General features: G+C 54.1%; 419 protein-coding genes, 8 tRNA genes, 4 pseudogenes, 1 riboswitch and 1 other annotated feature (2 of these 433 running past the window's edge). Of the genes and pseudogenes, 242 read left to right on the top strand and 189 right to left on the bottom strand.

The annotated features are described in order from the left end of the window. Positions 1–1,960, top strand: partial view of a DNA topoisomerase (ATP-hydrolyzing) subunit A gene (gene gyrA, locus AC4ICF_RS15985; protein ID WP_116338618.1) — the 3' portion only. The gene continues 677 nt to the left of window position 1, outside the view; the window shows 1,960 of its 2,637 coding nt (coding positions 678–2,637); the start codon falls outside the window, past its left edge; it ends in the stop codon at positions 1,958–1,960. Between the two features lie 134 nt (positions 1,961–2,094). Continuing rightward, complete coding sequence (rcsC, locus tag AC4ICF_RS15980) at positions 2,095–4,941, top strand: two-component system sensor histidine kinase RcsC (protein ID WP_163330257.1); 2,847 nt, start codon at positions 2,095–2,097, stop codon at positions 4,939–4,941. A gap of 78 nt (positions 4,942–5,019) precedes the next feature. Here the strand turns inward: rcsC and rcsB are convergent, their stop codons facing one another. Further along, positions 5,020–5,670 carry a response regulator transcription factor RcsB gene (gene rcsB, locus AC4ICF_RS15975; protein ID WP_006176468.1) on the bottom strand — a complete coding sequence of 217 codons (651 nt, stop codon included), beginning with the start codon at positions 5,668–5,670 and terminating at the stop codon, positions 5,020–5,022. A gap of 16 nt (positions 5,671–5,686) precedes the next feature. Continuing rightward, the gene (rcsD, locus tag AC4ICF_RS15970) at positions 5,687–8,359 is read right to left on the bottom strand and encodes a phosphotransferase RcsD (RefSeq protein WP_491466106.1); all 2,673 of its coding nucleotides are present in this window, start codon (positions 8,357–8,359) and stop codon (positions 5,687–5,689) included. Between the two features lie 744 nt (positions 8,360–9,103). On the opposite strand from rcsD, the gene AC4ICF_RS15965 reads away from it, so the two are divergent. The 6 genes from AC4ICF_RS15965 (at position 9,104) to mgtE (ending at position 16,472) form a co-directional block, all read left to right on the top strand. Continuing rightward, the gene (locus AC4ICF_RS15965; RefSeq protein WP_080328581.1) at positions 9,104–10,216 is read left to right on the top strand and encodes a porin OmpC; all 1,113 of its coding nucleotides are present in this window, start codon (positions 9,104–9,106) and stop codon (positions 10,214–10,216) included. A gap of 115 nt (positions 10,217–10,331) precedes the next feature. Next, positions 10,332–11,387 carry an FAD:protein FMN transferase ApbE gene (apbE, locus tag AC4ICF_RS15960; protein WP_316379355.1) on the top strand — a complete coding sequence of 352 codons (1,056 nt, stop codon included), beginning with the start codon at positions 10,332–10,334 and terminating at the stop codon, positions 11,385–11,387. Positions 11,388–11,459: 72 nt separating this feature from the next. Further along, positions 11,460–12,518 carry a bifunctional DNA-binding transcriptional regulator/O6-methylguanine-DNA methyltransferase Ada gene (gene ada / locus AC4ICF_RS15955; protein ID WP_316379662.1) on the top strand — a complete coding sequence of 353 codons (1,059 nt, stop codon included), beginning with the start codon at positions 11,460–11,462 and terminating at the stop codon, positions 12,516–12,518. Next, entirely contained in the window at positions 12,518–13,174 is a 657-nt protein-coding gene (gene alkB, locus AC4ICF_RS15950; protein WP_316379356.1) for a DNA oxidative demethylase AlkB, read from the top strand. The genes ada and alkB overlap by 1 nt, the downstream gene beginning before the upstream one ends. 69 nt (positions 13,175–13,243) lie before the next feature. Continuing rightward, a complete protein-coding gene (locus AC4ICF_RS15945) occupies positions 13,244–14,887 on the top strand; it encodes a multidrug ABC transporter permease/ATP-binding protein (RefSeq protein WP_316379357.1) in 1,644 nt (547 codons plus the stop codon). Positions 14,888–15,035: 148 nt separating this feature from the next. Then, positions 15,036–16,472: a magnesium transporter gene (gene mgtE / locus AC4ICF_RS15940; protein WP_116338632.1), complete on the top strand. Its 1,437-nt coding sequence runs from the start codon at positions 15,036–15,038 to the stop codon at positions 16,470–16,472. Here mgtE and AC4ICF_RS15935 read toward each other — a convergent pair. Further along, positions 16,435–17,724: a SulP family inorganic anion transporter gene (locus AC4ICF_RS15935; RefSeq protein WP_316379664.1), complete on the bottom strand. Its 1,290-nt coding sequence runs from the start codon at positions 17,722–17,724 to the stop codon at positions 16,435–16,437. The genes mgtE and AC4ICF_RS15935 overlap by 38 nt on opposite strands. Before the next feature lie 188 nt (positions 17,725–17,912). On the opposite strand from AC4ICF_RS15935, the gene mqo reads away from it, so the two are divergent. Then, positions 17,913–19,562 (top strand): malate dehydrogenase (quinone), encoded by a 1,650-nt coding sequence (gene mqo / locus AC4ICF_RS15930; RefSeq protein WP_116338636.1) that lies wholly within the window; start codon positions 17,913–17,915, stop codon positions 19,560–19,562. A 101-nt stretch (positions 19,563–19,663) separates the two neighbouring features. Here the strand turns inward: mqo and eco are convergent, their stop codons facing one another. Continuing rightward, complete coding sequence (gene eco, locus AC4ICF_RS15925) at positions 19,664–20,167, bottom strand: serine protease inhibitor ecotin (RefSeq protein WP_116338638.1); 504 nt, start codon at positions 20,165–20,167, stop codon at positions 19,664–19,666. A 209-nt stretch (positions 20,168–20,376) separates the two neighbouring features. On the opposite strand from eco, the gene AC4ICF_RS15920 reads away from it, so the two are divergent. Both AC4ICF_RS15920 and AC4ICF_RS15915 read left to right on the top strand, forming a co-directional pair. Continuing rightward, positions 20,377–20,637, top strand: a complete 261-nt coding sequence (locus tag AC4ICF_RS15920; RefSeq protein ID WP_010433451.1) for a DUF2534 family protein — start codon at positions 20,377–20,379, stop codon at positions 20,635–20,637. A gap of 124 nt (positions 20,638–20,761) precedes the next feature. Continuing rightward, positions 20,762–21,949, top strand: coding sequence for an MFS transporter (locus AC4ICF_RS15915; RefSeq protein WP_316379358.1), 1,188 nt, complete (start codon positions 20,762–20,764; stop codon positions 21,947–21,949). Between the two features lie 37 nt (positions 21,950–21,986). Here AC4ICF_RS15915 and AC4ICF_RS15910 read toward each other — a convergent pair. The 3 genes from AC4ICF_RS15910 to AC4ICF_RS15900 form a co-directional block, all read right to left on the bottom strand. Further along, positions 21,987–22,063 (bottom strand) — tRNA-Pro (locus AC4ICF_RS15910). A gap of 71 nt (positions 22,064–22,134) precedes the next feature. After that, complete coding sequence (gene yejM, locus AC4ICF_RS15905; protein WP_316379360.1) at positions 22,135–23,895, bottom strand: LPS biosynthesis-modulating metalloenzyme YejM; 1,761 nt, start codon at positions 23,893–23,895, stop codon at positions 22,135–22,137. Between the two features lie 19 nt (positions 23,896–23,914). Continuing rightward, complete coding sequence (locus tag AC4ICF_RS15900; protein WP_163330254.1) at positions 23,915–24,142, bottom strand: YejL family protein; 228 nt, start codon at positions 24,140–24,142, stop codon at positions 23,915–23,917. Positions 24,143–24,276: 134 nt separating this feature from the next. Between AC4ICF_RS15900 and yejK the strand changes: the two genes are divergently transcribed. Continuing rightward, positions 24,277–25,284, top strand: a complete 1,008-nt coding sequence (gene yejK, locus AC4ICF_RS15895; protein ID WP_116338645.1) for a nucleoid-associated protein YejK — start codon at positions 24,277–24,279, stop codon at positions 25,282–25,284. Between the two features lie 52 nt (positions 25,285–25,336). Here the strand turns inward: yejK and rplY are convergent, their stop codons facing one another. Further along, positions 25,337–25,621 carry a 50S ribosomal protein L25 gene (rplY, locus tag AC4ICF_RS15890; RefSeq protein WP_061097582.1) on the bottom strand — a complete coding sequence of 95 codons (285 nt, stop codon included), beginning with the start codon at positions 25,619–25,621 and terminating at the stop codon, positions 25,337–25,339. A 124-nt stretch (positions 25,622–25,745) separates the two neighbouring features. Beyond that, positions 25,746–27,506, bottom strand: coding sequence for a DNA repair helicase RadD (gene radD / locus AC4ICF_RS15885; protein WP_316379361.1), 1,761 nt, complete (start codon positions 27,504–27,506; stop codon positions 25,746–25,748). Between the two features lie 151 nt (positions 27,507–27,657). Here radD and rsuA point away from each other — a divergent pair, with 151 nt between their 5' ends. From rsuA to AC4ICF_RS15870, 3 genes are all read left to right on the top strand, one after another. Continuing rightward, positions 27,658–28,365: a 16S rRNA pseudouridine(516) synthase RsuA gene (gene rsuA / locus AC4ICF_RS15880; RefSeq protein ID WP_116338649.1), complete on the top strand. Its 708-nt coding sequence runs from the start codon at positions 27,658–27,660 to the stop codon at positions 28,363–28,365. Between the two features lie 15 nt (positions 28,366–28,380). Further along, positions 28,381–29,577 carry a Bcr/CflA family multidrug efflux MFS transporter gene (locus AC4ICF_RS15875; protein WP_491466105.1) on the top strand — a complete coding sequence of 399 codons (1,197 nt, stop codon included), beginning with the start codon at positions 28,381–28,383 and terminating at the stop codon, positions 29,575–29,577. Positions 29,578–29,855: 278 nt separating this feature from the next. Further along, positions 29,856–30,200, top strand: coding sequence for a YejG family protein (locus AC4ICF_RS15870; RefSeq protein ID WP_028013883.1), 345 nt, complete (start codon positions 29,856–29,858; stop codon positions 30,198–30,200). Positions 30,201–30,203: 3 nt separating this feature from the next. On the opposite strand, the gene yejF is transcribed toward AC4ICF_RS15870, so the two are convergent. From yejF to AC4ICF_RS15825, 9 genes are all read right to left on the bottom strand, one after another. Beyond that, on the bottom strand, positions 30,204–31,793 hold the full coding sequence (gene yejF, locus AC4ICF_RS15865; RefSeq protein ID WP_316379362.1) for a microcin C ABC transporter ATP-binding protein YejF: 1,590 nt from the start codon (positions 31,791–31,793) through the stop codon (positions 30,204–30,206). A gap of 1 nt (position 31,794) precedes the next feature. Next, positions 31,795–32,820, bottom strand: coding sequence for an ABC transporter permease (locus tag AC4ICF_RS15860; protein ID WP_439210021.1), 1,026 nt, complete (start codon positions 32,818–32,820; stop codon positions 31,795–31,797). After that, complete coding sequence (locus AC4ICF_RS15855; RefSeq protein WP_116338657.1) at positions 32,820–33,914, bottom strand: microcin C ABC transporter permease YejB; 1,095 nt, start codon at positions 33,912–33,914, stop codon at positions 32,820–32,822. The genes AC4ICF_RS15860 and AC4ICF_RS15855 overlap by 1 nt, the downstream gene beginning before the upstream one ends. Positions 33,915–33,923: 9 nt before the next feature. Further along, positions 33,924–35,729, bottom strand: a complete 1,806-nt coding sequence (locus tag AC4ICF_RS15850) for an extracellular solute-binding protein (protein ID WP_116338659.1) — start codon at positions 35,727–35,729, stop codon at positions 33,924–33,926. Positions 35,730–35,803: 74 nt separating this feature from the next. After that, complete coding sequence (locus tag AC4ICF_RS15845) at positions 35,804–37,360, bottom strand: cyclic di-GMP phosphodiesterase (protein WP_316379364.1); 1,557 nt, start codon at positions 37,358–37,360, stop codon at positions 35,804–35,806. Positions 37,361–37,487: 127 nt separating this feature from the next. Then, a complete protein-coding gene (gene mepS / locus AC4ICF_RS15840) occupies positions 37,488–38,057 on the bottom strand; it encodes a bifunctional murein DD-endopeptidase/murein LD-carboxypeptidase (RefSeq protein ID WP_116338663.1) in 570 nt (189 codons plus the stop codon). Between the two features lie 415 nt (positions 38,058–38,472). Then, on the bottom strand, positions 38,473–39,186 hold the full coding sequence (locus tag AC4ICF_RS15835; RefSeq protein ID WP_316379365.1) for a phosphatase PAP2 family protein: 714 nt from the start codon (positions 39,184–39,186) through the stop codon (positions 38,473–38,475). A 33-nt stretch (positions 39,187–39,219) separates the two neighbouring features. Further along, complete coding sequence (locus AC4ICF_RS15830) at positions 39,220–40,206, bottom strand: CobW family GTP-binding protein (protein ID WP_163330247.1); 987 nt, start codon at positions 40,204–40,206, stop codon at positions 39,220–39,222. 123 nt (positions 40,207–40,329) lie between these two features. After that, positions 40,330–41,796: a mannitol dehydrogenase family protein gene (locus AC4ICF_RS15825; RefSeq protein WP_316379366.1), complete on the bottom strand. Its 1,467-nt coding sequence runs from the start codon at positions 41,794–41,796 to the stop codon at positions 40,330–40,332. Positions 41,797–42,001: 205 nt separating this feature from the next. Between AC4ICF_RS15825 and uxuA the strand changes: the two genes are divergently transcribed. Further along, positions 42,002–43,192: a mannonate dehydratase gene (gene uxuA, locus AC4ICF_RS15820; RefSeq protein ID WP_163330245.1), complete on the top strand. Its 1,191-nt coding sequence runs from the start codon at positions 42,002–42,004 to the stop codon at positions 43,190–43,192. Between the two features lie 45 nt (positions 43,193–43,237). On the opposite strand, the gene yeiP is transcribed toward uxuA, so the two are convergent. After that, the gene (gene yeiP / locus AC4ICF_RS15815) at positions 43,238–43,810 is read right to left on the bottom strand and encodes an elongation factor P-like protein YeiP (RefSeq protein WP_014884579.1); all 573 of its coding nucleotides are present in this window, start codon (positions 43,808–43,810) and stop codon (positions 43,238–43,240) included. Between the two features lie 162 nt (positions 43,811–43,972). On the opposite strand from yeiP, the gene AC4ICF_RS15810 reads away from it, so the two are divergent. Further along, positions 43,973–44,227, top strand: coding sequence for a YkgJ family cysteine cluster protein (locus AC4ICF_RS15810; protein ID WP_163330244.1), 255 nt, complete (start codon positions 43,973–43,975; stop codon positions 44,225–44,227). Here AC4ICF_RS15810 and setB read toward each other — a convergent pair. After that, on the bottom strand, positions 44,224–45,405 hold the full coding sequence (gene setB / locus AC4ICF_RS15805) for a sugar efflux transporter SetB (protein WP_192983137.1): 1,182 nt from the start codon (positions 45,403–45,405) through the stop codon (positions 44,224–44,226). The two genes, AC4ICF_RS15810 and setB, sit on opposite strands and share 4 nt — an antisense overlap. A gap of 361 nt (positions 45,406–45,766) precedes the next feature. Here setB and fruB point away from each other — a divergent pair, with 361 nt between their 5' ends. From fruB to fruA, 3 genes are read left to right on the top strand one after another with little or no spacing between them, the layout of a single operon-like run. Then, positions 45,767–46,897, top strand: coding sequence for a fused PTS fructose transporter subunit IIA/HPr protein (gene fruB / locus AC4ICF_RS15800; protein ID WP_116338675.1), 1,131 nt, complete (start codon positions 45,767–45,769; stop codon positions 46,895–46,897). After that, complete coding sequence (gene fruK, locus AC4ICF_RS15795) at positions 46,897–47,835, top strand: 1-phosphofructokinase (protein WP_116338677.1); 939 nt, start codon at positions 46,897–46,899, stop codon at positions 47,833–47,835. Before fruB ends, fruK begins: the two co-directional genes overlap by 1 nt. Before the next feature lie 16 nt (positions 47,836–47,851). Further along, positions 47,852–49,537: a PTS fructose transporter subunit IIBC gene (fruA, locus tag AC4ICF_RS15790; RefSeq protein WP_316379369.1), complete on the top strand. Its 1,686-nt coding sequence runs from the start codon at positions 47,852–47,854 to the stop codon at positions 49,535–49,537. A 46-nt stretch (positions 49,538–49,583) separates the two neighbouring features. On the opposite strand, the gene nfo is transcribed toward fruA, so the two are convergent. Then, positions 49,584–50,441 carry a deoxyribonuclease IV gene (gene nfo / locus AC4ICF_RS15785; protein ID WP_316379370.1) on the bottom strand — a complete coding sequence of 286 codons (858 nt, stop codon included), beginning with the start codon at positions 50,439–50,441 and terminating at the stop codon, positions 49,584–49,586. A gap of 64 nt (positions 50,442–50,505) precedes the next feature. Continuing rightward, a complete protein-coding gene (locus AC4ICF_RS15780; RefSeq protein ID WP_116338682.1) occupies positions 50,506–51,552 on the bottom strand; it encodes a YeiH family protein in 1,047 nt (348 codons plus the stop codon). Positions 51,553–51,649: 97 nt separating this feature from the next. On the opposite strand from AC4ICF_RS15780, the gene yieE reads away from it, so the two are divergent. The 3 genes from yieE (at position 51,650) to cirA (ending at position 56,339) form a co-directional block, all read left to right on the top strand. Continuing rightward, on the top strand, positions 51,650–52,516 hold the full coding sequence (gene yieE / locus AC4ICF_RS15775; RefSeq protein WP_116338684.1) for a DNA-binding transcriptional regulator YeiE: 867 nt from the start codon (positions 51,650–51,652) through the stop codon (positions 52,514–52,516). A gap of 158 nt (positions 52,517–52,674) precedes the next feature. Further along, positions 52,675–54,144, top strand: a complete 1,470-nt coding sequence (locus AC4ICF_RS15770) for an amino acid permease (protein WP_061097614.1) — start codon at positions 52,675–52,677, stop codon at positions 54,142–54,144. A gap of 224 nt (positions 54,145–54,368) precedes the next feature. Next, positions 54,369–56,339: a catecholate siderophore receptor CirA gene (gene cirA, locus AC4ICF_RS15765; protein ID WP_316379371.1), complete on the top strand. Its 1,971-nt coding sequence runs from the start codon at positions 54,369–54,371 to the stop codon at positions 56,337–56,339. 66 nt (positions 56,340–56,405) lie between these two features. Here cirA and fghA read toward each other — a convergent pair whose 3' ends face one another. Continuing rightward, positions 56,406–57,233: an S-formylglutathione hydrolase gene (fghA, locus tag AC4ICF_RS15760; protein WP_316379372.1), complete on the bottom strand. Its 828-nt coding sequence runs from the start codon at positions 57,231–57,233 to the stop codon at positions 56,406–56,408. A gap of 138 nt (positions 57,234–57,371) precedes the next feature. Between fghA and AC4ICF_RS15755 the strand changes: the two genes are divergently transcribed. The 7 genes from AC4ICF_RS15755 to mglC all read left to right on the top strand — a co-directional run bounded on the left by AC4ICF_RS15755 (position 57,372) and on the right by mglC (position 65,564). Next, positions 57,372–58,520, top strand: coding sequence for a YbfB/YjiJ family MFS transporter (locus AC4ICF_RS15755; protein WP_116338690.1), 1,149 nt, complete (start codon positions 57,372–57,374; stop codon positions 58,518–58,520). Positions 58,521–58,622: 102 nt separating this feature from the next. Beyond that, the gene (folE, locus tag AC4ICF_RS15750; RefSeq protein ID WP_116338692.1) at positions 58,623–59,291 is read left to right on the top strand and encodes a GTP cyclohydrolase I FolE; all 669 of its coding nucleotides are present in this window, start codon (positions 58,623–58,625) and stop codon (positions 59,289–59,291) included. Positions 59,292–59,309: 18 nt separating this feature from the next. Continuing rightward, positions 59,310–60,467, top strand: a complete 1,158-nt coding sequence (gene yeiB / locus AC4ICF_RS15745) for a DUF418 domain-containing protein YeiB (protein ID WP_316379373.1) — start codon at positions 59,310–59,312, stop codon at positions 60,465–60,467. 155 nt (positions 60,468–60,622) lie between these two features. Further along, positions 60,623–61,645 carry an HTH-type transcriptional regulator GalS gene (galS, locus tag AC4ICF_RS15740; protein WP_316379375.1) on the top strand — a complete coding sequence of 341 codons (1,023 nt, stop codon included), beginning with the start codon at positions 60,623–60,625 and terminating at the stop codon, positions 61,643–61,645. A gap of 294 nt (positions 61,646–61,939) precedes the next feature. Then, on the top strand, positions 61,940–62,938 hold the full coding sequence (mglB, locus tag AC4ICF_RS15735; RefSeq protein WP_116338698.1) for a galactose/glucose ABC transporter substrate-binding protein MglB: 999 nt from the start codon (positions 61,940–61,942) through the stop codon (positions 62,936–62,938). A 79-nt stretch (positions 62,939–63,017) separates the two neighbouring features. Then, positions 63,018–64,538: a galactose/methyl galactoside ABC transporter ATP-binding protein MglA gene (mglA, locus tag AC4ICF_RS15730; RefSeq protein ID WP_163330238.1), complete on the top strand. Its 1,521-nt coding sequence runs from the start codon at positions 63,018–63,020 to the stop codon at positions 64,536–64,538. Positions 64,539–64,553: 15 nt separating this feature from the next. Next, positions 64,554–65,564 (top strand): galactose/methyl galactoside ABC transporter permease MglC, encoded by a 1,011-nt coding sequence (mglC, locus tag AC4ICF_RS15725; RefSeq protein WP_013097952.1) that lies wholly within the window; start codon positions 64,554–64,556, stop codon positions 65,562–65,564. Positions 65,565–65,613: 49 nt separating this feature from the next. On the opposite strand, the gene AC4ICF_RS15720 is transcribed toward mglC, so the two are convergent. From AC4ICF_RS15720 to AC4ICF_RS15695, 6 genes are all read right to left on the bottom strand, one after another. Further along, positions 65,614–67,002, bottom strand: coding sequence for a glutamine synthetase family protein (locus AC4ICF_RS15720; RefSeq protein ID WP_316379666.1), 1,389 nt, complete (start codon positions 67,000–67,002; stop codon positions 65,614–65,616). Positions 67,003–67,123: 121 nt separating this feature from the next. After that, positions 67,124–67,843, bottom strand: a complete 720-nt coding sequence (gene sanA / locus AC4ICF_RS15715; protein WP_028013857.1) for an outer membrane permeability protein SanA — start codon at positions 67,841–67,843, stop codon at positions 67,124–67,126. Between the two features lie 126 nt (positions 67,844–67,969). Further along, a complete protein-coding gene (cdd, locus tag AC4ICF_RS15710) occupies positions 67,970–68,854 on the bottom strand; it encodes a cytidine deaminase (RefSeq protein WP_116338702.1) in 885 nt (294 codons plus the stop codon). Positions 68,855–68,983: 129 nt separating this feature from the next. Further along, positions 68,984–69,679 (bottom strand): CidB/LrgB family autolysis modulator, encoded by a 696-nt coding sequence (locus tag AC4ICF_RS15705; RefSeq protein WP_316379376.1) that lies wholly within the window; start codon positions 69,677–69,679, stop codon positions 68,984–68,986. Next, positions 69,676–70,071, bottom strand: coding sequence for a CidA/LrgA family protein (locus AC4ICF_RS15700; RefSeq protein WP_014884558.1), 396 nt, complete (start codon positions 70,069–70,071; stop codon positions 69,676–69,678). The genes AC4ICF_RS15705 and AC4ICF_RS15700 overlap by 4 nt, the downstream gene beginning before the upstream one ends. 184 nt (positions 70,072–70,255) lie before the next feature. Continuing rightward, the gene (locus AC4ICF_RS15695; RefSeq protein WP_192983122.1) at positions 70,256–70,966 is read right to left on the bottom strand and encodes a type 1 glutamine amidotransferase; all 711 of its coding nucleotides are present in this window, start codon (positions 70,964–70,966) and stop codon (positions 70,256–70,258) included. Positions 70,967–71,025: 59 nt separating this feature from the next. Between AC4ICF_RS15695 and AC4ICF_RS15690 the strand changes: the two genes are divergently transcribed. From AC4ICF_RS15690 to AC4ICF_RS15675, 4 genes are all read left to right on the top strand, one after another. Next, positions 71,026–71,823: an AraC family transcriptional regulator gene (locus tag AC4ICF_RS15690; RefSeq protein ID WP_316379377.1), complete on the top strand. Its 798-nt coding sequence runs from the start codon at positions 71,026–71,028 to the stop codon at positions 71,821–71,823. A gap of 41 nt (positions 71,824–71,864) precedes the next feature. Next, complete coding sequence (dusC, locus tag AC4ICF_RS15685) at positions 71,865–72,797, top strand: tRNA dihydrouridine(16) synthase DusC (RefSeq protein WP_116338708.1); 933 nt, start codon at positions 71,865–71,867, stop codon at positions 72,795–72,797. 152 nt (positions 72,798–72,949) lie between these two features. Next, on the top strand, positions 72,950–74,368 hold the full coding sequence (gene mdtQ / locus AC4ICF_RS15680; RefSeq protein WP_316379378.1) for a multidrug resistance outer membrane protein MdtQ: 1,419 nt from the start codon (positions 72,950–72,952) through the stop codon (positions 74,366–74,368). Between the two features lie 50 nt (positions 74,369–74,418). Continuing rightward, entirely contained in the window at positions 74,419–75,183 is a 765-nt protein-coding gene (locus AC4ICF_RS15675) for an SDR family oxidoreductase (RefSeq protein WP_116338712.1), read from the top strand. A 104-nt stretch (positions 75,184–75,287) separates the two neighbouring features. Here the strand turns inward: AC4ICF_RS15675 and AC4ICF_RS15670 are convergent, their stop codons facing one another. Next, on the bottom strand, positions 75,288–75,860 hold the full coding sequence (locus tag AC4ICF_RS15670) for a DedA family protein (protein ID WP_316379379.1): 573 nt from the start codon (positions 75,858–75,860) through the stop codon (positions 75,288–75,290). A 157-nt stretch (positions 75,861–76,017) separates the two neighbouring features. On the opposite strand from AC4ICF_RS15670, the gene AC4ICF_RS15665 reads away from it, so the two are divergent. Next, entirely contained in the window at positions 76,018–76,605 is a 588-nt protein-coding gene (locus AC4ICF_RS15665; protein WP_116338716.1) for a Yip1 family protein, read from the top strand. A gap of 167 nt (positions 76,606–76,772) precedes the next feature. Then, on the top strand, positions 76,773–77,696 hold the full coding sequence (pbpG, locus tag AC4ICF_RS15660; protein ID WP_316379380.1) for a D-alanyl-D-alanine endopeptidase: 924 nt from the start codon (positions 76,773–76,775) through the stop codon (positions 77,694–77,696). Positions 77,697–77,792: 96 nt separating this feature from the next. Here pbpG and AC4ICF_RS15655 read toward each other — a convergent pair whose 3' ends face one another. Next, positions 77,793–78,347: a GNAT family N-acetyltransferase gene (locus AC4ICF_RS15655; protein ID WP_316379381.1), complete on the bottom strand. Its 555-nt coding sequence runs from the start codon at positions 78,345–78,347 to the stop codon at positions 77,793–77,795. Between the two features lie 112 nt (positions 78,348–78,459). Next, positions 78,460–80,208: a D-lactate dehydrogenase gene (gene dld / locus AC4ICF_RS15650; RefSeq protein WP_166711787.1), complete on the bottom strand. Its 1,749-nt coding sequence runs from the start codon at positions 80,206–80,208 to the stop codon at positions 78,460–78,462. A 189-nt stretch (positions 80,209–80,397) separates the two neighbouring features. Between dld and bglX the strand changes: the two genes are divergently transcribed. The 5 genes from bglX (at position 80,398) to AC4ICF_RS15625 (ending at position 86,594) form a co-directional block, all read left to right on the top strand. Beyond that, a complete protein-coding gene (bglX, locus tag AC4ICF_RS15645) occupies positions 80,398–82,695 on the top strand; it encodes a beta-glucosidase BglX (RefSeq protein ID WP_192983109.1) in 2,298 nt (765 codons plus the stop codon). Between the two features lie 147 nt (positions 82,696–82,842). Next, positions 82,843–83,760: a glycine betaine ABC transporter substrate-binding protein OsmF gene (osmF, locus tag AC4ICF_RS15640; protein ID WP_116338726.1), complete on the top strand. Its 918-nt coding sequence runs from the start codon at positions 82,843–82,845 to the stop codon at positions 83,758–83,760. Positions 83,761–83,772: 12 nt separating this feature from the next. After that, positions 83,773–84,930, top strand: a complete 1,158-nt coding sequence (locus AC4ICF_RS15635) for an ABC transporter permease (RefSeq protein ID WP_316379384.1) — start codon at positions 83,773–83,775, stop codon at positions 84,928–84,930. After that, positions 84,923–85,873, top strand: coding sequence for an ABC transporter ATP-binding protein (locus tag AC4ICF_RS15630; protein WP_116338730.1), 951 nt, complete (start codon positions 84,923–84,925; stop codon positions 85,871–85,873). Before AC4ICF_RS15635 ends, AC4ICF_RS15630 begins: the two co-directional genes overlap by 8 nt. Next, entirely contained in the window at positions 85,857–86,594 is a 738-nt protein-coding gene (locus tag AC4ICF_RS15625) for an ABC transporter permease (protein ID WP_163330229.1), read from the top strand. The genes AC4ICF_RS15630 and AC4ICF_RS15625 overlap by 17 nt, the downstream gene beginning before the upstream one ends. Here AC4ICF_RS15625 and AC4ICF_RS15620 read toward each other — a convergent pair. Further along, positions 86,569–86,682, bottom strand: coding sequence for a protein YohO (locus tag AC4ICF_RS15620; RefSeq protein WP_008500895.1), 114 nt, complete (start codon positions 86,680–86,682; stop codon positions 86,569–86,571). The two genes, AC4ICF_RS15625 and AC4ICF_RS15620, sit on opposite strands and share 26 nt — an antisense overlap. Before the next feature lie 69 nt (positions 86,683–86,751). Further along, positions 86,752–87,492 (bottom strand): HTH-type transcriptional regulator MlrA, encoded by a 741-nt coding sequence (gene mlrA, locus AC4ICF_RS15615; protein ID WP_116338734.1) that lies wholly within the window; start codon positions 87,490–87,492, stop codon positions 86,752–86,754. A gap of 218 nt (positions 87,493–87,710) precedes the next feature. Between mlrA and AC4ICF_RS15610 the strand changes: the two genes are divergently transcribed. From AC4ICF_RS15610 to AC4ICF_RS15600, 3 genes are read left to right on the top strand one after another with little or no spacing between them, the layout of a single operon-like run. Beyond that, positions 87,711–89,396, top strand: coding sequence for a LytS/YhcK type 5TM receptor domain-containing protein (locus tag AC4ICF_RS15610; protein WP_316379385.1), 1,686 nt, complete (start codon positions 87,711–87,713; stop codon positions 89,394–89,396). Continuing rightward, a complete protein-coding gene (gene btsR / locus AC4ICF_RS15605; RefSeq protein ID WP_116338738.1) occupies positions 89,390–90,109 on the top strand; it encodes a two-component system response regulator BtsR in 720 nt (239 codons plus the stop codon). Before AC4ICF_RS15610 ends, btsR begins: the two co-directional genes overlap by 7 nt. Positions 90,110–90,155: 46 nt before the next feature. Next, positions 90,156–90,626: a YehS family protein gene (locus tag AC4ICF_RS15600; RefSeq protein ID WP_023312442.1), complete on the top strand. Its 471-nt coding sequence runs from the start codon at positions 90,156–90,158 to the stop codon at positions 90,624–90,626. A 94-nt stretch (positions 90,627–90,720) separates the two neighbouring features. Here AC4ICF_RS15600 and metG read toward each other — a convergent pair whose 3' ends face one another. Next, entirely contained in the window at positions 90,721–92,754 is a 2,034-nt protein-coding gene (gene metG / locus AC4ICF_RS15595; protein ID WP_320720916.1) for a methionine--tRNA ligase, read from the bottom strand. 137 nt (positions 92,755–92,891) lie between these two features. Here metG and apbC point away from each other — a divergent pair, with 137 nt between their 5' ends. Beyond that, positions 92,892–94,001 carry an iron-sulfur cluster carrier protein ApbC gene (apbC, locus tag AC4ICF_RS15590; protein WP_316379387.1) on the top strand — a complete coding sequence of 370 codons (1,110 nt, stop codon included), beginning with the start codon at positions 92,892–92,894 and terminating at the stop codon, positions 93,999–94,001. Positions 94,002–94,090: 89 nt separating this feature from the next. On the opposite strand, the gene AC4ICF_RS15585 is transcribed toward apbC, so the two are convergent. Together AC4ICF_RS15585 and AC4ICF_RS15580 are read right to left on the bottom strand one after the other, a co-directional pair. Further along, positions 94,091–94,546 carry a GNAT family N-acetyltransferase gene (locus tag AC4ICF_RS15585; RefSeq protein WP_316379388.1) on the bottom strand — a complete coding sequence of 152 codons (456 nt, stop codon included), beginning with the start codon at positions 94,544–94,546 and terminating at the stop codon, positions 94,091–94,093. Continuing rightward, positions 94,521–94,853, bottom strand: coding sequence for an RcnB family protein (locus tag AC4ICF_RS15580; RefSeq protein ID WP_008500887.1), 333 nt, complete (start codon positions 94,851–94,853; stop codon positions 94,521–94,523). Before AC4ICF_RS15580 ends, AC4ICF_RS15585 begins: the two co-directional genes overlap by 26 nt. 474 nt (positions 94,854–95,327) lie before the next feature. Between AC4ICF_RS15580 and AC4ICF_RS15575 the strand changes: the two genes are divergently transcribed. The 4 genes from AC4ICF_RS15575 to AC4ICF_RS15560 are packed head-to-tail and all read left to right on the top strand — an operon-like array spanning position 95,328 to position 99,685. Further along, a complete protein-coding gene (locus AC4ICF_RS15575) occupies positions 95,328–96,467 on the top strand; it encodes a polysaccharide export protein (RefSeq protein ID WP_439209947.1) in 1,140 nt (379 codons plus the stop codon). Further along, positions 96,467–96,916, top strand: a complete 450-nt coding sequence (locus AC4ICF_RS15570) for an arsenate reductase/protein-tyrosine-phosphatase family protein (protein ID WP_269837419.1) — start codon at positions 96,467–96,469, stop codon at positions 96,914–96,916. Before AC4ICF_RS15575 ends, AC4ICF_RS15570 begins: the two co-directional genes overlap by 1 nt. After that, positions 96,916–99,132 carry a polysaccharide biosynthesis tyrosine autokinase gene (locus tag AC4ICF_RS15565; RefSeq protein ID WP_316379390.1) on the top strand — a complete coding sequence of 739 codons (2,217 nt, stop codon included), beginning with the start codon at positions 96,916–96,918 and terminating at the stop codon, positions 99,130–99,132. The genes AC4ICF_RS15570 and AC4ICF_RS15565 overlap by 1 nt, the downstream gene beginning before the upstream one ends. Before the next feature lie 37 nt (positions 99,133–99,169). Further along, complete coding sequence (locus AC4ICF_RS15560; protein WP_316379391.1) at positions 99,170–99,685, top strand: protein disulfide oxidoreductase; 516 nt, start codon at positions 99,170–99,172, stop codon at positions 99,683–99,685. A 36-nt stretch (positions 99,686–99,721) separates the two neighbouring features. Here the strand turns inward: AC4ICF_RS15560 and AC4ICF_RS15555 are convergent, their stop codons facing one another. The 3 genes from AC4ICF_RS15555 to AC4ICF_RS15545 all read right to left on the bottom strand — a co-directional run bounded on the left by AC4ICF_RS15555 (position 99,722) and on the right by AC4ICF_RS15545 (position 103,935). After that, positions 99,722–101,188, bottom strand: a complete 1,467-nt coding sequence (locus AC4ICF_RS15555; protein ID WP_116338744.1) for a pyridoxal phosphate-dependent decarboxylase family protein — start codon at positions 101,186–101,188, stop codon at positions 99,722–99,724. A gap of 18 nt (positions 101,189–101,206) precedes the next feature. After that, a complete protein-coding gene (locus AC4ICF_RS15550) occupies positions 101,207–102,583 on the bottom strand; it encodes a diaminobutyrate--2-oxoglutarate transaminase (protein WP_014884533.1) in 1,377 nt (458 codons plus the stop codon). Between the two features lie 344 nt (positions 102,584–102,927). Further along, positions 102,928–103,935 (bottom strand): LacI family DNA-binding transcriptional regulator, encoded by a 1,008-nt coding sequence (locus AC4ICF_RS15545; RefSeq protein WP_116338745.1) that lies wholly within the window; start codon positions 103,933–103,935, stop codon positions 102,928–102,930. A gap of 238 nt (positions 103,936–104,173) precedes the next feature. Between AC4ICF_RS15545 and AC4ICF_RS15540 the strand changes: the two genes are divergently transcribed. Together AC4ICF_RS15540 and AC4ICF_RS15535 are read left to right on the top strand one after the other, a co-directional pair. Next, positions 104,174–105,415: an MFS transporter gene (locus AC4ICF_RS15540; protein WP_163330221.1), complete on the top strand. Its 1,242-nt coding sequence runs from the start codon at positions 104,174–104,176 to the stop codon at positions 105,413–105,415. A 16-nt stretch (positions 105,416–105,431) separates the two neighbouring features. Then, the gene (locus AC4ICF_RS15535; RefSeq protein ID WP_316379392.1) at positions 105,432–106,865 is read left to right on the top strand and encodes a glycoside hydrolase family 32 protein; all 1,434 of its coding nucleotides are present in this window, start codon (positions 105,432–105,434) and stop codon (positions 106,863–106,865) included. Between the two features lie 67 nt (positions 106,866–106,932). Here the strand turns inward: AC4ICF_RS15535 and AC4ICF_RS15530 are convergent, their stop codons facing one another. Both AC4ICF_RS15530 and AC4ICF_RS15525 read right to left on the bottom strand, forming a co-directional pair. Continuing rightward, the gene (locus AC4ICF_RS15530) at positions 106,933–107,403 is read right to left on the bottom strand and encodes a hypothetical protein (protein ID WP_192983092.1); all 471 of its coding nucleotides are present in this window, start codon (positions 107,401–107,403) and stop codon (positions 106,933–106,935) included. A gap of 149 nt (positions 107,404–107,552) precedes the next feature. Beyond that, on the bottom strand, positions 107,553–108,641 hold the full coding sequence (locus tag AC4ICF_RS15525) for a YadA C-terminal domain-containing protein (protein ID WP_439209946.1): 1,089 nt from the start codon (positions 108,639–108,641) through the stop codon (positions 107,553–107,555). A 645-nt stretch (positions 108,642–109,286) separates the two neighbouring features. Next, positions 109,287–109,383, top strand: a riboswitch (TPP riboswitch). A 35-nt stretch (positions 109,384–109,418) separates the two neighbouring features. On the opposite strand from AC4ICF_RS15525, the gene thiM reads away from it, so the two are divergent. Genes thiM through AC4ICF_RS15510 form a run of 3 tightly spaced genes read left to right on the top strand, consistent with a single transcriptional unit; the run spans position 109,419 to position 111,775 of the window. Then, a complete protein-coding gene (gene thiM, locus AC4ICF_RS15520) occupies positions 109,419–110,189 on the top strand; it encodes a hydroxyethylthiazole kinase (protein ID WP_316379398.1) in 771 nt (256 codons plus the stop codon). Next, entirely contained in the window at positions 110,186–110,986 is an 801-nt protein-coding gene (gene thiD / locus AC4ICF_RS15515; protein WP_163330216.1) for a bifunctional hydroxymethylpyrimidine kinase/phosphomethylpyrimidine kinase, read from the top strand. Before thiM ends, thiD begins: the two co-directional genes overlap by 4 nt. 42 nt (positions 110,987–111,028) lie before the next feature. Next, positions 111,029–111,775: a GntR family transcriptional regulator gene (locus AC4ICF_RS15510; protein WP_302217788.1), complete on the top strand. Its 747-nt coding sequence runs from the start codon at positions 111,029–111,031 to the stop codon at positions 111,773–111,775. Here AC4ICF_RS15510 and AC4ICF_RS15505 read toward each other — a convergent pair. Genes AC4ICF_RS15505 through AC4ICF_RS15495 form a run of 3 tightly spaced genes read right to left on the bottom strand, consistent with a single transcriptional unit; the run spans position 111,749 to position 114,977 of the window. Further along, positions 111,749–112,702: a PfkB family carbohydrate kinase gene (locus tag AC4ICF_RS15505; protein ID WP_116338755.1), complete on the bottom strand. Its 954-nt coding sequence runs from the start codon at positions 112,700–112,702 to the stop codon at positions 111,749–111,751. The genes AC4ICF_RS15510 and AC4ICF_RS15505 overlap by 27 nt on opposite strands. After that, a complete protein-coding gene (locus tag AC4ICF_RS15500; RefSeq protein ID WP_439209945.1) occupies positions 112,699–113,703 on the bottom strand; it encodes an ADP-ribosylglycohydrolase family protein in 1,005 nt (334 codons plus the stop codon). The genes AC4ICF_RS15505 and AC4ICF_RS15500 overlap by 4 nt, the downstream gene beginning before the upstream one ends. Next, a complete protein-coding gene (locus AC4ICF_RS15495; protein WP_163330212.1) occupies positions 113,700–114,977 on the bottom strand; it encodes a nucleoside permease in 1,278 nt (425 codons plus the stop codon). Before AC4ICF_RS15495 ends, AC4ICF_RS15500 begins: the two co-directional genes overlap by 4 nt. Positions 114,978–115,227: 250 nt before the next feature. On the opposite strand from AC4ICF_RS15495, the gene fbaB reads away from it, so the two are divergent. Further along, on the top strand, positions 115,228–116,280 hold the full coding sequence (gene fbaB / locus AC4ICF_RS15490; RefSeq protein ID WP_008500869.1) for a class I fructose-bisphosphate aldolase: 1,053 nt from the start codon (positions 115,228–115,230) through the stop codon (positions 116,278–116,280). Positions 116,281–116,372: 92 nt separating this feature from the next. Here fbaB and yegS read toward each other — a convergent pair whose 3' ends face one another. Continuing rightward, a complete protein-coding gene (gene yegS / locus AC4ICF_RS15485) occupies positions 116,373–117,272 on the bottom strand; it encodes a lipid kinase YegS (protein WP_163330210.1) in 900 nt (299 codons plus the stop codon). A gap of 141 nt (positions 117,273–117,413) precedes the next feature. On the opposite strand from yegS, the gene AC4ICF_RS15480 reads away from it, so the two are divergent. Next, on the top strand, positions 117,414–117,914 hold the full coding sequence (locus AC4ICF_RS15480; protein ID WP_302217793.1) for a 2-thiouracil desulfurase family protein: 501 nt from the start codon (positions 117,414–117,416) through the stop codon (positions 117,912–117,914). Positions 117,915–118,075: 161 nt separating this feature from the next. Here AC4ICF_RS15480 and trhP read toward each other — a convergent pair whose 3' ends face one another. From trhP to yegD, 8 genes are all read right to left on the bottom strand, one after another. Further along, a complete protein-coding gene (trhP, locus tag AC4ICF_RS15475) occupies positions 118,076–119,437 on the bottom strand; it encodes a prephenate-dependent tRNA uridine(34) hydroxylase TrhP (RefSeq protein WP_032652696.1) in 1,362 nt (453 codons plus the stop codon). 174 nt (positions 119,438–119,611) lie between these two features. Then, on the bottom strand, positions 119,612–120,334 hold the full coding sequence (baeR, locus tag AC4ICF_RS15470; protein ID WP_163330208.1) for an envelope stress response regulator BaeR: 723 nt from the start codon (positions 120,332–120,334) through the stop codon (positions 119,612–119,614). Then, positions 120,331–121,734, bottom strand: coding sequence for an envelope stress sensor histidine kinase BaeS (baeS, locus tag AC4ICF_RS15465; protein WP_316379400.1), 1,404 nt, complete (start codon positions 121,732–121,734; stop codon positions 120,331–120,333). Before baeS ends, baeR begins: the two co-directional genes overlap by 4 nt. After that, the gene (locus AC4ICF_RS15460) at positions 121,731–123,146 is read right to left on the bottom strand and encodes an MFS transporter (protein ID WP_316379402.1); all 1,416 of its coding nucleotides are present in this window, start codon (positions 123,144–123,146) and stop codon (positions 121,731–121,733) included. The genes baeS and AC4ICF_RS15460 overlap by 4 nt, the downstream gene beginning before the upstream one ends. Continuing rightward, positions 123,147–126,224 carry a multidrug efflux RND transporter permease subunit MdtC gene (gene mdtC / locus AC4ICF_RS15455; RefSeq protein ID WP_233002603.1) on the bottom strand — a complete coding sequence of 1,026 codons (3,078 nt, stop codon included), beginning with the start codon at positions 126,222–126,224 and terminating at the stop codon, positions 123,147–123,149. It lies immediately after the preceding gene. Beyond that, the gene (locus AC4ICF_RS15450; protein ID WP_316379404.1) at positions 126,225–129,347 is read right to left on the bottom strand and encodes an MdtB/MuxB family multidrug efflux RND transporter permease subunit; all 3,123 of its coding nucleotides are present in this window, start codon (positions 129,345–129,347) and stop codon (positions 126,225–126,227) included. Then, complete coding sequence (locus AC4ICF_RS15445) at positions 129,347–130,549, bottom strand: MdtA/MuxA family multidrug efflux RND transporter periplasmic adaptor subunit (protein WP_163330204.1); 1,203 nt, start codon at positions 130,547–130,549, stop codon at positions 129,347–129,349. The genes AC4ICF_RS15450 and AC4ICF_RS15445 overlap by 1 nt, the downstream gene beginning before the upstream one ends. Positions 130,550–130,817: 268 nt before the next feature. Further along, positions 130,818–132,170, bottom strand: coding sequence for a molecular chaperone (gene yegD, locus AC4ICF_RS15440; RefSeq protein ID WP_116338777.1), 1,353 nt, complete (start codon positions 132,168–132,170; stop codon positions 130,818–130,820). A gap of 130 nt (positions 132,171–132,300) precedes the next feature. On the opposite strand from yegD, the gene alkA reads away from it, so the two are divergent. Continuing rightward, positions 132,301–133,173, top strand: a complete 873-nt coding sequence (gene alkA / locus AC4ICF_RS15435) for a DNA-3-methyladenine glycosylase 2 (protein ID WP_316379405.1) — start codon at positions 132,301–132,303, stop codon at positions 133,171–133,173. Here alkA and AC4ICF_RS15430 read toward each other — a convergent pair. Next, entirely contained in the window at positions 133,138–136,467 is a 3,330-nt protein-coding gene (locus AC4ICF_RS15430; RefSeq protein WP_491466104.1) for a diguanylate cyclase, read from the bottom strand. The two genes, alkA and AC4ICF_RS15430, sit on opposite strands and share 36 nt — an antisense overlap. Positions 136,468–136,810: 343 nt before the next feature. Between AC4ICF_RS15430 and udk the strand changes: the two genes are divergently transcribed. The 3 genes from udk (at position 136,811) to asmA (ending at position 139,998) form a co-directional block, all read left to right on the top strand. Continuing rightward, a complete protein-coding gene (gene udk, locus AC4ICF_RS15425; RefSeq protein ID WP_008500855.1) occupies positions 136,811–137,452 on the top strand; it encodes a uridine kinase in 642 nt (213 codons plus the stop codon). 91 nt (positions 137,453–137,543) lie between these two features. After that, positions 137,544–138,125 carry a dCTP deaminase gene (dcd, locus tag AC4ICF_RS15420; protein ID WP_020883257.1) on the top strand — a complete coding sequence of 194 codons (582 nt, stop codon included), beginning with the start codon at positions 137,544–137,546 and terminating at the stop codon, positions 138,123–138,125. A 22-nt stretch (positions 138,126–138,147) separates the two neighbouring features. Then, the gene (gene asmA / locus AC4ICF_RS15415; RefSeq protein ID WP_163330202.1) at positions 138,148–139,998 is read left to right on the top strand and encodes an outer membrane assembly protein AsmA; all 1,851 of its coding nucleotides are present in this window, start codon (positions 138,148–138,150) and stop codon (positions 139,996–139,998) included. Between the two features lie 99 nt (positions 139,999–140,097). Here the strand turns inward: asmA and AC4ICF_RS15410 are convergent, their stop codons facing one another. Beyond that, positions 140,098–141,681 carry a TerC family protein gene (locus tag AC4ICF_RS15410; RefSeq protein ID WP_166711730.1) on the bottom strand — a complete coding sequence of 528 codons (1,584 nt, stop codon included), beginning with the start codon at positions 141,679–141,681 and terminating at the stop codon, positions 140,098–140,100. 692 nt (positions 141,682–142,373) lie between these two features. Here AC4ICF_RS15410 and AC4ICF_RS15405 point away from each other — a divergent pair. From AC4ICF_RS15405 to ugd, 38 genes are all read left to right on the top strand, one after another. Then, a complete protein-coding gene (locus tag AC4ICF_RS15405) occupies positions 142,374–143,513 on the top strand; it encodes a polysaccharide export protein (RefSeq protein ID WP_014170829.1) in 1,140 nt (379 codons plus the stop codon). A gap of 6 nt (positions 143,514–143,519) precedes the next feature. Then, positions 143,520–143,963, top strand: coding sequence for a low molecular weight protein-tyrosine-phosphatase Wzb (gene wzb / locus AC4ICF_RS15400; RefSeq protein ID WP_116338786.1), 444 nt, complete (start codon positions 143,520–143,522; stop codon positions 143,961–143,963). Positions 143,964–143,965: 2 nt separating this feature from the next. Further along, positions 143,966–146,128, top strand: coding sequence for a tyrosine-protein kinase Wzc (gene wzc / locus AC4ICF_RS15395; RefSeq protein WP_316379408.1), 2,163 nt, complete (start codon positions 143,966–143,968; stop codon positions 146,126–146,128). Between the two features lie 114 nt (positions 146,129–146,242). Further along, on the top strand, positions 146,243–147,085 hold the full coding sequence (gene wcaA, locus AC4ICF_RS15390) for a colanic acid biosynthesis glycosyltransferase WcaA (protein WP_116338790.1): 843 nt from the start codon (positions 146,243–146,245) through the stop codon (positions 147,083–147,085). Beyond that, entirely contained in the window at positions 147,085–147,576 is a 492-nt protein-coding gene (gene wcaB / locus AC4ICF_RS15385; protein ID WP_116338792.1) for a colanic acid biosynthesis acetyltransferase WcaB, read from the top strand. Before wcaA ends, wcaB begins: the two co-directional genes overlap by 1 nt. Beyond that, the gene (gene wcaC / locus AC4ICF_RS15380) at positions 147,573–148,790 is read left to right on the top strand and encodes a colanic acid biosynthesis glycosyltransferase WcaC (RefSeq protein ID WP_316379409.1); all 1,218 of its coding nucleotides are present in this window, start codon (positions 147,573–147,575) and stop codon (positions 148,788–148,790) included. The genes wcaB and wcaC overlap by 4 nt, the downstream gene beginning before the upstream one ends. Continuing rightward, complete coding sequence (wcaD, locus tag AC4ICF_RS15375; protein ID WP_029742034.1) at positions 148,765–149,985, top strand: colanic acid polymerase WcaD; 1,221 nt, start codon at positions 148,765–148,767, stop codon at positions 149,983–149,985. Before wcaC ends, wcaD begins: the two co-directional genes overlap by 26 nt. Positions 149,986–150,001: 16 nt before the next feature. Next, entirely contained in the window at positions 150,002–150,748 is a 747-nt protein-coding gene (wcaE, locus tag AC4ICF_RS15370) for a colanic acid biosynthesis glycosyltransferase WcaE (protein ID WP_116338796.1), read from the top strand. 15 nt (positions 150,749–150,763) lie between these two features. Beyond that, on the top strand, positions 150,764–151,324 hold the full coding sequence (wcaF, locus tag AC4ICF_RS15365) for a colanic acid biosynthesis acetyltransferase WcaF (RefSeq protein ID WP_192984960.1): 561 nt from the start codon (positions 150,764–150,766) through the stop codon (positions 151,322–151,324). Positions 151,325–151,479: 155 nt separating this feature from the next. Further along, positions 151,480–152,601 carry a GDP-mannose 4,6-dehydratase gene (gene gmd / locus AC4ICF_RS15360; RefSeq protein WP_003863514.1) on the top strand — a complete coding sequence of 374 codons (1,122 nt, stop codon included), beginning with the start codon at positions 151,480–151,482 and terminating at the stop codon, positions 152,599–152,601. A 2-nt stretch (positions 152,602–152,603) separates the two neighbouring features. Then, positions 152,604–153,569 carry a GDP-L-fucose synthase gene (gene fcl / locus AC4ICF_RS15355; RefSeq protein ID WP_024908102.1) on the top strand — a complete coding sequence of 322 codons (966 nt, stop codon included), beginning with the start codon at positions 152,604–152,606 and terminating at the stop codon, positions 153,567–153,569. A 2-nt stretch (positions 153,570–153,571) separates the two neighbouring features. Next, positions 153,572–154,051 (top strand): GDP-mannose mannosyl hydrolase, encoded by a 480-nt coding sequence (locus AC4ICF_RS15350; RefSeq protein ID WP_316379412.1) that lies wholly within the window; start codon positions 153,572–153,574, stop codon positions 154,049–154,051. Beyond that, positions 154,048–155,271, top strand: coding sequence for a colanic acid biosynthesis fucosyltransferase WcaI (gene wcaI, locus AC4ICF_RS15345; RefSeq protein WP_316379413.1), 1,224 nt, complete (start codon positions 154,048–154,050; stop codon positions 155,269–155,271). The genes AC4ICF_RS15350 and wcaI overlap by 4 nt, the downstream gene beginning before the upstream one ends. Positions 155,272–155,274: 3 nt before the next feature. Further along, entirely contained in the window at positions 155,275–156,711 is a 1,437-nt protein-coding gene (gene cpsB / locus AC4ICF_RS15340) for a mannose-1-phosphate guanyltransferase (protein WP_316379414.1), read from the top strand. Positions 156,712–156,820: 109 nt separating this feature from the next. Further along, entirely contained in the window at positions 156,821–158,191 is a 1,371-nt protein-coding gene (gene cpsG, locus AC4ICF_RS15335) for a colanic acid biosynthesis phosphomannomutase CpsG (RefSeq protein WP_316379415.1), read from the top strand. A gap of 89 nt (positions 158,192–158,280) precedes the next feature. Then, positions 158,281–159,675, top strand: coding sequence for an undecaprenyl-phosphate glucose phosphotransferase (gene wcaJ / locus AC4ICF_RS15330; RefSeq protein WP_061097677.1), 1,395 nt, complete (start codon positions 158,281–158,283; stop codon positions 159,673–159,675). A gap of 1 nt (position 159,676) precedes the next feature. Next, complete coding sequence (gene wzxC, locus AC4ICF_RS15325; RefSeq protein WP_316379416.1) at positions 159,677–161,155, top strand: colanic acid undecaprenyl disphosphate flippase WzxC; 1,479 nt, start codon at positions 159,677–159,679, stop codon at positions 161,153–161,155. A 17-nt stretch (positions 161,156–161,172) separates the two neighbouring features. Beyond that, entirely contained in the window at positions 161,173–162,453 is a 1,281-nt protein-coding gene (gene wcaK, locus AC4ICF_RS15320) for a colanic acid biosynthesis pyruvyl transferase WcaK (protein WP_116338808.1), read from the top strand. After that, positions 162,450–163,670 carry a colanic acid biosynthesis glycosyltransferase WcaL gene (wcaL, locus tag AC4ICF_RS15315; protein WP_316379417.1) on the top strand — a complete coding sequence of 407 codons (1,221 nt, stop codon included), beginning with the start codon at positions 162,450–162,452 and terminating at the stop codon, positions 163,668–163,670. The genes wcaK and wcaL overlap by 4 nt, the downstream gene beginning before the upstream one ends. A gap of 12 nt (positions 163,671–163,682) precedes the next feature. Continuing rightward, positions 163,683–165,074, top strand: coding sequence for a colanic acid biosynthesis protein WcaM (gene wcaM, locus AC4ICF_RS15310; RefSeq protein ID WP_316379419.1), 1,392 nt, complete (start codon positions 163,683–163,685; stop codon positions 165,072–165,074). Between the two features lie 176 nt (positions 165,075–165,250). Next, complete coding sequence (gene galF, locus AC4ICF_RS15305) at positions 165,251–166,147, top strand: GalU regulator GalF (RefSeq protein ID WP_048957548.1); 897 nt, start codon at positions 165,251–165,253, stop codon at positions 166,145–166,147. A gap of 353 nt (positions 166,148–166,500) precedes the next feature. Next, on the top strand, positions 166,501–167,586 hold the full coding sequence (rfbB, locus tag AC4ICF_RS15300; protein WP_316379420.1) for a dTDP-glucose 4,6-dehydratase: 1,086 nt from the start codon (positions 166,501–166,503) through the stop codon (positions 167,584–167,586). Further along, positions 167,586–168,485: a dTDP-4-dehydrorhamnose reductase gene (gene rfbD, locus AC4ICF_RS15295; protein ID WP_316379421.1), complete on the top strand. Its 900-nt coding sequence runs from the start codon at positions 167,586–167,588 to the stop codon at positions 168,483–168,485. Before rfbB ends, rfbD begins: the two co-directional genes overlap by 1 nt. A gap of 53 nt (positions 168,486–168,538) precedes the next feature. Further along, the gene (rfbA, locus tag AC4ICF_RS15290; protein WP_045337054.1) at positions 168,539–169,417 is read left to right on the top strand and encodes a glucose-1-phosphate thymidylyltransferase RfbA; all 879 of its coding nucleotides are present in this window, start codon (positions 168,539–168,541) and stop codon (positions 169,415–169,417) included. 2 nt (positions 169,418–169,419) lie between these two features. After that, a complete protein-coding gene (gene rfbC, locus AC4ICF_RS15285; RefSeq protein ID WP_316379422.1) occupies positions 169,420–169,962 on the top strand; it encodes a dTDP-4-dehydrorhamnose 3,5-epimerase in 543 nt (180 codons plus the stop codon). Positions 169,963–169,972: 10 nt separating this feature from the next. Further along, on the top strand, positions 169,973–171,097 hold the full coding sequence (gene rffA / locus AC4ICF_RS15280; protein WP_316379423.1) for a dTDP-4-amino-4,6-dideoxygalactose transaminase: 1,125 nt from the start codon (positions 169,973–169,975) through the stop codon (positions 171,095–171,097). 34 nt (positions 171,098–171,131) lie between these two features. Next, entirely contained in the window at positions 171,132–172,655 is a 1,524-nt protein-coding gene (locus AC4ICF_RS15275; protein WP_233002617.1) for a lipopolysaccharide biosynthesis protein, read from the top strand. Positions 172,656–172,671: 16 nt separating this feature from the next. Next, positions 172,672–173,934 carry a glycosyltransferase gene (locus AC4ICF_RS15270; RefSeq protein ID WP_491466103.1) on the top strand — a complete coding sequence of 421 codons (1,263 nt, stop codon included), beginning with the start codon at positions 172,672–172,674 and terminating at the stop codon, positions 173,932–173,934. 63 nt (positions 173,935–173,997) lie between these two features. Then, positions 173,998–174,612: an acyltransferase gene (locus AC4ICF_RS15265; RefSeq protein WP_316379425.1), complete on the top strand. Its 615-nt coding sequence runs from the start codon at positions 173,998–174,000 to the stop codon at positions 174,610–174,612. Position 174,613: 1 nt separating this feature from the next. After that, positions 174,614–175,657 (top strand): glycosyltransferase family 2 protein, encoded by a 1,044-nt coding sequence (locus AC4ICF_RS15260; protein WP_233002620.1) that lies wholly within the window; start codon positions 174,614–174,616, stop codon positions 175,655–175,657. A 26-nt stretch (positions 175,658–175,683) separates the two neighbouring features. Beyond that, positions 175,684–176,961: an O-antigen ligase family protein gene (locus AC4ICF_RS15255; protein ID WP_316379426.1), complete on the top strand. Its 1,278-nt coding sequence runs from the start codon at positions 175,684–175,686 to the stop codon at positions 176,959–176,961. Next, positions 176,954–177,964, top strand: a complete 1,011-nt coding sequence (locus AC4ICF_RS15250) for a glycosyltransferase family 4 protein (RefSeq protein ID WP_233002621.1) — start codon at positions 176,954–176,956, stop codon at positions 177,962–177,964. The genes AC4ICF_RS15255 and AC4ICF_RS15250 overlap by 8 nt, the downstream gene beginning before the upstream one ends. After that, the gene (locus tag AC4ICF_RS15245; protein WP_316379427.1) at positions 177,951–179,108 is read left to right on the top strand and encodes a glycosyltransferase family 4 protein; all 1,158 of its coding nucleotides are present in this window, start codon (positions 177,951–177,953) and stop codon (positions 179,106–179,108) included. The genes AC4ICF_RS15250 and AC4ICF_RS15245 overlap by 14 nt, the downstream gene beginning before the upstream one ends. 14 nt (positions 179,109–179,122) lie before the next feature. After that, positions 179,123–180,544, top strand: coding sequence for a mannose-1-phosphate guanylyltransferase/mannose-6-phosphate isomerase (locus AC4ICF_RS15240; RefSeq protein WP_491466102.1), 1,422 nt, complete (start codon positions 179,123–179,125; stop codon positions 180,542–180,544). A gap of 7 nt (positions 180,545–180,551) precedes the next feature. Continuing rightward, entirely contained in the window at positions 180,552–181,982 is a 1,431-nt protein-coding gene (locus tag AC4ICF_RS15235; protein ID WP_316379429.1) for a phosphomannomutase, read from the top strand. An 86-nt stretch (positions 181,983–182,068) separates the two neighbouring features. Next, positions 182,069–183,499, top strand: coding sequence for an undecaprenyl-phosphate galactose phosphotransferase (locus AC4ICF_RS15230; RefSeq protein WP_316379430.1), 1,431 nt, complete (start codon positions 182,069–182,071; stop codon positions 183,497–183,499). A gap of 151 nt (positions 183,500–183,650) precedes the next feature. After that, on the top strand, positions 183,651–185,057 hold the full coding sequence (gene gnd, locus AC4ICF_RS15225; protein WP_028013772.1) for an NADP-dependent phosphogluconate dehydrogenase: 1,407 nt from the start codon (positions 183,651–183,653) through the stop codon (positions 185,055–185,057). Between the two features lie 226 nt (positions 185,058–185,283). Then, positions 185,284–186,450 (top strand): UDP-glucose 6-dehydrogenase, encoded by a 1,167-nt coding sequence (gene ugd, locus AC4ICF_RS15220; RefSeq protein ID WP_063409310.1) that lies wholly within the window; start codon positions 185,284–185,286, stop codon positions 186,448–186,450. Between the two features lie 49 nt (positions 186,451–186,499). On the opposite strand, the gene AC4ICF_RS15215 is transcribed toward ugd, so the two are convergent. Then, entirely contained in the window at positions 186,500–187,504 is a 1,005-nt protein-coding gene (locus AC4ICF_RS15215) for an NAD-dependent epimerase (RefSeq protein ID WP_316379432.1), read from the bottom strand. A gap of 194 nt (positions 187,505–187,698) precedes the next feature. On the opposite strand from AC4ICF_RS15215, the gene wzzB reads away from it, so the two are divergent. Then, positions 187,699–188,679, top strand: a complete 981-nt coding sequence (wzzB, locus tag AC4ICF_RS15210) for an LPS O-antigen chain length determinant protein WzzB (RefSeq protein ID WP_316379433.1) — start codon at positions 187,699–187,701, stop codon at positions 188,677–188,679. Positions 188,680–188,723: 44 nt separating this feature from the next. Here the strand turns inward: wzzB and hisIE are convergent, their stop codons facing one another. The 9 genes from hisIE to hisL all read right to left on the bottom strand — a co-directional run bounded on the left by hisIE (position 188,724) and on the right by hisL (position 195,940). After that, positions 188,724–189,335, bottom strand: a complete 612-nt coding sequence (gene hisIE / locus AC4ICF_RS15205; RefSeq protein ID WP_163329797.1) for a bifunctional phosphoribosyl-AMP cyclohydrolase/phosphoribosyl-ATP diphosphatase HisIE — start codon at positions 189,333–189,335, stop codon at positions 188,724–188,726. Continuing rightward, positions 189,329–190,105: an imidazole glycerol phosphate synthase subunit HisF gene (hisF, locus tag AC4ICF_RS15200; RefSeq protein ID WP_116338849.1), complete on the bottom strand. Its 777-nt coding sequence runs from the start codon at positions 190,103–190,105 to the stop codon at positions 189,329–189,331. The genes hisIE and hisF overlap by 7 nt, the downstream gene beginning before the upstream one ends. After that, complete coding sequence (gene hisA / locus AC4ICF_RS15195) at positions 190,087–190,824, bottom strand: 1-(5-phosphoribosyl)-5-[(5-phosphoribosylamino)methylideneamino]imidazole-4-carboxamide isomerase (protein WP_233002630.1); 738 nt, start codon at positions 190,822–190,824, stop codon at positions 190,087–190,089. Before hisA ends, hisF begins: the two co-directional genes overlap by 19 nt. Continuing rightward, positions 190,824–191,414 carry an imidazole glycerol phosphate synthase subunit HisH gene (gene hisH, locus AC4ICF_RS15190; protein WP_316379435.1) on the bottom strand — a complete coding sequence of 197 codons (591 nt, stop codon included), beginning with the start codon at positions 191,412–191,414 and terminating at the stop codon, positions 190,824–190,826. The genes hisA and hisH overlap by 1 nt, the downstream gene beginning before the upstream one ends. After that, positions 191,414–192,481, bottom strand: a complete 1,068-nt coding sequence (gene hisB, locus AC4ICF_RS15185; RefSeq protein ID WP_047647361.1) for a bifunctional histidinol-phosphatase/imidazoleglycerol-phosphate dehydratase HisB — start codon at positions 192,479–192,481, stop codon at positions 191,414–191,416. The genes hisH and hisB overlap by 1 nt, the downstream gene beginning before the upstream one ends. Further along, the gene (gene hisC, locus AC4ICF_RS15180; protein ID WP_316379436.1) at positions 192,478–193,539 is read right to left on the bottom strand and encodes a histidinol-phosphate transaminase; all 1,062 of its coding nucleotides are present in this window, start codon (positions 193,537–193,539) and stop codon (positions 192,478–192,480) included. Before hisC ends, hisB begins: the two co-directional genes overlap by 4 nt. Next, a complete protein-coding gene (hisD, locus tag AC4ICF_RS15175; RefSeq protein WP_316379437.1) occupies positions 193,536–194,840 on the bottom strand; it encodes a histidinol dehydrogenase in 1,305 nt (434 codons plus the stop codon). Before hisD ends, hisC begins: the two co-directional genes overlap by 4 nt. Positions 194,841–194,845: 5 nt before the next feature. Continuing rightward, on the bottom strand, positions 194,846–195,745 hold the full coding sequence (gene hisG / locus AC4ICF_RS15170; RefSeq protein WP_003859492.1) for an ATP phosphoribosyltransferase: 900 nt from the start codon (positions 195,743–195,745) through the stop codon (positions 194,846–194,848). A gap of 45 nt (positions 195,746–195,790) precedes the next feature. Next, positions 195,791–195,914 (bottom strand) — a sequence feature (His leader region). After that, a complete protein-coding gene (hisL, locus tag AC4ICF_RS15165; RefSeq protein ID WP_001364200.1) occupies positions 195,890–195,940 on the bottom strand; it encodes a his operon leader peptide in 51 nt (16 codons plus the stop codon). It overlaps the preceding feature by 25 nt. Positions 195,941–196,115: 175 nt before the next feature. On the opposite strand from hisL, the gene AC4ICF_RS15160 reads away from it, so the two are divergent. From AC4ICF_RS15160 to plaP, 4 genes are all read left to right on the top strand, one after another. Beyond that, positions 196,116–196,940: an SDR family oxidoreductase gene (locus tag AC4ICF_RS15160; protein ID WP_302217854.1), complete on the top strand. Its 825-nt coding sequence runs from the start codon at positions 196,116–196,118 to the stop codon at positions 196,938–196,940. A 41-nt stretch (positions 196,941–196,981) separates the two neighbouring features. After that, on the top strand, positions 196,982–197,911 hold the full coding sequence (locus AC4ICF_RS15155) for a LysR substrate-binding domain-containing protein (protein ID WP_163329803.1): 930 nt from the start codon (positions 196,982–196,984) through the stop codon (positions 197,909–197,911). Positions 197,912–198,130: 219 nt separating this feature from the next. Next, a complete protein-coding gene (gene yoeI / locus AC4ICF_RS15150; RefSeq protein ID WP_099458931.1) occupies positions 198,131–198,193 on the top strand; it encodes a membrane protein YoeI in 63 nt (20 codons plus the stop codon). After that, complete coding sequence (gene plaP / locus AC4ICF_RS15145) at positions 198,183–199,541, top strand: putrescine/proton symporter PlaP (RefSeq protein WP_316379438.1); 1,359 nt, start codon at positions 198,183–198,185, stop codon at positions 199,539–199,541. The genes yoeI and plaP overlap by 11 nt, the downstream gene beginning before the upstream one ends. Positions 199,542–199,605: 64 nt before the next feature. Here the strand turns inward: plaP and sbcB are convergent, their stop codons facing one another. After that, positions 199,606–201,042: an exodeoxyribonuclease I gene (gene sbcB / locus AC4ICF_RS15140; protein WP_439209950.1), complete on the bottom strand. Its 1,437-nt coding sequence runs from the start codon at positions 201,040–201,042 to the stop codon at positions 199,606–199,608. A 198-nt stretch (positions 201,043–201,240) separates the two neighbouring features. Between sbcB and dacD the strand changes: the two genes are divergently transcribed. The 4 genes from dacD to AC4ICF_RS15120 all read left to right on the top strand — a co-directional run bounded on the left by dacD (position 201,241) and on the right by AC4ICF_RS15120 (position 204,645). Continuing rightward, a complete protein-coding gene (dacD, locus tag AC4ICF_RS15135; RefSeq protein ID WP_116338865.1) occupies positions 201,241–202,407 on the top strand; it encodes a serine-type D-Ala-D-Ala carboxypeptidase DacD in 1,167 nt (388 codons plus the stop codon). Between the two features lie 119 nt (positions 202,408–202,526). After that, entirely contained in the window at positions 202,527–203,000 is a 474-nt protein-coding gene (gene sbmC, locus AC4ICF_RS15130) for a DNA gyrase inhibitor SbmC (RefSeq protein ID WP_116338867.1), read from the top strand. Between the two features lie 92 nt (positions 203,001–203,092). Further along, positions 203,093–204,151 (top strand): FUSC family protein, encoded by a 1,059-nt coding sequence (locus AC4ICF_RS15125; RefSeq protein WP_316379439.1) that lies wholly within the window; start codon positions 203,093–203,095, stop codon positions 204,149–204,151. A gap of 158 nt (positions 204,152–204,309) precedes the next feature. Further along, positions 204,310–204,645: a DUF496 family protein gene (locus tag AC4ICF_RS15120; RefSeq protein ID WP_010432067.1), complete on the top strand. Its 336-nt coding sequence runs from the start codon at positions 204,310–204,312 to the stop codon at positions 204,643–204,645. Between the two features lie 47 nt (positions 204,646–204,692). Here AC4ICF_RS15120 and AC4ICF_RS15115 read toward each other — a convergent pair whose 3' ends face one another. After that, a complete protein-coding gene (locus AC4ICF_RS15115; RefSeq protein WP_163329805.1) occupies positions 204,693–205,028 on the bottom strand; it encodes a gamma-glutamylcyclotransferase family protein in 336 nt (111 codons plus the stop codon). A 53-nt stretch (positions 205,029–205,081) separates the two neighbouring features. Beyond that, a tRNA-Asn gene (locus tag AC4ICF_RS15110) sits at positions 205,082–205,157 on the bottom strand. A gap of 162 nt (positions 205,158–205,319) precedes the next feature. Between AC4ICF_RS15110 and emmdR the strand changes: the two genes are divergently transcribed. Continuing rightward, positions 205,320–206,774: a multidrug efflux MATE transporter EmmdR gene (gene emmdR / locus AC4ICF_RS15105; RefSeq protein ID WP_192984777.1), complete on the top strand. Its 1,455-nt coding sequence runs from the start codon at positions 205,320–205,322 to the stop codon at positions 206,772–206,774. Positions 206,775–206,877: 103 nt separating this feature from the next. Then, positions 206,878–206,953, top strand: a tRNA-Asn gene (locus tag AC4ICF_RS15100). A 142-nt stretch (positions 206,954–207,095) separates the two neighbouring features. Here AC4ICF_RS15100 and AC4ICF_RS15095 read toward each other — a convergent pair. From AC4ICF_RS15095 to shiA, 3 genes are all read right to left on the bottom strand, one after another. Beyond that, entirely contained in the window at positions 207,096–208,862 is a 1,767-nt protein-coding gene (locus AC4ICF_RS15095) for an aminopeptidase P family protein (RefSeq protein WP_491466101.1), read from the bottom strand. An 18-nt stretch (positions 208,863–208,880) separates the two neighbouring features. Next, a complete protein-coding gene (locus AC4ICF_RS15090; protein ID WP_023617725.1) occupies positions 208,881–210,335 on the bottom strand; it encodes an AMP nucleosidase in 1,455 nt (484 codons plus the stop codon). A 73-nt stretch (positions 210,336–210,408) separates the two neighbouring features. Then, positions 210,409–211,725, bottom strand: a complete 1,317-nt coding sequence (shiA, locus tag AC4ICF_RS15085; protein WP_116338877.1) for a shikimate transporter — start codon at positions 211,723–211,725, stop codon at positions 210,409–210,411. Between the two features lie 256 nt (positions 211,726–211,981). On the opposite strand from shiA, the gene pagP reads away from it, so the two are divergent. After that, positions 211,982–212,557 (top strand): lipid IV(A) palmitoyltransferase PagP, encoded by a 576-nt coding sequence (gene pagP, locus AC4ICF_RS15080; RefSeq protein WP_116338879.1) that lies wholly within the window; start codon positions 211,982–211,984, stop codon positions 212,555–212,557. Here the strand turns inward: pagP and AC4ICF_RS15075 are convergent. The 3 genes from AC4ICF_RS15075 to AC4ICF_RS15065 are packed head-to-tail and all read right to left on the bottom strand — an operon-like array spanning position 212,554 to position 217,663. Then, positions 212,554–213,519 (bottom strand): acyltransferase, encoded by a 966-nt coding sequence (locus tag AC4ICF_RS15075; RefSeq protein ID WP_316379441.1) that lies wholly within the window; start codon positions 213,517–213,519, stop codon positions 212,554–212,556. The two genes, pagP and AC4ICF_RS15075, sit on opposite strands and share 4 nt — an antisense overlap. Further along, entirely contained in the window at positions 213,516–216,578 is a 3,063-nt protein-coding gene (locus AC4ICF_RS15070; protein ID WP_316379442.1) for an efflux RND transporter permease subunit, read from the bottom strand. The genes AC4ICF_RS15075 and AC4ICF_RS15070 overlap by 4 nt, the downstream gene beginning before the upstream one ends. Continuing rightward, complete coding sequence (locus tag AC4ICF_RS15065; RefSeq protein ID WP_316379443.1) at positions 216,578–217,663, bottom strand: efflux RND transporter periplasmic adaptor subunit; 1,086 nt, start codon at positions 217,661–217,663, stop codon at positions 216,578–216,580. The genes AC4ICF_RS15070 and AC4ICF_RS15065 overlap by 1 nt, the downstream gene beginning before the upstream one ends. A gap of 398 nt (positions 217,664–218,061) precedes the next feature. On the opposite strand from AC4ICF_RS15065, the gene AC4ICF_RS15060 reads away from it, so the two are divergent. The 8 genes from AC4ICF_RS15060 to AC4ICF_RS15025 all read left to right on the top strand — a co-directional run bounded on the left by AC4ICF_RS15060 (position 218,062) and on the right by AC4ICF_RS15025 (position 228,021). Then, a complete protein-coding gene (locus AC4ICF_RS15060; RefSeq protein WP_116338886.1) occupies positions 218,062–218,493 on the top strand; it encodes a universal stress protein in 432 nt (143 codons plus the stop codon). Positions 218,494–218,540: 47 nt separating this feature from the next. Beyond that, positions 218,541–221,234 carry a cation-transporting P-type ATPase gene (locus AC4ICF_RS15055; protein ID WP_163329807.1) on the top strand — a complete coding sequence of 898 codons (2,694 nt, stop codon included), beginning with the start codon at positions 218,541–218,543 and terminating at the stop codon, positions 221,232–221,234. A 197-nt stretch (positions 221,235–221,431) separates the two neighbouring features. Continuing rightward, a complete protein-coding gene (locus AC4ICF_RS15050) occupies positions 221,432–222,649 on the top strand; it encodes a multidrug effflux MFS transporter (protein ID WP_166711667.1) in 1,218 nt (405 codons plus the stop codon). Further along, positions 222,585–223,583 (top strand): hydroxymethylglutaryl-CoA lyase-like TIM-barrel protein, encoded by a 999-nt coding sequence (locus tag AC4ICF_RS15045; RefSeq protein ID WP_243865745.1) that lies wholly within the window; start codon positions 222,585–222,587, stop codon positions 223,581–223,583. The genes AC4ICF_RS15050 and AC4ICF_RS15045 overlap by 65 nt, the downstream gene beginning before the upstream one ends. Then, positions 223,580–224,296 (top strand): alpha/beta fold hydrolase, encoded by a 717-nt coding sequence (locus AC4ICF_RS15040; RefSeq protein ID WP_166711665.1) that lies wholly within the window; start codon positions 223,580–223,582, stop codon positions 224,294–224,296. The genes AC4ICF_RS15045 and AC4ICF_RS15040 overlap by 4 nt, the downstream gene beginning before the upstream one ends. After that, on the top strand, positions 224,293–226,455 hold the full coding sequence (locus AC4ICF_RS15035) for an isocitrate/isopropylmalate family dehydrogenase (RefSeq protein WP_316379445.1): 2,163 nt from the start codon (positions 224,293–224,295) through the stop codon (positions 226,453–226,455). The genes AC4ICF_RS15040 and AC4ICF_RS15035 overlap by 4 nt, the downstream gene beginning before the upstream one ends. 7 nt (positions 226,456–226,462) lie before the next feature. Further along, positions 226,463–227,131, top strand: coding sequence for an RraA family protein (locus AC4ICF_RS15030; protein WP_316379446.1), 669 nt, complete (start codon positions 226,463–226,465; stop codon positions 227,129–227,131). Further along, entirely contained in the window at positions 227,128–228,021 is an 894-nt protein-coding gene (locus AC4ICF_RS15025; RefSeq protein ID WP_116338899.1) for a DUF6282 family protein, read from the top strand. Before AC4ICF_RS15030 ends, AC4ICF_RS15025 begins: the two co-directional genes overlap by 4 nt. Here AC4ICF_RS15025 and AC4ICF_RS15020 read toward each other — a convergent pair. Then, positions 227,987–228,880 carry a LysR family transcriptional regulator gene (locus AC4ICF_RS15020; RefSeq protein WP_316379447.1) on the bottom strand — a complete coding sequence of 298 codons (894 nt, stop codon included), beginning with the start codon at positions 228,878–228,880 and terminating at the stop codon, positions 227,987–227,989. The genes AC4ICF_RS15025 and AC4ICF_RS15020 overlap by 35 nt on opposite strands. Before the next feature lie 164 nt (positions 228,881–229,044). On the opposite strand from AC4ICF_RS15020, the gene ldtA reads away from it, so the two are divergent. After that, on the top strand, positions 229,045–229,941 hold the full coding sequence (gene ldtA / locus AC4ICF_RS15015) for a L,D-transpeptidase (RefSeq protein WP_116338903.1): 897 nt from the start codon (positions 229,045–229,047) through the stop codon (positions 229,939–229,941). Between the two features lie 38 nt (positions 229,942–229,979). Here ldtA and AC4ICF_RS15010 read toward each other — a convergent pair whose 3' ends face one another. Continuing rightward, on the bottom strand, positions 229,980–230,243 hold the full coding sequence (locus AC4ICF_RS15010) for a hypothetical protein (RefSeq protein ID WP_491466100.1): 264 nt from the start codon (positions 230,241–230,243) through the stop codon (positions 229,980–229,982). 495 nt (positions 230,244–230,738) lie between these two features. On the opposite strand from AC4ICF_RS15010, the gene AC4ICF_RS15005 reads away from it, so the two are divergent. The 7 genes from AC4ICF_RS15005 to cap3 all read left to right on the top strand — a co-directional run bounded on the left by AC4ICF_RS15005 (position 230,739) and on the right by cap3 (position 239,426). Next, positions 230,739–231,701, top strand: a complete 963-nt coding sequence (locus AC4ICF_RS15005) for an anti-phage phospholipase (protein WP_491466099.1) — start codon at positions 230,739–230,741, stop codon at positions 231,699–231,701. Positions 231,702–231,716: 15 nt separating this feature from the next. Further along, positions 231,717–232,610, top strand: a complete 894-nt coding sequence (locus tag AC4ICF_RS15000) for an anti-phage nucleotidyltransferase (RefSeq protein ID WP_001593458.1) — start codon at positions 231,717–231,719, stop codon at positions 232,608–232,610. A gap of 60 nt (positions 232,611–232,670) precedes the next feature. Further along, a complete protein-coding gene (locus AC4ICF_RS14995; protein ID WP_064375865.1) occupies positions 232,671–234,416 on the top strand; it encodes an anti-phage protein in 1,746 nt (581 codons plus the stop codon). A 421-nt stretch (positions 234,417–234,837) separates the two neighbouring features. Then, positions 234,838–235,911 (top strand): CBASS cGAMP-activated phospholipase, encoded by a 1,074-nt coding sequence (locus tag AC4ICF_RS14990; RefSeq protein WP_032142592.1) that lies wholly within the window; start codon positions 234,838–234,840, stop codon positions 235,909–235,911. Continuing rightward, complete coding sequence (gene dncV, locus AC4ICF_RS14985) at positions 235,911–237,209, top strand: CBASS phage resistance system c-GMP-AMP synthase DncV (RefSeq protein ID WP_001593454.1); 1,299 nt, start codon at positions 235,911–235,913, stop codon at positions 237,207–237,209. The genes AC4ICF_RS14990 and dncV overlap by 1 nt, the downstream gene beginning before the upstream one ends. Continuing rightward, positions 237,209–238,978, top strand: coding sequence for an E2/UBC family protein (locus AC4ICF_RS14980; RefSeq protein ID WP_064375562.1), 1,770 nt, complete (start codon positions 237,209–237,211; stop codon positions 238,976–238,978). Before dncV ends, AC4ICF_RS14980 begins: the two co-directional genes overlap by 1 nt. A gap of 40 nt (positions 238,979–239,018) precedes the next feature. Continuing rightward, positions 239,019–239,426 carry a CBASS system CD-NTase/cGAS isopeptidase Cap3 gene (gene cap3, locus AC4ICF_RS14975; protein ID WP_223340727.1) on the top strand — a complete coding sequence of 136 codons (408 nt, stop codon included), beginning with the start codon at positions 239,019–239,021 and terminating at the stop codon, positions 239,424–239,426. A 345-nt stretch (positions 239,427–239,771) separates the two neighbouring features. On the opposite strand, the gene AC4ICF_RS14970 is transcribed toward cap3, so the two are convergent. Together AC4ICF_RS14970 and AC4ICF_RS14965 are read right to left on the bottom strand one after the other, a co-directional pair. After that, a complete protein-coding gene (locus AC4ICF_RS14970) occupies positions 239,772–240,374 on the bottom strand; it encodes a Cap15 family cyclic dinucleotide receptor domain-containing protein (RefSeq protein WP_071549951.1) in 603 nt (200 codons plus the stop codon). A 9-nt stretch (positions 240,375–240,383) separates the two neighbouring features. Continuing rightward, the gene (locus AC4ICF_RS14965) at positions 240,384–240,743 is read right to left on the bottom strand and encodes a mCpol domain-containing protein (RefSeq protein WP_001593450.1); all 360 of its coding nucleotides are present in this window, start codon (positions 240,741–240,743) and stop codon (positions 240,384–240,386) included. An 840-nt stretch (positions 240,744–241,583) separates the two neighbouring features. Here AC4ICF_RS14965 and AC4ICF_RS14960 point away from each other — a divergent pair. From AC4ICF_RS14960 to AC4ICF_RS14950, 3 genes are all read left to right on the top strand, one after another. After that, positions 241,584–242,531, top strand: a complete 948-nt coding sequence (locus AC4ICF_RS14960; protein WP_001593449.1) for an ArdC family protein — start codon at positions 241,584–241,586, stop codon at positions 242,529–242,531. A gap of 303 nt (positions 242,532–242,834) precedes the next feature. Then, on the top strand, positions 242,835–243,614 hold the full coding sequence (locus AC4ICF_RS14955) for a Hachiman antiphage defense system protein HamA (protein WP_001593448.1): 780 nt from the start codon (positions 242,835–242,837) through the stop codon (positions 243,612–243,614). Then, positions 243,598–247,122, top strand: a complete 3,525-nt coding sequence (locus AC4ICF_RS14950) for a DEAD/DEAH box helicase (RefSeq protein ID WP_064375563.1) — start codon at positions 243,598–243,600, stop codon at positions 247,120–247,122. Before AC4ICF_RS14955 ends, AC4ICF_RS14950 begins: the two co-directional genes overlap by 17 nt. A 60-nt stretch (positions 247,123–247,182) precedes the next feature. Here AC4ICF_RS14950 and mobC read toward each other — a convergent pair whose 3' ends face one another. From mobC to AC4ICF_RS14840, 22 genes are all read right to left on the bottom strand, one after another. After that, positions 247,183–247,929, bottom strand: coding sequence for a MobC family replication-relaxation protein (gene mobC / locus AC4ICF_RS14945; protein ID WP_001593446.1), 747 nt, complete (start codon positions 247,927–247,929; stop codon positions 247,183–247,185). 9 nt (positions 247,930–247,938) lie between these two features. Then, the gene (locus AC4ICF_RS14940) at positions 247,939–249,798 is read right to left on the bottom strand and encodes a type IV secretory system conjugative DNA transfer family protein (protein WP_058683320.1); all 1,860 of its coding nucleotides are present in this window, start codon (positions 249,796–249,798) and stop codon (positions 247,939–247,941) included. A gap of 746 nt (positions 249,799–250,544) precedes the next feature. After that, positions 250,545–250,850, bottom strand: a complete 306-nt coding sequence (locus AC4ICF_RS14935) for a hypothetical protein (RefSeq protein WP_064375564.1) — start codon at positions 250,848–250,850, stop codon at positions 250,545–250,547. An 18-nt stretch (positions 250,851–250,868) separates the two neighbouring features. Further along, a complete protein-coding gene (locus tag AC4ICF_RS14930) occupies positions 250,869–251,171 on the bottom strand; it encodes a TrbM/KikA/MpfK family conjugal transfer protein (RefSeq protein WP_064375565.1) in 303 nt (100 codons plus the stop codon). Between the two features lie 49 nt (positions 251,172–251,220). Next, positions 251,221–252,249 carry a P-type DNA transfer ATPase VirB11 gene (gene virB11 / locus AC4ICF_RS14925; RefSeq protein ID WP_064375566.1) on the bottom strand — a complete coding sequence of 343 codons (1,029 nt, stop codon included), beginning with the start codon at positions 252,247–252,249 and terminating at the stop codon, positions 251,221–251,223. Continuing rightward, entirely contained in the window at positions 252,239–253,543 is a 1,305-nt protein-coding gene (gene virB10 / locus AC4ICF_RS14920) for a VirB10/TraB/TrbI family type IV secretion system protein (RefSeq protein WP_064375567.1), read from the bottom strand. The genes virB11 and virB10 overlap by 11 nt, the downstream gene beginning before the upstream one ends. After that, entirely contained in the window at positions 253,540–254,427 is an 888-nt protein-coding gene (virB9, locus tag AC4ICF_RS14915) for a P-type conjugative transfer protein VirB9 (protein WP_064375568.1), read from the bottom strand. Before virB9 ends, virB10 begins: the two co-directional genes overlap by 4 nt. After that, positions 254,427–255,110, bottom strand: coding sequence for a VirB8 family type IV secretion system protein (locus AC4ICF_RS14910; protein ID WP_064375569.1), 684 nt, complete (start codon positions 255,108–255,110; stop codon positions 254,427–254,429). Before AC4ICF_RS14910 ends, virB9 begins: the two co-directional genes overlap by 1 nt. Continuing rightward, entirely contained in the window at positions 255,103–255,243 is a 141-nt protein-coding gene (locus AC4ICF_RS14905; RefSeq protein ID WP_024359940.1) for a hypothetical protein, read from the bottom strand. Before AC4ICF_RS14905 ends, AC4ICF_RS14910 begins: the two co-directional genes overlap by 8 nt. A 90-nt stretch (positions 255,244–255,333) precedes the next feature. Further along, a complete protein-coding gene (locus AC4ICF_RS14900) occupies positions 255,334–256,365 on the bottom strand; it encodes a TrbL/VirB6 family protein (RefSeq protein WP_088168363.1) in 1,032 nt (343 codons plus the stop codon). A 72-nt stretch (positions 256,366–256,437) separates the two neighbouring features. Further along, the gene (locus AC4ICF_RS14895) at positions 256,438–256,713 is read right to left on the bottom strand and encodes an EexN family lipoprotein (protein WP_064375571.1); all 276 of its coding nucleotides are present in this window, start codon (positions 256,711–256,713) and stop codon (positions 256,438–256,440) included. Between the two features lies 1 nt (position 256,714). Further along, on the bottom strand, positions 256,715–257,443 hold the full coding sequence (locus AC4ICF_RS14890) for a TrbJ/VirB5 family protein (protein WP_064375572.1): 729 nt from the start codon (positions 257,441–257,443) through the stop codon (positions 256,715–256,717). Between the two features lie 23 nt (positions 257,444–257,466). Further along, positions 257,467–260,214: a VirB4 family type IV secretion/conjugal transfer ATPase gene (locus tag AC4ICF_RS14885; RefSeq protein ID WP_064375573.1), complete on the bottom strand. Its 2,748-nt coding sequence runs from the start codon at positions 260,212–260,214 to the stop codon at positions 257,467–257,469. Between the two features lie 10 nt (positions 260,215–260,224). Continuing rightward, positions 260,225–260,503: a TrbC/VirB2 family protein gene (locus tag AC4ICF_RS14880; protein ID WP_049112398.1), complete on the bottom strand. Its 279-nt coding sequence runs from the start codon at positions 260,501–260,503 to the stop codon at positions 260,225–260,227. Then, positions 260,503–261,150 (bottom strand): lytic transglycosylase domain-containing protein, encoded by a 648-nt coding sequence (locus AC4ICF_RS14875; RefSeq protein ID WP_049112363.1) that lies wholly within the window; start codon positions 261,148–261,150, stop codon positions 260,503–260,505. The genes AC4ICF_RS14880 and AC4ICF_RS14875 overlap by 1 nt, the downstream gene beginning before the upstream one ends. Before the next feature lie 77 nt (positions 261,151–261,227). Then, positions 261,228–261,449, bottom strand: a complete 222-nt coding sequence (locus AC4ICF_RS14870; protein WP_049112361.1) for a hypothetical protein — start codon at positions 261,447–261,449, stop codon at positions 261,228–261,230. Positions 261,450–261,845: 396 nt separating this feature from the next. Next, positions 261,846–262,055: a TraR/DksA family transcriptional regulator gene (locus AC4ICF_RS14865; RefSeq protein ID WP_009635174.1), complete on the bottom strand. Its 210-nt coding sequence runs from the start codon at positions 262,053–262,055 to the stop codon at positions 261,846–261,848. After that, positions 262,045–262,632 (bottom strand): DUF2857 domain-containing protein, encoded by a 588-nt coding sequence (locus tag AC4ICF_RS14860; protein WP_049112359.1) that lies wholly within the window; start codon positions 262,630–262,632, stop codon positions 262,045–262,047. Before AC4ICF_RS14860 ends, AC4ICF_RS14865 begins: the two co-directional genes overlap by 11 nt. A gap of 14 nt (positions 262,633–262,646) precedes the next feature. After that, positions 262,647–262,841: an AlpA family transcriptional regulator gene (locus AC4ICF_RS14855; RefSeq protein WP_009635172.1), complete on the bottom strand. Its 195-nt coding sequence runs from the start codon at positions 262,839–262,841 to the stop codon at positions 262,647–262,649. A 139-nt stretch (positions 262,842–262,980) separates the two neighbouring features. Then, the gene (locus AC4ICF_RS14850) at positions 262,981–263,907 is read right to left on the bottom strand and encodes a hypothetical protein (RefSeq protein ID WP_088168364.1); all 927 of its coding nucleotides are present in this window, start codon (positions 263,905–263,907) and stop codon (positions 262,981–262,983) included. A gap of 220 nt (positions 263,908–264,127) precedes the next feature. Beyond that, complete coding sequence (locus AC4ICF_RS14845) at positions 264,128–265,321, bottom strand: MFS transporter (RefSeq protein WP_049112356.1); 1,194 nt, start codon at positions 265,319–265,321, stop codon at positions 264,128–264,130. Positions 265,322–265,324: 3 nt separating this feature from the next. Next, the gene (locus AC4ICF_RS14840; RefSeq protein WP_088168365.1) at positions 265,325–266,029 is read right to left on the bottom strand and encodes a type 1 glutamine amidotransferase domain-containing protein; all 705 of its coding nucleotides are present in this window, start codon (positions 266,027–266,029) and stop codon (positions 265,325–265,327) included. 142 nt (positions 266,030–266,171) lie between these two features. Between AC4ICF_RS14840 and AC4ICF_RS14835 the strand changes: the two genes are divergently transcribed. Next, positions 266,172–267,089, top strand: coding sequence for a LysR family transcriptional regulator (locus AC4ICF_RS14835; RefSeq protein WP_032693554.1), 918 nt, complete (start codon positions 266,172–266,174; stop codon positions 267,087–267,089). Positions 267,090–267,514: 425 nt separating this feature from the next. Continuing rightward, complete coding sequence (locus AC4ICF_RS14830; RefSeq protein ID WP_187514429.1) at positions 267,515–268,417, top strand: LysR family transcriptional regulator; 903 nt, start codon at positions 267,515–267,517, stop codon at positions 268,415–268,417. A 38-nt stretch (positions 268,418–268,455) separates the two neighbouring features. On the opposite strand, the gene AC4ICF_RS14825 is transcribed toward AC4ICF_RS14830, so the two are convergent. The 4 genes from AC4ICF_RS14825 to AC4ICF_RS14810 are packed head-to-tail and all read right to left on the bottom strand — an operon-like array spanning position 268,456 to position 271,433. Continuing rightward, positions 268,456–269,337: a polysaccharide deacetylase family protein gene (locus tag AC4ICF_RS14825; RefSeq protein ID WP_015689823.1), complete on the bottom strand. Its 882-nt coding sequence runs from the start codon at positions 269,335–269,337 to the stop codon at positions 268,456–268,458. Between the two features lie 43 nt (positions 269,338–269,380). Beyond that, entirely contained in the window at positions 269,381–270,058 is a 678-nt protein-coding gene (locus AC4ICF_RS14820) for a hypothetical protein (protein WP_335811612.1), read from the bottom strand. A 58-nt stretch (positions 270,059–270,116) separates the two neighbouring features. Then, complete coding sequence (locus tag AC4ICF_RS14815; RefSeq protein WP_024359927.1) at positions 270,117–270,692, bottom strand: DJ-1/PfpI family protein; 576 nt, start codon at positions 270,690–270,692, stop codon at positions 270,117–270,119. Positions 270,693–270,713: 21 nt separating this feature from the next. Then, positions 270,714–271,433, bottom strand: a complete 720-nt coding sequence (locus tag AC4ICF_RS14810) for a cupin domain-containing protein (protein WP_024359926.1) — start codon at positions 271,431–271,433, stop codon at positions 270,714–270,716. A gap of 460 nt (positions 271,434–271,893) precedes the next feature. On the opposite strand from AC4ICF_RS14810, the gene AC4ICF_RS14805 reads away from it, so the two are divergent. The 3 genes from AC4ICF_RS14805 to AC4ICF_RS14795 all read left to right on the top strand — a co-directional run bounded on the left by AC4ICF_RS14805 (position 271,894) and on the right by AC4ICF_RS14795 (position 273,562). Then, positions 271,894–272,451: an OsmC family protein gene (locus tag AC4ICF_RS14805; RefSeq protein ID WP_032693557.1), complete on the top strand. Its 558-nt coding sequence runs from the start codon at positions 271,894–271,896 to the stop codon at positions 272,449–272,451. Between the two features lie 183 nt (positions 272,452–272,634). Then, positions 272,635–273,204 carry a TetR/AcrR family transcriptional regulator gene (locus AC4ICF_RS14800; RefSeq protein ID WP_024359925.1) on the top strand — a complete coding sequence of 190 codons (570 nt, stop codon included), beginning with the start codon at positions 272,635–272,637 and terminating at the stop codon, positions 273,202–273,204. Between the two features lie 16 nt (positions 273,205–273,220). Further along, the gene (locus AC4ICF_RS14795) at positions 273,221–273,562 is read left to right on the top strand and encodes a carboxymuconolactone decarboxylase family protein (RefSeq protein ID WP_032693558.1); all 342 of its coding nucleotides are present in this window, start codon (positions 273,221–273,223) and stop codon (positions 273,560–273,562) included. A gap of 127 nt (positions 273,563–273,689) precedes the next feature. On the opposite strand, the gene AC4ICF_RS14790 is transcribed toward AC4ICF_RS14795, so the two are convergent. Beyond that, positions 273,690–274,592, bottom strand: a complete 903-nt coding sequence (locus AC4ICF_RS14790) for a LysR substrate-binding domain-containing protein (protein ID WP_032693559.1) — start codon at positions 274,590–274,592, stop codon at positions 273,690–273,692. 141 nt (positions 274,593–274,733) lie between these two features. Between AC4ICF_RS14790 and AC4ICF_RS14785 the strand changes: the two genes are divergently transcribed. Continuing rightward, complete coding sequence (locus tag AC4ICF_RS14785; protein ID WP_032693560.1) at positions 274,734–276,053, top strand: 6-phospho-beta-glucosidase; 1,320 nt, start codon at positions 274,734–274,736, stop codon at positions 276,051–276,053. Between the two features lie 121 nt (positions 276,054–276,174). Here AC4ICF_RS14785 and AC4ICF_RS14780 read toward each other — a convergent pair whose 3' ends face one another. Then, complete coding sequence (locus AC4ICF_RS14780) at positions 276,175–276,504, bottom strand: thioredoxin family protein (protein ID WP_015697014.1); 330 nt, start codon at positions 276,502–276,504, stop codon at positions 276,175–276,177. 288 nt (positions 276,505–276,792) lie between these two features. Between AC4ICF_RS14780 and AC4ICF_RS14775 the strand changes: the two genes are divergently transcribed. Further along, the gene (locus AC4ICF_RS14775; protein ID WP_049089937.1) at positions 276,793–277,638 is read left to right on the top strand and encodes a helix-turn-helix transcriptional regulator; all 846 of its coding nucleotides are present in this window, start codon (positions 276,793–276,795) and stop codon (positions 277,636–277,638) included. Here the strand turns inward: AC4ICF_RS14775 and AC4ICF_RS14770 are convergent. Next, on the bottom strand, positions 277,622–278,185 hold the full coding sequence (locus AC4ICF_RS14770; RefSeq protein WP_032693561.1) for a YbhB/YbcL family Raf kinase inhibitor-like protein: 564 nt from the start codon (positions 278,183–278,185) through the stop codon (positions 277,622–277,624). The two genes, AC4ICF_RS14775 and AC4ICF_RS14770, sit on opposite strands and share 17 nt — an antisense overlap. A gap of 368 nt (positions 278,186–278,553) precedes the next feature. Here AC4ICF_RS14770 and AC4ICF_RS14765 point away from each other — a divergent pair, with 368 nt between their 5' ends. The 4 genes from AC4ICF_RS14765 to AC4ICF_RS14750 all read left to right on the top strand — a co-directional run bounded on the left by AC4ICF_RS14765 (position 278,554) and on the right by AC4ICF_RS14750 (position 282,119). Further along, on the top strand, positions 278,554–279,660 hold the full coding sequence (locus AC4ICF_RS14765; RefSeq protein ID WP_029669914.1) for an alkene reductase: 1,107 nt from the start codon (positions 278,554–278,556) through the stop codon (positions 279,658–279,660). Positions 279,661–279,741: 81 nt separating this feature from the next. After that, entirely contained in the window at positions 279,742–280,443 is a 702-nt protein-coding gene (locus AC4ICF_RS14760) for a DsbA family oxidoreductase (RefSeq protein ID WP_032693563.1), read from the top strand. Between the two features lie 62 nt (positions 280,444–280,505). Beyond that, positions 280,506–281,279: an SDR family NAD(P)-dependent oxidoreductase gene (locus AC4ICF_RS14755; protein WP_032693564.1), complete on the top strand. Its 774-nt coding sequence runs from the start codon at positions 280,506–280,508 to the stop codon at positions 281,277–281,279. Between the two features lie 87 nt (positions 281,280–281,366). Then, positions 281,367–282,119, top strand: coding sequence for an alpha/beta hydrolase family protein (locus tag AC4ICF_RS14750; protein WP_007374395.1), 753 nt, complete (start codon positions 281,367–281,369; stop codon positions 282,117–282,119). Positions 282,120–282,363: 244 nt separating this feature from the next. Here the strand turns inward: AC4ICF_RS14750 and AC4ICF_RS14745 are convergent, their stop codons facing one another. Next, complete coding sequence (locus tag AC4ICF_RS14745) at positions 282,364–282,858, bottom strand: thioredoxin family protein (RefSeq protein ID WP_024359916.1); 495 nt, start codon at positions 282,856–282,858, stop codon at positions 282,364–282,366. A gap of 188 nt (positions 282,859–283,046) precedes the next feature. Here AC4ICF_RS14745 and AC4ICF_RS14740 point away from each other — a divergent pair, with 188 nt between their 5' ends. The 12 genes from AC4ICF_RS14740 (at position 283,047) to hxlB (ending at position 293,756) form a co-directional block, all read left to right on the top strand. Next, complete coding sequence (locus tag AC4ICF_RS14740) at positions 283,047–283,895, top strand: DMT family transporter (protein ID WP_049112351.1); 849 nt, start codon at positions 283,047–283,049, stop codon at positions 283,893–283,895. Positions 283,896–284,025: 130 nt separating this feature from the next. Then, the gene (locus tag AC4ICF_RS14735; RefSeq protein WP_049112349.1) at positions 284,026–285,249 is read left to right on the top strand and encodes a MalY/PatB family protein; all 1,224 of its coding nucleotides are present in this window, start codon (positions 284,026–284,028) and stop codon (positions 285,247–285,249) included. Between the two features lie 34 nt (positions 285,250–285,283). Next, the gene (gene gorA, locus AC4ICF_RS14730; RefSeq protein ID WP_064375575.1) at positions 285,284–286,636 is read left to right on the top strand and encodes a glutathione-disulfide reductase; all 1,353 of its coding nucleotides are present in this window, start codon (positions 285,284–285,286) and stop codon (positions 286,634–286,636) included. A 90-nt stretch (positions 286,637–286,726) separates the two neighbouring features. Beyond that, positions 286,727–287,488, top strand: coding sequence for a thiol:disulfide interchange protein DsbG (dsbG, locus tag AC4ICF_RS14725; RefSeq protein WP_491466098.1), 762 nt, complete (start codon positions 286,727–286,729; stop codon positions 287,486–287,488). Between the two features lie 223 nt (positions 287,489–287,711). Then, positions 287,712–288,023, top strand: a complete 312-nt coding sequence (locus AC4ICF_RS14720) for a hypothetical protein (protein ID WP_072351805.1) — start codon at positions 287,712–287,714, stop codon at positions 288,021–288,023. Positions 288,024–288,221: 198 nt separating this feature from the next. Next, on the top strand, positions 288,222–289,190 hold the full coding sequence (locus AC4ICF_RS14715) for a sugar-binding transcriptional regulator (RefSeq protein WP_015697025.1): 969 nt from the start codon (positions 288,222–288,224) through the stop codon (positions 289,188–289,190). A gap of 419 nt (positions 289,191–289,609) precedes the next feature. Then, positions 289,610–290,059 carry a PTS galactitol transporter subunit IIA gene (gatA, locus tag AC4ICF_RS14710; RefSeq protein WP_047611334.1) on the top strand — a complete coding sequence of 150 codons (450 nt, stop codon included), beginning with the start codon at positions 289,610–289,612 and terminating at the stop codon, positions 290,057–290,059. A gap of 18 nt (positions 290,060–290,077) precedes the next feature. Further along, a complete protein-coding gene (locus AC4ICF_RS14705) occupies positions 290,078–290,371 on the top strand; it encodes a PTS sugar transporter subunit IIB (RefSeq protein WP_024359913.1) in 294 nt (97 codons plus the stop codon). A 24-nt stretch (positions 290,372–290,395) separates the two neighbouring features. Further along, positions 290,396–291,649, top strand: a complete 1,254-nt coding sequence (locus AC4ICF_RS14700) for a PTS transporter subunit IIC (RefSeq protein WP_020439340.1) — start codon at positions 290,396–290,398, stop codon at positions 291,647–291,649. A gap of 24 nt (positions 291,650–291,673) precedes the next feature. Further along, positions 291,674–292,318 carry a ribulose-phosphate 3-epimerase gene (gene rpe, locus AC4ICF_RS14695; protein ID WP_024359912.1) on the top strand — a complete coding sequence of 215 codons (645 nt, stop codon included), beginning with the start codon at positions 291,674–291,676 and terminating at the stop codon, positions 292,316–292,318. Between the two features lie 109 nt (positions 292,319–292,427). Then, entirely contained in the window at positions 292,428–293,180 is a 753-nt protein-coding gene (locus tag AC4ICF_RS14690) for an SDR family NAD(P)-dependent oxidoreductase (protein WP_015697030.1), read from the top strand. A 15-nt stretch (positions 293,181–293,195) separates the two neighbouring features. Then, on the top strand, positions 293,196–293,756 hold the full coding sequence (gene hxlB, locus AC4ICF_RS14685; protein WP_049112345.1) for a 6-phospho-3-hexuloisomerase: 561 nt from the start codon (positions 293,196–293,198) through the stop codon (positions 293,754–293,756). Positions 293,757–293,807: 51 nt separating this feature from the next. Here the strand turns inward: hxlB and AC4ICF_RS14680 are convergent, their stop codons facing one another. From AC4ICF_RS14680 to AC4ICF_RS14650, 7 genes are all read right to left on the bottom strand, one after another. Beyond that, a complete protein-coding gene (locus tag AC4ICF_RS14680; RefSeq protein WP_049112343.1) occupies positions 293,808–294,092 on the bottom strand; it encodes a DUF3892 domain-containing protein in 285 nt (94 codons plus the stop codon). Between the two features lie 260 nt (positions 294,093–294,352). Next, the gene (locus AC4ICF_RS14675; protein WP_088168368.1) at positions 294,353–295,861 is read right to left on the bottom strand and encodes a sugar ABC transporter ATP-binding protein; all 1,509 of its coding nucleotides are present in this window, start codon (positions 295,859–295,861) and stop codon (positions 294,353–294,355) included. A gap of 22 nt (positions 295,862–295,883) precedes the next feature. After that, positions 295,884–296,864, bottom strand: coding sequence for a substrate-binding domain-containing protein (locus AC4ICF_RS14670; protein WP_049112342.1), 981 nt, complete (start codon positions 296,862–296,864; stop codon positions 295,884–295,886). 41 nt (positions 296,865–296,905) lie between these two features. Beyond that, complete coding sequence (locus tag AC4ICF_RS14665) at positions 296,906–297,931, bottom strand: ABC transporter permease (protein ID WP_032693575.1); 1,026 nt, start codon at positions 297,929–297,931, stop codon at positions 296,906–296,908. Next, a complete protein-coding gene (gene xylB, locus AC4ICF_RS14660) occupies positions 297,928–299,376 on the bottom strand; it encodes a xylulokinase (protein ID WP_072351807.1) in 1,449 nt (482 codons plus the stop codon). Before xylB ends, AC4ICF_RS14665 begins: the two co-directional genes overlap by 4 nt. A gap of 759 nt (positions 299,377–300,135) precedes the next feature. Then, a complete protein-coding gene (locus AC4ICF_RS14655) occupies positions 300,136–301,386 on the bottom strand; it encodes a tyrosine-type recombinase/integrase (RefSeq protein ID WP_491466097.1) in 1,251 nt (416 codons plus the stop codon). Between the two features lie 161 nt (positions 301,387–301,547). After that, positions 301,548–301,623: transfer RNA gene (locus AC4ICF_RS14650), tRNA-Asn, on the bottom strand. 320 nt (positions 301,624–301,943) lie between these two features. Here AC4ICF_RS14650 and nac point away from each other — a divergent pair. Both nac and cbl read left to right on the top strand, forming a co-directional pair. Continuing rightward, positions 301,944–302,861 carry a nitrogen assimilation transcriptional regulator NAC gene (gene nac, locus AC4ICF_RS14645; RefSeq protein WP_316379448.1) on the top strand — a complete coding sequence of 306 codons (918 nt, stop codon included), beginning with the start codon at positions 301,944–301,946 and terminating at the stop codon, positions 302,859–302,861. Positions 302,862–302,957: 96 nt separating this feature from the next. Continuing rightward, on the top strand, positions 302,958–303,908 hold the full coding sequence (gene cbl, locus AC4ICF_RS14640) for an HTH-type transcriptional regulator Cbl (protein WP_023336219.1): 951 nt from the start codon (positions 302,958–302,960) through the stop codon (positions 303,906–303,908). A 54-nt stretch (positions 303,909–303,962) separates the two neighbouring features. Here the strand turns inward: cbl and AC4ICF_RS14635 are convergent, their stop codons facing one another. Beyond that, entirely contained in the window at positions 303,963–304,883 is a 921-nt protein-coding gene (locus AC4ICF_RS14635) for a LysR family transcriptional regulator (RefSeq protein WP_491466096.1), read from the bottom strand. A gap of 140 nt (positions 304,884–305,023) precedes the next feature. On the opposite strand from AC4ICF_RS14635, the gene AC4ICF_RS14630 reads away from it, so the two are divergent. From AC4ICF_RS14630 to AC4ICF_RS14615, 4 genes are all read left to right on the top strand, one after another. Further along, positions 305,024–305,413, top strand: a complete 390-nt coding sequence (locus tag AC4ICF_RS14630; RefSeq protein WP_192984793.1) for a RidA family protein — start codon at positions 305,024–305,026, stop codon at positions 305,411–305,413. Positions 305,414–305,459: 46 nt separating this feature from the next. Then, complete coding sequence (locus AC4ICF_RS14625) at positions 305,460–306,419, top strand: quinone oxidoreductase family protein (protein WP_316379450.1); 960 nt, start codon at positions 305,460–305,462, stop codon at positions 306,417–306,419. A 139-nt stretch (positions 306,420–306,558) separates the two neighbouring features. After that, positions 306,559–306,816, top strand: a complete 258-nt coding sequence (locus AC4ICF_RS14620) for an AbrB/MazE/SpoVT family DNA-binding domain-containing protein (RefSeq protein ID WP_004852307.1) — start codon at positions 306,559–306,561, stop codon at positions 306,814–306,816. Continuing rightward, the gene (locus AC4ICF_RS14615) at positions 306,817–307,149 is read left to right on the top strand and encodes a type II toxin-antitoxin system PemK/MazF family toxin (protein ID WP_192984796.1); all 333 of its coding nucleotides are present in this window, start codon (positions 306,817–306,819) and stop codon (positions 307,147–307,149) included. Between the two features lie 54 nt (positions 307,150–307,203). Here AC4ICF_RS14615 and AC4ICF_RS14610 read toward each other — a convergent pair. The 6 genes from AC4ICF_RS14610 to AC4ICF_RS14585 all read right to left on the bottom strand — a co-directional run bounded on the left by AC4ICF_RS14610 (position 307,204) and on the right by AC4ICF_RS14585 (position 315,410). Next, a tRNA-Asn gene (locus AC4ICF_RS14610) sits at positions 307,204–307,279 on the bottom strand. A 164-nt stretch (positions 307,280–307,443) separates the two neighbouring features. Beyond that, positions 307,444–309,633, bottom strand: coding sequence for a TonB-dependent siderophore receptor (locus tag AC4ICF_RS14605; RefSeq protein WP_116338914.1), 2,190 nt, complete (start codon positions 309,631–309,633; stop codon positions 307,444–307,446). Positions 309,634–309,659: 26 nt separating this feature from the next. Beyond that, the gene (locus AC4ICF_RS14600) at positions 309,660–310,985 is read right to left on the bottom strand and encodes a lysine N(6)-hydroxylase/L-ornithine N(5)-oxygenase family protein (RefSeq protein ID WP_163329816.1); all 1,326 of its coding nucleotides are present in this window, start codon (positions 310,983–310,985) and stop codon (positions 309,660–309,662) included. Then, entirely contained in the window at positions 310,982–312,724 is a 1,743-nt protein-coding gene (gene iucC, locus AC4ICF_RS14595; RefSeq protein WP_316379456.1) for an aerobactin synthase IucC, read from the bottom strand. Before iucC ends, AC4ICF_RS14600 begins: the two co-directional genes overlap by 4 nt. After that, a complete protein-coding gene (locus AC4ICF_RS14590) occupies positions 312,721–313,668 on the bottom strand; it encodes a GNAT family N-acetyltransferase (RefSeq protein WP_166711637.1) in 948 nt (315 codons plus the stop codon). The genes iucC and AC4ICF_RS14590 overlap by 4 nt, the downstream gene beginning before the upstream one ends. Continuing rightward, positions 313,668–315,410, bottom strand: a complete 1,743-nt coding sequence (locus tag AC4ICF_RS14585; protein ID WP_316379457.1) for an IucA/IucC family protein — start codon at positions 315,408–315,410, stop codon at positions 313,668–313,670. Before AC4ICF_RS14585 ends, AC4ICF_RS14590 begins: the two co-directional genes overlap by 1 nt. 138 nt (positions 315,411–315,548) lie before the next feature. On the opposite strand from AC4ICF_RS14585, the gene AC4ICF_RS14580 reads away from it, so the two are divergent. Next, positions 315,549–316,760, top strand: coding sequence for an MFS transporter (locus AC4ICF_RS14580; RefSeq protein WP_439209825.1), 1,212 nt, complete (start codon positions 315,549–315,551; stop codon positions 316,758–316,760). On the opposite strand, the gene mtfA is transcribed toward AC4ICF_RS14580, so the two are convergent. Next, a complete protein-coding gene (mtfA, locus tag AC4ICF_RS14575) occupies positions 316,757–317,548 on the bottom strand; it encodes a DgsA anti-repressor MtfA (RefSeq protein WP_163329820.1) in 792 nt (263 codons plus the stop codon). The genes AC4ICF_RS14580 and mtfA overlap by 4 nt on opposite strands. A gap of 419 nt (positions 317,549–317,967) precedes the next feature. Between mtfA and psrA the strand changes: the two genes are divergently transcribed. Next, positions 317,968–318,867: an L-proline-binding transcription factor PsrA gene (psrA, locus tag AC4ICF_RS14570; protein WP_316379458.1), complete on the top strand. Its 900-nt coding sequence runs from the start codon at positions 317,968–317,970 to the stop codon at positions 318,865–318,867. Here the strand turns inward: psrA and AC4ICF_RS14565 are convergent. The 3 genes from AC4ICF_RS14565 to AC4ICF_RS14555 all read right to left on the bottom strand — a co-directional run bounded on the left by AC4ICF_RS14565 (position 318,842) and on the right by AC4ICF_RS14555 (position 322,521). Beyond that, entirely contained in the window at positions 318,842–319,630 is a 789-nt protein-coding gene (locus tag AC4ICF_RS14565) for a substrate-binding domain-containing protein (RefSeq protein WP_316379459.1), read from the bottom strand. The genes psrA and AC4ICF_RS14565 overlap by 26 nt on opposite strands. Next, positions 319,627–320,940, bottom strand: a complete 1,314-nt coding sequence (locus AC4ICF_RS14560) for an MFS transporter (RefSeq protein WP_116338931.1) — start codon at positions 320,938–320,940, stop codon at positions 319,627–319,629. Before AC4ICF_RS14560 ends, AC4ICF_RS14565 begins: the two co-directional genes overlap by 4 nt. Positions 320,941–321,222: 282 nt before the next feature. Next, a complete protein-coding gene (locus AC4ICF_RS14555; RefSeq protein WP_316379460.1) occupies positions 321,223–322,521 on the bottom strand; it encodes a serine hydrolase domain-containing protein in 1,299 nt (432 codons plus the stop codon). 106 nt (positions 322,522–322,627) lie between these two features. Between AC4ICF_RS14555 and AC4ICF_RS14550 the strand changes: the two genes are divergently transcribed. After that, on the top strand, positions 322,628–323,521 hold the full coding sequence (locus tag AC4ICF_RS14550) for a LysR family transcriptional regulator (protein WP_316379461.1): 894 nt from the start codon (positions 322,628–322,630) through the stop codon (positions 323,519–323,521). On the opposite strand, the gene fumA is transcribed toward AC4ICF_RS14550, so the two are convergent. Both fumA and AC4ICF_RS14540 read right to left on the bottom strand, forming a co-directional pair. Next, entirely contained in the window at positions 323,510–325,159 is a 1,650-nt protein-coding gene (fumA, locus tag AC4ICF_RS14545; RefSeq protein ID WP_316379462.1) for a class I fumarate hydratase FumA, read from the bottom strand. The genes AC4ICF_RS14550 and fumA overlap by 12 nt on opposite strands. A 53-nt stretch (positions 325,160–325,212) precedes the next feature. After that, positions 325,213–325,533 (bottom strand): annotated as a pseudogene (locus AC4ICF_RS14540) (anion permease); the annotation flags it as partial. Between AC4ICF_RS14540 and AC4ICF_RS14535 the strand changes: the two are divergent. Both AC4ICF_RS14535 and AC4ICF_RS14530 read left to right on the top strand, forming a co-directional pair. Continuing rightward, positions 325,519–325,818 (top strand): annotated as a pseudogene (locus AC4ICF_RS14535) (FAD-binding protein); the annotation flags it as partial. The pseudogenes AC4ICF_RS14540 and AC4ICF_RS14535 overlap by 15 nt on opposite strands. Before the next feature lie 58 nt (positions 325,819–325,876). Next, positions 325,877–326,839: an FAD:protein FMN transferase gene (locus tag AC4ICF_RS14530; protein ID WP_316379466.1), complete on the top strand. Its 963-nt coding sequence runs from the start codon at positions 325,877–325,879 to the stop codon at positions 326,837–326,839. Here the strand turns inward: AC4ICF_RS14530 and dcuR are convergent. Together dcuR and AC4ICF_RS14520 are read right to left on the bottom strand one after the other, a co-directional pair. Further along, entirely contained in the window at positions 326,820–327,539 is a 720-nt protein-coding gene (gene dcuR / locus AC4ICF_RS14525) for a two-component system response regulator DcuR (protein WP_116338943.1), read from the bottom strand. The genes AC4ICF_RS14530 and dcuR overlap by 20 nt on opposite strands. Continuing rightward, positions 327,536–329,152: a sensor histidine kinase gene (locus tag AC4ICF_RS14520; RefSeq protein WP_316379468.1), complete on the bottom strand. Its 1,617-nt coding sequence runs from the start codon at positions 329,150–329,152 to the stop codon at positions 327,536–327,538. The genes dcuR and AC4ICF_RS14520 overlap by 4 nt, the downstream gene beginning before the upstream one ends. 165 nt (positions 329,153–329,317) lie before the next feature. Between AC4ICF_RS14520 and AC4ICF_RS14515 the strand changes: the two genes are divergently transcribed. Next, a complete protein-coding gene (locus AC4ICF_RS14515; RefSeq protein ID WP_166711619.1) occupies positions 329,318–330,181 on the top strand; it encodes an N-acetylmuramic acid 6-phosphate etherase in 864 nt (287 codons plus the stop codon). A 59-nt stretch (positions 330,182–330,240) separates the two neighbouring features. Here AC4ICF_RS14515 and ompC read toward each other — a convergent pair whose 3' ends face one another. Next, the gene (gene ompC, locus AC4ICF_RS14510) at positions 330,241–331,347 is read right to left on the bottom strand and encodes a porin OmpC (protein WP_233002662.1); all 1,107 of its coding nucleotides are present in this window, start codon (positions 331,345–331,347) and stop codon (positions 330,241–330,243) included. Between the two features lie 285 nt (positions 331,348–331,632). Between ompC and AC4ICF_RS14505 the strand changes: the two genes are divergently transcribed. The 3 genes from AC4ICF_RS14505 to AC4ICF_RS14495 all read left to right on the top strand — a co-directional run bounded on the left by AC4ICF_RS14505 (position 331,633) and on the right by AC4ICF_RS14495 (position 334,283). Beyond that, positions 331,633–332,334 (top strand): phosphohydrolase, encoded by a 702-nt coding sequence (locus AC4ICF_RS14505; protein WP_316379668.1) that lies wholly within the window; start codon positions 331,633–331,635, stop codon positions 332,332–332,334. 61 nt (positions 332,335–332,395) lie between these two features. Next, positions 332,396–333,811, top strand: a complete 1,416-nt coding sequence (locus AC4ICF_RS14500; RefSeq protein WP_316379469.1) for a DNA cytosine methyltransferase — start codon at positions 332,396–332,398, stop codon at positions 333,809–333,811. Beyond that, positions 333,792–334,283: a very short patch repair endonuclease gene (locus AC4ICF_RS14495; protein WP_316379470.1), complete on the top strand. Its 492-nt coding sequence runs from the start codon at positions 333,792–333,794 to the stop codon at positions 334,281–334,283. The genes AC4ICF_RS14500 and AC4ICF_RS14495 overlap by 20 nt, the downstream gene beginning before the upstream one ends. Here the strand turns inward: AC4ICF_RS14495 and yedA are convergent. Further along, positions 334,255–335,169 (bottom strand): drug/metabolite exporter YedA, encoded by a 915-nt coding sequence (gene yedA / locus AC4ICF_RS14490; protein WP_028013712.1) that lies wholly within the window; start codon positions 335,167–335,169, stop codon positions 334,255–334,257. The genes AC4ICF_RS14495 and yedA overlap by 29 nt on opposite strands. 175 nt (positions 335,170–335,344) lie before the next feature. Here yedA and AC4ICF_RS14485 point away from each other — a divergent pair, with 175 nt between their 5' ends. The 3 genes from AC4ICF_RS14485 (at position 335,345) to dgcQ (ending at position 338,293) form a co-directional block, all read left to right on the top strand. After that, positions 335,345–336,259: a DUF808 domain-containing protein gene (locus tag AC4ICF_RS14485; RefSeq protein WP_192984988.1), complete on the top strand. Its 915-nt coding sequence runs from the start codon at positions 335,345–335,347 to the stop codon at positions 336,257–336,259. 78 nt (positions 336,260–336,337) lie between these two features. Continuing rightward, positions 336,338–336,520 (top strand): YodC family protein, encoded by a 183-nt coding sequence (locus AC4ICF_RS14480; RefSeq protein ID WP_116338958.1) that lies wholly within the window; start codon positions 336,338–336,340, stop codon positions 336,518–336,520. Positions 336,521–336,592: 72 nt separating this feature from the next. Beyond that, positions 336,593–338,293, top strand: coding sequence for a cellulose biosynthesis regulator diguanylate cyclase DgcQ (gene dgcQ / locus AC4ICF_RS14475; RefSeq protein WP_316379471.1), 1,701 nt, complete (start codon positions 336,593–336,595; stop codon positions 338,291–338,293). Here dgcQ and AC4ICF_RS14470 read toward each other — a convergent pair. Further along, complete coding sequence (locus AC4ICF_RS14470) at positions 338,278–339,078, bottom strand: mannosyl-3-phosphoglycerate phosphatase-related protein (RefSeq protein WP_316379472.1); 801 nt, start codon at positions 339,076–339,078, stop codon at positions 338,278–338,280. The two genes, dgcQ and AC4ICF_RS14470, sit on opposite strands and share 16 nt — an antisense overlap. A 301-nt stretch (positions 339,079–339,379) precedes the next feature. Beyond that, complete coding sequence (yodD, locus tag AC4ICF_RS14465) at positions 339,380–339,607, bottom strand: YodD family peroxide/acid resistance protein (RefSeq protein ID WP_048959254.1); 228 nt, start codon at positions 339,605–339,607, stop codon at positions 339,380–339,382. A 129-nt stretch (positions 339,608–339,736) separates the two neighbouring features. Here yodD and dsrB point away from each other — a divergent pair, with 129 nt between their 5' ends. Next, positions 339,737–339,925, top strand: coding sequence for a protein DsrB (gene dsrB, locus AC4ICF_RS14460; RefSeq protein ID WP_013097741.1), 189 nt, complete (start codon positions 339,737–339,739; stop codon positions 339,923–339,925). A gap of 102 nt (positions 339,926–340,027) precedes the next feature. Here the strand turns inward: dsrB and rcsA are convergent, their stop codons facing one another. From rcsA to fliF, 14 genes and pseudogenes are all read right to left on the bottom strand, one after another. Beyond that, the gene (gene rcsA, locus AC4ICF_RS14455; protein ID WP_013097740.1) at positions 340,028–340,651 is read right to left on the bottom strand and encodes a transcriptional regulator RcsA; all 624 of its coding nucleotides are present in this window, start codon (positions 340,649–340,651) and stop codon (positions 340,028–340,030) included. A 287-nt stretch (positions 340,652–340,938) separates the two neighbouring features. Beyond that, positions 340,939–341,731, bottom strand: a pseudogene (gene fliR / locus AC4ICF_RS14450) (flagellar biosynthetic protein FliR); the annotation flags it as partial. 7 nt (positions 341,732–341,738) lie between these two features. Beyond that, positions 341,739–342,008 carry a flagellar biosynthesis protein FliQ gene (fliQ, locus tag AC4ICF_RS14445; RefSeq protein WP_008500315.1) on the bottom strand — a complete coding sequence of 90 codons (270 nt, stop codon included), beginning with the start codon at positions 342,006–342,008 and terminating at the stop codon, positions 341,739–341,741. 9 nt (positions 342,009–342,017) lie between these two features. Continuing rightward, positions 342,018–342,755 (bottom strand): flagellar type III secretion system pore protein FliP, encoded by a 738-nt coding sequence (gene fliP, locus AC4ICF_RS14440; RefSeq protein WP_028013705.1) that lies wholly within the window; start codon positions 342,753–342,755, stop codon positions 342,018–342,020. After that, complete coding sequence (fliO, locus tag AC4ICF_RS14435; RefSeq protein ID WP_316379473.1) at positions 342,755–343,129, bottom strand: flagellar biosynthetic protein FliO; 375 nt, start codon at positions 343,127–343,129, stop codon at positions 342,755–342,757. The genes fliP and fliO overlap by 1 nt, the downstream gene beginning before the upstream one ends. A 2-nt stretch (positions 343,130–343,131) precedes the next feature. Next, on the bottom strand, positions 343,132–343,545 hold the full coding sequence (fliN, locus tag AC4ICF_RS14430; RefSeq protein ID WP_003859592.1) for a flagellar motor switch protein FliN: 414 nt from the start codon (positions 343,543–343,545) through the stop codon (positions 343,132–343,134). Beyond that, positions 343,542–344,546 (bottom strand): flagellar motor switch protein FliM, encoded by a 1,005-nt coding sequence (gene fliM, locus AC4ICF_RS14425; protein WP_028013703.1) that lies wholly within the window; start codon positions 344,544–344,546, stop codon positions 343,542–343,544. The genes fliN and fliM overlap by 4 nt, the downstream gene beginning before the upstream one ends. A 4-nt stretch (positions 344,547–344,550) precedes the next feature. Beyond that, complete coding sequence (gene fliL / locus AC4ICF_RS14420; protein WP_021241388.1) at positions 344,551–345,021, bottom strand: flagellar basal body-associated protein FliL; 471 nt, start codon at positions 345,019–345,021, stop codon at positions 344,551–344,553. Positions 345,022–345,127: 106 nt separating this feature from the next. Next, positions 345,128–346,357, bottom strand: a complete 1,230-nt coding sequence (gene fliK / locus AC4ICF_RS14415; protein WP_163329830.1) for a flagellar hook length control protein FliK — start codon at positions 346,355–346,357, stop codon at positions 345,128–345,130. Further along, positions 346,354–346,797, bottom strand: a complete 444-nt coding sequence (gene fliJ / locus AC4ICF_RS14410) for a flagellar export protein FliJ (RefSeq protein WP_006811155.1) — start codon at positions 346,795–346,797, stop codon at positions 346,354–346,356. The genes fliK and fliJ overlap by 4 nt, the downstream gene beginning before the upstream one ends. 21 nt (positions 346,798–346,818) lie before the next feature. Continuing rightward, positions 346,819–348,189: a flagellar protein export ATPase FliI gene (gene fliI, locus AC4ICF_RS14405; protein ID WP_023330814.1), complete on the bottom strand. Its 1,371-nt coding sequence runs from the start codon at positions 348,187–348,189 to the stop codon at positions 346,819–346,821. Next, the gene (fliH, locus tag AC4ICF_RS14400) at positions 348,189–348,896 is read right to left on the bottom strand and encodes a flagellar assembly protein FliH (RefSeq protein ID WP_116338973.1); all 708 of its coding nucleotides are present in this window, start codon (positions 348,894–348,896) and stop codon (positions 348,189–348,191) included. Before fliH ends, fliI begins: the two co-directional genes overlap by 1 nt. Then, entirely contained in the window at positions 348,889–349,887 is a 999-nt protein-coding gene (fliG, locus tag AC4ICF_RS14395) for a flagellar motor switch protein FliG (RefSeq protein ID WP_008500327.1), read from the bottom strand. Before fliG ends, fliH begins: the two co-directional genes overlap by 8 nt. After that, positions 349,880–351,559, bottom strand: coding sequence for a flagellar basal-body MS-ring/collar protein FliF (gene fliF / locus AC4ICF_RS14390; RefSeq protein WP_491466095.1), 1,680 nt, complete (start codon positions 351,557–351,559; stop codon positions 349,880–349,882). The genes fliG and fliF overlap by 8 nt, the downstream gene beginning before the upstream one ends. Positions 351,560–351,787: 228 nt before the next feature. Between fliF and fliE the strand changes: the two genes are divergently transcribed. Further along, positions 351,788–352,102 carry a flagellar hook-basal body complex protein FliE gene (gene fliE / locus AC4ICF_RS14385; protein WP_028013699.1) on the top strand — a complete coding sequence of 105 codons (315 nt, stop codon included), beginning with the start codon at positions 351,788–351,790 and terminating at the stop codon, positions 352,100–352,102. A gap of 74 nt (positions 352,103–352,176) precedes the next feature. Beyond that, complete coding sequence (gene yedD / locus AC4ICF_RS14380) at positions 352,177–352,590, top strand: lipoprotein YedD (RefSeq protein ID WP_163329832.1); 414 nt, start codon at positions 352,177–352,179, stop codon at positions 352,588–352,590. 102 nt (positions 352,591–352,692) lie between these two features. Here yedD and amyA read toward each other — a convergent pair whose 3' ends face one another. Genes amyA through fliD form a run of 4 tightly spaced genes read right to left on the bottom strand, consistent with a single transcriptional unit; the run spans position 352,693 to position 356,463 of the window. Then, positions 352,693–354,180 carry an alpha-amylase gene (gene amyA / locus AC4ICF_RS14375; protein ID WP_163329833.1) on the bottom strand — a complete coding sequence of 496 codons (1,488 nt, stop codon included), beginning with the start codon at positions 354,178–354,180 and terminating at the stop codon, positions 352,693–352,695. A gap of 52 nt (positions 354,181–354,232) precedes the next feature. Next, on the bottom strand, positions 354,233–354,607 hold the full coding sequence (gene fliT / locus AC4ICF_RS14370) for a flagella biosynthesis regulatory protein FliT (protein WP_049000127.1): 375 nt from the start codon (positions 354,605–354,607) through the stop codon (positions 354,233–354,235). Further along, positions 354,607–355,017, bottom strand: a complete 411-nt coding sequence (gene fliS, locus AC4ICF_RS14365) for a flagellar export chaperone FliS (protein ID WP_049000129.1) — start codon at positions 355,015–355,017, stop codon at positions 354,607–354,609. The genes fliT and fliS overlap by 1 nt, the downstream gene beginning before the upstream one ends. A gap of 9 nt (positions 355,018–355,026) precedes the next feature. After that, positions 355,027–356,463 (bottom strand): flagellar filament capping protein FliD, encoded by a 1,437-nt coding sequence (fliD, locus tag AC4ICF_RS14360; RefSeq protein WP_049000130.1) that lies wholly within the window; start codon positions 356,461–356,463, stop codon positions 355,027–355,029. A 367-nt stretch (positions 356,464–356,830) separates the two neighbouring features. Here fliD and AC4ICF_RS14355 point away from each other — a divergent pair, with 367 nt between their 5' ends. The 10 genes from AC4ICF_RS14355 to sdiA all read left to right on the top strand — a co-directional run bounded on the left by AC4ICF_RS14355 (position 356,831) and on the right by sdiA (position 368,179). Beyond that, positions 356,831–357,682: a flagellin domain-containing protein gene (locus tag AC4ICF_RS14355; protein WP_049000131.1), complete on the top strand. Its 852-nt coding sequence runs from the start codon at positions 356,831–356,833 to the stop codon at positions 357,680–357,682. 92 nt (positions 357,683–357,774) lie between these two features. Next, positions 357,775–361,452 (top strand): glycosyltransferase, encoded by a 3,678-nt coding sequence (locus tag AC4ICF_RS14350; protein ID WP_302217938.1) that lies wholly within the window; start codon positions 357,775–357,777, stop codon positions 361,450–361,452. 68 nt (positions 361,453–361,520) lie between these two features. Beyond that, positions 361,521–362,324, top strand: a complete 804-nt coding sequence (locus AC4ICF_RS14345) for a glycosyltransferase family 2 protein (protein ID WP_302217940.1) — start codon at positions 361,521–361,523, stop codon at positions 362,322–362,324. A 169-nt stretch (positions 362,325–362,493) separates the two neighbouring features. Then, positions 362,494–363,213 (top strand): RNA polymerase sigma factor FliA, encoded by a 720-nt coding sequence (locus AC4ICF_RS14340; RefSeq protein ID WP_014170714.1) that lies wholly within the window; start codon positions 362,494–362,496, stop codon positions 363,211–363,213. Positions 363,214–363,267: 54 nt separating this feature from the next. After that, the gene (fliZ, locus tag AC4ICF_RS14335) at positions 363,268–363,819 is read left to right on the top strand and encodes a flagella biosynthesis regulatory protein FliZ (protein ID WP_061097767.1); all 552 of its coding nucleotides are present in this window, start codon (positions 363,268–363,270) and stop codon (positions 363,817–363,819) included. A gap of 86 nt (positions 363,820–363,905) precedes the next feature. Continuing rightward, positions 363,906–364,706 (top strand): cystine ABC transporter substrate-binding protein, encoded by an 801-nt coding sequence (tcyJ, locus tag AC4ICF_RS14330; RefSeq protein ID WP_047652374.1) that lies wholly within the window; start codon positions 363,906–363,908, stop codon positions 364,704–364,706. Between the two features lie 107 nt (positions 364,707–364,813). Next, a complete protein-coding gene (dcyD, locus tag AC4ICF_RS14325; RefSeq protein ID WP_163329836.1) occupies positions 364,814–365,800 on the top strand; it encodes a D-cysteine desulfhydrase in 987 nt (328 codons plus the stop codon). A gap of 21 nt (positions 365,801–365,821) precedes the next feature. Next, entirely contained in the window at positions 365,822–366,490 is a 669-nt protein-coding gene (gene tcyL, locus AC4ICF_RS14320; protein WP_163329837.1) for a cystine ABC transporter permease, read from the top strand. After that, positions 366,487–367,239: an L-cystine ABC transporter ATP-binding protein TcyN gene (gene tcyN, locus AC4ICF_RS14315; protein WP_041909387.1), complete on the top strand. Its 753-nt coding sequence runs from the start codon at positions 366,487–366,489 to the stop codon at positions 367,237–367,239. Before tcyL ends, tcyN begins: the two co-directional genes overlap by 4 nt. A gap of 217 nt (positions 367,240–367,456) precedes the next feature. Beyond that, the gene (sdiA, locus tag AC4ICF_RS14310; protein WP_316379479.1) at positions 367,457–368,179 is read left to right on the top strand and encodes a quorum-sensing transcriptional regulator SdiA; all 723 of its coding nucleotides are present in this window, start codon (positions 367,457–367,459) and stop codon (positions 368,177–368,179) included. Positions 368,180–368,245: 66 nt separating this feature from the next. On the opposite strand, the gene AC4ICF_RS14305 is transcribed toward sdiA, so the two are convergent. Both AC4ICF_RS14305 and AC4ICF_RS14300 read right to left on the bottom strand, forming a co-directional pair. Continuing rightward, positions 368,246–368,470: a DUF2594 family protein gene (locus AC4ICF_RS14305; RefSeq protein WP_014832453.1), complete on the bottom strand. Its 225-nt coding sequence runs from the start codon at positions 368,468–368,470 to the stop codon at positions 368,246–368,248. A gap of 25 nt (positions 368,471–368,495) precedes the next feature. Then, positions 368,496–368,564, bottom strand: a pseudogene (locus AC4ICF_RS14300) (hypothetical protein); the annotation flags it as partial. 370 nt (positions 368,565–368,934) lie between these two features. Between AC4ICF_RS14300 and uvrY the strand changes: the two are divergent. The 6 genes from uvrY to AC4ICF_RS14270 all read left to right on the top strand — a co-directional run bounded on the left by uvrY (position 368,935) and on the right by AC4ICF_RS14270 (position 372,472). Continuing rightward, on the top strand, positions 368,935–369,591 hold the full coding sequence (gene uvrY, locus AC4ICF_RS14295) for a UvrY/SirA/GacA family response regulator transcription factor (protein WP_013096026.1): 657 nt from the start codon (positions 368,935–368,937) through the stop codon (positions 369,589–369,591). Next, positions 369,588–371,420, top strand: a complete 1,833-nt coding sequence (uvrC, locus tag AC4ICF_RS14290) for an excinuclease ABC subunit UvrC (protein ID WP_116338999.1) — start codon at positions 369,588–369,590, stop codon at positions 371,418–371,420. The genes uvrY and uvrC overlap by 4 nt, the downstream gene beginning before the upstream one ends. 56 nt (positions 371,421–371,476) lie before the next feature. Further along, positions 371,477–372,025: a CDP-diacylglycerol--glycerol-3-phosphate 3-phosphatidyltransferase gene (gene pgsA / locus AC4ICF_RS14285; RefSeq protein ID WP_316379480.1), complete on the top strand. Its 549-nt coding sequence runs from the start codon at positions 371,477–371,479 to the stop codon at positions 372,023–372,025. A gap of 152 nt (positions 372,026–372,177) precedes the next feature. Next, positions 372,178–372,253: transfer RNA gene (locus tag AC4ICF_RS14280), tRNA-Gly, on the top strand. 46 nt (positions 372,254–372,299) lie between these two features. Then, positions 372,300–372,373, top strand: a tRNA-Cys gene (locus tag AC4ICF_RS14275). 12 nt (positions 372,374–372,385) lie between these two features. Next, positions 372,386–372,472 (top strand) — tRNA-Leu (locus AC4ICF_RS14270). Between the two features lie 82 nt (positions 372,473–372,554). Here the strand turns inward: AC4ICF_RS14270 and AC4ICF_RS14265 are convergent. The 5 genes from AC4ICF_RS14265 to AC4ICF_RS14245 all read right to left on the bottom strand — a co-directional run bounded on the left by AC4ICF_RS14265 (position 372,555) and on the right by AC4ICF_RS14245 (position 377,561). Then, positions 372,555–373,271: an ABC transporter ATP-binding protein gene (locus tag AC4ICF_RS14265; protein ID WP_316379481.1), complete on the bottom strand. Its 717-nt coding sequence runs from the start codon at positions 373,269–373,271 to the stop codon at positions 372,555–372,557. Continuing rightward, positions 373,268–374,143 carry an ATP-binding cassette domain-containing protein gene (locus AC4ICF_RS14260; RefSeq protein WP_316379482.1) on the bottom strand — a complete coding sequence of 292 codons (876 nt, stop codon included), beginning with the start codon at positions 374,141–374,143 and terminating at the stop codon, positions 373,268–373,270. The genes AC4ICF_RS14265 and AC4ICF_RS14260 overlap by 4 nt, the downstream gene beginning before the upstream one ends. Then, a complete protein-coding gene (gene livM, locus AC4ICF_RS14255; protein ID WP_163329952.1) occupies positions 374,140–375,414 on the bottom strand; it encodes a high-affinity branched-chain amino acid ABC transporter permease LivM in 1,275 nt (424 codons plus the stop codon). The genes AC4ICF_RS14260 and livM overlap by 4 nt, the downstream gene beginning before the upstream one ends. Positions 375,415–375,425: 11 nt before the next feature. After that, positions 375,426–376,340, bottom strand: coding sequence for an ABC transporter permease subunit (locus tag AC4ICF_RS14250; RefSeq protein WP_163329845.1), 915 nt, complete (start codon positions 376,338–376,340; stop codon positions 375,426–375,428). Positions 376,341–376,439: 99 nt separating this feature from the next. After that, positions 376,440–377,561 carry a branched-chain amino acid ABC transporter substrate-binding protein gene (locus AC4ICF_RS14245; RefSeq protein ID WP_316379484.1) on the bottom strand — a complete coding sequence of 374 codons (1,122 nt, stop codon included), beginning with the start codon at positions 377,559–377,561 and terminating at the stop codon, positions 376,440–376,442. Positions 377,562–377,975: 414 nt separating this feature from the next. Between AC4ICF_RS14245 and AC4ICF_RS14240 the strand changes: the two genes are divergently transcribed. After that, positions 377,976–378,644, top strand: a complete 669-nt coding sequence (locus AC4ICF_RS14240) for a YecA/YgfB family protein (RefSeq protein WP_233002677.1) — start codon at positions 377,976–377,978, stop codon at positions 378,642–378,644. A gap of 33 nt (positions 378,645–378,677) precedes the next feature. On the opposite strand, the gene tyrP is transcribed toward AC4ICF_RS14240, so the two are convergent. Continuing rightward, positions 378,678–379,889, bottom strand: a complete 1,212-nt coding sequence (gene tyrP / locus AC4ICF_RS14235; protein ID WP_116339021.1) for a tyrosine transporter TyrP — start codon at positions 379,887–379,889, stop codon at positions 378,678–378,680. A gap of 230 nt (positions 379,890–380,119) precedes the next feature. Here tyrP and AC4ICF_RS14230 point away from each other — a divergent pair, with 230 nt between their 5' ends. Then, positions 380,120–380,461, top strand: a complete 342-nt coding sequence (locus AC4ICF_RS14230) for a hypothetical protein (protein WP_116339023.1) — start codon at positions 380,120–380,122, stop codon at positions 380,459–380,461. A 36-nt stretch (positions 380,462–380,497) separates the two neighbouring features. On the opposite strand, the gene ftnA is transcribed toward AC4ICF_RS14230, so the two are convergent. Next, entirely contained in the window at positions 380,498–380,995 is a 498-nt protein-coding gene (gene ftnA / locus AC4ICF_RS14225; RefSeq protein ID WP_028013664.1) for a non-heme ferritin, read from the bottom strand. Between the two features lie 203 nt (positions 380,996–381,198). Beyond that, entirely contained in the window at positions 381,199–381,537 is a 339-nt protein-coding gene (gene yecR / locus AC4ICF_RS14220) for a YecR family lipoprotein (protein WP_116339025.1), read from the bottom strand. Between the two features lie 257 nt (positions 381,538–381,794). On the opposite strand from yecR, the gene AC4ICF_RS14215 reads away from it, so the two are divergent. The 3 genes from AC4ICF_RS14215 to AC4ICF_RS14205 all read left to right on the top strand — a co-directional run bounded on the left by AC4ICF_RS14215 (position 381,795) and on the right by AC4ICF_RS14205 (position 382,995). Beyond that, the gene (locus AC4ICF_RS14215; protein WP_116339027.1) at positions 381,795–382,433 is read left to right on the top strand and encodes an RpiB/LacA/LacB family sugar-phosphate isomerase; all 639 of its coding nucleotides are present in this window, start codon (positions 381,795–381,797) and stop codon (positions 382,431–382,433) included. 118 nt (positions 382,434–382,551) lie between these two features. Continuing rightward, on the top strand, positions 382,552–382,635 hold the full coding sequence (gene azuC, locus AC4ICF_RS14210; protein ID WP_014884364.1) for a stress response protein AzuC: 84 nt from the start codon (positions 382,552–382,554) through the stop codon (positions 382,633–382,635). A 108-nt stretch (positions 382,636–382,743) separates the two neighbouring features. Continuing rightward, on the top strand, positions 382,744–382,995 hold the full coding sequence (locus tag AC4ICF_RS14205; RefSeq protein ID WP_008500405.1) for a DUF2766 family protein: 252 nt from the start codon (positions 382,744–382,746) through the stop codon (positions 382,993–382,995). 41 nt (positions 382,996–383,036) lie between these two features. On the opposite strand, the gene AC4ICF_RS14200 is transcribed toward AC4ICF_RS14205, so the two are convergent. Together AC4ICF_RS14200 and AC4ICF_RS14195 are read right to left on the bottom strand one after the other, a co-directional pair. Then, on the bottom strand, positions 383,037–384,380 hold the full coding sequence (locus AC4ICF_RS14200; RefSeq protein ID WP_316379487.1) for an anaerobic C4-dicarboxylate transporter: 1,344 nt from the start codon (positions 384,378–384,380) through the stop codon (positions 383,037–383,039). Positions 384,381–384,545: 165 nt separating this feature from the next. Further along, the gene (locus tag AC4ICF_RS14195) at positions 384,546–385,049 is read right to left on the bottom strand and encodes a non-heme ferritin-like protein (protein WP_233002679.1); all 504 of its coding nucleotides are present in this window, start codon (positions 385,047–385,049) and stop codon (positions 384,546–384,548) included. A 787-nt stretch (positions 385,050–385,836) separates the two neighbouring features. On the opposite strand from AC4ICF_RS14195, the gene araF reads away from it, so the two are divergent. From araF to otsA, 5 genes are all read left to right on the top strand, one after another. Continuing rightward, on the top strand, positions 385,837–386,826 hold the full coding sequence (gene araF, locus AC4ICF_RS14190; RefSeq protein ID WP_008500409.1) for an arabinose ABC transporter substrate-binding protein AraF: 990 nt from the start codon (positions 385,837–385,839) through the stop codon (positions 386,824–386,826). Between the two features lie 71 nt (positions 386,827–386,897). Next, positions 386,898–388,412 carry an L-arabinose ABC transporter ATP-binding protein AraG gene (gene araG / locus AC4ICF_RS14185; RefSeq protein ID WP_316379488.1) on the top strand — a complete coding sequence of 505 codons (1,515 nt, stop codon included), beginning with the start codon at positions 386,898–386,900 and terminating at the stop codon, positions 388,410–388,412. Between the two features lie 14 nt (positions 388,413–388,426). Beyond that, entirely contained in the window at positions 388,427–389,407 is a 981-nt protein-coding gene (araH, locus tag AC4ICF_RS14180) for an arabinose ABC transporter permease AraH (protein WP_032644894.1), read from the top strand. 176 nt (positions 389,408–389,583) lie between these two features. Further along, positions 389,584–390,387 carry a trehalose-phosphatase gene (gene otsB, locus AC4ICF_RS14175; protein ID WP_116339037.1) on the top strand — a complete coding sequence of 268 codons (804 nt, stop codon included), beginning with the start codon at positions 389,584–389,586 and terminating at the stop codon, positions 390,385–390,387. Further along, complete coding sequence (otsA, locus tag AC4ICF_RS14170) at positions 390,362–391,786, top strand: alpha,alpha-trehalose-phosphate synthase (RefSeq protein ID WP_116339039.1); 1,425 nt, start codon at positions 390,362–390,364, stop codon at positions 391,784–391,786. Before otsB ends, otsA begins: the two co-directional genes overlap by 26 nt. Before the next feature lie 16 nt (positions 391,787–391,802). On the opposite strand, the gene uspC is transcribed toward otsA, so the two are convergent. Then, complete coding sequence (uspC, locus tag AC4ICF_RS14165; RefSeq protein WP_116339041.1) at positions 391,803–392,231, bottom strand: universal stress protein UspC; 429 nt, start codon at positions 392,229–392,231, stop codon at positions 391,803–391,805. A 796-nt stretch (positions 392,232–393,027) separates the two neighbouring features. Between uspC and flhD the strand changes: the two genes are divergently transcribed. The 6 genes from flhD to cheW all read left to right on the top strand — a co-directional run bounded on the left by flhD (position 393,028) and on the right by cheW (position 398,460). Continuing rightward, positions 393,028–393,378 carry a flagellar transcriptional regulator FlhD gene (flhD, locus tag AC4ICF_RS14160; protein ID WP_028013654.1) on the top strand — a complete coding sequence of 117 codons (351 nt, stop codon included), beginning with the start codon at positions 393,028–393,030 and terminating at the stop codon, positions 393,376–393,378. A gap of 2 nt (positions 393,379–393,380) precedes the next feature. Continuing rightward, positions 393,381–393,959, top strand: coding sequence for a flagellar transcriptional regulator FlhC (gene flhC / locus AC4ICF_RS14155; protein WP_013096051.1), 579 nt, complete (start codon positions 393,381–393,383; stop codon positions 393,957–393,959). A gap of 123 nt (positions 393,960–394,082) precedes the next feature. Continuing rightward, positions 394,083–394,970 (top strand): flagellar motor stator protein MotA, encoded by an 888-nt coding sequence (motA, locus tag AC4ICF_RS14150; RefSeq protein ID WP_008500417.1) that lies wholly within the window; start codon positions 394,083–394,085, stop codon positions 394,968–394,970. Then, on the top strand, positions 394,967–395,896 hold the full coding sequence (motB, locus tag AC4ICF_RS14145; protein WP_061097847.1) for a flagellar motor protein MotB: 930 nt from the start codon (positions 394,967–394,969) through the stop codon (positions 395,894–395,896). The genes motA and motB overlap by 4 nt, the downstream gene beginning before the upstream one ends. 4 nt (positions 395,897–395,900) lie before the next feature. Continuing rightward, positions 395,901–397,937, top strand: a complete 2,037-nt coding sequence (gene cheA / locus AC4ICF_RS14140) for a chemotaxis protein CheA (RefSeq protein ID WP_316379489.1) — start codon at positions 395,901–395,903, stop codon at positions 397,935–397,937. A gap of 19 nt (positions 397,938–397,956) precedes the next feature. Continuing rightward, complete coding sequence (gene cheW / locus AC4ICF_RS14135) at positions 397,957–398,460, top strand: chemotaxis protein CheW (protein WP_014884351.1); 504 nt, start codon at positions 397,957–397,959, stop codon at positions 398,458–398,460. A gap of 104 nt (positions 398,461–398,564) precedes the next feature. Here the strand turns inward: cheW and AC4ICF_RS14130 are convergent, their stop codons facing one another. Beyond that, positions 398,565–399,824: a dicarboxylate/amino acid:cation symporter gene (locus AC4ICF_RS14130; protein WP_163329853.1), complete on the bottom strand. Its 1,260-nt coding sequence runs from the start codon at positions 399,822–399,824 to the stop codon at positions 398,565–398,567. A 429-nt stretch (positions 399,825–400,253) separates the two neighbouring features. On the opposite strand from AC4ICF_RS14130, the gene AC4ICF_RS14125 reads away from it, so the two are divergent. The 11 genes from AC4ICF_RS14125 to cheZ all read left to right on the top strand — a co-directional run bounded on the left by AC4ICF_RS14125 (position 400,254) and on the right by cheZ (position 411,870). Next, a complete protein-coding gene (locus AC4ICF_RS14125) occupies positions 400,254–400,826 on the top strand; it encodes a Csu type fimbrial protein (protein WP_116339047.1) in 573 nt (190 codons plus the stop codon). A gap of 12 nt (positions 400,827–400,838) precedes the next feature. Then, on the top strand, positions 400,839–401,387 hold the full coding sequence (locus AC4ICF_RS14120) for a Csu type fimbrial protein (RefSeq protein WP_316379491.1): 549 nt from the start codon (positions 400,839–400,841) through the stop codon (positions 401,385–401,387). Between the two features lie 16 nt (positions 401,388–401,403). Further along, positions 401,404–402,162: a fimbrial biogenesis chaperone gene (locus AC4ICF_RS14115; RefSeq protein WP_166711587.1), complete on the top strand. Its 759-nt coding sequence runs from the start codon at positions 401,404–401,406 to the stop codon at positions 402,160–402,162. Continuing rightward, entirely contained in the window at positions 402,138–404,522 is a 2,385-nt protein-coding gene (locus AC4ICF_RS14110) for a fimbria/pilus outer membrane usher protein (protein WP_316379492.1), read from the top strand. The genes AC4ICF_RS14115 and AC4ICF_RS14110 overlap by 25 nt, the downstream gene beginning before the upstream one ends. Next, positions 404,519–405,478, top strand: coding sequence for a Csu type fimbrial protein (locus AC4ICF_RS14105; protein WP_316379493.1), 960 nt, complete (start codon positions 404,519–404,521; stop codon positions 405,476–405,478). The genes AC4ICF_RS14110 and AC4ICF_RS14105 overlap by 4 nt, the downstream gene beginning before the upstream one ends. 84 nt (positions 405,479–405,562) lie before the next feature. Next, positions 405,563–407,230, top strand: a complete 1,668-nt coding sequence (tar, locus tag AC4ICF_RS14100; RefSeq protein ID WP_316379494.1) for a methyl-accepting chemotaxis protein II — start codon at positions 405,563–405,565, stop codon at positions 407,228–407,230. 44 nt (positions 407,231–407,274) lie between these two features. After that, positions 407,275–408,876 carry a methyl-accepting chemotaxis protein IV gene (gene tap / locus AC4ICF_RS14095; RefSeq protein WP_316379495.1) on the top strand — a complete coding sequence of 534 codons (1,602 nt, stop codon included), beginning with the start codon at positions 407,275–407,277 and terminating at the stop codon, positions 408,874–408,876. 19 nt (positions 408,877–408,895) lie between these two features. Beyond that, positions 408,896–409,762 carry a protein-glutamate O-methyltransferase CheR gene (cheR, locus tag AC4ICF_RS14090; RefSeq protein ID WP_163329858.1) on the top strand — a complete coding sequence of 289 codons (867 nt, stop codon included), beginning with the start codon at positions 408,896–408,898 and terminating at the stop codon, positions 409,760–409,762. Further along, a complete protein-coding gene (locus AC4ICF_RS14085) occupies positions 409,759–410,808 on the top strand; it encodes a protein-glutamate methylesterase/protein-glutamine glutaminase (RefSeq protein ID WP_014884341.1) in 1,050 nt (349 codons plus the stop codon). The genes cheR and AC4ICF_RS14085 overlap by 4 nt, the downstream gene beginning before the upstream one ends. Before the next feature lie 17 nt (positions 410,809–410,825). Beyond that, positions 410,826–411,215 carry a chemotaxis response regulator CheY gene (gene cheY, locus AC4ICF_RS14080; protein ID WP_008500431.1) on the top strand — a complete coding sequence of 130 codons (390 nt, stop codon included), beginning with the start codon at positions 410,826–410,828 and terminating at the stop codon, positions 411,213–411,215. 10 nt (positions 411,216–411,225) lie between these two features. Further along, positions 411,226–411,870: a protein phosphatase CheZ gene (cheZ, locus tag AC4ICF_RS14075; RefSeq protein ID WP_047345948.1), complete on the top strand. Its 645-nt coding sequence runs from the start codon at positions 411,226–411,228 to the stop codon at positions 411,868–411,870. Between the two features lie 46 nt (positions 411,871–411,916). On the opposite strand, the gene AC4ICF_RS14070 is transcribed toward cheZ, so the two are convergent. The 4 genes from AC4ICF_RS14070 to AC4ICF_RS14055 form a co-directional block, all read right to left on the bottom strand. After that, positions 411,917–413,080: a fimbrial protein gene (locus AC4ICF_RS14070; RefSeq protein ID WP_316379496.1), complete on the bottom strand. Its 1,164-nt coding sequence runs from the start codon at positions 413,078–413,080 to the stop codon at positions 411,917–411,919. After that, on the bottom strand, positions 413,070–415,625 hold the full coding sequence (locus AC4ICF_RS14065) for a fimbria/pilus outer membrane usher protein (RefSeq protein ID WP_316379498.1): 2,556 nt from the start codon (positions 415,623–415,625) through the stop codon (positions 413,070–413,072). Before AC4ICF_RS14065 ends, AC4ICF_RS14070 begins: the two co-directional genes overlap by 11 nt. 9 nt (positions 415,626–415,634) lie before the next feature. Beyond that, complete coding sequence (locus tag AC4ICF_RS14060; RefSeq protein ID WP_233003077.1) at positions 415,635–416,327, bottom strand: fimbrial biogenesis chaperone; 693 nt, start codon at positions 416,325–416,327, stop codon at positions 415,635–415,637. Between the two features lie 127 nt (positions 416,328–416,454). Then, positions 416,455–417,030: a fimbrial protein gene (locus AC4ICF_RS14055; RefSeq protein ID WP_233003076.1), complete on the bottom strand. Its 576-nt coding sequence runs from the start codon at positions 417,028–417,030 to the stop codon at positions 416,455–416,457. Positions 417,031–417,533: 503 nt separating this feature from the next. Here AC4ICF_RS14055 and flhB point away from each other — a divergent pair. From flhB to bglB, 5 genes are all read left to right on the top strand, one after another. Further along, positions 417,534–418,682: a flagellar biosynthesis protein FlhB gene (gene flhB / locus AC4ICF_RS14050; protein ID WP_041909432.1), complete on the top strand. Its 1,149-nt coding sequence runs from the start codon at positions 417,534–417,536 to the stop codon at positions 418,680–418,682. Further along, on the top strand, positions 418,675–420,753 hold the full coding sequence (gene flhA / locus AC4ICF_RS14045) for a flagellar biosynthesis protein FlhA (RefSeq protein WP_316379501.1): 2,079 nt from the start codon (positions 418,675–418,677) through the stop codon (positions 420,751–420,753). Before flhB ends, flhA begins: the two co-directional genes overlap by 8 nt. Further along, positions 420,753–421,145, top strand: a complete 393-nt coding sequence (gene flhE, locus AC4ICF_RS14040; protein WP_316379502.1) for a flagellar protein FlhE — start codon at positions 420,753–420,755, stop codon at positions 421,143–421,145. The genes flhA and flhE overlap by 1 nt, the downstream gene beginning before the upstream one ends. A gap of 262 nt (positions 421,146–421,407) precedes the next feature. Beyond that, complete coding sequence (locus tag AC4ICF_RS14035) at positions 421,408–422,991, top strand: MFS transporter (RefSeq protein ID WP_116339067.1); 1,584 nt, start codon at positions 421,408–421,410, stop codon at positions 422,989–422,991. Between the two features lie 4 nt (positions 422,992–422,995). Further along, positions 422,996–424,135 carry a beta-galactosidase BglB gene (gene bglB / locus AC4ICF_RS14030; RefSeq protein WP_316379503.1) on the top strand — a complete coding sequence of 380 codons (1,140 nt, stop codon included), beginning with the start codon at positions 422,996–422,998 and terminating at the stop codon, positions 424,133–424,135. A 35-nt stretch (positions 424,136–424,170) separates the two neighbouring features. Here the strand turns inward: bglB and argS are convergent, their stop codons facing one another. Then, positions 424,171–425,904 (bottom strand): arginine--tRNA ligase, encoded by a 1,734-nt coding sequence (gene argS, locus AC4ICF_RS14025; RefSeq protein ID WP_116339071.1) that lies wholly within the window; start codon positions 425,902–425,904, stop codon positions 424,171–424,173. Between the two features lie 239 nt (positions 425,905–426,143). Here argS and AC4ICF_RS14020 point away from each other — a divergent pair, with 239 nt between their 5' ends. Both AC4ICF_RS14020 and cutC read left to right on the top strand, forming a co-directional pair. Next, a complete protein-coding gene (locus tag AC4ICF_RS14020; protein ID WP_316379504.1) occupies positions 426,144–426,704 on the top strand; it encodes a VOC family protein in 561 nt (186 codons plus the stop codon). Between the two features lie 77 nt (positions 426,705–426,781). Further along, the gene (gene cutC / locus AC4ICF_RS14015) at positions 426,782–427,525 is read left to right on the top strand and encodes a copper homeostasis protein CutC (RefSeq protein WP_233003071.1); all 744 of its coding nucleotides are present in this window, start codon (positions 426,782–426,784) and stop codon (positions 427,523–427,525) included. Positions 427,526–427,714: 189 nt separating this feature from the next. Here cutC and cmoB read toward each other — a convergent pair whose 3' ends face one another. From cmoB to AC4ICF_RS13990, 5 genes are read right to left on the bottom strand one after another with little or no spacing between them, the layout of a single operon-like run. After that, complete coding sequence (cmoB, locus tag AC4ICF_RS14010) at positions 427,715–428,686, bottom strand: tRNA 5-methoxyuridine(34)/uridine 5-oxyacetic acid(34) synthase CmoB (RefSeq protein ID WP_116339079.1); 972 nt, start codon at positions 428,684–428,686, stop codon at positions 427,715–427,717. Further along, entirely contained in the window at positions 428,683–429,426 is a 744-nt protein-coding gene (cmoA, locus tag AC4ICF_RS14005; protein WP_163329865.1) for a carboxy-S-adenosyl-L-methionine synthase CmoA, read from the bottom strand. The genes cmoB and cmoA overlap by 4 nt, the downstream gene beginning before the upstream one ends. Positions 429,427–429,466: 40 nt before the next feature. Continuing rightward, on the bottom strand, positions 429,467–429,862 hold the full coding sequence (locus AC4ICF_RS14000) for an MAPEG family protein (protein ID WP_116339083.1): 396 nt from the start codon (positions 429,860–429,862) through the stop codon (positions 429,467–429,469). Positions 429,863–429,913: 51 nt separating this feature from the next. Beyond that, positions 429,914–430,732 (bottom strand): DUF72 domain-containing protein, encoded by an 819-nt coding sequence (locus AC4ICF_RS13995; RefSeq protein WP_316379506.1) that lies wholly within the window; start codon positions 430,730–430,732, stop codon positions 429,914–429,916. Continuing rightward, on the bottom strand, positions 430,729–431,295 hold the full coding sequence (locus AC4ICF_RS13990; RefSeq protein WP_316379507.1) for a hydrolase: 567 nt from the start codon (positions 431,293–431,295) through the stop codon (positions 430,729–430,731). Before AC4ICF_RS13990 ends, AC4ICF_RS13995 begins: the two co-directional genes overlap by 4 nt. Positions 431,296–431,559: 264 nt before the next feature. On the opposite strand from AC4ICF_RS13990, the gene aspS reads away from it, so the two are divergent. The 7 genes from aspS (at position 431,560) to AC4ICF_RS13955 (ending at position 437,468) form a co-directional block, all read left to right on the top strand. Continuing rightward, a complete protein-coding gene (gene aspS / locus AC4ICF_RS13985) occupies positions 431,560–433,332 on the top strand; it encodes an aspartate--tRNA ligase (protein ID WP_061097871.1) in 1,773 nt (590 codons plus the stop codon). A 1-nt stretch (position 433,333) separates the two neighbouring features. Further along, complete coding sequence (gene nudB / locus AC4ICF_RS13980) at positions 433,334–433,777, top strand: dihydroneopterin triphosphate diphosphatase (protein ID WP_061097872.1); 444 nt, start codon at positions 433,334–433,336, stop codon at positions 433,775–433,777. A gap of 27 nt (positions 433,778–433,804) precedes the next feature. Continuing rightward, positions 433,805–434,545, top strand: a complete 741-nt coding sequence (locus AC4ICF_RS13975) for a YebC/PmpR family DNA-binding transcriptional regulator (protein ID WP_003859747.1) — start codon at positions 433,805–433,807, stop codon at positions 434,543–434,545. 34 nt (positions 434,546–434,579) lie between these two features. Continuing rightward, positions 434,580–435,101 carry a crossover junction endodeoxyribonuclease RuvC gene (gene ruvC, locus AC4ICF_RS13970; RefSeq protein ID WP_003859749.1) on the top strand — a complete coding sequence of 174 codons (522 nt, stop codon included), beginning with the start codon at positions 434,580–434,582 and terminating at the stop codon, positions 435,099–435,101. A gap of 80 nt (positions 435,102–435,181) precedes the next feature. Continuing rightward, positions 435,182–435,796, top strand: a complete 615-nt coding sequence (gene ruvA, locus AC4ICF_RS13965) for a Holliday junction branch migration protein RuvA (RefSeq protein ID WP_316379508.1) — start codon at positions 435,182–435,184, stop codon at positions 435,794–435,796. 8 nt (positions 435,797–435,804) lie between these two features. Then, entirely contained in the window at positions 435,805–436,815 is a 1,011-nt protein-coding gene (gene ruvB, locus AC4ICF_RS13960; protein ID WP_025756924.1) for a Holliday junction branch migration DNA helicase RuvB, read from the top strand. Positions 436,816–437,012: 197 nt separating this feature from the next. After that, the gene (locus tag AC4ICF_RS13955) at positions 437,013–437,468 is read left to right on the top strand and encodes a hypothetical protein (RefSeq protein WP_316379509.1); all 456 of its coding nucleotides are present in this window, start codon (positions 437,013–437,015) and stop codon (positions 437,466–437,468) included. Between the two features lie 141 nt (positions 437,469–437,609). Here the strand turns inward: AC4ICF_RS13955 and znuB are convergent, their stop codons facing one another. Continuing rightward, a complete protein-coding gene (gene znuB, locus AC4ICF_RS13950; protein WP_116339092.1) occupies positions 437,610–438,398 on the bottom strand; it encodes a zinc ABC transporter permease subunit ZnuB in 789 nt (262 codons plus the stop codon). After that, the gene (gene znuC / locus AC4ICF_RS13945; protein WP_014884314.1) at positions 438,395–439,150 is read right to left on the bottom strand and encodes a zinc ABC transporter ATP-binding protein ZnuC; all 756 of its coding nucleotides are present in this window, start codon (positions 439,148–439,150) and stop codon (positions 438,395–438,397) included. The genes znuB and znuC overlap by 4 nt, the downstream gene beginning before the upstream one ends. A 77-nt stretch (positions 439,151–439,227) precedes the next feature. On the opposite strand from znuC, the gene znuA reads away from it, so the two are divergent. From znuA to lpxM, 3 genes are all read left to right on the top strand, one after another. After that, entirely contained in the window at positions 439,228–440,172 is a 945-nt protein-coding gene (gene znuA / locus AC4ICF_RS13940; protein ID WP_162874936.1) for a zinc ABC transporter substrate-binding protein ZnuA, read from the top strand. 15 nt (positions 440,173–440,187) lie between these two features. After that, complete coding sequence (mepM, locus tag AC4ICF_RS13935) at positions 440,188–441,507, top strand: murein DD-endopeptidase MepM (protein ID WP_316379510.1); 1,320 nt, start codon at positions 440,188–440,190, stop codon at positions 441,505–441,507. A 120-nt stretch (positions 441,508–441,627) separates the two neighbouring features. After that, positions 441,628–442,599: a lauroyl-Kdo(2)-lipid IV(A) myristoyltransferase gene (lpxM, locus tag AC4ICF_RS13930; RefSeq protein WP_316379511.1), complete on the top strand. Its 972-nt coding sequence runs from the start codon at positions 441,628–441,630 to the stop codon at positions 442,597–442,599. Positions 442,600–442,642: 43 nt separating this feature from the next. On the opposite strand, the gene pyk is transcribed toward lpxM, so the two are convergent. Together pyk and AC4ICF_RS13920 are read right to left on the bottom strand one after the other, a co-directional pair. Beyond that, positions 442,643–444,085, bottom strand: a complete 1,443-nt coding sequence (gene pyk / locus AC4ICF_RS13925; RefSeq protein WP_116339098.1) for a pyruvate kinase — start codon at positions 444,083–444,085, stop codon at positions 442,643–442,645. Positions 444,086–444,224: 139 nt separating this feature from the next. Then, positions 444,225–445,094, bottom strand: a complete 870-nt coding sequence (locus tag AC4ICF_RS13920) for a MurR/RpiR family transcriptional regulator (protein WP_028013615.1) — start codon at positions 445,092–445,094, stop codon at positions 444,225–444,227. A gap of 358 nt (positions 445,095–445,452) precedes the next feature. Here AC4ICF_RS13920 and zwf point away from each other — a divergent pair, with 358 nt between their 5' ends. The 3 genes from zwf (at position 445,453) to kdgA (ending at position 449,655) form a co-directional block, all read left to right on the top strand. After that, the gene (gene zwf, locus AC4ICF_RS13915) at positions 445,453–446,928 is read left to right on the top strand and encodes a glucose-6-phosphate dehydrogenase (RefSeq protein ID WP_116339100.1); all 1,476 of its coding nucleotides are present in this window, start codon (positions 445,453–445,455) and stop codon (positions 446,926–446,928) included. A gap of 234 nt (positions 446,929–447,162) precedes the next feature. After that, complete coding sequence (gene edd, locus AC4ICF_RS13910) at positions 447,163–448,974, top strand: phosphogluconate dehydratase (protein WP_041909456.1); 1,812 nt, start codon at positions 447,163–447,165, stop codon at positions 448,972–448,974. A 39-nt stretch (positions 448,975–449,013) separates the two neighbouring features. After that, positions 449,014–449,655: a bifunctional 4-hydroxy-2-oxoglutarate aldolase/2-dehydro-3-deoxy-phosphogluconate aldolase gene (kdgA, locus tag AC4ICF_RS13905; protein ID WP_014884307.1), complete on the top strand. Its 642-nt coding sequence runs from the start codon at positions 449,014–449,016 to the stop codon at positions 449,653–449,655. Between the two features lie 42 nt (positions 449,656–449,697). Here kdgA and purT read toward each other — a convergent pair whose 3' ends face one another. Next, positions 449,698–450,876 carry a formate-dependent phosphoribosylglycinamide formyltransferase gene (gene purT, locus AC4ICF_RS13900; protein WP_316379514.1) on the bottom strand — a complete coding sequence of 393 codons (1,179 nt, stop codon included), beginning with the start codon at positions 450,874–450,876 and terminating at the stop codon, positions 449,698–449,700. 170 nt (positions 450,877–451,046) lie between these two features. Here purT and AC4ICF_RS13895 point away from each other — a divergent pair, with 170 nt between their 5' ends. Beyond that, positions 451,047–451,697 carry a tellurite resistance TerB family protein gene (locus AC4ICF_RS13895; RefSeq protein WP_116339104.1) on the top strand — a complete coding sequence of 217 codons (651 nt, stop codon included), beginning with the start codon at positions 451,047–451,049 and terminating at the stop codon, positions 451,695–451,697. A gap of 85 nt (positions 451,698–451,782) precedes the next feature. Beyond that, positions 451,783–453,843: an oligopeptidase B gene (ptrB, locus tag AC4ICF_RS13890; protein WP_302217992.1), complete on the top strand. Its 2,061-nt coding sequence runs from the start codon at positions 451,783–451,785 to the stop codon at positions 453,841–453,843. On the opposite strand, the gene exoX is transcribed toward ptrB, so the two are convergent. The 3 genes from exoX to AC4ICF_RS13875 form a co-directional block, all read right to left on the bottom strand. Continuing rightward, positions 453,840–454,502: an exodeoxyribonuclease X gene (gene exoX, locus AC4ICF_RS13885; RefSeq protein ID WP_025756911.1), complete on the bottom strand. Its 663-nt coding sequence runs from the start codon at positions 454,500–454,502 to the stop codon at positions 453,840–453,842. The two genes, ptrB and exoX, sit on opposite strands and share 4 nt — an antisense overlap. Before the next feature lie 24 nt (positions 454,503–454,526). After that, positions 454,527–455,177 (bottom strand): nitrilase-related carbon-nitrogen hydrolase, encoded by a 651-nt coding sequence (locus AC4ICF_RS13880; RefSeq protein WP_116339109.1) that lies wholly within the window; start codon positions 455,175–455,177, stop codon positions 454,527–454,529. Between the two features lie 110 nt (positions 455,178–455,287). Further along, complete coding sequence (locus tag AC4ICF_RS13875; protein ID WP_013096102.1) at positions 455,288–455,518, bottom strand: DNA polymerase III subunit theta; 231 nt, start codon at positions 455,516–455,518, stop codon at positions 455,288–455,290. 136 nt (positions 455,519–455,654) lie between these two features. On the opposite strand from AC4ICF_RS13875, the gene yobA reads away from it, so the two are divergent. The 3 genes from yobA to AC4ICF_RS13860 are packed head-to-tail and all read left to right on the top strand — an operon-like array spanning position 455,655 to position 457,252. After that, a complete protein-coding gene (gene yobA, locus AC4ICF_RS13870; protein WP_316379670.1) occupies positions 455,655–456,026 on the top strand; it encodes a CopC domain-containing protein YobA in 372 nt (123 codons plus the stop codon). A 1-nt stretch (position 456,027) separates the two neighbouring features. Then, positions 456,028–456,897 (top strand): copper homeostasis membrane protein CopD, encoded by an 870-nt coding sequence (gene copD / locus AC4ICF_RS13865; protein WP_316379515.1) that lies wholly within the window; start codon positions 456,028–456,030, stop codon positions 456,895–456,897. A 16-nt stretch (positions 456,898–456,913) separates the two neighbouring features. Next, positions 456,914–457,252, top strand: coding sequence for a YebY family protein (locus AC4ICF_RS13860; RefSeq protein ID WP_192984903.1), 339 nt, complete (start codon positions 456,914–456,916; stop codon positions 457,250–457,252). A 405-nt stretch (positions 457,253–457,657) separates the two neighbouring features. On the opposite strand, the gene AC4ICF_RS13855 is transcribed toward AC4ICF_RS13860, so the two are convergent. Further along, positions 457,658–458,599: a VirK/YbjX family protein gene (locus tag AC4ICF_RS13855; RefSeq protein WP_233003064.1), complete on the bottom strand. Its 942-nt coding sequence runs from the start codon at positions 458,597–458,599 to the stop codon at positions 457,658–457,660. A gap of 167 nt (positions 458,600–458,766) precedes the next feature. On the opposite strand from AC4ICF_RS13855, the gene pphA reads away from it, so the two are divergent. Next, entirely contained in the window at positions 458,767–459,411 is a 645-nt protein-coding gene (pphA, locus tag AC4ICF_RS13850; RefSeq protein WP_316379575.1) for a protein-serine/threonine phosphatase, read from the top strand. Positions 459,412–459,445: 34 nt separating this feature from the next. On the opposite strand, the gene AC4ICF_RS13845 is transcribed toward pphA, so the two are convergent. From AC4ICF_RS13845 to AC4ICF_RS13835, 3 genes are all read right to left on the bottom strand, one after another. Further along, the gene (locus tag AC4ICF_RS13845; RefSeq protein WP_008500472.1) at positions 459,446–459,685 is read right to left on the bottom strand and encodes a YebV family protein; all 240 of its coding nucleotides are present in this window, start codon (positions 459,683–459,685) and stop codon (positions 459,446–459,448) included. Between the two features lie 105 nt (positions 459,686–459,790). Then, complete coding sequence (gene rsmF, locus AC4ICF_RS13840; RefSeq protein ID WP_316379576.1) at positions 459,791–461,239, bottom strand: 16S rRNA (cytosine(1407)-C(5))-methyltransferase RsmF; 1,449 nt, start codon at positions 461,237–461,239, stop codon at positions 459,791–459,793. A 71-nt stretch (positions 461,240–461,310) separates the two neighbouring features. Next, positions 461,311–461,373, bottom strand: the 3' portion of a protein-coding gene (locus tag AC4ICF_RS13835; protein ID WP_163329877.1) for a PqiB family protein. Its footprint extends 2,571 nt past the window's final position; only the last 63 of its 2,634 coding nucleotides appear in the window; the start codon falls outside the window, past its right edge; its stop codon occupies positions 461,311–461,313.

Here is a 461,373-nt window from a genome sequence, read left to right as displayed (position 1 = left end):
TCGCGGCATTGAAGAAGCGTACCGCACCGGCCGCGGCAAGATTTACATCCGTGCCCGTGCTGAAGTGGAAGCGGACGCGAAAACCGGCCGTGAAACCATCATTGTTCACGAGATCCCGTATCAGGTGAACAAAGCGCGTCTGATTGAAAAAATCGCCGAGCTGGTAAAAGAGAAACGCGTTGAAGGCATCAGCGCGCTGCGTGACGAGTCTGACAAAGACGGTATGCGCATCGTGATTGAAATCAAGCGCGACGCGGTGGGTGAGGTTGTGCTGAATAACCTCTACTCCCAGACTCAGCTTCAGGTCTCCTTCGGTATCAACATGGTTGCGCTGCACCATGGTCAGCCGAAGATCATGAACCTGAAAGAGATCCTGAGCGCGTTCGTGCGTCACCGCCGTGAAGTGGTGACCCGTCGTACCATCTTCGAGCTGCGCAAAGCGCGCGACCGTGCACACATCCTTGAAGCGCTGGCGGTTGCGCTGGCCAACATCGACCCGATCATCGAACTGATCCGTCGTGCGCCAACCCCGGCTGAAGCGAAAGCGTCGCTGGTTGCGCGTCCGTGGGATTTGGGTAACGTGGCGGCGATGCTGGAACGTGCGGGCGATGACGCCGCGCGTCCTGAGTGGCTGGAGCCTGAATTCGGCGTGCGTGACGGTCAGTACTACCTGACTGAACAGCAGGCCCAGGCGATTCTGGATCTGCGCCTGCAGAAGCTGACCGGCCTTGAGCACGAAAAACTGCTCGACGAGTACAAAGAGCTGCTGGAGCAAATTGCTGAGCTGCTGCACATCCTGGGTAGCGCCGAGCGCCTGATGGAAGTGATCCGCGAAGAGCTGGAGCTGGTCCGCGATCAGTTCGGCGACGAGCGCCGCACCGAAATCACCGCGAACAGCTCTGATATCAACATTGAAGATCTGATCAACCGCGAAGACGTGGTGGTCACCCTGTCTCACCAGGGCTATGTGAAGTACCAGCCGCTGACCGACTACGAAGCACAGCGTCGTGGCGGTAAGGGCAAATCTGCGGCACGTATTAAAGAAGAAGACTTTATTGACCGCCTGCTGGTGGCCAACACCCACGACACGATCCTCTGTTTCTCCAGCCGCGGCCGTCTGTACTGGATGAAGGTCTATCAGCTGCCGGAAGCGAGCCGTGGTGCGCGTGGCCGTCCAATCGTCAACCTGCTGCCGCTGGAAGCGAACGAACGTATCACCGCTATTCTGCCGGTACGCGAGTACGAAGAGGGCGTGAACGTCTTTATGGCGACCGCCAGCGGTACCGTGAAGAAAACCGCGCTGACCGAATTCAGCCGTCCACGTTCTGCCGGTATTATTGCGGTGAACCTGAACGAAGGCGACGAGCTGATCGGTGTGGATCTGACCTCCGGTTCTGATGAAGTGATGCTGTTCTCTGCGGCCGGTAAAGTGGTGCGCTTCAAAGAGAATGCCGTGCGTGCAATGGGTCGTACGGCGACCGGCGTGCGCGGTATTAAACTGGCGGGTGAAGATTCCGTTGTTTCCCTGATCGTTCCACGTGGCGAAGGCGCAATCCTGACCGTCACCCAGAACGGCTACGGTAAACGTACGGCGGAAAGCGAATATCCGACCAAGTCACGCGGCACGCAGGGCGTTATTTCCATCAAGGTCACCGAACGCAACGGGTCCGTTGTAGGCGCGGTGCAGGTGGACGATGCCGACCAGATCATGATGATCACCGATGCCGGTACGCTGGTGCGTACCCGCGTGTCCGAGATCAGCGTGGTGGGCCGTAACACCCAGGGCGTTATCCTCATCCGTACGGCGGAAGATGAAAACGTAGTGGGTCTGCAGCGCGTTGCTGAGCCGGTGGACGACGAAGAGCTCGACTCTATTGACGGCAGCGTCGCGGAAGGTGATGACGAAATCGCACCGGAAGCGGAGACCGACGATGACGCAGCGGATGACGCTGACGAGTAACGTCTCATGACGCATAAAGGGCCGGATTCCGGCCCTTTTCTTTTGCAGTTGCAGATACGTGAACGTTGCGACAAGCCGCGTTTACCGCTACCTTAACCACATTCTTTTGACCCCGACGGCGGAGCCTCGCCCCTTTGAAATACCTCGTCTCCTTTCGTACCACGCTGAAAGTTTCTCGCTATCTGTTCCGGGCGCTGGCGCTCTTGCTTTGGCTGCTGGTGGTCTTGCTGTCGGTGTTTTACATCGTCAATGCGCTGCATCAGAAAGAAGCAGAGATTCGCCAGGAGTTTAATTTAAGCTCCGATCAGGCCCAGCGCTACATTCAGCGAACATCGGACGTGATGAAGGAGCTGAAGTATATTGCCGAAAATCGACTGACGGCGGAAAACGGTATCCTTGCCCTTCGCGGGCGCAATGACAAAACCGAAGTGCCGGACTTCCAGCCGCTGTTCCCGGACTCCGATTGCTCCACTATGAGCAATACCTGGCGCGGGTCGCTGGAATCCCTCGCCTGGTTTATGCGCTACTGGCGCGATAACTTCTCTGCCGCCTACGATCTCAACCGCGTATTCCTGATTGGCAGCGAAAATCTCTGCATGGCTGACTTTGGCCTGCGCGATGTGCCCGTCGAGCGCGATGATGCGCTGAAAAGCCTGCACGAGCGTATTGTCAAATATCGCAATGCGCCCCAGGACGAGCGCGGGAACAACATCTTCTGGATTAGCCAGGGGCCGCGTATGGGCGTGGGCTATTTCTACGCGCTGACGCCGGTTTATCTGGGCAATCGCCTGCAGGCGCTGCTGGGGATTGAGCAGACCATTCGCATGGAAAACTTCTTCACGCCGGGCAGCCTGCCGATGGGCGTGACTATTCTGGATGAAAATGGGCATCAGCTGATCTCACTCGCCGGGCCGGATAAAAGTTTGAACGTCGATCCGCACTGGATGCAGGAACGCTCATGGTTTGGCTACACCTCCGGCTTCCGCGAGCTGGTGCTGAAAAAAAGCCTGCCGCCATCGTCGCTGAGCATTGTCTACTCGCTGCCGGTGGATATGGTGCTCGAGCGGATACGTATTCTTATTATGAATGCGATTCTGCTGAACCTGCTGGTGGGGGGCGCGCTGTTCACGCTGGCGCGCATGTATGAGCGTAGAATCTTTATTCCCGCCGAAAGTGACGCACAGCGTCTGGAGGAGCACGAGCAGTTCAACCGCAAAATTGTCGCTTCCGCGCCGGTGGGGATCTGTATTCTGCGTACCCAGGACGGGACCAACATCCTGAGTAACGAGCTGGCGCACAACTACCTGAATATGCTGACGCACGAGGACCGGCAAAGGCTGACGCAGATCATCTGCGGGCAGCAGGTGAACTTTGTCGACGTGCTCACCAGCACCCACACCAACCTGCAGATAAGCTTTGTCCATTCCCGCTATCGCAATGAAAACGTAGCGATTTGCGTGCTGGTGGATGTCTCCGCGCGCGTGAAGATGGAAGAGTCGCTGCAGGAGATGGCGCAGGCCGCGGAGCAGGCCAGCCAGTCGAAATCCATGTTCCTGGCTACCGTAAGCCACGAGCTGCGTACGCCGCTGTACGGGATTATCGGTAACCTCGATCTGCTGCAGACGAAAGAGTTGCCGAAAGGCGTCGACCGGCTGGTAACGGCGATGAACAACTCCTCCAGCCTGCTGCTGAAGATCATCAGCGATATTCTCGACTTCTCTAAAATTGAGTCTGAGCAGCTGAAAATCGAGCCGCGCGAGTTTTCGCCGCGTGAGGTCATGAACCACATTAGCGCCAACTATCTGCCACTGGTGGTGCGTAAACAGCTGGGGCTCTACTGCTTTATCGAACCGGATGTGCCGCTGACGCTGCACGGCGATCCGATGCGTCTGCAGCAGGTCATCTCTAACCTGCTCAGCAACGCCATCAAATTCACCGATATCGGCTGCATAGTGCTACACGTTTGCAGGGCAGGGGATTACCTGAGCATCCGCGTGCGCGACACGGGGGTGGGTATTCCGGCCAAGGAGGTGGTACGTCTGTTCGACCCGTTCTTCCAGGTCGGCACCGGCGTGCAGCGTAACTTCCAGGGCACCGGTCTGGGGCTGGCGATTTGCGAGAAGCTCGTCAGCATGATGGACGGTGACATTTCCGTGGATACCGAGCCCGGCATGGGCAGCCAGTTCACCATCCGCATTCCGCTCTATTCGGCGCAGTATCCGGCAAAAGCCGCAGTTGACGGGCTGAGCGACAAGCGCTGCTGGCTGGCGGTCAATAATGCCTCGCTGAATGACTATCTGACGGCGCTGCTCACCCATAGCGGCGTGAGGGTCTGCCGCTATGAAGGCCAGATGCCGGACGTGGATGATGTGCTCATCACCGACGAGATGCCTGAACAGCCGTGGCAGGGGAGAGGAACGGTGCTCTTCTGCCGCCGCCACATTGGCATACCGGTTGAACGGGCGCCGGGGGAATGGGTTCACAGCGTCGCAACGCCGCATGAGCTGTTGAGCCTGCTGGCCCGTATCTACAAAGTCGAGCTCGAAGAGAACGACGGTGCAGGCGCGCTGCCGTCACCGGAAGGTCTGGCGTCAGTGAATGACGATATGATGATTCTTGTGGTGGATGACCATCCGATTAACCGTCGTCTGCTGGCTGACCAGCTTGGATCGCTGGGCTACCAGTGCAAAACCGCCAATGACGGCGTGGATGCGCTGAATGTACTGAGTAAAAATCATATTGATATCGTGCTGAGCGACGTCAACATGCCTAACATGGACGGCTACCGGCTGACGCAGCGCATCCGACAGCTTGGCCTGACGCTGCCGGTGGTGGGCGTAACGGCGAACGCGCTGGCGGAAGAGAAGCAGCGCTGTCTGGAGTCCGGCATGGACAGCTGCCTGTCGAAACCGGTCACGCTGGACGTGCTGAAGCAGACGTTGTCGATTTACGCGGATCGCGTGAGAAAAACCAGAATATAAAAAAGGCCCGCAAGGGCCTTTTACGTTTTTCGCCCTCTTCCTGTGGGAGAGGGCATCAGGCCGCACACCCGTCAGGGATCAATCCTTATCCGATGCGCTCAGCGTAACGGAGGAGAGATAGTTCAGCAGGGCAATATCGTTGTCCACGCCCAGCTTCATCATTGCGGATTTCTTCTGGCTACTGATGGTTTTAATGCTGCGGTTCAGCTTCTTGGCAATCTCGGTCACCAGGAAACCTTCAGCGAACAGGCGCAGAACCTCACTCTCTTTCGGCGACAGACGTTTGTCACCGTAGCCACCCGCGCTGATTTTTTCCAGCAGACGAGAAACGCTCTCAGGCGTGAACTTCTTGCCTTTCTGCAGCGCAGCGAGCGCTTTTGGCAGATCGGTCGGGGCGCCTTGTTTCAGCACAATCCCTTCGATGTCCAGATCCAGCACGGCGCTCAGGATCGCCGGGTTGTTGTTCATGGTCAGAACAATGATCGAGATGTCCGGGAAGTGACGTTTAATATATTTGATGAGCGTGATCCCATCTCCGTATTTGTCCCCAGGCATGGAGAGATCGGTAATGAGCACGTGTGCATCAAGCTTTGGGAGGTTATTGATCAGTGCTGTAGAGTCTTCAAATTCACCGACTACATTCACCCACTCGATCTGTTCAAGTGATTTGCGAATACCGAACAGTACAATCGGATGGTCATCGGCAATAATTACGTTCATATTGTTCATGTATAAGGCTACCTTGCTACAGCAAGCTTTTGACGTAGGCGTCAATGTCGCTGATGTATTTTTCAATGCCAGAGGCATCTTTCTCACGAATTAGATGTTCCAGCGTTTCACATAACTGCTTGCCGGGAACCAGATTAAGCATGGCAAACACCCCTTTAAGCCGGTGTGCTGTCTGTGCCAGCGCTGCAAAATCATTCGCAGCGGACTCAGTATACAACCGCTTCACATCATCTGGTACTGTATCAACAAAGAGGGAATAGTATCCGCTGGCGTGAAGCTCGGCATTTTCATTGCCGCCTAACGGAGATTCCGTTATCTCTTCCTGCGCCAGCTGCTCTTCTATTAGTTGTAGTACAGCTTCCTGCATCGCATTGCTTATATTAAAGTTGACGCGCAGCTGGCCAGGGCCGATTTTCCGCACGCCTGACTCATCATCGCTTAAAAGCAAGCCCGAGGCAGTAAGATTAGACGGATTATCAGTTAAAAACAGATCAAATTCTTGACTTGCCAGCCTTTCATCCGGCGTGATGCAGGCCGCGCCCCAGTTTTCGAGCTGACGAACCACAATATTGCGGATCTCGTTTGAGGTCACATCCACCATCACCACGACATCATCCAGTAGGCGTTCTTCATCTTCTTCCTGCGGATTGGCGGCCATTTTCACGTGCAGAGAGTAACGCGTACCCAGTGATTCACGGGCTTTGATATTCAGATGGCCGCCGAGCTTACGCGCCAGTTGATCGCACAGCCAGAAGGTCAGGGCGTTCGCCTTGCCGTAATGATCGCTTTGCGTGTCATTCAGGAACGGGAAGTGCAGATTATCAATTTCACTCGCCGTGACGCCTTCCCCGGTGTCCAGGATACGGAACGTCAGGCGATCTTCCGCCGACTCGTCGGTGCTCACTTCAAGGGTTATCTTGCCAATCTGCGTGGTGGTCACGGCGTACTGAATAATCATCAGCAGAATACGACGCAGCGCCTCGCGGTCGCCGTGACGTTCGTCATTGGCGGGTAAATGGTTGTTGATCAGTAGCTGCAGCCCTTTGCGCTTAATGACGGGCAGGACTTCCGGAACCACTTCATCGATCAAATCCTGAATGGAGAAGAGAGAAGGAGTGCCTTTCCAGAAATCATTCTCCAGCATGTTCGCCAGCTGGATCTCATCCACCATGCGGACCAGCGAGTCGGCCTGGCAGGCGAGCTGGTGGCTTTCAGACGTGTTTAACGCCGCCGCCTGGGTCGCCAGCGTTTTTAACGGCTGCTTGAAGGCATCGCCAATGTTCTGCATAAATGCTGCGCGCCCCTGCTGGTTCTTCTCATACAGCCTTTGCGCCTGCTTGAGCTTTTTATTCACCAGCACTTCGCGATCCTGATCGCGGATGATGAAGATTTGCGTGCGCGGGGCTACCTGGCTGCGGAACTGACGGATCTCGTACAGTTCATTGTTTATGGTGGCCTGAATGACTCCCTGGTGCTGATCCGCCATGGTGGTGATGTTCTGCAGGTTAAGGTGCGGCAGCAGATGGTCGGCAATTTTATTGCTCATTACCGTGCGATTCGCTTCCTGATCGTGAACTAACACCCCAAGCGGCAGCACGGAAATAATCTCTTCATTGAGCGCGCGCAACACGCGTAGCTCATTGGTATTGCCCGCCGAGACCGCAGACGCGTCGCTCTGGCGCCCAGGCTGGAAGCGGAAGGTACTGTAGCCGAACAGCGCCAGCGCCAGCAGGCCGATATTCAGCAGCAGAGGTAGCAGAATATTTTGCAGGGTGTCGAGCAGCAGCGTGCCAAACGGTACCTGCCACACCAGACGCATGCCTGTTGAGTTCAGCGACGAGCCAATTTCAATTTTCGAGCCGTTAAAGGAGATTGTGACGCTCTCTGCGGCCTCTTTGTCAGACGCCGCACGCATGTTCTGGGTGCTGCTGTCGGGCTCCAGACGGAAGCTGTCGAGCGGCATATCCGGCGGGATCAAATCATTAATGGGTAAATCAAAGGCCACGACTGTCGCCAGATGTCCCGGCTGGTTAAAGGTGGTACGCAGGGTAAAATAGTGACCATTCTGCCATGCCAGCCGGCGCAGCGATGAGAAGCTCTCACGTTCATCAAGGGCGTTGGCCTGCTGCAGCATTTCTGCCCGGCGGGAGTCGACAATGCTGCCGACCGTCGTCTCTTTAAATCCGGAAGAGAGATCTTTCAACGGCAGCGTCGAGATCAGGATCATGCTGTTATCCTGACCGTTCAGATAGTACATCGACCACGGTACCGTTTCTGCGCCCCAGAGGGTATCCAGGTAGGTCGAAATACGCTGCGTCATCTCAAGGGTCGCGCTGTCGTGAGAGCCAAAGATAAGCGCTTCAGTCTTACGCTGCGGTTTTTCGAGGTAGTAGACGTCCTGCTTCAGCCGCGTTTCCTGAAGTCCATCCCCGGACGAACTGGCAGGCGCCGCGGCAATGTTATCGTAAATCTGCCAGGTGGCGTAGCGCCAGGTATCAATGCGCTTGTGAACGGCATGAGTAATATCAACCACCTGATAGCTCTTATCCTTCAGCCAGGCGTTAACCGCGCTCTGCACCATCACGCCCATTGTGACTAACAGCACAACGATCAAAAGAAGAAAGAAACGGGTGATGCTCCCGGGAAGGAGGGAGAATTTGCTCGGGGCGGTAGTTTCAGTCTGACTCATTGATATCTTTAACCCGTGATGGTCGTGCTCTGTGGCGATAGGGCAGTATAAAGGGTAATAACTGAATTTCCAGCGCCACTGTCCTGGAACAGGCGACTTTTTCGATGGCCCGTACAGGAGATGAAGTGTGTGTTAAATGTGTACAAGCCGATGATGCGTGTACAAATACAAAATGCTTTCGCGCATTAAATAGCACGAATTAACAAGAAATTAAGTTTTGTTCAAATTTTCGCATTCTGCGCGGAGGTGGGCGAGAATTTAGTTAATAGTCGTTACAATTTCGCTGCGGTAGCACAAAAAAAAGAAAAGTTACGTAAAGAAGGGTAAAAAAAAACCGAATGCGAAGCATCCGGTTGAATTAGGGATAAACAGACATTCAAAGCTGAATGACGGTAATAAATAAAGTTAATGATGATAGCGAGAGTTATTTTAGAGATTGGAGTCGATCTTGTTTTGTCATTCAGTGCGGTAACGTTTTTTATTTTAACTTATTGATTTAGTTAGGTTGATTTTTCTTTTTGATTATAAGTGCTAAATTTCTAAGCTTTTTGTGCTTTGTAAAAGTTCCTTTTCATTTACATCTTGAAACATGTTGATAGATGAATGAAACATCTTCAAAGTTTTCGTATCATATTCGCATTGGATTATTCTGTAATTTTGCGGAGAATGAAATTGCCGACTGGTTAATGAGGGTTAACCAGTAAGCAGTGGCAATTATAAGGCATATAACAGAGGGTTAATAAAATGAAAGTTAAAGTACTGTCCCTCCTGGTACCAGCACTGCTGGTAGCAGGCGCAGCAAATGCGGCCGAAATTTATAACAAAGATGGCAACAAATTAGATCTGTACGGCAAAGTTGATGGTCTGCACTATTTCTCTGACGACAAGAGTGCTGACGGCGACCAGACCTACATGCGTCTTGGCTTCAAAGGCGAAACTCAGGTTAACGATCAGCTGACCGGTTACGGCCAGTGGGAATACCAGATCCAGGGTAACACGACGGAAAGTGACAACCAGTCCTGGACGCGTGTGGCGTTTGCCGGTCTGAAATTCGCTGAAGCGGGTTCTTTCGATTACGGTCGTAACTACGGCGTGATCTACGACGTAACTTCCTGGACTGACGTTCTGCCAGAATTTGGCGGCGATACCTACGGCTCAGACAACTTCCTGCAGTCTCGTGCAAACGGCGTGGCGACCTATCGTAACCAGGACTTCTTCGGTCTGGTTGACGGCCTGAACTTTGCGCTGCAGTACCAGGGTAAAAACGGCAGCGTAAGCGGTGAAAACGTCGGTGGACGCAGCCTGCTGAAACAGAACGGCGACGGCTACGGTGCTTCCGTAACCTATAACCTGGGCGAAGGCTTCAGCGTGGGTGGTGCGATGTCCTCCTCCAAACGTACCGCTGACCAGAACGCACCGGGCGTTTACGGTAACGGCGATCACGCAGAAGTCTATTCTGGCGGCCTGAAATACGATGCCAACAACATCTACCTGGCAGCGCAGTACTCACAGACCTACAATGCAACCCGCTTCGGTACCTCTAACGGCGACAGCCCGACTACCGCTTACGGCTTTGCTAACAAAGCGCAGAACTTCGAAGTGGTTGCTCAGTACCAGTTCGACTTTGGTCTGCGTCCATCCGTGGCTTACCTGCAGTCCAAAGGTAAAGACATCGAAGGTTACGGCGATCAGGATCTGCTGAAATATGTTGATGTAGGTGCGACTTACTACTTCAACAAAAACATGTCCACCTACGTGGATTACAAAATCAACCTTGTTGATGAAAATGAGTTCACCCGTCAGGCCGGCATCGGTACTGATGATATCGTCGCGCTGGGTCTGGTTTACCAGTTCTAATCGCGTCATCGTGTAACTTAAGGGGCCTGATGGCCCCTTTTTTGTGCTTTTTTTGGGCCTCACAATGCAACCGTTTTGGTGTACTCTTGCCGCCCTGGCATGAGGATAATAATGAATGGACATGACTTTTTTACGCGCCAGCTTTCTGGCTATGCTTTTTTTCCTGACTGCGTGTGATGAACCCGCGCCCGTGGCGAAAACCGATGCACCCGCCGCGACGGTGCTTGAAGGCAAAACGATGGGCACCTTCTGGCGCGTCAGCGTGATGGGCCTGGACAAAACGCGCGCTGATGAACTTCGCGGCAAAATCCAGTCTCAGCTGGATGCCGACGATCAGCTGCTCTCAACCTATAAAAATGACTCGGCGCTGATGCGCTTCAATCTCTCCACCAGTACCTCCCTGTGGCCGGTGAGCGAAGCGATGGCCGATATCGTCACTGAATCGATGCGCGTAGGATACAAAACCAACGGCGCGATGGACGTCACCGTCGGTCCCCTGGTGAATCTCTGGGGGTTTGGTCCCAACAAACAGCCGGTGACCACGCCGGACAGTGCGGCTATTGATGATGCCCGCGCCCGGACAGGGCTACAGCATCTGACGGTCATCAACCAGTACGGTCAGCAGTATCTGCAAAAGGATATTCCCGATCTGTTTGTCGATCTGTCGACGGTAGGGGAAGGCTACGCGGCGGATCACCTTGCCGCGCTGATGATGCAGGAAGGGATTTCGCGCTACCTGGTCTCCGTGGGCGGCGCGTTAGTTAGCCGGGGCATGAACGCCAGCGGTAAACCGTGGCGCGTGGCGATTCAAAAACCGACCGATCGGCAAAACGCCGTACAGGCCATTGTGGATATCAACGGACACGGCATCAGCACTTCCGGGAGCTACCGTAACTATTACGAACTCGACGGGAAGCGTATTTCGCACGTGATTGACCCTCAGACCGGACGTCCCATCACGCATAACCTGGTCTCGGTGACCGTGATTGCACCGACTGCGCTGGAAGCCGATGCCTGGGATACCGGCCTGATGGTTCTCGGCCCGGAAAAAGCTAAAGAGGTGGTTCGTCAGGAAGGGCTTGCAGTTTACATGATCACTAAAGAAGGCGACGGATTCAAAACCTGGAGCTCGCCGCAGTTCAACAGCTTCCTGGTGAGCGACAAAAATTAAAAAGCAAGGTTGCGGGTTTTTTATCACTGGCACTCGGGCACGCTAAAGGTATGCTTGTAAGAGGAGCTGATGATGAAAAATCCAACCTACATGAACGATGAGGATCGCTGGCAGGCCGTTCTGGCTCGCGATCCGCGCGCTGACGATCGGTTTGTTTTTGCCGTGCAGACGACGGGGATTTTCTGCCGCCCGTCCTGCCGTGCCCGTCACGCGTTGCGTAAAAATGTCTGCTTTTATCCTGATGTCCAGCATGCCATTCAGGCAGGGTTTCGTCCGTGCAAGCGCTGTATGCCGGACAAACGCGATCCGCAGCAGCAGAAGCTGGCGAAAGTGGAGCATGCCTGTCGCCTTCTGGAGCAGGATCCCGCGCTGACGCTTGAAGGTCTGGCGCAGCAGGTCGCCATGAGTCCTTTCCATTTCCACCGGCTGTTTAAGTCCATTACCGGGATGACGCCAAAAGCCTGGCAGCAGGCGGCGCGGGGGCAGCGTCTGCGCACGGCGCTTGCGCAGGGAAACAAAATTACCGATGCCGTGCTGGCGGCAGGTTTTCCCGACAGCAGCAGCTATTACCGCAAAGCCAACGACGCGCTGGGAATGACGGCGAAACAGTACCGCAAAGGTGAGGTACCGGTGCAGTACGCCATCGACGACTGTTCATTAGGACGCTGTCTGGTCGCTGAAAGCGAGCGGGGGATTTGCGCGATACTGCTGGGCGACAGCGATACCGAATTAGCCCAAGAGCTGGCGACGCTGTTTCCAAACGCTGAGCCTGCTCCACGTGAAGATGCCTTCGCTCAGCGTCTCCGTCAGGTCATTGCCAGTATTGATAACCGCGCGGTGCCGCTGACCCTGCCGCTGGATATACGCGGAACCGCGTTCCAGCAGCGGGTATGGCAGGCTCTGCGGGACATCCCCAGCGGGGAAATGGCCAGCTATCAGCAGGTGGCGCAGGCGATTGGCCAGCCCAATGCGGTGCGTGCCGTCGCCGGTGCCTGCGCGGCAAACAGGCTGGCGATTGTGATCCCCTGTCATCGCGTGGTTCGTAACGACGGCGCGCTGTCGGGCTATCGCTGGGGTGCGGCGCGAAAAGCGCTATTACTGAAACGTGAGGCAAAACGCCGGGAGGGATAATGCTCGATCTTTTTACGGATGCTGAACCCTGGCAGGAGCCGCTTGCGCCGGGAGCGACGATCCTGCGCCGCTTCGCACTCTCCCGCGCACAGGCATTGCTTGCCGGCATAGAAGAGGTGACGGCCGTTTCACCGTTTCGCCATATGGTAACGCCGGGCGGCTACACCATGTCGGTGGCCATGGCCAACTGCGGGGAACTGGGGTGGGCGACGAACGCGCGGGGCTATCTCTATGCCCCCAACGATCCCGCCACCGGCCAGCCGTGGCCGCCGATGCCTGCAGTTTTTCAGACTCTCTGCCACGAAGCTGCCGTTGCAGCGGATTATCCTGACTTTCGGCCGGATGCTTGCCTGATTAACCGCTACGCCATCGGCGCGAAGCTCTCCCTGCATCAGGACAAAGATGAACCCGATCTGCGTGCGCCTATCGTCTCGGTATCGCTGGGGCTGCCCGCCGTCTTCCAGTTTGGCGGTCTACGCCGCAACGATCCGCTCAAGCGCATCATGCTGGAACATGGTGACGTGGTGGTATGGGGCAGGGAGTCGAGGCTGTACTATCACGGCATTCAGCCCCTGAAGCCCGGGGTTCATCCCCTTACTGGCGAGTACCGCTATAATCTGACTTTCCGTCAGGCGGGCTTTAGCAAACAAAAATAAGAATTATTCTTGATGTCCGCGCAGGGCAGTTTACACTGCTGGCTGATTTTTATTGTCCGGATTGCCTGCATGCAACTACTTCTTCTTGTCTGGCGTCAGTACCGCTGGCCCTTCATTGCCGTAATGGCGTTAAGCCTTGCCAGCGCCGCGCTGGGTATTGGCCTGATCGCGTTTATAAACGTGCGGCTGATCGAAATGGTTGATACCTCACTCTCGGTACTGCCAGAGTTTCTCGGCCTGCTGCTGCTGTTGATGGCGGTTACGCTTGGTTCTCAGCTGGCGCTGACCGCGCTTGGGCACCATTTCGTTTTCCGCCTGCGCAGCGAGTTCATCAAGCGGATCCTCGACACGCAGGTTGAGCGCGTGGAGCAGCTCGGTAGCGCCTCCCTGCTGGCAGGGCTGACCAGCGACGTGCGCGCCATTACCATCGCGTTTGTCCGCCTGCCGGAGCTGGTGCAGGGGATCATCCTGACCTTTGGCTCTGCCGCCTATCTCGCCTGGCTCTCCACTAAAATGCTGGCGGTGACCGCCCTGTGGATTGCCATCACCATCTGGGGCGGCTTTATGCTGGTGTCGCGCGTCTATAAGCACATGGCGGTTCTGCGCGAAACGGAAGATAAGCTCTATAACGATTATCAGACGGTGCTGGAAGGGCGCAAAGAGCTGACTCTCAACCGCGAGCGCGCCGAGCATATTTTCAATCATCTTTATATTCCGGACGCGCGCGAATACCGGCACCACATCATTCGCGCCGATACCTTCCACCTGAGCGCCGTGAACTGGTCCAACATTATGATGCTGGGCGCCATTGGCCTGGTGTTCTGGATGGCGAACAGCCTGGGCTGGGCGGATACCAACGTGGCGGCGACCTACTCGCTGACGCTGCTGTTTTTACGTACGCCGCTGCTCTCGGCCGTTGGCGCACTGCCTACGTTACTCAGCGCGCAGGTGGCGTTTAATAAGCTCAAAAAATTCGATCTCGCGCCGTTCAAAGCTGAATTCCCGCGCCCGCAGGCATTCCCGAACTGGCAGACCCTGGAGCTGCGCGACGTGATGTTCCGCTATCAGGACAACGCCTTCTCCGTGGGGCCAGTCAACCTGACGATTCACCGCGGTGAACTGCTGTTCCTCATCGGCGGCAACGGCAGCGGAAAATCCACGCTGGCGATGTTGCTCACCGGACTTTACCAGCCGCAGTCGGGCGAAATCCTGCTGGACGGTAAGGCGCTGAGTGCAGAGAAGCCCGAGGATTACCGCAAGCTTTTCTCGGCGGTGTTCACCGATGTCTGGCTGTTTGACCAGTTGCTGGGGCCGGAAGGACAGCAGGCCAATCCGGCGCTGGTTGAAAAATGGCTGACGCAGCTGCAGATGGCGCACAAGCTGGAGCTTCAGGACGGAAAAATCCTCAACCTCAAGCTCTCCAAGGGGCAGAAGAAGCGCGTGGCGCTGCTGCTGGCGCTGGCGGAAGAGCGTGACATCATCCTGCTGGATGAGTGGGCGGCGGATCAGGATCCGCACTTCCGCCGCGAGTTTTATCAGGTGCTGCTGCCGCTGATGCAGGAGATGGGCAAGACCATTTTCGCCATCAGCCACGACGATCACTACTTCATTCATGCCGACCGTCTTCTGGAGATGCGTGACGGCAAGCTGAGCGAGCTGACTGGTGAAGAGCGCGATGCGGCCTCGCGTGACGCGGTGGCGCGTACGGCCTGATGCCCTCACCCTAACCCTCTCCCACAGGGAGAGGGGATAGATCGTGGCTCTAATGAAGCTTTTTTCTCCACCTCGCCCCGTTGTTTATTCTTATTTACATATCCCCGCGCTATGCTTAACCCCAACTCATTTAATGGATTTATGATTGATGTCGGTATTAAAGAAAAACAGCGCCAGGCAGCGTGACCAGGAGCGTGCGCGACTCATCTGGCTTCTCACGACCGATAAAGCGGTCACTTCTACGCTATTAGGCAAACTGACCCTGGCTGAGCAATATGATGTCGGCACACTGGCCGACGATATTGCTGAGGTAGGTGCGCTGGTTGCTCATTTACCGCCGCCGGATCTGGCGGATACCCTGGAAGCGCTTCCTTCGGAAGAGCGTCACGCCCTCTGGCGCCTGGTGCAGGATCACGAGCGCGGCCAGGTCCTGCTTGAAGCCTCGGAAAACGTCTGGGACGACCTGATCGACGAGATGAGCGACCGGGACATCCTCGACGCCCTGCAAACCCTGGATATCGACGAGCAGATTTACCTTGTACAGCACCTGCCGCGTAACCTGACCGGTCGCCTGCTGGCGTCTCTGCCCGCCGATGAACGCGCGCGCGTGCGCCAGGTGATGCACTACGAGAAAAACAGCGTTGGCGCGATTATGGAGTTTGGCGTTATCACGGTACGTCCGGACGTCACGCTGGGTACCGTGCAGCGCTACCTGCGCCGCCTGGGCAGGATGCCGGATAACACCGATAAACTGTTTGTTACCTCGCGGGACAAAACCCTGCTCGGCGAGCTGGAGCTGAAAACCATCCTGCTCAACAGCACCCAGCGGAAGGTGAGCGAGGTGATGGAAAACGAGCCGATGGTCTTCTCCCCGGAAGACGACGCGGAAAAAGCGGCGCGTACCTTTGAACGTGATGACCTTGTGAGTGCGGCGGTCGTAGACTCCGTCGGCAAGCTGATGGGGCGTCTGACCATTGATGAGATCGTTGATGTGGTCTACGAAGAAACCGACAACGACCTGCGCGCGCTCGGGGGGATCAGCGCCGAAGATGACGTCCATGCCTCCGTCGGCAAGGCGGTAAAAACCCGCTGGGCGTGGCTGGCTATTAACCTGTGTACCGCCTTTATCGCCTCCCGCGTGATTGACGGCTTTGAACACACCATTTCGCAGCTGGTGGCGCTGGCCTCGCTGATGCCGATTGTGGCCGGGATTGGCGGCAACACCGGAAACCAGACCATCACCATGATCGTCCGCGCGCTGGCGCTGGAAAATATTCAGCCCGGTAATTTTGCCTTTCTGATCTTCAGGGAGATGGGCGTGGCGCTGATCAACGGCCTGGTGTGGGGCGGCATTATGGGCGGCATCACCTGGTGGCTGTATGACGATATGGCCTTAGGCGGGGTGATGATGCTGGCGATGGTGCTGAATTTACTGGTGGCATCGATGATGGGCGTTATTATCCCGCTGACGATGACCAAACTGGGGCGCGACCCCGCGGTGGGGTCGAGCGTGATGATCACCGCCATCACCGATACCGGCGGTTTCTTTATTTTTCTTGGGCTGGCAACGGTTTTTCTGCTTTAACCCGACGCTTAATCCGGGCGGGGATCAGTGCCATGACGATAATCCCGCCCAGTACGCCAATCGCCAGGTTGCCAGTTAAAACCGTTGCGGCAACGGTCACCAGCATCACCACCGTTTCGGCAATCGGGGCATTTTTTATCGTGGCGGGCTGAAGGCTGTGCCAGCTGAAGGTTTTGACGGCGACGATCGCCATAATCCCCGCCAGCACCGCCATCGGGATTTTCGCCATGACTTCACTGAGTGCCGTCACCAGGATCAGCAGCACGATGCCCGCCGCAAGGGTTGAAATACGGCTTCGCCCTTTCCCCATCTCCACGTTAACGATGGTTTGTCCGATCATCGCGCAGCCCGCAATGCCGCCGTAAAAACCGGCCAGAATATTGCCGACGCCCAGCCCGATGCTCTCACGGCGTTTGCTCGATGGCGTTACGGTCAGTTCATCCACCAGCTTTGCCGTCAGCAGGGATTCCAGCAGACCGACGAAGGCAATACTCAAGGCGCACGGCCAGATGATGCTCAGCGTCTGTACGTTAAGCGGTACCAGCAGCTCGGTAAACCCCGGCAAACCACCGCTCATGGAGCCTTCATCGCCCACGGTCGGCAGGACCTGGCCGGTTGAAACGGTGAACAAGGTTAACAGCACGATCGCAATCAGCGGGGAAGGGATGCTTTTGATATAGCGCGGCACCCACAGCACGATCAGCAGCGTCAGCACGAAAAGGCCCACAATCAGCGGGCTTCGGCTCCAGAAATGCGGCACCTGAGCGAAGAAGATCAGAATCCCCAGGGCGTTAACAAACCCCGTCATGACCGACTGGGGAATAAAGCGCATGAGTCTTGCCATGCCCAGCACGCCGAACAGAATTTGTATCACACCAGCCATCAGCACGGCGGGAAGAATGTACTGTACGCCGTGCTGATGCACCATTGGGCCAATGACCAGCGCTACGGAACCGGCGGCTGCCGTGACCATCGCCGGACGACCTCCCAACACGGAGAGAACAAGGCACAGCACTACGGAGGCGATCAGGCTGACTTTTGGGTCAACGCCTGCGACTACGGAAAAAGAGATCACTTCCGGGATCAGGGCCAGGGCGGTAATAACGCCCGCCAGCGTTTCACGCGTCAGCTGCTTAGGGGAACGCAGTACGTTGGCTACGCGGTCTTCGGGGGATACAGCAGAATGGGGTAAGGACATAACAGTTCGCTGGTTAGGGCAGGCTTCCGTGCGCGCGATCACAAAGTGCAGCATAGTAGCCATAAATTCCCCCTATTGCCAGCTGCGCCCCGCAATCCCCTACAAACAATCCATCATTAAATTTCACAATTACAATAATTTCGTAACCTTTAAACAATATTTAAAAGTTGTTACCGTGCCCACGCAGCTTTTTTCACCTGCACTTTCCACGCATCAAGCACTTTTAAACTAAGGCATAAATTATGAAAAAAATGACTGCCATGCTCTTTTCTCTGGCCGTTGGGCTCAGCGCCGTCTCGATGGCAGCGAAAGCAGACGCACCAAAAGAGCAGGAAACGGACGTCCTTTTAATTGGTGGCGGTATCATGAGCGCCACGCTGGGAACCTATCTGCAGGAACTGCAGCCGGACTGGTCCATGACCATGGTCGAGCGTCTCGATGGCGTGGCGCAGGAGAGTTCGAACGGTTGGAATAACGCCGGTACCGGGCATTCGGCACTCATGGAACTGAACTATACGCCGCAGAAAAAGGACGGTTCCATTAGTATCGAGAAGGCGGTAGAGATCAACGAAGCATTCCAGATCTCGCGTCAGTTCTGGTCTCACCAGGTCAACAGCGGCGTGATGCACGACCCGCACTCCTTCATCAACACCGTACCGCACATGAGCTTTGTGTGGGGCGAGCAGAACGTGAATTTCCTGCGCGCGCGTTACGCTGCGCTGCAGCAGAGCACCCTGTTCCGCGGGATGAAATACTCCGAAGACCACGCGCAGATCAAAGAGTGGGCCCCGCTGGTCATGGAAGGTCGCGATCCAAACCAAAAAGTGGCGGCGACCCGTACCGAAATCGGGACCGACGTGAACTACGGTGAAATTACCCGTCAGCTGGTGGCGTCCCTGAAGAAAAAAGAGAACTTCAACCTGCAGCTCAGCACCGAAGTGCGCGGCTTTAAGCGCAATGCGGACAACAGCTGGAGCGTGACGGTTGCCGATCTGAAAAACAATGAAGCCGAGCACGTCATTAAGGCCAAATTTGTCTTCATCGGTGCGGGCGGCGCGGCGCTGAAGTTGCTGCAGGAGTCCGGTATTCCTGAAGCTGACGACTACGCGGGCTTCCCGGTCGGCGGCCAGTTCCTGGTATCCGAGAACCCGGAAGTGGTGAATCGTCATCTGGCAAAAGTGTACGGTCAGGCTTCCGTAGGGGCGCCACCGATGTCCGTACCGCACATTGACACCCGTATGCTGGACGGTAAACGCGTGGTGCTGTTCGGACCGTTCGCGACCTTCTCCACCAAGTTCCTGAAAAACGGCTCCCTGTGGGATCTGCTGAGCGCAACCACCACCTCTAACGTCAAGCCGATGATGGACGTGGGTCTGGATAACTTCGACCTGGTAAAATACCTGATCAGCCAGGTGATGCTCTCTGACGACGAACGCTTCGAGGCGCTGAAAGAGTACTATCCGCAGGCGAAGAAAGAAGACTGGCGTCTGTGGCAGGCGGGTCAGCGTGTCCAGATCATCAAGCGCGATCCGAAAGAGGGCGGCGTACTGCGTCTGGGTACCGAAGTGGTGAGCGATAAGGATGGCACGATTGCCGCGTTGCTGGGCGCGTCACCGGGTGCGTCTACCGCTGCGCCAATCATGCTGCACCTGATGGAAAAAGTGTTTAAAGACAAAGTTGCCAGCCCGGAATGGCAGGCGAAGCTGAAAACCATTATTCCATCGTACGGCACGAAGCTGAACGGTAACGTGGATGCGACGGAGCAGGAGCTGGAATACACCAGCCGCGTATTGCAGTTGCAGTACGTGAAGCCGCAGGCTGCGGATGCTGCGCCAAAAGCGGAGCTGAAGCCTCAGCCGGAAAACAAACCGGTTGCCGATATCGCGCTGTAAGGTAAAAGCAAAACGGTAACATTCGTTACCGTTTTTAGTGTTTTCTCCCTCTCCCGGTGGGAGAGGGGGCGGGTAAGGCGAAGCCGCCACCCGACTTATATTCAACGTACTACGGCTTGACCGACAGTCTCATCTGCCTTCCAGACGCGATATTTCACTTCCACGTTTTCAGGTGTATACACCACGATCGGCAACTTGCTGTTGTAGCGCAGCAGGCTGTTGTCGCCCAGATAGGCCGTCACAAATTTCTTCTCTTTCTTGCCGTCAGGGCAGGCCATCATGGTGGAAACCGGAGAGGTGACTTTATCAAAGACGTAATAGTCGTAACCCCAGCCTTCCAGGGTTTTGCTTTCCAGCTGACCGCCAAGACGGTGCTGATTGCAGTCCACTTCCAGCGTCTTGCCAATTAACAGTTCCACTTTGTAATTCGCTTCGTCCTGCTGAACCGGCAGCTGAATCACCTGACGCTTCATGCCTTTTTCCGCTTGCGGATAGGGGGCAACTTTTTCCAGCGGCTGCGCTTTTTGGGCGTCGCTGGCGAAAGCGCTGGTGCTGACGCACGCGGCGGCGAGAAGCGCGATGGCAAATTTAGGTGCGTTTTTCATTGTCATTCCTTTATGTCAAAACGGTCCTGCACAGACTAACATAACGCGTATGAATGATTAGTGTGATTTACTTACATTTTCATTATGTGCAGTGTAATAAACCTGGTGTTATCCATTTTGGCAGGCGTTTGTACTGATGTGGAGTGTGGCGGGCGTTCGTGTTATTTTAGACCCTCTATTATGTTATTCATCTGTGAAAGGGAAGAGAGATGGTTCGTGCAAAACTGAAAACACCTGAAGGCCGCAAGTTCCTCCTGGCGCTGCTGGTCGTGTTTATGATTGCTGCCGCGTGCGTCGGGCGGGCCACCATTGTTGGCGTCATCGAACAGTACAACATTCCTCTCTCCGCCTGGACTACCAGCATGTATGTGCTGCAGTCGGCGATGATCTTCGTTTACAGCCTTGTCTTCACCGTTCTGCTGGCCATCCCGCTGGGCATTTTCTTCCTGGGCGGACGTGATAAGCACTAAGCATTTAGCTGCTATAAGAAGCCAGCCTGCGGGCTGGCTTTTTTTATGCCTGATAATTTTTATTCTCTTTTCCAGGATATTCTGTTCCGCATAAGCTTGTTCGCCATAAAGCAGGAGAGGCTCAATGTTATCCCGGTTTGCAACGCTCAGCCGGATCCCGAAAGGCGTCTGGGTTGTGGGTGGGGTCAGTATGTTGATGGATATCTCCTCTGAGATCATTCACAGTCTGCTCCCGTTGTTTATGGTCACAACGCTGGGTGCCAGCGTGCTTTTTATTGGTTTGATTGAAGGCCTGGCTGAAGCCACCGCGCTGTTTATCAAAGTTTTTTCCGGGGCAATCAGTGACTACCTGGGCAAGCGTAAAGGGCTGGCGGTACTGGGATACGGTCTTGGCGCGGTGAGTAAGCCGTTGTTCGCTATAGCCTCTTCCTCCGGCATGATTCTTGGGGCACGCTTGATTGACCGGGTAGGGAAGGGGATCCGGGGGGCGCCGCGTGATGCGCTGGTCGCTGACGTTACGCCGCCGGAACTTCGCGGCGCGGCCTTTGGTCTGCGTCAGTCGATGGACACTATCGGCGCATTTCTCGGGCCGCTGCTGGCCGTCGGCTTAATGCTGCTGTGGAATGGTGATTTTCGCACTATTTTTTGGGTGGCGGTGTTCCCCGGCGTCCTCGCCGTTGCACTGCTTTTTTTCGGTCTGCATGAGCCGAAAACCCCTGTCGAACATAAGCGAACAAATCCCATCAAAAAAGAGAACCTCAGGCGCCTCGGGAAAGGCTGCTGGTGGGTTATTGGCCTGGGTGCCATCTTCACGCTCGCGCGTTTCAGTGAAGCATTTCTCGTGCTTCGCGCACAGCAGACGGGGGTGCCGCTGGCGCTGATCCCGCTGGTGATGGTGGCCATGAATCTGCTTTATTTTCTCTCGGCATATCCGTTTGGCAAGTTGTCCGACACGATGAGCCACACCCGGCTGCTGCAGTGGGGGCTGGTGGTTCTGATTGGGGCAGACATTGTGCTGGCGCTTAGCACCCACTGGACGGGCATTGTGTTAGGCGTCGCGCTGTGGGGTGTTCATATGGGGATGACGCAGGGGCTACTGGCGGCAATGGTTGCGAAAACGGCTCCTGCGGATCTGCGCGGTACGGCGTTCGGTATATTTAGCCTGGTCAGCGGCGCGGGATTGTTAATCGCCAGCCTGGGAGCCGGGGCAATCTGGGAAACCTTTGGAGCACCGTATACGTTTTGCGCCGGAGCGGTGATTTGTCTGGCGACTCTGATCTATCTGGGTAAAACACCGGACGAGGCGAAATAAAAAACCAGCCATAAGTGGCTGGTTTTCAATATGTTTTTGGTCGGCACGAGAGGATTTGAACCTCCGACCCCCGACACCCCATGACGGTGCGCTACCAGGCTGCGCTACGTGCCGACGCATAAAAAGATACTACTCGATTCCGTTTCGAATGCAAGGGAATCTGTCGCTAACTGGTTTATAATTAATCAGTTAGCGATAAAACGCTTCTCATCCGTCAGAACCTGCAGCAGCAGACTCAGCTGCGGCTTCTGGTCCTTCAGCCGTTCACCCTGCAGATTATAGGTCTGATAGTTCCCGTTGCTGTTCAGCACCAGCGTCAGCTTCGGCGTGGTCACCACCAGCGTGTTACGGTCTGCTGCCGTCACCCAGTTATGACGTCGTACCGCGCTGAAGAGATCCTGCCCCTGAGAATACTCGTTTGCTGGCGTGCTGACGTGCAGCAGGCGCTGCATCAGGGTCGTCATGACGTCTTTATGTTCTGTGAGCATATTGATGCGCTGCGCCGGCGTTCCCGGCCAGTGGATCACCAGCGGAACGTGCAGGTTCGGACGTGACCAGCTCATGCTCTTCGTCTCGTCGCCTAACGGTACCCCATGCCCCGCGGTCACAATCACGACGGTGTTATCAAGCTTTCCTGATTCACGTAGCGCGTCAAGCACGCGGCCAATCTGTGCGTCAACATCGCCGGCCGCACGGCCGTAGCGGCGCGCAAAGCCTGCCTGGTTGCTGTCGTTAAGCGTTGTGCCGTTAAAGGCCACCCACGAGAACCAGCGGTTATCTTCCTGCGCGTAGCGCTGCAGCCAGTTTATCCACTGGTTTGCGGTCTGGGCATCAGACTGGCTCTGCGCGGCAGGCAGGGAGAAATCAGAGAGCAGCGCCTGGCGGTACAGTGAACTGTTGAAGCCGTCCGATGAGAACAGCCCTAACTGATAGCCCTGCTGATTAAGCCCGGTGATCAGCGCCGCAGGAATGCGCGCAGACAGCACGCCGTCCATATATCCGGCAGAAATGCCATAGAACAGGCCAAAGATACCCGCATCGGTTGAGTTACCGGAGCTCATATGCTGGGTAAACGACACGTTTTGACTCGCGAAATCGGCCAGCGCAGGCATCTGCTTCTCGTAACGGGAATAGTTCAGGCCATCAACGGTGATCAGCAGGACGTTTTGCCCGCGTCCCATATCGCGATAGCGCAGATCGCTCAGTGGATACTGCACGCTAACCGCTTCCGGATTACCCTGTTCGACCAGACGGCGCTGATACTCCTGGGCATCGAGCAGGCCGTGCTTCTCAAGGAAACGACGGGCCGTCATTGGATAAGAGAGCGGCAGGTTAGCGCGCTGCATGGTAATAGGGCGATAGAAGTTCGCATCCGCCCAGATATACATAATGTGCGAACTGATAAATGAGACGAAAAAGAGCGCGGCCACAGGCTTCGCGTAATGGCGGCGTCGGGTCAGGCTGCGGAGCTTTTGCCAGCTCCAGGTGGCAAACAGCATCTCAATCAACAGGATCACCGGGACGCTGATGAACATCAGCTGCCAGTCACGGGCCGTTTCGTTCTGGTCCGGGTTTATCACCAGTTCCCAGACAATAGGGTTGAGATGCAGGTGGAAGCGGGTGAACACTTCACTGTCGATAAGCAGCAGCGTCATCCCCACCGTCGCAAGGATGGCGGACAAGAACCGCATCAGGCGCTGCGACATGACGATAAACGTCAGAGGAAACAGGATCAGCAGATAGGTGGCGAATACCAAAAAGCTAAAGTGGCCGACAACGCTTATCCAGGAGTAGACACGCCCGGTTAGCGTTGTAGGCCAGTCTGCGACAAACAGATAACGACAGCCAATTACCGTCGCTAGCAGAATGTTGAACAGGGCAAACCAGTGTCCCCAGCTGACCATCTGGGAGACTTTTTCACGGTAGCGCTGACGATTCGTCACCATAAACTGTTGTTCGTTTCCCTTAATGGGCCTGGTCGTTGCTGACGGATGACTGTAATGCCTGGGCGAAAGAGTTGGCGATCGCCTGACGCTGAGCCGGAGCAACGCTGGTGTTGATAAGGTTGGTGACCATATTTCCCAAAACCATCAGGGAGAGATCGGTCGGCGTTTTATGTTTTTCCAGTACGTTGACCAGCTCACTGAGCAGTTGTTCAACGTGTTCATCACTGTAGCGGGAATGTTGTGGCATAAATCAAAATCAGTTTGTTGATGAAAGGGCAACATATTACCGTAGCAACAGCTTTTTTTCCCCTTTTTTATCTGTTGTTGCACACATGTCCTGGTGGTGGTTGAATACCGCCCGGTCTAAAAGGAGAGTTTATCATGAGTCTGGAAATCAACCAGATTGCCTTGCACCAGCTTATCAAGCGTGATGAGCAAACCCTTGAAGTGGTGCTACGCGATTCGTTACTGGAACCCACGGCAACCGTTGTGGAAATGATGGCAGAGCTGCATCGCGTCTACAGCGCCAAAAATAAAGCCTATGGTCTGTTCAGCGAAGAGAGTGAGCTGGCCGATAGCCTGCGTCTGCAGCGTCAGGGCGAAGAGGATTTCCTGGCGTTTAGCCGCGCCGCAACCGGGCGTCTGCGCGACGAGCTGGCGAAATATCCGTTTGCCGACGGCGGCATCGTCCTGTTCTGCCACTATCGTTATCTGGCGGTCGAATACCTGCTGGTCAGCGTGCTGAATAACTTAAGCAGCATGCGCGTGAACGAGCAACTGGACATCAGCTCAACGCACTATCTGGATATCAACCATGCGGATATTGTGGCGCGTATTGATTTGACCGAGTGGGAAACCAACCCGGAGTCGACCCGCTACCTGACCTTCCTGAAGGGGCGCGTGGGACGTAAAGTGGCGGATTTCTTTATGGACTTCCTCGGTGCCAGTGAAGGCCTGAACGCCAAAGCGCAGAACAAAGGGCTGCTGCAGGCTGTTGATGACTTCACGGCTGAAGCGCAGCTCGATAAATCTGAACGCCAGACCGTACGTCAGCAGGTTTACAGCTACTGCAACGAGCAGTTGCAGGCGGGGGAAGAGATTGAGCTGGAGTCCCTGTCAAAAGAGCTGGCTGGCGTCAGCGAAGTGAGCTTCCAGGAATTCACCGCTGAGAAAGGCTATGAGCTTGAGGAGAGCTTCCCGGCGGATCGCAGCACGCTGCGCCAGTTAACCAAATTTGCCGGCAGCGGCGGTGGGTTAACCCTCAACTTTGACGCCATGCTGTTAGGTGAACGCATTTTCTGGGATCCGGCCACCGACACCCTGACCATCAAAGGCACGCCGCCGAACCTGCGCGATCAGCTTCAGCGCCGCACCTCTGGCGGTAAATAACAGGCATAAAAAAACCCCGCAGCTGCGGGGTTTTTTTTCGACTGGTTTGCGATTACGCGCGAACGAAGTCGATGTGAGTCAGTTTTGGCTTGAACGCGTGACGCTGAACAGCCTGAACTTTCACTTTTTCTTCTTTACCGCCAACAACGATGGTCAGAACTTCGCTGTAGAACTCAGCTTTGTTCTGCATGTTCCATACTTTGTCGTGATCCAGTTCGATAGCAACTGGAGCAGCTTCGCCACCGTAAACGATAGCCGGGAACTTGTTAGCGGTACGCAGGCGGCGGCTCGCACCCTTACCCTGCACGTTACGTACTTCTGCTTCGATAGTGAACATTGATTTCTCTCTGTATTTAAAACCCTACTACAGGCGACCCAGCAGCAGGTGAGTGTTCTGCTCCACGGATGTGAAGCGGGCGGCATTTTATACTCAAATGCCGCTCACATCAATGAAAAGTCCGCTAACCGCGCAATTCATTTGCCCGACGATAGCGGCCTTCATAGTCAAAGATCTTCTCGCGAACCTGCCAGAACTGGCCTTTCTTGCGGGCGACTACGAAGTCGGGGTGGCGCAGCAGCACCTGCTGATGAACGATATCCGCTACGGTTATCCAGCGCAGCGGCACGCCAGGCGTACGGGTATGCGGGCGGATAAACAGCTGCTCAAATGCCGTGCGCTGGGCAGGCGTCTGAACCCTGAACCGTTCGCTGACGTCAGCGCCATCCTCGTCGTAATAGGTGATTTTCAGCCATTCGCCTTTTTCATCCGCGCCGGGCTGCAGCGCCATGCCGGAGCAGCGCAGCACCAGCGCATCTTTCAGCTTCAGCGCCGCTTTCAGCATGTCGTCCGGGTCGACCAGCACCGTGTCGCACTCGCGGCAGCGGCGGGCGGCGATGTCATTTTCGGCGTTGCACTGCGGGCAGTTTTTGAAGCGGAAGCGGAAATCGCACTGCTCGCGATGTCCCTCATCATCTTCAAACCAGCCCTGACAGCGGCGGCCAAAGTGTTCAATCAGCGTGCCGTCGGCGGTGGTTTTTCCCCAGAATGTATTGGCAAAGCCGCAGGCCGGGCAAAACACCTGCACCGGCACGTTGTCGCTTTTGCCTTTCGGCGTGCCCACTTCGGGGGAGTAGAGATCGTGCGGGTTACCCGCGTAATCGAGGATCAGACAGTCGGTTTTGCCCGGCGCCAGGCGCAGGCCACGGCCGACAATCTGCTGATACAGGCTGACGGATTCGGTTGGGCGCAGAATGGCGATTAGATCGACGTGCGGTGCATCGAAACCGGTAGTCAAGACAGAGACGTTGACCAGATAGCGGAACTGCTGCGCTTTGAAGGCTTCAATCAGCCTGTCGCGCTCCGGACCGGGCGTTTCGCCGGTGATCAGCGCCGCGTCGTTTGCGGGCAGCAATCCGGTAATTTCGCGAGCGTGCTCAACGGTGGCGGCGAAAATCATTACCCCTTTGCGCGTCTGCGCAAATTCTTCGATCTGGCTAATGATATGCGGAGTTATGCGCTTCTGCTTTTTCAGCTCCTGATTGAGGTCAGCTTCGCTGAACAAGCCGTTGCTCTGCGCCTGTAACCGGCTGAAATCATACTGCACCACCGGCATATCCAGCCGCTCGGGCGGCGTCAGGTAGCCGTGCTTAATCATGTAGCGCAGCGGAAGTTCATAGATACAGTCGCTGAACAGCGCTTTCTCGTCGCCGCGCACCATGCCGTGATAATGAAAGCGATAGATCCAGCCTTTGCCCAGGCGAAACGGGGTTGCCGTCAGGCCGAGCAGGCGTAAGTGAGGGTTCACCTCTTTCAGGTGAGTGAGGATTTGCTGATACTGGCTGTCGTCGTCATCGCTGATGCGGTGACACTCGTCGACAATCAGCAGCGAAAACTCGCTGCGGAACAGATCCAGGTTGCGGGCCACGGACTGTACGCTGCCAAAAACCACTTTGCCGTGGCTCTCTTTGCGCTTTAGACCGGCCGCGAAAATATCGGCTTCCAGCCCCAGCGCACAATACTTAGCATGGTTTTGCGCTACCAGCTCTTTGACGTGCGCCAGCACCAGCACGCGACCGCGCGCCAGGCGGGCCAGCTCGGCAATAACCAGGCTCTTGCCTGCACCGGTCGGGAGGACAATGGCCGCCGGCTCCCGGTGTTTACGGAACCAGGCGAGGGTCGCGTCAACGGCTTCCTGCTGATAGGGACGAAGTGTAAAAGTCATGGGGTCTCGGTTTCGTTAATCCGCATATAGTATGCCACGAAACTTTTTCCCTTGAGTGGCGCAACCAGACCATTATACTGAACCGTTCCAGACTGCTTCTTTTTCGGACGCACGGTCCGACTTCCAGCACCATTAAGGCTAAAAAGATTTCATGCGACTTGATAAGTTTATCGCTCAGCAACTTGGCGTAAGCCGCGCTATTGCCGGGCGCGAGATACGCGCCAGCCGCGTTACCGTGGATGGCGACATTGTGAGAGACAGCGCGTTCAAACTGCAACCTGACCATCAGGTGGAGTACGACGGCAATCCGCTGACCCAGCAGCACGGTCCGCGCTATTTCATGCTCAACAAGCCGGAAGGCTACGTCTGCTCAACGGACGATCCGGATCATCCGACGGTGCTCTATTTCCTCGACGAACCGGTGGCGCACAAGCTGCACGCTGCGGGTCGCCTCGATATCGACACCACCGGTCTGGTGCTGATGACCGACGACGGGCAGTGGTCGCATCGCATTACTTCCCCGCGTCACCACTGTGAGAAAACCTATCTGGTCACGCTGGAGTCGCCGGTTGCTGATGACACGGCAGAGCACTTCGCGAAAGGCGTGCAGCTGCATAATGAAAAAGATCTGACTAAACCGGCGGTGCTTGAAGTCATCACCCCGACGGAGGTCCGTCTGACCATCAGCGAAGGGCGTTACCATCAGGTTAAACGTATGTTTGCCGCGGTGGGGAACCACGTTGTGGGCCTGCACCGTGAACGCATCGGTGCGATCGCGCTCGATCCCGACCTTGCGCCAGGCGAATACCGTCCGTTAACGGAAGAAGAGATTGCCAGCGTCGGTCTGCCTTCGCATTAATTTCAGGAGAACTCTGTGACCACCAGGCCACACTCGTCGTTCAAAATTGTCTTCATTCTTGGCCTGCTGGCGATGCTGATGCCGCTGTCTATCGACATGTATCTGCCTGCGCTGCCGGTGATTTCCGCGCAGTTTGGCGTACCGGCAGGCAGCGCTCAGATGACGCTCAGCACCTATATTCTCGGTTTCGCTCTCGGACAGCTTTTATACGGCCCAATGGCCGACAGCCTTGGGCGCAAACCGGTGATTCTGGGCGGGACGCTGGTCTTTGCGGCCGCTGCGGTCGCCTGTGCGCTGGCGCAGAGTATCGATCAGCTGATCGCCATGCGCTTCCTGCACGGGCTGGCCGCTGCCGCTGCGAGCGTGGTGATCAACGCCCTGATGCGCGATATCTACCCGAAAGAAGAGTTCTCCCGCATGATGTCGTTTGTCATGCTGGTGACGACGATTGCGCCGCTGGTGGCCCCGATGGCCGGTGGTGCGGTGCTGGTGTGGTTTAGCTGGCATGCGATTTTCTGGATCCTGGCCCTGGCCGCACTGCTGGCTTCGGCGATGATTTTCTTCTTTATTGATGAAACGCTGCCCGTCGAGCGCCGCCAGAAATTTCATATTCGAACCACGATAGGTAACTTTGCCTCGCTGTTTCGCCACAAGCGGGTGCTGAGCTACATGCTGGCGAGCGGGTTCAGCTTTGCCGGAATGTTCTCCTTCCTGAGCGCCGGGCCGTTTGTCTATATCGAACTGAACCACGTTTCGCCACAGCACTTTGGCTATTATTTTGCGCTCAATATCGTCTTCCTGTTTGTCCTGACCATCATTAAAAGCCGCTTTGTCCGGCGGGTGGGCGCGCTGAACATGTTCCGCGCCGGGCTGTGGATCCAGTTTGTGATGGCGGTCTGGCTGGTGGTGAGCGCGTTCCTGGGCGTGGGGTTCTGGGCGCTGGTGATCGGCGTGGCGGCGTTTGTCGGCTGCGTGTCGATGATCTCGTCCAATGCGATGGCGGTGATCCTCGATGAGTTCCCGCACATGGCGGGGACCGCATCGTCATTGGCGGGAACCTTCCGCTTCGGGATTGGTGCCATCGTCGGGGCGTTACTGTCTATGGCAACCTTCAGCACGGCCTGGCCCATGCTGTGGGCGATGGCATTTTGCGCAACCAGCTCCGTTCTCTTCTGTCTTTACGCCAGTCGGCCGCGAAAAGCGGCTCGCTAACCACAGAGAAGGCCCGGAAGGGCCTTTTTTGTTGATACACATCAACCAAACCCGCGTTCGTTTATCCCGTGTTTGTTTATTTTATGTAAAATCTATTTATGTAAAAAGTCACATCATTGTATTCAAAAAGGTTGAGTTAGATCGCAGAAACGGGTACATATAGCGCCGACGTGAGCCTTGATACCGATAAAAAAGCGCTGAATAGTGCAGGTTGGCGATGATGTGTTACTATAAATGTAAATAAATTGTGAAGTAAATTTTGCTTCCGGGGAACGAACGTGAATACATTACAACTCTCCATTGTCCATCGCTTGCCCCAGAGCTACCGCTGGTCGGCGGGTTTTGCAGGTTCGAAAGTTGAACCGATTCCGCAAAGCGTCGCGGGCTGTGAGAATTGCCTGGTTGCGCTCAAGCTGCTGAGCCCGAGCGATGAAAATGCGTGGCGGGTGATGGAGCGTCTCAGCCAGGCTTTGACGGATATCGAAGTGGACAGCTCCGTACTGGAGTGCGAAGGGGAGCCGTGCCTGTTTGTGAAAAGCCAGGACGAATTCGCCGCGACCTGCCGTCTGAAAAACTTTGGCGTTGCAATTGCTGAGCCTTTCTCCGGCCAGTATCCGTTTTAAGCGCTAGTCTGCCGCGAGCAGCTGGCGCGTGTAGCTCTGCGTTGGCGCAGTAAATACGCGCTGGCAATCCCCCTGTTCGACCACCTCACCCTGTCGTAGCACAATCACCTGATGGCACAGCGCCCGAACCACCTGTAGATCGTGGCTGATAAAGATATAGGCCAGCCGGTGCTTTTCCTGTAGCCCTTTCAGCAGCGCCAGGATCTGCGCCTGTACGGTTCTGTCCAGGGACGAGGTTGGTTCATCCAGAATAATCAGCTCCGGTTTCAGGATCAGCGCGCGGGCAATGGCGATGCGCTGGCGCTGTCCGCCGGAAAATTCCGCAGGGTAGCGGTGGCGGGTCTCGGGATCTAAGCCCACTTCAGCCATGACCCGCATCACCTCCTGTTCCCGCTGCTGCGCGCTCAGCTCAGGCTGATGAACGCGCAGGCCCTCTTCGATAATCTGCAGTACGCTGAGGCGCGGGTTAAGCGAGGAGTTGGGATCCTGAAACACCACCTGCATGCGGGGCCGCACGGGCAGCATCTGGCGGCGGTTCCAGCGGTGCAGCGGCATATCGTCAAACAGGATCTCGCCCTCTGAGGCAATTAAGCGCAGCAGCGCCAGACCGGTAGTGCTTTTACCCGAACCGGATTCGCCTACCAGCCCCAGGGATTCACCCGGACGCAGCGAGAAGCGGATATTTTTCAGGACCGGATTCTGGTCGACGATGCGCCGCAGAATGCCTTTGCGGATCGGGAACGAGACGGATAAATCATCAACGCGCAGCAGCGGTGTGCTGTCTGCCGCGAGTGGCACCGGGTCGCCGGAAGGCTCGCTGTCGAGCAGGCGCTGCGTATAGGGGTGCTGCGGGGCGTTCAGCAGCGTGGATGCGATATTCTGTTCAACGCAGCGTCCGTTTTGCATTACCGCAACGCTGTCGGCCAGCTTTTTCACTATGCTCAGGTTGTGCGTGATAAACAGCAGGCTCATGTTCAGCTCGTCACGCAGCTCCCGCAGCAGCGTCAGAATTTGCGCCTGCACTGTTACGTCCAGCGCCGTCGTCGGCTCGTCGGCAATCAGCAGCTCTGGCCGGGTGAGCAGGGCCATGGCGATCATCACCCGCTGGCGTTCGCCGCCGGAGAGCTGGTGCGGAAAATCATTCAGCCGTTTGGCCGCGTTGCGTATGCCTGTCCGTTCCAGACAATCCAGAATTTCGCCCCGCGCGGCCTCTTTGCGCATGCCCCGGTGCAGAGAGAGCACTTCATAGAGCTGTTTTTCCAGGGTATGCAGCGGGTTGAGAGAGACCATCGGCTCCTGGAAGATCATGGCGATTTTATTGCCGCGGATCCCGCGCAGGGTTTGCTCATCCGCGTGCAGCAGCGAAGTGCCGTGAAACAGAATATCCCCTTGCGGGTAGCTCACCGGCGGAGAAGGCAGCAGACGCAGGATGGAGAGCGCCGAAACGCTCTTGCCTGAGCCGGATTCACCCACCAGCGCCAGCGTTTCACCGCGCTGGATCTGCAGCGACAGGTCAGTGACTACGGTCCGCGTCTCGCCCTGCTTCGAGAAGGCAATCGACAGGTTATCAATACTGAGAAGAGGCTGCGTCATCTTATACCGCCTTGTTGGGATCGAAGGCATCGCGTACGGCTTCGCCGATAAAAATCAGCAGCGAAAGCAGCACGGCCACGGAAAGAAAGGCGGTGATGCCCAGCCACGGTGCCTGCAGGTTGTTCTTGCCCTGCAGCAGCAGTTCGCCGAGCGACGGCGACCCCAGCGGCAGGCCGAAGCCCAGAAAGTCCAGCGAGGTGAGGGTGGTGATGGAGCTGCACAGAATAAACGGCAGGAAGGTGAGCGTTGCTACCACGGCGTTAGGCAGCATATGGCGGAAGATGATTCCCCGGTCGCTCACTCCAAGCGCCTGCGCGGCGCGGATATAGTCGAAATTACGGGTACGCAGAAACTCTGCCCGCACCACGCCTACCAGCGCCATCCAGCCAAACAGAACGGTGATGCCCAGCAGCCACCAGAAGCTCGGCTGCACCACGCTGGAAAGCAGGATAATCAGAAACAGCGTTGGCATACCAGACCAGACTTCGATGATACGCTGACCCCACAGATCAATTTTCCCGCCGTAGTAGCCCTGAACGGCACCGGCCACCACGCCCATTACGCTGGAGAAGATCGTCAGCATCAGCCCAAAGAGAATAGAAATCCGCGTACCGTAGAGAATACGCGCCAGCACGTCGCCGCCGTTAGCGTCCGTCCCCAGCCAGTTTTGCGCAGAGGGCGGAGAAGGGAAGGGGGTCGTGGTCGCGAAGTTAATGCTGTTGGCACCAAAGCGCACCGGCGCCCAAAGGGCCCAGCCGTGCTGTTCGATCTGCTGGCGCAGCCACGGATCCTGATACTCCGCCGGCGTCGCAAACGGGCCGCCGAAGTCACTTTCACTGTAGTTAGCCAGTACCGGCACATACCAGCGGTCGTTAAAGTGCACCAGCAATGGTTTGTCGTTGGCGATCAGCTCCGAACACATGCTCAGGACAAACAGGACGGCAAAAATCCACAGCGACCAGTAGCCGCGGCGGTTATCGCGAAAACGGGCCCAGCGGGCCTGGTTAACGGGGCTTAAACGCGGCATCAGCGGCCCTCAAAATCAATTCGGGGATCGACCAGCGTATAGCTGATATCACTGACGATATTCAGCAGCAGGCCAATCAGGGTGAAAATATAGAGCGTGCCAAACATTACCGGATAATCGCGCGACACGGTGGCTTCGTAGCCCAGCAGGCCGAGACCGTTAAGTGAGAACATCACCTCAATCAGCAGCGAGCCGGTAAAAAACATGCTGATGAACGTGGCCGGAAACCCGGCAATCACCAGCAGCATGGCGTTGCGGAAGACGTGTTTCCACATAATTTGCTTCTCGCTGACCCCTTTGGCGCGGGCGGTCACGACATACTGCTTGCGAATTTCATCGAGAAACGCGTTTTTGGTCAACATGGTCAGAGCGGCAAACCCGCCGATCACCGTTGCCAGAACCGGCAGCGTGATATGCCAGAGATAGTCGGTGATTTTCTGGTACCACGGCAGCGTGCTGAAATCGGCGGAGACCAGCCCCCGCAGCGGGAAGATGTCGAAGTAGCTGCCCCCGGCAAAAAAGACGATCAGCAGGACGGCAAACAGAAACGCCGGAATAGCATAGCCGATGATGATAAAGGTGCTGCTCCAGATATCGAAGCGGCTGCCGTTATGCACCGCTTTACGGATCCCAAGCGGTATAGAGACCAGATAGATAATCAGCGTCCCCCACAGCCCCAGCGTGACCGAAACCGGCAGGCTTTGCTTGATCAACGTTAACACGGACGCACTGCGGAACAGGCTATCGCCAAAATCAAAGCGGATATAATCCCAGAGCATCTTGAAATAGCGCTCGTGAATTGGCTTATCAAAGCCGTAGCGATGGGTGATCTCGGCGATCACCTCAGGATCCAGCCCGCGCCCGCCGCGGTAGTGGCTTTCACTGATATTCCCCACGCCGGTGCGCGCATGGCTCGCGCCCATGCCTTCTCCGCCGCCGCCGGGCATGCCGCCGCTATTGCCAAACTCAATGGCGGCAATAGCCTGATCGACCGGGCCGCCGGGAGCTATTTGCACGATAAAAAAGTTAATGGTGATAATGGCCCACAGCGTGGGAATGACCAGCAGAAGACGGCGTATTAAATAGGCACCCATGATAATTCCTTATCGCCGCTCGGCGGGCAGTCTGGCGGCTTTATTTACGTCATACCACCAGGTGTCAAAGCCCAGCGAATAGACAGGGCGCACGGCAGGCACGGAGAACTTGTCCCAGCGTGCAAGCCGGTCTTCGCCCATATACCACATCGGTAGCATGTAGTAGTTCCAGGTTAAGACCCTGTCGAGGGCGCGACCGAGCGGCAGAAGTTTTTCTTTATCGCCCTGCGCCGCCACAATTTTCGCAATCAGAGCATCAATCGCCGGGCTTTTTACCCCGGGCGCATTGTAGGACGAGTCGATGTAGCTGGAGGCCCAGGAGATTTGCAGGTCCGAGCTGGGCCACGGCTGCGCGGGCCACAGGCGCTGCATCATGTCGTAATCACGGCTGCGCATGCGGTTGGTGATCTGCGCGTTATCAACCTGACGAATATTCATGGTGATCCCCAGCCGCGCAAGGTTGTGTTTAAACGGCAGCACCCACTGATCGTTGCCGCCGGAGGAGAGCAGCAGTTCAAAGCTTAAAGGCTTGCCGGTTTTCGCATCGACGCGCTTCTGATTCTTCAGCTGCCAGCCTGCCTCATCCAGCAGCTTGCTGGCCTTCAGCAGATTGTCGCGGTCGTACCCGTCCCCTTTTGAAGCGGGCGGCTGAAACACCGTGGTAAACACCTCCGGCGGCACGTCCGCTTTCAGCGGCGCCAGCAGGACCAGTTCGTCGGCTTTCGGGTAATCCCGCGCGGCATATTCGGTGTTCTGGAAATAGCTGTTCGCACGGCTGTACGCCCCGTAAAAAAGCGCTTTGTTCATCCATTCAAAATCAAAGGCCAGGGAAATCGCTTCCCGAACGCGGCGGTCTGTAAATACCGGGCGCTGAATATTAAACGCCAGCCAGCGCGTGTCCTGGGCGGATTCGTTTTTATGCTCGTCTTTCACGATGTAGCCTTTCGTGAAGTTTTTGCCGATATAGCGGGTCGCCCAGTTTTTGGCGCTGCTCTCCACGCGTAAATCGAATGCGCCGGCCTTGAAGGCTTCAAACGCCACGTTATCGTCGAGGTAGTAGTCATAGCGAAGGGTGTCGAAATTCCAGCGCCCGCGGTTTACCGGCAGGTTAGCCGCCCAGTAGTCTTTCACGCGGGAATAGACCACATACTGCCCCATGCGCCAGTCGGTAATGCGGTAAGGGCCGCCGGCCAGCGGTGGCGTGGAGAGCGGGTCGCTTAACTTATGGCTTTTCCAGAACGATTCAGGCATAACCGGCAGCGAGAACAGGCTGAGCATATTCTCTTTGTTCGGTTCGCTCAGCTCGATGCGTACGGTGAGCGGCGCAATGGCGCGCACCGTTGTGCCTTTATACACAATGCGGAACTGGGGAACGCCTTCGGTCATAAATTTATGAAACGTAAAGGCCACGTCGCTGGCCCTGACCGGCGTGCCGTCGTGAAAGCGGGCCCGGGGGTTTAGGGTAATTTCGGCCCAGGCGAAGTTATCCGCGTAGCGCACGTTATCGGCAATCAGCGGGTAGTAGCTGCCGGGCTCATCATCAGACGTCACAAAAAGCGTGTCGTAGAGCGATTCTGTTCGCGCCGCGGCCACCCCGCGCAGGGCGAAGCGGTTAAAGTTGTCGAACGTTCCCGTCGCCGAGAGCGTGACCTTTCCACCCTTAGGGGCGGCAGGATTGACGTAATCGAAGTGCGTAAAATTGACCGCGTATTTGGGCTCGCCAATCACGGCGAACGCGATGTTCTCTTTGATGGTTTGCGCCTGGCTGGACAGGCTCACTACTGCCAACCAAAGCAACATAAAGCGCATAAACATCTCGCGGCGGCTCCCTCTTTTACAGACCGGCTCAGTAAAGCTGAATAATAAGTGACGCCACCGGCAATGTGAAATTATTCACCGTCAGGCGACAGCGTATTTTGCCACGTGCGGAACTGCTCCAGCGGCATCGGGCGGCTAATCCAGTACCCCTGCAGGTAATTAACCCCATGCTCGCGCAGCCAGGCCGCCTGTTCCGGCGTTTCCACCCCTTCCGCAACGGTCGACATATTCAGTCGTCTTGCCAGCGTCAGTACGGCATCCAGCACCGGGGAGGTCACGGTTTCTGTGCCAATGGCGTTGACGAAACCACGGTCGATTTTCAGGTAGTCCATGGTGAAATGTTCAAGATAAATCAACGCGCTGTGGCCGGTGCCGAAATCGTCGATGGCAATTTCAAACCCTTCGTTATGCAGCCATTCGAAGAGGCTGTTAGCTTCCCGATGGTTAAGCATGTCGCGCTCGGTAATTTCCAGTACGATCTGGAAGTAATCAGGCGGCAGCAGGGCTTTGAAGGTGCGCATATCGTCTTTGAAGCTTTCCGCATGCAGATGCCCCGGCGCGATATTAATGCCCACTTTCGCACCCGGCGGCAGCACGGTCTGTAACACTGGCGCATCGTGAATAATCAGGTCAAAAAGATGCAGCGTCAGCGGGACAATCAGCTTCTGCGCTTCGGCAAAATTGATAAAAGCGTCCGGCGGGATCTCACCCATGGTCGGGTGCTTCCAGCGCATCAGGACTTCAAGCCCGGTCATCCTGAGCGATTTGGCATCGACAACGGGCTGATAAACCACATAGAACTGGCCGCGCTTGATGGCGCTCAGAATTTCTTTGCCCGGATTGAGACGCGTCGTGAGGATGTAGAAGTTCAGCGACCCTGCCGCAATCCCGCATACCAGCCCGAAGAACAGGGCGTAAAGTATCTCATCGCTCGTCCATTCCTCGGCGTACAGGTTGATGGTCAGAGGAACGTCTTTGAGCGTCGCGGTGCGCGCGGGCGTCTCGTGTAAATCCTGCGCCCTGACGAGGGTGCTCGATCTGGTGGATAACGCATTGTCGCCGATGATAATCGCGATACCTGCAAACTCGTCCTGACGCGCGGTATAAAGCAGGTACGGCGTCAGGTTAAGATTCACTGAGGTGAATACGCCGCCGTCTTTCACGAGCGGGTTACGATACCAGATGGCAATCGCGGGCTTATTGGGCAGCATGGGGGTGCCGGGGAGCAGCGCGACATCAACCTGCTTGTTGATGTGCAGCTCGGGGATCAGCTCCTCCATCGGGGCATTCATTGGACCTGTGGCTGACGAGCAGAACGCCATTTTGTCTCTGACCAGCAGGAAGGCACGCACGTTGAGGCTGAAGGCTGCGCGCGAGGTCAGCTCCGCGTTAACGTCCTGGCAATTATTGAGCGTGAGCGGCTGGAGCACGTCGATCGAGGCTTTTAGCTCGTCAAAATAGCTATCCATGTAGATGCTCACATCCTTGATTAGCGTATCGAATCGAATTTCCCGCTTGTGGTAGCTCCAGAGAAATTGCAACGAACCCAGGAGCAGGGCGGCAATCAGGCCGGTAATGATACTGAGGATCAGTATCTTTCGATGACTGGAAAAGTAGCGGGTGAGCATAAACGTCGTGGTTCCTGAATTGCCGCTGATAGTATTCATTGTAACGGGCAAAAAAAAACACCGCCGAAGCAGTGCTTTTTTTTATTGTATCGCCAGCCAAGGGATAACCAACGATACAATCATCATATTAACTGCGGGTCAGTACGCGTCGCGCTTCGTTGTAGCGCTTCTTCCAGTACGGTTCATTCATGCTGGAAATAGTCACACCGCTGCTGGTGGAGGCATGTACAAACTGGTCGTTACCAATGTAGATACCCACGTGTCGACCTGTCGAACCCGCACGGAACAGAACTAAATCGCCGGTGCGCAGTTTGGAACGTGAAATCGACTTGCCCATCTCCTGCTGTTCGTAGGTCGAACGCGGAAGGTCTAACCCAAATTGTTCACGGAACGTACGCTGTACAAAACTGGAACAATCAATGCCTTTTTTGGTACTGCCGCCAAGACGGTAACGCACGCCTTTCCAGTCAGCATACTGGTCCATAATGCGGGACTTCACGTCCAGATTACGTACCATATTTTCAAATTCATCCTGAGAGGCTTGCAGTGAAGAGGCGTCTTCCATTCCCACAACACGCGTCTCAGGATGCATATTCTTTGCGGTGTTCGATGTACTACATGCAGATAACAGTACCGCGACTGCTATCGCCGGGATCCCCCGTAAGATATATCTCAGAAACGGTTGAGATTTGACCATTTTGTTTATTTTCCCTTGAAGTCCTTAACGACAAATATCGTTATAAAAATGCCAAACGTGACGAGACTAATTATCTGTTCACAATGAGACAATTGTTTCTGGCGACATTTGTGGCGCAGCGCACAAAATTATTCACCATGGAAATAATTATCCCTATGGGGCAAAACGAGTTCGAGATTAACCGATTGCCTGGGGTATTGCGAGTAAAAAAAGCCTTTTTTTTATAAGAAATTGTGATACAGAAAGTAAAAATCCGTAAATGCTCAAAATAGCGGCAGATCCATAGCGTAATCGCGCAATTGCTTCATTTTTATCATGAATACGATGACGAGAATATGACAGCGAGGAAGGATCGTGGGAAGCGCTCTATCAGGGATCGCTATGATCCCCGAGCGTTAACGTTAAAAAACGTTGATTATTTGTTTAATACTTGTTTCTTTCTGCGCGGGAGGTGGCGATCGAAAACAGCGATCAGGCGATCGCTCAACGGCGTCATCAAAACCCACGGCAGACCAATCAGCACCGCGGAAAGGGAACCCACAACAATATCAGTTAGCCAGTGAGCGCCGATCATTACGCGCGGAAAGGCAAATATCACCACAATAAGCAGGGCAATAGCGAACGCTTTCTTGCCGAAATAGCGCAGCATGAACCCAGAGAAAATAAGCAGCATCATGCCGTGATCGCCCGGGAAACTGTCTTTCGACGCATCTTTTGTTGGAATATGCAGCAATTCACTCACGCGATAAATATTCGGGAAAGAGAGCGAAGGGCTTGCGCGTTTTACCGGCATCAGATGTTGCGCCAGCTGATTAACGATCACCGCGGTCAGAAGCATCACCAGTCCGATAATCAGGATACGCCGACGCCCTGAATAATCCTCTTTGAGCCAGAAAGAGAGCATCAGGCAGCCCATGGCCAGCAGGGAAAAGCCGTCAAAGGCGCGGTTGTTGGTGATCGCCACCAGCCACAGGAAGGCGTCGCTCTTCACCAGCCCCTGGTTGAAGAAATGAAACAGGGATGAATCCAGCGGGAACCAGAAACCGTGATTCACCGGGATATACCAGGAGAAGAAAAGCGCCAGACCGGCGACATTAAGCAGTAATATCAGGGGAATTCGAGTCGTCATAACGTTCTGCATAGAGTGAAAACTGGGGCAACGTTAGCCGCCCGAACTTAAACGAAGCTTCAACAGGCTGGACTGCAGGGCATTCCAGTCGGCGTTAACCGCACTAATTAACTCTATTCGGCTGTCAGGCGGCGCGACGTTTTGCGTTTCGATAAAGAAATCGTCGCCCTGGCGGTTGATCCTTACCAGCCCGTCTGGCGTGCGCATAATCCCTTTCACGCGGTCGACCGGCGCAAGCCTGGCCCACTCAAGGATGCCAATGGTATCGAAAACGGTATCGGCATCGAAAATCCATCCGCAGGCCTGATACCCCTGACCGCTGTTCAGATTACGACGCCAGCGCTGATGTTCCGGCAGGCTAAGCGCGGCCAGGCCCTGTTTTGCAGGATGGTGATGCGCATGCTCCGCGCTGGCCGGAAGTTCCGTCAGATTCAGGCGAGGAAGATCCAGCAGGGCGCTGTCAATGTTCCCCTGGGTGGTCTGCACCCGCGTTCGATTGCCGCCGAAATGTTGCCACCACGCGTCCAGCGCGGCCTGGCTTTCCGGCGTGGCGCGATCTTCTTTGTTGGCGACGATAACGTCTGCTGAGGCAAGCTGATCGCGGAAGTTTTCATTGGCCACCGCTTTTTCATCCAGAAGCTGACGCGGATCGAGCAGGCACAGCGTGGCGCGCAGATCGATCCACGGCTCGTAAACCGGGGCGGTCAGTAAATCGAGGATCTGCTTCGGGTGGCCCAGACCGGTGGGTTCAATCAGCAGGCGGTCCGGTTTACCCTGACGCAGCAGCGTATTGAGACCCACCTGCATCGGCAGGCCGTTTACGCAGCACATGCATCCGCCGGGGATCTCTTTAATCATCGCGCCGCTGGATGAAAGCAACGCGCCATCAATGCCCACCTCGCCGAATTCATTGACCAGCACGGCCCATTTCTCTGCGGGATCTTTATTTGCCAGCAGATGAAGGATTGAGGTGGTTTTACCGCTGCCGAGAAAACCGGTGATGAGGTTGGTTTTGGTCACGTGCGCTCCGCAAGAGAATTGTGATGCTATAACACTATGCTCTTATCCTGGCGAAAAACGGGCGCAATGAGAAGGGGGAGGGCGAACGGAGGCGATATCCGTTCGCATTAAGCGCAATAATCGCTAAAGATTTAACGTTTCTATAACAGCCTGACGTGCGCCACGGCGGGCGATGCGCTGGTAGGCCTGGCTGACAGCCTCTACAAAGACGCTATTCTGCGCGAGATCGTGACCAAATACCTCACTTAGCCCCAGCAGCGCGTGGACGCGATCGGTATCGCTGCTGGCGTCGACAATCGCGCGAATTTTATCGCTGAGGGGATCGCGAACGTCAATCGCGTTGCCGCGTTCGTCGAACCCGCTGACGTAGCGCATCCAGCCGGCGACGCCCAGCGCCAGTAGCGGCCATGCTGTTTTACGCTCAAGGTGGACGCGGATCCCATCCAGCATCCGCTGCGGCAGCTTCTGGCTGCCGTCCATCGCGATTTGCCACGTACGGTGCTGTAGCGCCGGGTTAGCAAAACGCTCAATCAGACTGTCGGCGTAAGCCTTCAGGTCGACATCCTTTATGCGCAGCGTGGGTGCCTGCTCATCCAGCATTAACCGCCGGGCGGCTTCGCGAAAGGTGGTGTCTTCCATACACTCATTAATATGCGCGTACCCGGCGAGATACCCCAGATACGCCAGGAAGGAGTGGCTGCCGTTAAGCATGCGTAATTTCATCTGCTCCCATGGCAGAACGTCCTGCACCATCTGAACGCCTGCGGCTTCCCACTCAGGACGTCCGGCGACGAAATTATCTTCCACTACCCACTGAATGAACGGTTCGCAGCTGATGGCGCACGGATCGTCAACCCCGAGCGCGTCGGCGATTTCCCTGAGCGAGGCCTCCGTCGCGGCGGGAACAATTCTGTCGACCATCGTTCCCGGAAAACTCACGTGGCCTTCGATCCACTCCGCCAGCGCGGAAGAACGCTTTTGCGCCATGCCGAGCACCGCGTTTTTCACTACGTGGCCGTTGTCCGGGATATTGTCACAGGAAAGCACGGTAAACGCAGGCAAGCCGCGCTCGCGGCGGCGATTGAGGGCTTCGACCAGGATCCCCGGCGCGGAATGCGGTTCAGCGGGGTTTTCGAGGTCGTGAAGGATCCGGGCGTTTTGCAGATCCAGCTTACCGGTCGCGGGATCGATGCAGTATCCTTTCTCCGTAATGGTGAGTGACACAATCGCCACCTGCGGCTCACAGAATTTCTCAATAATAGCGGGAAGAGAGTCCAGCTTTGCGTTCAGACATTCATGTACGGCCCCGACAACAATCGGCTGATTTCCTTCCGCGCCTTTCTCCAGCACGGTAAACAGGTGATCCTGGGCGCGCAGCTGGCTCATCAGCACATCGCCGCTGAACAGGCTAATCTCACAAATCCCCCAGTCGCCGCCTTTTTCATTCAGTACCCGGTTTGTTAACAATGCCTGGTGCGCGCGGTGAAACGCACCGAAGCCAAAATGGACGATGCGGGAGCGCAGTTGCTGACGATCGTAGCGCGGTTGCTGAACCTGGGCGGGAAGGGCGGTGGAGGCAATTGTCTTCATGAGATACACACCTGATTAACCATTAATTAACAATGCCAGTGTAAAGTTATATGACAGCAAATAAAATTGGTGAGCCGTAAATATCCCCGTTCTGTGAGTTTGATCAATCAATGTGTGGCGGTATGTTGACCCTTTACGGTAAACATGTATGGTAGTCGTCATTGCAGTACCCCATATTGGTATAACAACTTGAGAGGAAGAGGCAATGGAACAAACCTGGCGTTGGTACGGGCCGAACGATCCGGTTTCTCTTGATGATGTGCGTCAGGCTGGCGCAACGGGTGTCGTTACGGCGCTGCATCACATTCCTAACGGCCAGGTCTGGCCGGTTGAGGAAATTCAGCAGCGTCAGGCGCTGCTGGCGGAGAAAGGATTAACCTGGTCTGTGGTAGAGAGCATTCCGGTTCACGAAGATATCAAAACCCATTCCGGTGAATACCAGACCTGGATTGCGAACTATCAGCAGAGCATTCGCAACCTGGCGGCCTGCGGCATTGATACGGTTTGCTATAACTTCATGCCAATTCTGGACTGGACGCGTACCGACCTTGAATATCAGATGCCGGACGGCTCGAAAGCGCTGCGTTTCGACCAGATTGCCTTTGCGGCATTCGAGCTGCATATTCTGAAACGTCCCGGTGCCGACGCGGATTACACCGCTGAAGAGCAGCAGCAGGCGCTCGCGTGGTTTAACGCTGCCAGTGACGCAGACATCGAAAAGCTGACCCGTAATATTATTGCGGGCCTGCCGGGGGCTGAAGAGGGCTACACGCTGGATCAGTTCCGCGCGCGTCTGGCGGAATACGGCGATATTGATAAGCAGCAGCTGCGTGAGAACATGGCGTATTTCCTGCGCGCTATCGTGCCGGTAGCGGAAGAGGCCGGCGTGCGTCTGGCGGTGCACCCGGACGATCCGCCGCGTCCTATCCTCGGCCTGCCGCGCATTGTTTCTACCATTGAAGATATGCAGTGGCTGAAAGAGACGGTAAACAGCATCTATAACGGCTTTACCATGTGTACCGGCTCCTACGGCGTGCGCGCGGATAACGACCTGGTGCGGATGATTGAAACCTTCGGGGATCGTATCCACTTCACGCACCTGCGTGCGACCTGCCGTGAGGAGAATCCAAAGACCTTCCACGAGGCGGCGCACCTGGGCGGCGACGTGAATATGGTGGCGGTGGTCGACGCTATCCTGGCGGAAGAGGCGCGTCGCAAGCAGGCGGGCGATGTACGTCCTATTCCGTTCCGCCCGGATCACGGGCATCAAATGCTGGACGATCTGCGTAAGAAAACCAACCCGGGCTATTCGGCGATTGGCCGCCTGAAGGGGATGGCGGAAGTGCGCGGGGTCGAGCTGGCGCTGAAGATGACGAAGTATCCGGAGCTTCTGTAACCGGAATTGTCGGGTGGCGGCTTCGCCACCCGACAAATGCCATAATCAGTCAGCACGACCCATATAGCGTTTTTCTTCGATATGGATACGGATTTTCTCGCCAGCGGAGAGGTATTCCGGTACCTGCACAACCAGGCCGGTGGTCAGGGTTGCTGGTTTGTTGCGGGCACTTGCTGACGCGCCTTTAATGCCCGGTGCGGTTTCAACGATTTCCAGATCAACGGTCTGCGGCAGTTCCAGCGCCAGCAGCACGCCGTCCCAGGTCAGCACCTGCATGTCTGGCATCCCGCCTTCAGGGATAAACAGCAGCTCCTCTTCAATCTGATCTTTGGTGAAGATATACGGGGTGTAATCTTCTTTATCCATGAACACGTACTCGTTACCGTCGACGTAGGAGAAATCAACGTAGCGACGGGTCAGGGTCACGGTATCGACAATATCGTCACCTTTAAAACGTTCTTCCACCTTCAGGCCGGTACGCACATCGGCGAAACGCATTTTGTACAGCGTCGCTGCACCACGGGCGCTCGGTGCCTGAATGTCGATGTCTTTCACAATCAGCAGTTTGCCGTTGTAATTCAGTACCATACCTTTCTTAATTTCGTTCGCTCTTGGCATTGCAGTAATCCTGTCTACGGGAGGTAAAAAATATCGCGCCAAATTACTCGCGCGCGGCCTTTCAGGCAAGCGGAATTCGTGGCTTTTGCTATCAATACGCAAAAGGTGTTACTGTGCGCCCGATGCCCGACTGTACGGGCGTTCGCCACTGAGAGAGCATGTATGGATTGTCGTCCAGATTGCGGCGCGTGCTGTACCGCTCCGTCCATTTCAAGCCCCATTCCAGGAATGCCGGAGGGCAAGCCTGCCAATACCCGCTGCGTTCAGCTCTCTGAATCCAACCTGTGTATGATCTTTGGTTCGCCCTTGCGCCCGAAGGTCTGTTCCGGGCTTCAGCCATCGGCCGAAATGTGCGGCAGCACGCGCGCGCAGGCGATGACCTGGCTGCTTGAACTGGAGGCGCTCACTGCGCCTTAAACGTCTTTGATCCTCACCAGACAGCCAATCGTCAGCGTACACATCAGCAGCGCAATCCAGAATACCGTGTGATAGTTCCAGATCTCGGCAACGATTCCGGCCATTGAGCCCGCGATAATCCAGCCCACGCGGGTGGTATTAGTATAAAGGGTGGTGGCAGCACCTGCCTGGCCCGGCATCAGATCCTGGAAGTAGAGCATGCCAATCCCCGCCAGGATGCCGATATAAATGGCGTTCAGCAGCTGTAAGGCCAGCAGGAGTCCCGGCGTATGCACCGTCAGCATACCAACGTAGAACAGCAGCCCGGCGACGGCCGCGACGCGCATTAAAAAACGCTTTCCGAAACGCTTCGCATAATAGCCTGCAATCAGCATGGTCGGGATCTCAAGGCCCGCGGCGGTGCCCATCATAATGCCGGCCAGCTTCTCCGGCAGGTGCAGCTCATCAATAATAAACAGCGGCATGTTGATGATATAAAGGCTGTTGGTGCCCCACATCAGCGTGCAGATAACAAACAGGAGCAGGGCATCGCGGCGGTTACGACGCGGTGCTTCCAGCACGCCCGTTGCCACTTTGGGCTCTTTGCGCATTGACGGCAGAAAGCACCACACCAGCGCGCCGCACGCCACAAACGCGACCGCTGCGCTCAGGTACATCACCGTAAAGCCAAACCCCATCGCCAGCGCGTAGGCCAGCGGCGGGCCAATCACCCATGCCAGCGACACCTGAGCACGTAATATCGAGCTGAACATTACCGCTTCCCGCCCGGTATGGTCGGCATGCTCGCGGGCGAGGGCAAATAGCTGCGGGTTGGCGGTTGAGCCAAAGCTGCTCAGAAAAACCCCGATGAACAGCAGAACGAAATAGTTACGGTTCCAGGCAAACAGTACGCAGGCCAACACCCCCAGCAGACAGCAGAAAACGATCAGGCTTTTACGATCGCCCTTGCGGTCGGAACGACCGGCCAGAAACTGGCTGACGAGAATGCCAATGATGGCGCTTCCGGTAAAAAAGAAGCCAACCATCGCCGGACGGGCGTGAACTTCGTTAGTCAGGAATAAGCTCAGCGTCGGGGTTTGCAACGCACCGGCGATGCCCGTGAAGAAGGCAACAATCAGGAACGCCGTTGATGTCAAATCAAAGGGCTTCGGCGCGGTGGCCGCAGGGGTGTTATCCATGTTTTATAATTAGCGAGTAGCAGAGAGGGGCGGAGTTTACGCCGTCAGCTAAAAAATAAACAGTGGGTGAAGTCAATTACGCCACGAAAAATCAAAATGGCATTTCAACTTACGCCCCACCTGGCTGAACTTAGCTGAAACTGGTTTGCTGAACTTCAGCAAAATTCAGCTGAACGAAGAAGAAATGTGCAGTATCTCTAAATTCTGATATCGCAAAGACGACTTTTCTTGCAAGCCATTGCAGAAAGCGCAAGACTTTTTGAAACGTTTCAGCGCTATCTTGTTTTAACAAACGGAGCAGGCTAGCGTATTTTTTCTCATGTTAGCTGAAACGATTCACTTTCAGCAGGAGAGGAGAACCATGTTCCAGTTATCTGTTCAGGATATTCACCCGGGCGCTCAGGCCGGGGATAAAGAAGAGGCCATTCGTCAGGTTGCCGCTGCCCTTGTGCAGGCGGGTAACGTCGCGGACGGCTACGTAAACGGTATGCTGGCGCGCGAGCAGCAGACCTCCACTTTCCTCGGCAATGGCATTGCCATTCCGCACGGCACAACCGACACCCGCGACCAGGTGCTGAAAACCGGCGTGAAGGTTTATCAGTTCCCGCAGGGCGTGCTCTGGGGCGACGGCCAGGTGGCTTATGTGGCTATCGGTATCGCGGCCAGTAGCGACGAACACTTAGGCCTGCTGCGTCAGCTGACGCATGTCCTGAGCGATGACTCCGTGGCGGAACAGCTGAAGTCTGCAACGACTGCTGAAGAGCTGCGTGCGTTGCTGATGGGCGAAAAACAGAGCGAAGCGCTGAAACTCGATAACGACACGCTGACGCTGGATGTTGTGGCCTCCGACCTGGTCACGCTGCAGGCGCTGAACGCGGGTCGCCTGAAAGAAGCGGGTGCCGCTGATGCCGCCTTTGTGACGCGCGTGATTAACGATAAACCGCTGAATCTTGGCCAGGGCATCTGGCTGAACGACAGCGCTGAGGGCAACCTGCGCAGCGCGATTGCAGTGAGCCGCGCGGCCACCGCGTTCGACGTTGAGGGTGAGACAGCAGCCATGCTGGTGACCGTGGCGATGAACGATGAGCAGCCGGTTTCCGTTCTGAAGCGTCTGGGCGATCTGCTGCTCAACAATAAAGCTGAAAAACTGCTGAACGCCGATGCCGCGACCGTGCTGGCCCTGCTGACCAGTGACGACGCACTCACCGATGATGTGCTGAACGCCGAGTTCGTGGTGCGTAACGAACACGGCCTGCATGCCCGTCCGGGCACCATGCTGGTTAACACCATTAAACAATTTGAAAGCGAGATTACCGTGACCAACCTGGATGGTTCGGGCAAACCGGCCAACGGCCGTAGCCTGATGAAAGTCGTCGCGCTGGGCGTGAAGAAAGGCCATCGTCTGCGCTTCACCGCGCAGGGTGCAGATGCTGAACAGGCGCTGAAAGCGATTGGCGACGCCATCGCGGCGGGTCTGGGGGAGGGCGCATAATGAGCAGACGTGTTGCGACTATTACGCTGAACCCGGCTTATGACCTGGTGGGATTTTGCCCGGAAATTGAGCGCGGCGAAGTCAACCTCGTGCGTACCACTGGCCTGCATGCTGCGGGCAAAGGGATTAACGTCGCGAAAGTGCTCAAGGACCTCGGTATCGACGTCACCGTGGGCGGATTCCTCGGTAAAGATAACCAGGATGGTTTCCAGCAGCTGTTCAGCGAGCTGGGCATTGCCAACCGTTTCCAGGTTGTGCAGGGCCGTACCCGCATCAACGTTAAGCTGACGGAGAAAGACGGTGAAGTGACCGATCTGAACTTCTCTGGCTTCGAAGTGACGCCAGCTGACTGGGAGCGCTTTGTTAACGACTCCCTGACCTGGCTTGGTCAGTTCGACATGGTGTGCGTCAGCGGAAGCCTGCCGTCCGGCGTCAGCCCGGAAGCGTTTACCGACTGGATGACGCGCCTGCGCAGCCAGTGCCCGTGCATTATCTTCGACAGCAGCCGCGACGCGCTGGTTGCGGGTCTGAAAGCCTCTCCGTGGCTGGTGAAGCCAAATCGCCGCGAACTGGAGATCTGGGCAGGCCGTAAGCTGCCGGAATTAAAAGATGTGATTGAGGCTGCCCATGCGCTGCGCGAGCAGGGTATTGCTCACGTGGTGATCTCGCTGGGTGCAGAAGGGGCGTTGTGGGTTAACGCTTCAGGTGAATGGATTGCCAAACCGCCGTCAATGGAAGTTGTGAGCACCGTTGGCGCAGGGGATTCCATGGTTGGCGGCCTGATTTACGGCCTGCTGATGCGTGAATCCAGTGAACATACGTTACGTCTTGCCACCGCCGTTGCAGCCCTGGCCGTGAGCCAGAGCAATGTCGGTATTACCGATCGTACCCAGTTAGCCGCGATGATGGCGCGCGTTGACTTAAAACCTTTTAACTAACAGCAGGAGAGGAATAATGAAAACGCTGCTGATCATTGACTCCGGTCTCGGACAGGCTCGCGCCTACATGGCGAAGACCCTGCTGGGCGCGGCGGCACAAAAAGCACACCTGGACATCATTGATAACCCAGGCGATGCCGAGCTGGCGATTGTCCTGGGCGATAAAATCCCCGCTGACAGCGCCCTGAACGGCAAAAAAGTGTGGCTGGGCGATATTAATCGCGCGGTGGCACACCCGGAACTGTTCCTGAGCGAAGCGAAAGGTCACGCGACCGTCTACAGCGCGCCGGTCGCGGCGGCTCCGGCTGCGGCCTCGGGGCCGAAACGCGTTGTTGCGGTCACGGCCTGCCCGACGGGCGTGGCGCACACCTTTATGGCGGCTGAAGCCATTGAAACCGAAGCGAAAAAACGCGGCTGGTGGGTGAAGGTTGAAACTCGTGGCTCCGTGGGTGCGGGCAATGCCATTACGCCGGAAGAGGTCGCTGAGGCCGATCTGGTGATTGTGGCGGCAGATATTGAAGTGGATCTGGCGAAGTTTGCCGGCAAGCCGATGTACCGCACCTCTACCGGCCTGGCGCTGAAAAAGACCGCGCAGGAATTTGATAAGGCACTGGCAGAAGCCAAACCGTATCAGGCCACTGGCGCAGCCAAAACCCCGACCGAAGGGAAAAAAGAGTCTGCGGGCGCATACCGTCACTTGCTGACCGGCGTCTCCTACATGCTGCCGATGGTGGTGGCTGGCGGCCTGTGTATTGCGCTCTCCTTCGCCTTCGGTATTGAAGCGTTTAAAGAGCAGGGCACGCTGGCGGCAGCGTTAATGCAGATTGGCGGCGGCTCCGCGTTCGCGCTGATGGTGCCGGTGCTGGCAGGCTTTATCGCCTTCTCTATTGCTGACCGTCCGGGTCTGACCCCGGGTCTTATCGGCGGTATGCTGGCGGTGAGCACCGGTTCCGGCTTTATCGGCGGTATCATCGCCGGTTTCCTCGCCGGTTACGTTGCGAAGCTGATTAGCTCGAAGCTGAAGCTGCCGCAGAGTATGGAAGCGCTGAAGCCAATTCTTATCATTCCGCTGATCTCCAGCCTGGTGGTCGGTCTGGCGATGATTTACCTGATTGGTAAGCCGGTTGCGGGCATCCTTGCGGGTCTGACCCACTGGCTGCAAACCATGGGTACGGCGAACGCGGTTCTGCTGGGCGCGATCCTCGGCGGCATGATGTGTACCGACATGGGTGGTCCGGTGAACAAAGCGGCGTACGCGTTTGGCGTTGGCCTGCTGAGTACCCAGACCTACGCGCCGATGGCGGCGATCATGGCGGCTGGTATGGTGCCACCGCTGGCGCTCGGCCTGGCGACGATGATTGCCCGTCGTAAGTTCGACAAAGCGCAGCAGGAAGGTGGCAAAGCGGCGCTGGTGCTGGGCCTGTGCTTCATTACCGAAGGCGCGATTCCGTTCGCGGCGCGTGACCCGATGCGTGTTCTGCCGTGCTGTATCGTCGGCGGCGCGGTAACGGGTGCCATCTCCATGGCGATTGGCGCGAAGCTGATGGCTCCGCACGGCGGTCTGTTCGTCCTGCTGATCCCTGGCGCCATCACCCCGGTCCTGGGTTATCTGCTGGCGATTATTGCCGGTACGCTGGTGGCGGGTCTGTCTTACGCAGTGCTGAAACGTCCGGAAGCGGAAGTTGTGGCAAAAGCAGCTTAAGCGGTAAGCAATAAAAAAGCCGGGTGCTAACGCAACCCGGCTTTTTTTATGCCGCCTGTTCAGCGGTTTGCTGCGCCTTCAGCCAGGCAATCTCTTCCGCCCAGATATCCGGATTGATGGTTTCCAGCACCATCGGAATACCGTCGAAGCGAGCGTCCTGCATGATAAAGCGAAACGCATCGTGGCCGATATTGCCTTCACCCAGGCTGTGGTGACGGTCAACGCGGCTGCCGAACGCGCTTTTCGCATCGTTCAGGTGCATCCCGCGCAGGTACTTAAAGCCGACTATTCGCTCAAACTCATCAAACGTGTTATTCGTCGCCTCGGTGGTGCGCAGGTCGTAGCCTGCTGCAAACGCGTGGCAGGTATCAATGCACACGCCCACGCGGGATTTATCTTCCACGCCGTCAATAATCGCCGCGAGATGCTCAAACCTGAAGCCGAGGTTGCTGCCCTGACCGGCGGTGTTTTCAATCACTGCCGTCACGCCTTTGGTTTTATCCAGCGTCATGTTGATGGATTCGGCAATGCGCGCCAGACAGGCGTCTTCATCTATTTGCATCAGATGACTACCCGGATGGAAGTTCAGCAGCGTCAGCCCGAGCTGTTCGCAGCGCTGTACTTCATCGAGAAACGCCTCTCGGGATTTTTCCAGCGCTTCCTGAACCGGATGCCCGAGGTTAATCAGATAGCTGTCGTGGGGAAGGATCTGGCCCGGCCCGTAGCGGTATTTCTCACAGGCGGCTTTGAAGTCGTCAATCACGTCGGCGGTGAGCGGCGCGGCGCGCCACTGGCGCTGGTTTTTGGTGAACAGGGCGAAAGCGGTCGCCTCGATTTCGGCGGCGCGAATGGCGGCATTCGCAAGGCCACCGGCAGCGCTGACGTGCGCTCCAACATATTTCATAAAAAGACTCCTGTTAACCCGAAACGCTTATGATAGCGGGTTAACAGGAGAAGGACGAGATGGTTTATGCCATCAGGCTGTGTACGGCGAGGTTAATCGCGCCGCCGCCCACAATCAGCCAGATGAAGAGCACCAGCGCCATCAGCAGCGGCTTCGCACCGGCTTTTTTCAGCGCGCTGACGTGGGTGGTCACCCCCAGCGCCGCCATCGCCATCGCCAGCAGCACCGTATCCAGCGTCACCAGCATCTCCACCACCGCTTTCGGCAGCAGGTGGAAGGAATTAAAGATGGCAACCACGATGAACAGGATCGCAAACCACGGAATGGTGATTTTGCTTTTCTCGCTGCCGCCAGCCGGGGCCAGCTGTTTAACCCGCGCGGCCAGGAAAATCAGGAACGGCGCCAGCATCATCACGCGCAGCATTTTGGCAATCACCGCCGCGTTTTCCGCTTCCGGATTGATGGCATGACCTGCCGCCACCACCTGCGCCACTTCGTGCATGGTCGAACCGATATAGATGCCGTAGGTTTCCGGGCTAAACCAGTGCGCCACCAGCGGATACATCGCGGGATAAAGGAAAATCGCCAGCGTACCGAAGATAACCACCGTCGCGACGGCGACCGTTACTTTACTGGCTTCGGCTTTTACGACCGGCTCCGTCGCCAGCACTGCCGCCGCACCGCAGATGCTGCTGCCTGCGCCGATCAGCCAGCTGGTTTGCTTGTCCAGGCCGAAGATCTTCTGACCGATAAAGCACGCCAGTAAAAAGGTGCTGGTCAGGGTCAGGACGTCGATGGCAATTCCGCTGACGCCCACGTCCGCAATTTGCGAAAAGGTGAGGCGGAAGCCGTAAAGAATGATCCCGAGGCGCAGCAGGTGCTGTTTGGCAAAGATCACGCCGCCGTCGCAGGATTTCCAGATATGCGGGTAAACGGTATTACCCACGACCATGCCCAGCAAAATGGCCAGCGTCAACGCGCTAAAACCTGCGCCTGCGATAGCCGGGATGCTGCCGCCCCATAATGCTACGGCGGTCACTGCGGCGCTGAGCGCGAGACCCGGCACGAAGTGCCACACTGTACGATGATGTTGTAAGGTGATTTCTGACATAACCTTCTCCTTTGTCTGGCTAAAGGTTACGGCGCTCTGGCTTAAAAATAAAATTGATTATATACTTATAATTAATCTATATAAGTGGTAAGCAACCATGCACATTACTTTGCGTCAGCTGGAAGTGTTTGCCGAGGTGCTAAAAAGCGGCTCGACGACCCAGGCGTCACAAATGCTGGCGCTCTCGCAGTCTGCGGTCAGCGCGGCGTTGACCGATCTTGAAGGGCAGCTGGGCGTTCAGCTGTTCGACAGGGTAGGGAAGCGTCTGGTGGTCAACGAACATGGCCGCCTGCTTTACCCGCGCGCGCTGGCGCTGCTGGAGCAGGCTATCGAAATCGAACAGCTGTTCCGCGAAGACAACGGCGCGATCCGCGTGTTTGCCAGCAGCACCATCGGAAACTATATCCTGCCGGAAGTGATAGCGCGCTACCGTCGGGATTTCCCGACTCTGCCGCTGGAGATGAGCGTGGGCAACAGCCAGGACGTGATCAACGCGGTGATCGATTTCCGCGTGGATATCGGTCTTATCGAAGGCCCTTGCCATAACGTCGATATCATTGCCGAGCCCTGGCTGGAAGACGAGCTGGTGGTCTTTGCGTCTCCGGCCTCGTCGTTATTGCAGGGCGAGGTGACGCTGGAGCGGCTGGCGCAGGCGCAGTGGATCCTCCGCGAGCAGGGCTCCGGTACGCGTGAGATTGTCGACTACCTGCTGCTGTCGCATCTGCCGCATTTCCAGCTGGGAATGGAGCTGGGAAACTCTGAGGCCATCAAGCACGCGGTGCGTCATGGCCTGGGCATCAGTTGTCTTTCCCGGCGCGTCATTGCCGAACAGCTTGAGACGGGGTCGCTGGTGGAAATTCCCATTCCGCTCCCGAAACTGGTGCGCACGCTATGGTGCATCCACCATCGTCAGAAACACCTTTCCAGCTCGCTGCAGCGTTTTCTGCGCTACTGCGAGATGTAAAAGCGCCCCTCACCCCAAATGGGAGAGGGAAAAATAATGCGTTACTTATAATCCTGGACGCGTCATGAAGCTCTCTTATAACAGGGTATTTCTGCCGGAAGGAACGGAGATCGTCTGCTACAATCGCGCCTCATTTATTAAATGGACAGCATTTTCACATGGTTTCAGAAACTAAAACCACAGAAGCGCCCACGCTACGTCGTGAACTCAAGGCGCGTCACCTGACGATGATCGCCATTGGCGGCTCCATCGGTACAGGTCTTTTCGTTGCCTCTGGCGCAACGATTTCGGCAGCCGGCCCGGGTGGGGCATTATTCTCTTATATCCTGATTGGCCTGATGGTTTACTTCCTGATGACCAGCCTGGGCGAACTGGCGGCATACATGCCGGTGTCAGGTTCGTTTTCGACCTACGGACAAAAATACGTTGAGGAAGGCTTCGGCTTCGCGCTGGGCTGGAACTACTGGTACAACTGGGCCGTCACTATCGCCGTTGACCTCGTTGCCGCACAGCTGGTGATGACCTGGTGGTTCCCGGACACGCCGGGCTGGATCTGGAGCGCCCTGTTCCTGGCCGTTATCTTCCTGCTGAACTACATCTCCGTGCGCGGTTTCGGCGAAGCGGAATACTGGTTCTCTTTGATCAAAGTGGCAACCGTCATCATCTTTATCGTCGTCGGTGTGGCGATGATCGTGGGGATTTTCAAAGGGGCTGAACCTGCGGGCTGGAGCAACTGGACGATAGGCGATGCGCCGTTTGCCGGGGGCTTCTCGGCGATGATTGGCGTGGCGATGATTGTCGGCTTCTCCTTCCAGGGAACGGAGCTGATTGGTATCGCGGCCGGTGAATCCGAGAACCCGGAGAAGAACATTCCGCGCGCGGTGCGTCAGGTGTTCTGGCGTATTCTGCTGTTCTACGTGTTCGCTATTTTGATTATCAGCCTGATCATTCCGTATACCGATCCAAGCCTGCTGCGTAATGACGTCAAAGACATCAGCGTCAGCCCTTTCACCCTGGTCTTCCAGCACGCAGGCCTGCTTTCTGCGGCGGCGGTAATGAACGCGGTGATCCTGACGGCGGTGCTGTCGGCGGGTAATTCCGGTATGTACGCGTCCACCCGTATGCTTTACACCCTGGCCTGCGACGGTAAAGCGCCGCGTATTTTCTCGAAACTGTCCCGCGGTGGCGTGCCGCGTAACGCGCTGTATGCCACCACGGTCATTGCGGGCCTCTGCTTCCTGACCTCTATGTTCGGCAACCAGACCGTGTACCTGTGGCTGCTTAATACCTCCGGCATGACGGGCTTTATCGCCTGGCTGGGCATTGCCATCAGCCACTACCGTTTCCGCCGCGGCTACGTTATGCAGGGTCACGACCTGAATAACCTCCCGTACCGTTCTGGCTTCTTCCCGCTGGGGCCGATTTTTGCCTTCATTCTGTGCCTGATTATTACCCTGGGACAGAACTATGAAGCTTTCCTTGCGGACACCATTGACTGGGGTGCCGTCACGGCCACCTATATTGGTATTCCGCTGTTCCTGGTCATCTGGTTCGGCTACAAACTGACGAAAGGAACCCGCTTCGTTCGCTACAGTGAAATGGATTTCCCGGAACGATTTAAACAATAACCGCGCTTCCTCTCTTTCAGCCCGCTCACTTGAGCGGGCTTTTTTATCTCCACAGTATGAACGGCAGATATAATTTTTAACAATTTAATTGATAATAATTATCGTTTGCTTTATCGTTATCAAAAAATAAGCGTGCTACCGACCCATCGCAGATGTGGGCGGACAACAAGGCACTGTGAGCAATGATTTTTGATTGAGTTGTATTTACCTCATGGAGATATGGAATGTTTAGGTTGAATCCCGTCGTCAGGGGAGGAGTATGCGCGTCCGCAATGTCCCTGGCACTGCCTGTCATCGCAGCGGAATCTGGCGACACAATGGTTGTAACGGCCTCCGCGACCGAGCAAAATCTGAAAGACGCACCGGCAAGTATCAGCGTGATTACCCAGGAAGATTTGCAGCGCAAACCCGTTCAGAACCTGAAAGATGTGTTACGGGATGTGCCGGGCGTACAGCTCACGAGCGAAGGGGACAACCGTAAAGGGGTAAGTATTCGCGGTCTGGACAGCAGCTACACGCTCATCCTGATCGACGGCAAGCGCGTAAACTCACGCAACGCGGTCTTCCGCCATAACGATTTCGACCTTAACTGGGTGCCGGTTGACGCTATCGAACGCATTGAAGTGGTGCGCGGACCGATGTCTTCTCTCTACGGCTCTGATGCTCTCGGCGGCGTAGTGAACATTATCACCAAAAAAATCGGCCAGAAGTGGACGGGCACCCTGAGCGCGGATTCTACCCTTCAGGAACACCGCGATCGTGGCGACACGTATAACGGTCAGTTTTATACCAGCGGTCCGCTGGTGGACGGCCTGCTGGGCCTGAAAGCCTACGGTAGCCTCGCGAAGCGTGAGAAAGACGGGCAGCAGAAATCCTCCACCACGGCGAGCGGTGAAACGCCGCGCATTGAGGGCTTCACCAGCCGTGATGCCAACGTGGAATTCGCCTGGACTCCAACAGAAAACCACGACTTCACTGCGGGCTACGGCTTTGACCGCCAGGATCGCGATTCAGACTCCCTCGACAAAAACCGCCTTGAGCGTCAGAACTACTCTCTCAGCCATAACGGCCGCTGGGGCGTCGGCAACAGCGAGCTGAAAGTTTACGGTGAGAAGGTGGATAACAAAAACCCGGGCAACAGCAATCCCATCAGTTCCGAGAGCAACGCGGTAGACGGGAAATACGTGCTGCCGCTGGGCGACATTAATCAGCTGCTGACCTTTGGCGGCGAATGGCGTCACGATAAGCTGAAAGATCCGGTCAACCTGACGGGGGGCTCCAGCAGCAGTACGTCAACAAGCCAGTATGCGCTGTTCCTCGAAGACGAATGGCGTATCTTTGAGCCGCTGGCGCTGACCACCGGCATCCGTATGGATGACCATGATACCTACGGCGATCACTGGAGTCCGCGAGCCTATCTGGTCTATAACGCGACGGATACCGTGACGGTGAAAGGGGGCTGGGCAACAGCGTTTAAAGCGCCGTCGCTGCTGCAGCTGAGCCCGGACTGGGTCACCGGCTCGTGCCGCGGCGCCTGCGAGATTGTCGGTAACCCGGATCTGAAGCCGGAAACCAGCGAGAGCTTCGAGTTCGGTCTGTACTACAGCGGGGAAGAGGGCTGGTTAGAGGGCGTGCAGGCCAGCGTCACCACCTTCCAGAATAACGTGGATGACCGCATCAGCATCAGCCGTACGGCGAATGCAAAACAGGCGCAGAGCTACCCTAACTACGTTGGTCTGAACGCGGACGGCGAACCGATTTTCCGCTATTACAACGTCAACAAGGCGCGCATCCGTGGTGTGGAGACCGAAGTGAAGTTCCCGCTGGCGGAAGACTGGAAAGTGACGCTGAACTACACCTATAACGACGGTCGCGATATCAGCAACGGCGGCAACAAACCACTGTCCGAGCTGCCGTTCCATACGGCTAACGGGACCGTTGACTGGAAGGCGACGCAGGACTGGTCGTTCTATGTTCAGGGCAATTACACCGGCGAGAAGCGCGCGCTGACCAGCAGTGCACCAACGCCGGGTGGCTATGTCATCTGGAACACCGGCGCGGCGTGGCAGGCGACGAAAAGCGTGAAGCTGCGCGCGGGCGTGCAGAACCTGCTGGATAAAGACCTGAGCCGTGACGATTACAGCTACACGGAAGATGGCCGTCGCTACTTTGTGGGCGTGGATTATAAGTTCTGATGCGACGAGGGTAAAAGCGAACGTAGGCCGGGTAAGGCGAAGCCGCCACCCGGCAATGACGCGCACTTACTCAAACAAATGCTCCGCATGGAAGCGGAGATGATCCTCGATAAAGGACGCCATAAAGTAATAGCTGTGATCGTATCCCGGCTGAATGCGCAGCGTCAGCGGCCAGTCCTTCTGGCGTGCCGCCTCAGCCAACACCGCAGGCTGTAGCTGTCCGGCGAGGAACTGATCCGCATCGCCCTGATCGATAAGCATCGGGATCGCGCTCGCCGAATCGCTTGCCAGCATCAGCGCGCAGCTGTCCCATTCCTGCCATTTCTCGGCATCCTCACCCAGATAGTGTGTGAAAGCTTTTTGTCCCCACGGCACCTGCGTTGGGTTCACAATCGGCGCGAACGCAGAGACGCTGACGTATTTCCCCGGGTTTTTCAGCGCCATGATGAGCGCCCCGTGTCCGCCCATGGAGTGTCCGCTGATGGCGCAGCGGTCGCTTACCGCAAATTCAGCCTTAATCAGCGCAGGCAGCTCGTCGCGAATGTAGTCGTACATGCGGTAATGGCTCGCCCACGGCTGTTCGGTGGCGTTGAGATAAAATCCGGCGCCTTTACCTAAATCGTACCCGGCATCGTCCGCCACATCATCGCCGCGCGGGCTGGTATCAGCCATTACCAGCGCAATGCCCAGCTCGGCGGCAATACGCTGTGCGCCCGCTTTGGTGGTGAAGTTTTCGTCGTTGCAGGTCAGGCCTGACAGCCAAAACAGAACCGGCGGATTTTCCGTCGGCGGCAGGAAAATGCTGAACGTCATGGTGCAGTTCAGCGTGGTGGAGTCGTGCCGCCAGCGCTGCTGTCGACCTTCAAAACAACGGTGCTCTTCGAGCAGTTCCATGCAGGGCTCCTTAATGAGAATAGCTATTCATTAGAGCCATAATACAGCGTTTTCATTTACCTGTGAGCAACTTTCACTTTCGCGGAACGGCGAGATGCTGCATCATAAATTTACTTTTCTTTAACAATTGGAGCGGTCATGGCGCTGCGTATTGCGCTTAGTGGGTTTGTCGTTCTGGTGGTGGCGATGGGGATAGGGCGCTTTGCCTTTACCCCTCAGGTGCCGCTGATGATTGCCGCCGGGCAACTCACGCTGACCAGCGCGGGCCTGGTGGCGGCGATGAATTATCTGGGCTATCTGGTGGGCGCATGGGATGCCATGCGCGCGCACCGCTTTGTTGAAACGCGACTCTGGCTTGGCATCACCGGCGCGGTTGCGTTGACCCTGCTCTCCGCCGCGGCTGATAACGCCGTCGTGCACGGCCTGCTGCGCTTTGTGATTGGCTGCATGAGCGGCTGGTCAATGGTGCTGATTGCTGCCTGGACCAACGAGCGGCTGGGACAGCTGGGTAAACCGGGGCTCAGTGCGGCTGTCTTTGCCGGGCCCGGGGCAGGTATCGCCCTGAGCGGCCTGCTCGCGGTTTATATTCAGGCGAAATCCCTTTCGGCCGGTGCGGCATGGCAAATCTACGGCGTGCTGGCGCTGGTACTGGTTGCGCTGGTGGCGCGCTATCTGCCGCGATCCGGGCAGCTTCATCGACCCGGCACCGCGCCAGAGCCGCTGGTGCTGACGACGGATTTAAGGCGCCTGGTCTGGAGCTACAGCCTGGCGGGATTTGGCTATATCCTCCCGGCGACCTTCCTTTCGCAAATGGCGGCAGTGCGCTTTCCCGGCAGCCTGTTTGCCCAGTTTGTCTGGCCAATTTTTGGTGCCGCCGCCGTGGTGGGGATTGCGCTCAGCATTCTTTTGCGCCACACCTCAACGGCTAACCGCAGGCTGGCCATCGTGCTGTGGTTACAGGGAGCTGGCGTGCTGGCGGCCTGGCTGCTGCCGGGCATTGGCGGCTTGCTGACGGGCGGGCTGCTGGTGGGAGGCGGGTTCCTCTGCGCGGTGCAGCTCTCACTTTTATACGGCCGCGAGCTGGCACCGCACCACACGCGCTATATGGCGGGGCTGCTCACCACCGGGTATGCCATCGGGCAATTGATTGGTCCGGTGACCTCGGCGGTATCGACCTGGCTAACCCACCGGCTGGAGCCTGCGCTGGGGCTGGCGGGCGTTGCGCTGTTTGTCGCCGGTGCCCTGGTCTGGAATCGCCACGCTGAAAGGCAACAGCAATTGCAATAATTATCGTCGTGAATACTGGATTATGTGCGTCGCCTCACGCACAATGAGCGCATACTTTTGCCACAACGAGGGCAAAAGACGCCACACCTGCAGGAGAACAAAATGTCATCACTCAGTAAAGAAGCTGCCCTGGTCCACGAAGCCCTGCTCGCGCGCGGTCTTGAAACGCCACTGCGTCCGCCGGTTCAGGATATGGACAATGAAACCCGTAAGAAACTGATTTCCGGGCATATGACCGAGATCATGCAACTGCTGAATCTCGATCTGAGCGATGACAGCCTGATGGAAACGCCTAAGCGTATCGCGAAAATGTACGTTGACGAAATTTTCTCCGGACTGGATTACGCCAACTTCCCGAAAATTACCGTCATCGAAAACAAGATGAAGGTGGACGAGATGGTCACGGTACGGGATATCACCCTGACCAGCACCTGTGAGCACCATTTCGTGACCATCGACGGCAAAGCGACCGTGGCGTATATCCCGAAAGACACGGTGATTGGCCTGTCGAAGATCAACCGCATTGTGCAGTTCTTCGCGCAGCGCCCGCAGGTTCAGGAGCGTCTGACGCAGCAGATCCTGATCGCGCTGCAAACGCTGCTGGGTACCAATAACGTGGCGGTCTCCATTGACGCGGTTCATTACTGCGTGAAAGCACGCGGCGTGCGTGATGCGACCAGTGCGACTACCACCACCTCGCTGGGCGGCCTGTTTAAATCGAGCCAGAACACCCGCCAGGAGTTCCTGCGCGCCGTGCGTCACCACAACTAATCAAACAGGGCAGGGACCATGGAGCGAAACGTCACGCTCGATTTTGTCCGCGGCGTCGCCATACTGGGTATCCTGCTGCTGAACATCAGCGCCTTCGGTCTGCCGAAGGCCGCTTACCTCAATCCCGCCTGGTACGGCGACATTACCCGAAGCGATGCCTGGACGTGGGCGCTCCTCGATCTGTTTGCCCAGGTTAAATTCCTCACGCTGTTTGCGCTGCTGTTCGGCGCGGGCCTGCAGCTTCTGCTCAAACGCGGCACACGCTGGATCCAGTCGCGCTTAACGTTGCTGGTCATCCTCGGGTTTATCCACGGCCTGTTCTTCTGGGATGGTGATATTCTTCTCGCTTATGGGTTAGTCGGGCTGATCTGCTGGCGGCTCATTCGCGATGCGCACAGTGTGAAAAGCCTGTTTAACACCGGCGTGATGCTCTATCTCATGGGGCTCGGCGTTCTGTTTTTGCTGGGGCTGATCTCCGGTGATGCGACAAACCGTTCCTGGATCCCGGATGCCGCTAACCTCCAGTACGAGCAGTACTGGAAGCTGAAAGGCGGTACGGAAGCGATAAGCAACCGCGCGGATATGCTGGGCGACAATCTGCTTGCCCTGGGGGCGCAATACGGCTGGCAGCTGGCGGGCATGATGCTGATGGGGGCGTCACTGATGCGCACCGGCTGGCTGAAAGGGGAGTTTAGCCTGCGTCACTACCGCCGCACCGGGGCGGGTCTGGTTCTGATCGGCGTGCTGATTAATCTTCCGGCGGTGATTGCGCAGTGGCACCTCCACTGGGATTACCGCTGGTGCGCGTTTCTGCTCCAGGTACCGCGTGAGCTCAGCGCGCCGTTCCAGACTATCGGCTATGCGGCGCTGATCTATGGTTTCTGGCCGCAGCTCTCTCGTCTGTGGATCGCCAGCGCCGTGGCCTGCGTAGGCCGTATGGCGTTAAGCAATTACCTCCTGCAAACGCTGCTCTGCACCACGCTTTTCTATCGCTTTGGCCTGTTTATGAAATTCGACCGCCTCGGGCTGCTGGCGTTTGTTATTCCGGTCTGGGTGGTTAACCTGGCGTTTTCTGTTATCTGGCTGCGTTATTTCCGCCAGGGGCCGCTGGAGTGGGTGTGGCGTCAGTTAACCGCACATGCTTCAGGGGTATCATTGAATAATACATCCAGATAACGATCTGGATCACAATCATTAACAAAACGGATGTAAGCGTTTTCATGAGTGTGACCTTCTTCACGTAGTCCCCTTTCGCTCGCTGCCAAAATAGCCACCTTGCTAAACACAGGGGGTGTCTGTGAGTTGCTGCAATCCTTTGAAGGATGGTGAATATGATCACCATTCGTGACGTCGCCCGTCTGGCGGGCGTTTCTGTGGCTACCGTCTCCCGCGTGCTGAACAACAGCGCGCTGGTCAGCCCTGAAACCCGTGAAACCGTAATGAAAGCCGTGACCCAGCTCGGATACCGACCAAATGCCAATGCCCAGGCGCTTGCAACGCAGGTCAGCGATACCATCGGCGTGGTGGTGATGGACGTCTCGGACGCCTTTTTCGGTGCGCTGGTAAAAGCGGTCGATGTGGTCGCCCAGCAGCATCAGAAATATGTGCTGATTGGCAACAGCTATCACGAGGCAGAAAAGGAGCGTTATGCGATTGAAGTGCTGATCCGCCAGCGCTGCAACGCTCTGATTGTTCACTCAAAAGCCTTAAGCGATGAAGAGCTGGCCGGGTTTATGGAGCAGATCCCGGGTATGGTGCTGATCAACCGCATCGTCCCGGGCTATGCCCATCGCTGTGTCGGGCTGGATAACGTCAGCGGCGCCATGATGGCCACCAAAATGCTGATCAATAACGGCCATCAGCGGATCGGCTATCTGGCGTCCAGCCATCAAATTGAAGATGACGCGTTGCGGCGTGAGGGGTGGCAAAACGCCCTGAAAGATCACGGCATTACGCCATCAGAAAGCTGGATCGGCACCGGAACGCCGGACATGCAGGGCGGTGAAGCGGCAATGGTGGAATTGCTGGGCCGAAATCTGCAGCTTTCCGCGGTGTTTGCCTATAACGACAGCATGGCCGCGGGCGCGCTGACTGCGCTGAAGGATAACGGCATTGCGGTGCCACAGCATTTGTCATTGATTGGTTTCGATGATATTCCGATTGCCCGTTACACCGACCCGCAGCTCACCACGGTGCGCTATCCCATTGCTTCTATGGCGAAACTGGCGACCGAGCTGGCGCTACAGGGAGCGGCAGGGCTGCTGGATCCAGGGGCAACGCACTGCTTCATGCCGACGCTGGTACGTCGTCATTCCGTCGCGGCCCGGCAAATTGTGGTTCCGATCACTAACTGATTACATCAGGTGATGTAACCGTTTTCAATCTGTGAGTAAATTCACAGTATCTTAACAAGGCGCTGACTATGATGTCAGCGTTTTAGGGGCTGAAACGCTATGTAACGGTGATTATTCACTTTCACTATAGCCAATGTGCCGCAAACAACGAATAAAACGCATTTCTGGAGCGTTACCGACCACGGAAGATAGAAATTTTATAAGTGAACGTCGGCTGTCAGTAACGTTTTATTAACACCTGCCTGCCGATCGTTATTCACAAGAACTACCCTGCATAAAAAAACCGGAGATACCATGAATAAGAAGGTGTTGACCCTGTCTGCTGTAATGGCAAGCATGCTTTTTGGTGCAGCAGCGCACGCTGCGGATACCCGTATTGGTGTGACCATCTATAAATACGACGACAACTTCATGTCTGTTGTGCGTAAAGCGATTGAGAAAGATGCGAAAGCAGCGCCAGACGTACAGCTGCTGATGAATGACTCCCAGAACGACCAGTCCAAACAGAACGATCAGATCGACGTTCTGCTGGCAAAAGGCGTTAAGGCTCTGGCGATCAACCTGGTTGACCCGGCGGCAGCAGGCACGGTTATCGAGAAAGCGCGCGGCCAGAATGTGCCAATCGTCTTCTTTAACAAAGAACCTTCCCGTAAGGCGCTGGACAGCTATGACAAAGCGTATTACGTCGGTACTGACTCCAAAGAGTCCGGCATTATTCAGGGCGATCTGATCGCGAAACACTGGGCGGCGAACCCGAACTGGGACCTGAACAAAGACGGTCAGATTCAGTTCGTGCTGCTGAAAGGTGAGCCTGGCCACCCGGATGCTGAAGCCCGTACCACTTACGTTATCAAAGAGCTGAACGACAAAGGCCTGAAAACCCAGCAGCTGGCGTTAGATACCGCGATGTGGGATACCGCTCAGGCGAAAGATAAGATGGACGCGTGGCTGTCCGGCCCGAACGCGAACAAAATCGAAGTCGTCATTGCCAACAACGATGCGATGGCAATGGGTGCAATTGAAGCGCTCAAAGCCCACAATAAATCCTCCATCCCGGTATTTGGCGTGGATGCTCTGCCAGAAGCGCTGGCGCTGGTTAAATCTGGCGCGATGGCCGGTACCGTTCTGAACGATGCCAACAACCAGGCGAAAGCGACCTTCGATCTGGCGAAAAACCTCGCCGATGGTAAAGGCGCGGCGGATGGCACCAGCTGGAAAATTGACAACAAAATCGTTCGCGTGCCTTACGTGGGCGTAGACCAGTCCAACCTGGCTGAGTTTATCGGTAAATAAGCAATCTACATTGTCTTCACTGGGCGCAACCTGTTGCGCCCTTTTATAACGCGATATGCGAGGCCAACAAGGTATAATTATGGTCAGCACAACTACTCAGTCAACCGGTGAATACTTGTTGGAAATGAACGGTATTAACAAGTCATTTCCCGGTGTTAAGGCACTCGATAATGTTAATTTAAAAGTCCGGCCTCACTCTATTCATGCATTAATGGGGGAGAACGGTGCGGGTAAATCAACATTATTAAAATGTCTTTTTGGGATCTATCAAAAAGATTCTGGCAGCATTCTTTTTCAGGGGAAAGAGATCGATTTCCATTCAGCAAAAGAAGCACTGGAAAACGGTATCTCAATGGTTCACCAGGAATTAAACCTGGTACTGCAACGCTCGGTGATGGATAACATGTGGTTGGGTCGTTACCCAACCAAAGGTGTCTTTGTCGATCAGGACAAAATGTATCGCGACACCAAAGCAATTTTTGATGAGCTGGATATTGATATCGATCCGCGCGCCCGCGTGGGGACATTATCCGTCTCTCAAATGCAGATGATCGAAATTGCCAAAGCGTTCTCCTATGACGCGAAAATCGTCATCATGGACGAACCCACCTCGTCTTTAACGGAAAAAGAGGTTAACCACCTTTTTACCATTATTCGTAAGCTGAAAGATCGCGGCTGCGGCATTGTGTACATCTCGCATAAAATGGAAGAGATCTTCCAGCTGTGCGATGAAATTACCATCCTGCGCGACGGCCAGTGGATTGCAACGCAGCCGCTGGAAGGGCTGGACATGGACAAGATCATCGCTATGATGGTCGGCCGCTCTCTGAACCAGCGCTTCCCGGACAAAGAGAACAGGCCGGGCGAAGTGATCCTGGAAGTGCGCAATCTGACCTCGCTGCGTCAGCCGTCCATTCGTGATGTTTCTTTCGACCTGCACAAAGGGGAAATTCTGGGCATTGCCGGCCTGGTGGGGGCAAAGCGTACCGACATTGTGGAAACCCTGTTTGGCATCCGCGAGAAAGCCGAAGGCACCATCACGCTGCACGGAAAGAAAATTAACAACCACAATGCCAACGAAGCCATTAATAACGGTTTTGCGCTGGTGACGGAAGAGCGTCGTTCGACCGGTATTTATGCTTATCTGGATATTAACTTTAACTCGTTAATCTCTAATATCCGTAATTACAAAAACAAAGTCGGGCTGCTGGATAACTCCCGCATGAAGAGCGATACCCAATGGGTAATTGACTCCATGCGCGTGAAAACACCGGGCCACCGTACCCAAATTGGTTCGCTTTCTGGCGGTAACCAGCAGAAAGTCATTATCGGCCGTTGGCTATTAACCCAGCCTGAAATTCTGATGCTGGATGAACCGACCCGCGGTATTGACGTCGGCGCGAAGTTTGAAATTTATCAGCTGATTGCCGAGCTGGCGAAAAAGAATAAAGGGATCATTATTATTTCTTCCGAAATGCCGGAACTGTTAGGGATCACGGACCGTATTCTGGTTATGAGCAATGGTCTCGTTGCCGGTATTGTTGACACCAAAACGACAACGCAAAACGAAATTTTGCGTCTTGCGTCTTTGCACCTTTAAGATCAGGGGCTCCTCATGAGTGCGTTAAATAAAAAAAGTTTTCTCACTTACCTGAAAGAAGGCGGTATTTACGTTGTTCTTTTAGTCCTGCTGGCCATTATTATTTTCCAGGACCCTACGTTCTTAAGCCTGCTGAACCTGAGTAACATTCTGACCCAGTCCTCCGTGCGTATCATCATCGCGCTGGGCGTGGCGGGCCTTATCGTCACCCAGGGGACGGACCTGTCTGCCGGTCGTCAGGTCGGCCTGGCGGCGGTTATTGCGGCAACCCTGCTGCAGTCGATGGAAAACGCCAACAAGGTGTTCCCGGAAATGGCGACCATGCCGATTTTCGTGGTGATTCTGATCGTCTGCGCCATCGGGGCGGTGATTGGCCTGATCAACGGTATCATCATCGCTTACCTGAACGTGACACCATTTATCACCACCCTGGGTACGATGATCATCGTTTACGGCATCAACTCCCTCTACTACGACTTTGTGGGTGCGTCACCGATTTCGGGCTTTGACAGCGGCTTCTCGACCTTTACGCAAGGGTTTATCGCGCTGGGCAGCTTCCGCCTGTCGTATATCACCTTCTATGCGCTGATTGCGGTGGCGTTCGTCTGGATCCTGTGGAACAAAACGCGTTTTGGTAAAAACATCTTCGCAATCGGCGGTAACCCGGAAGCGGCGAAAGTCTCCGGCGTAAACGTTGCCCTGAACCTGCTGATGATTTACGCGCTGTCCGGTGTGTTCTACGCCTTCGGTGGAATGCTGGAAGCGGGCCGCATCGGCTCCGCAACCAACAACCTTGGCTTCATGTACGAGCTGGATGCAATTGCTGCCTGCGTCGTCGGCGGCGTCTCCTTCAGCGGCGGCGTGGGTACCGTGCTTGGCGTGGTGACCGGTGTGATCATTTTCACCGTCATCAACTATGGCCTGACCTACATCGGCGTGAACCCGTACTGGCAGTACATCATCAAGGGCGCCATCATTATCTTCGCTGTGGCGCTGGATTCACTGAAGTACGCACGCAAGAAGTAATCGCTCCTCGCGTTACGCGGCCCGCTCACCGAGCGGGCTTTTTTATGCCCTACGCCAGATGTGACTCTTCGCGGGTCACAACGCTCTCAAACCAGTCGAGCTCTGAAAGCTTACAGGCCACCCACTGTTCGCAAAAGGCGTCACCCAGGCTGTCGGTAAGGTACTGACAGCGGGAAAATGTCTCGATTGCTTCCTGCTGAAACAGCGGCAGGGTGGGTTCATCATGCTGCGGTTCAGGCAAATCGTCCTCGTCGATATTTTCCAGCCCGTACAGCATGCCGGTCAGGATCGTGGCGGCGACCAGATAGGGATTGGCGTCCGCCCCGGCCAGCCGGTACTCAATGCGGCGGTTGCTGTCCTCCGAACAGGGAATACGCAATGCGGCGGAGCGGGTGTTATAGCCCCAGGAGTTAAAGACGGGTTCCGTCAGGTTTTTACGCAGGCGACGAAACGCGTTAACTCCAGGCGCAAGGATGGCGATAGAGGCGGGCATCAGCGCCAGCTGCCCGGCGATGCACAAACGCATCATGCTGTTAAGCGCGTTCACCGGAGAAGCAAAAACGTTTTCGCCGCGACTGTTATTCAGGCTGAAATGGAAGTGTAAACCGCTGCCGGCCAGCTGGCTGAAAGGCTTAGCCATAAAGTTGGCCTGCAGGCCGTGCTTTTCGGCTACGTAACGGGTCATTCGGCGCAGGGCAAGCACGTTATCGCAGACCTCAATGACGCGATGGCTGTGCTTCAGGTTTAATTCGTACTGACCGGATTCGGCTTCCGCCACGATCCCGGACAGCGGGATGCGCTGAAGGTGTGCCAGCTGTTCCAGCTCGTCAAACAGTGCCGCATGGGTTGTTGAGGTATCCATATGAAAACACCCCTGATTTTGCGGATCCCGATCGCGTTGACCCGTCAGATAGAATTCGATTTCCGGAGCAATCACCGGATAGAGCCCGTGCTGGTGGAAGCGGGACAGGACGTTCTGCAGGATGACTCGTGGCTCCAGCGGGCAGGGTTTATCGTCGCTGTCTTGCATCGTCAGCAGGATCTGCGCGTTGTGCTGCGGATCCTGCGGGCAGGGGCGCAGGGAACCGGCGACGGGGAGGCAGAGTCGGTCCGGTTCATCATGAAGCGGGGCGGCGATTTTTCCTTTCTGATCCATAGAGTAGACGGAGAGGGGAAAGTAACAGCCTTTTTCCAGCGCCAGCATGCTCTCTACCGGGAGCCGCTTGCCGCGCATAATGCCGTTGATATCGTTCAGGTAAACGTCAATATGTTTCGTCTGCGGGTAACGTTCGAGATAATCCGCGACTTCGACCGAAACGTTGTGCTGCAGCGCGTCAATTTTTTCATCAAGCCAAAGGCCGGAATTGAGTGCGCCAGGAAGCGATAAACCGGGAAAGTTAAAATAGGGACGGAGACTTTTCAGGAAAAACGCATTCATTATCGAGTTCATAGTCATTCTTCAATGAAGCCGTAGCGGCAGTGAACTCAGCATAAAGGGGGCGGCGTAAAGGGGGGATAAAAAGCGTCAGGCCCGGCGTAAAGAAAGTATAAAGGCGAGGCTATTTTTTCTCTTTTTTCTGCATATCAAGCAGTTGCTCCGGGGTGACGGCCGGGTAACCCTGCGCGTCTTCCGGTACTTCATGCATCGCCGGGATCGGCACCAGCGGGCCGAGGAAGCGCGGTTCGCGTTTGAAAATGTAGAGGTCTGCCAGAGCGCCAAAACGCGCGCCGAACTCGCGGACGCGCACGCTCAGCATATCTTTTGGCGACGGCACGGCGTAACACTGCGCCTGAATGCCCATATGCAGCGCGATAAACAGCGCGCGCTCGCAGTGGAAGCGCTGAGTGATGATGATGAAGTCGTTGGTGTCGAAGACTTTGCGCGTACGCACGATGGAGTCCAGGGTGCGGAATCCGGCGTAGTCGAGCACGATATCTGCAGGATCGACGCCAGCGGCAATCAAATCCTTCCGCATCGTCACCGGCTCATTATAGCTTTGCAGGGCGTTATCGCCGCTTAGCAGCAGGTAGTTCACCTTGCCGCTATTGTAGGCGTTCAGCGCGCCCTGAATGCGGTAGCGGTAGTACTGGTTGATCACCCCGGTGCGGTAATACTTGGCGGTGCCGAGCACCACGCCAACCTGACGATAGGGCAGGTCCTGCAGATCGTCAAAGATGTAGGGGGCGGTTTTCCAGCTCATCCAGCGGTCGAGACCCAGCACGATAAACAGCAGTATGCCGACCAGGACAGACAGGCTGTAAAAAACGCGCTTTAACATGGAGATGGCTCGTTCGTGGATGAAATTTAACTCAGGCTACTTTACCCGCCTGGTTAGCGCAAGAAACAGCGACTCAACTGAGGGGTTTTTCAGCAACGTGGCGGACATTTCTGTCCGCCGGAAGGTTTATGCCAGCAGGACGCGGTCGATCGTCGTGCAGCCTAACGCCTTGAGCGTCGCGGCGGTGGCATCCCACTGGATCAGTGGCGCATCGGCTTTTTCGGCCAGAATGGCGCGCTGAATGTCCGGATAATCGTAGCCGTTCAGGCTCAGCAGGTTGAGCGCGCCCTGTAGTGGCGGCAGCGTTGGGTTAAACGCGGCGTTTTCCGCATAGCTGCCGGTGAAGATACGGCCGTCGCGGCACTGCAGCGCCACGCCGCTCGGGGATTTGCTGTAAGGCGTGTGGCTTTTGTTCGCCGCGCGAATGGCCGCCTGGTTCAGGTCATCGCCGGACAGGGCGAAACCGTGATCCTGCTCGTCCATCAGCAACGTTTTGATCTCCAGATCTTTCGGGCCAAAGGCGTCAGGCAGGTAATCGCCCAGCGTGTGCGGTGCGCGTCCCGGCAGGTTGATGCGCAGCTGCAGCCCGCTGTTCAGCTCGTTCATAAACTGACGGCAGTGGCCGCAGGGGGTGTAGTTAACGGTAATGGCGCTCAGGGCTTTCTCACCGCGCAGCCAGGCGTGGCTGATGGCGCTCTGCTCGGCGTGAACGGTCTGCTGCATGGTCGCGCCCAGGAACTCCATATTGCCGCCGAAGTACCAGGTACCGCTGATGCCGCGCGCAATGGCCCCGACGTTAAAGTGGGAGAGATCGGCCCGCGCGCAGGCGGCAGCCAGGGGAAGCAGTGCGAAAGCCAGCGCGTCTTCGTCCAGTCCCGTTGCCTGTTTCAGCACCGTGACCTGCTCCGCGGTCAGCAGGGCGGGGAAGTGTGCATCTGCCAGAACGGGAGCAAGGGCTGACTGCAAATTCTCTGCAAGCTGGGCGAAGGCAGCTTGAAAACGTGGGTGCATGGCGTTTGCCTCATAAAGGTTAATGGATCGGTAGTTTACGGAGCCGTTAGGGCTTTATATGTGATCCACTTCTCATTATGTATGCAACTTATGAAATCAAAATGAAATTTGCGCGACGCATCGCAAATTTTAGCCCATCACCGCCAGAATCAGCGGGAAAATGAACGGGGCCAGCAGGGAGGTGATAATTCCGCAGATCACCAAAGCCAGCGAGCTAAACGCCCCTTCCTGATAATCCAGCTCCGCGCAGCGGGCAGTGCCCAGGGCGTGGGAGGCGGTCCCCATCGACAGTCCCCGTGCCGCTTTAGTATGAATACGCATCCCGTTCAGCAGGGTGTGACCAAACACCGCACCGAGAATACCGACGAAAATGACGCACATCGCGCTGATGGCCGGGATCCCGCCGAGGCTGCCACCGACAGCCATCGCGATAGGTGTGGTCACCGATTTTGGCAGAATAGAGGCGGCAATCTGCGGCGAGGCCCCCATCAACAGCGCTACCGACGTGCCGGTGATCATCGCCACCAGGCTGCCCACAAAACAGATGGTAATGATGGATTTCCAGCGGGCGCGGATCTGGTGGAGCTGCTCATATAAAGGAAAGGCGAGCGCCACAACGGCAGGCTGCAGCAGGTCGTTTAAAATTTTGCTGCCGGCAAAGTAGCGTTCATAAGGAATGTCGGTGAGCAGCAGGAACGGAATAATGACCACCATCGCCACCAGCAGCGGGTTCAGCAACGGCATTTTGAAACGTGCGGCAAGCTTGCGCGCGGCGAAGAACACCGCTAGGGTTAGCGGCAGCGACCACCAGATATTAGCCATCATTTTTTTGTTTTCTCCCCGATCACGTTGCGTTCGCCATGCACCAGATGCGAACTCCAGCTCACCACCAGGAAAACCACCAGCGTACTGACCGCGCATGAGACCACAATCGGGCCGAACTGGGCTTTGAGCAAATCAAAATACTGCATAACCCCGACGCCGATTGGCACGAAAAGCAGCGCCATATAGCGAATGAGGACGAAGCAGCCGGGGTTGACCCATTTTGCGGGCAGGATTTGCAGCGCCAGCAAAACAAAGAGGATTAGCATGCCGATAATGCTGCCGGGAATGGTGATGGGCAGCAGCGACGCGATGAAAATCCCGGCATACAGGCAGGCGTAAATCAGGACGAATGCGCGCAGATATTGCCAGATAATGTTCAATGATTTGCTCATGGTGATAGTCCTTGCTGAAACGCATTCATCATACAATTAAACCTAAAAATGTGCCACGGATCACATCATGAAATTTGAGCATACCAGACATTCCGGAATGGAACGTCCGGTATCACCGCACAGGGGCAGGCTACAGTTTAGAGGAAAGGGAGTGCGGTGGCGAAGTGACGAGCCAGAGAATGCATCAGCGCAGGGCGGTCAGTTTATCGAGAAAAGAAAACAGCACCTGATTCATTTCGCGATAATCATGCGAGCGTAGTTTTTCCGCCGTTTCGACAAAACGAAATTCATCCGCACGGCGGAGATCGTTCTGCGAATGTTCAATCAGCAACTCAACGACCTCCGCCGTCAGTTCCATATGGCACTGAAAACCGTAAACCCGTTCGCCATATTGCACGATCTGACGGGGACAGCCCTCGCTGTAAGCGAGCACCTTAGCCTGTGGCGTCAACCCTGGCATGTCGTTATGCCAGTGACCGACGCTCAGCTCGTGGCCAAAATTCTCAAACAGCGGGTTCGCCTTGCCTGCATCTGTGAGCCTGACGGGAAATTTACCGATCTCTTTTTCCGGGCTTTGGCAAAACCCTGCGCCCAGCGCTTCACCGATAAGCTGCGAGCCCAGACAAACGCCAATCACCGTTTTACCCGCCCCTATTGCGCGGCCGATGAGTCGCATTTCCGCCTGCGCATCAAACCAGGGGCACTCCTCAAGCGTGGTGGCGGGTGACTGCGGGCCTCCCATGATGATAAGCAAGTCCGTGCTCTCCAGGTCTTCGGGTAACGGATCGCCCTGATAAACTCTGGAGTAGCTCAGGCTACAGCCGCGATTTTTCCCCCAGATTTCATAGGCGCCTGGCGCTTCGAAATGTTCATGAATGATAAAATGAATGTGCATTGCGTCTCTCTCCGGTTACGTGTACAAGCAGCATCATAAGAGGAAGGGAGGAATGTGAAATGCCAACCGTTATCGATAAAACGCCAATTCACGACGATGCCATCGGATGGTCCAGAGGGGCAATTAGTTATACGCGTGGCGAAGTGGATCCCCCTCACCGGCATTCACAGGGGCAACTTTTGTTTGCCATCAAAGGGGTGATGCTGGTCGAAACTGGCAATAAGCGTTGGGTCATACCGCCTCAGCGCGCGTTGTGGATCCCTCCCTTTCAGGAACACACCTACAGCGTGTTATCCACCACGGAGCTCCGCGCAGTCTGGTTTAGCCCCGCGCTGATATCGCAATGCGAGCCTTTTACACGGAAAGAAGAGGTTCACGTGATTATGGCGACAGCGTTGTTCAAAGAGCTGATTGCCGGGCTGTTCAGTGCGCAATACCGGCCAGCCAGTCAGCGCAGCATGGCCGTTTTGCTGCTCGACATCCTCAGCGAGGCGCAGCAGATTTCGGCCGAATTACCGATGCCCGTTGATGGGCGGTTACATCGCGTTGCCTGTGACATCATTGCCAACAATCTCTGGGATGTTTCTATGGAAAGTCTGGCGGAACAGGCCGCGATGTCTGAACGCACATTTTCACGCGCGTTTATCAAAGATACAGGCTTTAGCTTCCGGGCCTGGCGACAGCGCGCAAGGATTTGTGCCTCGCTGGACCTGCTCGCCAACGGATACCCGGTTAAGCAGGTGGCCTGGATGCTGGGGTTTTCAGGGCAGGCGGCATTTGCGGCGGCGTTTCGCGCCGTTGTCGGGGCAACGCCGGCTGACTTTCTACCTGAACAGAAGCGCTTCCCAGCGATATAGAGAGCGGCTACTATAGCGCGTCTTTTTTCACAGGTACTGCTATGCGTGTTTTACTGGCTCCAATGGAAGGCGTGCTCGACTCCCTCGTGCGCGAGCTTCTGACCGAGGTGAACGATTACGATCTCTGCGTGACGGAGTTTCTGCGCGTGGTCGATATGCTGTTGCCGGTAAAATCCTTCTACCGCCTGTGCCCCGAGCTGCACAACCAGAGCCGGACCTCTTCCGGCACTCTGGTGCGTATTCAGCTGCTCGGCCAGTATCCTGAATGGCTGGCGGAAAACGCTGCCCGCGCGGTTGAGCTGGGCTCTTACGGGGTGGATCTCAACTGTGGCTGTCCGTCGAAGCTGGTCAATGGCAGCGGCGGCGGGGCGACCTTGCTGAAAGATCCTGAGCTGATTTACCGCGGCGCGAAAGCCATGCGTGAGGCTGTGCCTTCGCATTTGCCGGTGACGGTTAAGGTGCGTCTGGGGTGGGACAGCGACGCGCGGCAGTTTGAAATCGCCGATGCGGTGCAGCAGGCCGGGGCCACCGAGCTGGTGGTGCATGGCCGCACCAAAGACGATGGCTACAAAGCCGAGCGCATTAACTGGCAGGCGATCGGCGAGATCCGCAAGCGCCTCACCATTCCGGTGATCGCCAATGGTGAAATCTGGGATTACGAGAGTGCGCAGGCATGCCTGAACGCTACCGGCTGTGATGCGGTGATGATTGGCCGCGGTGCGCTGAACGTGCCGAACCTCAGCCGTGTAGTGAAATATAACGAGCCGCGGATGCCGTGGGCAGACGTCGTCACGCTGCTGCAAAAATACAGCCGTCTGGAAAAGCAGGGCGACACCGGTTTGTATCACGTCGCTCGAATTAAACAGTGGCTGAGTTATTTACGTAAAGAGTACAGCGAAGCGCTGGGATTATTTCAGGAGATCCGCACGCTGCAAACGTCGGCTGATATTGCGCGGGTTATACAGTCAAAATAACCGGTACTTATATTTAAATATAAATAATTCACACAGTGAATATTTTGCCGATTATGTAAGTGTATGACAATTTGCGGATTGCCACGCGTTACTAAAAAATGGAACGTCATCAAGCGTAAGTTGCGCCTTTATTTTTTTGAGTGCATGGCGTAATGAAACGTTTTCTTATTTTATCTCTGAGTGCTCCCCTTATTTTTATGCTGGCTGCGTGCGCACCGGAACATTCCACGGTGTCGCCAATCAAAACGCAAGCGACAGCCGCTTCCGTTAATACCCAACTTCGTCATGCGGACTGGCCGAAAAATGAGTGGTGGAAAGAATATAACGACCCGCAGTTAAATTCGCTTATTGCCAAAGCCATAGCGGATGCTCCCGATATGCAAATTGCCCGGCAGCGCATTACGCTTGCCGAAGCGCAGGCCAGAGCCGCTATTGCTGCCGATGGCCCACAGATGGATTTTTCTGCGGATGTTGAACGGCAAAAAATGTCGGCAGAGGGGCTGATGGGGCCGTTTGCCCTGACCGACCCGGCGGCGGGTACAACTGGCCCATGGTATACCAACGGCACCTTTGGACTGACGGCGGGCTGGGATCTCGATCTGTGGGGTAAAAACCGCGACCGGATCGCAGCGCGTATTGGCAAAGTGAATGCGCAAAAAGCGGAGCTGGAGCAGACCCGCCAGCTGCTGGCCGGCAGCGTGGCGCGGCTCTACTGGGAGTGGCAAACTCAGGCCACCGCAAGGGAGGTTCTCGCGCAGATCAAACATGAACAGGACAACATTATTGGTGCCGACCGCGAGCTGTATCTGCACGGGATCACCTCTTCCGTGGAGGGGGTTGAAACGGATATCAACGCCAATAAAACCGAAGAGCAGTTGGCAGAAGTTAACGGGAAGATGAAAGCCGTCGAGGCGCGTCTGGTCGCGCTGACCAATTCTTCCTCCGTAACGCTTACGCGCCACCCGTTGCCTGCCGCAGAAGCCTCGTTACCTTCGACGCTCGGTTATGAACTGCTGGCTCGCCGTCCGGATCTGCAAGAAGCGCACTGGTATATCGAAGCCTCCATGAGCGAGGTGGATGCCGCCAGAGCGGCTTTCTATCCTGACGTGAACCTGATGGCGTTCTTACAGCAGGATGCCCTCCATCTGAGCGATCTGTTTCGCTCTTCAGCGCAGCAGATGGGCGTGACCGCCGGATTGACGCTGCCGATTTTTGACAGCGGCAGGCTGAACGCCAGGCTGGATATCGCCCAGGCGCAGAATAACCTTTCCGTCGCGAACTACAACAAAGCAGTGGTGGATGCGGTCAATCAGGTGGCGCGTACGGCCAGTGAAGTTGAAACCCTGACGGCAAAAAATCGTCACCAGCAGCAGGTCGAAAAAGACGCGGCGCGCGTGGTGGCGCTGGCGCAGGCGCGTTTTAGCGCTGGTATCATTGCGGGCTCGCGGGTCAGCGAAGCCAAAATTCCGGCGCTGAAAGAACGTCTCGAAGGCGTCATGCTGAAAGGCCAGTATCTCGACGCCACGCTGCAGCTGACTTCAGCGCTGGGCGGTGGGTATCACCAGGGCTAAAAAAGGCCATTATCTATACTTACCTCTTTGCAGTTTTTCAGGAGGTGAGTATGACCAGAGTAGCGATTGTAACCGCATCGGATTCCGGGATCGGTAAAACCACGGCGCTGATGCTCGCAGAGCGCGGGTTTGATATTGGCGTCACCTGGCATTCCGATGAAAAAGGGGCGCTGGAAACCTGCCGTGAAGTTGAAGCGCGTGGGCAGCGCGCAGAGGCTATCCATCTTGATTTAAGCACGCTCCCGGACGGCGCGGAAGCCATTGAAACGCTGATTGCGCGTTTCGGGCGGCTGGACGTTCTGGTTAACAATGCCGGAGCGATGACCAAAGCGCCATTCCTTGAGATGGCGTTTGACGACTGGCGGAATATTTTTACCGTCGACGTGGATGGCGCGTTTCTCTGCTCACAGATTGCGGCACGGCAAATGGTGAAGCAGGGGGAAGGGGGGCGGATTGTAAACATCACCTCGGTGCACGAGCACACCCCGCTGCCGGAGGCCTGCGCCTATACGGCCGCGAAACATGCGCTCGGCGGCTTAACCAAATCCATGGCGATGGAGCTGGTTAAGCATAAGATTCTGGTGAACGCCGTCGCGCCGGGTGCCATTGCCACGCCGATGAACGATATGGACGACAGCGAAGTGAAGGAAGGGTCAATGCCGGAAATCCCGCTGGCAAGGCCGGGCCATACCAAAGAGATTGCCAGCCTGGTGGCGTGGCTGTGCGACAGCGATGCCAGCTACACAACGGGTCAATCGTTTATCGTCGACGGGGGCTTTATGCTGGCGAACCCGCAGTTTAAGCCGGAGAGGTAGTTGGTTTCCCCTCACCCCGGCCCTCTCCCCAAAGGGGAGAGGGTGTATATAGTTCCCTCTCCCTGTGGGAGAGGGTTAGGGTGAGGGCATCAGGCCGCACCAGGCTACTCCTCATCCCGCACCTTTTCCCGATACCGCATCCACAGCCTGACCCCAATCACCGCCACAACCACCAGAATCAACCACGCCCAGTGCTTCAGGTGCTGGTCTAGATTATGCAGCCACGGGCCAATCACCTCGCCGCCTGCATAACCGAGCGTCGTGAAGATCAGCGACCAGGCTATCGCGCCAAGAATATTCAGCGGCAGGAAAATTTTTGGCGGCAGGCGGCTGGCGCCAATCAGTATCGGCCCGATAACCCTGAAGCCGTACATAAAGCGGGTGCCAATCACGAACAGGTAAGGATGGCGCTGGATCAGGCGCTGCGCGCGGTTGATTTTCTTTTTGTGTTTAGCGAAACGCTTGAGCAGCGTCGGGCCAAAGCGCAGCCCCAGGAAGTAGAGCAGCTGATCGCCAATCATGCCGCCCAGCGCGACCGCGGCGACGACCAGCGGGAACTTCAGTAAGCCCTGATGCGCGGCGACGCCCCCTAGCAGCGTGATGGTTTCACCTTCCGCCACGCTGCCGATGACCAGCGCGGCATATCCATATTGTTCAATGAGCGCGTTAATATCCATTACGTAAATATTATCTCCCTCTGCGTGTCTCGTTTAATCATATACCCCATGAATCAACCGCGCGGCAATCAACGGAAATTTCCCACTGTACATAAAATAATCTAAAGCCTGCATTATACTTAAGGTATCGCTGACGGGCCGACAACAAGGGGGCGCTATGAACCATGTCTGGGGACTTTTCTCCCATCCCGATCGTGAGATGCATGTCATCAAAAGTGAGAACGAAACGGTCTCGCATCATTACACGCACCATGTGCTGCTCATGGCTGCGGTGCCGGTAATATGCGCGTTTATTGGCACAACACAAATTGGCTGGAACTTCGGTGACGGCACCGTGGTGCAGCTTTCCTGGTTTACCGGGCTCTATCTTGCCATTCTCTTTTATGGCCTGATGCTGGCCGGGGTGGCGGTTATGGGACGCGTCATTCACTGGATGGCGCGTAACTATCCGCAACGCCCATCGCTGGCACACTGTATGATCTTCGCCGGATACGTCGCGACCCCGCTGTTCTTAAGCGGTATTGTTGCGCTCTATCCACTGGTCTGGCTGTGCGCGCTGATCGGTACCATTGCCCTCTTTTATACCGGATATCTGCTGTATGTGGGCGTTCCTACCTTCCTCAATATCAATAAAGAAGAGGGCCTGAGCTTCTCCGGCTCGACGCTTGCCATCGGGGTGCTGGTGCTGGAGGCGTTACTGGCGCTGACGGTTATTCTTTGGGGTTATGGATACCGTCTCTTCTAAGCTCACTGCATTGCTGGCGTAAATGCCAGCAATGCAGCATCTGTTCACGATTATCCGCTGGCGACAAAGCACGGTGACCGCTATGATGCCGAAGCCAGCCTGTGTTTATCCGTCGACACAGGCGGTGTACGTCATTACGTGCGTGAATAATTATCAGAAGTCTCACCATGCTGAAATTTCGAGTCTCTTTACTTAGCCTGGCGCTGCTGCTGGGCGCGTCAGCTGCTGTGCCAGCCGTCGCCAAAACGCCCGCGGTGACCGCCGCTGCTGCCCAGCCGCAAATTGCGTCCGGCAGCGCGATGATTGTCGATCTCAACACCAATAAGGTGATTTACGCCAGCCACCCGGACCTGGTGCGCCCTATTGCCTCAATAACCAAATTAATGACCGCGATGGTGGTGCTTGATGCACATCTGCCGATGGACGAAAAGCTGAAAGTGGATATCAGCCACACGCCGGAGATGAAAGGGATCTACTCCCGCGTGCGCCTGAACAGCGAAATCAGCCGTAAAAATATGCTGCTGCTGGCGCTGATGTCATCCGAAAACCGCGCGGCGGCGAGCCTGGCGCACCACTATCCTGGCGGTTACGACGCGTTTATCCGCGCGATGAACGCCAAAGCCAAAGCGCTGGGGATGAGCAATACCCATTTTGTTGAACCGACGGGGCTGTCGATTAACAACGTCTCCACGGCCCGCGATCTGACGAAACTGCTGATTGCCAGCAAGCAGTACCCGCTGATTGGTCAGCTCAGTACCACCCGTGAAGAGATGGCGACCTTTGCGAACCCGGCCTACACGCTGCCGTTCCGCAATACTAACCATCTGGTGTACCGGGATAACTGGAACATTCAGCTAACGAAAACGGGCTTTACCAACGCGGCAGGACACTGTCTGGTGATGCGCACGGTGTTTAACGGTAAGCCGGTGGCGCTGGTGGTGATGGATGCCTTCGGCAAATATACCCACTTTGCGGATGCGAGCCGCCTGCGTACCTGGATTGAGACCGGGAAAGTGCAGCCCGTTCCGGCTGCGGCATTGACGTATAAAAAGCAGAAAGCGGAGCAGATGGCGACGGCGCAGAACGATTAGGTAAAAGCAAAACGGTAACGCATGTTACCGTTTTTTATGTTTTCTCCCTCTCCCTGTGGGAGAGGGCCGGGGTGAGGGCACCAGACCGCACTGCTTTTATTCCGGCAGCGTCCAGTCCCCATCGTTGAGCGGGCGCTGCATTATCACCGTATCCCGCCAGTCGCCTTTCTTATACCCCACGCTGCGCAGCTGACCGACAATCTCGAAGCCGTTTTTTTTATGCAGCCGCAGCGATCCGGCATTATTATTGCCATCTCCCACAACAGCAATCATCTGCCGCCACGGGCCTTGCTCGCAGCGTGCGATTAGCGCGCTCATTAATGCGGTGCCAAAACCGCGTCCGGTCATGCTGGCGTCCACGTAAATCGACTCTTCCAGGGTATAGCGATAGGCGTGTCGCGGTCGATAAGGGGCGGCGTAGCAGTAGCCCACCACGATCCCGCGGTACAGCCCGACAAGCCACGGTAAACCGTTCTCGGCCACGCTTTTCATGCGCTGACGCATTTCGTCGATGGTGGGGGGAACTTCTTCGAACGACGCGCGTCCGTGAAGCACATGCCAGGCGTAAATGGCGGCGATGGCATGCACATCATCGGGAAGGGCGTCGCGCACTTCCAGTTCGGTTTCGGATAAAACATCAACAGCCGACATGACGTGCCCGCTCCTCGTTATCGAATGCCGGAGAAAGGTTTCTCCGGCGACTGAACGCTACTCTATTACGATTACGGCGCGCGAAACAATCTCTCAAATTTGGCTGTAGGGTTTAATCAGACGCTTGCGTTATGTGCTGCTCCGCGTCTGCACTTTCTTGCCAGTATTTCTTCCGCGTTGTTTTCCCTATACCGGGGTTCATACTGTTTGTAGGGTCATTCTCGCGATAAAACTGCTTAAGTGCGTCAGGGGCTTTATAAAGATGCCCAACGTTGTGTTCCGCAGGATATTGTGCGCCGCGCTCGCGCAGCAGGGCGAGCATCTGCTCCTTCAGTTCGTGTGCATCGACCCCTTTTTTGACGATGTAATCCTGATGGAAAACGTAGCACATAAAGTGGCCGTAATAGAGCTTGTGCACCAGCTTGCTGTCAATTTCCGGCGGCAGGTGCTCGAACCATTCGGTGTCGTTTCTTCGCAGGGCGATATCCAGCGCCAGAATATCTTCCACCTCTTCGGAATGTACCGCCTGGTAACGGATGGCGGCACCCGCGGCGGCGAAGCGGTGCAGGAAGGCTTTGCTGCCTTCTTCCGGCGTACAGGCGAAGAAATCCCCCTCGGCGGTTTTGAAGAACTCGGTGAGCCAGCTCTGCGCTTCGGCAATCCCGTCCCCGGCCATTTTCAGCAGCAGATGATGTTCGTACTTATCACGCCAGGTTTTCATTCGCTCCGGCAGATGCGCAGGGAAAACGTTCCCCAGCTTCTGCATAAAGCGGTCGGTAAAGTGGGGCTTGAACAGCGACACCTTCTCCAGCATCGCGTCGGTGCGGCCCTTCATGGTGAAGAAGAACGGCATTTTGTCAGTGCCGAGCTTGTCGATCATCAGGAAGGTGTCTTTCCCGTAGCGCTCCGCGATGTCGTAAATGTCACGGTGCATATACTCGCCCGCCACGGGAAGGTGGGTGAATTCACCGAGAATATGACGGCGGATCTCCGTCAGAACCTCAGGCTGATTGGTGCCGATGTAAAACACCTGCTGCTTTTTCTCCGCCGGGAAGGTATCAAGGCGTACGGCAAAAACGGCCAGCTTGCCCGCGCAGCCTGAGGATTCAAACAGGCGGTCCGGGTCGGCGTTATAGCGCGCCGGGGTGTCGGCTTCGATATCGCGCACGCGGGTGACGTAATCGTGATCGTGCGCGTGGCGACCGTCGTGCTGTACGTCTTCGTCCCTCACGCGGTCGTCGTCGAGCTTGCTGAGGATCTGTTCCGGCGTTACGCCCAGATCGATGCCCAGGTGGTTCACCAGCGTCAGCTTGCCGTTTTCGTCGATACGGGCAAACAGCGACATTTCGGTGTAGGCCGGGCCGCGCTGTACCAGCGAGCCGCCGGAGTTATTGCAGATCCCGCCCACCACCGAGGCGCCAATGCAGGAGGAGCCGATCACCGAGTGCGGTTCGCGTCCCAGCGGCTTAAGCGCTTTTTCGAGGGAGTAGAGCGTGGTGCCGGGGAACGCGAGCACCTGCTCGCCTTTGTCCAGCAGGTGCAGCTTGTCGAGGCGCAGGGTACTGATAATCACGATATCGCGATCATAATCGTTGCCGTTCGGCGTAGAGCCTTCGGTCAGGCCGGTATTGGCCGCCTGCATTAAAATAATCTTATCGGCGGCAACGCAGGCGCTCAGCACGCGCCACAGCTCCAGCAGCGTGCCGGGGAAGACCACCGCCAGCGCCTCGCCCTGACCGGAGCGGAAACCCTTACGGTAGCGGGCGGTTTTGGCCGGGTCAGTAAGCAGGTGAGAGGAGCCAACCAGGCGCGACAGTTCGTTAATAAAAGTCTTGTTATCGTCAGTTCGAACAGAAGTCATCTTCCACTCCTTGTGGTGGGGCAAATTTCTCGCTGTAAAGCATAGCGCGATTAACTGTTCAACGGTCGAGTATTCACGAGAAAAATCAGAGAATAACCCTGCAACGTTCAGAGGGTTTGTGGCACACTGCGCTTTTCGCACGGTCTGGCCGGGTGCTTCCCACGGTTATTGATGAGAGAGAATAACAACATGAAATGGCTATGTTCTGTAGGTGTCGCCGTCAGCCTGGCGCTGCAACCTGCGCTGGCAGAGGATTTGTTTGGTAATCACCCGCTCACGCCTGAAGCCCGCGACGCGTTTGTCACGGAGTTGCTTAAGAAGATGACGGTCGATGAAAAAATCGGCCAGTTGCGTCTGATCAGCGTCGGCCCGGATAACCCGAAAGAGGCCATCCGCGAGATGATCAAAGAGAATCAGGTGGGCGCGATTTTTAACACCGTCACCCGTCAGGATATCCGTAAAATGCAGGATCAGGTGATGGAACTCAGCCGCCTGAAAATCCCTCTGTTCTTCGCCTATGATGTGGTGCACGGCCAGCGTACCGTCTTCCCCATCAGCCTCGGCCTGGCCTCCTCCTTTAACCTCGACGCGGTGAAAACCGTCGGGCGCGTGTCTGCCTATGAAGCGGCGGACGACGGCCTGAACATGACCTGGGCGCCGATGGTGGACGTTTCGCGCGATCCACGCTGGGGCCGCGCCTCGGAAGGCTTCGGTGAAGATACCTTTTTAACGGCCACGATGGGCAAAACCATGGTGGAAGCGATGCAGGGCAAAAGTCCGGCGGACCGCTACTCGGTGATGACCAGCGTCAAACACTTCGCGGCCTACGGCGCCGTCGAGGGCGGTAAAGAGTACAACACCGTCGACATGAGCCCGCAGCGCCTGTTTAACGACTACATGCCGCCGTACAAGGCAGGTCTGGACGCGGGCAGCGGCGCGGTGATGGTGGCGCTGAACTCGCTAAACGGCACGCCAGCGACCTCCGATTCCTGGCTGCTGAAAGACGTCCTGCGCGACCAGTGGGGCTTTAAGGGCATCACCGTTTCCGACCACGGCGCGATTAAAGAGCTGATCAAACACGGTACGGCGTCCGACCCGGAAGACGCGGTGCGCGTGGCGCTCAAGTCCGGCATTAACATGAGCATGAGCGATGAGTACTACAGCAAATACCTGCCGGGGCTGGTGAAGAGCGGCAAGGTAACTATGGCGGAGCTGGACGATGCCGCGCGCCACGTGCTGAACGTGAAATACGACATGGGGCTGTTTAACGATCCTTACAGCCATCTGGGCCCGAAAGATTCGGATCCGGCAGACACCAATGCCGAAAGCCGCCTGCACCGCAAAGAAGCGCGTGAAGTGGCGCGCGAAAGTCTGGTGCTGCTGAAGAACCGCCTCGATACGCTACCGCTGAAAAAATCTGGCACCATTGCTGTGGTCGGCCCGCTGGCTGACAGCAAGCGCGACGTGATGGGCAGCTGGTCTGCTGCGGGCGTGGCCGATCAGTCCGTCACCGTCCTGACCGGCATCAAGAGCGCCGTCGGTGAAAACGCCAAAGTGGTGTACGCCAAAGGGGCGAACGTCACCGACGATAAAGACATCGTCACGTTCCTTAACCAGTACGAGGAAGCGGTTAAGGTCGATCCGCGTACGCCGAAGGAGATGATTGACGAAGCTGTCAACACCGCGAAGCAGTCCGATGTGGTTGTCGCGGTCGTGGGGGAAGCGCAGGGTATGGCGCATGAAGCCTCCAGCCGCACCGACATCACCATCCCGCAGAGCCAGCGCGATCTGATCGCCGCCCTTAAGGCCACCGGCAAACCGCTGGTGCTGGTGCTGATGAACGGCCGTCCGCTGGCGCTGGTGAAAGAAGACCAGCAGGCTGACGCCATTCTGGAAACCTGGTTCGCCGGTACCGAAGGCGGTAACGCCATCGCCGATGTGCTGTTTGGTGATTACAACCCGTCTGGCAAGCTGCCTATGTCCTTCCCGCGCTCCGTCGGGCAGATCCCTGTCTACTACAGCCACCTGAACACCGGTCGCCCGTACAACGCCGACAAGCCGAACAAGTACACGTCTCGTTACTTCGACGAAGCTAACGGCCCGCTCTATCCGTTTGGTTACGGCCTGAGCTACACCACCTTTAAGGTCTCTGACGTGAAAATGTCGGCGCCAACCCTGAAGCGTGACGGCAAAGTTACCGCCAGCGTTGAGGTGACCAACACCGGCAAGCGCGAAGGGGCAACGGTGATTCAGATGTACGTGCAGGATGTGACTGCGTCGATGAGCCGTCCTGTGAAGCAGCTGCGCGGTTTCGAAAAGGTTGATCTTAAACCTGGCGAAACCAAAACCATCAGCTTCCCGATTGACGTGGACGCGCTGAAGTTCTGGAATCAGCAGATGAAATATGATGCGGAACCGGGCAAGTTTAACGTCTTTATCGGGGTGGATTCCGCCCGCGTGAATAAAGGCGAGTTCGAGCTGCTGTAACCTTTCCTTCCCTTTGCATCCCCCGACTTCCGGGGGATGCGTCTTACCTTATGCTAAAAAGGCATTTTGCCGGGTAAATCCGCCGTTTTAAGCTACGCTTTTCTCTCAAGCCTCTGAAAAAGGCGATAAAAAAATGAGGACAGCGGAATGACGATTAAAACGGGGATGGTAGCTTCTGCGGTGCTACTCGCAGCGCTAAGCCTGCCGCTACAGGCGGCGGAGCCGGTAAAAGTGGGCTCAAAGATCGATACCGAGGGCGCGCTGCTCGGAAATATTATTCTCCAGGTGCTGGAAAGCCACGGCGTGAAAACCGTCAATAAAGTTCAGCTGGGCACCACGCCCGTTGTGCGCGGCGCGATTACCTCCGGCGAGCTGGATATCTACCCTGAATACACCGGCAACGGCGCGTTCTTCTTCAAAGACGAAAACGATCCGGCATGGAAAAATGCCAAAGCTGGGTATGAAAAAGTCAAAAAACTCGACGCAGAGCAGAACAAGCTGGTCTGGTTAACCCCGGCCCCGGCTAACAATACCTGGACTATCGCCGTGCGTAAGGACGTGGCGGAGAAAGGTAAGTTGACTACGCTTGCGGATCTCAGCCGCTATCTGAAAGAGAAGGGCGATTTTAAGCTTGCGGCCTCCGCGGAGTTTATCGAGCGTCCTGACGCGCTACCCGCGTTCGAAAAAGCGTACGACTTCAAGCTCGACCAGGCGCAACTGCTTTCGCTCGCGGGCGGGGATACCGCGGTAACCATCAAAGCGGCGGCGCAGCAAACCTCTGGCGTTAACGCGGCGATGGCCTACGGCACCGACGGCCCGGTAGCGGCGCTCGGCCTGCAAACCCTGACCGATCCTAAAGGCGTACAGCCAATTTACGCCCCGACCCCGGTAGTGCGTGAGGCGGTGCTGAAAGCCTATCCGGAGATTGCCGACTGGCTCAAACCGGTCTTCGAAAAGCTGGATGAAAAAACGCTGCAGCAGCTGAATGCCAGCATTGCCGTCGAGGGACTGGATGCCAAAAAAGTGGCCGCCGACTTCCTGAAACAACAAGGGCTTGTGAAGTAACGGGAAAGGGCTGTGCCAATAAAATGTCATAACCGCGTACTGCTGCTGTTGGCCTGCGTGGCCATCGCGGCGGTCGCGTTACCGTTTGTGAACGTCGCGCCTAACCGCCTGATGTCGGGGGAAGGGCGCTATATCTGGGAAGTGTGGGCGTTCACGCCGTGGTGGCTGGCGGCGGCGCTGGGCGCGTGGATTGCACTGTCGCTCTGGCAATGGCGCACGGCGCAGTGGCTGACGCTGCTCCTCGCTGAAGGGCTGTTTATCATCCTGTTCTGGGGCGCCGGGCAGGCGGCGACGCATATGACGTCGGCGGAAAGTCCGCTGGCGAGAACCACGGTGGGTAGCGGCCTCTGGCTGTGGCTGGCGCTGTGTCTGCTGGCCAGTAGCGATGCCATTCGTCGACTCATCTCCAGCGCCGTCTGGCGCTGGGTGCTCAACGCGCAGATATGGTGCATTCCATTGTTCCTGCTGTTCAGCGGGGAACTAAATAACCTCTCGCTGTTAAAAGAGTACGCCAACCGTCAGGAGGTGTTTGATGATGCCCTGGCGCAACATCTGACAATTCTTTTTGGCACGCTGATCCCGGCTCTGCTGCTTGGGATACCGCTCGGAATGTGGTGTTATCGTCATCCTTCACGCCAGGGTGGGGTCTTTGCCGTGCTCAATGTCATCCAGACTATTCCCTCCGTTGCGCTGTTTGGCCTGCTGATTGCGCCCCTGGCCGGGCTGGTGAAGTCGTTTCCTGCGCTGGGCGCGGTGGGCATCGCCGGAACGGGGTTAACGCCCGCGCTGATTGCGCTGGTGCTATACGCGCTGCTTCCGCTGGTGCGCGGCGTGGTCGCGGGATTAAGCCAGGTCGCGCCGGATGTGCTGGAAAGCGCCCATGCGATGGGCATGAGCGCGCGACAGTGTTTCTGGAGGATTCAGCTCCCGCTGGCGCTGCCCCTGCTGCTGCGCAGCCTGCGGGTGGTGGCGGTCCAGACCGTCGGCATGGCAGTGATTGCCGCGCTGATTGGGGCGGGCGGCTTTGGCGCGCTGGTATTCCAGGGGCTGCTGAGCAGCGCCCTCGATCTGGTGTTATTGGGTGTGGTTCCCACCATTGCGCTGGCGGTTGTCGTCGACGCGCTGTTTGCCTTATGGCTCGCGCTGCTCAGGAGAAGAGCCAATGATTGAATTTCATGATGTCAGTAAAACCTTTGCCGGTCGCCCGGCGGCGAGCCACCTGAACCTGAACTTTGCCGAGGGCGCGTTTTCCGTGCTGATTGGCACATCGGGTTCGGGAAAATCCACCACGCTGAAGATGATCAACCGGCTGGTTGAGCACGACAGCGGCCTGATCCGCTTTGCCGGAGAAGAGATCCGCAGCCTGCCGGTGCTGGAGCTGCGCCGCCGGATGGGCTATGCCATTCAGTCTATCGGCCTGTTTCCGCACTGGACGGTGGCGCAGAACATCGCCACCGTGCTGCAGCTGGAGAAATGGTCGCGGGCTAAAATCGCTGACCGCGTTGATGAACTCATGTCTCTGCTGGGGCTGGAGCCCGCGCTGCGCGATCGCTATCCGCACCAGCTCTCCGGTGGGCAGCAGCAGCGCGTGGGCGTGGCGCGCGCGCTGGCGGCCAACCCGCAGGTGCTGCTGATGGATGAACCCTTCGGCGCGCTGGATCCGGTCACGCGCGGGGCGCTGCAGGCGGAGATGACCCGCATTCACCGCATTCTCGGTCGAACTATCGTCCTCGTGACGCACGATATTGATGAAGCCCTGCGCCTGGCCGACCATCTGGTGCTGATGGACCACGGCGAGGTGGTGCAGCAGGGCGCGCCGCTTGAGCTATTAACCTGGCCGAAGAACGACTTTGTGCGCGAGTTTTTTGGCCGCAGCGAGCTGGGCGTGAGGCTGCTCTCACTGCGGACGGTTGGTGACTATATGCGTCCCGAGGAGACAGCGGTGAGCGGCGAACCGCTACAGGAGCAGATGAGCCTGCGGGACGCCCTCTCCGCGTTTGTCGCGCGCCGGTGTGAAGTCCTGCCCGTGGCGGATGCCCGGGGCGCGCCGTGCGGAAGCCTGCATTTTCGCGATCTGCTGGCCGGGGAGGTGACGCGTGAAGGCACTGCGTGATCCGCTCCTCTGGCTGGCAGCGCTCTTTGTCGCCTTACTGTTTCTGATGCCCCACAGCGCGGCGCTGTTTAACGCCCTTTTTCCCGGGCTGCCGCGGCCGGTCTATCAGCAGGAGAGCTTTATCAACCTCGCCCTGGCACATCTCTGGCTGGTGGCGCTCTCAAGCGTCATCGCGGTGGTGCTGGGAGTAGGGGCAGGCATTGCGGTCACGCGACCTGCGGGCCGGGAGTTTCGTCCGCTGGTGGAGACGGTTGCGGCCATTGGGCAGACGTTTCCGCCGGTGGCGGTGCTGGCGATAGCGGTGCCGGTGATGGGTTTTGGTCAGCAGCCCGCGATTATTGCGCTGATTTTATACGGCGTGTTGCCCGTTCTCCAGGGCACGCTGGCGGGCGTTGCGGCGGTCCCTGCGTCTGTATTAAGCGTGGCGGAAGGAATGGGGATGAGCCGCTGGCAGCGGCTTCGCAAGGTAGAACTACCGCTTGCGGCACCGGTTATTATTGCCGGGATCCGCACGTCGGTGATTATTAACATCGGGACTGCGACCATTGCGTCTACGGTCGGTGCCAATACGCTGGGAACGCCAATCATCATCGGCTTAAGCGGGTTTAATACGGCTTATATTGTGCAGGGGGCGGTGCTGGTCGCGCTGGCAGCCATCGTCGTCGATCGCCTTTTTGAGCGGCTGGCGCTGTACCTCAGCCGACACCGCCACGAACGATAAACGAGTACCCGGCCAGCATCACGCCGCCGATACCGCTTACGGCCATCAGGACAAAAAGGGTAATAATGGCGAGTTTGGTTGCCTTCATCATGTGCTCCTGTTGTTAACGGAACAATTATACGGTGAAGCGCAGCTGTTAATGAACCATTAAATGCCGTTATGGTTCATCCGGACCCAGGGAATAAACGGGATAACCGTGCTCACGCCATTCCGTCAGCAGCTGTTGCTGCGAGGCGGACGGCACTTCGCCGCACCAGACCAGCAGGGTCTGGCCGTCGAAAAACTCGGGTTTGAGCTGCCCCAGCGAGTGCGCAAGGACATCCACGCGCCAGCCCTTTTGGGTGGCGATCCACGCTTCCAGCCACAGACGGGTGGTATCGTGCACGTTCCAGCCGACCACCAGCGCATCTTTTCCGGCCTTGTTCTTCGCCGAGGCAAGACAGACGGCAATATAGTTAATCAGCACCCCGTCAAGCATGCTGAGCAGCGCCTGCAGGGTAGACTGCTGGCACTGCAGGCGTCGACGGAGCGGAATGAAAAGATGGGTGATAAGCGTTTTCGCCGGATAATCGCGCCCCTGCTCTTTGATCCAGGCGCGCAGGCGCTGCAGGTTACCGGCCTGCAGGAGCCGCAGCAGGGTTTCCTGCTGTTCACGCCAGAGGTGTTGCGTGTCCGGGTCGTCGTGGCTCAGCAGGGACTTCACTTTGCCGACCTGCACCCCGTTGTCGATCCAGCTTTTGATTTCGCGGATCCGGTCGATATCGGCATCGTTGAAAAGACGATGACCACCGTCCGTTCTCTGCGGTTTGAGCAATCCATACCGTCGCTGCCACGCCCGTAGGGTAACGGGATTGATATCACAAAGGAGTGCCACTTCACCGATTGTGTAAAGCGCCATATTTGCCCCCTGGCTTACGCGTCCCCAGCTTAACTGTAGACCCACTTTGCCGAACCAGGAAGGGGTGGTTAATTTTTAGACAAATAATGCGAAGCATGCGCGATATGCAGAAAAAGGTGTGATAACGGACACGATTTTACGCTTTTATGGGATGCTTCAAAGAAAGTTCATCCGCATCCGTGTATGTTACGCGTTTTTTAGCGTGTGCGGTTTTGAGTATGTACGAGTTTAACCTGGTGCTGCTGTTGCTTCAGCAGATGTGCGTGTTTCTGGTCATTGCCTGGCTGATGAGCAAAACGCGTCTTTTCATCCCGCTGATGCAGGTTACCGTACGCCTGCCCCACAAGCTGCTCTGCTATGTCACCTTCTCTATTTTTTGCATCATGGGGACCTATTTTGGTCTCCATATCGAAGACTCTATTGCCAATACGCGCGCCATCGGCGCGGTGATGGGCGGGCTGCTGGGCGGCCCGGTCGTCGGTGGCCTTGTGGGGCTGACCGGCGGACTGCATCGCTATTCCATGGGTGGGATGACAGCGCTCAGCTGCATGATCTCCACGATCGTCGAGGGGCTGCTCGGTGGCCTGGTGCACAGCTATATGATTAAGCGCGGTCGCCCGGATAAAGTCTTTAGCCCGCTTACCGCCGGGGCCATTACCTTTGTGGCCGAAATGGCGCAGATGGCGATCATTCTGCTGATTGCGCGTCCGTTCGAGGATGCGCTGCACCTGGTCAGCAATATTGCCGCCCCGATGATGGTGACCAACACCGTCGGCGCGGCGCTGTTTATGCGTATTCTGCTCGACAAGCGCGCTATGTTCGAAAAATACACCTCGGCCTTTTCCGCCACGGCGCTGAAGGTTGCCGCCTCGACCGAAGGGATCCTGCGTCAGGGGTTTAACGAAGAGAACAGCATGAAGGTCGCGCAGGTACTCTACAAGGAGCTTGATATCGGCGCCGTTGCCATTACCGATCGCGAAAAGCTGCTGGCGTTTACCGGCACCGGGGACGATCATCATCTTCCTGGCAAACCGATCTCTTCGACCTACACGCTGCGCGCTATTGAAACGGGTGAGGTGGTGTATGCCGACGGTAACGAAGTGCCTTACCGCTGCTCGCTGCACCCGCAGTGCAAGCTGGGCTCCACGCTGGTCATTCCGCTGCGCGGGGAAAATCAGCGGGTGATGGGCACCATCAAGCTGTATGAGGCGAAAAACCGTCTGTTCAGCTCCATCAACCGCACGCTGGGGGAGGGGATAGCCCAGCTTCTTTCCGCGCAAATCCTCGCCGGGCAGTATGAGCGGCAGAAAGCCCTGCTGACGCAGTCTGAAATTAAGCTGCTACATGCCCAGGTCAATCCGCATTTCCTGTTCAATGCCCTCAACACGCTCAAAGCGGTGATCCGCCGCGACAGCGATCAGGCCGCGCAGCTGGTGCAGTTTCTGTCGACCTTTTTCCGCAAGAACCTGAAGCGGCCCTCTGAGATCGTGACCCTCGCCGACGAGATTGAGCACGTGAATGCCTATCTGCAGATTGAGCAGGCGCGGTTTCAATCCCGTCTGCAGGTGTCGCTCTCCGTTCCGGATGAGCTTGCGCATCAGCATCTTCCGGCCTTTACCCTGCAGCCTATTGTGGAGAATGCCATCAAGCACGGTACCTCGCAGCTTCTGGGGACAGGGGAGGTCATCATCGCCGCCAGCCGTTTTAACCATCATCTGGTGCTGGATATTGAAGATAACGCCGGGCTTTACCAGCCTTCCGCCTCCGGCGGTTTAGGGATGAGCCTGGTGGATAAACGTCTGCGCGCCCACTTTGGCGATGACTGTGGCATTACCGTTGCCTGTGAGCCCGACCGATTTACCCGTATTACCGTTCGACTGCCGCTGGAGGAAAACGCATGTTAAGAGTGCTGATTGTGGATGACGAGCCGCTGGCACGGGAAAACCTGCGCGTTCTGCTGCAGGAGCAGCCAGATATTGAGATTGTGGGAGAGTGCGCCAACGCCATTGAGGCCATCGGCGCGGTGCACAAACTGCGCCCTGACGTGCTGTTCCTGGACATTCAGATGCCGCGCATCAGCGGGCTGGAGATGGTCGGCATGCTCGACCCGGAGCATCGTCCCTACATCGTGTTTCTGACGGCGTTCGACGAGTATGCCGTTAAGGCTTTTGAGGAACACGCGTTTGATTATTTACTCAAGCCGATTGAAGAGAAGCGCCTGGAAAAAACGCTCAGCCGTTTACGCCAGGAGCGAACCGTTCAGGACGTTACGCTGTTGCCGGAGAACCAGCAGCCGCTGAAATTTATCCCCTGCACCGGGCACAGCCGGATTTATCTTCTGCAGATGGATGATGTGGCGTTTGTCAGTAGCCGCCTGAGCGGGGTGTTTGTCACCAGCGCGGAAGGGAACGAAGGGTTCACCGAACTGACCCTGCGCACGCTGGAGAGCCGCACGCCGCTGCTCCGCTGCCATCGCCAGTATCTGGTGAACATGGCGCACCTGAAGGAGATCCGCCTGGAAGATAACGGCCAGGCCGAGCTGGTGCTGCGTGCCGGGCAAACGGTGCCCGTCAGCCGTCGCTACCTGAAGAGTTTGAAAGAGGCGATTGGCCTGTAAAACTGGTACACTGCGCGCCATTGCATCATCGACATTCGAAGGCTCTATGCTAAGTAACGATATTCTTCGTAGCCTGCGCTACACCCTGAAAGCAAACAATAACGACATGGTGCGCATTCTTGCGCTGTCCGACATGGAATCCACGTCTGCAGGTTTCGATACCTGGATGACCAAAGAAGATGAAGAGGGCTTCGTTCGCTGCCCGGACATCATTCTGTCGGGTTTCCTGAACGGCCTCATTTACGATAAGCGTGGCAAAGATCCGGCCGCGCCGGAGCTGGCGCTGGAGCGTCGCGTGAACAACAACACGGTGCTGAAAAAGCTGCGTATCGCGTTCTCGCTGAAAACGGACGATATTGTGGCGATCATGACGGAGCAAAAATACCGCGTATCCGTGCCGGAAGTGACCGCCATGATGCGCGCGCCGGATCATAAAAACTACCGCGAGTGCGGCGACCAGTTTCTGCGCAATTTCCTGCGCGGGCTGACCCACCGGGTACATCACCCTAAGGCGTGAATGCGGCATGGGTGCGGCATGATGCCCTCACCCCGGCCCTCTCCCACAGGGAGAGGGAGAACAAAAAAGCCGGAGATTATCTCCGGCTTTTTTATTATTTCACCTGCTGGCCCGGCTTCGCGCCTTCGTCAGGGCTTAACAGGAAGATATCTTTCCCGCCAGGGCCTGCGGCCATCACCATCCCCTCAGAGATGCCGAAGCGCATTTTGCGCGGCGCCAGGTTCGCCACCATTACGGTCTGACGACCGATCAGCACCTGCGGGTCCGGGTAGGCTGAACGGATGCCGGAGAAGACGTTACGCTTCTCGCCGCCCAGATCCAGCGTCAGGCGCAGCAGCTTGTCAGAACCTTCCACGAACTCCGCGTTTTCAATCAGCGCCACGCGCAGGTCGACTTTCGCGAAATCGTCGAAGGTGATGGTTTCCTGAATCGGATCGTCAGCCAGCGGGCCGGTTACCGGTGCCGCCGCCGCTTTCACTTCTTCTTTAGAGGCTTCGACCAGGGCTTCAACCTGCTTCATTTCGATGCGGTTATAGAGCGCTTTAAAGGTGTTCACCTTGTGGCCGAGCAGCGGCTGCTGGATAGCGTCCCAGGTCAGTTCAGTATTCAGGAACGCTTCAGCGCGGGCTGCCAGCTGCGGCAGAACCGGCTTCAGCCAGGTCATCAGCACGCGGAACATGTTCAGACCCATGGTGCAGATTGCCTGAAGGTCGGCGTCACGGCCTTCCTGTTTCGCGACAACCCACGGGGCCTGCTCGTCCACATAGCGGTTGGCAACATCGGCCAGCGCCATGATTTCACGAATCGCTTTACCGAACTCACGGCTTTCCCAGGCTTCGCCAACCGCAGCGGCAGCATCGGTGAAGGTTTTATACAACTCAGGATCGGCCAGTTCGGCAGAAAGCACACCGTCAAAGCGTTTGGCGATAAACCCTGCGTTACGGGACGCCAGGTTCACCACCTTGTTCACGATATCCGCGTTCACGCGCTGCACGAAATCTTCCAGGTTCAGGTCGATATCATCGATACGGGAAGAGAGCTTCGCGGTGTAGTAGTAGCGCAAGCTGTCCGCGTCGAAATGGTTCAGCCAGGTGCTGGCCTTAATGAACGTCCCGCGAGACTTGGACATCTTCGCGCCGTTCACCGTTACGTAGCCGTGTACGAACAGGTTGGTTGGCTTGCGGAAGTTACTGCCTTCCAGCATTGCCGGCCAGAACAGGCTATGGAAGTAGACGATGTCTTTACCGATGAAGTGGTACAGTTCGGCGTCGGAATCCTTCTTCCAGTATTCGTCGAAGCTGACGGTGTCGCCCCGCTTGTCGCACAGGTTCTTGAACGAGCCCATGTAGCCGATTGGCGCATCCAGCCAGACGTAGAAGTATTTGCCCGGCGCGTTCGGGATTTCGAAGCCGAAGTACGGCGCATCGCGGGAAATATCCCACTGCTGCAGGCCGGATTCGAACCACTCCTGCATCTTGTTCGCCACCTGCTCCTGCAGCGCGCCGCTGCGGGTCCACGCCTGCAGCATTTCGCTGAAGGACGGCAGGTCGAAGAAGAAGTGCTCGGAATCACGCATCACAGGCGTGGCGCCGGAAACCACGGATTTCGGCTCGATAAGCTCGGTCGGGCTGTAGGTCGCGCCGCAGACTTCGCAGTTATCGCCGTACTGGTCCGGGGATTTACATTTCGGACAGGTGCCTTTGACGAAACGGTCCGGCAGGAACATGCCTTTTTCCGGATCGTACAGCTGAGAGATAGTGCGGTTTTTGATAAAACCGTTCTCTTTCAGACGGGTGTATATCAGCTCCGACAGCTCGCGGTTTTCGTCGCTGTGCGTGGAGTGATAGTTGTCATAGCTGATGTCAAAGCCAGCAAAATCGGTCTGATGCTCCTGACTCATTTCGGCAATCATCTGCTCCGGGGAAATCCCCAGCTGCTGCGCTTTCAGCATGATAGGCGTGCCGTGGGCGTCGTCAGCGCAGATGAAGTTAACCTCGTGGCCGCGCATTCGCTGGTAACGGACCCAGACATCAGCCTGGATATGCTCCAGCATGTGGCCGAGGTGGATTGAGCCGTTGGCGTACGGCAGGGCGCACGTTACCAGAATTTTTTTCGCGACTTGAGTCATAGTAGGCATTACTTCTTTTAACTGTGAAAAGGGTTTTCGATATTACCAAAAGGGGCATTATTAAGTAAGCACAAACCGCGGCCTTTCAGGTAAACTTGTTTGCCTAAGGTCTTATTCACAAGAACAAAGGAGTCGGGATGAGTTCTCAATCCCAGGCCAAATCACCGGAAGCCTTACGAGCAATGGTCGCCGGGACGCTGGCTAACTTTCAGCATCCAACCCTGAAACATAACCTCACTGCGCTGAAAGCGTTACACCACGTCGCATGGCTGGACGATACATTGCACATTGAGCTGCAGATGCCGTTCGTCTGGACCAGCGCTTTTGACGCGCTGAAAGAGCAGACCAGCGCTGAGCTGCTGCGCATTACCGGTGCAAAAGCGATTGACTGGAAGCTGAGCCACAGCATCGCCACGCTGAAGCGTGTGAAAAATCAGCCGGGCGTCAACGGGGTGAAAAACATCATCGCCGTGAGTTCAGGTAAGGGTGGGGTGGGTAAATCATCTACCGCCGTAAACCTTGCGCTCGCGCTGGCGGCGGAAGGAGCAAAGGTCGGTATTCTGGATGCCGATATCTACGGTCCTTCTATTCCAAACATGCTGGGTGCGGAAAATCAGCGTCCAACCTCACCTGACGGCACGCATATGGCACCGATCGTGGCGCACGGTCTGGCGACTAACTCCATCGGTTACCTGGTGACCGACGACAACGCTATGGTCTGGCGCGGCCCAATGGCCAGCAAAGCGCTGCTGCAGATGCTGCAGGAAACGATGTGGCCGGATCTGGATTATCTGGTGCTGGACATGCCGCCGGGCACCGGTGACATACAGCTGACGCTGGCGCAGAACATTCCGGTAACGGGCGCCGTCGTGGTCACCACGCCGCAGGATATCGCACTGATCGACGCCAAAAAAGGCATCGTGATGTTTGAGAAAGTGGAAGTGCCGGTGCTCGGCATCGTCGAGAACATGAGCATGCACATCTGCAGTAACTGCGGACACCACGAACCTATCTTCGGTACGGGTGGGGCGGAAAAACTGGCGGCACAGTATCACACCCAACTGCTGGGGCAGATGCCGCTGCATATTTCCTTGCGTGAAGATCTGGACAGCGGGAAACCGACGGTTGTCAGCCGTCCGGACAGCGAATTCGCGGAGATGTATCGCCAGCTGGCGGGGCGCGTTGCGGCGCAGCTCTACTGGCAGGGTGAAGTGATCCCGGGTGAAATCGCCTTCCGCGCGGTGTAACGCCTCTGCGCCTTAGTGCCGGGTGGCGGCTTCGCCTTACCCGGCCAACTACGATCGTGTAGGTCAGGTAAGCGTAGCGCCACCTGACGTTAACTCAGCCGATAGTGCATCAAATAATATTCTCCTTCCGGAGAATTCCCCGTCGCCTCGATGTGCCAGCCGTGGCGCTGGTAAAATGCAACCGCCCGCGCATTCTTCACCAGACACTTAAGCGAACCCGTACTGGTAAACGTCTTTTGTACGTGCTCAAGCAACACATGTCCGACGCCCAGGCTCTGATACTGCGGATCGACAAACAGGTTGTGCAGGAAATTATCGTTCGTCCAGACGGAGGCAAAACCCAGGCGATGCCCGTTCTGAACAGCAACCCAAATCACTTCGTCACGGGTTGCCGCGTCAAAGTCTTCAAGCCGCCAGTCTGCACTGTCCAGCCATGGCCAGGCTTCACGCCGGGCGTGGAGGTAGAGCGTGCGCAGGAAAGGTCGGTCACTTTCCTGCCAGGGACGAATCAAAATTGCGTTAGCGGTGATAGAAAATATCTCCATTGTAGGCTTTGTAGATCTTGCCATCAGCATCGCCGATCAGCACATAGTTCTCACCCATATAGGTCCAATGGGTTCCGGCATCCGGCGCCGGCAGGTTACGCAACTGGTACTGTTTAATGGTGTACTCCGGCGTTTGATACTGCGCCGGTGCCGTATCGCCGATTTTGAACTTCGTGAAATCCGCGATGAACTCTTGTTCTTCATAGGCCTTGATGCCAGATGGCGCAGCGGCGGTTTGCGGGGCAGAGAATGCGGATCCCGCCAGAGACAGTAGTACACCCAGAAGCAGCAATTTACGCTTAGCCATTTTTTCTCCAGTGATATCGTTACAGATACTTTTTGTCTGCGGGTACACAGCACAAGGCAGACAGTCCATTTTAAGTATCAAAGCATGATGTGTTTGATAAAAAATGTAACAAAAGTGGAGGGTTTTGTGTAGTCGATTACGGTGATGGCCATCATTTTGGTGAATGTTGATCGCGAGGCATATTTATTTTTTTTATTGTTTTATTAATCTTTTCTGAAAATAACTTTTTGTGTCCAAATTGCGCTGTTAAGCGAATGCTTTCGCGAGTGATAACATTTAATATCGCGCCGCATAAAGTGTTATTGGTCTCCGTTTTCTTGCGCAATTGTGCGCTGTCTTTAACTTTTTAAAGAACAGCGGATTTGTGCTTTTTAGTGTTGTGGGCTGATAATAAATAATTATATTTCAAGGTGTTGCTTGCATTTTTTTACGAGTTAAATACCCGGCGCAACGATAAATCAACATTTTATATAAATGAAAAATACAACTGCTTTTTTACTATCCTTTCTGACGCTCAGCCAGCTAACAGGATGTGTATTTTCACCAGGCCAGAACTTAAGTCTTTCCGGGAAAAAAATCACGCCCGGTGAAGAAATTAACGATCCGCTGGAAAAACGCGTGGAGATTTTTCCTTTAAGCCCTGGGTTAATTGAAAAACTGCGTCCACCCATTTCTAAATCTCAGGCAAATCCTAATCTGGATGAACAACTCAAAAACTGGGAATACCGCATTGGATCAGGGGACATTCTGACCGTCACCGTCTGGGATCACCCTGAACTCACGACGCCCGCAGGGCAATACCGTAGCGCGAGCGACGCGGGTAACTGGGTTAACGCTGATGGCACGCTCTTCTATCCTTACGTCGGCAGGCTGAAAGTGGCGGGCAAAACGGTTTCGCAGGTACGTGAGGAGATCACCGCGCGGCTGGATAAGTTCATTGAGAGCCCGCAGGTAGACGTCAGCGTCGCCTCCTTCCGTTCTCAAAAAGCCTATATCACCGGAGAGGTTGAGAAATCGGGCCAGCAGCCAATAACCAATATTCCGTTGACGGTAATGGATGCGGTGAACGCCGCGGGCGGTCTCTCTGCGGATGCCGACTGGCGTAACGTCGTGCTTACGCATGATGGCCAGGATTCGCGGCTTTCACTTTATGCCCTGATGCAACATGGCGATTTGACCCAGAATAAGCTGCTTTATCCGGGCGATATCCTGTTTGTTCCCCGGAACGACGCGCTGAAAGTGTTTGTGATGGGCGAGGTGGTTAAGCAGAGCACGCTTAAGATGGATCGTAGCGGCATGACGCTGGCCGAAGCCTTGGGGAGTGCCGGCGGGCTGAACCAGAATATGGCCGATGCAACCGGTATTTTTGTTATTCGCCCGGTTTCACGAAAAGGCGAGAAAGACAAAATCGCCAACATCTATCAGCTCAATGCGGAAGATGCCTCAGCCATGGTGCTGAGTACTGAATTCCAGCTGGAACCGTACGACATTGTCTATGTCACGACGGCACCGCTTTCACGCTGGAATCGTGTGATCACCCAGCTGGTACCCACCATCAGTGGCGTACATGACCTGACCGAAACCGTCCGTTACATCAGGTCGTGGCCGCAATAATGTTCAATTCAATTCTCGTGGTTTGCACCGGCAATATTTGCCGTTCACCGATTGGTGAGCGGCTGTTGCGCCAGCAGCTACCCGACACGCAGGTATCCTCGGCAGGTATTTTCGGACTCTCAGGACGCCCGGCGGATGCGGCTGCAAAGGCAGTCGCCTTACGACATGGGGTTTCGCTGGAAGGTCACGTGGCGCGTAAGGTCACGCGTTATCTGTTACAAAAATCCGATTTGATTCTGGTGATGGAGCCAGAGCATCTCCGTTTTATTGCCTCTGTGGCACCGGAGAATCGGGGGAAATCGCTATTGTTTGGTCAGTGGCTGGAAACAAAGGACATTCCCGACCCGTATCGCAAAAGCCGGGAAGCCTTCGAATATGTTTTCGAGCAGCTAGGAAAAGCCAGCCAGGAATGGGCTCGTCGTTTGCGTCAACAAGGAATGAAGCAGTAATGTCGTCTCATAAATCAGACAAATATGGTGCGGCAACACCGCATAATAATGAAATTGATCTCATTCAGCTGTTGGCTGAGATGTTTGATCATCGGGTAATGATAGCGTGCGTCACGCTCCTGTTCACCGTATGCGCCGGGATCTATGCCTATAGCATCACACCGATCTATCAGGCCGATGCCCTTGTACAGATAGAAGCGAAGCAGGACAACTCGTTGCTCAAAAGCTTAAGCCAGTTTGGTACCGATCTTTCACCTGATGTTGCACCCGAACTCTTGCTGCTCAAATCGCGGATGATTCTGGGAGAGACCGTTGACAAGCTGGGGCTAACGTACAGCGTTAAACGGCGCGTGCTGCCCGTCATTGGGCCGCTACTGGAACGAGGGCAAAAAGCCGGTGAATTGACAATTGGCGCGCTTACCATTCCTCCTCTGGAAGATAAGCCGCAGGAACTTTTACTGACCGTTAAGGACCAGGGCCGGTATCACCTCGAAGGAAAAACGCTTGAGGCTGATGGCATTGTCGGGAAAACGCTGGTTAAAGACGGAGTAACGCTTCTTGTCACCTCCCTCAGTGCGGCACCAGGAACCCAATTTGTTCTCAAAACCGTCACAAAGCTCGAGGCAATTAACGCCCTTCAGCGTCGGCTCATTGTTTCGGAGTCGGCGAAGCAGAGCGGAATGATCGCCTTAACGCTGACGGGAGAGGAGCCTGACAAGATCGCCGCGGTGCTTAACACCATTGCTGAAAATTATCTCAGCCAGAATATTGCGCGCCAGGAAGCTAAAGATACCCGTAGCCTGACATTTTTACAGGATCAACTGCCTAAAATCAGCCGCGAACTGGATGAAGCCGAAGCACGGCTGAACGCCTACAGAGAGCAACGCGATTCTGTCGATTTATCCCTTGAGGCGAAGACGGTTCTTGATCAGGTTGTTAACGTGGAAAATCAGCTTAACGAGCTGACGTTCCGCGAAGCAGAAGTTTCTCAGCTTTTCAAAAAGGATCATCCTACCTACCGCGCCTTACGGGAAAAAAAACAGACCCTGGAGCAGGAACGTACGCGCCTGAATAACCGCGTCTCAGCCATGCCTTCTACGCAGCAGGAAATTTTACGTTTAAGCCGTGACGTTGAGTCCGGGCGCACCATCTACCTGCAGCTGTTGACGCGCCAGCAGGAGCTGAATATCTCACGCTCCAGTGCCATTGGAAACGTGCGGATCATTGACCCTGCAGTAACGCAGCCGGCCCCAGTCAAACCGCGCAAAGTGATTATCATTATGCTCGGTATGCTGGTGGGATTGATGCTCTCAGCAGGAACGGTGTTGGTTCGCTCTGCGTTTAAACGGGGCATCACCTCGTCTGAACCGCTGGAAGCGCAGGGAATGCTTCTTCTGGCTACGCTCCCGCGTTCGGTCTGGCTATGGAAAAAAACGCATTTGCGCAGGAGAACGCTGTTTGCTTCCCACTGGAAGCACAGGACGTCAAACATACCCTTCCTGCCCGTTGACCGACCGGCTGATATGTTTGTCGAGGCGGTGCGCGGGTTACGCACCAGTCTGCATTTTACCATGATGGATGCCGCAAATCGGGTCGTTGTGATTTCAGGTCCGTCGCAGGACTGCGGAAAGACCCTGGTGAGTACCTCACTGGCATCGATTGCGGCTCAGGCCGGACAGCGCGTGCTGTTCATTGATGCGGATATGCGCAAAGGATATGTCCACAATATTTTCAAACTGAACAACCGCCATGGATTGTCCAGCGTGCTGGGGGGAAGCGTAGAGTGGCAGGATGCAATTCAACGCTTCGAGAAAGGAGGCTTTGACGTGTTGACCTGTGGACCACAACCTTCGCATCCTTTGGAGCTGCTTATGAATGAGCGTTTCCAGACGGTAATGTCGCGAATAGACAAAGAGTACGACATCGTGATTGTCGACACGCCACCGGTGCTGGCCGTAACGGATGCGCTACTCGTCGCCAGAGCCGCGGCAACCACGTTGCTGGTGGCCCGTTTCGGTAAAACCAGCGTTAAAGAGATCGAGAACTGCCGGAAGCGCCTGCAACAGATGGGCGTGCAGGTTGAAGGTGCGATTCTCAATGATATTGTGAAATCCGCGGCGTTCTATTACCACTCGGGGTATAGCCATTACGACTACGGCGGCTACACCCCGGAAAAAAAGCGACGCGACACTTCTTTACAGCATGACGCCGAATAGCCCGTTAAGATGACCTCCGTTAAATCGAGAGGTCATAATGGATAACCGTAAATTGAGTCGCCTGCGCCGCTGGGCGCGGGAAGGGATCATACTCATTCTGCTTACGCTGGCGGTCATGTGGGGTGTGGATCAATACCGAAAGCCGTCATTACCCGCCAGCTTTAGCGCAACGCCAATGCAGAGCATCGACGGTAACATTCACGATATCGCGGCGCTCAGCCAGGAGCACCCGCTGCTGATTTACGTCTGGGCAACCTGGTGCAGCATCTGTCGCTATACAACTCCTGCGGTCGATAAGCTGGCAAAAGAGGGCGGTAACGTCGTGAGCGTTGCCATGCGCTCCGGTGATAATGCAAAGCTTGCCCGCTGGGCTGAAAAGAAAAACCTGAGTATGCCGGTAATTAACGATGCAAGCGGCGCCTTGTCTCAGCAGTGGCAGGTGAGCGTAACGCCAACGCTGGTGATTGTGTCAAAGGGGAACGTTGTCAGCGCCACAACGGGCTGGACGAGCTACTGGGGATTGAAAATCAGAATGTGGTGGGCAGGCGTATAAAGATAACCCCTCTCCCGACGGAAGAGGGGTTTTGTATTACTTAGCCAGAACTTCCTGCGCGGTGCGCTCAACCAGCGACAGCAGGATTTTGATATCCTCCAGCGTCACGGTTGGGTTCAGCAGGGTCAGCTTCAGGCAGGTGATGCCGTTATGTTCGGTCACACCAACGTTTGCACGGCCGGATTCCAGCAGCGCATCACCAATTTTCTGGTTCAGCAGGGCGATGCCCGCGTCGTCCGTCTGCACCTGTCCGCGGAAGCGGAACAGCACACTTGCCAGCTGCGGCTGCATAACCAGTTCCAGAGCAGGCTGCTCCTTCACGTAGGCCGCAACCTGCTGTGCCAGCGTCACGCCGTGATCGATGATTGCCGCGTATTGCTCCTGACCCAGCGCTTCCAGACTCATCCACAGCTTCAGCGCATCGAAACGACGAGTGGTCTGCAGGGATTTGGACACGAGGTTAGGCACGCCCGCTTCTTCGTCGAACTCGGAGTTCAGGTATGCCGCCTGATAGCGCATCAGCTCATAGTGACGCGCTTCTTTCAGCAGGAACGCGCCGCAGCTGATGGTCTGGAAGAACTGCTTGTGGAAGTCCAGCGTTACGGAATCCACCAGCTCGATGCCGTCCAGATAGTGACGATACTGCTCAGACATCAGCAGCGCGCCGCCCCAGGCTGCATCAACGTGTACCCAGATGTTCTGCTTCGCCGCCAGTTCAGCGATCGCGCGCAGTGGGTCGATCGCACCGGCATCGGTGGTACCCGCCGTTGCGACAATCGCCAGAATCTGTTCGCCGTTCGCGTTGCACTGCTCGATTTTCGCCGCCAGATCGGTCAGATCCATGCGGGAGAATTCATCCGTTTTCACCTGCACCACGGACTGGTAGCCCAGACCCATCAGCGCCATGTTTTTCTGTACGGAGAAGTGCGCGTTTTCGGAGCACAGTACGCGGATCTTGCGCAGATCGCCCACCAGGCCGTCCTGCTGAACGGAGTGACCCTGACGCGCGAAGAACGCGTCGCGGGCCAGCATCAGGCCCATCAGGTTGCTCTGGGTACCGCCGCTGGTGAAGACACCCGCGTCGCCAGCCTGATAACCCACGCGGGTACGCAGCCATTCGATCAGTTTGATCTCAATAATGGTTGCGGACGGGCTTTGATCCCAGGAGTCCATACTCTGGTTAGTGGCGTTGATCAGCACTTCCGCCGCCTGGCTTACCACCAGGCTTGGGCAGTGCAGGTGCGCCACACACTGCGGGTGATGGACGGACAAGCTGTCTTTCAGGAAGAACTCAACGGCGCGTTCAATCGCCGCTTCGTTGCCCAGCCCTTTCGGGTTGAAATCCAGCTTAATACGGTCGCGCAGCTCCGCGACCGTTTTGCCCTGGTACATCTCAGGCTGTTTCAGCCACTGCATCACAGCCTGAGTGCTTTGTTCAATCGCCTGCTGGTAAGCTTCAATGCTCTGTGCAGAGGAGAACAAAATTGGGTTTGAATCAGACATCGTAATCAACTACTCCGGTTACGCCGGGCGAACGCCCGCAGCAAGCAGTGCCTGCTCGAATTTATCCAGGAAGATTTTCAGCTCTTCGTCGCTGATCAGCAAAGAAGGCAGCAGACGCAGAACGATACCGTTACGGCCGCCACGCTCCAGAATCAGACCGGCTTCGAAGCACTTCTTCTGGATCAGCGCAGACAGCTCGCCGTCGCCAGGGAAGCAGCCCATGTGGTCAGCGGCTTCGTGTGGCTTAACGATCTCGATACCGATCATCATGCCCAGACCGCGCACGTGACCGATGACCGGATAACGTTTCGCCATCTCTTTCAGCTGGCCTTTCAGCCATTCGCCCTGTGCAGCCACTTTGCCTGCGATGTTCTGGTCTTTCAGGATTTTCAGCGTCGTCAGACCGGTTGCCATCGCCAGCTGGTTGCCACGGAAGGTACCGGTGTGGTGACCTGGCGCCCATGCGTCGAACTGCTTTTTGATACCGAGCACGGCCAGCGGCAGACCGCCACCCACTGCTTTAGACATCACGATGATGTCTGGCTCGATGCCCGCGTGTTCGAAGGCGAAGAATTTACCGGTACGGGCAAAGCCTGCCTGAACTTCATCGAGGATCAGCAGAATGCCGTGTTCCTGAGTCACTTTACGGATGCGCTGCAGCCACTCAGCCGGAGCCGGGTTCACGCCGCCTTCACCCTGAACGGCTTCCAGAATCACCGCAGCAGGTTTACGCACGCCGCTTTCGACGTCGTTAATCAGGTTGTCGAAGTAGTAAGTCAGCGCTTTCACGCCCGCTTCACCACCGATACCCAGCGGGCAACGGTACTCGTGCGGGTAAGGCATGAACTGCACTTCTGGCATCATACCGTCAACCGCTTCTTTCGGTGACAGGTTGCCGGTCACGGACAGTGCGCCGTGGGTCATACCGTGGTAACCACCAGAGAAGCTGATGATACCGCTACGACCGGTTACTTTTTTCGCCAGCTTCAGCGCCGCTTCAACGGCGTCGGCACCGGATGGACCGGTGAACTGCAGGCAGTACTCTTTGCCCTGACCTGGCAGCAGAGAGAGCAGGTATTCAGAAAACGCGTCTTTCAGAGGCGTAGTCAGATCCAGAGTGTGTAACGGCAAGCCGCTGGTAATGACATTTTGGATGCTTTTCAGCACATCAGGATGGTTATGGCCAAGCGCAAGGGTCCCTGCGCCTGCTAAACAGTCAAGGTATTCTTTATTATCTGCATCGGTGATCCACACGCCTTCTGCTTTAGTGATGGCTAAAGGCAGTTTGCGCGGATAACTCCTGACGTTAGATTCAAACTCGGCCTGACGGGCCAGATAGGTTTCGTTGCTTTTGTGGGCATCTACGGTGTCAATACGGACTTTATCCGTCATCATATCACTCCTACAACCGCCGCTTCGCTATGAGCAACGATTGAATAAAAAGTTAAAAAACAGATGGGGGCCTGAAAAAAACGCCGCCAATATAGAGCCTTTTGCCACGGGGCTCAATGGTTAATTTGTTTACTGTTTTGTGACAGAAGGCACAGGCGAGGAAATATCCCCTTTTTCAAAAGGAGGATTGCACTTTATAACCAATAAAAACATTGTGTTACGTTGTATTTGTCTGGAGTGTAAAGGCATGGAAAAGAGTGTGACAAATCGTGCCATCGGCGGAGATAAAAAAGAGGATAGCCGCCTTTTTACCCCCTTATTTCTGCGTCGTCAGCGAAAAGCGGCGATCACACGGCATGCATAATGGAATCACGCTTTAAAAAAGGACTTTCAACGCGCGTCGTTTCCCGATGTTGTTCACCGTTAATAATGTGCAGAGCGCTCAGGCGACCAATTTCGTAGTGGGGCAACTGAACCGTTGAAAGAGGGGGCAAAAATAGCTCGCCAATGCCCACCATATTGTCATAGCCGAGAACCGCGACATCTTCAGGGATGCGAAGCCCTTGCGCCAGCAGCGTCTGGTATACCATAAACGCGATACGATCGTTACCGCAGATAACGGAGTCAAACCGGGGGATGCCATTCTGGATGCGCGCCAGCAATGCGGACGGAATATCACGATAATGCTCATCCCCGAGCGCCATATACTCATGTTCCAGACTGTCCGGGTCGATCCCGGCTTCACGGCAGGCGCGTTCCAGCCCCTGGCGGCGTCGGGTTGTGGCCAGATGACCCGCGGGTAAATGCAGGCAAAGAGGCCGTCTGTAGCCCTCCGCCAGTAACTTCCTGACGGCAGAGTACTGCCCCTGTTCATCATCCGGGATATAGCTGGCGACCTTTTCATCGACGCTTTCGCAGTTGGCCAGCACGCAGGGAAGGGTAAGCAGCTTGGCGGGAAGCGGAACCTGACGTAACCCCATCGTGGTGTAGATAATCCCGTCAGGCCGGTGGGAGAGGAGAAGGTCGACGATGGTATCCGGGTTGTCATCGGTAAACATATTCATCACGAAGCTGTTCCAGCCGTGCATTCGGGCCGTCTCTTCAATGGACAGCGTTATCTCCACCGAGAAAGGTGTCGTCACCGTATCAAGCGCCAGCACGCCGATGGTTTTAGGCGATGCATGCGCACCGCGTATTTTCTTGGCGGACAGATCGGGAACGTAGCTGGTCTGCTCGATAGCCAACTGAACGCGCGCCAGCGTTTCCGGTTTAAGGCGTTCCGGGCTGTTAAGCGCGCGGGAAACCGTCATCAGCGATACGTTAGCCAGCTTTGCGACATCCTTCAGGGAAGCCATTTTCTTACTCCGTTAATGCTCTGTGTTAGAGGGTATACAACTAAGTCGCTGATGTAAAAGGAAGGCTGATGCCCGGCTCAGGTCATGCTTACCTCAGTGATGAATATTTGATCGCGATCTCATTCCCTTAATGTTAACGTTAACTTTCGTGATTAACATCTTAAATCTTAACTAAACAGCATGAGAAAGAACTAATGTTAACGTTACCATCCAGGCATTCCTCCAACATGAGAATGCCATGATGAAAACGCATCACTCTCACAGCTACCCTTTACTAAGCGCATTACTGTTTTTCTTTTTTGTCACATGGTCATCTTCCGGCTCGTTGCTCTCGATATGGCTTCATCAGGAAGTGGGCTTAAAAGCGGGGGACACCGGCGTTATCTATGCTGTGCTTTCCGTCTCCGCGCTGTGTGCGCAAATTTGTTATGGATTTATTCAGGACAAGCTCGGTTTGCGAAAAAATCTGCTCTGGTTTCTGACCTGCCTGCTCATTCTTTCCGGCCCGGCCTTTTTGCTGTTTGGTTACCTGCTGCAGATTAACGTGTTACTCGGCAGCATTTTCGGCGGGATTTTCATCGGCCTGACGTTTAACGGCGGGATAGGTGTGCTGGAATCCTATACTGAACGCGTGGCCCGCCAGAGCCAGTTTGAGTTCGGCAAGGCGAGAATGTGGGGATCGCTTGGCTGGGCGGTGGCAACCTTTTTTGCGGGGCTCCTGTTTAACATCAATCCGAAGCTGAATTTCGCTGTCGCGAGCTGCGCCGGGCTGGTGTTTTTTGTTTTGCTGGCACGTCTCAGGGTCTCTTCTGCACCGCACGCCATGCAGGAAGCGGTGTCCGGTGGCAAGGTGACGCTGGAAGATGCATTGCGCCTGCTGACGCAGCCTCGTTTCTGGGCGCTGGTATTTTTCGTTATCGGCACCTGTATTTATGGCGTTTATGACCAGCAGTTCCCGGTCTATTTCTCCTCCCAGTTCCCGACGTTGCAGGAAGGGAATGCCATGTACGGCTATCTCAACTCCTTCCAGGTTTTCCTTGAGGCGGCGGGCATGTTTTGCGCCCCGTGGCTGGTGAACCGCCTCGGCGCGAAAAACGGCCTGATTTTCGCGGGAATGGTGATGGCAATGCGTATGGTGGCATCGGGTCTGGTTGAGGGGCCGGTGCTCATCTCCATTACCAAGCTGCTGCATGCGGTTGAACTGCCCGTATTGCTGGTTTCGGTATTTAAATACAACAGCCTGCATTTTGATAAGCGGCTCTCCTCCACCCTCTATCTGGTGGGCTTTGCCTGCACAAGCTCGGTGATTGCTTCTGTCCTGTCGCCGCTGGCAGGTTACAGCTATGAGAAATACGGCTTTGCCCAATCCTATCTCATTATGGGCCTGTTGGTTTTCAGCACCACGCTCATCTCTATTTTCCTGTTGCGCTCGGGTAAGTCCTCCTCTGACCCGCTCATGCCGCAACCCTCTACTATCTGACTAAAAGAGTAAACAAATGACGTATTCCATCGCCAAAGCTGAACAGGAATTGCAGGCCAGACAAGGCAGTCTTAACATGCGCTGGTATCCGCGTTACCACCTCGCCGCGCGTGCCGGCTGGATGAACGATCCGAATGGTCTGGTGTGGTTTGACGGCTGGTATCACGCCTTTTACCAGCATCATCCGTACTCAACCCAGTGGGGGCCGATGCACTGGGGCCATGCGCGCAGCAAGGATTTAGTTCACTGGGAACACCTTCCGGTGGCACTGGCACCGGAAGGGCCAGAAGACAAAGACGGCTGTTTTTCCGGGTCGGCGGTGGTGGATGGCGATACGCTGGCACTGATTTACACCGGACATAAATTCCACGGCGATCCTGATGATGAGGCTAATCTCTACCAGGTGCAGTGCCTGGCCACCAGCCGTGATGGCGTCCATTTTGCCCGGCAGGGAACGATCGTTGATACGCCGCCTGGCCTGCATCACTTCCGCGATCCGAAAGTGTGGCGCGAAGGGGAGTACTGGTACATGGTGGTTGGCGCACGGGAGGGTGATACGGGCCAGGTGCGCGTATACCGTTCTGCCGACCTGCGCGAGTGGCTGGATATGGGGGTGATTGCGGTAGCCGAAAAAGAGATGGGGTACATGTGGGAATGCCCGGACTTTTTCACCCTCAATGGTAAACGGGTGCTGATGTTTTCACCTCAGGGGCTGGCGGCAGACGGATTCAAAAATCGTAATCTCTTCCAGAGCGGCTACCTGCTTGGCGAGTGGCAGCCCGGTCAACCTTTCGTGCGTGAAGGAGAATTTGAGGAGATGGACCACGGGCATGATTTCTATGCACCACAAAGTTTCCTGACGCCCGACGGTCGTCGTATTGTTATCGCCTGGCTGGACATGTGGGAATCGCCCCTGCCGGAACAGCAGGATGGTTGGGCGGGCATGCTCTCTTTACCGCGTGAAATGACGCTTAGTGCAGATAATCGTCTGCAAATGCGGCCGGCCAGAGAAGTTGAAAGCCTGCGCGGGGCATGGTTCCCCTGGCCGGTAAGTACGCTTAACAATCAGCAGATCGCTCAGGTGGAAAGGTGCGACGCGATGGAGGTCATTCTGCAGTGGGATTGCGCCAACAGCAGCGCGGAGCAGTACGGCCTTCGCCTTGGCGACGGATTACGCGTCTACGTCGATGCGCAGGTGCAGCGTCTGGTGCTTGAACGCCATTATCCGGAGTATGGCTTGTGCGGTACCCGAAGCGTCGCGCTTAACCTGAACGAAGCGCTAAACCTGCGCCTGTTCTTTGACTGCTCGTCGGTGGAGGTGTTTGTCAACGAGGGGGAGGCGTGCCTGAGCAGCCGCATTTACCCTGGAGAAGGGGCACGCGAGTTGGCGTTGTTTGCCTGGACGGGGACGGCATCGCTCATTGAGGCCGGGGCGTGGCAACTGGAGTAAATGGGTTACGTCAGAAAAACCCAGTAATGTCAGCAAATAATAAAGGCGACTGATGTCGCCTTTAGTTTTATTTAATCTTTCTGGCGTAGCCCTGGAACTGTCCTTCTTTACTCACCGCTAATTTGCCCTTAGCAGGATAGTAAATAAAGGTGTATAACCCTTGCGAATAGACCTTTGCCTGAGGCTCGTTTTCATCCAGCGCGCCCAATACGCCGTCAACATCCAATATCTCTCCTTTAATGGTGATCTTCATCCCTTCCCATTTAAAGGCGTGAGTCGCTTTAGCTGCCTGAGCATGTTGTTTCGCGTCTTTCTTAGCCCAGAGACCCGTACCCGCAGCGGCATCACGCGCGTTCGCCCATGCTGCATTTTGTGCGGATTCATTGTAGGCATTCTGGCGGTTTTGCTCAGCCAGGTAGCAGGTATCTTTGCTGATCCCCTGGCGCTCGCAATCGGCCATGCGCTGAGCAGATGAAGTACACGCAGAAAGCAGGATGGCAGCACCAGCTATTAATACCGCCAGGAGTGACTTTTTCATTTCAAAAATACCTTAATACGATAGAAGGATGTTTAATAACCGCAAATATAATAAGCCTGATACATAATACCTAACCATGCGCCAACGATAATAAGCATCAGGTACAATATTACAGAGATAGCAATGTATTTTGTCATGCTGCTTATTTATTAAAAACCGATCCCTACGCCGACTGAAGCACCCATGTTATTTGCGGTATCATCAGAGAAGCTCACTTTACCAATCATATGTTCGTTAAAGTTAACAGACGCCCCAACCGCTAAAGCGCTTTCACCGTTGTACGTCGCACCGCCAGCCGAGAACATCACGCGCTGATTTGTTTGCACCTGTGGTAAACCGGCCATCGCCATCGCGCCGCTGATACCTGCGTTTGCTTCCTTCTTATTATTATCGACTTCCTCACGCAGCGATTTAAATTGCTGGTTAGTGTTGTTATTCAGTGCCTGTAATGTCTGTTTGGTCGCCTGCAGCTCCTGAGCCTCGGCCGTAACCGCCTGGCTATTAGTAGCGACTTTAGCCTGTGTTGCCGTGTCTACCTGCGTGCGTGTCACGGTGGTCATCACGCCATTTTTTCCATCTTTGCCGTCCTGACCGTCTTTACCATTCGCTCCGTCACGTCCGTTAATTCCGGCAACGCCCTGTGCACCTGTCGCGCCGGTATCGCCTTTATCACCCTTAGCGCCGTCTTTTCCATCAACGCCGTTAGTTGGTTTTGGCGCATTCTCAAGAGCTAACAGGCGGCCATCTTGTATACCGTTAGTAGCTTCAACAGTTGCAAGGCGGCTATCTTGCAAGTTGTTAATAGTTTCAATATTAGTAATTGCTGCTCCGTTAGTCAGCACGCCCTGTAACGCCGCATCACCTTTTTTATTAGCGGTGTCAGCAAGAGCGCCTGCTAATTTAGCTTCCTGATCGACACCAGAAACAGAAGTCTGAAGAGAGGAAATATCATTGGCGTTAGTGTTGATATTATTTTTACTTACGTTGATCTCGTCTTGCATGCGATCGCGATCGCCTTGTAAGTTATAGATTTGCCCGTCTTGCGTTACATTTTCAGCTTTCATGTTATCCAGATTATAAGCGGTATTATTAGTTCCGTGAATCTGGATAAAAGTACCTGAATTGAATACGTTATCGTAAAGGTTAACGTTTACATCAGCTGCTTGAGTTACATTCATAGAGCCAGTAAAAATAACACCAAATACAAAAGCAGCAACGGCATTTTTAACAACTTTCATTTGAAAAGCACTCATCATTTAAAAAGTCAAAATGGGTAAGGCTAGCTATCCTGGCGTGTTGATGTAACGTCTGGTTACGCCTGATTAAAAATAACGGGGTTACGTAGAATTTTGAATAAATCACTTAATTCGTAACGTGCAGCAACTATCAATTAATGCGAGCTTTTGGATATTGATCTAAATCATAAATGGCATGAATAGCTAAAGTGGATTTGTAAGGGGTGACGCAAAATATCTCAATGTTTACATTAACTTATAAGGCGTTCAGTCAAATGCGCGTTTCACGTTAAGCCCTTGATTGAGAGGCTAAATGTTTAGCGGGGTTAAACGGTTTGGAACTCACTTTTTATTTCATTCGAAATAAGTATTAATGATTAATGAAACATAAAATAGACTGACTGAAAGCGAAAAAAATTTATCCGGGTAAAGTTCTTTCTTAACCGCTAAAAAAGAGGGGTGTTTTTTGGATGTAATGAAAATGTTATAGAAAATGGTGTTGATTCAAAGGAGTGGCATGATAGCCCTGTAATTATCGCTGCTAGCCTTCTCTTTCCCTCTTCCTCTGGGTGAAGAAGAGATCCCCGACAGGACGCTTGCGTCAGCAAGTAACTTCCCCTAATCTGGCAAAAAGTAAGTCAATTCTTACCAAATGACTCGGGGTGCCCTTCTTTGTGAAGGCTGAGAAATACCCGTATTACCTGATCTGGATAATGCCAGCGTAGGGAAGTCAGATGCCTTCCCGGTCATCGCTTCTTCACGCAAGGCAGGAGCGAACCCATGCAGCCTGACCTGCTCGATTTACACGTTTTACACCACTTCCGCACCCGTTGTCCGCTTACCCATTGTATGACCAACGATGTCGTACAGACCTTTACGGCCAACGTTTTGCTGGCACTTGGCGCATCCCCTGCAATGGTGGTTGAGGCCGAAGAGGCTGAACAGTTCGCCGCCGTCGCTGACGCGCTGCTGGTTAACGTCGGGACGCTGACTGCGCCGCGCGCGCAGGCGATGCGTCGGGCAATAGAAAGCGCCGTAGCGGCAGGCAAGCCCTGGACGCTGGATCCGGTTGCCGTGGGCGCCCTGACGTTCCGCACCCGTTTTTGCCATCAAATCCTTGCCCTGCAACCGGCCGCCATTCGCGGCAACGCTTCAGAAATCCTGGCTCTGGCGGGAATGAGCGCGGGCGGGCGCGGCGTCGATACAACCGACACCGCGGCCAGCGCGCTACCTGCCGCTCAGGCGCTGGCCCGGCAAACCAATGCCATCATAGTGGTCACCGGTGAGGTGGATTACATCACTGATGGGCAACGCACCCGCACGGTTACGGGAGGTGATCCGCTGATGACCCGCGTGGTGGGAACCGGATGCGCGCTTTCTGCCGTCGTAGCGGCCAGCTGTTCGCTGCCGGGGGACAGGCTGGATAACGTTGCCGCCGCCTGCGGATGGATGAAGCGAGCCGGAACGGCAGCCGTTACGCGCTCGCGCGGGCCAGGCAGTTTTGCCGCCGCGTTCCTGGATGAACTTTACACACTGGAGGAGCAGGCATGAAGCGGATTAACGCCCTGACCATAGCCGGCACCGATCCCAGCGGCGGCGCGGGCATCCAGGCCGATCTGAAAACCTTCTCGGCCCTTGGCGCGTACGGCTGCTCAGTGATTACCGCGCTGGTGGCACAAAACACGCGCGGCGTGCAGTCGGTCTACCGCATCGAGCCGGATTTTGTTGCCGCGCAGCTGGATTCGGTGTTCAGCGATGTGCGTATTGATACCACCAAGATCGGCATGCTGGCCGAAACGGACATTGTGGAAGCGGTGGCCGAACGGCTTAAACGCTATCAGGTGCAAAATGTGGTGCTGGATACCGTCATGCTGGCAAAAAGCGGCGATCCGCTGCTCTCCGCCTCCGCCGTCGAGACGCTGCGCAATAAGCTGCTGCCGCAGGTAGCGCTCATCACGCCCAATCTTCCGGAAGCCGCCGCGCTGCTGGGCGCGCCGCACGCGCAAACTGAACGGGAAATGAAAGAGCAGGGCAATGCGCTGCTGGCGATGGGCTGCGGGGCGGTGCTGATGAAGGGCGGGCATCTGGATGATGCTGAAAGCCCGGACTGGCTTTTTACCCGTGACGGCGAATTGCGGTTTACCGCCCCGCGCGTGCAGACCAAAAACACCCACGGCACGGGGTGCACCCTCTCAGCCGCGCTGGCGGCGCTGCGCCCGCGGCATGACGGCTGGGCCGATACGGTACGCGAAGCGAAAACCTGGCTTTCGGCGGCGCTGGCAAAAGCCGATACTCTGGAAGTCGGTCACGGTATTGGGCCGGTTCATCATTTTCATGCGTGGTGGTAACCCAGTATACTGGCAGGAAACACCACGCCTGAGAAAACAGAGATGGAACAAGCGCATACCCGGTTAATCGCTCAACTGACTGAACGGATCGCCGCGCCTGACAACACGCCGCTTTACCTGAAATTTGCCGAAACGGTAAAAAACGCGGTGCGCAGCGGGGTGCTGGAGCACGGGAACATTTTGCCCGGCGAGCGCGATCTGAGCCAGTTAACCGGCGTGTCGCGGATCACCGTGCGCAAAGCGATGCAGGCGCTGGAAGCCGAGGGGGTTGTGACGCGTGCCCGGGGTTACGGCACGCAAATTAACAACATCTTCGAATACTCGCTCAAGGAAGCGCGCGGTTTCTCTCAGCAGGTGGTGCTGCGCGGCAAAACGCCAAACACGCTGTGGGTCAATAAACGCGTGGTGAAATGCCCGGAAGAGGTGGCGGGCCACCTGTCGCTGGAGCCGAACAGCGACGTCTTTTTGCTGAAGCGCATTCGCTATGTGGATGACGATGCGGTGTCGATTGAAGAGTCCTGGGTACCGGTCGGGCTCATTCCCGATCCGGATGCGATAGGGATTTCGCTGTACGACTACTTCCGCAGTCAGAATATCTTCCCGCAGCGCACCCGTTCTCGGGTCAGCGCCCGCATGCCGGACAGCGAGTTTCAGGCGCACATTAAGATGGACGAAAAAATACCGGTGCTGGTGATCAAGCAGGTTGCGCTTGACCAGCAGCACCGGCCGATTGAGTACAGCATCAGCTACTGTCGCAGCGATCTATACGTCTTTGTGTGCGAGGAGTAACTCCTCACGCGTGGGCGCGCAATCCCCGCCGCGGTGGCTGACCACCCAGGACGCCACGGCATTCCCCAGCAGAACGGCGTCTGCCAGTGACCATCCCGCCGCCAGCCCGGCAAGCGTGCCGCCCGCGTGGCTGTCGCCTGCACCAATGGTGTCCACCACCGTGGCGGGAAACGCCGGAACAACGCCCGATACGGCACCGTCATACCATGTAGCACCGTCTTTATCGTGGCGCACAATCAGCGCGGCGCCGAAGCGCTGCTGCCACACCTCACCCAGGTGTTCAGCCTCCACACCCAGCCTTTCAGCAGCGAGCTCCGCTTCCTGACGATTAAGCGACACGATCGGTTTACAGGCCATAATCCGCGTCATCAGAGCGTCGGGAATATCCGCGATGCGCGGGCCGAAATCGATAAGCGCCGTCACGTCCTGCAGCCCTTCCAGCCAGCCCGTCAGTAGCTCGCCGCACGGCGAGGCCAACTGGTAGCCGGAGAGATAAACCAGACTGTTTTGCGGAACGTTTAGCTCGTCAAGCCAGCGCTGCTGCCACTGGTTCTCGACGCCGCTAAAGGACATAAAGGTGCGCTCGCCGTCAGGCTCCACCAGCGCCAGACACCAGCCGTTGTCGCCGGTTTCAGCCTCCACGGCGCTGCGCAGATCCTGCTTCGCCATCGCGTTGCGGATAATATCCGCCCACACGCCGTGGCCGACGGGAAGGGCGTTTTGCGCCACAATGCCGAGCCGTTTCAGGGCGATGGCGATATTCAGCGCGCAGCCGCCAATATTTACCCCCTGCTGTTTAAGCTCGATATCACACCCGCGCCAGGGCAGGGCGTAGGCGTCGGCGATGACGTCAATTACCGCCGCGCCCAGCACCGTCACCGGGCGGGTGGCGTGCAGGGTGTCGAGACGTTGGGCAAATGAATTCATACGCCCTCCCTTTGCTCCCTGAAGTGCATCAGCTTCTCGCTATAGTGGCCAAAATCGAGCTGGTTAACGGCGTCGAGCTCGGCCTTCAGCGCAGGGTCAATCGCCTGAACGCCGTGGAGCGCGCCGCAGATGGCTGTCGCCATCGCGCCGATGGTGTCGGTATCTCCGCCCAGATTGGCGCATAAAATCGCGCAGCGGTTCGGGTCGGTTCCCGCCAGTTCCACCATCGCAATGGCCGCCGGAACGGACTCGATGGTGCTGGTTCCTGCGCCAGTGAGCTGATAAATCTGCTCGCTGGCGGAGTCGATCCCGTTCGCTTCCCGTACGGTCTTAAGCGCCAGCTCAATGCGCGCCGCCAGCGACGCGCTGAAGGTGGTGGTTTTCACCTCCTGCGCATAGCGGGCGATCCCCGGCAGCGCATCGACGATGTTCTGCCAGCGCTCTCCGTCGATGGCGCGGGAAACCGCCCAGGCAATCACCACCGCACCGGCGATGGCAAGATCCGATTTATGCGTTGGGCTGGAGGCCAGCGCCACCTGCCCCACAAAGTGTTCCAGCCGCGTCGCCGGGAGAAGGCAGCCCAGCGGGGAGGCGCGCATCGCCGCCCCGTTAGTCACGCCGTTGTTGTCCAGCTCGCTGACCGGCTTACCGTCCCGGATCGCGTTAAGCGCGATTTTCGAGGTCGGGCCAAGCACGTTCTTATTAAACGCGTCGAAGTCGAGCGCCCAGTTCAGGATATGCTTGCCGATAACGTCCGCGTTAATCTCGCCGTCGCACTCGATGATCGCATCCGCCAGGCACAGCGCCATCGAGGTATCGTCGGTGAACTCTGCCTGCCTGAAATAGCAGGCCGCGTTATTCTCTGCCGGGCCGGGTAAAAAGCGGTCGATCCAGCCGAAGTGCGCTTTGACGCGCTTTCTCGGCCACAGCTCCGACGGCATGCCCATCGCATCCCCTAACGCCTGCCCGTAAAGGGCCCCGAGAATACGGTCTTGTTTCATTTAACTTCCCCTTGTGTCAGCGCGGTATCGCCATCAACCACCTCAATTGCGGTGATCTCTTTATCCGATTCGCGGAAAAACAGCATAAACAGCACGGCAATCACGGCAATCATGATTGCACCAAATGTCCACATTCCGGCCCAGTTGAAGGTCAGCCCATTCACCGGCTCTTTGTAGGCGAACATTTTTTCCATCATTACGCCGCCCAGGCGGTATCCCAGCAGGCTACCAAAGCCCTGGCAGCACAGCGTAATCAGGCCCTGCGCGGCGGTTCGCATATGCGCCGGCGCCTTTTTGTCCACGTAGATATACGCGGTGACGTAATAGAAGTCGTAGCTCACGCCGTGCAGCAGAATACCGAGGAACAGCAGGGCGTAGGTGAAGTACTGCTCCGCACCGCCGTAGACGAAGAACCCGTAGCGGATGGCGGCGGTAATCAGGCCCAGCAGTAAGACCTTCTTAATACCAAAGCGTTTGGTGAAAAACGGCAGGGCGAGCATAAAGAAGATTTCGGAGAACTGGCCGAGCGTCATCCAGCCGGTGGCGTTTTTCATGCCCACTTCGGTGAGATAGCCGTTGGCGAAGATGTAGTAGAAAGCCAGCGGCATGGCGAACAGGAACGAGCAGAAGAAGAACACCAGGAAGTTTTTGTCGCGCAGCAGGATCAGCGCATCCAGCCCCAGCATGACTTTGAAATCCAGCTTGCCGGTACTTTTCGGCGGTGTGTTCGGCAGGAACAGGGCAAAGACGCCGAGCAGGGCGGAGCTGGCCGCCGTCATCAGCAGCGGGATATTGGTGTCGGAAATATCGTTGTAGCCCAGCATTTGCGGCAGAAACCCGCACGCCAGCCCCGAGGCGATCCAGCCGATGGTGCCCATCACGCGGATGCGCGGGAAGTCGGCCTCAACGTCATCCACGTTCGCGAAGGCGATACTGTTGGTCAGCGCGATGGTCGGCATATAGGTCAGGGAGTAAACCAGCAGCAGCGGGAAGAAGGTGCTGAACTGGGTTTGCTGCGCGGCGAAGTACATCAGGATCGCGCCGGCAAACATCAGCACCGACAGCACCTTCTGCGCGGCGAAGAAGCGGTCCGTCAGCGAGCCGACCAGGATCGGGGAGAGGATCGCGGCAATCGCGGTACAGGCGTAAGACCAGCCGATTTCCCCGGCGGTAAACCCGCTTTTGCTCAGCCAAAGCCACAATGGCACAAACCACGCGCCCCAGATAAACCATTCAACAAACATCATGAATGACAGTTGGACTTTCGTTTTCATTTTTTAATCCTGCATGTCAGAGAGGGTACGCCTTTAACATACCACTCAATAATACCTTTTAAATACCTTTGTGGCGATTGTTTGATCAATGTAACAGTTTTGTTGGACACGAATCGAGCCAGCAGATTGTGCTGAAAAAAAATGCAAATGGTGGAAAATCTGTTAAGTCGGTACCAGGCTTAGTCTGCCCATAAAAAATGGGACTGGATAAACACACACCGACACGACGTCGGACTTACGGGAGTATCACATGACTGATATTGCGCAGTTGCTTGGCAAAGACGCCGACAGCCTTTTACAGCATCGTTGTATGACCATTCCAGCCGACCAGCTTTACCTGCCTGGTCACGACTACGTTGATCGCGTGATGGTTGATAACAACCGTCCGCCTGCGGTTCTGAGAAACATGCAGACGCTCTATAACACCGGGCGGCTCGGCGGCACCGGCTATCTCTCTATTCTGCCGGTGGACCAGGGCGTCGAGCATTCGGCGGGGGCCTCCTTTGCGGCGAACCCGCTCTACTTCGATCCAAAGAACATTGTTGAGCTGGCGATTGAAGCGGGCTGTAACTGCGTGGCGTCCACCTACGGCGTGCTGGCTTCAGTGTCGCGTCGCTATGCCCACCGTATTCCGTTCCTCGTGAAGTTGAACCATAACGAAACCCTCAGCTACCCCACCGAATATGATCAGACCCTCTACGCCAGCGTCGAGCAGGCGTTCAACATGGGGGCGGTGGCCGTTGGGGCGACGATTTACTTCGGCTCTGAACAGTCCCGCCGCCAGATTGAAGAGATCTCCGCAGCGTTTGAGCGCGCGCACGAGCTGGGCATGGTCACCGTGCTGTGGGCCTATCTGCGTAACTCGGCGTTTAAAAAAGACGGGGTGGATTACCACGTATCGGCCGACCTGACCGGGCAGGCGAACCACCTGGCGGCGACCATCGGCGCAGATATCGTGAAGCAGAAAATGGCCGAGAACAACGGCGGCTATAAGGCGGTGAACTTTGGCTACACCGACGATCGCGTTTACAGCAAGCTGACCAGCGATAACCCGATCGACCTGGTCCGCTACCAGCTGGCGAACTGCTACATGGGTCGCGCTGGGCTGATCAACTCCGGCGGTGCGGCGGGCGGTGATACCGACCTGTCAGACGCGGTGCGTACGGCGGTGATCAACAAACGCGCGGGCGGCATGGGGCTGATCCTTGGCCGTAAGGCGTTTAAGAAATCGATGGCCGACGGCGTGAAGCTGATCAATGCGGTTCAGGACGTCTATCTGGATAGCAAAGTCACGATTGCCTGACGCTTCCATCTCCCTCTCCCTCTCCCTCTCCCTCTCCCTCTCCCTGTGGGAGAGGGTTGGGGTGAGGGCATCATCGCGCACCGTGTAAAACATCAGCGCAAAAGCACGCAGTCCGGCGGCAGCCGGCACTGCAGCGCGCCGGGTAGCACCTCAATGCGGAACTGCGTCCCGCTCAGCGGCTCTCCGTCGAGGTTAAAGGTCATCCCGTGCGGAGCATTCACCTCAAACCACGCCGATTTCCCGGCGATGATATTCGGGCTCTCTTCCGGCTGCGTCAGCGTGGTAAACAGCGCGGGCAGCAGGCCGTCGCCGGTGAAAATACGCAGCTGTAGTTGACCGTCATTGATTAGCGCCTCCGGACAGAGCTGCTGCCCGCCGCCTGCCTGGCGGCCATTGCCAATCCCAATCACCAGCGCGTCACCCTGCCACTGAAAATCCTCGCCGCGAATTTCGCAGCGGTCCGGCTTAAGGGTGTCCATGCGCATCAGGCCGTGGATCAGGTATGATACGCCGCCCAGCGCCGCCTTCAGTTTTTCCGGCGTTTCGCTGGTGATGCGCGTGCCGAACCCGCCGGTCGCCATATTGATAAAGCAGGTTTTATCATTCACTTGGGCGATATCCACGGCGGTGGCTTTGCCGAGGATCGCCAGCTGGAGCGCCTTTTCTAAATCCTCCGGGATCCCGGCGCTGGTGGCAAAATCATTGGCAGTGCCAAGGGGTAAAATGCCCATCACCGGGCGGTCTGCCGGGGGCAGGCCAATAAGTGCAGAGGCGATCTCATTGATGGTGCCGTCGCCGCCGCCGGAAATAATGGTGCTGACGCCTAACGCTAAGCCTTCGTCGATGTAGCGTGCCGCGTCGCCTTTTTCCCACGTCACTCTGACGTGGATACGCGCGCCTTCGTCACGCAGGCCAATAATCGCCTGACGCAACAGATCGTTGCCCGCACTTTTGCCATTGAGAATCAATAAACTGTCTGGATAGGTTGCCATCCGCGCTGCTCCCTTTTTTAGCGTTAGTAAGAGTGTATAGCAGAGAGGAAAAAAGCGGGTAAGAACAGGATGAAAGGAACAAAACAGGCACAAAAGCGCGTTACACTTCAGCGATGAGATTAATGTAATCACAGGAAAGTGATGATGAATAAAATTTTGGTAAGCGCTTGCCTGATGGGCTTGAGGGTCCGTTATAACGGAAGTGAAAAAGCGCGAATGAATGAGCAACTCGCTCGCTGGCACCAGGAACAACGTCTGGTTATCCACTGCCCTGAACTTGCGGCCGGGCTGCCTGTACCTCGTCCTCCGGCAGAGATTATGTCCGCTGATGGCAAAGACGTGATGCACGGACAAGCCAGAATTATTGAAAATACAGGGCAGGATGTGACTGAACATTATCAGCTTGCAGCCTGGCTCGCGCTACGCGCTGCTCAGGCGTCGGGTTGTAGCGCTGCATTGTTAACCGATGGCAGCCCAACGTGCGGCAGTGAGTTTATTTATGACGGTTCTTTTCGCGGTATACAGAAAGCGGGGAGGGGGGTTGCGGCATCGTTGCTTGCAGAGCATGGGATCGCCGTGTTCTCAGAGAAGCAAATCGACGAACTTATTGCCTGGGTTGAGGAAAGAGAAGGCAAAAAATAAGCCCGCGTAAGGGAGATTACGCAGGCTAAGGAGGTGGTTCCTGGTACAGCTAGCATTTATGGGTTATGTTTTTCAGCGGGGGGATAATACCCGTATTGAACGAAGCGGTATGTGATCCGATTCTAAGAATTATCCCAGCGCGAAAAAATTTCCCTGATTAACTATTTGCCGTGTGGGTTTCGGGTGCTTTCACCGTTGAAGTTACGCATCAGCAGCGCGAACTTCAGCTCCACCTCTTCAGGCACCGGCAGCCAGACGGTATGACCGTCGCCCGGCGCCACGTCAATCGCTTCGCCTTTACCGTTTTCCAGATGCTCCAGCGTGAAGTTCATGTTGCCCTGTGGGGTCATCAGCTCCAGGCTGTCGCCTTTGGTGAACTTGTTTTTCACCGCGACGGCCGCCAGCGCGCCTTTGCGCTCGCCGGTGAAGTCGCCGACAAACTGCTGGCGCTCGGAAACCGAGTAACCGTGCTCGTAGTTCTGGTAGTCGTCATGGGTATGACGGCGCAGGAAGCCTTCGGTATAGCCGCGGTGTGCCAGGCCTTCCAGGGTTTCCAGCAGGCTGGTATCGAACGGTTTACCGGCTGCCGCATCGTCGATGGCTTTGCGGTACACCTGCGCGGTACGCGCGCAGTAGTAATAGGATTTGGTACGGCCTTCGATCTTCAGGGAGTGCACGCCCATCTGGGTCAGACGCTCAACGTGGGCGATGGCGCGCAGATCTTTCGAGTTCATGATGTAGGTGCCGTGCTCGTCTTCAAAGGCGGTCATGTACTCGCCCGGACGTTTGGCTTCTTCAATCATAAACACGCTGTCGGTTGGCGCGCCGATGCCCAGCGTCGGCTCAACGTTAGTCACCGGAATAGGCTCGTGCTTGTGGACGATGTTGCCGATGTCGTCCTCTTTGCCTTCCTGGACGTTATATTCCCAGCGGCAGGCGTTGGTGCAGGTGCCCTGGTTCGGGTCGCGCTTGTTGATATAGCCGGAGAGCAGGCAGCGGCCGGAGTAGGCCATGCACAGCGCGCCGTGAACGAATATCTCGATTTCCATATCCGGCACCTGGGTGCGGATCTCTTCGATCTCTTCCAGCGAAAGTTCGCGGGACAGAATGACGCGGGTCAGCCCCATCTGCTTCCAGAACTTGACCGTCGCCCAGTTGACGGCGTTAGCCTGTACGGAGAGGTGAATATCCATCTCCGGGAAGTTCTCCCGAACCAGCATGATTAAACCCGGGTCCGACATGATCAGCGCGTCCGGCCCCATGTCCACCACCGGTTTCAGGTCACGGATGAACGTTTTCAGCTTGGCGTTGTGCGGCGCGATGTTCACGACCACGTAGAATTTTTTGCCCAGAGCGTGCGCTTCGTTGATGCCGAGCTGCAGGTTCTCGTGGTTGAATTCGTTGTTACGCACGCGCAGCGAGTAGCGCGGCTGGCCCGCGTAAACGGCGTCGGCACCATAGGCGAAAGCGTAACGCATATTTTGCAGCGTTCCCGCCGGGGAAAGGAGTTCCGGTTTAAACATGTTTGTTCTCGTTCTGATGACAGGTCAGATCCGCGTGCACCAGGTGCAGCGGTAAGGGGAGATCCCCCACTTTAAGGGCGGGCATTGTAGCGCTGCGGGGGAGGGAGGTAAAGCTTTGCCCCTCACCCTAACCCTCTCCCCTTTGGGGAGAGGGCAGGGTGAGGGGGTGTTTATTTACGCAATCCTGCACGCATCCGCTTCCCAGCGATACCCCACGCCATACACCGCGCGGATAAACGACTGCTCGGCGTCCAGCGCCTCCAGCTTCCGGCGCAGGTTTTTAATGTGGCTGTCGATGGTGCGGTCGGTCACCACGCGGTAATCGTCGTACAGGTGGTTCAGCAGCTGTTCGCGGGAGAACACTTTTCCCGGTTCGTGGGAGAGGGTTTTCAGCAGGCGGAACTCCGCAGGCGTCAGGTCCAGCAGCTTGCTTCGCCAGCTCGCCTGGAAACGGCTTTCGTCGACAATCAGCGGGCTTTCGGCGTCCAGCACCTGAAGCTCGCGCTGCGGCCTGCAGCGGCGCAGAATGGTTTTCACGCGGGCAACCACTTCACGCGGGCTGTAGGGTTTGCAGATGTAATCGTCTGCGCCAATTTCGAGCCCCAGCAGGCGGTCAATCTCTTCAATTTTGGCGGTGACCATGACGATGGGCACCTCAGAGAAGCGACGAATTTCACGGCACAGGGTCAGGCCGTCGGTGCCTGGGAGCATCAGATCCAACAGGATCAGGTCCGGCGGCGTCTGACGCACGTACGGCAGCACCTGGTCGCCGTGGCTTATCAGTGAGGGGGCGTAGCTGGCCGCGCGTAAATAGTCGATCAGTAGCTGCCCCAGCTTGGGCTCGTCTTCGACAATCAAAATGCGCGGCGTGTTTTCGTCAATCGGTAACTCGGTCATGCTTCCCTCGATAAATCCCGTTCCAGAGGTAACTCTACTGTAATGCTAACCCCACCAAAAGGCGAATGGGCGGCGCGAATGGTGCCATTATGCGCCTCGACGATGTTAACGCAAATCGCCAGCCCCAGGCCGGAACCGCCGCTGGCGCGGTTGCGTGAGCCTTCGGTGCGGTAAAAACGCTCGAACAGTTTTTCCAGTTGCGCGTCCTGCACGCCGGGGGCGGAATCCGCGAAGGTAAGGGCAAAGCGTCCATTTTCCTGCCTGCCAGAGATATGCAGCCCGCCGCCGCTGTCGGTGTAGCGCAGGCTATTTTCCAGCAGGTTATTGAACAGTTGCATCAGTCGGTCTTTGTCGCCGAACACCACCGCGCTGTCCGGCAGGGAGAGGTCGATTTTCAGGTTGCGGCTGGCAAACCGTTCCCGGAAGGCACCGCTGGCAACTTCGAGCACGTTAATCACATCGATGGGGGCCTTCTGGTAGGCCAGCGCCCCTTCGTCGGACATGGAGAGCTGGTGGAGATCGTCCACCAGCTTGGTGAGCGTGCCCACCTCCGCCTGCAAAGAGGCCACCGATTCTGGCGTAAACTGGCGTACGCCGTCCTGAATGGCCTCCAGCTCGCCGCGCAGCACCGCCAGCGGGGTGCGCAGCTCGTGGGAAATATCGGCCATAAAGTCGCGGCGCATCTGCTGGTTCTTCTCCAGCGTGCTGGCGAGCTGGTTAAAGTCCTGCGCCAGCTTGCCCAGTTCGTCCTGGCTGCGGGTATCGACGCGGGTGGTGAAATCCCCGGCGGCCAGCTTGTGCGTGCCCTCCACCAGCCGTTTCACCGGGGCGAGCAGACCGCGCGCCAGCGGGAAGGTGGCGAGCGCGGCGAGCAGGGTGGAGAGGGCGACAATCAGCCAACTGGTCCGGCGCTGCTGTCGGTCAAAGTTGATGTCGGTGTTGCGCGTCAGGCGCTCCACCGGGGAGGCGATAACCCAGCCGACGGTGGCGTTATTGACTTTGATCGCCCGGCGAGTGCCGTCCGGCGGGATGGGCGAACGCGGGCCAACCAGCGTGCGCATGTCCTGGTCAATCACCCAGAACTGGGTGCGCCAGCCGTGCGGCGGCATGCCTGGCCCCGGGCGATCGTCGCCGGTATCGTGCTCCAGCGAACGCAGGATCTGGAAAATAAAGCGGTCGTTATTGCGCAGAAAGCGCCAGTTACCGTGCTGGGCGTACTGTTCGCTCAGCGCATCGCTTAAGCCCTGTAAACGCTGCTCGTTACCATGCTTGATGTAATCAATAAAGCCGCGCTCGAAGCTGACCCGTACCGCCCAGTGCATGGTGATCAGCAGGACGATACAGGTAGCAAAAATTGCCAGAAAGAGCTTGCCGGTAATGCCCGGACGCCAGAATTTCATGATCCACTCCTTTTGCCGCGCCTAATCACGACGTTCTTGCTGGTATCATCCGGCACTCTGGCGAAGATGAACGCGGGCAGGGCGATGATGACCGCCATGCTGAGGTAGGTATACATAAAGACCTGATGCGCCACGGGCGTGTCGACGCTGAGATGGTGCTGGCCGTACATGCCGAGCAGCAGCCCCGCGATGGTCACCCCGACGCTCATGGAGAGCTGCATGATCATCGACAGCAGGCTGTTGCCGCTGCTCGCCAGTTCGTCCGGCAGGTCCTTCAGCGTCAGGGTATTCATTGACGAGAAGCGCATGGAGTTGACGATACCCTGGCAGAACAGCACCAGCGGCAGAACGTAGTACCAGCCCATCAGCGCCACGGCCATAAACAGCAGGCTCACCAGCGCCAGCCCCAGCGTGGCGGTCACCAGCACGTGGCGGTAGCCAAAGCGGTTCACCACCTGCACCACGATGCGCTTCATCCCCATGCTGCCGAGCACCATCGGGATCATCATCAGGCCCGCGTGGAACGGCGAAAAGCCCATGCCAATTTGCAGAAACACGGGCGTCATAAACGGCAGCATGCCGCTGCCGATACGTCCGGCGAAGCTGCCGAACAGACCAAGGCGGTAGGTAGGGTTTTTAAACAAGTTCAGGCTGAAGAGCGCCTTATCGTTACCGCTGGCGTGCCACAGATACCACAGTATGGCGGTAACGCCGAGCGCGATCAGCAGCCCGAGCGTCAGGGGCGAAATACCCAATCCTTTTTGCCCGTCGAGCGCCAGAGTAAGCGTTGCCATGCCCGCCGCCAGCAGGATAAAGCCAAAGAAGTCGAAGCGGCGGGTCTGCATTTTGTAGTTCGGCATCAGCGCCAGGGTGGCGATAGCACCGACGATGCCCACCGGCAGGTTGATTAAGAAGATCCAGTGCCAGGAGGCGTACTCTACCAGAATGCCGCCCAGCGCCGGGCCCAGCAGCGGCCCCACCTGACCGGGGAGGGTCACAAAGGTCATCGCTGCCATGTACTGCTCGCGCGGCACAATCTTCATCACCGTTAAGCGCCCTACGGGCACCATCATCGCCCCGCCAACGCCCTGCAGCACCCGCGCCATCACCAGCTGGTCGAGGGTGTTGGCCTGGGCGCAAAACAGCGAGCCGGTGGTAAACAGCACGATGGCGGTAAAGAAGATATTCCGCACCCCGACTTTGTCGGCCAGCCAGCCGCTGGCAGGCAGCATCACGGCGACCGTCAGCACGTAGGAGGCAATCACCATATGCATATGCAGCGGGCTCTCCCCCAGGCTTTTCGCCATAGAGGGGAGGGCGGTGTTGACGATGGTCGTATCCAGCGACTGCATAAAGAAGCCGAAGGCGACTATCCATAACTGCCAGCGAACGTTAGCGGGGAGATCGGTCATCTACTCGGTCACCGTGGTTCTGTTTTTACGCGAAAAGCGCAGCCGCAGGCGGTCGAAGAACAGATAGACCACCGGCGTGGTGTATAGCGTCAGCAGCTGGCTCATGACCAGGCCGCCGACAATAGTGATTCCCAGCGGCTGGCGCAACTCTGAGCCGTCTCCGCCCGAGATAACCAGCGGCAGCGCGCCAAACAGCGCCGCCAGCGTGGTCATCATGATCGGACGAAAACGCAGCAGGCAGGCCTGGAAGATCGCCTCCTCCGGCGACAGGCTGCCGTTGCGCTGGGCATCCAGCGCGAAATCCACCATCATAATGGCGTTTTTCTTCACGATGCCGATTAATAGCATGATCCCAATCAGCGCGATGAGGCTGAACGGCGCGCCGAACAGCTCCAGCGCCAGCAGCGCCCCCACGCCCGCTGACGGCAGCGTCGAGAGGATGGTCAGCGGGTGAACGTAACTTTCGTACAGCACGCCCAGCACAATATAGACCGTGGCGATGGCCGCCAGAATCAAAATCACCTGCGAGTTCATCGTCTCCTGGAACACCTGCGCGGTCCCGGCAAAGCTGCCGCGCACGGTGGACGGCACGCCAAGCTGCGTCATCGCGCGGTTGATTGCGTCGCTGGCCTCAGAAAGCGACGAACCGGCGGGGAGGTTAAAGGAGATGGTCGACGCCGCTGACAGCCCCTGGTGGTTCACAGACAGCGGCGCGTTGGCCGGCCGCCAGCTGGCAAAGTAGGAGAGCGGTATCGCCTTGCCGTCGCTGTTAATCACAAACATTTTGTCCAGGGCGCTGATGTCCTGGGTGTAGCGCGGGTCAACTTCCATCACCACCTTGTACTGGTTCATCGGCTGGTAGATGGTAGAGATCTCGCGCTGGCCGAAGGCGTTGTTCAGCAGGCTGTTGGCGGCTTCAACGTTAATGCCCAGCCGCGACATGGTTTCGCGGTCGTAGGTGAGCGCCATCTCCGCGCCGTTGTCCTGCTGATCGGAGTTCACGTCTGCCAGTTGGGGCAGGGCGGCCAGCGCCTTGCGGATCTTCGGCTCCCACTCGCGCAGGGCGGCTAAATCGTCCGAGAGCAACGTGTACTGATAGCTGGCGTTAGCCTGGCGCCCACCGACGCGGATATCCTGAACGGCCATCAAAAACAGGTTTGCCCCCGGCTCTTTGGCGAGTTTAACCCTAAGACGGTCAATCACCTGCTGGGCGGTTTCGCTGCGCTCGCCGCGGGGTTTCAGGGTAATAAACATCATCCCGCTGTTGACGCGCGAGCCGCCGGTAAAGCCGGTGACGTTATCGACCGCCGGATCTTCACGAATGATCTTCATAAAGTCCTGCAGCTTGCCGCGCATCGCCTGGAATGAAATGCTCTGGTCCGCCTGAATGCCGCCCATCAGCACGCCGGTGTCCTGCTCCGGGAAGAAGGTTTTCGGAATGGTGATATACATCCAGACGTTAAGCCCAATGGTGGCGATCAGTACCAGGCCGACCAGCCGCGTATGGTTCAGCACCCACTTCAGCGATTTGCCGTAGCCTTCCTGCATCGCCATCAGAAAACGACCAAAGCCTTTGCGGCGCGGCTGCGAATGGGGCTTGCTGCGCTTGAGCATCCAGCCGCACATCATCGGCGTGAGCGTCAGGGAAATCACCAGTGAAATCCCGATGGCGACGGAAAGGGTGACGGCAAATTCCCTCAGCAGCCGGCCCGGCAGCCCGCCCATCAGCAGCAGCGGCAGGAACACCGCCACCAGCGACAGGCTCATGGAGAGCACCGTAAAGCCCACCTCGCGCGTGCCCTGCAGCGCAGCCTGCAGCGGCTTAACGCCCGCTTCCAGGTGGCGGGAAATGTTTTCCAGCACCACGATGGCGTCATCCACCACGAAGCCCGTGGCAATCGTCAGGGCCATCAGCGACAGGTTGTTAAGGCTAAACCCGCACAGGTACATGGCGGCAAAGGTGCCGATCAGCGAAACCGGCACCGCCACCGCCGGGATCAGCGTCGCGCGGCCGGAGCGCAGGAACAGGAAGACCACCAGGATCACCAGCGCGACGGAGATAATCAGCGTTTGCTCCACCTCCTCAAGCGAGGCCCGAATGGTCGGGGAGCGATCCTGGGCAATCTGCAGATCGATTGCCGCCGGGATCGTCTCCTGCAGTTCCGGCAGACGGGCGCGGATGCTGTTCACCGTCTCGATAATGTTCGCTTCCGGCAGCTTGCGGATCATCAGCAGGATCGCCGGTTTCGCGTTGGTCATCCCGGCGTTGCGCACATCCTGCACCGAGTCGGTGACGCTGGCGACGTCGCTCAGGCGCACCGCCGCGCCGTTGTTGTAGTGAATGATCAGCGGCTGGTACTCGGCTGCGGTTTTCAGCTCGTCGTTGGTCTGGAGCTGCCAGCGGTGGCTGCCGTCCTCAATTGCCCCCTGAGGCCTGCGCACGTTGGCGTTGCTGATGGCGGAACGCACATCGTCCAGCGACACGCCCTGGTTGAACAGCGCCTGCGGGTTTAAGCCCACGCGCACGGCGGGCAAAGAACTGCCGCCGACGCTTACGTCACCGACGCCATTAATTTGTGAGATTGTCTGCGCCAGCTGGGTAGACGCAAAGTCGTAAAGCTGACCCTGCGAGTACGTATCCGAGGTCAGAGTCAGGATCATGATTGGCGCATCGGACGGGTTGGCCTTGCGGTAGGTCGGACGGCTCGGCATCCCGCTCGGCAGCAGGCTTTGTGCGGCGTTGATGGCCGCCTGCACGTCGCGCGCCGCACCGTTAATATCCCGGTCGAAGCTGAACTCCAGAATGATGCGTGTGCTGCCGAGCGAGCTGCTGGAGGTCATCTCGTTGACCCCCGCAATCCGCCCGAGCGAACGCTCCAGCGGGGTGGCGACCGATGACGCCATGGTTTCCGGTGACGCACCCGGCAGCGAGGCGCTGACCATGATCACCGGGAAATCCACCTGCGGCAGCGGGGCAACAGGCAGCAGGCGGAAGCCCAGCACGCCGCAGAGAGTAATGGCGAGCGCGATTAAAATCGTCGCCACCGGGCGATAAATGAAGAGGGCGAAAAGCTTCACTTACGCCTCCTCTTCACGCTTCGGGAAGCGGCTTTTGGTCCACAGCGCCAGGCGGTCAAACAGCAGGTAGATCACCGGCGTGGTAAAGAGCGTTAGCACCTGGCTCACCAGCAGACCGCCGACCATGCCGATACCCAGCGGGCGGCGCAGCTCCGCGCCGACGCCGGTGCTGAGCATCAGCGGCAACGCGCCCAGCAGGGCCGCCAGTGTGGTCATCAGGATCGGACGAAAACGCAGCAGGCAGGCCTGGAAGATGGCATCGCGCGGCGACATGCCCTGCTCGCGCTCGGCGGCCAGGGCGAAGTCGATCATCATGATGGCGTTTTTCTTCACGATGCCGATCAGCAGGATGATGCCGATGATGGCAATGACGTCCAGCTCGCTGCCCGCCAGCATTAATGCCAGCAGTGCGCCCACGCCCGCCGTCGGCAGGGTAGAGAGGATGGTGATCGGGTGGATAAAGCTTTCATACAGCACGCCAAGCACGATGTACATCGCCACCACCGCAGCCACGATCAGCCAGATGGTGTTCCCCAGCGCCGCCTGGAACGCCAGCGTGCTGCCCTGGAACTGGGTCTGAATATCGGACGGGAAGCTGAGCGCTTTTTCAGCAGCCTGGATGGCCTCCACCGCTTCGCCGAGAGAATAACTGTCCGACACGTTGAAGGAAATGGTGGTGGACGGGAACTGATCCAGATGATTAATCGACAGCGGGGTATAGCGCTCCTCTACCGTGGCGATGGCGCTAAGGGGCACAATGCCGCCGTCTTTGCTGGTCAGGCGCACCGAGTCCAGCGCGGCCAGGCCGGGCGTGTTCTCCGTGTTGTGCTCCAGCACCACGCGGTACTGATTCGCCTGGGTGTAGATGGTGGAGATCAGGCGCTGACCGAAGGCGTTGTACAGGGCATTGTCCACATCAGACATGGTGATGCCCAGACGGCTGGCGGTGTCGCGGTTGACGTTCACGTACGCCGCCAGCCCCTTGTCCTGCCAGTCGCTGCTGACGTCGGCGAGCTGCGGCAGGGTGTTCAGTTTTTCCACCAGCTGCGGTACCCAGGTGCTGAGGGCATCCAGCGTGGTGGCCTGCAGCGTGAACTGGTACTGCGTGCGGCTGACCTGGGTATCAATGGTCAAATCCTGAACAGGCTGCAGATAAAGCTCAACGCCCGGGACGCGGGCCACGGCGTTTTGCAGCCGCTCAATGACTGCGTTCACGCGGTCGTCGCGCTCATCCAGCGGCTTGAGGTTGATCTGCAGACGCGCGCTGTTGAGCGACGGGTTGGTGCCGTCCACGCCGACGTAGGCCGTCAGGCTCTCTACAGCCGGATCCTTCATGATGATTTCAGACACCTGCTGCTGGCGCTGCGCCATGTTCGCGAAGGAGACCGACTGCGGGGCCTGAAGCGTGCCCTGAATAATGCCGTTGTCCTGGATCGGGAAGAAACCTTTCGGAATGAAAATCCACAGCATCACGCTGAGTGCCAGCGTGCCCAGCGCTACGCCGAGCGTCGCCCACGGATGGTTGAGGACTTTCGCCAGCACGCGACCGTAGGCGGCAATAATCCGCTCGAACATTCGCTCGGAGGCGCGCGAGAAGCGGTTTTGCTTGCGCAGGGATTCATGGCTCAGCATGCGGGCGCACATCATCGGCGTCAGGGTCAGCGACACCACGGCAGAGATCAAAATGGCGATCGCCAGCGTCACGGCAAACTCGCGGAACAGCCGCCCGACGATATCGCCCATAAACAGCAGCGGGATCAGCACCGCAATCAGCGAGAAGGTCAGCGAGATAATGGTAAAGCCGATTTCCCCTGCGCCTTTCAGCGCGGCGGCCAGCGGCTTTTCGCCTTTCTCGATATAGCGCGAGATGTTCTCGATAACGACGATGGCATCGTCCACTACGAACCCGGTGGCAATCGTCAGCGCCATCAGCGTCAGGTTGTTAATCGAAAAGTCGAGGAACACCATCACCGCAAAGGTCCCGACCAGCGAGAGCGGCACGGCGACGGCGGGAATAATGGTTGCCGGGACGTTGCGCAGGAACAGGTAGATGATCATGACGACCAGCGCAATCGCCAGCATCAGCTCGAACTGGGTGTCGGTGACCGAGGCACGAATGTTGGTGGTGCGGTCGGACAGAACCTTCACGCTGACCGATTTCGGCAGGCTTTCAATCAGCTGCGGCAGCATGCTGCGAATGCTGTCGGCGGTTTCGATGATGTTGGCGCCCGGCTGGCGCTGCACGTTCATCACGATCGCCTGCTGCTTGTTCGCCCACGCGCCGAGCCAGCTGTTTTCTGCCCCTTGTTCCACAGTGGCGATGTCGCCCAGGCGGATCGGCGCGCCGTTCTGGTAGGCCACAATCAGCTGACGGTATTCGTCGGCGGACTGCATCTGGTCGTTCGCCGAGAGGGTGACCGCACGGGTCGGGCCGTCCAGCGAGCCTTTTGCCGAGTTGACGTTGGCGCTGCTGATGGCGCTGCGGATGGTTTCGCTGGTCAGCCCCAGCGCGGCAATCGCCTGCGCGTTAAGCTTCACGCGCACGGCGGGGCGCTGACCGCCCGCCAGCGTGACGAGGCCGACGCCGGAGACCTGCGAAATTTTCTGCGCCACGCGCGTTTCGACCATGTCTTCGACCTGGGTCATCGGCATGGCGGAGGAGGTAACGGCAAGCGTCATGATCGGCGGATCCGCCGGGTTGACCTTGCTGTAGACCGGCGGGTTAGGCAGGTCGGACGGCAGCAGGTTGGTAGCGGCGTTAATCGCGGCCTGCACCTCCTGTTCGGCGACGTCCAGCGACAGCGTCAGCTGGAACTGCAGCGTCACGACGGATGCCCCGCCGGAACTCTGGGAGGACATCTGTTTTAACCCTGACATCTGACCAAACTGGCGCTCCAGCGGGGCGGTAATGGCGGACGTCACGACGTCCGGGCTGGCGCCAGGATACAGCGTCACCACCTGGATGGTGGGATAATCCACTTCCGGCAGCGCCGACACGGGCAGGAAGCGGTAGCCAATGATCCCGGCCAGCAGGATCGCCACCATTAACAGCGTGGTGGCGACAGGGCGGAGGATGAACAGGCGTGATGGCCCACCTGTAGAGCTCGGGGGCATAACCTGCATCAGGAGGTCGCTCCCTGTTTCGCAGGTTCAACCACTTCTACTTTCGCGCCTTCGGTCAGGCGGTCGATGCCGTCGGTGACCACGCGGTCGCCGGCGGAGAGCCCGGCGCTGATGACCACCGTCTGGCTGTCCTGAATCCCGGTTTTCACCAGATGCTTGCTGACTTTGTTGTCGCTGTTCAGCACCCAGACGAAGCTACCTTCGTTACCCATCTGCAGCGCTGCGGTGGGGATCACCACCGCGTTCTCTTCGGTCGCGACCAGCATTCGCGCGTTGACGAACTGGTTCGGGAAGAGGGCGTCGTCCTGGTTGTTAAAGCGTGCCTTCAGCTTGATGGTGCCGGTGGTGGTGTCGATCTGGTTATCCAGGCTAAGCAGTGAACCCTCGCTCAGCTTCTGCTTGTTGGTGCGGTCCCAGGCTTCCACTATCAGGCCTTTACCGGCTTTTTGCGCCTGAATGACGGTCGCGATATCGCTTTCCGGCAGGGTAAAGACTAAATCAATCGGGTGGGTTTGGGTGATCACCACGATGCCCGTGGTGTCGCCGCTGGAGATCTGGTTGCCGATATCGACCTGCTTCAGGCCCACGCGACCGTCAATCGGCGCGGTGATGCGGCTCCAGTCCAGCTGCAGCTGCGCGCTGGCGACGGCAGCCTCGTCGGCTTTGATGGTGCCCTGCGTTTCGCTGACCAGCGACTGCTGGGTGTCCAGCTCCTGACGCGATACCAGATTGGTTTTCACCAGCTGCTGGTAGCGCGCTAAATCGCGCCGGGCGTTGGCGAGAGTGGCTTTGTCTTTCGCGAGCTGTCCCTGCGCCTGGGCGAGGGCGACCTTAAACTGGCTGGGGTCGATTTCCGCCAGCAGATCGCCGGCTTTGACCTGCTGACCTTCCTGGAAGTGGATCGCGATGAGCTGACCGTCCACGCGGCTGCGCACCGTGGCGGTATTCGCGGCGGTAATGGTTCCGAGCCCCGTCAGATAACGCGGAACGGCTTTGCTCACCGCCGTCGCCGCCTGAACCGGCGCCAGCGCACCGCCGCGCATGCCGTGACGGCCGCCGCCAGCCGGGCGCTGCGCCTGACTGCTGGCACCGGCGGGGGCTGCGGAATTTGCGGATTGGCTGTGCCAGTACCAGGCGGCGGCAAGGGCCACCACAATGATGCCAGCGGCGATTGCCCAGCGGGATTTGTTACTGCCTTTCATCGTTATACGTTCTCATCCTGAAACACTTCGGGGAATGATACTAGTTTAGTCAGCTAACACAGCGGAAAAATGGAGGAAATATGGAAGACTGTCAGGAATGGTCTGAATGGAGGTAAACGCACAACGGCAACATTCGTTGCCGTTTTTGGTGTTTTCTCCCTCTCCCTGTAGACTGAGGGATCCCCACAAAATAATGTTTGCATGGACGACCCCCTCTCCCTTGAGGGAGAGGGCCGGTGTGAGGGCACCAGACCGCACAGCAACCGCACTAGCTAAACATCACCTGCGCCCAGCGCGCCAGCCCTGCGGTTACGGAGCCAAAGTCATCCCCACCGGCAATCGGAATGCCCGGCAACTGTTCCGCCAGCGCTTTCTTGATCAGCGGCGAACGGGCGCTCCCCCCGGTCAGGTAAATGACGTCCGGCTTCTCTTTGCCGTTCTCCAGCGCCAGCTGCACCTGCTCCAGAATGCGCTGCAGCGGCTGGGCAAGCGCCGTTTCCAGCCCCTCCTGCGAAATCGAGGTGGCCAGCTCCTCGCTGATAAACGGCAAGGACACCGCATGTTCAGCACGATCCGAAAGGGCGATTTTGCTCTCTTCCGCAGTACGCACCACGCGGTAGCTCAGGCGCTGACGCCACACTTTATAGAGCAGGGCGACTTTTTCGGCATCCTGCGCGTCGCGCACCAGATCGTTGAGGAAGCGACCGTTCGCGGTACTGTAAAAATCACTCTGCGCCGGGACGTCGTTGATGGCAATCGCGTTCCACCACGGCAGTATTGGCAGGGCAATCCCTTTTTCCGTTTGACCGCCCATGCCGAGCAGCGGCATCAGGCTCTTGAATGCCAGGGCGATATCCAGATCGTTACCGCCTACGCGGCAGCCGCTGTGCCCGAGCAGGCTGTTTTCACGATCGCGACGGGTATGCCACTGCGGCCCCATCAGCAGTAGCGAGCAGTCGGTGGTTCCCCCGCCGATGTCCACTACCAGCACGCGCTTCTCTTCAGCCAGCGTGGCTTCAAAGTCCAGCCCCGCGGCAACCGGTTCATATTGGAACACCACGTCGCGGAAGCCTGCCCGGTGCGCCGCGCGTTCAAGGATCCCTTGCGCCTGCTGGTTGGCATCGTCGCCGCCCAGCCCCTGGAAGTTGATCGGTCGGCCAATCACCGCCTGGGTAATCGCATCGGAGACCTGCGTCTGCGCCTGATTGCGAATATGCAGCATCATCGCGCACACCAGGTCTTCAAACATCGCCACCTGCTGCGGCTTCAGGCCGCTGGCGCCGAGGAAGGACTTCGGTGACTTAACAAAGTAGACCTCTTCCGGGTCTTCAACATAGTGACCGAGCGAGGAGAGGCCGAACTGCACGCTGGAGGGCGTAACGTCGATGTCCTCCTCGCGGTTAAAGCTGACCGCACGGCGCAGCAGCGCCTGGGTTTCCGCTGCCGTAGCAGGTACCTGATGGTGGCGGAACAGCCATTCGCTTACCGCCTCACGCGTCGGCGCGCAGAGCATTGACGGCAGCAGCGTGCTCTCTTTTTCCATTTTCAGGAGCTGCGGCTGTCCGTTTTGCATGATCGCAACCGAGCAGTTTGCCGTACCGTAGTCAAATCCAATAAACACGATTAATCCCCATGCCGGTGAGAAGGGGCGAGACTTTAGCGGAATGCCTGTCCGCCGACAACAGGAATATGAAAGCAAGGCAAAACAGGGGCTTTCCGTTTATGCTGATAACAATAAAAAAGGAGCAGCGATGTATACCCTGACCTGGCAACCCCCTTACGACTGGCAGTGGATGTTTGGCTTTCTCGGCGCGCGTGCGGTGACGGGCATTGAAACCGTCACGCACGACTACTATGAGCGCAGTTTTGCCTGCGACGGCCATCAGGGGATATTTCGCGTGACGCCGGAGATCGCCACCCATACGCTGACCGTGACGCTCAGCCCGGGGTTAGTTCCGGTTGCGCAGACGTGTCTTGAACGCATCGCACGCCTGTTCGACCTTGCCTGCAACCCGCAGCAGGTCGCGGATACGCTGGGGGATCTCGGCGCTGCCCGGCCCGGCTTGCGTTTGCCGGGGGCGATGGATGCGTATGAGCAGGGCGTCCGGGCGATCCTCGGGCAACTGGTGAGCGTAGCGATGGCGGCGAAACTGGCTTCCCGCGTGGTCGCCCTGTGCGGGGAGCCGGTGAAGGATGCACCGGGTTATGTCTGCTTTCCCTCCCCGGAAGCGCTGACCTCAGCCGATCCTTTAGCGCTCAAAGCGCTCGGTATGCCGGTAAAACGCGCGGAGTCGCTGATTCATCTGGCGCAGTCGGTCGTCGACGGGGCGTTTCCGCTGACGCCGCCTGAGGACGTTGAGGCAGGCATGAAGGCGCTACAGCAGCGGCCGGGCATCGGGCGCTGGACGGCAAATTACCTGGCCCTGCGCGGCTGGCAGGCGAAAGATGTGTTTCTTCCGGATGATTATCTGATTAAGCAACGCTTCGCCGGGATGACGCCCGCGCAGATTCGGCGTTACGCCGAGCGCTGGCAGCCGTGGCGCTCCTACGCGCTGCTGCACATCTGGTATACCGACGGCTGGAAGCCGTCAGTTGATGGCGAAATAGCTGGTGTTGAGCAGTAGATCCAGCGGCTGCGGCTCGGCGATGGTGTCGCCATAGATAAAATCAATGCCGATGCCGGAAAGCGTATCCATCATGATGGGCTGGTTACAGGGGCCAGCAATGGTTTTCATCCCCAGACGCTGGGCGTGGCCCTGAACGATGGTCACCATCATCTCATCCATCAGATTGCCATACACGTTGCTCACCACCTCGGCGTCCAGCATCAGATAATCGGCCATGTTCGGGCTTAGGTGGGAGAAGACGTTCAAGTCGCGCCCTATCTGGCTGAAGATCACCCGGCAGCCAGCCTGGCGAAGCTTTTGTAACCCTCGCTGCAGATTCTCATCCGGGTTACACACCGCGTCGGCTGCGATGACCAGATGCAGCAGACGGCCCGGCATAGGGCTGTTTTCGAGCAGGTCGAGAAGTTCATCGACAAGCGTCACGCTGGCTAAACCGGCCGCAGAAAGCGGCAGAGCTATCCCCATCCCTTTACGGGCAACCTGTGCAGCAGAGGTGCGGAAAAACTCACCAAAGATTCGTCTGTCGAGGGCGTGCAGCAGCTCAGGCTCCGCGAGGCCAGAACGGAAGGCGTGCTCCTCCTGGACTTCACCCTGGCTGGTCCACAGGCGTAGCGAAATCAGCCAGAAGTTACAGCTTTCCGGTATGCGCGGGGAGGCGACGCTGCGGGCGATCATCATCAGGTGATTGTCTTTAATCATGTGCCACTGTTCGTCCAGCGACATCATGCTGCGCGCGCTCAGATCCCGCTCCTGCTGCGGTTCGTATACCGTCACGATGCCGCGACCGCTGTTCTTCGAGGCATAACAGGCAATATCCGCCTGCGACATCACCTCTGACGCCAGGTGGTTATGTTCATCAATCAGCGTAATACCCGCGCTGGCCCCAATCCGGTGCAGGCGGCCTTCCCACATAAAGTGATAGTCATTGATGGTATGGATCAGGCGACCGGTGATATAGCGCGCGCTCTCAATATTGCAGTCCGGCAGCAGCAGCCCAAACTCGTCGCCGCCCAGGCGCGCCAGCACGTCGCTGGAGCGAAGCAGGGTTAGCATCATGGAGGAGAGTTCCCGCAGCAGGGCATCCCCCGCCGCATGGCCTGCGGTATCATTGACGGCTTTGAAGCGGTCCAGATCGATGAAGACCAGCGCATGACGCTGACGCGTCTCACGAACGGTTTGCAGAAGTCGTTTGAGATGGTTTTCGAAGCTGACCCGGTTTGCCAGGTGGGTGAGGGCATCGTGCGACGCGCTGTAGCTCAGCTGACGCAGCATTTTGCGCGACTCGGTCACGTCCTGAATAACGATAACCGAGCCAATACTATGCCCATCAAGGGTGCTGAGTGGCGTAATGCTGTAGTGGATATCAAACGATCCGCCTGTGCGGCAGTTCAGCACCACGTCCTGGTCGATATCTGAGCGTGAAATATCGCCGCTGTGAATGTTCTCCATCAACTGTCCCCGTTCTCCGAAGGTGATGTGTAACACCTTCAGGATCGGCTGGCCGATGGCCTCGGTCTGCAGCCAACCGCTCATCTTCTCGGCGACAGGGTTCATAAAGGTGACGTTCATGTCGATATCGGTGCAGAGCACCGCTTCGCCGATGGAGTCGAGCGTGATGTGCAGGCGTTCTTTTTCCTGGAACAGCGCTTCGTTAAGCTCCTTCACCTCGGTCATGTCCATGTTGATGCCGAGTAAACGTTCCACTTCACCCTCTTTATTCAGCACCCGATTTGCCAGGGAGCGAATATGGCGTACGCCTTCCTTCACGCGGATACGGAATTCAAGCTTAAACGGCAGACGAGAGACCAGAGAATCCCGCAGCACCTGCTCCGCATGGGCGCGATCCTCTGGCAACATTCTGTCGTGCCAGAGTTGCCAGGTGGGCTTGATGTGCGGCGGAATTTCATACAGCTCAAACATCCGCTTATCCCAGCTGATGATGTCAGGCTGCAGATCCCACTCCCAGATGCCGATGCCGCCCGCTTCGTTGGCCAGCGTAATGCGCTCCATCAGACGCTTGTTGACCCACTCGGTCTGCTTCAGGTCGTTAATGTCTTCAATCTGGGCAATAAAATAGAGCGGTGAGCCGTCGGCATGGCGCACGACGGAGACGGCCAGAAGCGCCCAGACGACTTCCCCGCTGCGCGTGTAATAGCGCTTTTCGAGGGTGTAGGTATTGATCTCGCCGTTGACCAGCTGCTCCAGCTGTTCCAGGTCGGTATGCAAATCTTCCGGCCAGGTCAGCTGCTGGAAGGTGAGCGACTGTAGCTCGGTCTGACTGTAACCGAGGAAGTTGCACAGTGCCTTGTTAGCCTGAAGCCACTGGCCCTCTATGCTGACTAACGCCATACCGATGGCGGAATACTCCATCGCATTGCGAAAGCGCTCTTCGCTTTCGGTGATGTGTTTGCGCTCGGCACGGAAGGCATACATCACCATGGTCATCACGTTAGCGGGAAGGAGCAGCATCAGGAACGGCAGCCACGGCGCGTTCATCATCGGCCCGGCATGTTGGGTGGTCAGCGCCGAAGGGTTATGGGCAATCATCAGTGAAACGACCATCACGGTAACCAGAAACACCATGAACGCTTCCATCCGCGGCAAGCGCACGGCGCTCCACATAAGCAATACGATCACGCAGGTAAAGGGCCACGGCAGCCAGGTGATGGCAGCCCAACTGAGGGCCAGCGTCACGGCCATGGTAACCAGCGTTTCGAGCAGTAATCGCGGGTCACGGTGACGGAGCAGGTAATGGGATTTAAACAGCAGTCCCAGAGGCACCAGCGCCAGCGCGCCGATGGATTCGGACAACACCCAGACGATGAAATTACGCAGCGGCTCAGGGCCGGGGACCAGAAACGTCACCAGAATACCGCCCGCCAGCGGCGGCACCAGCGCGCTGCCAATGGCCAGGCGGATCCAGTCGTTTAAATTTTGCAGCGGGTTATACCACGGAAGCAGCTTGCGCAGTAATACGGCGCCGATGACGGCCTCGATAACGTTTATTGCGGTGTAGGTGAGGTTTATCGATGCCCAGGAGAACAACATCCACGAGGCCAGAATATTGCCAAACGAACAGGCCAGGGCGATCCCGGGCCACATTTTTCCTGCATGGCGGTAAAACGCCACCATCATAATGGCGGTGGGAAACCAGAGCGGCGCCAGCAGGGTACCGAAGCGGGTAAGCTCCAGCGAAAATAAGGTAAAGATAAAGGTGACCAGGCCCAGACAGACAAGTCGCAATAAAGGATGTGGGGTGGTAACCAAAACCCGCTGGTATTGTTTATTCATTACCGCTTTATCCAGAGACGCCATGCCGTCAGGAGAGAAGTGCGCACGAGTGAATTTGATAATTTGGTTTATGCTAGTACAAACAATTTACAATTCATATGGCGGCTGCTCATAATTTGACATCATAGAGTTATTAAATAGTTACTCGCTAAAAAATTCCTGTTAAACGCTGAAAAAACGGTCATTAAAATTTCTTTCAGGGAGCAATGCGCCACTTTTCAGCCTGTCTCGCAGAACCTGCGCATTCGACTGGTATCACGCCCGCGAAATCCCTATAATTGCCGCGTTTGACGCTCCGGCGTCGTCCTTCCTTAACATCCAGGTTATTCAGGTCGCTAAATTTATGACTGATAAGTCTCATCAGTGCGTCATTATAGGCATCGCCGGCGCATCGGCTTCAGGTAAAAGTCTAATTGCCAGTACGCTTTATCGCGAACTGCGTGAACAAGTAGGTGATGAGCACATCGGCGTCATTCCCGAAGACAGCTATTACAAAGATCAATCCCATCTGTCGATGGAAGAGCGCGTAAAAACCAACTACGACCACCCGAATGCGATGGATCACAGTTTACTGTTCCAGCATTTAGAAGCCCTCAAGAGCGGCCAGGCTATTGAACTGCCCGTTTACAGTTACGTAGAACACACCCGCACCCAGGAAACGATCCGCATCGAGCCAAAGAAGGTCATTATCCTTGAAGGCATCCTGCTCCTGACCGACGCCCGCCTGCGCGAATCCATGAACTTCTCCATCTTCGTCGATACCCCGCTGGACATCTGCCTGATGCGCCGCATCAAGCGTGACGTTAACGAGCGCGGCCGTTCGATGGACTCCGTCATGGCGCAATACCAGAAAACGGTCCGTCCGATGTTCCTGCAGTTTATTGAACCATCCAAACAATACGCCGATATCATCGTCCCTCGCGGGGGCAAAAACCGCATTGCGATTGATATCTTAAAAGCGAAAATCAGTCAGTTTTTTGAATAAGCCGCGCGAATTGTGTACCGTTCAGAGATAACCTGGTTTTACCCTGAGTGTTTAAGGCCTCAGGGTACGATGCATGAAAGGAGAAAGTGCCATGCGTCTTTGCGATCGCGATATTGAAGCCTGGCTGGATGAAGGCCGTTTGTCTATTACCCCGCGTCCCCCGGTGGAGCGTATCAATGGGGTGACCGTTGATGTACGGTTGGGGAATAAATTCCGCACATTTAGTGGCCACACTGCGCCGTTCATCGACCTCAGCGGGCCGAAGGATGAAGTCAGCGCCGCGCTCGATCGCGTTATGAGTGATGAAATCGTCATTGACGAAGGCGAAGCTTTTTATCTGCATCCAGGCGAACTGGCGCTGGCGGTGACGTATGAATCCGTGACCCTGCCTGCGGATCTCGTCGGCTGGCTTGATGGCCGTTCTTCTCTGGCCCGCCTGGGGCTGATGGTTCACGTCACCGCGCACCGTATCGACCCAGGCTGGTCCGGCCGTATCGTGCTGGAGTTCTTCAACGCCGGCAAACTGCCGCTGGCGCTGCGCCCCGGAATGATGATTGGTGCGTTAAGCTTTGAACCGCTGACAGGCCCGGCAGACAGGCCTTACAACCGCCGCCAGGACGCAAAATACCGCGACCAGCAGGGTGCGGTTGCCAGCCGTATTGATAAAGACTGATCGTTAGTCCACTGAGGATGCCATGAGAAGAGTTCTGACAACGCTGATGATTTTGCTGGTGGTGCTGGTTGCTGGCCTTTCGGCGTTGGTTCTGCTGGTTAACCCGAATGATTTCCGCGCTTATATGGTGCGGCAGGTCGAGGCACGCAGTGGTTACCAACTGAAGCTTGACGGGCCGCTGCGCTGGCACGTCTGGCCACAGCTCAGCATTCTCTCTGGCCGCATGTCGTTAACCGCACCGGGCGCCGCACAGCCGCTGGTCTCTGCGGACAACATGCGTCTTGACGTGGCGCTGATCCCGCTTATTTCCCATCAGCTGCAGGTTAACCAGGTGATGCTGAAGGGCGCGGTCATTCAGCTTACCCCGCAAACCGAAGCCGTGCGCGACGCAAATGCGCCGGTCGCGCCGCGCGAGAATACCTTACCGGATGAACCGTCCGATACGGGCTGGTCGTTTGATATAGGCAAACTTAAAGTTGCCGATAGCGTGCTGGTGTTCCAGCATGAGGATCAGGAGCAGGTCACCGTTCGCAACATCAACCTGCAGATGGAGCAGGATGAACACCATCTTGCGTCGCTGGAATTTAGCGGACGGGTGAATCGCGACCAGCGGGATCTGACCCTCTCGTTGAATGCAAATGTGAATGCGTCGGACTACCCGCATCAGCTCACGGCTGACATCCAGCAGCTTAACTGGCAGCTGACGGGGGCGGATCTCCCTACCCAGGGGATCACAGGGCAGGGGACGCTGCAGGCCGTATGGCGCGAAGAACAAAAACAGCTGGCGCTGGATAACCTCAATCTGCAGGCCAACGACAGCAGCCTGAAGGGGCAGGCGAGCGTCACGCTTGACGAAAAGCCGAAGTGGGTGCTGAACCTGCAGTTTGACAAGCTCAACCTGGAGAACATCCTGCCACCGCTGCCGGCAAGCGCAACGGACAGCGATGCGACCCAGACGGGGCAAAGCCAGTCACCGGTGTCACGTCCGGTTATCTCGTCTAACCTTGAACAGCCTGACTATAATGTTTTGCGCGGCTTCACCGCCGATATTGCGCTGAAAGCCAACAGCGTGCGCTGGCGCGGCATTGATTTTACCGACGTGAGCGGCAAGATGTTCAACCACAACGGGTTGCTGGCGATCTCCGAACTTAGCGGCAAAATGGGGGCAGGGCATCTTTCGCTGCCAGGAACGCTGGACGTGCGTAAGGACGTTGCCAGCGCTGAATTCCAGCCGCGTCTCGACAACGTTGAGATTGGCAGCATCCTCAAAGCCTTTAACTATCCGATATCCCTGACGGGGCAGCTAACGCTGGCGGGGGATTTCTCCGGCACCAAAATTGATGCCAACGCCTTCCGCCGGGAGTGGCAGGGTGAAGCGCACGTTGACCTGAAAGATTCCCGTATGGAGGGGCTCAACTTCCAGCAGCTTGTCCAGCAGGCGGTGGAGCGCAGCAGCGATGTTAAAGCGCAGGAAAACTACGACAGCGCAACGCGCCTCGACAGCTTCACCACGGATCTGACGCTGGATAACGGGATACTGACCCTTGCCGGGATGCAGGGAACCTCGTCCATGTTGTCGTTAACCGGAGAAGGCTCGCTGGATCTGGTCAAAGAGACGGCGGACACGCGCTTTAACGTCCGGGTACTTTCCGGCTGGCAGGGCGAAAGCAAGCTGATTGATTTCCTTAAAGAGACACCGGTTCCGCTTAGCGTATACGGCAAATGGCAGGCGCTGAACTACAGCCTTCAGGTGGATCAGATCCTGCGTAAGCATCTGCAGGATGAAGCGAAACGTCGGCTTAATAGCTGGGCGGATCGTAATAAAGATTCCCAGAATGGCAAGGATGTGAAGAAGCTGCTGGATAAGCTTTGAGGTTCGTGGTGCCGGGTGGCCTGATGCCTCACCACAGCCCTCTCCCACGGGAGAGGGAGCAAACCCTAAAACGGCAATCTGGTTGCCGTTTTGTTTTATCTATACCTCAAAATCCAGCTCTTCCTCATCCCGCAGCGGAATAAGCTGCACTTTCTGCACGCGATGGTTTTCAATCTGCAGGGTTTTAAGCAGATAGTCGCCCACCTGAACCTCTTCCCCCGGCTGCGGGATGCGCTGTAAATACTCCATCAGCAGGCCGGCAATGGTGTGGTATTCCCGTTTTTCGTCCAGCGGCAGCGGCACGTACTGCACCAGGTCTTCCAGCGGCATGTGGCCGTTGGCCGTCCACGAGCCGTCCGCGTTTTTCTGGATGTCGTGGCGGGCATCAATCTCATCCACCTCGTTTGGCAGATTACCGGCGATGGTTTCCATCACGTCGCTGAGCGTGACCAGCCCTTCCACCGAACCAAACTCATCCACCACGAAGGCAAAGTGCGTGCGCGCGTTGCGAAATTGCTCAAGGGCAGAGAGCAGCGGTAGCCCTTCCGGGAAGACCAGCGGCTGGCGCACCAGCGCGCGCAGGTTAAGCGGCTCACCGCGAAGCTGCTGCTGGAGCAGGTCAATAACGTGCACCACGCCCAGCAGCTCCTCTTCCTCTTCACCGCCGGTCACTACCACGCGGGTATGCTGATTCTTATCCAGCAGGGCGCGGACCCGATCTTCCGGTGCCGTGAGGTCAATATGCTCAATGTCATGCCGGGAAGTCATGATGCTGCTCACCGTGCGCTGATTGAGGTTGAGCACCCGCTCGATCATCAGCCGCTCCTGTGGGTTAAAGATCTGCCCGTCGCTGTGATCGGCAAGCAGGGCGGAGGATTCGGCGTCCAGCTCGGCATCCTCTTTCCTGCCGCTCAGCAGGCGCATGACGGTTTCGGCCGTGCGCTGGCGCAGGGTCTGATTCGCGGAGAGAAACCGGCGGCGGTTAAATATCGCCAGCTGGTTGAGCGCTTCAATCATTACGGAGAAGCCAATGGCGGCGTACAGGTAACCTTTCGGAATATGGAACCCGAAGCCGTCGGCGACCAGGCTGAAGCCGATCATCAACAGGAAGCTGAGACAGAGGATCACGATGGTCGGGTGGCTGTTCACAAAGCGGGTCAGCGCTTTGCTCGCCATCACCATCAGCGTGATGGCGATGATCACCGCAGCCATCATGACGGCCAGATGGTCCACCATCCCGACGGCGGTAATCACCGAATCCAGAGAGAAGACGGCATCGAGCACCACAATTTGCGCCACCACCGGCCAGAATCTTGCCCCGCGTCGCTGGGTCGGGTTCTCGCTGTCTTTGCCTTCGAGCCGCTCGTTAAGCTCCACCGTGGCTTTGAACAGCAGGAACAGCCCGCCGAAGAGCATGATCAGGTCGCGGGCGCTAAAGCTCAGACCGCGAACGGAGAACAGAGGCTGAGTGAGCGTGACCATCCAGGAGATAGAGGCCAGCAGCAGTAAACGCATCACCATCGCCAGCAGCAGACCCGTCACGCGCGCGCGGTCGCGCTGGGAAGGGGGTAGTTTTTCAGCGAGGATGGCGATAAAGACCAGATTATCAATCCCGAGCACTAATTCGATGACGACCAGCGTCACCAGCCCGGCCCAGATTGATGGATCGGCAATCCATTCCATAGTAATAGCAATACCTTCTGTTATATGACGAATGTCACACTTCGATCATGGATAAAGCTGGGGGAAAATGCAATGTCGGGCTGAGATTTCTCTTAATACGAAGCGTAAAAAAGAGAGCAATCTCAGGTGGGTGTAAATAAGCGAAATACGCATATTTTATTATTATGAAAACATTTTAGGATATATCGCAGGTAGTGATATTTGCTCTCTTTTTGTCAATATAAAGAAAATCCTAAAAGGTCAAAACTTTGCTCTTAATATTAATCTTAAAAACAGATATTAGGACAGTTGTCTCCTTGCCTGCTATTAGGTTAGCTGCAACAATTCTCCCAGCATCAAATGTTAAATCTTGTTGTTGCTATTATTGTTTTGGTCTTCGGAATGGTCATTCATTATCCGCTGTGTATTTCAAGCGGCTGAAATATTGCCAGAAGACCTTACTCAAGAGGGTGTCTATCCATAACACATTGTTTAGTCAGTGGATTGGTAACTGAAAGCCAAGGGCGGTAGCGTGCCTGAAAGCGTGTGAATCAGCCTCGATTATTCTGTCAATAGCCAATGGATGAATAAGCTTTTTTTAGGACTGATGCCAGTTATATTTCTATTTGATTAACTGCATGCTGAAACCCAATACGTCTCAAGCTTATTTAAATTGCACAGGATAATTACTCTGCCAAAGTGATAAATAATCAATGATGAAATCCAAAATGAAATTGATGCCATTATTGGTGTCTGTGACCTTGATGAGTGGTTGCACGGTCTTTCCCGGCAGCAATATGTCAACAATGGGTAAGGATGTGATCAAGCAACAGGATGCCGATTTTGATCTCGACAAAATGGTGAATGTTTATCCACTTACGCCACGTCTGGTCGAACAATTACGTCCACGTCCGAATGTTGCCCAGCCGAATATGTCTCTGGACCAGGAAATTGCCTCCTATCAGTATCGCGTGGGGCCGGGCGACGTGATCAACGTGACAGTCTGGGATCACCCTGAACTGACCACGCCAGCGGGCCAGTACCGCAGCTCAAGCGACACCGGGAACTGGGTACAGTCAGATGGCACCATGTTCTATCCGTACATTGGTAAAGTGCATGTCGCCGGGAAAACGCTCGCCGAAATCCGTAGTGATATTACCGGCCGCTTAGCGCAGTACATTGCCGACCCGCAGGTGGACGTTAATATCGCCGCATTCCGCTCGCAAAAAGCCTATATCTCCGGTCAGGTGAACAAATCCGGCCAGCAGGCCATCACCAACGTTCCGCTCACCGTTCTGGACGCCATTAACGCCGCGGGCGGCCTAACCGACGGCGCCGACTGGCGCAACGTGGTGCTGACCCACAACGGCAAAGAGCAGCGCATTTCGCTGCAGGCGCTGATGCAAAACGGCGACCTGACCCAGAACCGCCTGCTCTATCCGGGCGATATTCTCTACGTACCGCGCAACGACGATCTGAAAGTCTTCGTGATGGGTGAAGTGAAGAAACAAAGCACCCTCAAAATGGACTTCAGCGGCATGACCCTGACCGAAGCCCTGGGTAATGCAGAAGGTATCGATCTGACCACGTCCAATGCGACCGGTATCTTCGTCATCCGTCCGCTGAAAGGTGAAGGCAGTGCGAAGGGCAAAATTGCCAACATCTACCAGCTGGATATGTCCGATGCGACGTCTCTGGTGATGGCGACGGAGTTCCGTCTCCAGCCTTACGATGTGGTGTACGTCACCACCGCGCCGGTTGCCCGCTGGAACCGTCTGATCAACCAGTTGCTGCCAACCATCAGTGGCGTTCGCTACATGACGGATACGGCGCGCGACATTCATACCTGGTAATCCGCGATGTTCAACAAAATTCTGGTGGTATGCGTGGGGAACATTTGCCGTTCCCCTACGGCTGAACGGCTGTTGAAACAGTACCAGCCTGAGTTAACGGTCGATTCCGCAGGGCTGGGCGCGCTGGTGGGCAAAGGTGCCGACGAGCGCGCAACGAGCGTGGCCCGCGATCATAACCTCTCTCTTGACGGGCATATCGCCCGCCAGGTCACCGGCCGCATGTGCCGGGAGTATGACCTGATTCTGGCAATGGAAAAACGCCATATTCATGCGCTATGCGATATCGCTCCGGAGATGCGCGGCAAGGTGATGCTGTTTGGTCACTGGGACAATGAACGCGAAATTCCCGATCCGTATCGCAAAAGCCATGAGGCCTTCGAGGCGGTTTACACCTTACTTGACCAGTCTGCCCAACAGTGGGCGCAGGCACTGAAAGCTCAGCAGGGATAACAATGACAGAAAAAACAAAACCTTCTGCCGCCCCGACTTCGGGCAGTGATGAAATTGATATTGGTCGCCTGGTCGGCACGGTTATCGAGGCAAAGTGGTGGGTGCTTGGCATTACCGCCGTCTTTGCCGCGGCGGCCGTTATCTATACGCTCTTTGCGACGCCTATCTACAGCGCCGACGCGCTGGTGCAGATTGAACAGAACACCGGCAACTCGCTGGTGCAGGATATCGGCTCCGCGCTGGCGAACAAGCCGCCGGCGTCCGACGCTGAAATTCAGCTGATCCAGTCGCGTCTGGTACTGGGCAAAACGGTTCACGACCTCGGCCTTGACATCTCCGTCACCAAAAATACGTTCCCGATCTTTGGTGCCGGCTGGGATCGTCTGATGGGGCGCAGCAATGACACCGTGAAGGTGACTGACTTTGTGCTGCCGAAAGGGGCAGGGGATCAAACCTTTACCCTGACGGTGCTTGGCCCGAAACAGTATCAGCTGACCAGCGATGCGGGCTTTAGCGCGCGCGGCGAAGTGGGGCAGATGCTGACCAAAGATGGCGTTAACATGATGGTCACCGCCATCAACGCTCAGGAGGGGGGGGAATTTACCGTCACCAAATTCTCCACGCTGGGCATGATCAACAATCTGCAAAATAACCTGACCGTCACTGAAAACGGTAAGGACACCGGCGTGCTGAGCATGACCTTTACCGGTGAAGATAAGGATCAAATCCGCGACATCCTGAACAGCATTACCCGCAACTACCTTGAGCAGAACGTCGAGCGCAAGTCGGCGGAAGCGGCGAAAAGCCTGGCGTTCCTCTCTAAACAGCTCCCGGAAGTGCGTGCCCGTCTGGACGATGCCGAGAACAAGCTGAACGCCTTCCGTCAGGATAAAGACTCCGTCGACCTGCCGCTGGAGGCCAAATCGGTTCTCGACTCCATGGTGAATATTGATGCGCAGCTCAACGAGCTGACCTTCAAAGAGGCGGAGATTTCCAAGCTTTACACCAAACGCCACCCGGCTTACCGCACGCTGCTGGAAAAACGCCGTACCCTTGAAGAGGAGAAGGCGAAGCTGAACGACCGCGTGACCGCGATGCCGAAAACGCAGCAGGAGATCGTGCGCCTGACTCGCGACGTGGAGTCCGGACAGCAGGTTTACATGCAGCTGCTGAACAAACAGCAGGAGCTGAAAATCACCGAGGCCAGCACCGTGGGTGATGTGCGCATCGTTGACCCGGCCATTACCCAGCCTGGCGTGCTGAAACCGAAGAAAGCGCTGATTATTCTCGGCAGCATTATTCTTGGCCTGATGCTCTCTATCGTCGGCGTGCTGCTGCGCTCGCTGTTCAACCGCGGCATCGAAAGCCCGCAGGTGCTGGAAGAGAACGGGATCAACGTTTACGCCAGCATCCCGCTCTCCGAGTGGCAAAAATCCCGTGACAGCGTCAAGACCATCAAGGGCGTTAAGCGTTACAAACAGAGCCAGCTGCTGGCCGTGGGTAACCCAACCGACCTGGCGATTGAAGCGATACGCAGCCTGCGTACCAGCCTGCACTTCGCCATGATGCAGGCTAAAAACAACGTACTGATGTTAACCGGCGTCAGCCCGTCTATCGGTAAGACCTTTGTGTGCGCCAACCTGGCGGCCGTGGTCAGCCAGACCAACAAGCGCGTGCTGCTGATCGACTGCGATATGCGTAAGGGCTACACCCACGAGCTGCTGGGCACCAACAACGTGAACGGTCTGTCGGAAATCCTGCTGGGTCAGGGGGAGATTAGCCAGAGCGCCAAGCCGACCTCGATTCCGAGATTCGACCTGATCCCACGTGGTCAGGTGCCGCCGAACCCGTCTGAACTGCTGATGAGCGAACGCTTCACCCAACTGATTGAGTGGGCGAGCAAACACTATGACCTGGTGCTGATCGATACGCCGCCGATTCTGGCCGTGACCGATGCGGCCGTGGTGGGGCGCCATGCGGGCACCACGCTGATGGTGGCACGCTATGCGGTGAATACCCTGAAAGAAGTGGAAACCAGCCTGAGCCGCTTCGAGCAGAACGGGATTGAAGTGAAAGGGGTGATCCTGAACTCCATCTTCCGCCGCGCGACCGGGTACCAGGATTACGGCTATTACGAGTACGAATACAAGTCTGACAGTAAATAACAAAACACCCCCCCTCACCCTAACCCTCTCCCCAGAGGGGAGAGGGAACTGTCCGGTGCCGCCTTTCACCCTCTCCCCAGGGGAGAGGGCCGGGGTGAGGGGTAGGAGGAAAAGATGACCACACAACGCCCTTTGATTTCTATCTATATGCCGACATGGAACCGTCAGCAGCTGGCGATCCGCGCAATCAAGTCGGTCTTACGTCAGGATTACGATAACTGGGAACTGATCGTCGTGGATGACTGTTCTTCCTCGTATGAACAGCTGCAAAAATTTGTTACCGATCTCAACGACCCGCGCGTGATGTACACGCACAACGCCATCAACTCCGGGGCCTGTGCGGTGCGAAATCAGGCAATTATGCAGGCCAAAGGGCAGTATCTGACCGGCATCGACGACGATGACGAATGGACGCCGAACCGCCTGTCCGTCTTCCTGTCGCATAAAGAGCAACTGGTTACGCACGCGTTTCTGTATGCCAACGACTACGTGTGTCAGGGCGAGGTGTATTCGCAGCCTGCCAGCCTGCCGCTGTATCCGAAATCACCGTACTCTCGCCGCCTGTTCTACAAGCGCAATATTATCGGCAATCAGGTCTTTACCTGGGCGTGGCGCTTTAAAGAGTGCCTGTTCGATACCGAACTGAAGGCCGCGCAGGATTACGATATCTTCCTGCGCATGGTGGTGGAATACGGTGAGCCGTGGAAAGTGGAAGAGGCCACGCAGATCCTGCACATCAACCACGGGGAGATGCAGATCACCTCCTCGCCGAAGAAATTCTCCGGCTATTTCCATTTTTACCGCAAGCACAAGGACAAGTTTGACCGTGCCAGCCGTAAATATCAGCTCTTTACCCTGTATCAGATCCGCAACAAGCGCATGAACTGGCGCACGCTGCTGACGCTGCTCTCCGTGCGTAACGGCAAGCGTCTGGCCGACGGGCTTCGGGGGAAATAATGTTTCTGGAAGATTGCCGCGCAAACAGCTGGAGCCTGCGCCCGTGCTGCATGGTTCTGGCGTACCGCATCGCGCACTTTTGCTCGGTGTGGCGCAAGAAAAATGTACTGAACAACATCTGGGCGGCCCCCGTGCTGGTGCTGTACCGCATCATCACCGAATGCTTTTTTGGGTATGAGATTCAGGCTGCGGCCACCATTGGCCGCCGCTTTACCATCCATCACGGCTATGCGGTGGTGATCAACAAGTTCGTGGTCGCCGGAGATGATTTCACCATTCGTCATGGGGTCACCATTGGCAACCGTGGGCCTGACAGCCTGGCCTGCCCGGTCATCGGCAACAATGTCGAGCTGGGCGCGAACGTGGTGGTTATTGGCGACATTACGATAGGTAACAACGTGACGATCGGGGCGGGCAGCGTGGTGCTGGACAGCATCCCCGATAACGCGCTGGTGGTGGGAGAGAAAGCCCGCGTGAAGGTGATTAAATGAACATTCTGCAATTTAACGTGCGCCTCGCAGAAGGCGGGGCGGCAGGCGTGGCGCTGGATCTGCACCAGCGCGCGCTGCAAAAAGGACTCCAGTCTCGTTTTATTTACGGCTATGGCAAAGGCGGCAAAAAAAGCGTCAGCCACGATAACTATCCGCAGGTGCACAAGCACACGCCGCGTCTGACCTCTGTTGCGAACATTGCGCTGTTCCGCCTGTTTAACCGCGATCTGTTTGGCAACCTCAACAGTCTTTATCGCACCGTGACCCGCACGTCGGGCCCGGTTGTGCTGCATTTCCACGTTCTGCACAGCTACTGGCTGAATCTGGAAGAGGTGGTGGCGTTTTGTCAGAAGGTGCAGGCCCACAAGCCCGACACTCGCTTCGTCTGGACGCTGCACGATCACTGGAGCGTGACCGGACGCTGCGCGTTTACCGACGGCTGCGAAGGCTGGAAAGATAACTGCCAGAAATGCCCGACATTAAGCAATTACCCGCCGGTGAAGGTGGATCGCGCGCATCAGCTGGTAGACGGAAAGCGCCAGCTGTTCCGCGACATGCTCTCGCTCGGCTGCACGTTTATCTCCCCGAGCCAGCACGTAGCCGATGCCTTCAACAGCCTGTACGGGGCAGGGCGCTGTCAGATTATCAACAACGGCATCGATGTGGCGACGGAAGCCATTCTTGCCGAGCTGACCCCGGTGGCAGAAACCGCGGGCAAACCGAAAATTGCCATCGTTGCGCACGATCTGCGTTACGACGGGAAAACCAACCAGCAGCTGGTTCGCGACATGATGGCGCTGGGTGACAGGATCGAGCTTCATACCTTCGGCAAGTTTTCCCCGTTCGAAGGGGCCAACGTGGTGAACCACGGGTTTGAGACCGACAAGCGCAAGCTGATGAGCGCCCTCAACGGTATGGACGCGCTGGTGTTCAGCTCCCGCGTGGATAACTACCCGCTGATCCTCTGCGAAGCGCTCTCCATCGGCGTGCCGGTGATTGCCACCCACAGCGATGCGGCGCGTGAAGTGCTGGAAAAATCCGGCGGGAAAACCTTCGCGGAACAGGAGGTCCTGCCGCTGGTGCAGCTGCCGAAGGCGCAGATCGCCGAGGCCGTTTTTGGCACTGACCTGGAATCGTTCCGCAACCGCAGCCGCAAGGCCTACAGCGGACAACAGATGCTGGAGGAGTATGTCTCGTTCTATCAGAATCTGTAGTTATCTGCTGCTGCCGCTGATCTACCTGCTGGTCAACGTCAAAATTGCCCAGCTCGGCGAAAGCTTCCCGATAACCATCGTGACCTTCCTGCCCGTTTTGCTTCTTCTGTATGTCGATAAAATCAACCTGAAGAAGCTGATGATTGCCCTGGGGCTGGGCACGGGCCTGACGCTGTTTAACTACATCTTTGGCCAGTCGCTGGATGCCAGTAAATACGTCACGTCGACCATGCTGTTTGTTTATATCGTCATTATTATTGGCATGGTCTGGAGTATTCGCTTCAAAACTATTTCACCGCACAATTATAGGAAAATCCTCAGGTTCTTTTATATTGCCGTTGCGTTAATTGTTATGCTTGCCGCACTGGAAATGGCGCAAATTATTTTGACCGGTGGCAGCAGCCTGATGGAGATAATTTCGAAATATCTCATTTACAGTAACAGCTATGTGCTGAACTTCATTAAGTTTGGCGGGAAGCGTACGACGGCACTCTATTTTGAACCAGCGTTTTTCGCTCTGGCGTTAATCTCAATTTGGCTCAGCATCAAACAGTTTGGTATCAAAACGCCTAAGACCGATGCTATGATTCTTGCAGGAATCGTTCTGTCTGGATCGTTCTCAGGGGTAATGACGTTTATCCTGTTTTACCTGCTGGAGTGGGCGTTCCAGTACCTGAACAAAGATGCGATTAAGAAAAAACTGCCGTTGGCGATTATCTCCCTGACGGTATTTATGGTCGGCGTGATATTTGCCTTCCCGTACATCTCAGAACGTCTGGGAGATTTGGGAACGGAAGGGTCATCGTCCTATTATCGCATCATTGGTCCGCTGGTGATGGTGGGTTATTCCTTAACCCATATTGATGGTGTAGTAAGATTCGGCTCACTTTATGAATATGTTGCATCATTCGGAATCTTTAACGGTGCGGATGTCGGTAAAACCATAGACAATGGTCTGTATCTGTTAATTATTTATTTTTCATGGTTCGCCGTACTGTTGACGCTGTGGTATCTGTTTAAAGTTTTCAAAATGATGATCAACGCGTTTGGTGATAACCAGAACTTTCGCGTGCAGCTTTATCTTTTTACGCCGGTGTCGCTGTTTTTTACCGGGTCAATATTTAGCCCGGAATATGCTTTCTTGATTGTCTGTCCGTTTATTTTGCGCAAGGCGCTTAATATTACGAACGTATGACGAAATGAGGTGATTTATGTTTCTTAGCGTCATTACTGTCGCTTTTCGTAATTACGAAGGGGTAGTAAAAACCTGGCGCTCGCTGCGCAACCTGGCGCGCGATCCGAGCCTCACCTTTGAGTGGATTGTGGTCGACGGCGGCTCGAACGATGGCACGGCGGAGTTTCTGGAAAAACTCAACGGTGAGTTCAACTTACGCTACATCAGCGAGAAAGATAAAGGCATCTACGATGCGATGAATAAAGGCATTAATATGGCCCAGGGCCGTTATGCCATCTTCCTCAATTCCGGCGATATTTTCCACGACGACGTGGCGCTGTTTGCCCGTCAGCTGGCTCGCCAGAAAGAGGACGCCATGTATATTGGCGATGCGCTGCTCGATTTTGGTGACGGACATAAAGTGTGCCGCAGCGCGAAGCCAGGCTGGTATATCTACCACAGTTTGCCCGCCAGCCATCAGGCCATTTTCTTCCCGGTAAAAGGTCTGAAAAAACAGCCTTACGATTTGCAGTACAAGGTGTCATCTGATTATGCGCTGGCCGCCAGCCTGTATAAATCAGGTTACCCGTTTCGTCGAATTAAAGGGCTGGTGTCTGAATTCTCGATGGGCGGCGTGTCAACGTCAAATAATCTGGAATTATGCCAGGACGCAAAAAACGTGCAGCGTCAAATATTACGCGTGCCGGGATTTTGGGCGGAATTGTCTTATTTATTACGCCTGCGTACCACGGGCAAAACGAAAACCTTATATAACAAAGCCTGAATATAAGGAAACGCAATGCAGGATTTAAAAGGTTTCTCCGTACCGAAAGGTTTTCGGGGCGGGAACGGTATTAAGGTACAGCTGTGGTGGGCGGTTCAGGCAACCTTATTTGCCTGGTCGCCGCAAATACTGTACCGCTGGCGAGCCTTTTTATTGCGCCTGTTTGGCGCAAAAATAGGAAAAAACGTAGTCATCCGACCTTCTGTGAAAATTACCTATCCGTGGAAATTAACGCTTGGGGATTACGCATGGGTTGGGGATGACGCGGTGCTATATACCCTGGGCGAGATTACGATTGGCGCAAATTCGGTGGTTTCACAGAAATGTTATTTGTGCACCGGCAGCCACGACTTTATGAGCCCGCATTTTGATATTACCGCTTCGCCTATTGCGATCGGCGAAAAATGCTGGCTGGCAACGGATGTTTTTGTTGCACCGGGTGTTTCTGTTGGCGATGGCACGGTAGTGGGTGCCCGCAGCAGCGTTTTTAAATCGCTACCGGCAAATAAAGTTTGCCGTGGCAACCCCGCAGTGGTGATACGCGAACGCGTTGAAACGAAGAGCCTTGTTAAGTAGGCGTAATCGTTGCAGGCAGTTTGAACGCGGACTGCGCGGAGAAACCGGAACGTACTTAGGTACGTGAGGATTTCGAGCACAGCCCACGTTCAAAATGACAAAAAAGATAGCCTACTTAACGGCTCTGATTAAATTCATAAGTAGAGGAATAAAACATGTCTAAAGTCGCTCTCATCACCGGCGTTACCGGGCAGGATGGTTCTTACCTGGCAGAACTGCTGCTGGAAAAAGGGTATGAAGTGCACGGTATTAAACGTCGTGCGTCTTCATTCAACACCGAGCGTGTCGATCACATCTATCAGGATCCGCACGCGGCGAACCCGAAATTCCACCTGCACTACGGCGACCTGACCGATACCTCCAACCTGACCCGTATCCTGCAGGAAGTGCAGCCGGATGAAGTGTACAACCTGGGCGCGATGAGCCACGTAGCGGTTTCCTTCGAATCTCCGGAATACACCGCTGACGTTGACGCCATGGGTACTCTGCGTCTGCTGGAAGCTATCCGCTTCCTCGGTCTTGAGAAGAAAACCCGCTTCTACCAGGCATCCACCTCCGAGCTGTACGGCCTGGTGCAGGAAATCCCACAGAAAGAGACCACGCCGTTCTACCCGCGCTCTCCGTATGCGGTAGCAAAACTGTACGCCTACTGGATCACCGTGAACTACCGTGAATCCTACGGTATGTACGCCTGTAACGGCATCCTGTTCAACCACGAATCTCCGCGCCGCGGCGAAACCTTCGTGACCCGCAAAATCACCCGCGCTATCGCCAACATCGCGCAGGGTCTGGAGTCTTGCCTGCACCTCGGCAACATGGACTCCCTGCGTGACTGGGGCCATGCGAAAGACTACGTGAAAATGCAGTGGATGATGTTGCAGCAGGAACAGCCAGAAGACTTCGTTATCGCAACCGGCGTGCAGTACTCCGTGCGTCAGTTCGTTGAAATGGCCGCGGCACAGCTGGGCATCAAGCTGCGCTTCGAAGGCACCGGCGTGGAAGAGAAGGGTATCGTTGTTTCCGTGACCGGCCACGACGCGCCGGGCGTGAAGCCAGGCGACGTAATTGTGCAGGTTGACCCGCGCTACTTCCGTCCTGCTGAAGTAGAAACCCTGCTGGGTGACCCAACCAAAGCGCACGAGAAGCTGGGCTGGAAACCAGAGACCACTCTGCAGGAGATGGTTTCCGAGATGGTGGCCAAAGATCTTGAAGCAGCGAAAAAACACTCCCTGCTCAAGTCTCATGGCTACGAGGTTGCCATCGCGCTGGAGTCCTGAGAATGACAAAACAACGTATTTTTGTCGCCGGTCATCGCGGAATGGTGGGTTCCGCGATTGTTCGCCAGCTGGAACAGCGCGGTGACGTAGAGGTGATTGTCCGCACGCGTGACGAGCTGAACCTGCTCGACAGCCGTGCGGTACAGGACTTCTTTGCAAACGAACGCATTGATCAGGTGTATCTGGCGGCGGCGAAGGTGGGCGGCATCGTCGCTAACAACACCTACCCGGCGGATTTCATCTACGAGAACATGATGATCGAGAGCAACATCATTCACGCGGCGCACCTGCACAACGTGAATAAGCTGCTGTTCCTCGGGTCGTCCTGTATTTACCCGAAAATGGCGAAGCAGCCGATCGCCGAGAGCGAGCTGCTGCAGGGCACGCTTGAAGCAACCAACGAGCCGTACGCGATTGCCAAAATTGCCGGGATCAAGCTGTGCGAGTCCTACAACCGTCAGTACAACCGCGACTATCGCTCGGTGATGCCGACCAACCTGTACGGGCCGCACGACAACTTCCACCCGAGCAACTCGCACGTGATCCCGGCGCTGCTGCGCCGCTTCCACGAGGCGACCGCTGAGAACGCGCCGGACGTGGTGGTGTGGGGCAGCGGGACGCCGATGCGCGAGTTCCTGCACGTGGACGACATGGCTGCGGCCAGCATTCACGTGATGGAGCTGGATCGCGAGGTGTGGCAGGAGAACACCGAGCCGATGCTGTCGCACATCAACGTGGGTACCGGCGTGGACTGCACCATTCGCGAGCTGGCGCAAACCATCGCGCAGGTGGTGGGCTACAAGGGCCGCGTGGTGTTTGACGCGACTAAACCGGACGGCACGCCGCGCAAGCTGCTGGACGTGACCCGTCTGCATCAGCTGGGCTGGTATCACGAGGTGTCACTGGAGCAGGGGCTGGCCAGCACCTACCAGTGGTTCCTGGAAAACCAGCACCGCTTCCGGGGGTAACGATGTTTTTAAGTCAGGAAGATTTTGCCACGGTGGTGCGTTCCACTCCGCTCATCTCGATTGATTTGATCGTGGAGAACGAACGCGGCGAGTTCTTGCTGGGAAAACGAACCAACCGTCCTGCACAGGGCTTCTGGTTCGTGCCCGGCGGGCGCGTGCAGAAGGATGAGACGCTCAGCGATGCGTTTGAGCGTCTCACTCTGGCGGAGCTGGGCCTGCAGCTGCCGATGGCAGCGGGCCAGTTTTACGGGGTCTGGCAGCACTTCTATGACGATAACTTTTCAGGCACCGGGTTCTCCACGCACTACATCGTGCTGGGGTTCCGCCTGAAGGTGAGTGAGGCAGACCTGCGTCTGCCTGATTCTCAGCATGACGACTACCGCTGGCAGACGCCAGAGGCGCTGCTGGCCAGCGACAATGTGCATGACAACAGTCGTGCCTATTTCCTGGTCGATCGTCAGTCCGGAGTGCCGGGCTTATGAAAATTTTAGTGTACGGAATCAACTACTCGCCGGAATTAACCGGCATCGGGAAATACACCGGCGAGATGGTCGAGTGGATGGCGAGCCAGGGACATGACGTGCGGGTCATTACCGCGCCGCCGTACTACCCGGAGTGGAAAGTCGGGGAGCGCTACTCAAGCTGGCGCTATCGCCGTGAAGAGGGAGCAGCGACCGTCTGGCGCTGCCCGCTCTACGTGCCGAAGCAGCCTTCGACGCTGAAACGGTTACTTCATCTGGGCAGCTTTGCCCTGAGCAGCTTCTTCCCGCTGATGGCGCAGCGTCGCTGGAAGCCGGATCGCATCATCGGCGTGGTGCCGACGCTGTTCTGCACGCCGGGCATGCGCCTGCTGGGCAAACTCTCCGGTGCGCGCACCCTGCTGCACATTCAGGATTATGAAGTTGACGCCATGCTGGGCCTGGGGATGGCAGGCAAAGGCAAGGGCGGCAAGGTGGCGAAGCTCGCCAGCGCCTTTGAGCGCAGCGGCCTGCATAACGTGGATTACGTCTCGACCATCTCGCGCTCGATGATGAACAAGGCGCAGGAGAAGGGCGTTCCGGCCCAGAAGGTGATCTTCTTCCCGAACTGGTCAGAAGTGGCGCGTTTTCGCGATGTGACAGAGCAAGACGCTCAGGCGCTGCGCGCGCAGCTCGGTTTGCCTGAAGATCAAAAAATCATTCTTTACTCAGGCAACATCGGCGAAAAGCAGGGGCTGGAGAGCGTGATTGAAGCGGCCCAATTGCTGAGTGAACAGCCGTGGACGTTTGTGATTGTCGGGCAGGGCGGTGGAAAGGCACGGCTGGAAAAAATGGCCGGGGAACGCGGCCTGACCAACGTGAAATTTTTCCCGCTTCAGTCTTACGAGGCATTACCTGCGCTGCTGAAGATGGGTGACTGCCATCTGGTTGTGCAAAAACGCGGCGCCGCGGACGCGGTGCTGCCGTCCAAGCTGACCAACATTCTGGCAGTGGGCGGTAACGCGGTAATTACGGCTGAAGCCGAAACAGAATTAGGCCAGCTGTGTGACAGCTATCCGGGAATTGCCGTGTGCGTGGAGCCGGAATCGGTTCCGGCGCTGGTCACCGGCATTGAGCAGGCACTCGCCATGCCAAAAGTGAACACGGTGGCACGTGAATATGCCGAACGCACGCTCGAGAAAGAGAACGTGCTGAGCCAATTTATTGCAGATATACGGGGATAAATCATGAGTCAAACCACTTTGTATCCGGTTGTGATGGCTGGTGGCTCTGGTAGCCGGTTGTGGCCGCTGTCCCGCGTGCTCTATCCAAAGCAGTTCCTCTGTCTGAAAGGGGAGCTCACCATGCTGCAGACCACGGTAAACCGTCTGCACGGCGTGGAGTGTGAAAGCCCGGTGGTGATTTGTAACGAACAGCACCGCTTTATTGTTGCCGAGCAGCTGCGTCAGCTGAATAAGCTCACGGAAAACATCATCCTGGAGCCCGCCGGTCGCAATACCGCGCCCGCGATCGCCCTGGCGGCGCTGGCGGCAAAACGCAGCAGTCCTGACTGCGACCCGCTGATGCTGGTCCTGGCGGCAGACCACGTTATCCAGCAGGAAGAGGCGTTCCGCGACGCGGTGCGTGCGGCGATCCCTTACGCCGAGAGCGGCAAGCTGGTGACCTTTGGCATCGTGCCGGACCTGCCGGAAACCGGCTACGGCTACATCCGTCGCGGCAACGTAACGCCGGGTGAAGGCGACAGCGTGGCCTTTGACGTGGCGCAGTTTGTTGAAAAACCGAATCTCGAAACCGCGCAGGCGTATGTCGCCAGCGGTGAGTATTACTGGAACAGCGGGATGTTCCTGTTCCGTGCCGGACGCTACCTGGAAGAGCTGCGTAAATACCGCCCGGATATTCTGAGCGCCTGCGAGAAAGCGATGGCGGTGGTGGACCCGGATCTCGACTTCATCCGCGTGGATGAAGAGGCTTTCCTCGCCTGCCCGGAAGAGTCCATTGACTACGCGGTGATGGAACGTACGGCTGACGCCGTGGTTGTACCGATGGATGCGGGCTGGAGCGACGTAGGCTCCTGGTCCTCCCTGTGGGAGATCAGCGCCCATACCCCGGAGGGGAACGTCCATCACGGCGATGTGATTAGCCACAAAACCGAAAACAGCTACGTTTACGCCGAGTCCGGCCTGGTGACCACGGTCGGAGTGAAGGATCTGGTGGTTGTCCAGACCAAAGACGCCGTGCTGATTGCCGACCGTAACGCCGTGCAGGACGTTAAAAAAGTGGTGGAGAAGATTAAGGCCGATGGCCGTCACGAGCACCACATTCACCGTGAAGTGTACCGTCCGTGGGGTAAGTATGACTCCATCGACGCGGGTGACCGCTATCAGGTGAAGCGTATTACCGTGAAGCCGGGCGAGGGGCTGTCGGTGCAGATGCACCATCACCGCGCCGAGCACTGGGTCGTGGTGGCGGGTACGGCCAAAGTGACCATCGACGGCGAAGTGAAGCTGCTGGGTGAGAACGAGTCCATTTATATTCCGCTGGGCGCCACGCACTGTCTGGAAAACCCGGGGAAAATTCCTCTCGACTTAATTGAGGTGCGCTCCGGCTCGTATCTGGAAGAGGACGATATCGTGCGCTTCCAGGATCGTTACGGGCGCGTGTAGCACTCCGCATCATGCCCGGCGGCGCTGCGCCAGCCGGGCCTACGAATGACAAAAATAAATTTGGCCATTAAGTGGTCAGGGCCAACTGTTGCCTGAAAAAGAGGTCATCATGGAAAAATTAACCTGTTTTAAAGCCTACGATATTCGCGGCAAGCTGGGCGAAGAGCTGAATGAAGACATCGCGTGGCGCATTGGCCGCGCGTACGGCGAATATTTAAAACCAAAGACCATCGTGCTGGGCGGCGACGTGCGTCTGACCAGTGAATCCCTGAAGCTGGCGCTGGCGAAAGGGCTGCAGGACGCGGGCGTGGACGTGCTGGATATCGGCCTGTCCGGAACCGAAGAGATTTACTTTGCCACCTTCCACCTGGGCGTGGACGGCGGTATCGAAGTGACGGCCAGCCACAACCCGATGGACTACAACGGCATGAAGCTGGTGCGCAAGGGCGCCCGTCCCATCAGCGGCGACACCGGTCTGCGCGACGTGCAGCGTCTGGCGGAAGCCAACGATTTCCCGCCGGTGAACGAGGCGAAGCGCGGCAGCTACAAAAAAATCAACCTGCAGAAAGAGTACATCGACCACCTGCTGGGCTATATCAACGTGGCGAACCTCAAGCCGCTGAAGCTGGTGATCAACTCCGGTAACGGCGCGGCCGGCCCGGTGGTGGATGCGCTGGAAGCGCGCTTTAAGGCGCTGAACGTGCCGGTGACCTTCGTCAAGGTACACAACACGCCGGACGGCAATTTCCCGAACGGTATTCCTAACCCGCTGCTGCCGGAGTGCCGCGACGACACCCGCAACGCGGTGATTGAGCACGGCGCGGATATGGGCATCGCTTTTGACGGCGATTTCGACCGCTGCTTCCTGTTCGACGAGAAAGGGCAGTTCATCGAGGGCTACTACATTGTCGGCCTGCTGGCGGAAGCGTTCCTCGAGAAAAAACCGGGCGCGAAAATCATCCATGACCCGCGCCTTTCCTGGAACACCGTCGACGTGGTGTCCGCGGCGGGCGGCACGCCGGTGATGTCCAAAACCGGTCACGCCTTCATCAAAGAGCGCATGCGCGAAGAAGACGCCATCTACGGCGGCGAGATGAGCGCCCACCACTACTTCCGCGATTTTGCCTACTGCGACAGCGGGATGATCCCGTGGCTGCTGGTCACCGAGCTGCTGTGCCTGAAGGGGAAAACCCTGGGCGAGCTGGTGCGCGACCGCATGGCGGCGTTCCCGGCGAGCGGAGAGATCAACAGCAAGCTGGCGCAGCCAGCCGAGGCCATTGCCCGCGTGGAGCAGCACTTTGCCCTTCATGCGCTGGAAATTGACCGTACCGACGGCATCAGCATGGCGTTTCCACAGTGGCGCTTCAACCTGCGCTCGTCCAACACCGAGCCGGTGGTGCGCCTGAACGTGGAGTCCCGGGCTGACACGGCGCTGATGGAAGCCCGAACGAAGGACATTCTGGCGCTGTTGAATCAGTAATACGAAACCTTACCCCTCACCCTAACCCTCTCCCCTTTGGGGAGAGGGCCGGGGTGAGGGGGGGGGGTTGGTTGAATAAAGGAACAACGATGACGAATCTAAAAAAACGCGAACGAGCGAGAACGAATGCATCGTTAATCTCTATGGTGCAGCGTTTTTCTGATATCACCATCATGGTCGGTGGATTGTGGGCGGTGTGTCGGATCAGCGGGCTGCCGTTCTTATATATGCATCTGCTGATGGCCCTGATTGCCCTGGTCGTGTTTCAGATGATCGGCGGGATGACCGATTTCTACCGCTCGTGGCGCGGCGTGAAAATGACCACCGAACTGATGCTGTTGCTGCAGAACTGGACCCTGAGCCTGATCTTCAGTGCGGGTCTGGTGGCGTTCAGCCATGATTTTGACAACCGCTTCGTGACCTATCTCTGCTGGTACCTGTTAACCAGCGTCGGCATGGTCGTGTGCCGTTCCCTGATCCGCTTTGGCGCGGGCTGGCTGCGTAACCGTGGCTATAACCGTCGTTTTGTCGCCGTGGCGGGAGATTTACCGGTCGGGCGGGTGCTGCTCGACAGCTTCCGCAAAGAGCCGTGGTTAGGGTTCGAAGTGGTGGGGATTTACCACGACGCGAAGCCGGGCGGCGTGCCTGCGGACTGGGCGGGGAATTACGCGCAGCTTATTGAAGACGCGAAGGCCGGCAAAATTCATAACGTCTACATCGCCATGCAGATGAAGGACGAATCCCGCATCAAGCAGCTGATGCGCGAGCTGGCGGACACCACCTGCTCGGTGATCCTCATCCCGGACGTCTTTACCTTCAACATCCTGCACTCCCGTATTGAAGAGGTGAACGGCGTGCCGGTGGTACCGCTGTACGACACGCCGCTGTCGGGCATTAACCGCGTGCTCAAGCGCGTGGAAGATATCGTGCTCTCTTCGCTGATTTTACTGCTTATTTCCCCTGTTCTGTGCTGCATTGCCCTGGCGGTGAAGCTGAGCTCTCCCGGCCCGGTTATCTTCCGTCAGACCCGCTACGGCATGGACGGTAAGCCGATTATGGTGTGGAAATTCCGCTCCATGAAGGTGATGGAGAACGACAAGGTGGTGACCCAGGCGACGCAGAACGATCCGCGCGTCACCCGCGTGGGGAACTTCCTGCGCCGCACCTCGCTGGACGAGCTGCCGCAGTTCATCAACGTCTTTACCGGCGGCATGTCGATTGTTGGCCCGCGTCCGCACGCGGTGGCGCATAACGAGCAGTACCGCTCGCTGATTGAAGGCTACATGCTGCGCCATAAGGTGAAGCCGGGCATCACCGGCTGGGCACAAATCAACGGCTGGCGCGGCGAGACCGACACGCTGGAAAAAATGGAAAAACGCATCGAGTTCGATCTGGAGTACATCCGCGAGTGGAGCCTCTGGTTCGATATCAAGATTGTTTTTCTGACCATCTTCAAAGGTTTCGTGAACAAAGCGGCGTACTAAGATGAGCTTACGTGAAAAAACCATCAGCGGCGCCAAGTGGTCAGCGATGGCGACCATCGTCATCATTGGCCTCGGCCTGGTGCAGATGACGGTGCTGGCGCGCATTATTGATAATCACCAGTTCGGCCTGCTGACCGTCTCGCTGGTGATCATCGCACTGGCCGACACGCTGTCTGACTTTGGTATCGCCAACTCCATTATTCAGCGTAAAGAGATCAGCCATCTCGAGCTGACCACGCTCTACTGGCTGAACGTCGGGCTGGGCATTTTCGTATTTGTGCTGGTCTTCCTGCTAAGCGACACCATCGCCAGCGTGCTGCACAACCCGGATCTCGCTCCGCTGATGCGCACGCTGTCGTTTGCCTTTGTGGTGATCCCTCACGGGCAGCAGTTCCGCGCGCTGATGCAGAAAGAGCTGGAGTTCAACAAGATTGGCATGATCGAGACCAGCGCGGTGCTGGCGGGCTTTACCTTTACCGTGGTGAGCGCCCATTTCTGGCCGCTGGCGATGACCGCCATCCTCGGTTATCTGGTTAACTCTGCCGTGCGTACGCTGCTGTTCGGCTACTTTGGCCGCAAGATTTACCGTCCGGGACTGCACTTCTCTCTCGCGTCCGTCTCGTCCAACCTGCGCTTTGGCGCGTGGCTGACTGCGGACAGCATTATTAACTACGTGAACACCAACCTCTCGACGCTGGTGCTGGCGCGTATCCTGGGCGCGAGCGTGGCGGGGGGCTACAACCTGGCCTATAACGTCGCGGTTGTTCCTCCTATGAAGCTCAACCCGATTATCACCCGCGTGCTGTTCCCGGCGTTCGCCAAAATTCAGGACGACACCGAGAAGCTGCGCGTTAATTTCTACAAGCTGCTTTCCGTGGTGGGGATTATCAACTTCCCGGTGTTGCTGGGGCTGATGGTGGTTTCCAGCAACTTCGTGCCGCTGGTGTTTGGCGAGAAGTGGAACGGCATCATCCCGATCCTGCAGCTGCTGTGCGTGGTGGGGCTGCTGCGCTCCGTGGGGAATCCGATCGGCTCGCTTCTGATGGCGAAGGCGCGCGTGGATATCAGCTTTAAGTTCAACGTGTTCAAAACCTTCCTGTTTATACCGGCGATTATCGTTGGCGGGCATATGGCGGGCGCCATCGGCGTAACGCTGGGCTTCCTGCTGGTGCAGGTAGTCAACACCGTTCTGAGCTACTTCATCATGATCAAGCCGGTGCTGGGCTCCAGCTACCGTCAGTACATCCTGAGCCTGTGGCTGCCGTTCTATCTCTCATTGCCGACCCTGGTGGTGAGCTACGGCCTGGGCATCATCCTCAGCGGTCATCTCCCGCTGGGTGCGCTGCTGGCGGTACAGGTTGCCGCGGGCGCGCTGGCATTCGTCGTGATGATTGTGCTGTCGCGCAACGCGCTGGTGGTGGAGATGAAGCGCCAGTTTTGCCGTAACGAAAAAATGAAAACGCTGCTTCGCGCAGGCTAGTTATTTAAGAGGCCATTATGAAATTATTAATTCTTGGCAACCATACCTGCGGCAACCGTGGCGACAGCGCCATCCTGCGCGGTTTACTGGATGCAATTAACACCCTTAAGCCTGAGACTGAAGTGGACGTGATGAGCCGTTATCCGGTCAGCTCATCCTGGTTACTGAACCGCCCGGTGATGGGCGACCCGCTCTATAGCCAGATGAAACAGCATAACAACGCCGCGGGCGTGATGGGGCGCGTGAAGAAAGTGCTGCGCCGTCGCTACCAGCATCAGGTGCTGCTTTCCCGCGTGACCGACACCGGCAAGCTGCGCAACATCGCTATCGCGCAGGGCTTTACGGATTTCGTGCGTCTGCTGTCCGGCTATGATGCCATTATCCAGGTCGGCGGTTCGTTCTTCGTCGATCTCTACGGCGTGCCGCAGTTTGAGCATGCGCTGTGCACGTTCATGGCGAAAAAGCCGCTGTTTATGATCGGCCACAGCGTGGGGCCATTCCAGGATCCGCAGTTTAATCAGCTGGCAAATTATGTGTTTGGCCACTGCGACGCGCTGATCTTGCGCGAGTCGGTCAGCCTCGACATGATGAAGCGCAGTGAAATCGACACCTCAAAAGTTGAGCATGGCGTGGACACCGCCTGGCTTGTGGATCACCAGGACGATGGCTTCCAGCCGAGTTACGCGGTGCAGCACTGGCTCGACGTAGCCGCGAAACAGAAAACCGTCGCGATCACCCTGCGCGAGCTGGCCCCGTTTGATAAACGCCTCGGCACGACCCAGGCGGCGTACGAGAAAGCCTTTGCCGACGTGGTGAACCGCGTGCTGGACAGCGGTTACCAGGTGCTGGCGCTCTCAACCTGTACCGGGATCGACAGCTACAACAAAGACGACCGCATGGTAGCGCTGAACCTGCGCAACCTGGTGAACGACCCGTCCCGCTACCACGTGGTGATGGACGAGCTGAATGACCTGGAGATGGGCAAGCTGCTCGCAGCCTGCGACCTGACCGTCGGCACCCGTTTGCACTCGGCGATTATCTCCATGAACTTCGGTACCCCAGCCATCGCCATTAACTATGAGCACAAGTCTGCCGGGATTATGCAGCAGCTTGGCATGCCGGAGATGGCCGTGGATATTCGTCATCTGCTGGACGGATCGCTCGGTGCGATGGTGGGCGACACCCTCGGCCAGTTGCCTGCGATTAACGAGCGTCTGGCAGTAGCGGTGAAAGCCGAGCGAGAGAAGGGCATTGGCATGGTGAAATCGGTACTTGACCGCGTGCGGGAGGGGAAATGAAGGTTGGTTTCTTCTTACTGAAATTTCCGCTGTCGTCTGAGACCTTTGTACTGAACCAAATCACCGCGTTTATCGATATGGGATATGACGTGGAGATCGTCGCCCTGCAGAAGGGCGACACCAAAAATACCCATGCGGCGTATACCCAGTATGGGCTGGAGGCGAAGACCCGCTGGCTGCAGGACGAACCGGCCGGGAAGCTGAGTAAGCTGCGCTACCGGGCCAGCCAGACGTTGCGCGGGCTCCATCGCGCGTCGACGTGGCGGGCGCTGAACGTTTCCCGCTATGGATCGGAATCTCGCAATCTGATCCTGTCGGCCATCTGCGGGCAAACGGCGCAGCCGTATCGTGCCGACGTGTTTATCGCCCACTTTGGCCCGGCGGGCGTTACCGCCGCGAAGCTGCGTGAGCTGGGCGTGATTGACGGCAAAATTGCGACCATTTTCCACGGTATCGACATTTCCAGCCGCGAGGTGCTGAACCACTACACGCCGGAGTATCAGCAGCTTTTCCGCCGCGGTGACATGATGCTTCCCATCAGCGACCTGTGGGCAGGACGGCTGAAAAGCATGGGCTGCCCGGGAGAGAAGATTGCCGTGTCGCGTATGGGGGTGGATTTAACGCGCTTTACCCGCCGTCCGGTTAAGGTGCCGGGAACACCGCTGCAGATCATCTCCGTGGCCCGTCTGACCGAGAAGAAAGGTTTGCACGTGGCGATTGAGGCCTGCCGCCAGCTGAAAGCGCGCGGGGTAGCGTTCCACTATCGAATTCTCGGCATCGGGCCGTGGGAGCGCCGTCTGCGCACGCTTATCGAACAGTATCAACTGGACGATGTCGTGGAGATGCCGGGCTTCAAGCCAAGCCATGAGGTCAAGGCCATGCTTGATGAGGCAGATGTATTTCTGCTGCCTTCAGTCACGGGCGCGGATGGCGATATGGAAGGCATTCCGGTGGCGCTGATGGAGGCGATGGCCGTGGGTATTCCGGTGGTATCCACCCTGCACAGCGGGATCCCTGAGCTGATCAAATCTGACCATTCCGGCTGGCTGGTGCCGGAGAATAACGCGATGGCCCTCGCGGATCGATTAGCTGCCTTCAGCGACATCGACCAGCAGGCGCTGGAGCCCGTGCTCCACAATGCCCGACAAAAAGTTGAAACCGATTTTAACCAGCAGGTGATTAACCGCCAGTTAGCGAGCCTGCTGCAAACGCTGTAACGCCGAGGTTGTATGCTGAAAAAGATTACCCGACGCACTTTTGTCTCTTCTCTTTCCGTTCTGGCGGCCACGCCGCTGCTGTCGTCCCGCATCGCGCGGGCGGCAAGCGGAAAGACGGTCTCCATTAATCAGTACAATAACAACGACTGGATCGCCGCCTTTAAGCAGGCGTTTAAGGACGGTGATACCGTCGTGGTCCCGGCCGGACTCACCTGTGAAAACATTAATACGGGCATTTTCATTCCCGACGGTAAAACGCTGCTGATCCGCGGAGCGTTAACCGGCAACGGACGCGGCCGCTTTGTGCTGCAGGAAGGCTGCAAAGTGATCGGTGAAGGTGGCGGGCGCACGGAGAACATTACGCTCGACGTTCGCGGCTCGGACTGTGCGATCAAAGGGCTGGCGATGAGCGGGTTTGGTCCGGTGACTCAGATCTACATTGGCGGCAAGAAACCCAGAGTGATGCGCAATCTGCTGATTGATAACATCATTGTGAGCCAGGCCAACTACGCCATCCTGCGCCAGGGCTTTCACAATCAGGTTGACGGCGCCCGGATCACCAACAGCAAATTCAGCCATTTGCAGGGCGATGCGATCGAGTGGAATGTGGCCATCAATGACCGCAATATCCTGATCTCCGATCATGTGATCGATAACATCAACTGCACTAACGGCAAGATCAACTGGGGCATCGGCATTGGCCTTGCCGGCAGTACCTACGATAACGACTACCCGGAAAAGCAAACCGTTAAGAACTTCGTGGTGGCAAATATCACCGGCAGCAACTGTCGCCAGCTGGTACACGTTGAGAACGGCAAACACTTTGTTATCCGCAATATTAAAGCAAAAAATATTACCCCCGATTTCAGTAAAAAGGCGGGTATAGACAATGCGACGGTCGCCATTTATGGCTGTGATAATTTCATTATTGATAATGTCGACATGGTCAATAGTGCCGGAATGTTAATCGGCTATGGGGTAATTAAAGGTGATTATTTGTCCATACCCCAGAACTTCAAGCTCAACAATATTCACCTCGATAATCGTCAGCTTGCGTATAAGTTGCGCGGAATACAAATTTCATCCGGTAACGCGACCTCCTTTGTAGCGATCACCAACGTTGAGATGAAGCGGGCGACGCTTGAGCTGCATAATAAACCGCAGCATCTTTTTTTACGCAATATCAATGTGATGCAGGAAGCTGCCATTGGCCCTGCGCTGAAGATCAACTTCGACCTGCGTAAAGATGTGCGGGGTAAATTTATGGCCAAAGATGAAACCTTGCTGTCACTGGCTAACATCAAAGCGGTGAATGAGAAAGGGCAGAGCTCGGTGGATATTGACCGGGTGGATCAGCAGGTAGTGAATGTGGAAAGGCTGAATTTTGCGCTTCCGCACAGATAATCGGCAATTTCCTTTTTTGAGACTATTCCTGGCAAAGAAGTGTGATCTATTCAGATTACAACTACAGAAATTTGTGGGGCTAAGGCGTAACATTACCTGAGGATTACGGCAAATCATGCTGGCGAAAACAGGTTTAAGAGCTATAATTCGTCAACCATTTTAAGGTGGAAGAAATAATGATTAATTTGAAAGCAGTCATTCCGGTAGCAGGCCTGGGCATGCATATGCTGCCCGCCACTAAAGCCATTCCTAAAGAGATGCTGCCGATCGTCGACAAACCGATGATTCAATACATCGTCGACGAGATTGTTGCTGCAGGGATCAAAGAAATCGTCCTGGTTACGCATTCTTCTAAGAATGCCGTAGAAAACCACTTCGACACCTCTTACGAACTCGAAGCGTTGCTTGAGCAGCGCGTTAAGCGCCAGCTGCTGGCGGAAGTGCAGTCAATCTGCCCGCCAGGCGTAACCATTATGAACGTGCGTCAGGCACAGCCGCTGGGTTTGGGTCACTCTATTCTGTGTGCCCGTCCGGTAGTGGGTGATAACCCATTCATCGTTGTTCTTCCGGACATCATCATCGATACCGCTTCAGCCGATCCGCTGCGTTACAACCTGGCGGCAATGGTGGCACGTTTCAATGAAACCGGCCGTAGTCAGGTGCTGGCGAAACGCATGAAGGGCGATCTCTCCGAATACTCCGTGATCCAGACGAAAGAAGCGCTGGAGACGGAAGGGCAGGTGAGCCGCATCGTTGAGTTCATCGAAAAACCGGATCAGCCGCAGACGCTGGATTCTGACCTGATGGCGGTTGGCCGTTATGTTCTGAATGCGGATATATGGGCGGAGCTGGAAAAAACCGAGCCAGGCGCCTGGGACCGTATCCAGCTGACCGATGCAATAGCGGCGCTGGCGAAAAAACAGTCCGTTGACGCGATGCTGATGACAGGTGACAGCTACGACTGCGGCAAGAAGCTTGGGTATATGCAGGCGTTTGTAAACTATGGGCTGCGTAACCTGAAGGAAGGGGCGAAGTTCAGAAACCGGATTGAGAAGCTGTTGGCTAACGACTGATATTCCTTCTACGACCAGAACAAACGGCAGTCATCATTTTGGTGTTTTGAAACATAACCAAAATGATGACTGCCGTTTTTTGTTATTAATTTGAATGATTACATAGGGTTATCTGATTCAAATCTCAGCAGCTTTGTAGCGATTTGTGCTTGTTTCTCTGGTCGTTTAGGACGACAATTAACGCCAGTTTTTGTCTGTAACCAGACAAGCAAAATCATTAATCAAACATCGCTCAGTGCACTGGTAGCTGTTAAGCCAGGGGCGGTAGCGTGCTCAATTTCTGAAACTGTTAATAAATGTTCAGGTTTCAGAACGCCAGTATCCAGACATATACACTAGACGGAAAAGATAACGTGAAAATTCTTGTGACGGGCGGGGCTGGTTTTATCGGCTCAGCGGTTGTGCGACATATTATTAAAAATACCCAGGACGATGTCGTCAATGTAGATAAGCTCACCTATGCCGGAAATCTGGAGTCGCTAACAGAAGTTAGTGATAGCAACCGATATGCCTTTGAGCATGCCGATATTTGCGACAAAGACGCCATGGATCGCATCTTTGCAAAGCATAAGCCTGATGCGGTAATGCACCTGGCCGCTGAAAGTCACGTCGATCGTTCCATTACCGGCCCGGCAGCGTTTATCGAAACCAACATCGTCGGCACTTATGTGCTGCTGGAAGCCGCCCGAGCGTACTGGTCCATGCTGGATGAGCAGGCGAAGAAAGCGTTCCGTTTCCATCACATCTCTACCGACGAAGTGTATGGAGATTTGCCGCATCCTGATGAGCATCCTGCATCAACTGAGCTGCCACTCTTCACTGAAACTACCGCGTATGCGCCCAGCAGTCCGTATTCAGCGTCAAAAGCCTCCAGCGATCATCTCGTTCGTGCCTGGCTGCGTACCTACGGTTTCCCGACCATCGTCACCAACTGTTCAAATAACTATGGCCCTTACCATTTCCCGGAAAAACTGATTCCGCTGGTTATTCTGAATGCATTGGACGGCAAAGCACTGCCTATTTACGGCAAGGGCGATCAAATCCGCGACTGGCTCTATGTTGAAGACCATGCGCGTGCACTCTACACCGTAGTCACTCAAGGGAAACCGGGAGAGACGTACAACATTGGTGGACATAACGAGAAACAGAACCTGGATGTGGTGCATACGATTTGCGACCTGCTGGATGAGATTGTGCCAAAAGAGGGGTCGTATCGCGATCAGATTACCTATGTTGCTGATCGTCCGGGCCATGACCGCCGCTATGCGATTGATGCGCATAAAATTGCTGCTGAGTTAGGGTGGAAGCCTCAGGAGACCTTTGAAAGTGGCATTCGTAAAACGGTGGAGTGGTATCTGAGCAATACCGATTGGGTGGAAAACGTAAAAAGCGGGGCTTATAAAACCTGGATTGAGCAGAATTATGGAGAACGAAAATAATGAATATTCTGTTGTTCGGGAAAAATGGTCAGGTAGGCTGGGAGTTGCAACGGGCACTCGCCCCGCTGGGAAATATTATCGCCCTTGATGTGCATTCTACCGATTATTGCGGCGATTTTAGTAATCCTGAAGGTGTTGCTGAAACCGTACGAAAAATACGTCCAGATGTGATTGTGAATGCTGCCGCACATACTGCCGTGGATAAAGCTGAATCTGAAGTGGACTTTGCACAACTGCTTAATGCCGCAAGCGTAGAGGCTATTGCCAAAGCTGCTGCTGAAACAGGCGCGTGGGTTGTGCATTACTCGACTGATTACGTTTTTCCGGGTACCGGTGATGCACCCTGGCTTGAAGATGATGCCACTGCACCATTGAATGTTTATGGCAAAACGAAACTGGCCGGCGAAAGGGCATTACAAGAGCATTGTCCAAAGCACCTCATTTTTCGTACCAGTTGGGTTTATGCTGGCAAAGGCAATAACTTTGCAAAAACCATGTTACGTTTGGCTAAAGAGAAAACTGAACTTTCCGTCATTAACGATCAGTTTGGTGCGCCTACGGGTGCAGAATTATTGGCGGATTGTACCGCACATGCTATTCGGATTGCACAGAAAAATCAGGAAGTTGCTGGCCTTTATCACCTCGTTGCGAGTGGTGTCACTACATGGCATGATTATGCTGCATTAGTATTTTCCGAAGCCAGAAAAGCTGATGTTGCACTTGCAATCAAGCAGTTAAATAAAGTACCAACCAGCGCTTATCCAACCCCGGCATGCCGACCAAATAACTCTCGTCTTAATAATGAAAAATTCCAGCGTACCTTTGGGCTTGTTCTTCCCAATTGGGAGAACGGAGTTAAACGTATGCTGAATGAATTGTTTGCTGCGACAGCAATCTGAATATAATGTTAGTGCCCGTCACTGGGTACTTTTGCGTATAAAGAGATAATGAAATGAAAACCCGGAAAGGCATTATTTTAGCTGGTGGTTCTGGTACCCGTTTATATCCAGTGACCATGGCTGTTAGCAAGCAATTATTGCCCATATATGACAAACCAATGATCTATTACCCGCTCTCAACGCTAATGTTAGCGGGTATTCGTGATATTTTGATCATTAGCACTCCGCAGGATACACCTCGTTTTGAGCAATTACTGGGTGATGGCAGCCAATGGGGTTTAAATCTACATTATAAGGTTCAGCCTTCGCCGGATGGTTTAGCCCAGGCATTTATCATCGGTGAAGACTTTATCGGAAATGATGATTGCGCGTTGGTACTCGGCGATAATATTTTTTACGGACATGATCTGCCTAAATTAATGGAAACGGCGGTCAATCGAGAGAGTGGTGCGACCGTATTCGCATACCATGTTAACGATCCTGAACGTTACGGTGTCGTTGAATTTGACAAGAATGGAACTGCCATCAGCCTTGAAGAAAAACCGCTAGAACCGAAAAGTAATTATGCGGTCACCGGCTTATATTTCTATGATAACGATGTCGTAGAGCTGGCTAAAAACCTGAAGCCTTCCGCTCGTGGCGAGCTTGAAATTACTGATATCAATCGAATTTATATGGAGCAGGGGCGTTTGTCTGTTGCTATGATGGGACGCGGTTATGCCTGGCTGGACACGGGGACGCATCAGAGTTTGATTGAAGCCAGTAACTTCATTGCCACTATTGAGGAGCGTCAAGGCCTTAAAGTTTCTTGCCCAGAAGAAATTGCTTACCGCAAAGGATTTATAAATGCTGAGCAAGTTAAAAAATTAGCTGTTCCGCTATCAAAGAATGCTTATGGGCAATATTTGTACAAAATGATTAAAGGCTACTAGCAATGAATGTTATCGAAACAAATATTCCTGACGTATTGTTGATTGAGCCAAAAGTGTTTAGTGATGACAGAGGCTTTTTTTATGAAAGCTACAATCATACGAAACTTGAGGCCTGTGTCGGTCGCACCCTTACGTTTGTTCAGGATAATCATTCCAGATCAAAACGAGGAGTATTGCGTGGATTACATTATCAGAATGGGCCTCATGAGCAGGGAAAATTGGTACGTTGCATTATAGGTGAAGTTTTTGATGTTGCAGTAGATATCCGGCCGGATTCAAAAACGTATGGTAAGTGGGTTGGCGTTATATTATCTGCAGAAAACAAACGACAGTTATGGATTCCTGAAGGTTTCGCACACGGTTTTGCCGTATTAAGCGATAATGCAGAGTTTTTATATAAAACTACTGATTATTATGAACCCACAGCAGAAAGAAGTATTGCGTGGAACGATCCTACGTTAAATATCGAGTGGCCTTTAGACGAAAATGAAATAATACTTTCTGTCAAAGATATGAAAGCTGGCAGTTTTGCAGATTTAAAATAAAGGAAAAAAAATGATCCCATTCAATAAGCCCTATTTACATGGGGATGAATTAGTTTATATTGCACAAGCTGCAAAAGAAGGAAAGATTTCAGGGGACGGAAAATTTACTAAGAAATGCCACGAGTTCTTTGAAAAAAAATACAATTTTAAAAAAGTATTACTTACTACTTCTTGTACTGACGCACTTGAAATGGCAGCAATATTGCTAGACATTAAACCAGGAGATGAAGTAATTGCACCTTCCTATACGTTTGTATCGACGGTTAACGCTTTCGCATTAAGAGGAGCAAAAGTTGTATTTGCTGATAGCTATACTAACAATCCAAATGTTGATCCAGCCTCAATACGTGCTTTAATTACACCACAAACAAAAGCGATAGTAGTAGTTCATTATGCTGGAATTGCATGTGATATGGATGAAATATTGGCTATATCTAAGCAATATAACATTCCTATTGTCGAAGATGCTGCTCAGGCGATTGACTCATATTATAAGGAACGCCCACTGGGAAGCATAGGAGCATTTGGAACATTTTCGTTTCATGAAACAAAAAATATAATTTCTGGTGAAGGCGGCATGCTTGTTATTAATGATGACAAATATATTAAACGAGCCGAGATAATTCGTGAAAAGGGGACTAACAGATCTTCGTTTTTCAGAGGTGAAGTTAATAAATATGGCTGGGTTGATATTGGTTCTTCATTTCTCCCTTCTGATATCAACGCTGCTTATTTATATGCACAACTCGAAAATATGGATGATATTCAGAACAAACGTAAAGAGCTTTGGCAACGTTATCAAGAAAGATTAACACCACTTGCACAGCTAGGACTTATAAACCTACCTGTGGTTCCTGAGTATGCCACTAACAATGCTCATATGTTTTATATCGTATGCAGCAATATCAACGTTCGTACTGATTTGATTAAACATTTAAAGGATAATGGTATACATGCTGTTTTCCATTATTTATCATTAAATAAAAGTGATTTTTATTTATCTTCTAACGAAGATGTAAACTTAAAAAATAGCGATTCGTTCACTGACAACTTGCTGCGCCTTCCCTTATTTTATGAATTAACTTTAGAACAAGTTGATTATATATGCTCCAATATAACTGATTTCTTCCGATAGAAAGAAAAGACGAGTTGATACTTTGTGAGTTGGTATGTTCAAAAAAATATCTATACTATATGCATCTCAATTATATCGCGCTGCATTTCCGTTATTGTTAGTACCTTTGATTATAGGTTTGTTAGGCACGGAGCGATATGGAATAGTTTCATTCTTTACTATGCTTATAACACTTATGGGGCTGTTAGATGCAGGTATCAGTGGAACATTTGTGAAATTAATAGCGACAAATAAGTATCAACTCGTAAGTTTCGCTAAAGTAATTAGTTTATTTTTGAGAGTCTTTTGTGGCTTTGTGTTTATTGCTTGCATAGTTGCATTTATTTTTAACTATTTCTCACTATTTATAGTAAATGATTGGTTGAAAACAACTTTATCTGACAACGAAACACTACTTTGCATAAAATTGATAGGTATAATTTTAGCACTATTATATTTGCGATCTTATTTACAAAGTTTCATAAATGGAATGGAAAGGCAAGATCTCATAGCCCTATGGGGAATGGTCTATACAACTTGTTTTTATGGTGGCGGTTATATTGTTCTTGCCTATTACTCCAATTCATTAGCTGCTTTCTTTAAAGTATTGCTGGCTTTATCTGTTGTAGACGTCATCGTTACGGCTTATTGTGTTTACTATGTTATGCGCAAACATAATAAGCAACTGGAAGAAAAAGACAATGATAATAGCCTATGTGAAGACGATGATCTTTCATTTGGAAAAGTAATAAAGTTTTCTCTACAACTTTCTGGCTTATCAATGATATGGGTTATAGCAAGTCAAGTTGATAAGATAGCTTTATCGACATATACAACATTAACAAATTACACACAATACCAAATCGGTGGCCAGCTTAGTGCGGTAATCTTAACTCTGGTTATCCCCTTGTCACAAATTTTATTGCCACGATTGAGTGCGTTAATAAAAGAAAAAAACGAAAAACAATTCATATCGTTGTTCAGCTATAGTTCTATCGCATATGTTCTTCTTCTTGCACCATTAGTTCCGTATATGAATGTGTTTGGTAATGAACTGATTGCCTTGTGGCTTAAAAATGATGAGTTAGGCATTACCGTAAATCTTTATGCTAAATGGCTCGTGTCAGCTACTTTTTTTGCCGGCATAATGAATTTTATATTCATTCTCTTATACTCTATAGGAAAATTAAAATATCATTTTTATGCATATGCTAGTTATTCTGCATTAACAATCCCATTGACAATAATTATCGCTAAGTATTTTGGTCCACACTGGTCTAGTATTTTCTATCTAATTCATACCGTTCTATTTCTTCTTATATGGGGTGGTTATTGTCTTCACAAAGAAATGGGCTCTTTTGTGATAACATTGACCCTTCTAACTTTCTTTATATTATTATTGTCAACGCTTATTTTTGAGAGTATAAAGCGTTTCTCTTTATTTTCTGATTTTAAATATGCTTACATATTTGGGTCTCCGCTAATTAACTTTGTTGTTTTGTCCGTTGGGGTATTGGTTCTGCGTAATTTTATTTTTCAAGCGATAGCAAAAGTTAGTTTAAAAAATATTAATATTTAAATCAGTGAGATGGAAAATGAAAATCTTACATTTGTCGACAGGTGATAGCAAAGGCGCATTCTATGGCGCTTATCGCACACATACAAACCTTAAAAAATATAATCATGACTCTATAATGTGTGTATTAGATAAAACATCAAATGACCCTGATGTTATCGAACTATCACAAACTAAAAGAAAGGTATTTAGTTTCATAAATAAATTACTTCGCCGCTTGGTTGTTAATCGTGATATAAATGAAGATAAAACCTATCTAATATATAATACAACATTCAGCGTTAATGACATATTTAAGAAATACGCACAAAAGCCTGATTTGATAATTGTATACTATGTCGCTGATTTTCTCTCTGATAAGGACTTGCAAGAGATACAAAGATATTATCAATGTCCAATCGCTTTCTACCTTATGGATGCAGGGATGATCACTGGTGGTTGCCATTATCCGTGGCAATGTGAAGGCTTTAAAAGTGAATGTAAAAATTGTCCTGCAATGCTGTATCCTAAACTTGTAAAAATGCCACAGCGTGTGCTCAAAAACAGAAAAAAATATTATTCAGAAATGGACTGTTTTTACTTATCTGCAAGTAAATGGCTAGATGAGCGCTGTTCGATGAGTGCAATAAAAGCCAGGCATGGAATGAAAAAAGCGCTAATTGGCATTGATGAAACTATTTTTACTCCACGGCCGGCAAACATAGCAAGTAAGAATCTTGGCATTAGCATTCCGGAAAAAAATCGGGTTATTTTTTTAGGAGCTCAGTCATTAAATGATCCAAGAAAAGGCGTTAAGTATGTTCTGCAATCGCTAGAATATATTAAAAAAACTTATCCAGAACTTTTGCAAAATGTAACTATTTTAACTGTTGGTGCCCAGTCTAAAAATATGATTATAGAAGATATATCATTAGTCAATATTGATTTTATCCATGATAAGACTAAATATCCATATCTATATAACATTGCTGATGGGTTCATTTGTTCCTCCGTTGAGGATGCAGGACCGATGATGATAAACGAAGCTTTAATGTCCGGCACACCTGTTATTTCATTTAAGATTGGTGTGGCCGAAGATCTTATAATTAACGGGGAAAATGGTTTTCTTGCTGACAACATTAGTGCTAATGCACTGGCGGATGCTATAGTTAATTTTTTAAAAATATCTGTTACTGAATTAGCAGTAATGAAAAATTCCAGCAGAAAGGTAGCTCAAAATAAATGCTCATCATTATCACAAGTAAAAGCAATTGAGTCATTGCTAACAGGCACATTAAATTAAAAACGATCCATTTAAGTGCAATGAATTTTAAAGAGAAAAAAGTTAATCAAATAAGGTTAGTATATGATTGGTTATAAATTACGTCTAAAATTGATTAGCCTTATTTTTCTTGCATCGAAGTGTAAAAGAAAATTAAATGCGCTTTGTTTTAATATGATCACTGGGCATAAATTTAAAACGGTTGGGAAAAACTTTAAACTCAATATTAAGCCTTATAATAAGAATAAAGATGGTGACACCAGATGGATAGATGGGCGAATCGGCGACAATTGTTGGATAGAGTCTGTTTATTATTACGGTGAGCAATGTCTAAATCCACGAATGAATATTGGCAAACGATTATGCCTAAGTGATAATGTTCATATTTCATGCGCTGATGAAATAACTCTTGGCGATGATATACTTATTGGGAGTAAAGTATATATTGGAGATCACAGCCATGGAAGTTATAAAAAAGATTATTATGAATATGCTCCTCCTGCCACAAAGATTTTAGGAGATGCAGCAGCTGTAAAAATCGGGAATTGTTGTTGGATTGGTGATAATGCCGTTATTTTGGCAGGAAGTGAAATATCGGATGGCAGTGTGATTGCTGCTAATTCAGTCGTTAAAGGATTGAAAGTTAGTAAACCAAGTTTAATTGGTGGGATCCCCGCTAAAGTTCTTAAGGTATTTTAACATGAATGTTTTTATCAGTATCTGTATACCGTCATATAATCGTGCAGAGTTTTTAGAGCCTTTATTGGATAGCATATATAACCAAGATTATGCTATTAATAACACAGACTTTGAGGTGATTCTTTGTGAAGATAAGTCTCCACAAAGAGATCAAATAGCTCATATTGTTGAAGAATATAAAATAAAAAACAATAGAACAAACTTATATCTTAATTTAAATAAAGATAATCTGGGTTATGATAAAAACTTAAAAAATTGCATAAGTTCTGCTACTGGTAAATATTGTATGATTATGGGGAATGACGATCTTCTGGCTGAAGGAGCATTATCAAAAATCGTTAGTGTCTTGAAAGCTAATCCTGAAATCGTATTGGCTACTCGCGCTTATGGCTGGTTTAAGGAAAACCCGAATGAATTATGTGATACCGTCCGTCATTTAACACAAGATACATTATTCCAACCTGGTGCTGAGGCCATTAAATTTTTCTTCCGAAGAGTTGGTGTAATTTCCGGTTTTATTGTTAACGCTGAAAAAGCAAATAAATTATCTTGTGATAAATTTGATGGCCGTTTGTATTATCAAATGTACCTTGCTGGAATGCTCATGGCTGAAGGACAGGGTTATTATTTCAGCGATGTTATTACTTTATCCCGAGATACAGAGGCTCCAGATTTTGGGAATGCAGGAACAGAAAAAGGCATTTTCACCCCGGGGGGTTATAAACCTGAGGGGCGAATACATATGGTTGAGGGACTTCTCCTCATTGCAAAACATATCGAAGATGCAACAAAAATAGATGGGGTTTATGAAGGGATTAAAAAGGACTTGGCCAACTATTTCTATCCTTATATTCGCGATCAGCTTAATCTACCATTCTTAGTCTATTTAAAAATGATAAATAGCTTCCGTAAAATCGGATTCTCAAATGAAAAGTTTTTCTATATACATGCCTTTTTGGGGTATATCTTGAAACGGAGAGGCTATGATGCATTAATTAAATACATTCGTAGTAAAAATGGCGGCACACCGCGTCTCGGTATTTAACCTTACAAAATTAAAATAGTAGTTATATGAATATATTCTTTGCTGCGATCTTATGTATTAATTTATTTTCTCCATACATCAGTTCATGGATGGTCGGAATCTTGCCATTTCCTCCTGGTGCCATCCTTAGAGATGTGTTGAACGCACTGTTTGTATTATCAGTACTTATGCGTTTTGTCATTGATAGAAAAAAATCCCCTGTATCACTGATTTTTACCATCTTTGTATGGATAGCATTAATTTCATGGGTTGCAGCATTGACTATTTTTTCATCTGACAAAGTACAAGCAATAATGGGGGCGAGAAGTTATATTTTATTTCCTGCAGTCTTCATCTCTTTAGCAATATTGAATGTATCGTACCCAGAATCGTTAAATGTTAAAAAAATTGTTGTCTATATTATCCTTTTAATGTCTGCTGTTGCCGTCATATCGATTATCGATGTGTTAATGAAAGGTGAGTTAGTTAAATTGCTGGGTTATGATGAGCATTATGCTGGTGATCAATTAAATCTTATTAACAGCTATGATGGAATGATTCGGGCCACAGGTGGCTTTAGCGATGCACTGAATTTCGGATATATGTTGGCGCTAGGTATCTTGTTATGTATGGAGTGTTTTTCCCAAGGATATAAAAGGGTATGGATGCTAATTGTTAGCTTGGTTATTTTTACTGCAATCTGTATGACCCTAACTAGAGGGGCTATCCTCGTTGCGGTTATCATCTATGCTTTTTACATTATTTCAAATCGAAAGATGCTACTAAGCGGTATTACGTTATTTGTCATCTTTATACCTATTCTGGTCGTATCCACAAATATCTTTGACAATTATATTGATACCTTAGTGGGTAGGTTTACAGACTCCTCGCAGAGTTCTCGCGGATCGACACAGGGACGAATAGATATGGCGATAAATTCATTGAGTTATCTTTCAGAGCATCCATCAGGTATAGGCTTAGGCACACAAGGTTCTGGGAATATGCTTTCAGAAAAAGATAATAGACTGAATACTGATAACTATTTTTTCTGGATGGCACTCGAAACTGGAATTGTTGGTTTATTTATAAATATGCTCTATATGGCAAGCCAATTTTATTCTTCGGTTTTTTTGGATAAAAAATATTGTTCACATCGAAACTATACTCATCTAAGAATCTATTTTTTGCTTGGAGTCGCTTTCTTTATAAGTGCAGCGTTAAGTTCTGCACCTTCATCATCAACTTTTTCAATTTTTTATTGGTCGGTTCTTGCATTAATACCTTTTCTTAACCTAACCAACAACAGGTTGAATACTAATGAATAATAAAAAAATATTTATGGATGTTAGTTGGTCTAACATGGGAGGAATTGGGCGTTTTACTGATGAGATCGCTAGAAGACTCCCAGATATATCACTCAAAAAAATATATAAAAAATGTGCTTCTCCTATAGCTCCCTTGGGTTTGGCAATTAATATTGCCTTACTTAAAAAAGCCGATCTGGTTTTTCTTCCTGGCTATATACCTCCTTTATTCTCCTCAAAAAGGTATATTGTGACAATTCATGATTTAAATCATCTCGATATAGATGATAACTCTTCTTTTTTTAAAAAATTATTTTATAATTATTTTATTAAGCGTGGATGTCATAAAGCCTATAAAATTTTCACGGTTTCTGAATTTTCTAAAGAAAGAATAGCAAAGTGGTCAGGTGTTGAGCCGAATAAAATTATAACTGTATTTAATGGCGTTTCTGAGGAGTTTAATATTGATGTCCGACCAATGGAACTTGGATATGAATATCTATTATGCATTGGAAATAGAAAAACTCATAAGAATGAGCACCGTATAATTTCTGCTTTTGCTAAAGCTGAAATCAACCCTTCTATTAAGCTCGTTTTTTCAGGGAATCCAAGCGATAATTTAGAAAAATTAATAATGGAGTGTGGGTTAGGTGAGCGTGTTAATTTTTTGGGGTTTATTTCCGACCAAGACTTACCATCATTATATAAAGGCTCGAAAGGGTTAGTTTTCCCTTCATTATATGAAGGATTTGGATTACCAGTAGTTGAGGCTATGGCTTGCGGTATCCCCGTATTAACTTCAACTACTTCATCCTTGCCAGAGGTCGCAGGAAACGCTGCTATACTGGTAGAACCTACTTCGGTAGAGGCTATTGCAGATGGCATTACAAAATTAGTTAATGATTCGATACTACGCGAGCAATTAATCTCTGAAGGCCTTATTCGTGCCCAGAAGTTTACTTGGCAAAACGTTGTAAATAAGATCGAAATGGCATTTAAAGAGGCATGCAATGAAACTAAATGAGGCGAAAATATCTCTTGTTCATGAATGGTTATTAAGTTACGCGGGTTCTGAACAGGTCTCATCAGCGATATTACATGCTTTTCCTGAAGCTGAACTTTTTTCAGTTGTTGATTTCTTAACAGAAGAACAAAGAAAGAATTTTCTGGGAAAACATGCAACGACATCATTTATTCAAAAGTTACCAAAAGCTAAAAAATACTATCAAAAATACCTTCCATTGATGCCTTTAGCTATTGAACAGTTGGATGTTTCTGAAGCAGATATTATCATTAGTAGTGCTCATTCTGTTGCGAAAGGAGTCATTACTGGGCCAGATCAACTACATATTAGCTATGTTCACTCTCCAATTAGATATGCATGGGATTTACAGCATCAATATCTGCGAGAGTCTGGTTTGAATACTGGCGTTAAAGGGTGGTTAGCTAAATGGTTTCTTCACAAAATACGGATTTGGGACTATCGTACAGCTCATGGAGTTGATCACTTTATTGCTAATTCACAATACATCGCACGTAGAATAAAAAAAGTATACGGACGAGAAGCTTCTGTAATATATCCACCTGTAGATGTTGAAAATTTTGAAGTAAATAACGAAAAGCAGGATTATTACTTTACTGCCTCTCGTATGGTTCCGTATAAGCGTATTGATCTCATTGTCGAAACTTTCAGCCAAATGCCAGATAAGAAATTGATAGTTATTGGTGATGGACCTGAAATGAAGAAAATACAAAGCAAGGTAAAAGATAATATAACTTTGCTTGGATACCAGCCATTTTCTGTTTTAAAAGAACATATGCAGAATGCGAAAGCGTTTGTGTTTGCAGCAGAAGAAGATTTTGGAATAATTCCTGTTGAAGCTCAGGCCTGTGGGACACCTGTCATTGCATTTGGCAAAGGTGGTGCTTTGGAAACTGTTCGACCGGTCGGTATCGAAAATCCAACAGGTATCTTCTTTAAGCAACAGACAGTTACTTCATTGCATGATGCAATCGATGAGTTTGAGAAGACACAATCACTATTCACACCTAATGCATGTAGAGAAAATGCTGAAAGATTTTCGCGTGCAAGATTTGATCAGGAATTCAGAAACTTTGTAGAAGAAAAGTGGAGTCTTTTCACTACAGAGAAAATTATTAAACGTTAATAATGGTTTATTAAATGTCTAAATTAGTACCAGTAATTATGGCTGGGGGGACGGGTAGTCGCTTGTGGCCACTTTCGCGTGAACATCATCCGAAACAGTTTTTAACTGTAGAGGGGGAATATTCGATGTTACAAAATACCATCAGACGGCTGTCTCCACTTTTAGCTAGTGATCCAGTTGTCATCTGTAACGACAAACATCGCTTCCTCGTTGCTGAACAACTTCGTGCACTTGATAAACTAGCTAATAATATTATTCTTGAGCCTGTTGGGCGTAATACAGCGCCTGCTATTGCCCTTGCCGCCTTTTGTGCTCTCCAAAATTCAGATGTGGAAAATCCAATCTTGCTGATTCTGGCTGCGGATCACGTCATCCAGGATGAGGAAGCCTTTATCGAAGCTATTAACCATGCTGAATCTCTGGCTGCTCTCGGTAAGTTGGTCACGTTCGGTATAGTCCCAACACATGCTGAAACGGGTTATGGCTATATTCGTAGAGGTGATGCAATTGGGGGCGATGCATTTGCTGTAGCGGAATTTGTTGAAAAACCAGATTATGATACCGCACGTGATTATATCGAATCAGGGCAATATTACTGGAATAGTGGAATGTTTTTATTCAGTGCAAAATGTTATCTGAATGAATTAAAACATCTATCACCCGATATATATGATGCTTGCCAGAAAGCTGTAGGACATATCAACCCGGATCTGGATTTTATTCGTATCGATAAAGAGGCGTTTACTGCATGCCCAAGTGATTCAATAGACTATGCAGTCATGGAACATACACAGCATGCAGCGGTTTTACCTATGGATGCCGGCTGGTCAGATGTCGGATCGTGGTCTTCATTATGGGATATATCAAAAAAAGATCAGCAAAAGAATGTCTTGCACGGAGATGTGTTTGCACACTGCAGTGAAGGTAACTACATATATTCCGAAAACGCCTTTATTAGCACAATTGGTGTAAATAATTTAGTTATTGTTCAGACCTCTGATGCTTTGTTGGTCGCCAATAAAGATTCAGTACAGGATGTTAAAAAAATTGTTGATTATCTAAAAAATAATAACAGAAAAGAGCATGTCCATCATTTAGAAGTGTTTCGCCCGTGGGGCAATTATACTGTAATTGACAATGGTGTTAATTACCTGGTCAGACGTATAAATGTTAAACCGGGTGAAAAATTTGTCGCACAACTGCATAAGCATAGAGCAGAACACTGGATAGTCGTGTCGGGTACCGCTCGTGTTACAAAAGACGAAAAGACTTTTTTAGTTTCAGAAAATGAATCAACGTTTATACCCGTTAATACTGTCCATGCACTTGAAAACGCTGGCGTAATCCCGTTAGAGCTTATTGAAATCCAGTCAGGAAATTACCTTGGCGAGGATGATATTATTCGCATGGAAACGCGTTTTGGATATTCAGAGTGAGAGATAAATGAACCCGGTTTATAATAGTCGAGATATTATCAAAAATTCAGGCATTGCTTTTGGAACTAGCGGTGCCCGTGGTCTTGTTAGCGATTTTACACCTGAAGTTTGTGCTGCTTTTACTGTTTCATTCCTGACCGTAATGCAGCAACAATTTTCGTTCGATACAATAGCACTTGCAATTGATAATAGACCAAGCAGCTACCAAATGGCTCAGGCTTGTGCCGCGGTGCTAAAGGGCAAAGGAATTGATACTGTATTTTATGGGGTTGTACCTACTCCAGCCTTGGCTTATCAATCTATGTCAGATTATGTGCCTGCGATCATGATCACGGGTAGTCATATCCCGTTTGATCGCAATGGCCTAAAGTTTTATAGACCTGACGGTGAAATTACTAAAGAGGATGAAAATGCTATTGTTCAAGCTGAAGCTTCATTCGGATACATTAAGACAGAAGAGTTGTTGACTTCCTCGCTTGCCGCTGAAAATTATATTGCACGATATACCTCGTTATTTTCAACACCATTCCTGAAAAATAAACGTATTGGCATTTATGAGCATTCAAGTGCAGGCCGGGATCTTTATAAGCCTTTGTTTAATGCTTTAGGTGCTACTGTTATCAGTTTAGCCAGAAGTGATGAATTTGTCCCTATTGATACTGAAGCAGTAAGTGAAGATGATAGTCGTAAGGCAATAAAATGGGCAAAGGAATTACAGCTAGATGCAATATTTTCTACTGATGGAGATGGTGACAGACCTCTTATCGCAGATGAAAATGGAAATTGGTTGCGAGGTGATGTTTTAGGCTTATTATGTTCACTGGAATTAACCGCGGATGCTGTAGCGGTTCCTGTAAGTTGTAATAGTATCATTTCTTCACATAATTACTTTAAGCATGTGATGCGAACCAAAATTGGTTCTCCTTATGTTATTGCTGCATTTGCGGAGCTAGCTGCAAATTATAATTGTGTTGTAGGTTTTGAAGCTAATGGTGGTTTTTTATTGGGCAGTGATGTCTTTATTAACCAGCATTTGCTTAGAGCGTTACCAACTCGTGATGCAGTCCTCCCTGCTATTATGCTACTTTATAGAGCAAAAGATAATGGTATTGGTGAACTTGTTTCACAACTGCCAGCACGTTATACCCATTCCAATAGATTACAAAATGTAGATTCTCTAACAAGCGTGTCATTAATTAATTTAGGACTATCAGACCACGTTAAGTTTATGGAGTATATCGGATTAAATGATTGTCAGATATTGAACTCGGATATTACTGATGGGTTGCGAATTACATTGGACAATAATAGTATTGTACATTTGCGCCCTTCAGGCAATGCTCCTGAGTTACGTTGTTATGCAGAGGCTGACTCTCAAGACGCAGCATACAAACTTGTTGAAACTGTCCTTGCTAATATCGAAATGCAGGTTGGGTAAAATCTTTAAATATAGTAGACCTTAAGCGTTTATCTCGGGAACGCTTAACTTGGCTATTTGGTACCCATTTAGAGGGCGTGAGTTTAATGGATAGTATTGATAACAAGTATAATCCACAGTTATGTAAGATATTATTGGCTATTTCGGATTTATTTTTTTTCAATGTAGCGTTGTGGCTATCTTTAGGGTGCGTATATTTAATTTTTAATGAGGTTCAGCGTTTTATTCCGCAAGAACAATTAGACTTGCGCTTCATTTCGCATTTCATACTTTCAATCGTCTGTGTAGGATGGTTTTGGATACGTTTGCGTCATTACACTTATCGCAAACCATTTTGGTATGAATTAAAAGAAATTATTCGGACAATTGTGATTTTTGCCGTGTTTGATTTGGCGCTGATTGCGTTTACAAAATGGCAATTTTCTCGTTATGTTTGGGTGTTTTGCTGGTCGTTTGCGCTGATTTTGGTGCCCTTGTTCCGTGTACTAACAAAGCACTTGCTAAATAAATTAGGGATCTGGAAAAAAACAACCGTCATTCTTGGGTGTGGTGAAAATGCAATCGGTGCATACAATGCTCTGCAGAGCGAAGAGATGATGGGTTTTAATGTTGTGGCTTTCTTTGATACTGATGCTGCATCATCTGAGATTTGTTCACTACCTCTAATACAAGATGTAGAAAAAATTTGGAGTTTAAATCGTACCGGAGATATTCATTATATACTTGCCTATGAATATACCGAGCTTGATAAAACACAATTATGGCTTCGTGAGTTATCTAAACACCATTGTCGTTCAGTTACAGTTGTGCCTTCTTTCCGCGGATTGCCCTTATATAATACCGATATGTCCTTCATTTTTAGCCATGAAGTGATGTTATTGAGGATACAAAACAATCTTGCCAAAAGGACCTCTCGTTTTCTTAAGCGTACTTTCGATATTGTTTGCTCTTCATTAATATTGTTAGTCGCATCACCGCTCATGATTTACCTGTGGTACAAAGTGACACGTGATGGTGGGCCAGCCATTTATGGTCATCAGCGTGTAGGGCGAAACGGTAAGTTATTCCCGTGCTACAAATTCCGCTCAATGGTGATGAATTCTCAGGAAGTGTTAAAAGAGCTTCTGGATAGCGATCCGGAGGCGCGGGCTGAGTGGGAAAAAGATTTTAAATTAAAGAATGATCCACGTATCACCGCTGTGGGGCGTTTTATTCGTAAAACCAGCCTTGATGAATTACCGCAATTATTCAACGTGCTTAAAGGTGAAATGAGCCTGGTTGGTCCGCGACCTATCATTTCTGACGAACTGGAGCGTTACTGTGATGATGTTGACTATTATCTGATGGCGAAGCCGGGTATGACAGGATTATGGCAAGTGAGTGGTCGTAACGACGTTGATTACGATACACGCGTCTATTTTGATGCATGGTACGTCAAAAACTGGACTCTTTGGAATGATATTGCCATTTTGTTTAAGACGGTGAAGGTTGTGTTACATCGTGATGGTGCATACTGAGATTCTCAGCCGATAATTCACTAGAAAATATGCAGTTATGTGATCAGTGCATCATTTGCTACCCTCTTACCTCACCCTTGAGTTAACATGTTTTTTACTTTACCCGTCGTTCGCATTCCGGCGGGGTATCCACACCTGACAGGAGTATGTAATGTCCAAGCAACAGATCGGCGTTGTCGGTATGGCAGTGATGGGGCGCAACCTGGCGCTCAACATCGAAAGCCGTGGTTATACCGTCTCCGTTTTCAACCGCTCCCGTGATAAGACCGAAGAAGTGATTGCCGAGAATCCAGGCAAGAAACTGGTTCCTTTCTATACGGTGAAAGAGTTCGTTGAGTCCCTGGAAACGCCTCGTCGTATCCTGTTAATGGTGAAAGCGGGCGCGGGTACCGATGCTGCTATCGACTCCCTGAAGCCTTACCTTGAAAAAGGTGACATCATCATTGATGGCGGTAACACCTTCTTCCAGGACACCATTCGTCGTAACCGTGAGTTGTCCGCTGAAGGCTTCAACTTCATCGGTACCGGTGTTTCCGGTGGTGAAGAGGGCGCGCTGAAAGGTCCATCAATCATGCCTGGTGGCCAGAAAGAAGCGTACGAACTGGTTGCGCCAATCCTGACTAAAATCGCTGCTGTTGCGGAAGATGGTGAGCCGTGTGTGACTTATATCGGTCCGGACGGTGCTGGTCACTATGTCAAAATGGTGCACAACGGCATCGAATACGGCGATATGCAGCTGATCGCAGAAGCATACTCCCTGCTGAAAGGCGGCCTGAATCTCTCTAACGAAGAGCTGGCTGAAACCTTTACCGAGTGGAATAAAGGCGAGCTGAACAGCTATCTGATCGACATCACCAAAGATATCTTCACGAAGAAAGATGAAGAGGGTAAATACCTGGTTGATGTGATTCTGGATGAAGCAGCGAACAAAGGTACCGGTAAATGGACCAGCCAGAGCTCTCTGGATCTGGGCGAGCCGCTGTCTCTGATCACCGAATCCGTCTTTGCGCGTTATATCTCTTCTCTGAAAGAGCAGCGCGTTGCGGCTTCTAAAGTGCTGTCTGGCCCTCAGGCTAAACCAGCCGGTGACAAAGCTGAGTTCGTCGAGAAAGTTCGTCGCGCCCTGTACCTGGGTAAAATCGTCTCTTACGCGCAGGGCTTCTCTCAGCTGCGTGCGGCGTCAGACGAGAACAACTGGGATCTGAACTACGGTGAGATTGCGAAGATCTTCCGCGCGGGTTGCATCATTCGTGCGCAGTTCCTGCAGAAAATCACCGATGCCTATGCTGAAAACGCGGGTATCGCCAACCTTCTGCTGGCCCCGTACTTCAAAAAGATTGCGGATGAATACCAGCAGGCATTGCGTGACGTGGTTGCCTACGCCGTACAGAACGGAATCCCGGTTCCAACCTTCTCTGCGGCGGTAGCTTATTATGACAGCTATCGTGCTGCTGTTCTGCCTGCCAACCTGATCCAGGCACAGCGTGACTATTTTGGTGCGCATACTTACAAGCGCACGGATAAAGAAGGTGTGTTCCATACCGAATGGATGGAGTGAGTTAAAACCTTCGCAATAACACCAACCCGGAGCTTGTCTCCGGGTTTTTTTATGCAAAAAATGCCGGCCATTATTCGAAGTAGTCTGAATCTCATCCCGCTCGTTGTGATTACTCCTGGTTTGCCTTGACAGTTCTGTTTGTCAGGAGGTACAAAGCCCAACAGTTATGTTTATCGCGATGGTCTGCCGGCCATCAATACAGTTAACTAAAAGAAGTCATTAGCGAATGAAAATAACAATTTCCGGAACAGGGTATGTCGGTCTTTCTAACGGCATTCTGATTGCTCAGAACCATGAAGTGGTTGCGCTGGATATCGTACAGGCCAAAGTGGATATGCTCAATCAGAAGAAATCGCCGATTGTCGACAAAGAAATCCAGGACTATCTCAGCAATAAACCGCTGAATTTCCGCGCCACGACAGATAAAGAAGATGCATACCGCGATGCGGATTACGTCATCATTGCGACGCCTACTGACTACGATCCAAAAACCAACTATTTCAACACCTCAACCGTAGAAGCGGTTATCAAAGATGTTATTGCGATTAATCCTGATGCGGTGATGGTTATTAAATCGACCATTCCTGTCGGCTTTACCAAATCCATCAAAGAAAAGTTTGGTATTGATAATATCTTCTTCTCGCCAGAGTTCCTGCGTGAGGGGAGAGCGCTTTACGATAACCTGCATCCTTCGCGTATCGTTATTGGCGAACGCTCTGAGCGTGCTGAACGCTTTGCCGCACTGCTGCAGGAAGGCGCAGTGAAGAAAGATATTCCGGTGCTGTTCACGGACTCCACCGAAGCGGAGGCGATTAAGCTTTTCGCAAACACCTATCTGGCAATGCGAGTTGCGTACTTCAATGAGCTCGACAGCTATGCAGAAAGTCTTGGGCTGAACACCCGCCAGATTATTGAAGGGGTTTGCCTCGACCCGCGTATTGGCAACCACTATAACAACCCGTCATTTGGCTACGGTGGCTATTGCCTGCCAAAAGATACCAAGCAGCTGCTGGCGAACTACCAGGCCGTGCCGAATAACCTGATATCGGCGATTGTTGACGCTAACCGTACGCGTAAAGATTTCATCTCCGATTCCATTCTTGCGCGCCAGCCGAAAGTGGTGGGAGTGTACCGTCTGATCATGAAGAGCGGTTCCGATAATTTCCGCGCCTCTTCCATTCAGGGGATTATGAAGCGCATCAAGGCGAAAGGCGTGGAGGTCATTATCTATGAGCCTGCCATGCAGGAAGATCAGTTCTTCAATTCCCGTGTGATCCGCGATCTGGATGCCTTCAAAAAAGAAGCGGATGTCATTATCTCGAACCGCATGGCGGAAGAGCTGGCTGACGTCGCTGACAAAGTCTATACCCGCGATCTCTTCGGTAGCGACTAAATCTCTTTCATGATGAAAAAACCCGGCTGATTTGCCGGGTTTTTTATTTTCAGACCTTGTAAAACTCGCGGTACCATTCAACGAAGTTCTTCACTCCGTCTTTAACCGAGGTTTGTGGTTTGAAACCGATCACGTCATACAGCGCTTTCGTGTCGGCACTGGTTTCCAGTACGTCGCCCGGCTGGAGCGGCAACATATTTTTCTCGGCTTTTTTACCCAGCGCGTCTTCCAGTGCTGTGATGTAGTCCATCAGCTCTACTGGGGAGCTGTTACCGATGTTGTAAACGCGGTAAGGTGCTGAACTGGTTGCCGGTGAGCCGGTCTCAACGGTCCAGTTTGCGTCAGGATGGGGAATAACATCCTGCAGACGAATAATCGCTTCAGCAATATCATCGATGTAGGTAAAGTCGCGCTTCATCTTCCCGTAGTTATAGACATCGATGCTTTTGCCTTCAATCATTGCCTTAGTAAATTTAAACAGCGCCATATCCGGGCGTCCCCACGGACCGTATACGGTAAAGAAGCGCAGTCCGGTGGTCGGCAAGTTGTACAGGTGCGAATAGGTGTGCGACATCAGTTCATTGGCTTTTTTGGTCGCAGCATAGAGTGAAACGGGGTGATCCACGGAATCATCAGTAGAGAACGGCATTTTACGGTTGAGGCCATATACGGAGCTGGACGAGGCATAAAGCAGATGCTGAACGTGGTTATGGCGACACCCTTCCAGCACGTTGAGATGGCCAATAAGATTGGCATCCGCATAGGCGTGCGGGTTTTCCAGGGAGTAACGAACGCCTGCCTGTGCAGCCAGATGAATGACGCGATCAAACTTTTCACTGGCGAAAAGCGCAGCCATGCCTTCACGGTCTGCTAACTCAAGCTTGTGAAAGGTGAAACGCTCTGATTGTATCCGTTCCAGACGCGCCAGTTTCAGGTTGACATCGTAGTAGTCATTCAGGTTATCAATACCGACAACCTGATGTCCGGCCTCAATGAGGCGTTTACTGACATTCGAACCGATAAAACCTGCTGCACCGGTGACCAGAAATTTCATATTTTCCCTCTTAAACCCTTATTCTTACAGATGCGATAACGCATCACATGGTGTCTATGATAGCGCGAAGGGGAGCGAGTTACATAACGCATCTTTCCGATATAACTCATCGGATTCTTATAGAAAAATCCGCAGTAATAGATAAACTATGCAAACATAATTATGTTTCCCCTTTTTCATCAGTTAGGGATTGTATGACGCAAAACAACAATAGCCAGGTCAGCCGAAGCAACGACCCTGAGCAAATTGATTTACTTGATTTAGTGTTACAGCTGTGGCGTGGAAAGTGGATGATAGCAACGTTTGTTGTTGTTTTTATTGCCCTGGCCGTGGGATATCTTTCAATTGCTAAGGAAAAGTGGACCTCAAGCGCGATCATTGCCCAACCTGATGCAGCGCAGATAGCGACCTACTCAAACGCATTGAACATCCTCTACGGCAGCGCAGCTCCTTCAATGCTGGACATTCAAACGCGCGCGATTGACCGTTTTAACGCCTCTTTCTCTGCGTTATCCCAGGCGCTGGACAACCAGGATGTGCCTGAAAAACTGACTATTGAGCCTGCTGTTAAAGGGCAGCCGCTGCCGTTAAGCGTCTCCTATGCCAGTACATCAGCTGAAGCGGCGCAAAAGCAGCTGGCGCAGTACATCCAGCAGATTGATGAACAGACGGCAAAAGAACTTGCCCTTGACCTCAAGGACAATATCAAGGAGCAGATTAAAACGCTGAACGATTCTCTGGTTAGCCAGGAGAAGGTCGCTCAGGAGCAGAAAGATCTGCGTATTAAACAGATTGCAGAAGCATTGAAGAATGCTGAAGCGGCGAAAATCTCCTCGCCACAGATTCAGCAAACCCAGGATGTCACTCAGGAAACGATGTTCCTGCTGGGAAGTGAAGGGCTGAAATCGATGATAGACAATGAAGCGTCGCGCCCGCTGATCTTCTCTACCGCATATTATCAGACTAAACGAAACCTGCTGGACATCCAGAACCTGAACGTGAATCCTGACACTATCCACGTTTATCGTTACGTTATGAAGCCGGATCTGCCCGTTCGTCGCGATAGTCCTAAGAAAGCGGTTATTCTTGTTCTAGCCGTGCTGCTGGGCGGTATGATTGGCTCTGGTGTGGTTCTGGGGCGTAATGCATTGCGCAACTACAAACCAAAAGCCTGATTTGCAGATTTAAAAAAACCGGGGATAATTAATCCCCGGTTTTTTTATTTGTGTCGTTTGCGAAGATTCTCAATCACCGCCGTCAAATCCAGCTCCTGATCCTGCAGCAGCACCAGCAGGTGATACATCAAATCCGATGCTTCATTCGTCAACTCTTCCCGGTCATGTACGGTCGCGGCCAGCGCCGTCTCAACGCCTTCTTCTCCCACCTTCTGCGCAATGCGCTTAGTCCCGCTGGCATACAGCTTCGCGGTATAGGAGCTCTCAGGATCCGCCGATTTACGCTCCGCCAGCAGCTGCTCCAGCTGATACAGAAACAGCCACTGATGACTCGTCTCGCCAAAGCAGCTGCTGGTGCCCTTATGGCAGGTTGGGCCGATTGGGTTTACCAGCACCAGCAGGGTGTCGTTATCGCAGTCTGGCGTCATGCTGACCACGTTCAGGAAGTGCCCCGAGGTTTCCCCTTTGGTCCACAGGCGCTGCTTCGTACGCGAGAAAAACGTCACTTTGCCGCTGTCGATCGTTTTTGCCAGCGCGTCCTGGTTCATATAACCCAGCATCAGCACTTCGCCCGAGACGGCATGCTGTACAACCACCGGCAGTAATCCGTCAGTTTTTTCCCAGTCCAGCTGCGCCTGTTGTTGCTCTGTTAACATACCCTGATCTCCACGCCCTGGTCGGCCAGGTACGTTTTTAACTCACCAATATTGATAATCTGCTTGTGGAACACGGAGGCGGCAAGGGCACCGTCCACGTTCGCATCGCGGAAGGCTTCCAGGAAATGCTCCATGGTGCCTGCGCCGCCGGAGGCAATCAGCGGAACGTGGCAGACCGCGCGCACTTTCTTCAGCTGCTCGAGGTCATAACCGTTACGCACGCCATCCTGGTTCATCATATTGAGAACAATCTCGCCTGCGCCACGCTTTTGCACTTCCTGCACCCAATCGAGCGTTTCCCACTGGGTGACGCGGGTACGACTTTCATCGCCGGTGTACTGGTTGACGTGGTACTTGCCCGTTGCGGCGTCATACCAGGTGTCGATTCCAACCACAATACACTGCACGCCAAAGCGATCGGCCAGGCGTGTAATCAACTCCGGCTCGGCCAGAGCAGGGGAGTTGATGGAAATCTTGTCGGCCCCAAAAGAGAGAATTTTGGCAGCGTCGTCAGCGGACTTAATCCCGCCCGCTACGCAGAACGGAATGTCGATCACTTCCGCCACGCGCGCCACCCAGCTTTTGTCGACCACGCGGCCATCGCTGGAAGCGGTGATATCATAAAAGACCAGCTCGTCTGCGCCTTCATCGGCATAGCGTTTTGCCAACGGAACGATGTCGCCAATGATTTCGTGGTTGCGGAACTGCACGCCTTTCACGACCTGACCGTCGCGTACGTCCAGGCAAGGGATTATCCGTTTTGCCAGCATTGAATCGCCTCCGTCACAGTAAATTTACCTTCCAGCAGGGCCCGGCCCACGATCACGCCCTGCACACCGGTGCCGCGCAGCGCGGCCACGTCGTCTATATCACCGATACCGCCAGAAGACTGGAACGCAACCTGCGGATAACGCGCGCAGACCTCTTCATACAGCGAGACGTTAGAGCCCGCCAGCGTTCCGTCGCGGGAGATATCCGTGCACAGTACGTGCTTCAGGCCAACGGGAAGATAGATATCGACCAGCTCTTCCAGCGTCACGCCGGAGTTTTCCTGCCAGCCGCTGACGGCAACCTGCTTTTTACCCTGCTCGTCAATGCGCACGTCCAGCGCCAGTACAAGGGCGTCGGCGCCAAAGCGGCGGAACCAGCCTTTCACCGTGTCAGGATCTTTCACGGCAGTTGACCCTACCACCACGCGCGCCACGCCCGCGTCCAGCAGCGAGGCGACGTCCTCTTCCGTACGCACGCCGCCGCCGACCTGTACGGGTACGTCAACACCAGCAACAAGCTGTTTAAGCAGCGTGATCTGGCGCTTCGCCGGATCTTTCGCACCCGTTAAATCCACCAGATGCAGCACCTGTGCACCCTGAGCGGCATAATCCTGCAGACGCGGCAGCGGGTCGTTTCCGTAGTCTCGCTGCTGGCCGTAATCGCCCTGGTGGAGACGGACAACCGTGCCGTCAATTAAATCTAAAGCGGGAATAATCATCACATCTCCAGGAAGTTTTTCAGCAGCTGCGCGCCTGCGGCACCAGAGCGCTCCGGGTGAAACTGCACGCCGAAGAAATTGTCTTTCTGTACGGCTGCCGTAAACGCCTCGCCGTAGGTGCACTGGGCGATCGTATTCACGTTCACCGGCATGGCGTAGCTGTGCACAAAGTAAAAGTACGCGCCGTCTTCGATGCCGCGAAACAATCGGTCGCCCGCTTTGGCGTAAACGCGGTTCCAGCCCATATGCGGCAGAGGCAGACCGTGGTCGGTCATTTTCGGTACGTCTTCGTCGATAATGCCCAGCAGGTCAACGCCGTTGCTCTCTTCGCTGCGGCGGCCCAGGAGCTGCATGCCCAGGCAAATGCCCAGCACCGGCTGGGTACAGGCTTTGATCAGATCGACCAACTCGCGTTCGCGAATCTGATCCATCGCGGCCTGCGCGGTGCCAACGCCCGGCAGGAATAACTTATCGGCGCGCAAGACAACGTCCGGATCGCGGCTTACCACCGGCTCATAGCCGTGGCGCGCAATGGCCGATTTTACGGAGTTGAGGTTGGCGCATCCGGTATCCAGAATCACCACGTTCATTACAGCACTCCTTTTGATGAGGGAAGGGCATCGCCTTCCACGCGGATCGCCTGGCGCAGCGTACGGCCAAAGGCTTTAAACAGGCTCTCCACGCGGTGGTGATCGTTTTTGCCCTTGGTCTTCAGATGCAGCGTCAGGCCCATGGTGTAGGACAATGAACGGAAGAAGTGCTCCACCATTTCGGTGCTGAGATCGCCCACACGCTGGTAGGTGAAATCAGCTTTATATTCCAGGTGCGGACGACCTGAAATGTCCATGGCGCAGCGCGCCAGGCACTCGTCCATCGGCAGGACGAAGCCGAAACGGTTGATGCCGCGCTTGTCGCCGAGCGCCAGCTTCAGGGCTTCACCCAGCGCCAGGCCGGTATCTTCCACTGTGTGGTGATCGTCAATGTAAAGGTCGCCTTTTACCGCGATCTCCATGCGGAAGCCGCCGTGGGTGGCAATCTGATCCAGCATATGGTCGAAGAAACCGACGCCGGTGTGGATCTTGCTGCCGCCTTCACGGTCCAGCCAGACCTTCACATCAATCTGCGTCTCTTTGGTGTTGCGCTCAACGTGGGAATAGCGGTCGCGCTTTGTCAGCTGCTCGCCAATTTTCGCCCAGTTAAGGTTGTTGCGGTCGTAGCGCAGCCCCGCGATGCCCATGTTTTCCGCCAGCGTGATATCGGTGATGCGATCGCCGATGACATAGCTGTTGGTTTTATCCAGCGCATCTTCAGCCAGGTAACGCTCTACCAGCTTCACCTTTGGCTTACGGCAGTCACACTCGTCGGCCGGCATGTGCGGGCAAATCAGCACTTCATCAAATACCACGCCCTGAGAGGTCAGCACCTGCATCATCAGATTATGCGGGCCGTCAAAGTCCGCCTGCGGGAAGCTGTCAGTACCCAGACCGTCCTGATTGGTGATCATCACCAGCTTAAATCCGGCTTTCTGCAGCTTAAGCAGCACCGGGATCACGTCCGGTTCAAAAGCCAGTTTGTCGAATCGATCGACCTGAAAATCGGCTGGTGGCTCCGAAATAAGGGTGCCGTCACGATCGATGAAAAGGATCTTCTGGGTCATACATTCTCCGCTTTCAGGGCGTCAATCACGCGCTGGCTCTCTGCGCGGGTGCCTACGGTAATGCGCAAGCATCCGCTCAGGGAAGGTTGTTTATTCTGGTCTCGTAAGATAATGCCCTGATCCCACAAAGATTTAAATACGGCACTGGAGGCGGTGAAGCGCGCCAGGATATAGTTGGTTTCCGAGTCGAACACCTGCTCCACGCAGGGAATATCCTTCAGGGCTGTCACCAGATATTGACGCTCCGCCAGAATTTGCGCCACGCGCTCGCGCATTGCATTTATGCCCTGCGGCGTCAGCGCCTGTGCCGCAATATCGGCAACCGGCGTTGAGAGCGGGTACGGGGCGATCACTTTCAGCAGCAGGTCGATAACCTCTTTATTCGCCAGCGTGAATCCGCAGCGCAGACCTGCAAGGGCAAAGGCTTTCGACAGCGTGCGCAGCACAACCAGGTGCGGATACTCTTTCAGCCAGCCTGCCAGCGTTGCCTGCGGACAGAACTCAATATAGGCTTCATCCGCGACCACCAGGGCTTTACCGCGCGTCATCTCCAGCAGGGTGCGAATATCCTGCGGGTTGATAATCTGCCCGGTTGGGTTATTTGGGCTGCAGACGAAGACAACCTTCACGCCATCGAGATTGTCTGCAATGCCCTGCAAATCGAGCTGCCAGTTCTCCAGCGCCTGCACGTTGCGGCACGCCACGCCGAAGGTTTCGGCGCTGACGCTGTACATGCCGTAGGTAGGCTGGCAGTACATCACCGCGTCTTTGCCCGGCTCGCAGAACGCGCGGATCAGCAGCTCAATGCCCTCATCCGCGCCGCGACTGACCAGCACCTGCTCCGGCTTCACGCCCGCGTACTGCGCGTAGTTTTCGATAACCGCCTTCGGCTGACACTCCGGATAGCGGTTCAGCGTTTGCTGCGACAGCTCAAACTGCACCGCAGTTGGGAATTCGTTGGCGTTCAGCCAGACGTCCCCGTTTCCGCCTAGACGACGCGCAGACTGGTAAGGCGTCAGGCGACGGACATTTTCGCGGGCTAACTCTTCAATGTTCATGCTTGCTCCTTCAGGGCTGCAACGCGCAGCGTCACGGCATTTTTGTGGGCGGTCAGTCGCTCGGCGGCGGCCAGGGTCTCAATAGTGGAGGCCAGTGAGGCAAACCCTTCGCGGGAGAGTTCCTGCACGGTCATGCGTTTCTGGAAATCCGCCAGGCCAAGGCTGGAGCAGGTAGAGGTATAGCCGTACGTCGGCAGCACGTGGTTAGTGCCGGAGGCGTAATCCCCCGCGGATTCCGGTGACCAGTCGCCGAGGAACACCGAGCCGGCGCTGGTGATGCTGTCGACCAGATCGCGCGCGCTGCGGGTCTGAATAATCAGGTGCTCCGGGCCGTACTGGTTGGAGATGGCAATGCACTGCGCCAGATCGCGCGCCACAATCAGGCGGCTGGCCGCGAGCGCCTGGCGTGCCGTGTCGGCGCGGGGCAGGTCGGCAAGCTGGCGCTCGACGGCTTCACCCACGCGTTTCGCCATATCGGCATCCGGCGTCAGCAGGATCACCTGTGAGTCCGGGCCGTGTTCCGCCTGTGAAAGCAGGTCGGAGGCCACGAAGTCAGGCGTTGCGCCGCTGTCGGCAATGACCAGCACTTCAGACGGACCGGCAGGCATATCGATGGCCGCGCCGTCCAGACGCTGGCTGACCTGGCGCTTGGCTTCGGTCACGTACGCATTGCCAGGGCCAAAGATTTTGTCGACCTTCGGAATGGATTCAGTCCCGAATGCCAGGGCAGAAATCGCCTGCGCACCGCCCACTTTATAGATCGCCTGCACCCCGCACAGCTTCGCCGCATAAAGGATTTCGTCGGCAATCGGTGGCGGTGAGCAAAGCACCACTTTCTGGCATCCGGCGATACGCGCCGGCGTGGCGAGCATTAATACGGTCGAGAACAGCGGCGCTGAACCGCCGGGGATATAAAGCCCCACTGATGCAACCGGGCGCGTCACCTGCTGGCAGCGTACGCCGGGCAGGGTTTCGACATCCACGGTCTGCAGCTTCTGCGCGGTGTGGAAGGTATCAATGTTTTTTACCGCGACGGCCATCGCCTGTTTGATCTCGTCACCCAGACGATCGGTGGCATCAATGATTTCCTGCTCGGTAACCTGTAACGTGCCGACTTCCGTCTTATCAAACTTCGCGCTGTATTCACGCAGCGCGTCATCGCCACGGGCTTTGACGTTATCCAGGATCTCCGCCACGGTGCGTGAGATGCTTTCTGAGGCGGAAATCGCCGGGCGCATCAGCAGATCGCGACGCTGCGCGTCGCTACAGGTATTCCAGTCGATGATTGTGTTAAAGCTCATGGCCATTACTCCATCATCTTCTCAATAGGCAGCACCAGAATGGAGCTTGCGCCCAGCGCCTTCAGTTTTTCCATGGTTTCCCAGAACAGGGTTTCGCTGCTCACCATGTGCATCGCCACGCGCTGCTGATCGCCTGCCAGCGGCAGGATGGTTGGGCGCTCAGCGCCCGGCAGCAGAGCGATGACCTCTTCCAGACGTTCGGTTGGGGCGTGCATCATGATGTATTTGGATTCGCGCGCCTGAATGACGCCCTGAATGCGGGTCAGCAGTTTGTCGATCAGCTGCTGCTTGGCGTCGGCCATCTCGCCATCGCGCTGAATCAGGCACGCTTTAGAGCGGTAGATCACTTCCACTTCGCGCAAACCGTTCGCTTCCAGCGTCGCGCCGGTAGAGACGAGGTCACAGATGGCGTCTGCCAGACCCGCGCGCGGTGCCACTTCAACGGAGCCGTTCAGCAGGCAGGATTTAAACTGCACGCCTTTCTGGTCGAGATAGCGCTTCAACAGGTGAGGATAGGAGGTGGCGATACGTTTGCCGTTCAGCGCGGCCGGGCCGTCCCACGCTTCATCAACCGGTGTTGCCAGCGACAGGCGGCAGCCGCCGAAGTCCAGACGACGCAGGGTGAAGTAACGCGGATCTTCGCCCTGCGCGCGGCGGGTCAGCAGCTCTTCTTCCAGCACGTTTTCACCGATGATGCCGAGGTCAACGACACCATCCATGACCAGGCCGGGAATATCGTCATCACGCACGCGCAGAATGTCGATGGGCATGTTTTCAGCCAGAGCAATCAGGCGCTGGGTGTGCAGGTTAATTTTAATCCCGCAGCGGGCCAGCAGTTCGCGTGAGTCGTCGCTCAAACGGCCTGATTTTTGAATAGCTATGCGTAAGCGTGAGTTATCTAACATTCTTTATTCCTCGTTAACCTGTTTTAACCTGTCTGAATTCGGTCCAAAAAAAAGCCCCCGGAAGAAGATCTTCCGGGGGCTTTTTCATGCGTTCATGCACCACTGGAAGATCCAAACGTCTTCCAGCACACATCGCCTGAAAGACTAGTCAGGATGATGGTGATGATGGTGGTGTTTAAATTGAACGCGTGTCATATAAATTCTCGATGAATGCTTATTCATTTGATGTCTTTTAACCTAAACCAGTTGTACGACATATTGCAAGGGCTTTTTTTGATCATTAATTCATTTCATATTGATGCTATGAATTGTGTGTTCTGCCGGGCTGGCGTAGCCTTATGAAAGACGAGTGAGAGTCAGGAGAATTCGCATGAAAAAGGTCGCGATTGTCGGTTTAGGATGGCTGGGAATGCCGCTGGCGATGTCATTAGCCGCGAAAGGCTGGCAGGTGACCGGGAGCAAGACCACCCGAGATGGGGTCGAAGCGGCGCGAATGTGCGGTATTGATGGCGTTGAACTGCGTCTGGAACCGGAACTGGTGTGTGATGCGGACGATTTGGACACGCTGATGAACGTGGATGCGCTGGTGATAACGCTACCCGCGCGGCGCAGTGGCCCGGGTGAATCATTTTATCTGCAGGCGATGCAGGAGATTGTCGACAGCGCGCTGGCGCATCACGTTCCGCGCATTATTTTTACCAGCTCGACGTCGGTCTATGGCGATGCTGAGGGCGTGGTGAAAGAGAGTTCCGAGCGCCGTCCCGTTACCGCGAGCGGTCAGGTCCTGAAAGAGCTGGAAGACTGGCTGCATAATCTTCCCGGCACGCAGGTCGATATCGTTCGTCTGGCGGGGCTGGTGGGCCCTGGTCGCCATCCGGGACGCTTCTTCGCCGGAAAGACGGCGCCCGACGGTCAGCATGGCGTGAATCTTGTCCATCTGGAGGATGTTATTGGCGCGATTGAGCTACTCTTACAGGCTCCAAAAGGCGGACACATCTATAATATATGTGCACCGTCTCATCCGGCGCGCAGCACGTTTTACCCGCTGATGGCACGTCAGCTGGGCCTGGCGGCGCCGGTTTTCGGTGAGGCAAAGGATGACAGTAAAGGTAAAATTGTTGATGGCAATCGCATTTGCCATGAGCTGGGGTTTGAGTATCAGTATCCCGATCCGCTGGTGATGCCCATGGAATAAGTCCCGCAGCGGAGACAATCGCACACCAGAAGGGGGCGAGCATGAAACCGCTGCTGGATGTTCTTATTATTCTGGATGCACTGGAAAAAGAGGGAAGCTTTGCGGCAGCCTCGGCAAAGCTCTACAAAACCCCTTCGGCGTTGAGCTACACCGTTCAAAAACTGGAAAGCGATCTCAATATCCAGATCCTCGATCGCACCGGGCACCGCGCCCGTTTTACCCGCACCGGACAGATGCTGCTGGAAAAAGGCCGTGACGTTCTGCATACCGTTCGCGAGCTGGAAAAGCAGGCCGTCAAGCTCCATCAGGGATGGGAGAACGAACTGGTGATTGGCGTGGATGACACCTTTCCATTTTCTCTCCTGACGCCGCTGATTGAAACGTTTTATCAGCATCACAGCGTCACCAGGCTGATTTTCATCAACGGCGTGCTGGGCGGTTCCTGGGATGCCTTAACGCAGGGCAGGGCGGACATTTTTGTCGGTGCACTGCATGAGCCTCCTCAGCTGAGCGAATTTGGTTTTGCCCGACTCGGCGTGCTGGAGCAGGTATTTGCCGTGGCGCCCCATCATCCGCTGGCTCAGGAACCTGAGCCTCTTAACCGTCGCGTCATAAAGGGCTACCGCGCGATTGTCGTGGGGGACAGCTCGCGCGCGGAATGTGCGGTTTCCTCGCAATTGCTGGATGAGCAGGAGGCCATCACCGTTTTTGACTTTAAAACCAAGCTGGAACTGCAAATTAGCGGTCTGGGCTGTGGCTATTTACCCCGCTATCTGGCGCAGCGCTTTATTGACAGCGGTGCGCTTGTTGAAAAACAGGTACTTGCTCAAAGCAGTAACGAGTCGGTATGGGTGGGCTGGAACGAACAAACCGCCGGGCTGGCCAGCGCCTGGTGGCGGGACGAAATTTTAGCAAATAGTGCTATCGCCGACGTTTACTCTCAGGGTAGCGTCGAGAAATCAGCCAGTTAGCAAAAAGAAAATTACCCGGTGCGTTGCAAAGTATTGCCTTTTGTATCCGATGTGGGGCAAAATGCCGCCGCTGCAACCAAATGAATAATCGACGATATAAAAGGCGTCGGTTATTTTTTTTTGCATGTACGAAACGAAACTAAAAACCAAGAGGCCGGGCTTCGTACCGGATAGATATTTACTAAAATCCGACAGTTGTTGTCGCTGAGGAAGAAAGAAATGGGGCAATTTTTCGCTTACGTGGCGGTTATCACCGTAAAGGAGAATAACTATGTCGCATAACGCAACTCCAAACACCTCTCGCGTGGAATTACGTAAAACGCTTACGTTGATTCCGGTTGTTATGATGGGCCTGGCCTATATGCAACCGATGACGCTGTTCGATACATTCGGTATCGTATCAGGCCTCACAGACGGTCATGTGCCGACGGCATACGGCTTCGCGCTGATTGCGATCCTCTTCACCGCGCTGAGCTACGGTAAACTGGTGCGTCGCTATCCGTCTGCCGGTTCCGCCTACACCTATGCCCAGAAATCCATCAGCCCGACGGTTGGCTTTATGGTGGGCTGGTCGTCGCTGCTCGACTATCTGTTCGCGCCGATGATCAACATTCTGCTGGCAAAAATTTATTTTGAAGCGCTGGTGCCGTCGATTCCCTCCTGGATGTTCGTCGTGGTGCTGGTAGCCTTTATGACTGCCTTTAACCTGCGCAGCATCAAGTCCGTTGCCAACTTTAACTCCGTAATTGTCGTGCTTCAGGTTGTCCTGATTGCCGTTATTCTTGGCATGGTCATTTACGGCGTGTTCCATGGCGAAGGCGCGGGCACACTGGCGAGCAGCAAGCCGTTCTGGTCTGGTGATGCCCATGTGATCCCAATGATTACCGGGGCAACCATTCTGTGCTTCTCCTTTACCGGTTTTGACGGGATCAGCAACCTGTCTGAAGAAACCAAAGATGCAGAGCGCGTGATTCCGCGTGCTATTTTCCTGACGGCGCTGATTGGCGGTCTGATCTTTATTTTCTCTACCTATTTCCTGCAGCTGTACTTCCCGGATATCTCTCGCTTCAAGGATCCGGATGCATCTCAGCCGGAAATCATGCTCTATGTGGCGGGTAAAGCGTTCCAGGTCGGCGCGCTGATCTTCTCCACCATCACCGTACTGGCGTCCGGTATGGCCGCGCATGCAGGCGTTGCGCGTCTGATGTACGTAATGGGCCGCGATGGCGTATTCCCGAAAAGCTTCTTCGGTTATGTTCATCCAACATGGCGTACCCCGGCGATGAACATCATCCTGGTCGGTGCTATTGCGCTGCTGGCGATTAACTTTGACCTGGTGATGGCAACGGCGCTGATTAACTTCGGTGCGCTGGTGGCGTTCACCTTTGTTAACCTGTCGGTTATCTCTCAGTTCTGGATCCGTGAAAAGCGTAACAAGACGCTGAAAGATCACTTCCAGTATCTGTTCCTGCCGATGTGCGGTGCCCTGACCGTGGGCGCGCTGTGGGTTAACCTGGAAGAGAGTTCAATGGTGCTTGGCCTGATTTGGGCTGGTATCGGTCTGGTTTATCTGGCTTGCGTCACGAAGAGCTTCCGTAACCCGGTTCCTCAGTACGAAGACGTCGCGTAAGCGCAGCGCCAACGGGCGAAAAAAAACCGGAGTTCAAAGGCTCCGGTTTTTTTATATCTGAATTTCACACTATCTCTTGCGCGTACTGGAACAACGCTTTCAGCAGCGTCTGCTTCTCTGTATTCCCTTCGTACTGGCCGTAAAGCATCTCCAGCTCCTGCGCGTAGCTGTGCAGATATTCTGGCGTAAACACGTTACGACGATGCTGCAGCCAGCGCGCCTGTTCTGCTTCGTCCAGCGTGCCGGGATAGTTGCGCGCCCGGTAATTAAACATCAGCTTTTCGATGCGCTTATCGGCGAAGGTGATGTCCAGCGCCGGTAAGTTACGCGGCTCGGTTTGCAGAACGATATTCATGGCTGCACGATCGGCATCGCTGAAGAAGCCGTTGTAGAGCTGGGTGTCCACGTTTTCGGACGGCACGAACGGCTCCGCCTCGGCAAAAATAGCGACCACTTTCTCGCGCACCTGTGGGTTATCGCGCAGCACTTTCAGGTTATCCAGACAGTGCTGACGGTTGATGCCCAGCCTGTCGGCATCTTCCGGACGCAGCGTATTCGCCTGCGCCAGCACCGGACATTTATTGATATGCACCAGTTTGACCGGCACCGCAGGCAGGTCCCCGAGTTCATTTTTCGGGGTGTAAAGCCGTTCGCGCAGGGTATCGCTGTCAAGCTCCAGCAGCGGCGAAATATCCCCCGCCAAATCCACCATGATGACCGCATTTCGGTTATCCGGGTGCCAGGCCAGCGGGGCAACCCAGCTGGTATTGCCGCGCCAGGCGCCAAACATGCCGGAGATATGCACCAGGGGCTTCATCTGCGGTACGTCGATAAGGGTCATGAGCTTCTGCTTGCCGCGGTGGCTCAGCAGATATTCAAACAGCCGGGGCTGCGCGGTTTTCACCAGCTTCGCCATGGCAATGGTGGCATAGACATCCGCCATCGCATCATGGGCATTACTGTGCTCGATGCCGTTGGCGCGCGTCAGGTGCTCCAGCCGGAAGCTCGTCAGCCCTTCCTCATTTTCCGGCCAGTTAATGCCTTCAGGACGCAGGGCATAACAGGCGCGCATAATGTCGAGCAGATCCCAGCGTGAATTGCGGTTCTGCCAGCTCCAGGCGTACGGATCGTAGAAGTTTCGATAGAAGATGTTGCGCGTCACTTCATCGTCAAAACGGATGTTGTTGTAGCCAACCACGCAGGTATTGGGAACGGTAAACAGATCGTGGATGCGGCGGGCGAACTCTGCTTCGTTAACGCCTTTTTCCCGGGCTTCCTGCGGTGTGATCCCGGTGACCATCACCGCGCCGGGCTGCGGCAGGTAGTCATCAGCCGGTTTGCAGTAAAAGACCTCGGGCTCGCCAATGATGTTGAATTTGTCGTCGGTACGGATGGCGGCAAACTGCGCCGGTCTGTCCAGCGCCGGATGCGTGCCAAAGGTTTCGTAGTCGTGGAATAAAAAAGTCGGGCGTGCGGCAGAGTCAGACACCAGTAATACCATCCTGTTAAAAAATGACGCCACTATGGTAAACGATCGCGCGGGTCAGACCGAATAAAAAGCGCCGGCATGGCGTAAATTTGCGAGGGAACTTCAGCGGAAAACCTGCGTTCTGTCACATTTTTTTGCAATTAAGCCAGGTAACGACATCAGAACTCCCGTAAAAAGGTCATCGATTTTTAATGACCTGAGGATATACCGTTGAAACGCCGTCTGTTTATTGCTGTTTCTTTACTCGCTTCGAGTGTCTCATCTGCTTTTGCGGCTGAGCCACTGGATTTTTCGCCGCAGCCTCCAGCCATTCAGGCGGGATCCTGGGTGCTGATGGACTACACGACTGGTCAAATTTTAACGGCGGGCAACGAACATCAACAACGTAATCCGGCGAGCCTCACTAAGCTAATGACGGGCTATGTAGTCGATCGGGCCATTGACAGCCACCGTATTACGCCGGATGACATTGTTACCGTAGGGCGTGACGCGTGGGCCAAAGGCAACCCGGTTTTTGACGGCTCGTCGCTGATGTTCCTGAAAGAGGGCGATCGCGTCTCCGTGCGTGACTTAAGCCGCGGTCTGATTGTCGATTCCGGCAACGATGCCTGCGTGGCGCTGGCCGACCACGTGGCGGGCGGGCAGCCGCAGTTTGTGAAGATGATGAACGACTACGTGCAGAAGTTGAACCTGCGCGATACGCACTTTGAAACCGTCCACGGGCTGGATGCGCCAGGGCAGCACAGCTCCGCTTACGATCTGGCCGTGCTCTCCCGGGCTATCATTCACGGTGAGCCTGATTTTTACCATATGTACAGCGAAAAGAGCCTCACCTGGAACGGGATCACTCAGCAGAACCGTAACGGCCTGCTGTGGGATAAAACCATGAACGTGGACGGCCTGAAAACGGGGCACACCTCGGGTGCGGGCTTTAACCTGATTGCGTCTGCCGTTGACGGACAGCGTCGTTTAATCGCGGTGGTGATGGGGGCCGACAGCCCCAAAGGGCGCGAAGACCAGGCGCGTAAGCTTCTGCACTGGGGACAGCAGAACTTCGATACGGTGCAGATCCTGCATAACGGTAAAAAAGTGGGGACAGAGCGTATCTGGTACGGCGATAAAGAACAGATAAATCTGGGGACGGATCAGGACTTCTGGCTGGCGTTACCGAAAGCGGAAGTGCAGAACATCAAGGCTAAATACGTTCTGGATAAAAAAGAGCTGGAAGCGCCGATTGCCGCGCATCAGCGGGTTGGGGAGATCCAGCTCTACGATCGCGACAAGGTCGTGGCGCACTGGCCGTTGGTCACTCTGGAAGCCGTTGATAAGGGAGGCGTATTCTCACGCCTGAGCGATTATCTGCACCACACGCTTTAACCGCTGATGGGCAGACAGGCAGGGTTGCGAGTCTGCTCACATAATAAACACTTCTCGTTTGCCGATAATAGTAATCCAGCTTTATAGTGTATAAATATACAGTAATAAGCGGAGGCAGCATGGACTACAGCATCAAGCAGCAACAGAAACGTAAGATTGCGGGTTTTCATCTTGTTGGGCCGTGGGAAAAAACGGTTAAGCAGGGCTTTGAACAGCTGGTTATGTGGGTGGACGGGCGTCACATTGAGCCGCTGGAGTGGGTTGCGGTCTACTACGATAACCCCGATGAGGTCCCGGCAGAAAAACTGCGCTGCGATACGGCCGTTACGGTACCGGATGATTTCGTTATCCCGGAAAACAGCGAAGGCGTCATGATGACTGAAATCGCTGGCGGGGATTACGCCGTGGCGACGGCGCGCGTGGAAAACTACGACTTTGCGACGCCGTGGTATCAGTTCTTCAATTCTTTATTGCAGGACAGTAAATACCAGATGGCGCTCAAACCCTGCTTCGAACGCTATCTTAACGACGGCAATGCGGACGGCTATTGGGACATTGAAATGTATATCGCGGTAGAGCACAAAACGGTTTAATCCTGCAATATGAAGGGTTTTTCAGCCGGGTGCGATCCGCCCGGCTGAAAACACAGTACAATTGTGATTTGCCGTGTTGCTGGAGAGCGGGTGTGCGTCCCGACAAATCATTAACCCCATTTGAAATTCGCTTGTACAAACATTACCGCGTGGTGCACGGGAGTCGCATCGCGCTGGCTTTCGTGTTGACCTTTGTACTGGTCCGGTTGCTGGATGTACCGGAGGGAACGTGGCCGCTGATCACGCTGGTGGTGGTAATGGGGCCTATCTCATTCTGGGGGAACGTTGTTCCTCGCGCCTTCGAGCGGATAGGCGGTACCGTTCTTGGATCTGCCCTGGGGCTTATTGCCCTGAAGCTGGAACTCATCTCATTTCCCGTGATGCTGGCGTGGTGCGGTGCTGCCATGTTCCTCTGCGGCTGGCTGGCATTGGGTAAGCGGCCTTATCAGGCGCTGCTGATTGGTATTACTCTCGCGGTGGTTGTCGGTGCGCCCGCCGGGGATATGACTACGGCGCTGTGGCGAAGCGGGGATGTCATCCTGGGGTCACTGCTGGCCATGCTCTTCACTGGTATCTGGCCGCAGCGTGCTTTTCTGCACTGGCGTATTCAGATGGCTAACTACGTCACCGCCTTTAACCGCGTCTATCAGGCCGGTTTTTCCCCGAATCTGGTTGAGCGTCCCCGGCTGGAAAAACATCTGCAAACGATCCTCAACGACGTGGTTAAAATGCGCGGCCTCATCGCGCCCGCCAGCAAAGAAACCCATATTCAGAAAGCGATTTTCGAAGCCATCCAGACGGTAAGCCGCAATCTGGTCTGCATGCTTGAACTGCAAATCAATGCCCACTGGGCCTCGCGTCCAAGCCATCTGCTGATGCTTAACGCGCAGACCCTCAAAGAGACCCAGCAGATGACGCAGCAAACGCTGTTGACCATCGCTCATGCGCTCTATGAAGGGAACCCGCAGCCGATACTGGTCAACAGCGAGCGGCTGAATGAGATCGTCGCGGAGCTGAAGCAGCTAATCAATGAACGTCAGGGCGATAACGTGGCGGAAACGCCTATTCATGGCTACGTCTGGCTGAGCCTGGAACTGGCGCGGCAGCTTGAGCTGTTATCGCACCTTATTTGCCGCGCGCTGCGCAAATAAAAGGCGTATGTGACGGCTGCTGCTTCGATTCAGCAGCAATTGGGGTTATGATAGCTTTAAACGATATACTCATTGTCATTCGCAGCCGCTGTCAGTAAGGTTATTGTTACAACGGTTGCTTTAACGAATCCGAATCTCACATTATCAGGGGTGTAAAAATGGAAACTACCAAGCCTTCGTTCCAGGATGTTCTGGAATTCGTCCGCCTGTTCCGCCGCAAAAACAAGCTGCAGCGTGAAATCCAGGACGTTGAGAAGAAGATCCGTGACAACCAGAAACGTGTTCTGCTGCTCGATAACCTGAGCGACTACATCAAGCCAGGCATGAGCGTTGAAGCTATTCAGGGCATCATCGCCAGCATGAAGAGCGACTATGAAGACCGCGTTGATGACTACATCATCAAAAACGCTGAGCTGTCCAAAGAGCGTCGCGACATCTCCAAGAAGCTGAAAGTGATGGGCGAAATTAAAAACGCCGAAGCAAAAAGCGAGTAATCGCAGCGAATAGTGAAAAAGGCTCTCTGGTGACAGAGAGCCTTTTTTTATGATTCAGAGCGCGGCTGTAGCTGATAAATCCAGGCCTTAACCTGCCCACCTTTAAGGGTGGTCACTGTGACCTCAACCCGGTCATAGCCGTCTTCAAATTCATCCAGCATCTGCCAGTGTGCGGGAAGGTTATCAGAGATAAACAGATAGCCTTCGACACGCGGTCCATCGGGGTGGAGGATAATCCCCGGGAAGTCCGCCGCCGCACCCCAGCCGCGTTCGTAAAACGTACCGGATACGGAACCGGCCAGCCATTCCCCGCCGATGTTTTCAAGAATATGCGCATTAGCGTGGCCCGGGCGCAGTGTGCCGTAGACAAACAGAGCGTTCATTTTCCTTTATCCGCAAAGCAAAAAGCCTGCTTTAAAAGCAGGCTTTTTAAATTTGGCTCCTCTGACTGGACTCGAACCAGTGACATACGGATTAACAGTCCGCCGTTCTACCGACTGAACTACAGAGGAATCGTTGTGGAGGCTTATCTTAGCGGCGAAAAAACTTTTGTCAAACCTGATCTTAGGGAAAATCGACTGATTGCTGATTCTGTCGTCAGTTTGTTGTAATTCCACACATCTTTTTTCAGGAAAATACTTTGCAGGATTAGCTTTTCTCCCCCATCATTTGAAATGGAGTTTCAACTTTTCTCGCTAAGGTCCATTTTGAACGTCACTGCCTCCTTACGCCAGGCGATAGAGCGCACGCCGTGGTATGCAAAACGTAAAAGCTATCGTGTCCTGTTCTGGCGTGAAATCACCCCTCTCGCTGTGCCTATCTTCCTGGAAAATACCTGCGTTTTGCTGATGGGGGTCCTGAGCACCTTCCTGGTGAGCTGGCTGGGGAAAGAAGCGATGGCGGGGGTCGGGCTGGCGGACAGCTTTAACATGGTGGTGATGTCATTTTTTGCTGCCATAGACCTCGGTACGACGGTGGTGGTGGCTTTTAGCCTCGGCAAGCTTGACCCCAAACGTGCGCGCGAGGCGGCCCGCCAGTCGCTGATGATCATGACCATTTTTTCGATTGTTCTGGCGGCGGTGATCCACTATTTCGGTAAAGAGATTATCGACTTTGTCGCAGGGGAAGCCACGAACGAGGTTAAAGACCTGGCGCTGACCTACCTGGAGATGACCGTTTTAAGCTATCCGGCGGCGGCCATTGCGCTGATTGGCAGCGGCGCGCTGCGTGGGGCGGGCAACACCAAAATTCCGCTGCTGATCAACGGCGGGATGAATATCCTGAATATCATTATCAGCAGCGTGCTGATCTACGGCGCGTTCTCGTGGGATGGGCTGGGGTTCGTAGGAGCGGGGCTGGGGTTAACCATTTCACGCTATATCGGTGCGGCGGCCATCATCGGGGTGCTGATGACGGGAATTACGCCCTCGCTGCGTCTTACGCTCAAGAGCTACTTCCGGCCCTTGAACTTCGCCATTATCTGGGAAGTGATGGGAATCGGTATTCCCGCGAGTATTGAATCCGTGTTGTTTAACGGCGGGAAGCTGCTGACGCAGATGTTTGTCGCCGGGATGGGGACCGACGTTATCGCCGGTAACTTTATCGCCTTTTCCATCGCCTCGCTGATTAACCTGCCGGGTAACGCGCTGGGTTCGGCATCAACCATTATCACGGGCAAACGGCTCGGGAAAGGGCAGATAGGCCAGGCGGAGCGGCAGCTGCGGCACGTTTTCTGGCTGTCGACCATAGGGCTGACGCTGATCGCCTGGGGAACCGCGCCGTTTGCCGGGCTGATGGCCGCGTTCTATACCCACGAAGAGGATGTTAAAGAGGTAGTGAAGATCCTCATCTGGCTCAACGCCGCCTTTATGCCCATCTGGGCGGCATCCTGGGTGCTGCCCGCCGGGCTGAAAGGGGCGCGCGATGCCCGTTTTGCTATGTGGGTGTCCATGCTTGGCATGTGGGGGTGTCGCGTTGTGGCGGGCTATACGCTGGGTGTGGTGCTCGGCTGGGGCGTGGTTGGTGTCTGGCTGGGGATGTTCCTTGACTGGGCCGTGCGCGGGGCGCTGTTCTACTGGCGTATGGTCAGCGGGCGCTGGCTGTGGAAATATCCGCGACAGAATGCCTGACAATTGCGCGAAGTGGAGAATAAATCGGCAAACGATCCGAAATCTGCATTCTGTCTTTGACATCCCAGGGGAGCATCGATAATATGCGCCCCGTTCACACGATTCCTCTGTAGTTCAGTCGGTAGAACGGCGGACTGTTAATCCGTATGTCACTGGTTCGAGTCCAGTCAGAGGAGCCAAATTTAAAAAGCCTGCTTTTAAAGCAGGCTTTTTGCTTTTCTGCGCAAGGTAAATGCAAAACGGCAACCTGGTTGCCGTTTTTAGTGTTTGCTCCCTCTCCCGTGGGAGAGGGATGGGGTGAGGGCACCAGACCGCGCGAAATTACACGCCAATCGGTGCCGTCGCCTCAACCAGCCACGTACGCGCCTCGCTATTCACCAGCGGTGAGAGTGCCTCCCGTACCTGCTGATGATATGCATCCAGCCACTGTTTTTCCTGCTCGCTCAACAGATGCAATTCCACCTGGCTTAAATCAATCGGGATGAGCGTCAGCGAGGCAAATCTGCAGAACCCCGGACGGCTCTCCACAATCTCCACCTGGTTTTCAATGCGAATACCGTGGCTGTCGCCCAGATAGTAACCCGGCTCGATAGTCATGATATTGCCCGCCACCAGCGGCCACGGGTTGACCTTTTTGGCGATGCGATGCGGGTTCTCATGGATAAGAAGCTGGTGCCCCACGCCGTGTCCCGTGCCGTGATCGTAATCCAGCCCCATCTCCCACAGCGGGCGACGCGCAAACGCATCCAGCTGATGCCCCTGAGTCCCGGAAGGGAACTGCAGGGTAATGAGCGACAGGAAGCCTCTCAGCACAGCAGTGTAGTGCAGGCGCTGCTGCGGGTCGACCTTACCCCACGCCAGCGTGCGCGTGGCGTCGGTGGTGCCGTTAGCATACTGACCGCCGGAATCGTTCAGGTAAAAATGGTCATGGCCGATGGACTTATTGCTGGCCTCGCTCGAATGGTAGTGGCACATCGCCGCATTGCTGGAGGAAGCAGAGATAGTCGCAAAACTCTGCTCGATAAAACCGGGCTGCTGTTTGCGGAATGCCAACTGCTGAGCCTGCACTTCCAGCTCGGTGAGCGGTTGTCCGGCCGCTGCACGACGCGGCACTTCGCGGCTCAACCAGGCGAGGAAATTGACCCACGCGGCCCCGTCCTGGTGATGACACGCGCGATAACCCGCCAGCTCGACCGGGTTTTTGGTAGCTTTCATCAGGGTGATGGGATCGGTTCGCCAGACAATTTCTCCCCGTGGTTCAATGGCGAAGCGCAGGGCGACGGGGGCGGAATCGGCATCAACCATCACCCGCTTCCCTTCAGCAAGCTGCTGACAGCGTTCAATAAAGGTGTCCTGCGGCGCAATGGTGAACGCATTGCGCACTTCGTCAGGCAGGGCGCTGAGCTTATTGTCGTTAACAAACCACTCAACGTGACCGTCACGACTCAGCAGGGCAAAGGAGAGCGGTACCGGACTGGTGGGAATATCCGAGCCGCGCACGTTGAGCAGCCACGCAATGTTATCCGGCAGCGTAACGGCCAGATAGTCAGCATTGTTCGCGGCCAGCACGGCGGCAACGCGCTGACGTTTGTCCTCGCTGCTTTCACCGCTTGTCTCTACCGGCATTTCACGTATAAGCCCCGCCGGTGCGGCAGGGCGATCGGTCCATAAGGCGTTAAACGGTGATGCGTTCAGCGGCACCAGCTCGCACGGCGTGGCTGACAGCTGTGTGAACTCTGAGTTGGTCATCAGCAGTGGGTCAAAACCGATGCGCGTGCCCGCCTCAACGTTTGCCGCCAGCCAGTCTGCCAGCGGCTCGTTGTGCAGATGGTGGATCTCAACCTCATCCATATTCACCTGAACGCGGGCCTGCACCTGATAGCGCCCGTCGACGAACAGCAGCGCTTTGTTTTTCAGCACCAGCGCGACGCCGGCAGAGCCGTCAAAGCCCGTCAGCCAGGCCAGCTTTTCGTCGTAGGGCGCGCAGTATTCGCTCTGCCAGGCATCCGCACGCGGGACGATCATCCCGTCGAGATAACTTGCCTCAAGCCAGTGGCGCAGGGCAGAGAGCGGTGTAGGGATGTGCATGTTTTTTCCTTATTGCTATTAGCGGAACGGCGGCTCGTTGAAGGTACGCAGCTTGCGCGAATGCAGTCTGTCACCTTCCGCTCGCAGCAGGTCGATGGCCCGAATGCCAATCTGCAGATGTTCGGATATTGCCCCTTCATAGAAACGGTTGGCCTGACCCGGCAGCTTAATTTCACCGTGCAGCGGCTTATCGGAGACGCACAACAGCGTGCCGTAAGGAACGCGGAAGCGATACCCCTGGGCGGCAATGGTGGCGCTCTCCATATCAATCGCCACCGCCCGGCTCAGGTTGAACCGCAGCGCGGAGGCGGAGTAACGCAACTCCCAGTTGCGGTCATCCGTTGTGACGACCGTACCGGTGCGCAGGCGCTGTTTAACCTCTTCACCCGGCATGCCGCTGACCTCTTTAGTGGCGTCATACAGCGCGCGCTGCACTTCGGCGATGCTCGGGATAGGAATATCCGGCGGCAGCACCGCATCCAGCACGTGGTCATCACGCAGATAGGCGTGGGCCAGCACGTAGTCGCCAATCAGCTGGCTTTCGCGCAGGCCGCCGCAGTGGCCAATCATCAGCCACACGTCAGGGCGCAGGACCGCCAGATGATCGCAGATGGTCTTGGCATTTGACGGACCCACGCCGATGTTGATCAGGGTGATGCCCTGACCGTCGGCGGTGATGAGGTGCCAGGCCGGCATCTGGTGCTTTTTCCACGCCAGATCGGAGATGGCCTGCTCGGGCGCTTCGGTCTCGGCGGTGATCCAGATCCCGCCCGCGCAGGACAGCGCGATGTACGGGCTTTCCGGGTCGAGGATCTGGCTGCAGCCCCAGCGGACGAACTCGTCAACGTAGCGGGTGTAGTTGGTAAAGAGCACAAACGGCTGGAAATGCTCGGCTGGCGTACCGGTGTAGTGGCGCAGGCGCGCCAGCGAGAAGTCCACGCGGCGTGCGTCAAAATGCGACAGGGGAGAAAATTCTGCCGGGTGATAAATCCCGTCTGCCGTCTCATCGCCAATCTGCGAAAGTTCCGTCGTTGGGAAGTGGCGGGTCAATCCCGCGCTCATGGAGCGGTCAAGCGTTAACGCCGAGCCGTCAATCACGTAGGGATACGGGATTTCATGTTGTGAGGGCTCAACGGCAATATGCGCACCATAGTCCTGGTACAGCAGCGTGAGCTGTTCTTCAAGATAAGGGCGGAACAGTGCAGGGCGGGTGACGGTGGTGCTGTAGCAGCCGGAGTGGGTAAAACGGGCGTAGGCGCGGGTTTTCGGCGTTGTGCTGGCGCTGCCGTCCCAGGTCACAGAGAGCGATGGATAAACAAAAAGGCCCTCGTTTCTGGCCTTTTGATCGGGGAGTTTCCCTGTTTCGATGTATTCGCTAATGGCGCTGCGCAGCGCATTGACGGACTGTTCATACAGCGCGTCGAGTTTTTCCAGCGCCTGAGCCGGGGTCAGGCTGGAGCCCTTATTATTCATCTCTGTCTCCTTGTTCCACAGGTGTGCGACTCTACCCGATAGTATGTCACACGCCCGTGAAACAAAAGGGAGATCAGGCGTGGCTCGTCTCTTTCATCAGCAGCGCCGTCGCCGCCGACAGCAGGCAGCCGGCCAGCAGATAGATCGCCACGCTGTGCCAGTCTCCGCCGGAGAAGGTGACCAGCGCGGCGGCAATAAACGGCGTAAATCCGCCGCCGACCACGCTTGCCACCTGGTAGCCCACGCCCGCACCGCTGTAGCGATAGCTCGCGCCAAACAGCTCGGTGAACATCGGCTGCTGCACGCAGACCACCATATCGTGGGCGATGTTGGCGAGCATGATGGCGAAGAAGACGATCCAGAAGACCGACTGTGCTTCGAGCGCCATAAAGAACGGCCAGGCGCTGAGGCTGCCAATCAGCGCCCCGGTGATATAGACGCGGCGGCGGCCAAACCTGTCCGCCAGCCAGGCGAAGCAGGGGATGGTCAGGCAGCTGATCCCGCCGACCAGCAGGCCAATATTCAGGAATAGCTCGCGGGGAAGGCCGAGGTTCTGCGTCGAGTAGTTCAGGGCAAACGCGGTGACGATATACATCGTCAGCAGTTCACAGAGGCGCAGGGCGATAATTTTCAGAAAAGCGCCAGGATGCTGAACCAGCGCTTCCATTACCGGCAGCCGTTTTTTCGCAACCGGCTTTTCCCGCTGCTGCTGTTCGAATTCCGTGGACTCCTCCATCCCGTTACGGATCCACAGCGCGGCGATGACCAGCACGATGCTAAAGATGAACGGAATGCGCCAGCCCCAGCTCAGGAACTGCTCGTCGGTGGTGAGCTGGCTGATTAACGATACCAGCCCTGTGGAGAGGAGAAGGCCCACGCCGTACCCCACCTGCACGCCGCTGCTGTAAAACGCTTTCCTGTTTTTCGGCGCGCTTTCAACAGATAACAGCGCCGCGCCGCCCCATTCACCGCCCACCGCGAAGCCCTGAATGGCGCGCAGAGTGACCAGCAGCACCGGCGCCCACCAGCCAATGGCGGAAAACGAAGGAAGAATGCCAATCAGCGCGGTGGCGATCCCCATCATCCAGACGGTGAGCATCAGCATGCGCTTGCGGCCGAGGCGGTCACCAAAGTGGCCGAAGATCACCCCGCCGAGCGGGCGAAACAGGAACCCGACGCCGAAGGTGGCAAAGGCGGCGAGGGTGCCCATCGCGGGGCTGACCTGGGGGAAGAATTCGCGGTTAAATACCAGCGCGGCGGTAATGCCATAAAGCAGAAAATCATACCAGTCGACGACGGCACCCGCGAAGCTGCCGAGGGCGGCGCGGCGGGCGCGATTGAGCGAAGGTGTCTCCTCGTTGGGACGATCGGAGATGAGGGTGGAGTCCATAGTTGTCCTGTCCGTACTGATTTTTAATTATTGGTATAAGAAAAGGTCACTCACTTTGCGTCCGTCCTGTAAACGGAACCTATGAGACTACCGCGACAGAACGCCTGAGAAAACGTTTTTATCTTTCCGGAAGGCGCTGAATAAATAAATTTCATCTGCACCTACAGCGCTATAATTATGTCTGCCTGGCTCCGTTACCTGCTGAATGGTTTACAGTAATAGTGACCGCTGCGTGACTTAAGCTGAGGGAATCACGATGCAACGCACCTTTTCGGCACTCTTGATGGTTCTGTTTTTATTCGCCACGCCGCTTCATGCGGAACCCAGCGTCTACGGCGAACAGCGCATCAGCGGCTGGTGGAATGCGCTAACGGACGATGTTTCGCAAACCTGGACTCAGCCACAACGTTACGATCTGTACCTGCCGTTTCTGAGCTGGCATGCCCGCTTCATGTACGACAAAGAAAAAACCGACAATTACAATGAAATGCCATGGGGCGGCGGACTGGGCGTTTCTCGCTATAACGAAGAGGGCAACTGGAGCGCGCTGTTTGCGATGATGTTCAAGGACTCGCACAACGAATGGCAGCCCGCGATGGGCTATGGCTGGGAGAAGGGCTGGTATCTGGATAATGCCAAAGATTTCCGGCTTGGACTCGGTGCCGCGGCGGGCATCACGGCGCGAGATGATTTTGCAAACTATGTCCCGCTACCGTTCATCTTCCCGCTGTTTTCGGCCGGGTATAAGCGCGTTACCGTCCAGTTCACCTATATTCCCGGGACGTATAACAACGGTAACGTGCTCTTTGCCTGGCTGCGCTTAGGCTTTTAAAGGGTGATCACCTTTTTTGCCACGGCGTTAGACAATACCAGCATGGAGAAGAGAACAGAGGTAATGAAAGTGAGCACAATCAGCGCCAGCTTCATACCGAGAGAGGTCACCGGTATCAGCGCCGTCAGCAGATGAAACACCGAGTAGTGCACAATGTACACGCCTGTCATCGTTTTGCTGATGGCGGCCAGAATGGACTCCTTAAATTCAGCGTTGCGGCGAAAGCGCACGCCGTTCGCCGCAATCACCAGCGCGATGATCAAAATGTAAATTTGAGAGCCGGTGAGAATAAAGGCGTTTCTGTCCGCCTTGAACAGCGCGAAGAAGAAGTGGCGCTCGTAAAACCAGGTGAAAAGATAGATAAAGGGGATGGCGACCATCGCCGCCCTGACCACATTTTTGCGGCTAATCCACTCGGCAATTTTCGGGTCGCAAAAGAGTTGCCCCGTCAGATAAAACAGCAGCCATGTCCACAGCCGATACTGCGGTGACAGAGAAAGGATGTGCGTTTCAGGATAAAGCGCCGATAGCAGATCGTATCCGTAGGAAAAGAGCAGCAGGGCAGCAATCGCGCCGCAGAACAGCGCTCTCCGCTGGCTAAGCCACTCAACTGCCGGGTGAAAGGTATAAATCACCATAAAGGCGAACACAAACCAGGGCTGAATCAGATAGCCACGCTGATAAGGCTCCCACAGGTAGTAGATCGTTATCCAGAACAGAAAAACAATCACCAGGCTTTTAATTTTACTCAGCTGCCAGCGGGTGCCGTGCCGCGATTGTCCGTCGAGATAGCCCGACACCACAAAAAACAGCGGCGTGGCGATGGTCGAGATAAAGGTTAAAAACCCCAGGATCCAGTGATAGTCATAATCATAATGATCCCAGGTATTGTAGATGGTGAAGAAGGTAACCGCCGTCATGCAGCCCAGCGTCTTGATAATGTTCAGCCCTGTCGCATTCATTGTTGTTTGGCTTCGTCCTTACGATGGAAACACGCATAGATAACGGGGAGTACCAGCAGCGTCAGGATTGTAGCAAACCCCAGTCCAAACATAATCACAACGGCCATGCTCTGGAAGAAAACGTCCAGCAGCAGCGGAGCCAGGCCAAGTACGGTCGTAAACGCGGTGAGCAGGATAGGGCGCAGGCGCGAGGTGGCAGCATAAACGATCGCGCTGTGCTGATCCTTTTGCGTTTTCTGCTGTTCGATCTCTTCCACCAGCACGATGCCGTTGCGGATCAGCATGCCGCTCAGGCTCAGCAGACCTATCAGCGCCATAAAGCCAAAGGGAATACCGGTAATTAAAAATCCCGGCGTGACGCCAATCAGCGCCAGCGGTACGGTCAGCCAGATAGCGACGGCATTTTTTACCGAGCTGAACATCAGAACCGTAATCACAAACATCACCAGATACCCGAGAGGCAGCGTAGTGAATAGCCCTTGCTGCGCTTCGCTGGAGTTTTCCGCGTCGCCTCCCCACTCGATACTGTAGCCGTGCGGCAGGGGAAGGGCATCCACTTGCGGCTTCACGCGGGCGAGAATATCGCCGGAGGTTTGCTGGCTCAGCGGGTCCGGGTCCGTCTGAACCGTCAGTACCCGCGAGCGGTCGCGTCGAAGGATTAGCGGATCTTCCCACTCCAGCGAGAAGCGGCTGACGACGTTACTCAGCGGAATATACTGCTGCCGCGTCTGGCTCCACACCAGCACGTTGTTCAGATGACTGGCATCCAGCCTTTCACTTTCCGGGGGCCTGACCACCACGGGGAGCAGGTCGCTGCCTTCCCGGTACAGCCCCGCACGGCTGCCGGAGAAATTCATCTCCAGCGCGTTGTCGACGTCCTGTTTATCCACGCCAAGCTCGCGTCCCAGCGCGGCTACGTACTGCGGGCGGATCACTTTGCTGCGGTTTTGCCAGTCGTTCCGGACGCTCCCCGTGGCCGGGTCGCGCGCCAAAATATCGTCCACCTGGCTGGCAATCAGGCGCAGCCTGTCAGGATCCGGGCCTTTAATACGCACTTCAATGGCGCTGTCGCCGGAGGGGCCAAACATCACCCGTTTGGTGCTGGCGTTGACCTGCGGATAGTTTCGCGCGATGTACTCGTCCACGTGGCGCGTCAGGGCAGAGATGTTGCGCTGGTCGTCCATGCGCACCATGATCTGCGCATAGTTGCCGTACTGCCGCTGCCCGCTGTAGGTCAGAATAAATCGCATACTTCCCTGACCGATGGTTGAGACGGTGGTCTCCACGCCCGGCTGGCCATTGATCGTCTTTTCAATATCGCCGGTCATTTTCTCGGTCCATTTAATATCGGTGCCGTAGGGTAACCAGAGGTCGACAAAGAAAATCGGCGTATTAGACGACGGGAAAAAATTTTGCCGCACGGCGCCGAAGCCCCAGACAGACGCTGCCAGCAGCGCAGCCATGACAATGAGCGTCGGTGCCTTATGGTGCAGCAGCGTGTTGAGCAGGCGCTGGTAGGCGCGGTAGAGTCGTTTATCGTAAGGATCTGACTCGTCGGTTTTATCGGGCGCGCTGTCGTTTTTAAACAACCACCACTTAATCAGCACCGGGGTGAGGGTGAGCGCCGAGAACCAGCTCAGCATCAGGGAAATCAGCAGCACCTGGAACAGGGATTTACAATATTCCCCTGTGGAATCCTGCGACAGCCCGATAGGGGCAAACGCCAGGATGGCAATCACCGTCGCCCCCAGCAGCGGCAGGGCGGAGCGGCGGATGATGTTGTTCACGGCGGTTAACAGCGGGGAGCCCTGCTGTCGGGCGATCAGCACTCCTTCGACAATCACGATGGCGTTATCCACCAGCATGCTGAGGGCGATAATCAGCGCCCCGAGCGATATGCGCTGCAGCTCAATTCCCCACAGATACATAATCAGCAGCGTGCCCAGCACGTTAAGCGCGAGAGAAAACGCAATGATGATCCCGCTGCGTACGCCCATAAAGATCAGCAGCACGCCGATGACAATCGCCAGCGCCATCAGGAAGTTAATAATAAAACCGTTAACGGAATGGCCTACTTCGGCGGCCTGATCGTAAAACAGGTCTATCTGTATGCCCGCCGGTTTTTCCACCGACATCTGGTTTAACTTCGCCTCCAGCGCGTGGCCCACGTCGATAACGTTCACGCCGGGAATAAACGAGACGCCCATGGTGACGGCTTTTTTGCCGTTGGCATGGTAGATACTGGCCGGCGATTCGTTCAGCCCGCGCGACAGCGTGGCGATATCCCGCAGACGCGTCGCCGCCCCGGTGCCGGAAGGCGAGATGATGAGATCCGCCAGTTCATCAAGATTCTCGAACTCACCGGTCGGGTGCAGGCGAATGGATTCGGTGCCGGAGGTAATTTCTCCGGCACTGGAAACGATGTTAAGCCTGCTGAGCAGGGCGGAAAGCTGGTTCAGCGTAATGCCCCGCGCGGCCATTTTGGTCAGGGAGATATCGATGTTGACCTGTTGGCTAATGGCCCCGCCGATGGCGACCTTCGCGACGCCGGGGATCAGAATCAACTCCCGGCGCAGCTGCTCCGCATATCTCACCAGTTCAGGATTACTGAATTCATCTCCGGAAATGGCGAAGAAGAAGCCGAACACGTCGCCGAAATCGTCATTCACAAAGGGCGTGACGACGCCGGGCGGAAACTGACGCGAGGCATCGCCCACGCGGCGGCGCAGTTCATCCCAAATCTGCGGCAGCTCGTTCGAGTGATAGCGAGAAGCGATGTTAACGGTGATTTGCGACAGACCGTTTGAAGAGATAGAGCTCACGTTGTCCAGATAAGGCAACTGCTGAAGGGCATTCTCCAGCGGAAGCGTCACCTCCTCTTCAACCTGCTGAGCGGATGCGCCGGGGTAGTGGGTGACCACCACTGCGGTTTTAATGGTAAAGGCGGGATCTTCCAGCCTGCCGATATTCAACAGGGCGAAAATACCCCCGATGCCCAGCAGCAGGATCGTTAGCCAGACGCGAACAGGGTTATTAATAAATTGACGAGAGATATCCATTACAGTCCCCGTTCACGCGTCCAGATACGCACCGGCTGGTTAGCATGGAGCTCCCCAACGCCTGCGGCCACCACGCGCTCGCCCGCCTTAAGCCCGCTGGTAATCACCACGCCTTCGGTACTCACTTGCCCCACGCTGACCTTGCGGTCTTCAAGATGCAGCGTGTCGCCTTCGCCCGTTACGACCCAGACGTGCGGCTCATTGCGCGGGCTGTTGTCCGGGTTAAAGACTGCCTCAACCGGTACGACCAGCGCCTGAGCATCCGCGCCCGCCGGGAGGTTGCTTAAATTGATGGTCACCGTACCGCTTACGCCGCCGACGGCGGGAAAATCATCAGGCCGCGGCATGGTAAGTATCACCTGCCAGGTCAGGGTATTGCTGTCGCTGCTGCCCGAATGTTCTTTGTAGACGGCGGTAAATTCGCGATCCGGAATGGCGTTAATTCTCACCACGGGGCGATACTGCGCGTTGCGGATATCAAGGGTTTTGAACAGGTTCTCGGGAATACTAAACACCACGTCCAGCAGATCGGTCCGGGTTAGGGTCGCAATGGGCTGACCGGCAGACACCACCTGATGGTTTCGTACATGTACGCTGGCTGCCGTCCCGCTGAAGGGGGCGACGAGCGTCATCTGATTCAGTTCCTCTCTGGCAATCTGAAGCGCCGCATTCGCCGAATCGCGGTTTGCACGCTGCACATCCATTTCTGCTTTCGAAATCGCCTGGCGGCCCGCCAGCGTCTGGAAGCGATCGAATTGTCGCTGGGCCAGCGTCGCTGCCGTTTGTCTGTCGTTAACCCGCTGCTGGGCCTCACGGGCGTTTAATCTGGCAAGCTGTTGTCCCTGCTTGATGGCTGCGCCCTGGCGTATATCGAGCGCTTCAATTTGACCTGCACGCTTGAAGGAAAGGTCTGTGGCATCGCCCGATTCAATGCGGGCGGGAAAGACGCGCTGCTGGGCGTGTCCGGGGACAGCCACCTCCGCCACTTTTACCATTCGCGGCAGGGGGGAGGCTTGCTCCGGTTTCGGGTCGCACGCCGTGAGCGTTAATAAAACGAATGGTAGAAGAGAGAAGTAGCGGTTCAATGTATTCCCCTAATAAATAACTGTTTTATTTATTCCGTAGCAAGGGCAGGGGGTGACACTATTCGGCCAGAACAGTGACGACCATATAGGTAAATAAACCAATCGCCGTGCTGGCGATAATGGCGAGCGCAATGAACATACCCAGGCGGAGCAGGCTTAAACCATACATAAATTCCTCCATGAGCCGGAAGCGGTGGCTGACTATGAGCATAGTCGGCGAAAAGCGAAATGTTAAATAACCATTATCAGTGGGGGCGCGCTAAACCTGATATTCCTGTGCTACGTTTAATATCAATCATCTCTTTTTACCGTAGCTGGCATTAATGGCAACCTCCTGCATTTAATGCGTTTTTTAGCTTCACTCACTCTCGTGTTGGTTATAAAAAAGGATGCTCGATATGTATAAAAACATTCTCGTTCCGGTGGATGTCTACGAGACAAGCCTGGCGGATAAAGCGTTGCAGCATGCACAGTTTCTGGCACAAAGCGCATCGGGTGACGTTCATTTGCTTCACGTCATGCCCAAATTTTCAGCCGAACTGACGCGTGGGTTTATTTCAGATGCGCGTAAGATGGATGAATATATGATTAATAATGCGAAAGAAAAGCTGGCCGATCTGGTCAAAAAATTGAATCTGCCGGAAGAACGTGTTCATCTCCATGTTCGTAGCGGGAATGTTCGTGATGAGGTTATTAAGCTGGCGGACGAACTTGCTGCTGGCGCGATTATTGTCGGTTCTCGAAATCCAAATATTCAAACCCATTTGTTAGGGTCAGAGGCGGCAAGTATTGTGCGTTACGCCCACGTTCCTGTTTTCGTTATTCGTTAATTACATGAAAGCAAGGTGATTTCTGAATAGAACCTGAGGAAGGAACGATGAAAACAGGAAAACCTGAACGTCCGTACTATCAACAAACCGTTGACGAAACCTTGTCTAATATCCACTCCACCCCGGAAGGACTTAGCGGCACTGAGGCATCCGCCCGCCTTCAGCAGCATGGTGAGAATGCGTTACCGCAAAAAAAGGGCAAACCAGGCTGGCTGCGCTTCCTGGCGCATTTTAACGATGTATTGATTTACGTTCTGCTGGTGGCCGCGTTGCTTAAGCTCTTTATGGGGCACTGGGTAGACATGTTTGTCATCCTTGGGGTTGCCATCATCAACGCGCTGATTGGCCATATTCAGGAGAGCAATGCTGAAAAATCGTTGCAGAGTATTCGCAATATGCTCTCGAGCGAAGCCGTGGTGGTACGGCAGGGGAATCATGAAACGATCCCTACAACGGCGCTGGTGCCTGGCGATATCGTGGTGATCCGCGCCGGGGATCGTATCCCTGCGGACCTGCGCGTAATTGAAGCGCATAACCTGCGCGTGGAGGAGGCCATCCTGACCGGCGAATCCACCGTTGTTGAGAAAAACAGCGATGCGTTAAGCGGGGAACTGCCTTTAGGTGACCGGTATAATCTGCTCTACTCGGGCACCACCGTCAGCTCCGGCGGCGGTAAAGGCGTGGTGGTGGCAACCGGGGGCGAGACCGAGCTTGGCCACATCAATCAGATGATGTCCGACATTGAAAAGCACCGCACGCCGCTGATGGTGCAGATGGATAAGCTCGGGAAGACCATCTTCATCACTATCCTGGTGATGATGGTGGCGCTGTTTGTCTTTAGCCTCCTGTTCCGGGATATGCCGGTTTCTGAACTGGTGCTGTCGCTTATCAGCCTCGCCGTTGCCGCCGTGCCGGAAGGCCTGCCGGCCATCATTTCCATCATCCTTTCGCTTGGCGTACAGGCCATGGCGCGTCGCAAGGCCATCATTCGCAAGCTGCCTACGGTGGAAACGCTGGGCGCAATGACGGTCATCTGCTCGGATAAAACCGGCACCCTGACGATGAATGAAATGACGGTCAAAGCGGTGATTACCGCTGACACGACCTATCGCGTGGAGGGCGACAGCTACGAACCGGTGGGTAATATTCACCCCATAGATGACCCGACGCCCGTCAGCGTGACGCAGGGTTCCCTGCTGGAACGCTACCTGCGCACCATTGACCTCTGCAATGACAGCCAGCTGATTAAGGACGAGCAGGGGCTGTGGAAAATCACCGGGGGACCAACCGAGGGCGCGCTGAAGGTGCTGGCGGCGAAAATTCCGCTCCCACCGCTCGATACCGAAATGCGCAGCAAAATCCCGTTTGATTCGCAGTATAAATACATGTCCACGCTGTACCGGCTGGGCGATGAAGAGGTGATTTTAATCACCGGCGCACCGGACGTCCTGTTCCGCCTATGCCAGTACCAGCAGACGAATGACGGACTGCAGCCGTTCGATCAGCCTTACTGGGAAGGTAAAATTGAAGAGTATGCCCGGGAAGGGTTGCGCATGGTGGCTGCGGCCTGGAAACCTGCCCGCGAGGGGCAACGCGAGCTGGATCACCCGGACCTGCATGATGGCGTGATCCTGCTGGGTATTGCTGGGATGATGGACCCGCCGCGTCCGGAGGCCATTACCGCCATTGCCGACTGTCTGCAGGCCGGGATCCGCGTGAAAATGATCACCGGCGACCACCCGCAAACGGCAATGAGCATTGGGCAAATGTTGGGGATTGGTAACGCCGCAAGCGCGATTACCGGACGTGAGCTGGAGGCGATGGACGATCGTCAGCTGAGCGACGCCGCGCAGCAGTACGATATTTTCGCCCGAACCAGCCCGGAGGATAAATTCCGCCTTGTGCAGGCCCTGCAAAGTAAACAGGAAGTCGTGGGCATGACCGGGGATGGCGTAAATGATGCCCCAGCGCTCAAGCGGGCGGATGTGGGTATCGCCATGGGGATTAAGGGGACGGAAGTCACCAAGGAAGCCGCCGACATGGTGTTAACGGATGACAACTTTGCCACTATTGCCCGTGCGGTGCACGAGGGGCGTCGGGTTTACGATAACCTGAAAAAGACCATTCTGTTCGTTATCCCCAGCAACATCGCGCAGGCTCTGCTGATCATCATCGCGCTGCTGGCGGGGAACCTGATCCCGCTGACGCCTGTCCTGATCCTGTGGATGAACATGGCGACGTCGGCAACGCTGTCGTTTGGCCTGGCGTTTGAAGCGGGTGAGAAGGACATCATGAACCGGCCACCGCGCAAGGCGAATCTCCATGTGATGGACGGCTATGCCATCTGGCGCGTGGTGTTTGTCGGTCTGATGATTGCCATCAGCGCCTTCGTGCTCGAAGCCTGGCTACAGCCGCGCGGCTACTCGGCGGAATTTATCCGCACCGTGCTGCTGCAAACCCTGGTCACTGCGCAGTGGTTCTACATGCTCAACTGCCGCGTAAATGACGGCTTCTCGCTGAGCAAAGGCCTGCTGGCGAATAAAGGGATTTGGATCGTGAGCGGCGTACTGCTGGCGCTACAGCTTCTTATCATTTACGCACCCTTCATGCAGATGCTGTTTGGCACCGAAGCGCTGCCGTTCCGCTACTGGGTCATCACCTTCCTGATTGGTTTTGTGATGTTCCTTATTGTCGAGGCGGAGAAAGTGCTGACGCGCCGGTGGCGCAAAACCGAGGCGTGATAGCGTAAACTGAGAAAGCCTGAGCCCAGGCTTTCTCTTTTCCGCCGCATGCGGTTGATGGTTGCGCCGCTACCGTTATCTTATCGACAGAAAACGTTCGTTTACTAATGTGCAACAGACCGTTTAGTTTATTATTGTTCTCATTGTGAAGCGCTTCCGATAAATTCGTATTACCCCAATTCCTGGTTTATACGAATATGAATAAAACGCTATCTATGCCCCTGGTGGTATTAATTGCATGCCTGTCCGTGGGCGGATTAATATCTACCGATATCTTTTTGCCTGCACTGAGCGAAATGCAATTATTTTATAAGGTCACGGAGGCGCAAATACAGGATGCTATCGCCCTGTTTTTATTTGGCGTTGCGTTTTCACAGCTGGTGTACGGGCCGTTAAGCGACAGTCTGGGGAGAAAGAAAACGCTTATTGCGGGGCTGTTAATCTGGTTGGTTTCGACGGTAGGCGTTATTTACTCTACTCATATTAATGAGCTGCTTATTTTACGCTTATTACAGGGCATCGGCTCCTGCGCTGGTATCACCGTCAGCCGGGCGATTATTAATGACATGCTGGATAAGAAGTCTTCGGCTCAGCTTTATCTTGTCATATTTCCCTTTGTGGGTATGTCGCCGGCCATTGCACCCATGATCGGCGGCGTGTTAACCCAACACTTCGGCTGGAAATCCTGTTTTATCTTTTTGACCTTGTTTATCGTCATGACGCTGGGACTGTGCCTCACCGCACTGCGCGAAACCTTACCGCCTGAGAAAAGGCAAAAGCTGAGCGCGGTGGCGGCCATGGTCAATACGCTTGTGGTGTTAAGAAACCGGCAGTTTTTGTTTTATGCCGCGATTCCCTGTTTTGCTTATGCAGCCTATTTTTCCTATATCGTAGAGTCCCCCTTTTTGCTGGGCAAACTCGGGCTTTCGCCGCTTTATATCGGTTACACCTATATTCTGCTATCCGTAAGCTACGTGGCGGGGAATCTGATCGCTAAGAAGAGATCTCGTCAGGCGGGTATTGAAGAGACCATTCGCCTTGGGTATCGCATATTTGTCCTCGGCGGCATTATTTTTGCACTTCAGATGTACTTAAGCCCTGTGCCTTTGTTTACCAGCATTCTCTCCATCGGCATTCTGACCTTTGGCAATGGATTTTTGCTGCCGTTGGGCACGGCCTCTGCCATCGCGGCGCACCCGCAGGCGTCGGGTACCGCTTCGGGTGTAATGGGGGCCTTACAGCTCGGAAGCGCAGCGCTCGCAACCTTCCTGATTGGAAAACTTTCAGCCCATGCTCCCGTCATGACCGCGCTGATTATTGCCTGCGTCTGCGTTGTTGGTTTCCTTGTATATGTTTTTGGTCAATATGGGTTTATGGAATTTTTCTCCAGTAAAGAGAGTAATATCAATGATTAATAATATAGATGTCACATTAAGGGATGGCGGGTATCAAAACAATTTCAGCTTTCCTATAGACTACGCAATTAAGCATGTGCGCGCACTGGTGGGCAGTGGCGTTGAATGGATTGAAATAGGTTACCGAAACGGTTCATTTAAACCCATCGCGGATATTGGTTTAACCGGAATGTCGCCTGATAATTATATTCAGGCAATTCATGATGCCGTGCCCGAAGCGAAATTAGTTGTCATTGCCCACCCTCATAATATTACCCGGCAGGATATTATTCGCCTGCGGGAATGTGGCGTTGCGCTGCTTCGGCTCTGTATTAAAACCGACAATCCCCAACCCGCGCTGGAACTGTGTGAGGTGGCGAAAGAAAATGGCCTGCGCGTGAGCATGAACTTTACGCGCGCCAGCCAAATTAACGCGAAGACGCTTGTTGACGTGGCATTGCAGTGTGAGAACGCCGGGGCCGATATTATTTGCATTGCGGATTCTAACGGCAGCCTGCGGCCTGAACAGACCGCCCGCCTGGTTAACCTGCTTAAATGCGCAACGCCGCTTGAGGTGGGATTCCATGCCCACGATAACCTGGGGCTGGCAATGGCAAACTCCATTGAAGCCGTAAAGGCCGGCGCGACCTTTATTGATAGCTCCCTGACCGGCATGGGAAAAGGGGCGGGAAATCTGGCGATGGAAATCTGGCTGTCGCTGTGTAATTTCAACGAAGGCAAAGAACGTTATCACACGGAGTGGATATTTAATCAGGTGCATCAGCTGGTTTCGAAGGAATTTTACAACGCCTCTTACCGCAGCGTAGTGGATATGATCCTTGGGGTGAAAAATCTCAGCGTGGAGAACCGGAAAATGGTTGAAGAGTCATTGACGACAGAGAGTCAGCGTGTCTTCAGCGCTATTGAAAACGTGATCACAGGGACCGCAGCATGAAGTTACAGGATGCGGTGATACTGGCACCGGTCATGCCTGCCTGGGACGGCGGGGCATTTTGCGCTCCGCTGGTTACCTTGCTCGAAGAAAAAGGTTTTTCCGTCACCATCGTCGATACGTTGAGCCTGATTACGCACGACGATCCGCAGAGCGCGATTGACGCGCTTTGCCAGAAGCTAAATGCCCAGGTCAAACGCCCCTGGCTGCTGGTGGGGTTTGCGATGGCGGGCACGCTGGTGCAGCTGCTGGCACACCGTTTGCGCGGCGTAGCGGGCGTCATGAGCGTGAGCGCCCCCGGTTTTGCCGACGAGAAATTAACGCAGCGGCTGGTGCGTCTCATCGCACTGCTTGAAAAAGGTGAACTCGGTTCGGCCATGGATATTCTGCATCACTACGTCCTGCCCGAAGGTCAGCCTGCGCCGCAGGAAAAATTTTCCCTGCCAGATGCAGAGAAAATGGCGGCGATTAAACGCATGCTCACCGGCTTCTCACTGCTGTTAAAGATGGATGCCCGCGCGGATATTGCCGCCTATGACGGTAACTATCTTGCGATTGTGGGTGAAAAATCCCAGCTGGCCTCATGGGAAAACCAGACCCACAGCCCCCGAACCCAGCACTATTACAAACGCATCCCCGGCGCGGGAATGCGTCCGTGGAATGACAATCCCGCTGCGGTGAATGCGCTGCTCAACGAATGGATCGATACCTTATGAAAAAAAATGTTCTGGTTTTGCCGGGAGACGGTATTGGTCAGGAGGTTTGCGACGCTGCGCTGCCCGTTATCGGTGCGCTGGATCTCCCCATCAGCCTGACCTTTGGTGAAATAGGCTGGTCCTGCTGGGAACGCGAGGGCAATCCTGTGCCGGCACGTACCTGGGAACAGATTGCTGAGGCGGACGCGGTGCTGCTGGGCGCCATCACCAGCAAGGGGAAAGTGCAGGCTCAGCAGGCGCTGCCCGTCGCGCTCCAGCAGAAAGGCATTGAGTATGTTTCACCGGTGATTCAGCTCCGTCAGCGGCTTGGCCTCTATGCCAACATCCGCCCGGTGAAATACGTGACGGGAGATCGCCATCCTTTCCGCTGCTGTGTGATTCGGGAAAATACCGAGGGGCTGTACGCCGGAATGGATTTTAAAGGTGTCGGTGAGAACGTGGCCAGCTGGCTTAAACACCCGAATCTCGAAAAATATGGCCCGGAAGAGGCGGCATGGTCAGTGCGTCTGCAAACGCGCTACGGCCTGGAGCGCCTGTTTCAGACGGCCTTTGACTATGCCCGCCAACACCGCTTTTCACGCGTCACGTTTGCCGATAAACCCAACGTCATGCGCGAAAGCGGTCATTTTGCGGCAACAATCTTTCAGGAAGTGGCCGCGCGCTTCCCTGACATTCGGGCAGATATTCACAACGTGGATGCGATTGCCCTCTGGCTGGTGCGTAAGCCTCACGAGTTTGGCGTGATTGTCGCGGAAAATATGTTTGGCGATATCTTGTCGGATCTGGCCGCCGGCGTGATGGGCGGGCTTGGCCTGGCGCCCAGCGCCAACATTGGCAGCGAGGTGGCCTATTTTGAACCGGTACACGGCAGCGCGCCGGGGATGGCGGGGCAGGGAAAAGCCAATCCGTGTGCAATGTTCTACACAATTGCGCTAATGCTGGCGTACCTCGGCTTTGAGGCGCAGGCGGAAAAACTGCAGCAGGCTGTCGATCGCGTTGTTCGTGAGGGGAAGGTGGCGACCTACGATTTAGGCGGCCCGGCGACAACGGTGGAGATGGCAAAGGCGATAATCGACGCCCTGGTTCAGCCAGCCATCGCTAAAACGGCCAGCGTGATTGCAATTGGTGATGAGCTCCTGTCCGGGCAATGCCTTAACACGAACCAGCAGGCTATCAGTCAATGCCTTGAAAAGGCGCACTACCGTGTCAAATTTCAGGCGACCTGCGCAGACAACATCCCGCAGATAAGCTCGGTAGTAACAGGGCGTATCGGGCAGGACGATCTCATTGTGGTGTGCGGCGGCCTTGGCCCAACCTCTGACGATAAAACCCGCGAGGCCATTGCTCAGGTTCTGAGCAAGTCGCTTGTGCACGACGAAGAGACGTGGAAAACCATTGAGAGTCGTCTCGTGACGTTCGGGGTGAAAAGCGATCCTTCAAACCGTCTTCAGGCGCGTTTCCCCGAGGGCGCTTCCATTCTGGATAACGCTTGCGGCACCGCTCCAGGTTTCAGCGCATGCGCGGCGGGCAGTCAACTGGTGGTTCTGCCCGGGCCGCCTTCCCAGGCGCTGCCGATGCTGGAAGAGGCATTAGCAAATAACAAAGATACCGGGCCTGAAAGGCAAAAGCACTGCTGGATCCTGATCGGGATCAGCGAGAGCGAGGTCGGTTCTATCGTCAATGCGCTGGCCACCTCCACCGACTGGGACAGTCATTTTTTATGGAAAAGCCCTTACGTCATTGTGCAGATCGAAACCCCTGCACACCGGACTTTACCGCTTCCGGTGAGGCAAAGTCTGGACAGCGCGCTGCGTCCCTATCTGGTGAGCAAACGTAATAAAACGGCGGGCGAAATACTGCGGGATGCGTGCAGTATCCGCTGGCATACGCCAGATGCAGCGCTCTCAGCGTATTTGCCTGCCGGGGGCCTGCCTCGCCAGGGAGAGCCGACGGTGCAGATGGATGTGACGGTCAGCCCGTCGCTCTCGGAGCTTCTGAACAGCGACGCACGGCTGGGGAAAATGACCCTGTCGGTTCGTCATCAAGATGGTCAGGCGCATCAGATGACGTTTCCAGTGAACAGAACACTGCTCGCGCAAACCCTGCCGGAATATGCCGCCTGGTGCGCCTTAAAAACCCTGACAACACAGCATGGATAATTCGACAATGACGACTCAATCAACGCTTCAGTCGCGCCTGCTGGCGCTGGACACGGCGGCCGTTTCGGACGCGCTGGACAGTTTATACATTGCGGGAGGCCTTGCGGGCATTAAGCTGCAGGCCGGGGGCAGTAAGATGGCGGGACCTGCCTGGACCGTAAAATATGAAGCCTGCGTGGCGGAGAAAAATCAGTTTATGAATGCCGGGAACTATATCGATCGGGTTCCGGCTGGCGCGGTCATCGTTGTGGACAATGGCGGCCGTACGGACTGCACCAGCTGGGGCAATATTCTGACCACCAAAGCCGTGCTTAAAGGCATCGCCGGGTCCGTCATCTACGGCTCAGCCAGGGACATTGCAGACATTCGTCAGATGAATTACCCGCTGTACGCCAGCAACATCTATATGGTTTCCGGCAAGAACCGTGCGCGGGTCACTGCGGTGCAGTGCGCGCTGCAGATTGAAGGGGTAACGGTCTGCCCTGGCGACTGGATTTTCGGCGATGAGAATGGCGTTCTGGCGATCCCCGCTGAGCAGCTGGAGGAGGTGATCCGTCGGGCAGAAAACGTAGAAAAAACGGAGCGTGAGATCATCAACGCAGTTCGTGAAGGCACCTCGCTCGACGTAGCCCGACAAACGCTTGGTTACCATGTGCCCTGGGAAGCAAAAGCATGACGCGGCCGTTTTTTGACTACTGGGCGTCCCGTTTGCGCTTTCTGGACGTGCACTATCACGCGCGCCCGGATAGCTACCAGCGGCGTTACTCCGCCATGGAGGCCGGAGAACGCTACGCGCAGTATCAGGGGGGCGTGGTGCTTAAGAACCATCTGGGAAGCGTCAGCGCGCTGGCATCGGCAATGCAGGAGCAAGGTCTGCCCGTCTTTGGCTCGGTCGTGCTGAATGCCGCCGCCGGGGGGATAAACCTTAACGTCGTCCGCCAGGCGCTGAGCCAGTATCAGTTTGAGGGTGCGCCCAGGCTGCTGGTGCACTTGCCGACCGTGGTTCCAACGGCGCATAAAAGCGGGTTATCCCGAACGTTCAGCAACGAGTACGCCCGGCATTTCGCCGGGCAGCCGCTCTCGATTGCTGATGAGGCGGGTGAACTGCGTTCAGGCGTAAAAACGCTGATTCACTTTGCCCGGCACCATGACATTGTGATCTCCTCAGGACATGCGACGAAAGACCAAACGCTGCGTCTGATTGAGGCCGTTGAGCGAGTGGGCGGCTGCAGGCTGATGCTGAACCAGCCGGCGAATCCGATGACGGGATTTACTGCCCGGGAACTGCGCGCGCTCGGCGAACACGAGTGGCTCTTTGTGGAGCAGTGCGCCCTGACGGTCTATTTAGGCTATCAGCCCCTCGACGATCTCTGTGAGGTGCTGACGGGAGTGCATAACCTGGTTTACAGCTCGGATCTGGGCCAGCCGGGCCAGCCCGACATCGGCGAGTGGCTGGAGGACAGCCACCGCTGGTTCAGAGAGGCCGGACTGGATGCGGCGCGCATTGAGGAGATCGCGCTGCTGAACCCGCTCAGGATGCTGGCGCCGGGGCCGTTGCCAGGTTAAGCGTGCGGAGGAAATCAATAAATGCCTGTTCCTTGGGGGAGGGATGAGGATTGATATGCACCACATACAGGGGAAGAGGGGCAGGCATAAACGCGTCAAGGGCGGTGATGATTTCTCCTGATTCCATTCCCGCTCTCACGGTGAATTCCGGCAGGTAACAGATCCCTAACCCGTGATGCACCATATTGCACAGGTCGAGGCTGTTACTCACTCTGGAGACGTAATGAGGGCGGATTTCAACCAGCTCATCGTCAATCACAAACTTCCAGCTGCGGCGGTGGTTATCAAAATGCAGGAGACAGGTATGCTGGCGCAGATCGTCAGGATGCTGGGGAATGCCGTGCTGCTGCGCGTAGGAGCGTGAAAGACAGGTGTATTTTCGCCAGTAGCCAATCAGCGTGTAATAAAGGTTGCTGTCGGGCAGTGGGCCACACTGCAGCGCCAGATCGAAGCCGTGGCTGAAAAGCTCCATGCAGTGATTGCCGGTCACGATATCCAGCTTCAGATTGGGATAGCGTTCCAGGAAGGCGCCAAGGTGCGGAATAACGTGCTGATTGCTGATGGAATGGGGGATACCCACTTTGAGATTTCCGCCGATTTCGTTACTGAGGCTTTTGACATCCCTGAGGCAGGATTCATATTCATCAATAATGAGCAGGCAGCGCTGGTAAAATTGCTCACCGGCCGTCGTCAGAGAAATGCGACGTGAATTGCGTTTAATCAGCTGCGCATTCACCTCGCTTTCCAGCTTTTCAATTCTGCGGCTGATCATGGCCGGGGAGAGTTTCATGGCCATCGCGGCGGCGCGGAACCCCTGACACTCTACGACCATTCTGAAGGCTTTCATATTTTCCAGCATTGTGTCCTCCTGACCCGGTCTGGTATCGCTATTCTCGCATTATTTCATCAGCATGTTGTGCTGGTTTTTCTCGCAAAGCGTTATCGCCACGTGACTATTCTGACAAATTTCGCAGCGGGCAGTTATAGTTAGCCTGTGACCATTCGTTTTATCGCAGGGAAACTATGATTCGCTTATTCTCGCTCGCGCTGATGCTTGCTGCCGTAACGCCCGGTGCGCTGGCTGTTACGTACCCGCTGCCGCCTGAAGGCAGTCGTCTTGTCGGCAACCCCGTTACGGTTGTGGTCCCCGAGGGAAATACCCTGCCTCTGGAGTACTTTGCCGCGCAGCACGGCCTGGGGCTGAGCAACATGCTGGAAGCGAACCCGGGCGTGGATCCTTTTTTACCAAAAGCCGGAACGACTTTAACTATTCCCCAGCAGCTGATTTTACCCGATACCGTCCGCGAGGGGATTGTCGTGAACGTGGCGGAAATGCGTCTCTACTATTACCCGCCGGGCAGCAATACGGTGGAAGTGTTGCCCATCGGCATCGGTCAGGCCGGGCGCGAGACTCCGCGTAACTGGGTGACGGCGGTTGAGCGCAAGCAGGAGGGACCAACCTGGTCTCCGACGCCGAACACGCGCCGTGCCTATGCGGCAGAGGGTAAAACGCTCCCGGCCTTCGTGCCCGCCGGGCCGGATAACCCGATGGGGCTGTATGCGATTTATATCGGCAGGCTGTACGCCATTCACGGCACAAACTCGAATTTCGGCATCGGGCTGCGGGTGAGCCAGGGCTGTATTCGTCTGCGTAACAACGACATTAAATACCTTTTCGATAACGTTCCCGTAGGCACCCGCGTGCAGCTTATCGATCGGCCCGTAAAGATGACCACGGAGCCGGACGGCAGCCGGTGGGTAGAGGTTCACGAGCCATTATCACGTAACCGCGCGGAATTTGAGTCAACCCGGAAAGTGCCTCTGCCCATTTCAGCCGCGCAGCGAACGCAGCTGATAAACGAGGGCGCGGGCGCTGAACTGGAACGGCGGTCGGGGATGCCGGTTAAGCTGGGCAACTGAGGGCATGTTAGTCGGGTGGCGGCTGCGCCTTACCCGACCTACGGGACAAGTAGGCCCGGTAAGCGCAGCGCCACCGGGCAATCTTTCCAGATGCCGAAAAGCAAAAAGCCTGCTTTAAAAGCAGGCTTTTCAAATTTGGCTCCTCTGACTGGGATCGCCTTTGCCAGTAACTGGCTAATATTCAAGCTAAACCTGAATCCACTTTCTGTCAAGACCACCAAAATGACCACCAATAGTAGCGGGTTACGTAAGGCTGGGTTGAGTGAACCTCGGATATGCTGATCGTTACTTTGGTGTTCCATGGATGGGGTGGATATGAAAGTTATCTATTCGCAGAACCGTATGGGTACAGCAATTGACGCACGTAATGCAGTAAATACTGGCCGGACTCTCCACTTTTGAGTGAAGCCGCAGTTGTGGATTTTATTAAAGTGGCAAATGCGTAAAAATAGATCAATGAATAGTATAGGTTTAGGCCCTATTGTGTAATATGTCCGCAACTCTAGGTGTTTAGGTAAAGTACAGAATGAAGACGCTTAAAGCATCGTTGCCCAATGCTCTGCAACAGATGAGGGAGGCCGTGGTGTGAGTCAAGAGGTATTTTATCTACCTTATTTCGATAGAACGCGACCTTAAAAGTCCTACCTCGAAGAAGTTAGCCTACTATGCGATTTGATGGAGATCCATCCGCTCACGCTGTTGGTTTATGCAGGTTTCGGACTACTTGAAGTCTCCAGCTTTTATAAATTGTTCGGTACTAGTTGGATATCCTCGTAGTGAACAAGGAGTGCAAAATAATGACTTACTCTGTTTCGCCGTCATCACTACTCACCGAGTACGGCAACGACAACATATGCCGTGTTCTCGCACTTGATGGTGGCGGTGCAAAGGGCTTTTATACGCTGGGTGTCCTCAAGGAAATTGAGGCTATGCTTGGGTGCCCATTATATAAGAGGTTTGATCTTGTATTTGGTACTAGCACCGGTGCGATTATTGCCGCGCTCATCGCTCTAGGATACGAAGTAGATCAAATACACGCACTGTACACCGAACATGTACCACGAGTTATGTCCAGCCGGTCGGCTGCGGCAAGAACAATGGCGCTCCAGGATTTGGCTAAGGAAGTTTTTCAAGACAAGACATTCGAAGATGTTCTGATGGGTATTGGCATCGTCGCAACTCGATGGATGACCGAAAGACCAATGATCTTCAAAGGTAATGTTGTGCAGGCCCATGGTCGCAAGGGAACCTTCAGTCCAGGATTCGGGGTCAGCATCGCTGATGCAGTGCAAGCGTCTTGCTCGGCTTATCCGTTCTTCGAAAGGAAAGTGATTATTACCGCAGCAGGAGATAAGGTTGAGTTGATCGATGGAGGTTACTGCGCAAACAACCCCACCTTGTTTGCAATCGCCGACGCCACTGTCGCTCTGAAAAAAGATCACAAGGATATCCGGGTTATAAATGTCGGTGTTGGTATCTATCCAGAACCTAAACCAGGTCTCCTTATGCGGATTGCTAAGAAATGGCTCGCAGTCCAGCTGCTTCAAAAAACTCTAGAGATCAATACACAATCGATGGATCAACTACGCGACATTCTATTCAAAGATATTCCGACGATTCGGATCAGCGACACATTCGAACGGCCTGAGATGGCGACAGATTTACTTGAGTACAATTTAGATAAACTGAATACCCTTCGACAGCGTGGTAGGGAGTCTTTTGGAGCTCGTGAGGCACAATTAAGAGAGTTTCTGATATGAGTGAGGCGAAATAATATGGGAATACCTGAATCACAGCTCGATACATGGTCCCACCAAGGATCTATTGCACAGTCTGCCTCGACTTATAGCATTATAAAGAATGCATTAGAGAGCGCAAACACTAAGTATCATGGAAAGAATTTTAAAGTATTCCTTCAGGGCTCCTATGGAAACGATACTAACATTTATGCTGAAAGTGACGTTGATGTAGTCATATGTCTTGATGATGTCTACTACAGTGACCTCACACAGTTATCACCAGAAGACAAAGATGCGTATGACCGTGCATTTGTTCCTGCAACCTACTCGTATACTCAATTTAAGCAAGATGTGCTTGAGGCTCTTACAGAGCGCTTCGGGTCTGATGTTAAGGTCGGAGATAAGGCCATAGTTGTAGCGGCAAATGGAAGTAGGCGCAAAGCTGACGTTATCGCATCAATGCAGTTTCGTCGTTATTGGAAATTCAAGGGGCATTACGACTCACAATACGATGAGGGCATCTGTTTCTTTAATGGCGCTGGTGAACGGATTGCCAATTACCCCAAGCAGCATTCAGAAAATCTCACCTTAAAACATCAGGCCAGTAATAAATGGCTAAAGCCCATGGTTCGCGTACTGAAGAACCTTCGAAGTAAACTCATTGCTGACGGAAAATTGAAGTCAGGACTTGCACCTTCCTATTACCTTGAAGGTCTACTCTACAACGTGCCAAATGAAAAGTTTGGCACCAGTTATGCTGATTGTTTTGTCAATGCCATGAATTGGATTCAGACAGAAGCAGATAAAGACAAGCTGGTATGCGCCAATGAACAGTATTACTTGCTTTGGGAGGGGACACATACCTCATGGGAGAAAGCCGATGCGGAAGCGTTTATCGACGCTGCAATAAAAATGTGGAATGAATGGTGAAGTGAGTCGACAAAACTGCTGGTCTTAGGGCACGGCAAACAGCAAGCAGGAGAAATCGAGGTGGCAGGTAGCATCATTAACCTTTTTATGTGGGGATATCAGGACAGCTACAGAATTCACATCCAGATTCTGGCACGTAATGTACTGAAAAAATTGGGTGCACCGGCTGATGCAGAAGTGCTACTTGTTGGTGCTCGCCGCCCTGGCAGTAAAAATGCGAATCCGATATGCGTAGAGCCAGAAGATGGTAAGTGGCATCTATCTTTGTTTGAAGGATTGCTGGATTCAGTTGAATCGATTTACAAGAATCATCGGTTACAGAGTATGATTTTTGGTGATGGGCCAAGCATGCGCGACAAGCCAGAGTGGATACGTCGCGACTCAGTGCGAACATCGGTTAGTAAGGCACTTGATGCTTTTGATACCGAGCATAACGTAACGTCATTTTGCGGAGAGTCTAGGCGAATAGACGACTATTATGTCACCCCAGTCATACAGATTCCAAACGACACTTTCGAGAAATTCCCTCCTTTGCTCTCCAATTCTGTTGACGAAAGCCAACAAGGACATGGATTTCGTAGTCTGATACATGCAGCGATGTATGCGGTTCTTCGTGAGGCTACCGAGGAATTGCATAACCCTGATCCAGGAAGATTTATCCATGGCAGTATGAGAGATGCCGAGGAAATAATACGGATTGCTGCAAAGGACTTTCTGCACACCGCAGGCCTCTCGATCGAACGAAGATACATTCATACTGATCTTTTCGATGCTTTGAACCTTGTCTCCTCTCTTATGTACGAGGGGGCGAAAGGCATAGGTCAGCTCATTCTCGTCGATCCAGATAACGAGGCGGTTGAGTTCCTGGCGAAGTTTGTTGAGCCAGTTCCCTTTCGTGAGCCACGATGGGTTCGGAAAGTCTTGCAGATGGCGGCATCAGGTGTCGGCATTATCGCAAATAGTCAGTACATCTATGGACTTGGGAGACTGAAGGAGTCGCACGATCCCAGTGCACAAGATGCGTTCACGGTAGATTTTATAGATCATTATCACTGGCAGTTGTACTGCGGTAACCAAGCACTGCTTCTCAGTCAATATGCTGTGCCCAAACTTCCACAGGAGCCTTTTGACAAAGCTGCCTTCCTGGCAAATTACGCGAGACTATTTCCGTTGTCTTCACAAGATAGTGGATTGCACTTGTGGAACCTTCTGATGACCCAAACCAGTCAGGGGCATGGGAGCATGATTGTCGTTGCGGAAGATGCGGCCTGCGAGGCGAATCGACTTTGCAAGCAAGGTACTAGAATCGTGCCAACTAAGCTCACTGAATCACTCCTTCGAAGTGTCAGCGGTATTGATGGCACAATACTGCTTGATCCTGCTGGTCTTTGCCATGCTATCGGGATTATTCTCGACGGTGAAGCGACCGATGAGTGTACGCCATCAAGGGGATCTCGGTATAATTCCGGAGTGCGTTACGTGCAAACGAGCGGCACTCGAAGGCTTGCGATCGTCGTGTCGGATGATCGAACAGTCGATATCATTCCTCAAATCAAGCGACTGTGCAGTCGTTCAAAAATAGAACAATGTGTCGTAACACTGGAGGCGGCAACGCTCGACAACTATCATGATTCTCGGAATTGGTTAAACGACCATCGCTTCTATATCAACGCTGAGCAATGCGCTCGAATTAATGCCGTACTCGACAAACTAGATGCCGTTCCAAAAGAAGTAGGTCTTATCTATTTTGAAACTGAGAGATTTGAAGTTGACCCAGAGATGGACGAAAGCTATCTCATAGACTGACCGAATACCGTTGCGTGATGTCAATATTAGGTACCTCGTGCCAATATCATGGCCTAACGTTTGTTGGTGTTAGTAGGGATGTTATCGTCGTTGGCCTTATCGTTAGGAATTATCTTGCCTGTGGGGGCTTCACTTTAGGTCAGGCAGGCTTCAAGAGTTTGGTTCATCGGACACTGCCTGATAGTGCCAGTGGATGTCACGTACCGCAAAGAGTCATCGAATGATTCTTCTTCGTTTCAAATGAAGACCTTCCTTTGATTGGATATAAAATGTAAAAATTCTAACTTTACAGGTTAAATCAGTATGTTTTATAGAATTAAAAGTGTTTTATACTAATTACAAAAACACTGATTATTTGTACATTGAAAAGAATAAAAACAGACATATCTTATAGCTATATTCTCTGGTTATGGGGTTTTCAATGTCTGAATTGCATGTAGTCAATGACCATGGAGTACGGCTACTCTGCCTAAATGGTGGTGGGGCCAGAGGGATGTTTACAATCAGTGTGCTTGCTGAGATTGAGAGGATACTTGCCTCTAGGCACCCTGACCAAGAAATCAGAATTGGCGATTACTTTGACCTCATCGCAGGGACATCGATAGGTGGGATCTTGGCTCTCGGCCTTGCTAAAGGCAAGAGTGCTCGCGAGTTGGAATGTGTTTTCTTAGATAAAGCGAATGATATTTTTCCACCAAGATGGTGGCTATTCAATCTCCTTAAATCACTTGTTTCTCCCATTTATAGTAGTAAACCACTTCGACAAACAATTGAAACGATGATCGGTGGTGAGACTACCTTTAATGACCTGGCCCGGAGAGTAATGGTCCCGGCAGTCAATCTTTCAACAGGAAAACCTCAGTTCTTCAAGACACCACATAACCCAGATTTTACCCGCGACGGTGCACTTAAATTGATTGATGCCGCACTCGCAACCTCCGCTGCACCGACGTTCTTTGCACCACACCATTGTGAAGACCTTGGTTCTTATTTTGCTGATGGAGGTCTGGTCGCCAACAACCCCAGTTATATCGGATTTTTGGAAGTTTTCAGGGACATGAAGTCTGATTTTCCTGATGTTGCTCATAAAGACATACACATACTTAATATCGGTACTACCGGGGAAGAGTATTCACTTAGCCCAAGGCTGCTGAGCAAAAAATGGTGGAATGGCTACTGCCGACTTTGGGGCGTAGGTAAAAAACTGGTCCTTACAACCATGACGGCTAACCAACATCTCCATAAAAATATGCTCCTGCGCGAGCTTACGCTCCATGGTGCCTCCGATAACTACACCAGTCTGGATGAAGTGATCCCTAATGAAGCAGCCAGCGACATCACTCTGGATAATGCCACGAAAAGTTCCATTGAAAACCTGCGCGCAAGGGGAAGACAACTCGCTACTGTGCAGTTCGCTCAGAACCAGAAGCTTAAGAGCTTTTTCACTACACCTGCAAAACCCTTTAAGCGCGCAATCGCGCAGGAGAAACTCTGATGCCTTGGGATTTTAACAATTACTATAGTCACAATATGGATGGCTTAATCAGTAAGCTCAAATTGAGCAAGACTGAATCCGATAAACTCAAAGCACTTCGTCAGATCGTACGTGAAAGGACGAGAGATGTATTTCAGGAAGCTCGCCAAGTCGCAATTGACGTGAGAAGGCAAGCGCTGACACTTGAAAGTGTCAGATTAAAACTTGAGAAAACAAACGTTCGCTACCTCTCCCCCGAAGAACGTGCTGATCTAGCGCGACTTATTTTTGAAATGGAAGATGAAGCACGCGATGACTTCATCAAATTCCAGCCTCGTTTCTGGACTCAAGGAAGTTTTCAGTACGATACGTTAAACAGGCCTTTTCATCCGGGGCAGGAAATGGATATTGATGATGGCACCTACATGCCCATGACGGTGTTTGAATCCGAACCGAGCATTGGACACACTCTGCTTCTCCTTCTCGTGGATACATCACTGAAATCACTAGAAGCTGAAAACGATGGCTGGGTATTTGAAGAAAAGAATACCTGCGGACGCATCAAAATCTATCGGGAGAAAACACACATTGATGTACCGATGTATGCGATCCCTAAAGAACAATTCCAGAAAAAACAAACAGCAGCAGATTCAGCACACCTCATAAAGTCAGATTCGGTGTTTGAATCTTTTGCATTGAACCGGGGGGGACGCGAGGCTTATGCCGTTGAGTCCGACAAAGTGAACCTGGCACTTCGCGAAGGGGTCAGAAGATGGTCAGTCAGCGACCCCAAAATTGTTGAAGACTGGTTCAACGAAAGCTGTAAACGTATCGGCGGGCATCTGCGTTCAGTTTGCCGGTTTATGAAGGCTTGGCGGGATGCACAATGGGAAGTTGGGGGCCCTTCATCAATCAGTCTGATGACTGCAGTCGTCAACATCCTCGATAGAGAATCTCATAATGGCTCCGACCTCACCGGGACGATGAAACTTATTGCCAGGTTGCTGCCTGAGGAATTCAATCGCGGTGTGGAAAGTCCCGACGATACTGACGAAAAACCATTGTTCCCTGCGGAAAGTAACCATAACGTGCACCATAGAGCTATCGTTGAAACTATGGAAGGTCTGTACGGTATTTTACTTGCCGCTGAGCAATCAGAAAGTCGGGAAGAAGCGTTACGTAAAATCAACGAAGCATTTGGTAAACGTGTGACTAATGCCCTATTAATCACGTCAAGTGCTGCAGCTCCGGCATTTCTCAATGCACCATCCAAAGAGCCATCATCTAAACCAATCAACAAAACGATGGTAAGTGGCTGATGAAGGACGGGCAGCTCCATCAAGTGATGACGGGATGCGGGTATCGCTATACGCGTGCCCGCAATCTTCCTGAAAAATCGATTCTGCACAGCAGGGAGCGAGGTGCAGGATATTACACGAAAGAATACGCGACTGATGCCGGTAATTTTAATGTTGCATTGGTGATTCATCCCGACCCTTTCACAGAACTGCCGACAGCATTCATTATTGAGCAACCTGAACAGTTCAAAAGTTGCCTTATGCCCCATGTCGCCCTGGAAGGGTTCCTTTGCTATGTTGAGCAGATGGAAGCAGACTGGGATTCCAACGATCTGGAAGCGACATATAAAGAAGTTGATGCACAGATACACCAGACCCTCATTAATTCGGTATCCGCTGCTACGCAAGGGGTAAATGATAAGAGAGAACTGGAAGGGGAGTTTGCTGCATACTGGCGTCCCAGCGAGACACTCTTTCTTCTGTCAAACGCAAGTCGGGGGACCACACTTAAAACCTCTTTGGCAAAATTACTTAAGTCTGATGGAACTACCAGACAGGAGTACATAACGGTTGAGGAATCATCCCCGGAGGACTCGGAAGCCGTTATGACCAAGTGGCTCAAACAAAGGTATTTCCCCAGAACTTCGTTAAAAGAAATACCCATCAGCACGCATTACATTTCTGTAAATCCCAGCCGTCTAGCCGGGATGAAATGGCCACCGGCTTCATTCCGGGACTTACTGGAATGGCTTGAAAAATCAGACCACAATGCCAGAGATAGAGTCATTGAAAACATCAAAGCCGAAGGGAAGAAAAGGTACATTTTTCTCTTTGATGTTTTAAACCAGGACATCTTAGCTATCTATGTTGAGTTCAATGCGCAGTCTGTTGATTTCAGAAGGTACCGGAAGTCAGCCAAAAACTCAACGGTCAAGCTTGCGGCGATGTTGGGTGGCAAAAGTGTTTGCACGGAATATCAAAGGCTGGGTGTCATTCGTGCTGACATTGCGACGCTCCTTAGCCGGAATACACGACGGAAGGGGGCAGTAAGTCTTTCAACAAAGCGTATAGCGTTGATAGGTTGTGGAACAATTGGAGGGTATCTGGCCGAATTATTACTACGCAACGGAGCCGGATGTGGTAAGGGTTATCTGCATCTTTATGATGATGATATCTACAAACCCAGTAATTTTGGCCGTCATACCCTATCGTCACATGATTTCGGGTGGCCTAAATCCCTTTCACTTGCGGCAAAGCTACAGGAGTCTGTGCATTTACAGACAAAGGTTGTAGGATTTATGGAACAATTCCGTATCAGCGCAGATGAAATGCAGAAGTACGACATCATTATTGATGCGACAGGACGCCCACCTGTGTCAAAACGCATCGCTGCGGTGGTTAGACAGATTCCACTGGAGCAAAGACCATATATTATTCACGCGTTCAATGATGGCAACGGCCGGGCATCAAAAGTCTTTATTGATGATGGCCGAAGCTGTTACGGGTGTATGGTTTCTAACCCTGCAAAATACCATAAAGGAACCGATTCAAGGTTTAATGATCTTGATATATCAAGCGAAAAAAATAAAAGTTGTGGCAGCACTTACACCCTTTATGATGCAGCAGTTAGTAGCATAACGTCATCTCTGGCCCAGATGGCCGTGTTAAGTACTCTAGAACCAGAGTTAAAGTGGACTTACAATGAACATATCCTTGAGGGGGGGCGTTCGCTCAGACCTCAATTTTTGCCACATCAGCCGAATTGCCCTGTGTGTAATGAACATAAATGAATTGGTATTCATCGATAATTTTGACAATCATGTAGTGGTCATGAGCGAAGTCGTTCGACTGCTCAAGTCATATCGCCAAATGCAATATGTCAGCACAGAAGCTGGAGGGGTTCTGATAGGAGAACGCCGGGGACCTCACATCGTTATTACTCACATTTCGGAACCAGGGCCGGGTGACATCAGGACACGTAATCGGTTTGAAAGAAAAGGTGACCATCATCAGCTGAAAGTAGATGAACTGTTTGAACAGTCAAATGGCTTTCTTGTTTATTTAGGCGAATGGCATACACATCCCGAAGATTTTCCTCAACCGTCTTATACAGACATGAAATCTTGGCTGACTGGACTGATCGCAACAGAGACAATGCTCCTGATTATTGTAGGCAGAAAATCTGAGTGGGTAGGAATAAAAAACGGAAATGATATAAAAAGTATAAGAGAGAAGTAAAAAAATAGATGAAATTGTTGAGTTGCACTCATTTTTCAGATATTAGTCATTTTTAACAGTATAGTTTATGTGTTAAAATAAATTTAATATGATGGCTATTTTGGGGGCATCTAATGGGGAGAGGACGAAAAAAACACCACTCGAATTTCCCTCGCAATTCTTTATAAGTGGAGTCTTCCATAATAATCAGTTTCGATGGAGTATATGAGGTATGCAGGGGTATTTTTCTAGGGAAAATGGCTACTGAAAGGAGTTTTTCCATGATTAATATATCAGTAGCGCGAATTATCCTTCTATTTTAAAAGAACGAACATGGCTGGTTGTGGTAATTAAACATTCCGAAAGTTAATAAAAAGATATATCGGAGTCAGTGTTAAGTGATATTCTTTTTATTGATATTCTCCCCACGGATTTTCTGTCTGTATAATATCGACCGGAAAGTTGGAGCGCATTGTTACTTTCAATTACGTCGAATATAGTCGAGCCAATATACTCGCTCCAACTAGGGTTTTTAGGGGTTGATTTATATACATAATACAATTTGTTGTTATCCAGTTCCTTAGTTGGCGTTGCTTCTAGCGTAACAGATTTAACTGTGGGGCCGTGCATTTCTATCTTTGTTACAAGGAGTGCTTGCTTTATTTTTGCGCGGACTTCAAATTCATCATTTGTTTCTGTGATTATATGTCCAACCCAAATTCCATTTAAGTCAGGATATATGTCTTTCTTGAAAAACCTTATTGTTCCCCATATTAGTCTTGATATCTTTGATGAAAGGAGAAAGAAGTTTATGATAATGGATGCTAATGATGATATTGATAACAATTTGAGCAGGCTTAAGTCAGAAGACAGAACTGTCTTAAAGATCCAAAATGAAAGTATTGTGACAAACAAAGAGATTAGTGATACCGTTTTTAACAACCAGTCAAATCTTATTATTCTAAACATTTCGCACCACTATAATATGTCTTTGTAAATAGAAATCATATTCTTACCGTTGCTTTTAGAATTTAACAGTGCAACATAGGCTTCTCTTAGATTCGCTCCCACACCAGCTGAAAATGTAATTTCGTCAAAGGAATAGGATTTTATCTTATCAAAAACAAAGTTAAGATTGACCTCGTTGTCTGTTTTCGCTGTAACACCATCTGCGGCTTGGAAAATTATCTCAAATCCATTGGATAAAAGCATTTTAGATATTTTTTTTGTGGTATCATTTAATTTGTTGCTTATGTATGTCAACCTCTCTTCTGAGTTGGATAAGTATGATGAGGTTATTTTTCTCCCCACATCATCGCCATCTATCGCTATGTACATATTAACTCCAAACTAACATGGATTATTATCTAAGTGGTTATATTATATCAACCCTGAATGCTTAGTTGCAAATGAATTTATTTACTTAAAAACGTTGCGGTTTAAATTGTATTTATACCCGGCCAAAACGAGGTTTGTATTTTAAATTTTTTTAATTTTAATGGGTTTAATCCTATGTCTTGTTAAATACATCAAGTGTGTTGAGGTTTTATATGTTCAATGTGGCGATTAATTCAATTGTTCTGCTTGTAATCTACACTTAAATGATAATTATTAAATCTTTACACTAAAGATTTCTCATGACATTGGCATTATAATTAAGTGAAATAATATACCTGTTAAGCCCTTTGAGAATGATTCTCCGGTTACGGTGCTGTGGCCATTTCCAAGAAATCTCTCACCCCAGATCTAGGTGGTGGTGGATAGACTGGATGCTGCGTTCAATAATGAGACAGCCCGGCTCCGGTTGTAAGTGATGCCGGAACGAGACAATTAATTTAAGAACAAACCGCCCCCGGTTAGCAGGATCGTCTCGTCCGGCAGGAAAGCATGCTAACACCTACATGAAGTCCCTGTCAGTGCAGGCCCCAGACTCAACACCACCAATTTACTTTTCACCATTGCGAAGTAAGGGGCGCTACGCCCGGCTATGCAGGGGCAGTTTTTCTCCTGTGCGCTTTTCGTTCCTGTATCGGCTTCCTGTTAATCGTTTCCCAACACAACCCGTCCTGCAAGGGTAAATGGCACGCTTGCTGCGCCCTTGCAGGACAGAACGATGCCGGGAAAGCGAACCGTCAGGCGATACGAAGACGAAAAAAACACACTGACGGAGAAAAAATCATGACAATTTCCCTGCATAACCCCCGGACAAGCGCCCCTAACACCGCAGCGGCGACCAGCATATCCCCGCTGGACCCGTCAGGCTCCTCAAAAACGAAATTTTCTAAAACCAGAACGGATATTTATCAGACCGTTACCGACAGCATCATTGCAGCGCTAGAAGCCGGTGTGAAACCTTGGTCATGCCCGTGGCAGCGTGTATCCGGCATGTCTGGTCTGCCATCGAATTACGCCACCAGCATAGCCTACAGCGGTATGAATATCATGTTGCTATGGTGCAGTGCATCAAAACAGGGTTTCAGCGATTCACGCTGGATGACCTACAAACAGGCACAGGCAGCAGGTGGACAGGTTCGCACACGTGAACGTGGCACAACAGCCATTTTCTACACCACCCTGGAGAAGGAAAACGCCGCCGGAGAAGTTGAACATATTCCGATGCTGAAAACCTTTACCGTGTTTAACGTTCAGCAAATCGACGGCCTGGCCCTGACAACTGAAACTGTCAGCCCGGAAGCAACCTTTGACCCGGTGCCGCAGGTTGAGAACCTGTTACGGAAGAGTGGCGCAAACATCATCGAGAAAGGACAAAACGCCTTTTTCAGCCCATCAACAGATGAAGTCTGGCTACCGGAGCGCCATCTGTTTTCAGATGCGGCTAATTTCTACGCTACAGGTCTGCATGAGCTGATTCACTGGAGTGGTGGCAAAAAACGTCTGAACCGTGAAATGAAAGGGAAGTTTGGCAGTGCGGATTATGCAGAGGAAGAACTGATAGCAGAGCTGGGAAGTGCCTTTCTGATGGCTGATCTTGGCATTGAGGGAGAGGTACAACATGAAAGCTATATTGCTTCCTGGCTGAAAGAGCTGAAAAACGACAAGCGTTATATTTTCAAAGCGGTCAGCGCAGCCTCTAAAGCACATCGTTATTTGATGGACAAAATCTGAGCCGCAAGGTCTCAGGGCCGCAAAGGAGTGTGGCTTTCCGTGCTGGGATAGGCTTAACCGGTAACGCTGTAGAGGTATGAGTGAGACGGAGCGGAGTCGGAACGAGCACCGAACAATCATACCTCTACAGCGGAATAGTGCATTCTATGCGTTGATTATGGTGTCTGGCATTAGAACTTCTTTTAAATCTGAGAGTTGAAGCTCTGAAGTTATGTTGATCGGACGGTTGACAATAAGATATTCTGGTGTTTCTCCCTCCTTGGTTCCGTACTACCAAAAAGAAGACCATATAGAGGAATTAGTATGGCAAATTTCGAGGACTGGTGTGATTCGACAGAGCGTAATATCAGCGACCATTATTTGCAGTCAATAACGGCCAGGGATGCCGAGTGTATGTTCGGCGTTCAGGTTATGGCCGCGCTAATACCTGAACACTATGCGTCACCAAGAAATATCGCTAACGCATTTGAAGCTCTAGGTAAACCGGGGCTGGCGGCATACATTGCTGGAAAATTGCCTGAAACGAAACAGATTCGTTCCGGTGATTTGGGTGAGATATTTGCAACTGAATGGATAAATGCACGTAGCAATGGCTATAAAACGCCTATAAAAAGATTGCGCTGGAAAGATCATCGCAATATGTCGATGCGTGGTGAGGACGTCATTGGTATTTACATAGATCAGTCTTCTCAACAACTTTTTTTCCTTAAAACCGAAGCGAAAAGTCGCGCCAAAATGACGGGAGAGGTGGTTTCTGAAGCCCGTGATAACTTGAATAAAGAGCAAGGGCTGCCATCTTCACATGCCCTAATGTTCATAGCAGATCGCCTGAATGAACAGGGTGAGGAGCTTTTGGCTAAAGCGATCTTAAATGCAACGCTTCGGCAAGGAATTGTTCCAGGATGCGTCCGGCATCTTATCTTTCTATTATCGGGCAACTCTTCAGAAACTATGCTGACCACTTCAATTGAAAAGTATACAGGTCAAAATAATCAGTGGGGTGTTTGTCTAAGAATTGCTCGCCATGGTGAGTTTATTGCCGCAACTTTTGAAAAGGTGATTAGCGATGCCAGCAACAGCTGATGAAATTATCGAAGCTATTAAGGAAGCTTCAGCTGTAGGTTTTCGCGGGCGCCTGATTGCACGCGGGCAAGCCCGGTCGGTGATCTGGCGAGACGGTGACTTGCCGCCGGATGCACCGGAGTTTAGCGCACTGCTCAGTCAGGACCTTCAAGGCTATGCTTATGCCCTAATCGATCTCGGCCTTCGTCTTCGAGAACTTAATGGAGACGACGCCTATGCGCGAATTGCTTTTGAACAGGCCGGAACCGCACTCGAGTCGGCTATTGCTAAAGGAAAACGAGACAGCCGGGATACAGATTTTCACTTCGTAATGGCTGCTGCAAGCTATCACCTTGCGCATCTTTCAGCACGAGCCTATTCGTTACTCGCAATGGTTGGTCAGGATGATAATTTTTCACCAATAGAGAGGGCTCTTACACAACTGATCCGGCGTGATTTGCGTACTCTGCGCGATAATGCGTTGGGCTTTCGGCTCAGAGGTGATGGCAGTGACGTGAAAATTACTGAAATCCTCCAGGCTCGCCTAAACTTGCCGCAAGACGAGAACGGTGACAGTGAGTCAGAGGAGGACATCCTTTTTGATGGGCTTGATTTGGCACTGACTGACGCCTATATGTCGGCCATTTCTCTCTACCTTCTCGCTGTAGAAAGGGGAGAATCACGTTTGCTTTCCAGGGCTATTGAAAAATTAAGAATTAGTCTAAGTATATGTGCTCAGTTTAATATGCTACCCCAGTGGTGGCTAAACTTTATTACCATTCATCTGTTATCTGACCTTTGGTCAGATACATTCCATGAAAGATTGCCACTGGTTCCAGTTGGTGGTGACGCTGCTGAATGGCCCGTGCTTCGGGAACTGTTTATTGCACTGCTTCAAAGACGACCTCGAGCCGAAATTGATCTCTGGCCATCGCAGAGAGAGGCCGCCGGACGCTCTGTTAATGACAATGACGATTTGGTTGTTTCGTTGCCAACCAGCGCTGGAAAAACTCGTATTGCTGAATTGTGTATTCTTCGCTGTCTGGCGGGTGGCAAGCGTGTTGTTTTCATCACCCCGCTTCGTGCGCTTTCTGCACAAACAGAAGCCACTCTCTCCAGAACATTTGGGCCGCTTGGGAAAACAATATCAATGCTGTATGGAAGCATTGGCGTAAGTGGTATGGATGAGGATGCAATTCGCCAGCGTGACATCGTCGTCGCCACGCCTGAAAAACTTGACTTTGCTCTCCGGAATGACCCGTCAATTATTAATGATGTAGGACTTTTTATTTTTGATGAGGGGCACATGATTGGGGCCGATGAACGAGAGGTTCGGTATGAAGTTCAAATTCAACGGCTGTTGCGCAGACAGGATGCCGATACGCGCAGAATTGTCTGCCTCTCGGCAATTCTACCTGATGGTGAGCAACTCGATGATTTTGCCGGTTGGCTCCGTCGTGACAAGCCCGGAGGACCAATCAAAAATAATTGGCGACCGACCCGCTTGCAGTTTGGCGAGGTCATATGGTCCGCTCCAGCAGGTCGGCTTAATCTCAGCGTCGGTTATGAGGCGGCTTGGGTATCGCGTTTTATCGTCAGCAGACAACCGCCAAAGGTTAAATTACCTAATAAAAAGCAGCGAACAAAAATGTTTCCCTCTGATAACAAGGAGCTCTGCTTAGCGACAGCCTGGCGTCTAATTGAAGATGGACAGACCGTACTTATCTACTGCCCACTTCGCCGGAGCGTCGAACCGTTTGCCGAGACAATTGTCGATCTGCATCAGCGCGGACTACTGCCATCTTTATTTGATGCTGCCCCGGACATTCTGGATACGGCTATCTCGCTGGGAGAAGAATGGTTGGGGGCACACAGCCCGATACTTGCCTGCCTACGGTTGGGCGTGGCTCTTCATCATGGCGCATTGCCTACGGCTTACCGCAAAGAAATCGAACGTTTGCTGCGAGATGGGGTACTTAAAGTGACGATCTCATCACCGACGCTAGCACAAGGTCTTAATCTTTCGGCAACAGCTATCGTCATGCATTCTCTTCATCGGAATCGCGAGCTTATCAAAGTGTCCGAGTTCAGAAACGTCATAGGCAGAGCAGGGCGCGCATATGTAGATGTTGAAGGGCTGGTGATTTATCCAATATTCGATAAATTAAATAAACGCCAGACTAACTGGCATACCCTCACATCTGACACGGGGGCCCGTGAGATGGAGAGCGGACTAATACAGCTTGTCTGTGTGTTATTGATTCGCATGCATACACGGCTTGGTGGGGATTTAAAAGCACTCACTGAATATGTGACCAACAACGCCGTAGCGTGGGAATTTCCAGAAATTATGACCGAATCTCCGCAAGAAAGAGATATTGCGCAGGCCATCTGGGAAAAACAACTTTCAACGCTTGATACTGCTATTCTGAGCCTTCTTGGTGAGAATGATATCCCGGATGACCAGATTGAAACTGCTCTTGATGACATTCTTCAGTCTTCACTTTGGCAACGCAGTTTGCAGCGTTATAGGGATGAGAATGAACGGATTTTGCTGAAATCGGGACTCCTGTCCCGCAGCCGCTACATCTGGCAGCGCTCAACGGCATCAGGGCGCCGGGGGTATTTCCTGTCGGGGGTAGGACTTACAACCGGGCTACGACTTGATGCTATTGCCGCTAAGGCCAACCAACTATTGATTGATGCGAATGCGGCTATAATGGGCGGTGATGCCGAAGAGGCAATTGCTGCTATCACGGCGCTCGCTGAAGAGGTCTTTATCTTCTATCCGTTTATACCCGATCCATTGCCTGGCGACTGGAGAGGTATTTTACGTTCCTGGCTATTGGGTGAACCCATGACTAACGTCGCGAATACGCAGGCGTCTGAAACGCTTCAATTCGTCGAGAATGGGCTGGTGTATCGACTTCCGTGGGCAATGGAGGCTATTAGGGTACGTGCAACAGCTAATGGAGACCTCATAGGTGCTACAGATACCACGCTAGACGATTATGAGTTAGGTTTTGCGGTTGCTGCTGTTGAAACAGGTACCTTGAGCCGTTCGTCTTCACTGCTTATTCAGGCGGGTTTTAGCTCTAGGCTTGCAGCCATAAAAGTGGTTACAGACACTACTGCCGATTTTCAATCCGGCCAGGAGCTTAGAAGGTGGCTGAACTCTGAAGAAGTGATAAGCCGCACGGATAATCATGACTGGCCTACACCTGAAACCAGAGTGATGTGGCTGGAATTCTTGGGTAGTCTCAGCCCCAAAGGCAGCCAGGTTTGGAGTCGTCATCGTTATAACGGAATGGTGGACTGGAGAGATACTCCGGCAGTGATCGGCACACCATTGCAGCTTTACACTGTTGATGGTATTCATCACGTACTGGCTGATGATGGCACTCCTCTGGGAAGTATAAATGGCAGAATTAACACAAACAGAAGAGGTCTTCTTAGAGTTGAGGTGGATGATGAGAATGGTCGTGCCATGTTCGATTATTTAGGACCGGACGACTTTATTTCTACCTGATTTCTGGTTCGAGCGACTTATGATTGGTGCATGCATCTAGCGTAATCGGTGAGACCGTAGCTATATATTGTTATCCAAGTTGAGCCGTTGCAACTCGTCGAGCGTGTAGACGCGGAAGACATTCCGGTGGCGGGTTTCCAGCGGGATGTGTTGATGGTTAACGATAACGTGTCTGATGCTGTCAAACAGCCGTTCAAGGCCGCGCTTTTTCTGCGGGTCCGGCACGATATAAAAAACGTAAATCCAGTCTTTCCGGGTCCGGGCCAGTAAATGGCTTGCGATGATTGACTGGTAGCGAGCTCTGGTTTTCAGACGGCGCTCGGTCTCAATGGCGATCACGGTTCCGCAAGGGAGAGTGATCAGCCCGTCTGGCCGGTGATTGACCTGATAACGGCTGAGGAAGGTCGTGCGATCGCCGTTTATCCAGCCGGACGCGCCTTTTTGCTCAAGGATGATCCGTGCCGCCTGATTATCAAGGTGATGTTCCAGCGTCCAGCCGGTAATCTTTGAAGGCTCAAATCGTGCGGGGAAAAGCGCATCGTCGGGGGTTAACACAACGGCCAGTCCGTCACTGGTTATGCCCCACAATGAAATTTTTATTGTGCGTGATACCAGGACATGCTTTTGTATTAACCCCATTCTCTCGACTTTTGAAAGAAGGGTATAAAGCGATTTATGATCCCGGAAACCAAATAGCAGTATCAGCGTTTTAAAATCGCTGTAGGTTTCTTCTTTCAGGAAGTTCAGCAGTTGTTTTATTTTTTCTCTGTTGCGTGTCTGGCGTTCTTGATATGTCGAAATCAGCATAACCGCTCCTTAAAAATCCAGCGGGGACAGGTCTTTTTCATCATCAGGTTTTGGCTTTGTCGGTTTTACTTCGCTTTTGTCGAAGAAAAGAGCCGGGTGCGATGCCATCACATCCAGCGCGGTTGGTTTATCATCGTCGCCAAAATCCAGTGCGATCTTCACCGGTGCCGCCGCTGCGGCAATATCAGGGGAAACAGAAAAGGTTTTTAACCGGCGCTTTCTGACCTTTATCGGTGAAATCAGGGAGGCAGAAGGTAGCGTTGTTGTCGTAAAGATAAAACTGACAAAATCAGGCAGGTTCAGGATCATATTGCTGTCAATAAAAAAACGCTCGGCCTGGCGGATTGTGCGCTCACTGTCGATGGTTTCAGTGAGCATATTATCCGTCTTAGCCTTACGGAGTTCGTCATCCACCAGAATCGTTCCTGACATTCTCGCTATCCAGTCTGCTGTATCCGGATCCATAACCCGGTAAACCAGTTTAAATTTGGCATTTTCAACGACCGCACCGACAACGGCGTCGCCTTTCAAATCTGCCGGGCAGTCTTTTAAATCGGCAATGGACTGGTGATCCATAATAATATGCACGCCTTTATCCCGAGCCGCGCCTAAACCTTCCAGCGCTGGCCTGGATAAATGGTATTTCAGTTCGGAAAGATAAATAGCAATGGGGCGGGGTACGTCTGTTACACGTTCGCGCCTTTCTGCTAACTGGTAAAGGCGAACCAGCAGCATACGCTGAGCGGTAATGATTTTGCTGTTTCGCATGGAGCCGATAACATAACAGCAGCCACCTTCATCAAATATTTTTTTGAGTGAAAAACCCTCCGGTGAATTAATGGCATTGAGTAATGCCAGCTCCTCAATCTTGCCAAAAAATGCTTTGATTTTTTCGGCAATACCCTGAACGTAATCACCGTTATAAACATCCCGGATTGTTGTCGATGGATTATCGCTGACAAATTGTGCGGCCATACGGGCGGCTTTCCGGTCGTCGATCCGATAAAAGTCAGATTCCTGACCTTTTTCCGCCAGACTGAAACCTGCAACGAACAATTCTTCCAGTTCATCTGGCGTAATATCTTCAATCAGGTTTAGCTGGTATTGCTGTTTTCGCAGGTCAATTAAGGCAAAGGGTTTTCCTGCATCCTCGCAGGCTTTCCGATAAAGGTGTGGAGCCCATTCATCATCCTTGGGGTCCATAACAAACACACCTTCACCGGCCAGAATACTTTGATAAAGCAATATGCCGGTGGCAACACCTTTCCCAGCTCCAGTGGTGCCGATAATATCCGCGTGTTGTTTCTGCCAGTCTTTTAACGGGAGATACATTGGTTCGTTCTCCCTGTCCATGCCAGTAAAAATGCCTTTATTCAGGTCAATATAATCCAGCGGATCATAATGCAGTGTTTCCGGCAGCAGGGACTTTACGGTGCGGACATCGGTGCGCAATTCGCGTTCAAGGGTAGTTTTTTTAACAAGATGTTTCTTTATTTTGTCCAGTTCCGGCGTGAATACCCGGCGAAGCATAATATGAAAAATAATTCCGGTTACAGTGAAAGCAATCCGTACTGACCAGACCAGTACCGTATTATCACTGGTGAGTCTGGTCTTATACAGCCACTGGAAGGATCCGATAACTATCGGGGCCAGTGTGCCAGAGAGAAAACACAGCAGGGAAAAAGCGATAATCAACCTTTTCCATAACGGGGCTTTCTGCCGTTCATCGCTTTTCATTGATGCAAAAAACGGCATCGTCAGCCCCGCTAATAATGCCAGCACCAGTTGTTTCTGTTGCACAAAAGCCAGCACCGCCAGCATCCCGTTCACTATCGGGGACAGTGAAGCGGTAAGCTTATTTAAAATCATCATGCCTCCTTCGTCAGCGATTCGCCCCATGACATCGCCCCATCAATTCGCCCCACGGTGTCGGGCGAAAAGACGGGGCGAGCGTATGGGGTAAAGAAGGTGGCCGCTGTGCGGCCGTGTACCGGAAAGCATGCTTCCCTGCACGAAACGGCGTGCGCCAGTACATGCGGGCTGGACGCCCTTATTGCCTGTCGCATGGGGGTAATGTCGCGGCTGGACGCCACGCCAAAACCCCCAGGGTCAAAGGCGGCACACCGTCGCACGCTACGCGCGACCACCCCCTTTAAGACGGTCGCTTTCGCCTTTTTCTTCCCTTTGCTCGTTCCTCGCAGCGGGAATAAAAGGGAAGCTGACCTTTAAAGAGGGTGGTCGCGCCACGCTACCGGCTTTTGGCCGGAGACTTAGCCGCGACGGTGTGCGGGGCTATGCCCCCCAAATAAAGCGCTGTCGTGGGCGACAGCTTTTCGCTCGCTGGGGCGGCGAAATTTATTCGGCTCCCCCCGGCCGACAAAATCCGCGTGGGCGCGGCTGTTTGCCGGTGAGGCTCGGTGCCTGAACTATTTTCGCTCCTTAACCCGCGAAAATAATTCTGTCCGCTGCCTCATTTTTACGGACCGCATTTCTTCACTCCTTAATCCGCGAAAAATGTGGGGCCGTAAAAACCTGAAAACCACCACGCCTTAAGCCTGATTCGGCTGAAATGTTTTGGCGCTATAGGGGACCTGCTAATAAAATTAAGGCAGGGGTTAATATTGGCTCTCGCGGATTTCTCTGATGATGTTGGAATAACACTGACGACTTTCTTTAATGCTGGTTTCATTCAGAGTAAATCCTCGCCGGTTAGCTTCTTCTATCAGCGTTATTTTGTCAGTGGCGTTCAGCGTTTGCAGTAATTGCAATAACCGGCAGACAACCCGGTAGTGATAAATTTCATAATAAAGGCCGCATCCGCGCATCGCCTCATTTTCAATATGCTCAATAACACAGGCTGCGCGCATGGAATCCCCGCGCTGATGTGTCCCGGGATGCTGAATAAAACCCGGTTTTGTCATTATGACTACCTCCGTTCATTAACCATGCATGCGGCCAAATTTATTGATAATCTGGCTGATAATTGCCGGGTCTGCCGAATCACACTCAAGTAAGAACGATTTTCTGGCATCGGCAGTGTGGTCCGGCAGAAAACCGTGCTTGTTCTTTTTGATGATATTAAAGAATGCACGTTCAGCAGAATGGCATTCATTGCCGCCGCCGTTCCCGGTGGTTTTACCGTACATGCATAACACCACTTCACAGGCGTCAGCGGCCATGACGGAGGTTGAATATGACGCCATAATGCAGAGTAATAATGCGGAAAATATTGCTTTTTTCATTTCGGTCACCTTCATATTTAAACGAGGGTTGCGTAATTCGATAAGTTATTTATTGAAGCCCTTTACTGAATACACCTCTCATGTCATTGAGATGAAGGGGTTTAAAATAAACATCACTCATCCGGCGTATGTCACCGTGAATATCAATGCTGACTATCACATCAACGCTCTTAAGCACCTTGCGTAACAGCACGTCGAAAGGCATGTTCCGGCAGTCGGGGTTTTCATAGCAGCGGTCAATTAACCCTTCAATACATTCTTCCGGGCTGCCCGCATGCAGGGAGGTCATCAATCCCTCATGCCCGGAACCGACGATTTTCAGCGCATCCCAGGCTTCTTGTCCGCGAATTTCTGCCAGTAACATCCGGTCAGGGTTCATACGATAATTGGCGCGTATCAGTCTGCCGGGCGTGATAATGGCATTATCCCCGGCATCCGCCGGATAAAAGAGATGGACATAATTGGTGTGGTGATAGAACCGGATTTCGGGATTATCCTCGATGGTGGTCAGCCTGAGGTGCCGGGGAATAGAGTGCAGCAGCGTTTTCATATAGGTGGTTTTACCGGAGCCGGTTTCACCGACGATAAAAATCGTCTTGCCGTATTCCACCGCTTTTTCCATAAAGCGGGGCATATCCTCACTCTGATAATAGCGGGTCAGTTCAACATCTTTGCCTTCCGTTCGCTCCTTACCGGTCACCCGGTTATAAAATCCCGCATCAATCCATGACTGATGTGTTTTCTGCCCAAATGCGGGCTTGCGCAGCGTAATAGACACGGTGTTACGCTCACAGGCCGGGGGAATAATGGCCTGAATGCGCTCGCCTGATTCAAGCGTGGCAGAAAGGATCGGCGAGGTGTCGTCGATATTATCTTCCTGCCAGGACGCCAGCGCTCTGGCAAAGGCGTAACACTGACGCAGCGTAATCGGGGCTTCATGTCTTCGCCATTTCCCCCGGATTTTGGTATGCAGTTCACCCGGCCGGTTAACGGCAATTTCCGTCAGGCCGTCCTGCGCAATAAACTCACCAAACAGCTGGTTTTTCATAAAATCCAGCGACAGGTTTTCAGCGTTCATACCACCTCTTTTTCAGTCGCAGCCGCCAGACGGATGAGAAATCAATATCGGTGCCGGTCATGATGCCAATGACATCACCCTGATTCAGATACAGGGTGGGCGGGATATTGATGCTGTTATCCAGCGTCGTTTTCGCCATTTCCGCCGTGGCGGCGCGGGTGTTTTCGGTGTAGTCGGTATTGCGGTCTTTCCCCGGGGCAGCATCCGACGCCGCCGCTGCCACGTCCTGCACCGTACTGAGCATCAGGGCATTGCCGAAGCGCTCCCAGAAGTGATTGTCGATCCAGCCTGAGATCCCCGCCTCGCCGAGCGGGCCGCTGGCCTGCGTGTTGCTGAGCGGGATTTGCAGGCTGCCGGGCTCAGGCGTGCGCAGCTCCGTCCACAGTACAAACATCCGGCTGCGTCCGTGTTGCAGCGCCCCGGTGCGGTAGATGCCACGGGCGATCGTTCCCGCCGGGATCAGCGTTACATGGTTGCTGGCGCTGTAAACATCTTCACTGATCAGGCAGGAAATATGCCCCCCGACATCGGACACGAAGCGCCACATCATCGAACACGGGATATAGCGGTCCACCGGGATATAGAGATCAGGATCGAGACCCAGTCGTCTGACGCCGGTGACACGGGCGACGCCCGGATTGTCGTTGTTACCCGATTCCGGCGCGGCAGTCTCCGGGCAGCGAAGGCTGCCATCCTTTCCCCTGGTCAGTACTGATGGACAGGATGTGTACGTTGTGGATGATGACCCACTGTCGGATGTTTCTGCGTGGCTGCGCGTTTCACCCGGGGACGTGTGTGCATTATCGCCCGGCATTGTTCGGGCGTTGTTCACCCCGTCAGCCAGCGCGGCTGCCTTGTTCAGGGCGGGTGGGGCCGGTGGCAGGGTGGGTGCGGAGGAGACGGTCTGGCTGAGAGGGTCTGTTCCGTCCTGTGTGTGCGGCCCGAACAGGCCAAACGGGTTACTGTCCATCCCCAGATTTTGACGCTCATGAAGCGTCTTCCCGGCGGAGGGCGGCGGCGCGGTGTTGGCTTCTTTCTCATTACCCCCTTTCAATGCACTGAAAAGACGATCGCCGCCGGATGCCAGGGCGATCACCAGAGTCAGACTCAGCAGGCTGACGATCAGCGTGCGGCGACCGGATACCTTACGAAAACGGGTCACTTCCGGCTGGCCGGGGGATGTTCTCTGCTCCGGTTCCTGATACGCCATTGCCGCACGGGCGCGTTCGCGGGCTTCCGCTTCCCGTTCTGCGGTGGTTTTTTCCGGTTCGTCCGGGACAGGTTTATCGGTCATTTCGCCTCCAGCGTAACGGACGGTGAAACAGTGTCGCTACGGGTTATCGGGATGCGCCCGAATCCGTCGTTTTCGATCCCCACCACCGAGGTGCCGTAACGCAACACCAGTTGTGGCGCTGCCGGCACCACCATCACGGTGTAATTACCCTGCTTAACCGTCCGGGGCGTGACTGCCTGCTCCCGTCCGTTAACCACCCGGAAAAAGGAAGGCAGGGTTCTGATGGGGGAAAAACCGATATAAGCAAAACGACCATCATCCCAGGCAAAATCCGGTGCGATGGAGGCGGAACCCGCGGCTACCCGTTTGGTGTAGCGCCAGTTGCGTGGCGTGCTGGCCTGTCCGAATGCCGACGCTATCTGCTGCTTCTCCTGTCTTTCCCGCTGCTGCGTCTGACGCGCGGCGCTGGCGGCGGCAGATTGCTGGCGAGCCTCGGTCGGATAGTGGAAACGGATAACGAACGCCTGCGCGGGGGAATCGTGGTCCAGCACGTTCAGCTCCAGGCTGTAATCACGCTTTGAGGTCACCACGAAGAGGTTGGTCTTCCAGTCCTTTGCCGTGGGCAGGAACACCTGGCTGACGTTGTTGCCGCTGGCGTCCGTCACCGGCTGGGTGATGGGGTTCGGGCTGACGCCGACCCGGTTATCACTTTTCGTCACCGTCCAGCCTTTTGGAAAACCCGCTTGCGCATCAATCACAGCTTCACCGTCGTCGAACAGCAGCGTGGTGACGTAGCCAGGGCGGGTATTCACCACGGTGGCGTTCTGGCTGTTATACGATACGTTCTGCATCCGGCTGTCATAGGCGCTGCCGCGCGGGGTGGCGGCGCTCCATGTCGCGCATGACGCCAGTAAGCCGGTCAGGAGCAGGATGTTTTTCAGCATCATTCGTTCCTCAGTTCTTTATCGCGCTGGTAGCTGGTGACGATAAAGCCCAGCGGGTTCACTTCACGCTGACTGTCCGTCAGTTGCTGATGCGGGACATACCGGTAAGTGAGGCGGATATTCCAGAAGTCCGTTTTCACTGAATTATCAGTAATACGGCGAAGGGTGCGCTTAATACGCAGTGTTGCCAGGTTATCCGGTCCGGTGGCAGGCGCATGCACATTAGAAATAATGTCGATATAGACGACATATTCGGCTTTATTAAAAATAACGTCCGGAGCCTGGTCGCCGTTAAACCCGTCCAGATAATCCCGGTTCACGCTGTCGCTGTTAAATAACTGTATGTCGTCGTAATCACGCTGGAGGGAGAAATAATTATATCCCTCACGGAGTCTGACATAGTGTGCCGCCAGTGAATGGGCCAGCGCTTTTTCAGACGCAATATCCCGCTCTTTAATGCGGGTCATATACTCATAACGACCGGTCTGCTTGTTCACCGACCACAATTCAATGTCAGTGGTTTTCAGCGGCAGCAGAATAATCATGGCCGTGATCGTCAGTGCAGCCAGAATCAGCCCGGCAGCGGCCACCCGCCAGGCGGTTTTGCGGGAACGCTCTTCCTTTTCCAGCAGGATGGATTCAAAAGAGCGCGAGACATTAATGATGCGCTGAATATCAGACATGGTGAGTCAGCTCCTGAATGATGGCGGGGGAATTCACCGGCTGGGGATCGCCGGACACCGGCGGGAGGTCGCCCTGATGCTGCGCGCAGCCCGTAAGCGCGCACAACACCAAAAACAAGATGCTGAATTTCATGGAAGCCTCTTTTCGGATTAATGCAGGAAGGCCGCACCGCTGGCTGAGGCCACGGCGTGACGGGGAAATGAGATTAACGGTCGGGAGGAATTAACGGTGACGCTGCTGGTTCTGGCGTTTCATGCTGTCAATGGCGGTGGCACGTTTCTGCCAGGCGCTCATGGTTTTGCCCGCCCCTGCGGCAATGAATCTGCCGGTTGTCGCGGCTGCGGCCATGCCACCTTTGGCGGTCAGTCGGCCCCCGGCCTTTATGCCGGGTCCGGCGACGTCGGCAGATTTGCTCGCCAGCCCGCGCAGTCCGCTCATGGCTGCACCCTGTAACACTGCCTGCACGGCGGCACCGCTCAGCGCAGTGGCTATTTTCGCTGAAAAATACACCACGACGCCTGCGGCAATCCCGGCCAGCAAACATTGCGCCGCCAGGGTCACCATATTGCTTTCAGCAGACGTTGCTGTGGCGGCATCCAGTATTTTATTCAGGTAGTTGATGGCGATCCGGACAGACAGGGCAGAGAACATGATCGTTAAGATTGCGGTAAATAGTGTTTTCAGCCAGTTATCAAACATGGGTTTAAGAAAACCGTACAGCAGGCAGAAAATAAAGAGTGGGGCGGTGGTGGTCATTAACAGAATGGTGATTTCGGCGAGCAGGTTGACAAAGGTTGCAGCCAGTAACAGAACGATTGCTCCGCCCCAGACCAGCACCTCGGCAAAACCGCCATTCACTTTAACGTAGGTGGAGGTATCGAGATTAAACAGCGTTTGCCCCAGCGCTTGTGCCTTTTCCCACACCGTGTCGAGCAGCGCCCAGACATTATCATCGCCACTGATGCCGTCCTTAAGCCCTTCAATGGCCGCAATGATGGCATTTAGCCAGCCCTCGCGGTTTAAAACAAAGGTAGTAATAAGCAACATACGACCCACATCCCAGACAACATCCTCAACCGGTGTCTGGAGTTTACCGCCCAGCGTCTGATACCCGCGATACGTAATAAACAGGGTGAAAGAACTGACGATAATCACACTGATTAGGGTGCCGTAGGTAGAAGACTGACCTTCTAACACGGCATTGAGTCCATCCATGATGTTTTTGTCCATACCAACAAAAATACCACCGGACATGGTGCCTCTCATTAGTCAGGAACAGACAGGGGATAAAAACAGGGAGGGTCCCTGTTTTTGTTGGCGGGGTTCTTACTGAGTTACGGATTTTCTTTTTTGGGCTTCCTGCTGAAACAGCGTCTCGAATTTTTCCCTGATGCCGGGTTTGCCTGTCTGGGCAAACATGAGTGCTGCCCGGTGCGCAAACTCGCAGTTGTCGCTTGCCTCGCCATCCGTGAGGCATTGCGTATAGACCTTATAGGTTTCATCGGGATGTTCTTTATACCAGGCTTCTGATTTCGTCTCTTTACAACCTGATAAAACGAGAATGCCTGACATGACGCATAAGGTTAATACGGGTTTTAACATGTTAACCTCCCTGTAGAGAGTTCAGATCGGCAACGGGCGCAGTTAATTGCTGTTGCTCAAAGGCTTTCTGTTTTTGCTGTTCCAGCAGCGTTGTTCGCTGTTCAGCCTGTTTGACTGACATTTCCCACTGGCCGGTCAGCGCATTTAATTGTACGCTTTTGGCCGCGATGGCGTTAGCCAGGTCCTGTGACTCTTTCGAATCCTGCGCATTAGCAATGCGGTCTGATAAATCCGATATATCGTCGAGCGTGCCCGTGATCTTGTTTTCAACCTCGGACGTATTTTCTATCGCTACGGCCTGATTCAGGATCATCTGTTTGCAGCTGTCCAGATAGCGTTGTGAAGCGCTGGACGGGTTACAGGTATCGAACGTTTTATATTTGTTATACAAGCTATTCAGTTCAGACGAATATGACCCGCTCTGGTTGCTCAGCAGGTCATCCAGTGAAATACCGTTTTGACGAAGATTTTCAATATCGGTGTTCAGGCTTTTGGCCTCGCGGAGAAATGCCTGAACGTCACGCACGCCCGTTGCCGTGGCTAATTGCTGCTTGTAGGCATCAAGTTCACTTCTGTAGTGGGTGACGGTTTCCTGCCACTGCTGGAGTTTCTGGATCCACTGATTCATGGATTCGGTATTCTGTACGGCGTCGAATACCGGTATTCCGGCACTCATCGCCTGGTTGGAAATAAACAGTGATAATGCCAGTATGATATCTCTGAACCGCATTTTTATTACCTCCGTCATGAATATTACAGGGCTTGTTCAAGGAAGGTGGCTTTCCAGTCATCAGGCTGCATTCCTTCCAGATACAGGGTGTCGAACAGCTTCAGGTTGTCTTCGCTGCCGCTGAGCATTTTGGTAAGTTTCCCGAGGCCCGATAAATCCATTTTCGCCATCGCCACAAAAGGCCGGGTTTCACCCGCGCGTAACGGCGTTTTCAGGACCACCATAGAGCGCTCCCCCGGATCGAGGTTTCTGACGATGTCGTACACGCTTTCCGGCACTTTCATCTTTTCCACGTAATCCTCCCGGCTGGCCTTCGGGTTGGCGAGAAAAATCTGCGTGCTGCACTGCTCGATAATCGCCGGGGCAATCGGGTGCTTGACGATTTCGTCAGGCGACTGCGTGGCGGGGACGAAGATGCCGTTCAGTTTGCGGATCACTTTCAGCATATTGAGCGAGAAGCGGGAGAATTCGACATCGGCCAGCCATTTCCAGAACTCGTCCATGAACATCACCAGCCGGCGACCGTCCAGCAGGCTGGTGACGCGGTAAAGCAGATAAAACGTGATGGGGCCGCGAATGTCGTCATCATCGAGAAATTCCGTACCGTCGATACCAAAATTTTCGACGTCGCTGATATTGAAGGTGTCCTCCTCATTGTCGAATACCCAGCCGAACTCGCCGCCCTGCGCCCACTGTTTAAGGCGAATACGCAGCCCGTTGATGCGGGCGTCGGGGGTTGGCGGCTCCGGCAGGACTTCCAGCAGCCGGGTGATACCGAACTTGCGGTATTCCGGCGGGTAGTCGAGCATAATGGTATCTACGGCGGCACTGATGCGCTCCTCATCGCGCGGATCGAGCGGCTTGCCGTTGCGGCCGCATAGCATGCGCACCAGTCGTTTGATAAAGCTGATATTCCGCCGGGTCGGCGCAAGCTTAAACGGGTTAAATCCGGTGGGCGTGCCGGTACGGATACGGAAGTAGCGTCCGCCCATCTGGCGTATCGCCATCTCCGCCGCCCGGTCCTTGTCGAAATACACGGTGGTTAGCTGCTTACGGGGGGCTGATTCAGAGAACGTCGCCGGATTGCGGTACTTCTGCATCAGTTGCTGCATCATGGTCATCAGCATCGTTTTCCCTGAGCCGGTTTTACCGATAATCGCCGTATTACCCGGCGTTTTTTCGTTGAAGTCATCCCGCCCGCTCTGGCTGTCGTGCAGGTTCAGGTAATACCCGCCACCGCCGGGGGATTTCAGTATCCCGATGGCGTCACCCCAGGGATTGCCGTTTCGTTTGTGAGGATGAAAATTGTGCAGGCTCGCCAGGTCGGCAAAGTTCTGGCTGCTGACGGCCACCAGACGGGGGCGCAGCGTATACACCCCCGGCAGTTGCGCCAGGTACGCGGCGGGCAGCGACAGCGTGGACAGCGTCGTCATGATGCCGAGGTCGGCGAAGGGCTGCGCCAGCACGTTGGTGTCCTTGACCACCTGGTCGGCGCTGTCTGAAGATACCAGCAGGGAAAAGTGGTACTTTCCGCAGGACACATGCCCGGACTGGAGCAGGTCACGCAGGACAATCAGCTCTTCGCGCTGCGAAATGGCGTCGTCATCCGCCGAATTCAGGCGCTTTTCCGCCAGGCGAATATGCTTCTGCGCCTCATCGCGGGCCATGCAGGTGAAGGACTGCGTCAGCACATACTCGCTTTCGGCATACAGCAGCGCGTCCAGCAGGCCGGTCGCGGTCTCCGGCGAATAATCTTTGATTTCCAGACTGCGGAAAAAACGCGCGCCGCCGACCGTCTGGCACTCGGCGGTGTCAGTGGTAAAAAAGACATCCGACGTGCTTAATGTTTCATAAAACGGCGCACGCGTGACCGCCACCTTTTGCCACTTGCCGGTGAGCAGGCGGTGATAAAAGGACAGCTGGGCGGAATACACCCTCCCGTTGCCTTCATACATCCCCAGTGGCGTCGCCGTATAGCGGGACAGCGCCGAAGCCAGCGCATCCCGGTGTTCCAGCATCACTTTCAGGGCATCATCCAGCACCGTTTTGCGTTTACCTGACGGCTGTGCCTTCATGGCCTTTTTCTCCAGCGGAGAGAAGGGCGCATAGCAGAGGGTGAAAAACAGCCGGTGCCGCCAGAACGGCTTTTCGCTGATCGGCTGGGAATACAGCCGGGTCACTTCATCAGAAAAGGGAATACCTGAATTTGCATCAAAGGCATCGTGGTATTTTTCCCGGATACGGTGAAGATAGAAAGTGACTGGCAGGCCTTCATATGCACGAATCACGTTATTGAGATGCGTCGCCATTAACGTCAGGTGATGTTCGTCCTCGCATTCAAAAACGGTGCCCTCCAGCTCCCAGCTGGCAACCAAATCACCCTGGCGGTTTCTGATGACGTGCGGGTGAATATGGGAGGAATACGGAATGTATTTCTCCAGCGTAACGCGCTCGTTTAACTTCATCTTTTCAATAAACTCCGAAATGTCGACAGCGCCATAGCGGTTTGCCAGCAGGGCATTGGCACCAAAATGTTTATTGGTGCCAAACCTGCCACGGGTTTTAAAGGCCAGCCAGAGCAGCCCGAAATAGTGAATATCGGTTCTGGCCTTTGCCTTCATCTCCAGCCAGGCCGGAATAAGCAGTAATATCAGGTAATAGCTGACATAGACCGCCAGCAGGACGATGGCCCCGCTGACCATCACGAACGGCACGAGGGGAATGCCGGCTATGGCGGCAGGCCGCGTCAGCGCTTTGTTCAGCGTAGCCATCGTTACCTCCTTATGACGCCCAGTAGGCACCGAAACCTGACGCACCGACGATAAGGATGGCGCCAATGATGACGTTGCGCACGTCATGGAGGCTCTTGCCGTCAAACAAGACTTTGTATCCTACCCACATGGTGGCAAGCGTGATGGTGACGGCGGCCAGTCCGAGCAGGCCTGTGGAAGTGTTACTCAGCGTCTCATTGGCTTTATTAAATCCGCTGTCTGCTGCCAGCACCGGGCTTGCCATTAACAAGGAAGAGAGGACGGGCCAGTCATACTCTTTTCTTTTCATCATTGTTCCTCCTGGGGGCCGGGAATGGGTAACGCGCCGCGTATCACGGCATTGGGGTAGCGCAGGGATGCCAGTACTGGCGTGGCGTTATCGGTAAGCTCGCCACGCATGACGGCGGTGGGGTAATGGATTTCCGGCATGAGCTTTTCGGCGGGAGGTCGCTGCCGGTCTTCCTGCGTCGACGGCACGGCGTAGCCGATGCGCTGGATGTAGCTGGTGTGGTTAAACGCGGATTCCGGCTGTTGGCCGGTCGTGAAATTTCCTGAGTAGTAGCAACTGAGCGCACGCTTGAGGGAACCGCCGCGGCGGTAGCAGTCGGTGAGGATGCGCTCAAAAACGGACAGGTTGGTACAGGGGTTAAGAAGGTCACGGGCACTCACGCGGTAATGACGGAAATTGGTGCTGGTGATTTGCATCAGCCCGACCGAATAACGTCGGCCCTGTGCCGCCAGCCGTCCGGTTAGACTGACGGCCTCATCCTTGCTTGTGGGGAAATGTGAAGTCACGCCTTTGCCACCGGGCAGAATTTCAGCGATGGCATACGGATTCAAACCGGATTCGACCCGCGCCACATCAAGTGCCGTCGACGGGTGAACGCTGGCGGCGCACTGCATGGCCGCCGCCAGAAATACGGTGGTGGAAAGCATGGTGGCCTCGGAATGGTAAACCGGGCAACGCGTACCGCCATCAGACGGCACAGGGCCGGGAAAAGAGGGAAGGTCGGTTAAATGGGCTGAGTATCCTGTGTCGCGTCGCCGTCATCCCTGGGCTCAAGGAGCACTAACTTGCCGGAAACGGCAATGCCGGGTGTCAGTACCACGTTCAGGCCGGGTTTACCGTGATGGGCAAAAGCCACGCCGACTTTCGTCCACCAGGTGTTTTTTTCACCCTGCGGGTCGGGCTGACTTTCATGGGTGACAAATACCTGATAAATGGGTTTTCGCATGTGGCCTCCTCTACTAAAAACAAGGATGAGTTAAAGAAATGTCACATCCCAATTCTGCATTCCGGTTTTAACGGGTCAGCGAGAACATTCAGCGGCACCCTGAATTGTGGTTTCGTGACAGCCCGAACCTTATTTTTAAAGAGCAACGCCTGATTCAGGCAAATTTACGTCAATACGGGTAACTATTATGTAATGACGCTTTCAGGATCAGATATCCGGGGCGGTATATAAACGATAAATTCAAAGTTAAAATGAGAGAGATAAATTAGCGGTAGAAGCGGATAAGCTTTGGGGTAAATAAAAGGAAGTGAAATAGTTAATAAAGACGACTGTGGATTTATAGTTAATGATAGAGACATGCAGGGGAAATATTCCTGCATGTCTCTGTGACCATTATTAACGTCTTCGGCGTTCAAGTTTTTCCTGACATTCCGTGCAGGTGGTTATGCCCGGAAGTGCCTGCCGTCGCTTTTCAGGAATGGGCTTACCGCATACACGACAATGGAATAATGATGGCGTAGACCCTGGCTTAAAACGACTCTGTTCAATCATATCCTCCAGTCGTTGCTCATTAAATTCCTGATCGCGGTCAATCTCATCTGGCATGGGCGGCCCTCCGGTCTGACGCCTCCTGTTCGCAAAGTGCGATACGCTTCCAGACGATGGTCAGTGACAACCCTTCGACTTTCGGCAGCAGGGTTTGCGTTACCTGCATCATGGCGGCCAACGCATCGGTCGATTCCAGGTTGGCCACCCGGCATTGTTGCCATTGCCGCCAGATGGCCGCATCCGTCTCTTCGTCCGGCTCTGGCGTCCGGCCATAAGGCACACGGACGCCCAGTAAGCGGCGGCGAAGGCAAACTTCGTTGGAGGTGAGGCCAAAATACTTGTTGAGTAGCGCAATTGACCCACCCAGCCGGATAGCGTGGTTGATACGTTGCTGCTGCAGAACCTCCTCACGGGATTTCGCCAGAAGCAGGTGTAACGCGTCGTGATGAACCGTCACAGCCAAAAACTGCGCAGACTCCCGACTGATGATAAACAGCTCGTCTAGTGATAATTGGTTGAGGGCATTCATTTCGTCGAAAGTGAATCCTAGCGATTCACAGTAACGAATGTTGCCATCCTTCAATGCATGCAGGGCATCGGTTAATACGGCGTAATTCAGTGACGGGATAATCATGGTATTTTCTCCCTTCAGCCTATTGAGCGGCGGACTAATTTAATATTGATCCATTCGTCAATTTCCGATTCGAGCCAGGCGACACTGGCCGGGCCAATCTTGATTGAGCGGGGGAAGGTGCCGTCTTTCATATACAGATAGATTTGAGAGCGCTTCAGGCCCGTTTTTTCCTCAACCTGTTTCAGACGTAATAACTGATGAGATGTCACGGTATTCTCCTGTGGCAGATATAGCGCTAGCCGGGAGAACACACGACAACACAAAGTCGTGGTGTGGCGAAAGCTGATGAGTCCGTATTACGGAAAATACAATCCTTAATACGGACTTACACTGCAAAGGGACATCATCTTACTTTTGTGCCGATATGGAAGAGGGCGAGCCGCGCTCAAGCGCTGTCTTCAGCGTGTCGCCACTGAATCGATCAGTAATGCCTTCCTCAGATGCCCATTGTTCAAAAATGGACAATAATTTATACGGTTGCATGATTAACGGACTGATAGTTTCATTATTTTTGCAGGCAAGCCAGAAGAGGCGTGATAGAGGGGTGGATATCCGAGTTGGAGACGGTTGAAGTATTTCTTTTTCGATCGGTTTGTTGATCAATTTATCAAGTTCACTTTTTCTGAGGACAAAGCAGGCATCACTCGGTAATTCATGCATAGGAAAATAATATTTATGCGAATCTTTCTTTGTAGCGTTTAGTATTATATCTTCGTAATCATCTGATGAAATATCTTTAGGTAGCCTTTTTACGTGTCGTTCGATTCTTTCATGCCATGTCATCTTTTCGAAAAGTTGAAACGATTCCCCCAATAAACAGACGGTAATACCATAATTATTCGACTTTGCTCCTGTTACAGGTGATGGTATCTTTAATGAATGTGCAAGTAAACGCTGTATAAGGACATATTCATAGCCGAGTAATGTTGTGTCAATGACTCTTTGTACAGGGTGGATATATCTTCCTTCAGTACTGAAAGTTAAATTGTTCTCGTTGACAAAGGAACTTTCGGCAGGCATGAATGATTTCATCGTTGACGAATTTTCTATTGGTCTTAGCTTTAATTTATGATTTCGTGATTTAATTTTCCTCAATATTACTGGGGATTGAAAATATATTGAAAACCGAATTTTCCCTTGCAGAGCAAATCGATAAAAATCACTTTTTCTTATTTTATACCCATTCAATGCATTGAGAAGTCTTACCGCCTCCCTTATAGTTATCCAGTCTGGAATTCCATCTCTAATGTTTAGGCAAGTTGGATTGTCTGACATAATACATCTCCTTTCACACAATGATATTGCTGATGAATTTCGCTGTGTTTTTGAAAGATGTTTAAAATTCTGATTGATATGAAATAGATCAGAATGATATGGGCTGATTTTATAAAATAAAAAATAACCTATGTTTTGTTGTGACATTTTTCAAAGAGGTAAAATAAAATGGCTCAGTGATTTGGTGTTCACTGAGCCATTTTAAATGCTATGTGTACTATCAGGAGTAATCGGAGGTGGTGCGTCTTTTATTAGAATTTATTTGTAATAACATCCATAAAATACCAACGATTACTACTCCGCCTCCAACCCAAGTAGGGCTTGTAAGACCAGTAACATTCAGTGCTACCCCCCCCAATAGCGACCCTAATGCAATTCCTCCGTTAAAACCGGCAATATTCAGTCCTGCTGCCACAGCTGGAGCTTCAGGTGCATGTATGTGAGATAGCCCTATCACTCTTGCTTGCATTGAGGGGACCGCTGCGTATGTCAATGCTCCAAGCAACCCAATAAACAGTGCCATTAACATTAAGGATGAGACAGAGAACCACATAGCAAAGAGGACGATCGCCAGACCAATAAGAATTGTCATCACGGCACGATCTGCACCTTGCTTGTCAGTCAGGCGACCACCCCAGACATTCCCGATAGCGGCCATCACGCCGTAGACCAACATAAGCAAACTACTCGTACGCTCGTCTACATGCGTTACCTGAAGTAGAATCGGGGAAATATACGTATACAGGGCAAAAGATCCTGCATAGGCCAAAACTGTAATTCCTGCTCCCGCAAGCAGTAGTGGGTTGAACATGGCTTTTAAACCGTCCATGGCATTTGCTTGCAAGGAGGGATCATTTTGATCCGTGGGCATCAGCATTGCCAATCCAATGAAACCGATCGCTCCACTTGCCGTTACTGCCATGAATATAGACTGCCAACTCAACAGACTACCGATGTAGGTACCAAGTGGTACGCCTAATGCCAACGCAATTGTAAGACCGCCAAAAACGACCGAAACAGCGGCGCCAGCACGATGTCGCCCAGCCAGTTGGGTTGCCACACTTGAAGCAACAGCAAGAAACACTCCGTGCCCTAAACCGGAAGCAAATCTTGCAATCAACATAGGCGTTAGGGACTCAGACGCACCGACGATACCATTGCCAACTGTAAACAGGCCCATAGCAACAAGTAATAATCTTTTACGAGGCCATCGTGTTGCCAACGCAGTTAATCCCGGAGCACCAATTACGGCACCGAGGGCGTAGGCTGTCACCGCTGTACCTACATGACTGACACTGACGTTTAGATCAGCTGATATCCTGGAAACTAAGCCGATCGTGACAAATTCAGTGAATCCCAAAGCAAAAGCGCAGAGTGCAAAGACATATATAACAAAAGGCATGCGTTCTTTCATAACTCAGGCTCTTCTATTTTCAATAGAAGCCAACAAAGGCAGCATTGCCTCAGCGACTCCTTTTGCGGAAGCGGGATTCTGTCCGGTCACTAATCTCTCGCTGACAATCACCTGTGGCTGAAAATTTGCGTCTGCAAGATGCTCAGCACCTCTTTGCTTCAGCGTGTCTTCAAGTAAGAATGGAACAATGTCGTACAACCCTACAGCACGTTCTTCATCGTTGGTAAAAGCTGACACCTTTTTGCCCGCAACCAGATATTCATTATCGGAAAGCCGAATATTCACCAATCCGGCGGGGCCATGACAAACCGCAGCGACAACGCCACCCTTTTCATAAATTCGTGATGAAACACCCGCCAACTCTATATTGTCAGGGAGATCCCACATCGTCGCATGCCCTCCTGCATAGTAGACGGCGTCATAGACGTCAGGATCAATCTGCGAGGGTTTTAATGTGGTTTTAGTTGCCTCGCGTAAGGAATCATTATTCCAAAAGGAGGCGTTAACCGGATCGCTGAGGTCTAAACCGTCAACATGTGTCTTGCCTCCCTTGGGACTCACGAAATCAATTTCATATCCTTCTTTTGTGAGTACATCGTAGGGGTGAGACACCTCAGAAAGATAGAAACCACTGGGTGCGGCATCTTTACTCTCGGCTTGACCTTTACGGTCATGGCTGGTCAATACAAACAGGATACGTTTGGGCATTTTAACTTCCTCTATATGGGGGGACTTAAAGCAAAATTCTTCTGACTGCATGCGACATAACAGACTTGTCATATTGAGTCTTATTGTGGAACAATCTATTTATCCTTTAAATAGACCTAAACGGACAAACACTTACCCCAAAATGAACAAAATAAACTTGAGAAATGACGACCTTGAAGTGTTTTTACACGTCGTCGACAGAAACAATTTCTCTGCCGCAGCACGAGACCTACAGATACTCCCCAAGATGGTGAGCAAGCAGATAGCCAGGCTGGAAACTGCACTTGGCACTACACTTTTTGAAAGAAACACCCGTAATCTACGTATTACAGACGAGGGCAGAGCTATAGCTGAGAGGGCTCGCGTAGCGTTGGCCGTTCTGGATGAGATGAAGGAACTTTCCCGAGGGGATAGTGAGGAGTTAAGCGGAAATATTCGTTTGACTGCGCCCGCACCGTTTGGCCGAAAATATGTTGCTCCTGCGATCGCTGCATTCTGCCAAGTACATCCGAGGGTGGGCTTTGATTTAAGGTTATCTGACCAAATCCAGGATCTTTATAGTGGTGATTTCGATCTGGCTATTCGTATGGGGGATCTGGCTGATTCTCGCCTTCTGGCCAGAAAAATAGCAAATAATAGACGTATTCTCATCGCATCGTCCGAATATCTGAAGAATCATCCACCCATTGAGCGACCAGAAGATCTTTTAAATCACAACTGCTTAGTATTCGCTTACCCGGGTTTTTTACACAATTCATGGACGTTACGTAAAGCCGGTCATGAAAGAAGCATCAGCGTTACTGGCAACCTTATCAGTGACAACGGAGACGTATTGCATGCCTGGAGTTTGGCGGGGCTTGGCATATCTCTTCGAGAAACTTGGGATATTCATGATGAATTGAGAGCTGGGAAACTTTGCCGAGTTCTGCCTGATTGGGAAGCAAACACATCTCAGATCAGTGTTGTCCGGGCGCGGCGAGAACCAATACCCCGTAGGCTAAGTGTATTTATTGATTTCATGACTGAAAAATGGAAACGGGCACCATGGGATGATGATTAATGTTCCGAGAGGTAGTCCGAACCGGTCTAAAAGAAGCTAACCGCTTCACTGACCAACGGAATTTGTGATAACTCGATTTGAGTTGAGGTCGTCAACGTTAATAGATAAAAATACAATGATTGTTTAGTCAATTTAAAGGTTTAGCGACTATCACTCCCCAGAGTATCTAATAGAAGACAACACGCCAATCCGAATCTCATGGCATGCTTGAAACCTTAATGCCAACCAGTATAACGCACGTAAAATATAGGTATATCAATGGGTTATCTTGATATGTTCTATCCTTGCCCTATAAAATCCTTTAATTGTTAAAATAAGTTAATATGTATAGAAGCATTAACGGAACATGTTTATAACATAATACTGTGCAGGCTTTCGATTTTATGTCGTAATCGGAGAGCTTCAGGCTCTTAAGGATGCGCAGTATGAGCTATCTGGTTCAGTTACGAAGTTTTGTTGAAGTATACAAAGCTGGTTCGATTTCAAAAGCGGCAATGCGGTTGGGCATAAGCCAGCCTGCAATGTCTGCCCACATTCATTCACTTGAGGCTTTTACCGGGTGTGTTCTCTTTACTCGTCGTTCACATGGTGTGGTGGCTACAGTGGATGGGGAGGAATTGGCGAGATTGGTGGCTTCAGATTTAGAAACGATTGAACTGAAGTTGTCGATGCTTAGATCACGTACAAGAAAGTCCTCGGGGACAGTATCTTTCATCGGGCCAGCAGAATTAATGTGGTCAAAATTACCGTACTTGGTGAAAATATTATTCAATGAAGGTATTAAATTTAAAGTTTTGACAGGAAATAGGAAGCGCATATACAACTGTCTTCTGGACGGAAGTTGTCAACTAGGTTTCACAACTTCTATGCCGGATAAACAAAAATTTGGATATGCTGAAATTGGAATGGAAAAGTTAATAGTTGTGGTAGCGTCACTCATAGCAGACAACTTCAAAGAAAATGAGGACGTGATTGATACGCTGTCGAAGCTTCCTCTAATAGCTTACGATGAACAGTTACCCTTGATAAGGGAAGTTTTCCAGGATTCTTCGCGATTTTTTGCACTGCTTCGTCCGTCTATTACTGTACCGGATTTGCGGATTTTAGAAAGAATGATCCGAGAAAATATTGGTTGGACTGTGATGCCTGAGTATTTATGCGCCCAAAGCATAGCAGGAGGTCAGATCGTTGAAGTGAATGTCCATGAGAGACTCCCTATAAATTCAATCTATTTGGTATGGATTGATAGCTCATTACGTAACCCACTCGTTTCAGGAATAAGAGACAGAATTCTCGAACTATCAAAAAATAGCGGATTTATGGTTTGAGATACATAAAACAGGCAGCCTTATCGGCTGCCGTGTCATTATTTTATCCGTGGAGATCGCTTGGCAAAGTCATCTGCAATGTCATTCAATTTTAGGAATTTCACCCCTGGATGACCAAGCATATGAGTTAAGAGGCGTTCGAGCATCATTAACACGTGCGGGCGTCCAGATACGTCCGGGTGAATCGTAAAAGTAAAGATCGCATATTCATGCTCACGGTAGACCCAATCGAATTGATCTCTCCACAACTGTTCGATGTCCCTGGGATTCATGAAACCTTGGCTGTTGGGTTTTGTTTTCATGAACATGAAAGGAGGAATATCGTCGATTGTCCAACTGGCGGGTAATTCAATAAGGTCCGTCTCTTCTCCGCGTACCAGCGGTTTCATCCATTCGGTCGGTGTCTTGGAATAATCTATCTTGGTCCAGGAATCACCTTTCCTGACATAATAAGGCTGATGATCATGATGCATTAGTGAATGGTCATATTTGATGCCATTTTCTAATAGAAGATCTGTGGTTACAGGAGAAAATTCCCACCATGGAGCGACATACCCAGTAGGTCTCTTCCCTGTTAATTTTGTGACCATGTCAATGCCTTTTAGAAGGACTTCTCTTTCTTGGTCAGGCGACATAGATATTGGGTTTTCATGACTGTAATTATGAACCCCTACCTCATGTCCAGCATTGACAACTGCTTCCATTTGCCGAGGAAAGGTTTCGATGGAATGACCAGGCATAAACCAGGTGGTGGGGATATTAAACTGGTCAAATAGATTCAGAAGACGTGGAGTACCTACTTCGCCAGCGAACATACCGCGAGATATATCGCTTGGAGAATCTTCTCCCCCATAAGAAGATAGCCAGCCTGCAACGGCATCTACACCCACTCCAAAACCACATAGTATTTCTTTCGCCATGAGTTATTACTCCTCATACAGAAAAAATTGAAATAATATTGCGTTAAGAGGGTTTCTTGACTAATTTCAAGAGATCCTCGGTATCTAATTCATTAATTCCTTTTTGAAGTGCCATTAATTTATGCTCAGGGATGTTGTATCCCCAATTAGCCCAAAATGATTGAATGCCATGATCTAATGCATCAATAACATTTTGGATATTGTCATCAATAAATAGAATATCCTCGTTTTTATCGAAGGCTATTGATTTTAGCAAGGTAAGAGTCTTGTTTTTGTCAGTCATCCTCCCATATATTTTATTCGCGGGTATGTTTAAACCATATTTACTTAGAATGTATAATATAGACTCTTCATCCTTTCCTGATACAATATAGATATCATTAGCTGTTTCAAATAAATTTGAAACATCCAATAGCGGACGGTGTAGTTCAGCCCAAAAATCAGGGTAGAGACTTCTTGCCAGCTTCCTATAATGGATGAACTTATCCCTGAATATTTTCTTATCTTCAGTTGCAATTGATTCATATATAGCAGTGAATCTGTCATTATCTATAGCTTCATTACCAAATTCAGTGAATGAGGCAATAAAGTGACCGTCATGGCGTACAAAATTCCTTAATTTCCTGAATCGTTTAGCCATCAGGCGTGGGATGTTTTGAAGTACATCTTGGTTAAAATCACTGAGAGGTCTGTCATGTAATACATTCCATGTAATTAGCATGCATTCGTCTACTCCATCAACCACGACCCCGTCGAAATCCATTGCTATTAACATCGAATTATACCACCAGCGGTTCTTTAAGAGTTTCGCCGCGTTTCCATCTATCTATTGCATCGAATGTCTGACGCATAAATTTTCCACATTCAGCATAATAGGAGCAAGTTATGATATTCCCGTCGACAACTACATCTGCTTCAATTACATTGGCGCCGGAATTAACCATATCGTCTTTCAGACCAACATAAGCGCAGGTGAGTTTGTCTCTTAGAATACCGGCAGAAATCATAATCCAGGGACCATGGCAGAGCCCAGCCACAACTTTCCCCTGTATTACCATCTGCTTTAGAAAATCTTTAACTCTCTGATCTTGGCGAACTCTATCAGGCGCTTCATGACCGCCAGTGAGAATAACAGCATCAAAATCAGTGGCGTTGAGTTGATCAAAATTAATATTGTCTTTGGATCTTTTATCCATAGGAACAGTGATGCCATATTTCCCTGTCACTGCACTTCCATCCTTTGTTGCAATAGATATATCGTATCCTTCCTCTTTAGAACGATAGTAAGTATAAACTACATCGTGATCCTGAAAACCTGGACCAGTGATTATCACTACTCGTGTCGGATTAGACATGTTATTTTCCTTCTTATTGCGTTACGGGACGTTAATTAAAAATACATTCTGACCACAGTACATTTCTGAGATGGCATCTTTAGCTCGTAGGATATGAATCTTTCCCATTAGATGGCTTTTTACATCTAATGAAATAAAAATAAAATCATCCTCGTCATTCAACATTTTTCTATCAAGATTTTTGACGGAAAAGTATGCTAATTTGTGTAGGTCATGTTCTCTGATCAATGTGCCTGCAGCTATCTGTTGCAAAGGAGGTAAAAGATCATGTTCCTGTGATTTCTTTTCATATGCCATATTTTGCCGGCCATAATTATCTTTAAGTCTGAGTAAGTCGAATTTGTTTCTTGGATTTTCAACTTCGATTAATTCGATGCCTGATTTTCCCGAAATAGTCTGATGGAATACACCTTTTGCAATATATATGCTGTCCCCAGATTTTAACGCCTGATGTGTACCATCAAGAAATCTGGTCTCGCCATCACCATGTAGGCATATAAGGACGGTGTCTTTGAGTATATGACAATGCATTGACGTGGATTGATTCTTTGATATATGAAGGCGCCATACATCAAAAATAGAATCACAATAAACTCTATACTCATATCCCCATGGTTTTTCTATGAATCCATTGAGATGTAAGTCTTTCTCAAATGACTCACCATTATTTGAAGTTGAAAGTAGGATTTTGTTTATTTCAAGCAAGTCATATACATTTGGAGTCCGGTTGTGGATTTCCATATGGTCGCTCCCCCGCTAATTGAATTGCTGAATGTTGATTTCACTTCGGTCAATCGTTCTGTGATTTCAGTCTATAACGGTTATTTAGTACGAGAGAAATAACTTTTATGATGATTGCCTATATTGTTTCTTTTGATCAGTCCTTCATACTCAATAATTACTGAAAACTATGCTTCTATACTTGGGTACTGTTAAAGATGCATAGATTCTATGCCGTCAGGAGGTCATAGCTCACAAGCGATTAAGATGCTTAGCAAGATGCCGAACTCGGACGTCAGCACGATACATCGCATAATGTAGATATCGCAGCGTTTACGTCCCTGTTTGTAGCTCTTTCTTAAGAAGTTGCCCCCATAGTGGTAGACAACACCTCAATCTTAAAGTAATCTACCATCTAGTAGGTTGATTGCGTTTGGCACCAACCTTATCTTTGAGATCACTCGACACTTCAGGAGTTGTCATGACTAATTCAAAAAAACCTTTTGCTGACGCTAATGTTATTCGCGGTACACGAGAAGCTATTCGCCAGCAGCCAGAGCTGGGCAATCTCACCTTTAACATGAAGAGTAAATCCAACGGTGGGGTATCCGTCCGTGTGGAAACTCATGCGACTATCCAGAACGGCCAGGTTGATACCAGTCGCTCCGGAAAATTTGCTAATGTTGGCGATGAACCTGCTGATTTATCGGGTACTGATAGCGGTATGGGCCCAGCTGAGTACATTTTGCAGGCACTTGCCGGCTGTTATACCGCGACTCTGACTGTGATGGCGGCAGAAAAGGGCATTGAGCTTGATGGTATTGAACTTGACCTGAACTTCGACATTAATCTGAACGGTTTCCTGGGTCTTGACGAAAAAGTTCGCAACGGGGCGAAAGCGATCCGTGTTGGCGTTAAGCTCTCCAGTCCGACCGCCAGCCGTGAACAGCTTGAAGAAATGGTTCGTGCACTGCCAGAAAGCTCGCCGATCCACGATACGTTGGCGAACCCGGTCAGTATTGATACCCGGTTGGTGTAGGTAAACCTCAGAGAGGGAAATGCCTGAACACTGTCATTTCCCTACTGCCTGATGGCTATTAACCCCGACCAAAACGCGTTATCAGAGAAGGTTAAATCGCTGTTGTGAACTGATGTCCCCTTGCAGGGAACAACAGGCGCAGATAATATCTACCAACTAGTAGATTATAATTGTGAGGATTATATGTCAGTCATGACACGAGAAAGGCTTCTGAATGAAGCGGACCATCTGATGCGCGAACGGGGTTACTCTGCATTCAGCTATGCTGATTTGTCAAAGAGCATTGGTATCACCAAGGCCAGTATTCATCACCACTTCCCAACAAAAGACGTTTTGGGCGAACAAGTGGTGATTCAGGCCCATACCGATACCAAAAACCGATTTGAACAGATTGAAGCGACGGAGAATACGGTTGCGCAGATGCTTACCGCCTATGTAGAGCTTTTCATCGAAAGCTATCGCACGTCGCGTATGCCGCTATGCTGTGCTTTGTCTTCGGAAATGGCCAATCTGCCACCGAATATCAGAGTACAGGCGACCGAATATTTCGATATGCAGATTGCCTGGTTGACCAAGATTGTCAGCCGTGGCGTTGATGCAGGGGAGCTGACTGCTGACCTGCTGCCATCAAAAATGGCTCTGCTTATTTTGAATTTATGCGAGGGCGCAAGCGTTGTTTCCCGGGCGATTAATAAGCCTGAGCTTTTCAACGATACGCTTGAACAGATCCTAATGATTGTTAAAAGAAAATAATTCTGGAGATGACCCCATGTTAGATTGGAATGAATACCGCTCAGAAGTGATGCAACGTGTTGGTGATCTGGGTAAGTTGACCCCGGAAACACTAAAAGGCGTCATGGCTTTGGGCAACGCCGGCAATAAGACCAACCTCCTGGGCGCGAAAGTGCGTGAACTGATTGCACTGGCTTGTGCGGTGACGACTCGCTGTGATGGTTGCATCGCCGTCCATGCCGAAGCTGCCGTTAAAGCTGGCGCCACAGAAGAAGAAATTGCTGAAGCCCTGGGTGTGGCAATCAACCTGAATGCAGGCGCTGCCGTTGTCTATTCCGCACGTACGCTGGATGCGATTAAGCAACTGAAAGCGCAATAGTTATCGCGTTGAAAATATAAAAGGGCATGACTGCCCTTTTTTCACTTCTGACAGACATTGTCATCATGCTCTCTGGCATTAGGTCTGATATGACTTACATTGCCACTTATCAGAACGAAAACAGACTTTATTCCTCGTTAAACACATTTCTTACCCATTCGGCCAAAGCCTGAACGCCTGGTCGGTTAAGGTTTTCTCGTGGCATAATGAGGTCATATCCTCGCCCGGCGGGTATTTCTATTTCAAAAGGGGCAATCAGTCGGCCCTCATCGAGGTAATGTCGAATGAGTCGTTTTCTGCCCATGATGATACCGCCGCCATTGAGTGCCGCTTCAATCGACATCTGACAATTGTTGAAGCTCAAAAAATTATCTTCAACAGGCAGGTTTTTGCCAGACTCCCTGCACCATTCTCGCCATTCGGAAAAAACATTCTGGGAGTCAACGGATTCAGACGTATGAATGAATGGGACTTCAGCTAACCAATGGTTTGCTTGCCTGATTTTTTTTGCAAGAGATGGAATACAGACGGGAACCAGCGTCTCTTCAGATAACCGTTCGCAGTAGAGATCGGGGTATTTCAGATTACTGTAGTAGATAGCGACATCTACCCGTTCAAGATTAAAATCTACCAGACCGGCTCTCACTCTGAAATTGATATTCAGCCCCGGCCACCGTTCGGTAAATACCGGTAAGCGCGGCATCAGCCAGAGAAAAGCGAAGGTAGGTGGAAGGCCGACAGACAAGGTTCCTCTCAGCCCCTGCACGCGAATATCTTCTATTTCATCACTGATGCGTTTAAGTGAAAACGCGAGTACGCCAAGTAAACGCTCCCCTTCATCGGTCAACTGAAGCTTTCTGGTCATTCTGATAAATAGCCTGAATCCGAGCATGGATTCAAGAGAACGAATGCGTTGGCTAACGGCCCCTTGCGTCAGATTGAGGGTAGTCGCCGCCTTAGTAAAGCTCATATGCAGTGCTGCCGTTTCAAACGTATGCAATAGTGCCAGTATGTTCTGTTGAGCGAGCATTCATCATTTTCCTTCTTAATTTTTCTTATGCATTATTTACAGTAATGCATACCCCGGAATTGATCGTTTGTCCACTAAGCCCCTTGTCCTCTTTAATTGGCCCAACAGACGTCCTGACAACAACGATGAGGGGAATATCTAATGAAGGGTCTTAAGTTAGTGGTTATTGGAGCGGGTTCAAGCTACACACCTGAACTGATGGAAGGCATTATCAAGCGTCAAAATGAATTTCCGATCCGCGAGTTATGGCTGGTTGATATTGAGGATGGCCGTGAAAAAATGGCGATCATTGCTGGCCTCACCCGACGGATGCTGGAAAAAAATGGGCTGGATATACCGGTTTATGAAACCCTTGACCGCACAGAAGCACTGCTCGGTGCCGATTTTGTTTGTTCTCAGTTCAGGGCCGGCTGCCTGGAAGCACGGATCAGCGACGAAAGGATATCGCTGAAATACGACATGATCGGTCAGGAAACCAATGGGCTGGGTGGGTTTGCCAATGCATGCCGCACTATCCCGATTGCATTGGCTATAGCGAAAGAAATGGAACAACTGTGCCCGGATGCCTGGTTGCTGAACTTTACCAACCCGTCGGGAATGGTCACTGAAGCGATACTGAAATACAGCAAAGTCAAAACCGTAGGGCTGTGCAATGTGCCTGTTATCATGCAAAAAGGTATTGCCAGTGCTTTAGGTGTCAGTGACATCAATGAATTTATCATGCAGGTCGCGGGACTTAATCACTTCATTTTTGCGCGCCATATTTTTCATGAAGGTAAGGATAAGCTGCCTCAGGTTATTGAGCTGATTTCAGAGGGGAATGATCCTTTGGTGCCTAAAAATATTCCTCCTTTCAAATGGCCGGATCGGTTGTTGGCGAATATGGGAATGATACCTTGCCCCTACCTGCGTTATTACTACATGAGCGACGACATGTACCGTCAGGAGCTTGGCGAAGCACAAGGGGAAGGGACTCGTGGTGAGATCGTAAAGGAGCTCGAAAGAGAACTATTCGAAATTTATCGAAACCCGGAACTCGCCGAGAAACCGAAAGCGCTGGAAGGTCGGGGAGGGCAGTACTATTCGGATGCGGCATGTGAATTGATGAGCGCAATATATAACGACAAACGCATCATCATGCATGTCAATACGCGAAACGATGGTGCGATTGCGGGCCTGCCGGATGACTGTGCGGTTGAGGTCAGTTCAATGATCACCCGTTCAGGACCTATACCACTGAATGTCGAACCTTTCCCGGAAGATGTACTTCGTCTGATTCAACTGATGAAAAGCTTTGAGCAATTGACCATTGAGGCAGCCATCAGTGGTAATCGGTATACGGCATGGCGTGCCTTGGTTATTAATCCCCTAGTCAAAAGCGGTCAACTGCTTGAAAATGCATTGGATGAAGTGATCGAACATAACAAAGCGTTGATGCCGGCCTTCCAACGCAATAAATAACGCTAAGCAGACTGGTCGGTTATTTTATAACAAAGCGGTTATCACTCTGAACGAGGGGTAACCGCTTGCCGATGATGCATCAGACCGCTAAGAGACTTTTTTAAACATAGATAAAATGGCATCACTGCCCTTTTTTCAGCTCTGACAATGCTTGCTGATAAAACCCTGCCGATTTAACACCCGGTATACGCTGGACCAACTGCCCATCCTTGAACATGAGTACGGAAGGCAGTCCCCAAATTTCATATTTGGTGGTCAGTACCGGTGCCAGATCCACATTCACTTTGCCGACTTTGACGTCGCTTTCTATCTGCTCGGCAAAATGGTTAAAAATGTCTTCGCTCATCTGACAAGGTGGGCACCAGGGGGCAGAGAAGCGCACCACCGCAACCCCTTCATGCCTCTCGATTTCTCTAAAATTATCTTCATTGTAAAGGGTTAATTCACGCATCATTCACTCCTGCAGGATGTAACTTGATAGTAATTCTACCTACTAGTTGGTTTGTTTAATTAACATAAAAAGCTATCATCGATAGAAAGGTGCTTAAGCGAAGATAATGCCATGTTTTATCAATGGATAAGCGTCATCTTATGTGGACGGCGTGCTGAGGATTATGATATTTCACTCCATCTGAATGAGAAAACTGACGTATTGTAAAATCGGGACTACTTTATAAAAAAGCAAGCCCATCCATAAAGTGTCGGCCTACAGGGCAGGCCTATTCCTTTTCGTAAGGCGATGATGGAAAGAACATTATCCAGTCGTATTAATGTGGGGAGTACAGCGCATGTGCTGCATACGCAGCCCCTGATGATGCGCCATATCACTATAGATGAACCCACAATCATCCTGGTCCGCCATGGCAGGAAAATAATCCGCTGGGCGCAAGAGGAGATAACGCTGGAAGCGGGGGACGCGGTGGTCATCGGGGAGGGGCACTCTTTTGATATCATCAATACACCATCACCTTTAACGGGTACGTACGAAGCATCATGGCTGAGTTTTTGTGCCGATTTCGTCCAAAACTACTGCTTCATGCATGCCCCACGTATGAGCATGAACGAAGCAAATAAAATGGCAGAGCCAGGCAACAGTTTTCGCCAGGCCTTTTATCACACTGCGGAGGCCATTACAGATACTGAAAACATACCTGAAAGTATCGTGGCCAGGCGTATGGAAGAGATGCTGAGTTGGCTGGATGAATACCGAATTTTCTTCGCGCTGAAACAACATACCGGACTGGCGATAAAAATCCGCAAACTCGTTGCAGCAGACATATCACAAGACTGGAATACTGCGCAGGTGGCGGCTGAATTGGGTATGTCGGCCACCACCCTGAGACGCCATCTGCATGCCGAAAATACGTCATTCACCCATCTGGTGACTGACATTCGCATGTGCCGCGCCCTGACACTTTTGCAGGTGACCGATCTTTCAGTCACCCGCATATCCCTGGAAGTCGGCTATGAAAATCCGTCTAAGTTCGCCGCCAGATTTCGAACTCGCTTCGGATTCAGCCCCAGCCTGGTCCGGGTTTCCGGCCAGGCTATCGGCAACCTGGCTGCGGTTAGCGGCCCTGCGTAATCTGAAGATGCGCTTCGCCCAGTGAGTTCGCTTTTGCCATAAAGCCGACCAGGGCGGGCGTCGAGTCCGCCGTTATTCCCGGAAGTTTGTCGACACGAAGTGCCGTCAGCGTGATCTCATAACGGTGCGTTTCACCCTTCGGCGGGCAAGGGCCGCCATAACCCGGGATACCGAAATCAGTCCGGGTCTGAAGAGCCCCTTGCGGGAGATTTTTGTTATCCGCCGTTATCCCAGCCGGTAACGAGTGAAGAGATGAGGGAATATTCACCACCTGCCAGTGGATCCAACCGAGGCCTGTCGGCGCATCCCTATCATAAATTTTGAGAGCGAAGCTTTGAGTTCCTGCCGGCGCGCCACTCCAGTTAAAAGAGGGGGCAAGGTTTCCACCGCTGCACCCAAATCCATAAGGTGAACTCAGGGTCTGAGCCGCGGGGAAACGGTTTTTTTCAAGCTCATGACTTGTCAGCGTAAAACTGGCTGAAAAAGCGACCTGGCTCGACAACGCCAGGCATAATGTACTGATAACAGTAAGGTGAAGTTTGGACATTTACTCTTCTCCATCGGGGTGATTAATATCCCAATGATAAGGGGAGAGAAAGACTCCTCGCCGCCCTGAACCGGCCAGTCTTAGCTCCATAACGCCCAATAATGATATTTGTAATTCCCTGATTTCACAGGATGACGACCATCTCACCGACGGGAGCTCACCTTACACAGCATTCCCTGTGCCTGTCTCCGGTGACAAAAGGACAGCATGATTTGTTCTTTTACCTATTGACCAATCAACTAGTAGGTAGGTATAGTGCAGCCATACGCTTAACCGGCATCAGGAAGCGATCGTCAGCTCCCCGGCCCGCTAAGTATTAACTCCGGCCCCAGCGGGGCTTTTCTCACTTTCGCCTTGCGAGGTATACGATGAGTAAGTTGTTCACCCCCTACAATCTGTCAGGCATGCAGTTAAAAAACCGCGTGGTCATGGCCCCGATGACCCGCACCCGCACAATGAACGACGTGCCGGATGACGTCGTTGCACTTTACTACGCCCAGCGCGCCTCTGCGGGGCTGCTTATCACCGAAGGCATGCCTGTTTCTGAAGAAGGGCGCGGCTATCTGTATACCCCGGGGATCTACAACGCTGCACACGTTCAGGGCTGGCGCAAAGTGACCGATGCGGTACATGCGAAGGGCGGCCGTATTTTTGCTCAGTTGTGGCATGTGGGCCGGATGTCTCATACCTCAATTCAGCCGGGCAACATCGCGCCAGTTTCCGCCGGTACCGTACAAGCGGTTAACACCACCGTCTTTGCACTGACCGAGTCTGGCGAACCGGGACCTGTCGTTCCAAGCCAGCCGCGTGCACTGGAAACCGCAGAAGTTCGACGCGTTACCGCTGACTTTGTCCATTCAGCGCGTCTGGCAATGGAGGCCGGGTTTGACGGCGTGGAAATCATGGCGGCGAACGGCTTCATTTTCGACCAGTTCCTCAGCAGTGAACTGAACCCTCGCACTGATGAATACGGTGGCTCTGTGGAAAACCGTCAGCGGTTCCTGCTGGAAACGGTTGATGCCATCTCTGCGGCTATTGGTAGCAATAAGGTGGGCTTGCGCATTTCACCGTTCGGGCGGATTTACGACCTGGCGCCTTATGAAGGTGAAGAAGAGATTTGGGCCAGTATCGCTGCGGCCCTCGGCCAACGTGAGCTGGCTTATGTGCACCTCTATTATCAACCTGTTTATACCCAGGCACCGGTACCTGCCGGTTTCAAAGCCGCGTTCCGTAAAACTCTGGGGGGCACCGTTATTGCCGCCGGCGGCTTCACCCGCGAGATTGCCGAAACCGCACTTGAGGCAGACGAACTGGATCTTGTTGCGTTTGGCGTGCCGTACATCGCCAACCCTGATCTGGTCGAAAGAATGCAGAACGGCTGGCCGCTGGCTGAAAGCGATCGCACGACGTATTACGGCGTGACGGGGTCGCCGGAAAAAGGCTACACCGATTATCCCGCCTGGGAAGCCAACTAACGCCACGTAGCTGGTGGTATTTGCGGTGCTCACATAAAGAGGCACCGCCAGACGACATTAATGGGGTATTCAGGAGCCAATATGCAAACCCTTAAGCCGATTATTACGATAGATATCTGGTCAGATCTGGTCTGCCCCTGGTGTTGGATTGCCAAAAAGCGTTTCGAACAGGGCCTTGCCGCCTTTGAACACAAGGAACAGGTCGTGGTCCGCCACCACAGTTTCCGTATTTCCGGCGACCGGCCTGCCGTGCCGTTCCGCAAAGCCCTTTACAAGAAGTTTGGCGGGGAACATGGGGCGGAACTGATGATGAATCAGGTGGGCACGGCCGGGAAGGCAGAAGGGCTCCAGTATAACTTTGACACCATGCTCTTTGGCGATACCGAAGATGCCCATACGCTGCTCGCGGCTGCACGTCACGCCAATATGGGCGACGCCATGGCAGAACGGTTTTATCGGGCCAGTGTGACTGAGGGGCGTTCCATTTTCGATCCGCAGGAGCTCATTGCGTTAGCTACAGAAGTGGGCATGTCCAGAGCCGACGCTGAAAGTGCCCTTGCCAATGAGGCTTTCCGTGCATCGGTGGCTGAAGATGAAGCCCATGCCCGGTCGATCGGGGTCAGCGGTGTCCCGCTGTTCCTGCTCAATGAAAAATATGCCATCAGCGGCGCGCAATCTGCGGACAACTTCCTGAACGCGTTGAAGCAAGTCTGGGAAGAAAAAGCGGCCGAATTGGCAAAAACCGACGGCCAGACCTGCGGCGCTGACGGTTGCAGCATCTGAAACCTGAACGAGCCGGCTGCATGACTGCCGGCAAATCTACCCTGCAAATAACGGAGTTCAAAATGAGCGATTACTTTAAAGGCAAAAAAATGCTTGTCGTGGGTGGCACCAGCGGCATGGGTCTGGAAACGGCGCGTATGGTGCTGAAAGCCGGTGGCAGCGTGGTACTGACGGGCAACAAAAAAGACAAGGCAGAAGCGGTTCAGAAAGAGCTGAGCCCACTGGGTTCCGTGTCCGTGATTGCGGCAAACCTGATGACCGAAGAGGGCATGAACGCCATTCGTCAGGAGATTAATGCTAATCATCGCGATATTAGCCTGATGGTCAATGCGGCCGGGATCTTCATGCCGAAAGGCTTTACCGAGCATTTGGAAGCCGATTACGACATGTACCTGATGTTGAACCGGGCAACCTTCTTCATCACGCAGGACGTGGTGAAGAACATGCTGGCCGACGGCCGTGAAGGGGCGATTGTGAACGTGGGCTCCATTGGCGCGCAAGCCGCACTCGGCGACTCACCGGCTTCCGCGTACTCCATGGCCAAAGCCGGTCTCCACGCCTTGACACGCAACCTGGCCATTGAGCTGGCCAGTGCGGGTATCCGCGTGAACGCGGTCTCGCCAGGGATCGTGCATACCCCGATTTATGAAGGCTTCATGGCGAAAGAAGACATTGCCGGCGCAATGCAATCGCTGAACGCTTTCCATCCGCTGGGGCGTGTCGGCACGCCGGAAGATGTGGCCAATACCATCTTCTTCCTGTTGTCCGACAAAGCCTCTTGGGTGACTGGCGCAATCTGGGATGTCGATGCCGGTATCATGGCCGTTCGCAGATAAGCTCGTCGTAACCTCGCAAAGCCGCCCCATGATGGGGCGGCTGATAGGCATCTTGCTTGTAATTCAACCATTCTTAAAGTTAACATAATGAAAAAATTGAAATTTACCTTCAAAAATGCAGAAGGTGAGGAACTTGCCGGGTTGCTTGAATTGCCAGAAAATCCAAAAGCCTTTGCCCTGTTGGCGCACTGCTTTACCTGCGGGAAGGATCTGAAAGGTGCTGCACGCATTGCCAGGAAACTGACAGAAAATTCAATTGCGGTGCTTCGCTTTGATTTCACCGGGTTAGGCAACAGCGAAGGCGATTTTTCCAATACCAATTTTTCCTCGAATATTTCTGACCTGCTGTGCGCGGTCGATTATCTTCGTCGGGAATACGAGGCTCCTTCGCTGCTGATTGGTCACAGCCTTGGCGGTTCGGCAATCCTCTCTATTGCAGCCAAAGTGCCTGAAGCCAGAGCGGTCGTAACCATAGGTTCGCCAGGCGAATTGACGCATGTACAGCGGTTGTTCAAAGACAATATCGAAGATATCAGGAACCATGGCGCTTTCCCGGTAGAGCTTGCAGGCCGGGTATTCACGCTCAAAAAGCAAATGCTGGATAACATTCAGGAGCATAAAATAGCGGAGAAGGTATTTACCATGAATAAGCCGCTGCTGATTTTTCATGCTCCCAATGATGATACCGTGCTGATTGAACAGGCAGAGAAAATTTTTAAAGCCGCCAGACACCCCAAAAGCTTTATCTCACTGGGTGAAGCAGATCATCTTCTGACGCATCCTCAGGATGCGGAATATGTTGCCGGGATTATCGTTGCCTGGAGTTCTGCTTACATTTAGAGGGCGTGTAAAGCTTCGCGAAGCTGCTGGTGCTGTCGTTGGCCACTGAATAAACGGGTGTAGCATTTTGATTGCACATACAAAACTGCGTAGCATGCTTTCTTTACGCGAAAAAAGCCCTGCTTAGATGCAGGGCTAAGGGCATTGTTGCTATGGTTTATTTTTATTATTTCCCTGGCATTGCTCAACTTCCAGGTTTATTACCTTCAAGTTGAGATTCAATTAATTTAACTTTAACGCTCTCTTATTTTCCTGGAAAAATTGAAGTCACTTCGCGGGCGGTATCGACCAGAAGCTCACCGTTTTTGTACCTCTCGCTCACTTCTCCATTGTTGCCGGTAGCATTTTCAGGTCGTTCAATAAACTGCCCCAGCGGAGTCGCGTTCTCATCCAGTACCACGGCAAACGGAATTTTGACTTTATCGACACCAAAGTGTGCCTTAAAGACGGCTTCAGCCTTGTCGCGGGTGATAATACCCAGACGTATTGCCGGCGCTGACGCGGCAATGGCATGGATTACAGGCAAGTTTTTATGGCAGTCGGGGCACCACATTTCAGCAGCTACCAGAATGCTGTACGAACCCGGAAGTTGCGAGAGCTTACTAATGACATCGTCAGGTAATGCCTCGTTGGCAAGCCCCTCAAAATGCCGTAATGCATTGCGGTCTTCTTCTGCTCCGCTGCCAACAAATTCGTTATAATCTGATGCTGCTTCGAGCAGTACGTTGAAATCTTGCATATGTTCTCCTTTGTTAGTAACGGGGGCTAAGGCTTCACATAAATCTGGCAATGATAAAGGCCAATTCTCCATGCATGACCTGAAAAGGCGTACCATTTTAGTGTCTGGCTGCCATAAGTAGATATTGCCATCCTACCTACTAATTGATAGATTATCACGTAATTTGTTAATTTTGAGGCGTCACGCTGATGGGGCGGTCTGTTGGATTCAAGATAGTGATAGCAATGATGGCATTCGCAGCCAATTCTGTGCTCTGTCGGATTGCGTTGAAAGGCGAACATATTGACCCGGTGACGTTCAGTGACCTTCGCCTGATGAGCGGGGCGGTGGTCTTATTACCACTGTTGTTGAGACGTGAGGGGAAAAAGCAGGGCGTCTGGAGCTTGAAAAGCGGGTTCTTTCTTATGGCCTACGCCCTGTGTTTCTCCCTTGCCTATATCCATTTGGATACAGGAACAGGTGCTTTGCTCTTGTTTGGCGTTGTGCAACTGGCGATGGTGGCCCATGGCCTTTTCCATGGGGAAAGGCTGTCTTTTTCCAGAGCAACGGGGCTTGGGCTGGCTGTAGCCGGCATGGCTGCTCTTCTCTTACCTGGTGCCAAAACGCCCCCCTTGGGCAGCGCTGTTCTGATGGCGCTTTCAGGCCTTGCCTGGGCGGCTTATACCCTCTGCGGAAAGCGCTCTCCCAGCGCAGCGCAGGCCACTGCGGCAAATTTCATCCTTGCTGTACCTTTTGCCCTGGTGTTGTCGCCGTTCATTAGCCAGGGAGCGCACTTCGACGGTATCGGAATTCTCCTGGCAGTGCTCTCTGGTGCGGGTGCTTCTGCCGGAGCCTATGTGCTGTGGTATTCACTTTTACCTCGTCTTGAGTCTGTTGCAGCCAGTACGGTTCAGTTGAGTGTGCCCTGTCTGGCGATGCTGGGAGGCGTAACATTTTTGGGCGAGTCACTGAGCCTCAGAATGGCATTTTCAACGCTGGCAGTCCTTGCGGGCATTATGTTGGTGATCAAGGCACCGGGGCAGAAAATACGGCACTGATATCAACGTGCCAGTCATGACTTGATCACTCTGCAAATGGTTTTTTAGGTTTTAAAGCAAAGGAATATCTAATCGTTAGCAAAATCAGTGACGCTGTGACCTCTTTGGATAAACTAATCGGGTAACCTCTATGAAATACGATTTTGATGAAGCAGTGGACAGGGCAGGGACAGACAGCTTAACCGTCGACGGCTGGCGTGAATATATGTTTGGTGCCCATGAAGGCCCCGCGCCGGAAGTACCGGCCAATGGTTTTATAAACCTCTGGGTAGCAGATATGGCTTTTTCCACCCCCGAGCCGGTGCTTGAAGCCATACGTTCCCGGTTAGATAAAAAAATTCTTGGCTACACCCGCATTTATGACAGGGATTACTATGAGATTTTTGGGGCCTGGTGTGAAAGGAATTACGGATATCGGTTTCAGGAAGAAAGCATTGTTTTCTCCCCTGGTATTATCCCTGCGCTTAACCGATTGGTGCCGTTACTGACCCACGAAGAAGACAGCATCCTCATCCTGACCCCTTCTTACGCACCGTTTAAAAAAGCCGGAGACTATAGCGGTCGTCGCGTCGTCGATTGCCCGCTTAGAAATAACGAAGGCCACTGGGCGGTAGATTTTGAGGCAATGGAACAAGCCCTGAGCGATGAGCAGCAGCGAATTAAAGCCTTCTTTCTCTGTAACCCGCATAATCCCACCGGGCGAGTTTGGCGACGTGATGAGTTGCAGAAAATGATAGCGTTATGCCTTAAACATGATGTGTGGGTTATTTCTGATGAAATCCACTGTGATTTATCCCGCTCGGGTGTCACGCATATCCCCGCCGCGTCAATTTTTCCTGAAAATCATAAAATTATCACCTGCATGTCGACCAGCAAAACGTTCAACCTGGCGGGTAACCTGCTTGCAAACATCATGATCCCTGATGCCTCAGTGAGAGCCGAATGGCTTCGCCTGCATGATGATTTTATCTCTCCGCTGAGCCTGGTGGCTAACAAGGCCGCCTGGTCCGAGTGCGATGAGTGGTTGACTCAGGTCAGGCACTACATTGACGAGAACTTCCGTTTTCTGCAGGACTACCTGGGGACATATCATCCGCTGGCCCGTTTTATCATTCCGGAAGGGACTTATCTTGCCTGGATTGATATCTCTCGTTTGGTAGATGTCAGTAATCAGGAAGAGGTAACCCTCTTTTTTGCCAGACATGCGGGTGTATTGCTTGAAGGGGGGCAAATGTTTGTCAGTAACGGCGACGGGCACATCCGCCTTAATCTGGCTTGTCCACGCGCTATGCTTGCTGAGGGGCTCAACCGCATAAGCAAGGCATTGAGTGCGAGTTCTGGCGATGCTACCTGAACGATGACCGCAGCGATGCTGCCTGGAGAACAAAATGACGAAACACTATGACTATATCGCGATTGGTGGTGGTAGCGGTGGTATCGCCTCAATCAACCGTGCGGCGATGTATGAGCAGAAATGCGCTTTGATTGAAGCGCGGGAGTTGGGCGGGACTTGCGTCAATGTGGGGTGTGTACCGAAAAAAATAATGTGGCACGCTGCGCAAATCGCAGAGGCCATTCATCTTTATGGCCCAGACTATGGCTTCGATACCACATTAAACCGCCTTGACTGGGCTAACTTGCTAAAAAACCGCAGTGCCTATATCGATCGTATTCATACTTCATACGAAAATGTGTTAGGTAAAAACAAGGTAGATGTCATCAAAGGTTTTGCCCGGTTTGTGGACGCGCATACGGTGGAGGTCAACGGGGAAACGATTACCGCTGACCATATATTGATAGCCACCGGTGGTCGCCCTAGCCATTCCTCTATTCCGGGAGCGGAATACGGAATTGATTCAGATGGTTTTTTTGCGCTTGAGGCGCTACCGGAGCGCACTGCAGTTGTTGGTGCAGGCTACATTGCTGTTGAACTGGCAGGTGTTCTCAATGCATTGGGGTCAAAAACCCATTTGTTCGTACGTAAGCATGCGCCTTTGCGCAGTTTTGACCCGTTGCTCACAGAAACACTGGTTGAAGTCATGAACGTCGAAGGCCCAACGTTGCACACCCAAGCGATCCCCACTGCAGTGGTCAAAAACCAGGACGGCAGCCTGACACTGAAGCTGGAAGATGGTCGTGAACAAACGGTTGACTGTTTGATCTGGGCGATTGGCCGTGAGCCAGCCAATGACAAGTTGAACGTTGAGATGGCGGGTGTTGAACTCGATGAAAAAGGGTACGTCAAAGTTGATAAATATCAGAATACCAACGTGCCGGGTGTTTACGCGGTGGGTGATAATACCGGTGCGGTTGAGTTAACACCGGCAGCTGTTGCTGCGGGCCGTCGCCTTTCAGAACGCTTGTTTAACAACAAGCCGGATGAGTATCTGGATTACAACAATATCCCCACAGTCGTCTTTAGCCACCCAACAATAGGTACCGTTGGCCTGACTGAACCCCAGGCGCGTGAGGAATATGGTGATGATCAGGTGAAAGTTTATCAGTCATCTTTTACCGCCATGTACACCGGCGTGACGCGTCATCGCCAGCCATCCCGCATGAAGCTGGTATGTGTGGGGTTGGAAGAGAAAATCGTCGGTATCCACGGTATCGGTTTAGGCATGGATGAAATACTGCAAGGCTTTGCTGTTGCGCTGAAAATGGGAGCAACGAAGAGAGACTTCGACAATACCGTGGCAATTCACCCAACTGCGGCAGAAGAATTTGTCACGATGAGATAATGGTGAGTAGTGCCATTTAGCACGTGACGGGAGGGCTGGAGGTTTGTTAAACAACGGCCCGTAATGAGTACGTATTATATTGAGATAAGAATGAACAAATACATCCTCGCGTTATCTGCTGCACTTATCGGCTCGCAGGTTCAGGCAGCAACGCCCGCAGCGCTTCCCGCACCGATCAAGCAGTTGGAAAAACAAGGTATAGAAATAATCAAACCCTTCACGGCTCCCGGTGGGGTTCAGGGCTGGTTGGGAAAATATCAGGGAACGGGGGTGACAATTTATCTGACCCCCGATAAAAAACATGCCATATCAGGTTATATGTACGATGAGAATGGAAGTAACCTCAGCGAACAGGTCATAAAAGAGGAGATTTACATCCCTGCTGGCCGCGAGATGTGGAAAACACTGTCCAAAGCTGCCGGTATCACGGAAGGCAGCAATAATGCAAATTGTCAGATTGTCGTGTTTGCCGATCCTTTTTGTCCTTACTGTACAAAATTCAGACAGGAAGTGCAGCCCTATATTAAGGACAATACAATCGCTTTGAAAACGCAGTTAGTGGGTGTCATGCAGCCCGACAGTGGCCGTTACGCGGCTGCGATATTGTCTTCTGAAAACCCCGCGAAGGTCTGGCAGGATTTCGAGTTGTCGGGTGGCAAAAACAAGCCTGCACTTTTGGAGAAAACGCCGCAGCCGATTTTCTCGCAGATCCAATACAACCAGAAATTGATGGAAGATGTGGGGGCAAGCGGTACGCCAGCAATTTATTATCTTAACCACGCCAACATGCTTCAACAGATCGTCGGTCTGCCGGACCATGAACAGATGGCCAATCTTATAGCGTGTAAATAGTTTCTGAGTCACTGGCTGCGAAATGGGTAAATTCACACATGGATGTGGGGATTTTATGAGTACACCCCTTAAAATCCTATTTTTATCTTGTGCTTATGTGGCTATCAGATCTTTTCGCTATGTGTTTTGTACTGCTTTAGAATGGCGCAGCGCAAAGTGAACGGATTGAAATGTAAATCAGCTACCCTAACTAACGAAACCCGATGCAACCTGGAGAAAAGACATGAACAGAGCTCAATTGTTTTCTTATCTTTTTTTAACGGGATTTTCCGTTATAGCGTTTGCCTGTCAGGGAGGTGAAGGCGGGAAAGGCGGAACTGGAGGAAAAGGGGGATCCGTGGTAATCGGTAATCAAAACGGTGGGGCTGGTCTTAATGGAAAAAACGGAAAATCTGGGATGAATGGTTGTCCCGGTGGAACTCAGGCCACACCAGATGGGCATTTTTATCTGCGAGGAACACATGAGCAATGTAACCCGTTTCACGCCAAAAAACAGAAATCACAGGCCACAGCGTCACTGATTGAGAGCACATAATGTAAAGCCTTGCCACCGTCTAAAAAACTCTGCTCTCTTCACCCATTATCATCAGATGTGTCAGCTATCACACCGCCAAAAGATAAGACTCATTTGCTCATGTCAAAAGAGCAGGTAAAAGTGTACTCTTATGAGTAAATTGCAGGGGTAACAGTTTAACTCAGCTGATATTGTCTTTGGATGAAGATGGAATGCTCTATGCCTAAACGTATAAAAAACAGCCGCTGGTCAGGTTACGATCCCCGCTATATCTATTCTCTCGTCGTCCGACGTTACTTTGTTGAGATGAAGACCAAAACTGAGATTGCTGAAGAACTCGAGATTTCGAGATTTAAAGCGGCGCGTCTTATCGATGAGGCAATAAAGGAAGAGTATGTGAAGTTTCTCTTTCCAAAGCAGCAACTGCTTGACGAAGAGATCGCACTTAATCTCTGCGGAAAGTATGGTCTGCAGAAGGCAATCGTGCTTTCCGTGTCAGAATCCTGGTCCAATCAGGAAGAACTGAATGAGAAGCTGGGGGGTATCACTGCAAGTTATCTCAACAATAATCTCGCTGAGGGAATGAAGGTTGGTATTGCCTGGGGACGCGTTTTATCCAGCACAGTGAGTCAACTCACCAGCTTGCCGGCATTAGATGTTGTTCAGCTATCTGGCGTTCATCCCGGCATTGAATTTAGCCAGGGTCCGATCGACCTTATCCACAGACTGTCGACTATCTCTCAGGGCAAGGCTCATCCTATGTATGTGCCGATGTGGGTGGATGATGAAAGCCTGGCCCAAAAACTGGCCAGTGATCCGGCTGTGGTGGATACCCAACAATATTATTCTCAGCTGGATGTTGTCATCACCGGTATTGGCGCCTGGAAAACGGGCTCATCCAGTTTGTGTGATATTTTTCCCGAGTCGTGGCAAAAAAATCTGTTTGAGAAAGATATCGCTGCGGATGTCTGCATTACTCTCGTTAACAGTAAAGGCGAGATCCTTGATAGCCCGATGAGCCGTCTTGGGTTTGGTATTTCAACCGAACAATTGCGTAACACGAAAACCGTGATTGGTGTGGCGGGGGGAGAACAGAAGTATGAAGGCATCGTCGCTTCCCTCAAGTCAGGCCTTTTAGATGTGTTAATCACTGACTTCGATACTGCGGTGAAGCTTGTCAATTCCTGATTGAAATAGATCCCGGAACATCAGCAACAGGGGCGTAGCCCGCGCCCTTGATCACCTTCCTCTCAGGCATGCATTAGGCACTGCTATCAGTCATTCAGTAAACCCTCATGACTTAGATCAGAGCATGGCCAAATCCTCTGACATAGGTCAGTTCGCATATATAATCCTTCAAAAAATCTATTATCCGTCTGATTTATAATAAAAATTTTACTTCCCCTCTCCGGTTGACTTGATTGATCTAAAAGATGAATTACTCGATGTTGCTCATATGAGCAATTATTTGCGTGCACTTATGCATTTATTTTGTGATCAGCTTATAACTTTTGCATGTTTTCTGTTTGCGCGGAAAATTGGCATGCTATAAATGCTCATGTGATCGATTGTGTTTGCTCTAATGAGCAAAAAAGCGAGGTGAAAAGGTGAGTACAGTCGCTATTAATGTTGCAGATGGTGCAGCATTCAAAAATTACGATGAGGTGCTGCAGCACATCCATGAAAAGCTGTATTCAGAAGGGATAGTGAAAAAGACCTATCTGGCAGCACTGCGCGAACGCGAAGCCATGTATCCAACCGGTATTTTGCTTGATGGTTATTCTGTGGCGATCCCACATTGCGACAGCAACCAGGCCAACAGCCCGTCGATTTATATTATTCGCTTACCTGAACCGGTTCAGGTTGATCAGGCTGATGGCGACGATAAATTGTGGGTCAAACTCATTATCAATTTGGTCGTTACCGATCCGGCTAATCAGTTGCAACTGCTGAAGGCCCTTTTTAGTAATCTTCAAATGGAAGACTTTTATCAAAATTTACTTGAGCTTCCTTCCGAGAAAGCGCAGGCACTTTTTATTTCCACCGTCATGCAATAAGAGTTCAGGAGCATAATGATGATTAATATCCTCGTAGCCTGCGGGAGCGGTGTCGCAACGTCAACTATCGCTGCTGATGAAGTGAAATCCGTGTGTACAGAATATGGCATTACTCAGTTCAAAATAAATAAATGCAGCATGTCAGAACTTCCTTCTGAATTACAGAATGCTGATGTGATTTTAACCACGAATAACTACAAAGGTGATATCGGAAAACCGCATATGAGTGTGGCCGGGTTTATCACCGGGATTAATGAAGCTGTGTTACGAAAAAAACTAGGGGATTTATTAACAGAGCTGGCTAAAAACTAATAAGAAAACACAGGGGATGACAAGATGGACATGTTAAAAAACATAATGCTAACGATAACAAGCATGGGGGCAACGGCAATCCTACCACTTGTCATCTTCATTTTGGGTTTGGTTTTCCGCATGAAAGTCGGTGCTGCCATTAAGTCTGGTATCACCGTGGGTATCGGTTTTATTGGTTTAGGTTTGGTTGTTAATCTGTTGAGTACATCCCTGCAGCCGGCAATTGCCTACTATTCAAAACTGGGAAGCGGATTCACTGTGGCTGATATCGGATGGCCTGCGGTGGGCGCGGCCGCATGGGTGGCACCCTTTGCCGCTTTAGTTGTTCCAGTGGGTATTATTCTTAATTTGCTACTTGTTCGGCTTAAATTAACCAAAACGCTGAACGTTGATATCTGGAATTATATGCACTTCCTGGTTCCCGGCGCGCTGGCCTATTTCGTGTTTGACAGCTTCTTTATCGGTTTTGGCGTGGCAGTCGCACTTAGCGTTATCGCTCTGTTTATTGGCGATTTAATTGCTCCCCGTTGGCAGAAATATTATGGCCTGGAAGGGACGACCTGTACCACCATGATCCATATAGGCTGGACATTACCTTTTGCACTGCTGGTCAATAAAATTATCGACCTGATCCCCGGCCTGAACAAGCTCGACGTTGATTTGGAGAGCGTACAGAAACGTCTGGGTGTGTTTGGTGAACCCGCTATCATCGGTGTCATTGTAGGTTGTCTGCTTGGACTGCTGACGAAACAGCCTGTGACCACTATTGTCCCGATGGCAATGGGGGTGGCTGCGGTAATGGTGCTCCTGCCTAAAGTGGTGGGTGTCCTGATGGAAGGACTGTCTCCAATTGGGAAAAGTGCCAAAGAGATTATGCAAAAGCAGATGGGTAAAGACGCCGAACTGAACATCGGTATGGATTGTGCCCTGGCACTGGGCGACCCAGCGACCATCACCGTCACCGTTATCACCATTCCGTTGACCATGCTTTGCGCACTGATTTTACCGGGGATCATGATTTTCCCCATCGGCGTTCTGATGTCAATCATCTATATGACAACCATGACCGTAATGGCCAGCAACGGAAACGTCATCCGCTCAATTATTTCAACCTTACTGTTCAGTATTGTCGTGATGTATTTAGGAGGGTATGTGGCTCCGGGTGCAACCCAATTCCTGCATGGCGCAGGCGTCGGCTTGCAGGGGCAGGGTACTGACTTTGTACTGACTGGCCCGTGGGAAGTATTGACGTATTGGTTGAGCACTGTATTCCATTGATTTTAAAAATGAGGTTTGCTTACCATGGCACAGATTTTACCATCAATTTTTGGCGCGAATATCTTAAGTCTGCAAGATGAGCTCCGTTTTTTAGAAGAAGAGAACACTGAAATATTGCATGTTGATTTAATGGATGGAACCTTCGTAAATAATATTGCCTTTGGGCCGAATCAAATTTCTGCAATGAAAAAAGCCAGCAAAATGACTTTCGACGTACACATGATGCTGGCTAATCCTGAAAGACATATTGATGATGTTATCAATACTGGCGCAGAAATGATCTCAGTGCATTATGAATCAACGCCGCATGTGCATTTTATTTTACAGAAAATAAAAAAGGCCGGGCGAAAAGCCGGTGTGGTCATCAATCCGGGTACGCCTGAAAGTGTTCTGGAATATTTGTTGGACGATATTGATTACATCCTGATTATGACCATTAACCCGGGGCAACCCGGGCAGACTTTCATCGAGAAAAGCCTCGAGAAAATCAGGAAAACCAGAGAAATGATTGCTGGCCGACACATTCAAATTGAAGTCGACGGTGGCGTTAATCTGGAAATAGCGAAAAAAGTACAGGAGGCGGGTGCTGATTTAATTGTTGTCGGTGGCGCATTATTTAATGACAACCCTAAAGCAAGCTATCAGGCATTAAAGTCTGTCATGCATTAAGTATCCAACATACATTCACGCGCTCTTAATTGAGCGCGTAATCATTATGTAGACCGCAGACGTGGGGGATTCCTCTCACGTTAAGTACAAAGATTCAGGAGAACAACCGATGAGTCATTTTGAAGGTAAAGTTGCGCTAATTACCGGTGGTGCGCATGGGATTGGTAAAGGAATTGCAAAACAATTCGCCGAACGCGGTGCGCATACCGTCATTGTCGATTATAACGAGGCTAATGGCATCAAAACTGCGCAAGAACTGACCTTTGGCAATGTTAAATCGCTCTTTGTCAAAACGGACGTCTCTGATCCGCAGGCACTGGCTGAAGTGCGCAGAAAAGTTATCGAAACTTATGGCCGTATCGACATTCTGGTTTTGAACGCAGGTGTCGCTTTTGCCAATAAAGTCAAAGACATTACTTTCGAAGAGTGGAACAAAACACTCTCAATCAACCTGACGGGTTTATTCAATACGGTCAAAGCATTTTACGATGACTTCTTAACTAACCAGGGTTCAATCGTTTACATCTCCTCCGGTTCTGCGCTGTCAGGTACTGGCGGGGGGGTGAGCTATCCGGCCAGTAAAGCGGGGGGGGAAGGTCTTATTCGTGGTCTGGCGAAGGAGTTGGGTCCAAAAGGTGTTAACGTCAACGCTATCGCGCCGCGTCTTATCGACACCGGCGAAATGATGCGTGTTAATTACCCGACGCAGGCAGATTTAGACGCAGTACTGGAGAAAATTCCGGTTCGTCGTCTGGGCACAATCGATGATGTCGCAAACCTGGCCATCTTCCTTGCTGATAAGTCAAATTCTTACATCCAGGGACAGACGATCCTCATGGATGGTGGCCGTACAATTGCCTGACCGGAGGAAAAGAAAATGGGTGTTCAAGAAAATACTGTCAGTATTCTCAGGGAACTAGAACAAAACGCGCTCAATATCGACAATGATCAGGCACAGCATTTTATCGGAAAGATCCGCAATGCGAAGCATATTTTCCTGCAAGGTGCAGGGCGCAGCGGTATTGCCATCCGCGCGTTCGCTAACCGTTTATTGCATTTAGGCTTCTCGGTCAGCGTAGTTGGGGAAATTTCATCACCTCATACGAAAGCGGGTGATTTGTTAATTATTGGTTCAGGCAGTGGCGAAACAGGCAGTCTCAAGAGCCTTGCGCAGAAAGCCGTTGAGTGTGGTGTCGACGTGGCGCTGGTCACCATGAAAAAAGACTCTGCGATTGGCCAGTTGGCCAACTGCGTGCTGGTATTACCGGGAACGGTCAAAACTGAAAACGATCGCACTCTGGGCCAGTTTTCGCAGCCAATGGGTTCCTCTTTCGAGCAACTCTGCTTTATCACCTACGATGCCATCGTGCTTGAACTCATGGACCAACTGCGTGAAACCAGTGAAACCATGTTTAAACGACACGCTGATTTTGAGTAATGACACTGAGCGCTTCGCTGGAAGCGCTCATTCGCTTATAACATCGCATAATTAAAAAGTGGGCAAATTACCCAGGTCATCGCATTTGGTATCATTAGGATCAGTCGTGAGATAAATCCCATCAATAACATGAACCATTGCCCCATAAACCCACTTGTCATTCACGTAGTTAATTGTTTGAAAGCTTGTCTTACCGGCATTTATCAACTCAGCGACAAACTGACGCGAGTTAATTGATGCGTCCTTCTCCCCATTACCGGCTTTGATGATTTTAACGTACTGAATGTGTTGCCCTGCATTGTCTCTGCGTACACCCGAGATGTAAAAGTCTGCCATTTCTCTTGCCCCTGCTGCGCTATGCCGTATAGCCACTTTGCACAACTTAATATCTGCCCTGTTGCAAATATGCCAATGACAGATTGCACAATTTTTCCACTCATTTTGCGCCAGCGCTCAGAGCCTTTATGCGGGGTAACTCACTTGATGCAATTTGTTTGGGTCTTCTGCAGGAGGGCAGCTATAACGTTAATCAAATGCTGAAACAAAAACGGCCAGCTTAGCTGGCCGTTGGATGCGTTCTGTTCGGAATGAGTGCTCTAAGCCTGGGCTTCAGCATGCTCCCATGCGGCTTTGCGAAGATCTGCGGGTTTAAGGTCGCGTGCAGGAATGATCACACCATCGCATTTACCCTGTCGGAACACCGTAATGGTATCTGCCACGTCCAGCAATTCCTCTTCCTCACTCGATACCACGATGACGCAGCAGCCTTTATCTGCCAACTGATGGATGATGCGATAAATATCCGCTTTTGCCCCAATGTCGACGCCTTTGGTCGGCTCATCCAGCAATACCAGATTGGCGTTTTGCGCAATGACCCTGGCGAGCAGAACTTTTTGCTGATTGCCGCCGGAAAGCGATTTAATCGGTCCGCTCAGCGTTCCCAGCGTATTCATCTTGCTTAGCAACTCAGCGGCGGCCTGCTGCGCAGCGCTGTGACTGACAAATCCGCCAGAACGGAATTTTTTCAGAACCGGCAGCATGGCGTTGGCATAACTCGACATCTGAGGAATGAAGCCATCTTTTTTACGTTCTTCTGTCAGGTAAGCAATCCCCTTATCAATGGCTTTTGCCGGTGAAGAAGGATGGTATTCTTTGTGACCCAGCCGGATGTCACCACCGGTAACGGTTTCCAACCCAAACAGCGTCTGGCACAAGCGCGTTCGGCCTGCGCCGGCCAGCCCGTATATACCCAAAATTTCCCCGCGATATGCCTCAAGGTTGATGCCTTTCAGGCGATCAGTCTGCAGGTTTGTGACCGAGAGCCAGGGTTTGCCCATCGCGCCGCGGATCAGACTACGGCTGTTAGACGGCGCCTGATAAGCATTTGCATCGCCCACAATAGCGTCAATGATGGCGCTTTTGCTCAGCGTCTTTTTGCCTTCGTTATAAATCACTCGGCCGCCGCACATGACGGTTGCTTCATCACAAACACCCAACACTTCGTCTAATTTATGAGAGACCAGCACTACGCCAATCTGCTTTTCGCGTGCGATACGTTGTACTGCCTGCAGCAGTTCTTCTGCCTGCGCACCTTCCAGCGCGGTCGTCGGTTCATCGAGGAAAAGAAAACGGGCGTCGCGATCAAGGTTAGAAACCACTTCCAGCATCTGCTTTTCAGGATGTGACAGATTTTTGACCAGCGCGGTAGCGCTGAAACTCAGATGGTAATCATTTAGTACTTTCTCGGTATGCGCGATCATACTTGCATCATCTATAAAGCCACTGCCTTTACGACATTCACGTCCGAGAAAAAGGTTTTGCCAGACGCTCATGCCGGGAATGAGACGGAGTTCCTGATACACACAAGCAATACCTTTGTTGAGTGCATCCCGTGGCGAAGCAAGGTGCACCGGCGTTTCGCCGATCATCAGCTCTCCACTATCCTGCGTGTTAACGCCCGCCAGGATTTTCAGTAGCGTTGATTTACCCGCCCCATTATGGCCAAAGAGGCCGTGGATCTCGCCAGGCTTTACGCTGAAATCCACACCGTGGAGAACCTGCACACCCGAAAAACCGATTTTGACCTGCTTCGCCACATAATTCATCATTCTTCGCCTTTCACTTAAGTCAGTATGCTGAACCCATTACCGATGCTGCGTTGTCTTTGGTGACCAGCAGCGGTGGGTTGTTGATCATGGCTGGAACCTGTTCACCGTTCAGACTCTTCTTGGCATTTTCAACCAGCAACTGAGCCAGTTTAACCGGCTCCTGAATCGCACCGGCTTTCAATATGCTGTTGTTCTGAACGGCTTTGACGCCTTCTTTATCCACAAACGCATACAGCTTCACTTTGTCACTGACCCCCAGTTGCTGGATTGCCGCCAGTGACCCGAGCGCGGAAGGTTCGGTGTCTGAGTACACGACGTTAATTTCTGGCCTGCCCTGCAGCATTTCAGTGGTGACTTTCAGGGAGGTTGTTTCTTCTACTTTGCCATTGACCAGCGCGACGAACTTAATGTTTTTGTTGGATGCCACGGCTTCCTTGAAGCCTTCATCACGTGCATTTGCGGCAATGGATGTTGGTTCTCCCACGATACCCACTGTCGCCGTGCCATTTTCACCAATGTCTTTCAACAACTGCTGGCCAATGAGCTTGCCGCCTTCACGCTGATCGGTCTGAACACCTTGAACCAGCGTGACGTTTTGCTGCTTCATCCCCTCGGTATCCGGAAGGATGTTGATGGCAAACGCCGGAATTTTTGCCTGATTAAGCTGGTTTATGATCGACACGCACGGGCCTGAGGAGACGCAGTTCACTGCGACCGCATCCACCTTCTGTTCAATGAAGTTCTGCACCTGCGAAAGTTGCTTGGCATCGTCATTATCAGCAATCGAAATTTTTACGTTCAAGCCCTGTGCCGCTGCATTGTCTTCAAAGCTTTTTTTCATGGCAACGTAATAAGGGTTGGTGAGGTTCGGCAGCGTAACGCCCAATGTTTTTTTGCCGGCACCCACGGTGCTTTCAGTATCCTCACGGTTACAGCCGGCGAGCATGCAGGACAGTGCGACTATCGCTGCACCTGCGGTGATTGTGGTACGGAGTTTCATGTTTATCTCCTGGATATATGTAGGTCAGGGTTTAAGAAGCGTTATTGTTGTGTTTTGCGTGACTTCCTGACTTTGAGCCAGGGGATCACGATTTTTTTCGAGGTACGTAAGGTATCGAAAGTGACGCCGAACAGGATGATCAGGCCGATGACCAGCGGCTGCCAGTAGGCACTGACGTTCAGCACGTTCATCAGATTCGATATTGAGGCAATAAGCATGGCGCCAATCATCGCGCCGATAAGGCTGCCAGTGCCGCCAAACAGACTGACGCCACCTACCACCGCACCCGCTATTGAGAAGAACAGTTCGTCACCACGGCCCGCCGTCGGATAGCCTGTCATCAGACGCGATCCATAAATCAGGCCGCCGCATGCCGCACAAAGCCCGGAAATTGCATACACCAACAGGGTGATGCGTGGAATGCTGATCCCCGATAAGCGTGCAGCATCTGCGTTACCGCCTACCGCATAGATGTGAGTCCCGGTGATGGTGCGGCGCAGGAAGATGACACCAATAACAATGGCCAGCAGCAGCGCTATGACAGGGAACGGAATACCCAGCGGTTTTGACTGACCGATGAGGCTGTAACCAATTTGCGTCACGCGTATCGATTCGGCGCCGGTGATAATTTGTGGTATGGATGCCGCAACCCCCATCATCGCAAAAGTGACAATGAATGGCGGCACGCCGGTGCGTTCGATTATCAGACCATTTACCAGCCCACTCAGCGCACCCACCGCCAAAACGATGGGTACGGCAAGCTGCCACGGAATGCCAAATTTCTCCATCAGCAAAGCTGCAACCACGCAGGTCATCGCCACGATGGAGCCGCAGGAGAGGTCGATACCCCCGGTCAGCAGGACAAAGGATTGTCCCAGGCAAAGGAAGCCGATGACCGCGCCGTTCAGAAGCAACACCATCATGTTCGAAACAGTCAGGAAGTTAGGCGTGGCGATAAACCCGCCCAGCATGACCAGTAAGAAAACAACGGCGATACCCGCTTCTGCAGGGACTTTGAGCGGCTGCTTAGGCGGTTTGATTTTTGCAGGGGTAGTTATTGAACTCATTGCAGCTCTCCTGATAATGCATTGGCATAGGTAACGTAAGCGTCCAGGACATGGCGCGCATCTTGTTGTGGCTCGGCCACTTTCTCAAGCGGCACACTCCAGCGATCGGCCATTTCAATATTTGTGCATCCCAGCACGGCAGCAGCAGCCTGAATGGCTGCACCCGCGGCTGCCGTTTCACCCACCGGAGAAATCCAAACGGGCTTGCCCGTCAGGTCAGCCAGAATCTGACGATAGGCTCGTGACTTTGCGCCGCCGCCGGTGACAACAATGCGACCGTCGTCAGTGAAGCCATGTTGTTTCAGTACCAGACCGCCCGCCAGAAGGCCGCACAGTACGCCTTCCACGGTGGCGCGAGCCATATCCTGCATCGTTGTGGTGGTACGTAATCCGCGCATGTGTCCCGTGGCGTCAGGAAGGTTGGGGGTGCGCTCGCCGTCCAGCCACGGAACAAGCTGAAGACCGTTGGCGCCGGGTGGCGAACTCAGCGCGAGCTCGTCGAATTCGTCAGGGGTAACGCGCAGCATTTTGCGAAATGTATCGGTGACTTTGGCGGAGTTCAATGTAGTAATCATGGGGATAAAGCGATCGGCCGCATCGGCATAACCGTTGATGGTGCCGGTGCTGTCGGTAATCCCTTTCCTGGTGATGCCATATAACGTACCGCTGGTCCCGATAGAGATACCGGTATCACCGGTTTTCAGGTTCATACCCAGTGCGGCAGACATGTTATCGCCGGTCCCGACACCCACGATTGCACCCGCCAGTTCCTCCAGCTCAGGCATCAACTTCACCACGCCTGCAGGTTGATGCGACGGGATGATAGTGGGCCAGCGGGAAATCCAGTCAATTTGACTGTTAACCACCGCTGCCAGCTGTGGTTCCCAGCTATTGGTGAAGGGGTTGAAGTAACCCGTACCGGATGCCCCGCCGCGCTCGCACACAAAGCTACCGCTCAGACGGTAAACCAGATAATCAAACGGCAGCATGATGCGGTGGGCTTTTTCCAGCAGCCCCGGATAATTTTGTTCTGTCCAGGCCAGTTTAGAAATGGTCATTGCTGGCCCCGGAACGGAGCCCGTCAGGCGTGCCCATTCTTCCGGAGCAATCTTCTCGCACAATTCACGCGCTTGCGGTGCAGACTCCGTGTCATTCCACAGCTTCGCAGGACGCAGCGGGCGATCGTGATTATCAAGCATGACGAGGCCGTGCCCCTGGCCACCGACAGCCAGACCTGCAATACGTGGCCACCATTGTTTTAATTCAGTGAGCGCGGAGACTAATGCATCCCACCAGGCTTGCGGATCCTGCTCACTACACGGCGGTGTGGTCGGTGGATGCAACTTACGAGCCTGTGCGATCACCTTGCCATTTTCAAGACTACGCAGCATGACGGTACAAGACTGGGTGGAGGAATCTATACCCGCAACAAGGTCCTGTTTCATTGAACTACCTCTGAACTATCGTTAAGAAATGACAGAGCTGAAAGCGATAACTGAATGACAAGCAAACTGGGTTATGGTTTTAGATACTCAGTTTTGTGCTCATATGATCAGTTTTGTTTGCTCGTTTGTAAGATATAAACAATACCCACCGTAATAAATTCGTCAATTGTCGTGTTAAGGGAACGTTACGTAGCTCTCACTTTTAGTTTCACCTGGCAGCTCTGATGGTTTGTTCGTTTGAACAGTGAAATAACCTTGATTTTTTGCGGTCAGGTAGAAATTAGCTCTGAGCTTGATCTTCTGTATGGAGTTTAAGATTGTTTATTTTGGCAAGGGCAATTATTTGAAGGGGTTTTATTTGCAAATAATCAAGTGAGATGAACGTGCTGGGGATGTGATACAGAAAGCTCATAATAAATGGTCTCAATGTTTAAGAGACGGTTAATAAAAGCAATTCCCCGCATACATTGGCAGTATGCCATGGTTTATCCGAAATCAAACGGCACTATGATAATAACCTCAGGGGGGATTGTTGAGTTAAATGAACTTTTCGCCTCAACCAGATCTTGTTTCCACATTTCTGATGTTACCGAGATATCCTGCGGCAAAAAATGCGTGGTGAGAATGCCTATCTGGCTATGAGAAATGACTGTGGACCGATCATTTCTATGGCTGTTTATGCAAATTAAAACAGGGTCCATTAGCTGAACCCTTTTTCAAAATTACCAATTAGTCACATCCTAAGGTTCATACCATCTGCTACTGGCGGCCCCTGACATAGGGTGGCACGAATTCCTCTCTGCATCTGTCCAAATAATCTGACCACCATTGCATCATCGCTTTACGGGCATCGAGATATTCTGCTTTATGGATGTAAGCCGCTCGAACGCTGTTACGCTCCTGGTGACTCATCTGCCGTTCAACCGCATCCTGCGCCCATAGGCCAGACTCCATCAGGGCACTACATGCCATTGCCCGAAATCCGTGGCCGCAGATTTCATCTTTTGTGTCATAGCCCATCAGGCGTAGCGCCTTATTGACCGTGTTTTCGCACATCGGTTTATACGGATTATGATCGCCGGGGAATATAAGTTCCTGATGTCCGGATATTTCCCGTATCTGTTTCAGAATAGCAATAGACTGACAGGAGAGTGGAACGATATGTGGAGTACGCATTTTTGCACCACGGCCAGAGTAGCGGACGCCGGGGATGGACTCGCGAGTGGCAGGAATGGTCCAGATTCTATTTTTGAAATCGATCTCAAACCAACGGGCGAAACGCAGTTCGCTGGAACGGATGAATAGGTGAAGGGTGAGTGAGACAGCCTGGCGGGTTAACTCTCGTCCTTGCTTGTAGTCCTCAATGCGTGCCAACAGTTCCGGTAGTCGCTCCAACTGAAGGGCGGGGTAATGACGTTTAACTGGCGGGGCGATGATACCCTCCAGATTTGCCGCGGGATTGTGCTCTATCAACTCCTGATGCACAGCATGACGCATTATGTTGCACATATGCTGCCGGGTACGTGCTGCGACTTCCAGCAGACCTTTTTTCTCAATGCTTTTCAGCAGGTCGATAAAGTGACGAGGTTTCAGTTCAGCTACCGGCAAGTGTCCAATCACAGGGAATATATGATTGTTCATGCTGGCAAGCAGGCGGGATGCGTGGTTCTCAGACCATGTTCGGTTGCTGTTATGCCACTCCAGTGCCACATGTTTGAAGGTTTTTTCTGGTGTGGAAGTGGTTCTTTCAGCAGAGCGCTGTTGTGCTGGATTGATATTTTGCGCGAGGAGTTTACGGATACCATCACGCTGTTGACGAGCATTAGCTAAAGACACGTCAGGGTAGGCGCCTAAGCCAAGGCGAGATTCTTTTCTATTGATACGATATTTGAGATACCAGAGACGTGAACCGCCTGGATTAACCAACAGGTACAGACCATGGGAATCGGAAATTTTGAAGGGTTTAGCGGATGGTTTTAAGTTGCGGATTTTTGTGTCGTTAAGAGACATTTGGGGGTCACTCCGTCATCGAACCAACATGACCCCAAATCTGACCACCAAATTCTCCCGATGCGGAGAGAAAACTAAAAATACATCGGGAAGATTTTTCGCGCTAACTTATTGAATCTAAATCACATAAGGATTCGCAAAGAGGCATGAAAACAAGAATTTGGCTCCTCTGACTGGACTCGAACCAGTGACATACGGATTAACAGTCCGCCGTTCTACCGACTGAACTACAGAGGAATCGTGTGAACGGGGCGCATATTATCGACCTGCGTTCGGCTTGTCAAAGGGTGGATTAACGCCTTTTGATCGTTTGCTGACAAAATCGGCAAAGTGATGTTTTTGACAGCGGAATGCACCGCTTTGGTGCGGAAATACCTCTAATGGGGCAGATCATAAACTGCTGTTTCAGTAATAAAACCACACCCCATGATTAGGTTTCCTTATTTTCAGGCGCTTAGCGACCAATTCAGACTGTATGGTAAAAGTGGCATTCATATTGCAAAACCTGTTCAACAACGACAGCCGGTTCCGGCAAAGCATTTCGAACAGGGGGCAAAATGAACTTAAGACGACTGAAATACTTCGTAAAAATCGTCGATATCGGCAGCCTGACTCAAGCGGCAGAAGTGCTGCACATCGCGCAGCCCGCGCTGAGCCAGCAGGTGGCTACTCTGGAAGGCGAGATGGATCAGCAGTTGCTGATCCGCACCAAACGCGGCGTCACGCCAACGGAAGCAGGCAAGATCCTTTATACCCATGCGCGCACCATCCTTCGCCAGTGTGAACAGGCGCAGCTGGCAGTGAATAACGTGGGCCAGACCCTGAGCGGACACGTGTCTATTGGCCTGGCGCCGGGAACGGCCGCGTCCTCTATTACCATGCCGCTGCTGCAGGCCGTCCGCGCTGAGCTGCCTGAGGTGCTGGTGTACCTGCACGAAAACAGCGGTTCCGTCCTGAATGACAAGCTGCTGAACGGCCAGCTGGACATGGCGGTGCTTTATGATCGCTCTCCGGTCGCCGGGATCACCAGCCAGCCGTTGCTGAAGGAAGATCTCTATCTCGTGGGCACCCGCGAATGTCCGGGCCAGAGCGTAGACCTCACCGCCGTGGCAGAGATGAACCTCTATCTGCCGCGCGACTACAGCGCCGTGCGCGTGCGCGTGGACGAAGCGTTTTCCCTGCGCCGCCTGACGGCCAAAATCATCGGTGAAATTGACTCGATCTCCACGCTGACCGCGGCCATTGCCAGCGGAATGGGCGTCACCGTACTGCCCGAATCCGCCGCGCGTTCGCTGTGCAGCGCGGCGAACGGCTGGATGGCGCGCATCACCACGCCGTCAATGAGCCTCCCGCTGTCGCTGAACATGTCCGCGCGCGGTTCTCTGTCGCCGCAGGCGCAGGCGGTAAAAGAGATTTTGATGTCGCTGGTCAGCAAGCCGTCGCTTGAAAACCGTGAACTCCAGCTCGTGAGCTGATATTCCATAAAAGCATAAGATGCTGGTTTTTATTATTTGTTCTGCAGCGCAGCTGACTCTAACAATAGAGCTATGTCAGATGTGCCGGAGTGAATCGTGAATTTCCAGCAGCTTAAAATTATCCGTGAGGCGGCCAGGCGGGACTACAACCTGACCGAGGTCGCCAATATGCTTTATACCTCCCAGTCCGGCGTCAGCCGCCATATCCGTGAGCTGGAGGAGGAACTGGGCATAGAGATCTTTATCCGCCGCGGCAAGCGGCTGCTCGGCATGACTGAGCCGGGCAAAGCGTTATTGACCATTGCTGAGCGTATCCTTAACGAGGCCAGCAACGTGCGTCGTCTGGCGGATCTCTTCACCAATGACGCCTCGGGCGTACTCACAATCGCCACCACCCACACCCAGGCGCGCTACAGCCTGCCGCCGGTGATTAAAGCCTTCCGCGAACTTTTCCCCGACGTCCGTCTGGAGCTCATCCAGGGCACGCCGCAGGAAATTGAAGTGCTGCTGCAAAACGGCGGGGCGGATATCGGCATTGCCAGCGAACGCCTGAGCAACGACCCGCTGCTGGTGGCCTTCCCCTGGTTCCGCTGGTACCACAGCTTATTGCTTCCGGTCGATCATCCGCTGAATCAGGTCTCTCCCCTGACGCTGGAAGACGTTGCGAAATGGCCGCTGATCACATACCGCCAGGGGATCACCGGACGTTCGCGCATAGACGAGGCCTTCAACCGTAAAGGACTAACGCCGGACGTGGTGCTGAGTGCGCAGGATTCTGATGTCATCAAAACCTACGTCGAGCTGGGTTTGGGCATTGGCCTGGTGGCGGAACAGTCCAGCGGCGAACGCGAAGACGGGAACCTGGTGCGTTTGGATACGCGTCACCTGTTTGATGCCAATACCGTATGGCTAGGTCTGAAGCGCGGGCAGCTGCAGCGCAACTATGTGTGGCGTTTTATTGAGCTCTGCAACGCCGGGCTGTCGGTGGATGAGATCAAACGCCAGGTGATGGAGCCGGAAGAAGTGGCGATTGATTATCAGATTTAGCTGCTGGCTTGCCCGGTAGCGCTGCGCTGACCGAATCAGGGGGCAGGGATGTCGTCACTTATTGTAAGTGGTGGGGACATGTTGCTGCATCAATTCAACGATCCATTCAATAAAAACGCGCAGCCTCGCGTTGACATGGCGGTTCGACGGAAATGCCAGATACAGGGGCATTGGAGCAATACGCCATTGTTCAAATAGCGGAATCAAGTCACCACGAGCCTGATGTGCTGCCGCCATATAGACTGGCAGCGCAATCACGCCTAATCCCGCTAGCCCAGCTTCGAGGTAGGCATTGCCATCATCTACTGCCAGCACATAGCTGGCCATGATTTCAATACGTTCACTCTCGCGGTGCAGTACCAGAGGGTCAATCTTACCGGTGCGTGAGGACAAGAATCCCACGATGCGATGGTCCGTGTTTTCCAGCTCTCGCGGATGCGCAGGGGCACCGAGGCGTTCCACATAACCCGGTGCGACGTAAACACCGATTGGCAAATCGCCGACATGGCGCGCGATCAGGGACTGGTCGCTGATTTCACCGCCCCGCAGGACGCAATCCACGTTGTCGCCGATCAGATCCACCACCCGGTCGCTCACGCCCATATCGAACTGGATATCAGGATAGCGCGCGTGAAAAGCCGGTAGCGCGGGCACCAGCACGAATCGGGCGAGAGGCGTGGGCACATCCACCCGTAGCCGTCCCCGGGGCGTCATCGCCGAACTGGAGAGGCTGTTTTCAGCATCTTCCATGTCCGCCAGCAGGCGGATGACGCGCTCGTAGTAGACCGCGCCATCAGGCGTGACGCCGAGCCTGCGGGTAGTGCGATGGAGCAGCTTGACGCGCAGGCGCGCCTCCAGCTGCTGAATCAGCTGAGTCACCGTGGTTTTGCTCATATGGAGCGTTTGGGCAGCCTTTGTGAAGCTGCCTGCCTCCACCACGCGAGCAAAGGCGCGCATCGCATCAAAACGATCCATCCATCATCCTCTCACTTCACCGATTGTTTGGATATTACAAACAATGATGGACAAAGTCGCCTGTTTATCCCTCCGCTTTAGCACCTTAGAGTGTCTCTATGTTCACCGGGCAGATTTCGCCCCATTACAAAGGTACAAGCATGACAACACGCGAAGCCGTTTTTCCCTTCGGACGCCAGGCGCTCTATGAGCGCAATCGGTATTCACCCGCCATCAAATCTAACGGCTTCCTGTTTGTTTCGGGACAGGTGGGTAGCCGGGAGGATGGTTCGCCTGAAGAGGATCTAAAAGCGCAGATCCGGCTGGCATTCGATAACCTTAATGCTGTTCTCACGGCTGCGGGCTGCACGTTCGATGACGTGGTTGACGTTACCCTTTTTGTTGTCGATCCCGAATCAAACCTCGACGCTATCTGGAGTATCCTGCCAGAATACTGGGGGGACGCGCCTTACCCGACGTTGACCGGGATCGGCGTGACGTGGCTGTACGGATTCAAGTTTGAGATTAAGGTGATTGCAAGGCTGCCCTAGGGTTATGGGTCTTTCCGCCGGTCGAAGAAAAGACAGAGGAAAACTGATGAAAGCAGCGGTTTATGACGTGGAAGGCGCTCCCGGCGTCCTGAAATATGTCGATGTCCCGGATCCGGTCGCCGGGCCTGACGACGTCCTGATTTCTGTCGAGGCTATCTCGATTGAAGGGGGAGACCTGATCAACCGGCGCTCAACTCCGCCGCCTCTTCCTTCATGGATCGTCGGGTACGCGGCCGCGGGGACAGTTGTTGCCGTCGGATCGAAAGTCCGTAGCCGCAGGGTGGGAGACAGAGTGACTGCTTTTAGCATGCAGGGATCGCATGCGGAACGTTGGGCTGTGCCTGCGGAACGCACCTGGCTTATCCCGGAAGGGGTGGATGCAGCAGACGCGGCGGTGGTACCGATCTCTTTTGGAACCGCACATCATTGCCTGTTCACACGAGGCATGCTCCGGCACGGAGAAACCGTCCTGATTCAGGCAGCAGCTGGGGGCGTGGGGCTCGCGGCCGTTCAGCTTGCCTCACATGCTGGCGCGAGGGTCATCGCCGCGGCAAGCGGAACGCAGCGAAGAAGCCGGTTGCTTGAATTGGGTGCCGATCATGTCGTGGATCGTGTAGAGCATGACGTCGTGGACAGTGTCCGAGAGTATACCCATGGCGCCGGGATTGACCTCGTCATCGATCCGGTAGGGACGACGTTGCCAGCTTCGCTTGCTGCACTCGCTCCGGAAGGACGTCTCGTCTTCGTCGGTAATGCGGGCGGCGGCGACCTGACTGTCGACCTGTGGCCGCCGATGCAGTCTAACCAGACACTCATGGGAGTATTCATGGGGCCTCTTTTTGAAAGGCCTGAGGTTCGGGCAAGCGTGGACGAGATGTTGCAGGCTATAGCAGCAGGGCGCATCCGGGTTGTTATTGACCGCATTTTCCCCTTGGCAGACGCCGCCGCGGCCCACGAATACGCCGAGACAGCGAAACCGCTTGGCCGCATCGTTATGAAGCCTTGAGAGAGGGGGGCCTCAACCTGGCCCCGATACAGCTCCGATCCGGAAGCCGCCTCGCATTCCGTTTATCCGATCCGCCATAATCCTTTGAACTGCAAAATCTATGGATGTTATATTAAAATATAATATTCGGAGGTGCTCTATGTATACAACTCGTCTTAAAAAGGTCGGCGGATCCATCATGCTGGCGGTTCCTCCCGCCGTGCTGAAAACGCTGGAGCTATCTACGGACAGCGAAGTCGGCATGACCATTAATAATGGCTGCCTGATTATCGAACCTCAGAAACGGCCTCATTATTCGCTTGAGGAGCTGCTGGCGCAGTGCGATCCGCACGCTGAAATGAGCGAAGAGGATCGGGAATGGATTGATGCGCCTGCGGTGGGCAAGGAGATCCTGTAAATGGAAAGAGGGGAAATCTGGCTTGTTTCACTGGACCCGATTGCTGGCCACGAGCAAAGTGGAAAACGTCCGGTACTCATCGTATCGAAGGCATCGTTTAACAAGCTGACCCGGCTACCGGTAGTGGTTCCCGTTACCAGCGCCGGAAACTTTGCACGTACAGCAGGTTTCACCGTTTCACTGGAAGGGGCGGGGACAAAAACAATGGGCGTTATTCGCTGCGACCAGCCCAGAACTATTGATATGGCTGCCCGGAACGGCATGCGGCTGGAACGCATACCTGACGCTGTGGTAAATGAAGTGCTTGCCAGGCTGGATGCGATTCTGAGTTAACATCAGATACGCAGAAAAGCAAAAAGCCTGCTTCAAAAGCAGGCTTTTCAAATTTGGCTCCTCTGACTGGACTCGAACCAGTGACATACGGATTAACAGTCCGCCGTTCTACCGACTGAACTACAGAGGAATCGTGTGAACGAGGCGCATAGTAACGACCTCAGTACGCCTTGTCAAAGGGTGAAAACGCGCTTTTTGTTCGTTTGCCGACAATTTCAGCAAATCGCTGATTTTATGGCAAATTTGCGTTCAAATTGCACAATAAAAAGCGCCGCCCGCAGGCGGCGCGCAGGATCAGAACAGTACGGAGTAGTTCAGACCAAACGTACGACCGCGGCCTTTATAGGTATACAGGCCCGGTGCACCGTAGGTTGGGCTATACAGCCCCGGCGCGCGCTGGCCCCAGGCGGTGGTGTAGTCTTTGTCCAGCAGGTTTTCCACGCTGAAGCTGACCTTACCCACCGGCAGGGCGTAGCTGCCCAGGAAGTCGACCGTGTTATAGCCATCAATCTTCTTGCCGTCGGCGTCAGACACGTCAAAGGTCTGCGTGCTCTGCACGCGCAGGGTCCAGTCGCCCGGCGCCCAGTTCACCCATGCGCTGGCTTTTGACGGGCTGGCGCTGTCGACCGTCAGCTTCTCCCATTTCCCGTTTTCGCGGGTTTCAGACTTGATGGCGTTAAAGTTCGCGCCGGTGCTCCAGTCGCTGTCGGTGAAGAAATAGTCCACCTGGCCTTCAATCCCGTAGATACGACGCTTGTCGTCTTCGAGGTTGATGGTCATATCCGTCTTGTTGATGGTAATGGTTTTATCCGAGAGCGAGTAATACGCCGCGACCTGCGTGCGCAGGTTGTCGCCGGTGTAGCGCCAGCCCAGCTCGTAGGCGTTGACCTTAATGCCGTCCAGCGTTGAGTCGTTGACGTTTACGCTGTTCAGCAGGCGATAGTGGCCGTTGCTGAGCTGGTAAGTGCCGGAGCCGTAGTACTTCGCCAGGTCAGGGATTTCAAAGCCCTGAGAGAAGTTAAACCACAGCTGCTGCTGTTCGGTCAGACGACCAAGGATCCCGGCGTTGAACAGGAAGTTGTTGTAATCGGTTTTCCCGCCCGGCACCGCGTCGGCGGAGGTGGCTTTTCCGGTGGCGATGGCCTGCTGCTGGGTGTAGCCAACAAAGTCATCCACCTTGTTTTCGGTGTACTGATAACGCACGCCGCCGCTCAGGGTGATGGCGTCAATGTCGTAGCTCGCCTGCAGGAACGGGGCGAGGTTGGTGATGCTGTAGCCCGGGTAGCGGCCCACGTTGTAGGCGTTGTCCAGCTCCATGCCGCCGCTTGCTGCGGCTTTGCTCAGGTTAAAGAACTGCTGGTTGGCATCGAAGGTTTCGTGGTCGGCATCCACACCCCAGGTCAGCGTCAGATCGTCCACCGGCTTGCTGTTCAGCGTCAGCTTGCCGCCGTAAAAATCGGTTTTCTGCTGCGACGCGCCGATGCTGGTTACCACGCCTTTGGTCAGAGTCGGGAACGGGTAATAGGTCAGGCTCTCGTCACGATAGTAAATCTGCGCGACCAGGTCCTGGCCCCAGAAGTCGGTATTGGAGTACTGCAGGTTAATCAGATGGCGCTCGGTTCCCGGCACGCGGTCAGAGTCGAGATTATCCTTGTTGTACGCGGTGGCATCGCCCGTTACAGCCGAGAAGTTCTTCCCGAGGTACAGCCCGTGCTTGCCGTCGGATTCGCTTTTGTAGTACTGCGTCGTCAGCTGCAGCTGCTGGTGATCGTCAATGTTGATGGTGCCCGTGCCCATCACATCAATACGATCGGAATACTGGAGGCCGGTCTGGGTGTTATCGATAATCACCTCGTCGCCGTTGCCGTCATACCAGCCGCCGTAGCGCTGATAAGAGACCGACAGACGGCCGGACGCGTTGTCATTGCCGCCGCTTACGGCTGCCGATACGTTCTCATCGTGGTCGTTGTGGCTGTTAAAGCCGGTTTTTGCCCCGGTCTGGAACTCAACTTCGGTCTCCGGCTGGCCCTTTTTGGTGACGATGTTCACCAGGCCGCCGGTGCTGCCGCCGCCGTACAGTGACGTGGCGCCTGAGATGACTTCGATGCGGTCAATGTTGAACGGGTCGATAGAGTCCAGCTGGCGGCTGTCGCTGCGGGACGAGTTCAGGCGCACGCCATCCACCATCACCATCATGGAGCGGCCACGCAGGTTCATGCCGTAGTTGGTACGCCCCTGGCTGCTGACGTCCATACCCGGGATCAGCTGCGCCAACACCTCTTTAATCTCTTTTCCGCCCTGAACCTGCTGCTCGATCTCAGACCGCTCAATGACCCAGGTGGTCTGCGCCATCTCGGCAACGCTGCGGTGCGCGCGGCTGGCAGAGACCACGATATTTTCTTCCTTTTGTTCTTCCGCCCACGCAGAGGTAGAAAGCATTGCAAGCAAGCAAGGATTTAAAACCCAAAGATGAGAACGTTTCATTGTTATGTTGATCCTGATTGTGTGTGTCAGTACTCAGTGGTTTTTGCTAACGATTTAAAAACCTGGCTGCTCTCCGGGCTGGTGGTGCTCCGCCAGTGGATAACGCCGGGGGTGGTGGCCAGCTCAAACGGCTCGTCGGCGTGCGCGCGATTAAGAATTCGCGCCGCACGCCAGGCCATCAGGCTGAGCTGGGGTTCGGCAATGCCGAGACGATGCATCCCGGCATTCACGGCAAACAGGCGATTGCTCTGCGGACCGTCCCATTCGAGAGTGAAATCATTGTTAATGCAGAAAGCTTCGTCCGCATCCAGATGCAGCCGGTGAGACAGCGGCGCGAGGAACGCGGGCTGCACGGCGCGGTAGCCGGTGGCGAAAATCACCACGTCGCTCTCCAGCTGCTCGTGACCGCCGTCGAGGTGATGCTGAATGCTCAGGCGATGTCCGGTTTCCTGGCGCGTCAGGGCCGTCACCGAGCGGGACGGCATCAGGTGCGCCCAGGGTTTTTCGCGCAGCACTTCGAAGCGGTGGTACATGGCGCGGTAAATCGCCAGCAGTGACTCGGTGGTGATGCCGTCGGAGGTCATCTTCTGCTCGTGCAGCATCTGACGACGGGCCTCTTCGCTGAGCGTGGAGAAGCTGTCCACATACTCCGGCGTGAAATACTCGTTGGCAAAGGCGGCTTCATCCAGCGCGTTGTAGTTATTGCGGCGCGATACCCAGTTCAGGCTCAGCGGCTGGCCCCACTCCCCACGGAAGATATTCAGGAACAGGTCGGCCCCGCTCTGGCCGCCGCCGACGACGGTAACGCGCTTACCCGCGAGATCCGGCGTGCGCAGCATCATCTCGCTGGCGTGGAAGCAGGTATCGTCCTGCACCGTGACGCAGTCAGGCAGGTTAATCTGTTTGCCAATCCCCACGCAGACGTGGCGCGCGAGGAAGCGGTCGCGCTGGGTCACGACCTCAAACAGACCGCGTTGCTCATCAAAGCTCACCTGCTGAACCTGCTGGCTGAAGGCGAGGTTGGTGAGGTTATCCGCCGCCCAGCACAGGTAGTCCGCAAACTCTTCGCGGGAAACCGTGCGCTGCTCGGTGGTCAGGAAGCGGTAGAACTTTTTGCGCTGCACCAGGTAGTTCAGGAAGCTGTGGCGGTTGGTCGGCTCCACGGCGCTGACCAGATCCTTCAGGAAGCTGGTCTGCATGTGGCAGTCCGGCACCATCATGCCCGGGTGCCACGAGAAGTGCGGTTTGCGCTCAAGAAACAGCGAGCTAAAGCCATCCAGCCCTTCTGCGAGGGCGGCGACGCTGAGGTTAAACGGGCCAATACCAATGCCGATGAAATCATAGGTTTTCATTGCGCGGACTCCCGGGAGGCCAGAAAAAGAGGGTTATCAAGATCGGTGACGTAGTTCGGCAGCATGCGGCTGCCGCCGTCGTGTTCGGAGAAGGTCAGTTTGACCGGGTTGAGGATCACGCGAATAATCTGCGGCTTAAACAGGTCGAATTTCGCGAAGCGCTCCGCAAGCTCCGGGTGCGCGGCCATATAGCGGTGCAGCACCCCGGCGAGGATCTGATAGAAACGGTTTTCGCTTACGCCGCATTGCAGGGTGAGGCGTGAAATAAAGCGCAGCACCGTCACAAAGTTGCCGGTCTGCAGGTCGTGGATGATGTAATCCGCGCTCAGGCGCGCCGTCACCGCTTTTACCTGCTCCGGCAGGCTCTGTGCCTGCGGGAAATCCTCGTCCACCAGGCGCATATCGCCCTGGAAATCCTTCAGCAGGATGCGCTGCACAACGTAGTCCTTCATCACCAGCGTCACGTTCTGGCCGTGGGCGATCAGCGCCACGCCGTAACGGCAAAGCAGGTGGTAGAACGGGATCAGCGTCGCTTCGAACAGTTTTTCCAGCCACGCTTCAGCGGTTAATCCCGAGCGCTTGATCCACGCGTCGATTAGCGGACGCCCTGCGTTGTCGGTTTCCATCAGCGCCGCCATCAGCACCGCCTGTTCGCCATCCTGAAGATAACAGGACGGGTTCTCCCGCCAGATTACCCCCAGCATCTCCTGATAGCGGTATGGCGCTTTCGGCAGGGCCGCATAGCCAGGATGCGACAGATATCCGGCGGCGGGTTCGCCAAGCACCTGCGCGCCAGAGCGGGCAAGCGTGGCGTCGGCGGCGAACTGTTGCTGCAGCCAGCGCGAGGCCAGCGGCCCGGCGGCAATGTACTTGCCCGGAATGCCGCGATAGCAGGAGGTGTTGTAGATAGTCAGCGGCAGCTTGATGTCATACGGCGCGCGACGGCTGGCGTTGGTGAGCGTGCGCAGGGACTGCTGCGCCAGGTACTCATCGCCAAACTCGCCCAGCGCCACCATCTCACCGCGCGCCAGCTGCGCCAGGAAATGAATGGCAATTTTTTGCTGCCACTGCCATGGGTGCAACGGCACGGGCAGCCAGCTGTCGTTCAGATCCAGCGCCTGCCAGCGGGCATCAAACCGGGCGCGCTCGGCATCGTCCATGGTGCTGGCCAGCAGAGTGTGGATGTCGCAATCGGCGTCACTGCTCCAGACCAGATGCTCGCGCTGGACGGCGACCCAGTGCAGGCGGAAGCGCCCGCGGTATTCCGGCGCATACTGACGCAGCGCGTCCAGACCCCAGCCGCGGCGTCCTTTGTTGAAAATAAACTTCGGGTGGCCGCTCATCAGACACTGTAATTCGTCCGGGTCGAGGTGGATCAGCGCGTCCGCGTCCAGCGCTTCACGCGCCTGCAGCAACTGCATGTCCCCGCGCAGGGTGGCGTAGAGATCTTCCATGTGCTCGGCCGTTTGCGCGTCGCTCATCTCCAGTACCGTCGCCAGCTGCAGCAGCGCGCTTTCCGCTTCCACGGCGCCGCCGCTGGCGGTGGTCAGCGTGTCCGGGTCGATATGCAGCCAGCCCCAGATCCCGCGCGTGGCGCGAAACTGCCAGGACTCGTTGCCCATGGCGATGCGCCAGCCGTCCGCCGACACCGGCTCAGCGCGCAGGGTGCGTTCGTATTCCAGCTCGGCGAGGATCTTCGCCACCATCTCGCGGTTCACTTTCTGCCAGAGCGCGTTCACAGTTCCACCTCGCTGAAGAAGCGGTGACGCTGGCTCATGATGAGGCGCGAGCGCTTGTGCGGGAAGTCGAACTCTTTCATCGTCTCAAAACCGGCGGAGGCCAGATGGCGGAACAGGCGCTGGTTGTCGAAACGCGGCTCGGCCACGATGCGCGCGGTGCGTGGCTCATCGAGATACAGATAGTGGCTCAGGCCGCGCAGCCAGCTGCGGATATACTGCGCGCCGCGCCAGTTCTCTTCGCCCACCAGCATGTGCAGCCCACGGTCAAACGGCTGCCAGCGGTAGTGGCGGCCAATCCGATCCTCTGCCGCCCAGTAGAGTTCAAAATAGCCGAACGGCTGGTCGTCGAAGCAGCCGATAACCGGGTAGCAGTAGGTCGAGTCAAGCTGACGGCGCAGGTAGTTTTCCTGCTCGGCCTGCGGGCCCGCCATCTCCCAGAAGGCGTTCACGCGCGGGTTATTCATCCATTGCGTGAATCGTTCGCCGTCCAGCGCCACGTCGGCAACGCGGAAGCTGAGGGTGCGCTTAATCTGCGGATCGTAACGGCGATAGACCTCACCCTGCGGGCGGTGAGGGCGCAGCGGGAAGTACAGCTGACGGCTCTCATCAAACTGCATACCGCCGCTTGCCTGCGGACGCTCGCCTTTCAGCCACAGCGGCAGCTGCCAGAAGGTTTCACGCGCCAGATAATCCCCGTGGGCCTGGCGAAACAGTGCCTGCGCCTGGGGCTCATCCTGCCAGGCCGCCCACGGCAGGGTAATGCCGGTCAGGGCGGGCGCGGCAATAAATAGCTGATCGAGGGCGTCCACCAGCCAGCCGTCCGGGATCCCGGTCAGGCGCTCAAGGACCGCGCTGCCGTCGAGACCCAGCGTCAGCGGCAGGTTTTGTTCCGTGGCCGTGCAGCGAAAGCCGTAGCCGGAATGGACGATATTCGCGTTCGCCATCACGCCTTCTCCTTGTAAAACGGGTTGCTAAAGTCGAAATAGATCACCGCCGGGTCGACGATGGTGTTTTCGTTGCGATCGTGCAGGTAGCAGAAGAAGTTGCCTTTGCAGTTCCAGGTTGGGCTGTCAAGCACGTAGTCGAGGCAGCGGGTCTGCTTCGCCGTCGCGCGCAGTTCGGCCAGCGCGTCACGCACGCGGGACATCAGGTGCTCTTCGCTGTCGAAACCAGCGGCGGCGAGGGCGGCGGTGACGGCAAGGGTGGAGTTCAGCAGCAGGTAATACGGGAAGTAGCGCAGCAGCTGGCTCTCACCGAAGCGGTTTTCCACGTCTGTTTCGCCCGCCTCTTTCAGCCACGCGTCGGCCCCTTCGGTCCAGGCGCTGCCCTGACAGTCACGGTAAATAAGTCCGACAGGGAAATCCTGCTGCATCTCCACGAGGATATTTTGCTGGTGCGCCAGCAGCACCAGACCGTAGTCCGCCTCGGCGCTGAACAGCGGAAGCAACACGCGGTCGCAGTAGGCGTCCAGCCAGCAGCGGGCAGCCTGAGCGAGGGGTAAATCCAGACGCTGGCTCAGACGGCGCACCGCCGCGGCCAGCAGGCTGTCGCCGCCGTCCGGCGCGGCCTGGGTCAGGCTCACCAGCACGTTGGTCTGGGTTTCAGGCGTGTCAAACAGCAGGTTAACGCGCAGGGCCATCAGGCTCTCTTCCTGAATAGTGCCGCTTTCATCGCGCAGCCCCGCCCAGCCGTCTTCCTGCATCACGCGCATGGTCGGGTAGCGCGCCTGTAAATCTTGCCAGCGTTGCGTTTTCGCCAGCCGTGCCAGGCGCATGCCGCGCTTAACCTCTTTTACCGACAGCGTGCGCACGGAGTTGGTCAGGCGCACGCTGAGGGAGAACTTAATCATGTCGCTGTTGGTTTCGCTGTACAGAGAGCGCGACGAGCTGGTGGGCAGCCACTGTGCGCCCGCTTCACCCAGGTCCTGCAAGGAACCGTTTGTCGCCAGACGCTGGCACCAGTCCTGCTCCAGCAGATAGTCGGCCTGCCACGGATGCATCGGCAGCAGCCAGCGGGTATCGGTGAAGTGGCCGAGCAGCTCGGGCGCGCTCTGGGCGGCGAAGCGCAGCAGACGCTCGCGCAGGGAGACGTTCAGGCTGTCGCCGGCAACGAGCGTGCTCTCAACGGCAAACCAGCGCAGCGGGAAGCGGGAGCCGAAATCAGGCAGATACCGGCGCGCCTCGGTTTCGTTGAACGGTTCGTGGGATTTTGGCGCAGGATGAAACGCGTGGCCCACCAGCAGCGCCTGTTCCGCTTCGGCAAACGTCAGCGGCCTGTCGCGCAGCGTTCCCCAGCCGTGGCGCAGATCGATCGCCTGCCAGGTGTGCGCGTGGCTTTCGAGCGCGCGCTGTTTAAAACGCGCCAGCGTATCGGCATCCAGCGAGCCTTTTACAGAGGGCTTTTCAAGAATTAAATCAACCAGTTGAGAGAAAGTGACGGCGTCACCGCTGTCGCTATCGCTCTGGATAAGCGTTGCCGGAAAACGGTACTGATGATGCTGGGTTGGGGAGAAATAGCGCACCGGAACCCGAAGGGCCTGGGTGGGAGAAAGCGGAATATGAATGTGCGCCAGCTCATCCGCTGCGGAAGCGGGGAGATAGCGCCAGTCCTTCGTCTCGCGCACCAGGGCGTTTAAAAAACACTGGGCTGCAACGTCTGTACCGGCAGAGCGGGGCAGAGCACGCATAGATGTACCTCATTCCATGACTGATAATAATTCTCGTTATGATATTCATTCTGTTTACAGTGGCAACTATTTTTGCAATATTTGTTTTCATAAACTTCATAATTTCCACACATTTATTGACACTATGTTCACATTCTCATGCGCGCTGACTCTGAAACGTTGACCGAAAACATCACCTCCAAAGCAAACTGGCCCCTGGCGCTATGCGCGGGCTTGCTGGGTATCGGGCAAAACGGTTTGCTGGTCATGCTTCCGCAGCTGGTGACCCTGACCGGACTTTCACTCTCTGTCTGGGCCGGGCTGTTAATGTTCGGCTCTATGCTTTTTTTACCCGCTTCCCCCTGGTGGGGACGCCAGAGCGAGCGCCGCGGTTGTAAGGTCGTGATGGTGGCCTCCCTCAGCGGCTATCTCGCCAGCTTTGGCGTCATGGCGCTGGTGGTCTGGGCGATGGCCGCCGGGTTGCTGGAAAGCCCCTGGGGGCTGGCGGGGCTGATCCTCTCGCGTCTGCTTTACGGTTTAACGGTGTCGGGCATGGTGCCTGCCGCACAGACGTGGGCCATTCAGCGTTCGGGCCTGGAGAAACGCATGGCGGCGCTGGCCACCATCAGCTCCGGCCTCAGCTGCGGTCGCCTGCTGGGACCCCCCCTGGCGGCGCTGATGCTCAGCGTTAACCCGGTGTCACCGCTCTGGCTGATGGCGATCGCGCCGTTAATCGCCCTGCTGCTGGTGCTGCGCGAGGTGGCTGATCCGCCGCTGCCGCCGGTGGCTCACCAGGCGACCCGTCTGCAGATTTCCATGCTGCCGTTCCTGCTGCTGGCGATGCTGCTGGCGGCGCTGGTGAGCCTGATGCAGCTCGGCCTGTCTCCGCACCTCAGCCCCTTGCTGGACGGCAACGCGCGGGATATCAGCCATCATGTCGCGCTCCTGCTGAGCCTGGCCGCGCTGGCAACGCTCGCGGCGCAGTTTCTGGTGGTCCGCCCGCAGCATTTCAGCCCGCTGACCCTGCTTTGCATGGCGGCGGTGCTGATGGTGGCAGGGCTTGCGCTAATGTGCATCGCCGGGCTGGCGCTGTTCTACGTGGGGATTGCTATCACTTCGCTCGGCGCAGCGATGGCCACGCCTGGGTACCAGCTGCTGCTGAACGATCGCCTGACGACGGGGAAAGGAGCGGGCGCTATCGCGACCAGCCACACGTTAGGCTACGGCGTCAGCGCGCTGCTGGTGCCCGTTGTGACGCGCTTTTTTGGCGAACAGTATTTAACGATGGCCGCCTGGGGAATGGCGTTGCTGTTTTTAGCGCTGAGCATCGGGGTACGGTTTATTGAACGTACCCCAGTCGAAAAGCATTAATGCACGTGGCGGGGGCCATCTGTGCCCTCATTTTGCCGCAGGCGCTGGAGCGGATCCTGCTGATAAAACTGGCAGAAACGCTGCCACAGCGCCGGGAAGCGGGGGGCGAAAAGCTCGGGTGCGCTGAAGAAGTACTCTGACAGCACCGCAAAGCACTCGGCAGGGTCGGTTGCCGCGTAGGCATCAATGCTGGCCGCGCTTTCGCCTACCAGGTCTATCTCATCCTGGATGTTATCCATCGCCGCGTGCAGGTCGTGCTCCCACCCCGCGACTTCACGAAGCGGAATAAAAGGCACGCCGCTGGCGCGATCGCCGTTGCGGGTATCGAGCTTATGCGCCACCTCGTGAATAATCAGATTAAAGCCGGAGGCGTCGAACGAGTCCTGAATGTCGAGCCAGTTCAGGATAATTGGCCCTTGCTGCCAGCTCTGACCGGACTGCACCACCCGCTGGTTGTGCACCAGCCCGATATCATCCTCCCACTCGTCATCAACGACGAACGGCGCGGGGTAGATCAGTACTTCGTGGAAACCGTCCAGCCACTCAATACCGAGCTCCAGCACCGGCAGGCAGAAAAGCAGGGCGATGCGGGCGTTTTTCAGCGGATCCAGCTCGAACCCCTGCAGTGGCACAAGGCGTTTTTGCTGCAAAAAACGATCCGCCATCTGAACCAGCTTCGACTGTTCATCCGGCTTAAGATTTGCCAGAACAGGGATCGCCAGCGCGTCATCCCACGGCAGCGCCATATCCCGGCCAGCCTCATTCGTTTTCCAGGGCCACTTAATCATCGCTTTGCTCGCAAACTCGTTACTTGAACAAAAATGGGAAAGTCAGGTTCAGTTAAGATGCCAGAAAATTGCGCACTGCTACACTTCCAGCCTGAATAAACTATCATTTCGTACGTAGCGGTGGGTAGCGCTTTGCAGGCATCACCTTCATTTTGTGACCTCCGTCGTAGCCTTAATTCGCAGGCTAAGTGGATAAACCCGTGCGGTATTGAAAAGATGAGCGGTTTCAAAGGTAACAAGCAGGCGCTGCCCAATACAAAGGAAGATGAACGGCAGGCGATTGCTGACCAGGCCGGGCGCATTCAACTCAATCTCAACGATCTCTGACCTATTACAACACCGCGCCGGTTGCGGCAGGTCAATAAGACGCTATTATTTTTGACTTTGTTGCCTCTTCCCTGACAGGACATCCAGACGCTATGCCCGTGAATTTTGACCTTAACGATCTTTATGCCTTCAGGGCGTTAGTGGAATACGGTAACTTCCGTGTCGCCGCTGAATCTATCTGCTTATCCCAGTCGGCGCTGAGCCGCAGGATCGAAAAGCTGGAAGCCGCGCTGGGAACAAAGCTGTTTGACCGAACCACCCGTCGCGTCGCCCTGACGCTATATGGGCAAAACTTTGCTGAACGCTCAGCGCAGCTGCTTGACAACGTGGAGTCAATGCTGGCGGATGTCGATAAGGCCAGTGAAGAGCGGACGGGGCTGATTACGGTCGCCGCGGTACCTTCCGCCGCCTGTTACTTTATGCCTGATGTGATCCGTCGCTTTCAGTCTCGCTTTCCACGCGTTCGCATTAAGCTCATCGACAGCAGCGCGGGGAATGTTATTGACGCCGTGGCCCGAAGCCAGGCGGATTTTGGCATCTGCTTTGCGGGAAACTTACCGTCTGAAATTGAATTTTTCCCGCTGGTGGAGGATGTCTACGTTGCGGCATGCAGAAAGGATCACCCGCTGGCGCAGAAGAGCCACCTGACGTGGGAGGCGTTTTTCCAGCAGGACTATATCTCCCTCGATAAAACGTCGGGTAACCGCAACCTGCTCGATCGGATGCTGGGGGATATCATTCCCGAGCGCCCCAGCGTCTGCGAAACGCGCCACGTCACCACGATGCTCGGCATGGTAGAGGCGGGCATCGGCATTGCCGCCGTTCCCGCCATGTCGATGCCGACGTCGGAGCACACGCCGCTGACGCATCTGCCGCTGGTGGCGCCGGAGGTGAAACGCGCCGTGGGGCTTATCCGGCGCCGTGGGCGCATTCAGTCTTATATTGCGGCTGAACTGGAAAAAGAGATCACCGAGCGGTATCGCCGGACGTAACGGGGATCATCCCCGTCTCACGGATGGCCGCCCCTGAGGGCGGTGAGGCGAGATAGCTCAGTAGCGCTTTCCCCTCCACGGGATGTTCAGCGTGACGGGTGACCGCGCCGGCGAAGCGCGTGATGTACTGCAGATTATCCGGGATTTTACCGATAAAGGTGACGCCTTCAACCGGCAGCAGCTCGCTCACCTGCTGGAAGCCCACGGCGTATTTTCCTTTCGCCACTTCTGAGGCGACCGGAATACGTTCGACCATTGTTGCTTTAGCCGCAGCCTCCTTTTCAATCCCCAGTTTCCTGAACAGCGTCTGGCTGACATACCTGCCGCTGGCGCTGTCTGAGTAAGCGATGGAGTTGGCCTGCAGCAGAGTTTTACGCAGCGTCGCCTCGCTGCTGATATCAGGAATATCCGCACCTTTTTTCACCACCATGCCAACGGGAGAGTCGGCGAGTTCAGTTCGCGAACCTGGCCTGGTCTGGCCGGCTTTTTCGAGCTTCGCCAGCGCATCACCCACCATAATCACCACGTCGGCCTTCTCGCCGCGCGCGAGCCGGTTTGGGATCGCCTGCGGCGTATTGCCCATTGAGGGACCGGGAATAATCACAATGGTATCGCCAGTCTTGCGCTCATATTCCGGTGCGAGCTTTTCAAGGGCGGCTTTGAAACCGCCTGAAATCATCACTTTCACCTCCTGGGCGCAGGCATTGGCGCTCATGAACATCAGCACCAGCGCGCTGGCGGTATAGCGAGAAGTGCGTGTCATGCGGCCCCCTGCGACTTAACGGTGTTTTGCACTGAAACCGCGCGACGACGGTAGAGGTAGAGGGTGGCCAGCAGGGCACACACCGCGGCGAAGCTCATCCAGTAGCCCGGCGAAGCTTTGTCACCGGTGTATTCAATCAGCGCGGTTGACATCACCGGGGTAAAGCCGCCAAAGACCGCCGTTGCCAGGCTGTAAGCCAGAGAGAACCCTGCCACGCGGACTTCAGCAGGCATAATTTCCGTCAGCGCCGGGATCATCGCCCCGTTATACAGCCCGTAAAGGAAGGAGAGCCACAGCAGCACGCTCAGCATCATCGAGAAGCTCGGCGCGTCAGCCAGCAGCGTCAGGGCTGGATAGCTGGTCGCCAGCGCCAGCAGGGTCATGGCAATCAGCACCGGCTTACGCCCGAAGCGGTCCGACAGCGCGCCGCCCACCGGCAGCCAGATAAAGTTAGAGATCGCCACCAGCAGCGTGACCAGCAGGCTGTCAGAGGCGCTCAGCATCAGCACTTTTTTGCCGAAGGTTGGCGCGTAGACGGTGATCAGGTAGAACGCGGTTGTGGTCATCGCCACCATCAGCATGCCCGCGACCACCACCTGCCAGTTGCCAAGCAGCGTTTTAAAGACCTGACGCATCTCCAGATGATGGCGGCGCGCGCTGAACTCTTCCGTCTCCTCCAGCTTGCGGCGCAGGAAAAAGATAAACGGCACGATTAAACAGCCGAACAGGAACGGGATGCGCCAGCCCCATTCACGAATGGCGCTCTCCTCCATCAGGGCGTTCAGGGCAAAGCCCATCGCCGCGGCGACCATAATGGCAACCTGCTGGCTACCGGACTGCCAGCTGGTGTAAAAACCTTTGCGGCCCGGCGTGGCGATTTCCGCGAGATAGACCGAAACGCCTCCAAGCTCCGCCCCGGCAGAAAAACCCTGCAGCAGGCGGCCCGTCAGGACAAGCAGCGGTGCCCAAAGCCCGATGCTTTGATAGGACGGGATCAGCACGATCAGGAAGGTGCCTGCCGCCATAATGGAAAGCGTCACGATCAGCCCTTTGCGGCGGCCAACCTTGTCAATATAGGCCCCCAGCACGATGGCTCCGATTGGACGCATCAAAAAGCCCGCGCCGAAGACCGCGAAGGTCATCATCAGCGATGCAAATTCACTGCTCGCCGGGAAGAAGGTGTGGGCGATGTAGGTGGCGTAGAAGCCGAAAAGAAAGAAATCAAATTGCTCAAGAAAGTTGCCGGACGTCACGCGAAGTATCGCGCCCGCCTTAGAGCGTACGGTTGCAGGTGAGGTTGAGGAAAACATGGTTATCTCCAGTTTATTGTTGACGTTTTACGCGTCTGTTTCTGAAAACTGGATCAGGATGGCGAAATAGATAAGCGCAATTAACGCATTGATTGATGCGCGTTGCGCATCAATAGTGAGACGATAATGATGAGCACTATAAGCAACAATAACTTAACAAAACATTGGCTTTTTATTCACCAATGTTATCTAAGTCTCTGATATTGCGATTTTGTGATGTGGCGCAGAGAGAGGCTCCTGAGAAAGGGCCGGGCAAGCGCTTCGTTACCCGGCGGGTGCAATTTAGCGCAGCGCCCTGGCAATCGCGCTAAACATCAGAGAGGCCTCCAGCGGCTGGGCGCTAAAGGAAGGCTCCGCCTGTGGCCAGGTAGACCACTGGACGATGACCAGGTTTTCTTTCTGGTTCACCACGATCATCTGACCAAAAATGCCCAGCGCCCAGAGCGAACCTTTGAGCGAATCCTTCGCTGCCGGCTCAACGCCCTTGGCGTTGACGGGCACGGCGTTGTTCCACCACTGATAGCCGTACAGGCCTTCTGGATGCGCGTCTGATACCGAGCCTTTCGCCTGAGTCCAGTCTGACGACTCCTTCACCCAGCCGTCAGGCAGGATTTGTTTGCCCGAGGGGAGCATACCGTTGTTCAGGATAAATTCCCCGAAGCGACCCCAGTCCTCCAGCGTGGCGTTAAAGCCGTGCGCGCCGACGTCATGTTGACCTTTACTGTAGGCATGCCACACGCCGTCGCTCGCCATGCCGTACGGCTGCCAGATGCTTTTCTCCAGATACGCCGCGATCGTCATGCCGGTTGCTCGCTCCAGCACGTCACCCAGCAGCCAGGCTCCGCCGGAGGAGTAAGACCAGTTTTCTCCGGCCGGGTGAACCCTGCGTAATCCTTTCACCAGCTTGCGCACGCAGTCGTAGGTACCCGGCTTCGCCTCGCACTCGGTGAGCTGCGCGAAGTCGGAGTTCGGGTTGGTATAATCCTCGTTCCACGCCACCCCGGAGGTATGGGTGATAAGCTGTTTCAGCGTCACGCCGTCCCACGCGGTGCCTTTCAGATCGGGTTCATATTTCGTGATCCTGTCGTCGAGTGAGTGAATTTTTCCCTCTTTAAGGGCTACGCCCACCAGCGCCGATACCACCGATTTGCCTACCGAGCGCGAGGTCCATAGCGTGGTGTCGGTATTGCCCTGGGCGAGATATTTCCAGGCGATTTTGCCGTCTTTCAGCACCAGCATGCCGCTGACGTTCTGGCGCTTGAGATATTCCTTAAGGCCGTAGCGCCTGCCGTTAACCTGATAATGGATGTCCGTTAGCGGCTTTTCCGAAACCTGCAGCGGTACGGCGTTTCCGTGGCGGAAAATATCCCCGGCGTAGTTGCGATAATCATTACGAAATCCCACCACGCGATCGGCCTGACTCCAGGTCAGCATTTTATGGGTATCCGGCAACGCGGCGTCGAAGGGGGCAGGGCACACGCTGAGTTCGGTGCCTTCGCAGGCGGCCATTGCCGCAGGGGACAGCAGGCTGCTGAAGACAAGTCCCGCCAGCAGGGCATGATTTACTGTTCTGTTTTTCATATCCGTCTCGTATAGGTTAAGAACGGGTTCAGTTTAAAAAAGCGGGGGCTATAATAAAAAACGCGTAGTGGGGGAAAATCCCCCAAAAAAACAGAGGGAGCGTAGCGTGGCTGGACTGATCTATTCCTTTGCACAGCTTGAGGCATTCACCGCCGTGGCTGAAAACGGGAGCCTGAGTAAAGCGGCAGTGGTGCTGAAGAAAGACCGAACGACGCTTCGCGATCTGGTTGATTTTCTTGAGGATGGGTTAGGCTACGCGCTATTTATTCGCGACGGGCGTACCCTGCGGCTCACGCCGGAAGGCGAGCAGCTCCAGCGTCAGGCTCATCTGCTGATGCGGCAGGTCAAAGCCTTTGAGGCCTTCGCCAGGGAGGTGCCCCACGGCGCTACGCAGGACCTGACCCTGGTCTACGATCCTTTTACGCCCAGAGTTTTTCTGCACAGGGTCATCGCTGAAATGGCGGCGCGAAAAATCCGCCTGAGCCTCATCTGCGCCTCGCGCGATGAATCTGAACGGCTGCTGGCGAACGCGCGCGCGGACCTGGCCATCTGCCAGGCGCGCAACCGCAGCGTGGGCGATAACATGGAGTGGCGGGCCCTGGGCGCAATCGATATGGATTTTTACGCCTCCTGTACCCTGTTTACGGGGACGTCATCCCCCCTTTCACTGCTTGATCTCTCCCTGGTTCCGCAGGTCGTTATGTACCCAGACTCGGACGAGCCGGTTGCGCGTCGCCTGCAGATTTCAGGGCATACCCTTTTTACGAACGAGCCGGAGATGCTGCGCGGTCTGCTGGAGCGAGGATGCGGCTGGGGGTTCTTACCAACCCATTTTCATGCCGTGCGGTGGCAAAACGTAAAAAGGCTGCTCACCGAAGTGGGCAGCCAGGGGATTAGTCAGACGATGGTCACCATCTGGAAGCCGGGAAGCGACAAGCGCGCCATCATTGCTGACACGCTGTCGCTTTTGCCGGAGCTATGGAAGCACTCAGCGCTGTGAACAGCCTTTACACTGCTGGTTCTGGATCTGCTGGAAGAAATCGTTGCCTTTGTCATCCACCAGGATAAACGCCGGGAAGTTTTCGACTTCAATTTTCCAGATGGCTTCCATTCCCAGCTCAGGATAGGCCACACACTCAAGGCTCTTAATGCTGTTTTGCGCCAGCACCGCCGCCGGGCCGCCGATGCTGCCCAGGTAGAAGCCGCCGTGCTTATGGCAGGCATCCGTCACCTGCTGGCTGCGGTTGCCTTTCGCCAGCATGATCATGCTTGCTCCGTGGGATTGCAGCAGGTCGACATACGAGTCCATGCGTCCCGCAGTGGTCGGGCCGAGTGAGCCAGAGGCGTAGCCTTCCGGGGTTTTGGCTGGCCCTGCGTAGTAAATCGGATGATCTTTAACGTACTGCGGCAGTTCTTCACCGTTGTCGAGCAGCTCTTTCAGCTTCGCATGGGCGATGTCGCGCGCCACGATGATGGTGCCGTTCAGCGACAGGCGGGTAGAGACCGGGTGCGCGGAGAGCTGCGCCAGGATCTCGTTCATCGGCTTGTTCAGGTTAATGCTGACCACGTCGCCTTCACCCTGCTGGCGCAGTGATTCTGGAATATACTGGCCCGGGTTGTGCTCCAGCTTCTCAATCCAGATCCCGTTGCGGTTGATTTTTGCCTTGATGTTGCGGTCCGCGGAGCAGGAGACGCCCATGCCGATCGGGCAGGAGGCGCCGTGGCGCGGCAGGCGGATCACGCGGATGTCGTGGGCGAAGTATTTCCCGCCGAACTGCGCGCCGAGGCCGAGGTTCTGCGCTTCCTGGAGCAGTTCCTGTTCCAGCTGAACGTCGCGGAACGCCTGGCCGTGCTCGTTGCCTTCGGTTGGCAGCGCGTCGTAGTAGCGGGTCGAGGCCAGTTTAACAGTTTTCAGCGTGGCTTCCGCTGAGGTTCCGCCAATCACAAACGCGATATGGTACGGCGGACAGGCCGCGGTACCCAGGGTGCGCATTTTCTCAACCAGATAGTTTTTCAGCTTCGCCGGGGTGATTAGCGCTTTGGTTTCCTGATAGAGGTAGGTTTTGTTGGCGGAACCGCCGCCTTTTGCCATGCACAGGAATTTGTACTCATCGCCGTCAACGCTGTAGAGATCAATCTGCGCAGGCAGGTTGGTGCCAGTATTCACCTCTTTATACATGTCCAGCGCCGCATTCTGCGAGTAGCGCAGGTTATCTTCGATGTAGGTATTATACACGCCCTGGCTCAGGGCCGCTTCGTCACCGCCGCCGGTCCAGACGCGCTGGCCTTTTTTACCCATGATGATCGCGGTGCCGGTGTCCTGACAGGTTGGCAGCACGCCTTTGGCGGCAATTTCAGAGTTACGCAGGAACTGCAGGGCAACGTATTTGTCGTTCTGGCTGGCTTCCGGGTCGTTGAGAATGGCGGCAACCTGCTTCTGATGGGAAGGACGCAGCATAAATGCGGCATCGTGGAAGGCCTGCTGCGCCAGCAGGGTCAGGGCTTCCGGCTCCACCTTCAGGACTTCCTGGCCGTCGAACTCGGCTACGGAAACGTGCTCTTTGGTCAACAGGTAGTATTCGGTGTCGTCATGGGAAAGAGGGAAGGGGTTCTGATAAAAAAACGGTTTATTCGACATAGTATTGCTCCACAAAAATAAAACCGCCGGAGGAGAAGTCCGGCGGTCAGGAATCAGAACATCATGGACATCCACGGATAACCAATCAGCAGCAGAGCCGCCAGGAAGATAGCACCGAAGATGGTGCCGAGGCGCCAGTAGTCTTTGGTTGGCAGGTAGCCGCTGCCGTAGTAGATCGGGCTTGGGCCAGTACCGTACGGGGTGATGATCCCCATCACGCCCAGAGAGGTCACCATCAGCAGGACGAACACTTCCATATTCATGCCCGGAATGGTGGAGGCGATGGTCAGCATCGCTGGCAGCAGCGCGGTAGTGTGCGCGGTGGTGCTGGCAAACAGGTAGTGCAATAGGTAGAACGCCAGCAGCACGACGATGATTTTGGCCGCACCACCGCGCTGCGTGCGCCCATCAACGAAGGGCCGTTCTACGCCATTCAGATTGCACCGGGCGTGCACCACACCATGGGCGGCGTGACCATCAACACCGAAACCTGCGTGCTGGACAGCAACCACAATGTGCTGCCGGGGGCATTCGCTGCGGGTGAAGTGGTTGGCGGGATCCACGGCGCTAACCGTATCGGCGGTAACGCGGTGGCGGATATCATTATTTTTGGTACCCTTGCAGGACATCAGGCGGCGATGCGCTCAAAAAGAACGTAAGGCACCTGTTTCCCCGGCGGCGCAGTGCCTGCCGGGGCTACATCTGAGGATTCATGCTATGCCTGATAGCCATCGCGTTTACAGCTACTCCGCCGTTCTGATGGGCTCGCCCATTCTCCTGAAACTCTTCTCCCATGACGAAGCCCTCGCGTCCCGCGTTTTCCGCCTGATCAAACAGTACGAAGATCTCCTCACCGTTAACCGCGCGCATTCGCAGGTAATGGACATCAACCAGGCGGCGGGTCAGCATCCGGTTACCGTCAGCCGTCCGGTGTTTGAGCTGATCCGCTGTGCGAAAGCGGCAAGCCTGCTTAAAAACAGCGCCTTTAACCTGGCGATCGGTCCGCTGGTGAAGCGCTGGAAGATTGGCTTTCAGGGCGACAGCGTTCCGCCTGCCGATGAAATTGCCTCGCTGCTGGCGATTACCCGGCCAGAGGATGTCATCCTTGATGAGGCGCAGACCAGCGTGTTTCTGACCAGAGCGGGGATGGAGATCGATTTGGGGGCCATCGCCAAAGGCTATATTGCCGACCGGGTTCGGGACTACCTGCGCAAAGAGGGGGCTGAGCTGGGGCTGATCAACCTTGGCGGAAATATCCAGACGTTAGGCTCGCCGGAAGGCGGCTGGAGCGTGGGGCTGAAAAAGCCGTTCGCCGGTGATGCGCTGATCGGCGCGATGACGGTGGAGAACCTCTCTGTGGTGACGTCGGGAACGTACGAGCGCTACTTTGAGCAGAACGGCAAACGCTATCACCATATTCTCGACCCGCGTACCGGATACCCGCTCGACAACGAGCTGGACAGCGTCACCATCATTTCCAGAGACTCTATTGATGGCGATATCTGGACCACGCTGATGTACGGCATGGGGGTAGAGAAAGGCTGCGCCGCCCTGCGCGCGCGTCCGGATATAGAAGCTATCTTTGTGACCAGGACAAAAGAAGTGGTGATCTCCTCGATGCACCACTTCCGTTTTACCCTTCTGGACGAGAGCTACCGCGTTACTGGCAGTACTGTTTGAGCAGCCCGATCTGCTCCGGCTGTAAGCGGTAGCGATACACCGGGCGGCCGGTGGCACCATAGTGAATGCTGGTGAAAAGGATGTTGATTTGTGCCAGCCAGATCAGGTATTTGCGGCAGGAGACGCGTGAAATATTTACCGCGTTAGCCAGATCGTCGGTGGAAAATTCCGTCTCCGGGTGGCCGTCAATCCACTGGCAAATGGTGCGCAGCGTTTGCGGCGTTAACCCTTTCGGCAATTTCTTACTGTCCGCCAGTTCCGGCGCCCCGCCGTGGATCAGCCGGTCGACGTCCGCCTGCTCGTAATACTGGTGCGATCCCATCAGGCTGTGCTTTGCCTTCCAGCCGTTCAGCGCCTCTTCAAAGCGCGGGAACTGGAACGGTTTGATAAGATAATCCACCACGCCGTAGTGGATGGAGGTCTGGATCGTGGCGGCATCGGCAGCGGACGAGATCATAATCACATCAATCGGACGGCCTGACGCGCGAATATCGGGCAGCAGATCCAGCCCGTTATCCTGCTGCATATAGACGTCCAGCAGCACCAGGTCGACAGGCTGGCTGGGGTTATTGATAATGGCTCTGGCCTGGTTGAGCGTGGAGGCGACGCCGCAGCAGCTAAAGCCTTCAACACGGTTGACGTACAGACGGTTGAGGTCGGCCACCATGGCGTCATCATCGACAATTAATACATTTATCACGCGATATTCCTCTCGCTATCCCAGGGGATGTGAACAAAAAATTGGGTAAATACGCCAGGCTCAGACTCGACGGTAATATCGCCGCCCAGGTTCTGGATCTGCTGGCGAGCAAGGAACAGCCCAACGCCGCGGTTTTCACCTTTTGTTGAGAACCCCTTAGTAAAAATAGCCTCCAGCTGGGTGGGATCAATGCCGGGGCCATCGTCGCTGACTTCGCAACTGAGCCAGCCATTCTGATAATGTAGCAGCAGGCCAATCTCGCCTTCCTGCTGTCCTGCCATCGCGTCGAGCGCGTTTTCGATTAAGTTACCCAGCGCGGTGATCAGCACCGCGACCTGCTCTTCGCTGGCGGTATCCGGTATCAGGCATTCATCCGCCAGCGTCAGGGTGACGCCCGCTTCCTTCGCCCGGTTGATTTTACCCAGCAGGAACCCGGCAACGACCGGGGATTTTACCTTGCTCTGGATCGTACCGATATCCGTCTGGTAATTGTGCGCCGTCTGGATGATGTACTCCTCCAGCTTGTCGTAGCGCTTCATGTGCAGCAGGCCCAGGATCACATGCAGTTTGTTCATAAACTCGTGCGTGTGGCTGCGAAGGGCATCGACGTAGTTGACCATGCCGTCAATACGCTGCATCAGCTGGCTGATTTCCGTTTTATCGCGGAAGGTGGCTATCGCACCGATGACCCGCTCCTGGCTTTTGACGGGCACCATATTGCACAGCAGCAGCCGGCCGTTACAGCTGATCTCCTGATCCTGACGCGCGACGCCCGTCTTTGAAATCTCCCGCAGGCTGGCCAGCAGGGGAGCGCTGGCGTTTTCCGACTGCTTGCCGGAGGGCAGGAGTAAAATCTCTCTGGCGGTGTGGTTAATCATCGTCACGCGGCCGTGAATGTCGACGGCCAGTACCCCTTCGCGAAGCGACTGCAGCATCGCCTGGCGCTGTTCGAACAGGGCGGAGATCTCATAGGGTTCGAGCCCGAACAGAATGCGCTTCAGCACTCGCACCAGACCCCAAATCGCCATTGAACTCATAAAGATGCTGAACAAAATCGTCCAGAGCGCGTTAAGCCGCCCGCGGGCTATCTGATCTTCCACCTTTTTGAGGGAAATACCGACCACCACGACCCCGATCTGATCGTGCTGTCTGTCATAGACCGGCGTGAAAACGCGAAGCGCTTCGGCGAGGGCGCCGCGGTTTACCGAGACATTCTCTTTGCCTTCCAGCGCGGGTTCGAGATCGTTGCCAATAAAATGCAGGCCGATGAGCGCCTCGTTCGGGTGCGAGTAGCGAATCCCCCGCATGTCGGTCACCACGGTAAGCAGCAAATCGTTGCGTTGGGTAACGGCTTTGGCGATGGGCTGAATAATGTCGGCCTGCGGGGACTGCATAAGGCCGCGCTGGATCTCCGGGCTGTCGGCCAGCGTGCGGGCGATACCCAACGCGGTATCTTTTACATCATCGCGGGTCGCCCGGGTGATTTGCACGGAATAGAGCGCAAAAACCACCAGCAGCACTGAGGCGATAATCGCGGACACCATCAACGTGACCAGCGTGTACAGTTTCATGGGGCGCTTGCGCGTCAGAGGGAAAGGCTGCAGATCGCTCATCAACACTCCGCGATGATTAAGAAAGGGGGTGATTATCGCTGATGATGGGCTTTTCTTAAAGCCATGTAAAAGCGTCGATTTGCTCTTCTTTTCGTGACCCCACTCGCAGGTCATCTATATAAAACACTTTATAGTGTGTGGGTACTCATAATAAGGAGGCTGTTTATGAGCATTACGCTTACCGGTTCGGTCAAGGAAAGACGGCATGCCAGCACGATGAATATAGATAGATTGTCCACGCTGGACATGCTGAAGGTTATCCACGAGGAAGATGCACGCATTTCTGCTGCTATAACCCCCTGCTTAACGACAATCGCCCGCGTGGTGGATAACGCCGCCGCGGCGCTCAACCACGGTGGCCGTCTGGTCATCGTCGGGGCAGGACAGTCGGGCTGCGCCGCACGGCAGGCTGCGGATGATTATGCGCCGGGGAAAACCCCTGTAATTGCCGTGACGGCAGAAGAGGGAGAAGGGCGCTACGAGCGCGGGGTCGCTGACCTGCAGGCCATCAAATTTGGTGAACACGATATGATGCTGGCGGTGACCGTCAGCGGAAAAACGCCGTGGGTCTGGGGAGCGATGCGGCATGCCTGGTCGCTGGGAGCGCCTGTTGCGGTCATCACCGGTGATGCACAAAGTGAAGCGGCGCAGCTGGCAAGCATGGTAATTGCCCCTGAACTGGGGGCTGATGTGGTTGCCGGGTATCTCAATACCAGGGCGGGGATCGCGCAAAAAATGATCCTCTCGATGATTACCACCGGGCTGGCCGTTCGCACCGGGCGCGTTTACAGCAACCTGCGCGTGGATCTTGAGGCAAGCAGTACCAAATGGGCTGAACGGCAAATCGCCATTGTGATGGAGGCGGGGGGATGCAGCCGGGCGCAGGCAAAGGCCGCGCTGGAGAGCTGTAACCATCACTGTAAAACGGCGGTGCTGATGGTGCTGACCGGTCTGGATGCGTGGAAAGCCCATGAGCTGCTGGCGCAGAATAACGGGTTTATCCGCGTGGCGTTGCAGGAAGCGCCGTGAAACTTTGCCTCTGAAATAATAAAGCCCGCGCTGCGGGCTTTATTATTTTCAGGGAAGGATTAGAACTGGTATACCAGACCAACCGCTACGATGTCATCAGTACTGATGCCGTTCGCTTGATAGAAGTTATCGTCTTCATCCAGCAGGTTGATTTTGTAATCAACATAGGTAGACATATTCTTGTTAAAATAATAGGTTGCGCCAACGTCAGCATATTTAACCAAATCTTTATCGCTGCCGTAATAAGAGTTCAGGTCTTTCCCTTTAGACATCAGGAAAGAAACTGCAGGGCGCAGACCGAAATCGAATTGATACTGTGCGGTGACTTCATAGTTCTGAGTCTTGTTTGCGACGAAATAATCACCGTATGGGGTCATATTTCGGGTTTCTGAATACATGGTCGCCAGGTAAATATTATTGGCGTCGTACTTCATACCCAGGGTCCAGGCGTCGGCTTTGTCGCCGCCTGCATTTGTTTTGGTTACCTGATCGTTGGTACGGTCAGAGGAGGCATAAGCTGCACCCGCGGAGAAGCCCATACCGAAATCATAGGAAGTGGAAAGACCCCAACCGTCGCCATTCTCTTTACGAATGTCGCGACCATTGCCTGTACCTTCCTGATCGTTAGAGGCACTTTCGTTATTGCCCTGGTACTGAATAGCGAAATTCAGTCCGTCAGCCAGGCCGAAGAAACCGTTGTTACGGTACGTTGCAACGCCATTCGTACGACCGGTCATGAAGTTATCGGTGTAGGTGTAGGAATCCCCACCGAATTCAGGCAGCATATCGGTCCAACCTTCAACGTCGTAGAGAACGCCATAGTTACGACCGTAATCGAACGAACCGTAGTCACCAAATTTCAGGCCCGCGAAACCAAGACGGGTCCACGCCTGGTTGCCACTGCTCTCAGTATTGTTCGCCTGGATATTATATTCCCATTGGCCATAGCCGGTCAGTTGAGTATTGATCTGCGTTTCACCTTTAAAACCCAGACGAACATAGCTCATATCGCCGTCGGAATTGGTGTTGTCAGAGAAGTAGTGAAGGCCATCGACTTTACCGTATAAGTCTAATTTATTGCCGTTGTTGTTATAGACTTCGGCGGCATGTGCTGCGCCAGCCATTAACACTGCGGGTACCAGAATTGCCAGAACTTTTCTTTTCATTATATATTCCCTTTAACAATAATTTATATGAATATATGTAATTACTCTCCGTAATTACGTTTCTGATACTATTCTATGGGTTGTTAATTTGGTTCAAAATTAAATGTAATTAAATGGGTAAAAATATTTCATAATATTTCAGTTGGGCTCTTTATTTTTTTAATGAATTGATCGGTTGTATATATTGTGTGTAATTATTATTAAGTATTCCGCATTTCTATTTTTTAATTTATTTCATTTGGCTATGTTATAATTAAGCGCCCATTTTCGTAACAGGAAAGGATGATGGAACTTATACAGTGGCAGCAGCGCTTTGAATCCTGGCTTAATGAACATCACGCGACCGACGACACCGCGCACGATATTTCACACTTCCGTCGCGTCTGGATGACGGCGCAGAAAATCATGGTGCATCATCACGTCGACCCGCTGACGATCCTGACCGCCTGTTATTTTCATGACATCGTCAGCCTGCCGAAAAACCATCCTGAACGCAGCCAGTCGTCGCGTCTGGCGGCGCGCAGGGCGCGAGAGATTCTGCACCGCGATTTCCCTGACTTCCCGTCGGATCGCTACGCCGCCGTGGAGCACGCCATCGAGGCGCACAGTTTCAGTGCCGGACTGACGCCGCACACGATTGAAGCCAAAATTGTCCAGGATGCAGATCGTCTGGAGGCGCTGGGAGCGATCGGTCTGGCGCGCGTGTTTGCCGTGTCAGGCGCGCTGGGCGTACCGCTTTTTAACGCGGACGATCCGTTTGCCGACGCGCGCCCGCTTGATGACCGGGCGTTTGCGCTCGATCATTTTCAGACCAAGCTGCTGCGCTTGCCTGATACAATGCAAACCGAGGTCGGGCGCGAGCTCGCGCAGCACAACGCCGATTTTCTGATTCAGTTTATGGCGAAACTCAGTGCCGAATTACAGGGCGACTGCATCGGGCTGGATAGCCAGATTCAACACCGCTTCCGTCGCAGTTTGCGCAAGTGAACTGTGGTAATCTGTTCCCAGTCTTTATTGCCCGGTTAAAAGAATGCAGGAAAATCGATCAGTGACAGAGCCCGCGTCTGAGCAGGCAGAGAAGTCAACGGCAACGGTGCAGGCATTACTGCGCCAGCTGCTGGATATTTATGACGCTAAAACGCTGGCAAACCAGCTTGTGGCGCACGGCGAGAGCCACTGGAGCCCGGCCATCCTTAAGCGGCTAGTGACCAGCGATCGGGCAGGGCGCCGCCTGAGCGAAGGCGAATTTCGTTATCTGCAAAATCTGCTTCCGCGGCCACCTGCCGCGCACCCGAACTATGCCTTCCGCTTTATCGATCTGTTTGCCGGCATCGGCGGTATCCGGCACGGCTTTGAAGCTATCGGCGGTCAGTGCGTGTTTACCAGCGAGTGGAACAAACATGCGGTACGCACCTATAAAGCGAACTGGTACTGCGATCCGCAGGAACATCAGTTCAACGCCGATATCCGCGATGTCACCCTGAGCCATAAAAGCGGCGTTACGGATGAACAAGCCGCCGAGCATATTCGTCAGACGATTCCGGCGCATGACGTGCTGCTGGCGGGCTTCCCGTGCCAGCCTTTCTCGCTGGCCGGCGTATCCAAAAAGAATGCCCTCGGACGTGCCCACGGCTTCGCCTGCGATACCCAGGGGACGCTGTTTTTTGATGTGGCCCGAATCATTGACGCCTGTCGCCCGGCCATATTCGTGCTGGAAAACGTCAAAAACTTAAAGAGCCACGACGGTGGAAAGACCTTCCGCATTATCATGCAAACGCTGGATGAGCTGGGCTATGACGTGGCCGATTCCGAGGACATGGGCGCGGATGACCCGAAAATTATCGACGGGAAACACTTCCTGCCCCAGCATCGCGAACGCATTGTGCTCGTCGGTTTCCGCCGCGATCTCAATCTGAAGGGGGATTTCACCCTGCGGGATATTCCCTCCTTATACCCCGAGCGTCGTCCAACCATTGCCGACCTGCTGGAGCCGGTGGTCGACGCGAAATTTATCCTTACCCCGATCCTGTGGAAATACCTCTACCGCTATGCCAAAAAGCATCAGGCCAAAGGCAACGGATTTGGGTTTGGCATGGTGAACCCAAACGATCCGCACAGCGTGACCCGCACGCTGTCCGCTCGCTACTACAAAGACGGCGCGGAAATACTGATCGACAGAGGCTGGGATAAAGCGCTGGGCGAGAAAGATTTCGACGATCCGCAAAACCAGCGTCACCGTCCGCGGCGCCTCACGCCGCGGGAGTGCGCCCGGCTGATGGGCTTTGAAACGCCACAGGGCTACCGTTTCCGCATTCCGGTTTCGGACACTCAGGCTTACCGTCAGTTTGGTAACTCGGTGGTGGTGCCCGCGTTCGCGGCGGTGGCAAAACTGCTGGCCCCGCGCATCAGACAGGCGGTGGCGCTCCGCCAGGATGAGGCCGTCAATGACGGACGTTCACGATAAGGCCACGCGGAGCAAAAACATGCGTGCCATCGGCACGCGTGACACCGCGATAGAAAAGCGTCTGGCCGGTCTGCTGACACAGGCGGGCTTCGACTTTCGCGTGCAGGATCCCGCACTTGCGGGTCGCCCGGATTTCGTCATTGACGCGTATCGGTGCATCATCTTTACCCACGGCTGTTTCTGGCATCATCACGACTGCTACCTGTTTAAAGTTCCTGCGACGCGCACCGATTTCTGGCTGGAGAAGATTGGCAAGAACGTTGAACGAGACGCGCGGGATCTTGCCACGCTTGTCGCGCAGGGCTGGAGGGTGCTGATCGTCTGGGAATGTGCGCTGAAAGGGCGGCTGAAGCTGAACGATGCCGATCTGAGCGAACGGCTGGAAGAGTGGATCTGCGGCGGCGGCGAGGCCGCGCAGATCGACACGCAGGGGATCCACGCGCTTACGGTTTCTCCACCTCGCAAGGCGTAACCACGGGCTTTGCCGGCAGCAAATATTTGCCTAAGGTCACCAGCACGACGGCAAAAACAATCACCCCTAAAGCTAACCACTCAACCGGAGAGAGCGTTTCACCGCCAAGCCCGGTGCCAAGCAGCACGGCCACGACCGGGTTGACGTAGGCATAGCTGGTGGCGACCGCCGGAGAGACGTTACGGATCAGGAACATATAGGCGTTGATGGCGATGATGGAGCCGAACAGCGCCAGGTAACCTACCGCCAGGAAGCCCGACAACGGCGGCAGGGTAGTCAGCTCCTCGCCCGTCAGGGCTGAGGCCAGCAGCAGCACAATCCCAGCCGCAAGCATCTCAATTGCCCCCGCCATCATGCCGGTCGGCAGCTCGATACGAGAACCGTATACGGAACCGAACGCCCAGCTCATCGAGCCAATAAGGATAATCACTGCGCCCCACGGATTCCCGCTCAGGTTACCGCCGCTGTTGAGCAGAATAATGCCGGCAAGGCCGATGCCAATCCCCAGCCACTCCAGCTTGCGGGTGCGGATGCCGAAAAGGCGGCTGAAGCAGAGGGTAAACAGCGGTACGGTGGCAACGACCACGGCGGCGATCCCAGACGGTACGTTCTGGTGCTCGGCAATGGTCACAAAGCCATTACCGACCGCCAGCAGCAGCAGGCCTATCAGGGCGGCGTTCAGCATTGGGCGAAGCGGAGGAAGCTTATGCCCGCGCAGCAGCAGGAAGGCCAGCAGAAGCACGCCCGCCGAGAGGAAGCGAATGCCCGCCATCATCAGCGGCGGCCAGCTTTCTACGCCGATGCGAATGACAAAGTAGGTGGAACCCCAGATGATATACAGCGAAAAAAGTGCCCCAATAAGCGGAAGCAGTTGCCGGAAACGCATAATCCCTCACGACGAAATAAAAAGGTCGCTGATAGTAAACGCGAAAACTATCGCGCTGGCGAGCCCTTTAATTGTGTAGTTGATGTGAAATTTTTGTTGACGCAAGGTGCCTGTTTCCGCGATTGCGCTTTTGCTCCATACTATTCACTTAATTACCAAAAAAAGAAGGATCACCATTTTGGCAGGAAGTAGCTTATTAACATTGCTGGATGATATTGCCACCTTACTGGATGATATTTCCGTGATGGGGAAACTGGCGGCGAAGAAAACCGCAGGGGTGCTGGGGGACGATCTCTCGCTTAACGCTCAGCAGGTGAGCGGGGTACGGGCTAACCGTGAGCTGCCGGTGGTGTGGGGCGTGGCAAAAGGCTCGTTTCTGAATAAAGTGATCCTGGTGCCGCTGGCGCTGCTGATCAGCGCATTCATTCCCTGGGCCATCACGCCGCTGCTGATGATTGGCGGGGCATTTCTATGCTTCGAAGGCGTGGAGAAGGTCCTGCACTCTTTGAGCTCTCGCAAGCAGAAGGATACCCCGGAGGCGCGTCAGCAGCGCCTTGAAGCGCTGGCCGCGCAGGATCCGAAAGTCTTCGAGCGCGATAAAATCAAAGGCGCCATTCGCACCGACTTTATTCTTTCAGCAGAGATCGTTGCCATTACGCTGGGCATTGTCTCCGACGCTCCGCTGCTGAATCAGGTGCTGATCCTTTCCGGGATCGCCATTCTGGTTACGGTAGGCGTCTACGGCCTGGTCGGTCTGATCGTGAAGCTCGATGATATCGGCTACTGGCTGGAGGAGAAATCAAGCGCGGTGGCAAAAGGCATCGGCAAGAGCTTACTGACGCTGGCGCCGTGGCTGATGAAGAGCTTGTCCGTGGTGGGCACCCTGGCGATGTTCCTCGTGGGCGGCGGTATTGTGGTTCACGGCATTGCTCCGCTGCATCATGCTATCGAACATTTCTCCTCGGCGCAGGGGAGCGTGGTGGCCGCTATTCTGCCGACGCTGCTTAATCTTGTGCTGGGCTTTATCGTTGGCGCTATCGTGGTGGCAGCGGTGAAACTGGTTGAAAAAATGCGCGGTACAGCGCACTAATTGTTACCCGTCGCAGGATGCAAAAAGACCATTCCTCGTCTAAATTGAAACAGTTTCACCCTGATACAGGAGGCAGGTATGGTCTTTTTGGTCAGTGATGAAGTTAAGCCTAAGAAGGGCGGCCCACGTATGATTGTCACCGGGTATTCCAGCGGAATGGTGGAGTGTCGGTGGCACGATGGCTTTAGCGTCCAGCGGGAAGCATTTCGTGAAGATGAGCTTCAGCCGGGTGACGGGCAGCACAAGCGGGACAAGGCTTAATCACATAACGCCCGGCTTTGCCGGGCGTTTTTATCTCCAGTACCGGGTGTAGGCAGTTGTCAGGGAGTGTGTGTGCAGCGCGATACCTTTGTTGTAAGACAATCTTTTCTGCAATGGCTGCATAAGCGTAGCAATCCGGGGTTGATTGTTAATCTCTGTTTTCTGATCGTTCTGGTGTTTTCCACTCTCCTGACCTGGCGTGAGGTGGTGGTGCTTGAAGAGGCCTACATTTCCAGCCAGCGGAACCATCTGGAAACCGTGGCCAGCTCGCTGGACAAGCAGTTACAGAACAGCGTGGACAGGATGCTGCTGTTCCGCCAGGGCATACGCGATGCGATCCAGATGCCGCTGGCGTTTGATGTCCTGCAGAATGCCGTGTCACGCTTCAACACCGTCCGCAAGCAGCCTACCTGGCAAATCGCCGTTGATAAAAAGCGGACCCTGCCCATTAACGGCGTTTCGGATGCGTTCGTCGAAAAAACCACGCTTCTGAACCGTGACCCTGACCGCATCAGTCATGAAATTTCTGCCGCGCTCGAAGTAGGGTATCTGCTCAGGCTGGCGTCCACGCGAGCGCAAACGGAATCACGCGCGACCTACGTCTCCCGCGCCGGTTTTTTCCTTTCCACGGATACGCCGGACCTGGCGGGCGACATCACCTCCCGCTATTACCATCTGGTCACGCAGCCCTGGTTTACCCAGCAGTCAGAGCGCAACAACCGCGCCCGCGCGGTGCGCTGGTTCATCTCTACGCCTTCCTCATGGACCGGGGAGGAACGCACGATCGCCGCCAGCGTGCCCATCTATTTCGACCATTACTGGTACGGCGTTGTGGCGATGGATTTTGCGTTGAGCACGATGCAGCGCCTGCTGGCTGACGCGACGGAAGACCGGACGGAAGGGGAGTATCAGCTGTACGACACTCGCCTCAATATGATTGCCACCTCTGACCGTTCAGGAAAACCGGTTAACCATTTTGATGAACGCGAAACGGCGCAAATAGCGCAGGCGATTGAGAACGATACCGGCGGTGGGATCCGCCTTGGAAGCCGTTTTATCAGCTGGGAGCGGCTCAACCACTTCGATGGCGTCGTCTTGCGGATCCACACCCTGCATGAAGGGGTACAAGATGACTTCGGCAGTATCAGTATTGTGCTGGCGCTGATGTGGGCACTCTTTACCGCCATGCTATTGATCTCGTGGCTGGTTATCCGTCGGATGGTCAGCAACATGTATACGCTCCAGCACTCGCTCCAGTGGCAGGCCTGGCATGACCCGCTCACCCGCCTGAATAATCGCGGCGCGCTGTTCGACCGCGCAAAATTGCTGTCGGAAACCTGTCGCCAGCAGTCGCTGCCGTTCTCGGTTATTCAGATCGATCTCGACAATTTTAAAAGCATCAACGACCGTTTTGGCCACCAGGCCGGGGATAAGGTGCTCTCCCACACGGCAGGGTTGATTGCCAGTACGTTACGCAAGAACGATGTGGCAGGACGCGTGGGCGGGGAAGAGTTTTGTATCGTTCTGCCGGGGCTTGGTCTTGAGGAGGCGAGAGGCGTCGCGGAGCGTATTCGTTGCCGAATCAACAGCAAGGAGATTCTGGTGAAGAAGAGTACGACCCTGCGCATCAGCGCGTCACTCGGCGTCAGCAGCGCGCAGGAAAACGAAAACTACGATTTCGAACAGCTGCGGTCCGTGGCGGATGCCCGGTTGTACAACGCTAAACAGGGCGGACGTAACCGGGTTGTCTGGCACGATCATGACAAAAAGTGATCCAGCCCCTCCTGCCAGCCGAGCGGTCCCGCCTGCCGGGTGTGATAAACCCGGCTGGGGCTATCGTCCCGTAATCTAATACCCTGGCGGTTTATGCCCTTAATCACCACCGCGAAGTCCACGCTGTCCAGCAACGGCGCGTCGTTTGGCCCATCGCCGAGCCCCAGGGTGATGGGTTCAATATTTTCCCGTTCACGGTACTGCGCGATAAGCCAGTTAGCCGCAACGTCCTTACCGCAGCCGGCATCAAGAATGTGCCAGAAACGTGCTCCCTGCAGGCATTTCAGTCCTCGCTGCGCCAGCGCCGCTTCAAACCGGGCCATGGCTTCGTCGGAATCACGCCAGATGAGCGTGACGGAGGCGTCGTGCCTGCGGGCAAGCGCCGCCCGGTAGCGGGTCAGCCCCGTCCATTCGCTGATGACGCGTTCGTCCACATCGTCAAAGGTGGTGAATTTGAAGCCTGCCTGCTGGCGGATTTGCTCAATAAGCGGATGAATCTCCCGGTGCGTCATGCCGTTGATGTGGCGCTGACCCATCTCCCAGCGTACGTCAGGCTGAACCACCGCGCCGTTCTCAGCGATAAAAGGTAAGCCTTCGAGACCTAAATCCTGCTGGATATCCAGCATCTCTGCCGCGCTTTTGCTGCTGCAAAGAATTACCGGCACCTGGTTATCCTGCAGTTTATCGAGCCACGGCATCGCGGGCTGCCACTCATAGGTATGAATATCCAACAGCGATCCATCCAGATCGGAAAAAATCAGCAGGGAACCCTGGAGTGAAAGCATAGTAACTCCCGAAAACGAATGAGTCTTAATCTAAGAATATTCCTAAAAAATTATCTGCGCTTAAACCGGATTCAGGAGAACCGATCCAGCCAAACCCGCATTCGGCGTATGTTGTTGCTCATAACCAAAACGATTATGTTAAAAATATTATATTCACTGTAAGAATATATGCTTGTCATGCAAAATCGTTGGGGATAGTGTTGTTTGTACATCAGATTTCCTGGTGTAACGAATTTTCAAGTGCTTCTTGCATAAGCAAGTTTTGATCCCGGCCATCCCCATGACCGGGATTTTTTTCGTGCTAACGATTTGCTTCAGACACGCTAAAGTCATGAATATCTAGCTCGAAGGCCTCCGCCAGCTCGCGATAGGTGTGATAATCCCTCCCGTTAACAATGACGTGGTCCGAACCATCGTCCGTGCGGCGGACTTCTGACTCACTGATCTCATTGATGGCGGCCAGCAGGGCATCGACATCCACCTCAACTTCGCGCTTGATGGTGTCGCTGTACTCTTTATCGGTCTTCATTACGGGGTTCCTCATTCAACCGTGTCCAACGCTAAGTATAGACTGTGTATAAAAACGCCATTCACGCCGTGCGGCGATGTGTGTTTTTGCGTTTTGTTCTACACTGGCTCAAAACCAGAGGAGGAATGTATGAAGGTCAACGATCGGGTAACCGTTAAAACGGACGGTGGGCCGCGCCGCCCGGGGGTGGTGCTGGCAATTGAAGAGTTTAGTGAAGGCACAATGTACCTGGTCTCACTGGAAGATTACCCGCTCGGCATCTGGTTTTTTAACGAGCTGGGGCATCCGGACGGCATTTTTGTTGAGAAAGCGGAGTAGTACGGCGTCGGGTGGCATTGCGCGTGCCCGACTACGTCCGCAAAAGCAAAAATCTCTGGCCAGGCCAGAGATCAAAGGTAGGGTGCAAAGGGTTTTAAGCCACTAACGCATGTTGACGAAAATCCCGTTCGTCACATTATCGGTCAGACGTACCACGTGATAGATCACTTGCTTATTATGCGTTTTAATTTTCCTTTTAATATTTCCTTTGTGTGATGAAACGGTTTTCGCTTTAATATTCATCTGGTCGGAGATCTGAATAGTTCCTTGTCCCGCCATCCACATTCGCAGCATGCTTGATTCAGTCCTGCTTAATGAAAGGGTGGGTAAGTTAACCGCTCCTACATTTTTAACTTCTTTATTCAAATAATCACCCAGAATGTCATCCAGCGACTCGGGTTTAATCGACTTAGAACTAATCAATAAATTTTTACGGACCAACAAATACTCATCGAAATGGATATTCGCGATCGCCATAAAAACAATAAACAGGGTTTTTGGATGCTGATTAATGATTTGCTTAATGTGCTGACTGTTGGCTGGATCGTGAATGAAACAGTCCTCATTAATAAACACCACGCCTGGTTTGAGTTCGTCACAAGCGGCTGCGAGTTCTTCAACGGTGTGTGCATCGTTGATGTCTCTCTTTCTTACCCCTCTGCTTGCCAGGTACCCGGTTAACCCTAGCCGGGTGTAGCTGCATAAATCCATAATGATCGTTGACATGGCATACCCTCACTCAATGCGTAACGATAATTCACCATCTGCCTGAGAGCTCAAAACAGCCATACGGGATGGAAAAAAATAATAAACCTGTGAGCATGACAAAGACTTTCAGGCGGACTCACTATCCCGTAAAGTTACGTATAATTTGCCAGGAATCTTCTTAAAGTAAAGTAAATATTAAGTATTGTGAGATGGTTAGAAACATTTAAACCGCGTCAGATATATCCTGGAAGATGTTTTTCGCGTTTTATTTTAGGAATATCCTCAGAAAGACAATAGCGAACGTGAGGACTATTATTTACGTGGCAATTCGCTGACAATATCCGCTAACAGATTGAATATCTCGCCGAATAAATGTTCACAGAAGGGGGCGATAAGGGGCATCAGTAATGACATTAATAAAATTCCGACCGTCAAGGTCAGCGGAAAACCAATCACAAACACCGAGAGCTGCGGTGCCATTCTGTTCAGTAAACCTAATGCCAGGTTGACGGTAAGCAGCAGCGTGATGATCGGCAGAGCCAGCATCAGACCGTTGAGGAAAATCAGCCCCGCCGCGCGGGTAAGCGCGAGGAAGGCGTTGCTGTTGACCGGGTTATCACCAATCGGCAGCGTATGGAAGGTATCTACCAGCATGGAGATGAGCCACAGATGGCCGTTGAGCGACAGGAACAGCAGCATGGCGAGCAGATCGATGATGCGCGCCAGCACCGGCATGTTGAGATGGCTGCCGGGATCGACAAACGTGGCGAATGATAGCCCCATCTGCAGGCCAATCAACTCACCAGCCGTGCGCACGGCGGCGAAGGCGAGCTGCATGGTAAAGCCCACGGCGACGCCAATCATCACCTGCTGCAAAGCGACCCATATCGCGTTAGCCGAGAAGATGGGAATATTCACAGGTGGCAGGGAAGGGGCAACGATAATGGTGATGATAATGCCCAGCCCCACCTTGACGCGCTTGGGGATCGATTTCTCGCTGAGTATGGGGGCGGTGGAGATCAGCGCCAGAATGCGCAGCATCGGCCAGAAATAGACGCCGAGCCACTGAACCCACTGGTCGCTGGTGAAGTGCAGCATCGTCAGGTCAGCCGATGATGTACGGCAGATTGGTAAACAGGTTGCGCATATAGTCCAGCAGCAGGTTCAGCATCCACGGCCCGGCCACGATAATCGCCACGAAGACGGCGATGATTTTCGGGATAAACGACAGCGTCATTTCGTTAATCTGCGTGGCAGCCTGAAGAATACTGATAATCAGGCCGGTAACCAGCGCGACAAGCAGCAGCGGCGCGGCAACGGCAATGGCGATTTTCATCGCTTCCGTGCCCATCATCATGACCGATTCGGGTGTCATTGCCGTTCCTTAACTGTAAAAACTCTGCGCCAGCGAACTGACCAGCAGCTGCCAGCCATCGACCAGCACAAAGAGCATGATCTTAAAGGGCAGGGCAATGGTGGCCGGCGGCACCATCATCATCCCGAGCGCCATCAGGACGCTGGCGATCACCAGGTCGATAATCAGGAACGGAATAAAGATGGTAAAGCCAATCTGGAACGCGGTTTTCAGCTCGCTGGTGACATAGGCCGGCAGCAGAATCCGCATCGGCACCGCTTCCGGCCCCTGAAGCTCGCCGGTGTTGGACAGTCGAGCGAAAAGAGCCAGGTCCGCTTCGCGCGTCTGACGCAGCATAAATTCCCGCAGCGGCTGCGCGCCTTTTTCCAGCGCTTCCTGCATCGAGATTTTGTCTTCGCTGAACGGCTGGTAGGCGTCGGTATAAATTTTGTCGATCACCGGCGACATGATGAAAAAGGTCAAAAACAGAGCTAAGCCCAGAAGCACCTGGTTTGGCGGCGCCGAAGGGGTGCCCAGCGCGTTTCGCAGCAGACCAAAGACGATGATGATGCGGGTGAAGCTGGTCATCATCAGCAGGATGGCCGGAATAAAGGTCAGCGAGGTGATGAAGACCAGCGTCTGAACCGGGAGCGACCAGCTCTGGCCGCCACCCGCAATCGGCGTTGAGACCAGACCGGGCAGCTGTGCATAAACCGCAGGAGCAAACAGGCCAACGCCCGCAAGCGTAAGGGATAACAAACGGCGCATCAGGATCTCCCGGAACGCTTAAGCAAACTCTTCATGACGGACTGAAAATCCGCAGGGGCTTGTGCGCGCTCGTCCACCGTGACCGGGGCGGGCGGCAGTTTATGTAATACGTTGATGTTTGAGCCGGTTACGCCCAGTACCAGACGCGCATCTTCCACATCGATAATGACCACGCGTTCGCGCGGCCCAAGGGGAGTGCTGGCGCTGACCTTCAGGCCGCGGGTGCTGGCAGTTTTACCCGCCAGACCAAAACGCTTCGCCAGCCAGGCGGCAATAAGAATAAAGGCAATAATACCGAACAACGCCCCGCTCACCTGGAGCAGCGGGGAGCCGGGAACGGCGGACGGTGGTGATATTGTTGCCTGGGTTTTCATACTTAACGGCTCAGACGACGCATGCGTTCAGACGGGGTAATGATGTCGGTGATGCGCACGCCGTATTTGTCGGCAACCACCACCACTTCACCCTGAGCAATCAGATAGCCGTTGATCAGAATATCCAGCGGCTCGCCGGCCAGACCGTCAAGGGCCACGACCGAACCCTGCGTCAGACGCAGCAGCTCTTTAATGGTCATCCGGGTGCGCCCCAGCTCAACGGTCAGCTTGACCGGGATGTCCATAATCAGGTCGATATCCTGCAGCGTGCCGCTGACGTCACCGCCGCCTAACTGCTGGAAGACCGCGTCCGCCGCGCTTTTTGTCGGAGTCGTTTTTTGCTCGTTTAACGCGTCAGCCCACAGATCGTCCAGTGCTCCGCTGTTTTCATCGGACGGATTGTTCATGTCACTCATTTGGGCTGTTCCTCATTCAGCGAATTCAAAATCGGGTTGATCAAGTGCTCAACGCGTAACGCATACTGACCGTTAATCGTGCCGTACTGGCTTGTGAGTACGGGGACACCATCCACGTGGGCAATAATGCGGTCGGGTTTGTCTATCGGCAAAACGTCGCCGGGTTGTAATTTCAGGATCTGGGATAACCGCATCGAGATGTCGGCAAAGTTTGCCACCAGCTCCAGCTGGGAGTGCTGCACCTGGCGCACCAGGTTTTCACGCCAGTTCTGATCTTCGTTGCGCGAGTTCTCCAGCGGCGGGTTAACCAGCAGCTCGCGCAGCGGTTCAATCATGCTGAACGGCAGGCAGATGTTGAATTCGCCGGTCAGGTTACCGATCTCCACGTGGAACGGCGTATTGACGACGATATCGTTCGGGGAGGTGGTGATATTGGTAAATTTCACCTGCATCTCAGAACGGACGTACTCCACTTCCAGCGGGTTAATCGCTTTCCACGCGTCGCTGTAGGACTCCAGCGCCAGCTTCAGCATGCGGTTAATGACGCGCTGTTCGGTGTGGGTAAATTCACGGCCTTCCACTTTGGTCGGGAAACGCCCGTCGCCGCCGAACAGGTTATCCACCGCAATGAACACCAGGCTTGGCGAGAACACCACCAGACCGGTGCCGCGAAGCGGCTTCAGATGAATCAGGTTAAGGTTGGTTGGCACCGGCAGGTTGCGGGCAAACTCATGATACGGCTGAATGCGGATCGCACCGACCGTGATATCCGGGCTACGACGCAGCAGGTTAAACAGCCCCATACGGAACTGACGTGCAAAACGTTCGTTAATGATCTCCAGCGCCTGCAGACGTTCACGGACTACGCGACGCTGGGTATTGGGATCGTAAGGACGAATATTATCGTCGCCGGTGAGACCCGGTTGCGGATCATCACTCTTATCGCTGTCGCCGTTAAGCAGCGCGTCGATTTCTGCCTGAGAAAGAATACTGTCGCCCATGTCGTTACCGCAGAATAAAGGCTGTGTACAGAACGTCAGTGACTTCCTGCTTAGGTTGACCGTTTACCAGCGGGGTGGCCAGCGTCTGCTTGATGGCGTCGACCAGCTTTTGCTTACCCACGTCGGTAGCCAGCGCGGAGGCGTCCTGACGAGAAAACAGCAGGAGAAGGCGGCTACGCACTTCCGGCAGATAATCGTTCAGGCGCGCGCGGGTCGCTTCGTCCTTCAGGCGCAGCGTAATACCGACATACAGCACACGATCCGCATCACCGAGGTTAACGGTGAAGGTGTCCAGAGGGAAAAAGACCGGCGCCGGCGGTGGAGCAGGTTCGGCTTTGGCCGCAGCGGTAGAAGGTTCCTGCTGCATACGCCAGTAACTATAGCCCGCGGTAGCGCAGGCGGCGAGCGTGATCAACACCAGCAGCGGGATCCAGATGGAACGCTTGCTTTTTTTGGTGATAGCGGAGTCTGTCATCTGATACGAGCTTCCTGTTTCGGTACAGCTTAATAAGGTGATTATCCCGTGTCCTGCCGTCGTCAAAGCGTGGAAAAGACGGGGATAATCACGCTACCTCTGGCGTTTAGGCGAAGATGTCTACGGCACCGTTACCGCGCGCCGCGGATTGCAGGGCGGCAGGAACCGGCAGGAGCTCATCGCTCTCTTCATTAAAACCGCCGTGCTGGCCGGAACGCGAGGCCTGATGCTGCTGGGATGAAGACTGCTGCTGACCGGCGAAGCTCTCGCTGCTGACGCTACTCTGAGAAAGCTGAATGCCGTTCTCCGCCAGCGAGGTCCGCAGGACCGGCAGCGCGGCCTCCAGCGCTGCGCGCACATGGCTATGCGCAGAGACCATCTGCAGCTGTGCCTGGTTGTCGTCCAGCTTAAGCGAGATTTGCACCTGGCCCAGATCTTCCGGATGCAGGCGCAGCTCCGCCGTCTGCTGGCCCTGCTTAGTGAACAGGGTGATGTGCTGGCTCAGGGACTGCTGCCATTCGTGGGTGCCCAGAGGCTGGCTTAGTACCGGCGCGGTGGCAACGGTGGCGGCTGGCTGGCTGATAGCATGGCTGGACATAATCGGTGCCAGGGTCGCGGTTGGCGAAGATGACGAGGAAGAATTGGCGAACTCTTGCTTCTCTGCGGCCGCGGCCACGACTGGCGTGGCAGGCGCGTTGTCTGAGAGATCCGGACCGTTGTTTTTCGCCTGGCTCTGATAGGACGCAGAAAGCTGCGCTTTATCATGGCTTCCCGCAGGCGCGTTCAGGGACGGCTGGCCCGCACCGTTTGGTGAAAGCGTTGCTGAATTCAGCGCTGAGGGAGCGGAAACGCCGTCGCTGCCAGCCGCACGAGAGGCGGTAGTCTGCTGGTGCGGCAGCATCGCCATCAGCGCGCTTAACCCGGCCAGCTCTTCTTCGCTCAGTTCGCTTTGACCGTCATCTTTGCCGTTGGCCGCAGTGAGCGTCTTCAGCGCGTCGCCCTTTGACAGCGGCACCAGCCCGGAAACCAGGGTTTCAAGCGGCGCGGACTCGGTCGTTTCAACGCCATTCAGCGCAGGCTGACGCGCGAGCAGATCGGCAATTTTGGCCTGCAGAGCGGTATCGCCTTTGGCTTCCAGCGCAACTTTCGACAGCTTGCCGCCGGCGGCTTTCAGGTCCGCCAGGGTGAGCGGCGCATCGTTACCTTTGCCCGTTGCGTCCGTCAGGGCGCCCGCCAGCAGGGAGAGAAAGTCTTGCGCACCCTCGGTGCCTTTCCCTGTTTGCATCCCGCCTGACAGGTCGCTGTCGCTCATCAGCAGTTGTTGCAGTGTGATCATTCCGGTTTCCTCATTGATGCGCGCTGGGCAAACTCATCCATTTTCTTCTGATCCAGGCGGTTTTCCGCCAGGGTCGAGGCTGCAATCTGCCGGTCCTGTAAGGTTTGCCAGGCCTGCAGCCTCTGTTTTTTCTCGCGCCAGAAATTCAGCGCGGTATCGACTTTTTGGGTCCACTGGTTTAGCTGCTGGCGATGCTGCTCTATCGCCTTCTCCAGCGTCTGGATAAACTGCTGATAGTTAATCCAGCGCTGGCTGCCAATACCCTGCGTCATATCGGTATTGAGGTTGGTGCGATATTCATGCTGATAGTCGATTAACATCTTCAACTGTTCTTCAGCCTGCTGGCACCCGCGTCGCATTGCGCCAAGCTGCAATGCGGCATCATCAACTTCTTTTTCAGCCAGATCTTTCAGCGTTGATAACGCGCTGTTTTGCGCCATGACCTTCGCCCTCCACCTGTGTTACACCTGCGGGAAAATTAGCTCCAGCGCCTGGATTGAATCTTCCCAGTCGGCACGTTCAAAAATGCCCTGTTGTAAAAATGCCTCCAGCTGCGGCCACAGGCTAATCGCCTTGTCGAGCATCGGGTCGCTGCCTTTGGCATACGCCCCCACGCTGACCAGATCGCGGTTGCGCTGGAAGCTGGAAAGCAGTTGTTTAAAGTTACGCACGCGGGCGTAGTGCTTCTCGGTAATCAACGCCGTCATCGCACGGCTGATGGACGCTTCAATATCAATCGCCGGGTAGTGCCCGGCTTCGGCCAGGCGGCGCGACAGCACGATATGGCCATCCAGGATCGCGCGTGCGGAGTCGGCAATCGGGTCCTGCTGATCGTCGCCCTCGGTCAGTACCGTATAGAACGCGGTGATAGAGCCGCCGCCGCTGATGCCGTTCCCCGCACGCTCGACCAGCGCCGGAAGTTTGGCAAAGACCGAAGGCGGATAGCCTTTGGTCGCCGGCGGCTCGCCGATAGCCAGCGCGATTTCACGCTGCGCCATCGCGTAGCGGGTGAGGGAGTCCATGATCAGCAGCACGTGCTTGCCGCGGTCACGAAAATCTTCGGCGATACGGGTGGCGTAGGCGGCACCCTGCATACGCAGCAGCGGCGACACGTCCGCCGGTGCGGCAATAACCACCGAGCGGGCGCGGCCTTCCGCACCCAGAATGTTTTCGATGAAATCTTTTACTTCGCGACCACGCTCGCCGATCAGCCCCACGACGATCACGTCGGCCTGGGTATAGCGCGCCATCATGCCGAGCAGGACGGATTTCCCGACACCTGATCCGGCGAACAGGCCCATGCGCTGCCCGCGACCTACGGTGAGCAGGGCGTTAATCGGACGCACGCCCGTATCCAGCACGTGCTCAATAGGGGTACGCTGCAGGGGATTGAACGGCTGGGTGATCAGCGCGCCGGTTTCGGTGGTGTCCGGCGCGGGCAGGCCATCAAGCGGCTTCCCGCTGCCGTCCAGCACGCGGCCCAGCAGGGCAGGGCCAAGCGGCAGCTGTTTCCCGCTTTGCAGCCCGTCGCCGCTGATATTCTTCGCATAGACGCGCGCGCCGGGCAGAATGCCTTCCACCTCTTCAAGCGGCATCAGGAACAGGCGCTGGCCGTTAAATCCGACCACTTCGCTTTCGACTTCACGCGTCTCCTGACCATCCTGACGCTCAATGACGCAGGTTGCCCCCAGCGGAAGCTGCAGGCCGGTGGCCTCAAGTACCAGACCGGTGGCGCGCGTCAGTCGCCCATAACGACGAACGGATGGCAGCTGTGCCATCTTCGTCTCAAAGTTGTCGAGCGTGGTGAGCCAGCGGGTGAGGCGCGCGGTCATCAGACGACTCCCGGTGCCGCCAGGCGGCACAGTTCCTGCCAGCGGGTGGCGACGCTGGCATCCAGGTCGCCTTCATCGGCAGAGACTTTGCATCCGCCGTGGTGTAATGACGGGTCGCCGCGCAGACGCCAGCCGTGCAGGCTAAGCGTTGCGCCCAGGCTCTCTTCAACGCGCTGCAGATCGTCCGGGTGGACGCGCAGCTGCGGTTTGCCGCTGAACAGCGGCTCCTGCTGAAGCAGACCCTGAATTTGTTTGATCAGCGCGGTGTTATCCACCACGGGCGTCTGGCCGATAACCTGACGCGCCGCTTCCAGCGCCATCTGCATCAGACGCGAGGCAATCACGCTGTCCAGCGCGTCCAGCGTGTGCTGGAACTCGCTGACCAGCTGCTGCATGCGGGCATGGATCGGCGCCTGCTGCTGGCGCGCCTGATCGATGCCGTGCTCCAGCCCTTTCGCCAGACCTTCCTGGTACCCCAGATCGTGACCCTTCTGGCGGCCCTCGTTCAGGCCAGCATTGTAGCCCTGCTCGTGCGCCTGCATTTGCAGCTGCGCCAGCATCTGCGCTTGCTGCTCTTCTTCGCTCAGCTCAGGCTGTTCGACGTCCGCGTCGGGCTCTGTGGGCGAAACCACCGCGGGCGAGAATTCGGTAAGGGGAGGGGCCAGATCGTCCGGGGTCCAGCGCTTCCACGACAGCTCATTAGACATAGGTGTCGTCTCCGCTGCCAATCACCATCTCGCCGGTTTCCGCCAGACGACGAACAATAAGCAGGATCGCTTTCTGCTCGTTTTCCACCTGAGACAGACGCACCGGGCCACGGTTGGCAAGGTCGTCGCGCAGGATATCGGCCGCACGCTGAGACATGTTGCGCAGGAACTTCTCGCGCAGAGGCTGCTCGGCGCCTTTGAGGGCAATAAGCAGCGACTCGGAGTCCACTTCCTGGAGCAGGCGCTGGATGCTGCGATCGTCCACTTCGACCAGGTTTTCGAACAGGAACATCTCGTCGATGATTTTTTGCGCCAGCTCGCCGTCGAATTCGCGAACCGCCGTAATGACCGCCTCTTCCTGCTGCGTTTTCATCAGGTTGATGATTTCCGCTGCCGTTCTCACGCCGCCCATTTTGCTGCGCTTGAGGTTCTGACCGTCGAGCAGGTTGTTCAGCACTTCGGTCAGCTCCGCCAGCGCGGCCGGCTGGACGCCGCCGAAGGTCGCGATACGCAGCATCACGTCGTGACGCAGACGCTCCTCGAACAGGGCCAGAATATCGGCAGCCTGGCCACGTTTGAGGTGAACCAGGATGGTGGCGATAATCTGTGGGTGCTCGTCGCGAATAAGGTCGGCGGCACTCTGTGGCTCCATAAAGTTAAGCGTTTCGATACCGCTGGCGGTATCGCGCGTTTCCAGAATATCTTCCAGCAGGCTGGCCGCGCGCTCTTCGCCCAGCGCCTTGACCAGCACGGAGCGCAGGTAGTCGTTGGCGTTGACGTTGAGCGCCGCAAACTGTTCGGCTTCCTGCTCAAATTCCGACAGCACTTCGGTCAGCTGCTTGTTGGAGATCTGACGCACGTTGGCCATCGCCGCACTGAGAATTTGCACTTCTCGCTGGGAGAGGTGCTTAAACACCTCTGCCGCGCGGTCTTCGCCAATGGTCATCAGCAGGATGACGCTTTTATCGGTGCCCGTAAGCGTATTACTCATGTTCGTTACCCATCCACTGGCGGATGACCAGCGCCACGACGCGCGGATCGTTATCTGACATTTCGCGAATGCGCTGGCTCATGACCTCGGCGCCCATGCGCTGGTTAGCACGACGCTGCTGCATCTGTTCATCTTTGCTGAGGCGAACTTCAACCGCTTCTTCCGTTTCCTGACGCGCAGACATCTGTTCGCGAGCCACTTTTTCGGCTTCTGCGCGGCGCTGAAGCTGAGGGCGTACGCCCTTACGCCACAGCAGCCACGCGACAATCAGCACCAGCAGCCAGCGTCCTGCGGACATCAGCTGGTCGATAAACGCCTGCTGTTGCCAGAACGGCAGCTCGCCGCCGGTCTCTTCAACCGAGTTGAACGGTGAGTTGACCACGTTGAGAGTATCGCCGCGCTTCTCGGAGTAACCCATCGCTTCACGGGTCAGGTTTTCAATCTGCTTCATCTGCTCGGCGGTCAGCGGCAGCGGTTTGCCATCCGCCAGCGTTTTGTAGTTCACCACCACCGCAACGGAAAGACGCTGAATATCGCCCACGTTCAGTTTAGTGTGGCGGATCGTCCGATCCACTTCGTAGTTCGTGGTTTCGTTGCGGCTGCTGGAGCGCGGGCCTGCGTTACTGGTCGTTGAGCTGGTCTGCTGATTATTTTGCTGACCGTTCTGCTGATTGGCCGGTGGCGTGGAAATCGGCGCCGCGTTAGCCGGAGCAGGCTGGTTAGAGCGCGCGCCCGGCACGCCGCCAGGGTAAGCCCCACCCACCTGTTCGCTGGAGTTGATCTGACGTGAACGCATCACCGCCTGAGCCGCATCGCCGTTCGGGCTGTATTGCTCTTCGGTTTGTTCTTTATTAGAGAAGTCAATCTGCGCGGTCACCTGGGCATGCACGTTACTGTTGCCCACTACCGGGCCGAGGATCGCTTCGATGCGGCGCTGGAGACGGCTTTCAACGTCGGCGGCGTATTTCAGCTGCGCGTCGTTCAGGTCACGCCCGGCGGTATTGGATTGGGTCAGCAGATGTCCGCTTTGGTCCACCAGCGTTACGTTACCCGGCGGCAGGCCGGCGACGGCGCTGGAGACGAGATGCGTCACCGCGCTGATTTGCCCTTCGTCCAGCGCGCGGCCAGGCTCAAGGTTCACGGTAACGGAAGCCGAAGGGGATTTCTGTTCACGAACGAATAAAGAAGGTTTAGGCATCGCCAGGTGCACGCGGGCACTCTTCACCGGGCCTAACGTTTCAATGGTGCGGGCCAGCTCGCCTTCCAGCGCACGCTGGTAGTTCACCTGCTCGCTGAACTGGCTGATACCAAACTTTTCCTGATCCAGCAGCTCAAAACCGACCGCGCCGCCCTTTGGCAGGCCCTGCTGTGCCAGACGCAGACGAAGCTCGTGCACCTTATCTGCCGGCACCTCAAGCGCACCGCCATTATCGGCAAAGCGATAAGGGATATTCATCTGGGTAAGCTGGGTAACGATGGCGCCGCCATCCTGATCGGAAAGGTTGCTGTAGAGCGTGCGGTAATCAGGGCTTTTCGCCCATAAAACCATCGCTACAAGGATCGCAATTGCGGCAGCGCCTGCCACGATCAACGGGATTTTAGGATTCGCGCGAAGGCGGTTCATCCACTCGAGTGATTTATTTTGTGGCGCTGTCGATGCTGCTGCACTCATTGCGCACCTCTTAAATCCTGGTGGTTTACGTTATTCGTGTAGAGAAACAAAACTGACTCCCGGGTCGGCAAACACGACAAAAGTTCCATATTGATGGCCCTGCCATTATTTGACGATTCCGGATTTTCTATGCGTCAAATAACCTGGTTTTTTCACGCTATTTACCGCCATTATCTTATTGACAAGCTGTTAGTCTTGACCGCGTAAAAAACCATCCAGGGGAGAGTCATGGCTATACAGGGCATTGAAGGGGTAATCAGTCAGTTGCAGGCAACGGCGATGACGGCCCGTAATCAGAATGTGGCAGAACAACAGCCGACCATCAGCTTTGCGGGGCAACTGCACGCCGCTCTTGACCGTATCAGCGATACCCAGACCGCTGCACGTACGCAGGCGGAGAAGTTCACCCTCGGCGAGCCGGGCGTGGCGCTGAACGATGTGATGACCGATTTGCAAAAAGCCTCGGTTTCTATCCAGATGGGGATCCAGGTGCGTAACAAGCTGGTGTCGGCGTATCAGGAAGTGATGGGGATGCAGGTTTAAGCCCCGTCGATCTTCGCTGGCGGCCTCTGCGCTTTAATGCCACAATATTTTTTTCTTCGAATGCAGGAAAGATGATGAAAAAAATAGCAATTGCTGGCGCGTTGCTGGCACTGACCGGGTGCGTTCAGGTCGATAACTATAATGATGTGATCAAGCATCCCGTCCCGGCGAACCTGGCGGGATACTGGCAGTCGAAAGGGCCGCAGAGCAGCCTGGTCAGCCCTGAAGCGATTGCCACGCTGGTGGTCACGGAAGAGGGCGATACGCTGGACTGTCGCCAGTGGCAGCGTGTGATTGCCGTGCCGGGTAAGATCATGCTGCGCTCAGACAGCTATTACAACGTTACCCGCAAGCTGGATATCTATCCGCTGGATCGCGACGGCTCAACGCTGGAGTATGATGGGATGGAGTTGCAAAAGGTTGACCGCCCAACGGTGGAATGTGCTGATTATCTGAGCAAGAATCCGCTGGAAAGTAAACTGCCCTAAGGGTAAAAGCAAAACGGCAACCTCGTTGCCGTTTTTGGTGTTTGCTCCCTCTCCCTGTGGGAGAGGGACGGGGTGAGGGCATCAGGCCGCACGTTTCCCGTTCTACAACGCATCCTCAATCACCCACACGCTAACGCTTCCCCCTTTGCAGGTAAAGGTGCCTTCGCCATCCGCCGCGGTGGTGACCGTTTCTTCACGATTGCCGAGAAAATCCCGCCACGTTTTGTTGCCGTAGTTTTCCCCCAGGCAAATCACCTTCTCGCCGTCGTCACCGTTCGACATGACCACCACGCAGCCGGGATCGTCCTCGGTGCCGCTGCGGCTGAAGGCGATGCAGTTTGGATGGTCAAAAAACAGCGTCTGCACGCCGTGGGCAAAGCGCTGGCGGGCAAGGATCAGCTCGTGGAGCTGCTCAATAACCGGCATGTCGATGTGATAGGTCTCGCCGTCACCTCCCGTATCGTCATAGCTGGCGCCGAACAGATCCGGATAGAAAACGCTCGGCACGCCGTTTTCCCGCAGCAGGATCAGCGCATACGCCAGCGGTTTAAACCAGGCTTCCACCGGCGCTTCCAGCGCCTGCAGAGGCTGCGTGTCATGGTTAGCGACGAGGGTGACCGCATGAAACGGATCGGCCTCCACCAGCGTGCCGGTGAAGATTTGGCTCATGTCGTAATCCCGACCCTGACGTGACGCTTCGTGGAATTTCATCTGCAGGGGGGCATCAAAGAGCATGGTTTTACCGTCGACCTGGTCAATATAGGCCTGCAGTTTGTCCACCTCGTGGGACCAGTATTCCGCCACGATAAATAACGGCTGTTCGGCGACTTCCTGTACGTGCTCAATCCACTCTTTATAAAACCAGGCGGGAATATGCTTGACGGCGTCCAGACGAAAACCGTCGCAGCGCGTCTGTTCCATGACCCAGCGGGCCCAGTATTTTATTTCCTCGGTGACGGCGTGATTGCGAAAGTCGATATTTTCGCCCATCAGGTAATCGAAGTTACCCATCTCATCGTCGACCTGGTCGTTCCAGCCTTCGCCGGTGTAGTCGTTGACGATTTTAAAGATGCCGTCTTCATCGGGATTCTCAATATGGTCGACGCCGCTGAAGCATTTGTAATCCCAGATAAACTGCGAATATTGCCCGGCGCGGGCAGGGAAGGTGTAGCGTGTCCACGCTTCGCACTCGACGATCTCATCATCGATTTGCGTGCGATCCTGCTCGTTCACGCGCTGAACACGGACAGGCTCTTTCTCATCTGCCCCCATTTTGTGGTTCACCACCACGTCCAGCAGTACGGCAATGTCGTTGCTTTTAAGGGCGTCGATGGCCTCCAGCAATTGCGCTTTGTCACCGTACTTTGTGGCGATACTGCCTTTCTGATCAAACTCGCCGAGGTCGAACAGATCGTAACAGTCATAGCCAACCGAATACCCGCCGGAAGCCCCTTTATAGGCGGGAGGCAGCCAGATCATATTGATGCCGATTTCATTAAGATTGGGGGCTAACGCCGTGACTTCTCGCCACAATTCACCGCCAGCGGGGTAATACCAGTGAAAGCATTGTAACAGGGTGGGGTTTTTCATCGTCCGTGCTCCAGAAGCCATTTGGCAGACTTCTGGAGTATGGATGAAGAAATCATAATTGTGTGTCGCGGGTAACACTTTCTGGATAAAGAATATTCCCTGACAGCTTTCCATAGGTAGAGGTGATGGATTGCTGTTTACCGGTCTGATCGATGAGATGCCTAAGCTCATCCATTCGAATTGCCAGTAACTCTTTGAGTTGACTTTCATTTTTGAGCACGTTTTCAAGCAAGAATCTGGCCTGTTCGATATGGGGCCGTGGTGCTGATGCTATTGGATTAAGCGAAATATTTTCAATAAGTTGAACATAAGTGATTTCTTGCGTGATGAGATCGTCCCACTGGCCTGCTTTAGCCAGCTTGAGCATTGAAAGGCTGAGATCATGTAGCGCCTGCCAGGCGCTAAGAGCAGAGTTGGGGTTGTTCATTAAAAATTATCCTGGTGAGAGGAGACATTAGAGCCAATTTGTTTCCACGCGTCAGCAATGTTATTCAATAAGTCCTCAACTTCGACAATTGCCCCTTCGTCATTACGTAAATTAGCGTGTAACAGACGACGAATCATATAGTCATAAAGTGCTGCAAGGTTCGCAGAAAGCGGACCTTCAATCTCCATGTTCAAACCAGCCTTCAACCCGTTGTCGATGATATTTATCGCTTTCGACAAAGCTTCACCTTTTTCGGCAACACGACCCTCGTTGAGAAAAAGCCGAGCACGGACAAGGGCACTGAGTGCCCCGTCAAAAAGCATGGTCACAAGTTGGTGCGGATTTGCACTCATTACCGCACTTTCAAGACCGATTTGTTGATATGCACGCGCACCAATTTGTGAGTACATGATTATTCCTTAACTGCTGGACGAACTAAATTGCTGTTTCAGATAGGTGGATGTATTGTTCATTTTGCTCATCAACGTATCCAGATTCGTAAATTGCGCCTTATATCGCGCCATTGTGGCTTCTATATTTGCTTCCATCGCGTCATAGCGTTGATCAAGCGTTTTAAGCGTCGTGTTTATACCGTCAGTCGCATTCTTGATAATCCCTTCTTTACCCGCGGTCGTGCTTAACATGTTTGTGAGCATCGTGCCCATTTGTGTCGCAAGGCCGGTTGCTTTCCCATCACCGGCAAAATATTCCTGTACCGCTTCTGGATTATCCGTTAACGCTTTGCTCAATTTGGTCGAGTCAATCTTAAGATTGCCTAACGAACCGTCGGCCCCCGTCGCGGTATCTTGCGTGACACCCAGCTGAGCCAGAATTGCATAAGAGCCTGACTGCACCTCAGTTAATAATCCGCGTAGCTGAGATTGCACCGAGCGTACCGTGCTATCGCCAATTAACGCGCCGTTATTTGCAGACTGGCTTTCACCGGCATCAACCTTTATATATTTGGTGACGGATGTAATGGTCGACTGTAAAGCATTATAGGCAGTTACCCAGTCAGTTATGGCTTTTTGAGTGGTGTCAGCAGCACGAGTAATATCCAGATTTTCACTGCTCGTGCTCTCATTTTTAAGACTCAGGGTAATACCCGGCAGGGCATCAGTAATCGTGTTAGTTGAACGCTCAATCGTGATGTCGTTGATAATAACTTGCGAATTTTTGGATGCCGTCTGTTGATTCATCACGCCTGTGTGAGTTGAAGAATCATATCCAATGATATTTTGTAATGTGCTGTCGCCCGAGACGCTCACCGTCATATCATTTGCTGTACCAGATGTTTTAGAGGTCAGCATTAAAGTGTAGTCACCGTCTTTCGCTTTAATGACGGTAGCAGTAACGTTCCCGTTCGCTTTGTTGATCGCGCTGGCGATTCCATTTAATGAGGTATCGGAATCACCGAGCGTAACGGTCAGCGGCGTTGTCGAGCCGGCTTGTGCAATGGTTATCGTACGAGTTCCACCCGTTGTTGCGCCTAACTGCGAGGTCGCGCTAGCCTGGCTCGCAGTAGTCAGTACCTGTGCTTTTGCCAGCGATTTAACCTGAACGGTATAGCTGCCGACGGTGGCTCCCGTTGCCGTGGTTGCCGTAAAGGAGGTATTGGTCGATCCGACTGCTGTTGCGTTCCATGTGTCAGTTTTAGAGAGTGCTGCAGTGGCGGTATTGAGCGTTTGCATCGCACTTTGCAGCTTACTGAATGCGCTGAGCTGCGCATTATAAGAGGTTTGCTGATTCGTTATTGTTGTTAATTTTGTTTTTTCAGCGGTTTCAAGGTTAGTGTAGAGCGTCTGTAAGTCCAAACCTGAGCCGACGCCAAGACTACTGATTGTTGCACTTGCCATTAGATTGTTTCCTTTAGTCAATGGTAGTTTCAGCTAGTTATCGGCGAGAGGAGAAAATAGTTTAATCATTAGTTGATAAAATTATCGGCAGAATAAGCGGCATTCCTTTCGGCATATACCCTCTTTGTTATCGGTAGGAAGGATGCAGTTCGGGGATACTTCTTCTTACAATAAAAGGCTGAACGCCAGTTGAAATCGTGGTTTTTTACCATGCCGATGAATATTTTTCATTTAAAATCAGTTAATTAAAAAAAACTCAATGAAAATTCTAAAGTCTTCATGACGTTCGTCGATAACCTTTTTGACGGTGAGAGACGCCGTGAGTGTTAAGCACCGACCCTAGAATCCAATTTGAAGGAATTAAAATATGTCAGTAATCAATACTAACCTGTTATCCCTGTCTACTCAGAACAACCTGAATAAATCTCAGTCTGCTCTGGGTACCGCGATTGAGCGTCTGTCTTCTGGCCTGCGTATCAACAGCGCGAAAGACGATGCTGCTGGTCAGGCGATTGCTAACCGCATGAATTCACAGATCAAGGGCATGACTCAGGCTGCTCGTAACGCCAACGATGGCATTTCTATGATTCAGACTGCTGAAGGCAACCTGAACGAAATTAACACCAACTTGCAGCGTATCCGTGAACTGTCTGTACAGGCAGCAAACGGCACCAACCAAGATACTGACATGGCCTCTATCAATACCGAGATCAACCAGCGTCTATCTGAAATTGACCGTATCGCAGGTGCTGCGAACTTCAACGGTAAAAACCTGCTGGATGGTTCTCAGAGCGGCGGCGTAACCATTCAGGTTGGTGCGAACACTAAAGCCGGTGATACCATCAGCATCGGCTCTGATTCTCTGATCAATGCTAAGCTGAGCTCCCTGGCATCCGGTACTGCACTTTCTGGCGGCACTGCAGCAATTAGCGACAACGCCACTGCAAAAGCGGTTATTGATGCAGTTGATACTGCTCTTAAAGGTATCGACGGCGCGCGTAGCAACCTGGGTGCAATGCAAAACCGTTTCGAATCTACAGTTAACAACCTGAACAACTCAGTGACTAACCTGTCTGCTGCACAGTCTCGTATCCAGGATGCTGACTACGCAACCGAAGTGTCTAACATGTCACGTGCACAGATCCTGCAACAGGCTGGTACTTCTGTACTGTCTCAGGCAAACCAGGTTCCTCAGGCAATGCTGTCTCTGCTGCGTTAATTCTTACGCCCTTGATATTTCAAAACCCGGCGTTGCCGGGTTTTTGTTATATTGCCTCACTCCACTTTTATGTTGATAGACTTGAAAATATTATGCGCAAAATTTTACTTACCATTGACAGGTTCGAACACTACGGTCAACACGAGAGTATATTTTTTGATTTGATAGAATATTTTCATCGTCATAACTGGCAGGTCGATGTTGTTGCCAAAACAACGGGTCGGTATTGGCTCAACAATTTAAATGTCATAAATGAAAATAAAAACATTCGTTTATTGGAACAACCCAATGGTAAGTTGCATGCTTCCTACGACCTGATGTGGATATTTAACGGCTATATCCCGGCCGTACTGAATACGACTTTTATGCGAGGAGATTGTGTTTCCAGGGTCTTCTTTCATCATTTTTACAGCTATGCTGACTATGATTTACCCTATGGCGCAGATGCTGAAAATGCGCTTTCTAGCACCAGTTTTGCCTGCTCAACCGCCAGCTATGTCCGCTTAGTTGAAAAGGGCATTAAACAACCGCGGATCAAGATTTTTCCGCTTACCATTAATAATCAATTTTCTTCTGCCGGAAGGGTCTTCACAGATAAACTCGAAAAAGCACTGCTGATTTCCACTGGTTATAATAAGAATTTAGTGGAGCTTATTGAGTTATTCAAGACCAAAAATATTGAACTAGATTATTATAATCTGGACTCTGCGCCTGGCCCTGTAACGCCAGAATTGCTGTCACAATATCAGCTAATTATTGGCGATGAAGCGCGCGCTGTATATGCCATGAGTATGGGGTTGCCGGTTGTGATATCAGACGGTATTTCCTCGCATGGTTATCTAACAGAAGCAAATCTGTTGGAACGAACTGATTATCATTTTGCACTGACAGGTGCTTCCAAAATTGTTAACCAAAACCGCTGGGTCAAAGAAATCCTTGACGGTTACCCGCAGGCAGCCTGCTGGGCCTGGGAATACCGGGCTGAAGCAAACGCGCAATTTTCTTTAGACACCTGCGTAGGCAAGATACTGGATCGTTTACCTGCGCCGAAAAAACTACAAATTTCGCAGGAACAGCACAGTAACCTTGAATTTCATCGTAAGGTTATGGACAGTTTTGGGGAAGAAACAACGCGATCGGTGAGTAGTTGGATAAATGAAAGAAAACCAACTCCGCTGCGTTCCGCTATTATAGGGACTTTGCTTCAGTCTTTCCCTACCTGTGCCAGTATTACTGTCATAATTATTGATCGCGAAGGCGATCGAAATAAGCTGCGTGCGAGTTTGCTTTCTGTTAATAACCAAACACTAAGTGCCGACGCAATCATCGTAGTAGGAAAACTGCCATCATTTGATATTAACGATTGCCCGACAATACGCTTCGTGGATAATCTCAACCGGGCGGTAGATGAAATCACGTCAACTAATCTGCTCATTATGGACTCGGGCAATACTCTGGAAGAGCATGCGCTACTTACCTGTGCCGAGTTTACGATGCGTGATCCCCGGCGGGAACTTTGGTATTTTGACGAGCTCGTTATACGTAATGATGATGAAGATGGCTTAATTCTGAAGCCGGAATGTGATATAGATATGCTGCGTGCACATCCTTACATCGGTTCCAGTGTCTTTGTTTCAAAAGATGCAGTAAGTCGCCACAATGACTTTAATACTGACTATCAGTATTTGAGTCATATCGATATTTGTTGGAAATTAATTGAAGAAAAAGGTCCTCTCGTAATCGGCCATATTCCTGAGGCGTTGATCTCCGGGGCCATCAGCATTAGTGAGTGGTGTAAAAATCCCGCCATCATGGATGAAATGAAAATCATCACTGCCGCGCATCTTTCACGCTGTGGCATACATGCAAAGATCGTAGCTGGCGAAGAGCCTGGCGTTCAGTTCGTGATGTATCAACTTCCAGCCATCGCAAAGGTGTCGGTGATTATTCCAACACGGGACCGTCTGGTGTTACTCCAGCGGTGTATAGACTCTCTGATGGAGAAAACGGTGTACCATCAGTATGAAATTATTATTGTTGATAATGGTTCTACTGATGAAGATGCGAGAAAGTACTTGGACCAGCTTGAGTCCATGCAGTTGGCGCAAATTAAAGTTCTGCGCTGGGATGCGGCGTTTAACTTTGCCTCTATCAACAACTATGCCAGCCGTTATGCAACAGGTGAATACCTGTTGTTTATGAATAATGATATTGAAATTAATGAAGGCAACTGGATGGGGGCATTGCTCGAACTCGCTCAACGCCCGGAAGTCGGTATAGTAGGTAGTAAACTTGTCTATCCTGATGGCACGCTGGAGCATGGTGGGTATATCACGGGCATCAATGACGGCGTGACTGTCTGTGGGAGAGGAAGCTCTCAGGAAGAAAGCGGCTTTCTTAGCCGGTTGAAGATCCCTCGGGGCGCTCATGCAGTAAGTGCGGCCTGCATGATGATGCGTAAAGAAGTATTTGATGAGCTTGGCGGATTCGATGAAGAGAATTTCCCGATCTACTACGCTGACGTTGATTTGGCATTAAAAGCAAAAGCGCAAGGTTATATCACCTTGTGGACACCTTTTAGCAGCGTTAAGCACCTTGGCGGAGCTTCGCGTTTGTTCCCAGAAAAATTTTCAGTCGCTACTCATGCGGATGAAGCATGTCATGATGCGCTACTGGATAAATGGGGAGCAGAACTGGCACGTGATCCTTATTATAATTCTAATATGAACCGTCTCGGGTCGACATTCAGCCTAAATACACGTATGTCGCGCTTACCGAATGCGCTGCCAGGAAGGCCGTTACCTGTGATCATGGGGACCCACATTAACTGGACAGGATGTGGTAATTATCGCGTCATTAAACCTCTTCATGCACTTCAGCAAGAGCTGAAAGCTGATGGTGGATTGATCTTGGGACTGCCAACGGTGATGGAAGTGGCTCAATTCCAGCCCGATCGACTGATTCTTGAAGTACCTATTGCTGATGATATTCCTCAGACAGTAAAACGCTATCGGCAGGTCTGTAATGCCAAAATTATTATGGAATTTGATGATTACTATTTAGACGTCCCGGAGAAAAATATTTTCAGGGAGAATGTGCCAAAAGACATTCAGAATCGCCTGAGTTCAGCCCTTGCTCTGGCCGACTGGGTTGTTGTTTCGACTGAGCCGCTGGCTGAAGCTTATTCTCGTTTCCATTCGGATATCCGTGTGGCAAAAAATCGTCTGGATATGGAACTGTGGGGAACCCTCAAGTCTGCTAAACGTTGTGGCAAAAAACCTCGTGTAGGCTGGGCAGGAGGCTCGAGCCATACGGGCGATCTTGAAATATTGTTACCTATCATTCATGAATTACAGGATGAAGTGGAATGGGTGTTTATGGGGATGAAACCTGCAGGTGTCAATTGTGAATTCCATTTACCTGTACCTTTTGAACATTATCCGCAAAAGTTGAGTGAACTTGATCTTGATCTGGCATTGGTCCCGCTTGAACAGAATCGGTTCAATGAATGTAAAAGTAATCTTCGTATCTTAGAACTGGGAAGTTGTGGATTCCCCATTATCTGCACCGATATCGAACCCTATCGCTGTGGCCTGCCCGTTCATCGGGTAAAAAATACCCCCAGTGCGTGGATTTCTGCTGTTCGTGAGCATATTTACGACAGGAATGCACTTAATAAGGCTGGGGAACAACTGCGCAACGCAGTACACCGAGACTGGATGCTAAGAGAGAGTGGTCTGGATGATTGGCAACGTGCCTGGATAGGCTAATGCTTGTACCCAAGTGGGAAAGCGTCAGAAACTGGCGGTGTCTGAAACGAAGAATAGGTAAATGATGTATGTATCAGGGTGAAAAAATTGGTGTGGGGATCGTCACTTTTAATCGTAAAGACGGTTTGCTTAAACTATTTAACTCTCTGCCGCGCCAATATATTGATGAACTGGTTATTATTAATGACGGACAACATCATCCTGAGTATTCAGGTCTTGATTGTTGTTATATTTTGAATGAGGAAAATCTCGGGGTCGGGTGCAGCAAAAATCGGGCCCTGTCATATCTGCAAGAAAAAGGCGTTGACCACTATTTTCTTATTGAGGATGACGTTTTTGTTAAACGGGATGATGTTTTTCTTCGCTATATTGAAATGGCCCGACTCACAGGCATACAACATTTTAATTTTAGTCAGCATGGGTTACTGAATGTTAATCCACAGGGACAGCCACTCGTGCGAATGCGGTGCGATTATGCAAGTGAAAAACTATTTATGTTCCCTTCCTGCGTGGGAGCATTTAGTTACTACACTGCACTGGCGCTCGATACAGTGGGTCTGATGGACGAACGTTTCTATAATGCTCTTGAGCATGTTGATCATACTATTGCGATTATTGATGCTGGCATGCATCCTCCGTTCGGTTATTTTGCAGACATCGCAGACTCACAAGATTATATTGGTGATGAAGGATGGAGTACTAAGCAATCCACAATTTCAGGCGAACTCACTTTCAGGGCGATAGTGACAGTGGCTTTGCAACGTTTTAAACAAAAGCGTGGTCTCATGCCTACTGATATTACTATTGAGAACACAAAAAAAGTCACTCGGCAATTGGAAAAAATCCATAAAAAATATGCAGTTAGTCATTAAAGAGTGCATTATAACATTCAGCAAGCCAGTTGCGGAAAAACCACTGGCTGCTGTTTTTCCTGATCTAATCTCAAAATAACCCCCCATTTCACCCATTATTCATCCAATTGAACGCCCTGCAGAATCGGATAATCATGCCGATAACTCAACTAACGCAGGGCTGTTTATCGTGAATTCACTCTATACCGCTGAAGGTGTAATGGATAAACACTCGCTGTGGCAACGTTATGTCCCGCTGGTGCGTCACGAAGCATTGCGCCTCCAGGTGCGCTTGCCGGCGAGCGTGGAACTTGACGATCTGCTACAGGCGGGCGGTATCGGGTTATTGAATGCAGTTGACCGATACGACGCTCTGCAAGGAACGGCATTTACGACTTACGCAGTTCAGCGTATTCGTGGTGCGATGCTGGACGAGCTGCGCAGCCGCGACTGGGTGCCGCGCAGCGTTCGCCGCAACGCGCGCGAAGTGGCGCATGCGATGGGGCAGCTGGAACAGGAACTGGGACGCAACGCAACGGAAACCGAAGTGGCGGAACGTCTTGGCATTGCTGTTGAAGAGTATCGTCAGATGTTGCTCGATACCAATAATAGCCAACTCTTCTCCTATGACGAGTGGCGCGAAGAGCATGGCGATAGCATCGAGCTGGTGACGGACGAGCACCAGCAGGAAAACCCGTTACACCATTTAATGGAAGGGAATTTACGCCAGCGCGTAATGGAAGCGATTGAGGCTCTGCCTGAGCGCGAACAGCTGGTGTTGACCCTTTATTACCAGGAAGAGCTTAATCTCAAAGAGATTGGCGCGGTTCTGGAGGTGGGGGAGTCGCGGGTTAGCCAGCTGCACAGCCAGGCCATTAAACGCTTACGAACCAAGCTGGGTAAGTTATAGGTGATTCAATCACCCGAAAAATGCCGCACAACGTATTGACAACCAGGAGTTATCATGACGGTGCAGCAATCTAAAAGACGGCCTTTAAGCCGCTACCTGAAAGACTTTAAACACAGCCAGACGCATTGCGCCCACTGTAACAAATTACTCGATCGTATCACGCTGGTTCGCCGCGGCGAGATCGTGAATAAAATCGCAATCTCTCGCCTCGACACGTTAATGGATGAAGCCGCGTGGCTCGAAGAGCAAAAAGAGTGGGTGGCGCTTTGCCGTTTCTGTGGCGATCTTCACTGCAAAGAGCAAAGCGACTTCTTCGACATCATCGGCTTCAAGCAGTTCCTGTTCGAACAAACGGAGATGAGCCACGGCACCGTGCGCGAATATGTGGTTCGCCTGCGCCGCCTTGGTCAGCATCTGACCGTTAACAATATCTCTCGCGATCTGCTCAAGACCGGTTATCTGGATGAAAATCTGGAGCCGTGGCTGCCTGCAACCAGCACCAACAACTACCGTATTGCGCTGCGCAAGTATGCGCAATATAAGGTGCAAATGCCGGGTTCCGTGAAGCAGAAAGCGCTCGCCGGAACAACTTCTGATATATATTAAAAAAGAATAAGATGTAGCGCAGTCGCCTTTGACGTTGCAGGCGATTTCTCTACACTACGTAAAAATTCCACTATATCGGGGTATTTATGAAATTTGCACTTCTGGGTCGTCAGGCGCTGATGGGAGTTATGGCCGTCGCGCTGGTTGCGGGCATGAGCGTAAAAACGTTCGCCGCAGAAAACCTGCTGAATAAAGTAAAAGAGCGCGGCACGCTGCTGGTTGGGCTGGAAGGAACCTATCCTCCGTTCAGTTTCCAGGGTGATGACGGCAAACTCACCGGTTTTGAAGTGGAATTTGCAGAAGAACTGGCGAAACACCTCGGCGTTAAGGCCTCGCTGAAACCGACCAAATGGGACGGTATGCTGGCTTCGCTGGACTCCAAACGCATTGACGTGGTGATTAACCAGGTGACCATTTCTGACGAGCGTAAGAAGAAGTATGACTTCTCCACGCCGTACACCGTGTCCGGTATTCAGGCGCTGGTGAAGAAAGGTAACGAAGGCTCCATCAAAACGGCTGCCGATCTGAAAGGCAAAAAAGTTGGCGTCGGTCTGGGAACCAACTACGAAGAGTGGCTGCGCCAGAACGTTCAGGGTGTGGATATCCGCACTTATGATGATGACCCGACGAAATATCAGGACCTGCGCGTAGGCCGTATCGACGCCATTCTGGTTGACCGTCTGGCCGCTTTGGATCTGGTGAAGAAAACCAACAATACCCTCGCGGTAGCGGGTGATGCGTTCTCTCGTCAGGAATCCGGCGTGGCCGTTCGTAAAGGCAATGAGGATCTGGTGAAAGCCATTGATTCCGCGATTGCTGACATGCAGAAAGACGGCAGCCTGAAGGCGCTGTCTGAGAAGTGGTTCGGGGCAGACGTCACCAAATAAGTCGGTGACGTGAAAAAAAGGCGCTTTTAAAAGCGCCTTTTTTATTTCTTACGCGTCTGCGTGCATAATGAAAAATATCACATTTTGTCTGAGTTACCGGAGATTCCATGTCACTACAGAATTTAACGCGCTTTCCCCGTCTGGAGTTTATCGGTGCGCCGACGCCGCTGGAGTACCTGCCGCGACTTTCTGATTATCTGGGACGCGATATTTTTATTAAGCGCGATGACGTGACGCCGATGGCGATGGGCGGCAATAAGCTGCGCAAGCTGGAGTTTCTGGCGGCTGACGCGCTGCGCGAAGGGGCGGACACGCTGATCACCGCCGGGGCCATTCAGTCTAACCACGTTCGTCAGACGGCGGCCGTGGCGGCAAAGCTCGGGCTTCACTGCGTGGCCCTGCTGGAAAACCCGATAGGTACGCGGGCGGAAAACTATCTGACCAACGGTAACCGTCTGCTGCTGGATCTGTTTAACGTGCAGGTGGAGATGGTGGATGCGTTGACCGACCCGACCTCGCAGCTTGACGAACTTGCCACGCGTCTGGAAGCGCAGGGTTTCCGTCCCTACGTTATTCCCGTCGGTGGTTCGAATGCGCTGGGCGCGCTGGGGTATGTGGAAAGCGCGCTGGAAATTGCACAGCAGTGCGAGGGCGCCGTTAGCCTCTCGTCGGTGGTCGTCGCGTCCGGAAGCGCGGGCACGCATGCCGGGCTGGCGGTGGGGCTGGAACAGCTGCTGCCGGAGGTCGAGCTGATTGGCGTGACGGTGTCCCGCAGCGTCGCGGACCAGAAGCCAAAAGTAGTGACTCTGCAACAGGCGGTGGCAGAGCAGCTGGAGCTGAAGGCCAGGGCCGAGATCCGGCTTTGGGATGACTATTTTGCACCGGGTTACGGGACGCCTAACGAAGAGGGGATGGAAGCAGTTAAGCTGCTGGCGCGCCTTGAGGGTATACTGCTCGATCCGGTCTACACGGGCAAAGCGATGGCCGGGCTTATCGATGGCATTGCGCAGAAACGCTTTAAGGATGAAGGGCCGATTTTATTTGTGCACACCGGCGGGGCGCCCGCGCTGTTTGCTTATCATCCTCATGTCTAAAAATCAGGTCGAAAAATAATAATGCAAGAAAGTATTCAACTGGTTATTGATTCGCTGCCGTTCCTGCTGAAAGGTGCGGTATTTACGTTACAGCTCAGTATCGGCGGGATGTTCTTCGGGCTGGTGCTGGGTTTTATTCTGGCCTTAATGCGCATGTCGCCCATCCTGCCGGTACGCTGGCTGGCGCGCTTTTATATCTCCGTGTTTCGCGGTACGCCGCTCATCGCCCAGCTCTTTATGATCTACTACGGTTTACCGCAGTTCGGGATCGAGCTGGATCCGATCCCGGCGGCAATGATTGGGCTGTCGCTCAATACGGCGGCCTATACCTCCGAAACCCTCCGCGCGGCGATCTCGTCAATTGATAAAGGCCAGTGGGAAGCGGCGGCCAGTATCGGGATGACGCCGTGGCAGACGCTGCGTCGCGCGATTCTGCCGCAGGCTGCACGGGTAGCGCTTCCGCCGCTGAGCAACAGTTTCATCAGCCTGGTGAAAGACACCTCACTCGCAGCAACCATTCAGGTGCCGGAGCTGTTCCGTCAGGCGCAGCTCATTACCTCACGCACCCTTGAAGTTTTCACCATGTATCTGGCCGCCTCACTGATCTACTGGGTGATGGCGACGGTGTTGTCCGCGCTGCAAAACTATTTTGAAAACCAGCTTAACCGCCAGGAGCGTGATCCAAAATGAGTGCTATCGACGTTAAAAACCTGGTGAAAAAATTCCACGGGCAAACGGTGCTCCACGGGATCGACCTGGAAGTTGAGCAGGGTGAAGTAGTGGCGATTATTGGCCCGAGCGGATCGGGTAAAACTACGCTGCTGCGCAGTATCAACCTGCTTGAACAGCCGGAAGGGGGCACCATTCGGGTTGGGGAGATAACGATTGATACCGGTAAATCCATCAGCCAGCAGAAAGGGTTGATTCGCCGCCTGCGTCAGCATGTTGGCTTTGTGTTCCAGAGCTTCAACCTTTTCCCGCACCGCACGGTGCTGGAGAATATTATTGAAGGACCGGTCATAGTAAAAGGTGAGCCAAAAGAGGAAGCGACGGCTCGCGCGCGCGAATTGCTCGCCAAAGTCGGGCTGGCAGGTAAAGAAACCAGCTATCCGCGCCGCCTGTCGGGGGGGCAACAGCAGCGCGTGGCGATAGCGCGGGCGCTGGCGATGCGGCCTGATGTGATCCTCTTTGATGAACCGACCTCCGCGCTCGATCCCGAGCTGGTGGGTGAGGTGCTGAACACCATCCGCCAGCTGGCGCAGGAAAAACGCACCATGGTCATCGTGACGCATGAGATGAGCTTTGCGCGCGACGTGGCGGACAGGGCCATCTTTATGGACCAGGGGCGAATAGTGGAGCAGGGACCGGCGAAAAGCTTATTTGCTAATCCTCAGCAGCCGCGAACCCGTCAGTTCCTGGAAAAATTCCTCATGCAGTAGCATTTCTGCACTGATTTGCTCCAGAAACTTTCTCTGGAGCAAATTATTCTCGCTCTACACCTTAAACGATGTTCTTTTATTCCGCCCGGCCAGAATAGCCCTTATCTATAGCGCAGTTGCACTATTGCCGATATTTTGTAGTTAGAAATAAGTTTTATGTGTTAGTTTATATTCACCATAATAATGATTATCTTTTCAGAGGCTTCTTTTAGTAAGTATGAAGGATTCAGACTTTTTCACCTGGCGACGGGATTGCTCCCTCCGGTTTCAGGAATTGACCTGTGCCGCCGAGGTATATCAGGAACTTCAGCGACAAACCCAGGCGCTGGAATTCGATTATTACGCACTCTGTGTGCGCCATCCCGTGCCGTTTACGCGACCTAAAATTTCTGTGTATGCCACTTATCCGCAGCAGTGGCTGGCGCAATATCAATCAGCGAACTATTTCACCATCGATCCGGTGCTTAAGCCGGAGAATTTCATTCAGGGGCATTTACCCTGGACGGACGCATTATTCGCGGATGCTCAGGAATTATGGAGCAGCGCGCAGGACTTCGGCTTACGTTCGGGAATAACGCAGTGTCTGATGCTGCCTAATCATGCGCTCGGCTTCCTCTCTGTTTCTCGTACTAGCGCGCAGGAAGGGCCATTTGCCGGCGAGGAAATAGAGCTGCGGCTTCAGATGCTGGTGCAAATGGCATTAACCGCGCTGTTGCGTTTTGAAGATGAGATGGTTATGCCGCCTGAGATGAAATTCAGCAAACGCGAACGAGAAATTCTGAAATGGACTGCGGAAGGGAAGACGTCTGCGGAAATAGCGATCATTCTCTCTATTTCAGAGAATACGGTTAACTTCCATCAGAAGAATATGCAGAAAAAATTTAATGCGCCAAACAAGACGCAGATTGCCTGTTACGCGGCGGCTACGGGATTGATCTGATTAGAGAGTACGTTCTGCGTGACAGACGAGTGGACGGCTGAATGCACTGCATCCAGCCGTTTTTTGTTACTGGCGGTACGCTTGTTTGATTTGCTTAACGGTGTTAGCAAATACGGCCGATTCCGCCTGGTCTTCCATCTGCGCGATTTGTTTTTCCATTTTAATGATCACACGACCAGCGTCAGCCTGGCCCATAGCCTGCAGCATCAGCGTTAGCAGCGCTTTCAGGCAGTTTACTTCCTGTGCCAGTTCCTGGTTATTCTCCGCAGTGGCAAATTCAGGTGTGCTCATTTATTTTCCTCATTATTAAACGGCGCTAAAGCGCGACGACGAAAGTCAAGGCGGCGGAGTATACCACAAGCTGCAGCAAAAAATGCAGCGGTTGTTTTTCGTACTTTTACGTCGGTGTTTATTTGCGTAAACGCAGCCAGACGGTAAACTGATGCTCTGGTACGGTTATTAATTGTTTGCGCCTGGTTTACTTGCCGTTAATTATTGTTACAAAAATTTGAGGACAGTTTTTCCGCGAGAAAAACATGCAAGCTTTTTGTAACTTTTTGAATACAGATGCTTAAAAAAAGCCGGAAAAGCTCTGATGGCAGGGCTCTCTTTCCATGGACTGTACAGGCTAATTTCCAAAAACGAGAGCAAAATCGAATGGCCGATTTTTTAACGTTTTAATCTTGTGATGAAAACCGTTAATATAAGCCAAATTATCACTCAGTAGCGTTATCCCTATTCTGGAGACATTTCCTTTGATCAACGTCCTTCTTGTTGATGACCACGAACTGGTGCGCGCAGGGATACGACGCATTCTTGAAGATATTAAAGGTATTAAAGTTGCCGGTGAGGCGTGCTGTGGGGAAGATGCCGTAAAATGGTGCCGCACAAACTCGGCCGATGTGGTGCTGATGGATATGAACATGCCCGGTATTGGTGGTCTTGAGGCAACACGCAAAATCGCGCGTACCTTTGTTGATACGAAAGTCATCATGCTGACCGTGCATACTGAAAACCCACTGCCCGCGAAGGTGATGCAGGCGGGTGCAGCTGGTTACCTGAGCAAAGGTGCCGCTCCGCAGGAAGTCGTCAATGCTATCCGTTCTGTTTTTGCCGGGCAGCGTTACATTGCCTCTGACATTGCGCAGCAGATGGCGCTGAGCCAGATCGAACCCGAGAAAACGGAATCACCGTTTGCCAGTTTGTCTGAGCGTGAATTGCAGATTATGCTGATGATCACCAAGGGTCAGAAAGTGAATGAGATCTCAGAACAGCTGAATCTCAGCCCGAAAACGGTCAACAGCTATCGTTATCGAATGTTCAGTAAACTGAACATCCATGGTGACGTTGAACTGACTCATCTGGCCATCCGGCACGGTTTATGTAACGCGGAGACGTTGTTAAGTCAGTGAGTGATGTATTCGATTCAAAAGCATTTCTGAAAACCGTAACCAGCCAGCCAGGCGTCTATCGGATGTATGACGCTGGCGGTACGGTTATCTATGTGGGGAAGGCCAAAGATCTTAAAAAACGTCTTTCCAGCTATTTCCGCAGCAACCTTGCCTCCCGTAAGACCGAAGCGCTGGTCTCACTTATTCAGAATATTGATGTCACCGTGACACATACCGAGACGGAAGCGCTGCTGCTTGAGCACAACTATATTAAGCTCTACCAGCCGCGCTATAACGTGCTGCTGCGGGACGACAAGTCCTATCCGTTTATCTTTCTGAGTGGCGATACCCATCCGCGCCTCGCGATGCACCGCGGCGCAAAACATGCGAAGGGTGAATATTTCGGCCCCTTCCCGAATGGCTATGCCGTGAGGGAAACGCTGGCGCTGCTGCAAAAAATCTTCCCGATCCGCCAGTGTGAAAACAGCGTCTACCGCAACCGCTCGCGCCCGTGTCTGCAGTACCAGATTGGTCGCTGCCTTGGCCCCTGCGTTGCCGGGCTGGTCAGTGAAGACGAGTATGCGCAGCAGGTAGAATATGTACGCCTGTTCTTAGCCGGCAAAGACGATCAGGTTTTAACCCAGCTGATCGCCCGAATGGAAAAAGCCAGCGCCGCGCTTGAGTTTGAAGAGGCTGCACGGATCCGCGACCAAATCCAGGCGGTGCGCAGAGTCACTGAGAAACAGTTTGTCTCAAATACCGGTGACGATCTCGACGTTATCGGCGTGGCCTTCGACGCCGGCATGGCCTGCGTGCATGTGCTGTTCATTCGCCAGGGAAAAGTGCTCGGCAGCCGCAGCTATTTCCCGAAAGTGCCTGGCGGCACTGAGCTGGGAGAAGTGGTGGAAACGTTTGTCGGCCAGTTCTATCTGCAGGGCAGCCAGATGCGCACGTTGCCCTCCGAGATCTTGCTTGATTTTAATCTTGACGATAAAACCCTGCTGGCCGATTCGCTTTCCGAACTGGCGGGCCGTCGGGTCAATGTTCAAACCAAACCGCGCGGCGATCGTGCGCGCTATCTTAAGCTGGCGCGAACCAACGCGGCGACGGCGCTCACCACGAAACTGTCCCAGCAATCCACGATCAGCCAGCGTTTAACCGCGCTGGCGACGCTCCTGAAGTTGCCGGAAGTGAAGCGAATGGAATGTTTCGATATCAGCCATACGATGGGTGAGCAGACGGTGGCGTCCTGTGTGGTGTTTGACGCCAACGGCCCGCTGCGCGCCGAGTATCGCCGATATAACATCACCGGCATCACGCCGGGTGACGACTATGCGGCCATGAATCAGGTGCTCCGCCGTCGCTACGGTAAGGCCATTGAAGAAAGCAAGATCCCTGACGTCATTCTTATCGACGGCGGGAAAGGGCAGCTTGGTCAGGCGAAAGCGGTATTCGAGTCGCTTGACGTTGAGTGGGACAAAAACCATCCGCTTTTGTTAGGCGTGGCAAAAGGGGCCGATCGTAAGGCCGGTCTGGAGACGTTGTTCTTCGAACCGGAAGGCGAGGGCTTCAGCCTGCCACCGGACTCCCCGGCGCTGCACGTTATCCAGCATATTCGCGATGAGTCGCACGACCATGCCATTAGCGGGCACCGCAAAAAACGGGCGAAGGTCAAAAACACGAGCACGCTTGAGACCATTGAGGGCGTGGGGCCAAAACGCCGCCAGATGCTGCTGAAATATATGGGCGGATTGCAAGGATTACTCAACGCCAGCATGGAGGAAATTGCAAAAGTGCCGGGTATTTCGCAAGGGCTGGCAGAAAAGATCTACTACTCGTTGAAACATTGAGGGCTCTGTAGCAACATAGAGCTAAATTTTACTGACAACAAATAGTTACCGTCACTATGCAATATAATATCCCTACGTTGCTCACTCTCTTTCGTGTTGTACTCATTCCGTTCTTTGTGCTGGCATTTTATCTGCCGGTTGTCTGGGCACCGTTTGCCTGCGCATTGATCTTCCTTATCGCAGCGGTAACTGACTGGTTTGATGGCTATCTGGCGCGCCGCTGGAACCAAAGCACCCGTTTCGGCGCGTTTCTCGATCCGGTAGCCGATAAAGTCATGGTCGCTATCGCGATGGTGCTGGTGGCTGAGCACTATCATACCTGGTGGGTGACGCTGCCCGCCGCAACCATGATCGGCCGTGAGATCATCATCTCTGCGCTGCGCGAGTGGATGGCTGAGCTGGGGAAACGCAGCAGCGTGGCGGTGTCCTGGATTGGTAAAGTGAAAACAACCGCGCAGATGGCCTCGCTGGTCTGGATGCTCTGGCGCCCGAACGCCTGGGTAGAGTGGGCGGGGATCGGTCTTCTGTGGATAGCGGCGGTGCTGACGCTGTGGTCAATGCTGCAATATTTGAACGCTGCGCGCGGGGATTTGCTTGAACAGTGATCGTTTCGCCGTAATTTTCAGCAAACGATCCGGGGAAGCAAAAAATAACGTTGACTCATAACGTCATATCAGTAGAATGCAACGCATCGAACGGCGGCACAGCAAGCCGGACGATAGTGAAATCAAGCAGTTAGCAGTAAGTTTGATGACATGCGGGAATAGCTCAGTTGGTAGAGCACGACCTTGCCAAGGTCGGGGTCGCGAGTTCGAGTCTCGTTTCCCGCTCCAGATTAAAGACATGCGCAGCAGCGGGTGTCAGTTTGAAAAGTTTTACGGCGCGTTAGCAAAGCGGTTATGTAGCGGATTGCAAATCCGTCTAGTCCGGTTCGACTCCGGAACGCGCCTCCACTTTCTTCCCGAGCCCGGATGGTGGAATCGGTAGACACAAGGGATTTAAAATCCCTCGGCGTTCGCGCTGTGTGGGTTCAAGTCCCACTCCGGGTACCATGGGAAACAAAGAATAATCAAAGCAATAAGCAGTGTCGTGAAACCACCGAAAGGTGGTTTTTTTGTGCCTGGAATCCGCCAGTTACACCCCGCCCAGATAAGCCTTCCTCACCTCCTGATTGCCCAGCAGCTCCTCGCCGCTGCCGCTCAGCCGGATCTGCCCGTTAACCATCACATACCCGCGATCGGAAAGCTTCAACGCGTGATGCGCATTCTGCTCCACCAGAAAGATGGTCATGCCGTTGCGGGCCAGCTCGCGCAGCGTCTGGAAGATCTGCTTCACCACGATCGGCGCTAAGCCCAGGCTCGGTTCATCCAGCAGCAGCAGCTTCGGACGGCTCATCAGCGCCCGGGCGATAGCCAGCATCTGCTGTTCCCCGCCGGACATGGTCATCGCACGTTGCTTGCGCCGCTCCTTGAGGCGAGGGAACAGCTCGAACATGGTTTGCATATCTTCAGCCGCATACCGGTTACCGATGGGGATGGTCCCCATCAGCAGATTCTCTTCAACGGTCATATCCGGGAAAACGTGCCGGCCTTCAGGCGCCTGCGCAATGCCGCCGGAGGCGACGTAGTGGGTGGATTTATGGCTGATATCTTCACCACTGAAAAGGATCTGCCCGTTGCGGATACGGGGCTGGCCAAAGATGGACATCAGCAATGTCGATTTCCCCGCGCCGTTTGCGCCAATCAGCGCCACGGTTTCACCTTTATGGACCTCCAGCGAAACTTGTTTCAACGCCTGAATCACGCCGTAGAACACGTCCACCTCGCGAAATGCCAGCAGCGGTTCGCTCATAGCTTCACCTCGCTTTCATCCGTGCCCAGGTAGGCGGCAATGACCTTTTCATCATGCTGGATCTGCTCGGGTTTTCCTCTGGCAATCACATCGCCGTGGTCGAGCACGATAATGTCGTCCGAAATCTCCATCACCATCCCCATATCATGCTCAATCAGTAATACCGTGATGTCATGCCGATCCCGCAGAAAGCGAATAATGCTGCTGAGCTTATGCGTTTCGACCGGGTTAAGCCCGGCGGCGGGTTCATCCAGGCAGATCATCTCGGGCCCGGTACACATTGCCCGCGCGATCTCCAGACGCCGCTGCTGGCCGTACGACATCTCTCCCGCCAGGCGATTGGCGAACTCCACCAGGTCCACCACTTCCAGCCAGTAGAAGGCCCTGTCCAGGGCGTCGCTCTCCGCCTGCCGGTATGCCGGCGTGTTTAAAATCCCGGCGAGAAGATTACGGTTGACGCGCATATGCTGCGCGACCAGCAGGTTTTCTACGACCGACATCTCGCGAAAAAGACGAATGTTCTGGAAGGTGCGCGCCAGCCCGGCGCGGTTCACCAAGTGCGTTCCGCCAAACATTTTGTAGAACAGGCGCTGCCCGAGTTGCGCCGGGTTAATCCAGTCGCCCGGCTGGAATTTTTGTCCGAGGACCTGAATAACGTTGGTCGTGTTTGTGCGGGTATTAAATAAAATGCTGCCGCCGGAGGCCTTATAGAAGCCCGTCAGGCAGTTAAACACGGTTGTTTTTCCCGCCCCGTTTGGCCCGATGAGGGCGGTAATGGAGCCGCGCTGCACGTCCAGGTTGACGTCGTTTAGCGCCTTAATCCCGCCGAAGTGCATCATCAGATGTTCAACGCGCAATATCGTTTCGTTCATGGCGCCACGCCCTTACGCACGGCAAACCCGCTGCGGTTAATGCGGATCAAACCGCGCGGACGCCAGATCATCATCACCACCATCAGCATGCCAAACAGCAGGACGCGGTACTCGGCAAAACTGCGCAGCAGCTCCGGCGTGACCGTAAGCACAAAGGCAGCCAGCACCACGCCCAGCGTCGAGCCCATACCCCCCAGCACGACGATGGCGAGGATCAGGGCCGATTCAAAGAACGTGAATGAGGTCGGGTTCACGAACCCCTGGTAGGTCGCGAAGAATACCCCGGCAATGCCCGCGGTCGACGCGCCCAGCGTAAAGGCTGAGAGCTTAACCAGCACATGATTTAACCCCATTGAGCGACAGGCAATTTCGTCTTCCCGCAGGGCTTCCCACGCACGGCCAATCGGCATTCGCGTCAGGCGGTGCTTGATGTAGAGCACCAGCATCACCACCAGAAACAGCACCGTATAGATAAAGATGAACTTCATGTTCGGGTTGTAGGTCAGGTGGAAAAATTCGTGGAAGGGCACGCCACCTTCCCTGGCGCGTCGTCCAAACTCCAGACCGAAAAAGGTGGGAGGAGGGGCCGAGACGCCATTGGGGCCGCCGGTGAAGGTCAGCCAGTTGTTCAGTACCAGGCGAATGATCTCCCCGAATCCGAGGGTGACGATGGCCAGATAGTCACCGTGCATGCGCAGCACAGGGAAACCGAGCAGGGCGCCTGCGGCGGCGGCCATGATCGCCGCCAGCGGCAGCATGCTCCAGAAGCCTAAGCCGAGATACTGGTATCCCAGCGCCAGACCGTACGCCCCGATCGCGTAGAACGCAACGTACCCCAGGTCCAGCAGGCCGGCCAGCCCCACGACGATGTTCAGCCCCAGGCCAAGAAGCACGTAGATCAGCCCGAGAATAGCGACGGTCAGCACATATTTAGTGGCGACAAACGGAAAGCAAACCGCAAAAGCAATCACCAGAGGAATAATCCAGCGCATGCGGCTTTTGTATTCCGGAGGCCGGACATATACGCCCGCGCTATCGGCCTCAAAGCGAGCCTGAAAGCGGGCTCCCGCGGCGGTACCTAAAAAGGCGCTCAACAGAAAACGCCCCAGCATCACAATGCCAACCATCCAGGCCAGCCGCTGTCCGGCGAAGTTAAAGCTGTACCCGTCCAGCACCACGCCCGCAATGGGGCCGAAGATAATCAGCGCAATCAGCCCGGAAAAAATCGCGTCGAGAATGCAGCGTTTAAGAGAAAAACCGTGCGATGTCATCATTCTCTCCCTCACACTTTGGCCACAATCGGGCGCCCAAGCAGTCCCTGGGGACGGAAAATCAGGATCATGACCAGCAGGCCAAATGAGAAGACATCTTTATAGTCCGAGTTCACCATGCCGGAGAACTGGGCTTCCGCGACGCCGAGGATAAGGCCACCCAGCATGGCGCCGGGGAGGGATCCGATGCCGCCGAGCACTGCCGCAGTAAAGGCCTTAATGCCAATCACAAACCCGACGTAGAAATCAAAGGTGCCGTAATTCATGGTGATGAGCACGCCCGCCAGGCCTGCCATCGCCGCGCCGATAACAAAAACCAGCGAAATAATCCGGTCGGTGTTAATGCCCAGAATGGAGGCCATCTTCCGATCCTGCTGTACCGCGCGGCACATCCGCCCCAGCCGGGTGTGGTTGATTATCCAGGTAAGGATCAGCATGCCAGCAAACGAGGCGACCAGAATAAACACTTTGGTGTAGGTTATCTGCACGAACCCGTCGCCAAAATGCAGGCGAATCACGCCGTCGAGCATGGTCGGCACCCCTTGCTGGCGCGGGCCCTGGCTCAGTTGGGCATAGTTTTGCAGGATAAGCGACATCCCGATGGCGGAGATAAGCGGCGCCAGTCGCGTGGAGTTGCGCAGCGGCTTGTAGGCGATACGCTCGATAGTCCAGCCGTACACGCCGGTTACTGCGATGGTGAACACCAGCGTACCCAGAATAAGCAGGGGGAATGACTCAAGCCCGAAGAAAGAGAGCAGCGCCAGGCCAATGGCGCAGAGATAGGCGGAAATCATATACACTTCGCCGTGGGCGAAATTGATCATGCCGATAATGCCGTACACCATGGTGTAGCCGATGGCGATCAGGCCGTAGACGGAGCCCAGCGTTAAGCCATTGATTAACTGTTGCAGGAAGAATGTACTCATTTTAGCGCGCTCGTTTTATAGGCTGCGCGAGCCGCGCAGCCTGATGTTTATTACGCGCCGACGGGCAGGCCCGCCGACGTTGAGCGTGACTCCGTCCCGTTACTCGACTTCCTTATATTTTCCCTTGTCGTCCCACTGGTAAACCACGTAGTCAGACACTTTCAGATCGCCTTTGTTGTCCCAGGCTTTTTTGCCCATCACCGTGTCGACGGAATTGGCCTTTAGCCACTCGCTGGCTTTGGCAGAGTCCTTGCCGCCGGTGGCCTTGAAGGCCGCGGCAATGGCCTGCACGGAAGCATAGGAGTAGAGGGTGTAACCTTCCGGCTCGAATTTACCGGCGCGGAATTTCTCGATAACTGCTTTACCGTCCGGGATCAGGCGCGGATCTTTACCGAAGGTCATATAAATGCCGTTGGTGTATTGCGGGCCGCCCGCCGCAGTCACCATCTCTTCGTTGACAATGCAGTCGCCGGAGAAGAATTTCGCCTGCACGCCCTGTTCACGCATCTGGCGAACCAGCGGGCCGGCTTCCGGGTGACAGCCGCCGAAGAACACCACGTCCGGTTTTTGGGCACCGATCTTCGTCACCAGCGCGTTAAAATCTTTTTCACCGCGGGATAACCCCTCATACATCACATCCTTGACCCCGCGTTTCGCCAGCGCCGCTTTGGTAGCGTCTGCCAGCCCCTGTCCATAGGTGTCTTTATCGTGAATGATGACCACGCGTTTGGCTTTCAGCTTGTCGATGATGAAGTCGCTGGCCACCTGGCCCTGCTGGTCGTCGCGGCCGCACATGCGGAACATGTCGCTCATGCCGCGCTCGGTGATCAGCGGATTGGTCGAGCCGGGAGTAATCGCGATGATGCCGGCGTCGCTATACACCTCAGAGGCGGGCATGGTGGAAGAGGAGCAGAAATGGCCGACCACGGCATTGACCTTATCCTGGTCGACTAAGCGGTTGGCGACGGCCACGGCCTGCTTAGGCTCGCAGGCATCATCCCCCTGAACCAGTTTGATCTTCTCACCGTTAATCCCGCCTGCAGCATTAATGTCTTCTGCGGCCTGCGTAGCGCCGTGCCAGTACTGATCGCCATAGGTGGCATTCGGTCCGGTGAACGGCCCGGCCACGCCAATCACGATATCTGCCCGGGCGGAAAACGCCGTCACCAGGCAGCCGGCCAACACAAGAGAAACAGGAGTTCTGATAAATTTCAGCGACATTATTATGTTCCTTAGCAAAGAGGTTTTTGCACCACGGCGTAAGCCTGAACGCCCAGGGCGCAGCCAATCCAAAAACACGGGCAAGAACAAAATGCACTAAACGAACGGCATCCTGCGTGATACGGCGAGGTTTCCATGCGCAGCGTCGCGCGAAGAACAGCAAGCAAAAACGTTGCCAGAATGGTTAACCCCTTGACGGGGATATGACATCTTTGAGTATAGAGTGCCGCGTTATCCCGCCCTGGGGCAGCAGAAGAAATTACAGCGGAGATCACACATCGTTAACAATAAAGCTCATAAGTTGTGCAACGGTCACGATTTGCACGCTTTTGCAGCAATAAAGACCTAAACTTCAGCCAGGGCAGGCGTGCGATCTGTGGTAGGATCCTTTCCTTTGTATCAGGAGTGTCCGCGATGACGGAAGGTCCATTAAATGAAAGCGAAATGGCGTGGCTGGAAGAGACGTTAATGTCTTACGGTCATGACGATGCGTCCGTGATTGACGTATCCGAGCTGGACGGCATGCTTACCGCAGTGCTTTCCGGCCCTGTTGTCGTTGAGCCAGATGCCTGGCTGGTGGCGGTGTGGGGCGGGGAGAAATACATTCCGCGCTGGAAAAACGATCGTGAGATGAACCGTTTTATCGATCTCTGCTTTAAGCATATGAACGACATTGCCGAGCGCCTGAGCGAGTACCCGGATCAGTTTGAGCCCATGTTCGGCTATAACGACGTTGACGGGGAGAGTTACACCGTGGTCGAAGAGTGGTGCTATGGCTACATGCGCGGTGTGGCACTGACGGACTGGTCAGCCTTGCCGGAAGCCCTGAAGGCCGACCTCGAGGTGATTGCCCTGCACGGAACGGAAGAGAACAGCGAGAAGCTGGATGAACTGTCCGAAGAGGAGTATATCGCCAGCATCGAGCGCATCCAGCCTGCGGCCCTGCGCTTATACAACTACTGGGTGGAGAATCCGCAGCAGCCGGAAGCGAAGAAGCCTGTCGTGAACGGCACGAAGGTGGGGCGTAACGATCCGTGTCCTTGCGGCAGCGGGAAGAAGTTTAAGAGCTGCTGCCTGCACTGATAAAAAAGGGGCTAATGTTAGCCCCTTTTTTAGTTAACCCACTTCCGGCAGCATCCCCGCTGCAATCAACACCTGCACCAGAATAATCATCACCCCGCAGCTAAACACAACGCACAACAGCGGTTTCCCGCCTGCCACGCGGTATCCTTGTTGAGGATGCTGCTGACGGCTTTTCCACGCCAGCAGGGAAGGGAGCAGCAGGGCCAGGACAGAGAGCGCCACTCCCGCGTAGCCCAGCGCCATCACAAACCCGCGCGGGTAAAACAGCGCAAAGGCCAGCGGCGGCAGGAAGGTAATGGCGCCGGTCTGCAACCGCCCGACGGCGGTATTGCGGCGCTGGAACAGGTCGGCAAGGTAATCAAACAGGCCGAGCGCCACGCCCAGGAAGGAGGTTGCCAGCGCCAGGTCGGCAAACAGGTGCACCGCCAGCTCCACGTGCGGCGAGGTGACCACCTCGCGCAGGGACAGCAGAAAACCGTTCAGGCCAGCGTGCTGCGCCATCAGCCCGACGAAGGTTGAAGAGTCAATGCTGCCCAGCGTCACCAGCTGCCAGAAAATGTAGGCGATCAGCGGAATGGCGCTGCCGATGACAAAGACGCGGCGCAGTTTGCGAATATCACCGTTCATATAGCTGACGATGCTTGGCACGCTGCCGTGGAAGCCAAACGAGGTGAAAATAACCGGGATAGCGGAAAGCGCCAGACCTTTTTCCAGCGGCAGCGTCAGGAGGTTCACCTTGTGCACGTGCGGCGCCAGCAGCACCAGCATGACAACCAGAAACAGAATTTTAGCGCTGAAGAGAAAGCGGTTAAACAGATCGACCAGCGAGGTTCCCACGCAGACCACGCCGCCGCCGATGAGCGCAAAGAAGATGGCTCCCGTGGCAGGGGTAATGTCTGAGCCAAACCAGTCATTGACGCTGGAGGCGATGAGCTCTCCGGCACCGCTAATATAGGCGGCGGTCAGGGCATACATCAGGAACATCATGCTAAAGCCGGTGATCCACTGGCCGTAGCGTCCCAGGTAGCGCGCCGCAAGCGAACCCAGTCCGGTATCGGCGGGGACATGCTGGTATACCTCAAGCAGCAGCAGTGCGGTGTAGCACATTAATGCCCAGAGCGTGCCAAGCAGCAGCAGGGTCATTCCAAATCCCACGCCTGCTGCGGCCAGGGGCATTGCCAGCATTCCTGCGCCAATCGTCGTTCCGGCGACGATAAAAATACTTCCCAGGGTTCTGTTTTTCACGCTTTCCTCTACAACGATAGTGAATCGCGACAAATTCTGCGGCGCAGAGTAAGGGAAAAGCGGTAATTCGTCAAATCACCGTTACAAGTCGTGTAATGATTATTTTACACCCGGCTAACCCTCCGATCCTTTATGGGGTGATGCCTACTTCATAAGGGCAATATTACGGCGCGAAATTCAGGCGTAACGTAAACACCTTGTACAAATAATAAAATAAAGTGAGGGTTTTTATGGCGGGGGAGAATCCATTTACCGCGGCATGGAGCCGGGGAGGCAATCTGTTATGCCACGGTCACTGGATTATCAGCTGGCAGAATCAGCCCCTGACGCTGCCGGAGTCCCGACGCGAAAAAGACATGGGCACGTGGGCAATTTATTCGATTATCGATCCCGAGGATGAGGCGTTCGCCCAGGGACTACAGGAAGATGAGTGGATTATTGAGAACGTCGACTGGCTAACCGACCTGTTTTTCGAGGCGGGTATTCCGCTGGAGACGGCGAATTACCGCAATTTTTACCAGGCCGTGAATCCTCACGACTGGCGCTGCACCAGCTGCGCGGGGTGTATGTAAATTAACGCGGCGCCGGAAACCGGCACCGCGCTGATATTAATTCTGCGTATCGAGAGTCGAAAGTTCTTTATCAATAAAGTAAAGTCCTTCGCCAGATTTACCCACCAGCGATAATTTATCCAGCACCGATTTAAACAGCTTCTCTTCTTCGTGCTGTTCAGCGACGTACCACTGCAGGAAATTAAAGGTTGGATAATCCTGGCCGATCATTGCCGCATGAACCAGTTCGTTAATTTTCTGAGTGATCAGCTGTTCGTGCTCATAGGTGGCGCGGAACAGTTCGTCGAGAGAATTGTACTCGGCAAAAGGCGATGCCACGTTCTCGATGCGCGGCAGGCTACCCGTATCGGTCAGATAATCGAACAGGCGCTGCATGTGGGTCATCTCTTCCTGAGCGTGACGACGTAGAAACGCTGCCGCACCTTCGAAGCTGTGATAGCTGCACCAGGCGCTCATCTGCTGGTAGAGAAGGGATGAATAGAGCTCAAGGTTCATTTGCGCATTGAGCTTGTCGATCATTTCAGTTTTCAGCATGGTGGCGCTCCGGATTATTATTACGGGTTCATAATGAGCGACACTATAATTTGTTATTTAATTATTTGCAAAAAGTAAAATTAAATATTTATTAGTTCAAAATACGAATGGGAATAAAACGCATTGGCGATATTTATATTTATTAATGCGAATTATTTTTGTTCTTAGTTAAATAAAGCGCCAGCACGCGCTGGCAGCTTTGATTAATACCAGGGGTTATTTGACTTAGGGTTAACGGCATACCCCATGCATTTATACTGAATGGTCACGCTCTCGTTCAGGCACAAAGAGCCGCTTGTCAGGGTACAGGTTTTGACGGGCTGCCCGTAGGCAGAGGCGGTGGCATACCCCATGTTCTGGCAGGCTTTTACCGCGGTACCGTTATTAACATATTCGTCTGACCAGGCGTTTTGCAGCACTGCCTGGCCGTAGTCGAGGCGGACAATGCCGTTCGGGGCATCGAGGCTGCTGATTTCCGCCTGACGGTTAACGCTGCACCCTGCGAGCAGCAGGATAGCGCCGGCTACGATGACTCTTTTCATGGTTCGCTCTGAGTGGATGGAAATACGTTATCGTACCCGCAGATGCCCGCCGCAATCCCCCGAATAGCCGGACAATCTCTCTTCTCTCTTTGCAACGGACGACGTGAGGCGCTTTTGTCACAGATCTGTGAGCGCGCATTTGTTTTTTTAAAACCACATTTCATTTACTTTGAAAGTGCGTTTGTTTGATAGTAGGGTAAATTATGAAAAGGTATCCATAGCGGGTTCGCCCGCAGCGCATCCCGGAGAGAGAGATAATGAAAATTGCACTGATGATGGAAAACAGCCAGGCGGCCAAAAACGCGGTGATACTGAAAGAGCTGAAAACGGTAGCTGATGAAAAAGGGTTTCCGGTATATAACGTCGGTATGAGCGACGAAAACGATCATCACCTGACCTACATCCACCTGGGCATTATGGCGAGTATTTTGCTGAATGCGAAAGCGGTAGATTTCGTGGTCACCGGATGCGGCACCGGGCAGGGGGCGCTGATGTCGTTAAACATCCACCCTGGCGTGATTTGCGGCTACTGCATCGATCCCGCAGACGCTTTCCTCTTTGCGCAAATCAACAACGGCAATGCGCTTTCGCTGCCGTTTGCCAAAGGTTTTGGCTGGGGGGCGGAGCTGAACGTTCGCTTTATCTTTGAAAAAGCATTCACCGGCCGCAAAGGGGAGGGTTATCCGCCAGAGCGTAAAGAGCCGCAGGTGCGTAACGCCGGTATTCTGAACCAGGTGAAAGCGGCCGTAGTGAAAGATAACTATCTGGACTCGCTGCGCGCCATCGATCCTGAGCTGGTAAAGACCGCTGTTTCCGGCCCGCGTTTCCAGCAGTGCTTCTTCGAAAATTGCCAGGATAAGGCGATCGAAGATTTTGTTCGCGGTATCGTGGGTTAACGATCTTTTTGAGAGTTGAATTGTGATGTACATCACAAAAATGTTGATTTTTGTGACCGTGGTCATATTATAGGCACATTGACGACAGCGTTGTATAACACGTTAATGGAGCATCACAATGAAACTGCGCAAAATCCTGAAAAGTATGTGGGCCAACTACTGCCGCACCTTTAAAGACGTGCCGCCAGGCGCCATGTTCTGACAGAAAAACCTGCTTCGGCGGGTTTTTTTATGTCTTGCGGCGATGAAGGGAAGATGTCAGGGGCCACGTTTTGATACTATGGCGGCCTTTGAATAAGGAGAAAGCCCCATGTCACAAAACCTGAGCGCCGATCAGGAACTGGTATCTGACGTTGTCGCCTGTCAGCTGGTTATCAAGCAAATTCTTGATGTTCTGGACGTTATTGCGCCGGTTGAAGTGCGCGAGAAGATGTCCACGCAGCTAAAAAATATCGATTTTGCCAGCCATCCTGCCGCTGCCGATCCGGTTACGCTTCGCGCGATCCAGAAAGCCATCGCGCTCATAGAGCTGCGCTTCACGCCGCAGGGCGAGTCTCATTAAACCTGCGCACGGGCGACCGCGCGTGTCGCCCGTTGATGCGGTTAAAAGAAGGTTTGCACCAGCAGGTAGCTCGCCGCGCAGGCGCAGCTTACACCAATTAACCCTGGCAGAATAAAGCTATGGTTAATAATGAACTTGCCGATGCGGGTCGTCCCCGAGCGGTCAAAGCCGATGCAGGCTAAATCGCTGGGGTAGGTCGGCAGGACAAAATAGCCGTATGACGCCGGAAAGAAGGCGATCAGCATTTTCGGATCGATGCCCAGCATCAACCCCATCGGCGCCACGGCCGTCAGGGCCGCGGCCTGGCTGTTCACCAGCTTCGACACCAGGAAAAGCACGATGGCATACGTCCACGGATGGCTTTTCACAACGCCTTCCAGCGCCAGCTTTAACTCGTCGAGATGCGCCTGGAAAAAGGTATCACTCATCCACGCCACCCCGAACACCGAGAAGATCGCCACCATGCCGGCCTTGAATACCGCGCCGTTTGAGATAGCTGAGGCATTGACCTTGCAGACCATCAGCATCACGGCCCCGGCAATGAGCATCATCATCTGAATGACAAGGTTCATCGACAGCGCCGTCATTTTGCCTTTCAGCTCGAAGGCGGGGCGCAGTTCAGGGAAGGCTCCGAGCAGGACCACCACCGCAATACCGGCAAAGAAAATCCATGTCGACCAGTAGGCCTGCTTCGGAAAACGCTGGTTCATCAACGTCTCCGTGCCGCCATAGATAAACTCGCGCTGCCTGGGGTCTTTTAGTTTTTCCTGAAACTCAATGTCGTCAGCCAAATCTTTCCCGCGGCGTAAACTCCACAGGGCCGCAATCGCCACCCCGAAAAGTGAAGCGGGAACCGACACGGCGAGAATTTCCAGGATCCCCCACGCGTGACCTATCCCATGCTGCGCGGCCAGGATGGAGACCAGCGACACGACGGCGACGGAAACCGGAGACGCGGTGATCGCCATCTGGGATGCCACCGATGCCACCGCCATTGGGCGTTCCGGTCGGATCCCTTTTTTAAGCGCGATATCCGCAATGATGGGAAACATGGTATAGACCACGTGCCCTGTGCCACACAGAAAGGTCAACATCCAGGTGGTAAAAGGGGCAAGTAGCGTGATGTGCTGTGGGTGTTTGCGCAGCAGGCGTTCAGCAAACTGCATCATGACGTTGAGGCCACCCGCCGTCTGCAGGGTGGCGGCGCAGCCAATCACCGCAAGAATGGTTAACATGACGTCAACCGGCGGCTTGCCGGGCTTGAGTCCAAAGACAAAACACAAAATAAAAAGGCCAATCCCGCTGATTAACCCAAGCCCCATGCCGCCGAAACGTGTACCCGTCAGCAGGCAGAGGAGAATGACAACAAACTCAATGGTGATCATGCTGCTCCCTCGTTAATGATTATGTAATTAAATAAATCATTACATTTTGTAAGGCTAATCATTGGGAGCGAGATCTGATTTGTTAAAATTCAGCAAAAGCAGAGGGTTGGTGAAAAGGGAGGGGAACCTGCCCCCCAGAATCAGGGAAAGGGCAGGTTAAAACGCTTAGTGATGCTGCACCGTCACCAGGTCAAGCAGGTGGCGGTCGGCCTGCTCCGGGCATAAACCTGCCTGTCGGGCATTATGGATCTCATCCACCAGCGTTTTCAGCAGCATGCCGTCCTGCTGCTGTTCTTTGTCCATATCGCGTAAAAATTTAAGGGTGGTGATGTCATGCTGTGCTCTGGCTTCATCGGCCAGTCTGTTGAGCGTCGTGCAGCGTTGCTCATGCTCTTCCAGCGTTTTCTGAAACAGTTCTTCCAGAGAAGAATAATTTTCGTTGATCCCATCGAGGGCTTTAACTACCGGGTTAGCCCCTGCGGCCTTCAGGAAGTTAAAGACGCGCATCATATGGGTGACGTTGCTTTGTGCCTGTGAGCGAAAGAACGTGGCAGAGCCCGTGAGGCTTTTCTCAGAACACCATGCGCTTAAGTGAAGGTGCAGATTCGAGGCGTAGAACTCAAGGTTCATCTGCGCGTTAAGTTTTTGCATCATCGTTTGGGTAGCCATACTCATATCCTTATAGACTGTGGGACGTGATGTCCGCTGCTTAACCTGACAGCCAGGCAAATGCGAAGAAAAACAGAAATGCAATTTCTGCAGTAACTGAAGTCGATCGAAAATTCACTTCCTGTGTTCGATATAAATAAGCATACCTTTGTCTTATGATTAAGAAAACTCTTAATTAGGCTGTGTTTACCATACATTACAAAGTTTAATATAGTACAAAAATACAAATATATAGCCACCAAATGAAAATTAATTAAGTCATTGATATTAAAAGGTAAATGCCTTTTTGGCTGTGCTGATTTATGTTCGTGAATATTTAACCGGAATAATGCTCTGTAAAAAAAATAAATACAGATTATTCATTTCAAATATATGATGCGTTACTAAATTTGCGCTAAATCAATTTTTAAGGAATAACGCCTTTTTATGCCTCTTTCGCTTTTTTGATAAAAAGCATGGTTCCCTCGTCAGGCGATAGCCGCAGCGTCACCCCCGTAAGGCATCAGGGATTTCTTAGCTAATCTTATGGATTATTCTGCTCACCTCCCTTTCATTTGTCTGACAATTCCTGCCATTTTTATGTCATTTTTCGCTGAATTTATGTACGCAATTACTGTAATTCTGCGGTGTGATGGGGCTCTCTTATGGATGATTAATTTCCCGCTAAAACTATCACCAGCAATAACGCTTATGACGAGGTAAGCGCTAATGCCTTGTTTTAAGTCCGATTAAATAAGAAGCACGCAAATCTTCCCTACAGAAAAGAATGCTAAAGCTGGAGTTTACCATGCACAAATTTACTAAAGCGCTGGCGGCCATCGGTCTGGCTGCCGTTATGTCACAATCCGCTATCGCTGAGAATTTAAAACTCGGTTTTTTGGTAAAACAGCCGGAAGAACCCTGGTTCCAGACCGAGTGGAAATTCGCTGATAAAGCCGGAAAAGATTTAGGTTTTGAGGTGATTAAAATCGCCGTGCCGGACGGTGAGAAAACACTGAACGCCATCGACAGCCTGGCGGCCAGCGGCGCGAAAGGCTTTGTTATCTGCACCCCGGATCCCAAACTGGGGTCAGCAATTGCGGCAAAAGCCCGCGGTTACGACATGAAGGTTATTGCGGTTGACGATCAGTTCGTTAACGCCAAAGGCAAACCCATGGACAGCGTTCCACTGGTCATGATGGCGGCGACCAAAATCGGTGAACGTCAGGGGCAGGAACTTTATAAGGAGATGCAGAAACGCGGCTGGGATGTGAAAGAGACCGCCGTCATGGCTATCACCGCGGACGAGCTGGACACGGCGCGTCGCCGTACGACCGGTTCAATGGACGCGTTGAAAGCGGCCGGCTTCCCGGAAAAACAGATCTACAAAGTGCCTACCAAATCTAACGACATCCCGGGTGCCTTTGATGCCGCGAACTCCATGCTGGTCCAGCACCCGGAAGTGAAACACTGGCTGGTGGTCGGCATGAACGACAACACCGTCTTGGGCGGCGTGCGCGCGACGGAAGGCCAGGGCTTCAAAGCGCCAGACGTCATTGGGATCGGCATCAACGGCGTGGATGCGGTGAGCGAGCTGTCCAAAGCGCAGGCCACTGGCTTCTACGGCTCTCTGCTGCCAAGCCCGGACGTCCATGGCTACAAATCCAGCGAAATGCTCTACAACTGGGTAACCAAAGGGGCAGAACCGCCGAAATTTACAGAAGTGACCGACGTGGTGCTGATTACCCGCGACAACTTCAAAGAGGAACTGGCGAAAAAAGGACTGGGCGGTAAGTAATACGCTGTGATTGTGCCCCTTACTCGCCGTAAGGGGCCAGACGTACACACTACAGGAATCACGGAGTCGTTATGCAACAGTCTAATCCGTATCTCTCTTTTCGCGGCATCGGGAAAACGTTTCCCGGTGTTAACGCGCTGACCGATATCAGCTTCGACTGCTATGCCGGCCAGGTTCATGCCCTGATGGGGGAAAACGGAGCGGGGAAATCCACGCTGCTAAAAATCCTCAGCGGCAACTACGCGCCAACAACCGGCACGCTGGCCATTCGCGGTGAAGAGGTGGCCTTCGCCGATACCACGGCGGCGCTCAACACTGGTGTCGCCATTATCTATCAGGAATTGCACCTCATCCCTGAGATGACCGTGGCTGAAAACATCTATTTAGGGCAGCTTCCGCACAAAAGCGGCGTGGTGAATCGTTCGCTACTTAATTATGAAGCGGGGCTGCAGCTTAAACACCTGGGTCTGGACGTCGATCCCCAGACGCCGCTGAAATACCTCTCCATCGGCCAGTGGCAGATGGTTGAAATTGCCAAGGCGCTGGCGCGTAACGCCAGAATTATTGCCTTTGATGAACCCACCAGTTCGCTCTCCGCGCGTGAAATCGAAAACCTGTTCCGCGTGATCCGCGAGCTGCGTCAGGAAGGCCGCACCATTTTGTATGTCTCGCACCGCATGGAGGAGATTTTTGCCCTGAGCGATGCCATCACCGTATTTAAAGATGGGCGTTATGTGCGCACCTTTACCGATATGCAGCAGGTTAACCATGATCAGCTCGTTCAGGCGATGGTCGGGCGCGATCTGGGCGATATTTATCACTGGAAACCGCGCGAGTACGGCCCCGAGCGCCTGCGCCTGGACAACGTCAAAGCGCCAGGCGTGCGAACGCCGGTTTCGTTATCCGTTCGCAGCGGTGAGATCGTCGGGCTGTTTGGTCTGGTGGGGGCCGGGCGCAGCGAGCTGATGAAAGGACTGTTCGGCGGTACCCGCATTACCGCAGGCCAGGTCTCCATTGACGGCGAGCCGGTGGATATTCAGAAACCTGCCCATGCAATCAGGGCCGGAATGATGCTCTGCCCTGAAGACCGCAAGGCGGAGGGGATCATTCCGGTGCATTCGGTGCGCGACAACATCAACATTTCTGCCCGCCGTAAGTTTATCCGCGCGGGCTGCCTGATAAACGACGGCTGGGAGTCGAGCAACGCCGACCACCATATTCGCTCGCTGAACATCAAAACCCCCGGCCCGGAACAGCTGATTATGAATCTCTCAGGAGGGAACCAGCAGAAGGCCATTTTGGGCCGCTGGCTGTCGGAAGATATGAAGGTCATTTTGCTGGACGAGCCGACGCGCGGTATTGATGTGGGCGCAAAACACGAGATTTACAACGTGATCTATGAACTGGCAAAACGCGGCGTGGCGGTGCTGTTCGCCTCCAGCGATCTGCCTGAGGTGCTTGGCGTTGCCGACCGCATTGTGGTGATGCGGGAAGGTGAAATCGCCGGTGAATTACTTCATGAACAGGCGAATGAACAACAGGCGTTGAACCTCGCCATGCCTAAAGTCAGCCAGGCAGTCGCCTGAGTAAGGAGTTAATGATGTCCTCTGTTACTACATCCGGAGCGCCGAAGTCGGCATTCAGTTTTGGCCGTATCTGGGATCAGTACGGCATGCTGGTGGTCTTTGCCGCACTCTTCATCGCCTGTGCGATCTTCGTGCCTAATTTTGCCACCTTCATTAATATGAAAGGGCTGGGGCTGGCTATTTCCATGTCCGGCATGGTGGCCTGCGGCATGCTCTTCTGTCTGGCCTCCGGTGATTTCGACCTGTCGGTAGCCTCGGTTATCGCCTGTGCGGGCGTCACCACGGCGGTGGTGATCAACATGACGGAAAGCCTGTGGATTGGCGTTTTTGCCGGTCTGTTGCTCGGCGTCATCAGCGGTCTGGTGAACGGTTTTGTTATCGCACGCCTGAAGATTAACGCCCTGATCACCACGCTTGCGACGATGCAGATAGTGCGCGGTCTGGCCTATATCATCTCCGACGGCAAAGCGGTGGGGATTGAAGACGAGCGCTTCTTTACGCTGGGCTATGCTAACTGGCTGGGCCTGCCGGCGCCTATCTGGCTCACCGTGGCCTGCCTGATCCTGTTCGGCTTCCTGCTGAACCGCACCACCTTTGGCCGTAACACGCTGGCGATCGGCGGTAATGAAGAAGCGGCGCGTCTGGCAGGGGTGCCGGTCGTACGAACCAAGATTATTATCTTTGTGCTCTCGGGGCTGGTCTCCGCCGCTGCCGGGATTATTCTGGCCTCGCGTATGACCAGCGGACAGCCTATGACCTCTATCGGTTATGAACTGATCGTCATCTCAGCCTGCGTTTTAGGGGGCGTATCCCTCAAGGGCGGCATCGGAAAAATCTCATATGTGGTGGCCGGTATCCTGATTTTGGGCACGGTGGAGAACGCCATGAACCTGCTGAATATTTCGCCGTTCTCTCAGTACGTCGTGCGTGGCCTGATCCTGCTGGCAGCCGTGATTTTCGACCGTTACAAGCAAAAAGCGAAGCGTACCGTGTAACTCCAGCGCTGACTTTTTATTGCTCAACTAATAACCATAGTTGACCCCTGAACCGCCTCGCCAGTTTTGCTGGCGGGGCGGTTGTCAAATGGCGAGGCCCATCACACTGTCTATACTTACATGGCTATGAAAGAGGTAAAGGCGTTTACCTCTCGTAAACCGTAAGGAGGATTAGGGTGGCTGACTTGTTAACCGCACCGCCTGTACTGCCCGGAAAATATGCTTTCTTTTTTGACCTCGACGGGACGCTCGCCGGGATCCAGCCGCATCCTGACGACGTGGTCGTACCGGATACGGTGTTAGAGAATTTGCAGCAGCTCTCTCGACTGAACGAGGGCGCATTGGCATTGATTTCAGGGCGCTCAATGGCCGAGCTGGACGTGCTCGCCAGTCCTTACCACTTTCCGCTAGCCGGTGTACACGGAGCGGAGCGCCGCGATATCCATGATCAACTGCATGTTGTATCACTCCCCGATACCTTAATTCAGGCGTTACAGACTGAACTCTCCCTGGCGCTGGCATCGCTCCCGGGCACGGAACTGGAAGCGAAAGGCATGGCGTTCGCCTTGCACTATCGGCAGGCTCCGCATCACGAAGCGGCGATCTTTGCGATTGCCCGCAGCGTGGCCGATGCACACCCGCAGCTTGCGCTGCAGCCGGGGAAATGCGTCGTTGAGATAAAACCTGAGGGCATTAATAAGGGGGCTGCTATTGCGGCGTTTATGGCGGAACCGCCATTTAAGGGACGTACACCGGTATTTTTTGGCGATGACCTGACCGATGAGGCCGGGTTTCGCGTGGTGAAACAGGCCGGAGGGATCGCCGTTAAGGTGGGGCCTGGTGACACTGTCGCTGAATGGCGTCTGGCGAATGTCGCCGGTGTCTGGCAGTGGATTTCTGATATCGCTAACCAGCAACAACAACAAATAGCGCAAAACAAAGGGGGAAACCATTATGGGTCGCTTAGTCGTCGTCTCTAACCGAATTGCACCGCCTGATGATAAAAAAGCCAGTGCAGGTGGCCTGGCGGTAGGGGTATTAGGTGCCTTAAAAGCCGCTGGCGGGCTGTGGTTTGGCTGGAGTGGTGAAATCAATGAACAAGAGAAACCGCTTAAAAAGGTGACGCGCGGGAACATTACGTGGGCATCATTTGCGTTAAAGGAGAAAGACTATGATGAGTATTACTCGCAGTTCTCCAACGCCGTCCTGTGGCCTGCGTTTCACTATCGTCTTGACCTGGTGAAATTCCAGCGTGAGTCCTTCGAGGGCTATTCGCGCGTAAATGCACTGCTGGCGGATAAACTGCTGCCTTTAATAGAAGAAGACGATATTTTATGGATCCACGATTATCACCTGCTGCCCTTCGCCCGGGAGCTGCGTAAAAGGGGAGTCAATAACCGGATTGGCTTCTTCCTGCATATTCCTTTCCCGACGCCGGAGATTTTCACCGCGCTGCCGCCGCATGAAGAGCTGCTGGAGGCGCTGTGTGATTATGACCTGCTGGGCTTCCAGACCGAAAATGACCGTCTCGCGTTCCTGGACTCCGTGTCAGGCAAAGCGCGTCTGGTTACCAGGGGCGGTAAAAGCCATACGGCGTGGGGGAAAACCTTCCATACCGAAGTGTATCCAATAGGGATTGAACCCGACGAAATTGCGGAACAGGCTTCCGGCCCGCTGCCGCCGAAGCTGGCGCAGCTTAAGAATGAACTCAAGCATGTGAAGAATATCTTCTCGGTAGAGCGTCTGGATTATTCCAAAGGGCTGCCGGAACGCTTCCTGGCCTATGAAACGCTGCTGGATAAATACCCCCAACACCACGGTAAAATCCGCTATACCCAGATCGCGCCAACGTCGCGCGGGGAAGTCCAGGCCTACCAGGATATCCGTCATCAACTGGAGACAGAAGCGGGGCGCATCAACGGGCGCTATGGCCAGTTGGGCTGGACGCCGCTCTTTTATCTGAATCAGCATTTTGACCGTAAGATCCTGATGAAGGTCTTCCGCTACGCGGACGTGGGGCTGGTCACGCCGCTGCGTGACGGGATGAACCTGGTGGCAAAAGAGTATGTGGCGGCTCAGGACCCTGCGGATCCGGGCGTGCTGGTGCTTTCCCAGTTTGCCGGGGCTGCGAACGAACTGACCTCTGCGCTGCTCGTAAACCCTTACGATCGGGATGATGTGGCTAACGCCCTCAACCGCGCCCTGACAATGCCGCTGACGGAGCGAATTTCCCGCCATGCCGAAATGATGGAGACGATCCGTAAAAACGATATTAATCACTGGCAGGCGCGTTTTATTGAGGATCTACGCGAAATAACCCCGCAAAGTCATGAAGGCGATCTGCAAAAAAAGATCGCGACTTTCCCTAAACTCGCCTGATTTTCCTCTGGGGGGGTTAAGCCCCCCCAAGCGGTACTAACAGCACGTCTACCTCGCTTGAGGCGATAATAGATTTTGCCGCACAGGTAGCCCGCGATATAAAGCTGTGGTTATGGTTCCCACAAATCACTAAATCAATATTCTGCTTGCGGCACATATCAAGAATATGGGCATTCAGTTCCCCCGTCGCAATAACGGTTTCATGTACAGGGTAATCTGCTTTTTCGACAAGCTCTCGCAGAAACTGCTGTGTTTCTTCCTGCAATACCTCACGAATATCTTCCAGCATGGGGGCCGCCAGCTGATTGTACATCTCGGGTTCGGCCTCAAGGGTGATGAGGCTGATGCGCGCATTATGGGGCCTGGCGATCGAAACGGCCCGGGCGACAAGCTGGTGGCTTTCGGGGGAAACAGCAACAGAAACAAGAAGATGGGAGTAACTCATGGCGCACTCCTTAAGATGTCTGACAGGCAGCGTTACATCACCATTACCGCGAATTTCCTGGTTCCGCAAGAGTTGAATACGACATTAGTGTGAAGCTAATCATAATTATTCATTAATTATTCTTATAAGAAGAATAACTAAAAAACGAGCCTAAATGAAAAAAATTAACAACTTAACGTAAGTCACACAAATCTGCGCTTTCGCTATCAAATGGTTTTAACAAGTTATAAACGCATTTCAAATGATTACGCGTAGAAACAATTTTTTGGGCCGTTATGCATAACTATATGTTTTATCAAAGTAATCAAAATGTGTCCCTGAAACATATGCGGTGTAAACGATTGCTGATGCTGCACGTAATGGTAAAAGCACGTTGCATGCCACTTTTGCTCACGCTTATGCATGAGTATTCGTCGATTAAGAATACAAAACAGTGCTGGTTGAGCAAAAAATGAGCAAATTAGAAGTCATACTGATGGATTTGTGGGGTGTATTCGCTTAAATTATGTGACGTGGATCACATTTTTTTTAAATTTGAGGGTGCCTGCATTGTATGTGGCAAATCTGACGAGTAGAGTTTGCGTCGAATTAGGAAAAATCTTAGTTATTTGTAAGAAATGATAAACCGTGTCAGAGATGTAACCCTGTTGCATCCCTTGCGCGTTTCGATGAATACAAACCTAGATTCAACTATGCATTTAGCCTTTTCTTTTTTATACCGGGTGATTTCCCGGCGACATCACGGGGTGCGGTCTTTCCGCATAAAAATAATAGTTGGTTATTCGGGATGGGAACAATGCATACATCCGAGTTGCTAAAACATATCTATGACATCAATTTGTCATATTTACTGCTCGCGCAGCGTTTAATTAGTCAGGACAAAGCGTCCGCGATGTTTCGTCTGGGTATTAACGAAGAAATGGCAACCATGCTGGGTGGGTTAACCCTCCCACAGATGGTAAAACTGGCGGAAACGAATCAACTGGTGTGCCAGTTCCGTTTTGATAATCCGCAGACGATAACGCGTCTGACGCAGGAATCCCGCGTTGACGATCTCCAACAGATCCATACCGGTATTCTGCTCTCCACTCGCTTGCTTAGCGACATCAGCCAGCCTGATGACGCAGCCCGTAAGAAAAGGGCCTAGCAATGAGCGAAAAAAGCATTGTTCAGGAAGCGCGTGACATACAGCTGGCCATGGAGCTGATTACGCTGGGTGCTCGTTTACAAATGCTGGAAAGCGAGACTCAGCTGAGCCGTGGTCGCCTCATCAAACTGTATAAAGAGTTACGTGGTAGTCCCCCGCCGAAAGGCATGCTGCCGTTTTCTACGGACTGGTTTATGACCTGGGAGCAGAATATCCACGCCTCCATGTTCTGTAATGCCTGGCAGTATCTTCTCAAAACCGGTTTGTGTAGCGGTGTAGACGCCGTGATCAAAGCGTACAAACTTTACCTTGAACAATGCCCACAGCAGGAAGAAGGCCCTCTGCTGGCGCTGACCCGCGCATGGACGCTGGTGCGTTTTGTTGAGAGCGGAATGCTTGAACTGTCGCGCTGCAATTGCTGCGATGGCAATTTTATTACCCATGCTCATCAGCCTGCAGGCAGCTTCGCCTGTAGTTTATGTCAGCCGCCATCCCGCGCAGTAAAAAGACGTAAACTTTCCCGGGATGCTGCCGATATTATTCCACAACTGCTGGATGAACAGATCGAACAAGCTGTTTAACCCGAACGTGTGGGCAAGATTCCAGCAGCGGTAAGCAATTACCGCTGCTTTTTTTTACCCCGCAAACGGTAAACGCTGCGAACTGGACGTCCTTGCCATAGTCACTAGCGGAAGGATGATGTCGTGCTTATCTTATTAGGTTACCTGGTAGTTCTCGGTACAGTTTTCGGCGGTTACATGATGACCGGCGGGCACCTTGGAGCACTCTATCAACCGGCTGAACTTATTATCATCGGGGGCGCAGGGGTAGGGGCTTTTATCGTTGGTAACAACGGTAAATCGATCAAGGGCACGTTGAAAGCAATTCCATTGCTGTTCCGTCGCTCGAAATACACCAAAAGCATGTATATGGATCTGCTGGCGCTGCTCTATCGCCTGATGGCGAAGTCGCGACAGCAGGGAATGTTCTCGCTCGAACGGGATATTGAAAACCCGAAAGAGAGCGAGATTTTTGCCAGCTATCCGCGCATTCTGGCGGACGCCATGATGCTGGATTTCATCGTCGACTATCTGCGACTCATCATCAGCGGCAATATGAACACCTTTGAAATCGAAGCGCTGATGGACGAAGAGATCGAAACCCACGAAAGCGAATCAGAAGTGCCGGCCAACAGCCTGGCGCTGGTGGGCGACTCCCTTCCGGCGTTTGGTATCGTGGCGGCGGTCATGGGGGTAGTACACGCCCTGGCCTCAGCGGATCGCCCGGCGGCCGAACTGGGCGCGCTGATTGCCCATGCGATGGTGGGTACCTTCCTCGGTATTTTGCTGGCTTACGGTTTTATCTCTCCGCTGGCAAGCGTGCTGCGCCAGAAGAGCGCGGAAACCACCAAAATGATGCAGTGCGTGAAGATCACGCTGCTCTCTAACCTCAACGGTTACGCGCCACCGATCGCGGTTGAATTTGGCCGTAAAACGCTTTACTCCAGCGAGCGTCCGTCGTTTATCGAGCTTGAAGAACACGTGCGCGCGGTGAAAAACCCAAACCAACAGACGACAACTGAGGACGCATGAAAAACCAGTCCCATCCGATCGTCATCGTAAAAAAACGCAAGCACAAGGGCGGCGGACATGGTTCCCACGGCTCCTGGAAAATCGCGTACGCCGACTTTATGACCGCAATGATGGCGTTCTTTCTGGTGATGTGGCTGATCTCCATCTCCAGCCCGAAGGAGCTTATCCAGATTGCTGAATATTTCCGTACCCCGCTGGCGACGGCAGTGACCGGTGGGCAGCGTATCTCTAACAGCGAAAGCCCCATTCCTGGCGGCGGCGATGATTACACCCAGCAGAAGGGTGAGGTGAAAAAAGAGCCGAACATCGACGAGCTGAAACGAAAGATGGAGCAGGCGCGCCTGAAAAAGCTGCGTGGCGATCTCGATCAGCTGATTGAAGCGGATCCCAAACTGCGCGCGCTGCGTCCGCACCTGAAAATCGATCTGGTCCAGGAAGGGCTGCGCATTCAGATTATCGACAGCCAGAACCGCCCGATGTTTAAAACCGGGAGTGCGGAAGTTGAACCTTACATGCGCGATATTCTGCGCGCTATTGCCCCGGTGCTGAACGGTATTCCTAACCGAATCAGCCTTTCGGGCCACACGGATGATTTCCCGTACGCCAGTGGGGAGAAGGGATACAGCAACTGGGAGCTTTCTGCCGATCGTGCCAACGCCTCGCGTCGCGAGCTGGTGGCAGGTGGGCTTGATGATGGCAAGGTACTGCGCGTGGTCGGCATGGCAGCAACCATGCGCGTCTCCGACCGCGGGCCGGATGACGCCATCAACCGTCGTATCAGTCTTTTAGTGCTGAACCAGCAGGCGGAGCAGGCCATCCTGCATGAAAACGCCGAAAGTCAGAATGAGTCACTGGACGATTTAAAACAGCCTGGGGCCGTCCCTGCGGCTGCCGTTCCAACATCGCCACCAGCCAATCCGAGGTGATAGCGTGAGCATGGATATTAGCGATTTTTACCAGACATTCTTTGATGAAGCCGACGAATTGTTGGCGGATATGGAGCAACATTTGCTCGATCTGGTGCCCGAAGCACCGGACTCCGAGCAGCTCAATGCCATCTTCCGCGCGGCGCATTCCATTAAAGGCGGAGCCGGAACGTTTGGATTTACCATCCTGCAGGAAACGACCCATTTAATGGAAAACCTGCTCGATGAAGCACGACGCGGTGAGATGCAGCTCAATACCGACATTATCAACCTGTTTTTGGAAACCAAAGATATTATGCAGGAACAGCTCGACGCCTATAAAAGTTCGGCAGAGCCTGATGCCGCCAGCTTTGAATACATCTGCAATGCGCTGCGCCAGCTCGCCCTGGAAGCAAAAGGTGAGGTCGCTGCAGCCGTTGTCCCTGCGGCAAAACTGAGCGTTGTTGATGCGGTTGCTGCTGAAGAGGCCGCGCCAGCCGCTGCGCAAGCGGGCAAACTGCGCGTTGTGCTGTCACGCCTGAAAGAGAGCGAAGTTAACCTGCTGGAAGAAGAGCTGGGCAACCTGGCGAAGTTAAGCAATGTGGTGAAAGGCAAAGACAGCCTCGCGGCGACCCTCGATGACGGTATCAGTCAGGACGATATCGTGGCGGTGCTGTGCTTTGTGATTGAAGCCGACCAGATTGCTTTCGAAACGGAAACCCCCGCGGCAGAAGCGCCGGCTGCAGCAGAAGAGGTTGCCGTCGTTGCCCAGGCTGCAGCACCGGCTGTTGCGTCTGCGGCACCGGCGCTGAAGGCTGTGCCAAAAGAGACCGCAGCACCTGGCCGCGCTGAAAAACCGGCCGCGCGCTCCAGCGAGTCCACCAGCATTCGCGTTGCCGTTGAGAAGGTCGATCAGCTGATTAACCTGGTTGGCGAACTGGTGATCACCCAGTCCATGCTGGCGCAGCGCTCCAATGAGCTGGACCCGGTCACGCATGGCGATCTGATCACCAGCATGGGCCAGCTGCAGCGTAACGCCCGCGATCTGCAGGAATCGGTCATGTCCATCCGCATGATGCCGATGGAATATGTCTTCAGCCGCTTTCCGCGCCTGGTGCGTGACCTCGCCAGCAAGCTGAATAAGCAGATTGAACTGACCCTGATGGGCAGCTCAACGGAGCTGGATAAGAGCCTGATCGAGCGCATCATCGACCCGTTAACGCACCTGGTGCGTAACAGCCTGGACCACGGTATCGAACTGCCGGAAAACCGCATTGCCGCCGGGAAATCTCCGGTCGGGAACCTGATCCTTTCTGCGGAACATCAGGGCGGGAACATTTGCATCGAAGTGACCGACGACGGCGCCGGTCTTAACCGCGAGCGCATCCTGGCGAAGGCCATTTCGCAGGGGATGGCGGTGAATGAAAACATGACCGACGAAGAGGTGGGCATGCTCATCTTCGCGCCGGGCTTCTCGACCGCCGAGCAGGTGACGGACGTTTCCGGGCGCGGCGTCGGCATGGACGTGGTGAAGCGTAACATCCAGGAGATGGGCGGCCACGTTGAGATCCAATCTAAACAGGGTTCCGGCACCACCATCCGTATTCTGTTGCCGCTGACGCTGGCGATCCTCGACGGTATGTCGGTGAAAGTGGCGGACGAAGTTTTCATTCTGCCGCTGAATGCGGTGATGGAATCCCTGCAGCCGCGTGAGGAAGATCTGCATCCGCTGGCGGGCGGCGAGCGCGTGCTTGAGGTGCGCGGTGAGTACCTGCCGCTGGTCGAGCTATGGAAAGTGTTCGAAGTGGACGGGGCGAAGACCGAGGCCACGCAGGGTATCGTGGTGATCCTGCAAAGCGCGGGCCGCCGCTACGCGCTGCTGGTCGATCAGCTGATTGGTCAGCACCAGGTGGTGGTGAAGAACCTCGAAAGCAACTACCGCAAGGTGCCGGGTATTTCTGCTGCCACCATCCTGGGGGATGGTAGCGTGGCGCTGATCGTCGACGTGTCGGCGCTTCAGGGATTAAATCGTGAACAACGTGTGGCGTACACAGCCGCCTGATTAAGTAGAAGGTAATAACATGACCGGTATGAGTAATGTAACGAAACTGGCGGGCGAGCCATCAGGGCAGGAATTCCTGGTCTTCACTTTGGGCGATGAGGAGTACGGCATCGATATCCTGAAAGTGCAGGAAATTCGCGGTTACGACCAGGTTACCCGCATCGCGAACACGCCTGCGTTTATTAAAGGCGTCACCAACCTGCGCGGCGTGATTGTGCCAATCGTCGATCTGCGCGTGAAGTTCAGCCAGGGCGACGTTGACTACAATGACAACACCGTGGTGATCGTTCTCAACCTGGGGCAGCGTGTGGTGGGTATCGTGGTGGATGGCGTATCTGACGTCCTCTCCCTGACGTCTGACCAAATCCGCCCTGCGCCGGAATTTGCGGTCACGCTGTCGACCGAATACCTGACCGGTCTGGGCGCGCTCGGCGAGCGTATGCTGATTCTGGTGAACATTGAGAAGCTGCTGAACAGCGAAGAGATGGCGCTGCTGGATATCGCGGCGAATCATGTAGCGTAGGTAAATGCAAAACGGCAACCGGGTTGCCGTTTTTTGTGTTTGCTCCCTCTCCTTGTGGGAGAGGGCCGGGGTGAGGGCATCAGGCCTCACCCTTTTTCATGCCATTACGCTTCCTGCTTTACCAGCTCAGCTTCCGCTTCCCGCGCACCTTCATTCTGCGACAGCATCGCGGTCGCAATACCATTCCCCAGCACGTTAATCGCGGAACGCCCCATATCCAGGAAGTGGTCGATTCCCATCAGCAGCAGGATCCCCGCCACAGGAATATTAAAGCTCGGAATGGTCGCTGCCAGCACCACCAGCGAAGAACGCGGTACGCCCGCAATCCCTTTCGACGCCAGCATCAGGGTCAGCATCAGCACCGTCACCTCAGAGAAACTCAGGTGAATGTTGTACGCCTGAGCGATGAACATCGAGGCGAAAGAGCAGTACACCATCGACCCCACCAGGTTGAAGGAGTAGCCAATCGGCAGAACGAAAGAGGCGATGTTGCGCGAGCAGCCAAAGCGCTCCAGCTGCTCCAGCGTTTTAGGGTAGGCCGCTTCAGAACTGCTGGTAGTGAATGCGACCAGTACCGGATCTTTCAGCATGCTGACCAGGCGAAATACCTCTTTTTTAAGCACCATGTAACCCACGGCCAGCAGCACCATGCAGGTGAGAAGAATGGCAACGTAGTAGCCGCCAATAAAGGAGGCGTAGTTTAACAGGATGCCAAGACCCTGCGTGGCAATGACGGAGGAGATCGCCGCAAAGATGGCCAGCGGCGCAACGTACATCACGTAACCCGTTACCTTCAGCATGATATGGGAAACCACATCCAGCGCGGCCACCAGCGGCGCGTTGAATTTCTGCCCCAGCGACGCGCCACCAATGCCGAAGAACATCGAGAACACCACAATCTGCAGGATCTCATTGTTCGACATCGCCCCTGCGATACTGGTTGGAATGGTGTGAGACAGGAACGCTTTCAGCGTCATCCCGCCCACGGCCAGGCCTGTATCTACCGCCTCGGTTGGGACCGTCAGGTTCAGACCGCTTCCCGGACGCTCCAGCGTGACGATAAACAGTCCGACCAGAATGGAGAGCACGGATGAGCTGATAAACCACACCATCGCTTTGCCGCCCACGCGGCCAATGGTGGAGGTTTCTCCCAGCTTCATAATGCCCACGGTAAGCGTGCTGAAGACCAGCGGCGCAATAACCATTTTGATCAGACGGAGGAAAATATCGGTCAGAAGGGTAATATTATCCGACCAAGCTTTGATGGCATCCGCAGATGCGTACTCGTGAATTGCCGCCCCTGAAAGAATACCCGCCAGCATGAATATCACGATGAAGAGTGTGAGTTTGTTTGCACTTGCCACGAAAAAAGACCCTCTATGCGCTTCAGTTGTAGCCCGCGCCGATACATATAAATTTTTTATTGCGACGCGGGAAATTATTCGGCACATAAATTGACGTAAAGCGTAGGGGGATACAACTCCTTTTTAATTTTTATTAATTTTGTTGTTAATGCCCGAACGATATATTGTGATGCTAATCACATTTTTATGGATATATCCTCAGTCAAAGTGCAGGAATACTCCTTTATTGTTATTTAACTCATTGTTTTATATCTACAAATGATCCGGTCAGGGCATGGGTTTTGCCTGCCCCACGTCGGGTGGTCGAAGCGATATCCGTAAACTAAATTCTCAATAACCCCCTCAGAGGAAGGTTTAGCGGGGCTAACATCTTGAACGTTAAAAATAAAATGTCGCAAGGGAACAGAGACGTCTTCTGGAGGGTGGTAAATGAAAAGAAAACTCCTTTTGATCTGCGCAGGCACGTTGCTGACTGCGACAACGGCCCATCAGGCCCTGGCCGTCACCAGCAACGGCACCATTGGCGCCACGCTGACGCTAACAAACGGTTGTCTGATTAACGGATCGCCCGCCCAAAGCGGCATTAACTTCGGGATACTTGATTTCGGCACCCATCCCGCAACGTTTTCCACCCTGACCACGCAGCTAACCGGCGCCAGCGGCGGAAATACCTTCACCATTCAATGCACGACCGCCAGCTATTCGGTGGCGATCACCGGCAACACCAACTCCACGGCACCTGGCACCGTTGTCGGCTCGCCGGGAACGCCCGCGCGCTATCTGGTAAACACGACCAATACGGCGCAGGGGGTGGCTTACAGCCTGTACAGCGACAGCGGATTCAACACGGTGGTAGCTAATAACGCCGCGTTGCCGATCGCTTCCACGGCGGGGGGCGTTGACAGTTACACCCTCTACGGACGTATTACCGGCGGCGGTAACAGCGTTACGGTAGTACCGGGCACCTATACCGACACGATTAACGTCAGCGTGACCTATTAGATCTGCACTGCCATGAAGGCACCTTTTATAGGTCTGCGCAAAAGCGCAGAGGGACACGCGCAGCCTTTTTTCGCGCTGATCGTCGGGTTGCTGCTGCTCCCCACGGCGGGGGCGGTGACATCGCAATCCTTTAAGGTCAGCGCGACCATTGTACCGGGATGCGCAGTGGCTACCGGCAGCGGGGGACTTCTCGGTACGCTGGATTTTGGCACCCATAACGGCGTGGAAAGTGCGCCGGTGAGCACCAGCTTTGTACCAAACGGGGCCTTGTCCATCGCCTGCACACCGGGCGTGGCGCTGACTATGAGTATTAATGGCGGTCAGAATTATTCATCCGTTCGCCGAATGAAACGTACGAACGGGACGGAAATGGTCCCGTACCGGCTGTACAGCAGCAGTTCGCTGGCCGCGAACAGCGAAATCGGCGTTAACCAGGCGATACCGGTGACCTATACCAACAGTAATAACATCGCGCTGCCCCTTTTTGGCGTGGCGCTATTGACCGGGTTTAGCCCGGCAGGAACCTATTCCGATCAGCTCACCGTGACCTTGTCATGGTAATAAAGGGAGAGAGGCAATGAAGCCAATTATCAGGCATATGTGTCTGGCGGGTGTGTTGTCATGCGTCGCGGCGGCCGGACAGGCGCAGGCGGCGGCCACCATTCTGCTCTGGCCCATCGATCCCTGGCTTGCCGCCGATGCTAACGCCACGGAGTTATGGATCCAGAACCAGGGGAACAGCGCAACGACCATGCAGGTGCGGATTGTGCGCTGGAAGCAGGAGGGCGGATACGAACGCTACAGCGCGCAGCAGGACGTGGTCGCCAGCCCGCCCATTGTCACCATCCAGAAAGGCAATAAGCAGCTGATTCGTCTTATTAAACAGGGCGCGGTTCCTGCGGGCGTTGAACAGGCGTACCGCATTATCGTGGATGAAATCCCGCAGCCTGACGCCAAAGCTGCACCCGCCATCGGTCTCAAATTACAGATGCGTTACTCCATTCCGCTGTTTGTTTACGGACAGGGGATCCCGACCCTAAAAGAGGGGGCGCACCACGCGCTGGTGGAAACCCGAAACCTGAGCTGGCGGGTGACGCAGGAGGGAGGACAACCTGCATTACAGGTGCGTAATCAGGGGGATGTGCACGTCAGGCTTAGCCAGGTGTCGCTGGTGCAGGGGGGGCAAAAACGCACCGTAGCGGAGGGATTACTGGGATACGTCCTGCCGGGCAGCACCCGTAGCTGGCCGATACCCGCTGGCGTTCGTCAGCCAGACCGGATGAGCGCGCAGATTAATGCCAGGGACGCACAATGGCAGTCGACGCCCGTCAACTGAAGCCGGCAATGATGATGCTGCTTTGCGTCAGTACCACAGCCTGGGGCGAACCCGGCGACGACAGTTTGCCGCCGCCTCCCCAGGCACAGGCGGTAAATGATGAAGCGGTCTTTCAGCTTGCCCTCGTGCTCAACCACTATGACACCGGTCTGGTGGTCCCCGTGACGCAGCGCAACGGCGCTTTCTTTATTTCCAGCGCCGATTTGCTGCGCGCCGGGCTGCCCCCGGAGCATGTGCCCGCCGGAGAGGTGAATATCTCCTCACTGAGCCAGGTTCGTGTGGAGTACGACAGCGCCGCGCAGCGCCTGCTGCTGACCCTTCCCCGGGACTGGATCTCCGCCCGGGTGACACCCTTTAGCGCGCAAACGGCGCAGTCCAAACCGCACTACGGGCGCGGCGCGCTGCTGAATTACGATCTCTACACCAACCACACGGAGCACACTGGCGGCCAGGCGTCGCTCTGGCATGAACTCCGCTACTTCGACGAGAACGGTTCGTTTTCCACCACCGGGTACGCCCGGAAAAATTTCACCGGAAACGACGGTCAGCAGGAAGGGTATGTTCGCTATGACACCACGCTGCTGATAACGAATGAGGATGACGCGACCACCTGGAGCGCCGGAGACGTTATCAGCGATGCCCTGAGCTGGACCTCCAGCGTGCGGATGGGCGGTATCAGCTACGGACGCGATTTCTCCCTGCGCCCGGACCTGGTGACATGGCCGCTGCCCGAATTTTCGGGGGAGGCCGCGGTCCCCACCTCGGTGGATCTCTTTATCAACGGCTATCGGTCTGGCTCAACTCAGCTTCAACCGGGCCCCTTCACCCTGACCAATCTGCCCTATATCAACGGGGCGGGGGATGCGGTGCTGGTCACCACCGATGCGCTGGGACGCCAGGTGAGCACCACGCTCCCGTTTTATGTCACCAGCGATTTGCTTAAAACAGGGCTGAGCGACGGGGCCGTGACGCTCGGCAGCCTGCGCCGGAATTACGGCATCAGGAATTTTGACTACGGCCCTGCGGCAGGCAGCGGCTCGTATCGCTACGGGATGACGGACTGGCTAACGCTGGAGGGCCACGCGGAAGGGGCAGAAGAGCTGGCGCTGGGCGGGGCGGGGACGGTGATTAAGCTCGGCCAGTTTGGCGTGGTGAATTCCTCTTACTCACAAAGCCGCATGCGCGGGGACGACGGCGGGCAAATCAGCTGGGGTTATCAGTACAGCACCAGCGAGTTTAGCGTCGCGACCCAGCACACCCGTCGCGATCGCGGCTTTGGCAATCTCGCTCTCTATGACCAACCGACGGTATATGACGAAAATGACAGACCCATCGCCAGCTTTAGCCGCAATACGGACCAGTATTCTCTGACCTTCAATCTGGGGCAGTACGGCAATATCGGCGCGGCCTGGATCGGCGTGGAAAGCTTTGACAGCCAGAAAACGGAACTGCTGAATCTCTCCTGGAGCCGCAATCTCTGGGGGGCGAGCAGCATTTACCTGGCCGGCAGCCGGGACCAGCAGCGTGGGGACTGGACGGTCGCGCTGTCGCTGCAGGTGCCGCTGGGGGAACGCGACAGCGCTGCCGTCACCTTCGAAAACACCCCGGATGCAGGCAGCTCGCAGCGCATTAACTACAACCACTCTATGCCTTCTGACGGCGGGTTTAGCTGGAACATGGCCTGGGCCAACCAGTCAAAATCCAGTGATTATCAGCAGGGTACGCTGGGCTGGCGCAATAACAATATCGAACTTCAGGGCGGCGGCTATGGCGAAAGGGACACGATGACCTGGTGGGGTGAGGCGATGGGCGCCATTGTCCTGATGGACGGGGAGCTGTTCGCGGCGAACAAAATCAACGATGCGTTTGTGGTGATCAGCACCGACGGCCATCCGGACGTGCCCGTCAGCTATGAGAACCAGCCCGTCGGCAAAACGAATAACAACGGCTACCTGCTGGTCAGCGGAGTGTCGGCGTACTATCCGGCAAGCTACCGGATCGATACGCTGAATCTGCCGGCGGATACCCGGCTGAAGGAGACTGAGCGGCGGATCGCCATTCGCCGTCACAGCGGTTATCTGGTGGACTTCCCGATGGAGCAGGAGCGGGTGGCAAGCGTCATTCTGCACGATGCGCAGGGGCAGGCGATCCCGGTGGGAAGCCAGGTCCGACGTGCCTCGCGCAGCAATGCAGTGGTGGGGTATGACGGCATCGCGTGGCTGGAGAACCTCAGCGATGTGAACCCGCTTGAGGTGATCACCCCTGCCGGAAAACGCTGCACGGCGACCCTGACCGTGGGGGCCAATCCGGAGCACAAGCTGCAAACCTACGGTCCGCTGGTTTGTCGGGAGGGGCCATGACGCGCCTGCTGCTGTTGCTGTTGCTTTTCTCCGGCGGCGGCTGGGCGGCGTGCACCGTCAGTACGGTCAATGCGTCGTTTGGCAGCGTCACGTCGTTTGCGTTGAGCGGAAACGGGGAAGTGGAAACCACCGGCACGCTGGTGGTGGCGTGTGACGCCGTGCTCAATGTGCTGACCAACGACTCGGTGACCCTGAACTACACCGCAGCGTCGGTATCGGGCAACAGCCGCGCCACCATGAAACGCACGGATAACGCGGCCATCACGGACGTGATCCCCACCCGGCTGTGCGGATTATCGGGCTGCGCGAGCAGCAGCGAGGTGCAGATAAGCAAAGCCTATACCTGGAGCGGGAACACACTGCTGGGGCTACTCGGGTCAAAACGGTACAACATACCGCTCTATTTTCGCACCGTCCCCGGACAAAACGTGACTGCCGGGCCTTATCAGGTGCTGCTGACCTTCAGCATCAACTACAACGTCTGCGCCGTCGGTCTTGGAAGCCTGTGTACATCTCCCCAGTCGGGAACCGCAACGACCAGTATTCTGCTTAACATGACCGTCACCAACGACTGCAGCGCCATGACCACGCCGGACGTGAACTTTAACAGCGCACCGCTGGTGCAAAGTTTTCCCACCGTTTCGCAGGCTATTGCCGTGACCTGTACCAAAGGCAGCACCTACACCATTGGCATTAATAATGGTGCCAACGCGCTGAACAACGTGCGGCGTATGGTGAGCGGCAGTAACGCCCTGAGCTACGACATCTATAAAGAAGCCAGCGGTAACCGCTGGGGCGGCAGCGGTGCCGAACGCTGGTCCAGCGCGACGTCGTCCCAGGTCAGTAGCGACGGGTTGCTGCGAACCTACAACTATATCGCTAAGGTCCTGACCAATCAGGCCACGCCACCCGCCGGCACCTACACCGATACGCTGATTGTTGACGTCGCGTTTTAACCCCGCGCTTTTCCCTTTCGCAAATGTAAAGTTCCTGTGGCCTGTGCCGATAACACCGTTAATAAATCTATGAGAAGGTGTTGTATGTTGAACCGTATCCGCGTTGTCACAATGCTCATGATGGTGCTGGTCATTTTCGCACTACTTCAGCTTATCTCCGGCGGGCTTTTTTTCTCGTCGTTAAAACAGAACCAGGACAGCTTCGCCGCCTCGAACGATCTCCGCCTTCAGCAGAGCGAGCTTACGTCAACGTGGGATCTGATGCTGCAAACGCGCATCAACCTGAGCCGCTCGTCCGCGCGCATGATGATGGATCCCAACAATCAGCAGAGCAGCGCGAAAACCGATCTGCTAAAAAATGCCCGGGCCACGCTGGCCGATGCGGCAAAACACTACGCCACCTTCAAACAGATCGCCCCGCAGCCCGCTATGGCGCAGGTGAGCCAGAATATTGATGAAAAATATAACGCCTACTATGCCGGGCTGACGGAGCTGATTCAGTTCCTGGAGAGTGGCAACATGGACGCCTACTTCGCACAGCCGACGCAGGGGATGCAAAACGCACTCGGCGCGGCGCTGGGGGAATACGCGAAGGCCAGCGGCGATTTGTATCATTCGGCCTTTACTGAAAGCCAGAATGACTACCGCTTTGCGAAATGGCAGATGGCGGTGCTGGCGCTGGCGCTGGTCATTGTGCTGATCGCGGTCTGGTACGGCATTCGCCACATCCTGCTGAACCCGCTCGGTCGCGTGATTGCCCATATCCGCAATATTGCCAGCGGTGACCTGACTAAAACGCTGACCGTGTCCGGGCGCAATGAGATCACCGAGTTGGCCAACAGCGTCGACCATATGCAGCGTTCATTGATCGAGACCGTCGCCAACGTGCGTAACGGGTCAGAGGCTATCTATACCGGCACCAGCGAAATCGCGATGGGCAATAACGACCTTTCATCCCGTACCGAGCAGCAGGCTTCTGCTCTGGAAGAGACGGCCGCCAGCATGGAGCAGCTCACGGCAACTGTGAAGCAGAACGCCGATAACGCTCGCCAGGCGTCTCAGCTGGCGGAAAGCGCCTCCGAGACGGCGCAGCGCGGCGGTCGCGTGGTGGATGGCGTGGTGAAAACCATGCACGAAATCGCCGACAGCTCGAAGAAAATCGCTGACATTATCAGCGTCATCGACGGCATTGCCTTCCAGACCAACATCCTCGCGCTCAACGCCGCCGTGGAAGCGGCGCGCGCGGGCGAGCAGGGCCGCGGGTTTGCCGTGGTGGCCGGGGAAGTGCGCAACCTGGCCAGCCGCAGCGCCAACGCGGCGAAAGAGATCAAAGCCCTTATTGAAGACTCCGTCTCCCGCGTGGATACCGGCTCGGTGCTGGTGGAAAGCGCCGGGGAGACCATGAATGACATCGTGAATGCCGTTACCCGCGTAACGGACATCATGGGTGAAATCGCCTCTGCGTCCGATGAGCAGAGTCGTGGTATCGACCAGGTTGCCCTGGCGGTATCGGAAATGGATCGCGTGACACAGCAAAACGCCGCCCTGGTGCAGGAGTCCGCTGCGGCGGCCGCTGCCCTGGAAGACCAGGCGAGCCGTCTGAAGATGGCCGTCTCGGCGTTTCGTCTCGCTTCACTCGCTGGAAATACGGTCACTTCGCAGTCGACGTACCGCGCGCCAGCCGCCGACCCGGCGGTCACCCGCATGCGTGCTGCAACGGCCGGACAAGATGAAAACTGGGAAACATTTTGACTGACAATTAGACCGCGGCTGCTTGCCGCTTGATGGGAGCGTGGATGTTAAATCGTATTCGTATCTCGACCACACTGTTTTTGATTCTGATCCTTTGCGGTGTGTTGCAGGTTGGCAGTAACGGGTTGTCTTTTTGGGCGTTTCGCGATGGCTATCAGAATTTGCAGGACGTTGAGGCGAGTAATCAGCAGCGCTCCGCACTGGCACAAACGCGTGCCGTGCTGTTGCAGGCAAGCACTGCGCTGAACAAGGCAGGAACCTTAACCGCGCTCAGCTATCCGCCGGATGACATTAAAGCGCTGATGGCAACGGCGCGCGACAGCCTGAAGCAGGCAGACGCACAATTTAAGGCCTTCACGGCGCAGGCGGCCGACAGCGAGAAAGAGAAAGCGCTGAAGGCAGCCATGAAAAAGAACTTTGAGCAGTGGTTCAGCGATCTGGACCACCAGGCGACATGGCTTGAGAACAACCAGCTTTCGGACTTTATGACCGCACCGGTTCAGGCGTCTCAGGCCGCGTTTGACGGCAGCTTTAACGCGTGGCAGCAGGATATTAACCAGTCTGTTCAGCGTGCAGGTGAAGCGAGCCGTATCAGCTATCACATGTCCGGCGTCATCTTTGCCGTCGTCGTGATCCTGGCGGGGCTGCTGACCGGCGGGGCGCTGCTCTGGGTGCGCAGAATGATTGTGCAGCCGCTGGCGATCGTCAGCAGCCACTTCGACAGTATTGCGAAGGGGGACCTGGCGCGTCCGGTGGCGGTGTTCGGCAAAAACGAAATATCGGCGATCTTTGCCAGCCTGAAGGCGATGCAGGGCGCTCTGCGGGAAACGGTATCCGACGTGCGTCAGGGCAGTTATGCCATGCACACCGGGATCTCAGAGATTGCGGCAGGCAATAACGATCTCTCGTCCCGCACCGAGCAGCAGGCGGCCTCGCTGGCGCAGACGGCGGCCAGCATGGAGCAGCTGACAGCAACGGTTAGCCAGAACGCCGATAACGCGCGTCAGGCGTCTGATCTGTCAAAACAGGCGGCGATGACGGCGAAGAAAGGCGGCGACCAGGCGTCCCATGTCGCCAGCACCATGCAGGAGATTGCCACCAGCTCGCAGAAGATTGGCGACATCATCAGCGTGATTGACGGTATCGCGTTCCAGACCAACATTCTGGCGCTGAACGCTGCCGTTGAAGCGGCGCGCGCCGGCGAGCAGGGACGTGGGTTTGCGGTGGTAGCCGGGGAAGTGCGTAACCTGGCGAGCCGCAGCGCCAACGCGGCGAAAGAGATTAAGGTGCTGATCGAAGAGTCGGTCTCGCGCGTTCAGCAGGGCTCAACCCTTGTGGATACGGCGGCGCAAACCATGCACGAGATCGTCACCTCCGTGACGCGGGTGAACGACATCATGGGCGAAATTGCCTCCGCGTCGGATGAACAGCGTCGCGGGATTGAGCAGGTTGCCCAGGCCGTCAGCCAGATGGATCGGGTAACGCAACAGAACGCCTCGTTAGTTGAGGAAGCGGCAGCGGCAACCGATCAGCTGGCCAGCCAGGCGGATCGTCTGACCGGTCTGGTCGCGGTATTTAATGTGAAAGAGCACGTTGAAGCAGTAACAGAAGTCGGGCGGTCGCAGGCCGTGCCAGTTGTATCCTGAATGTAATTAAGAAGGCGCTATGACATCACCAATGCCCCCTGGGCAAACGTCATTATTGTTGCAGATGACACAGCGCCTCGCGCTGTCCGACGCGCATTTTCGTCGGATATGTCAGTTAATCTACCAGCGTGCGGGGATCGTGCTTGCGGATCATAAGCGGGACATGGTCTACAACCGACTGGTGCGGCGCTTGCGTACGCTGGGGCTGGATGATTTTGGCCGCTATCTGAGCATGCTTGAGGCCAACCAAAACAGCGCAGAGTGGCAGGCTTTTATTAACTCATTAACCACCAACCTGACGGCTTTTTTCCGCGAAGCTCACCACTTCCCGGTCCTGGCCGAGCACGCGCGCCGTCGCACCGGGGAGTATCGCGTCTGGAGTGCGGCCGCCTCGACGGGTGAAGAGCCGTATTCGCTGGCGATTACCCTGGCCGATACCCTGGGGATGGCGCCCGGGCGCTGGAAGGTCTACGCCAGCGATATCGACACCGAGGTGCTGGAGAAGGCGCGCAACGGCGTTTATCGCCAGGACGAGCTGAAAACACTGTCACCGCAGCAGCTGCAGCGTTACTTCATGCGCGGTACGGGGCCGCATGAAGGCCTGGTTCGCGTACGCCAGGAGCTGGCGAACCTCGTCGAATTCGCGCCCGTTAACCTGCTCGATAAGCAGTACAACGTGCCGGGGCCTTTCGACGCCATTTTTTGCCGTAACGTCATGATCTATTTTGATAAAACGACGCAACAGGACATTCTGCGTCGGTTTGTTCCGTTGCTCAAGCCTGACGGTTTACTGTTTGCCGGGCACTCGGAAAACTTCAGCAACCTCGCGCGTGAGTTTAGCCTGCGTGGGCAAACGGTATATGCGCTGAGTAAGGAAAAAGCATGAGTAAAATCAGGGTATTGTCCGTCGATGATTCAGCGCTGATGCGCCAGATCATGACTGAAATAATCAATAGCCACAGCGACATGGAGATGGTGGCCACAGCGCCAGATCCGCTGGTAGCGCGGGATTTAATTAAAAAATATAACCCCGACGTGCTAACGCTGGATGTCGAGATGCCGCGCATGGATGGCATAGATTTCCTGGAAAAATTGATGCGGCTGCGGCCCATGCCGGTGGTGATGGTCTCCTCCCTGACCGGGAAAGGATCGGAGATCACCTTGCGCGCGCTGGAGCTAGGGGCGGTGGATTTTGTCACCAAACCGCAGCTCGGCATTCGCGAGGGGATGCTGGCGTACAGCGAGATGATTGCGGAGAAAATTCGCACCGCATCGCGCGCGAAGCTCGCGGCCCACAAGCCGATGGCCGCGCCGGCAACCCTCAAGGCCGGTCCGTTACTCAGCTCGGAAAAACTGCTGGTTATTGGAGCGTCAACCGGAGGAACAGAGGCAATTCGCCATGTACTCCAGCCATTGCCGCTTTCAAGTCCGGGTATTCTGATTACTCAGCATATGCCGCCAGGCTTTACCCGCTCGTTCGCCGAACGCCTGAACAAGCTGTGCCAGATCAGCGTGAAAGAGGCGGAAGATGGCGAGCGCGTACTGCCGGGACATGCGTATATCGCCCCGGGCGACAAGCATATGGAGCTGGCGCGCAGCGGCGCTAACTATCAAATCAAAATTCATGACGGACCGCCGGTCAACCGGCACCGTCCGTCGGTGGATGTGCTGTTTCATTCGGTGGCGAAACATGCGGGGCGCAACGCCGTCGGGGTGATCCTGACGGGGATGGGCAACGACGGTGCCGCCGGAATGCTTGCAATGCACCAGGCTGGCGCCTGGACGATTGCGCAGAATGAAGCAAGTTGTGTGGTGTTCGGCATGCCGCGCGAGGCCATCAATATGGGTGGCGTGAGCGAAGTGGTCGATCTTAGCCAGGTAAGCCAGCAGATGCTGGCGAAAATCAGTGCCGGACAGGCAATACGTATTTGACTCAGGAGTATTATTTTATGGCGGATAAAGAGCTTAAGTTTTTGGTTGTGGATGACTTTTCCACCATGCGTCGCATCGTGCGCAACCTGCTGAAAGAGCTGGGCTTCAACAACGTTGAAGAGGCGGAAGACGGCGTTGATGCGCTGAACAAACTGCAGGCCGGCGGGTTTGGTTTTGTCATCTCCGACTGGAACATGCCAAACATGGACGGTCTGGAGTTGCTGAAAACGATTCGTGCAGACGCGGGAATGGCGTCTATGCCGGTGCTGATGGTCACTGCAGAAGCGAAAAAAGAGAACATCATTGCTGCAGCACAGGCGGGCGCAAGCGGCTACGTGGTGAAGCCATTCACCGCGGCGACCCTGGAAGAGAAGCTCGGTAAGATCTTCGAGAAACTCGGCATGTGAGGTGTTGGTGATGATGCAACCTGCAATGAAACCCGTTGAAGAACACTCGCCGAGCGACATCATCGTGCGCATCGGCAGCCTGACGCGCATGCTGCGTGACAGCCTGCGTGAACTGGGGCTGGATCAGGCCATTGCCGAAGCGGCGGAAGCGATTCCGGACGCCCGCGATCGTCTGGACTACGTTGTGCAGATGACCGCTCAGGCGGCTGAGCGTGCGCTGAACAGCGTTGAAGCGTCGCAGCCGCATCAGGATGCGATGGAAAAGGGCGCAAAAGCGCTGAGCAAACGCTGGGACGAGTGGTTTGAGAACCCTATCGAGCTGGCGGATGCCCGCGAGCTGGTGACGGATACCCGTCAGTACCTGGGTGATGTGCCGGGCCACACCAGCTTTACCAACGCTCAGCTGCTGGACATCATGATGGCGCAGGATTTCCAGGACCTGACCGGTCAGGTGATCAAGCGCATGATGGATGTGATCCAGGAGATTGAGCGTCAGCTGCTGATGGTTCTGCTGGAGAACATCCCGGAACCGGCAGCCCGTCCAAAACGCGAGAACGAAAGCCTGCTCAATGGTCCACAGCTCGACGCCAGCAAGGCGGGCGTGGTGGCAAGCCAGGACCAGGTGGACGACCTGCTGGACAGCCTCGGCTTCTGATTGCGGCCTTTACCCTCAGGTTGTTTGCTCAATCTGAGGGATATTTTTAACGCAGATCCATTTTCACCGTCACGTTACCTTCAAAGCTACCCGGTGAGGGGGTGGTGTCTGTTGTGCTTACCGGCACTGCCTTAATTTTGACAACCCCATTTCCCTGCTCGTCCATGGTGACAGGAAATTCGTAGGTTCCATCCAGCGCGACATTCTGGCTATTTTCATCATACACTCGAATACCCAGATCGTTTCTTTCCAGTAACTTAGCAATGTATGGCGTGCTGCTATCCGCCACACCCTGATCGGCAGACAGCGTGAGCTTTATCCGATCGTTGTTGCCAACCGCGTTATCGTCGCAGTGATAGGAAATATCTACATCTTTAAGGGTATATCCCTGCGGGGGTTGCCCTTTGCTGGTGAATTGCTTGCTGACAATGCTGCCAAACTCTACCTCAATTGTGCTGCCCGCGTTGATTGTACAGCTTAACGGTGCGGAGAGGGTGCCGCCGAACCAGATATCTGACACCTGCTCTGCCTCAGCCGCGTCGCAGCTTCCGCCGGTGCCAATATAGAGGCAGGCGTAGTTCTGCGCGATAAGCGTCTGCGGGATAATTTCCTCGCCAAGAATCGGCTTTTTGACGCGCAGCATGACTGCAACAACATTCCAACGGAATTTACGCTTTACTGTTGCAGCGCCTGAAGGTTGAGTCTCACTGCTGCAGACTGTGCTCTCGCCTTCTGTTTTCGATAGACTCGATTCCAGAACGTAGAACATATTCCCCCTCGAGGTAGGGTACTCATTGATGGGGATTGCAGTTAAAGAGTTACCGTCCGGGGAATTGATCGCGTCAGCATAGCCGGTGATATCCGCATCAATTTTATCGGTCAGATGGCCATATCCATTCGTACCCGGACTGAGTGGGCTGCCAGCGTAGCTTTTTTCGTAGATGACACTCGACGAAAACACATTACCTGGACACGTACAGTTTGCATCCATCTCGGAACCCGCCCCAACCAGATGGCCGGGGACATCGTAATCATGATTTGCAACGTTCTCTGTCGATGTGAATTCATGATCGTATGAGATCGTGTAGGTTTGTGGTGCGCCGAAACAATTTTTGAGTACCGTAACGGCCAGACATGAATCCGTAAATGTCAGGCTCATTGCAGTTGCCAGTGAAGCCGTAGTGGCTAGTTTCTTTATATTATTTAGCATGTGATGATTCCTGCTGACATAGCACGCTAAGCGAGCGAATTCCGTTAGGCGTTTCAGTGCGTCGATCGGTCTGTGGCGAAATGCTGGAGACGCACTGTTGCTCCTGACCGTTGCCCCATTTCACCGTAAGCTGCGTTGTCTCGCCGATACCAGTAAGGTATACGGTACCGGTATCGTCAGCGATGCCGCTCATTGGGGGGAGCGTGCTGGTGACAATGGCACCAAAAGGTACGCGCTGGCCATTTGGACGCGTCAGTGTTACCAGCATCCTGTAGCCTACGTGCGCATCGAAGTTTGCTGCGACAGCCGCGTTACGTGAAGGGATCACGGTGGCAGCCGTGTCGCTACTGTCCACGTTTTCAGGCAGGCTGGCTGTGTCGATACGAATGTAGTTTTCCTGATAGGGAGTCAAGGACGGAATAACGGCATTCCCCAGCCAGTCTGTCTGGATACCTCGCTGGTTCTGGAAACGAACACCGGCGGCGTCGTTGGCATTAACAATGGCAAACTGGCTACCCAGTGGTTGCGCCAGCGTCACGCCGTTCGGGTGCGCAACAATACCCCCGCTGATGCCGTAGTTGAGCTGCTCAGAACTGTCGGAGGAGGCGTAATATCCAGCGTTCAGGTTGGCGTATCGTGAACGGTAGGTGCCATATACACTGCTTGTGTCTTCTCCATCGTGATTTGAATGGCTTTGCTGCAGTGAATAGTTCAGCCTCTCGTCATCCAGCAACGTCCCGTTGACGCCAATATTTTGCCGTGTATAGCCGTTTTTAGTATTGCTGATGTTATAGCTGCTCCAGGCGCGGGGCAGCCACCGAGAGAGCGGTATGCTAAAGCCGAAGGAGACCATACGGTCGGAGTCCTCGCCGTTCGTTTTACTGTAGGTGTAAGCCATGTGATAGCTCACTCCAGAGAGAACGGTGTTGACGCCTAGCGATACGCTGCGTTCTTTTTTGGAGGTTCCCCAATAATCCTGTTGATAACCGTTCAGGTACACGCTTAAGGCGGAAATGTTCTGGCTGATGCTGGCCTGAATACGGTTGCGCTTGTTGTAGTTAAACATCAAGTCGTCTTCGTGACCGTCAAGCTTCTGATTAGCATCGGCAAAACTGTAATATCCACGGCTGGAGTAGCGATAGCTGCCGAGGGTGAAGTTGGTATCGGTAGAGTCAATTTTACCGGAATAGAGCACACGCCATGACTGACCGGTATGCTCGCTACCGTCGTCAAGTTGCGCATCCGCCACGGTGACATCTGCAGACAGCGCACCCAAGGGCCCGAGCGCCACGCCTACACCCGTGTTGGCAGCGTTATAGTCTTTCGAAAGCGTCAGCCCGCCGAACCAGGTAAGCAGATTGTTTAAGCCGTATACCATACTTCCCTGAAGAAAGTCGGGTTCCTTTTGATTGGTGCCACTGTCTGAACGGTAACGTCCTGCCGTAAATTCATACTTCAGGTGTTCCGGGCGTTGCATGACTGCGATGCTGGAGTAGGGCTGGGTAAAGTGATGCTCGGTTCCATCAGCCTCTTTTATCGTAACCTCCAGATCGCCGCTGTTGGTGGTGGAGTAGAGGTCGTTAATCTCAAACGCGCCGGGTGCAACGTTCTGTTGATAAATGAGGTAGCCGTTCTGACGTACGGAGACCTCGGCATTTGAGCTGGCGATACCGCGAATCACCGGGGCATAGCCGCGCTGGCTATAGGGGAGCATCTCTTCGTCCGTGGCCAGGTTTACCCCCCGGTACTGGAGGCTATCGAACACTTCACCGCGGGTACTGCTCTCGCCCGCTGTGAATTGCGCTTTTAGTATATCAATGTCGTGCTGAAGGAACGTGTTAATGGTATCCCAGTGGCGATCGTCATCTGATTTGCTCCACGTTGAGTAGTTGCGCACGCGCCATCCGCCAAGATTCGCCCCGGTTCTTAAATTCAGATACTGGTTTGTGCTGCTGTTATCGCTGCTGTCTTTATTTTGTGATCCTGAAAAAGAGTAATCGCTGAACAAAACCGGCACACCGTCGTCCCAACGTGAAGGATCGACATAATCACGACCATTTCCTTTTATCGCCGCCTGCGGAATGCTCAGCTTTAGCGTCATTGTTGAGAAATCAAGTTGTGCTGATGCCAGCGGGATATAGTTGCCCAAAGAGTTTGGCAGTGTCCCGTCGGCCGGGAGCTTAATCAACTCTGGATAGCGATCGATATTAATCCCCCAACCGCGGAGCATATTCGGCGTCAGCTGTGGCACCAGCGCGCCTTCAGGTGAGCTGACGTAAGCGATATCCGCGTCGGTAAGCCTACGTTCGTTCATCATCACTCTTGAGGGATAGGTACCGGGAAGCTGGGCATTCGATTTCGAAAAGAGTGAGAGATCGATATCCTGTTGCGTCAACATATCCCCTTCCAGCGAAGAGGCGGAAAAGTGATACTCCCGGGCATCCGTTGAGCAGCTCGTGATAATCAGAATGCCGCCAAGGTAGCGGAGGAGTGGGTTTAGCTGAAAGATCCGCTGACCGGACAAAAAATTACGTCCTGTAATCATTGTGCTTGTTTAATCCTGCGCCAGGTTGGAGGTGTATTTTTCGGAAGCATTGCCGTAATCGGTGATGCAGCGCCAACTGACATTCGCTCCTTGTATATTGGCAGGTATCGGGATGGCGACGCTGGATTTAGGTCCTACCATATCGGCTTTTTCTATCTTCTTTGCACCCAGCGAGAGAGAATCAAAAATACTGTAAAATGCCCCATCGTTGATGACGGTAAGCTGCTGGTCATGGCGAACGAAGCGCAGGTTTTTGCATGACTCTGATGGCGAGCCGCTAAGTCCAACAGGGCGCCAGAAGAGTTTCAGGCGCGTTTTATAAATCAGGCGCAGAACATTCTTACCCTCTTCATCTCCAGGCGTGGCGGGTACGGTTCGCACATTAAGGTAGAACAATGTCTCTTTATCGACAGGCAGCGGGCGACCGCTCCAGGTTATTCGCAGACTTTGCTCTTTTTGCGGATCGAGACGAAAGAGAGGTGGCGTCACGATAAAGGGGCCCCGTGTTTTTCCATCCCCAGTATCCGTCCAGGATTGAATTAACCAGGGGAGTTCTTTTTCACTATTTAGTAAGGGCAGGGCTACTTCCTTTTTTGCGGCATCGTAAATTATGCGAGTACGGCCGATTTGTACCCCCGTGGCGTGACAAAAAGTGCTTGCAATAACGGGAATGCATAATAAGAGTTTTATTGATGTGCGCATGGAAAACCCCTCAATAAAGCAGGTTGAAAGAACGATAATAGTCCGAATGCGGACTATTATCTGAGCATGACTCCTTTAATGTCATGGCGTAAATATATTTATTAGCTGAATATTAGGCGATGGTTTATTAGCGATATAAAATATTCACCGTCATATCAGCATCGGCTGGACCGGCGGTTACCGTTGCCGCGAATGATTTATAGCGGGCGTTAAAGTCTGCCTTGATGGTATCAGAAGATTTCGTGGGCAGTTCAATGTAGACCTGTTCTTCAGAACCATCCATGGTGATCAACTGAGCATCGCTCCCTACAGGACTGACGGCAACGCCAATACCTGTCGCGGCGGTGTCACCTGTTGAGGTAATTTTGCTTACATCAAGCAGAGTATTCGTCTTCGTCAAGGTTGTTGGACCGTTAAAGGTCAGTTGAACCGCTGGCAATCCGTCGCTTTTTAATGGACAGTTGGCCAAAATAATAGAGAACGGAGTGAGCGTGGTTTCCTTTCCGACTTCTGTAAAAAGTGAGACCGGATAGGTGCCAAGTGGAATCGTACTGTCTGTGCCGCTGTCCCCTTGAATCGTGCAGCTAGGTTCAATAATTTCACCCGTGAAGTGGATCGTCCCTGCATTCATTTCGGCAGCGAAACTGCCCATTGAAATGACAGCAAGCGTCACGCCCGCAAAAATGTTTCTTTTGAAATCCATCTACAAAAACTCCTGAAGTTGAAAACAAATTGGCATGCAACTTGATATATTTCTCGATTAACGCCGAGCAAAAGTATAGCGGGTAATTTTCATTAGGTAAGCGATGGGCAAGAATAATATTGTATATTGTAAACTATTAAAAATGACATTTGAATTGATTGAATTTAATGTTTGATACGCTGCGGTTATCTAATTTACATATTTTTATCATTTAAGAAATCAAGTGAGCGAAAAAAATAAGCGTATTTTGATGATGTATTTACCAAATGCTCAGCAGGTGAGTATGTACTTAAATTTTACTAAATGCATTTTTAATAATTATTCATCGATGATGATTGGCTGTCAAAACCCACCTGAGCATTATTTAAACCATTTTTCCAGCCTTCTCCTGTACAGGCTCTTCTTAAAGTGTGTAAAAAGGCCCGCTTATAGGGTTTTATCAGCCCATTGACGATGCGCCACCGTGGCATGATACCCGTGACGTAATGGGCTGAGCATGTACTGTGGCAGAAGAGAACGACGACAAAACGGAAGCTCCCACACCCCACCGACTAGAAAAGGCGCGTGAGGAAGGGCAGATACCCCGATCCCGAGAATTGACCTCCCTGCTGATCCTTATCGTCGGGGTGTGCATTATCTGGTGGGGTGGGGAGTCGCTCGCCCGCAAGCTGGCGGGGATGCTCTCCACCGGCTTACGTTTTGACCACAGCATGGTCAACGACCCGAATCTGATCCTCAGCCAGATTATTCAGCTGATAAAAGGGGCCATGGTTGCGCTGCTGCCTCTGATTACCGGCGTAGTGCTGGTGGCGCTGGTCTCGCCGGTGATGCTGGGCGGCCTGGTCTTTAGCGGAAAATCGCTGCAACCCAAATTTTCGAAACTCAACCCGCTGCCGGGCATTGCGAAAATGTTCTCGGCGCAGACCGGGGCCGAGCTGCTCAAGGCTATTCTCAAATCGGTGCTGATGGGCAGTTCCGCGGGATTTTTTCTCTGGTACCACTGGCCCGAAATGATGCGCCTTATCAGCGAGTCGCCCCTCACAGCGATGAGCAACGCGCTGAATCTGGTCGGGCTTTGCGCGCTGCTGGTGGTGCTCAGCATTATTCCGATGGTGGGTTTTGACGTGATCTTCCAGCTTTATTCCCACTTCAAGAAACTGCGGATGTCACGTCAGGACATCCGCGACGAATATAAGCAGATGGAAGGTGACCCGCACGTGAAGGGGCGCATCCGCCAGATGCAGCGTGCCGCCGCCCGTCGCCGCATGATGGAAGATGTGCCGAAGGCGGACGTCATCGTTACCAACCCGACACACTATTCCGTGGCGCTGCGCTATGACGAAAACAAAATGAGCGCGCCGAAAGTGGTGGCGAAAGGGGCGGGGCTGATTGCGTTGCGCATCCGGGAAATTGGCACCGAAAACCGCGTGCCGATCCTGGAAGCGCCTCCGCTGGCGCGAGCCCTCTACCGCCACGCGGATATCGGACAACAGATCCCTGGACAGCTCTACGCCGCGGTGGCGGAAGTGTTGGCCTGGGTATGGCAGTTGAAGCGCTGGCGTCTGGCCGGCGGTCAACGGCCTGTCAAACCTGAGAACCTTCCGGTGCCTGCCGCGCTGGATTTTATGAACGAGAAGGACACTGATGGCTAATCTGGTGGCAATGTTGCGCCTGCCCGGCAACCTGAAATCGACTCAATGGCAGATCCTTGCCGGGCCGATCCTCATCCTGTTGATTCTGTCGATGATGGTACTGCCGCTCCCGGCATTCATCCTCGATCTGCTTTTTACCTTCAATATTGCGCTGTCCATTATGGTGCTGCTGGTGGCGATGTTCACCCAGCGCACCCTGGAGTTCGCCGCGTTCCCGACCATTCTGCTGTTTACCACCTTGCTGCGGCTAGCGCTGAACGTGGCCTCCACGCGTATCATCCTTATGGAAGGCCACACCGGCGCGGCAGCGGCAGGGAAGGTGGTCGAAGCCTTCGGCCACTTCCTGGTGGGCGGGAACTTCGCTATCGGTATCGTGGTGTTCGTTATCCTCGTTATCATTAACTTTATGGTTATCACCAAAGGCGCGGGGCGTATCGCGGAAGTAGGCGCGCGTTTTGTGCTGGACGGGATGCCGGGCAAGCAGATGGCGATCGACGCCGACCTGAACGCCGGGCTTATTGCCGAAGATGAAGCGAAAAAGCGCCGCGCGGAAGTGACGCAAGAAGCGGACTTCTACGGCTCCATGGACGGTGCGAGTAAGTTTGTTCGCGGTGATGCCATCGCGGGCATCCTGATCATGGTGATTAACGTGGTCGGCGGCCTGCTGGTGGGGGTATTGCAGCACGGGATGGACATGGGCCACGCGGCGGAAAGCTATACGCTGCTGACCATTGGTGACGGTCTTGTTGCACAGATCCCGGCGCTGGTCATCTCCACTGCGGCGGGTGTTATCGTGACGCGCGTCAGTACCGACCAGGACGTTGGCGAGCAGATGGTTGGCCAGCTCTTCAGTAACCCGCGCGTGATGCTGCTGGCGGCTGCGGTGCTGGGACTGCTCGGCCTGGTGCCGGGGATGCCAAACCTCGTATTCCTGCTGTTTACGGCGGGGCTGCTGGGCCTGGCCTGGTGGATGCGTGGCCGCGAGGCCAGGCCGGCTGCGGAACCGGTACCGGTGAAAATGCCGGAGAACACCCAGGCTGTAGAGGCGACCTGGAACGACGTTCAACTGGAAGATTCCCTGGGAATGGAAGTGGGGTATCGTCTGATCCCGATGGTGGATTTCCAGCAGGATGGCGAGCTGCTTGGCCGCATCCGGAGTATCCGTAAAAAATTCGCCCAGGACATGGGCTTTCTGCCGCCGGTGGTTCACATCAAGGACAACATGGACCTGCCGCCCGCGCGCTACCGCATTCTGATGAAAGGGGTCGAAATTGGCAGCGGTGATGCCTACCCGGGCCGCTGGCTGGCCATTAACCCCGGCACCGCAGCAGGCACGCTCCCGGGCGAGCAAACCGTCGATCCGGCCTTTGGCCTGGCGGCAATCTGGATTGAAAGCGCGCTGAAAGAGCAGGCGCAAATTCAGGGATATACGGTTGTCGAAGCCAGTACCGTGGTGGCAACCCACCTTAATCATTTGATTGGCCAATTCTCGGCTGAACTGTTTGGCCGTCAGGAAGCGCAGCAGCTTCTCGACCGCGTGACGCAGGAGATGCCGAAGCTGACGGAAGACCTGGTGCCGGGCGTGCTGACGTTAACCACGCTGCACAAGGTGCTGCAGAACCTGCTTGAGGAAAAAGTGCCGATCCGCGATATGCGTACCATTCTGGAAACCCTTGCTGAGCATGCGCCGCTGCAAAGCGATCCGCACGAGCTGACGGCGGTGGTGCGCGTGGCGCTGGGGCGCGCGATCACCCAACAGTGGTTCCCGGGAACCGGCGAAGTCCAGGTTATTGGCCTCGATACGCCGCTTGAGCGCCTTCTGCTGCAGGCCCTGCAGGGCGGAGGTGGCCTGGAGCCTGGGCTGGCGGATCGCCTGCTGGAGCAGACCCAGGAAGCGCTGGCGCGTCAGGAGATGCTGGGGGCACCGCCGGTGCTGCTGGTCAACCACGCGCTGCGCCCGCTACTGTCGCGCTTCCTGCGTCGCAGCCTAAACCAGCTGGTTGTGCTGTCGAATATGGAGCTGTCGGACAACCGCCATATCCGCATGACGGCGACGATTGGAGGAAAATAATGGGTAAATGGTTATGGGTTTTGTTCTTCCCGCTGGCGGTTCAGGCTGCCGGGGAAGGCTCCTGGCAGGCAAGCAGCATGGGCGTGACCCTCAGCAACCGGGGGGTCGCCATGTCCTCTAACCCGCTGTCGCCTTCTGAAACGGTTTCTGGTCAGATGGGGATGGTGGTCTGGAACTACCGGCTGATTGGCCCAACCCCTGCCGGGCTTCGGGTGCGTCTCTGTTCTCAGACTCGCTGTACGGAGATCGACGGAGAGAATGGCACAACCCAGGCATTCAACGGCGTGCCGGCCATTGAACCCTTGCGTTTTATCTGGGAAGTGCCGGGCGGGGGACGTTTGATCCCGGCGCTGAAGGTGCAGAGTAATTCTGTCATCGTCAACTACCGCTAGCTGCCTGCCTTTTCACCAGCCATCAGTCAATTCTGATGGCTGTCTCGCAAAATTGACCTCCTCTTTTGATGCAATAGAAACGCTGTTTTATAAATTAGTGACACGCGTGACGCGACCCTTTGCATTTTTGCCATTCACCCTGCTCGTGATGGCAGAAACAGAAAGGTATCAGGACGTCGTTGCATTTACTGTAGCCGTGTAAAAACTCCCCGATGAGCCTTACCTGCAGGGAGTCTCCCAAATTTGATTAGGGTTGACGGCAATGAAAACACGTAAAATTGGACTCGCAAATTATCTTGCCTACGGAGCAGGCGATTTTCTTGGGGCAGGTACTACCGCCCTGACGGCGGCCTGGCTTTTGTATTTTTATACCACCTTCTGTGGACTCACACCGATTGAGGCAACCTTCATCTTTGCCGCTGCGAGGGTGCTGGATGCTGTTGTCAGCCCGTTAATGGGCTTTTTGACGGATAACTTCGGTACGACCTGGCTTGGGAAGCGCTTTGGTCGCCGTAAGTTCTTTATCCTGCTGGGTATTCCATGCGTGTTCAGCTACTCGTTGATGTGGGTGGGGGACATGAATTTCTGGTACTACCTGCTGACCTATCTGGTGTTTGATATTGTCTACACCATGATTCTGGTGCCTTACGAAACGCTGGTGCCGGAAATGACCGATGACTTCAAACAGAAAACCAAGTTCTCCGGGGCGCGTATCTCTATGGCGCAGATGTCCGCCATTCTGGCCTCCTTCCTGCCGGGGATCCTGCTCACGCAATTCGGGAAAGACAACGCCGTTTCCTTCTTCTACGCAAGCCTGGTCTTCTCCGTGCTGTGCGCGCTGATGCTGACCTTTGTCTGGTTCTTTACCTGGGAGCGCCCGCGTGAGGAGTGGTCTGAAGCGGCGCTGCGTGCTGAAGAAGAGAAGAAGAAGCTGACGCTGGGGCAGAGTCTCAATCGCCTGATCGTTGAGTTAAGCTCCACGCTGCGCATCAAGATTTTCCGTCAGCATCTGGGCATGTACCTCGGCGGCTATATCGCGCAGGACGTGTTTAATGCGGTGTTCACTTACTACGTGGTGTTTGTGCTGATGCAGGAAGCCTCAATGGCGTCCAATCTGCTGGGCACGATGGCTATCTTCCAGTTCCTCGCCGTGATCGGGATGATCCCGCTGTGTATTCGCTTCGGACCTGCTCCGTCCTACCGCATGGTCGTGGTGCTGTTTGGCCTGGCGTCTCTCTCTTACGCCATGCTCTATTATGCGGGCCTGAGCGACGTCTACGCTCTGCTGTTGCTGATCTCTGCGGTGGCTGGGCTGGGCCGCGGCGGTATCAACTACGTGCCATGGAATACCTATACCTACATTGCGGACGTGGATGAAGTAATCACCGGCCAGCGCCGCGAAGGGATTTTCGCCGGCATCATGACCCTGACCCGCAAGGCGTCTCAGGCCGGTGCGGTGATGCTGGTAGGCATTGTGATGCAGATGTCCGGCTTTGTCAGCGGTCAGAAAGTCCAGCCTGCGGAAGTGAGCCACACCATTTTGACGATCCTGAGCGTGGGCACCGTCCTGGTGCTGTTCTGCGGTTTTCTTGTCTCCCTGCGCTTCAAGCTCAACTTGCAGACCCACAGCACGCTGCGCGAGGAGACCGCGAAAATGCGCGAGTGTGGTCATGCGATGCCGGAGTCAGCGACGCCCCACGCCCGCGCTACTGTCGAGATGCTGGCCGGTATGCCTTATGAGTCACTCTGGGGCAATAACAACATCGGTTATCTGAATCGCAACAAGCCAGCGGCACCTTCGCTGAAGGATCGCGCGGTACTCAATTCGACATACAACGGAGGTTAAGATAATGAAAGTTTGGCCTGTCAAACATAGCCCGTTATTGCGTCAGCCTGAACGTTTTATAGCCAGGGACGAGCTGAAATCGCTGATTCAAAAGGTGACGTATAACCTGGTCAATATCCACGACAAAACGGGTGAGTTTTTGCTGCGGCTGGACGACGGACGCGTAATCGACACCAAAGGCTGGGCCGGATGGGAGTGGACGCACGGCGTCGGTTTGTATGGCATCTGGCAGTACTACTGCCAGACCGGCGACGAAGAGATGCGCAACATTATCGACAGCTGGTTTACAGACCGCTTTGCGGAAGGCGCCACCACCAAAAACGTCAATACCATGTCGCCATTCCTGACGCTGGCCTATCGCTACGAAGAGACCAAAAACCCGGCCTGGCTGCCGTGGCTGGAAAGCTGGGCGGAGTGGGCGATAGCCGAGATGCCGCGCACCGATTACGGTGGAATGCAGCACATCACCCTGGCAGAAGAGAACCACCAGCAGATGTGGGATGACACGCTGATGATGACGGTGCTGCCGCTGGCAAAAATCGGCAAGCTGCTCAACAAACCGGAGTACGTTGAAGAGGCGGTGTATCAGTTCCTGCTGCACGTGCAGAACCTGATGGACCGGGAGACCGGGCTGTGGTTTCACGGCTGGAGCTACGACGGTAATCATAACTTTGCCCGTGCCCGCTGGGCGCGCGGCAACAGCTGGCTCACCATCGTGATCCCGGACTTCCTCGAGCTGGTGGATCTGCAGGAAAACAGCGCCGTGCGCCGCTACCTGGTGCAGGTATTGAATGCGCAGATTTCCGCGCTGGCGAAATGTCAGGACGACAGCGGGCTGTGGCATACGCTGCTCGACGATCCACATTCTTATCTTGAGGCGTCCGCCACGGCAGGGTTTGCCTACGGCATTCTGAAAGCCGTGCGCAAGCGCTACGTTGGCGCGGAGTATGCCGAAGTGGCAGAAAAAGCGATTGGCGGTATCGTCAAAAATATTTCGCCGGAAGGCGAGCTGCTGCAAACCTCGTTCGGCACGGGCATGGGCAGCGATCTTGAGTTCTATCGCCAGATCCCGCTGACGTCGATGCCGTACGGACAGGCGATGGCGATACTCTGTTTGACGGAGTATCTGCGGAAGTATTTCTGATAATAAAAAACCCGGCGTCTGCCGGGTTTTTTGTATTACATACGTTCTACGGTTTCGATACCCAGGGTATCCAGACCCAGCTTCAGGGTCTTCGCCGTCAGCTGCGCCAGCTTCAGGCGGCTGTTGCGTACCGATTCATTTTCCGCAGACAGAATAGGGCAGTGCTCGTAGAAGCCGGAGAACAGACCCGCCAGATCGTACAGGTATGCACACATTACGTGCGGCGTGCCGTCACGCGCGACAACCGTCAGCGTCTCTTCGAACTGCAGCAGACGCGCCGCCAGCTGCGCTTCACGATCTTCCGTAATGGTTACTGTCGTATTCGCCAGCACGCTTTCATCAATGTTCGCCTTTCGGAACACGGAGAGCACGCGGGTATAGGCATACTGCATGTACGGCGCCGTGTTGCCTTCAAACGCCAGCATGTTGTCCCAGTCGAAGATATAGTCGGTGGTGCGGTTCTTGGAAAGATCCGCGTATTTCACCGCGCCGATACCCACGGCGTTAGCCAGTTTTTCCAGTTCATCAGCAGGCATGTCCGGGTTCTTCTCGGCCACCAGGCGACGTGCGCGCTCCAGCGCTTCGTCCAGCAGATCGGAAAGCTTCACGGTACCGCCCGCGCGGGTTTTGAACGGCTTGCCGTCTTTACCCAGCATCATGCCGAACATGTGATGTTCCAGCGGAACGCAGTCAGGTACGTAACCGGCTTTACGCACGATAGTCCACGCCTGCATCAGGTGCTGGTGCTGGCGGGAGTCGATGTAGTACAGCACGCGGTCAGCGTGAAGGGTTTCGTAGCGGTATTTCGCGCAGGCGATATCGGTGGTGGTGTAGAGATAGCCGCCATCCTTTTTCTGGATGATCACGCCCATCGGTTCACCTTCCTTGTTTTTGTACTCATCAAGGAACACAACCGTTGCGCCTTCGCTCTCCACCGCGAGGTTTTTGGCTTTCAGATCCGCCACGATGCCGGGCAGCATCGGGTTGTAGAGGCTTTCACCCATCACGTCGTCGCGAGTCAGCGTCACATTCAGACGGTTGTAGGTCAGCTGGTTCTGGGACATGGTGATGTCAACCAGCTTGCGCCACATTTCAAGGAAGTATCGATCGCCGCCCTGCAGCTTCACCACGTAGCTGCGTGCGCGCTCGGCGAAGGCTTCGTCTTCGTCGTAGTGCTTTTTGGCTTCGCGATAGAATCCTTCCAGGTCCGCCAGCGCCATTTCACCCGCGTTTTCCTGCTGCTGTTTCTCCAGGTAAGCAATCAGCATGCCGAACTGGGTGCCCCAGTCGCCCACGTGGTTCGCGCGGATCACCTTGTGACCGAGGAATTCGAGCGTGCGCACCGCGGCGTCACCGATGATGGTGGAGCGCAGGTGACCTACGTGCATCTCTTTCGCCACGTTCGGGGCAGAATAGTCGACAACCACGGTCTGCGCTTCCGGCTGGGAAACGCCCAGACGGTCAGACTTCAGCGCCGCGTCAACGTGGCTCGCCAGGAATGCAGGCTCAAGGAAAATATTGATAAAGCCCGGACCGGCAATTTCGGTTTTGCTGGCAATGCCGGAGAGATCCAGATGCGTCAGTACCTGCTCAGCGAGCTGTCGCGGCGGCATGCCCAGTTTTTTAGCCACTGCCATCACGCCATTAGCCTGATAGTCGCCAAACTGTACTTTTGCTGACTGACGAACCTGCGGTTCGCAATCCGCAGGCGCGCCTGCGGCAATCAGTGCCTGACTGACTTTTTCGGAGAGAAGAGCCTGAATATTCACCTGGATACCTTACGTTTTTGATGCGGGCTTACAACCGCCCGCGCCAGTTAAAGAATTTAGGGCGGGAGTATACTGCAAATGCCTTCTGGCGTCAGCATTGCGGGGCCTGAAGATTGCTCAGAATCCAGGCGGTGAAGGTGTGCATAATCATGCAGTCGCAAAAAGCCGGATTCTGCGGTTGGTCAAAACAGGGCAACAGAGTAAATTAGCGGCTTTGCGACATGAAAAGAGACTGACTTATGGCAAACTGGCAATCCATTGACGAACTGCATGATATTTCCGCAGATTTACCGCGCTTCACAAAGGCGTTCACAGAACTTGCCACCCGTCTTGGTCTGGATATCGCGCCGCTTGAGGCAGATCACATCTCTTTGCGCTGTCACCAGAATGCGACGGCTGAACGCTGGCGCCGCGGGTTTGAACAGTGCGGCGAGTTGCTCTCTGAGAACATCATCAATGGACGCCCAATTTGTCTGTTTAAACTGCATGAACCGGTGAACGTGGCGCACTGGCAGTTCACCGTGGTTGAACTGCCGTGGCCGGGTGAAAAACGCTATCCGCACGAAGGCTGGGAGCATATCGAAATCGTCCTGCCGGGTGAGCCGGAAACGTTGAACGCGCGCGCCCTTGCCCTGCTGTCAGACGACGGGTTAAGCAAGCCGGGGATTTTTGTGAAGACGAGCTCACCGAAAGGCGAGCACGAGCGTCTTCCTAACCCGACGCTGGCCGTGACGGACGGGCAGGTGACCGTGAAATTTCATCCATGGACCATTGAGCAGATCGTTGCCAGCGAAGCCTGAGAGTTGTGATTCGCCGCTGAGACCCGAAACGAGAGGCGTGCCATGATGGCGTGTTAAGCTGATTTAAGGAGGAGTAGATGGCGCTGCTGGAGATTTGTTGTTACAGCGTGGAGTGTGCCCTTACGGCGCAACAGATGGGAGCTGACCGTATCGAACTGTGCGCGGCCCCGAAAGAAGGGGGGTTAACGCCTTCATACGGCGTGTTGAAGTCTGCCCGCCAGGCCGTCACCATTCCGGTCCACCCGATTATTCGTCCTCGCGGCGGCGATTTTTGTTACACGCCGGGCGAGTTCAGTGCCATGCTTGAAGATATCGCCCTTGTTCGTGACCTGGGGTTCCCCGGTCTGGTGACCGGCCTGCTTGATGAAGACGGTCACGTCGATCTGCCGCGGATGCGCCAGGTGATGGATGCCGCTAAAGGGATGGCCGTCACTTTTCATCGCGCGTTTGATATGTGTAAAGATCCGCTTCAGGCCTTTGAAACGCTTGGAGAACTTGGCGTGGCGCGCGTTCTGACATCGGGACAGCAGTCTTCGGCTGAAAAAGGACTGCAATTAATTACGGAACTAAAAGCACATTCCGGTGTTCCAATAATAATGGCGGGTGCGGGAGTCCGTGCCAGCAATCTGGAACGGTTTTTAAACGCCGGGGTGGAAGAGCTTCACAGCTCTGCGGGGAAATGGATACCTTCACCCATGCGTTATCGCAATACAGGGCTGTCAATGTCGACGGATGCTGAAGCGGATGAGTATTCACGCTATGGCGTAGAGGGAGAGTCGGTTGCGGAAATGAAGTCGCTGATTGAGCGTCATCACGTGTAGCAACGTACCGATTTTTACCGCGCATCATGTCGCCCAATATGATGCTTGCTTGTACCAGGCCCCTGCCAATTACACAGGGGCCTTTTTTTATCCCCTCACACTAACCCTCTCCCCATAGGGGAGAGGGGACGGCTCGGTGCGGTTTTTCTCCCTCGCCCCTATGGGGAGAGGGCCGGGGTGAGGGGAAAACTACGGCTTGGTCGCAATCAACACCGCACGCATCGGGGCCGGATAGCCTTCGATGGTTTTGCTGTGATCGGTCGGGTCAAGGAACTGCTCCAGCGATTCGGTGATCATCCAGTCGGTGCGGCGCTGCTCTTCAATTGAGGTAACGCAGACATCGGCAATGCGCACATCCACAAATCCGCACTTCTCCAGCCAGTTTTTCAGCGCCAGCGCGGACGGGATGAAGTAAACGTTGCGCATCTGCGCGTAGCGATCGCCCGGCACCAGAACGGCATGTTCATCACCTTCGATCACCAGTGTTTCCAGCACCAGCTCGCCGCCGCTGACCAGCTGATCTTTGAGCTGCCACAGGTGTTCAAGCGGGGAACGACGGTGATACAGCACGCCCATGGAAAAAACGGTATCAAAGGCTTTCAGGGCCGGGAGTTGCTCTATGCCCAGCGGCAGCAGATGCGCGCGCTGGTCGTTGCCGAGCAGTTTTCGCACCGCCTCAAACTGGCACAGGAAGAGTTGCATCGGGTCGATGCCGACCGCCAGATGGGCTCCCGCGCCAATCATGCGCCACATGTGGTAACCGCTGCCGCAGCCTACGTCCAGAATGGTGCGCCCGGTCAGGTCGGAAAGGTGCGGCAGTACGCGATCCCACTTCCAGTCTGAGCGCCACTCGGTATTGATGTTCACGCCGTAGAGCGAAAACGGCCCTTTGCGCCACGGCATTAAATTACGCATCAGTGTTTCGATGCGGTTGATCTGCCCGGCCGGGAGCGGCTCTTCGCTCTCGGCGGTTACGCTGTGCAGAAGATCCAGACGATGCGGCGTCAGTTCCGGCAGATACTCCACGGCATTTGACCACTGTTTTAACAGGCCGTGCTGTTGATCGCGCTGCCAGGCGGCAATCTGCGCCGGCAGGGTCTCCAGCCAGTGGGAAAGATGGTTTTTAGCAATCAGTTGATAGAAGTTGCTGAATTCAATCATGCCGCATCTCCCGCTTTCAGCGCCACCAGCGAACCAAAGTTAAAGCACTGGAACCACAGTTCGCTGTGCTCAAACCCGGCTTTCTGCAGGCGCGCTTTGTGGGTTTCCACGGAGTCCGTCAGCATCACGTTTTCCAGCATGCTGCGCTTCTGGCTGATCTCCAGCTCGCTGTAGCCGTTCGCCCGTTTGAAATCGTGGTGCATGTTGAACAGCAGCTCGCCTACTTTGGCATCCTCAAAGCTGAATTTCTCAGAAAGCACCAGCGCGCCGCCGGGATTCAGCCCCTGATAAATTTTGTCCAGCAGCAGCTGACGGTCTTCAGGCACCAGGAACTGCAGGGTAAAATTCAGTACCACCATCGAGGCGTTGTTAATCTCGATCTCACGGATATCGCCTTCCACCACGTCCACCGGTACGGGGGCTTTATACGCGTCTATATGGCGACGGCAGCGCTCCACCATGGCCGGGGAGTTATCCACGGCAATGATGCGGCAGCCTTCGTGATGAACGTTACGACGTACCGACAGCGTTGCCGCGCCGAGCGAGCAGCCCAGGTCGTAGACCTGCGTGCCGGGTTGAACGAAGCGCTCAGCCAGCATGCCGATCATAGAGATAATATTGGAATAACCGGGAACAGAGCGCTGGATCATATCCGGGAAGACTTCGGCTACCCGTTCATCGAAGGTCCAGTCGCCCAGGCTGGCGATAGGCGCGGAAAAAAGCGTGTCGCGATCTGACATAACGTAAAAATCCGGGAAAAATAAAGTGGCGTATTGTGCGCTAACGGAGGGAGAAAACCAACTCCCACGGCATATACCACAGGTTAGCCAGCACCATCAGCAAAAGCGAACACCATGTCGCGCTCATGCCGGAACGACGCCAGCGGAATAAGCGGTGGTGGAAGCCATAATAGTGCATTAGCCGGCCAGCTATCAGCAGCAGACCGCAAATATGCACCATCCAGGTTTCCGCGCCATTCATCTCCATAAACAGCAGCAGGATGAGGGCCACGGGAATATATTCAACCGCATTACCGTGAATGCGGATAGCGCTTTGCAGTTCGGAGAAACCGCCGTCGCCATAAGAGACGCGGTACTGCATTCTCAGGCGCACAACATCAAATGAAAATTTAATCAGCAGTAATGCACCTAACACCGCATACAGCGCGCTGACCATACTAACTCCCTGTTTTTGGCAGATGGCACTTCACTATGATAGGGGGTGATATCAGAAAAGAGAAGATTGTTGTGGGATGGACGGCGCGCTGCCCACGGACGGCACCGCAGCCTGCAAGGCCTGCCACAGAGCATCGACCAGTTCGGGTGCCTGAGCGATATCCGGCGTGTGTAAAAAGAGGTACGGCGTGGTGGTGTGTTCCCAGTTTGCGAGTTTTTGCAGCCAGACGGCGAACATCGCCTGATTTTGCTCCATGTTATCGCTGCCGATGAACCGAACCATCGGATTCTGCGCGGTCACGATGGCGTGGACCGGTACTTTCGGTTTTTTACGCTGAGCTTCAACGATCGCCTCGTTATGCGGTACCGCGCTGTGCACCGGGCGGCTATCGAGGATCACCCGGTTTACGGAACGTTCAAGCAGGCCGCGGTTGAGCGCTCTTTCTGCTTCGCCCTTCGCAAAGAAGTCCTGGTGTCGGACTTCCACGCCGTAGGTGAATTCACCGGGCAGGGCATCCAGGAACTGCCAGAGCGCAGGCAGGTCGCGCGGGGCAAATGTGGCGGGAAGCTGGAGCCAGTATTGCCCAATGCGGTTCGTCAGCGGCGACATGCGCGTGAAAAACTCTTCCGTTAAGTCCCCGCAGTTTCGCAGCGCGGCCTGGTGGGAAATGGTCGCCGGAAACTTAAAACAGAAACGGAAATCGTCGGTCGTTTGCTCTCGCCAGCGTTCGACAATCTCGGCTTTGGGGAGCGCATACAGGGTGGTATTACCCTCGACGCAGTTGAAGTGTCGGGCATACTCTTCAAGGCTGGTGATGCCCAGGCGCACCCATTTCGGGTGCGACCACTGGGGAAGGCCCACGTACATCATAGCGCGCTTAAAATCTCATCCGTACTGCGCACGCGTCCGATGCGCGGGAAGATGTGGGTCATGCTGCCCCGATGCTGTTCTGCGGAGGCCGCGCTGCAGGCATCTTCGGCAATCACCAGGTTAAAGCCCAGCTCCCAGGCGTTACGGGCGGTCGATTCCACGCCGATGTTGGTGGAAATGCCACACAGAATAATGGTGTTGATACCGCGACGGCGGAGCTGCAGCTCCAGATCGGTCCCGTAGAAGGCGCCCCACTGACGTTTGGTCACTTCGATATCGCTGTCGCGTTTGCCCAGCGACACCGGGTACGTCCACCAGTTATCCGGCAGGGCATGCGCGGGCGCCTGGGCATCAACGGGCTGTTTTAACGCCTCGGCGAAATCAGCGGACCAGCCGACGCGCACCATGACTACAGGGGCACCGCTGGCGCGGCATTTCTCGGCCAGGCGAGCGGCGCGGTTGACCACATCATCCGCAGCGTGCGGGCCACCGGCAAAGGGGAGGATCCCTTCCTGTAAATCAATCACCACAAGCGCGGTTTTGCGGGCATCAAGTGTTAACATCGTCACTCCAGGTAAATTAATCACTTCCGTAACACCTTACGACGTGATGACCTGTTATCGGTCGGATAATTTTGTTAATTTTTGTGAGAATGCGCAATAAGAGTGCAGCAAACGACCGTCTGGCGGTGGTTCGCTCTTATCGTCCGGCGGAATTTCCAGTATAATAGCCGCCTTTTTTCATCCAGTTGTGACATACAGAAAGCTGCGACATAGTAGCCTGCATACCAGGCGACATTTAGCCTGCGGCTAATTAAGGGATATCTCATGCGTACAGAATATTGCGGGCAGCTGCGTCAGTCCCACGTCGGACAGCAGGTTACCCTGTGTGGTTGGGTCAACCGTCGTCGTGATCTTGGTAGCCTTATCTTCATCGATATGCGCGACCGTGAAGGTATCGTTCAGGTGTTCTTCGACCCGGATCGCGCCGAAGCGCTGAAGCTGGCCTCCGAGCTGCGTAATGAGTTCTGCATTCAGGTCACCGGCACCGTGCGTGCGCGTGACGAGAAAAACGTTAACGCAGACATGGCGACGGGGGCCATCGAAGTGCTGGCGTCCGATCTGGTTATCATCAACCGTGCCGAAGCGCTGCCGCTGGATTCCAACCACGTCAACACTGAAGAAGCGCGTCTGAAATACCGCTACCTGGATCTGCGTCGTCCGGAAATGGCCCAGCGCCTGAAAACCCGTGCGAAAATTACCAGCCTGGTGCGTCGCTTTATGGATGACCACGGTTTCCTCGATATCGAAACCCCGATGCTGACCAAAGCCACGCCGGAAGGCGCGCGCGATTACCTGGTGCCATCCCGCGTTCATAAAGGCAAATTCTACGCGCTGCCGCAGTCACCGCAGCTGTTCAAACAGCTGCTGATGATGTCCGGCTTCGATCGCTACTATCAAATCGTTAAGTGCTTCCGCGACGAAGACCTGCGCGCTGACCGTCAGCCCGAATTTACCCAGATCGACGTGGAAACCTCCTTCATGACCGCCGAACAGGTGCGTGAGGTGATGGAAGCGCTGGTGCGTAGCCTGTGGAACGACGTGAAAGGCGTTGAGCTGGGCGATTTCCCGATTATGACCTTCGCCGAAGCGGAACGTCGCTACGGCTCCGACAAACCAGACCTGCGTAACCCGATGGAGTTGGTGGACGTGGCTGATCTGGTGAAAGCCGTTGAGTTCGCGGTATTCGCGGGCCCGGCTAACGATCCGAAAGGCCGCGTGGCGGCCCTGCGCGTACCGGGCGGTGCGGCGCTGAGCCGTAAGCAGATTGATGACTACGGCAACTTTATTAAGATCTACGGCGCGAAAGGTCTGGCCTATATTAAAGTGACCGAGCGTGCGAAAGGTCTGGAAGGGATCACCAGCCCGGTGGCGAAGTTCCTGAACGCGGACATCGTCGAAGCGATCCTTGAGCGCACCGGCGCGCAGGATGGCGACATGATCTTCTTCGGCGCAGACAACAAGAAAGTCGTTGCGGATGCGATGGGCGCGCTGCGTCTGAAGCTCGGCAAAGACCTGAACCTGACCGACGAAACTAAATGGGCGCCGCTGTGGGTTATCGACTTCCCAATGTTTGAAGACGACGGTGAAGGCGGCCTGACCGCGATGCACCACCCGTTCACCTCGCCGAAAGACATGACGGCGGCAGAGCTGAAAGCGGCACCGGAAGACGCGGTTGCGAATGCCTACGACATGGTTATCAACGGCTACGAAGTGGGCGGTGGTTCCGTGCGTATTCACAGCGGTGACATGCAGCAGACCGTATTCGGCATTCTGGGCATTAACGAGCAGGAACAGCGCGAGAAGTTCGGCTTCCTGCTGGACGCCCTGAAATACGGCACGCCGCCGCACGCGGGCCTGGCCTTCGGTCTCGACCGTCTGACCATGCTGCTGACCGGCACCGATAACATTCGTGATGTTATTGCCTTCCCGAAAACCACTGCCGCAGCGTGTCTGATGACCGAAGCGCCAAGCTTTGCCAACCCGGCTGCGCTGGCCGAGCTGGGCATTGAAGTGGTGAAGAAGGAAGAGAAAAACTGATATGGCATATAAGCTTCCCGTTTCTGTCCTGGTGGTCATTTATGCAGAAGACACGAAGCGGGTGCTGATGTTGCAGCGGCGCGACGATCCTGATTTCTGGCAGTCGGTTACCGGCAGCCTGGAAGAGGGGGAGACCGCGCCGCAGGCCGCCGCGCGTGAAGTAAAGGAAGAGGTCACCATTGATGTTGCTCATGAGCAACTGACCCTGAAGGACTGTCAGCGCACGGTGGAGTTTGAAATTTTTAGCCATTTACGTCATCGCTATGCGCCGGGCATTGAGCGCAATACGGAGTCGTGGTTCTGTCTCGCGCTTCCCCATGAGCGGGAGATCGTGTTTACCGAACACCTGAACTACCGCTGGGTAGATGCGGCGGATGCCGCCGCGCTTACCAAGTCGTGGAGCAACCGGCAGGCGATTGAAGAATTTGTAATTAACGCGGCCTGAGAAGGCGCGATTTTTGGAGAACTTTTTATGGCAGGTCATAGTAAGTGGGCCAACACCAAGCACCGCAAAGCGGCACAGGATGCCAAGCGCGGTAAGATCTTTACCAAAATTATTCGCGAGCTGGTGACAGCGGCGCGTCTGGGCGGCGGCGATCCAGCTTCTAACCCGCGTCTGCGCGCGGCGGTGGATAAAGCGCTGTCTAACAACATGACGCGTGACACCCTGAACCGTGCTATCGCACGTGGCGTCGGCGGTGATGAAGACGCGAACATGGAAACCATCATTTATGAAGGTTACGGCCCTGGCGGTACTGCGGTGATGGTTGAGTGTCTGTCCGATAACCGTAACCGTACCGTTGCGGAAGTGCGCCATGCGTTCACCAAAACCGGTGGTAACCTGGGCACTGACGGTTCTGTAGCTTACCTGTTCAGCAAAAAAGGCGTCATCTCCTTCGAGAAAGGCGACGAAGATGCGATCATGGAAGCGGCGCTGGAAGCGGGTGCGGAAGACGTGGTGACCTACGATGATGGCGCCATTGACGTTTACACCGCCTGGGAAGAGATGGGCGCCGTGCGCGATGCGCTGGAAGCCGCGGGCCTGAAAGCGGACAACGCTGAAGTCTCAATGATCCCGTCTACCAAAGCGGACATGGATGCGGAAACCGCACCGAAACTGCTGCGTCTGATCGACATGCTCGAAGACTGCGACGACGTGCAGGAAGTGTACCACAACGGTGAAATCTCTGATGAGGTTGCAGCGACTCTCTGATGAGAGCCTGTAAACCGTTTACGGGAGACGCGTGATGTCGATTATCCTCGGGATTGACCCCGGCTCGCGCGTCACCGGCTATGGCGTTATCCGTCAGGTGGGACGCCAGCTAACCTACCTCGGCAGTGGCTGTATTCGTACTAAAGTGGACGATCTGCCGTCGCGCCTGAAGCTCATCTACGCGGGGGTGTCGGAGATCATCACCCAGTTTCAGCCGGACTATTTCGCCATCGAGCAGGTCTTTATGGCGAAAAACGCCGATTCAGCGCTAAAGCTGGGTCAGGCGCGCGGCGTTGCCATCGTCGCTGCCGTGAACCAGGATTTGCCGGTATTCGAATATGCGGCAAGACAGGTCAAGCAGACGGTGGTGGGCATCGGTAGCGCGGAGAAAAGCCAGGTGCAGCACATGGTGCGTACCCTGCTGAAGCTTCCCGCGAACCCGCAGGCCGACGCAGCCGATGCGCTGGCGATTGCGATTACCCACTGCCACGTCAGCCAGAACGCGATGCAGATGAGCGAGTCGCGGCTCAACCTGGCGCGAGGCAGGTTACGATAATCAGAAATCAGGCTGGATGTTTATCCAGCCTTTTTTTATTATGTCGGCAGTTAATTTCTTCCAGAACGCAGGAGCGTCACGTGATAGGCAGACTCAGAGGCATCATTATTGAAAAACAACCCCCGTTAGTGCTGCTGGAAGTGGGTGGCGTGGGCTATGAAGTCCATATGCCGATGACCTGCTTCTACGAGCTGCCGGACGCGGGCAAAGAGGCGGTTGTCTTTACTCAGTTTGTGGTGCGTGAAGATGCTCAGCTGCTCTACGGCTTCAACAACAAGCAGGAACGCACCCTGTTCCGCGACCTGATTAAAACCAACGGCGTCGGGCCGAAGCTGGCGCTGGCGATTTTGTCCGGTATGTCAGCCCAGCAGTTTGTGAATGCCGTTGAGCGCGAAGATCCTGCGGCGCTGATTAAGCTTCCGGGCATCGGTAAGAAAACCGCAGAGCGTTTGATAGTCGAAATGAAAGACCGCTTTAAAGGTCTGCACGGCGATCTGTTCACCCCGGCGGCCGATTTGGTTCTGACCTCCCCGGGCGCGCCTGCCTCTGATGATGACGCCGAGCAGGAAGCGGTTGCCGCGCTGGTGGCGCTGGGCTATAAACCTCAGGAGGCCAGCCGCATGGTGAGCAAAATTGCCAAACCGGATGCCAGCAGTGAAACCCTGATTCGTGAAGCGCTGCGCGCTGCATTGTGAGGTAAAGGATGATTGAAGCAGATCGCCTGGTATCGGCAGGCACCCTTCAGGCAGAAGACGTGGTGGATCGCGCGATCCGCCCTAAGCTGCTTGATGAGTATATCGGCCAGCCGCAGGTACGTTCCCAGATGGAGATTTTCATCCAGGCGGCAAAGCTGCGCGGCGATGCACTCGATCACCTGCTGATTTTTGGCCCGCCGGGGTTAGGGAAAACCACCCTGGCGAATATCGTCGCCAACGAAATGGGCGTTAATCTGCGCACCACCTCCGGCCCGGTGCTGGAGAAAGCGGGCGATCTGGCGGCGATGCTGACCAACCTTGAACCGCATGACGTGCTGTTTATCGACGAAATCCACCGCCTGTCTCCGGTGGTGGAAGAGGTGCTCTATCCGGCGATGGAAGATTACCAGCTGGATATCATGATTGGCGAAGGCCCGGCCGCGCGCTCTATCAAAATCGATCTCCCTCCGTTTACCCTGATTGGCGCCACGACCCGTGCCGGATCGTTGACCTCTCCGCTGCGCGACCGCTTCGGTATCGTTCAGCGTCTGGAGTTTTATCAGGTGCCGGACCTGCAGCATATCGTTGGCCGTAGCGCGCGCTATATGGGGCTGGATATGAGTGAAGAGGGCGCTTTTGAAGTGGCGAAGCGTTCGCGCGGGACGCCGCGTATTGCCAACCGCCTGCTGCGTCGCGTGCGTGACTTTGCCGAAGTGAAGCATGATGGCACCATTTCGGCAGAGATTGCCGCCCAGGCGCTGGATATGCTTAACGTCGATGCCGAAGGCTTTGACTATATGGACCGCAAGCTGCTGCTGGCGGTGCTGGATAAGTTCTTTGGTGGCCCGGTTGGCCTGGATAACCTGGCGGCGGCGATCGGTGAAGAGCGTGAGACGATTGAAGATGTGCTGGAGCCGTATCTGATCCAGCAGGGCTTCTTACAGCGCACGCCGCGTGGCCGAATGGCGACGGTGCGGGCGTGGAATCATTTTGGTATCACCCCACCGGCAATGCCGTAACGATGAGCAGGCGGGATGTTAAATTCCGCCTGCGACGCTGACCGATTATTCACCTCATCCGATTTTCCCATCAATATTATTTTGGATAAATTTATCATCCATATCATTTGAGATAATTCACTCATTTTATCTACTATGAATTTATAGCGATACCCAAGCTATAAATGAATTTTATTTACCCTATCAGGAATAACAAAATGAAATTAATGAAGGCAATATCTATTGCCGCTTTGACTATGGCGGCTATATCTGGCGTAGCGAATGCCGCTATTTCAGGAACCCAAACATGGAAAATGGTAGATCAGAGACTTGAAAATACCAGTAACGGACAAAAACTGTGTATGACTGGCGCTGGCCTGGAGCAGGCGACGATGGAAGAGTGTGGTTCTAATCCAGCTATGCAGAATATACGTGAGCCCAATTTCGCTCTTGGTGGGACTCTGATTCTGGATGAACATCCATATTATGTGTTCGGACCAATAGATAATAAAATCTATTTAGTCCAAAATGACACTTCCGCGCCTCATTGGAACCATGTTAACGGACAGATGATAACAAGTGATTATGAAGGTCATGAGAAATGTCTTGATATTGAAGGCGGTATAAATGTCCCAGGCGCCAAATTGTATTTAGCAACTTGTACTAATAAATAAAATAAGCACCGATAATTTCATCGGTGCTTATTTACGTGTGCGCCCGACATGGGCGCACTCCTGCGGGTGGAAGTCTCGCCATGAGTTGATCACAGGACATGAAGCGAAACGCCAGCCTCTGTGGTGGTGGTAATCGCTTATTCAGGCATTCGGTTGTTTTTTCATCATACTAAAAATAAACAACACCGCCGCACACAACACCACCGACGGCCCCGCAGGCGTGTCATAGAATGCTGAAAAGGTTAATCCGCCCGTTACCGCAATCATCCCGATAATCACGGCCACACCGGCCATCTGCTCCGGCGTGCGGGCAAAACGACGTGCCGTGGCGGCAGGGATAATCAGCAGCGACGTAATAATCAGCGCCCCGACGAACTTCATCGCCACGCCGATGGTTAATGCCGTCACCAGCATCAGCAGCAGCTTAACCCGCTGCAGCTTCACGCCGTCGACGAAGGCCAGATCCGGGCTGACGGTCATCGCCAGCAGGTTACGCCACTGCCAGAGCAGAATACCGAGTACCACCACCACCCCGATGGCGATGGAAATTAAATCTTCCGGCGTCACGGCAAGCAGATCGCCAAACAGATAGGCCATCAGGTCGACGCGGATATTCGACATCAGGCTTACCACCACCAGACCCAGCGAGAGCGCGCTGTGGGCCATGATGCCAAGCAGCGTATCAATGGCGAGGTGCGGACGTTTCTCCAGCCAGACCAGCCCGGCTGCCAGCAGCAGGGTGACAACAATCACCGCGTAGAAGGGATTAACGTCCAGCAGTAAACCAAAAGCCACGCCCAGCAGGGAGGCGTGCGCGAGGGTATCCCCGAAATAGGACATTCTGCGCCATACCACAAACGAGCCGAGTGGACCCGCGGCGCAGGCAAGCATAATCCCGGCCAGCCAGCCGGGCAGTAATAGTTCAATCATGAGTGTCCATTTCCCCGGCGCAGGACAATTCGTCCCTGTAAATCATGGCGGTGATTATGATGATGACGGTAAATACCCAGCTGTTCAGCGCCGCGAGGGCCAAACATGGAGATAAATTCCGGGTGCATCGAGACCACTTCAGGCGTGCCGGAGCAGCAAATATGATGGTTAAGGCACAGCACTTCGTCCGTTTTCGCCATCACAAGATGGAGATCGTGGGAGACCATCAGCACGGCGCAGTTCAGTTCGCGGCGCAGCTGGTCGATCAAATCATAAAGCGCGACCTGACCATTAACGTCCACACCCTGGGTTGGCTCATCAAGCACCAGCAGCTGCGGGCTGCTCAGCAGCGCACGGGCCAGCAAAACGCGCTGCGTCTCACCGCCGGACAGCTTTTGCAGCGGTGCGTCGATAAGATGGCCCGCCTGCACGCGTTTCAGCGCCGGGAGAATATCGGCTTTACGCGTGCCGGGGCGCAGGCGCAGAAAGCGACTTACCGTCAGCGGCAGGGTGGCGTCCAGGTGTAATTTTTGCGGCACGTAGCCGATCCGCAATTTTTCCTCGCGCGTAATCACACCTTCGTCCGGTGTTACCAGACCCAGCACCACACGCACCAGAGTGGATTTACCAGCGCCATTAGGGCCGAGCAGCGTTAAAATTTTGCCGGGCTTGAGATCCAGCGATACGTCAGAGAGGACGCGGCGCTGGCCGAATGAGACCGAAATATTATCGAGAGAAACCAATGTCGTCATGTCAATTTAAGCTTGAAGAAGTCAACGGATGTTATAATATCACATTCCACGCATTCACTACGATGACTAGTCGCATTATGTTACATAAAAATACGCTTCTTTTCGCAGCATTATCCGCTGCCCTTTGGGGAACAACCGCACAAGATGTTAACGCTGCCGTTGTCGCTTCGCTTAAACCGCTTGGATTCATCGCATCGGCCATTGCCGATGGCGTAACGGAAACCCAGGTTCTGCTCCCGGATGGTGCATCCGAGCATGACTATTCCTTACGCCCGTCAGATGTAAAACGCTTGCAAAACGCGGACTTAGTTGTCTGGATTGGTCCGGAGATGGAAGCGTTTATGCAGAAATCGGCCAAACAGATTCCAGGCGAAAAACAGGTCGCGATTGCCGGGCTTTCCGGCGTTAAACCGTTGCTAATGAAAGGGGCGGATGACGACGGTGACGAACACGATCATCACGCTGCAGAGGGTGAAAAAGGTGATGGCGATCACCATCACGGCGAGTACAACATGCATCTCTGGCTTTCCCCAGAGATAGCGCGGCTTTCAGCGGTTGCAATCCATGACAAATTAGTGGAACTTATGCCGCAAAGTCGAGCCAAACTAGACGCCAACCTGAAGGATTTTGAGGCACAATTAGCCGCAACCGATAAGCAGGTGGGTAATGAGCTCGCACCGTTGAAAGGAAAAGGGTATTTCGTTTTTCATGACGCCTACGGCTACTACGAAAAACACTATGGTTTGACCCCGCTTGGGCACTTTACCGTCAACCCTGAAATTCAACCTGGTGCGCAGCGTTTACATGAAATCAGAACACAGCTGGTTGAGCAAAAAGCAACTTGCGTTTTTGCTGAGCCACAGTTCAGGCCAGCGGTCGTAGAAGCCGTGGCCAGGGGAACATCCGTGCGCATGGGAACCCTTGACCCGCTAGGTACGAACATCCAGTTGAGCAAAGCGAGCTATTCGCAGTTCCTCAGCCAACTGGCGAACCAGTATGCGAGCTGCCTGAAAGGAGATTAACGAGGAAGTGAATACGTGCAACAGATAGCCCGCTCTGTCGCCCTGGCATTTAACAATCTGCCTCGACCCCACCGCGTTATGCTGGGGTCGCTTACAGTTCTCACTTTAGCGGTCGCCGTCTGGCGGCCCTATGTTTACCACCCGAGTTCTGCCCCTATCATTAAAACCATCGAGCTAGAAAAGAGCGAAATTCGTTCTTTGCTGCCTGAAGCCAGCGAGCCTATCGACCAGGCCGCTCAGGAAGATGAAGCCATCCCGCAGGATGAGCTGGACGATAAAACCGAGAACGAAGCGGGGATCCACGAATACGTTGTCTCTACCGGTGACACGCTGAGCAGCGTGCTCAACCAGTACGGTATCGACATGGGCAATATCAGCCAGCTGGCGGCTGCGGATAAAGACCTGCGTAACCTGAAAATCGGGCAACAGCTCTCCTGGACCTTAACGGCGGATGGCGATCTCCAGCGTTTGACCTGGGAAATGTCCCGCCGCGAAACCCGCACCTACGATCGCACTGCAAACGGTTTCAAAATGACCAGTGAACTGCAGAAGGGCGACTGGGTGAACAGCGTGATGAAAGGCACCGTGGGCGGAAGCTTTGTTTCCAGCGCCCGTGATGCCGGCCTGACCAGCGCTGAAATCAGCGCGGTGATCAAAGCCATGCAGTGGCAGATGGACTTCCGCAAGCTGAAGAAAGGCGATGAGTTCTCCGTCCTGATGTCCCGCGAAATGCTGGACGGCAAACGCGAGCAAAGCCAGCTGCTGGGCGTGCGTTTGCGCTCTGAGGGCAAAGATTACTACGCTATTCGCGCTGACGACGGCAAGTTCTATGACCGCAGCGGTACGGGCCTTGCGAAGGGCTTCCTGCGTTTCCCAACGGCGAAACAGTTCCGTGTCTCCTCTAACTTCAACCCGCGTCGTCTGAACCCGGTTACCGGGCGCGTTGCGCCACACCGCGGAGTAGACTTCGCGATGCCGCAGGGAACGCCCGTGCTGTCGGTGGGCGATGGCGAAGTGGTGATGGCAAAACGCAGCGGTGCAGCGGGTTACTACGTGGCTATCCGTCACGGTCGTACCTATACCACCCGCTATATGCACCTGCGTAAACTTCTGGTCAAACCGGGCCAGAAAGTGAAACGCGGCGACCGTATCGCGCTTTCCGGCAACACCGGACGCTCTACCGGCCCACACCTGCACTATGAAGTGTGGATCAACCAGCAAGCCGTGAACCCGCTGACGGCGAAACTGCCGCGCACCGAAGGCCTGACAGGTAAAGATCGCTCCGATTACCTGGCGCAGGCGAAAGAGGTGATACCGCAGCTGAGCTTAAACTAAGCCCTTTGTTGTGTGAAAAAAGCCGGTGTAAGTATGCACCGGCTTTTTCTTTTGTGCGTGGGCGACTGCCTCGCTACACTATCTGAATAATTTTTTGCGTCACCAGACCCTGGAACCAGCATGGAAACAAAAAAAAATAATATTGAATACATTCCTGAGTTTGAAAAATCCTTTCGCCACCCGCGCAACTGGGGCGCCTGGCTGGGGGTTTACACCTTTGCGGGCATCGCTATGCTGCCTGCCGCGCTGCGCGATCCTGTTCTGGGGAAAATTGGCCGTCTGGCCGGACGTTTAGGTAAAAGCGCGCGTCGTCGTGCGCAGATCAACCTCTATTACTGTTTTCCTGAAAAAAGCGATGCCGAGCGCGAGGCCATCATTGATGCGATGTACACCACCGCACCGCAGGCCATGGCGATGATGGCGGAGCTGGCACTGAAAGGTCCGGAAAAAATCATCGATCGCGTTGACTGGAAAGGGCTGGAAATCATCGACGAAATGCGTCGCAATGACGAAAAGGTGATTTTCCTCGTTCCTCACGGTTGGGGCGTCGACATTCCGGCGATGCTGATGGCCTCTCAGGGCCAAAAGATGGCGGCCATGTTCCATAACCAGGGCAATAAAATCTACGATTTTGTCTGGAATACCGTACGCCGTCGTTTTGGCGGACGTTTGCATGCGCGAAACGATGGTATTAAGCCGTTTATTCAGTCCGTACGTCAGGGGTACTGGGGCTACTATCTGCCGGATCAGGACCACGGACCCGAGCATAGCGAGTTTGTCGAGTTCTTCGCTACCTACAAAGCAACGCTCCCCGCGATTGGCCGCCTGATGAAGGTCTGTCGCGCTCGCGTGATCCCGCTCTTCCCGGTTTACGACGGTAAAACGCATCGTCTGAGCATTGAAGTCCGTCCGCCGATGGACGATCTGCTGACCGCGGACGATCGCACCATCGCACGTCGTATGAATGAAGAGGTGGAACTGCTGGTGGGGCCGCATACCGAACAGTACACGTGGATACTGAAGCTGCTGAAAACGCGGAAGCCGGGAGAGACGGAACCCTATAAGCGTAAAGAGCTCTACCCGAGGAAATAAAATTCCGTCACCCCTCTCCCCATAGGGGAGAGGGGATCGGATCTTACTCTACGGTCAGTACGCGAGTGGTGTTGGTTGAGCCGATGGTGCTCATCACGTCACCCTGGGTCACGATGACGATATCACCGGACACCAGATAACCTTTATCGCGCAGCAGGTTAACGGCATCGTGCGCGGCAGCTACGCCGTCATTGGTGCTGTCGAAGTGTACCGGCGTCACACCGCGGTAGAGCGCCGTCAGGTTCAGCGTACGCTCGTGGCGTGACATGGCGAAGATCGGCAGGCCGGAGCTGATGCGAGAGGTCATCAGCGCGGTGCGGCCAGATTCGGTCATGGTGATGATAGCCGTAACGCCTTTCAGATGGTTGGCCGCGTACATGGCGGACATCGCAATCGCTTCTTCCACATTGTCGAACTGGATATCCAGACGGTGCTTGGAGACGTTAATGCTTGGGATCTTCTCCGCGCCCAGGCAGACGCGCGCCATTGCGGCCACGGTTTCTGCCGGATACTGGCCCGCCGCGGTTTCCGCAGAGAGCATGACCGCATCGGTACCGTCCAGCACGGCGTTAGCCACGTCCATGACTTCCGCACGGGTTGGCATTGGGTTGGTGATCATGGATTCCATCATCTGGGTGGCGGTGATCACCGCGCGGTTCAGCTGACGTGCGCGACGAATCAGCGCTTTCTGGATACCGACCAGCTCAGGGTCGCCGATTTCCACGCCCAGATCGCCACGGGCAACCATCACCACGTCAGAGGCAAGGATCACATCGTCCATGGCATCCTGATCGCACACGGCTTCCGCGCGTTCAACTTTAGCGACGATTTTGGCATCACAGCCTGCGTCGCGGGCCAGGCGGCGCGCATAGTTCAGATCTTCGCCACAGCGTGGGAAAGAGACCGCCAGGTAGTCAACGCCGATCTGGGCCGCGGTTACGATGTCCGCTTTGTCTTTCTCGGTCAGGGCTTCCGCAGAGAGGCCGCCGCCCAGTTTGTTGATGCCTTTATTGTTGGAGAGCGGGCCGCCGACGGTGACTTCGGTGAACACCTTCATCCCCTGAACTTCCAGAACCTTCAGCTGGACGCGACCGTCGTCGAGCAGCAGGATATCGCCAGGCACCACGTCAGCCGGCAGGCCTTTATAGTCGATCCCGACTCTCTCTTTATCGCCTTCGCCTTTGCCGAGGTTGGCATCCAGCAGGAATTTGTCGCCGATATTGAGGAAAACTTTACCTTCTTTAAAGGTTGATACGCGAATTTTTGGACCCTGCAGGTCGCCGAGGATTGCGACGTGGCGGCCCAGCTTAGCGGCGATCTCACGCACTTTATCGGCACGCAATTTATGGTCTTCTGGCGTACCGTGAGAAAAGTTCATACGCACCACGTTGGCGCCAGCGGCGATAATTTTTTCGAGATTATTATCGCGATCGGTGGCCGGGCCTAAGGTGGTTACGATCTTGGTTCTGCGAAGCCTTCTGGACATGTAATACTCCGTTGACTGAAACAACTTTGGTGTTGCGTGAACATAGAATCGGCCTTCATCTGCCGCAAGGCAGCAAAGAGGGGACCGAATGCCGAAAATCATTACATCGTAATTATTGGTTACGTCTTCGTTATCTACTTCAGGGAACATCGCTCTTTATAAGCAATTCTTTATCAAAACGCGATTCCTTCAGCGCTTCCTTGACTCGCTTCAAGTTATCCCGGAATTTTGCGCCCCGGCGTAAGGTAAAACCGGTCGCCAGCACGTCGATTACCGTGAGCTGCGCCAGACGGGACACCATCGGCATATACATGTCGGTATCCTCAGGGACATCCAGCGTAATGGCGAGCGTCGCCTCGCGCGCCAGCGGCGTGCCGGCGGTGGTGAGGGCGATCACCATGGCATCGTTTTCACGGGCCAGCTGCGCTAGCTCAACCTGGCTTTTGGTGCGGCCAGTGTGCGAAATCAGTACCACGACGTCATCCTCACTGCAATTCATACAGCTCATGCGTTGCAGCACAATGTCATCGGAATAAATAACCGGTACGTTAAAGCGGAAGAATTTATTCATGGCGTCGTGCGCCACGGCGGCTGACGAGCCAAGTCCGAAGAACGCAATTCGCTTGGCCTGGGTGAGTAAATCCACCGCGCGGTTCACTGAACTCATATCCAGACTTTGGCGAACGTGATCGAGCGTGGCCATGGCCGACTCAAATATTTTCGCCGTGTAGGCATCTACGCTGTCGTCTTCATCCACATTACGATTAACATAGGGTGTGCCGTTCGCCAGACTTTGTGCCAGATGCAGTTTAAAATCAGGAAAGCCGCGCGTTTCCAGACTACGGCAGAAGCGGTTGACCGTCGGTTCACTGACGCCAGCTTCCTGAGCCAGAGCGGCGATGCTTGAATGAATTGCCTGAGCGGGCGCGGCCAGAATGACTTCAGCCACTTTTCGCTCGGATTTGCTAAGGTGTTCCAGTTGATACTGGATTTTTTCAAGCATGTTCATTGTTAACAAGGCGCTCGTGGGGGTGGAAACGATTTCACGCATTGATGAAATCTTGATTCGATTAGCCGATATTACCCCTGTGGCTTCCATAAAGGGTAACAGTCGACAAGATAATGTTGTTGTTTTTTTTCATTACTTGATCGATGTCGGGTTTTGCTATGACCCTGTTGCGCAAATTATCGACGGCTGTTGCGTCATTACGTCGCCGTAATTGGCTGAATGGCGAAAAATCGCCGTATCGCACGAGACGATAAGCGCTAATGGTTTCGGGAATGACGTAAAAGCAGTACAGTGCATTGTAATAAAATTACAACGATACCTGGCAGAAGCACCAGGTGATCCAACTGAGGAGAATGACATGGCGGTAACGCAAACAGCCCAGGCATGTGACCTGGTCATTTTCGGCGCGAAAGGCGATCTTGCACGCCGAAAATTGCTGCCTTCCCTGTATCAACTGGAGAAAGCGGGCCAAATTCATCCGGATACGCGTATCCTGGGTGTAGGGCGCGCCGACTGGGACAAGGACGCTTATACCAAAGTCGTCCGCGAGGCGCTCGAAACTTTCATGAAGGAAAAAATTGATGAAAGTTTGTGGGATACCCTGAGCGGTCGTCTCGATTTCTGCAACCTGGACGTCAATGACGTTAGCGCGTTTTCCCGTCTGGGTGCCATGCTGGATCAGAAAAACCGTGTCACCATTAACTATTTCGCCATGCCGCCAAGCACCTTTGGCGCCATCTGCAAAGGTTTGGGCGAAGCGAAGCTGAACGCCAAGCCGGCGCGCGTGGTGATGGAGAAGCCGCTGGGTACGTCGCTGGCGACCTCGCGTGAAATCAACGACCAGGTAGGCGAGTTCTTTGAAGAGTGCCAGGTCTACCGTATCGACCACTATCTTGGTAAAGAGACGGTACTGAACCTGCTGGCGCTGCGCTTCGCTAACTCCCTCTTTGTGAACAACTGGGACAACCGCACCATCGACCACGTGGAGATTACCGTGGCGGAAGAGGTGGGGATTGAAGGTCGCTGGGGTTACTTTGACCAGGCCGGCCAGATGCGCGACATGATCCAGAACCACCTGCTGCAAATTCTGTGCATGATTGCCATGTCTCCACCGTCTGACCTGACGGCTGACAGCATCCGCGACGCCAAAGTTAAAGTGCTGAAGTCGCTGCGCCGCATCGATCGTTCCAACGTGCGCGAGAAGACCGTGCGCGGCCAGTACACCGCCGGGTTTGCGCAAGGCAAAAAAGTGCCGGGCTATCTGGAAGAAGAGGGCGCGAACAAGACCAGCAACACCGAGACCTTTGTGGCGATCCGCGTGGATATCGACGACTGGCGCTGGGCGGGCGTTCCGTTCTACCTGCGTACCGGTAAACGTCTGCCGACGAAATGTTCCGAAGTTGTCGTCTACTTCAAAAACCCTGAGCTGAACCTGTTCAAAGAGTCCTGGCAGGAGCTGCCCCAGAATAAGCTGACCATTCGTCTGCAGCCGGACGAAGGGGTGGATATCCAGATCCTCAACAAAGTGCCGGGCCTGGATCATAAACACAACCTGCAGACCACCAAGCTGGATCTGAGCTACTCCGAAACGTTCAACCAGACGCACCTGGCGGATGCCTACGAGCGTCTGCTGCTGGAAACCATGCGCGGTATCCAGGCGCTGTTCGTACGTCGCGACGAAGTGGAAGAGGCGTGGAAATGGGTCGACTCCATCACCGAAGCCTGGGCTGCCGATCAGGATGCACCAAAACCGTATCAGGCGGGTACATGGGGGCCGGTCGCGTCGGTGGCGATGATCACCCGCGATGGTCGCTCCTGGAACGAGTTTGAGTAGGATTATCCACTAGCCCAAAAGTGTTATTTTACCGGTAACATGATCTAACACAGCTCGTGGCACAATTTTTATACTTTTAAGCTCCGCGTGGATTCACCCGCGGAGCTTTTTTTATTACACTGCCGGAAGTGATTTTGCCCCTGAGCTCCGGACAGCAAGCGTTTCAGCGTTGTTAACAACTGCCAGCGACTTTGTAAACTCCCGGGCCCGGACAGATAAATTAAAGGAGATTTTATGAATCCTGTATTGTTACGCGTAACACAACGCATTATAGAGCGCTCGAAAGAGACCCGTTCGGCCTACCTCGCCCGGATTGAACAGGCGAAGAGCAACACCGTTCACCGCTCCCAGCTGGCCTGCGGTAACCTGGCGCACGGCTTTGCCGCCTGCCAGCCCGATGACAAAGCCTCCCTGAAAAGCATGTTGCGTAACAATATCGCTATTATTACTTCCTATAACGATATGCTCTCCGCACACCAGCCCTATGAGGTCTATCCCAACATCATTCGCAAGGCGCTGCACAGCGTAAACGCGGTGGGTCAGGTCGCGGGCGGCGTGCCGGCGATGTGCGACGGCGTGACGCAGGGGCAGGACGGTATGGAGTTGTCACTGCTGAGCCGCGAAGTAATTGCAATGTCCGCGGCGGTGGGCCTGTCACACAACATGTTTGATGGCGCGCTCTATCTCGGCGTCTGCGACAAAATCGTCCCAGGCCTGGTGATGGCGGCGCTGTCATTTGGTCACCTGCCCGCCATCTTTGTGCCATCCGGCCCGATGGCGAGCGGTCTGCCGAACAAAGAAAAAGTGCGCATCCGCCAGCTGTATGCGGAAGGGAAAGCGGATCGTCAGGCGCTGCTGGAGGCCGAAGCGGCCTCCTACCATGCGCCGGGAACCTGTACGTTCTACGGCACAGCCAATACCAACCAGATGGTGGTGGAGTTTATGGGGATGCAGCTTCCGGGTTCGTCCTTCATCCAGCCGGATGCGCCGCTGCGTCAGGCGCTGACCGAGGCCGCGGCCCGTCAGGTGACGCGTCTGACCGGAAACGGCAATGAATGGATGCCGATGGGCAAAATGGTCGACGAAAAAGTCATCGTCAACGGCATCGTCGCCCTGCTGGCCACCGGCGGCTCGACCAACCACACCATGCACCTCGTGGCCATGGCGCGCGCGGCGGGCATTCTGATTAACTGGGATGACTTCTCCGACATTTCCTCCGTGGTGCCGCTGATGGCTCGCCTGTACCCGAACGGCCCGGCGGACATCAACCACTTCCAGGCCGCGGGCGGCGTCCCGCTGCTGATGCGCGAGCTGCTGAAAGGCGGTCTGCTGCATGAAGACGTGAACACCGTAGCCGGATTTGGCCTGCAGCGCTACACCCAGGAGCCGTGGCTGAACAACGGCGAGCTGGACTGGCGCGACGGGGCAACTGCGTCTCTGGATCCGCAGGTAATTGCCACTATCGACAAACCTTTCTCCCACCACGGCGGTACCAAGGTACTGAGCGGTAACCTCGGTCGTGCGGTGATGAAAACGTCTGCCGTGCCGGAAGAGAACCAGGTTATCGAGGCCCCGGCGGTGGTGTTTGAAAGCCAGCACGACGTGTTGCCTGCCTTTGACGCCGGTCTGCTTGATAAAGACTGCGTGGTGGTGGTGCGTCACCAGGGGCCTAAAGCGAACGGCATGCCAGAATTACATAAACTTATGCCACCACTTGGTGTATTATTGGACCGCCGTTTCAAAATTGCGTTAGTGACCGATGGCCGCCTCTCAGGCGCATCCGGCAAAGTGCCTTCCGCCATCCACGTCACGCCTGAAGCCTACGACGGCGGCTTGCTGGCGAAAGTGCGCGACGGCGACATGATCCGCGTGAACGGCCAGACAGGCGAGTTAACCCTGCTGGTGGATGACGCCGAGCTGGCGGCACGTCAGCCCCATATTCCTGACCTGAGCGCATCGCGCGTGGGGACCGGACGCGAAATGTTCAGCGCGCTGCGTGAGAAACTCTCCGGTGCAGAGCAGGGCGCAACCTGTATTACGTTTTAAGACGACTTGATTTTAACGATCTGGCGAGAGAGAACTCTGATGAAAAACTGGAAAACAAGTGCAGAAGCAATCCTGACCACTGGCCCTGTCGTGCCGGTTATCGTGGTAAACAAGCTGGAGCACGCTGTACCGATGGCGAAAGCGCTGGTTGCGGGCGGCGTTCGCGTTCTGGAAGTGACCCTGCGTACCGCCTGCGCGATGGATGCCATTCGCGCCATTGCTAAAGAAGTGCCGGATGCCATCATCGGTGCGGGTACCGTTCTCAACGCGCAGCAGTTGGCGGAAGTAACCGAAGCTGGCGCACAGTTTGCCATCAGCCCGGGCCTGACCGAGCCGCTGCTGAAGGCCGCGACAGAAGGCACGATTCCTTTGATCCCGGGCATCAGCACCGTTTCAGAACTGATGCTGGGCATGGACTACGGTCTGAAAGAGTTCAAATTCTTCCCGGCAGAAGCTAATGGCGGTACTAAAGCGCTGCAGGCGATTGCGGGTCCCTTCTCTCAGGTACGTTTCTGCCCGACTGGGGGTATCTCTCCGGCGAACTACCGCGACTACCTGGCGCTGAAAAGCGTGCTGTGCATCGGTGGCTCATGGCTGGTACCGGCGGATGCGCTGGAAGCGGGCGACTGGGATCGCATCACGAAACTGGCTCGCGAAGCGGTTGAAGGCGCGAAGCAGTAACTTATTCGCAGCATGAAAAACGGGCCTTTCGGCCCGTTTTTTCTATCCTGCTATCTTAACGTTCGCTGCCGCCGCTTTTGCTCTTGCTACGGCCTCGTCAACGCTATCCCCGATGGCTAACGCCACGCCCAGACGACGCGTGCCGTCGATCTCCGGCTTGCCGAACAGACGGACCTGCAGGCCTGCGCCAACCGCACCTTCGACGTTGTCAAACGTCACATTCTGGCTGGTCAACTGTGGCAGGATCACCGCCGAGGCCGCCGGGCCGTACTGACGGATGCCGCCAACCGGCAGGTCGAGGAAGGCGCGCACGTGCAGGGCGAACTCTGAGAGATCCTGCGAAATGAGTGTGACCATCCCGGTGTCATGCGGGCGAGGGGAGACTTCGCTGAAAATCACCTCGTCACCGCAAACGAACAGTTCCACGCCGAACAGGCCGTAGCCGCCCAGGGCCAGAACGGTTTTACGGGCAATCTCCCGGGCACGCTCCAGCGCCAGGGGGCTCATCTGCTGCGGCTGCCAGGATTCGCGGTAATCGCCATCTTCCTGACGGTGACCTATCGGGTCGCAGAAATGGACGCCGTCCTCGGCGCTGACGGTGAGCAGAGTGATTTCGAAATCAAACTTCACCACGCCTTCGACAATGACGCGACCGGCACCGGCACGGCCACCCTGTTGCGCATAATCCCACGCGCTATCCAGCGCGCTGCTGTCGCGAATAAAGCTCTGACCTTTACCGGAAGAGCTCATCACCGGCTTAATGATGCACGGGTAGCCAATCTCCTCGACGGCCTGCAGGAATGCGGTTTTGTCGCCCGCAAAACGGTAGCGTGAGGTCGGCAGCCCCAGCTCCTCCGCCGCCAGGCGGCGAATGCCTTCACGGTTCATGGTCAGTTTTGCCGCTCTGGCGCAGGGCACCACGCGCTGGCCTTCCTGCTCAAGCGCGATCAGCGTATCGGTTGCGATAGCTTCAATTTCCGGCACGACGTAATCCGGTTTCTCCTGCATGATGAGCGTACGCAGGGCATCGCCGTCCAGCATGTTAATCACATAAGAACGATGGGCGACGTGCATGGCGGGCGCGTCAGCGTAGCGGTCTACGGCAATCACTTCCACCCCTAAGCGCTGACACTCAATGGCGACTTCTTTACCCAGTTCACCCGATCCCAACAGCATCACGCGCGTCGCCGCAGGCCGCAGCGCGGTTCCTAAACGAGTCATAATATTCCCCCTGAAAAAGATGCGCGCAGTATAAACGAAAACGTTTGCGTCTGTCTTGCGCAGGGCAAAAAGGCAGATGAGAAATTTGCGCTTCTTTAGCCTTAGCGGACATTTCCTGACGCCTGCTCGCATACGCTGTGGAAAATGTTAACCGTTAAGCGAGGGAATCCATGTCAGGCTGGTTAAATCAACTGCAATCCATGTTAGGACAGAAAACGTCAGGTTCCGGCGAGCAGGGGCTGAGCAAGCTGCTGGTACCGGGGGCACTCGGCGGGCTGGCAGGGCTGCTGGTTGCCAATAAATCCTCACGCAAGCTGCTGGCGAAGTACGGTACCGGCGCGCTGCTGGCCGGTGGTGGTGCCATCGCTGGCACCGTGCTGTGGAACAAATACAAGGATAAAGTGCGGGCGGCGCACCGCGATGAACCTCACTATGGCGAGCATACTTCTCCGCTGGATTTGCGCACGGAGCGGCTTATTCTCGCGCTGGTGTTTGCCGCCAAAAGCGACGGGCACATTGATGATAAAGAGAGAGCGGCTATCGAACAGCAGTTGCGCGAAGCCGGGGTTGAAGAGCAGGGCAGAACGCTGGTGGCTCAGGCCATTGAGCAGCCGCTCGATCCGCAGCGTCTGGCGCTGAACGTGAAAAATGAGGAAGAAGCGCTGGAACTTTATTTCCTCAGCTGTGCCGCCATCGATATCGATCACTTTATGGAACGCAGCTATCTCAACGCCCTCGGCGATGCGCTGAAAATCCCTCAGGACGTACGCGAAGGGATAGAAAAAGATATCCGGGAGCAAAAACAGACGCTACAGGGCTAACTCTCGCCCCGGTGGTCATGTTTCGCTTGCATCATGCGCGGGTTTTGCCAACCTTATAGGGTGTAAAACTCAAAAGAATGATGACATGCCACCGAAAGCCCGACGTACTCCTTATGCGATCGTCACGCATGGCGATACGCGTATAGATAATTACTACTGGCTCCGGGATGATTCGCGTTCCCGGCCAGAGGTGCTCGACTACCTGCACGAAGAAAACGACTATGGTCGCAAGGTCATGTCCAGCCAGCAGGCGCTTCAGGACCAGCTGCTGAACGAAATGGTGCAGCGCATTCCCCAGCGCGATATCTCCGCGCCGTGGACCAAAAACGGCTATCGCTATCGCCATATTTACGAGCCCGGCAATGAGTATCCCATCTATCAGCGACAGTCGGTATTAAGCGCCGAGTGGGATGAATGGGACATTCTGCTGGATGCGAACCAGCGAGCCGCCCACAGCGAGTTTTATACCCTGGGCGGCATGTCCATCTCCCCGGACAACACCATAATGGCGCTGGCGGAGGATTATCTCTCCCGTCGCCAGTACGGCCTGCGTTTTCGCAATCTGGAAACCGGCAACTGGTATCCGGAAATGCTGGAAAATGTCTCCCCGGATTTTGTCTGGGCGAACGATTCCGAGACGGTCTACTACGTCAAAAAGCATGCTTCCACGCTGCTGCCTTATCAGGTGTGGCGCCATACCGTAGGCACGGACTCAGCCGACGACGAGCTGGTCTATGAAGAGAAAGACGAAACGTTTTATGTCAGCCTGCATAAAACCTCCTCGCGCCACTATGTGATTATCTTCCTGGCCAGCGCCACCACCTCGGAAGTGCTGCTCCTGGATGCCGAACTGCCTGATGCCCAGCCGCTCTGCTTCCTGCCGCGCCGCAAGGATCACGAGTACAGCCTGGATCACTTCCAGCACAGCTTTTATCTGCGTTCGAATCGCGAGGGCAAAAACTTTGGTCTGTACAAAACCAAGGTGCGCGACGAGCGCAAGTGGGAGGTGCTTATCCCCGCGCGGGATCAGGTGATGCTGGAAGGGTTCACGCTGTTTACCGACTGGCTGGTGGTGGAAGAGCGTCAGCGGGGGCTGACCAGCATCCGGCAGATCAACCGTAAAACGCGTGAGGTGATTGGGATTGCGTTCGACGATCCGGCCTACGTCACGTGGATCGGCTTCAACCCTGAACCCGAATCGTCGCGGCTGCGCTACGGCTACTCATCCATGACCACGCCGGATACGCTCTTCGAGCTGGATATGGATACCGGACAGCGCCAGGTGCTTAAGCAAACCGAAGTGAAGGGCTTTGATTCCGACAATTATCGCAGCGAACACCTGTGGGTCACCGCGCGCGACGGCGTTGAGGTCCCGGTTTCGCTCGTTTATCACAAGGCGCATTTTCAGAAAGGTAAAAATCCGATCCTGGTCTACGGCTACGGCTCCTATGGCTCCAGCATGGATGCCGACTTCAGCAGCAGCAGATTAAGCCTGCTCGATCGCGGCTTTGTTTTCGCTATTGCCCACATTCGCGGCGGCGGCGAGCTGGGGCAGCACTGGTATGAAGACGGGAAATTCCTGAAAAAGAAAAACACCTTCAACGACTATCTCGACGTCTGCGATGCGTTAATTGAACAAGGTTATGGCGATCCGCAGCTCTGCTTCGGCATGGGCGGCAGCGCGGGCGGAATGTTGATGGGTGCCGTCATCAATCAGCACCCCGATCGCTTTAAGGGCATTGTTGCGCAGGTTCCGTTTGTTGATGTGGTGACAACCATGCTCGATGAGTCCATTCCGCTGACGACCGGGGAGTTTGAAGAGTGGGGTAACCCGCAGGATGAAGCCTATTATCGCTATATGAAAGAGTACAGCCCGTACGATAACGTGGAAGCGAAAGCGTACCCGCACATGCTGGTGACGACCGGTTTGCACGATTCACAGGTGCAATACTGGGAACCGGCAAAATGGGTGGCAAAGCTGAGGGAACTGAAAACCGATGACAACCTGCTGCTGCTCTGTACCGATATGGACTCCGGGCACGGGGGGAAATCGGGGCGATTCAAATCTTACGAAGGGGTGGCCCTGGAGTATGCCTTTTTGATTGGCCTGGCGCAGGATACGCTGCCAGGCCGCGCGCAGCGTTAAGCTTCGCCCAGATAATGTTTCAGGGTTAAGCGCAGTTCCGGGCTCATTTTGTCGAGGTTGTTGTACAGCCAGCGCAGATAGCCCGGATCTTTATCCGCAATATCCGATACCGCTCTCCCACGGTATTTGCCGAAGGTAAACGTCGTCAGCAGCGCAGGGCGGCCGGTGATCGTTGCCATATCATCCGGCGTCCAGCCGGAGGTATTCATAATGTCGATGAGCAGCGCGGCGGTGATATAGCAGTCATACAGGGCGCGGTGATGGTGCAGCCCTTCAGGGGTTCTGACGCTGAGCTTGCGGGATTTATACAGCGCCATATTGCTGTATTTGATCCCCGGCCAGAGGCGACGCGCCAGCTTCATGGTGCAAATCCACTCCCCGGGCATTTCGGGGAGTACCCGGCGGTCAAAGCTGGCGTTGTGGGCAACGTACCACGGGCTGCCGTAGTAGTGCGGGATAACGTCCTCTATCCAGGGTTTATCCGCCACCATTGATTCTGTAATGCGATGGATAGCCATGGCCTGTGGGCTAATAGGGCGATCGGGACGCACCAGATGGCTCATCGGGTTGACTATTTTTCCATCAACCACGTCGACCGAGGCCACTTCCACAATTCCGCCCTGAAGATCGCAAGTTTCGGTATCAATGACGCGCAGCATGAAAATCTCCTGAGCTTAAAACGCTTAGCCTAAAGGAATGATATCGCCTTGCCAACCCTGTCCGTTGCGCGTGCCGGTCAACAGAAGCTCACCTTTATCCGCCCGAACGATCAGCTGGCCTTTTTCATCCCATAACGCGCTGCCCGCGCTGGCATTCGCCATTAATACCGCGATGGCATACCTGTGCGCAAAGCGCTGCAGGGTGTTGATAGACTGTCGCCAGCGGTAATCCCTCACCGACTGGCAGCTGGTGAAGAGCGTTGCCTGCGGATCAAGATTCGGGGAATCGCCTTGCTCGTCCATGATAGTGAGCTGTTTATCCCCCGGCACCAGGCTGGCGCCGCTCCCCTGAGGGTAACGCAGAATGCAATCGCGAGAGGGGGCAAACAGCGCGAGGCCTTTCTGGCGCCGACCGTTTCGTTCAACGGGAAGCCCTGCAATGAGGGTAATGCGGTAAAAATGGGCGGCGTTTAGCAATGGCAGTAGCTGAGCGTCTCCGGGCGGGGGCGGTAGTGCCGTGGTGCCCGGGCCCGTTAACGAGAGTTCCGGGAAGACCAGCAAATCGCACCGATGTTGTGCTGCTTCGGCAATGAAGTGGAGATGGTGCGCAACGTGGTCATCTACGCTATGGTGCTGCCCGCCATACTGTGCTGCCGCTATATTCCAATGTGACATCGTGACTTCCTTATACACTGAGTCGCAGGGATTAAAGAATAATCCTAATTTAACCAGGGTTTTCTTATCCTGCCAGATTCCGCGTAAGGAAGTGTAACGAGTCGTTAAGCTTATTTAACTTTCGGCTCGTACGGTAAGCGGGAGAGGTTGACCGAGGCGAGACGGTGGGCGATTAACCTTTCGCGAAACCAGTCACGCAGGTGGGCGGGTTGTTCCCGTTCGACCACTTCAGCCACGATGGGCATGTTGTAACGCTCTTTAAAGGCGACGCCAGCGGCAGCGAGATCGACATTCACTTTATCCATCTCGTCCTGAGGAAGGGCGGCCAGATTGATCTTCATTACCTTCTCCTTATTTTGCGGCGGCAACGTTACCGCGATTGCGCGACGATGACAAGCAGAGCGGGATGATCCTCGACTCGTTTATTATACAGCGTTATTCTTTAGCATACAGGCATAACAAAAAGGAATGATTGTGATGGGTTTCTCCTCTTCCCGCGCAGTATGTACGCTGGTTTTTCTGGCCTCGACGATACTTTCGCCCTCTGTACTGGCGCATGCGCATATTACGCAGCAGAGCCCGGCAGCAGACAGCCTGGTGGCGGCACCGCAGGTGCTTACGCTGAATTTCTCCGAAGGCATTGAGCCCGGATTTAGCGGCGTCGTGGTGACGGATGCACACAAGCAGGTGATCAAAACCGGTGCCGCAACGCGAGACGAACAGAACAAGGCACAGCTGACCGTTCCGCTGGAACAGACGCTGGCGCCGGGAGCTTACCGGGTGGACTGGCATGTGGTCTCCGTCGACGGACATAAAACCACAGGCAGCTATCACTTCAGCGTGAAATAGCATGCTGGCACTGTTATACGTGGGGTTGCGCTTTATCCATTTTGCGGCGCTGATGCTCGTTTTTGGCAACGCGCTTTACAGCGTCTGGTTTGCGCCTTCCGGGCTGCACCGCCTGATGGCCCGGCGTTTCCAGCTCCAGCAGAGAGTGGCGTCCATTGTCAGCCTGGCCGCTGCGATCCTGATGTTCATGCTTCAGGGTGGCTTAATGGGCAACGGCTGGGGCGATGTACTTAACCCGCAAATATGGCACAGCGTGCTGGGGACTCGGTTTGGCGGCGTCTGGCTGTGGCAAATCGTCCTCGGCGCCATCACCGTTGCCGCCGCGTGGCTCGCGCCGCTGAAAGGCTCGCGGCTGCTGCTGCTCGCTATGGGCCAGCTTATCCTGCTGGCAGGGGTAGGGCACGCGGCGATGAGCGACGGTCCGGTGGGGGCGATACAGCGTCTCAATCATGCTGTTCACCTGCTGTGTGCCGCAACCTGGGTGGGTGGATTGTTGCCGCTGCTGTTCTGCATGCGTCTGGCTAAAGGGCGCTGGCAGAACGCGGCCATCTATACCATGATGCGTTTCTCGCGCGTGGGGCATTATGCCGTCGCGGGCGTGCTGCTCACCGGCGTGGTGAATGCGCTGTTGATTCTGGGCATCCATATTCCCTGGCAGTCTGGCTACGTGCAGTTTTTGTTGTTCAAATGTGCTCTCGTGGCGTTGATGGTGGCAATTGCGCTGGCAAATCGGTATTTTCTGGTGCCACGGTTCCGTCCGGATTCCGGGCGTGCACAACGGCTTTTTATCAGGATGACACAGGCAGAGGTGGTGCTGGGGGCGCTGGTTCTGGCAACGGTCAGCCTGTTCGCTACCTGGGAACCCTTCTGACAAGGTTAACTATTAAATGAAAAAGACAGTACTTTCACTCTTATTGCTGACCTGCGCGGGAAGCGCTCTGGCGGCACCGCAGGTTATCACCGTCAGCCGTTTTGAGGTGGGCAAAGACAAATGGGCCTTCAATCGCGAAGAGGTGATGCTGACCTGCCGTCCGGGGCATGCGTTATACGCAATCAACCCGAGTACGCTGGTGCAATATCCGTTAAATGATACCGCAGAGCAGCAGGTCGCCAGCGGCAAGAGCAGCGGTCAGCCAATCAGCGTGATTCAGATTGATGACCCGGCCCACCCGGGGCAGAAGATGAGCCTGGCACCGTTTATCGAGCGCGCTGACAAGCTCTGCTGACGTTCAGGTTTCCAATAAAAAACCGCAGATGCTCGCGAAAGCACTGCGGTTTTTCACTTTTAATGATGCTCTGACGCTTTTTTTCAGTCCACTTTTGCTGTGGACTGGAAAACCTGGCGTCGTCATCTATTCTTAAAAGGCAAGGCGACTTAGCCTGCATTAATGCCAACTTTTAGCGCACGGCTCTCTCCCAAGAGCCATTTCCCTGGACCGAATACAGGAATCGTATTCGGTCTCTTTTTATCTGTATAAAAGTGAATAACTTAACTCCGTTATCTTCTTTATACAGCGCATGCGTCCTGTGCGACTTCGTAAAACATAACACAACACAGCAGGCGGAAGTCCAGCCCTTTTTGCCTGTTTTGTTAAATTTTTGTGAGTAGTCAGCGAAAGTCAGTGCTGTGCTTAAAAGCGGGACTTAACGGACGCTTCAATTTCATCAAGCAGTTCAAAGCGACGACGGTATTCAGCGCGTTTTTTACTCGCTATCTCGTCGAGGGATTTGCGCTCCACATGCAGCGGAAGCTGCCAGCAGAAGGAGGAGAGTTTTTTCCCGCCCAGAGAATCCCAGAATTCGTCATAGCTGGCGTGGAAATGACGACCTTTGCTGAGGCGATAGCGCAGCGCCCGGAAAACGTGCCCCTCATCGCTGACGGCAAAAATGGCCCGGACAGATGACTGTGCTGCCAGATGGAAAAGAACTTCCATCAGCACGCGCTTGGGGAACAGGCCATGGCAGGCGCGAGTTGCCAGTTTAATGGCATCCCGTGATACGCAGCGACGGGGTCCCTGAAGTCCGCCAATGACCATAACGGGCTGACCATTGCTGCGGGCGACGCTAAAGGTCAGGCTGGCCAGCAGCGTATCCTCGTTGTCGCGCAGCCAGAGTGTGCTCTCACCTTCACGCTCGGCTTTGCCGGCTGAGGACGCATTAACCGTGTAGGTCACGCCGTCTTTTGCATGGAAGTGCGCAATGGGTTGTTCCAGCGGGCCGGTCAGCGCCTGGGCGAGACTGCTCTCTTTCAGGCTGTCAATCCAGTAATAGTGGTTAACGATAGCGTCAGCGCGATCGTTTGCCGTCAGACCGCGCATCAGGTACTGCCGATGGGTCTTGCTGGGCAACGTAATTTGCGATGTCAGCAATTTGTCGAAATCGTCACGACCAGAGAGGGCTTCCAGCATACGGTGGGTGGAAGACCAGAACAGCAGCGAACGTAAAAGGAACTTCAGTCGGTAATCGCGCTTCCGCCAGATTGGCCCCGGAACGCGTTTGCCGTTCACCAGCTCGGAAATAATATTCGTGCGATGCGGATAGAACACATCGTTATGTAGCTGTGTATTAGACACGTGAAGACCTCTCGTTTTTTTCTACCCTTATTCTACGGAGCCTATAAAAAGGGATTAATAGCGTGAGGATCTTTATTTCTCTTTGGTTTACCGTTTGTTTGACTTGGTGAGGACCGCTCCCGTCTTTTTCATTTACTGACGCGGCTATACTGTTTAAGGGAGGCCTTATGTATCAGCGAATCGAAGGTGGAGAGTGGCGTCACGTCTGGGTTGTCAGTGACATACACGGTTGTTACCAGAGGCTCATGGAGGAACTGAAACGCCGTCATTTTAATCCTTATGAGGATTTACTTATTTCCGTTGGCGATCTGATCGATCGGGGGCCGGACAGCGTTAAATCATTACAGCTCATTAACGAGAAATGGTTTCGAGCCGTGCGGGGTAACCATGAGCAAATGGCAATAGATAGCCTGGATAATAATGATTTTTCGGTCTGGACGATGAATGGCGGAATGTGGTTTACGCGCCTTGAGCATGAGCAGCAGGCGCTGGCGCGAACGTTACTTAACGCCTGTCGGGAGCTGCCGCATATTATTGAGATAACCTGCGCAAACGGCCTTAATGTTATTGCTCACGCGGATTACCCGGCGGAGGAATACCGCTGGGAAAAACCGGTAAGCGCCCAGCGCGTGTTATGGGATCGCGACCGCCTGATGGGATTTATGGTGGGCAAAGGGCAGGGGATTAGCGGCGCGGATCACTTCTGGTTCGGCCATACGCCCGTCGACAGACGGTATGATTTTTCTAACCTGCACTATATTGATACCGGTGCGGTATTCGACGGTTACTTTACGCTGGCGCAGCTACAGTAATAAATAACCCGCCTTCGGGCGGGTTCTCTTTAGGTCAGGCAAGGCGCATGACCCAGGCATCGGTTTTACTATCGTAATGCTCACGGTAAAGAACAGAGTGCTCGCCATCAAGTATTGCCGGGACGCTGGTGTCTGCATCCCATGCATCGAGCTGCATGCACAAATCCGGGTCGGATTTGCAGGGAATACTTAACGTTCGATCGCCTTGTGCTTCGCCGCGCAGCTCTGCGTCGTCGATCTCAAAAGCGCCAATACGCACGCTGGTTTTCGTCATAGTGCTCTCCGGGTCGGTTGTCAAAATCTGGTATGACCAGTATGGGCATCCATTTTTGATCGTAGACAAGGAGAGCAAAATCGCCAGTAAAAAAATGCGCTTTTTTCAGGCAGTGCGATCGTTACCGGTAAACAGACGGCCATCGCGGACCAGCTCGCGTGGATAGCTATTTTTAAGCCTTGAGCCAACCTTTTTTGCCAGCCCCAGCGGGTATCCCTGATAGGTCACCACCACTTCATCAGCGAAAGGCGTGCCGTCAGGATAAACGTCGCGTCCACGGTACCACTCTTCAGCTTCCTGGTGCGTTAGGGCGAAAGTATTTGCATGCCCGGCAAGCGCGATGACCGCCTCGTGCTGCCAGCGATAGCCCTTATTGTGCACTTCCGCCAGGCGAATCCCGATACGGGAAAAACGCACTTTGCCAATCAGCGGCTCGATATTCGCCGGGAACAGCCATATCTCTTTGTCTCGCGTCCAGAGGCGCTGACTCTCATCCCAGTCCAGCCCAACCTTGCGGGCAGCGGCTTCAAGCTGCGCGGCATCGCGGCCTTTGAGCGGTGCAAACGGGAAATTGCCGACCTTGAATTTAGGGGCGGGGAGGGGAGCTACCGCCTGAGTTTTACGCAGGCGGGCCACGAAGAACCCTTCGCAGTCGTAAATCTGCGGGAATACGTGCAGGAAACCTTCCGGCGTGACCGCCTTCTGTGCCGAGGCGAACAGATCGTTAAGCGGCATGAACTCAACGGCATCCGGGTATTGCGCTTTCAGCCACAGGCAGACGTCTTCGTTTTCATCCCGGTTTAAAGTACACGTTGAATACACCAGCGTGCCGCCGGGGCGCAGGGCGTGGAACGCGCTGTCGATCAGCTCGCGCTGCGTGGCGGCGATCTCAAGATTGCTCTCCACCGACCAGTTCTTTAACGCATCGGGATCTTTACGCACCACCCCTTCTCCTGAGCAGGGGGCGTCCAGCAGGATGGCATCAAACATTTCCGGCAGGGCAGCGCCAAAGACGCGTCCGTCGAAATGCGTCAAAGCGACATTGTGAATACCGCAGCGGCTGATATTGGCATGCAACACCTTCACGCGGCTGGCGGAAAACTCATTGGCGAGGATCGCCCCGCGGTTACCCATGCGTGCGGCAATCTGCGTAGTTTTCGAGCCGGGCGCGGCGGCGACATCCATCACGCGTTCAGGCGCGTTGCCATCGGCGAACAGGGCGGCAACCGGCAGCATTGAGCTCGCTTCCTGAATATAAAAAAGACCGCTCAGATGTTCTGCAGTACTTCCCAGCGGCACGGCGTCTTCGTCATCGCGATCGATCCAGAATCCCTCGTCACACCACGGAACAGGCGTAAGCTGCCAGTTGTACGGAGAAACCAGCGCCAAAAAATCCTCGACGCTGATTTTCAGCGTGTTAACGCGAATGCTCCGACGTAACGGACGTTGGCAGGCGGCGATAAAATCGTCCAGCGACAGATGAGAGGGAAGCGCCTCGCGCATCTGCGCCAGGAATTGTTCAGGAAGAAATACGGAGTTTTGAGCCACGAGCACACCACAGGGAAAAGTTCAGGTGCGCAGTGTAACATAAAGGCTCCGGCGCGTTGACACCGGAGCCTGTCAGATTAACGCGGCAGGGCAGTGCCCCATTCGCGCCACTCTTTCGGTTCGCTTTCCAGCAGCAGGAA

The sequence above is a fragment of the Enterobacter sp. ECC_219_Taxon_10 genome, from assembly GCF_058354905.1.
Note: the sequence above shows the minus strand (reverse complement) of the source record. Positions and strands in the feature narration are given on the sequence as shown.

Excerpts from the sequence above, each read along its gene's own strand:
- hisD (WP_316379437.1), bottom strand. The coding sequence starts at position 194,840 with ATGAGCTTTAACACAATCATCGACTGGAATACCTGTAGCGACGCGCAG.
- hisIE (WP_163329797.1), bottom strand. The coding sequence starts at position 189,335 with ATGTTAACAGAGCAACAACAGGCGCAGCTGGACTGGGAAAAAACTGAC.
- AC4ICF_RS13975 (WP_003859747.1), top strand. The coding sequence starts at position 433,805 with ATGGCAGGTCATAGTAAGTGGGCCAACACCAAGCACCGCAAAGCGGCA.
- AC4ICF_RS15935 (WP_316379664.1), bottom strand. The coding sequence starts at position 17,724 with ATGCTGCACTTTGTGATCGCGCGCACGGAAGCCTGCCCTAACCAGCGA.
- AC4ICF_RS15565 (WP_316379390.1), top strand. The coding sequence starts at position 96,916 with ATGTCGTCTCATAAATCAGACAAATATGGTGCGGCAACACCGCATAAT.
- AC4ICF_RS15115 (WP_163329805.1), bottom strand. The coding sequence starts at position 205,028 with ATGAACGCTCTGTTTGTCTACGGCACACTGCGCCCGGGCCACGCTAAT.
- copD (WP_316379515.1), top strand. The coding sequence starts at position 456,028 with ATGCTGGCACTGTTATACGTGGGGTTGCGCTTTATCCATTTTGCGGCG.
- yobA (WP_316379670.1), top strand. The coding sequence starts at position 455,655 with ATGGGTTTCTCCTCTTCCCGCGCAGTATGTACGCTGGTTTTTCTGGCC.
- fliJ (WP_006811155.1), bottom strand. The coding sequence starts at position 346,797 with ATGGCGCAAAACAGCGCGTTATCAACGCTGAAAGATCTGGCTGAAAAA.
- hxlB (WP_049112345.1), top strand. The coding sequence starts at position 293,196 with ATGGGTGTTCAAGAAAATACTGTCAGTATTCTCAGGGAACTAGAACAA.
- cmoA (WP_163329865.1), bottom strand. The coding sequence starts at position 429,426 with ATGTCAGATCGCGACACGCTTTTTTCCGCGCCTATCGCCAGCCTGGGC.
- ruvC (WP_003859749.1), top strand. The coding sequence starts at position 434,580 with ATGTCGATTATCCTCGGGATTGACCCCGGCTCGCGCGTCACCGGCTAT.
- AC4ICF_RS14060 (WP_233003077.1), bottom strand. The coding sequence starts at position 416,327 with ATGCGCACATCAATAAAACTCTTATTATGCATTCCCGTTATTGCAAGC.
- AC4ICF_RS15850 (WP_116338659.1), bottom strand. The coding sequence starts at position 35,729 with ATGTTTATGCGCTTTATGTTGCTTTGGTTGGCAGTAGTGAGCCTGTCC.
- fcl (WP_024908102.1), top strand. The coding sequence starts at position 152,604 with ATGACAAAACAACGTATTTTTGTCGCCGGTCATCGCGGAATGGTGGGT.
- AC4ICF_RS14960 (WP_001593449.1), top strand. The coding sequence starts at position 241,584 with ATGACAATTTCCCTGCATAACCCCCGGACAAGCGCCCCTAACACCGCA.
- AC4ICF_RS14940 (WP_058683320.1), bottom strand. The coding sequence starts at position 249,798 with ATGATTTTAAATAAGCTTACCGCTTCACTGTCCCCGATAGTGAACGGG.
- rplY (WP_061097582.1), bottom strand. The coding sequence starts at position 25,621 with ATGTTCACTATCGAAGCAGAAGTACGTAACGTGCAGGGTAAGGGTGCG.
- AC4ICF_RS14000 (WP_116339083.1), bottom strand. The coding sequence starts at position 429,862 with ATGGTCAGCGCGCTGTATGCGGTGTTAGGTGCATTACTGCTGATTAAA.
- AC4ICF_RS15855 (WP_116338657.1), bottom strand. The coding sequence starts at position 33,914 with ATGGGTGCCTATTTAATACGCCGTCTTCTGCTGGTCATTCCCACGCTG.
- wcaK (WP_116338808.1), top strand. The coding sequence starts at position 161,173 with ATGAAATTATTAATTCTTGGCAACCATACCTGCGGCAACCGTGGCGAC.
- cpsG (WP_316379415.1), top strand. The coding sequence starts at position 156,821 with ATGGAAAAATTAACCTGTTTTAAAGCCTACGATATTCGCGGCAAGCTG.
- rfbD (WP_316379421.1), top strand. The coding sequence starts at position 167,586 with ATGAATATTCTGTTGTTCGGGAAAAATGGTCAGGTAGGCTGGGAGTTG.
- yejF (WP_316379362.1), bottom strand. The coding sequence starts at position 31,793 with ATGACGCAGCCTCTTCTCAGTATTGATAACCTGTCGATTGCCTTCTCG.
- AC4ICF_RS15665 (WP_116338716.1), top strand. The coding sequence starts at position 76,018 with ATGAACCATGTCTGGGGACTTTTCTCCCATCCCGATCGTGAGATGCAT.
- setB (WP_192983137.1), bottom strand. The coding sequence starts at position 45,405 with ATGGATAACACCCCTGCGGCCACCGCGCCGAAGCCCTTTGATTTGACA.
- wcaC (WP_316379409.1), top strand. The coding sequence starts at position 147,573 with ATGAACATTCTGCAATTTAACGTGCGCCTCGCAGAAGGCGGGGCGGCA.
- AC4ICF_RS15540 (WP_163330221.1), top strand. The coding sequence starts at position 104,174 with ATGATGAAAACGCATCACTCTCACAGCTACCCTTTACTAAGCGCATTA.
- AC4ICF_RS15010 (WP_491466100.1), bottom strand. The coding sequence starts at position 230,243 with ATGGAACACCAAAGTAACGATCAGCATATCCGAGGTTCACTCAACCCA.
- baeR (WP_163330208.1), bottom strand. The coding sequence starts at position 120,334 with ATGACCGAGTTACCGATTGACGAAAACACGCCGCGCATTTTGATTGTC.
- AC4ICF_RS13990 (WP_316379507.1), bottom strand. The coding sequence starts at position 431,295 with ATGTTAACACTTGATGCCCGCAAAACCGCGCTTGTGGTGATTGATTTA.
- apbE (WP_316379355.1), top strand. The coding sequence starts at position 10,332 with ATGGACATGACTTTTTTACGCGCCAGCTTTCTGGCTATGCTTTTTTTC.
- AC4ICF_RS14745 (WP_024359916.1), bottom strand. The coding sequence starts at position 282,858 with ATGCAAGATTTCAACGTACTGCTCGAAGCAGCATCAGATTATAACGAA.
- AC4ICF_RS14505 (WP_316379668.1), top strand. The coding sequence starts at position 331,633 with ATGGAACTTATACAGTGGCAGCAGCGCTTTGAATCCTGGCTTAATGAA.
- trhP (WP_032652696.1), bottom strand. The coding sequence starts at position 119,437 with ATGTTTAAACCGGAACTCCTTTCCCCGGCGGGAACGCTGCAAAATATG.
- AC4ICF_RS15920 (WP_010433451.1), top strand. The coding sequence starts at position 20,377 with ATGGTTCGTGCAAAACTGAAAACACCTGAAGGCCGCAAGTTCCTCCTG.
- AC4ICF_RS15240 (WP_491466102.1), top strand. The coding sequence starts at position 179,123 with ATGTCTAAATTAGTACCAGTAATTATGGCTGGGGGGACGGGTAGTCGC.
- sbcB (WP_439209950.1), bottom strand. The coding sequence starts at position 201,042 with ATGGTATTACTGGTGTCTGACTCTGCCGCACGCCCGACTTTTTTATTC.
- AC4ICF_RS15235 (WP_316379429.1), top strand. The coding sequence starts at position 180,552 with ATGAACCCGGTTTATAATAGTCGAGATATTATCAAAAATTCAGGCATT.
- rsuA (WP_116338649.1), top strand. The coding sequence starts at position 27,658 with ATGCGACTTGATAAGTTTATCGCTCAGCAACTTGGCGTAAGCCGCGCT.
- yieE (WP_116338684.1), top strand. The coding sequence starts at position 51,650 with ATGCACATTACTTTGCGTCAGCTGGAAGTGTTTGCCGAGGTGCTAAAA.
- AC4ICF_RS15690 (WP_316379377.1), top strand. The coding sequence starts at position 71,026 with ATGCCAACCGTTATCGATAAAACGCCAATTCACGACGATGCCATCGGA.
- AC4ICF_RS14895 (WP_064375571.1), bottom strand. The coding sequence starts at position 256,713 with ATGTTAAAACCCGTATTAACCTTATGCGTCATGTCAGGCATTCTCGTT.
- AC4ICF_RS15495 (WP_163330212.1), bottom strand. The coding sequence starts at position 114,977 with ATGAAAACGAAAGTCCAACTGTCATTCATGATGTTTGTTGAATGGTTT.
- galF (WP_048957548.1), top strand. The coding sequence starts at position 165,251 with ATGATTAATTTGAAAGCAGTCATTCCGGTAGCAGGCCTGGGCATGCAT.
- AC4ICF_RS14775 (WP_049089937.1), top strand. The coding sequence starts at position 276,793 with ATGATGGAAAGAACATTATCCAGTCGTATTAATGTGGGGAGTACAGCG.
- flhA (WP_316379501.1), top strand. The coding sequence starts at position 418,675 with ATGGCTAATCTGGTGGCAATGTTGCGCCTGCCCGGCAACCTGAAATCG.
- eco (WP_116338638.1), bottom strand. The coding sequence starts at position 20,167 with ATGAAAAACGCACCTAAATTTGCCATCGCGCTTCTCGCCGCCGCGTGC.
- wcaA (WP_116338790.1), top strand. The coding sequence starts at position 146,243 with ATGACCACACAACGCCCTTTGATTTCTATCTATATGCCGACATGGAAC.
- AC4ICF_RS14720 (WP_072351805.1), top strand. The coding sequence starts at position 287,712 with ATGAACAGAGCTCAATTGTTTTCTTATCTTTTTTTAACGGGATTTTCC.
- wzzB (WP_316379433.1), top strand. The coding sequence starts at position 187,699 with ATGACGCAAAACAACAATAGCCAGGTCAGCCGAAGCAACGACCCTGAG.
- alkB (WP_316379356.1), top strand. The coding sequence starts at position 12,518 with ATGCTCGATCTTTTTACGGATGCTGAACCCTGGCAGGAGCCGCTTGCG.
- AC4ICF_RS15000 (WP_001593458.1), top strand. The coding sequence starts at position 231,717 with ATGGGAATACCTGAATCACAGCTCGATACATGGTCCCACCAAGGATCT.
- fliM (WP_028013703.1), bottom strand. The coding sequence starts at position 344,546 with ATGGGCGACAGTATTCTTTCTCAGGCAGAAATCGACGCGCTGCTTAAC.
- gmd (WP_003863514.1), top strand. The coding sequence starts at position 151,480 with ATGTCTAAAGTCGCTCTCATCACCGGCGTTACCGGGCAGGATGGTTCT.
- AC4ICF_RS14565 (WP_316379459.1), bottom strand. The coding sequence starts at position 319,630 with ATGACACGCACTTCTCGCTATACCGCCAGCGCGCTGGTGCTGATGTTC.
- wcaL (WP_316379417.1), top strand. The coding sequence starts at position 162,450 with ATGAAGGTTGGTTTCTTCTTACTGAAATTTCCGCTGTCGTCTGAGACC.
- AC4ICF_RS14760 (WP_032693563.1), top strand. The coding sequence starts at position 279,742 with ATGCAAACCCTTAAGCCGATTATTACGATAGATATCTGGTCAGATCTG.
- cutC (WP_233003071.1), top strand. The coding sequence starts at position 426,782 with ATGGCGCTGCTGGAGATTTGTTGTTACAGCGTGGAGTGTGCCCTTACG.
- AC4ICF_RS14750 (WP_007374395.1), top strand. The coding sequence starts at position 281,367 with ATGAAAAAATTGAAATTTACCTTCAAAAATGCAGAAGGTGAGGAACTT.
- ruvB (WP_025756924.1), top strand. The coding sequence starts at position 435,805 with ATGATTGAAGCAGATCGCCTGGTATCGGCAGGCACCCTTCAGGCAGAA.
- nac (WP_316379448.1), top strand. The coding sequence starts at position 301,944 with ATGAACTTAAGACGACTGAAATACTTCGTAAAAATCGTCGATATCGGC.
- AC4ICF_RS15570 (WP_269837419.1), top strand. The coding sequence starts at position 96,467 with ATGTTCAATTCAATTCTCGTGGTTTGCACCGGCAATATTTGCCGTTCA.
- psrA (WP_316379458.1), top strand. The coding sequence starts at position 317,968 with ATGCCCGTGAATTTTGACCTTAACGATCTTTATGCCTTCAGGGCGTTA.
- flhC (WP_013096051.1), top strand. The coding sequence starts at position 393,381 with ATGAGCGAAAAAAGCATTGTTCAGGAAGCGCGTGACATACAGCTGGCC.
- AC4ICF_RS15155 (WP_163329803.1), top strand. The coding sequence starts at position 196,982 with ATGAAACCGCTGCTGGATGTTCTTATTATTCTGGATGCACTGGAAAAA.
- AC4ICF_RS14935 (WP_064375564.1), bottom strand. The coding sequence starts at position 250,850 with ATGACAAAACCGGGTTTTATTCAGCATCCCGGGACACATCAGCGCGGG.
- mdtQ (WP_316379378.1), top strand. The coding sequence starts at position 72,950 with ATGAAACGTTTTCTTATTTTATCTCTGAGTGCTCCCCTTATTTTTATG.
- dld (WP_166711787.1), bottom strand. The coding sequence starts at position 80,208 with ATGACTTCTGTTCGAACTGACGATAACAAGACTTTTATTAACGAACTG.
- rcsA (WP_013097740.1), bottom strand. The coding sequence starts at position 340,651 with ATGTCAACGATCATTATGGATTTATGCAGCTACACCCGGCTAGGGTTA.
- AC4ICF_RS15050 (WP_166711667.1), top strand. The coding sequence starts at position 221,432 with ATGAATAAAACGCTATCTATGCCCCTGGTGGTATTAATTGCATGCCTG.
- AC4ICF_RS15600 (WP_023312442.1), top strand. The coding sequence starts at position 90,156 with ATGCTAAGTAACGATATTCTTCGTAGCCTGCGCTACACCCTGAAAGCA.
- AC4ICF_RS15965 (WP_080328581.1), top strand. The coding sequence starts at position 9,104 with ATGAAAGTTAAAGTACTGTCCCTCCTGGTACCAGCACTGCTGGTAGCA.
- fliZ (WP_061097767.1), top strand. The coding sequence starts at position 363,268 with ATGACGGTGCAGCAATCTAAAAGACGGCCTTTAAGCCGCTACCTGAAA.
- AC4ICF_RS13845 (WP_008500472.1), bottom strand. The coding sequence starts at position 459,685 with ATGACGAAAACCAGCGTGCGTATTGGCGCTTTTGAGATCGACGACGCA.
- hisC (WP_316379436.1), bottom strand. The coding sequence starts at position 193,539 with ATGAACATTGAAGAGTTAGCCCGCGAAAATGTCCGTCGCCTGACGCCT.
- AC4ICF_RS14680 (WP_049112343.1), bottom strand. The coding sequence starts at position 294,092 with ATGGCAGACTTTTACATCTCGGGTGTACGCAGAGACAATGCAGGGCAA.
- AC4ICF_RS14795 (WP_032693558.1), top strand. The coding sequence starts at position 273,221 with ATGTTAGATTGGAATGAATACCGCTCAGAAGTGATGCAACGTGTTGGT.
- araG (WP_316379488.1), top strand. The coding sequence starts at position 386,898 with ATGCAACAGTCTAATCCGTATCTCTCTTTTCGCGGCATCGGGAAAACG.
- AC4ICF_RS14830 (WP_187514429.1), top strand. The coding sequence starts at position 267,515 with ATGAGCTATCTGGTTCAGTTACGAAGTTTTGTTGAAGTATACAAAGCT.
- cdd (WP_116338702.1), bottom strand. The coding sequence starts at position 68,854 with ATGCACCCACGTTTTCAAGCTGCCTTCGCCCAGCTTGCAGAGAATTTG.
- dcyD (WP_163329836.1), top strand. The coding sequence starts at position 364,814 with ATGTCACTACAGAATTTAACGCGCTTTCCCCGTCTGGAGTTTATCGGT.
- AC4ICF_RS15030 (WP_316379446.1), top strand. The coding sequence starts at position 226,463 with ATGACGACTCAATCAACGCTTCAGTCGCGCCTGCTGGCGCTGGACACG.
- AC4ICF_RS14910 (WP_064375569.1), bottom strand. The coding sequence starts at position 255,110 with ATGTCTGATATTCAGCGCATCATTAATGTCTCGCGCTCTTTTGAATCC.
- AC4ICF_RS14845 (WP_049112356.1), bottom strand. The coding sequence starts at position 265,321 with ATGAAAGAACGCATGCCTTTTGTTATATATGTCTTTGCACTCTGCGCT.
- AC4ICF_RS13860 (WP_192984903.1), top strand. The coding sequence starts at position 456,914 with ATGAAAAAGACAGTACTTTCACTCTTATTGCTGACCTGCGCGGGAAGC.
- ldtA (WP_116338903.1), top strand. The coding sequence starts at position 229,045 with ATGATTCGCTTATTCTCGCTCGCGCTGATGCTTGCTGCCGTAACGCCC.
- AC4ICF_RS14035 (WP_116339067.1), top strand. The coding sequence starts at position 421,408 with ATGAAAACACGTAAAATTGGACTCGCAAATTATCTTGCCTACGGAGCA.
- tap (WP_316379495.1), top strand. The coding sequence starts at position 407,275 with ATGTTAAATCGTATTCGTATCTCGACCACACTGTTTTTGATTCTGATC.
- AC4ICF_RS14735 (WP_049112349.1), top strand. The coding sequence starts at position 284,026 with ATGAAATACGATTTTGATGAAGCAGTGGACAGGGCAGGGACAGACAGC.
- fliQ (WP_008500315.1), bottom strand. The coding sequence starts at position 342,008 with ATGACACCCGAATCGGTCATGATGATGGGCACGGAAGCGATGAAAATC.
- AC4ICF_RS14700 (WP_020439340.1), top strand. The coding sequence starts at position 290,396 with ATGGACATGTTAAAAAACATAATGCTAACGATAACAAGCATGGGGGCA.
- AC4ICF_RS14670 (WP_049112342.1), bottom strand. The coding sequence starts at position 296,864 with ATGAAACTCCGTACCACAATCACCGCAGGTGCAGCGATAGTCGCACTG.
- fliE (WP_028013699.1), top strand. The coding sequence starts at position 351,788 with ATGGCTATACAGGGCATTGAAGGGGTAATCAGTCAGTTGCAGGCAACG.
- rfbA (WP_045337054.1), top strand. The coding sequence starts at position 168,539 with ATGAAAACCCGGAAAGGCATTATTTTAGCTGGTGGTTCTGGTACCCGT.
- otsA (WP_116339039.1), top strand. The coding sequence starts at position 390,362 with ATGGGTCGCTTAGTCGTCGTCTCTAACCGAATTGCACCGCCTGATGAT.
- flhD (WP_028013654.1), top strand. The coding sequence starts at position 393,028 with ATGCATACATCCGAGTTGCTAAAACATATCTATGACATCAATTTGTCA.
- fliP (WP_028013705.1), bottom strand. The coding sequence starts at position 342,755 with ATGCGCCGTTTGTTATCCCTTACGCTTGCGGGCGTTGGCCTGTTTGCT.
- AC4ICF_RS14715 (WP_015697025.1), top strand. The coding sequence starts at position 288,222 with ATGCCTAAACGTATAAAAAACAGCCGCTGGTCAGGTTACGATCCCCGC.
- kdgA (WP_014884307.1), top strand. The coding sequence starts at position 449,014 with ATGAAAAACTGGAAAACAAGTGCAGAAGCAATCCTGACCACTGGCCCT.
- AC4ICF_RS15580 (WP_008500887.1), bottom strand. The coding sequence starts at position 94,853 with ATGGCTAAGCGTAAATTGCTGCTTCTGGGTGTACTACTGTCTCTGGCG.
- thiM (WP_316379398.1), top strand. The coding sequence starts at position 109,419 with ATGCAGCCTGACCTGCTCGATTTACACGTTTTACACCACTTCCGCACC.
- AC4ICF_RS14600 (WP_163329816.1), bottom strand. The coding sequence starts at position 310,985 with ATGAAAACCTATGATTTCATCGGCATTGGTATTGGCCCGTTTAACCTC.
- wcaI (WP_316379413.1), top strand. The coding sequence starts at position 154,048 with ATGAAAATTTTAGTGTACGGAATCAACTACTCGCCGGAATTAACCGGC.
- AC4ICF_RS15040 (WP_166711665.1), top strand. The coding sequence starts at position 223,580 with ATGAAGTTACAGGATGCGGTGATACTGGCACCGGTCATGCCTGCCTGG.
- AC4ICF_RS14245 (WP_316379484.1), bottom strand. The coding sequence starts at position 377,561 with ATGTCGCTGAAATTTATCAGAACTCCTGTTTCTCTTGTGTTGGCCGGC.
- yeiB (WP_316379373.1), top strand. The coding sequence starts at position 59,310 with ATGGAGCGAAACGTCACGCTCGATTTTGTCCGCGGCGTCGCCATACTG.
- znuC (WP_014884314.1), bottom strand. The coding sequence starts at position 439,150 with ATGACGACATTGGTTTCTCTCGATAATATTTCGGTCTCATTCGGCCAG.
- AC4ICF_RS14530 (WP_316379466.1), top strand. The coding sequence starts at position 325,877 with ATGCCTGATAGCCATCGCGTTTACAGCTACTCCGCCGTTCTGATGGGC.
- AC4ICF_RS15845 (WP_316379364.1), bottom strand. The coding sequence starts at position 37,360 with ATGCTCACCCGCTACTTTTCCAGTCATCGAAAGATACTGATCCTCAGT.
- AC4ICF_RS13875 (WP_013096102.1), bottom strand. The coding sequence starts at position 455,518 with ATGAAGATCAATCTGGCCGCCCTTCCTCAGGACGAGATGGATAAAGTG.
- AC4ICF_RS15825 (WP_316379366.1), bottom strand. The coding sequence starts at position 41,796 with ATGAAGACAATTGCCTCCACCGCCCTTCCCGCCCAGGTTCAGCAACCG.
- AC4ICF_RS14740 (WP_049112351.1), top strand. The coding sequence starts at position 283,047 with ATGGGGCGGTCTGTTGGATTCAAGATAGTGATAGCAATGATGGCATTC.
- AC4ICF_RS14805 (WP_032693557.1), top strand. The coding sequence starts at position 271,894 with ATGACTAATTCAAAAAAACCTTTTGCTGACGCTAATGTTATTCGCGGT.
- AC4ICF_RS15265 (WP_316379425.1), top strand. The coding sequence starts at position 173,998 with ATGATTGGTTATAAATTACGTCTAAAATTGATTAGCCTTATTTTTCTT.
- AC4ICF_RS14625 (WP_316379450.1), top strand. The coding sequence starts at position 305,460 with ATGAAAGCAGCGGTTTATGACGTGGAAGGCGCTCCCGGCGTCCTGAAA.
- lpxM (WP_316379511.1), top strand. The coding sequence starts at position 441,628 with ATGGAAACAAAAAAAAATAATATTGAATACATTCCTGAGTTTGAAAAA.
- AC4ICF_RS14590 (WP_166711637.1), bottom strand. The coding sequence starts at position 313,668 with ATGGCGAACGCGAATATCGTCCATTCCGGCTACGGCTTTCGCTGCACG.
- AC4ICF_RS14115 (WP_166711587.1), top strand. The coding sequence starts at position 401,404 with ATGAAGCCAATTATCAGGCATATGTGTCTGGCGGGTGTGTTGTCATGC.
- cirA (WP_316379371.1), top strand. The coding sequence starts at position 54,369 with ATGTTTAGGTTGAATCCCGTCGTCAGGGGAGGAGTATGCGCGTCCGCA.
- sanA (WP_028013857.1), bottom strand. The coding sequence starts at position 67,843 with ATGTTAAAGCGCGTTTTTTACAGCCTGTCTGTCCTGGTCGGCATACTG.
- fliT (WP_049000127.1), bottom strand. The coding sequence starts at position 354,607 with ATGAACAACCCCAACTCTGCTCTTAGCGCCTGGCAGGCGCTACATGAT.
- ptrB (WP_302217992.1), top strand. The coding sequence starts at position 451,783 with ATGCCACCGAAAGCCCGACGTACTCCTTATGCGATCGTCACGCATGGC.
- AC4ICF_RS14835 (WP_032693554.1), top strand. The coding sequence starts at position 266,172 with ATGAACAAAATAAACTTGAGAAATGACGACCTTGAAGTGTTTTTACAC.
- AC4ICF_RS14230 (WP_116339023.1), top strand. The coding sequence starts at position 380,120 with ATGGCGGGGGAGAATCCATTTACCGCGGCATGGAGCCGGGGAGGCAAT.
- AC4ICF_RS14870 (WP_049112361.1), bottom strand. The coding sequence starts at position 261,449 with ATGCGAAAACCCATTTATCAGGTATTTGTCACCCATGAAAGTCAGCCC.
- AC4ICF_RS14305 (WP_014832453.1), bottom strand. The coding sequence starts at position 368,470 with ATGAGCACACCTGAATTTGCCACTGCGGAGAATAACCAGGAACTGGCA.
- mgtE (WP_116338632.1), top strand. The coding sequence starts at position 15,036 with ATGTCGGTATTAAAGAAAAACAGCGCCAGGCAGCGTGACCAGGAGCGT.
- AC4ICF_RS14350 (WP_302217938.1), top strand. The coding sequence starts at position 357,775 with ATGCGCAAAATTTTACTTACCATTGACAGGTTCGAACACTACGGTCAA.
- cheY (WP_008500431.1), top strand. The coding sequence starts at position 410,826 with ATGGCGGATAAAGAGCTTAAGTTTTTGGTTGTGGATGACTTTTCCACC.
- nudB (WP_061097872.1), top strand. The coding sequence starts at position 433,334 with ATGGCATATAAGCTTCCCGTTTCTGTCCTGGTGGTCATTTATGCAGAA.
- AC4ICF_RS15575 (WP_439209947.1), top strand. The coding sequence starts at position 95,328 with ATGAAAAATACAACTGCTTTTTTACTATCCTTTCTGACGCTCAGCCAG.
- AC4ICF_RS14555 (WP_316379460.1), bottom strand. The coding sequence starts at position 322,521 with ATGAAAAACAGAACAGTAAATCATGCCCTGCTGGCGGGACTTGTCTTC.
- tar (WP_316379494.1), top strand. The coding sequence starts at position 405,563 with ATGTTGAACCGTATCCGCGTTGTCACAATGCTCATGATGGTGCTGGTC.
- AC4ICF_RS14880 (WP_049112398.1), bottom strand. The coding sequence starts at position 260,503 with ATGAAAAGAAAAGAGTATGACTGGCCCGTCCTCTCTTCCTTGTTAATG.
- AC4ICF_RS14965 (WP_001593450.1), bottom strand. The coding sequence starts at position 240,743 with ATGTACATAGCGATAGATGGCGATGATGTGGGGAGAAAAATAACCTCA.
- AC4ICF_RS14630 (WP_192984793.1), top strand. The coding sequence starts at position 305,024 with ATGACAACACGCGAAGCCGTTTTTCCCTTCGGACGCCAGGCGCTCTAT.
- AC4ICF_RS15530 (WP_192983092.1), bottom strand. The coding sequence starts at position 107,403 with ATGAAAAAGTCACTCCTGGCGGTATTAATAGCTGGTGCTGCCATCCTG.
- AC4ICF_RS13895 (WP_116339104.1), top strand. The coding sequence starts at position 451,047 with ATGTCAGGCTGGTTAAATCAACTGCAATCCATGTTAGGACAGAAAACG.
- pphA (WP_316379575.1), top strand. The coding sequence starts at position 458,767 with ATGTATCAGCGAATCGAAGGTGGAGAGTGGCGTCACGTCTGGGTTGTC.
- AC4ICF_RS14195 (WP_233002679.1), bottom strand. The coding sequence starts at position 385,049 with ATGGCTACCCAAACGATGATGCAAAAACTTAACGCGCAGATGAACCTT.
- AC4ICF_RS14690 (WP_015697030.1), top strand. The coding sequence starts at position 292,428 with ATGAGTCATTTTGAAGGTAAAGTTGCGCTAATTACCGGTGGTGCGCAT.
- wcaM (WP_316379419.1), top strand. The coding sequence starts at position 163,683 with ATGCTGAAAAAGATTACCCGACGCACTTTTGTCTCTTCTCTTTCCGTT.
- AC4ICF_RS15500 (WP_439209945.1), bottom strand. The coding sequence starts at position 113,703 with ATGAAACAAGACCGTATTCTCGGGGCCCTTTACGGGCAGGCGTTAGGG.
- AC4ICF_RS15655 (WP_316379381.1), bottom strand. The coding sequence starts at position 78,347 with ATGTCGGCTGTTGATGTTTTATCCGAAACCGAACTGGAAGTGCGCGAC.
- flhE (WP_316379502.1), top strand. The coding sequence starts at position 420,753 with ATGGGTAAATGGTTATGGGTTTTGTTCTTCCCGCTGGCGGTTCAGGCT.
- AC4ICF_RS14470 (WP_316379472.1), bottom strand. The coding sequence starts at position 339,078 with ATGCTTTCACTCCAGGGTTCCCTGCTGATTTTTTCCGATCTGGATGGA.
- AC4ICF_RS14110 (WP_316379492.1), top strand. The coding sequence starts at position 402,138 with ATGGCAGTCGACGCCCGTCAACTGAAGCCGGCAATGATGATGCTGCTT.
- purT (WP_316379514.1), bottom strand. The coding sequence starts at position 450,876 with ATGACTCGTTTAGGAACCGCGCTGCGGCCTGCGGCGACGCGCGTGATG.
- yedA (WP_028013712.1), bottom strand. The coding sequence starts at position 335,169 with ATGCGTTTCCGGCAACTGCTTCCGCTTATTGGGGCACTTTTTTCGCTG.
- AC4ICF_RS14890 (WP_064375572.1), bottom strand. The coding sequence starts at position 257,443 with ATGCGGTTCAGAGATATCATACTGGCATTATCACTGTTTATTTCCAAC.
- AC4ICF_RS15035 (WP_316379445.1), top strand. The coding sequence starts at position 224,293 with ATGAAAAAAAATGTTCTGGTTTTGCCGGGAGACGGTATTGGTCAGGAG.
- yodD (WP_048959254.1), bottom strand. The coding sequence starts at position 339,607 with ATGAAGACCGATAAAGAGTACAGCGACACCATCAAGCGCGAAGTTGAG.
- AC4ICF_RS14970 (WP_071549951.1), bottom strand. The coding sequence starts at position 240,374 with ATGTTTAGAATAATAAGATTTGACTGGTTGTTAAAAACGGTATCACTA.
- AC4ICF_RS15630 (WP_116338730.1), top strand. The coding sequence starts at position 84,923 with ATGATTGAATTTCATGATGTCAGTAAAACCTTTGCCGGTCGCCCGGCG.
- fruK (WP_116338677.1), top strand. The coding sequence starts at position 46,897 with ATGAGCAGACGTGTTGCGACTATTACGCTGAACCCGGCTTATGACCTG.
- fghA (WP_316379372.1), bottom strand. The coding sequence starts at position 57,233 with ATGGAACTGCTCGAAGAGCACCGTTGTTTTGAAGGTCGACAGCAGCGC.
- AC4ICF_RS14055 (WP_233003076.1), bottom strand. The coding sequence starts at position 417,030 with ATGGATTTCAAAAGAAACATTTTTGCGGGCGTGACGCTTGCTGTCATT.
- yejM (WP_316379360.1), bottom strand. The coding sequence starts at position 23,895 with ATGGTGACGAATCGTCAGCGCTACCGTGAAAAAGTCTCCCAGATGGTC.
- AC4ICF_RS14755 (WP_032693564.1), top strand. The coding sequence starts at position 280,506 with ATGAGCGATTACTTTAAAGGCAAAAAAATGCTTGTCGTGGGTGGCACC.
- AC4ICF_RS15810 (WP_163330244.1), top strand. The coding sequence starts at position 43,973 with ATGGATTGTCGTCCAGATTGCGGCGCGTGCTGTACCGCTCCGTCCATT.
- AC4ICF_RS15460 (WP_316379402.1), bottom strand. The coding sequence starts at position 123,146 with ATGACCGATCTCCCCGCTAACGTTCGCTGGCAGTTATGGATAGTCGCC.
- AC4ICF_RS14020 (WP_316379504.1), top strand. The coding sequence starts at position 426,144 with ATGGCAAACTGGCAATCCATTGACGAACTGCATGATATTTCCGCAGAT.
- wcaB (WP_116338792.1), top strand. The coding sequence starts at position 147,085 with ATGTTTCTGGAAGATTGCCGCGCAAACAGCTGGAGCCTGCGCCCGTGC.
- fumA (WP_316379462.1), bottom strand. The coding sequence starts at position 325,159 with ATGTCGAATAAACCGTTTTTTTATCAGAACCCCTTCCCTCTTTCCCAT.
- AC4ICF_RS15095 (WP_491466101.1), bottom strand. The coding sequence starts at position 208,862 with ATGCACATCCCTACACCGCTCTCTGCCCTGCGCCACTGGCTTGAGGCA.
- AC4ICF_RS14615 (WP_192984796.1), top strand. The coding sequence starts at position 306,817 with ATGGAAAGAGGGGAAATCTGGCTTGTTTCACTGGACCCGATTGCTGGC.
- fliN (WP_003859592.1), bottom strand. The coding sequence starts at position 343,545 with ATGAGTGACATGAACAATCCGTCCGATGAAAACAGCGGAGCACTGGAC.
- AC4ICF_RS14765 (WP_029669914.1), top strand. The coding sequence starts at position 278,554 with ATGAGTAAGTTGTTCACCCCCTACAATCTGTCAGGCATGCAGTTAAAA.
- znuA (WP_162874936.1), top strand. The coding sequence starts at position 439,228 with ATGTTACATAAAAATACGCTTCTTTTCGCAGCATTATCCGCTGCCCTT.
- AC4ICF_RS14905 (WP_024359940.1), bottom strand. The coding sequence starts at position 255,243 with ATGAAATTCAGCATCTTGTTTTTGGTGTTGTGCGCGCTTACGGGCTGC.
- azuC (WP_014884364.1), top strand. The coding sequence starts at position 382,552 with ATGAAACTGCGCAAAATCCTGAAAAGTATGTGGGCCAACTACTGCCGC.
- uxuA (WP_163330245.1), top strand. The coding sequence starts at position 42,002 with ATGGAACAAACCTGGCGTTGGTACGGGCCGAACGATCCGGTTTCTCTT.
- AC4ICF_RS14065 (WP_316379498.1), bottom strand. The coding sequence starts at position 415,625 with ATGATTACAGGACGTAATTTTTTGTCCGGTCAGCGGATCTTTCAGCTA.
- AC4ICF_RS14930 (WP_064375565.1), bottom strand. The coding sequence starts at position 251,171 with ATGAAAAAAGCAATATTTTCCGCATTATTACTCTGCATTATGGCGTCA.
- hisG (WP_003859492.1), bottom strand. The coding sequence starts at position 195,745 with ATGTTAGATAACTCACGCTTACGCATAGCTATTCAAAAATCAGGCCGT.
- AC4ICF_RS14665 (WP_032693575.1), bottom strand. The coding sequence starts at position 297,931 with ATGAGTTCAATAACTACCCCTGCAAAAATCAAACCGCCTAAGCAGCCG.
- AC4ICF_RS14990 (WP_032142592.1), top strand. The coding sequence starts at position 234,838 with ATGTCTGAATTGCATGTAGTCAATGACCATGGAGTACGGCTACTCTGC.
- AC4ICF_RS15075 (WP_316379441.1), bottom strand. The coding sequence starts at position 213,519 with ATGAATGCGACAGGGCTGAACATTATCAAGACGCTGGGCTGCATGACG.
- AC4ICF_RS14900 (WP_088168363.1), bottom strand. The coding sequence starts at position 256,365 with ATGTCCGGTGGTATTTTTGTTGGTATGGACAAAAACATCATGGATGGA.
- AC4ICF_RS14850 (WP_088168364.1), bottom strand. The coding sequence starts at position 263,907 with ATGTCAGACAATCCAACTTGCCTAAACATTAGAGATGGAATTCCAGAC.
- cpsB (WP_316379414.1), top strand. The coding sequence starts at position 155,275 with ATGAGTCAAACCACTTTGTATCCGGTTGTGATGGCTGGTGGCTCTGGT.
- AC4ICF_RS14515 (WP_166711619.1), top strand. The coding sequence starts at position 329,318 with ATGAGCATTACGCTTACCGGTTCGGTCAAGGAAAGACGGCATGCCAGC.
- AC4ICF_RS15770 (WP_061097614.1), top strand. The coding sequence starts at position 52,675 with ATGGTTTCAGAAACTAAAACCACAGAAGCGCCCACGCTACGTCGTGAA.
- cheR (WP_163329858.1), top strand. The coding sequence starts at position 408,896 with ATGACATCACCAATGCCCCCTGGGCAAACGTCATTATTGTTGCAGATG.
- pgsA (WP_316379480.1), top strand. The coding sequence starts at position 371,477 with ATGCAATATAATATCCCTACGTTGCTCACTCTCTTTCGTGTTGTACTC.
- AC4ICF_RS15755 (WP_116338690.1), top strand. The coding sequence starts at position 57,372 with ATGGCGCTGCGTATTGCGCTTAGTGGGTTTGTCGTTCTGGTGGTGGCG.
- AC4ICF_RS15060 (WP_116338886.1), top strand. The coding sequence starts at position 218,062 with ATGTATAAAAACATTCTCGTTCCGGTGGATGTCTACGAGACAAGCCTG.
- AC4ICF_RS15260 (WP_233002620.1), top strand. The coding sequence starts at position 174,614 with ATGAATGTTTTTATCAGTATCTGTATACCGTCATATAATCGTGCAGAG.
- mlrA (WP_116338734.1), bottom strand. The coding sequence starts at position 87,492 with ATGGCGCTTTACACAATCGGTGAAGTGGCACTCCTTTGTGATATCAAT.
- fliK (WP_163329830.1), bottom strand. The coding sequence starts at position 346,357 with ATGATCACACTGCAACAACTGCTGATGAGCGACAGCGACCTGTCAGGC.
- AC4ICF_RS14810 (WP_024359926.1), bottom strand. The coding sequence starts at position 271,433 with ATGGAAATCCACAACCGGACTCCAAATGTATATGACTTGCTTGAAATA.
- AC4ICF_RS14860 (WP_049112359.1), bottom strand. The coding sequence starts at position 262,632 with ATGATTATCCCGTCACTGAATTACGCCGTATTAACCGATGCCCTGCAT.
- AC4ICF_RS14070 (WP_316379496.1), bottom strand. The coding sequence starts at position 413,080 with ATGCTAAATAATATAAAGAAACTAGCCACTACGGCTTCACTGGCAACT.
- AC4ICF_RS14200 (WP_316379487.1), bottom strand. The coding sequence starts at position 384,380 with ATGATCACCATTGAGTTTGTTGTCATTCTCCTCTGCCTGCTGACGGGT.
- motB (WP_061097847.1), top strand. The coding sequence starts at position 394,967 with ATGAAAAACCAGTCCCATCCGATCGTCATCGTAAAAAAACGCAAGCAC.
- AC4ICF_RS15670 (WP_316379379.1), bottom strand. The coding sequence starts at position 75,860 with ATGGATATTAACGCGCTCATTGAACAATATGGATATGCCGCGCTGGTC.
- AC4ICF_RS15090 (WP_023617725.1), bottom strand. The coding sequence starts at position 210,335 with ATGAATAATAAGGGCTCCAGCCTGACCCCGGCTCAGGCGCTGGAAAAA.
- AC4ICF_RS14825 (WP_015689823.1), bottom strand. The coding sequence starts at position 269,337 with ATGGCGAAAGAAATACTATGTGGTTTTGGAGTGGGTGTAGATGCCGTT.
- yeiP (WP_014884579.1), bottom strand. The coding sequence starts at position 43,810 with ATGCCAAGAGCGAACGAAATTAAGAAAGGTATGGTACTGAATTACAAC.
- AC4ICF_RS15780 (WP_116338682.1), bottom strand. The coding sequence starts at position 51,552 with ATGTCAGAAATCACCTTACAACATCATCGTACAGTGTGGCACTTCGTG.
- AC4ICF_RS14840 (WP_088168365.1), bottom strand. The coding sequence starts at position 266,029 with ATGCCCAAACGTATCCTGTTTGTATTGACCAGCCATGACCGTAAAGGT.
- AC4ICF_RS15510 (WP_302217788.1), top strand. The coding sequence starts at position 111,029 with ATGGAACAAGCGCATACCCGGTTAATCGCTCAACTGACTGAACGGATC.
- dsbG (WP_491466098.1), top strand. The coding sequence starts at position 286,727 with ATGAACAAATACATCCTCGCGTTATCTGCTGCACTTATCGGCTCGCAG.
- yejK (WP_116338645.1), top strand. The coding sequence starts at position 24,277 with ATGAGTCTGGAAATCAACCAGATTGCCTTGCACCAGCTTATCAAGCGT.
- AC4ICF_RS14355 (WP_049000131.1), top strand. The coding sequence starts at position 356,831 with ATGTCAGTAATCAATACTAACCTGTTATCCCTGTCTACTCAGAACAAC.
- nfo (WP_316379370.1), bottom strand. The coding sequence starts at position 50,441 with ATGAAATATGTTGGAGCGCACGTCAGCGCTGCCGGTGGCCTTGCGAAT.
- AC4ICF_RS15545 (WP_116338745.1), bottom strand. The coding sequence starts at position 103,935 with ATGGCTTCCCTGAAGGATGTCGCAAAGCTGGCTAACGTATCGCTGATG.
- virB11 (WP_064375566.1), bottom strand. The coding sequence starts at position 252,249 with ATGAACGCTGAAAACCTGTCGCTGGATTTTATGAAAAACCAGCTGTTT.
- znuB (WP_116339092.1), bottom strand. The coding sequence starts at position 438,398 with ATGATTGAACTATTACTGCCCGGCTGGCTGGCCGGGATTATGCTTGCC.
- amyA (WP_163329833.1), bottom strand. The coding sequence starts at position 354,180 with ATGAAAAACCCCACCCTGTTACAATGCTTTCACTGGTATTACCCCGCT.
- ompC (WP_233002662.1), bottom strand. The coding sequence starts at position 331,347 with ATGAAAAGAAAAGTTCTGGCAATTCTGGTACCCGCAGTGTTAATGGCT.
- AC4ICF_RS15275 (WP_233002617.1), top strand. The coding sequence starts at position 171,132 with ATGTTCAAAAAAATATCTATACTATATGCATCTCAATTATATCGCGCT.
- AC4ICF_RS14240 (WP_233002677.1), top strand. The coding sequence starts at position 377,976 with ATGACGGAAGGTCCATTAAATGAAAGCGAAATGGCGTGGCTGGAAGAG.
- AC4ICF_RS14250 (WP_163329845.1), bottom strand. The coding sequence starts at position 376,340 with ATGAGTACATTCTTCCTGCAACAGTTAATCAATGGCTTAACGCTGGGC.
- mtfA (WP_163329820.1), bottom strand. The coding sequence starts at position 317,548 with ATGATTAAGTGGCCCTGGAAAACGAATGAGGCTGGCCGGGATATGGCG.
- AC4ICF_RS15705 (WP_316379376.1), bottom strand. The coding sequence starts at position 69,679 with ATGATGGCTAATATCTGGTGGTCGCTGCCGCTAACCCTAGCGGTGTTC.
- fbaB (WP_008500869.1), top strand. The coding sequence starts at position 115,228 with ATGACTGATATTGCGCAGTTGCTTGGCAAAGACGCCGACAGCCTTTTA.
- hisF (WP_116338849.1), bottom strand. The coding sequence starts at position 190,105 with ATGCTGGCAAAACGGATAATCCCTTGCCTGGACGTACGCGACGGTCAG.
- exoX (WP_025756911.1), bottom strand. The coding sequence starts at position 454,502 with ATGCTGCGCGTCATTGATACCGAAACTTGCGATCTTCAGGGCGGAATT.
- AC4ICF_RS15610 (WP_316379385.1), top strand. The coding sequence starts at position 87,711 with ATGTACGAGTTTAACCTGGTGCTGCTGTTGCTTCAGCAGATGTGCGTG.
- wzc (WP_316379408.1), top strand. The coding sequence starts at position 143,966 with ATGACAGAAAAAACAAAACCTTCTGCCGCCCCGACTTCGGGCAGTGAT.
- AC4ICF_RS15700 (WP_014884558.1), bottom strand. The coding sequence starts at position 70,071 with ATGAGCAAATCATTGAACATTATCTGGCAATATCTGCGCGCATTCGTC.
- AC4ICF_RS15585 (WP_316379388.1), bottom strand. The coding sequence starts at position 94,546 with ATGGAGATATTTTCTATCACCGCTAACGCAATTTTGATTCGTCCCTGG.
- AC4ICF_RS15215 (WP_316379432.1), bottom strand. The coding sequence starts at position 187,504 with ATGAAATTTCTGGTCACCGGTGCAGCAGGTTTTATCGGTTCGAATGTC.
- araF (WP_008500409.1), top strand. The coding sequence starts at position 385,837 with ATGCACAAATTTACTAAAGCGCTGGCGGCCATCGGTCTGGCTGCCGTT.
- AC4ICF_RS15480 (WP_302217793.1), top strand. The coding sequence starts at position 117,414 with ATGATGAATAAAATTTTGGTAAGCGCTTGCCTGATGGGCTTGAGGGTC.
- AC4ICF_RS15070 (WP_316379442.1), bottom strand. The coding sequence starts at position 216,578 with ATGGATATCTCTCGTCAATTTATTAATAACCCTGTTCGCGTCTGGCTA.
- folE (WP_116338692.1), top strand. The coding sequence starts at position 58,623 with ATGTCATCACTCAGTAAAGAAGCTGCCCTGGTCCACGAAGCCCTGCTC.
- fliG (WP_008500327.1), bottom strand. The coding sequence starts at position 349,887 with ATGAGTAATACGCTTACGGGCACCGATAAAAGCGTCATCCTGCTGATG.
- rpe (WP_024359912.1), top strand. The coding sequence starts at position 291,674 with ATGGCACAGATTTTACCATCAATTTTTGGCGCGAATATCTTAAGTCTG.
- metG (WP_320720916.1), bottom strand. The coding sequence starts at position 92,754 with ATGACTCAAGTCGCGAAAAAAATTCTGGTAACGTGCGCCCTGCCGTAC.
- edd (WP_041909456.1), top strand. The coding sequence starts at position 447,163 with ATGAATCCTGTATTGTTACGCGTAACACAACGCATTATAGAGCGCTCG.
- ugd (WP_063409310.1), top strand. The coding sequence starts at position 185,284 with ATGAAAATAACAATTTCCGGAACAGGGTATGTCGGTCTTTCTAACGGC.
- AC4ICF_RS15900 (WP_163330254.1), bottom strand. The coding sequence starts at position 24,142 with ATGCCACAACATTCCCGCTACAGTGATGAACACGTTGAACAACTGCTC.
- AC4ICF_RS14265 (WP_316379481.1), bottom strand. The coding sequence starts at position 373,271 with ATGAGCGAACCGCTGCTGGCATTTCGCGAGGTGGACGTGTTCTACGGC.
- wcaJ (WP_061097677.1), top strand. The coding sequence starts at position 158,281 with ATGACGAATCTAAAAAAACGCGAACGAGCGAGAACGAATGCATCGTTA.
- yedD (WP_163329832.1), top strand. The coding sequence starts at position 352,177 with ATGAAAAAAATAGCAATTGCTGGCGCGTTGCTGGCACTGACCGGGTGC.
- osmF (WP_116338726.1), top strand. The coding sequence starts at position 82,843 with ATGACGATTAAAACGGGGATGGTAGCTTCTGCGGTGCTACTCGCAGCG.
- plaP (WP_316379438.1), top strand. The coding sequence starts at position 198,183 with ATGTCGCATAACGCAACTCCAAACACCTCTCGCGTGGAATTACGTAAA.
- dsrB (WP_013097741.1), top strand. The coding sequence starts at position 339,737 with ATGAAGGTCAACGATCGGGTAACCGTTAAAACGGACGGTGGGCCGCGC.
- tcyL (WP_163329837.1), top strand. The coding sequence starts at position 365,822 with ATGCAAGAAAGTATTCAACTGGTTATTGATTCGCTGCCGTTCCTGCTG.
- fliS (WP_049000129.1), bottom strand. The coding sequence starts at position 355,017 with ATGTACTCACAAATTGGTGCGCGTGCATATCAACAAATCGGTCTTGAA.
- dncV (WP_001593454.1), top strand. The coding sequence starts at position 235,911 with ATGCCTTGGGATTTTAACAATTACTATAGTCACAATATGGATGGCTTA.
- rcsB (WP_006176468.1), bottom strand. The coding sequence starts at position 5,670 with ATGAACAATATGAACGTAATTATTGCCGATGACCATCCGATTGTACTG.
- AC4ICF_RS15620 (WP_008500895.1), bottom strand. The coding sequence starts at position 86,682 with ATGAAGGCAACCAAACTCGCCATTATTACCCTTTTTGTCCTGATGGCC.
- AC4ICF_RS14675 (WP_088168368.1), bottom strand. The coding sequence starts at position 295,861 with ATGAATTATGTGGCGAAGCAGGTCAAAATCGGTTTTTCGGGTGTGCAG.
- mglB (WP_116338698.1), top strand. The coding sequence starts at position 61,940 with ATGAATAAGAAGGTGTTGACCCTGTCTGCTGTAATGGCAAGCATGCTT.
- cheZ (WP_047345948.1), top strand. The coding sequence starts at position 411,226 with ATGATGCAACCTGCAATGAAACCCGTTGAAGAACACTCGCCGAGCGAC.
- mglA (WP_163330238.1), top strand. The coding sequence starts at position 63,018 with ATGGTCAGCACAACTACTCAGTCAACCGGTGAATACTTGTTGGAAATG.
- aspS (WP_061097871.1), top strand. The coding sequence starts at position 431,560 with ATGCGTACAGAATATTGCGGGCAGCTGCGTCAGTCCCACGTCGGACAG.
- AC4ICF_RS14705 (WP_024359913.1), top strand. The coding sequence starts at position 290,078 with ATGATTAATATCCTCGTAGCCTGCGGGAGCGGTGTCGCAACGTCAACT.
- AC4ICF_RS15160 (WP_302217854.1), top strand. The coding sequence starts at position 196,116 with ATGAAAAAGGTCGCGATTGTCGGTTTAGGATGGCTGGGAATGCCGCTG.
- AC4ICF_RS14815 (WP_024359927.1), bottom strand. The coding sequence starts at position 270,692 with ATGTCTAATCCGACACGAGTAGTGATAATCACTGGTCCAGGTTTTCAG.
- fliD (WP_049000130.1), bottom strand. The coding sequence starts at position 356,463 with ATGGCAAGTGCAACAATCAGTAGTCTTGGCGTCGGCTCAGGTTTGGAC.
- gorA (WP_064375575.1), top strand. The coding sequence starts at position 285,284 with ATGACGAAACACTATGACTATATCGCGATTGGTGGTGGTAGCGGTGGT.
- yegS (WP_163330210.1), bottom strand. The coding sequence starts at position 117,272 with ATGGCAACCTATCCAGACAGTTTATTGATTCTCAATGGCAAAAGTGCG.
- AC4ICF_RS15450 (WP_316379404.1), bottom strand. The coding sequence starts at position 129,347 with ATGCAGGTTATGCCCCCGAGCTCTACAGGTGGGCCATCACGCCTGTTC.
- AC4ICF_RS14655 (WP_491466097.1), bottom strand. The coding sequence starts at position 301,386 with ATGTCTCTTAACGACACAAAAATCCGCAACTTAAAACCATCCGCTAAA.
- AC4ICF_RS15245 (WP_316379427.1), top strand. The coding sequence starts at position 177,951 with ATGAAACTAAATGAGGCGAAAATATCTCTTGTTCATGAATGGTTATTA.
- AC4ICF_RS15045 (WP_243865745.1), top strand. The coding sequence starts at position 222,585 with ATGTTTTTGGTCAATATGGGTTTATGGAATTTTTCTCCAGTAAAGAGA.
- AC4ICF_RS14345 (WP_302217940.1), top strand. The coding sequence starts at position 361,521 with ATGTATCAGGGTGAAAAAATTGGTGTGGGGATCGTCACTTTTAATCGT.
- asmA (WP_163330202.1), top strand. The coding sequence starts at position 138,148 with ATGAGAAGAGTTCTGACAACGCTGATGATTTTGCTGGTGGTGCTGGTT.
- AC4ICF_RS15270 (WP_491466103.1), top strand. The coding sequence starts at position 172,672 with ATGAAAATCTTACATTTGTCGACAGGTGATAGCAAAGGCGCATTCTAT.
- shiA (WP_116338877.1), bottom strand. The coding sequence starts at position 211,725 with ATGGACTCCACCCTCATCTCCGATCGTCCCAACGAGGAGACACCTTCG.
- wzb (WP_116338786.1), top strand. The coding sequence starts at position 143,520 with ATGTTCAACAAAATTCTGGTGGTATGCGTGGGGAACATTTGCCGTTCC.
- AC4ICF_RS15405 (WP_014170829.1), top strand. The coding sequence starts at position 142,374 with ATGATGAAATCCAAAATGAAATTGATGCCATTATTGGTGTCTGTGACC.
- fruA (WP_316379369.1), top strand. The coding sequence starts at position 47,852 with ATGAAAACGCTGCTGATCATTGACTCCGGTCTCGGACAGGCTCGCGCC.
- AC4ICF_RS14495 (WP_316379470.1), top strand. The coding sequence starts at position 333,792 with ATGACGGACGTTCACGATAAGGCCACGCGGAGCAAAAACATGCGTGCC.
- ada (WP_316379662.1), top strand. The coding sequence starts at position 11,460 with ATGAAAAATCCAACCTACATGAACGATGAGGATCGCTGGCAGGCCGTT.
- tcyJ (WP_047652374.1), top strand. The coding sequence starts at position 363,906 with ATGAAATTTGCACTTCTGGGTCGTCAGGCGCTGATGGGAGTTATGGCC.
- AC4ICF_RS14480 (WP_116338958.1), top strand. The coding sequence starts at position 336,338 with ATGGTCTTTTTGGTCAGTGATGAAGTTAAGCCTAAGAAGGGCGGCCCA.
- AC4ICF_RS15255 (WP_316379426.1), top strand. The coding sequence starts at position 175,684 with ATGAATATATTCTTTGCTGCGATCTTATGTATTAATTTATTTTCTCCA.
- AC4ICF_RS13880 (WP_116339109.1), bottom strand. The coding sequence starts at position 455,177 with ATGTCACATTGGAATATAGCGGCAGCACAGTATGGCGGGCAGCACCAT.
- AC4ICF_RS14885 (WP_064375573.1), bottom strand. The coding sequence starts at position 260,214 with ATGGCTACGCTGAACAAAGCGCTGACGCGGCCTGCCGCCATAGCCGGC.
- hisH (WP_316379435.1), bottom strand. The coding sequence starts at position 191,414 with ATGAACGTGGTGATTCTGGATACCGGATGCGCCAACCTCAACTCCGTA.
- AC4ICF_RS14580 (WP_439209825.1), top strand. The coding sequence starts at position 315,549 with ATGCGCGCTGACTCTGAAACGTTGACCGAAAACATCACCTCCAAAGCA.
- AC4ICF_RS13995 (WP_316379506.1), bottom strand. The coding sequence starts at position 430,732 with ATGATGTACGTGGGCCTTCCCCAGTGGTCGCACCCGAAATGGGTGCGC.
- wcaF (WP_192984960.1), top strand. The coding sequence starts at position 150,764 with ATGCAGGATTTAAAAGGTTTCTCCGTACCGAAAGGTTTTCGGGGCGGG.
- AC4ICF_RS13920 (WP_028013615.1), bottom strand. The coding sequence starts at position 445,094 with ATGAACATGCTTGAAAAAATCCAGTATCAACTGGAACACCTTAGCAAA.
- AC4ICF_RS15430 (WP_491466104.1), bottom strand. The coding sequence starts at position 136,467 with ATGAATAAACAATACCAGCGGGTTTTGGTTACCACCCCACATCCTTTA.
- zwf (WP_116339100.1), top strand. The coding sequence starts at position 445,453 with ATGGCGGTAACGCAAACAGCCCAGGCATGTGACCTGGTCATTTTCGGC.
- AC4ICF_RS15120 (WP_010432067.1), top strand. The coding sequence starts at position 204,310 with ATGGAAACTACCAAGCCTTCGTTCCAGGATGTTCTGGAATTCGTCCGC.
- mqo (WP_116338636.1), top strand. The coding sequence starts at position 17,913 with ATGAAAAAAATGACTGCCATGCTCTTTTCTCTGGCCGTTGGGCTCAGC.
- bglB (WP_316379503.1), top strand. The coding sequence starts at position 422,996 with ATGAAAGTTTGGCCTGTCAAACATAGCCCGTTATTGCGTCAGCCTGAA.
- pyk (WP_116339098.1), bottom strand. The coding sequence starts at position 444,085 with ATGTCCAGAAGGCTTCGCAGAACCAAGATCGTAACCACCTTAGGCCCG.
- gnd (WP_028013772.1), top strand. The coding sequence starts at position 183,651 with ATGTCCAAGCAACAGATCGGCGTTGTCGGTATGGCAGTGATGGGGCGC.
- AC4ICF_RS15525 (WP_439209946.1), bottom strand. The coding sequence starts at position 108,641 with ATGAAAGTTGTTAAAAATGCCGTTGCTGCTTTTGTATTTGGTGTTATT.
- cheW (WP_014884351.1), top strand. The coding sequence starts at position 397,957 with ATGACCGGTATGAGTAATGTAACGAAACTGGCGGGCGAGCCATCAGGG.
- AC4ICF_RS14635 (WP_491466096.1), bottom strand. The coding sequence starts at position 304,883 with ATGGATCGTTTTGATGCGATGCGCGCCTTTGCTCGCGTGGTGGAGGCA.
- AC4ICF_RS14585 (WP_316379457.1), bottom strand. The coding sequence starts at position 315,410 with ATGCGTGCTCTGCCCCGCTCTGCCGGTACAGACGTTGCAGCCCAGTGT.
- AC4ICF_RS14955 (WP_001593448.1), top strand. The coding sequence starts at position 242,835 with ATGGCAAATTTCGAGGACTGGTGTGATTCGACAGAGCGTAATATCAGC.
- fliF (WP_491466095.1), bottom strand. The coding sequence starts at position 351,559 with ATGAGTGCAGCAGCATCGACAGCGCCACAAAATAAATCACTCGAGTGG.
- AC4ICF_RS15915 (WP_316379358.1), top strand. The coding sequence starts at position 20,762 with ATGTTATCCCGGTTTGCAACGCTCAGCCGGATCCCGAAAGGCGTCTGG.
- fliL (WP_021241388.1), bottom strand. The coding sequence starts at position 345,021 with ATGACAGACTCCGCTATCACCAAAAAAAGCAAGCGTTCCATCTGGATC.
- udk (WP_008500855.1), top strand. The coding sequence starts at position 136,811 with ATGACTGATAAGTCTCATCAGTGCGTCATTATAGGCATCGCCGGCGCA.
- livM (WP_163329952.1), bottom strand. The coding sequence starts at position 375,414 with ATGACATCGCACGGTTTTTCTCTTAAACGCTGCATTCTCGACGCGATT.
- araH (WP_032644894.1), top strand. The coding sequence starts at position 388,427 with ATGTCCTCTGTTACTACATCCGGAGCGCCGAAGTCGGCATTCAGTTTT.
- cmoB (WP_116339079.1), bottom strand. The coding sequence starts at position 428,686 with ATGATTGAATTCAGCAACTTCTATCAACTGATTGCTAAAAACCATCTT.
- tcyN (WP_041909387.1), top strand. The coding sequence starts at position 366,487 with ATGAGTGCTATCGACGTTAAAAACCTGGTGAAAAAATTCCACGGGCAA.
- wcaD (WP_029742034.1), top strand. The coding sequence starts at position 148,765 with ATGTCTCGTTCTATCAGAATCTGTAGTTATCTGCTGCTGCCGCTGATC.
- fliH (WP_116338973.1), bottom strand. The coding sequence starts at position 348,896 with ATGTCTAATGAGCTGTCGTGGAAGCGCTGGACCCCGGACGATCTGGCC.
- xylB (WP_072351807.1), bottom strand. The coding sequence starts at position 299,376 with ATGAAACAGGACCTTGTTGCGGGTATAGATTCCTCCACCCAGTCTTGT.
- alkA (WP_316379405.1), top strand. The coding sequence starts at position 132,301 with ATGTATACCCTGACCTGGCAACCCCCTTACGACTGGCAGTGGATGTTT.
- emmdR (WP_192984777.1), top strand. The coding sequence starts at position 205,320 with ATGGAGTTTCAACTTTTCTCGCTAAGGTCCATTTTGAACGTCACTGCC.
- AC4ICF_RS15555 (WP_116338744.1), bottom strand. The coding sequence starts at position 101,188 with ATGTCTGATTCAAACCCAATTTTGTTCTCCTCTGCACAGAGCATTGAA.
- pbpG (WP_316379380.1), top strand. The coding sequence starts at position 76,773 with ATGCTGAAATTTCGAGTCTCTTTACTTAGCCTGGCGCTGCTGCTGGGC.
- AC4ICF_RS14520 (WP_316379468.1), bottom strand. The coding sequence starts at position 329,152 with ATGAGCGATCTGCAGCCTTTCCCTCTGACGCGCAAGCGCCCCATGAAA.
- radD (WP_316379361.1), bottom strand. The coding sequence starts at position 27,506 with ATGACTTTTACACTTCGTCCCTATCAGCAGGAAGCCGTTGACGCGACC.
- bglX (WP_192983109.1), top strand. The coding sequence starts at position 80,398 with ATGAAATGGCTATGTTCTGTAGGTGTCGCCGTCAGCCTGGCGCTGCAA.
- cap3 (WP_223340727.1), top strand. The coding sequence starts at position 239,019 with ATGAGCGAAGTCGTTCGACTGCTCAAGTCATATCGCCAAATGCAATAT.
- AC4ICF_RS14780 (WP_015697014.1), bottom strand. The coding sequence starts at position 276,504 with ATGCGTGAATTAACCCTTTACAATGAAGATAATTTTAGAGAAATCGAG.
- AC4ICF_RS14800 (WP_024359925.1), top strand. The coding sequence starts at position 272,635 with ATGTCAGTCATGACACGAGAAAGGCTTCTGAATGAAGCGGACCATCTG.
- AC4ICF_RS15025 (WP_116338899.1), top strand. The coding sequence starts at position 227,128 with ATGACGCGGCCGTTTTTTGACTACTGGGCGTCCCGTTTGCGCTTTCTG.
- virB10 (WP_064375567.1), bottom strand. The coding sequence starts at position 253,543 with ATGACCGATAAACCTGTCCCGGACGAACCGGAAAAAACCACCGCAGAA.
- AC4ICF_RS14950 (WP_064375563.1), top strand. The coding sequence starts at position 243,598 with ATGCCAGCAACAGCTGATGAAATTATCGAAGCTATTAAGGAAGCTTCA.
- AC4ICF_RS15835 (WP_316379365.1), bottom strand. The coding sequence starts at position 39,186 with ATGACGACTCGAATTCCCCTGATATTACTGCTTAATGTCGCCGGTCTG.
- AC4ICF_RS15675 (WP_116338712.1), top strand. The coding sequence starts at position 74,419 with ATGACCAGAGTAGCGATTGTAACCGCATCGGATTCCGGGATCGGTAAA.
- baeS (WP_316379400.1), bottom strand. The coding sequence starts at position 121,734 with ATGAAATTCTGGCGTCCGGGCATTACCGGCAAGCTCTTTCTGGCAATT.
- pagP (WP_116338879.1), top strand. The coding sequence starts at position 211,982 with ATGCAACGCACCTTTTCGGCACTCTTGATGGTTCTGTTTTTATTCGCC.
- AC4ICF_RS14120 (WP_316379491.1), top strand. The coding sequence starts at position 400,839 with ATGAAGGCACCTTTTATAGGTCTGCGCAAAAGCGCAGAGGGACACGCG.
- AC4ICF_RS15230 (WP_316379430.1), top strand. The coding sequence starts at position 182,069 with ATGGATAGTATTGATAACAAGTATAATCCACAGTTATGTAAGATATTA.
- apbC (WP_316379387.1), top strand. The coding sequence starts at position 92,892 with ATGAGTTCTCAATCCCAGGCCAAATCACCGGAAGCCTTACGAGCAATG.
- btsR (WP_116338738.1), top strand. The coding sequence starts at position 89,390 with ATGTTAAGAGTGCTGATTGTGGATGACGAGCCGCTGGCACGGGAAAAC.
- AC4ICF_RS15005 (WP_491466099.1), top strand. The coding sequence starts at position 230,739 with ATGACTTACTCTGTTTCGCCGTCATCACTACTCACCGAGTACGGCAAC.
- wzxC (WP_316379416.1), top strand. The coding sequence starts at position 159,677 with ATGAGCTTACGTGAAAAAACCATCAGCGGCGCCAAGTGGTCAGCGATG.
- AC4ICF_RS15945 (WP_316379357.1), top strand. The coding sequence starts at position 13,244 with ATGCAACTACTTCTTCTTGTCTGGCGTCAGTACCGCTGGCCCTTCATT.
- AC4ICF_RS14205 (WP_008500405.1), top strand. The coding sequence starts at position 382,744 with ATGTCACAAAACCTGAGCGCCGATCAGGAACTGGTATCTGACGTTGTC.
- hisB (WP_047647361.1), bottom strand. The coding sequence starts at position 192,481 with ATGACCCAGAAGATCCTTTTCATCGATCGTGACGGCACCCTTATTTCG.
- rfbC (WP_316379422.1), top strand. The coding sequence starts at position 169,420 with ATGAATGTTATCGAAACAAATATTCCTGACGTATTGTTGATTGAGCCA.
- AC4ICF_RS15020 (WP_316379447.1), bottom strand. The coding sequence starts at position 228,880 with ATGCTGGAAAATATGAAAGCCTTCAGAATGGTCGTAGAGTGTCAGGGG.
- AC4ICF_RS14790 (WP_032693559.1), bottom strand. The coding sequence starts at position 274,592 with ATGCTCGCTCAACAGAACATACTGGCACTATTGCATACGTTTGAAACG.
- dcd (WP_020883257.1), top strand. The coding sequence starts at position 137,544 with ATGCGTCTTTGCGATCGCGATATTGAAGCCTGGCTGGATGAAGGCCGT.
- fliI (WP_023330814.1), bottom strand. The coding sequence starts at position 348,189 with ATGACCGCGCGCCTCACCCGCTGGCTCACCACGCTCGACAACTTTGAG.
- AC4ICF_RS14875 (WP_049112363.1), bottom strand. The coding sequence starts at position 261,150 with ATGCTTTCCACCACCGTATTTCTGGCGGCGGCCATGCAGTGCGCCGCC.
- mglC (WP_013097952.1), top strand. The coding sequence starts at position 64,554 with ATGAGTGCGTTAAATAAAAAAAGTTTTCTCACTTACCTGAAAGAAGGC.
- AC4ICF_RS15550 (WP_014884533.1), bottom strand. The coding sequence starts at position 102,583 with ATGATGACGGATAAAGTCCGTATTGACACCGTAGATGCCCACAAAAGC.
- galS (WP_316379375.1), top strand. The coding sequence starts at position 60,623 with ATGATCACCATTCGTGACGTCGCCCGTCTGGCGGGCGTTTCTGTGGCT.
- AC4ICF_RS15410 (WP_166711730.1), bottom strand. The coding sequence starts at position 141,681 with ATGGAATGGATTGCCGATCCATCAATCTGGGCCGGGCTGGTGACGCTG.
- yecR (WP_116339025.1), bottom strand. The coding sequence starts at position 381,537 with ATGAAAAGAGTCATCGTAGCCGGCGCTATCCTGCTGCTCGCAGGGTGC.
- AC4ICF_RS14620 (WP_004852307.1), top strand. The coding sequence starts at position 306,559 with ATGTATACAACTCGTCTTAAAAAGGTCGGCGGATCCATCATGCTGGCG.
- AC4ICF_RS14125 (WP_116339047.1), top strand. The coding sequence starts at position 400,254 with ATGAAAAGAAAACTCCTTTTGATCTGCGCAGGCACGTTGCTGACTGCG.
- AC4ICF_RS14785 (WP_032693560.1), top strand. The coding sequence starts at position 274,734 with ATGAAGGGTCTTAAGTTAGTGGTTATTGGAGCGGGTTCAAGCTACACA.
- AC4ICF_RS14865 (WP_009635174.1), bottom strand. The coding sequence starts at position 262,055 with ATGCCAGATGAGATTGACCGCGATCAGGAATTTAATGAGCAACGACTG.
- AC4ICF_RS14605 (WP_116338914.1), bottom strand. The coding sequence starts at position 309,633 with ATGAAACGTTCTCATCTTTGGGTTTTAAATCCTTGCTTGCTTGCAATG.
- virB9 (WP_064375568.1), bottom strand. The coding sequence starts at position 254,427 with ATGCTGAAAAACATCCTGCTCCTGACCGGCTTACTGGCGTCATGCGCG.
- hisA (WP_233002630.1), bottom strand. The coding sequence starts at position 190,824 with ATGATTATTCCCGCTTTAGATTTAATTGACGGCACGGTTGTCCGTCTC.
- AC4ICF_RS15860 (WP_439210021.1), bottom strand. The coding sequence starts at position 32,820 with ATGCCGCGTTTAAGCCCCGTTAACCAGGCCCGCTGGGCCCGTTTTCGC.
- sbmC (WP_116338867.1), top strand. The coding sequence starts at position 202,527 with ATGGACTACAGCATCAAGCAGCAACAGAAACGTAAGATTGCGGGTTTT.
- AC4ICF_RS15350 (WP_316379412.1), top strand. The coding sequence starts at position 153,572 with ATGTTTTTAAGTCAGGAAGATTTTGCCACGGTGGTGCGTTCCACTCCG.
- thiD (WP_163330216.1), top strand. The coding sequence starts at position 110,186 with ATGAAGCGGATTAACGCCCTGACCATAGCCGGCACCGATCCCAGCGGC.
- AC4ICF_RS15055 (WP_163329807.1), top strand. The coding sequence starts at position 218,541 with ATGAAAACAGGAAAACCTGAACGTCCGTACTATCAACAAACCGTTGAC.
- ftnA (WP_028013664.1), bottom strand. The coding sequence starts at position 380,995 with ATGCTGAAAACTGAAATGATCGACAAGCTCAATGCGCAAATGAACCTT.
- AC4ICF_RS14215 (WP_116339027.1), top strand. The coding sequence starts at position 381,795 with ATGAAAATTGCACTGATGATGGAAAACAGCCAGGCGGCCAAAAACGCG.
- AC4ICF_RS14770 (WP_032693561.1), bottom strand. The coding sequence starts at position 278,185 with ATGTCCAAACTTCACCTTACTGTTATCAGTACATTATGCCTGGCGTTG.
- fliO (WP_316379473.1), bottom strand. The coding sequence starts at position 343,129 with ATGAAAACCCAGGCAACAATATCACCACCGTCCGCCGTTCCCGGCTCC.
- sdiA (WP_316379479.1), top strand. The coding sequence starts at position 367,457 with ATGAAGGATTCAGACTTTTTCACCTGGCGACGGGATTGCTCCCTCCGG.
- uspC (WP_116339041.1), bottom strand. The coding sequence starts at position 392,231 with ATGAGTTACTCCCATCTTCTTGTTTCTGTTGCTGTTTCCCCCGAAAGC.
- fruB (WP_116338675.1), top strand. The coding sequence starts at position 45,767 with ATGTTCCAGTTATCTGTTCAGGATATTCACCCGGGCGCTCAGGCCGGG.
- rffA (WP_316379423.1), top strand. The coding sequence starts at position 169,973 with ATGATCCCATTCAATAAGCCCTATTTACATGGGGATGAATTAGTTTAT.
- AC4ICF_RS15535 (WP_316379392.1), top strand. The coding sequence starts at position 105,432 with ATGACGTATTCCATCGCCAAAGCTGAACAGGAATTGCAGGCCAGACAA.
- mobC (WP_001593446.1), bottom strand. The coding sequence starts at position 247,929 with ATGCTGATTTCGACATATCAAGAACGCCAGACACGCAACAGAGAAAAA.
- dusC (WP_116338708.1), top strand. The coding sequence starts at position 71,865 with ATGCGTGTTTTACTGGCTCCAATGGAAGGCGTGCTCGACTCCCTCGTG.
- AC4ICF_RS14105 (WP_316379493.1), top strand. The coding sequence starts at position 404,519 with ATGACGCGCCTGCTGCTGTTGCTGTTGCTTTTCTCCGGCGGCGGCTGG.
- wcaE (WP_116338796.1), top strand. The coding sequence starts at position 150,002 with ATGTTTCTTAGCGTCATTACTGTCGCTTTTCGTAATTACGAAGGGGTA.
- AC4ICF_RS15720 (WP_316379666.1), bottom strand. The coding sequence starts at position 67,002 with ATGAATGCGTTTTTCCTGAAAAGTCTCCGTCCCTATTTTAACTTTCCC.
- AC4ICF_RS15560 (WP_316379391.1), top strand. The coding sequence starts at position 99,170 with ATGGATAACCGTAAATTGAGTCGCCTGCGCCGCTGGGCGCGGGAAGGG.
- AC4ICF_RS15445 (WP_163330204.1), bottom strand. The coding sequence starts at position 130,549 with ATGAAAGGCAGTAACAAATCCCGCTGGGCAATCGCCGCTGGCATCATT.
- AC4ICF_RS14980 (WP_064375562.1), top strand. The coding sequence starts at position 237,209 with ATGAAGGACGGGCAGCTCCATCAAGTGATGACGGGATGCGGGTATCGC.
- AC4ICF_RS14820 (WP_335811612.1), bottom strand. The coding sequence starts at position 270,058 with ATGCTAATTACATGGAATGTATTACATGACAGACCTCTCAGTGATTTT.
- rcsD (WP_491466106.1), bottom strand. The coding sequence starts at position 8,359 with ATGAGTCAGACTGAAACTACCGCCCCGAGCAAATTCTCCCTCCTTCCC.
- AC4ICF_RS15250 (WP_233002621.1), top strand. The coding sequence starts at position 176,954 with ATGAATAATAAAAAAATATTTATGGATGTTAGTTGGTCTAACATGGGA.
- AC4ICF_RS15505 (WP_116338755.1), bottom strand. The coding sequence starts at position 112,702 with ATGAATTCATTTGCCCAACGTCTCGACACCCTGCACGCCACCCGCCCG.
- mepS (WP_116338663.1), bottom strand. The coding sequence starts at position 38,057 with ATGGTCAAATCTCAACCGTTTCTGAGATATATCTTACGGGGGATCCCG.
- AC4ICF_RS14260 (WP_316379482.1), bottom strand. The coding sequence starts at position 374,143 with ATGAACGAAACGATATTGCGCGTTGAACATCTGATGATGCACTTCGGC.
- AC4ICF_RS15695 (WP_192983122.1), bottom strand. The coding sequence starts at position 70,966 with ATGCACATTCATTTTATCATTCATGAACATTTCGAAGCGCCAGGCGCC.
- AC4ICF_RS14085 (WP_014884341.1), top strand. The coding sequence starts at position 409,759 with ATGAGTAAAATCAGGGTATTGTCCGTCGATGATTCAGCGCTGATGCGC.
- AC4ICF_RS13955 (WP_316379509.1), top strand. The coding sequence starts at position 437,013 with ATGAAATTAATGAAGGCAATATCTATTGCCGCTTTGACTATGGCGGCT.
- AC4ICF_RS14560 (WP_116338931.1), bottom strand. The coding sequence starts at position 320,940 with ATGTTTTCCTCAACCTCACCTGCAACCGTACGCTCTAAGGCGGGCGCG.